General features: G+C 62.3%; 424 protein-coding genes, 2 tRNA genes, 1 other RNA gene and 4 pseudogenes (2 of these 431 running past the window's edge). 222 read left to right on the top strand and 209 right to left on the bottom strand.

Annotated elements, in window-relative coordinates; all coding sequences use genetic code 11:
- Nucleotides 1-385, bottom strand: partial view of an aminopeptidase gene (locus tag ACZ9GA_RS28805; RefSeq protein WP_457358966.1) — the 5' portion only. It extends 698 nt beyond the left edge of the window; only the first 385 of its 1,083 coding nucleotides appear in the window; the start codon lies at nt 383-385; the stop codon falls past the left edge of the window.
- A gap of 59 nt (nt 386-444) precedes the next feature.
- Between ACZ9GA_RS28805 and ACZ9GA_RS28800 the strand changes: the two genes are divergently transcribed.
- Nucleotides 445-858, top strand: a complete 414-nt coding sequence (locus ACZ9GA_RS28800; protein ID WP_457358968.1) for a PA0061/PA0062 family lipoprotein — start codon at nt 445-447, stop codon at nt 856-858.
- A gap of 50 nt (nt 859-908) precedes the next feature.
- Complete coding sequence (locus ACZ9GA_RS28795; protein WP_457358970.1) at nt 909-1,322, top strand: PA0061/PA0062 family lipoprotein; 414 nt, start codon at nt 909-911, stop codon at nt 1,320-1,322.
- Here the strand turns inward: ACZ9GA_RS28795 and ACZ9GA_RS28790 are convergent.
- Nucleotides 1,319-1,555 carry a DUF1161 domain-containing protein gene (locus ACZ9GA_RS28790; RefSeq protein ID WP_457358971.1) on the bottom strand — a complete coding sequence of 79 codons (237 nt, stop codon included), beginning with the start codon at nt 1,553-1,555 and terminating at the stop codon, nt 1,319-1,321. The genes ACZ9GA_RS28795 and ACZ9GA_RS28790 overlap by 4 nt on opposite strands.
- Nucleotides 1,556-1,659: 104 nt before the next feature.
- Nucleotides 1,660-2,088, bottom strand: a complete 429-nt coding sequence (locus ACZ9GA_RS28785) for an OsmC family protein (RefSeq protein WP_027980977.1) — start codon at nt 2,086-2,088, stop codon at nt 1,660-1,662.
- A 184-nt stretch (nt 2,089-2,272) separates the two neighbouring features.
- Between ACZ9GA_RS28785 and ACZ9GA_RS28780 the strand changes: the two genes are divergently transcribed.
- Nucleotides 2,273-3,274, top strand: coding sequence for an LLM class flavin-dependent oxidoreductase (locus ACZ9GA_RS28780; protein ID WP_457358973.1), 1,002 nt, complete (start codon nt 2,273-2,275; stop codon nt 3,272-3,274).
- Nucleotides 3,275-3,378: 104 nt separating this feature from the next.
- Here the strand turns inward: ACZ9GA_RS28780 and ACZ9GA_RS28775 are convergent, their stop codons facing one another.
- Nucleotides 3,379-3,594, bottom strand: a complete 216-nt coding sequence (locus ACZ9GA_RS28775) for a DUF1161 domain-containing protein (RefSeq protein WP_457358975.1) — start codon at nt 3,592-3,594, stop codon at nt 3,379-3,381.
- A 122-nt stretch (nt 3,595-3,716) separates the two neighbouring features.
- Entirely contained in the window at nt 3,717-3,932 is a 216-nt protein-coding gene (locus ACZ9GA_RS28770; protein ID WP_457358977.1) for a dodecin, read from the bottom strand.
- A gap of 150 nt (nt 3,933-4,082) precedes the next feature.
- Between ACZ9GA_RS28770 and ACZ9GA_RS28765 the strand changes: the two genes are divergently transcribed.
- Nucleotides 4,083-4,406, top strand: coding sequence for an ElaB/YgaM/YqjD family protein (locus ACZ9GA_RS28765; RefSeq protein WP_027980973.1), 324 nt, complete (start codon nt 4,083-4,085; stop codon nt 4,404-4,406).
- Here ACZ9GA_RS28765 and ACZ9GA_RS28760 read toward each other — a convergent pair.
- Nucleotides 4,403-5,299, bottom strand: a complete 897-nt coding sequence (locus ACZ9GA_RS28760; protein WP_457358979.1) for a LysR family transcriptional regulator — start codon at nt 5,297-5,299, stop codon at nt 4,403-4,405. The two genes, ACZ9GA_RS28765 and ACZ9GA_RS28760, sit on opposite strands and share 4 nt — an antisense overlap.
- A gap of 113 nt (nt 5,300-5,412) precedes the next feature.
- Here ACZ9GA_RS28760 and trpB point away from each other — a divergent pair, with 113 nt between their 5' ends.
- The 4 genes from trpB (at nt 5,413) to ACZ9GA_RS28740 (ending at nt 8,510) form a co-directional block, all read left to right on the top strand.
- Nucleotides 5,413-6,636, top strand: a complete 1,224-nt coding sequence (gene trpB, locus ACZ9GA_RS28755) for a tryptophan synthase subunit beta (RefSeq protein ID WP_455920942.1) — start codon at nt 5,413-5,415, stop codon at nt 6,634-6,636.
- Entirely contained in the window at nt 6,633-7,445 is an 813-nt protein-coding gene (trpA, locus tag ACZ9GA_RS28750) for a tryptophan synthase subunit alpha (RefSeq protein ID WP_457358981.1), read from the top strand. Before trpB ends, trpA begins: the two co-directional genes overlap by 4 nt.
- Nucleotides 7,446-7,570: 125 nt before the next feature.
- The gene (locus ACZ9GA_RS28745) at nt 7,571-8,014 is read left to right on the top strand and encodes an anti-virulence regulator CigR family protein (RefSeq protein WP_457358983.1); all 444 of its coding nucleotides are present in this window, start codon (nt 7,571-7,573) and stop codon (nt 8,012-8,014) included.
- Nucleotides 8,015-8,048: 34 nt separating this feature from the next.
- A complete protein-coding gene (locus ACZ9GA_RS28740) occupies nt 8,049-8,510 on the top strand; it encodes an anti-virulence regulator CigR family protein (protein ID WP_457358984.1) in 462 nt (153 codons plus the stop codon).
- A gap of 107 nt (nt 8,511-8,617) precedes the next feature.
- On the opposite strand, the gene ACZ9GA_RS28735 is transcribed toward ACZ9GA_RS28740, so the two are convergent.
- Complete coding sequence (locus tag ACZ9GA_RS28735; RefSeq protein WP_457358986.1) at nt 8,618-8,950, bottom strand: DOPA 4,5-dioxygenase family protein; 333 nt, start codon at nt 8,948-8,950, stop codon at nt 8,618-8,620.
- Nucleotides 8,951-8,980: 30 nt separating this feature from the next.
- Nucleotides 8,981-9,898 carry a choline sulfate utilization transcriptional regulator gene (locus ACZ9GA_RS28730; RefSeq protein ID WP_457358988.1) on the bottom strand — a complete coding sequence of 306 codons (918 nt, stop codon included), beginning with the start codon at nt 9,896-9,898 and terminating at the stop codon, nt 8,981-8,983.
- A gap of 115 nt (nt 9,899-10,013) precedes the next feature.
- Between ACZ9GA_RS28730 and betC the strand changes: the two genes are divergently transcribed.
- The 3 genes from betC to ACZ9GA_RS28715 all read left to right on the top strand — a co-directional run bounded on the left by betC (nt 10,014) and on the right by ACZ9GA_RS28715 (nt 14,162).
- On the top strand, nt 10,014-11,534 hold the full coding sequence (gene betC / locus ACZ9GA_RS28725; RefSeq protein WP_457358989.1) for a choline-sulfatase: 1,521 nt from the start codon (nt 10,014-10,016) through the stop codon (nt 11,532-11,534).
- 18 nt (nt 11,535-11,552) lie between these two features.
- Nucleotides 11,553-12,473 (top strand): choline ABC transporter substrate-binding protein, encoded by a 921-nt coding sequence (locus ACZ9GA_RS28720; protein ID WP_457358991.1) that lies wholly within the window; start codon nt 11,553-11,555, stop codon nt 12,471-12,473.
- A 120-nt stretch (nt 12,474-12,593) separates the two neighbouring features.
- On the top strand, nt 12,594-14,162 hold the full coding sequence (locus ACZ9GA_RS28715) for a SulP family inorganic anion transporter (protein ID WP_457358993.1): 1,569 nt from the start codon (nt 12,594-12,596) through the stop codon (nt 14,160-14,162).
- On the opposite strand, the gene aroE is transcribed toward ACZ9GA_RS28715, so the two are convergent.
- Both aroE and hemF read right to left on the bottom strand, forming a co-directional pair.
- Nucleotides 14,159-14,983 (bottom strand): shikimate dehydrogenase, encoded by an 825-nt coding sequence (aroE, locus tag ACZ9GA_RS28710; protein ID WP_457358995.1) that lies wholly within the window; start codon nt 14,981-14,983, stop codon nt 14,159-14,161. The two genes, ACZ9GA_RS28715 and aroE, sit on opposite strands and share 4 nt — an antisense overlap.
- A gap of 53 nt (nt 14,984-15,036) precedes the next feature.
- On the bottom strand, nt 15,037-15,951 hold the full coding sequence (gene hemF, locus ACZ9GA_RS28705; protein WP_455920932.1) for an oxygen-dependent coproporphyrinogen oxidase: 915 nt from the start codon (nt 15,949-15,951) through the stop codon (nt 15,037-15,039).
- A 166-nt stretch (nt 15,952-16,117) separates the two neighbouring features.
- Here hemF and ACZ9GA_RS28700 point away from each other — a divergent pair, with 166 nt between their 5' ends.
- On the top strand, nt 16,118-17,092 hold the full coding sequence (locus ACZ9GA_RS28700; protein ID WP_457358997.1) for an NADPH:quinone reductase: 975 nt from the start codon (nt 16,118-16,120) through the stop codon (nt 17,090-17,092).
- 110 nt (nt 17,093-17,202) lie between these two features.
- On the opposite strand, the gene tsaC is transcribed toward ACZ9GA_RS28700, so the two are convergent.
- The 3 genes from tsaC to ACZ9GA_RS28685 all read right to left on the bottom strand — a co-directional run bounded on the left by tsaC (nt 17,203) and on the right by ACZ9GA_RS28685 (nt 20,004).
- Nucleotides 17,203-17,757 (bottom strand): L-threonylcarbamoyladenylate synthase type 1 TsaC, encoded by a 555-nt coding sequence (gene tsaC / locus ACZ9GA_RS28695; protein ID WP_027980959.1) that lies wholly within the window; start codon nt 17,755-17,757, stop codon nt 17,203-17,205.
- Nucleotides 17,758-17,793: 36 nt separating this feature from the next.
- A complete protein-coding gene (gene dprA / locus ACZ9GA_RS28690; protein WP_457358999.1) occupies nt 17,794-18,888 on the bottom strand; it encodes a DNA-processing protein DprA in 1,095 nt (364 codons plus the stop codon).
- A gap of 90 nt (nt 18,889-18,978) precedes the next feature.
- Nucleotides 18,979-20,004, bottom strand: a complete 1,026-nt coding sequence (locus tag ACZ9GA_RS28685) for a LysM peptidoglycan-binding domain-containing protein (RefSeq protein ID WP_457359001.1) — start codon at nt 20,002-20,004, stop codon at nt 18,979-18,981.
- A 146-nt stretch (nt 20,005-20,150) separates the two neighbouring features.
- On the opposite strand from ACZ9GA_RS28685, the gene def reads away from it, so the two are divergent.
- Genes def through ACZ9GA_RS28660 form a run of 5 tightly spaced genes read left to right on the top strand, consistent with a single transcriptional unit; the run spans nt 20,151 to nt 24,677 of the window.
- On the top strand, nt 20,151-20,657 hold the full coding sequence (def, locus tag ACZ9GA_RS28680) for a peptide deformylase (RefSeq protein WP_457359003.1): 507 nt from the start codon (nt 20,151-20,153) through the stop codon (nt 20,655-20,657).
- A 58-nt stretch (nt 20,658-20,715) separates the two neighbouring features.
- Nucleotides 20,716-21,654, top strand: a complete 939-nt coding sequence (gene fmt / locus ACZ9GA_RS28675) for a methionyl-tRNA formyltransferase (RefSeq protein ID WP_457359004.1) — start codon at nt 20,716-20,718, stop codon at nt 21,652-21,654.
- Nucleotides 21,651-22,964 carry a 16S rRNA (cytosine(967)-C(5))-methyltransferase RsmB gene (rsmB, locus tag ACZ9GA_RS28670; RefSeq protein ID WP_457359006.1) on the top strand — a complete coding sequence of 438 codons (1,314 nt, stop codon included), beginning with the start codon at nt 21,651-21,653 and terminating at the stop codon, nt 22,962-22,964. Before fmt ends, rsmB begins: the two co-directional genes overlap by 4 nt.
- A 12-nt stretch (nt 22,965-22,976) precedes the next feature.
- Nucleotides 22,977-24,350 carry a Trk system potassium transporter TrkA gene (gene trkA / locus ACZ9GA_RS28665; RefSeq protein WP_457359008.1) on the top strand — a complete coding sequence of 458 codons (1,374 nt, stop codon included), beginning with the start codon at nt 22,977-22,979 and terminating at the stop codon, nt 24,348-24,350.
- A 33-nt stretch (nt 24,351-24,383) separates the two neighbouring features.
- Nucleotides 24,384-24,677, top strand: coding sequence for a tetratricopeptide repeat protein (locus tag ACZ9GA_RS28660; RefSeq protein ID WP_476227688.1), 294 nt, complete (start codon nt 24,384-24,386; stop codon nt 24,675-24,677).
- 206 nt (nt 24,678-24,883) lie between these two features.
- On the opposite strand, the gene ACZ9GA_RS28655 is transcribed toward ACZ9GA_RS28660, so the two are convergent.
- Both ACZ9GA_RS28655 and ACZ9GA_RS28650 read right to left on the bottom strand, forming a co-directional pair.
- The gene (locus tag ACZ9GA_RS28655; RefSeq protein ID WP_457359012.1) at nt 24,884-25,771 is read right to left on the bottom strand and encodes a lysophospholipid acyltransferase; all 888 of its coding nucleotides are present in this window, start codon (nt 25,769-25,771) and stop codon (nt 24,884-24,886) included.
- Nucleotides 25,772-25,809: 38 nt separating this feature from the next.
- The gene (locus tag ACZ9GA_RS28650; protein ID WP_455920925.1) at nt 25,810-26,361 is read right to left on the bottom strand and encodes a DNA-3-methyladenine glycosylase I; all 552 of its coding nucleotides are present in this window, start codon (nt 26,359-26,361) and stop codon (nt 25,810-25,812) included.
- Nucleotides 26,362-26,443: 82 nt separating this feature from the next.
- Here ACZ9GA_RS28650 and glyQ point away from each other — a divergent pair, with 82 nt between their 5' ends.
- The 4 genes from glyQ (at nt 26,444) to ACZ9GA_RS28630 (ending at nt 30,862) form a co-directional block, all read left to right on the top strand.
- Nucleotides 26,444-27,391: a glycine--tRNA ligase subunit alpha gene (gene glyQ, locus ACZ9GA_RS28645; RefSeq protein ID WP_455920924.1), complete on the top strand. Its 948-nt coding sequence runs from the start codon at nt 26,444-26,446 to the stop codon at nt 27,389-27,391.
- Nucleotides 27,388-29,442: a glycine--tRNA ligase subunit beta gene (glyS, locus tag ACZ9GA_RS28640; RefSeq protein ID WP_457359014.1), complete on the top strand. Its 2,055-nt coding sequence runs from the start codon at nt 27,388-27,390 to the stop codon at nt 29,440-29,442. Before glyQ ends, glyS begins: the two co-directional genes overlap by 4 nt.
- 3 nt (nt 29,443-29,445) lie before the next feature.
- Entirely contained in the window at nt 29,446-29,979 is a 534-nt protein-coding gene (gene gmhB, locus ACZ9GA_RS28635) for a D-glycero-beta-D-manno-heptose 1,7-bisphosphate 7-phosphatase (RefSeq protein ID WP_027980947.1), read from the top strand.
- A 109-nt stretch (nt 29,980-30,088) separates the two neighbouring features.
- A complete protein-coding gene (locus tag ACZ9GA_RS28630) occupies nt 30,089-30,862 on the top strand; it encodes a lysophospholipid acyltransferase family protein (protein ID WP_457359016.1) in 774 nt (257 codons plus the stop codon).
- A gap of 270 nt (nt 30,863-31,132) precedes the next feature.
- Here the strand turns inward: ACZ9GA_RS28630 and ACZ9GA_RS28625 are convergent, their stop codons facing one another.
- Both ACZ9GA_RS28625 and ACZ9GA_RS28620 read right to left on the bottom strand, forming a co-directional pair.
- Entirely contained in the window at nt 31,133-32,755 is a 1,623-nt protein-coding gene (locus ACZ9GA_RS28625; RefSeq protein ID WP_457359018.1) for an MFS transporter, read from the bottom strand.
- Nucleotides 32,756-32,850: 95 nt separating this feature from the next.
- The gene (locus ACZ9GA_RS28620; RefSeq protein ID WP_457359020.1) at nt 32,851-34,500 is read right to left on the bottom strand and encodes a GMC family oxidoreductase; all 1,650 of its coding nucleotides are present in this window, start codon (nt 34,498-34,500) and stop codon (nt 32,851-32,853) included.
- Nucleotides 34,501-34,613: 113 nt separating this feature from the next.
- On the opposite strand from ACZ9GA_RS28620, the gene ACZ9GA_RS28615 reads away from it, so the two are divergent.
- Nucleotides 34,614-35,504, top strand: a complete 891-nt coding sequence (locus tag ACZ9GA_RS28615) for a LysR family transcriptional regulator (protein WP_457359022.1) — start codon at nt 34,614-34,616, stop codon at nt 35,502-35,504.
- Between the two features lie 3 nt (nt 35,505-35,507).
- Here ACZ9GA_RS28615 and ACZ9GA_RS28610 read toward each other — a convergent pair whose 3' ends face one another.
- Nucleotides 35,508-36,107, bottom strand: a complete 600-nt coding sequence (locus tag ACZ9GA_RS28610; RefSeq protein WP_457359023.1) for a LysE family translocator — start codon at nt 36,105-36,107, stop codon at nt 35,508-35,510.
- Nucleotides 36,108-36,150: 43 nt separating this feature from the next.
- Nucleotides 36,151-36,486, bottom strand: coding sequence for a hypothetical protein (locus tag ACZ9GA_RS28605; RefSeq protein WP_457359025.1), 336 nt, complete (start codon nt 36,484-36,486; stop codon nt 36,151-36,153).
- Nucleotides 36,487-36,628: 142 nt separating this feature from the next.
- On the opposite strand from ACZ9GA_RS28605, the gene ACZ9GA_RS28600 reads away from it, so the two are divergent.
- On the top strand, nt 36,629-37,549 hold the full coding sequence (locus tag ACZ9GA_RS28600; RefSeq protein ID WP_457359027.1) for a LysR substrate-binding domain-containing protein: 921 nt from the start codon (nt 36,629-36,631) through the stop codon (nt 37,547-37,549).
- 508 nt (nt 37,550-38,057) lie between these two features.
- On the opposite strand, the gene gyrB is transcribed toward ACZ9GA_RS28600, so the two are convergent.
- Genes gyrB through dnaA form a run of 4 tightly spaced genes read right to left on the bottom strand, consistent with a single transcriptional unit; the run spans nt 38,058 to nt 44,260 of the window.
- Nucleotides 38,058-40,475: a DNA topoisomerase (ATP-hydrolyzing) subunit B gene (gene gyrB, locus ACZ9GA_RS28595; protein WP_457359029.1), complete on the bottom strand. Its 2,418-nt coding sequence runs from the start codon at nt 40,473-40,475 to the stop codon at nt 38,058-38,060.
- A gap of 4 nt (nt 40,476-40,479) precedes the next feature.
- Nucleotides 40,480-41,583, bottom strand: a complete 1,104-nt coding sequence (recF, locus tag ACZ9GA_RS28590; RefSeq protein WP_457359031.1) for a DNA replication/repair protein RecF — start codon at nt 41,581-41,583, stop codon at nt 40,480-40,482.
- A 19-nt stretch (nt 41,584-41,602) separates the two neighbouring features.
- A complete protein-coding gene (gene dnaN / locus ACZ9GA_RS28585; RefSeq protein ID WP_027980937.1) occupies nt 41,603-42,706 on the bottom strand; it encodes a DNA polymerase III subunit beta in 1,104 nt (367 codons plus the stop codon).
- 39 nt (nt 42,707-42,745) lie between these two features.
- Entirely contained in the window at nt 42,746-44,260 is a 1,515-nt protein-coding gene (dnaA, locus tag ACZ9GA_RS28580; RefSeq protein WP_457359033.1) for a chromosomal replication initiator protein DnaA, read from the bottom strand.
- A 563-nt stretch (nt 44,261-44,823) separates the two neighbouring features.
- On the opposite strand from dnaA, the gene rpmH reads away from it, so the two are divergent.
- The 5 genes from rpmH to mnmE all read left to right on the top strand — a co-directional run bounded on the left by rpmH (nt 44,824) and on the right by mnmE (nt 48,751).
- Nucleotides 44,824-44,958, top strand: coding sequence for a 50S ribosomal protein L34 (gene rpmH / locus ACZ9GA_RS28575; RefSeq protein WP_003213577.1), 135 nt, complete (start codon nt 44,824-44,826; stop codon nt 44,956-44,958).
- Between the two features lie 16 nt (nt 44,959-44,974).
- Nucleotides 44,975-45,373: a ribonuclease P protein component gene (gene rnpA, locus ACZ9GA_RS28570; protein WP_457363629.1), complete on the top strand. Its 399-nt coding sequence runs from the start codon at nt 44,975-44,977 to the stop codon at nt 45,371-45,373.
- Nucleotides 45,366-45,611 carry a membrane protein insertion efficiency factor YidD gene (yidD, locus tag ACZ9GA_RS28565; protein ID WP_416421657.1) on the top strand — a complete coding sequence of 82 codons (246 nt, stop codon included), beginning with the start codon at nt 45,366-45,368 and terminating at the stop codon, nt 45,609-45,611. Before rnpA ends, yidD begins: the two co-directional genes overlap by 8 nt.
- A gap of 2 nt (nt 45,612-45,613) precedes the next feature.
- The gene (yidC, locus tag ACZ9GA_RS28560; RefSeq protein ID WP_457359035.1) at nt 45,614-47,299 is read left to right on the top strand and encodes a membrane protein insertase YidC; all 1,686 of its coding nucleotides are present in this window, start codon (nt 45,614-45,616) and stop codon (nt 47,297-47,299) included.
- Nucleotides 47,300-47,380: 81 nt separating this feature from the next.
- A complete protein-coding gene (gene mnmE / locus ACZ9GA_RS28555; RefSeq protein ID WP_457359037.1) occupies nt 47,381-48,751 on the top strand; it encodes a tRNA uridine-5-carboxymethylaminomethyl(34) synthesis GTPase MnmE in 1,371 nt (456 codons plus the stop codon).
- Between the two features lie 3 nt (nt 48,752-48,754).
- Here mnmE and ACZ9GA_RS28550 read toward each other — a convergent pair whose 3' ends face one another.
- The gene (locus ACZ9GA_RS28550) at nt 48,755-50,215 is read right to left on the bottom strand and encodes a sensor histidine kinase (RefSeq protein ID WP_457359039.1); all 1,461 of its coding nucleotides are present in this window, start codon (nt 50,213-50,215) and stop codon (nt 48,755-48,757) included.
- The gene (locus ACZ9GA_RS28545) at nt 50,212-50,940 is read right to left on the bottom strand and encodes a response regulator transcription factor (RefSeq protein ID WP_457359041.1); all 729 of its coding nucleotides are present in this window, start codon (nt 50,938-50,940) and stop codon (nt 50,212-50,214) included. The genes ACZ9GA_RS28550 and ACZ9GA_RS28545 overlap by 4 nt, the downstream gene beginning before the upstream one ends.
- A 143-nt stretch (nt 50,941-51,083) precedes the next feature.
- Between ACZ9GA_RS28545 and ACZ9GA_RS28540 the strand changes: the two genes are divergently transcribed.
- The 23 genes from ACZ9GA_RS28540 (at nt 51,084) to cfaB (ending at nt 72,283) form a co-directional block, all read left to right on the top strand.
- Nucleotides 51,084-51,707: a cytochrome b/b6 domain-containing protein gene (locus tag ACZ9GA_RS28540; RefSeq protein ID WP_457359043.1), complete on the top strand. Its 624-nt coding sequence runs from the start codon at nt 51,084-51,086 to the stop codon at nt 51,705-51,707.
- Entirely contained in the window at nt 51,704-52,489 is a 786-nt protein-coding gene (locus ACZ9GA_RS28535; protein WP_457359045.1) for a molybdopterin-dependent oxidoreductase, read from the top strand. The genes ACZ9GA_RS28540 and ACZ9GA_RS28535 overlap by 4 nt, the downstream gene beginning before the upstream one ends.
- A gap of 61 nt (nt 52,490-52,550) precedes the next feature.
- Entirely contained in the window at nt 52,551-52,811 is a 261-nt protein-coding gene (locus tag ACZ9GA_RS28530) for a pentapeptide MXKDX repeat protein (RefSeq protein WP_457359047.1), read from the top strand.
- Nucleotides 52,812-52,872: 61 nt separating this feature from the next.
- Nucleotides 52,873-53,553: a peptide-methionine (S)-S-oxide reductase MsrA gene (gene msrA, locus ACZ9GA_RS28525; RefSeq protein WP_457359049.1), complete on the top strand. Its 681-nt coding sequence runs from the start codon at nt 52,873-52,875 to the stop codon at nt 53,551-53,553.
- Nucleotides 53,554-54,097: 544 nt separating this feature from the next.
- The gene (gene mnmG, locus ACZ9GA_RS28520) at nt 54,098-55,990 is read left to right on the top strand and encodes a tRNA uridine-5-carboxymethylaminomethyl(34) synthesis enzyme MnmG (protein ID WP_457359051.1); all 1,893 of its coding nucleotides are present in this window, start codon (nt 54,098-54,100) and stop codon (nt 55,988-55,990) included.
- A 5-nt stretch (nt 55,991-55,995) separates the two neighbouring features.
- Nucleotides 55,996-56,634 carry a 16S rRNA (guanine(527)-N(7))-methyltransferase RsmG gene (rsmG, locus tag ACZ9GA_RS28515; protein WP_476227310.1) on the top strand — a complete coding sequence of 213 codons (639 nt, stop codon included), beginning with the start codon at nt 55,996-55,998 and terminating at the stop codon, nt 56,632-56,634.
- A gap of 18 nt (nt 56,635-56,652) precedes the next feature.
- Entirely contained in the window at nt 56,653-57,441 is a 789-nt protein-coding gene (locus tag ACZ9GA_RS28510; RefSeq protein WP_027980925.1) for a ParA family protein, read from the top strand.
- A 9-nt stretch (nt 57,442-57,450) separates the two neighbouring features.
- On the top strand, nt 57,451-58,323 hold the full coding sequence (locus ACZ9GA_RS28505; protein ID WP_027980924.1) for a ParB/RepB/Spo0J family partition protein: 873 nt from the start codon (nt 57,451-57,453) through the stop codon (nt 58,321-58,323).
- Between the two features lie 147 nt (nt 58,324-58,470).
- Nucleotides 58,471-58,878: a F0F1 ATP synthase subunit I gene (locus tag ACZ9GA_RS28500; RefSeq protein ID WP_027980923.1), complete on the top strand. Its 408-nt coding sequence runs from the start codon at nt 58,471-58,473 to the stop codon at nt 58,876-58,878.
- A 16-nt stretch (nt 58,879-58,894) separates the two neighbouring features.
- Entirely contained in the window at nt 58,895-59,764 is an 870-nt protein-coding gene (atpB, locus tag ACZ9GA_RS28495; RefSeq protein WP_008367084.1) for a F0F1 ATP synthase subunit A, read from the top strand.
- A gap of 146 nt (nt 59,765-59,910) precedes the next feature.
- Nucleotides 59,911-60,168, top strand: a complete 258-nt coding sequence (gene atpE / locus ACZ9GA_RS28490; RefSeq protein ID WP_002555987.1) for a F0F1 ATP synthase subunit C — start codon at nt 59,911-59,913, stop codon at nt 60,166-60,168.
- A 57-nt stretch (nt 60,169-60,225) separates the two neighbouring features.
- A complete protein-coding gene (locus ACZ9GA_RS28485) occupies nt 60,226-60,696 on the top strand; it encodes a F0F1 ATP synthase subunit B (RefSeq protein WP_027980920.1) in 471 nt (156 codons plus the stop codon).
- Between the two features lie 12 nt (nt 60,697-60,708).
- Nucleotides 60,709-61,245 (top strand): F0F1 ATP synthase subunit delta, encoded by a 537-nt coding sequence (locus ACZ9GA_RS28480; protein ID WP_027980919.1) that lies wholly within the window; start codon nt 60,709-60,711, stop codon nt 61,243-61,245.
- Between the two features lie 21 nt (nt 61,246-61,266).
- Nucleotides 61,267-62,811 (top strand): F0F1 ATP synthase subunit alpha, encoded by a 1,545-nt coding sequence (gene atpA, locus ACZ9GA_RS28475; protein WP_455920899.1) that lies wholly within the window; start codon nt 61,267-61,269, stop codon nt 62,809-62,811.
- Between the two features lie 50 nt (nt 62,812-62,861).
- Entirely contained in the window at nt 62,862-63,722 is an 861-nt protein-coding gene (atpG, locus tag ACZ9GA_RS28470) for a F0F1 ATP synthase subunit gamma (protein ID WP_027980917.1), read from the top strand.
- Nucleotides 63,723-63,749: 27 nt separating this feature from the next.
- A complete protein-coding gene (gene atpD / locus ACZ9GA_RS28465) occupies nt 63,750-65,126 on the top strand; it encodes a F0F1 ATP synthase subunit beta (protein WP_027980916.1) in 1,377 nt (458 codons plus the stop codon).
- A gap of 44 nt (nt 65,127-65,170) precedes the next feature.
- On the top strand, nt 65,171-65,596 hold the full coding sequence (locus ACZ9GA_RS28460; RefSeq protein WP_027980915.1) for a F0F1 ATP synthase subunit epsilon: 426 nt from the start codon (nt 65,171-65,173) through the stop codon (nt 65,594-65,596).
- 112 nt (nt 65,597-65,708) lie between these two features.
- Nucleotides 65,709-67,076: a bifunctional UDP-N-acetylglucosamine diphosphorylase/glucosamine-1-phosphate N-acetyltransferase GlmU gene (gene glmU, locus ACZ9GA_RS28455; protein ID WP_457359056.1), complete on the top strand. Its 1,368-nt coding sequence runs from the start codon at nt 65,709-65,711 to the stop codon at nt 67,074-67,076.
- A 239-nt stretch (nt 67,077-67,315) separates the two neighbouring features.
- The gene (locus ACZ9GA_RS28450; protein WP_457359058.1) at nt 67,316-68,083 is read left to right on the top strand and encodes a DeoR/GlpR family DNA-binding transcription regulator; all 768 of its coding nucleotides are present in this window, start codon (nt 67,316-67,318) and stop codon (nt 68,081-68,083) included.
- Nucleotides 68,084-68,094: 11 nt separating this feature from the next.
- Nucleotides 68,095-69,930: a glutamine--fructose-6-phosphate transaminase (isomerizing) gene (gene glmS, locus ACZ9GA_RS28445; protein ID WP_457359060.1), complete on the top strand. Its 1,836-nt coding sequence runs from the start codon at nt 68,095-68,097 to the stop codon at nt 69,928-69,930.
- Nucleotides 69,931-70,134: 204 nt separating this feature from the next.
- Nucleotides 70,135-70,386 carry a type II toxin-antitoxin system Phd/YefM family antitoxin gene (locus ACZ9GA_RS28440; protein WP_457359061.1) on the top strand — a complete coding sequence of 84 codons (252 nt, stop codon included), beginning with the start codon at nt 70,135-70,137 and terminating at the stop codon, nt 70,384-70,386.
- Between the two features lie 13 nt (nt 70,387-70,399).
- Nucleotides 70,400-70,765 (top strand): type II toxin-antitoxin system RelE/ParE family toxin, encoded by a 366-nt coding sequence (locus tag ACZ9GA_RS28435; RefSeq protein WP_457359063.1) that lies wholly within the window; start codon nt 70,400-70,402, stop codon nt 70,763-70,765.
- A gap of 333 nt (nt 70,766-71,098) precedes the next feature.
- Complete coding sequence (gene cfaB, locus ACZ9GA_RS28430; protein ID WP_457359065.1) at nt 71,099-72,283, top strand: C17 cyclopropane fatty acid synthase CfaB; 1,185 nt, start codon at nt 71,099-71,101, stop codon at nt 72,281-72,283.
- Nucleotides 72,284-72,302: 19 nt separating this feature from the next.
- Here the strand turns inward: cfaB and cls are convergent, their stop codons facing one another.
- Nucleotides 72,303-73,742, bottom strand: a complete 1,440-nt coding sequence (cls, locus tag ACZ9GA_RS28425) for a cardiolipin synthase (protein ID WP_457359067.1) — start codon at nt 73,740-73,742, stop codon at nt 72,303-72,305.
- A 149-nt stretch (nt 73,743-73,891) separates the two neighbouring features.
- Here cls and ACZ9GA_RS28420 point away from each other — a divergent pair, with 149 nt between their 5' ends.
- The 3 genes from ACZ9GA_RS28420 (at nt 73,892) to zigA (ending at nt 77,265) form a co-directional block, all read left to right on the top strand.
- The gene (locus tag ACZ9GA_RS28420; protein WP_457359069.1) at nt 73,892-74,419 is read left to right on the top strand and encodes a DUF3617 domain-containing protein; all 528 of its coding nucleotides are present in this window, start codon (nt 73,892-73,894) and stop codon (nt 74,417-74,419) included.
- 296 nt (nt 74,420-74,715) lie between these two features.
- The gene (locus tag ACZ9GA_RS28415; RefSeq protein ID WP_457359071.1) at nt 74,716-75,957 is read left to right on the top strand and encodes an N-acetylmuramoyl-L-alanine amidase; all 1,242 of its coding nucleotides are present in this window, start codon (nt 74,716-74,718) and stop codon (nt 75,955-75,957) included.
- A 102-nt stretch (nt 75,958-76,059) separates the two neighbouring features.
- Nucleotides 76,060-77,265 carry a zinc metallochaperone GTPase ZigA gene (gene zigA / locus ACZ9GA_RS28410; RefSeq protein ID WP_457359072.1) on the top strand — a complete coding sequence of 402 codons (1,206 nt, stop codon included), beginning with the start codon at nt 76,060-76,062 and terminating at the stop codon, nt 77,263-77,265.
- On the opposite strand, the gene ACZ9GA_RS28405 is transcribed toward zigA, so the two are convergent.
- Nucleotides 77,266-77,625 carry an NADH:ubiquinone oxidoreductase gene (locus ACZ9GA_RS28405; protein ID WP_457359074.1) on the bottom strand — a complete coding sequence of 120 codons (360 nt, stop codon included), beginning with the start codon at nt 77,623-77,625 and terminating at the stop codon, nt 77,266-77,268.
- Between the two features lie 27 nt (nt 77,626-77,652).
- On the opposite strand from ACZ9GA_RS28405, the gene ACZ9GA_RS28400 reads away from it, so the two are divergent.
- Nucleotides 77,653-78,609 carry a CobW family GTP-binding protein gene (locus tag ACZ9GA_RS28400; RefSeq protein ID WP_457359076.1) on the top strand — a complete coding sequence of 319 codons (957 nt, stop codon included), beginning with the start codon at nt 77,653-77,655 and terminating at the stop codon, nt 78,607-78,609.
- A gap of 47 nt (nt 78,610-78,656) precedes the next feature.
- Here the strand turns inward: ACZ9GA_RS28400 and ACZ9GA_RS28395 are convergent, their stop codons facing one another.
- Nucleotides 78,657-79,046: a DUF3301 domain-containing protein gene (locus tag ACZ9GA_RS28395; protein WP_457359078.1), complete on the bottom strand. Its 390-nt coding sequence runs from the start codon at nt 79,044-79,046 to the stop codon at nt 78,657-78,659.
- 116 nt (nt 79,047-79,162) lie between these two features.
- Here ACZ9GA_RS28395 and pdxY point away from each other — a divergent pair, with 116 nt between their 5' ends.
- Nucleotides 79,163-80,035, top strand: coding sequence for a pyridoxal kinase PdxY (gene pdxY, locus ACZ9GA_RS28390; RefSeq protein ID WP_457359080.1), 873 nt, complete (start codon nt 79,163-79,165; stop codon nt 80,033-80,035).
- A gap of 100 nt (nt 80,036-80,135) precedes the next feature.
- Here pdxY and ACZ9GA_RS28385 read toward each other — a convergent pair whose 3' ends face one another.
- Nucleotides 80,136-80,621 (bottom strand): acyl-CoA thioesterase, encoded by a 486-nt coding sequence (locus tag ACZ9GA_RS28385; protein WP_027980892.1) that lies wholly within the window; start codon nt 80,619-80,621, stop codon nt 80,136-80,138.
- 226 nt (nt 80,622-80,847) lie between these two features.
- On the opposite strand from ACZ9GA_RS28385, the gene ACZ9GA_RS28380 reads away from it, so the two are divergent.
- The gene (locus ACZ9GA_RS28380) at nt 80,848-82,605 is read left to right on the top strand and encodes a cation:proton antiporter (RefSeq protein WP_457359082.1); all 1,758 of its coding nucleotides are present in this window, start codon (nt 80,848-80,850) and stop codon (nt 82,603-82,605) included.
- Between the two features lie 132 nt (nt 82,606-82,737).
- Here ACZ9GA_RS28380 and ACZ9GA_RS28375 read toward each other — a convergent pair whose 3' ends face one another.
- The 3 genes from ACZ9GA_RS28375 to uvrD all read right to left on the bottom strand — a co-directional run bounded on the left by ACZ9GA_RS28375 (nt 82,738) and on the right by uvrD (nt 86,507).
- The gene (locus tag ACZ9GA_RS28375; RefSeq protein WP_457359084.1) at nt 82,738-83,145 is read right to left on the bottom strand and encodes an SMI1/KNR4 family protein; all 408 of its coding nucleotides are present in this window, start codon (nt 83,143-83,145) and stop codon (nt 82,738-82,740) included.
- A 120-nt stretch (nt 83,146-83,265) separates the two neighbouring features.
- Nucleotides 83,266-84,114 (bottom strand): Tim44 domain-containing protein, encoded by an 849-nt coding sequence (locus tag ACZ9GA_RS28370; RefSeq protein WP_457359086.1) that lies wholly within the window; start codon nt 84,112-84,114, stop codon nt 83,266-83,268.
- 209 nt (nt 84,115-84,323) lie between these two features.
- Nucleotides 84,324-86,507, bottom strand: coding sequence for a DNA helicase II (uvrD, locus tag ACZ9GA_RS28365; RefSeq protein WP_457359087.1), 2,184 nt, complete (start codon nt 86,505-86,507; stop codon nt 84,324-84,326).
- 162 nt (nt 86,508-86,669) lie between these two features.
- Here uvrD and ACZ9GA_RS28360 point away from each other — a divergent pair, with 162 nt between their 5' ends.
- From ACZ9GA_RS28360 to ACZ9GA_RS28350, 3 genes are all read left to right on the top strand, one after another.
- Nucleotides 86,670-89,567 (top strand): putative bifunctional diguanylate cyclase/phosphodiesterase, encoded by a 2,898-nt coding sequence (locus ACZ9GA_RS28360; RefSeq protein ID WP_457359089.1) that lies wholly within the window; start codon nt 86,670-86,672, stop codon nt 89,565-89,567.
- An 88-nt stretch (nt 89,568-89,655) separates the two neighbouring features.
- On the top strand, nt 89,656-90,522 hold the full coding sequence (gene hexR, locus ACZ9GA_RS28355) for a transcriptional regulator HexR (RefSeq protein ID WP_008366995.1): 867 nt from the start codon (nt 89,656-89,658) through the stop codon (nt 90,520-90,522).
- A 203-nt stretch (nt 90,523-90,725) separates the two neighbouring features.
- A complete protein-coding gene (locus ACZ9GA_RS28350) occupies nt 90,726-90,944 on the top strand; it encodes a PA3496 family putative envelope integrity protein (protein ID WP_457359091.1) in 219 nt (72 codons plus the stop codon).
- Here ACZ9GA_RS28350 and ACZ9GA_RS28345 read toward each other — a convergent pair.
- Complete coding sequence (locus ACZ9GA_RS28345) at nt 90,886-91,848, bottom strand: LysR family transcriptional regulator (protein ID WP_027980886.1); 963 nt, start codon at nt 91,846-91,848, stop codon at nt 90,886-90,888. The genes ACZ9GA_RS28350 and ACZ9GA_RS28345 overlap by 59 nt on opposite strands.
- A 185-nt stretch (nt 91,849-92,033) precedes the next feature.
- Between ACZ9GA_RS28345 and ACZ9GA_RS28340 the strand changes: the two genes are divergently transcribed.
- Complete coding sequence (locus ACZ9GA_RS28340; protein WP_457359093.1) at nt 92,034-93,449, top strand: acetyl-CoA carboxylase biotin carboxylase subunit; 1,416 nt, start codon at nt 92,034-92,036, stop codon at nt 93,447-93,449.
- Between the two features lie 10 nt (nt 93,450-93,459).
- Nucleotides 93,460-95,268 (top strand): sodium-extruding oxaloacetate decarboxylase subunit alpha, encoded by a 1,809-nt coding sequence (gene oadA / locus ACZ9GA_RS28335; RefSeq protein WP_457359094.1) that lies wholly within the window; start codon nt 93,460-93,462, stop codon nt 95,266-95,268.
- Between the two features lie 454 nt (nt 95,269-95,722).
- Here the strand turns inward: oadA and ACZ9GA_RS28330 are convergent, their stop codons facing one another.
- The 3 genes from ACZ9GA_RS28330 to ACZ9GA_RS28320 all read right to left on the bottom strand — a co-directional run bounded on the left by ACZ9GA_RS28330 (nt 95,723) and on the right by ACZ9GA_RS28320 (nt 98,060).
- The gene (locus tag ACZ9GA_RS28330) at nt 95,723-96,301 is read right to left on the bottom strand and encodes a hypothetical protein (protein ID WP_457359096.1); all 579 of its coding nucleotides are present in this window, start codon (nt 96,299-96,301) and stop codon (nt 95,723-95,725) included.
- Between the two features lie 107 nt (nt 96,302-96,408).
- Complete coding sequence (locus ACZ9GA_RS28325; RefSeq protein WP_457359098.1) at nt 96,409-97,242, bottom strand: amino acid ABC transporter permease; 834 nt, start codon at nt 97,240-97,242, stop codon at nt 96,409-96,411.
- Complete coding sequence (locus ACZ9GA_RS28320; protein WP_027980881.1) at nt 97,239-98,060, bottom strand: ABC transporter substrate-binding protein; 822 nt, start codon at nt 98,058-98,060, stop codon at nt 97,239-97,241. The genes ACZ9GA_RS28325 and ACZ9GA_RS28320 overlap by 4 nt, the downstream gene beginning before the upstream one ends.
- A 108-nt stretch (nt 98,061-98,168) precedes the next feature.
- Between ACZ9GA_RS28320 and ACZ9GA_RS28315 the strand changes: the two genes are divergently transcribed.
- Nucleotides 98,169-99,065, top strand: a complete 897-nt coding sequence (locus tag ACZ9GA_RS28315; protein ID WP_457359099.1) for a homocysteine S-methyltransferase family protein — start codon at nt 98,169-98,171, stop codon at nt 99,063-99,065.
- Here ACZ9GA_RS28315 and ACZ9GA_RS28310 read toward each other — a convergent pair.
- Genes ACZ9GA_RS28310 through ACZ9GA_RS28300 form a run of 3 tightly spaced genes read right to left on the bottom strand, consistent with a single transcriptional unit; the run spans nt 99,062 to nt 100,822 of the window.
- The gene (locus ACZ9GA_RS28310) at nt 99,062-99,730 is read right to left on the bottom strand and encodes a GNAT family N-acetyltransferase (RefSeq protein ID WP_457359101.1); all 669 of its coding nucleotides are present in this window, start codon (nt 99,728-99,730) and stop codon (nt 99,062-99,064) included. The two genes, ACZ9GA_RS28315 and ACZ9GA_RS28310, sit on opposite strands and share 4 nt — an antisense overlap.
- A gap of 9 nt (nt 99,731-99,739) precedes the next feature.
- Nucleotides 99,740-100,186, bottom strand: coding sequence for a GNAT family N-acetyltransferase (locus ACZ9GA_RS28305; protein WP_457359103.1), 447 nt, complete (start codon nt 100,184-100,186; stop codon nt 99,740-99,742).
- A 9-nt stretch (nt 100,187-100,195) separates the two neighbouring features.
- Entirely contained in the window at nt 100,196-100,822 is a 627-nt protein-coding gene (locus tag ACZ9GA_RS28300; protein ID WP_457359105.1) for an FMN-binding negative transcriptional regulator, read from the bottom strand.
- 92 nt (nt 100,823-100,914) lie between these two features.
- Here ACZ9GA_RS28300 and pdxR point away from each other — a divergent pair, with 92 nt between their 5' ends.
- On the top strand, nt 100,915-102,459 hold the full coding sequence (gene pdxR / locus ACZ9GA_RS28295) for a MocR-like pyridoxine biosynthesis transcription factor PdxR (protein ID WP_457363630.1): 1,545 nt from the start codon (nt 100,915-100,917) through the stop codon (nt 102,457-102,459).
- Between the two features lie 26 nt (nt 102,460-102,485).
- Nucleotides 102,486-103,034, top strand: a complete 549-nt coding sequence (locus tag ACZ9GA_RS28290) for a hypothetical protein (protein ID WP_457359107.1) — start codon at nt 102,486-102,488, stop codon at nt 103,032-103,034.
- A gap of 192 nt (nt 103,035-103,226) precedes the next feature.
- On the opposite strand, the gene ACZ9GA_RS28285 is transcribed toward ACZ9GA_RS28290, so the two are convergent.
- The 6 genes from ACZ9GA_RS28285 to ACZ9GA_RS28260 form a co-directional block, all read right to left on the bottom strand.
- Nucleotides 103,227-104,318 (bottom strand): polyamine ABC transporter substrate-binding protein, encoded by a 1,092-nt coding sequence (locus ACZ9GA_RS28285; RefSeq protein ID WP_457359108.1) that lies wholly within the window; start codon nt 104,316-104,318, stop codon nt 103,227-103,229.
- Nucleotides 104,311-105,360, bottom strand: a complete 1,050-nt coding sequence (locus ACZ9GA_RS28280; RefSeq protein WP_457359109.1) for a histone deacetylase family protein — start codon at nt 105,358-105,360, stop codon at nt 104,311-104,313. Before ACZ9GA_RS28280 ends, ACZ9GA_RS28285 begins: the two co-directional genes overlap by 8 nt.
- Nucleotides 105,361-105,504: 144 nt before the next feature.
- Nucleotides 105,505-106,497, bottom strand: a complete 993-nt coding sequence (locus ACZ9GA_RS28275; protein WP_457359111.1) for an AraC family transcriptional regulator — start codon at nt 106,495-106,497, stop codon at nt 105,505-105,507.
- A 48-nt stretch (nt 106,498-106,545) separates the two neighbouring features.
- Nucleotides 106,546-107,550: an asparaginase gene (locus tag ACZ9GA_RS28270; protein WP_457359113.1), complete on the bottom strand. Its 1,005-nt coding sequence runs from the start codon at nt 107,548-107,550 to the stop codon at nt 106,546-106,548.
- A complete protein-coding gene (locus ACZ9GA_RS28265; RefSeq protein WP_457359115.1) occupies nt 107,547-108,302 on the bottom strand; it encodes an aspartate/glutamate racemase family protein in 756 nt (251 codons plus the stop codon). The genes ACZ9GA_RS28270 and ACZ9GA_RS28265 overlap by 4 nt, the downstream gene beginning before the upstream one ends.
- The gene (locus ACZ9GA_RS28260) at nt 108,303-109,745 is read right to left on the bottom strand and encodes an alanine/glycine:cation symporter family protein (RefSeq protein ID WP_457359116.1); all 1,443 of its coding nucleotides are present in this window, start codon (nt 109,743-109,745) and stop codon (nt 108,303-108,305) included. It lies immediately after the preceding gene.
- 187 nt (nt 109,746-109,932) lie between these two features.
- Between ACZ9GA_RS28260 and ACZ9GA_RS28255 the strand changes: the two genes are divergently transcribed.
- Nucleotides 109,933-110,745 carry a helix-turn-helix domain-containing protein gene (locus ACZ9GA_RS28255; RefSeq protein WP_457359118.1) on the top strand — a complete coding sequence of 271 codons (813 nt, stop codon included), beginning with the start codon at nt 109,933-109,935 and terminating at the stop codon, nt 110,743-110,745.
- Nucleotides 110,746-110,993: 248 nt separating this feature from the next.
- Here ACZ9GA_RS28255 and ACZ9GA_RS28250 read toward each other — a convergent pair whose 3' ends face one another.
- From ACZ9GA_RS28250 to ACZ9GA_RS28160, 19 genes and pseudogenes are all read right to left on the bottom strand, one after another.
- Complete coding sequence (locus tag ACZ9GA_RS28250) at nt 110,994-112,223, bottom strand: hypothetical protein (protein WP_457359119.1); 1,230 nt, start codon at nt 112,221-112,223, stop codon at nt 110,994-110,996.
- A 451-nt stretch (nt 112,224-112,674) separates the two neighbouring features.
- Nucleotides 112,675-113,634 (bottom strand): PDR/VanB family oxidoreductase, encoded by a 960-nt coding sequence (locus ACZ9GA_RS28245; RefSeq protein ID WP_457359121.1) that lies wholly within the window; start codon nt 113,632-113,634, stop codon nt 112,675-112,677.
- Nucleotides 113,635-113,637: 3 nt separating this feature from the next.
- Nucleotides 113,638-114,075, bottom strand: a complete 438-nt coding sequence (locus ACZ9GA_RS28240) for a RidA family protein (protein ID WP_457359123.1) — start codon at nt 114,073-114,075, stop codon at nt 113,638-113,640.
- Nucleotides 114,072-115,106 (bottom strand): Rieske 2Fe-2S domain-containing protein, encoded by a 1,035-nt coding sequence (locus tag ACZ9GA_RS28235; RefSeq protein WP_027980865.1) that lies wholly within the window; start codon nt 115,104-115,106, stop codon nt 114,072-114,074. The genes ACZ9GA_RS28240 and ACZ9GA_RS28235 overlap by 4 nt, the downstream gene beginning before the upstream one ends.
- A 20-nt stretch (nt 115,107-115,126) precedes the next feature.
- Nucleotides 115,127-115,354 (bottom strand): recombinase-like helix-turn-helix domain-containing protein, encoded by a 228-nt coding sequence (locus tag ACZ9GA_RS28230; protein WP_457359125.1) that lies wholly within the window; start codon nt 115,352-115,354, stop codon nt 115,127-115,129.
- Between the two features lies 1 nt (nt 115,355).
- Entirely contained in the window at nt 115,356-115,673 is a 318-nt protein-coding gene (locus tag ACZ9GA_RS28225; RefSeq protein ID WP_457359127.1) for a hypothetical protein, read from the bottom strand.
- Nucleotides 115,670-116,647: a VOC family protein gene (locus ACZ9GA_RS28220; protein ID WP_457359128.1), complete on the bottom strand. Its 978-nt coding sequence runs from the start codon at nt 116,645-116,647 to the stop codon at nt 115,670-115,672. Before ACZ9GA_RS28220 ends, ACZ9GA_RS28225 begins: the two co-directional genes overlap by 4 nt.
- 11 nt (nt 116,648-116,658) lie before the next feature.
- Nucleotides 116,659-118,140: an aldehyde dehydrogenase gene (locus ACZ9GA_RS28215; RefSeq protein ID WP_457359129.1), complete on the bottom strand. Its 1,482-nt coding sequence runs from the start codon at nt 118,138-118,140 to the stop codon at nt 116,659-116,661.
- A 9-nt stretch (nt 118,141-118,149) separates the two neighbouring features.
- Nucleotides 118,150-118,953: an aspartate dehydrogenase gene (locus tag ACZ9GA_RS28210; protein WP_457359131.1), complete on the bottom strand. Its 804-nt coding sequence runs from the start codon at nt 118,951-118,953 to the stop codon at nt 118,150-118,152.
- 10 nt (nt 118,954-118,963) lie between these two features.
- The gene (locus tag ACZ9GA_RS28205; protein WP_457359132.1) at nt 118,964-120,646 is read right to left on the bottom strand and encodes a thiamine pyrophosphate-binding protein; all 1,683 of its coding nucleotides are present in this window, start codon (nt 120,644-120,646) and stop codon (nt 118,964-118,966) included.
- On the bottom strand, nt 120,639-121,436 hold the full coding sequence (locus ACZ9GA_RS28200; RefSeq protein ID WP_457359133.1) for an SDR family oxidoreductase: 798 nt from the start codon (nt 121,434-121,436) through the stop codon (nt 120,639-120,641). The genes ACZ9GA_RS28205 and ACZ9GA_RS28200 overlap by 8 nt, the downstream gene beginning before the upstream one ends.
- A 1-nt stretch (nt 121,437) precedes the next feature.
- The gene (locus tag ACZ9GA_RS28195; protein WP_455920853.1) at nt 121,438-122,262 is read right to left on the bottom strand and encodes an IclR family transcriptional regulator; all 825 of its coding nucleotides are present in this window, start codon (nt 122,260-122,262) and stop codon (nt 121,438-121,440) included.
- Nucleotides 122,259-123,134 carry an alpha/beta fold hydrolase gene (locus tag ACZ9GA_RS28190; protein WP_457359135.1) on the bottom strand — a complete coding sequence of 292 codons (876 nt, stop codon included), beginning with the start codon at nt 123,132-123,134 and terminating at the stop codon, nt 122,259-122,261. The genes ACZ9GA_RS28195 and ACZ9GA_RS28190 overlap by 4 nt, the downstream gene beginning before the upstream one ends.
- Nucleotides 123,135-123,138: 4 nt before the next feature.
- Nucleotides 123,139-123,678, bottom strand: a complete 540-nt coding sequence (locus tag ACZ9GA_RS28185) for a cupin domain-containing protein (protein WP_457359137.1) — start codon at nt 123,676-123,678, stop codon at nt 123,139-123,141.
- 13 nt (nt 123,679-123,691) lie between these two features.
- On the bottom strand, nt 123,692-124,456 hold the full coding sequence (locus ACZ9GA_RS28180; protein WP_457363631.1) for an SDR family oxidoreductase: 765 nt from the start codon (nt 124,454-124,456) through the stop codon (nt 123,692-123,694).
- Nucleotides 124,456-125,232: an ABC transporter permease gene (locus ACZ9GA_RS28175; protein ID WP_457359139.1), complete on the bottom strand. Its 777-nt coding sequence runs from the start codon at nt 125,230-125,232 to the stop codon at nt 124,456-124,458. The genes ACZ9GA_RS28180 and ACZ9GA_RS28175 overlap by 1 nt, the downstream gene beginning before the upstream one ends.
- A 28-nt stretch (nt 125,233-125,260) precedes the next feature.
- Nucleotides 125,261-126,329 (bottom strand): annotated as a pseudogene (locus ACZ9GA_RS28170) (ABC transporter substrate-binding protein).
- A 38-nt stretch (nt 126,330-126,367) separates the two neighbouring features.
- A complete protein-coding gene (locus tag ACZ9GA_RS28165) occupies nt 126,368-127,204 on the bottom strand; it encodes an ABC transporter ATP-binding protein (RefSeq protein ID WP_457363632.1) in 837 nt (278 codons plus the stop codon).
- Nucleotides 127,205-128,038: 834 nt separating this feature from the next.
- Complete coding sequence (locus ACZ9GA_RS28160) at nt 128,039-129,463, bottom strand: aspartate ammonia-lyase (protein ID WP_457359142.1); 1,425 nt, start codon at nt 129,461-129,463, stop codon at nt 128,039-128,041.
- A 168-nt stretch (nt 129,464-129,631) separates the two neighbouring features.
- Between ACZ9GA_RS28160 and ACZ9GA_RS28155 the strand changes: the two genes are divergently transcribed.
- The 7 genes from ACZ9GA_RS28155 to ACZ9GA_RS28125 all read left to right on the top strand — a co-directional run bounded on the left by ACZ9GA_RS28155 (nt 129,632) and on the right by ACZ9GA_RS28125 (nt 134,263).
- Nucleotides 129,632-130,546 carry a LysR substrate-binding domain-containing protein gene (locus ACZ9GA_RS28155; protein WP_455920847.1) on the top strand — a complete coding sequence of 305 codons (915 nt, stop codon included), beginning with the start codon at nt 129,632-129,634 and terminating at the stop codon, nt 130,544-130,546.
- Nucleotides 130,547-130,719: 173 nt separating this feature from the next.
- Nucleotides 130,720-131,145 carry a hypothetical protein gene (locus ACZ9GA_RS28150; protein ID WP_027980848.1) on the top strand — a complete coding sequence of 142 codons (426 nt, stop codon included), beginning with the start codon at nt 130,720-130,722 and terminating at the stop codon, nt 131,143-131,145.
- Nucleotides 131,142-131,312 carry a hypothetical protein gene (locus ACZ9GA_RS28145; protein ID WP_457359145.1) on the top strand — a complete coding sequence of 57 codons (171 nt, stop codon included), beginning with the start codon at nt 131,142-131,144 and terminating at the stop codon, nt 131,310-131,312. Before ACZ9GA_RS28150 ends, ACZ9GA_RS28145 begins: the two co-directional genes overlap by 4 nt.
- Before the next feature lie 411 nt (nt 131,313-131,723).
- Nucleotides 131,724-132,215: a 5-(carboxyamino)imidazole ribonucleotide mutase gene (purE, locus tag ACZ9GA_RS28140; protein WP_027980847.1), complete on the top strand. Its 492-nt coding sequence runs from the start codon at nt 131,724-131,726 to the stop codon at nt 132,213-132,215.
- A gap of 9 nt (nt 132,216-132,224) precedes the next feature.
- Nucleotides 132,225-133,307, top strand: coding sequence for a 5-(carboxyamino)imidazole ribonucleotide synthase (locus ACZ9GA_RS28135; protein WP_457359147.1), 1,083 nt, complete (start codon nt 132,225-132,227; stop codon nt 133,305-133,307).
- A 91-nt stretch (nt 133,308-133,398) separates the two neighbouring features.
- Entirely contained in the window at nt 133,399-133,647 is a 249-nt protein-coding gene (locus tag ACZ9GA_RS28130) for a GlsB/YeaQ/YmgE family stress response membrane protein (protein ID WP_457363633.1), read from the top strand.
- Nucleotides 133,648-133,723: 76 nt separating this feature from the next.
- Entirely contained in the window at nt 133,724-134,263 is a 540-nt protein-coding gene (locus tag ACZ9GA_RS28125) for a DUF3299 domain-containing protein (RefSeq protein WP_455920843.1), read from the top strand.
- A 122-nt stretch (nt 134,264-134,385) separates the two neighbouring features.
- Here the strand turns inward: ACZ9GA_RS28125 and ACZ9GA_RS28120 are convergent, their stop codons facing one another.
- Complete coding sequence (locus tag ACZ9GA_RS28120; protein ID WP_457359149.1) at nt 134,386-135,285, bottom strand: D-hexose-6-phosphate mutarotase; 900 nt, start codon at nt 135,283-135,285, stop codon at nt 134,386-134,388.
- 68 nt (nt 135,286-135,353) lie between these two features.
- Nucleotides 135,354-135,755, bottom strand: a complete 402-nt coding sequence (locus tag ACZ9GA_RS28115; protein WP_027980842.1) for an acyl-CoA thioesterase — start codon at nt 135,753-135,755, stop codon at nt 135,354-135,356.
- A gap of 365 nt (nt 135,756-136,120) precedes the next feature.
- On the opposite strand from ACZ9GA_RS28115, the gene ACZ9GA_RS28110 reads away from it, so the two are divergent.
- From ACZ9GA_RS28110 to ACZ9GA_RS28070, 9 genes and pseudogenes are all read left to right on the top strand, one after another.
- Nucleotides 136,121-137,410, top strand: coding sequence for an MFS transporter (locus ACZ9GA_RS28110; RefSeq protein ID WP_457359151.1), 1,290 nt, complete (start codon nt 136,121-136,123; stop codon nt 137,408-137,410).
- A 103-nt stretch (nt 137,411-137,513) separates the two neighbouring features.
- A complete protein-coding gene (locus tag ACZ9GA_RS28105; protein ID WP_457359153.1) occupies nt 137,514-138,083 on the top strand; it encodes a hypothetical protein in 570 nt (189 codons plus the stop codon).
- Between the two features lie 396 nt (nt 138,084-138,479).
- Nucleotides 138,480-139,466 carry a phosphate ABC transporter substrate-binding protein PstS gene (locus tag ACZ9GA_RS28100; RefSeq protein WP_457359155.1) on the top strand — a complete coding sequence of 329 codons (987 nt, stop codon included), beginning with the start codon at nt 138,480-138,482 and terminating at the stop codon, nt 139,464-139,466.
- 139 nt (nt 139,467-139,605) lie between these two features.
- Nucleotides 139,606-141,891: an ABC transporter permease subunit gene (locus tag ACZ9GA_RS28095; protein ID WP_457359157.1), complete on the top strand. Its 2,286-nt coding sequence runs from the start codon at nt 139,606-139,608 to the stop codon at nt 141,889-141,891.
- Between the two features lie 16 nt (nt 141,892-141,907).
- A pseudogene (pstA, locus tag ACZ9GA_RS28090) lies at nt 141,908-143,579 on the top strand (phosphate ABC transporter permease PstA).
- A gap of 83 nt (nt 143,580-143,662) precedes the next feature.
- Nucleotides 143,663-144,499: a phosphate ABC transporter ATP-binding protein PstB gene (pstB, locus tag ACZ9GA_RS28085; RefSeq protein WP_457359159.1), complete on the top strand. Its 837-nt coding sequence runs from the start codon at nt 143,663-143,665 to the stop codon at nt 144,497-144,499.
- A gap of 123 nt (nt 144,500-144,622) precedes the next feature.
- Nucleotides 144,623-145,381: a phosphate signaling complex protein PhoU gene (phoU, locus tag ACZ9GA_RS28080; protein WP_457359161.1), complete on the top strand. Its 759-nt coding sequence runs from the start codon at nt 144,623-144,625 to the stop codon at nt 145,379-145,381.
- Nucleotides 145,382-145,543: 162 nt separating this feature from the next.
- Nucleotides 145,544-146,443, top strand: a complete 900-nt coding sequence (locus ACZ9GA_RS28075) for a response regulator (RefSeq protein ID WP_457359163.1) — start codon at nt 145,544-145,546, stop codon at nt 146,441-146,443.
- A gap of 191 nt (nt 146,444-146,634) precedes the next feature.
- Complete coding sequence (locus ACZ9GA_RS28070; protein WP_457359165.1) at nt 146,635-147,531, top strand: peptidoglycan DD-metalloendopeptidase family protein; 897 nt, start codon at nt 146,635-146,637, stop codon at nt 147,529-147,531.
- A gap of 90 nt (nt 147,532-147,621) precedes the next feature.
- On the opposite strand, the gene ACZ9GA_RS28065 is transcribed toward ACZ9GA_RS28070, so the two are convergent.
- The 3 genes from ACZ9GA_RS28065 to phoB form a co-directional block, all read right to left on the bottom strand.
- Nucleotides 147,622-148,962, bottom strand: a complete 1,341-nt coding sequence (locus tag ACZ9GA_RS28065; protein WP_457359167.1) for a hemolysin family protein — start codon at nt 148,960-148,962, stop codon at nt 147,622-147,624.
- Nucleotides 148,963-149,060: 98 nt separating this feature from the next.
- Nucleotides 149,061-150,347, bottom strand: coding sequence for a phosphate regulon sensor histidine kinase PhoR (phoR, locus tag ACZ9GA_RS28060; protein WP_457359169.1), 1,287 nt, complete (start codon nt 150,345-150,347; stop codon nt 149,061-149,063).
- Nucleotides 150,348-150,425: 78 nt separating this feature from the next.
- A complete protein-coding gene (gene phoB, locus ACZ9GA_RS28055; protein ID WP_008366891.1) occupies nt 150,426-151,115 on the bottom strand; it encodes a phosphate regulon transcriptional regulator PhoB in 690 nt (229 codons plus the stop codon).
- Between the two features lie 148 nt (nt 151,116-151,263).
- On the opposite strand from phoB, the gene ACZ9GA_RS28050 reads away from it, so the two are divergent.
- Nucleotides 151,264-151,656 carry a COG4315 family predicted lipoprotein gene (locus ACZ9GA_RS28050; RefSeq protein WP_457359171.1) on the top strand — a complete coding sequence of 131 codons (393 nt, stop codon included), beginning with the start codon at nt 151,264-151,266 and terminating at the stop codon, nt 151,654-151,656.
- 126 nt (nt 151,657-151,782) lie between these two features.
- On the opposite strand, the gene ubiA is transcribed toward ACZ9GA_RS28050, so the two are convergent.
- Together ubiA and ACZ9GA_RS28040 are read right to left on the bottom strand one after the other, a co-directional pair.
- Complete coding sequence (ubiA, locus tag ACZ9GA_RS28045) at nt 151,783-152,673, bottom strand: 4-hydroxybenzoate octaprenyltransferase (RefSeq protein WP_457359173.1); 891 nt, start codon at nt 152,671-152,673, stop codon at nt 151,783-151,785.
- Nucleotides 152,673-153,230, bottom strand: a complete 558-nt coding sequence (locus ACZ9GA_RS28040) for a chorismate--pyruvate lyase family protein (RefSeq protein WP_457359174.1) — start codon at nt 153,228-153,230, stop codon at nt 152,673-152,675. Before ACZ9GA_RS28040 ends, ubiA begins: the two co-directional genes overlap by 1 nt.
- Before the next feature lie 159 nt (nt 153,231-153,389).
- Between ACZ9GA_RS28040 and ACZ9GA_RS28035 the strand changes: the two genes are divergently transcribed.
- The 3 genes from ACZ9GA_RS28035 (at nt 153,390) to ACZ9GA_RS28025 (ending at nt 155,201) form a co-directional block, all read left to right on the top strand.
- On the top strand, nt 153,390-153,557 hold the full coding sequence (locus ACZ9GA_RS28035) for a rubredoxin (RefSeq protein WP_027980829.1): 168 nt from the start codon (nt 153,390-153,392) through the stop codon (nt 153,555-153,557).
- 31 nt (nt 153,558-153,588) lie between these two features.
- Complete coding sequence (locus ACZ9GA_RS28030) at nt 153,589-154,737, top strand: NAD(P)/FAD-dependent oxidoreductase (RefSeq protein ID WP_457359176.1); 1,149 nt, start codon at nt 153,589-153,591, stop codon at nt 154,735-154,737.
- Nucleotides 154,738-154,925: 188 nt separating this feature from the next.
- Nucleotides 154,926-155,201: an HU family DNA-binding protein gene (locus ACZ9GA_RS28025; RefSeq protein ID WP_008366879.1), complete on the top strand. Its 276-nt coding sequence runs from the start codon at nt 154,926-154,928 to the stop codon at nt 155,199-155,201.
- Nucleotides 155,202-155,369: 168 nt separating this feature from the next.
- On the opposite strand, the gene ACZ9GA_RS28020 is transcribed toward ACZ9GA_RS28025, so the two are convergent.
- Nucleotides 155,370-155,708 (bottom strand): tryptophan synthase subunit beta, encoded by a 339-nt coding sequence (locus ACZ9GA_RS28020; protein WP_457359178.1) that lies wholly within the window; start codon nt 155,706-155,708, stop codon nt 155,370-155,372.
- A 444-nt stretch (nt 155,709-156,152) separates the two neighbouring features.
- On the opposite strand from ACZ9GA_RS28020, the gene ACZ9GA_RS28015 reads away from it, so the two are divergent.
- The 16 genes from ACZ9GA_RS28015 to ACZ9GA_RS27940 all read left to right on the top strand — a co-directional run bounded on the left by ACZ9GA_RS28015 (nt 156,153) and on the right by ACZ9GA_RS27940 (nt 178,108).
- Complete coding sequence (locus ACZ9GA_RS28015; RefSeq protein WP_457359180.1) at nt 156,153-157,694, top strand: BcsE family c-di-GMP-binding protein; 1,542 nt, start codon at nt 156,153-156,155, stop codon at nt 157,692-157,694.
- Entirely contained in the window at nt 157,691-157,882 is a 192-nt protein-coding gene (gene bcsF / locus ACZ9GA_RS28010) for a cellulose biosynthesis protein BcsF (RefSeq protein WP_457359181.1), read from the top strand. The genes ACZ9GA_RS28015 and bcsF overlap by 4 nt, the downstream gene beginning before the upstream one ends.
- The gene (gene bcsG / locus ACZ9GA_RS28005; RefSeq protein ID WP_051373756.1) at nt 157,869-159,497 is read left to right on the top strand and encodes a cellulose biosynthesis protein BcsG; all 1,629 of its coding nucleotides are present in this window, start codon (nt 157,869-157,871) and stop codon (nt 159,495-159,497) included. Before bcsF ends, bcsG begins: the two co-directional genes overlap by 14 nt.
- Nucleotides 159,467-159,709, top strand: coding sequence for a cellulose biosynthesis protein BcsR (gene bcsR / locus ACZ9GA_RS28000; RefSeq protein WP_457359183.1), 243 nt, complete (start codon nt 159,467-159,469; stop codon nt 159,707-159,709). The genes bcsG and bcsR overlap by 31 nt, the downstream gene beginning before the upstream one ends.
- The gene (bcsQ, locus tag ACZ9GA_RS27995; RefSeq protein WP_457359185.1) at nt 159,706-160,428 is read left to right on the top strand and encodes a cellulose biosynthesis protein BcsQ; all 723 of its coding nucleotides are present in this window, start codon (nt 159,706-159,708) and stop codon (nt 160,426-160,428) included. The genes bcsR and bcsQ overlap by 4 nt, the downstream gene beginning before the upstream one ends.
- Nucleotides 160,425-163,019 (top strand): UDP-forming cellulose synthase catalytic subunit, encoded by a 2,595-nt coding sequence (bcsA, locus tag ACZ9GA_RS27990; protein WP_457359187.1) that lies wholly within the window; start codon nt 160,425-160,427, stop codon nt 163,017-163,019. The genes bcsQ and bcsA overlap by 4 nt, the downstream gene beginning before the upstream one ends.
- Nucleotides 163,016-165,310 carry a cellulose biosynthesis cyclic di-GMP-binding regulatory protein BcsB gene (gene bcsB, locus ACZ9GA_RS27985; RefSeq protein WP_457359188.1) on the top strand — a complete coding sequence of 765 codons (2,295 nt, stop codon included), beginning with the start codon at nt 163,016-163,018 and terminating at the stop codon, nt 165,308-165,310. The genes bcsA and bcsB overlap by 4 nt, the downstream gene beginning before the upstream one ends.
- A gap of 4 nt (nt 165,311-165,314) precedes the next feature.
- On the top strand, nt 165,315-166,430 hold the full coding sequence (gene bcsZ, locus ACZ9GA_RS27980) for a cellulose synthase complex periplasmic endoglucanase BcsZ (RefSeq protein ID WP_457359190.1): 1,116 nt from the start codon (nt 165,315-165,317) through the stop codon (nt 166,428-166,430).
- Entirely contained in the window at nt 166,418-169,891 is a 3,474-nt protein-coding gene (gene bcsC / locus ACZ9GA_RS27975; protein ID WP_457359192.1) for a cellulose synthase complex outer membrane protein BcsC, read from the top strand. The genes bcsZ and bcsC overlap by 13 nt, the downstream gene beginning before the upstream one ends.
- Before the next feature lie 128 nt (nt 169,892-170,019).
- Nucleotides 170,020-171,033, top strand: a complete 1,014-nt coding sequence (gene iolG / locus ACZ9GA_RS27970; protein WP_457359194.1) for a bifunctional inositol 2-dehydrogenase/D-chiro-inositol 1-dehydrogenase — start codon at nt 170,020-170,022, stop codon at nt 171,031-171,033.
- Between the two features lie 1,362 nt (nt 171,034-172,395).
- Nucleotides 172,396-172,848, top strand: coding sequence for a MarR family winged helix-turn-helix transcriptional regulator (locus ACZ9GA_RS27965; protein WP_457359196.1), 453 nt, complete (start codon nt 172,396-172,398; stop codon nt 172,846-172,848).
- Nucleotides 172,845-174,932: an FUSC family protein gene (locus tag ACZ9GA_RS27960; protein WP_457359198.1), complete on the top strand. Its 2,088-nt coding sequence runs from the start codon at nt 172,845-172,847 to the stop codon at nt 174,930-174,932. Before ACZ9GA_RS27965 ends, ACZ9GA_RS27960 begins: the two co-directional genes overlap by 4 nt.
- Nucleotides 174,929-175,138, top strand: coding sequence for a DUF1656 domain-containing protein (locus ACZ9GA_RS27955; RefSeq protein WP_027980814.1), 210 nt, complete (start codon nt 174,929-174,931; stop codon nt 175,136-175,138). The genes ACZ9GA_RS27960 and ACZ9GA_RS27955 overlap by 4 nt, the downstream gene beginning before the upstream one ends.
- A complete protein-coding gene (locus ACZ9GA_RS27950; protein ID WP_457359200.1) occupies nt 175,135-176,028 on the top strand; it encodes an efflux RND transporter periplasmic adaptor subunit in 894 nt (297 codons plus the stop codon). The genes ACZ9GA_RS27955 and ACZ9GA_RS27950 overlap by 4 nt, the downstream gene beginning before the upstream one ends.
- Nucleotides 176,025-177,452 (top strand): efflux transporter outer membrane subunit, encoded by a 1,428-nt coding sequence (locus tag ACZ9GA_RS27945; protein WP_457359201.1) that lies wholly within the window; start codon nt 176,025-176,027, stop codon nt 177,450-177,452. Before ACZ9GA_RS27950 ends, ACZ9GA_RS27945 begins: the two co-directional genes overlap by 4 nt.
- A 200-nt stretch (nt 177,453-177,652) precedes the next feature.
- Nucleotides 177,653-178,108 carry an REP-associated tyrosine transposase gene (locus ACZ9GA_RS27940; RefSeq protein WP_457359203.1) on the top strand — a complete coding sequence of 152 codons (456 nt, stop codon included), beginning with the start codon at nt 177,653-177,655 and terminating at the stop codon, nt 178,106-178,108.
- A gap of 119 nt (nt 178,109-178,227) precedes the next feature.
- Here ACZ9GA_RS27940 and ACZ9GA_RS27935 read toward each other — a convergent pair whose 3' ends face one another.
- Together ACZ9GA_RS27935 and ACZ9GA_RS27930 are read right to left on the bottom strand one after the other, a co-directional pair.
- Entirely contained in the window at nt 178,228-178,986 is a 759-nt protein-coding gene (locus tag ACZ9GA_RS27935) for a slipin family protein (RefSeq protein WP_457359205.1), read from the bottom strand.
- A gap of 3 nt (nt 178,987-178,989) precedes the next feature.
- Entirely contained in the window at nt 178,990-179,475 is a 486-nt protein-coding gene (locus ACZ9GA_RS27930) for an NfeD family protein (RefSeq protein ID WP_457359207.1), read from the bottom strand.
- Between the two features lie 80 nt (nt 179,476-179,555).
- Here ACZ9GA_RS27930 and ACZ9GA_RS27925 point away from each other — a divergent pair, with 80 nt between their 5' ends.
- Nucleotides 179,556-179,795: a DUF2789 domain-containing protein gene (locus tag ACZ9GA_RS27925; protein ID WP_457359209.1), complete on the top strand. Its 240-nt coding sequence runs from the start codon at nt 179,556-179,558 to the stop codon at nt 179,793-179,795.
- Between the two features lie 174 nt (nt 179,796-179,969).
- Nucleotides 179,970-180,608, top strand: a complete 639-nt coding sequence (locus tag ACZ9GA_RS27920) for a hypothetical protein (RefSeq protein WP_027980808.1) — start codon at nt 179,970-179,972, stop codon at nt 180,606-180,608.
- Between the two features lie 99 nt (nt 180,609-180,707).
- Here ACZ9GA_RS27920 and ACZ9GA_RS27915 read toward each other — a convergent pair whose 3' ends face one another.
- The 9 genes from ACZ9GA_RS27915 to ACZ9GA_RS27875 form a co-directional block, all read right to left on the bottom strand.
- Nucleotides 180,708-183,164, bottom strand: a complete 2,457-nt coding sequence (locus tag ACZ9GA_RS27915) for a TonB-dependent siderophore receptor (protein WP_457359211.1) — start codon at nt 183,162-183,164, stop codon at nt 180,708-180,710.
- A gap of 198 nt (nt 183,165-183,362) precedes the next feature.
- Nucleotides 183,363-184,325 (bottom strand): FecR domain-containing protein, encoded by a 963-nt coding sequence (locus ACZ9GA_RS27910; RefSeq protein WP_457359213.1) that lies wholly within the window; start codon nt 184,323-184,325, stop codon nt 183,363-183,365.
- The gene (locus tag ACZ9GA_RS27905) at nt 184,315-184,815 is read right to left on the bottom strand and encodes a sigma-70 family RNA polymerase sigma factor (protein ID WP_457359214.1); all 501 of its coding nucleotides are present in this window, start codon (nt 184,813-184,815) and stop codon (nt 184,315-184,317) included. Before ACZ9GA_RS27905 ends, ACZ9GA_RS27910 begins: the two co-directional genes overlap by 11 nt.
- Before the next feature lie 186 nt (nt 184,816-185,001).
- Nucleotides 185,002-185,469: an SRPBCC family protein gene (locus ACZ9GA_RS27900; protein WP_457359216.1), complete on the bottom strand. Its 468-nt coding sequence runs from the start codon at nt 185,467-185,469 to the stop codon at nt 185,002-185,004.
- 26 nt (nt 185,470-185,495) lie between these two features.
- On the bottom strand, nt 185,496-188,891 hold the full coding sequence (locus ACZ9GA_RS27895; protein WP_457359217.1) for a non-ribosomal peptide synthetase: 3,396 nt from the start codon (nt 188,889-188,891) through the stop codon (nt 185,496-185,498).
- A gap of 15 nt (nt 188,892-188,906) precedes the next feature.
- Entirely contained in the window at nt 188,907-189,836 is a 930-nt protein-coding gene (locus ACZ9GA_RS27890; RefSeq protein ID WP_457359219.1) for a diiron oxygenase, read from the bottom strand.
- Nucleotides 189,833-190,606, bottom strand: coding sequence for a DUF3050 domain-containing protein (locus ACZ9GA_RS27885; protein WP_457359220.1), 774 nt, complete (start codon nt 190,604-190,606; stop codon nt 189,833-189,835). Before ACZ9GA_RS27885 ends, ACZ9GA_RS27890 begins: the two co-directional genes overlap by 4 nt.
- A 534-nt stretch (nt 190,607-191,140) precedes the next feature.
- Complete coding sequence (locus ACZ9GA_RS27880) at nt 191,141-191,896, bottom strand: thioesterase II family protein (RefSeq protein ID WP_457359222.1); 756 nt, start codon at nt 191,894-191,896, stop codon at nt 191,141-191,143.
- A gap of 66 nt (nt 191,897-191,962) precedes the next feature.
- On the bottom strand, nt 191,963-192,652 hold the full coding sequence (locus ACZ9GA_RS27875) for a GntR family transcriptional regulator (RefSeq protein ID WP_457359224.1): 690 nt from the start codon (nt 192,650-192,652) through the stop codon (nt 191,963-191,965).
- Nucleotides 192,653-192,978: 326 nt separating this feature from the next.
- On the opposite strand from ACZ9GA_RS27875, the gene ACZ9GA_RS27870 reads away from it, so the two are divergent.
- Complete coding sequence (locus ACZ9GA_RS27870) at nt 192,979-193,350, top strand: helicase (RefSeq protein WP_455920801.1); 372 nt, start codon at nt 192,979-192,981, stop codon at nt 193,348-193,350.
- A 112-nt stretch (nt 193,351-193,462) separates the two neighbouring features.
- On the opposite strand, the gene ACZ9GA_RS27865 is transcribed toward ACZ9GA_RS27870, so the two are convergent.
- From ACZ9GA_RS27865 to exbB, 6 genes are all read right to left on the bottom strand, one after another.
- Nucleotides 193,463-194,863 (bottom strand): aminoacyl-tRNA deacylase and HDOD domain-containing protein, encoded by a 1,401-nt coding sequence (locus ACZ9GA_RS27865; RefSeq protein WP_457359226.1) that lies wholly within the window; start codon nt 194,861-194,863, stop codon nt 193,463-193,465.
- Nucleotides 194,864-195,051: 188 nt separating this feature from the next.
- Nucleotides 195,052-197,127 carry an ATP-dependent DNA helicase RecG gene (recG, locus tag ACZ9GA_RS27860; RefSeq protein ID WP_457359228.1) on the bottom strand — a complete coding sequence of 692 codons (2,076 nt, stop codon included), beginning with the start codon at nt 197,125-197,127 and terminating at the stop codon, nt 195,052-195,054.
- Nucleotides 197,124-198,056, bottom strand: coding sequence for a hydrogen peroxide-inducible genes activator (locus ACZ9GA_RS27855; protein WP_027980795.1), 933 nt, complete (start codon nt 198,054-198,056; stop codon nt 197,124-197,126). Before ACZ9GA_RS27855 ends, recG begins: the two co-directional genes overlap by 4 nt.
- A 93-nt stretch (nt 198,057-198,149) precedes the next feature.
- Nucleotides 198,150-198,893, bottom strand: a complete 744-nt coding sequence (locus tag ACZ9GA_RS27850) for an energy transducer TonB (RefSeq protein ID WP_457359230.1) — start codon at nt 198,891-198,893, stop codon at nt 198,150-198,152.
- On the bottom strand, nt 198,890-199,315 hold the full coding sequence (exbD, locus tag ACZ9GA_RS27845) for a TonB system transport protein ExbD (RefSeq protein WP_027980793.1): 426 nt from the start codon (nt 199,313-199,315) through the stop codon (nt 198,890-198,892). Before exbD ends, ACZ9GA_RS27850 begins: the two co-directional genes overlap by 4 nt.
- Nucleotides 199,316-199,318: 3 nt before the next feature.
- Nucleotides 199,319-200,287 carry a tonB-system energizer ExbB gene (gene exbB, locus ACZ9GA_RS27840; RefSeq protein WP_457359231.1) on the bottom strand — a complete coding sequence of 323 codons (969 nt, stop codon included), beginning with the start codon at nt 200,285-200,287 and terminating at the stop codon, nt 199,319-199,321.
- 188 nt (nt 200,288-200,475) lie between these two features.
- Here exbB and ACZ9GA_RS27835 point away from each other — a divergent pair, with 188 nt between their 5' ends.
- A complete protein-coding gene (locus ACZ9GA_RS27835; protein ID WP_457359233.1) occupies nt 200,476-201,330 on the top strand; it encodes an NAD-dependent epimerase/dehydratase family protein in 855 nt (284 codons plus the stop codon).
- A 148-nt stretch (nt 201,331-201,478) separates the two neighbouring features.
- On the opposite strand, the gene ACZ9GA_RS27830 is transcribed toward ACZ9GA_RS27835, so the two are convergent.
- From ACZ9GA_RS27830 to ACZ9GA_RS27805, 6 genes are all read right to left on the bottom strand, one after another.
- Nucleotides 201,479-202,216 (bottom strand): hypothetical protein, encoded by a 738-nt coding sequence (locus ACZ9GA_RS27830; RefSeq protein WP_457359235.1) that lies wholly within the window; start codon nt 202,214-202,216, stop codon nt 201,479-201,481.
- A 60-nt stretch (nt 202,217-202,276) separates the two neighbouring features.
- Nucleotides 202,277-202,657: a RidA family protein gene (locus tag ACZ9GA_RS27825; protein WP_008366837.1), complete on the bottom strand. Its 381-nt coding sequence runs from the start codon at nt 202,655-202,657 to the stop codon at nt 202,277-202,279.
- 30 nt (nt 202,658-202,687) lie between these two features.
- Nucleotides 202,688-204,796 carry a bifunctional GTP diphosphokinase/guanosine-3',5'-bis pyrophosphate 3'-pyrophosphohydrolase gene (spoT, locus tag ACZ9GA_RS27820; RefSeq protein WP_457359237.1) on the bottom strand — a complete coding sequence of 703 codons (2,109 nt, stop codon included), beginning with the start codon at nt 204,794-204,796 and terminating at the stop codon, nt 202,688-202,690.
- A 57-nt stretch (nt 204,797-204,853) separates the two neighbouring features.
- Nucleotides 204,854-205,117 (bottom strand): DNA-directed RNA polymerase subunit omega, encoded by a 264-nt coding sequence (gene rpoZ, locus ACZ9GA_RS27815; protein WP_003177259.1) that lies wholly within the window; start codon nt 205,115-205,117, stop codon nt 204,854-204,856.
- 165 nt (nt 205,118-205,282) lie between these two features.
- Entirely contained in the window at nt 205,283-205,903 is a 621-nt protein-coding gene (gene gmk, locus ACZ9GA_RS27810) for a guanylate kinase (RefSeq protein ID WP_457359239.1), read from the bottom strand.
- Between the two features lie 12 nt (nt 205,904-205,915).
- Nucleotides 205,916-206,779 (bottom strand): YicC/YloC family endoribonuclease, encoded by an 864-nt coding sequence (locus tag ACZ9GA_RS27805; protein ID WP_457359241.1) that lies wholly within the window; start codon nt 206,777-206,779, stop codon nt 205,916-205,918.
- A 225-nt stretch (nt 206,780-207,004) separates the two neighbouring features.
- Here ACZ9GA_RS27805 and rph point away from each other — a divergent pair, with 225 nt between their 5' ends.
- On the top strand, nt 207,005-207,727 hold the full coding sequence (rph, locus tag ACZ9GA_RS27800) for a ribonuclease PH (RefSeq protein WP_457359243.1): 723 nt from the start codon (nt 207,005-207,007) through the stop codon (nt 207,725-207,727).
- A 153-nt stretch (nt 207,728-207,880) separates the two neighbouring features.
- Here rph and ACZ9GA_RS27795 read toward each other — a convergent pair whose 3' ends face one another.
- On the bottom strand, nt 207,881-208,660 hold the full coding sequence (locus tag ACZ9GA_RS27795; RefSeq protein ID WP_008366828.1) for an exodeoxyribonuclease III: 780 nt from the start codon (nt 208,658-208,660) through the stop codon (nt 207,881-207,883).
- Nucleotides 208,661-208,740: 80 nt separating this feature from the next.
- On the opposite strand from ACZ9GA_RS27795, the gene pyrE reads away from it, so the two are divergent.
- Both pyrE and ACZ9GA_RS27785 read left to right on the top strand, forming a co-directional pair.
- On the top strand, nt 208,741-209,382 hold the full coding sequence (gene pyrE / locus ACZ9GA_RS27790) for an orotate phosphoribosyltransferase (RefSeq protein ID WP_457359245.1): 642 nt from the start codon (nt 208,741-208,743) through the stop codon (nt 209,380-209,382).
- A gap of 13 nt (nt 209,383-209,395) precedes the next feature.
- Nucleotides 209,396-209,989 (top strand): DUF4124 domain-containing protein, encoded by a 594-nt coding sequence (locus ACZ9GA_RS27785; RefSeq protein WP_457363634.1) that lies wholly within the window; start codon nt 209,396-209,398, stop codon nt 209,987-209,989.
- 113 nt (nt 209,990-210,102) lie between these two features.
- On the opposite strand, the gene argB is transcribed toward ACZ9GA_RS27785, so the two are convergent.
- The 4 genes from argB to coaBC form a co-directional block, all read right to left on the bottom strand.
- Nucleotides 210,103-211,008: an acetylglutamate kinase gene (gene argB / locus ACZ9GA_RS27780; protein ID WP_027980783.1), complete on the bottom strand. Its 906-nt coding sequence runs from the start codon at nt 211,006-211,008 to the stop codon at nt 210,103-210,105.
- Between the two features lie 21 nt (nt 211,009-211,029).
- Nucleotides 211,030-212,427, bottom strand: coding sequence for a phosphomannomutase/phosphoglucomutase (gene algC, locus ACZ9GA_RS27775; protein WP_457363635.1), 1,398 nt, complete (start codon nt 212,425-212,427; stop codon nt 211,030-211,032).
- Between the two features lie 1,202 nt (nt 212,428-213,629).
- Nucleotides 213,630-214,085, bottom strand: coding sequence for a dUTP diphosphatase (dut, locus tag ACZ9GA_RS27770; RefSeq protein WP_027980781.1), 456 nt, complete (start codon nt 214,083-214,085; stop codon nt 213,630-213,632).
- Between the two features lie 2 nt (nt 214,086-214,087).
- Nucleotides 214,088-215,296, bottom strand: coding sequence for a bifunctional phosphopantothenoylcysteine decarboxylase/phosphopantothenate--cysteine ligase CoaBC (gene coaBC, locus ACZ9GA_RS27765; RefSeq protein ID WP_027980780.1), 1,209 nt, complete (start codon nt 215,294-215,296; stop codon nt 214,088-214,090).
- Nucleotides 215,297-215,428: 132 nt separating this feature from the next.
- Here coaBC and radC point away from each other — a divergent pair, with 132 nt between their 5' ends.
- Complete coding sequence (gene radC / locus ACZ9GA_RS27760; protein ID WP_457359248.1) at nt 215,429-216,103, top strand: RadC family protein; 675 nt, start codon at nt 215,429-215,431, stop codon at nt 216,101-216,103.
- A gap of 136 nt (nt 216,104-216,239) precedes the next feature.
- On the opposite strand, the gene ACZ9GA_RS27755 is transcribed toward radC, so the two are convergent.
- The 4 genes from ACZ9GA_RS27755 to ACZ9GA_RS27740 all read right to left on the bottom strand — a co-directional run bounded on the left by ACZ9GA_RS27755 (nt 216,240) and on the right by ACZ9GA_RS27740 (nt 220,762).
- Nucleotides 216,240-216,530 (bottom strand): type II toxin-antitoxin system RelE/ParE family toxin, encoded by a 291-nt coding sequence (locus ACZ9GA_RS27755; RefSeq protein ID WP_457359250.1) that lies wholly within the window; start codon nt 216,528-216,530, stop codon nt 216,240-216,242.
- Nucleotides 216,499-216,756 (bottom strand): CopG family ribbon-helix-helix protein, encoded by a 258-nt coding sequence (locus ACZ9GA_RS27750; RefSeq protein WP_457359252.1) that lies wholly within the window; start codon nt 216,754-216,756, stop codon nt 216,499-216,501. Before ACZ9GA_RS27750 ends, ACZ9GA_RS27755 begins: the two co-directional genes overlap by 32 nt.
- 101 nt (nt 216,757-216,857) lie before the next feature.
- Nucleotides 216,858-219,008 carry a methyl-accepting chemotaxis protein gene (locus ACZ9GA_RS27745; RefSeq protein WP_457359254.1) on the bottom strand — a complete coding sequence of 717 codons (2,151 nt, stop codon included), beginning with the start codon at nt 219,006-219,008 and terminating at the stop codon, nt 216,858-216,860.
- A gap of 164 nt (nt 219,009-219,172) precedes the next feature.
- Nucleotides 219,173-220,762: an ABC transporter substrate-binding protein gene (locus ACZ9GA_RS27740; protein WP_457359256.1), complete on the bottom strand. Its 1,590-nt coding sequence runs from the start codon at nt 220,760-220,762 to the stop codon at nt 219,173-219,175.
- 373 nt (nt 220,763-221,135) lie between these two features.
- Here ACZ9GA_RS27740 and rpmB point away from each other — a divergent pair, with 373 nt between their 5' ends.
- Nucleotides 221,136-221,372, top strand: a complete 237-nt coding sequence (rpmB, locus tag ACZ9GA_RS27735) for a 50S ribosomal protein L28 (protein WP_008366806.1) — start codon at nt 221,136-221,138, stop codon at nt 221,370-221,372.
- A gap of 12 nt (nt 221,373-221,384) precedes the next feature.
- The gene (gene rpmG, locus ACZ9GA_RS27730; RefSeq protein ID WP_016772554.1) at nt 221,385-221,540 is read left to right on the top strand and encodes a 50S ribosomal protein L33; all 156 of its coding nucleotides are present in this window, start codon (nt 221,385-221,387) and stop codon (nt 221,538-221,540) included.
- 262 nt (nt 221,541-221,802) lie between these two features.
- On the opposite strand, the gene ACZ9GA_RS27725 is transcribed toward rpmG, so the two are convergent.
- A complete protein-coding gene (locus ACZ9GA_RS27725; protein ID WP_457359258.1) occupies nt 221,803-222,165 on the bottom strand; it encodes a cupin domain-containing protein in 363 nt (120 codons plus the stop codon).
- Between the two features lie 199 nt (nt 222,166-222,364).
- On the opposite strand from ACZ9GA_RS27725, the gene ACZ9GA_RS27720 reads away from it, so the two are divergent.
- Complete coding sequence (locus ACZ9GA_RS27720; protein ID WP_457359260.1) at nt 222,365-223,858, top strand: aldehyde dehydrogenase; 1,494 nt, start codon at nt 222,365-222,367, stop codon at nt 223,856-223,858.
- 178 nt (nt 223,859-224,036) lie between these two features.
- Nucleotides 224,037-225,173 carry an MFS transporter gene (locus ACZ9GA_RS27715; protein ID WP_457359261.1) on the top strand — a complete coding sequence of 379 codons (1,137 nt, stop codon included), beginning with the start codon at nt 224,037-224,039 and terminating at the stop codon, nt 225,171-225,173.
- 112 nt (nt 225,174-225,285) lie between these two features.
- On the opposite strand, the gene ACZ9GA_RS27710 is transcribed toward ACZ9GA_RS27715, so the two are convergent.
- Together ACZ9GA_RS27710 and ACZ9GA_RS27705 are read right to left on the bottom strand one after the other, a co-directional pair.
- Nucleotides 225,286-226,806 carry a phospholipase D family protein gene (locus ACZ9GA_RS27710; RefSeq protein ID WP_457363636.1) on the bottom strand — a complete coding sequence of 507 codons (1,521 nt, stop codon included), beginning with the start codon at nt 226,804-226,806 and terminating at the stop codon, nt 225,286-225,288.
- Between the two features lie 88 nt (nt 226,807-226,894).
- Nucleotides 226,895-228,328: an aminotransferase-like domain-containing protein gene (locus ACZ9GA_RS27705; RefSeq protein ID WP_457359263.1), complete on the bottom strand. Its 1,434-nt coding sequence runs from the start codon at nt 228,326-228,328 to the stop codon at nt 226,895-226,897.
- A gap of 170 nt (nt 228,329-228,498) precedes the next feature.
- On the opposite strand from ACZ9GA_RS27705, the gene ACZ9GA_RS27700 reads away from it, so the two are divergent.
- Both ACZ9GA_RS27700 and ACZ9GA_RS27695 read left to right on the top strand, forming a co-directional pair.
- Nucleotides 228,499-228,735 (top strand): DUF1127 domain-containing protein, encoded by a 237-nt coding sequence (locus ACZ9GA_RS27700; protein WP_457359265.1) that lies wholly within the window; start codon nt 228,499-228,501, stop codon nt 228,733-228,735.
- Nucleotides 228,736-228,808: 73 nt separating this feature from the next.
- Entirely contained in the window at nt 228,809-229,162 is a 354-nt protein-coding gene (locus tag ACZ9GA_RS27695; RefSeq protein ID WP_457359267.1) for a YkgJ family cysteine cluster protein, read from the top strand.
- 107 nt (nt 229,163-229,269) lie between these two features.
- On the opposite strand, the gene dadR is transcribed toward ACZ9GA_RS27695, so the two are convergent.
- The gene (gene dadR, locus ACZ9GA_RS27690) at nt 229,270-229,758 is read right to left on the bottom strand and encodes a transcriptional regulator DadR (protein WP_027980766.1); all 489 of its coding nucleotides are present in this window, start codon (nt 229,756-229,758) and stop codon (nt 229,270-229,272) included.
- A gap of 155 nt (nt 229,759-229,913) precedes the next feature.
- Between dadR and dadA the strand changes: the two genes are divergently transcribed.
- The 5 genes from dadA to ACZ9GA_RS27665 all read left to right on the top strand — a co-directional run bounded on the left by dadA (nt 229,914) and on the right by ACZ9GA_RS27665 (nt 233,978).
- Entirely contained in the window at nt 229,914-231,215 is a 1,302-nt protein-coding gene (gene dadA, locus ACZ9GA_RS27685) for a D-amino acid dehydrogenase (RefSeq protein ID WP_457359269.1), read from the top strand.
- Nucleotides 231,187-231,540: a RidA family protein gene (locus ACZ9GA_RS27680; RefSeq protein ID WP_027980764.1), complete on the top strand. Its 354-nt coding sequence runs from the start codon at nt 231,187-231,189 to the stop codon at nt 231,538-231,540. Before dadA ends, ACZ9GA_RS27680 begins: the two co-directional genes overlap by 29 nt.
- 78 nt (nt 231,541-231,618) lie before the next feature.
- Nucleotides 231,619-232,695: an alanine racemase gene (alr, locus tag ACZ9GA_RS27675; protein ID WP_476227257.1), complete on the top strand. Its 1,077-nt coding sequence runs from the start codon at nt 231,619-231,621 to the stop codon at nt 232,693-232,695.
- 137 nt (nt 232,696-232,832) lie between these two features.
- Nucleotides 232,833-233,381 (top strand): cupin domain-containing protein, encoded by a 549-nt coding sequence (locus tag ACZ9GA_RS27670; RefSeq protein ID WP_027980762.1) that lies wholly within the window; start codon nt 232,833-232,835, stop codon nt 233,379-233,381.
- A gap of 192 nt (nt 233,382-233,573) precedes the next feature.
- On the top strand, nt 233,574-233,978 hold the full coding sequence (locus ACZ9GA_RS27665; RefSeq protein WP_457363637.1) for a c-type cytochrome: 405 nt from the start codon (nt 233,574-233,576) through the stop codon (nt 233,976-233,978).
- A 141-nt stretch (nt 233,979-234,119) separates the two neighbouring features.
- Here the strand turns inward: ACZ9GA_RS27665 and ACZ9GA_RS27660 are convergent, their stop codons facing one another.
- Complete coding sequence (locus ACZ9GA_RS27660) at nt 234,120-234,434, bottom strand: hypothetical protein (protein ID WP_457359271.1); 315 nt, start codon at nt 234,432-234,434, stop codon at nt 234,120-234,122.
- Between the two features lie 108 nt (nt 234,435-234,542).
- Here ACZ9GA_RS27660 and ACZ9GA_RS27655 point away from each other — a divergent pair, with 108 nt between their 5' ends.
- Entirely contained in the window at nt 234,543-236,489 is a 1,947-nt protein-coding gene (locus ACZ9GA_RS27655; RefSeq protein WP_457359273.1) for an acetyl-CoA hydrolase/transferase C-terminal domain-containing protein, read from the top strand.
- Between the two features lie 107 nt (nt 236,490-236,596).
- Here ACZ9GA_RS27655 and ACZ9GA_RS27650 read toward each other — a convergent pair whose 3' ends face one another.
- Both ACZ9GA_RS27650 and rep read right to left on the bottom strand, forming a co-directional pair.
- Nucleotides 236,597-237,169: a xanthine phosphoribosyltransferase gene (locus ACZ9GA_RS27650; protein WP_027980759.1), complete on the bottom strand. Its 573-nt coding sequence runs from the start codon at nt 237,167-237,169 to the stop codon at nt 236,597-236,599.
- A 55-nt stretch (nt 237,170-237,224) separates the two neighbouring features.
- Nucleotides 237,225-239,234, bottom strand: coding sequence for a DNA helicase Rep (gene rep / locus ACZ9GA_RS27645; protein WP_457359275.1), 2,010 nt, complete (start codon nt 239,232-239,234; stop codon nt 237,225-237,227).
- A 262-nt stretch (nt 239,235-239,496) separates the two neighbouring features.
- Between rep and ACZ9GA_RS27640 the strand changes: the two genes are divergently transcribed.
- Nucleotides 239,497-241,161 (top strand): putative bifunctional diguanylate cyclase/phosphodiesterase, encoded by a 1,665-nt coding sequence (locus tag ACZ9GA_RS27640; RefSeq protein WP_457359277.1) that lies wholly within the window; start codon nt 239,497-239,499, stop codon nt 241,159-241,161.
- Here the strand turns inward: ACZ9GA_RS27640 and ACZ9GA_RS27635 are convergent.
- Complete coding sequence (locus ACZ9GA_RS27635) at nt 241,085-242,521, bottom strand: NorM family multidrug efflux MATE transporter (RefSeq protein WP_457359279.1); 1,437 nt, start codon at nt 242,519-242,521, stop codon at nt 241,085-241,087. The two genes, ACZ9GA_RS27640 and ACZ9GA_RS27635, sit on opposite strands and share 77 nt — an antisense overlap.
- A gap of 154 nt (nt 242,522-242,675) precedes the next feature.
- Here ACZ9GA_RS27635 and ACZ9GA_RS27630 point away from each other — a divergent pair, with 154 nt between their 5' ends.
- Both ACZ9GA_RS27630 and ACZ9GA_RS27625 read left to right on the top strand, forming a co-directional pair.
- Nucleotides 242,676-243,614, top strand: coding sequence for a LysR substrate-binding domain-containing protein (locus tag ACZ9GA_RS27630; RefSeq protein ID WP_457359280.1), 939 nt, complete (start codon nt 242,676-242,678; stop codon nt 243,612-243,614).
- A 175-nt stretch (nt 243,615-243,789) separates the two neighbouring features.
- A complete protein-coding gene (locus ACZ9GA_RS27625) occupies nt 243,790-245,775 on the top strand; it encodes a methyl-accepting chemotaxis protein (protein ID WP_457359282.1) in 1,986 nt (661 codons plus the stop codon).
- A gap of 3 nt (nt 245,776-245,778) precedes the next feature.
- Here the strand turns inward: ACZ9GA_RS27625 and hglS are convergent, their stop codons facing one another.
- Both hglS and gcvA read right to left on the bottom strand, forming a co-directional pair.
- Nucleotides 245,779-247,170 carry a 2-oxoadipate dioxygenase/decarboxylase HglS gene (gene hglS / locus ACZ9GA_RS27620; protein WP_457359283.1) on the bottom strand — a complete coding sequence of 464 codons (1,392 nt, stop codon included), beginning with the start codon at nt 247,168-247,170 and terminating at the stop codon, nt 245,779-245,781.
- Between the two features lie 212 nt (nt 247,171-247,382).
- Nucleotides 247,383-248,270 (bottom strand): transcriptional regulator GcvA, encoded by an 888-nt coding sequence (gcvA, locus tag ACZ9GA_RS27615; protein WP_457359285.1) that lies wholly within the window; start codon nt 248,268-248,270, stop codon nt 247,383-247,385.
- Between the two features lie 143 nt (nt 248,271-248,413).
- Here gcvA and amaB point away from each other — a divergent pair, with 143 nt between their 5' ends.
- Complete coding sequence (gene amaB / locus ACZ9GA_RS27610) at nt 248,414-249,904, top strand: L-piperidine-6-carboxylate dehydrogenase (protein WP_457359287.1); 1,491 nt, start codon at nt 248,414-248,416, stop codon at nt 249,902-249,904.
- Nucleotides 249,905-249,986: 82 nt separating this feature from the next.
- Nucleotides 249,987-251,273 carry an L-pipecolate oxidase gene (gene amaA, locus ACZ9GA_RS27605; RefSeq protein ID WP_457359289.1) on the top strand — a complete coding sequence of 429 codons (1,287 nt, stop codon included), beginning with the start codon at nt 249,987-249,989 and terminating at the stop codon, nt 251,271-251,273.
- A 132-nt stretch (nt 251,274-251,405) separates the two neighbouring features.
- On the opposite strand, the gene ACZ9GA_RS27600 is transcribed toward amaA, so the two are convergent.
- From ACZ9GA_RS27600 to ACZ9GA_RS27565, 8 genes and pseudogenes are all read right to left on the bottom strand, one after another.
- Nucleotides 251,406-252,842, bottom strand: coding sequence for a mechanosensitive ion channel family protein (locus ACZ9GA_RS27600; protein WP_457359290.1), 1,437 nt, complete (start codon nt 252,840-252,842; stop codon nt 251,406-251,408).
- 94 nt (nt 252,843-252,936) lie between these two features.
- Nucleotides 252,937-254,427: a YifB family Mg chelatase-like AAA ATPase gene (locus tag ACZ9GA_RS27595; RefSeq protein ID WP_457359292.1), complete on the bottom strand. Its 1,491-nt coding sequence runs from the start codon at nt 254,425-254,427 to the stop codon at nt 252,937-252,939.
- A 588-nt stretch (nt 254,428-255,015) separates the two neighbouring features.
- Entirely contained in the window at nt 255,016-255,582 is a 567-nt protein-coding gene (locus tag ACZ9GA_RS27590; protein ID WP_457359294.1) for a hypothetical protein, read from the bottom strand.
- Between the two features lie 354 nt (nt 255,583-255,936).
- A pseudogene (locus ACZ9GA_RS27585) lies at nt 255,937-256,779 on the bottom strand (magnesium chelatase domain-containing protein); the annotation flags it as partial.
- 165 nt (nt 256,780-256,944) lie between these two features.
- The gene (locus tag ACZ9GA_RS27580) at nt 256,945-257,499 is read right to left on the bottom strand and encodes a BRO-N domain-containing protein (RefSeq protein WP_476227248.1); all 555 of its coding nucleotides are present in this window, start codon (nt 257,497-257,499) and stop codon (nt 256,945-256,947) included.
- A gap of 226 nt (nt 257,500-257,725) precedes the next feature.
- On the bottom strand, nt 257,726-258,049 hold the full coding sequence (locus tag ACZ9GA_RS27575; protein WP_457359298.1) for a helix-turn-helix domain-containing protein: 324 nt from the start codon (nt 258,047-258,049) through the stop codon (nt 257,726-257,728).
- Between the two features lie 63 nt (nt 258,050-258,112).
- Entirely contained in the window at nt 258,113-259,024 is a 912-nt protein-coding gene (locus ACZ9GA_RS27570) for a LysR family transcriptional regulator (protein ID WP_027980747.1), read from the bottom strand.
- Between the two features lie 180 nt (nt 259,025-259,204).
- Nucleotides 259,205-259,465: an accessory factor UbiK family protein gene (locus ACZ9GA_RS27565; protein WP_457359300.1), complete on the bottom strand. Its 261-nt coding sequence runs from the start codon at nt 259,463-259,465 to the stop codon at nt 259,205-259,207.
- Between the two features lie 412 nt (nt 259,466-259,877).
- Between ACZ9GA_RS27565 and glnK the strand changes: the two genes are divergently transcribed.
- From glnK to sutA, 4 genes are all read left to right on the top strand, one after another.
- Nucleotides 259,878-260,216, top strand: a complete 339-nt coding sequence (gene glnK / locus ACZ9GA_RS27560; RefSeq protein ID WP_002555808.1) for a P-II family nitrogen regulator — start codon at nt 259,878-259,880, stop codon at nt 260,214-260,216.
- 36 nt (nt 260,217-260,252) lie between these two features.
- Nucleotides 260,253-261,599: an ammonium transporter gene (locus ACZ9GA_RS27555; RefSeq protein ID WP_457359302.1), complete on the top strand. Its 1,347-nt coding sequence runs from the start codon at nt 260,253-260,255 to the stop codon at nt 261,597-261,599.
- A gap of 203 nt (nt 261,600-261,802) precedes the next feature.
- Nucleotides 261,803-262,228: a secondary thiamine-phosphate synthase enzyme YjbQ gene (locus ACZ9GA_RS27550; protein ID WP_027980744.1), complete on the top strand. Its 426-nt coding sequence runs from the start codon at nt 261,803-261,805 to the stop codon at nt 262,226-262,228.
- 101 nt (nt 262,229-262,329) lie between these two features.
- Nucleotides 262,330-262,653 (top strand): transcriptional regulator SutA, encoded by a 324-nt coding sequence (gene sutA / locus ACZ9GA_RS27545; protein ID WP_457359304.1) that lies wholly within the window; start codon nt 262,330-262,332, stop codon nt 262,651-262,653.
- A gap of 150 nt (nt 262,654-262,803) precedes the next feature.
- Here sutA and ACZ9GA_RS27540 read toward each other — a convergent pair whose 3' ends face one another.
- From ACZ9GA_RS27540 to lptM, 6 genes are read right to left on the bottom strand one after another with little or no spacing between them, the layout of a single operon-like run.
- Entirely contained in the window at nt 262,804-263,499 is a 696-nt protein-coding gene (locus tag ACZ9GA_RS27540) for an HAD family hydrolase (protein WP_457359306.1), read from the bottom strand.
- Nucleotides 263,496-264,395, bottom strand: coding sequence for a tyrosine recombinase XerC (xerC, locus tag ACZ9GA_RS27535; protein WP_457359308.1), 900 nt, complete (start codon nt 264,393-264,395; stop codon nt 263,496-263,498). Before xerC ends, ACZ9GA_RS27540 begins: the two co-directional genes overlap by 4 nt.
- Before the next feature lie 2 nt (nt 264,396-264,397).
- Nucleotides 264,398-265,135: a DUF484 family protein gene (locus ACZ9GA_RS27530; protein ID WP_457359310.1), complete on the bottom strand. Its 738-nt coding sequence runs from the start codon at nt 265,133-265,135 to the stop codon at nt 264,398-264,400.
- A 13-nt stretch (nt 265,136-265,148) separates the two neighbouring features.
- Nucleotides 265,149-265,979, bottom strand: coding sequence for a diaminopimelate epimerase (gene dapF / locus ACZ9GA_RS27525; RefSeq protein ID WP_027980739.1), 831 nt, complete (start codon nt 265,977-265,979; stop codon nt 265,149-265,151).
- 4 nt (nt 265,980-265,983) lie between these two features.
- Nucleotides 265,984-267,231 (bottom strand): diaminopimelate decarboxylase, encoded by a 1,248-nt coding sequence (gene lysA, locus ACZ9GA_RS27520; protein ID WP_457359312.1) that lies wholly within the window; start codon nt 267,229-267,231, stop codon nt 265,984-265,986.
- 9 nt (nt 267,232-267,240) lie between these two features.
- Nucleotides 267,241-267,393, bottom strand: coding sequence for an LPS translocon maturation chaperone LptM (gene lptM, locus ACZ9GA_RS27515; RefSeq protein WP_038337014.1), 153 nt, complete (start codon nt 267,391-267,393; stop codon nt 267,241-267,243).
- Between the two features lie 283 nt (nt 267,394-267,676).
- On the opposite strand from lptM, the gene cyaY reads away from it, so the two are divergent.
- Both cyaY and ACZ9GA_RS27505 read left to right on the top strand, forming a co-directional pair.
- Nucleotides 267,677-268,003, top strand: a complete 327-nt coding sequence (gene cyaY / locus ACZ9GA_RS27510) for an iron donor protein CyaY (protein ID WP_027980737.1) — start codon at nt 267,677-267,679, stop codon at nt 268,001-268,003.
- Between the two features lie 2 nt (nt 268,004-268,005).
- Nucleotides 268,006-268,227, top strand: coding sequence for a DUF1289 domain-containing protein (locus ACZ9GA_RS27505; RefSeq protein ID WP_027980736.1), 222 nt, complete (start codon nt 268,006-268,008; stop codon nt 268,225-268,227).
- Between the two features lies 1 nt (nt 268,228).
- Here ACZ9GA_RS27505 and ACZ9GA_RS27500 read toward each other — a convergent pair whose 3' ends face one another.
- The 3 genes from ACZ9GA_RS27500 to ACZ9GA_RS27490 form a co-directional block, all read right to left on the bottom strand.
- A complete protein-coding gene (locus ACZ9GA_RS27500) occupies nt 268,229-271,075 on the bottom strand; it encodes a class I adenylate cyclase (RefSeq protein WP_457359315.1) in 2,847 nt (948 codons plus the stop codon).
- Between the two features lie 982 nt (nt 271,076-272,057).
- Nucleotides 272,058-272,303, bottom strand: a complete 246-nt coding sequence (locus ACZ9GA_RS27495; protein WP_457359316.1) for a TIGR02647 family protein — start codon at nt 272,301-272,303, stop codon at nt 272,058-272,060.
- 128 nt (nt 272,304-272,431) lie between these two features.
- A complete protein-coding gene (locus ACZ9GA_RS27490) occupies nt 272,432-272,728 on the bottom strand; it encodes a hypothetical protein (RefSeq protein ID WP_457359317.1) in 297 nt (98 codons plus the stop codon).
- Between the two features lie 146 nt (nt 272,729-272,874).
- Between ACZ9GA_RS27490 and ACZ9GA_RS27485 the strand changes: the two genes are divergently transcribed.
- Complete coding sequence (locus ACZ9GA_RS27485; protein ID WP_457359319.1) at nt 272,875-273,531, top strand: glutathione S-transferase family protein; 657 nt, start codon at nt 272,875-272,877, stop codon at nt 273,529-273,531.
- A 96-nt stretch (nt 273,532-273,627) separates the two neighbouring features.
- On the opposite strand, the gene argH is transcribed toward ACZ9GA_RS27485, so the two are convergent.
- Complete coding sequence (gene argH, locus ACZ9GA_RS27480) at nt 273,628-275,022, bottom strand: argininosuccinate lyase (RefSeq protein WP_457359320.1); 1,395 nt, start codon at nt 275,020-275,022, stop codon at nt 273,628-273,630.
- Nucleotides 275,023-275,117: 95 nt separating this feature from the next.
- Here argH and ACZ9GA_RS27475 point away from each other — a divergent pair, with 95 nt between their 5' ends.
- The 8 genes from ACZ9GA_RS27475 (at nt 275,118) to ACZ9GA_RS27440 (ending at nt 282,540) form a co-directional block, all read left to right on the top strand.
- On the top strand, nt 275,118-276,215 hold the full coding sequence (locus ACZ9GA_RS27475; protein ID WP_457359322.1) for a sensor histidine kinase: 1,098 nt from the start codon (nt 275,118-275,120) through the stop codon (nt 276,213-276,215).
- Nucleotides 276,212-276,958, top strand: coding sequence for a LytR/AlgR family response regulator transcription factor (locus ACZ9GA_RS27470; RefSeq protein WP_457359323.1), 747 nt, complete (start codon nt 276,212-276,214; stop codon nt 276,956-276,958). Before ACZ9GA_RS27475 ends, ACZ9GA_RS27470 begins: the two co-directional genes overlap by 4 nt.
- 90 nt (nt 276,959-277,048) lie before the next feature.
- Entirely contained in the window at nt 277,049-277,990 is a 942-nt protein-coding gene (gene hemC, locus ACZ9GA_RS27465; protein WP_457359324.1) for a hydroxymethylbilane synthase, read from the top strand.
- On the top strand, nt 277,987-278,751 hold the full coding sequence (locus tag ACZ9GA_RS27460; RefSeq protein ID WP_457359326.1) for a uroporphyrinogen-III synthase: 765 nt from the start codon (nt 277,987-277,989) through the stop codon (nt 278,749-278,751). The genes hemC and ACZ9GA_RS27460 overlap by 4 nt, the downstream gene beginning before the upstream one ends.
- Nucleotides 278,752-278,777: 26 nt before the next feature.
- Nucleotides 278,778-279,902: a uroporphyrinogen-III C-methyltransferase gene (locus ACZ9GA_RS27455; protein ID WP_457359328.1), complete on the top strand. Its 1,125-nt coding sequence runs from the start codon at nt 278,778-278,780 to the stop codon at nt 279,900-279,902.
- Nucleotides 279,899-281,137: a heme biosynthesis HemY N-terminal domain-containing protein gene (locus ACZ9GA_RS27450; RefSeq protein WP_457359329.1), complete on the top strand. Its 1,239-nt coding sequence runs from the start codon at nt 279,899-279,901 to the stop codon at nt 281,135-281,137. Before ACZ9GA_RS27455 ends, ACZ9GA_RS27450 begins: the two co-directional genes overlap by 4 nt.
- 184 nt (nt 281,138-281,321) lie before the next feature.
- Nucleotides 281,322-281,837 carry a disulfide bond formation protein B gene (locus ACZ9GA_RS27445; protein WP_457359331.1) on the top strand — a complete coding sequence of 172 codons (516 nt, stop codon included), beginning with the start codon at nt 281,322-281,324 and terminating at the stop codon, nt 281,835-281,837.
- A 229-nt stretch (nt 281,838-282,066) separates the two neighbouring features.
- Nucleotides 282,067-282,540 carry an Rsd/AlgQ family anti-sigma factor gene (locus ACZ9GA_RS27440; protein ID WP_027980724.1) on the top strand — a complete coding sequence of 158 codons (474 nt, stop codon included), beginning with the start codon at nt 282,067-282,069 and terminating at the stop codon, nt 282,538-282,540.
- Between the two features lie 16 nt (nt 282,541-282,556).
- On the opposite strand, the gene ACZ9GA_RS27435 is transcribed toward ACZ9GA_RS27440, so the two are convergent.
- Complete coding sequence (locus ACZ9GA_RS27435) at nt 282,557-283,222, bottom strand: FKBP-type peptidyl-prolyl cis-trans isomerase (RefSeq protein WP_457359333.1); 666 nt, start codon at nt 283,220-283,222, stop codon at nt 282,557-282,559.
- A gap of 239 nt (nt 283,223-283,461) precedes the next feature.
- Here ACZ9GA_RS27435 and ACZ9GA_RS27430 point away from each other — a divergent pair, with 239 nt between their 5' ends.
- The gene (locus ACZ9GA_RS27430; protein WP_457359334.1) at nt 283,462-284,442 is read left to right on the top strand and encodes an AlgP family protein; all 981 of its coding nucleotides are present in this window, start codon (nt 283,462-283,464) and stop codon (nt 284,440-284,442) included.
- Here the strand turns inward: ACZ9GA_RS27430 and ACZ9GA_RS27425 are convergent.
- Nucleotides 284,439-284,906 carry a TIGR02444 family protein gene (locus tag ACZ9GA_RS27425; RefSeq protein WP_457359336.1) on the bottom strand — a complete coding sequence of 156 codons (468 nt, stop codon included), beginning with the start codon at nt 284,904-284,906 and terminating at the stop codon, nt 284,439-284,441. The genes ACZ9GA_RS27430 and ACZ9GA_RS27425 overlap by 4 nt on opposite strands.
- Before the next feature lie 50 nt (nt 284,907-284,956).
- Here ACZ9GA_RS27425 and abc-f point away from each other — a divergent pair, with 50 nt between their 5' ends.
- Together abc-f and ACZ9GA_RS27415 are read left to right on the top strand one after the other, a co-directional pair.
- Complete coding sequence (gene abc-f, locus ACZ9GA_RS27420) at nt 284,957-286,867, top strand: ribosomal protection-like ABC-F family protein (RefSeq protein WP_457359338.1); 1,911 nt, start codon at nt 284,957-284,959, stop codon at nt 286,865-286,867.
- A gap of 175 nt (nt 286,868-287,042) precedes the next feature.
- Nucleotides 287,043-287,675 carry a LysE family transporter gene (locus tag ACZ9GA_RS27415; protein WP_457359339.1) on the top strand — a complete coding sequence of 211 codons (633 nt, stop codon included), beginning with the start codon at nt 287,043-287,045 and terminating at the stop codon, nt 287,673-287,675.
- 143 nt (nt 287,676-287,818) lie between these two features.
- Here the strand turns inward: ACZ9GA_RS27415 and ACZ9GA_RS27410 are convergent, their stop codons facing one another.
- Together ACZ9GA_RS27410 and ACZ9GA_RS27405 are read right to left on the bottom strand one after the other, a co-directional pair.
- Nucleotides 287,819-288,349, bottom strand: a complete 531-nt coding sequence (locus ACZ9GA_RS27410; protein WP_457359341.1) for a DUF5384 family protein — start codon at nt 288,347-288,349, stop codon at nt 287,819-287,821.
- A gap of 8 nt (nt 288,350-288,357) precedes the next feature.
- The gene (locus tag ACZ9GA_RS27405) at nt 288,358-288,864 is read right to left on the bottom strand and encodes a hypothetical protein (RefSeq protein WP_457359343.1); all 507 of its coding nucleotides are present in this window, start codon (nt 288,862-288,864) and stop codon (nt 288,358-288,360) included.
- Between the two features lie 240 nt (nt 288,865-289,104).
- Here ACZ9GA_RS27405 and ACZ9GA_RS27400 point away from each other — a divergent pair, with 240 nt between their 5' ends.
- Nucleotides 289,105-289,557, top strand: coding sequence for a YaiI/YqxD family protein (locus ACZ9GA_RS27400; protein ID WP_457359345.1), 453 nt, complete (start codon nt 289,105-289,107; stop codon nt 289,555-289,557).
- A gap of 122 nt (nt 289,558-289,679) precedes the next feature.
- Here ACZ9GA_RS27400 and ACZ9GA_RS27395 read toward each other — a convergent pair whose 3' ends face one another.
- The 4 genes from ACZ9GA_RS27395 to ACZ9GA_RS27380 all read right to left on the bottom strand — a co-directional run bounded on the left by ACZ9GA_RS27395 (nt 289,680) and on the right by ACZ9GA_RS27380 (nt 292,248).
- Nucleotides 289,680-290,177, bottom strand: a complete 498-nt coding sequence (locus ACZ9GA_RS27395; protein ID WP_457359347.1) for a DUF5384 family protein — start codon at nt 290,175-290,177, stop codon at nt 289,680-289,682.
- Complete coding sequence (locus ACZ9GA_RS27390; RefSeq protein WP_457359349.1) at nt 290,177-290,683, bottom strand: hypothetical protein; 507 nt, start codon at nt 290,681-290,683, stop codon at nt 290,177-290,179. Before ACZ9GA_RS27390 ends, ACZ9GA_RS27395 begins: the two co-directional genes overlap by 1 nt.
- Nucleotides 290,684-290,921: 238 nt before the next feature.
- Entirely contained in the window at nt 290,922-291,578 is a 657-nt protein-coding gene (gene elbB, locus ACZ9GA_RS27385) for an isoprenoid biosynthesis glyoxalase ElbB (RefSeq protein ID WP_457359351.1), read from the bottom strand.
- Nucleotides 291,579-291,660: 82 nt separating this feature from the next.
- Complete coding sequence (locus ACZ9GA_RS27380; RefSeq protein ID WP_457359353.1) at nt 291,661-292,248, bottom strand: DedA family protein; 588 nt, start codon at nt 292,246-292,248, stop codon at nt 291,661-291,663.
- A gap of 394 nt (nt 292,249-292,642) precedes the next feature.
- Here ACZ9GA_RS27380 and ppk1 point away from each other — a divergent pair, with 394 nt between their 5' ends.
- A complete protein-coding gene (gene ppk1 / locus ACZ9GA_RS27375) occupies nt 292,643-294,868 on the top strand; it encodes a polyphosphate kinase 1 (RefSeq protein ID WP_457359355.1) in 2,226 nt (741 codons plus the stop codon).
- Here the strand turns inward: ppk1 and ppx are convergent.
- The 5 genes from ppx to ACZ9GA_RS27350 all read right to left on the bottom strand — a co-directional run bounded on the left by ppx (nt 294,855) and on the right by ACZ9GA_RS27350 (nt 299,336).
- Nucleotides 294,855-296,357, bottom strand: coding sequence for an exopolyphosphatase (gene ppx, locus ACZ9GA_RS27370; RefSeq protein WP_457359357.1), 1,503 nt, complete (start codon nt 296,355-296,357; stop codon nt 294,855-294,857). The genes ppk1 and ppx overlap by 14 nt on opposite strands.
- A gap of 153 nt (nt 296,358-296,510) precedes the next feature.
- Nucleotides 296,511-297,236 carry an amino acid ABC transporter ATP-binding protein gene (locus tag ACZ9GA_RS27365; protein ID WP_457359359.1) on the bottom strand — a complete coding sequence of 242 codons (726 nt, stop codon included), beginning with the start codon at nt 297,234-297,236 and terminating at the stop codon, nt 296,511-296,513.
- Nucleotides 297,223-297,873: an amino acid ABC transporter permease gene (locus ACZ9GA_RS27360; protein ID WP_457363638.1), complete on the bottom strand. Its 651-nt coding sequence runs from the start codon at nt 297,871-297,873 to the stop codon at nt 297,223-297,225. The genes ACZ9GA_RS27365 and ACZ9GA_RS27360 overlap by 14 nt, the downstream gene beginning before the upstream one ends.
- Nucleotides 297,870-298,535, bottom strand: coding sequence for an amino acid ABC transporter permease (locus ACZ9GA_RS27355; protein WP_457359360.1), 666 nt, complete (start codon nt 298,533-298,535; stop codon nt 297,870-297,872). Before ACZ9GA_RS27355 ends, ACZ9GA_RS27360 begins: the two co-directional genes overlap by 4 nt.
- A gap of 15 nt (nt 298,536-298,550) precedes the next feature.
- The gene (locus ACZ9GA_RS27350; RefSeq protein WP_457359362.1) at nt 298,551-299,336 is read right to left on the bottom strand and encodes a transporter substrate-binding domain-containing protein; all 786 of its coding nucleotides are present in this window, start codon (nt 299,334-299,336) and stop codon (nt 298,551-298,553) included.
- A 298-nt stretch (nt 299,337-299,634) separates the two neighbouring features.
- Here ACZ9GA_RS27350 and ACZ9GA_RS27345 point away from each other — a divergent pair, with 298 nt between their 5' ends.
- The 7 genes from ACZ9GA_RS27345 to ACZ9GA_RS27315 all read left to right on the top strand — a co-directional run bounded on the left by ACZ9GA_RS27345 (nt 299,635) and on the right by ACZ9GA_RS27315 (nt 307,965).
- Entirely contained in the window at nt 299,635-300,333 is a 699-nt protein-coding gene (locus ACZ9GA_RS27345) for a FadR/GntR family transcriptional regulator (protein WP_457359364.1), read from the top strand.
- A gap of 120 nt (nt 300,334-300,453) precedes the next feature.
- Nucleotides 300,454-300,783, top strand: coding sequence for a thioredoxin TrxA (trxA, locus tag ACZ9GA_RS27340; RefSeq protein ID WP_027979977.1), 330 nt, complete (start codon nt 300,454-300,456; stop codon nt 300,781-300,783).
- A 247-nt stretch (nt 300,784-301,030) separates the two neighbouring features.
- Nucleotides 301,031-302,290, top strand: coding sequence for a transcription termination factor Rho (rho, locus tag ACZ9GA_RS27335; protein WP_027979976.1), 1,260 nt, complete (start codon nt 301,031-301,033; stop codon nt 302,288-302,290).
- A gap of 216 nt (nt 302,291-302,506) precedes the next feature.
- Nucleotides 302,507-304,507, top strand: a complete 2,001-nt coding sequence (locus ACZ9GA_RS27330) for an acyltransferase family protein (RefSeq protein WP_457359366.1) — start codon at nt 302,507-302,509, stop codon at nt 304,505-304,507.
- A 69-nt stretch (nt 304,508-304,576) separates the two neighbouring features.
- Nucleotides 304,577-306,043, top strand: a complete 1,467-nt coding sequence (gene ubiD / locus ACZ9GA_RS27325) for a 4-hydroxy-3-polyprenylbenzoate decarboxylase (RefSeq protein WP_027979974.1) — start codon at nt 304,577-304,579, stop codon at nt 306,041-306,043.
- A complete protein-coding gene (locus ACZ9GA_RS27320; RefSeq protein WP_457359367.1) occupies nt 306,043-307,011 on the top strand; it encodes a CDP-6-deoxy-delta-3,4-glucoseen reductase in 969 nt (322 codons plus the stop codon). The genes ubiD and ACZ9GA_RS27320 overlap by 1 nt, the downstream gene beginning before the upstream one ends.
- Nucleotides 307,012-307,317: 306 nt before the next feature.
- A complete protein-coding gene (locus ACZ9GA_RS27315) occupies nt 307,318-307,965 on the top strand; it encodes a gamma-glutamylcyclotransferase (RefSeq protein WP_457359369.1) in 648 nt (215 codons plus the stop codon).
- Here ACZ9GA_RS27315 and ACZ9GA_RS27310 read toward each other — a convergent pair.
- Together ACZ9GA_RS27310 and ACZ9GA_RS27305 are read right to left on the bottom strand one after the other, a co-directional pair.
- Nucleotides 307,962-309,128: a hypothetical protein gene (locus ACZ9GA_RS27310; protein WP_457359370.1), complete on the bottom strand. Its 1,167-nt coding sequence runs from the start codon at nt 309,126-309,128 to the stop codon at nt 307,962-307,964. The two genes, ACZ9GA_RS27315 and ACZ9GA_RS27310, sit on opposite strands and share 4 nt — an antisense overlap.
- A 91-nt stretch (nt 309,129-309,219) precedes the next feature.
- The gene (locus tag ACZ9GA_RS27305) at nt 309,220-310,197 is read right to left on the bottom strand and encodes an NADPH:quinone oxidoreductase family protein (protein WP_457359372.1); all 978 of its coding nucleotides are present in this window, start codon (nt 310,195-310,197) and stop codon (nt 309,220-309,222) included.
- A gap of 149 nt (nt 310,198-310,346) precedes the next feature.
- On the opposite strand from ACZ9GA_RS27305, the gene ACZ9GA_RS27300 reads away from it, so the two are divergent.
- On the top strand, nt 310,347-310,760 hold the full coding sequence (locus ACZ9GA_RS27300) for a flagellar basal body-associated protein FliL (protein ID WP_457359374.1): 414 nt from the start codon (nt 310,347-310,349) through the stop codon (nt 310,758-310,760).
- Nucleotides 310,761-310,763: 3 nt separating this feature from the next.
- Here the strand turns inward: ACZ9GA_RS27300 and ACZ9GA_RS27295 are convergent, their stop codons facing one another.
- Nucleotides 310,764-311,213: an EVE domain-containing protein gene (locus ACZ9GA_RS27295; RefSeq protein WP_457359375.1), complete on the bottom strand. Its 450-nt coding sequence runs from the start codon at nt 311,211-311,213 to the stop codon at nt 310,764-310,766.
- Between the two features lie 196 nt (nt 311,214-311,409).
- On the opposite strand from ACZ9GA_RS27295, the gene ACZ9GA_RS27290 reads away from it, so the two are divergent.
- Nucleotides 311,410-311,550: a hypothetical protein gene (locus tag ACZ9GA_RS27290; RefSeq protein WP_457359377.1), complete on the top strand. Its 141-nt coding sequence runs from the start codon at nt 311,410-311,412 to the stop codon at nt 311,548-311,550.
- Between the two features lie 175 nt (nt 311,551-311,725).
- On the opposite strand, the gene ACZ9GA_RS27285 is transcribed toward ACZ9GA_RS27290, so the two are convergent.
- The 4 genes from ACZ9GA_RS27285 to ACZ9GA_RS27270 all read right to left on the bottom strand — a co-directional run bounded on the left by ACZ9GA_RS27285 (nt 311,726) and on the right by ACZ9GA_RS27270 (nt 313,150).
- Nucleotides 311,726-312,328, bottom strand: a complete 603-nt coding sequence (locus tag ACZ9GA_RS27285; protein ID WP_457359379.1) for a 5-formyltetrahydrofolate cyclo-ligase — start codon at nt 312,326-312,328, stop codon at nt 311,726-311,728.
- 88 nt (nt 312,329-312,416) lie between these two features.
- Nucleotides 312,417-312,595: non-coding RNA, 6S RNA (gene ssrS / locus ACZ9GA_RS27280), on the bottom strand.
- Between the two features lie 31 nt (nt 312,596-312,626).
- Nucleotides 312,627-312,944 carry a cell division protein ZapA gene (locus tag ACZ9GA_RS27275; RefSeq protein ID WP_027979965.1) on the bottom strand — a complete coding sequence of 106 codons (318 nt, stop codon included), beginning with the start codon at nt 312,942-312,944 and terminating at the stop codon, nt 312,627-312,629.
- Nucleotides 312,941-313,150: a TIGR02449 family protein gene (locus ACZ9GA_RS27270; RefSeq protein WP_081719218.1), complete on the bottom strand. Its 210-nt coding sequence runs from the start codon at nt 313,148-313,150 to the stop codon at nt 312,941-312,943. The genes ACZ9GA_RS27275 and ACZ9GA_RS27270 overlap by 4 nt, the downstream gene beginning before the upstream one ends.
- A gap of 143 nt (nt 313,151-313,293) precedes the next feature.
- Here ACZ9GA_RS27270 and ACZ9GA_RS27265 point away from each other — a divergent pair, with 143 nt between their 5' ends.
- The 9 genes from ACZ9GA_RS27265 to gcvP all read left to right on the top strand — a co-directional run bounded on the left by ACZ9GA_RS27265 (nt 313,294) and on the right by gcvP (nt 325,116).
- The gene (locus ACZ9GA_RS27265; protein ID WP_457359381.1) at nt 313,294-313,845 is read left to right on the top strand and encodes a YecA/YgfB family protein; all 552 of its coding nucleotides are present in this window, start codon (nt 313,294-313,296) and stop codon (nt 313,843-313,845) included.
- 19 nt (nt 313,846-313,864) lie between these two features.
- On the top strand, nt 313,865-315,205 hold the full coding sequence (gene pepP / locus ACZ9GA_RS27260; RefSeq protein ID WP_457359382.1) for a Xaa-Pro aminopeptidase: 1,341 nt from the start codon (nt 313,865-313,867) through the stop codon (nt 315,203-315,205).
- Nucleotides 315,202-316,395: a 2-octaprenyl-6-methoxyphenyl hydroxylase gene (gene ubiH, locus ACZ9GA_RS27255; RefSeq protein WP_457359384.1), complete on the top strand. Its 1,194-nt coding sequence runs from the start codon at nt 315,202-315,204 to the stop codon at nt 316,393-316,395. The genes pepP and ubiH overlap by 4 nt, the downstream gene beginning before the upstream one ends.
- A gap of 58 nt (nt 316,396-316,453) precedes the next feature.
- Complete coding sequence (locus tag ACZ9GA_RS27250; RefSeq protein WP_457363639.1) at nt 316,454-317,674, top strand: 2-octaprenyl-3-methyl-6-methoxy-1,4-benzoquinol hydroxylase; 1,221 nt, start codon at nt 316,454-316,456, stop codon at nt 317,672-317,674.
- A 202-nt stretch (nt 317,675-317,876) separates the two neighbouring features.
- Nucleotides 317,877-318,878 carry an extracellular solute-binding protein gene (locus tag ACZ9GA_RS27245; protein WP_457359386.1) on the top strand — a complete coding sequence of 334 codons (1,002 nt, stop codon included), beginning with the start codon at nt 317,877-317,879 and terminating at the stop codon, nt 318,876-318,878.
- Nucleotides 318,879-318,886: 8 nt separating this feature from the next.
- Nucleotides 318,887-320,485 (top strand): ABC transporter permease, encoded by a 1,599-nt coding sequence (locus tag ACZ9GA_RS27240; RefSeq protein WP_457359387.1) that lies wholly within the window; start codon nt 318,887-318,889, stop codon nt 320,483-320,485.
- Nucleotides 320,486-320,656: 171 nt separating this feature from the next.
- The gene (gcvT, locus tag ACZ9GA_RS27235) at nt 320,657-321,739 is read left to right on the top strand and encodes a glycine cleavage system aminomethyltransferase GcvT (RefSeq protein WP_457359389.1); all 1,083 of its coding nucleotides are present in this window, start codon (nt 320,657-320,659) and stop codon (nt 321,737-321,739) included.
- A 45-nt stretch (nt 321,740-321,784) separates the two neighbouring features.
- The gene (gene gcvH, locus ACZ9GA_RS27230) at nt 321,785-322,168 is read left to right on the top strand and encodes a glycine cleavage system protein GcvH (protein ID WP_457359391.1); all 384 of its coding nucleotides are present in this window, start codon (nt 321,785-321,787) and stop codon (nt 322,166-322,168) included.
- Between the two features lie 71 nt (nt 322,169-322,239).
- Nucleotides 322,240-325,116 (top strand): aminomethyl-transferring glycine dehydrogenase, encoded by a 2,877-nt coding sequence (gene gcvP, locus ACZ9GA_RS27225; RefSeq protein ID WP_457359393.1) that lies wholly within the window; start codon nt 322,240-322,242, stop codon nt 325,114-325,116.
- Nucleotides 325,117-325,245: 129 nt separating this feature from the next.
- Here the strand turns inward: gcvP and ACZ9GA_RS27220 are convergent, their stop codons facing one another.
- From ACZ9GA_RS27220 to ACZ9GA_RS27210, 3 genes are all read right to left on the bottom strand, one after another.
- Nucleotides 325,246-325,569, bottom strand: coding sequence for a DUF2388 domain-containing protein (locus tag ACZ9GA_RS27220; RefSeq protein ID WP_027979954.1), 324 nt, complete (start codon nt 325,567-325,569; stop codon nt 325,246-325,248).
- A 75-nt stretch (nt 325,570-325,644) separates the two neighbouring features.
- Complete coding sequence (gene tfpB, locus ACZ9GA_RS27215; protein WP_457359395.1) at nt 325,645-327,426, bottom strand: type IV pilus assembly ATPase TfpB; 1,782 nt, start codon at nt 327,424-327,426, stop codon at nt 325,645-325,647.
- A 127-nt stretch (nt 327,427-327,553) separates the two neighbouring features.
- A complete protein-coding gene (locus ACZ9GA_RS27210; RefSeq protein ID WP_457359396.1) occupies nt 327,554-327,865 on the bottom strand; it encodes a hypothetical protein in 312 nt (103 codons plus the stop codon).
- Between the two features lie 126 nt (nt 327,866-327,991).
- Here ACZ9GA_RS27210 and ACZ9GA_RS27205 point away from each other — a divergent pair, with 126 nt between their 5' ends.
- Entirely contained in the window at nt 327,992-328,462 is a 471-nt protein-coding gene (locus ACZ9GA_RS27205) for an Lrp/AsnC family transcriptional regulator (protein WP_457359398.1), read from the top strand.
- A 101-nt stretch (nt 328,463-328,563) separates the two neighbouring features.
- Here the strand turns inward: ACZ9GA_RS27205 and ACZ9GA_RS27200 are convergent, their stop codons facing one another.
- Nucleotides 328,564-329,931: a CYTH domain-containing protein gene (locus ACZ9GA_RS27200; protein ID WP_457359399.1), complete on the bottom strand. Its 1,368-nt coding sequence runs from the start codon at nt 329,929-329,931 to the stop codon at nt 328,564-328,566.
- A gap of 138 nt (nt 329,932-330,069) precedes the next feature.
- Between ACZ9GA_RS27200 and argE the strand changes: the two genes are divergently transcribed.
- Both argE and argA read left to right on the top strand, forming a co-directional pair.
- Nucleotides 330,070-331,218 (top strand): acetylornithine deacetylase, encoded by a 1,149-nt coding sequence (gene argE, locus ACZ9GA_RS27195; RefSeq protein ID WP_457359401.1) that lies wholly within the window; start codon nt 330,070-330,072, stop codon nt 331,216-331,218.
- A gap of 129 nt (nt 331,219-331,347) precedes the next feature.
- Nucleotides 331,348-332,649, top strand: a complete 1,302-nt coding sequence (gene argA / locus ACZ9GA_RS27190) for an amino-acid N-acetyltransferase (protein WP_457359403.1) — start codon at nt 331,348-331,350, stop codon at nt 332,647-332,649.
- A 96-nt stretch (nt 332,650-332,745) separates the two neighbouring features.
- Here argA and gshA read toward each other — a convergent pair whose 3' ends face one another.
- The 3 genes from gshA to ACZ9GA_RS27175 form a co-directional block, all read right to left on the bottom strand.
- Nucleotides 332,746-334,329 (bottom strand): glutamate--cysteine ligase, encoded by a 1,584-nt coding sequence (gene gshA, locus ACZ9GA_RS27185; protein WP_457359405.1) that lies wholly within the window; start codon nt 334,327-334,329, stop codon nt 332,746-332,748.
- A 199-nt stretch (nt 334,330-334,528) separates the two neighbouring features.
- On the bottom strand, nt 334,529-334,912 hold the full coding sequence (locus ACZ9GA_RS27180) for a PaaI family thioesterase (protein ID WP_457359406.1): 384 nt from the start codon (nt 334,910-334,912) through the stop codon (nt 334,529-334,531).
- Nucleotides 334,912-337,233 carry a Tex family protein gene (locus ACZ9GA_RS27175; RefSeq protein ID WP_457359408.1) on the bottom strand — a complete coding sequence of 774 codons (2,322 nt, stop codon included), beginning with the start codon at nt 337,231-337,233 and terminating at the stop codon, nt 334,912-334,914. Before ACZ9GA_RS27175 ends, ACZ9GA_RS27180 begins: the two co-directional genes overlap by 1 nt.
- Before the next feature lie 240 nt (nt 337,234-337,473).
- Between ACZ9GA_RS27175 and ompR the strand changes: the two genes are divergently transcribed.
- Nucleotides 337,474-338,205: an osmolarity response regulator transcription factor OmpR gene (ompR, locus tag ACZ9GA_RS27170; RefSeq protein WP_027979944.1), complete on the top strand. Its 732-nt coding sequence runs from the start codon at nt 337,474-337,476 to the stop codon at nt 338,203-338,205.
- A 108-nt stretch (nt 338,206-338,313) separates the two neighbouring features.
- Nucleotides 338,314-339,627 (top strand): ATP-binding protein, encoded by a 1,314-nt coding sequence (locus ACZ9GA_RS27165; RefSeq protein WP_027979943.1) that lies wholly within the window; start codon nt 338,314-338,316, stop codon nt 339,625-339,627.
- Nucleotides 339,628-341,076: 1,449 nt separating this feature from the next.
- Here ACZ9GA_RS27165 and rimK read toward each other — a convergent pair.
- The gene (gene rimK / locus ACZ9GA_RS27160; RefSeq protein WP_008372889.1) at nt 341,077-341,982 is read right to left on the bottom strand and encodes a 30S ribosomal protein S6--L-glutamate ligase; all 906 of its coding nucleotides are present in this window, start codon (nt 341,980-341,982) and stop codon (nt 341,077-341,079) included.
- A complete protein-coding gene (rimB, locus tag ACZ9GA_RS27155; protein WP_457359411.1) occupies nt 341,979-342,461 on the bottom strand; it encodes a retropepsin-like aspartic endopeptidase RimB in 483 nt (160 codons plus the stop codon). The genes rimK and rimB overlap by 4 nt, the downstream gene beginning before the upstream one ends.
- A gap of 271 nt (nt 342,462-342,732) precedes the next feature.
- Here rimB and ACZ9GA_RS27150 point away from each other — a divergent pair, with 271 nt between their 5' ends.
- Nucleotides 342,733-343,131: an RNA-binding S4 domain-containing protein gene (locus tag ACZ9GA_RS27150; protein WP_457359414.1), complete on the top strand. Its 399-nt coding sequence runs from the start codon at nt 342,733-342,735 to the stop codon at nt 343,129-343,131.
- On the opposite strand, the gene ACZ9GA_RS27145 is transcribed toward ACZ9GA_RS27150, so the two are convergent.
- Nucleotides 343,128-343,925: a phosphatase PAP2 family protein gene (locus ACZ9GA_RS27145; protein WP_457359416.1), complete on the bottom strand. Its 798-nt coding sequence runs from the start codon at nt 343,923-343,925 to the stop codon at nt 343,128-343,130. The two genes, ACZ9GA_RS27150 and ACZ9GA_RS27145, sit on opposite strands and share 4 nt — an antisense overlap.
- Nucleotides 343,926-344,035: 110 nt before the next feature.
- On the opposite strand from ACZ9GA_RS27145, the gene hslO reads away from it, so the two are divergent.
- From hslO to ACZ9GA_RS27125, 4 genes are all read left to right on the top strand, one after another.
- A complete protein-coding gene (hslO, locus tag ACZ9GA_RS27140; protein WP_457359418.1) occupies nt 344,036-344,938 on the top strand; it encodes an Hsp33 family molecular chaperone HslO in 903 nt (300 codons plus the stop codon).
- Between the two features lie 179 nt (nt 344,939-345,117).
- Nucleotides 345,118-346,662: a phosphoenolpyruvate carboxykinase gene (locus ACZ9GA_RS27135; RefSeq protein WP_457359420.1), complete on the top strand. Its 1,545-nt coding sequence runs from the start codon at nt 345,118-345,120 to the stop codon at nt 346,660-346,662.
- Between the two features lie 267 nt (nt 346,663-346,929).
- Entirely contained in the window at nt 346,930-348,165 is a 1,236-nt protein-coding gene (locus ACZ9GA_RS27130) for a 3-hydroxyacyl-CoA dehydrogenase (RefSeq protein WP_476227208.1), read from the top strand.
- A complete protein-coding gene (locus ACZ9GA_RS27125; RefSeq protein WP_455923021.1) occupies nt 348,162-348,593 on the top strand; it encodes an acyl-CoA thioesterase in 432 nt (143 codons plus the stop codon). Before ACZ9GA_RS27130 ends, ACZ9GA_RS27125 begins: the two co-directional genes overlap by 4 nt.
- A 123-nt stretch (nt 348,594-348,716) precedes the next feature.
- Here ACZ9GA_RS27125 and ACZ9GA_RS27120 read toward each other — a convergent pair whose 3' ends face one another.
- The 3 genes from ACZ9GA_RS27120 to yrfG all read right to left on the bottom strand — a co-directional run bounded on the left by ACZ9GA_RS27120 (nt 348,717) and on the right by yrfG (nt 351,052).
- Complete coding sequence (locus ACZ9GA_RS27120) at nt 348,717-349,184, bottom strand: glycine zipper domain-containing protein (protein WP_457359422.1); 468 nt, start codon at nt 349,182-349,184, stop codon at nt 348,717-348,719.
- A gap of 230 nt (nt 349,185-349,414) precedes the next feature.
- A complete protein-coding gene (gene fdhD / locus ACZ9GA_RS27115) occupies nt 349,415-350,206 on the bottom strand; it encodes a formate dehydrogenase accessory sulfurtransferase FdhD (protein WP_457359424.1) in 792 nt (263 codons plus the stop codon).
- 183 nt (nt 350,207-350,389) lie between these two features.
- The gene (gene yrfG, locus ACZ9GA_RS27110; RefSeq protein ID WP_457359426.1) at nt 350,390-351,052 is read right to left on the bottom strand and encodes a GMP/IMP nucleotidase; all 663 of its coding nucleotides are present in this window, start codon (nt 351,050-351,052) and stop codon (nt 350,390-350,392) included.
- Between the two features lie 91 nt (nt 351,053-351,143).
- Between yrfG and nudE the strand changes: the two genes are divergently transcribed.
- Both nudE and cysQ read left to right on the top strand, forming a co-directional pair.
- The gene (gene nudE / locus ACZ9GA_RS27105) at nt 351,144-351,710 is read left to right on the top strand and encodes an ADP compounds hydrolase NudE (protein WP_457359428.1); all 567 of its coding nucleotides are present in this window, start codon (nt 351,144-351,146) and stop codon (nt 351,708-351,710) included.
- On the top strand, nt 351,707-352,534 hold the full coding sequence (gene cysQ, locus ACZ9GA_RS27100; RefSeq protein WP_457359429.1) for a 3'(2'),5'-bisphosphate nucleotidase CysQ: 828 nt from the start codon (nt 351,707-351,709) through the stop codon (nt 352,532-352,534). Before nudE ends, cysQ begins: the two co-directional genes overlap by 4 nt.
- 288 nt (nt 352,535-352,822) lie before the next feature.
- Here the strand turns inward: cysQ and ACZ9GA_RS27095 are convergent, their stop codons facing one another.
- The 7 genes from ACZ9GA_RS27095 to rfbB are packed head-to-tail and all read right to left on the bottom strand — an operon-like array spanning nt 352,823 to nt 359,896.
- The gene (locus tag ACZ9GA_RS27095; RefSeq protein WP_457359431.1) at nt 352,823-353,278 is read right to left on the bottom strand and encodes a YiiD C-terminal domain-containing protein; all 456 of its coding nucleotides are present in this window, start codon (nt 353,276-353,278) and stop codon (nt 352,823-352,825) included.
- Nucleotides 353,279-353,288: 10 nt separating this feature from the next.
- Nucleotides 353,289-354,677 (bottom strand): sigma-54-dependent transcriptional regulator, encoded by a 1,389-nt coding sequence (locus tag ACZ9GA_RS27090; protein ID WP_457359433.1) that lies wholly within the window; start codon nt 354,675-354,677, stop codon nt 353,289-353,291.
- Nucleotides 354,674-356,482, bottom strand: a complete 1,809-nt coding sequence (locus ACZ9GA_RS27085) for a sensor histidine kinase (RefSeq protein WP_457359434.1) — start codon at nt 356,480-356,482, stop codon at nt 354,674-354,676. Before ACZ9GA_RS27085 ends, ACZ9GA_RS27090 begins: the two co-directional genes overlap by 4 nt.
- Nucleotides 356,483-356,524: 42 nt before the next feature.
- Nucleotides 356,525-357,400, bottom strand: coding sequence for a dTDP-4-dehydrorhamnose reductase (gene rfbD / locus ACZ9GA_RS27080; protein ID WP_457359436.1), 876 nt, complete (start codon nt 357,398-357,400; stop codon nt 356,525-356,527).
- Complete coding sequence (gene rfbC, locus ACZ9GA_RS27075; RefSeq protein WP_457359438.1) at nt 357,397-357,945, bottom strand: dTDP-4-dehydrorhamnose 3,5-epimerase; 549 nt, start codon at nt 357,943-357,945, stop codon at nt 357,397-357,399. Before rfbC ends, rfbD begins: the two co-directional genes overlap by 4 nt.
- On the bottom strand, nt 357,942-358,817 hold the full coding sequence (rfbA, locus tag ACZ9GA_RS27070; protein ID WP_457359440.1) for a glucose-1-phosphate thymidylyltransferase RfbA: 876 nt from the start codon (nt 358,815-358,817) through the stop codon (nt 357,942-357,944). The genes rfbC and rfbA overlap by 4 nt, the downstream gene beginning before the upstream one ends.
- Entirely contained in the window at nt 358,814-359,896 is a 1,083-nt protein-coding gene (gene rfbB / locus ACZ9GA_RS27065; protein ID WP_457359442.1) for a dTDP-glucose 4,6-dehydratase, read from the bottom strand. Before rfbB ends, rfbA begins: the two co-directional genes overlap by 4 nt.
- A 192-nt stretch (nt 359,897-360,088) precedes the next feature.
- Between rfbB and ACZ9GA_RS27060 the strand changes: the two genes are divergently transcribed.
- From ACZ9GA_RS27060 to ACZ9GA_RS27040, 5 genes are all read left to right on the top strand, one after another.
- Nucleotides 360,089-362,986, top strand: coding sequence for an aminotransferase (locus ACZ9GA_RS27060; protein ID WP_457359444.1), 2,898 nt, complete (start codon nt 360,089-360,091; stop codon nt 362,984-362,986).
- 339 nt (nt 362,987-363,325) lie between these two features.
- A complete protein-coding gene (aguA, locus tag ACZ9GA_RS27055; RefSeq protein ID WP_457359446.1) occupies nt 363,326-364,432 on the top strand; it encodes an agmatine deiminase in 1,107 nt (368 codons plus the stop codon).
- Between the two features lie 184 nt (nt 364,433-364,616).
- Nucleotides 364,617-364,817, top strand: coding sequence for a hypothetical protein (locus tag ACZ9GA_RS27050; RefSeq protein ID WP_457363640.1), 201 nt, complete (start codon nt 364,617-364,619; stop codon nt 364,815-364,817).
- 265 nt (nt 364,818-365,082) lie between these two features.
- A complete protein-coding gene (locus ACZ9GA_RS27045; RefSeq protein ID WP_457359447.1) occupies nt 365,083-366,372 on the top strand; it encodes an OprD family porin in 1,290 nt (429 codons plus the stop codon).
- A 103-nt stretch (nt 366,373-366,475) separates the two neighbouring features.
- The gene (locus ACZ9GA_RS27040; protein WP_457359449.1) at nt 366,476-367,051 is read left to right on the top strand and encodes a hypothetical protein; all 576 of its coding nucleotides are present in this window, start codon (nt 366,476-366,478) and stop codon (nt 367,049-367,051) included.
- Between the two features lie 123 nt (nt 367,052-367,174).
- On the opposite strand, the gene ACZ9GA_RS27035 is transcribed toward ACZ9GA_RS27040, so the two are convergent.
- Entirely contained in the window at nt 367,175-367,621 is a 447-nt protein-coding gene (locus ACZ9GA_RS27035) for a DUF3828 domain-containing protein (RefSeq protein WP_457359451.1), read from the bottom strand.
- An 80-nt stretch (nt 367,622-367,701) separates the two neighbouring features.
- On the bottom strand, nt 367,702-368,121 hold the full coding sequence (locus ACZ9GA_RS27030) for a PH domain-containing protein (protein WP_457359453.1): 420 nt from the start codon (nt 368,119-368,121) through the stop codon (nt 367,702-367,704).
- 191 nt (nt 368,122-368,312) lie between these two features.
- On the opposite strand from ACZ9GA_RS27030, the gene ACZ9GA_RS27025 reads away from it, so the two are divergent.
- The gene (locus tag ACZ9GA_RS27025; RefSeq protein WP_457359455.1) at nt 368,313-368,789 is read left to right on the top strand and encodes a DUF488 domain-containing protein; all 477 of its coding nucleotides are present in this window, start codon (nt 368,313-368,315) and stop codon (nt 368,787-368,789) included.
- Here ACZ9GA_RS27025 and ACZ9GA_RS27020 read toward each other — a convergent pair.
- Nucleotides 368,746-369,567 carry a hypothetical protein gene (locus ACZ9GA_RS27020; RefSeq protein ID WP_457359457.1) on the bottom strand — a complete coding sequence of 274 codons (822 nt, stop codon included), beginning with the start codon at nt 369,565-369,567 and terminating at the stop codon, nt 368,746-368,748. The two genes, ACZ9GA_RS27025 and ACZ9GA_RS27020, sit on opposite strands and share 44 nt — an antisense overlap.
- A gap of 253 nt (nt 369,568-369,820) precedes the next feature.
- On the opposite strand from ACZ9GA_RS27020, the gene ACZ9GA_RS27015 reads away from it, so the two are divergent.
- On the top strand, nt 369,821-371,065 hold the full coding sequence (locus ACZ9GA_RS27015; protein ID WP_457359458.1) for a sensor domain-containing diguanylate cyclase: 1,245 nt from the start codon (nt 369,821-369,823) through the stop codon (nt 371,063-371,065).
- Nucleotides 371,066-371,137: 72 nt separating this feature from the next.
- On the opposite strand, the gene ACZ9GA_RS27010 is transcribed toward ACZ9GA_RS27015, so the two are convergent.
- The 3 genes from ACZ9GA_RS27010 to ACZ9GA_RS27000 are packed head-to-tail and all read right to left on the bottom strand — an operon-like array spanning nt 371,138 to nt 374,432.
- The gene (locus ACZ9GA_RS27010; RefSeq protein ID WP_457359460.1) at nt 371,138-372,727 is read right to left on the bottom strand and encodes a M48 family metallopeptidase; all 1,590 of its coding nucleotides are present in this window, start codon (nt 372,725-372,727) and stop codon (nt 371,138-371,140) included.
- The gene (locus ACZ9GA_RS27005; protein ID WP_457359462.1) at nt 372,727-373,077 is read right to left on the bottom strand and encodes a hypothetical protein; all 351 of its coding nucleotides are present in this window, start codon (nt 373,075-373,077) and stop codon (nt 372,727-372,729) included. The genes ACZ9GA_RS27010 and ACZ9GA_RS27005 overlap by 1 nt, the downstream gene beginning before the upstream one ends.
- Nucleotides 373,074-374,432 (bottom strand): CHASE2 domain-containing protein, encoded by a 1,359-nt coding sequence (locus tag ACZ9GA_RS27000; RefSeq protein ID WP_457359463.1) that lies wholly within the window; start codon nt 374,430-374,432, stop codon nt 373,074-373,076. Before ACZ9GA_RS27000 ends, ACZ9GA_RS27005 begins: the two co-directional genes overlap by 4 nt.
- Nucleotides 374,433-374,688: 256 nt before the next feature.
- Here ACZ9GA_RS27000 and ACZ9GA_RS26995 point away from each other — a divergent pair, with 256 nt between their 5' ends.
- Together ACZ9GA_RS26995 and ACZ9GA_RS26990 are read left to right on the top strand one after the other, a co-directional pair.
- The gene (locus tag ACZ9GA_RS26995; RefSeq protein ID WP_457359465.1) at nt 374,689-375,267 is read left to right on the top strand and encodes a hypothetical protein; all 579 of its coding nucleotides are present in this window, start codon (nt 374,689-374,691) and stop codon (nt 375,265-375,267) included.
- Nucleotides 375,264-375,659 carry a hypothetical protein gene (locus ACZ9GA_RS26990; protein ID WP_457359467.1) on the top strand — a complete coding sequence of 132 codons (396 nt, stop codon included), beginning with the start codon at nt 375,264-375,266 and terminating at the stop codon, nt 375,657-375,659. Before ACZ9GA_RS26995 ends, ACZ9GA_RS26990 begins: the two co-directional genes overlap by 4 nt.
- 284 nt (nt 375,660-375,943) lie before the next feature.
- Here ACZ9GA_RS26990 and ACZ9GA_RS26985 read toward each other — a convergent pair whose 3' ends face one another.
- Complete coding sequence (locus tag ACZ9GA_RS26985) at nt 375,944-376,255, bottom strand: hypothetical protein (protein WP_457359469.1); 312 nt, start codon at nt 376,253-376,255, stop codon at nt 375,944-375,946.
- 202 nt (nt 376,256-376,457) lie between these two features.
- Between ACZ9GA_RS26985 and ACZ9GA_RS26980 the strand changes: the two genes are divergently transcribed.
- The 7 genes from ACZ9GA_RS26980 to ACZ9GA_RS26950 all read left to right on the top strand — a co-directional run bounded on the left by ACZ9GA_RS26980 (nt 376,458) and on the right by ACZ9GA_RS26950 (nt 380,608).
- Nucleotides 376,458-376,814: a type II toxin-antitoxin system HigB family toxin gene (locus tag ACZ9GA_RS26980; RefSeq protein ID WP_457359471.1), complete on the top strand. Its 357-nt coding sequence runs from the start codon at nt 376,458-376,460 to the stop codon at nt 376,812-376,814.
- Nucleotides 376,815-376,861: 47 nt separating this feature from the next.
- The gene (locus ACZ9GA_RS26975; RefSeq protein WP_457359472.1) at nt 376,862-377,335 is read left to right on the top strand and encodes a helix-turn-helix domain-containing protein; all 474 of its coding nucleotides are present in this window, start codon (nt 376,862-376,864) and stop codon (nt 377,333-377,335) included.
- Between the two features lie 139 nt (nt 377,336-377,474).
- Nucleotides 377,475-377,714 (top strand): type II toxin-antitoxin system RelB/DinJ family antitoxin, encoded by a 240-nt coding sequence (locus ACZ9GA_RS26970; protein ID WP_457359474.1) that lies wholly within the window; start codon nt 377,475-377,477, stop codon nt 377,712-377,714.
- Between the two features lie 310 nt (nt 377,715-378,024).
- Nucleotides 378,025-378,546 carry an ATP-binding protein gene (locus ACZ9GA_RS26965; protein WP_457359476.1) on the top strand — a complete coding sequence of 174 codons (522 nt, stop codon included), beginning with the start codon at nt 378,025-378,027 and terminating at the stop codon, nt 378,544-378,546.
- 6 nt (nt 378,547-378,552) lie between these two features.
- Nucleotides 378,553-379,620, top strand: coding sequence for an N-acetyltransferase (locus ACZ9GA_RS26960; RefSeq protein WP_457359478.1), 1,068 nt, complete (start codon nt 378,553-378,555; stop codon nt 379,618-379,620).
- Complete coding sequence (locus tag ACZ9GA_RS26955) at nt 379,598-380,005, top strand: ASCH domain-containing protein (RefSeq protein ID WP_457359480.1); 408 nt, start codon at nt 379,598-379,600, stop codon at nt 380,003-380,005. The genes ACZ9GA_RS26960 and ACZ9GA_RS26955 overlap by 23 nt, the downstream gene beginning before the upstream one ends.
- Nucleotides 380,006-380,047: 42 nt before the next feature.
- The gene (locus tag ACZ9GA_RS26950) at nt 380,048-380,608 is read left to right on the top strand and encodes a GNAT family N-acetyltransferase (protein ID WP_457359482.1); all 561 of its coding nucleotides are present in this window, start codon (nt 380,048-380,050) and stop codon (nt 380,606-380,608) included.
- A gap of 12 nt (nt 380,609-380,620) precedes the next feature.
- Here the strand turns inward: ACZ9GA_RS26950 and ACZ9GA_RS26945 are convergent, their stop codons facing one another.
- From ACZ9GA_RS26945 to ACZ9GA_RS26905, 9 genes are all read right to left on the bottom strand, one after another.
- On the bottom strand, nt 380,621-381,952 hold the full coding sequence (locus ACZ9GA_RS26945; protein WP_457359484.1) for a hypothetical protein: 1,332 nt from the start codon (nt 381,950-381,952) through the stop codon (nt 380,621-380,623).
- A 501-nt stretch (nt 381,953-382,453) separates the two neighbouring features.
- Nucleotides 382,454-383,431 carry an integrase domain-containing protein gene (locus ACZ9GA_RS26940; RefSeq protein ID WP_457359486.1) on the bottom strand — a complete coding sequence of 326 codons (978 nt, stop codon included), beginning with the start codon at nt 383,429-383,431 and terminating at the stop codon, nt 382,454-382,456.
- Nucleotides 383,432-384,362: 931 nt separating this feature from the next.
- Nucleotides 384,363-385,682 carry a tyrosine-type recombinase/integrase gene (locus tag ACZ9GA_RS26935; protein ID WP_457359487.1) on the bottom strand — a complete coding sequence of 440 codons (1,320 nt, stop codon included), beginning with the start codon at nt 385,680-385,682 and terminating at the stop codon, nt 384,363-384,365.
- 163 nt (nt 385,683-385,845) lie between these two features.
- Nucleotides 385,846-385,921 (bottom strand) — tRNA-Thr (locus tag ACZ9GA_RS26930).
- Nucleotides 385,922-386,208: 287 nt separating this feature from the next.
- Nucleotides 386,209-387,423, bottom strand: a complete 1,215-nt coding sequence (locus ACZ9GA_RS26925; RefSeq protein WP_457359489.1) for a methyltransferase — start codon at nt 387,421-387,423, stop codon at nt 386,209-386,211.
- A 153-nt stretch (nt 387,424-387,576) separates the two neighbouring features.
- Nucleotides 387,577-388,266, bottom strand: coding sequence for an ABC transporter permease (locus ACZ9GA_RS26920; protein WP_457359491.1), 690 nt, complete (start codon nt 388,264-388,266; stop codon nt 387,577-387,579).
- A complete protein-coding gene (locus ACZ9GA_RS26915; RefSeq protein ID WP_027979902.1) occupies nt 388,263-388,958 on the bottom strand; it encodes an ABC transporter permease in 696 nt (231 codons plus the stop codon). Before ACZ9GA_RS26915 ends, ACZ9GA_RS26920 begins: the two co-directional genes overlap by 4 nt.
- 58 nt (nt 388,959-389,016) lie before the next feature.
- Entirely contained in the window at nt 389,017-389,763 is a 747-nt protein-coding gene (locus ACZ9GA_RS26910; RefSeq protein WP_457359493.1) for an ABC transporter substrate-binding protein, read from the bottom strand.
- A 13-nt stretch (nt 389,764-389,776) separates the two neighbouring features.
- On the bottom strand, nt 389,777-390,550 hold the full coding sequence (locus ACZ9GA_RS26905; RefSeq protein WP_027979900.1) for an ABC transporter ATP-binding protein: 774 nt from the start codon (nt 390,548-390,550) through the stop codon (nt 389,777-389,779).
- 595 nt (nt 390,551-391,145) lie between these two features.
- Between ACZ9GA_RS26905 and gabP the strand changes: the two genes are divergently transcribed.
- The gene (gene gabP / locus ACZ9GA_RS26900) at nt 391,146-392,540 is read left to right on the top strand and encodes a GABA permease (RefSeq protein ID WP_457359495.1); all 1,395 of its coding nucleotides are present in this window, start codon (nt 391,146-391,148) and stop codon (nt 392,538-392,540) included.
- Nucleotides 392,541-392,761: 221 nt separating this feature from the next.
- Complete coding sequence (locus ACZ9GA_RS26895) at nt 392,762-393,235, top strand: WbuC family cupin fold metalloprotein (RefSeq protein WP_457359497.1); 474 nt, start codon at nt 392,762-392,764, stop codon at nt 393,233-393,235.
- A 137-nt stretch (nt 393,236-393,372) separates the two neighbouring features.
- Here the strand turns inward: ACZ9GA_RS26895 and ACZ9GA_RS26890 are convergent, their stop codons facing one another.
- The 6 genes from ACZ9GA_RS26890 to ACZ9GA_RS26865 form a co-directional block, all read right to left on the bottom strand.
- Nucleotides 393,373-393,801 carry a hypothetical protein gene (locus ACZ9GA_RS26890; protein WP_455923077.1) on the bottom strand — a complete coding sequence of 143 codons (429 nt, stop codon included), beginning with the start codon at nt 393,799-393,801 and terminating at the stop codon, nt 393,373-393,375.
- A 69-nt stretch (nt 393,802-393,870) separates the two neighbouring features.
- Nucleotides 393,871-394,692 carry an acyltransferase gene (locus tag ACZ9GA_RS26885; protein ID WP_457359499.1) on the bottom strand — a complete coding sequence of 274 codons (822 nt, stop codon included), beginning with the start codon at nt 394,690-394,692 and terminating at the stop codon, nt 393,871-393,873.
- A 204-nt stretch (nt 394,693-394,896) separates the two neighbouring features.
- Nucleotides 394,897-394,972: transfer RNA gene (locus ACZ9GA_RS26880), tRNA-Phe, on the bottom strand.
- 91 nt (nt 394,973-395,063) lie between these two features.
- Entirely contained in the window at nt 395,064-395,336 is a 273-nt protein-coding gene (locus tag ACZ9GA_RS26875) for an oxidative damage protection protein (protein ID WP_008367870.1), read from the bottom strand.
- Nucleotides 395,333-396,400, bottom strand: coding sequence for an A/G-specific adenine glycosylase (mutY, locus tag ACZ9GA_RS26870; protein ID WP_457359501.1), 1,068 nt, complete (start codon nt 396,398-396,400; stop codon nt 395,333-395,335). Before mutY ends, ACZ9GA_RS26875 begins: the two co-directional genes overlap by 4 nt.
- Entirely contained in the window at nt 396,397-398,631 is a 2,235-nt protein-coding gene (locus ACZ9GA_RS26865) for an AsmA family protein (protein ID WP_457359503.1), read from the bottom strand. The genes mutY and ACZ9GA_RS26865 overlap by 4 nt, the downstream gene beginning before the upstream one ends.
- 447 nt (nt 398,632-399,078) lie before the next feature.
- Between ACZ9GA_RS26865 and ACZ9GA_RS26860 the strand changes: the two genes are divergently transcribed.
- The 7 genes from ACZ9GA_RS26860 to ACZ9GA_RS26830 all read left to right on the top strand — a co-directional run bounded on the left by ACZ9GA_RS26860 (nt 399,079) and on the right by ACZ9GA_RS26830 (nt 404,934).
- The gene (locus tag ACZ9GA_RS26860) at nt 399,079-400,743 is read left to right on the top strand and encodes an OFA family MFS transporter (RefSeq protein ID WP_457359505.1); all 1,665 of its coding nucleotides are present in this window, start codon (nt 399,079-399,081) and stop codon (nt 400,741-400,743) included.
- 213 nt (nt 400,744-400,956) lie between these two features.
- Nucleotides 400,957-401,550 carry an imidazoleglycerol-phosphate dehydratase HisB gene (hisB, locus tag ACZ9GA_RS26855; RefSeq protein ID WP_008367877.1) on the top strand — a complete coding sequence of 198 codons (594 nt, stop codon included), beginning with the start codon at nt 400,957-400,959 and terminating at the stop codon, nt 401,548-401,550.
- Complete coding sequence (gene hisH / locus ACZ9GA_RS26850; protein WP_457359507.1) at nt 401,550-402,188, top strand: imidazole glycerol phosphate synthase subunit HisH; 639 nt, start codon at nt 401,550-401,552, stop codon at nt 402,186-402,188. The genes hisB and hisH overlap by 1 nt, the downstream gene beginning before the upstream one ends.
- Nucleotides 402,188-402,442 carry a DUF2164 domain-containing protein gene (locus ACZ9GA_RS26845; protein WP_457359509.1) on the top strand — a complete coding sequence of 85 codons (255 nt, stop codon included), beginning with the start codon at nt 402,188-402,190 and terminating at the stop codon, nt 402,440-402,442. The genes hisH and ACZ9GA_RS26845 overlap by 1 nt, the downstream gene beginning before the upstream one ends.
- Nucleotides 402,443-402,482: 40 nt before the next feature.
- Nucleotides 402,483-403,220, top strand: a complete 738-nt coding sequence (hisA, locus tag ACZ9GA_RS26840; RefSeq protein ID WP_457359511.1) for a 1-(5-phosphoribosyl)-5-[(5-phosphoribosylamino)methylideneamino]imidazole-4-carboxamide isomerase — start codon at nt 402,483-402,485, stop codon at nt 403,218-403,220.
- A gap of 10 nt (nt 403,221-403,230) precedes the next feature.
- A complete protein-coding gene (gene hisF / locus ACZ9GA_RS26835) occupies nt 403,231-404,001 on the top strand; it encodes an imidazole glycerol phosphate synthase subunit HisF (RefSeq protein ID WP_416421987.1) in 771 nt (256 codons plus the stop codon).
- Between the two features lie 177 nt (nt 404,002-404,178).
- A complete protein-coding gene (locus ACZ9GA_RS26830; RefSeq protein ID WP_457359513.1) occupies nt 404,179-404,934 on the top strand; it encodes a substrate-binding periplasmic protein in 756 nt (251 codons plus the stop codon).
- A gap of 63 nt (nt 404,935-404,997) precedes the next feature.
- Here the strand turns inward: ACZ9GA_RS26830 and ACZ9GA_RS26825 are convergent, their stop codons facing one another.
- The 4 genes from ACZ9GA_RS26825 to gpmI form a co-directional block, all read right to left on the bottom strand.
- Entirely contained in the window at nt 404,998-405,852 is an 855-nt protein-coding gene (locus tag ACZ9GA_RS26825) for a divergent polysaccharide deacetylase family protein (protein WP_457363641.1), read from the bottom strand.
- Nucleotides 405,852-407,207 carry a S41 family peptidase gene (locus ACZ9GA_RS26820; RefSeq protein ID WP_457359515.1) on the bottom strand — a complete coding sequence of 452 codons (1,356 nt, stop codon included), beginning with the start codon at nt 407,205-407,207 and terminating at the stop codon, nt 405,852-405,854. Before ACZ9GA_RS26820 ends, ACZ9GA_RS26825 begins: the two co-directional genes overlap by 1 nt.
- Before the next feature lie 95 nt (nt 407,208-407,302).
- A complete protein-coding gene (locus ACZ9GA_RS26815) occupies nt 407,303-408,583 on the bottom strand; it encodes a murein hydrolase activator EnvC family protein (RefSeq protein WP_457359517.1) in 1,281 nt (426 codons plus the stop codon).
- 139 nt (nt 408,584-408,722) lie between these two features.
- Nucleotides 408,723-410,258, bottom strand: coding sequence for a 2,3-bisphosphoglycerate-independent phosphoglycerate mutase (gpmI, locus tag ACZ9GA_RS26810; RefSeq protein WP_457359519.1), 1,536 nt, complete (start codon nt 410,256-410,258; stop codon nt 408,723-408,725).
- Between the two features lie 211 nt (nt 410,259-410,469).
- On the opposite strand from gpmI, the gene ACZ9GA_RS26805 reads away from it, so the two are divergent.
- The 3 genes from ACZ9GA_RS26805 to secB are packed head-to-tail and all read left to right on the top strand — an operon-like array spanning nt 410,470 to nt 411,675.
- Nucleotides 410,470-410,883 (top strand): rhodanese-like domain-containing protein, encoded by a 414-nt coding sequence (locus tag ACZ9GA_RS26805; RefSeq protein WP_457359521.1) that lies wholly within the window; start codon nt 410,470-410,472, stop codon nt 410,881-410,883.
- Between the two features lies 1 nt (nt 410,884).
- Entirely contained in the window at nt 410,885-411,139 is a 255-nt protein-coding gene (gene grxC, locus ACZ9GA_RS26800) for a glutaredoxin 3 (protein ID WP_457359523.1), read from the top strand.
- Between the two features lie 41 nt (nt 411,140-411,180).
- Nucleotides 411,181-411,675: a protein-export chaperone SecB gene (gene secB / locus ACZ9GA_RS26795; RefSeq protein WP_027979882.1), complete on the top strand. Its 495-nt coding sequence runs from the start codon at nt 411,181-411,183 to the stop codon at nt 411,673-411,675.
- Nucleotides 411,676-411,838: 163 nt separating this feature from the next.
- Here the strand turns inward: secB and trmL are convergent, their stop codons facing one another.
- Nucleotides 411,839-412,294, bottom strand: a complete 456-nt coding sequence (gene trmL, locus ACZ9GA_RS26790; protein ID WP_457359525.1) for a tRNA (uridine(34)/cytosine(34)/5-carboxymethylaminomethyluridine(34)-2'-O)-methyltransferase TrmL — start codon at nt 412,292-412,294, stop codon at nt 411,839-411,841.
- On the opposite strand from trmL, the gene ACZ9GA_RS26785 reads away from it, so the two are divergent.
- A complete protein-coding gene (locus ACZ9GA_RS26785) occupies nt 412,293-412,733 on the top strand; it encodes a hypothetical protein (protein ID WP_457359527.1) in 441 nt (146 codons plus the stop codon). The genes trmL and ACZ9GA_RS26785 overlap by 2 nt on opposite strands.
- A gap of 606 nt (nt 412,734-413,339) precedes the next feature.
- Nucleotides 413,340-414,398, top strand: a complete 1,059-nt coding sequence (locus tag ACZ9GA_RS26780) for an IS110 family RNA-guided transposase (RefSeq protein ID WP_457363642.1) — start codon at nt 413,340-413,342, stop codon at nt 414,396-414,398.
- 399 nt (nt 414,399-414,797) lie between these two features.
- Here ACZ9GA_RS26780 and ntrC read toward each other — a convergent pair whose 3' ends face one another.
- From ntrC to glnA, 6 genes are all read right to left on the bottom strand, one after another.
- On the bottom strand, nt 414,798-416,234 hold the full coding sequence (gene ntrC, locus ACZ9GA_RS26775; RefSeq protein ID WP_027979879.1) for a nitrogen regulation protein NR(I): 1,437 nt from the start codon (nt 416,232-416,234) through the stop codon (nt 414,798-414,800).
- Nucleotides 416,231-417,316: a nitrogen regulation protein NR(II) gene (glnL, locus tag ACZ9GA_RS26770; RefSeq protein ID WP_008367902.1), complete on the bottom strand. Its 1,086-nt coding sequence runs from the start codon at nt 417,314-417,316 to the stop codon at nt 416,231-416,233. Before glnL ends, ntrC begins: the two co-directional genes overlap by 4 nt.
- A 273-nt stretch (nt 417,317-417,589) precedes the next feature.
- Nucleotides 417,590-418,189: a DUF4124 domain-containing protein gene (locus ACZ9GA_RS26765; protein ID WP_457359529.1), complete on the bottom strand. Its 600-nt coding sequence runs from the start codon at nt 418,187-418,189 to the stop codon at nt 417,590-417,592.
- A complete protein-coding gene (locus ACZ9GA_RS26760; protein WP_457359531.1) occupies nt 418,186-418,719 on the bottom strand; it encodes a DUF4124 domain-containing protein in 534 nt (177 codons plus the stop codon). The genes ACZ9GA_RS26765 and ACZ9GA_RS26760 overlap by 4 nt, the downstream gene beginning before the upstream one ends.
- Before the next feature lie 198 nt (nt 418,720-418,917).
- Nucleotides 418,918-419,463, bottom strand: a complete 546-nt coding sequence (locus ACZ9GA_RS26755; RefSeq protein ID WP_457359533.1) for a chorismate mutase — start codon at nt 419,461-419,463, stop codon at nt 418,918-418,920.
- 561 nt (nt 419,464-420,024) lie between these two features.
- The gene (gene glnA / locus ACZ9GA_RS26750) at nt 420,025-421,431 is read right to left on the bottom strand and encodes a glutamate--ammonia ligase (protein ID WP_455924935.1); all 1,407 of its coding nucleotides are present in this window, start codon (nt 421,429-421,431) and stop codon (nt 420,025-420,027) included.
- A 331-nt stretch (nt 421,432-421,762) separates the two neighbouring features.
- Between glnA and thiI the strand changes: the two genes are divergently transcribed.
- Together thiI and typA are read left to right on the top strand one after the other, a co-directional pair.
- The gene (gene thiI, locus ACZ9GA_RS26745; protein WP_457359535.1) at nt 421,763-423,217 is read left to right on the top strand and encodes a tRNA uracil 4-sulfurtransferase ThiI; all 1,455 of its coding nucleotides are present in this window, start codon (nt 421,763-421,765) and stop codon (nt 423,215-423,217) included.
- 139 nt (nt 423,218-423,356) lie between these two features.
- Nucleotides 423,357-425,177, top strand: a complete 1,821-nt coding sequence (typA, locus tag ACZ9GA_RS26740) for a translational GTPase TypA (RefSeq protein WP_455924937.1) — start codon at nt 423,357-423,359, stop codon at nt 425,175-425,177.
- Between the two features lie 187 nt (nt 425,178-425,364).
- On the opposite strand, the gene ACZ9GA_RS26735 is transcribed toward typA, so the two are convergent.
- The gene (locus tag ACZ9GA_RS26735) at nt 425,365-425,808 is read right to left on the bottom strand and encodes a YkgJ family cysteine cluster protein (RefSeq protein WP_081719215.1); all 444 of its coding nucleotides are present in this window, start codon (nt 425,806-425,808) and stop codon (nt 425,365-425,367) included.
- Nucleotides 425,809-425,972: 164 nt separating this feature from the next.
- Between ACZ9GA_RS26735 and ACZ9GA_RS26730 the strand changes: the two genes are divergently transcribed.
- The 4 genes from ACZ9GA_RS26730 to ACZ9GA_RS26715 all read left to right on the top strand — a co-directional run bounded on the left by ACZ9GA_RS26730 (nt 425,973) and on the right by ACZ9GA_RS26715 (nt 433,948).
- Nucleotides 425,973-428,423 carry a glycogen/starch/alpha-glucan phosphorylase gene (locus tag ACZ9GA_RS26730; protein ID WP_457359536.1) on the top strand — a complete coding sequence of 817 codons (2,451 nt, stop codon included), beginning with the start codon at nt 425,973-425,975 and terminating at the stop codon, nt 428,421-428,423.
- A gap of 278 nt (nt 428,424-428,701) precedes the next feature.
- Nucleotides 428,702-431,395, top strand: a complete 2,694-nt coding sequence (locus ACZ9GA_RS26725; protein WP_457359537.1) for a DUF2339 domain-containing protein — start codon at nt 428,702-428,704, stop codon at nt 431,393-431,395.
- A gap of 10 nt (nt 431,396-431,405) precedes the next feature.
- The gene (locus ACZ9GA_RS26720) at nt 431,406-432,764 is read left to right on the top strand and encodes a DUF3999 domain-containing protein (RefSeq protein WP_457359539.1); all 1,359 of its coding nucleotides are present in this window, start codon (nt 431,406-431,408) and stop codon (nt 432,762-432,764) included.
- 173 nt (nt 432,765-432,937) lie between these two features.
- A complete protein-coding gene (locus ACZ9GA_RS26715; RefSeq protein ID WP_457359540.1) occupies nt 432,938-433,948 on the top strand; it encodes a class 1 fructose-bisphosphatase in 1,011 nt (336 codons plus the stop codon).
- Between the two features lie 136 nt (nt 433,949-434,084).
- Here the strand turns inward: ACZ9GA_RS26715 and ACZ9GA_RS26710 are convergent, their stop codons facing one another.
- Both ACZ9GA_RS26710 and ACZ9GA_RS26705 read right to left on the bottom strand, forming a co-directional pair.
- Nucleotides 434,085-434,849 carry a methyl-accepting chemotaxis protein gene (locus tag ACZ9GA_RS26710; RefSeq protein ID WP_457363643.1) on the bottom strand — a complete coding sequence of 255 codons (765 nt, stop codon included), beginning with the start codon at nt 434,847-434,849 and terminating at the stop codon, nt 434,085-434,087.
- 90 nt (nt 434,850-434,939) lie between these two features.
- Nucleotides 434,940-435,899: pseudogene (locus tag ACZ9GA_RS26705) on the bottom strand (HAMP domain-containing protein); the annotation flags it as partial.
- Nucleotides 435,900-436,220: 321 nt separating this feature from the next.
- Here ACZ9GA_RS26705 and bamE point away from each other — a divergent pair.
- Nucleotides 436,221-436,475 (top strand): outer membrane protein assembly factor BamE domain-containing protein, encoded by a 255-nt coding sequence (gene bamE, locus ACZ9GA_RS26700; RefSeq protein ID WP_457359541.1) that lies wholly within the window; start codon nt 436,221-436,223, stop codon nt 436,473-436,475.
- Entirely contained in the window at nt 436,472-437,050 is a 579-nt protein-coding gene (locus ACZ9GA_RS26695; protein ID WP_457359543.1) for a lipocalin family protein, read from the top strand. The genes bamE and ACZ9GA_RS26695 overlap by 4 nt, the downstream gene beginning before the upstream one ends.
- 102 nt (nt 437,051-437,152) lie before the next feature.
- On the opposite strand, the gene ACZ9GA_RS26690 is transcribed toward ACZ9GA_RS26695, so the two are convergent.
- A complete protein-coding gene (locus ACZ9GA_RS26690) occupies nt 437,153-438,517 on the bottom strand; it encodes a formimidoylglutamate deiminase (protein ID WP_457359545.1) in 1,365 nt (454 codons plus the stop codon).
- A gap of 155 nt (nt 438,518-438,672) precedes the next feature.
- Between ACZ9GA_RS26690 and hutC the strand changes: the two genes are divergently transcribed.
- The 7 genes from hutC to ACZ9GA_RS26655 all read left to right on the top strand — a co-directional run.
- Nucleotides 438,673-439,383 (top strand): histidine utilization repressor, encoded by a 711-nt coding sequence (gene hutC, locus ACZ9GA_RS26685; protein WP_457363644.1) that lies wholly within the window; start codon nt 438,673-438,675, stop codon nt 439,381-439,383.
- Nucleotides 439,380-439,946, top strand: a complete 567-nt coding sequence (locus tag ACZ9GA_RS26680; protein WP_457359547.1) for a HutD/Ves family protein — start codon at nt 439,380-439,382, stop codon at nt 439,944-439,946. The genes hutC and ACZ9GA_RS26680 overlap by 4 nt, the downstream gene beginning before the upstream one ends.
- A gap of 376 nt (nt 439,947-440,322) precedes the next feature.
- Nucleotides 440,323-442,002 (top strand): urocanate hydratase, encoded by a 1,680-nt coding sequence (gene hutU / locus ACZ9GA_RS26675; RefSeq protein ID WP_457359549.1) that lies wholly within the window; start codon nt 440,323-440,325, stop codon nt 442,000-442,002.
- A 287-nt stretch (nt 442,003-442,289) separates the two neighbouring features.
- A complete protein-coding gene (locus ACZ9GA_RS26670; protein ID WP_457359551.1) occupies nt 442,290-443,147 on the top strand; it encodes a transporter substrate-binding domain-containing protein in 858 nt (285 codons plus the stop codon).
- Between the two features lie 64 nt (nt 443,148-443,211).
- Entirely contained in the window at nt 443,212-443,934 is a 723-nt protein-coding gene (locus ACZ9GA_RS26665; protein ID WP_027979859.1) for an ABC transporter permease, read from the top strand.
- A gap of 13 nt (nt 443,935-443,947) precedes the next feature.
- On the top strand, nt 443,948-444,685 hold the full coding sequence (locus tag ACZ9GA_RS26660; RefSeq protein WP_457359553.1) for an ABC transporter permease: 738 nt from the start codon (nt 443,948-443,950) through the stop codon (nt 444,683-444,685).
- A 17-nt stretch (nt 444,686-444,702) separates the two neighbouring features.
- A protein-coding gene (locus ACZ9GA_RS26655; RefSeq protein ID WP_027979857.1) for an ABC transporter ATP-binding protein crosses the window boundary here: on the top strand, nt 444,703-445,310 show its 5' portion. Its footprint extends 184 nt past the window's final position; 608 of the gene's 792 nt are visible here — the first part of the coding sequence; the start codon lies at nt 444,703-444,705; its stop codon lies beyond the right edge, outside the window.

The raw sequence follows: 445,310 nt of genomic DNA, 5'->3' as shown, positions 1-445,310 counted from the left end.
ACCCGGCGATCGGGAAACAGTGGGTTTGCGGATCAAGGGAGAACTCCCGGGTAGCGAACACATTCCACACCACCGATTTGCGCTGCACATCAGCGTATAGCCGGTAGCTACGGTTATCCGGCAGATGCAGATGGCTGCTTGCAAAGTCCCGCGCCGCTTGGGAGTGGCGCAGTTGCGCGCGCAGTTTGGCGTCCCTGGACGGGTCGGCAATCACCTGACTGACTGGCTCCCGGGCCCGTAATAGTTGCACTTGGCCACCCAGCAGCTGACCGTAATAGGTCGTACAACCGTTCAGCAGCAAAACGGTGAGCAGGGGAACCAAGCGCCAGATTTTGCGGTCGAGTGCCCCAGGGTCTGAACGCCTTGGAAAAATAAGATCGATCATCTGTCGCGTGAATCCTTCAGTGGGACGATGCGGCCATCATTGCCATCGGGAGTGTTGCCATGCGTGCCTTTTTCCTTGTCTGCGGTCTTGCGACCGTGGCCGGCTGTTCCACCTTGCCCAACCCCGACCCGCACCAGGCCTGGGTTGACCTGAAGGCCGGCTCCGACAATTCGCTGAAGGCGGTAAAGGTCGACAACCATGACTGGACCGACCCACGTTACTTCGAAGTGCAGCCAGGCGCTCATGAATTGTGGGTAACATTTCAATTCCCCGTGGCGCCCACCAACATCGGCCCCGTGGCGCAGCCGCTGTGGCGTGATTGCAAGATGAAGCTCAGCTTCAAGGATTTCAACGCCGGCCAGCGCTACCAGTTGGAAGCCGGCAGCCTGGGTTTCCAGCCGTGGGCCAAGCTGTATGACGGGCAGCGTTACGTGGTCGGCAAGGCGCAACCGGCTGGCTGCCAAGCTACGTAAGCGGCATAACGGGGGTATGCTGGAGCTCTGTCCCCACATTGGAGCCCATCATGCGCCGCGCCCTTGCTGTAGCAGTACTCGCCACCCTGGCCGGTTGCAGCATCACACCATTGCCGCCGGTCAATCCCCAGCAGGCCTGGGTCGACATGACCATGCTGGGCGGCAAGGTAATCATGGCCGAGCGCCTGGACGGCGTGCGCCTCAACGATGGCCGTTACTTCCAGGTAACCCCCGGCAGCCACGAGCTGATGGTGCGCTACGACTTCGAGATCTACGCGGGCGGGTTGATGATGATGGAGCCCGACGAACGCACCTGCTACATCAACGTGCGCTATGACGGCTTTCAGGCGGGCCAACGCTATCTGCTCGAAGCCCGCACGCTGGGCTTGAACCCCAGCGTACGGCTGTATGACTCGAGCAAAAAAGTGGTGGCCGAAGACAGGGCGGTCAACTGCCTGTTCTAGCGGTCGTTCTTTTGGTAGATGATTTTCTTGGTGCCGCCTTCGCATGAACCCACGACCATATTCTTGTCGTGAACTTCTTCATTGCTGACGATTTCGAGGGTGTAGGAAGTGACGCCCTGGGCCTGGATCTTGGCTTCGATCTCGGCCTTGAGTTCTTCACAGGGCTTGGTGGCTGCCAGAGCGCTGGTGGCCGCAGCACAGCAGGCGAGGGTCAATATCAGTCGCTTGATCATGATGGCATCCCTGAATGGCTGTAGGCGCCGGGCTTGACCGCAATAGCGACCAAGGTCGGCTCCTACAGTGGACCACAAAGGCCATCATCTGTTCCGGTGCTGCCTCAGCTGACCAGCGTGGCGTCCAGGCTGATCTTCGCGCCCTTGAGCACTTTGGACACCGGGCAGCCTTCCTTGGCCTTGTTGGCCAGTTCCAGGAACTGTTCCTGGGTGGCACCTGGCACCTTGGCCTTCAGGATCAGGTGCACGGCGGTGATCTCGAACCCTTCACCTACCTTGTCCAGAGTGACCTCGGCAATGGTGTCGATACGGTCGGCCGTCAGGTTGGCGCCGCCCAGGATCATCGACAGGGCCATCGAGAAACAACCCGCATGAGCCGCACCAATCAGCTCTTCCGGGTTGGTCCCAGGCTGGCCTTCGAACCGGGTGTTGAAGCCGTAGGGGTTGCTTTTCAGCGCGCCGCTTTCAGTGGAAATCTGGCCTTTACCGTCCTTCAGGCCGCCTTGCCAAACCGCCGATGCTGTTTTTTTCATGATTGCTCCTCGGGTTGCACGCAAAGGTTCGCGCGGGTACTGAGTTTAGGAGGCTGGCGATGCAGGCAAGTTCAGATCGATTGACAAACACGCATTGAAGTTTCTCAATATGCCCATACTGTTGGGTAAAGGGCAGGGTGGACAGCGCGCACCAGCCTCCCGTTTACGACTGAGGACCTGCCCCATGAAACGACTCGCCGATATCAAGATTTCCGCCCTGGACCTGGTGCCCGTGCGCGCCGACAAGGGCCCTGCGCACTCGCTGCGCAACTCGCTGGACCTGGCGCAGCACCTGGAAAAATTCGGCTACCACCGCTTCTGGGTGGCCGAACACCACAACATGGACGGCATCGCCAGCTCGGCCACCGCCGTACTGCTGGGCTATCTGGCTGGCGGTACCTCCACCATCCGCGTTGGCAGCGGCGGGGTGATGCTGCCCAACCATGCGCCGCTGGTGATTGCCGAACAGTTCGGCACCCTGGAAAGCCTGTACCCGGGCCGTATCGACCTGGGCCTGGGCCGAGCGCCGGGCTCCGACCAGATGACCGCCCGCGCCCTGCGCCGCGAGCGCTCGGGCAGCGCCGACGATTTCCCCGATGACGTGCGCGAACTGATGAGCTACCTGGGCCCACGCACGCCTGATCAAAAAGTGATCGCCGTGCCCGGCACCGGCACCCAGGTGCCGATCTGGCTGCTGGGCTCCAGCCTGTTCAGCGCGCAGTTGGCTGGCATGTACGGTTTGCCGTACGCCTTCGCCTCACATTTCGCACCGCGCTACATGCACGAAGCCATTCGCGTGTACCGCAACCACTTCAAACCGTCGGACGTGCTGGACAAGCCGTACGTGATGCTGGGCGTGCCGCTGGTGGCGGCCGACACTGACGAGCAGGCCGACTACCTGGCCACCTCGGTGTACCAGCGCATCCTCAACCTGATGCGTGGCCAGAGCCTGGTGCAGCAACCGCCGGTGAAGAGTATGGAAGGGCGCTGGTTGCCCCACGAGAAAGCCGCAGTAAGCGACTTCCTGGGCCTGGCCATGATCGGCAGCCCGCAGAAGATTCGCGCCAAGCTGGATGTGTTGCTGGAGCAGACTCAGGCAGACGAATTGATCTTCACCTGCGACCTGTATGAACACGCCGACCGGCTGCATTCCTACGAACTGCTGGCGCAGCTCGCCAAGGGCTGAAAACAGCCTGTAGCCGCTGCCGCCAGGCTGGGCTGGCCCTATACCTCACTGAAGATTCCCAGTGAACAACAGGGCCAGCGCAGCCTGGCGGCAGCGGCTACAGGTTATTTCTTGTACACAATTTCCTTGTGGCCGGCTTCGCAGGTGCCTACCACCTTGCCGCCGGTGCCCTTGTCGGCAATTTCCAGCGTGTAATGGGTCACGCCTTTCGCATCGAGTTTTGCGGCGATTTCCGATTTCAGTTCTTCGCACGGCTTGCCTGCCGCCAGTGCCGAACCCGCCATGCATAACAACCCTGCTGCCAACAAAATCTTCTTCATCGGTCACATTCCCTGGTCAGAACAAAGCAAAAAAGCGCCCGGTAGCGTTACCGGTTGCCCCCCAGCAATGTTTGTAGCGGAATACCGGCCTTTCGGCCAGTAGGACGCGTCCGGAAATGCTGTCAGCTATTTTCTATGCGGAAGCCCACCTTCAGGGTCACCTGAAAGTGCGCCGCCTTGTTGTTCTCGATATGCCCACGGGTTTCCAGCACCTCGAACCACTCCAGGTGCTTGATGGTCTTGCCGGCCTCGGCCAGGGCGTTGTTGACGGCCTCTTCGATGCTGTTGGCCGAAGAACCAACCAGTTCGATCAGCTTGTAGGTGCGATGGTCAGACATGGTGAATCTCCTTTCGATAGTGGTCTTGAGCGTAGGTGGCCTTTTAGCTCTGTGCCGAATCGGGGCGCAAAAGTTCAGATGCACTGCACTTTCCTGAAGCAGTGCAGTCGGAAACTTACACACGCAACTCACCACGCAGGAGAGACACCTATGGCTACTTCACTTCGCAAAGCTTCGTTGCAAAGCATGGAAGCGGAAATCGAAAGTCTGCTCAAATCGCTGGAGAGCTTGAAGGACGATGCGTCCGACGAGTCGCGCAAAACCCTGAAAAGCCTGCGCGCCAACGCCGAAAATGCACTGAAACACTCGCGTCATCTGCTCAGTGACGTGTATGAAGACGTGAAGGTGAAAACCCGCGAAACCGGCGTGGCCACCCGCGACTACGCGCAGGAACACCCCTGGACCACCGCAGGCGTCGCCATTGGCGCTTTGGGCCTGCTGGCCGGCTACCTGCTGGTCAAACGCGGCAACTAATCCGTCTGGCGCGCCAGCTCCGCCGTGAGCCATTGCGCCAGTTGCCGGGCGCGTCCATCGTCGGCGCGCCGGGGCACCCACAGCGCCAGGCGCGCCGAGGTTTCGCTGAAACCCCACGGCGCTGCCAGTCGCCCCGCCCGCAGGTCGTCGATGACCAGTGGTTCCGGGGCGATGGCCACCCCCAGGCCGGCCACCGCCGCCTCCAGCAGATAATACAAATGCTCGAACCCCTGGCCGTTGCGCAACTGGCCGGGCGCCATGCCGTGGCTGTGTGCCCAGTTGGGCCAGGCCTGCGGGCGCGAGGTGGTGTGCAGCAGTGGCTCGCCCGCAAGGGCGTGGGCCGGGGCGGTTGCCAGTTTTCCAAAGCCTGTGAATCGCGGGCTCAGGACCGGGCCGATGCGCTCCACGGCTAATTCATAGACTTTCATGTCAGCAGGCCATGGCGGCTCGGCAAACACCAACCAGGCATCCAGGCCGGGACGGCGCGGGTCAAGGTCACCCTCGGCGGCCGACAGGTGCAAACGCAGGTCAGGCAAATCCGCATTGAGCTTGCCCAGCCGTGGAATGAACCAGCGCGCCAGCAGGCTGCCGGAGCAGCCCAGCACGAAGGGCGCATCGCTGGCACCCTGGCTGATCTCGGCGCAAGCCGTGCGCAGGCGCTCGAAGGCATCGCCGCTGGCATCGCGCAGGCGCTGTCCCGCATCTGTGAGTTTCAGGCCCCGGCCTTCCTTGACGAACAGGCTCACCCCCAAGTGCTCTTCCAGCACCTTCAGCTGCCGGCTGATGGCGCCGTGGGTCACGTGCAGCTGTTCGGCAGCGCGGCTTACGCTGTTCAGCCGGGCGGTGGCTTCGAACGCACGCAAGGCGTTCAGGGGGGGCAGGTCGCGGCTCATGGTATCTGTGAGTTTTCCTGACAGGTTGCAGCAATCTTATCGGTTTTATTCAAGGCGTGCCGTGGTTACAGTAGATTCATAGCTGACCTATTCATTTTCACCTGGAGCGACCCATGACCCAGACTACCCTGCGCACCGGCCCCGATGACAACGGCCTGTTTGGCGCCTTCGGCGGCCGCTACGTGGCTGAAACCCTGATGCCGTTGGTGCTCGACCTGGCCCGCGAATACGAAGCCGCCAAGGCCGACCCCGAATTCCTCGAACAGCTGGCCTATTTCCAGCGCGACTACATCGGCCGCCCGAACCCGCTGTACTTCGCCGAGCGCCTGACCGAACACTGCGGCGGCGCCAAGATCTACTTCAAGCGCGAAGAGCTGAACCACACCGGCGCGCACAAAGTGAACAACTGCATTGGCCAAGTGTTGCTGGCCAAGCGCATGGGCAAAAAACGCCTGATCGCCGAAACCGGCGCCGGCATGCACGGCGTGGCCACCGCCACCGTGGCTGCGCGCTTCGGCCTGCCTTGCGTGATCTACATGGGCGCTACCGACATCGAGCGCCAGCAGGCCAACGTGTTCCGCATGCGCCTGCTGGGTGCCGAGATCGTGCCAGTCACCGCCGGCACCGGCACCTTGAAAGACGCCATGAACGAAGCGCTGCGCGACTGGGTGACCAACGTCGATGACACCTTCTACCTGATCGGCACCGTGGCCGGCCCACACCCGTACCCGGCCATGGTCCGCGACTTCCAGTCGATCATCGGCAAGGAAACCCGCGAGCAACTGCACGCCAAGGAAGGGCGCCTGCCCGACAGCCTGGTGGCCTGCGTGGGCGGTGGCTCCAACGCCATGGGCCTGTTCCACCCCTTCCTGGACGACGCCAGCGTCGAGATCATCGGCGTTGAAGCCGGCGGCCACGGCGTGGACACCGACAAGCACGCGGCCAGCCTGAACGGCGGCGTACCGGGCGTGCTGCACGGCAACCGCACCTACCTGCTGCAGGACGGCGACGGCCAGATCACCGACGCCCACTCGATTTCCGCCGGCCTGGACTACCCAGGTATCGGCCCGGAACACGCCTGGTTGCACGAGATCAAGCGCGTGAACTACGTCAGCATCACCGACGAAGAAGCCCTGGCCGCGTTCCACACCACCTGCCGCCTGGAAGGCATCATCCCGGCCCTGGAGACCGCCCACGCCTTGGCTGAAGCCATCAAGCGCGCGCCAACCCTGCCCAAGGATCACCTGATGGTCGTCTGCCTGTCCGGCCGTGGCGACAAAGACATGCAAACCGTGATGAGCCATATGGCCGCCGCCGAGCAGGAGAAACTGGCATGAGCCGTCTAGAACAACGTTTCGCCGACCTGAAAGCCGAAGGCCGCGCCGCCCTGGTCACCTTCGTGACCGCAGGCGACCCTGGCTACGACGCCTCCCTGGCCATCCTCAAGGGCCTGCCCGCCGCTGGCGCCGACGTGATCGAGCTGGGCATGCCCTTCACCGATCCAATGGCGGACGGCGTTGCCATCCAGCTGGCTACCCTGCGTGCCCTGGACGCCGGCCAGACGCTGGCCAAAACCTTGAAGATGGTGCGCGAGTTCCGCGTCGACAACACCACCACGCCGATCGTGCTGATGGGTTACTACAACCCGATCCATCGCTTTGGCGTGGAAGCCTTCGTGGCCGAGGCCAAGCAAGCCGGTGTCGATGGCCTGATCATCGTCGACCTGCCGCCCGAGCATGACGCCGAACTGGCCACCCCGGCCCAGGCCGCCGGCATCGACTTCATCCGCCTGACCACGCCCACCACCGACGATGCGCGTTTGCCGCGCGTACTGGAGCGCAGCTCCGGCTTCGTCTACTACGTGTCGGTGGCCGGCGTGACCGGTGCCGGTTCCGCCACCACTGAAGCCGTCAGCAGCGCCATCGAGCGCCTGCGCCGCCACACCAGCCTGCCGATCAGCGTCGGTTTCGGCATCCGCACCCCCGAGCAGGCAGCGGCCATCGCCCGTCTGGCCGACGGCGTGGTGGTGGGATCGGCACTGGTGGACAAGATCGCCAATGCGCCGTCTGAAGACCAGGCCGTGGGCGATGTGCTGGAACTGTGCTCGGCCTTGGCCCAGGGCGTACGTAAGGCGCGGGTCAGCTGAAGGTAAATGTTTTGTTACAAAGGAATTAGTTGCTGATATTTCTGACTAATTTCACAGACCAGAGGGAACCTGATCGATAAGATCCGGTTCCCTTTTTTGTTGTTTGAGCAGTGAGGATTCGCTCGATGAAACTCTCCAAGCCACTGATTGCCAGCCTCGGCCTTGCACTCGTCGGCCTGACTGGCATGGCCCATGCCGATCAATGGGGCCCTGGCGGCCCTGGTGGCCCGGATGGTCATTACGATCACCGTGATGACCACCGCGATCATCGTGACGACCGTCGCTTCGACCACGGCGGCCCACCGCCGCGCGACTTTGGCCCGATTCGCCAGCACGCCTTCGACCATCGCGGTTACTTCGGCCGTGCCGAGCGCCTGCCGCCAGGCGTGTTCGTGGTCCAGGGCCGCCCGCTGGCACCTGGCTACGGCCGCCCGCTGGGCCCGCGTGAGCTGGAGCAACTGCCTTACTACCCAGGCTACCAGTGGATCGCCTATGGCCCGGATATCGTGCTGATCCAGGACGGTACCGGTGTGGTTTACCAAGTGCTGCAAGGCGTGTTGGCTTATTGATTTCCCTTTTGACACACCACCGCGAGGAACGCGTATGAAACTGCCAAAAACTGTAATCGCAGGCCTGGGCGTGCTGCTGGTTGGCGTCACCCCATTGCTGCAAGCGGCCCCAGGCCCGGATGATCAGCGCCAGGGCGGTGATCAGCACCAACAACAGCAACAGCAAGGCGGTCAGCGCGGCAACGAGCATGGCGCGCCGCAGCAACAGCAGCACGCTGGCGGTGGCAACCGTCCGCCACAGGACTTTGGCCCTGTGCGCCAGACCATCCAGCAGCACCGCGACACCTTCGGCCGCGGCAGCCCGCTGCCACCGAACGTGCACGTGGTCAAAGGCCGCCCACTGCCCCACGGCTACGGCAAGCGCCTGGACAGCCGCGCGCTGTCGCAGCTGCCACGCTACCCTGGCTACGAATGGCGCCGCCTGGGCTCTGACGTAGTGCTGATCTCGGTCGGTACCGGCGTGGTGTACGAGATTCTCGATGGTGTGTTGAACTGATAACGCCGCAACACCGTAGCCGCTGCCGCCAGGCTGCGCTGGCCCTGTGCCTCACTGGAGATTTCCAGTGTAATCACGGGCCAACGCAGCCTGCGGCAGCGGCTACATCACCCGCCGAACACCGATAGCTTCAAAGGCCGCACCGCCCCCATCCAGATCGCATGATCACGGTGGTCCGCCAACTCATCCCCACTCAACGGGTGCAAGAACACCACCAACCCGTTGCGGTTCATCGCCAGCCACGGCAATACCTGCACCACGGCCTGCGACTCAAACGCCAACTGGCAACTCCACTCGGGATGCGGCCCCACCAGCTTTTCATGCACCCGCCCCATGACCACGGGCAACTGCCGTGCGGCTTCCTCGCAGAGTGCCCGCGCCTGGTCGACGGTTGAGGCGTCGAAGTAGATGTGGGCGTGGTAGCCCTGGATTGCTTGCACAGTCGTTCTCCGCGTGTGGATAACTGAAGATTACCAGCTCCCACCCTGAGCTTGCTCAGCCATCAACCACTCCACAAACCGCCCAATCATCTCCCCCCGCCGCTTACGCTGCGGCACCACCACGTAATACCCCAACGCCGAACTGGCAGCCTCGGCGATCGGCCGGCACAGCAACCCCTGCTCGATCAACGCATCCACCAGGTGCCGCCAACCAATAGCCACGCCTTGGCCGGCAATGGCGGCCTGGATCAGCAGGGTGTAGTTATCGAACCGCAGTTGCCCCGGTGCTGGCGCGCTGGGGATATGCAGTTGGCGAAACAGGCCGGCCCAGTTGAACCAGTGGCTGGTGCTTTCCCCACGCAGGTGCAGCAAAGGGAGGTCCAGCAATGCCTGGGGCGACAAGGGTAGGGCGCGGCCTTCCAGCAGACGCGGGCTGCACACGGGGAAGACTTCCTCGGCAAACAGCCAGTGGCTGTCCCCCTGCTTGAAACGACCATCGCCAAACAGCACGGCCACATCGATATCGGCGCGCAGCATGGCGTGGCTGCGTTCGCTGGTCACCAGGCTCACATCCACGTGCGGGTGGGCCTGGTGGAAGCGGTGCAGGCGCGGCATCAGCCAGTACGCGGCGAAGGCGAAGTCGGTGGCCACCTGCAGCACTTCGTGTTGTGGTTGGGTGGTGATGGCGGCCAGGCCCTGGGCGATGGCGTCGAAGCCCGACTGCACGGCCTCGAACAGGGTGCGGCCGGCGTCGGTCAGTTCGATGCCGCGGTAGATGCGGTCGAACAGGCGCGTGGCCAGTTGGTCTTCCAGGCGCTTGATCTGCTGGCTGACGGCGGGCTGGGTGGTGCCCAGTTCGGCGGCGGCCACGGTGAAGCTGCGATGACGGGCCGCGCATTCGAAGGCGCGCAGCAGGTCCAGGGACAGGTCGGCGAGGCTATCAAACATTAGCTGTGCTTATCCTAGGCATTGCCCGGCATGGGCTTTACCTCATTTCAGCGCGATCGCATTCTGGTTGGCGAGCACTTTCGCATAATTCAACACTATGGAATGCCGCCAACCCATGAAGCGCAAGAACATCCTCTTCATCATGGCCGATCAGATGGCCGCGCCGCTGTTGCCTTTCTATGCCGCGAATTCGCCGATCAAACTGCCCCACCTGAGCCGCCTGGCGGAAACCGGCGTGGTGTTCGACGCCGCGTATTGCAACAGCCCGCTGTGCGCCCCTTCGCGGTTTACCCTGGTCAGCGGCCAGTTGCCCAGCAAGATCGGCGCCTATGACAACGCCGCCGACTTCCCCGCCGACGTACCCACTTATGCCCATTACCTGCGCCGCCTGGGCTACCGCACGGCGCTGTCGGGCAAGATGCATTTCTGCGGCCCGGACCAGTTGCACGGCTATGAAGAGCGCCTGACCAGTGACATTTACCCGGCCGACTATGGCTGGGCGGTGAACTGGGACGAGCCGGACGTGCGCCCCAGCTGGTATCACAACATGTCCTCGGTGTTGCAGGCCGGGCCGTGCGTGCGTACCAACCAGCTGGATTTCGATGAAGAGGTGGTGTTCAAGGCACAGCAGTATCTGTACGACCATGTGCGCGAAAGCGGCGAGCAGCCGTTCTGCCTGACCGTGTCCATGACCCACCCGCATGACCCGTACACGATCCCCAAGCGTTTCTGGGACCTGTACCGCGACGAAGACATCCCGCTGCCAGCCAATGTGCCGGGCCAGCACGAACTGGACCCGCACTCCCAGCGCCTGCTCAAGGTTTACGACCTGTGGGACAAGCCGCTGCCTGTGGACAAGATTCGCGATGCCCGCCGCGCCTACTTCGGCGCGTGCAGCTACATCGACAGCAATGTCGGCAAGCTGCTGGAAACCCTGGCCGACACGGGCCTGGCCGAGGACACCATCATCGTCTTCTCCGGCGACCACGGCGACATGCTGGGCGAGCGGGGGCTCTGGTACAAGATGCATTGGTTCGAGATGTCGGCGCGGGTGCCGCTGCTGGTGTGCGCACCGGGCCAGTTCCAGGCCGGGCGAGTGAGCGCGGCGGTATCGACGGCCGACTTGCTGCCTACGCTGGTGGAAATGGCCGGCGGTACTGTCGATCCACTGTTGCCGCTGGATGGCCGCTCGTTGCTGAGTCACCTGCAAGGGCAGGGCGGCCATGACGAGGTGTTCGGCGAGTACATGGCCGAAGGCACCGTCGGCCCGCTGATGATGATTCGTCGCGGCGATTTCAAATTTATCTACAGCGAGGACGACCCTTGCCTACTCTACGACGTACGCCGCGACCCGCAGGAACGTGAGGACTTGAGCCAGTCACCTGAACACCAGGCACTGTTCACCGCACTGCTGGCCGAGGCGCGGGCCAAGTGGGACGTGCCGGCGATACGCCAACAGGTGCTCGCCAGCCAGCGTCGCCGCCGCCTGGTGGCCCAGGCCCTGAGCCTGGGCAAGCTGAAGAGCTGGGACCACCAGCCGCTGGTGGACGCCAGTCAGCAATACATGCGCAACCACATCGACCTGGACGATCTGGAGCGCAAGGCCCGTTATCCGCAACCCTGCCAAGACCAATAACGTTCGAGGGGAAGTCCGATGAAGTTATCCACACAGGTCGTATTCGCGCTGCTGACGGTGACCAGCCTGCACGCGCTGGCCGACGAGCAAAGCTGCAGCACGGTGAAGATGGCTGACCCGGGCTGGAGCGACATTGCTTCCACCAATGCCATCACCGGGCTGCTGCTCGATGGGCTGGGCTACAAGGCCAAGGTCGATACCCTGGCCGTGCCGATCACCTACGGCGGCCTGAAGGACGGCAAGGTGGATGTCTTTCTCGGCAATTGGATGCCGGCGCAACAGGGCTTCTACGACAAGTTCGTGGCCACGGGCGACGTCACCCAGTACAGCAAGAACCTGGAAGGCACCGAGTTCACGCTGGCGGTGCCGGACTATGTGTGGGACGCCGGTGTGCACAGCTTTGCCGACCTGAACAAACATGCCGAGCAGTTTGGCGGCAAGATCTACGGCATTGGCTCGGGGGCGCCGGCCAACCTGTCGATTCAGGAGATCATCAAGAAAAACGAGTTCGACCTGGGCAAGTGGAAGCTGGTGGAGTCCAGCGAGCAGGCGATGCTCTCGGAAGTGCGTCGGGCTGTGGATAAGAAGCGCTTCGTGGTGTTCCTGGGTTGGACGCCACACCCGATGAACGTCGAGATCAAGATGCACTACCTCACCGGCGGCGAGGCCTATTTCGGCAGCAGCGGCAGCGTCTACACCCTGACCCGCAAGGGTTATGCACAGGCCTGCCCGAATGTGGCGAAGCTGCTGGGCAACCTGAGCTTTACCCTGGACATGGAGAACAGCATCATGGCCGACGTGGTGAAGACCAAGGCCAGTTACCCCGATGCTGCCAGGAAGTGGATCAAGGCCAATCCTGCCGTGTTGGATAAGTGGCTGGAGGGGGTGAAGACTGTGGATGGCCAGGATTCCCTGCCTGCCGTAAAAGCCAAACTGTAACTCTGTAGCCGCTGCCGAAGGCTGCGCTGGCCCTCAACCCCACTGAAAATCTCCAGTGTACTGAAGGGCCAGCGCTGCCTGCGGCAGCGGCTACAGGTTTGATGTGAACATGAGGACCCCATGCGCGGTACCCGACTGCAAAAACTGCTGCCCTTCCTCACCTGGCTGCCACGCCAGACCCGCGCCAGCGTGGGGCGCGATGTGGTGGTGGGCCTCAGCGGCGCGATCCTGGCCTTGCCGCAATCCATCGCCTACGCGCTGATCGCCGGCCTGCCGCCCGAGTACGGCTTGTACGCCGCCATCATCCCCGTATTGATCGCCTGCCTGTGGGGCTCCTCCTGGCACCTGATCTGTGGCCCCACGGCGGCCATTTCCATCGTGCTGTACGCCAGCGTCAGCCCGCTGGCCGTGCCCGCCAGCAGCGACTACGTGACCCTGATCCTGTTGCTGACCTTCCTGGCCGGCATCTTCCAGTGGCTGCTGGGCATGCTGCGCTTCGGCGCGCTGGTGAACTTCGTCTCCCATTCGGTGGTGCTGGGCTTCACCCTGGGCGCCGCCATTGTCATCGCCATCGGCCAGCTGCCGAGCCTGATGGGCATTCAACTGAGCAGCCAGGCCACCGCCTTGGCCAGCCTGACCAATCTGGTCCAGCATATTGCGGAGCTGGACCGGTCGTCATTGCTGCTGGGCCTGTTCACCCTGGTGCTGGGCGTGCTGCTCAAGGCGCTGGTGCCGCGTTGGCCGACGTTGCTGATTGCACTGGTCAGCGGCAGCCTGCTGGCCGCGTTGTGGCCATCGATGTTCGGCCATGTGCAGCGAGTCAGCGCGTTCGTGGGGCAGTTGCCACCGTTTAGCCCGTTGCCTACCGACCCTGCGCTGGTGCTGAGACTGCTGCCCAGCGCGGTGGCGGTGGGGATGCTGGGGTTGGTGACCAGCCTGTCGATTGCCCGCTCGATCTCTGCACGTTCGCAACAGTTGCTCGATGCTAACCAGGAAGTCCGCGCTCAGGGGCTGTCCAATATCGTCGGCGCATTCTTTTCCGGCTCGCTGTCGGCGGGCTCTTTCACCCGCTCGGGCCTGAGCTACGACGCAGGCGCCTGTTCGCCGCTGGCCGGGATGTTTTCGGCGATGTGGGTGGCGCTGTTCGCCGTGACCGGAGCACATCTGATCGCCCAGATCCCGATCCCGGCCATGGCCGGCAGCATCCTGCTGATCAGCTGGGGCTTGATCGACCATCGTGGCATTCGGGCGTTGTTCCGGGTCAGCCGCCCGGAGTTCGTGGTGATGACCCTGACCTGCCTGGCCACCTTGCTGCTGGAGTTGCAGACGGCGATCTATGCCGGGGTGCTGGCTTCGCTGTTCTTCTACCTCAAGCGCACTTCGCAGCCACGGGTGCAGCAATGGCGCGATGGCGATGAGGAAGTGCTGCGGGTAGGCGGTTCGATCTTCTTCGGCGCCAGCCATTACCTGCAGGTGCGGCTGCAACGCGCCCAGGGCCAGCACGTAGTGATCGACGCCCAGCAGATCAACTTCATCGATTATTCAGGGGTGGAGATGCTGCATCAGGAAGCGCGCCGCCTGCGCGCCCAGGACCGCAGCCTGACCCTGCGCCACGCACGGGCGCAGGTGGTGGAGGAGTTGCACAAGCTGGAAGGGGCAGCGCACTGCCCGATCCGCTTCGAGCCTTAACCGGCAGCCATTTCCTGGCGCAGGGTGGCCATGACGGCCTTGGAGTCCGGCGTCACGCCGCGCCAGTAGGTGAACGCCTCGGCAGCTTGTTCCACCAGCATGCCAAAGCCGTCCAGCGCCTGGGCGGCGCCATGTTCGGCGGCCCAGCGGCAGAACGGCGTGGGCTCCTTGCCGTACATCATGTCGTAGCACACGGTGACGCCCGGCTGGATCAGGCTGCTGCTGATCGGCGGCAGGTCGCCGGCCAGGCTGGCCGAGGTGGCGTTGATGATGATATCCACAGGCTCTTCCAGCCAGTCGAAACCGCTGGCGGCCACCGGGCCCAGGCCGGCGAAAATCTGCGCCAGCAGTTCAGCCTTGTCGACGGTGCGGTTGGCGATGACCAGCGACACCGGCTTCTGCTCCAGCAGCGATTCCACCACGCCACGCACGGCGCCACCGGCACCCAGCAGCAAGATGCGCTTGCCCGCCAGGCTGACACCGGCGTTGTTGATCAGGTCGCGCACCAGGCCCACGCCGTCGGTGTTGTCACCGCGCAGGGTGCCGTCGGGCAGACGGGTCAGCATGTTCACCGCGCCAGCACGCTCGGCGCGTGGGGTCAGCACGCTGCACAGGCGGAAGGCGTCTTCCTTGAAGGGCAACGTCACGTTGGCGCCCAGGCCGTCCTGGAAGAACTCGCGCGCGTTGCCGGCGAAGTCGTCCAGCGGCGCCAGGCGCGCGCCGTATTCCATGGTCTGGCCAGTCTGCTCGGCAAACAGGCGGTGGATGGCAGGCGACTTGCTGTGGCCAATCGGGTTACCGAAGACGACGTAGCGATCCATTCAGGCGGTTCCTAATCAAGGGCAGGCAATAAAAGGGTTATCCACAGCGGCCATCAGGCCTGGCCAAGCCAGTCGCGGTCGGTCAGGTAGTACTCGGTCAGCAGCGCTTCTTCGCTGCCCGGTACGGCCTTCCAGTCATAGCCCCAGCGCACCTGGGGTGGCAGCGACATGAGGATCGACTCGGTACGCCCGCCTGACTGCAGGCCGAACAGGGTGCCACGGTCGTACACCAGGTTGAACTCCACGTAGCGGCCACGGCGGAATTCCTGGAATTCGCGCTGTTGCGGGGTGTAGGCCGCAGCCTTGCGACGCTGGACGATGGGCAGGTAGGCCTCGATGAAAGCATCGCCAATGGCGCGCATGAAGGCGAAGCTGGTGTCGAAGTCCCACTCGTTCAGGTCGTCGAAGAACAGGCCGCCCACGCCGCGTGGTTCGTTGCGGTGCTTGATGTGGAAGTAGCGGTCGCACCAGGCCTTGTAGCGCGGGTACACATCCTCGCCAAACGGCGCGCAGGCGCGCTCGGCCACGCGGTGCCAGTGGATGCAGTCGTCTTCATTGCCGTAGTAGGGGGTCAGGTCGAAGCCGCCGCCGAACCACCACACCGGCTCCTCGCCTTCTTTCTCGGCGATGAAGAAGCGCACGTTGGCGTGGGAGGTCGGTACGTGGGGGTTGTGCGGGTGGATCACCAGCGACACGCCCAGGGCTTCGAAGCCACGGCCGGCCAGTTCCGGACGATGGGCGCTGGCCGACGGCGGCAGGCCGCTGCCGAAGACGTGGGAGAAGTTGACCCCGCCTTTTTCGATCACCGCGCCGTTTTCGATCACTCGGGTACGGCCGCCGCCACCGGCTGCGCGGGTCCAGGCGTCCTCGACGAAGCGGGCGCCGCCGTCTTCGGTTTCAAGGGCGTGGCAAATCCGCTCTTGCAGGTCGAGCAGGTAGGCTTTTACGGCTTCGGTGCGGGTAGTCATGGCATCACCTTGTAACGGGCAAAGGCCGGGCAGCGCTGGGGATTACCGCCGCCCGAGAGCAAATTCGGCGCGTAGCATAGCACCGGTGGCCCGCTTTGAGCGGTTGACGGCGCGCAGACAAAAGCGTCCGATAGGGGCTTTCCCTGCCCGGTTAAGGAGATTGCAGATGGCCAAACGTATCCAGTTCAGCGCTAACGGTGGTCCGGAAGTCCTCGAGTTCGTCGATTTCCAGCCGGCCGAGCCAGGCCCACAGGAAGTGCGGGTGCGCAACAAGGCCATCGGCCTGAACTACATCGACACCTATTACCGCAGCGGCCTGTACCCGGTGCCATCGTTGCCGTCGGGGCAGGGCACCGAAGGTGCAGGCGTGGTGGAGGCGATAGGCAGCGAAGTAACCTCGGTCAAGGTCGGCGATCGCGTGGCCTACGCCGGTGGCCCGCTGGGCGCCTACAGCGAAGTGCACACCCTGCCGGCTGCGGTGCTGGTGAAGCTGCCCGACGCCATCAGCTTCGAGCAGGCCGCCGCCGTGATGCTCAAGGGCCTGACCGTGCAGTACCTGTTCCGCCAGACCTACGAGCTCAAGCGGGACGAAACCATCCTGTTCCACGCGGCCGCGGGCGGCGTGGGCTCCCTGGCGTGCCAGTGGGCAAAAGCGATTGGCGCCAAGCTGATCGGCACTGTCAGCTCGCCTGAGAAGGCAGCGCGGGCCAAGGAGCTGGGCGCGTGGGAAACCATCGACTACAGCCATGAGGACGTGACCAAGCGCGTGCTGGAACTGACCGACGGCAAAAAATGCCAAGTGGTGTATGACGGCGTGGGCAAGGACACCTGGGAAACGTCGCTGGACTGCGTGGAGCCGCGGGGGCTGGTGGTCAGCTTCGGCAATGCGTCCGGTGCGGTCAGCGGTGTGAACCTGGGCATCCTGGCGTCGAAGGGTTCGCTGTATGTGACCCGTCCGACTTTGGCTACCTATGCCACGGCGGGCACCTTGCAGGCCATGGCTGACGAGCTGTTCGGCATGATCACCAGCGGCAAGCTGCACGTGGAGATCAGCCAGCGTTACCCGCTGGCCGAGGCAGCCAAGGCGCAGACCGAGCTGTCGGCACGCCGTACCATGGGCTCGACGATTCTGCTGCCATAAAACCGTAGCCGCTGCCGCCAGGCTGCGCTGGCCCCGTGCCTCACTGAAAATCTTCAGGATTCACACCGGCCAGCGCAGCCTTCGGCAGCGGCTACACGGTGCAAACGTCTCTACGGGCGGATGACTTCGCCGGTGACCAGATCACGAATCACGCTGGGGCTCTTGCGCCCACCCAGGGCGCCGGTCAGCACCACATCCACTTCACCCCGGAAATACTGCTCGATGCGCAGGCGCGTCATGGCCGGCGGGCGGCCCGCTGGGTTGGCGGAGGTGGACACGATCGGCCCCACCAGCGAGCACAGCTCACGCACCAGCGGATGATCGCTGACACGTATCGCCACACTGTTGTGCTTGCCGGTAATCCACTCGGGCAGCAACCCCTGGTGCGGCACCAGCCACGTGTTGGGGCCTGGCCAGGTGCTGGCCATGCGGTCGATCCAGGCCTCGGGGAAGTCCTCGAACAGGAAATCGAACTGACGGATGTTGTCAGCCACCAGGATCAGGCCCTTTTCCACAGGCCGCGCCTTGATCGCCAACAACCGGTACACCGCCTCCTCGTCCCAAGGGTTGCACCCCAGGCCCCAAACCGCTTCGGTTGGATAGGCAATCACCGCGCCTGCCTTCACATCACGCGCGGCTTGTTGCACACGCCAACTGCTCACCATCATTGCTACTCCGCTTGAATGCTTTGAGCAGTGTACTTAGCTAATCCGCGCAAACCAACGCCCGGCCTCGTTGACCACGCGCCCTTCAAGCTCCAGCTCGGTCAGGGCTTGCAACACCTTGGGCAACGGCCAGGCACTGGAGCGCACCAAGGCCTCGCTGCTTTGCGGCGCGGCATGCAGCAGCGCCAGCAACGGGTGGTCCGGCTCGGGACAGGTCGCCGCTACCCGTTGCCAGCCCCGCAAGGGTTCCAGGATGTGCTCCACGGTCTCCACCAACTGCGCCCCGTCACGAATCAACTGGTGACAACCTTTGGCCCCGGGGTGATGAATGGAGCCCGGAATGGCATACACCTCGCGGCCCTGCTCGTTGGCCAGGCGGGCAGTGATCAGCGAACCGCTGGCCAGGCTGGCCTCCACCACCAGCACGCCCAGGGACAGGCCGCTGATGATACGGTTGCGCCGCGGGAAGTTGGCCGCCACTGGCCCGGCGTCCAGCGGAAACTCGGAAACCACCGCGCTGCCCGACGCCGCCATCTGCGCCGCGAGGGCCCTGTGCCGCTGTGGATAAAGTTTTTGGATGCCCGTGCCGAGCACCCCGATTGTCTGCCCGCCGACGTCCAGGGCGGCCTGGTGAGCGGCGCCATCGACACCCGCTGCCAGGCCGCTGGTGATGACAAAACCGGCCTTGGCCAGGCTGCGGGAAAACGCAGCGGCAGTGTCCAGCCCCGGGCGTGAAGCCCGGCGGCTGCCAACGATCGCCAGCTGCGGTTTCTCCAGAATGGCAGGGTCGCCAGCGACAAACAGCAGGGGTGGGGCGGCGCTGGTTTCGGCCAGCAGGGCGGGGTAGCCAGGGTCGTCCCACATCAGCAAATGCTGGCCCGGATGCTCTAGCCAGGCCATCGCAGCCCGTGCGCCGGCCTTGATGTCGGCACTGTCGCGGGCCTCGCAGGCTACCGCAGAAAGATTAAGTTTGCGCCACACCGACAACGGCCCGCGCAAGGCCTCGGCGGCCGTGCCGAAGGTCTCGAGCAGTTGATGGAAGCGCTTGGGGCCGGTATCGGGCAGACGATGAAGGCGCAGGCGCGCCTCCAGTTCGTCGACGGGAAGTGAAGCGTTGGCAAAGAGTGGCATCTGATCATCCTTGATTCAGGCCCCTGTGCAGCGGCAGGTAAAAGCTGTGGATAACTCTGTTGGTAACTGTTTAACAACTTTCCCGGATGGTCAGGGATTTTTCACCTTGTCCATCACTGCCAGGGAGCGATTGGCGTTGAGCACTAAACCATAGCTGAGCTTTTGATAAGTGCGGAACACCATCAACAGGCCGGCCCGTTCGTCGGGTATTTTCACCTGCTCACCAGTCACCCGGTCACGCACCGTCTCACCGGTCTTGTAGATCGCCAACACGTTGCCTTCCTGCAAACCATCGCGGCTGCCACGGTCCAGGGTAACTACGTCGTACTTGCCGATTTGTGTAACACCCCGTGGCACATCCAGGATGGTGCCGCTGATGGCACGGCTGGGCGCGCTGGGCAGGAATGTGGAGTTCACCGGCCGCTCTTCGCTGACGAACAGGCGATCGCCCAGGCGCACTTCCTCGCTGGAACGCTGCAGGTTCAGGGTGGCGATATCGCCTTCGGTGGCCACGATTTCGCCGCCGCCCATGTTGTCGGCGTTCACCCCCAGTTGCTCGTGGGTGACAGGGTCGGTGTAGACCTTGCCCTGACGGAAGATGCCGTACGAGGCGTGGGACGGATCGAAGGTGCCACGGGCGTAGATGCGGTCGCCCATGCCGCTGACCACGCGCTCACCCTGGCCTGCAACAATGTACGGCGCCTGCTGGAAGGCTTCGGTGCTGTCCAGGATACGGTTGCTGAGCAGGAAAGCGTTGATCGACTGCAGTGGAATGCTGGGGATGGCGTCGGCCACCGGCGTGCTACGCACATGGGGTGACAGCTTGATAGTGCCGCGTGAACCGCCACGCTCCAGCATCAGTTGCGGCTGGCCGTTGACGTAGCTGAGCACCAGCGAGTCGCCCGGGTAGATCAGATCAGGGTTGGCGATTTGCGGGTTGGCGTGCCAAATCTGTGGCCACTGCCAGGGTTCACGCAAAAATTTGCCGGAAATGTCCCAAAGTGTGTCGCCCTGAACCACAGTGTAGCGCTGTGGATAACCGTCCTTGAGCTGCACATCGGCGTTGGCCAGGCCGGCGCACGCCATGAGCAGCAGGGCGAGTAGTGATTTCCTCATGCCGTGAATCCCTTTATTATGTACGTTCACGTGAAACGCAGCCGTTTACGGCCCTTCTCCCTGGGAGAACGTTTGACAGGCAGACCGCCCCCAACCTTGCGCGGCTGCTACCTTTGACTTTACCTCACAGTGCAGCAATTACGCATATGGCTATTTTAAACATCCTCGAATTTCCAGACTCGCGTCTGCGCACCATCGCCAAGCCTGTGGCCGTGGTGGACGACGAAGTTCGCCAGTTGGTCGATGACATGTTTGAAACCATGTACGAAGCGCCTGGCATCGGCCTGGCCGCTACCCAGGTCAACGTGCACAAGCGCGTGGTGGTGATGGACCTGAGTGAAGATCGTAGCGCGCCCATGGTGTTCATCAACCCAGAGTTCGAGTCGCTGACCGAAGAGATGGGCCAATACCAGGAAGGCTGCCTGTCGGTACCCGGCTTCTACGAGAACGTCGACCGCCCGCAGCGCGTCAAGATCAAGGCCCTGGACCGTGATGGCAAGGCCTATGAGCTGATCGCCGAAGGCCTGCTGGCCGTGTGCATCCAGCACGAATGCGACCACCTCAACGGCAAGCTCTTCGTTGATTACCTGTCTACGCTCAAGCGTGACCGCATCAAGAAGAAGCTGGAAAAAGCCCACCGCCAGCAAGCTTGATCCCTCACATTCCAAAGGCTTGCCACGGCAAGCCTTTTTCTTTTCCAGCGAGTAATCCATGAGCATGCGCATCGTCTTCGCGGGCACGCCCGAATTTGCCGCCGAACACCTCAAGGCCCTGCTGGCCAGCCCGTATGAAGTGGTCGCCGTGTACACCCAGCCGGATCGTCCTGCCGGGCGTGGCCAGAAACTGATGCCCAGCCCGGTCAAGCAACTGGCCCTGGAACACAACATCCCGGTGCTGCAACCGCCGACCCTGCGCAACGAAGAGGCCCAGGCTGAACTGGCCGCGCTCAAGCCCGACCTGATGGTGGTAGTTGCCTACGGCCTGATCCTGCCGCAGGTGGTGCTGGATATCCCGCGCCTGGGCTGCATCAACAGCCACGCCTCGCTGCTGCCACGCTGGCGCGGTGCCGCGCCGATCCAGCGCGCCGTGCAGGCGGGCGATGCCGAAAGCGGCGTGACCGTGATGCGCATGGAAGCGGGCCTGGACACCGGGCCGATGCTGCTCAAGGTCAGCACCGCGATCACTGCCCAGGACACGGGCGGCAGCCTGCACGACCGCCTGGCGCAGATGGGCCCGCCGGCCGTGATCGAAGCCATCGGCGGCCTGGCCGCAGGTACCCTGGCTGGCGAAGTGCAAAACGACGAACTGGCCACCTACGCCCACAAACTCAACAAGGACGAGGCACGCATTGACTGGAGCCAGCCGGCCGAGGTGCTGGAGCGCCTGGTACGCGCCTTCTTCCCATGGCCGATCTGCCACAGCACGCTCAATGGCGAAGCCGTGAAGGTGCTGGCCGCCACCACCTGCGAAGGGCAGGGCGCGCCGGGCACCATCCTGGGCGCCAGCAAGGACGGCCTGGTGGTGGCCTGCGGCGAGCAGGCGCTGTGCCTGACCCGCCTGCAGTTCCCGGGCGGCAAGCCGCTGAACTTCAGTGACCTGTTCAACAGCCGCCGCGAGAAATTCGCCGTCCGCGCGGTGCTGGGCCAATGAACCCGCGTCTCGCCGCCGCCCGCGCCCTGGCCGCCGTACTCAGCGGCAAGGCCTCGCTGAACAGCTCGCTGCCCCTGCAACTGGACAAGGTCGAGGCCCGCGACCGCGGCTTCACCCAAGACCTGGCCTTCGGCACCGCCCGCTGGCAGCCGCGCCTGTCGGCCCTGGCCGAAAAGCTGCTGCAAAAGCCTTTCAAAGCCGCCGATGCTGACGTCGAGGCGCTGATGCTGGTCGGCCTCTACCAGCTGTTCTACACCCGCGTGCCGGCCCACGCCGCCATCGGTGAAACCGTGGGCTGCGCCGACAAGCTCAAGAAGCCCTGGGCCAAGGCGCTGCTCAACGCCGTGCTGCGCCGTGCCCAGCGTGAAGGCAACGACCTGCTGGCCGAGATGGAGCGCGACCCGGTGGTACGCACCGCCCACCCGCGCTGGCTGCAGAAGTCGCTGAAAGCTTTCTGGCCGCAGCAGTGGGAAGCCATCTGCGCCGCCAACAACGCTCACCCGCCGATGATTCTGCGGGTCAATCGTCGCCACAACAGCCGCGATGCCTACCTGGACCTGCTCAAGCAGGCCGAGGTGAACGCCAGCGCTTGCCAGTACAGCCGTGACGGCATCGTCCTGGAACAAGCCTGCGACGTGCGTGATCTACCCGGCTTCGGCGACGGCTGGATCAGCGTGCAGGATGAGGCCGCGCAATTGGCCGCCGACCTGCTGGACCTGGCCCCCGGCCAGCGCGTGCTGGACGCCTGCTGCGCCCCCGGCGGCAAGACCTGCCACCTGCTGGAAGCCGAACCTGCGCTCAAAGGCGTGGTAGCCATCGACCTGGAAGCCAAGCGCCTGGTGCGCGTGCGCGAGAATCTCGACCGCCTCAAGCTCGATGCCCAGCTGATTGCCTGCGACGCCCGGGAAACCGGCCAGTGGTGGGACGGCCAGACCTTTAACCGCATCCTGCTGGACGCGCCGTGCTCGGCCACCGGCGTTATCCGCCGCCACCCGGACATCAAGCTGACCCGTCAGCCTGACGACATCCAGGCCCTGGCCACGCTGCAAGGCGAACTGCTGGACGCCCTGTGGCCCACACTGGAAGTAGGCGGCGTGCTGCTGTACGCCACCTGCTCGACGCTGCCCACCGAGAACACCGAAGTGATCGAAGCCTTCCTGGCCCGCACCCCCGGCGCTCGCGAACTGGACCTGGCCACCGCCGCCGGCATCAAGCAGCCCCACGGTCGCCAGTTGCTGGCGCAGGAAGGCGGCCACGATGGCTTCTACTATGCCAAGCTGATCAAGATCGCGGCGCATCGCCCGAGCTGACGGGAGTAACGGATGAAGATCATCATCCTGGGTGCCGGCCAAGTCGGCGGCACCCTGGCCGAGCACCTGGCCGGCGAGGCCAATGACATCACCGTGGTGGACACCGACGGCGACCGCCTGCGCAGCCTGGGCGACCGCCTGGACATCCGCACCGTGCAGGGCCACGCCTCGTTCCCCACGGTGTTGCTAAAAGCCGGCGCCGAAGACGCCGACATGCTGGTGGCGGTGACCAACAGCGACGAAACCAACATGATCGCCTGCCAGGTGGCGCACACGCTGTACCACACGCCCACCAAGATCGCCCGGGTGCGGGCGGCGGCCTACCTGACCCGCGACACCCTGTTCGACAACGACGCCATCCCGGTGGACGTGCTGATCAGCCCTGAACAGCTGGTGACCCACTACATCAAGCGCCTGATCGAAATCCCCGGCGCGCTGCAGGTGATAGACTTCGCCGGTGGCAAAGCGCAGCTGATCGCCGTCAAAGCCTTCTACGGCGGCCCTTTGGTGGGCCAGCAACTGCGTCAGATCCGCGAACACATGCCCAACGTCGAAACCCGGGTGGCGGCGATCTTCCGTCGCGACCGGGCGATATTGCCGCGTGGCGACACGGTGGTTGAGGCCGATGACGAGGTGTTCTTCATCGCCGCCCGCGAGGACATTCGTGCGGTGATGGGAGAGTTGCGTGGCGTGGACGAGAGCAACAAGCGCGTGGTGATCGCCGGCGGCGGGCAGATCGGCGAGCGTCTGGCCGAGGCCATCGAAAGCCGCTACCAGGTGAAGATCATCGAGATGAGCCCGGCGCGCTGCCGGCACCTGTCCGACACGCTCAATAGCACGGTCATCCTGCAAGGCAGCGCCTCGGACCGCGACCTGATGGTGGAAGAGAACATCGCCCAGGCCGATATCTTCCTGGCCCTGACCAACGACGACGAGGCCAACATCATGTCGTCGCTGCTGGCCAAGCGCCTGGGTGCGCGCAAGGTGATGACCATCATCAACAACCCCGCCTACGTGGACCTGGTGCAGGGCGGCGAGATCGATATCGCCATCAGCCCGCAGCTGGCCACCATCGGCACCCTGCTGGCCCACGTGCGCCGCGGCGACATTGTCAGCGTGCACTCGCTGCGCCGTGGCGCGGCCGAGGCCATCGAGGCGGTGGCCCATGGTGATGCGAAATCCAGCAAGGTGGTGGGCCGCGCCATCGAGAACATCGCCTTGCCGTCCGGCACCACCATCGGCGCCATCATCCGTGACGAAGAAGTGATCATTGCCCGCGGCACCACGGTGATCGAGGCGGGCGACCATGTGATCCTGTTCGTTGTGGATAAAAAGTACATTCGTGACGTGGAGAAGCTGTTCCACGTTGGGTTGAGTTTCTTCTAAAAGGATTACCGCGTGCTCGAATCACTGGAGAAGATGCTGGCCAAGGGTGTGGATAACGCACTGCTGCGCTTTGGGCTGGGCAAGGGTTACCTGGACCTGGGCGAGCCTGCCAAGGCGGCGCAGCACCTGGCCCGTTGCGTGGAACAGGACCCCAAGTATTCGGCGGCGTGGAAGCTGTTGGGCAAGGCGTTGCAGGGGCAGGGTGATGCGGCGGGTGCCAGGGCGGCGTGGCAGCAGGGGATCACTGCCGCGCAGGCCCATGGTGACAAACAGGCCGAGAAGGAAATGAGCGTGTTCCTGAAAAAGCTGGATCGCACCGCGCCTTAACCGACACAACGCGGCGCCTGTGACGCGGCCTGGCGGCCGCTGCTACAAGGTCAGCCGCACCGCCGTCCTGTAGCAGCAACTGTCTATGTGGGAGCGGGTTCTACCCGCGAAAAGCACACCGCGGCGTATCAGGAAGTCCGCGTGCCCTTCTTCGCGGGTAGAACCCGCTCCCACAGGAGTGGTGTAGCAAGCTGCCGAAGGCGGCGTCAGTACCAGCGCGTCTCGCCGGCAGGGCGCTTCTTGAAGCGCTTCATGCTCCACATGTACTGGCTTGGGTAAGCCCGCACATACTTGGCAATCACTTCACTCATCGCCGCCACCGAGGTCTCGGTGTCGGTGCTGTACATCGCCTCGGGCGCCGCTTCCAGGATCACCTTGAAGCCCGAACCATCCGGCAGCCGCAAGGCATGCAGGAACACGCCCACCGCCTTGCCACCCGCCAGCATGTTGGGCACAAACTTGCTGGTCAGCGCCTGCGTCCCCAGGAACGGCACGAACACGCCCGCCGATTCCGCCGGCTCCGGGTCGGCCGGGATGCCCACCTGGCCGCCCTTGCGCACTTCCTTGATGACGCTGAGGATGCCTTCCTTGGTGGACGCCGCCACGCGGTTGCCCAGTTGCACGCGCTGTTTCTGCAATAATTCATCCACCGCCTTGAGCTTGGGCGGGCGATAGAAAATGATCGGTTTGCACTGCATGCAATAGAAGTGGTTCAGCACTTCCCAGTTGCCCAGGTGGCTGGTGATGCCGACCACGCCCTTGCCCGAAGCCAGCGCCTGCTCCAGCACTTCCAGCCCCTGCACTTCGCGCACCAGCTTCAGCGACTTCTCGGCCGGCCAGATCCAGGCGCAGGCGCTCTCGGTCAGGCTCTTGCCAATGTCCATCATGCTCTGGCCCACCAGGCGCTCGCGCGCGGCAGCATCGAGTTCGGGGAAACACTTGGCCAGGTTGATGCGCACAATTTCCCGCGACCGGTTCGGCAGCTTCCAGGTCAGCCAGCCAATGGCCGAACCCACGGCCTCGACGGCGCGCCAGGGCAGCATGGCAAACAATTTCAGGGCCCCGACCATCAGGGCACCTTTGAACTTATCCACAGACCACTCCTTTCTTCAGCAAGGCGCCATTGTAACCGTCAGTGGCACAAAGCGGCGTAGCGATCACAATCCTGGGTGTGGTCCATCACCATGCCCGACGCCTGCATGAAGGCGTAGCAGATGGTCGGCCCCACAAAGGTGAAGCCGGCTTTCTTCAACGCCTTGCTCATGGCTTCGGCTTCCGGGGTCTGCGTGGGGATGTGGCTGCGGTCGGGGAAATGGTTGATGCGCGGCTTGCCGCCGACGAATGACCACAGCAGCGCCACCGGATCGTCAAGTTTCAACCAGGCCTGGGCGTTCTGCCGCGCCGCCTTGATCTTCAGGCGATTGCGAATGATGCCGGGGTCGAGCATGCGCTCTTCCACCTCGGCGTCGGTCATGCGCGCCAGCCGCTGCGGGTCAAAGCCGAACATCACCTTGCGGTAGTGCTCGCGCTTTTTCAGCACGGTGATCCACGACAGGCCAGCCTGGCAGCCTTCCAGCAGCAGCAATTCAAACAGACGACCGGGGTCACGCAGCTCAACCCCCCATTCTTCGTCATGATAAGCCTGGTAGATCGGCTCATCCGAGCACCAAAAGCAGCGTGGCATAAGGCTCCATGGGTAGAGGTGAGGGCGAATCGGGGTATACTCCCGCTCTTTATATTCGCAGCCCTAGAAACAGGTGAATTTCGTGAGCCAGCCTACGCCAGCCGTGCGTACCTTCCAAGACTTGATCCTCGCGCTCCAGCAATACTGGGCCGAGCAAGGTTGTGTGGTGCTTCAGCCCTACGATATGGAAGTAGGCGCCGGTACTTTTCATACCGCCACGTTCCTGCGCGCCGTAGGCCCGGAAAACTGGAACGCCGCCTATGTGCAGCCAAGCCGCCGTCCGGGTGACGGCCGTTATGGCGAGAACCCCAACCGCCTGCAGCACTACTACCAGTTCCAGGTGGTCCTCAAGCCAAACCCGGAGAACTTCCAGGAGCTGTACCTGGGCTCGCTGAAGCACATCGGCCTGGACCCGCTGGTCCACGATATCCGCTTCGTCGAAGACAACTGGGAATCGCCGACCCTGGGCGCCTGGGGCCTGGGCTGGGAAATCTGGCTCAACGGCATGGAAGTCACTCAGTTCACCTACTTCCAGCAGGTAGGCGGCATCGAGTGCTACCCGGTGACCGGCGAAATCACCTACGGCCTGGAGCGCCTGGCCATGTACCTGCAGGGCGTGGACTCGGTCTACGACCTGGTATGGACTGACGGCCCGTTCGGCAAGGTGACCTACGGCGACGTGTTCCACCAGAACGAGGTGGAGCAGTCCACCTACAACTTCGAACACGCCAACGTCGACAAGCTGTTCGAACTGTTCGACTTCTACGAAAGCGAAGCCAACCGCCTGATCGAGCTGGAGCTGCCGCTGCCGACCTACGAAATGGTCCTGAAAGCGTCGCACACCTTCAACCTGCTCGATGCCCGTCGCGCGATCTCGGTCACCGCCCGCCAGCAGTACATCCTGCGCGTGCGCACCCTGGCCCGCGCCGTGGCGCAAAGCTACCTGCAAGCCCGCGCCAAGCTGGGCTTCCCCATGGCGTCCCCTGATCTGCGTGATGAAGTGTTGGCTAAGCTGGAGGCTGCACAATGAGTGCTCAAGATTTCCTGGTTGAACTGGGCACCGAAGAGCTGCCACCCAAGGCCCTGAACACCCTGGGTGACGCCTTCCTGAGCGGCATCGAAAAAGGCCTGCAGGCTGCCGGCCTGAACTTCACCGCCAAGAAGGTGTACGCCGCGCCGCGTCGCCTGGCCGTGCTGATCAGCGGCCTGGACACCCAGCAGCCTGATCGCAGCATCAACCTCGACGGCCCGCCACGTCAGGCCGCCTTTGACGCTGAAGGCAACCCGACCCAAGCGGCCCTGGGCTTCGCCAAGAAGTGCGGCGTCGACCTGGCCGAAATCGACCAGAGCGGCCCCAAGCTGCGTTTCAGCCAGCGCATCGTCGGCAAGCCGACCGCCTCGCTGCTGCCGACCATCGTCGAAGATTCGCTCAACGACCTGCCGATCCCCAAGCGCATGCGCTGGGGTGCCCGCAAGGTCGAGTTCGTGCGTCCGACCCAATGGCTGGTGATGCTGCTGGGTGACCAAGTGGTGGATTGCACCATCCTGGCCCAGAAAGCCGGTCGCGAGTCCCGTGGCCACCGCTTCCACCACCCGGAAAATGTACGCATCAGCGCCCCGGCCAACTACGCCGAAGACCTGCGCAAGGCCTACGTGCTGGCTGACGCCGCCGAGCGTCGCGACATCATCAGCAAGCGCACTGCCGAGCTGGCCATGCAGCAGGAAGGCACCGCCATCGTGCCACCGGCCCTGCTGGACGAAGTAACCGCCCTGGTCGAATGGCCAGTGCCGCTGGTGTGCTCGTTCGAAGAGCGTTTCCTGGAAGTGCCTCAGGAAGCCCTGATCACCACCATGCAGGACAACCAGAAGTACTTCTGCCTGCTCGACGTGGACGGCAAGCTGCTGCCGCGCTTCATCACCGTGGCCAACGTGGAAAGCAAGGACCCTAGCCAGATCGTGCTGGGCAACGAGAAAGTCGTGCGCCCACGCCTGACCGACGCCGAGTTCTTCTTCAAGCAGGACAAGAAGCAGCCGCTGGAAAGCTTCAACGAACGCCTCAAGAACGTGGTGTTCCAGGCCCAGCTGGGCAGCGTCTACGACAAGGCCGTGCGCGTTTCCAAGCTCGCCGCCTTCATCGCCCCGCTGATCGGCGGCGACGCCCAGCGCGCTGCCCGTGCCGGCCTGCTGTCCAAGTGCGACCTGGCCACCGAGATGGTCGGCGAGTTCCCCGAGATGCAAGGTGTAGCCGGTTACTACTACGCCCTGAACGACGGTGAGCCGGACGACGTTGCCCTGGCCCTGAACGAGCAGTACATGCCGCGTGGCGCTGGCGCAGACCTTCCAAGCACCCTGACCGGTGCCGCCGTGGCCATCGCCGACAAGCTGGACACCCTGGTGGGCATCTTCGGCATCGGCATGCTGCCTACCGGCAGCAAAGACCCGTACGCCCTGCGCCGTGCCGCCCTGGGCGTGCTGCGTATCCTGATCGAGAAGCAGCTGGACCTGGACCTGGAAAAGGCCGTGGCCTTCGCCGTGTCCGCGTTCGGTGCCAACGTCAAGGCCGCTGGCCTGGCTGGCCAGGTGCTGGAATTTGTCTTTGACCGCCTGCGTGCGCGTTACGAAGACGAAGGCACCGACGTCGCTACTTACCTGTCGGTACGCGCCCTGAACCCGACTTCGGCACTGGACTTCGACCAGCGCGTGCAGGCCGTTCAGGCCTTCCGCAAGCTGCCGGAAGCTGCTGCCCTGGCCGCGGTGAACAAGCGCGTGTCCAACCTGCTGAGCAAGGCTGAAGGCTCCATCGCCGCCACCGTTGAGCCCAAGTACTTCGACAACGCCAACGAGTTCTCGCTGTACTCGGCCATCCAGCAGGCCGACCAGGCCGTGCAACCGATGGCAGCTGCCCGTCAGTACAACGAAGCACTCACCCGCCTGGCCGCCCTGCGCGAGCCGGTGGATGCGTTCTTCGAAGCCGTGATGGTCAACGCCGAAGACGCCAAGGTACGCGCCAACCGCTACGCCCTGCTGTCGCGTCTGCGTGGGCTGTTCCTGGGCGTTGCCGACATTTCGCTGCTGGGGTAAGCCTTGAAGCTGGTGATACTGGACCGCGACGGGGTCATCAATGAAGACTCCGACGCCTACATCAAGTCGGTAGAGGAATGGATTCCGATCCCCGGGTCCATCGACGCCATTGCACAGTTGAGCAAGGCCGGCTGGACGGTTGCCGTGGCAACCAACCAGTCGGGCATTGCTCGCGGTTACTACGACCTGGCCACCCTGGACGCCATGCACGCGCGCTTGCGCCTGCTGGTGGCCGAGCAGGGTGGCGAAGTCGGGTTGATCGTCTATTGTCCCCATGGCCCCGACGAGGGCTGCGATTGCCGCAAACCTCGCCCGGGCATGCTCAAGACCATCGCCGCCCATTACCAGGCCGACCTGGCCGGGTTGTGGTTCGTGGGTGATAGTAAGGGTGACCTGGAAGCTGCGCTGGCCGTCGACTCTCAACCTGTTCTGGTGAAAACCGGGAAAGGCTGCAAGACCCTGGACAAGGGCTTGCCGGAGGGGACGCTGATTTTCGATGATCTGGCTGCTGTAGCCAGAGCACTTATCCACACCTAGGGCGTCGTTGAATCCCTGATCATTACCGTGCCGCACTGCGGCCGGTGGTGTCGGCGGTTCGCAGGCGCACTTTTAACAGGCGGGTTCGCCCGCAACGGTACAAGCCGCTATGTCGACACTGCAGGCGATCAGAATTTTCGTCTTCTACTTGCTGCTGGGCACCAGCTCGCTGCTGTGGTGCACCCTGAGCTTCTTTATTGCTCCCTTTCTTTCGTTTCCGGCCCGTTATCGTTTCATCAACGTGTACTGGTGCCGCTGCGCATTGTTCCTGACCCGGACCATCCTCAACATCCACGTCAAGGTGACGGGTGCCGAGCATGTGCCCGAGCGGCGCTGCGTAATCGTTTCCAACCACCAGAGCACCTGGGAAACGTTTTTCCTTTCCGCTTATTTCCAGCCCTTGAGCCAGGTGCTCAAGCGCGAACTGTTGTACGTGCCGTTCTTCGGCTGGGCCATGGCCATGCTGCGGCCTATCGCCATTGACCGTGACAACCCCAAGGCAGCCCTGAAAGTAGTGGCCGCCAAGGGCGACGAACTGCTCAAGGACAATGTCTGGGTGCTGATTTTCCCTGAGGGCACCCGCGTGCCGTTCGGCAAGATCGGCAAGTTCTCGCGCAGCGGCTCGGCCCTGGCGGTAAACGCCGAGCTGCCGGTGCTGCCGATTGCCCACAACGCCGGCAAGTACTGGCCCAAGGAAGGCTGGGGCAAGCGCGCCGGCACCATCGAGGTAGTGATTGGCGCGCCGATGTACGCCAACGGCACCGGCCCACGTGCCATTGCCGAGCTCAATGACCGGGTAGCTGCCTGGAACGAGCAAACCCAGCGCGCCTTGGGTTCGCTGCCGGAAAACCCCGAGGTGGTGGACACTCCGGCTGTCGGCTGATCTGTGGATAACTTGTGTACAGTATTTGGATCATTTCCAAAAAACGTTCGTAAGTTGTTAATTTTAAACCTTATTTCAGCACGCGATGGCGCAATGCAAAACGTGCATAAGTTTTTCGAAGCATAAAAAAACCGGCCTTGATTGCCGGTTTTTTTATGCCTGTGAATCCCCTGTAGCCGCTGCCGCCAGGCTGCGCTGGCCCTCAAGTACGCTCCAGATCTTCAGCGTAAGTCGGGGCCAGCGCAGCCTGGCGGCAGCGGCTACAGGGCTTCAGACTTTATCCAGATCGACCCCGCGGGTTTCCTTGAGGCAGAACAGCCCCACCACCAGGCTCACGCCCGTCACCAGCACCGGGTACCACAGGCCATAGAAGATATCCCCGGTGTACACCACCAGCGCAAACGACACCGTGGGCAGGAAGCCGCCGAACCAGCCATTGCCAATGTGATACGGCAGCGACAGCGAGGTGTAGCGGATACGCGTGGGGAACAGTTCCACCATCACCGCCGCCAGCGGCCCATAAGTCATGGTGGCAATCAGGATCATGGCAACAATCAACAGCACCACCATCGGCTGGTTCACCAGGCTGGGGTCAGCCTTGGCCGGGTAACCCGCCGCCGTCACTGCTGCGCGCATGGCGGCTTCGTCGTAGCCATCAATGCGCTTGTCACCGATGGTCACCACCACCGGGTTGGCCGCATCCGCCGGCGCCGAGGAGTAGGGCAGGCCCTGCTTGACCAGGAACGTCTTGACCTTGTCGCACGGGCTGTCGAAACGCGCCTTGCCCACCGGGTCGAACTGGAAGGTGCAGCCGGACGGGTCAGCCATTACCGTGATCGGTGCCTGGCGGCTGGCCTGGTCGATTTGCGGGTTGGCATAGTGGCTCAGGGCCTTGAACAGCGGGAAGTACAGCAGGGTGGCCAGCAGCAGCCCGGTCATCAGGATAGGCTTGCGGCCAATGCGGTCCGACAGCCAGCCGCAGATGACGAAGAACGGCGCACCAATGATCACGCTGATGATCAGCAGGCTGTTGGCCTGGGTGGGGTCCATCTTCAGCATCTGGGTCATGAAGAACAACACGTAGAACTGCGCGCAGTAGAAGGTCACCGCTTGGCCGGCGTTGATGCTGAACAGCGCGATCAGCACGATCTTGAGGTTCTGCCAGGAGCCGAACGACTCCTTGATCGGCGACTTGCTGGTCTTGCCTTCGGCCTTCATGCGGGTGAAGGTCGGCGACTCATGCAGGCTCATGCGAATCCAGGTGGATACGCCCAGCAGGATGATCGACAGCAGGAAGGGCAGGCGCCAGCCCCAGGTCTCGAACGCATCACCTGTGAGGTAGCGGCACGCCAGCACCACCAGCAAGGACAACAGCAGCCCGAGCGTGGCAGTGGATTGAATCCAGCCCGTATGCAACCCGCGCTTGCCGGCTGGGGCGTGCTCGGCCACATAGGTCGCTGCGCCGCCATACTCACCGCCCAGCGCCAGCCCCTGCAGCATGCGCAGGCATACCAGGATGATGGGCGCGGCGATGCCGATGCTGCTATAGGTGGGCAACAGCCCCACGGCGAAAGTCGACACACCCATCAGCACAATGGTCATCAGGAAGGTGTACTTGCGGCCGATCATGTCCCCCAGCCGGCCAAACACTAGGGCGCCGAAAGGGCGTACCAGGAAGCCGGCGGCAAACGCCATCAGGGCAAAAATGAACGCCGTGGTCTCGTTCACTCCGGCAAAGAACTGCTTACTGATCACCGCCGCCAGGGCGCCATACAGAAAAAAGTCGTACCACTCGAATACGGTTCCGAGCGATGAAGCGAAGATGATTTTCTTGTCTTCCCGCGCTGCGCTGGGCGCCAGCGCAGCGCCCTGATCCTGTATGTAATCCGCCATGTCGTTGTCCTTTCAGCCCTTGGGGCACAGTGATTATTGTTGTTGTCCACTGCCGATGGCCGCCGACTGCTGCGGCCATCGCCTTTCCCGACCAGTCAGAAAACCGGTTGGGCGTATTGCCGTGAGGTGCCCTCCACGCGTGGGGTAGCTTGCAGAATCATCTGTGCTGCCTTTTCGGCAATCATCAGGGTAGGTGTGCAGGTGTTGCCCGAGACAATGTCCGGCATGATCGAGGCATCCACTACCCGCAGGCCGTCGATGCCGTGTACACGCAAGGTGGCGTCGACCACGTCCTGCGGCCCATTGCCCATGCGGCACGTGCCCACGGGATGAAATATAGTCGTCCCTATCGCGCTTGCTGCTTCGTGTAGCTGGGCTTCGGTCTCCATCGCCGCGCCTGGCAGGTATTCAGACGGTTTGAAGATGCGCAGGGCAGGGGCGTCGACGATGCGCCGGGTGAGGCGAATGGCCTGGGCGGCAACGCGCAGGTCCTCCGGGTCGCTGAGGTAGTTGGGGTCGATAATCGGCGCGTCATCGGGATTGGCCGAGCGGATATCCACACGCCCGCGGCTTTTGGGGCGCAAGTTGCACACAGAGGCGGTGAACGCCGGGAAAGCGTGCAAGGGCTCGCCGAAGCGGTCCAGGGACAAAGGCTGCACGTGGTATTCGAGGTTGGCGCTGGGCTGCTCTGGGTCTGACTTGATGAAGGCACCCAACTGGCTGGGCGCCATGGCCAGCGGGCCGCTGCGGTCGTACAGGTAGCGCAGGCCCATGCCCAGCTTGCCCCACAGGCTGTTCGCCACCTGGTTGAGGGTGCGGGTGTTGTTGACCTTGTAGATAAGCCGCAGCTGCAAGTGATCCTGCAGGTTGCCGCCCACACCGGGCAGTTCGTGCTTCACGGTTATCCCCAGGCGTTCGAGCAAGGGGCGGGGGCCGATACCGGAACGTTGCAGGATGCCAGGCGAGCCGATCGCGCCAGCGCTGAGCAGAATCTCGCGACGGGCTGTGTATAACTGCACCTGGCCCTCGCAGCGTGCATTGATGGTGGTTGCACGGCCGTTATCCACAGTCAGCTTATCGACCTGCACGCCGGTCAGGATCGTCAGGTTGGGGCGCTTGAGGACGGGGCGCAGAAATGCCTTGGCCGAATTCCAACGGATGCCGGCACGCTGGTTGACCTGAAAATATCCACAGCCCTGGTTATCCCCGGTGTTGAAGTCGTCCACGCTTTCCACACCGCATTGCGCGGCGGCGCTGCGGAAGGCATCGAGGATGGGCCAGCGGTAGCGCTGCAGTTCCACCCGCCACTCACCTTTTCCGCCGTGGGCAAGGGAGTCTCCGCCATGGTGGTTTTCACTCTGGCGAAACAGCGGCAGCACATCCTTCCAGCCCCAGCCGGCATTGCCTTGCGCAGCCCAGCCGTCGTAATCGGCCGCCTGGCCACGCATATAGATCATGCCATTGATGGAGGAGCAGCCACCCAGCACCTTGCCCCGTGGATAACTCAAGGCGCGGCCCTTCAGCCCGGGCTGCGCCTCGGTCTTGAAGCACCAATCGGTGCGCGGGTTACCAATGCAGAACAGGTAGCCAACGGGGATGTGAATCCAGGGGTAATTGTCTTGCCCGCCCGCTTCCAGCAGCAGGACCGAGACCGTTGGGTCGGCAGAAAGACGATTGGCCAGCAGGCAACCTGCTGGGCCGGCACCGACGATGACGTAGTCATAGGTGCTGGTGGCTGATGGCATGGGGATCCTCGCGCCTGTTTTTATTGTTGTCTTCCCTCATGGTATTGATTAGCTTCGAGATGAAAACACGCGTTTTCACCCACCCGCTGTGCGTTTTTGAACAAGGACCGACCATGTTCGACTGGAACGACCTGCGCTTTTTCCTCGAACTGCACCGCAGCGGCCGGCTGCTGACGGCCGCCAAACGCCTCAACACCACCCACAGCACCGTCGCCCGGCACATCGAATCCATCGAGCACAGCCTGGGCAATGCGCTGTTCGTGCAGCACGCTCAGGGCTACGAACTGACACCTGCCGGCCAGGCGCTGCTCAAGCACGCCGAAGCCATGGAGAACGTCGCGCTGCTGGCCCAGGAAGAGATGACCCAGCCAATGATGCCTCTTGGCAAGATCCGCCTGGGCGTGACCGAGGGCATCGGCATCATGTTCCTGACGCCACGGCTGGGCGGCCTGTTCGAGCGCTACCCCGGGCTGGAAGTGGAACTGGTGGCAGTGCCGCGCTTCGTCAGCATCCTCAACCGCGAGGCGGAGATCAGCATCCACCTGGACCGGCCTGCGGCCGACCTGTTGATAACTCGCAAACTCACCGACTATCGCCTGGCCCTGTACGCCAGCCCCGCTTACCTCACGCGCGCGCCTGCACTGAACAGCCGGGAAGACCTGGCGGCCCATGACTGGATCGGCTATGTGGATGATTTGCTGTTCAGCCAGGAATTGCTATTTCTCAACAGCTTCTGCCGCGCCCCCAACGTGGTATTCCGCAGCACCAGCGTGATCGCCCAGCAACAGGCGGCGAGGGCGGGGCTGGGTATCGCGGTGTTGCCCATGTACATGGCGGCCGATGATCCGCAGTTGGTGCGGGTGGTCCCCGGGGAAACCATCCAGCGCAGCTACTGGATGAGTACCCGGCGCGAGCTGCACAAGTCTGTGCGGCTGAGGGTGGTGTGGGACTACCTGTTGCAGGTGTGCGCGGCCGAGCAAGATCAACTGCTCGACCACGCCTGAACCTTATTGGAATACGCGGTAGACGCCCAGCGAGAACGACAGTAGCCCCAGCCCCAGCAAAACGATACCCGGCGCGCAGTCAAGCAGGCGACGCAGGCGGCGGTAGCGGTCCAGACGGCGGGACAGCAGGCTGTAAGCGATCAGGATCGAGATATCGATAGCCGCCCAGATCAGGATCAGCGCCGCTGCCTGCACCGTGAACGGCTCGGTGGGCGAGATGAACCCCGGCAGGAAGGCTAGGAAGAATAGGATGTCCTTGGGGTTTGATAATCCGACACCCATGGTTTTCCAAAAGCCATAGCCGTTGCCGCCGGTTTGCAGCGATTTGCCGGTGCTCTCGTTTAAGCCACTGCGGCCCAACCAGGCGAGGTAGCAACCACCCAGAATCTGGCCCCAGTTGAGCACAGAGGCGTTCAGATGGGCCGTTGTGTCGATCGCAATCAATGCGCACACCAGCAGGATTTGCGCAGATACCACCCCACCCGCAATGACTCTGCCCGGCCAGCCACGCCGGGCATCCGCGATGACCATCGCCACGATAGGGCCAGGTGACGCGATCAAAAACAGAACCGCTGTAGCGAAGGACAGGTATCTAGCGCTCATGATCATCCGTGATGTTGTTTAGTTGTTGATGTGGAGAGGAGCGTCATGACTGACGCCATGGCTTCTGTGAACGCATTGCTTTTGCCATCCGATAAACCTTGTCCCGCCCCTTATGCCGAGTCCATCTCAGATTTTCCACCAATAACCTTTCATCAGCATTGAGCCGTAGATACCCCGGCTTATCACCATAATGGGCATCCCCAACTTGGCCCCCTACGTCCGGGATTAAGACATCTTGTAACTGGCGTAGCAGAAAAGCCTGAAGCGCAGGGTTGATGAATTCCTCTGGGGGCTGCGAGCCGCCTAGGTTTTCGAGCAGCGCGATAATGGATTTGACCTGCATGGTGGCAGAAGGGGAAAGTCTCGGTTCTATATGCATAGTTCTGCTTCCTTATGGACGGAGGTTCCGGCTGCTGCTCCAACCGTTGGAAGGCCATGAGTATTGGCCTCCACCCAAGATTTGAAAAACGGATAAAGTGCAGGGGTTGCATGAGTAGGAATCATGGTTAAGGACAGCGGTAATGACCTCACGGCTTCCCCCCTTGTATGCCTTGCGAGCATTTGAAGTCGCAGCACGCTATGGATCATTCACCGTAGCCGCACACACACTGTGCATAACCCAAAGCGCTGTCAGCCGGCACGTTAAAAGCCTGGAGGACCACTTAGGCTGCGCGCTGTTTGAGCGCAAAGGACCAAAGCTTTCTTTGACAGATACCGGTCGCCGATTGGCGCAGGAACTGGAGGTCAGCTTCACTGCCATCGAGTCTGCTTGCGCAACTGCGCGCCGCCCCCGAGGGACATTGCGAATAAAGACGCCTCCGACCATTACCATGCGGTGGCTGATGAGGGTGCTCGAAACATTTCAGGCTACCAGTGGTGCTGACCGAGTTCAGTTGACCAGCGCCTGGATGGACGTAGACACTGTGGACTTCCGCAACGAGCCCTTCGACTGCGCCGTCCTGTTGAGCAATGGCGACTTCCCTAAGGACTGGAGTTTCATCAAGTTGTTTGATGAATGGCTGGTGCCCGTGTGTGCGCCTTCGGTTCAGGGCAAGAAGCCGTGGAGCATCGAGCATCTTGCCATGGCCGAACTGATCCATCCCTCACGCGACTGCCGCGACTGGCGCCGGTGGCTGGAGCGGCAAGGGGAGGGCGATGCGGTGGACTGGAACGAAGGCAAGCGCTTCGACACCCTGGAGCTGGGCATGACTGCGGCGGCTGGAGGGCATGGGGTTTCCATCGGCGACCTGGCCTTGGTCGGGCCGCAACTCAAAGATGGCTCTCTGGTGCTACCGATCCGCACGGCGGTCAAGACGGGCGACAGTTATTACCTGATCTGGTCGCAACGTAACCCGGAGCATTACCTCCTGGATGGAGTGCGGGATTTCCTGCTGAAGAATGTGCCGGTGATGGATACCCGGAATATCCAGATGCTGGAGTGACCGTAGCCGCTGCCGCAGGCTGCGCTGGCCCTCTCATTCGCTAGAGATCTCCAGGGTACATCAGGGCCAGCGCAGCCTGCGGCAGCGGCTACACCTCAGGCCGACTTCGAGACTAAGGTCGATTTTTCTTCTCAGTGGCCTGCAACTGCTTGATGCTGCTGCCGGGCGTCGGCAGGTCCTCCGGCATGGTCCCCCTAGTTCCAACGCGATAACTTGATATCGCGAACCTCACGCTGCGCCCCCGACCCGATAGAGACCAATACGAGGATGTCCTCGAAATGGTCTTCAACATCTTGACCGCTGTTGCTGCAAGCATCGCTCGAACGACTGATGTTGATCCTTCATGCGCCTGATCCTCAGTGAGCTGATGGACTCCAGTGAGCGCTATCGCTCTGGTAGAAGATACCGATTCTAAAATAAAAAACCCCGGCGCCAGGGCCGGGGTTTCTGTCATTGAGCGATTATGGGATCGCCCATTTGTGACATTTGATGTGCCTTCGATCCTGTATCAGAAATCCAGGTTCGACACCGCCAACGCGTTGTTCTCAATGAACTCACGACGCGGCTCTACAGCATCACCCATCAGGGTGTTGAAGATCTGGTCAGCAGCGATCGCGTCTTCAATGGTGACTTTCAGCATGCGGCGCACTGTCGGGTCCATGGTGGTTTCCCACAGCTGGTCCGGGTTCATCTCACCCAACCCTTTGTAGCGCTGGATGGTGTGGCGCTTGGTGCTTTCGGTCATCAGCCACTCGAGCGCTTCCTTGAACTCGACCACTGGCTTCTTGCGTTCGCCACGTTGTACGTACGCGCCGTCGTCCAGCAAGGTCGCCAATTGCGCGCCCAGTGCGGTGACGGTGCGGTAGTCGTTGCTGCCGAAGAAGTCGCGGTTGAAGGTGATGTAGCTGGCCAGACCGTGCGAGGTGATCTCCACTTCCGGCAGCCACACATTACGCTCGCGGTCTTCACGCAGGCTGGCCTTGTAGACCAGGCCCGACTTCTCGCTGGTGCGCAGACGCGCGTCGAACTTGGCCAGCCAGGCTTGCATGCCAGCGTGGTCCGACAGGTCGTCCAGCGACACCGCCGGCAGGTACACGAAGTGCTCGGTGAGCTCTTGCGGGTACAGGCGCGACAGACGCTTGAGGGTCTTCATCACCATGCGGAAATCGTTGACCAGACGCTCCAGCGCCTCGCCCGAAATGCCCGGTGCCGAGTCGTTCAGGTGCAGGCTGGCGTCTTCCAGGGCCGACTGGGTCATGTATTCTTCCATGGCCTCGTCGTCCTTGATGTACTGCTCCTGCTTGCCCTTCTTCACTTTGTACAGCGGCGGCTGGGCGATGTAGATGTAGCCGCGCTCGATCAGCTCAGGTAACTGACGGAAGAAGAACGTCAACAGCAGCGTACGGATGTGCGAACCGTCGACGTCAGCATCGGTCATGATGATGATGTTGTGATAACGCAGCTTGTCGATGTTGTACTCTTCGCGACCGATACCGCAGCCCAGTGCAGTGATCAGCGTGCCCACTTCCTGGGACGAGATCATCTTGTCGAAACGAGCTTTCTCGACGTTGAGGATCTTGCCCTTCAGCGGCAGGATCGCCTGGGTGCGACGGTTGCGCCCTTGCTTGGCCGAGCCACCTGCGGAGTCACCCTCCACCAGGTACAGTTCGGAAAGGGCAGGGTCCTTCTCCTGGCAGTCCGCCAATTTGCCTGGCAGGCCGGCGATGTCCAGCGCACCTTTGCGGCGGGTCATCTCACGGGCCTTGCGCGCTGCTTCACGGGCACGGGCAGCGTCGATCATCTTGCCGACCACGGCCTTGGCTTCGTTCGGGTTTTCCAGCAGGAAGTCGGAGAAGTACTTGCCCATCTCCTGCTCGACCGCGGTTTTCACTTCGGACGAAACCAGCTTGTCCTTGGTCTGCGAGCTGAACTTTGGATCAGGCACCTTCACCGAGATGATCGCGGTCAAACCTTCACGGGCGTCGTCGCCGGTGGTGGCTACCTTGTTCTTCTTGGCCAGGCCTTCCTGTTCGATGTAGTTGTTCAGGTTACGCGTCAGCGCCGAACGGAAGCCCACCAGGTGGGTACCGCCGTCACGCTGGGGAATGTTGTTGGTGAAGCACAACAGGTTCTCGTTGAAGCTGTCGTTCCACTGCAGGGCGATTTCCACGCCCACACCGTCATCACGCTGCACATTGAAGTGGAACACTTCGTTGACTGGCGTCTTGTTGGTGTTCAGGTATTCAACGAACGCCCGCAGACCGCCTTCGTATTTGAAGGTCTCGTCTTTGCCCGAACGCTCATCCTTCAGGTAGATGCCTACGCCGGAGTTCAGGAACGACAGTTCGCGAATTCGCTTGGCCAGGATGTCCCAGCTGAAGTGGATGTTCTTGAAGGTTTCAGCTGAAGGCTTGAAGTGGATCTGGGTACCCGTGGTTTCGCTGTCGCCAACGATTTTCATCGGTGCCTGTGGAACACCGTGCACGTAGGTCTGTTCCCAGATTTTGCCGCTACGGCGAACGGTCAGCACCAGGGTCTCGGACAGGGCGTTAACCACGGAAACACCTACACCGTGCAGACCGCCAGAAACCTTGTACGAGTTATCGTCGAACTTACCGCCGGCGTGCAGCACGGTCATGATGACCTCGGCTGCCGAAACGCCTTCTTCTTTGTGCACATCAACCGGAATTCCGCGACCGTTGTCGCGGACGGTGATGGATTCGTCAGGATGGATAATGACGGTGATGTCGTCGCAGTGGCCGGCCAAGGCTTCGTCGATCGAGTTGTCGACGACCTCGAACACCATGTGGTGCAGACCGCTACCATCATCGGTGTCGCCAATGTACATACCGGGACGTTTGCGTACGGCATCCAGCCCTTTCAGCACTTTAATGCTGGAGGAATCGTACGTTTGATTTTCGCTCATGCCTTCACTCCCGATGGTCGTGGGTCTGGGTGATACGGCCCTGTTCCACGTGGAACAAAGCGACTGGCGTTTCCGTCTGCCAGCCTTCCCTCAATAATTCGTGGTCTACACAGGTGATGAACACCTGGCAGCGTAATTCTTCTAGCAAGCGGCAAAGTGCGCGGCGGTGTTGCTCGTCGAGTTCTGACGGCAAGTCGTCCACAAGATAAATACATTGACCGCGTCGTGCCTGGCTGACCAGGTGCCCCTGGGCAATACGCAAGGCACACACCACCAGCTTTTGCTGGCCACGGGAAAGGATATCCGCAGCGTTGTGGGCACCCAATCGCAACCGCAGGTCAGCGCGTTGCGGTCCAGCCTGGGTATGGCCCATCTGCTGGTCACGTAGCAGGGAAGCGCTGAGCACCTCGGAGAGGTCCCGCTCCTTGTCCCAACCGCGATAGTAACTGAGGGTCAAACCTTCCAGCTCGACGAGCTCACTGAGGGTCTGCTCAAACACCGGCTTCAACGCCTTGATATAGGCCCGACGGTACTCATCAATTTCAGCACTGGCCAGGCATAACTCCCGGTCCCATGCAGCTTGCGAAGCAGCGTCAAGTGTACCACGCCGAAGCCACGAGTTTCGCTGCTTCAAGGCCTTCTGCAGGCGCTGCCAGGTGGCCATGAAGCGCGGTTCCACGTGGAACACACCCCAATCAAGAAACTGCCGGCGGATTTTCGGAGCCCCTTCCAGCAGGCGAAAACTGTCCGGGTTGATCAGCTGCAGTGGCAGAATTTCTGCCAGTTGCGCTGCGCTGCGGGCATTCTGCCCGTCGATCCGGATGGTGAAATCACCTTGCCGCTCCCGCGACACACCCAGCGCGGCATGGCCGCCTTCGTTCAATTCGACCTGGCCGAACACCGTGCAAGCACCTTGCTCGTACTGGATGACCGGCAACAGGCGAGTGCTGCGGAACGAACGCGCCAGCCCCAACAGGTGGATAGCTTCCAGCACGCTGGTCTTTCCACTGCCATTGGTTCCGTACAGGATGTTGATGCGGGGGGAGGGGGAGAAGGTCACCGGGTGCAGGTTACGCACCGCGGTGACAGAGACACGACTGAGGGACATCTAGAGTCTGCTGGGCAAGTTACAGGCGCATCGGCATAACGACATAGGCGGAATCGTCGTTATCGGATTCTTGCACCAGGGCGCTGCTGTTGGAGTCAGACAGAATCAGGCGAACCTGTTCAGTGGTCATCACACCCAGTACGTCCAGCAGGTAGCTGACGTTGAAGCCGATTTCCAGCGAACCACCGTTGTAGTCCACGCCCACTTCTTCTTCCGCTTCTTCCTGCTCAGGGTTGTTGGCCTGAATCTTCAATTGGCCAGCGGCCAGTTGCAGACGGATACCGCGATACTTTTCGTTGGACAGGATCGCGGTGCGGCTGAACGCTTCACGCAGTGCCTGGCGGTCACCCAGTACCAGCTTGTCGCCACCTTTGGGCAGCACGCGCTCGTAGTCGGGGAACTTGCCGTCGACCAGCTTGGAGGTGAAGGTGAACTCGCCGGTGGTAGCACGGATGTGGTGCTGGCCCAGGACGATGCTCACGGTGCCATCCGGTTCGGTCAGCAAGCGCGCCAGCTCCAGGATACCTTTACGCGGCACGATCACCTGATGACGACCGTCATGGGTGATGTCGGCTTTCATCGAGCACATGGCCAGACGGTGACCGTCGGTAGCCACGGCGCGCATCAGGCCGTTGGACACTTCCAGCAGCATGCCGTTGAGGTAGTAACGCACGTCCTGCTGGGCCATGGCGAAGCTGGTGCGCTCGATCAGACGGCGCAGGCGGCTTTGCTCAAGGCTGCACGTCAGCGAACCCGGGCCTTCTTCAACGGTCGGGAAGTCGTTGGCTGGCAGGGTCGACAGCGTGAAACGGCTGCGACCGGCCTTGACCACCAGCTTCTGCTCATCGACCTTGATGTCGATGAGCGCGTCGTTTGGCAGGCTTTTGCAGATATCCATCAGCTTGCGCGCAGGCACGGTGATTTCGCCCTGCTCGGCAGGCTCTTCAAGTTGCACGCGACCGACCAGCTCGACCTCAAGGTCGGTACCGGTCAGCGACAGTTGCTGGCCTTCGACAACCAGCAGCACGTTGGACAATACCGGCAAGGTCTGGCGGCGCTCGACGACGCCCGCGACCAGTTGCAGGGGTTTCAACAGGGCTTCGCGTTGAATGGTGAAATGCATGGTCTAGTCCCTTGCCTTAATAAGCTGCGCTGACGTTCATCAAGTAGTCAGCGTCCGCAGCAGGTTCTTGTAGTCCTCGCGGATATCCGCGTCGGATTCCTTGAGTTCGTTGATCTTGCGGCAAGCGTGCAGCACCGTGGTGTGGTCGCGGCCGCCGAACACATCGCCGATTTCCGGCAGGCTGTGGTTGGTCAGTTCCTTGGACAAGGCCATGGCCACCTGACGTGGGCGGGCCACCGAACGCGAGCGGCGCTTGGACAGCAGATCGGAAATCTTGATCTTGTAGTACTCGGCCACCGTACGCTGGATGTTATCCACACTGACCAGTTTATCCTGCAGCGCCAGCAAGTCCTTGAGCGATTCGCGAATCAGCTCGATGGTGATGTCACGCCCCATGAAGTGCGAGTGGGCGATGACACGCTTGAGCGCACCTTCCAGCTCACGCACGTTGGAACGGATGCGCTGGGCGATGAAGAACGCCGCGTCATGCGGCAGCTCTACCTTCGCCTGGTCTGCCTTCTTCATCAGAATGGCGACGCGGGTTTCCAGTTCCGGCGGCTCGACGGCTACGGTCAAGCCCCAGCCAAAGCGCGACTTGAGACGTTCTTCCAGGCCTTCGATTTCCTTCGGGTAACGGTCGCTGGTGAGGATCACCTGCTGGCCGCCTTCGAGCAGGGCGTTGAAGGTATGGAAGAACTCTTCCTGGGAACGCTCCTTGCGGGCGAAAAACTGAATGTCATCGATGAGCAACGCATCCACCGAACGGTAGAAGCGCTTGAACTCGTTGATCGCGTTCAGCTGCAAAGCCTTGACCATGTCGGCGACGAAACGCTCGGAGTGCAGGTACACAACCTTGGCATTGGGGTTCTTCTTGAGCAGGTGGTTACCCACAGCGTGCATCAAGTGAGTCTTACCCAGGCCAACGCCACCATAAAGGAAGAGTGGGTTGTAGCCATGCTTGGGGTTGTCGGCCACCTGCCAGGCCGCCGCGCGGGCGAGCTGGTTGGATTTACCTTCGACGAAGTTTTCGAAGGTGAACGTCCGGTTCAGGTAGCTGGTGTGCTTGAGCGCACCTTCGACCTGCACATTGCGTTGTTCGGTGCGCGCCGGCGCCTGCTGGGAGGCAGCACCTGCCATGGAGTCGAAGCTGTCACGCGAAGGTTCTTCGCTGGCCTCGACCACGGCGGAGGTAGCTGCAACGGGTTCAGGTGCAGGAGCAGCCACAGGTGTCGGCTGCTGCTGGGCGGCTTGGGACGCGGCAACGGCGGCCGCCAGTGGCGCATTGGGTGCGGCACGTGGCGCCGAGCTGCGACGGCTACCTATTAATAAGGAAAGAGCAGGCGCGATTCCGCTGCCGTGCTCGGCCAACAGTTCAAGCAGGCGACCCAGGTACTTTTCATTGACCCAGTCCAGCACAAAGCGATTGGGCGCATACACACGCAACTCGTCGCCTTCGGCTTCGACCTGTAGCGGACGGATCCAGGTGTTGAATTGCTGGGCAGGCAGTTCATCGCGCAGAAGCTCCACGCACTGCTGCCAAAGTTCCACTGACACGGATATCCCCTGAGTTGAAAGCCGGAGAGGCAAAAAACGATCCCCATTGTACCGATGCCGAGCACACTTATCCACATGCAGGGGTGTGCAGATAAAGGCGAATCAGCACCTTACGTAGAAAAAAATACCTGAGGGGTCTGTGAATAAACTCTGTGGATAACCGCCATTGAGCACTCTGCACAACTGGGGGTCGAAATCTGTGCATAACTGCCCTGTGCATAAGTAGCCATTTCATGCACAGCTTTTCCGAGGGCTTGGCACAGCCGCAGCACCGTTTCTCGACAGGGTTACCGATCGCTGTACATCACGTAAACAAAGGGCTGCAAGTGGTTATCCACAGAAGGGTGCCTGCCTAAGATCTATAAGTTCTACAGAAAAGCTTTAAATAAGGTCCTTCTCTATTTCTATATTTTCCGCAGGTTTGTCCGGTCAGACCAACGGTCATGCCCATGCAAAGGAAAAGCTGGTTGGAAATTGACCTGAGGGCTTGCTTTCACTAGAATCGCCGGTCTCTTAAAACGGGGACCATTCCGGCCCGTTGTGGACGAACCAGGTAACACGCCATGAAACGTACTTTCCAACCCAGCACCATCAAACGCGCCCGCACCCACGGCTTCCGTGCTCGCATGGCCACCAAAAACGGCCGTGCCGTTCTGTCGCGTCGCCGTGCCAAAGGCCGTGCGCGCCTGGCAGTTTGATCACTCGGCACTGGGGGTGAGTCAGGACTACAGTCGGGAAAAGCGTCTTCTGACAGCCCGACACTTCAAAGCGGTCTTTGACTCCCCAACCGGCAAGGTTCCAGGGAAAAACCTGCTGCTCCTTGCGCGCGAAAACGAGCTGGATCACCCTCGTCTGGGGTTAGTGATCGGCAAAAAGAGCGTCAAGCTCTCCGTTCAGCGCAACCGACTCAAACGCTTGATGCGTGACTCGTTCCGTCTGCACCAGGACATCCTGGTTGGCTGGGACATTGTCATCGTCGCGCGTAAAGGTTTGGGTGACGTAGAAAACCCGGAACTGCATCAGCATTTTGGCAAGCTCTGGAAACGACTCGCTCGTAGTCGGCCTCCAGTGGAAAAGACCGAATCTGAAGGGGTAGACAGTCAAAATGCGTAAACTGGCCATCGTTCCGATCCAGTTTTACCGCTATGCCATCAGCCCCCTGATGGGCAATCACTGTCGTTTTTACCCCAGTTGTTCCTGCTACGCGCTGGAAGCCATCGAAATCCATGGCCTTCTACGCGGCAGCTGGCTGACCCTCCGTCGTCTGGGTCGCTGCCATCCCTGGCACGCCGGTGGTCTTGACCCGGTTCCGCCAGCCCCATCTCCCCGTAATTCTTCGATAGCCGAGTAATCATGGATATTAAACGCACGATCCTGATCGCCGCACTGGCAGTCGTGTCCTACTCCATGGTCCTGCAATGGAACAAGGACTATGGCCAGGCTGCCTTGCCGACTCAGAATGTTGCTACCAACACTGGCGCATCGGATTTGCCCGAAGCCCCGCTGGGTAACAATGCTCAAGCGAGTGCCGACGTACCCAGCGCACCTTCTGCCAACGCTCCTGCGCCAACCCTGGCCCCGGATGCCGGCAGCAAGAACCTGATTCGAATCAAGACCGATGTTCTGGATCTGGCTATCGATCCAAATGGGGGCGACGTCGCCCAGTTGACTCTGCCGGAATACCCGCGCCGCCAGGATCGTCCTGACGTGCCATTCCAGCTGTTCGACAACGGCGGCGAGCGCACTTACCTGGCACAAAGTGGCCTGGTAGGCACCGACGGCCCGGACTCGCGTTCCACCGGTCGCCCGCTGTACAGCTCGGAACAGAAGAGCTACCAGCTGGCCGACGGTCAGAACCAACTGGTCGTTGACCTGAAGTTTTCGTCCAATGGCGTCAACTACATCAAGCGTTTCAGCCTCGACCGTGGCGAATATGACGTCAAGGTCAGCTACCTGATCGACAACCAGGGCACCACGCCTTGGTCGGGCAACCTGTTCGCGCAATTGAAGCGTGACAACAGCTCCGATCCTTCGTCCAGCACCGCCACCGGTACCGCCACTTACCTGGGCGCCGCCCTGGGTACGCCGGCCGAGCCCTACAAAAAGATATCGATGAAAGATATCGACAAGGGCAACCTGAAAGAAACCGTTCAGGGTGGTTGGGTAGCCTGGCTGCAGCACTACTTCGTCACGGCGTGGATTCCGAACCATTCGGACAACAACGCCATGTCGACCCGCAAGGACAGTGCCGGCAACTACATCATCGGCTTCACTGGCCCAACCCTGACCGCCGCACCTGGCGCCAAGGTTGAAACCAGCGCCGTGCTGTACGCAGGTCCAAAAGTTCAGGACAAGCTCAAAGAGCTGGCCCCGGGCCTGGAACTGACCGTCGACTACGGCATTCTGTGGTTCATCGCCCAGCCGATCTTCTGGCTGCTGAAACATATCCACATGCTGCTGGGCAACTGGGGCTTCTCGATCATCGTGCTGACCCTGATGATCAAGCTGCTGTTCTTCCCGCTGTCGGCTGCCAGCTACCGTTCGATGGCGCGCATGCGTGCCGTTGCTCCGCGCCTGGCCCAGCTGAAGGAACAGTTCGGCGATGATCGTCAGAAACTGTCGCAAGCGATGATGGAGCTGTACAAGAAAGAGAAGATCAACCCGCTGGGTGGCTGTCTGCCGATTGTCGTGCAGATGCCGGTCTTCCTGTCGCTGTACTGGGTACTGCTGGAAAGCGTCGAGATGCGTCAGGCACCTTGGCTGCTGTGGATCACCGACCTGTCGATCAAGGACCCGTTCTTCATCCTGCCGATCATCATGGGTGCCACCATGTTCATCCAGCAGCGTCTGAACCCGACGCCGCCGGATCCGATGCAGGCCAAGGTGATGAAGCTGATGCCGATCGTGTTCACCTTCTTCTTCCTGTGGTTCCCAGCAGGTCTGGTGATGTACTGGGTGACCAACAACACCCTGTCGATCCTGCAACAGTGGTACATCACTCGTGGTATCGAGGCGAAAAGCAAGAAAGCTGCCGCCTGAACAGGTTGATCATCTAACCTGTGGATAAACGCCCCATTCGTGGGGCGTTTTGCTATCTGTCGATTTATTGAGGCCCGCATCATGAACAGTCCCCGTGAAACCATTGCCGCCATTGCCACCGCCCAGGGCCGCGGCGGGGTGGGTATCGTGCGTATTTCCGGGCCATTGGCCGGGGCCGCCGCGCAAGCCATTGCCGGGCGCCAGCTGACCCCGCGCCACGCCCACTACGGGCCGATGCGCACGGCCGACGGCGATGTGATCGACGAGGGCCTGGCCCTGTATTTCCCGGGGCCCAACTCGTTCACCGGGGAAGATGTGCTGGAACTGCAGGGTCACGGTGGCCCAGTGGTGCTGGACATGCTGCTGCAGCGTTGCCTGGAGTTGGGTTGCCGCCTGGCACGGCCGGGTGAGTTCAGCGAGCGGGCGTTTCTCAACGACAAGCTTGACCTGGCTCAGGCCGAGGCGATCGCCGACCTGATCGAGGCCAGCTCCGCACAGGCGGCACGCAATGCCGTGCGCTCGCTGCAGGGTGCTTTTTCCCGTCGTGTGGATAACCTCACGGAGAAATTGATCGCCCTGCGCATCTATGTGGAGGCGGCCATCGACTTTCCCGAGGAAGAAATCGACTTCCTCGCCGATGGCCATGTGCTGAGCATGCTCGACGACGTGCGGGAAAACTTGTCCACAGTCATGCGCGAAGCCGGCCAGGGCGCCTTGCTGCGCGACGGCATGACCGTGGTTATCGCCGGCCGGCCGAACGCCGGCAAGTCCAGCCTGCTCAACCTGCTGGCGGGCCGCGAGGCCGCGATTGTCACCGACATCGCCGGCACCACGCGGGATATCCTGCGCGAACATATCCACATCGATGGCATGCCGCTGCACGTGGTGGACACTGCGGGCCTGCGCGACACTGACGACCAGGTGGAAAAGATTGGTGTGGAGCGGGCGCTGAAGGCCATCGGCGAGGCCGATCGGGTGCTGCTGGTGGTCGATGCGTCGGCACCGGAAGCCAATGATCCCTTCGCTCTGTGGCCGGAATTCCTCGAAGCACGCCCGGAGATGGCCAAGGTCACGCTGATTCGCAACAAGGCTGACCTTACCGGCGAGCCTGTGGATATGATCACCAGCGCCGATGGCCACGTGACCATCAGCCTCAGCGCCAAGGATGAAGGGCAGGGCCTGGACCTGCTGCGCGAGCACTTGAAGGCCTGCATGGGTTATGAACAGACCGCCGAAAGCAGCTTCAGCGCCCGCCGCCGCCACCTGGATGCCCTGCGCCATGCCAGCCAGGCGCTGGAACATGGCCGCGAGCAGCTGACCCTGGCCGGCGCCGGCGAACTGCTGGCCGAAGACCTGCGGCAAGCCCAGCACTCCCTGGGGGAAATCACCGGTGCATTCAGCTCCGATGATTTGCTGGGCCGGATCTTCTCGAGTTTTTGTATCGGGAAATGACCGTCAGGCCGCTGTGGATAAACTGAATCGCAGCACCGTACCGGTGGGTTGGCCTTGGGCAATGTGGATATCACTGCCATGCAGCTGCAACATGCGCTGCACGATGATCAGGCCCAACCCGCCACTCTCCGGCGATGCTCGGCGCAAGGCCGAGGCACGGGTGAACAAGCCGGCATGCAATTCCGGCGCTATGCCCTTGCCCGTGTCGATCACGGCTACCTGAACATTCCCCTCCACTGGCTCCAGGCGCACGATGATCCGGGTGCCGGGCGGGTTGTGGCGGATGGCGTTATCCAGCAGGTTGGTCAACACCCGTTCGATCATGCCCAGGTCAGCGTTCACGCTAGGCACCGCCTGGGGCATGTTCACCTCCAGCTGTTGTTGGCGGGCTTCTGCGGCCAATTCAAACTTCTGCAACACATCCTGCACCAGATCGGGCAGGGCGAAGGTTTCTGCCTGTGGATGAACCAGGCCCGACTCCAGCCGCGCCAGCTCGAACAGCTCCTGCGCCAGCCGGCCCACCTTGCGGCTCTGCCCCAGCGCCACATCCAGATAGTGGCGGCGTTCCTCGGCGCTCAGGCTCTCGTCTTTGATACGCAATGTTTCCAGATAGCCGTGCAGGGAGGTCAAGGGGGTGCGCAGGTCATGGGAAATGTTGGCCACCAAGTCGCGGCGCTGCTGGTCCTGGCGGGTCAGCTCCTGCCATTGTTCGGCGATGCGCTGGCCCATTTGTGAGAATGCCGCGCTCAGTACGCCGATTTCATCGCCTTTATCCACAGGCTGCAGAGGCAAAGCGGCCGCTTTATGGCCATTGGCGTCGAACTCGCGCACTTTTTGCGTCAGTGCTTTTAGCGGGCGGGTGATCAAACGGAAGGCGATCAAGCCCATGATCAGGCTCAAAACAACCATGAAGCACATTATCCACAGGGCGACCCGCAGGGTTGAGTCACGGGACAACGCCGCTGACAGCTGATCATGCGCTTCGCCCTGCAACACCACGTAGACATAGCCGCCGTCACGGCCGCCCACTTGAACCGGCGCGGCGCTGAATACTTTATCCACATCCAGGTTGCGCGGGTCTTGCCCCAATACAGGCAGCGGGGCGCCGCCCAAAAACTTATGCACAGGGCGTAAATCCACCGCCTGGCGCTTGAGATTGTTGTCGGGGGCACCGTTGCCGACGATCCTGCCGTCCCTGGAGAGCAAGTACAGCTCTACCGAGGGGTTGACCGCCATCAGCTTGTCGAACAGGTCGTGCACGGCTTCCGGGCGCCAGCCGCTGGCATCCATCAGTTGCGCGGTGCCGGCGATATGCGCCGCCAAGCCGCTGGACAGGCGCTGCACCACCTCTTGCTCATGACGGGTGCTGGCGCTGATCTGCAGCCACATGGCCACGCCGCTGCAGGCCAGCAGCAGGGCGGCGAATACCAACGATAGGCGCTGGCCCAGGGACAGGAATTTCAAGAGGCAGTCTCCGCGCTCACCGGGGTGGCGGCGAACTTGTAACCACGGCCCCACACCGTGAGGATGCGCCGCGGTGCGGCGGGGTCTTCCTCGATCTTGGTGCGCAGGCGATTGATGTGGGTGTTGACGGTGTGTTCATACCCATCATGTTGATAACCCCACACCTCGTTGAGCAGGTCCATGCGCGAAAACACCTGGTCGGGGTGGCGAGCAAAGAAGTACAGCAGGTCGAATTCGCGCGGCGTCAGCCCCAGCGCCTTGCCATCCAGGCTGGACTCCCTGGCTACGGGGTCTATCGCCAACCCATGAGTTATCAACAGGCCGGATTCCAGGCGGGCATTGCGCGCCATGGCGTCGGTACGTCGTAGCAGGGCCCGTACCCGCGCCACCAGTTCCAACATGGAGAACGGCTTGGCCAGATAGTCATCGGCGCCCAGTTCCAGGCCCAGGATGCGGTGCATCTCGCTGGAGCGTGCGCTGGTGATGATGATGGGCGTATAGCGAGCCATGGCACGGGCGCGCTTGCAGATCTCCAGGCCATCGATGCCGGGCAGCATCAGGTCCAGCACCAGCGCGTCCCACTGGCCTTCCTCGAGCATGCGCACGCCCAGGTTGCCGTCGTCGGCGTGTTCTACCACGTACCCCTCATCGCGCAGATGCAGGCGCAGCAAATCGGCGATGTGTGCGTCGTCTTCGACGATCAGTACGCGTTTAGGCCTTTCCATGCAGTTATCCCCAGGCAGCTGATAGCTCATTGTGGCGAAAAATTGGCCAGGGAGTTATCACATTTAATTTAACTCTGTGTGAGGACTTGGCGACCAGGCGGCCCGAACAATGGGCCCAACAACGCTGATACCCGGAGCCTGCAATGGCCAGCACAGCAACCCTTGAGAAGACCGCCAGCCACCCTGGCTGGCTGCGCCTGACCCATTGGCTCAACGCCGTGGCGGTGCTGATCATGGTGACCAGCGGATGGCGCATCTTCAACGCATCCCCGCTGTTCGGCTTCAGTTTCCCCTCGCAATTGACCTTGGGTGGCTGGCTGGGTGGCGCCCTTCAGTGGCATTTCGCGGGTATGTGGCTGCTGTTCGTGAACGGTGTGCTGTACCTGATGCTCAACATCGCCACTGGCCGGTTATTCACACGCTTCTTCCCGCTGTCGCCGCGCGGGGTGCTGCAGGATTTATCCACAGCGCTGCGCGGCAAGCTCGCCCATGACGACCTCAGCCACTACAACCAGGTGCAGCGGCTGGCGTATCTGTTCGCCATTGTGGATATCGCCCTGTTGATAATTTCTGGCCTGGTGCTGTGGAAGTCCGTTCAGTTCGGCCTGCTGCGCGAATTGCTGGGTGGTTACGAAACCGCGCGCCGCGTGCATTTCTTTGCCATGGCGCTGTTGGTGGGCTTTGTAGCGGTGCATCTGGTGATGGTCGCACTGGTGCCGCGCACGCTGCGGCTGATGATTACCGGCAAAGGGGGCAAGTCGTCATGATTGTGGATAAATCGCCTATCAGCAGTGATGCCAATGAGATCATCACTGAAAGCCGACGCCTGCTGGCGCCGCGCATCCACGACACCACGCGCCGAAACTTCCTGCTCAAGGGTTTGACCCTTGGGGGCATCTCCATGCTCAGCGGGTGCAGCTTGAGTGACAGCCAAAGCGTTGAAACCGCGCTGGCGAGCATCTCCCGTTTCAATGACCGGGTTCAGGGCTGGCTGTTCGACCCCAAGGCGCTGGCGCCGGTGTACAACGAGGCCATGATCACACGGCCGTTCCCGTTCAATGCTTTCTACGGGGAGGACGATGCGCCCAGCGTCGAAGCCGCCACCTATCGCCTGGAGATCAGTGGCCTGGTGGCCGACAAGCGCAGCTGGCGCCTGGAAGAGCTGCGCGCCATGGCGCAGACCGATCAGATCACCCGGCACATCTGTGTTGAAGGCTGGAGTGCCATCGGCCGCTGGGGTGGGGTGCGTTTCAGCGATTTCCTGCAGCGCATCGGCGCTGATACCAGCGCCCGCTTCGTGGGCTTCAAATGCGCCGATGACTATTACACCAGCATCGACATGGCCACCGCCCTGCATCCCCAGACCCTGCTGGCGCTGACCTATGACGGCCAGACCCTCCCACGCCAGTACGGCTTCCCGATGAAGCTGCGCATGCCTATCAAGCTTGGCTACAAGAACCCCAAGCATATCCAGGCCATTTACATCACCAACACCTACCCCGGTGGGTATTGGGAGGACCAGGGCTACAACTGGTTCGGCGGTAGCTGAAAACCTTATCCACAGCGCCGCCTGCGCGGTGCTTTTATCCCACGATCCAAGGAGCACTACCATGAAAAAACTATCCACAGTCGTATTGTCGATGTGCCTGGCCCTTGGCACGGCTGGCGCCTATGCAGCCGACACCACGAGCAGCGGCTCGATGAGTAACGACAGCATGTCCAACGGCTCCATGTCCAAGGACATGATGAAGAAAGACACCACCACGAAGAAAGACGCCATGACCAAGGACAGCATGAAAAAGGATGCGATGAAGAAAGACAGCATGTCCAAGGACGGGATGAGCAAGGATTCAATGAGCAAGGATCAGTGATCTGAAGGGGCGCCAGCAGGTTATCCACATGCCTGCGGGTGCCCCGCCTTTGGAGGCTGTAATGAAAGCGATTTTCCGCAGTGTGCTGGCCGCCGCCATCTTGTCCACAGCCGCTTGTGCCCAGGCAGCTGAGAATGCGGTTGTGATTGACCCACCCAAGCTCGACGAGAGCAGTAAAACTATCCACAGCGAGACAGCCGTGTTCGCCGGTGGCTGCTTCTGGGGCGTGCAGGGCGTGTTCGAGCATGTGAAGGGGGTTACCCAGGCGGTGTCCGGCTATGCCGGTGGCTTGGCACGTACGGCGCACTACGAGGAGGTAGGCTCGGGTGACACGGGGCATGCTGAATCGGTGCAGGTGACGTACGACCCTACGCAAATCAGCTACGGACAGTTGCTGCAGATCTACTTCTCGGTTGCCCATGACCCGACCGAGCTGAACCGCCAGGGCCCTGACAGCGGTACCCAATACCGCTCTACCGTCTTTGTGGCCAATACCGAGCAGCGTGAAGTGGCGCAGGCGTATATCGCCCAGCTGAATGATTCCCACGTGTTTACCAAGCCGCTGGCCACCACTGTGGAAAACCTCAACGGCTTCTTTCCTGCCGAGGCTTATCACCAGGACTACCTGGTACAGAACCCCCATAGCCTCTACATCATGATCAACGATCAACCCAAGATCGCCAACCTGGCGAAGCTGTTCGCCAAGCGTTATCGCGAAGACCCCGTACTGGTCAGCAATTGACCTGGTCGACCTGTAGCAGCTGCCGAAGGCTGCGTCTGGGAGCACGCGGTATTCCTGATTAACCACTGCGCCTGTGACGCGGCCTAACGGCCGCTGCTACGGGTGTTCTCGTGACTGAAAACTTTTCAACAACCCCAAAATAAGCCCTGTGGAAAACCCTGCCTCAGCTCTGGTGATAAGCATGCCTCAAAGCTGGAGATAAATCCGCCTGTGGGTAACTGGCACTTTCATCCACAGGTTTAAACCGCTTATCCAAGGGGCTCCTGTGCACATGACCACAGGGTTCAACTTCTCTGTACAGTACGTAGATAAAGGCCTGTAGAACGTTATCCACAGAAAGGTGGCTGCATAGAAATAAACATAAAAACAAAGCTTTAATAAATTTCTCTCTCTATTTTTATTTCTGCGCCGTGGTTCAAACCGAGCACAGCCATTCATCCACAGCTGGTTAAATTTTGTGCAAAAGGTTCCTATAGAGGGGGGTAAGTCCCTATACTGGTGAGCTATCCCAATTACCCATCAATGAACAGGCACGAGGTGCGTGGTGGATTTCCCTTCCCGTTTTGAAGTGATCGTCATCGGCGGCGGCCATGCCGGAACCGAGGCTGCGCTTGCGTCAGCACGCATGGGCGCAAAAACCCTGCTGTTGACACATAACGTGGAAACCCTCGGGCAGATGAGCTGCAACCCTGCGATCGGTGGCATCGGTAAAAGCCATTTGGTCAAAGAGATCGATGCGCTCGGCGGCGCCATGGCGCTGGCCACCGATAAAGGTGGTATCCAGTTCCGCGTGTTGAACAACCGCAAGGGCCCGGCCGTGCGTGCCACCCGGGCACAGGCCGACCGCATCCTGTACAAGGCTGCCGTACGCGAAATTCTCGAGAACCAGCCCAACCTGTGGATATTCCAGCAGTCGTGCGATGACCTGATCGTCGAGCAGGACCAGGTACGCGGCGTGGTCACTCAGATGGGTCTGCGTTTCTTCGCCGACTCCGTGGTGTTGACCGCCGGGACCTTCCTGGCCGGACTTATCCACATTGGTCTGGAAAATTACTCCGGCGGCCGGGCAGGGGATCCACCCTCCACGGCGCTGGCACGCCGACTGCGTGAGTTCCCGCTGCGCGTGGGCCGTCTAAAGACCGGTACGCCGCCGCGTATTGATGGCCGCTCGGTGGATTTCTCGGTGATGACCGAGCAACCGGGTGACACGCCAATCCCGGTGATGTCGTTCATGGGCTCCAAGGAGCTGCACCCACGTCAGGTCAGCTGCTGGATTACCCACACCAACGCGCGCACCCACGAAATCATCGCTGCCAACCTTGATCGCTCGCCCATGTACTCGGGTGTCATCGAAGGTGTTGGCCCGCGTTACTGCCCGTCGATCGAAGACAAGATCCATCGCTTTGCCGACAAGGAAAGCCATCAGGTGTTCATCGAGCCGGAAGGCCTGACCACCCATGAGCTGTACCCGAACGGCATTTCGACTTCGCTGCCCTTCGATGTGCAATTGCAGATCGTGCGTTCGATCCGCGGCATGGAAAACGCCCACATCGTTCGCCCTGGCTACGCCATCGAGTACGACTACTTCGACCCTCGCGACCTGAAGTACAGCCTGGAGACCAAGGTCATCGCCGGCCTGTTCTTCGCTGGCCAGATCAACGGCACCACCGGCTACGAAGAAGCCGGTGCGCAAGGTTTGCTGGCCGGTACCAACGCGGCATTGCGTGCACAGGGCCGTGATGCCTGGTGCCCGCGTCGCGACGAGGCGTACATCGGCGTGCTGGTTGACGACCTGATTACCCTGGGGACCCAGGAGCCGTACCGCATGTTTACCTCGCGCGCCGAATACCGGCTGATCCTGCGCGAAGACAACGCCGACCTGCGCCTGACCGAGAAAGGTCGCGAGCTGGGTCTGGTCGATGACGCCCGCTGGGCGGCCTTCTGCGCCAAGCGCGAAGCCATCGAGCTGGAAGAACAACGCCTGAAAAGCACCTGGGTGCGCCCGGGCACCGAGCGTGGCGATGCCATTGCCGAGAAATTCGGCACCCCGCTGGGCCACGAATACAACCTGATGAGCCTGCTGACCCGTCCGGAAATCGACTACAACGGCTTGATCGAGGTCACCGGCGAAGGCGCCGTGGACCCAACCGTCGCCGAGCAGGTCGAGATCAAGGCCAAGTACGCCGGCTACATCGACCGTCAACAAGACGAGATCGCCCGTCTGCGCGCCAGCGAAAACACCAAGCTGCCTGTGGATATCGACTACGCTGCGATTTCCGGCCTGTCGAAGGAAATCCAGGGCAAGCTGGGGATAACTCGCCCCGAAACCCTGGGCCAGGCCTCGCGTATCCCGGGCGTGACCCCGGCAGCGATTTCGCTGTTGATGATTCATTTGAAAAAACGCGGCGCAGGCCGTGAGTTGGAGCAAAGCGCTTGAGTTCTATGGTTACCCCCCAACACTCGCAGGAACTGGCCCAAGGGGCCCGGGAGCTGGGCGTCGAACTGAGCCAGGCCCAGCATGATCAACTGCTGGCCTACCTGGCCCTGTTGATAAAGTGGAACAAGGCCTACAACCTGACTGCCGTGCGTGACCCCGACGAAATGGTCTCGCGCCACCTGCTCGACAGCCTCAGCGTGATCGCGCACATCGGTGAAGGCGAGCGCTGGCTGGACGTGGGTAGCGGCGGCGGCATGCCGGGTATTCCGTTGGCTATCCTGTTTCCGGGCAAGCAGATCACCTGCCTGGACAGCAACGGCAAGAAGACGCGTTTCATCACCCAGGTCAAACTGGAGCTGAAACTGGACAACCTGCACGTTATCCACAGCCGGGTCGAGGCGTTTCAACCAGCACTGCCGTTCAACGGGATCATCTCCCGTGCGTTCAGCAGCCTGGAGGACTTCAGCAACTGGACACGGCACCTGGGTGACACGAATACACGCTGGTTGGCAATGAAAGGGCTGCATCCTGCCGATGAGCTGGTAGCATTGCCGGCAGATTTTCACCTCGAAAGCGCACAGGCCTTGACCGTACCGGGTTGCCAAGGCCAACGTCATCTGCTGATACTGCGCCGCACGGCATGATTGGGAACACACGCAAGAATGGCTAAGGTATTCGCGATAGCGAACCAGAAAGGTGGTGTGGGCAAGACCACCACCTGCATTAACCTCGCAGCATCGCTGGTCGCGACCAAGCGCCGCGTGCTGCTGATCGACCTCGATCCACAGGGCAACGCCACCATGGGTAGCGGTGTGGACAAGCACGGCCTGGAAAACTCGGTCTATGACCTGTTGATCGGCGAGTGCGATCTGAACCAGGCCATGCACTTCTCCGAGCACGGCGGCTACCAGCTGTTGCCGGCCAACCGTGACCTGACGGCGGCCGAAGTGGTGCTGCTGGAAATGCAGATGAAGGAAGCTCGTCTGCGCACGGCCCTGGCGCCGATCCGCGAAAGCTACGATTACATTCTGATCGACTGCCCGCCGTCGCTGTCGATGCTGACCCTCAACGCCCTGGTGGCGTCCGATGGGGTGATCATCCCCATGCAGTGCGAGTACTTCGCCCTGGAAGGTCTGAGCGACCTTGTGGATAACATCAAGCGCATTGCCGAGCTGCTGAACCCGGAACTGAAGATCGAAGGCCTGCTGCGGACCATGTATGACCCGCGCCTGAGCCTGATCAACGATGTATCCGCGCAGCTCAAGGAACACTTTGGCGACCAGCTGTACGACACCGTGATCCCGCGCAACATCCGCCTGGCCGAGGCCCCAAGCTTCGGCATGCCGGCGCTTGCTTACGACAAGAACTCGCGTGGCGCCCTGGCCTACCTGGCCCTGGCGGGCGAGATGGTTCGTCGCCAGCGCCGCAACACTCGCGCTGAAAAAGCTTAAGGAATCCACATGGCCGTGAAGAAACGAGGTCTCGGACGTGGACTGGATGCCCTGCTCAGCGGGCCTACCGTCAGCGCGCTGGAAGAACAGGCCGTACAGGCCGACCAGCGAGAATTGCAGCACCTGCCCCTGGACGTGATCCAGCGCGGCAAATACCAGCCCCGTCGGGACATGGACCCGCAGGCGCTGGAAGAACTCGCCCACTCGATCAAGAGCCAGGGCGTGATGCAGCCGATCGTGGTGCGTCCGATCGGCAACAACCGCTTCGAGATCATCGCCGGTGAACGCCGCTGGCGTGCCAGCCAGCAGGCCGGCATGGACACCATCCCGGCCATGGTCCGCGATGTGCCCGACGAAGCCGCCATCGCCATGGCGCTGATCGAGAACATCCAGCGCGAAGACCTGAACCCGGTCGAGGAAGCCATTGCGCTTCAGCGCCTGCAGCAGGAATTCCAGCTGACCCAGCAACAGGTCGCCGATGCAGTGGGCAAGTCGCGGGTGTCCGTGGCCAACCTGCTGCGCCTGATCTCGCTGCCGGAAGTGATCAAGACCATGCTGTCCCACGGCGACCTGGAGATGGGCCACGCCCGCGCTCTGCTCGGTCTGCCGGACGAACAACAGGTTGAAGGGGCGCGACATGTTGTCGCACGTGGTCTGACCGTGCGCCAAACCGAAGCACTGGTCCGCCAGTGGCTCAGCGGCAAGCCTGAGCCGGTGGAACAGAGCAAGCCTGATCCGGACATTACCCGTCTGGAGCAGCGCCTGGCAGAGCGTCTGGGCTCTGATGTGCAGATCCGTCACGGGCAGAAGGGCAAGGGTCAGTTGGTGATCCGCTACAACTCCCTGGATGAGCTCCAAGGTGTGCTCGCTCACATTCGCTGAAACAATCCTTCTGTAGCGCGCAGTCGGAAATCACTACCTGACAGTTGAATAGGGGCTGAACCGCCCCTATACTCTGCGCGCATTTTGTCGGCACAAATTATGCCAAGTCATTGATTTTGGCGAGCCGACTCACGAGGAGCAATTGTGATGGAAACCCGCACGCCAAACCGCCTGCCCTTCCATCGCTTGGCGGTATTTCCGGTATTGCTGGCTCAATGTGTCGTGTTTCTGTTGGCAGCCTTGGCGTTGTGGCAGTGGCGCGGGGCAGTCACTGGATATTCAGGCCTCCTTGGAGGGCTGATTGCCTGGTTGCCGAATTTGTACTTTGCTCACAAGGCTTTCCGGTTTACCGGAGCCCGAGCCGCGCAAGCCATCGTCCGGTCGTTCTACGCTGGCGAGGCAGGCAAATTGATTCTGACGGCAGTGCTGTTCGCGCTGACGTTCGCAGGTGTGAAACCATTGGCGCCGTTGGCAGTATTCGGTGTCTTCGTGCTGACTCAGCTGGTCAGCTGGTTCGCACCCCTGTTGATGAAAACAAGACTTTCGAGACCTTAGGGCGTTTGAGGCAACCATGGCAGCAGAAACCGCTTCGGGCTATATCCAGCACCACTTGCAGAACTTGACCTTCGGTCAACTACCAGATGGCGGCTGGGGCTTTGCCCACTCCGCAGCACAAGCCAAGGAAATGGGCTTTTGGGCTTTCCACGTCGATACCCTCGGCTGGTCGGTAGCCCTGGGCCTGATTTTCGTCCTGATTTTCCGCATGGCGGCTAAAAAGGCGACTTCCGGCCAACCTGGCGCCCTGCAGAACTTCGTCGAAGTGCTGGTAGAGTTCGTCGACGGCAGCGTCAAGGACAGCTTCCACGGCCGTAGCGCCGTGATCGCTCCCCTGGCACTGACCATCTTCGCCTGGGTGTTCCTGATGAACGCCATCGACCTGATCCCGGTCGACTGGATTCCTCATCTGGCCGCCGCCATCACTGGCGATCACGAGATTCCGTTCCGTGCAGTGTCCACCACTGACCCGAACGCTACCCTGGGCATGGCGCTGTCGGTGTTCGCACTGATCATCTTCTACAGCATCAAGATCAAGGGTATCGGCGGCTTCCTGGGTGAACTGACCCTGCACCCGTTCAGCAGCAAGAACATGCTGGTTCAGATCATTCTGATCCCGGTCAACTTCCTGCTTGAATTCGTGACCCTGATCGCCAAGCCAATCTCTCTGGCGCTGCGACTGTTCGGCAACATGTACGCCGGTGAACTGGTGTTCATCCTGATCGCCGTGATGTTCGGCAGCGGTCTGCTGTGGCTGAGCGGTCTGGGCGTTGTACTGCAGTGGGCGTGGGCTGTGTTCCACATCCTGATCATCACCCTGCAGGCCTTTATCTTCATGATGCTGACCATCGTCTACCTGTCGATGGCGCACGAAGAGAACCATTAAGACCCGCCTGGCGTGTCTGATGACCCTTCCACCCCGGTGGGAGGGTGCCCTTGGGGGGAGTCTGCCGGGGCTGCTGCAAAAACGATTTGTTTTACCGCTTTAATCTAAAAAACCTAACCAATACGACGTAAAAGTCGGGAGGAAAGATGGAAACTGTAGTTGGTCTAACCGCTATCGCTGTTGCTCTGCTGATCGGCCTGGGCGCACTGGGTACTGCTATCGGCTTCGGCCTGCTGGGCGGCAAATTCCTGGAAGGCGCTGCTCGCCAGCCAGAAATGGTTCCAATGCTGCAAGTTAAAATGTTCATCGTCGCCGGCCTGCTCGACGCCGTGACCATGATCGGTGTTGGTATCGCTCTGTTCTTCACCTTCGCAAACCCCTTCGTTGGTCAACTCGCTGGCTAATCTCTCGAATTTTCGAGTTGATTGGTGTGTTGGACAAAGAACGAGCGAGGTGTTGGCGTGAACATTAATGCAACCCTGATTGGCCAGTCCGTTGCGTTCTTCATCTTTGTGCTGTTCTGCATGAAGTTCGTGTGGCCTCCGGTCATCGCGGCTTTGCACGAACGTCAGAAGAAGATCGCGGATGGACTGGACGCTGCGCAACGAGCAGCTCGCGACCTGGAGTTGGCCCAAGATAAAGCGGGTCAGCAACTGCGTGATGCTAAAGCTCAAGCAGCCGAAATCATTGAGCAAGCCAAGAAACGCGGTGCTCAGATCGTCGACGAGGCCCGTGAACAGGCCCGTGTCGAAGCTGACCGTGTGAAGGCTCAGGCTCAGGCCGAGATCGAACAGGAACTGAACGGTGTCAAAGACGCGCTGCGTGCCCAAGTGGGTGCTCTGGCCGTAGGCGGTGCCGAGAAGATCCTGGGCGCCACAATCGATCAAAACGCGCACGCGGAGCTGGTTAACAAACTGGCTGCAGAAATCTAAGCGAGGGCGATCATGGCAGAACTGACCACGTTGGCCCGACCTTACGCTAAGGCAGCCTTCGAGCATGCCCAGGCCCACCAGCAACTGGCCAATTGGTCAGCCATGCTCGGCCTGGCTGCTGCAGTGTCGGAAGACGACACCATGCAGCGCCTGCTCAAGGCCCCGCGACTGACGAGCGCACAAAAGGCCGCCACTTTTATTGAAGTGTGCGGTGAAAAGTTTGATACCCAGGCACAGAATTTCATTCATGTTGTCGCGGAAAACGAGCGCCTCCTGCTGTTGCCGGAGATCGCCGCTCAGTTCGACCTGTACAAGGCCGAGCTCGAGAAATCCGTAGACGTGGAAGTAACCAGTGCCTTTGCATTGAACGACGAACAGCAAGACAAACTCGCCAAGGTTCTCAGTGCACGGCTTGGCCGCGAAGTGCGACTGCACACCGCGCAAGATGCCTCCCTGATCGGGGGCGTCGTCATTCGCGCTGGTGACCTGGTAATCGATGGTTCAGTGCGTGGCAAACTCGCGCAGCTGGCCGAAGCATTGAAATCTTGAGTTTGAAGGGGCAGCAGAGCAATGCAGCAACTCAATCCTTCCGAAATAAGTGAAATTATCAAGGGCCGCATCGACAAGCTCGATGTGACCTCCCAAGCCCGTAACGAAGGCACTGTCGTCAGCGTATCTGACGGCATCGTGCGGATTCACGGTCTGGCCGACGTAATGTACGGCGAGATGATCGAGTTTCCGGGCGGCGTCTTCGGCATGGCACTCAACCTGGAGCAGGACTCCGTAGGCGCCGTTATTCTCGGTTCCTACCAGTCCCTGGCCGAAGGCATGAGCGCCAAGTGCACTGGCCGCGTCCTGCAGGTTCCGGTTGGTAAGGAACTGCTGGGTCGCGTCGTCGACGCACTGGGTAACCCTGTTGACGGTAAAGGTCCTCTGGGCCACACCGAAACTGACGCTGTCGAGAAAGTCGCACCAGGCGTGATCTGGCGTAAATCGGTAGACCAGCCTGTACAGACTGGCTACAAGTCGGTTGACGCCATGATCCCTGTCGGCCGTGGCCAGCGTGAGCTGATCATCGGTGACCGCCAGATCGGCAAGACCGCCATGGCGATCGACGCGATCATCAACCAGAAAAACAGCGGCATCTTCTGCGTGTACGTGGCAATCGGTCAGAAACAATCGACCATCGCCAACATCGTACGCAAGCTGGAAGAAAACGGCGCAATGGCTAACACCATCGTCGTAGCCGCCAGTGCTTCCGAATCGGCTGCCCTGCAATACCTGGCTCCGTACTCCGGCTGCACCATGGGTGAATTCTTCCGCGACCGCGGTGAAGACGCGCTGATCGTTTATGACGATCTGTCCAAGCAAGCAGTGGCTTACCGCCAGATTTCCCTGCTGCTGCGCCGTCCACCAGGCCGTGAAGCCTACCCAGGTGACGTGTTCTATCTCCACTCCCGTCTGCTGGAGCGTGCATCGCGCGTTTCCGAAGAGTACGTTGAGAAGTTCACCAACGGTGCAGTGACTGGCAAGACCGGTTCCCTGACCGCACTGCCGATCATCGAAACCCAGGCTGGCGACGTTTCCGCGTTCGTTCCGACCAACGTGATTTCCATCACCGACGGTCAGATCTTCCTGGAATCGGCCATGTTCAACTCGGGCATCCGCCCTGCAGTGAACGCCGGTGTTTCGGTATCGCGTGTGGGCGGTGCCGCTCAGACCAAGATCATCAAGAAGCTGTCCGGTGGCATCCGTACCGCTCTGGCTCAGTACCGTGAACTGGCGGCATTCGCCCAGTTCGCTTCTGACCTGGACGAAGCCACCCGCAAGCAACTGGAGCACGGTCAGCGCGTTACCGAGCTGATGAAGCAGAAGCAATACGCTCCTATGTCCATCGCGGACATGGCGCTGTCGCTGTACGCCGCTGAGCGTGGTTTCCTGACTGACGTCGAAATCGCCAAGATCGGTAGCTTCGAGCAGGCCCTGATTGCTTACTTCAACCGCGATCACGCCGATTTGATGGCGAAGATCAACGTGAAGGGTGACTTCAATGACGAAATCGACGCTGGCATCAAAGCCGGTATCGAGAAGTTCAAGGCCACCCAAACCTGGTAAGCCGCAGCGGGAGCCGCGAGGCTCCCGCTTGCTAACCTGATAGGTGTTACATGGCAGGCGCAAAAGAGATTCGCAGTAAGATTGCGAGCATCAAAAGCACGCAAAAAATTACCAGCGCCATGGAAAAAGTGGCGGTCAGCAAAATGCGCAAGGCTCAAATGCGCATGGCAGCCAGCCGTCCTTATGCGGAGCATATCCGCCAGGTGATTGGGCATCTGGCCAACGCCAACCCGGAATACCGCCACCCGTTCATGATCGATCGCGAAGTAAAGCGCGTCGGTTATGTCGTTGTGAGCAGTGACCGTGGTCTGTGCGGCGGCTTGAATACCAACCTGTTCAAGGCCTTGGTCAAGGACATGGCGGCTAACCGCGAGCGCAACGTCGAAATCGACCTGTGCGTGGTTGGCAGCAAGGGTGCGGCGTTCTTCCGCAGCTTCGGCGGCAACGTCGTTGCAGCGATCAGCCACCTGGGCGAAGAGCCATCGATCAATGATCTGATCGGCAGCGTCAAGGTGATGCTGGATGCCTACCTGGATGGCCGTATCGATCGCCTGTCCGTGGTGTCCAACAAGTTCGTCAATACCATGACGCAAAAGCCAACGGTCGAGCAGTTGATTCCGTTGGTCGCAACCCCGGATCAAGAGCTCAAGCACCACTGGGACTACCTCTACGAACCCGACGCCAAAGAGCTGCTGGACGGCTTGATGGTTCGCTACGTGGAGTCGCAGGTCTACCAGGCGGTGGTTGAGAACAACGCGGCTGAACAAGCTGCGCGGATGATCGCGATGAAAAACGCCACCGACAACGCCGGCGACCTGATCAGCGAATTGCAGCTGGTCTACAACAAGGCGCGTCAGGCTGCGATCACCCAAGAGATCTCGGAAATCGTCGGCGGCGCTGCCGCGGTTTAACGGTTCAAATATTCAGAGGATCCTGCTATGAGTAGCGGACGTATCGTTCAAATCATCGGCGCCGTCATCGACGTGGAATTCCCACGTGACAGCGTACCGAGCATCTACAGCGCGCTGAATGTTCAAGGCGCGCCTACCACTCTGGAAGTTCAGCAGCAGCTGGGCGACGGCGTGGTTCGTACCATCGCAATGGGTTCCACCGAAGGCCTGAAACGTGGCCTGGACGTGGTTGACACCAAGGCGCCTATCTCGGTACCAGTCGGTAAAGCGACCCTGGGCCGTATCATGGACGTTCTGGGCAACCCAATCGACGAAGCCGGTCCTATCGGTGAAGAAGAGCGTCGTGGTATCCACCAGCCAGCTCCTTCGTTCGCCGAGCAAGCTGGCGGCAACGATCTGCTGGAAACCGGCATCAAGGTTATCGACTTGGTTTGCCCGTTCGCCAAAGGCGGTAAAGTTGGTCTGTTCGGTGGTGCCGGTGTAGGCAAAACCGTAAACATGATGGAACTGATCCGTAACATCGCGATGGAACACAGCGGTTACTCCGTGTTCGCCGGTGTGGGTGAGCGTACTCGTGAAGGTAACGACTTCTATCACGAGATGAAGGACTCCAACGTTCTGGACAAGGTAGCCCTGGTCTACGGTCAAATGAACGAGCCGCCAGGCAACCGTCTGCGCGTTGCGCTGACCGGCCTGACCATGGCCGAGAAGTTCCGTGACGAAGGTAACGACGTTCTGCTGTTCGTCGACAACATCTACCGTTACACCCTGGCCGGTACCGAAGTTTCGGCACTGCTGGGTCGTATGCCATCGGCCGTAGGTTACCAGCCGACCCTGGCTGAAGAGATGGGCACTCTGCAAGAGCGCATCACTTCGACCAAGTCCGGTTCGATCACCTCGGTACAAGCCGTATACGTACCTGCGGACGACCTGACTGACCCGTCGCCAGCCACCACGTTCGCCCACTTGGACGCCACCGTCGTACTGTCCCGTGACATCGCTTCCCTGGGTATCTACCCAGCGGTCGATCCACTGGACTCGACTTCGCGCCAGCTGGACCCACTGGTCATTGGCCAGGAACACTACGACACCGCTCGTGGCGTTCAGTACGTGCTGCAGCGTTACAAAGAGCTGAAAGACATCATCGCGATCCTGGGTATGGACGAGCTGTCGGAATCCGACAAGCAACTCGTTACCCGCGCTCGTAAGATTCAGCGCTTCCTGTCGCAGCCGTTCTTCGTGGCTGAAGTCTTCACCGGTGCCTCGGGTAAATACGTTTCCCTGAAAGACACCATTGCTGGCTTCAAAGGCATCCTCAACGGTGACTACGACCACCTGCCAGAACAAGCGTTCTACATGGTCGGCGGCATCGAAGAAGCGATCGAGAAAGCCAAGAAACTGTAATCCCGGCGCCCGGCAACGGGCGCTAATCAGGTTGAGGCAAGCAGATGGCTATGACAGTCCATTGCGATATCGTCAGCGCGGAAGGGGAAATCTTCTCCGGTCTGGTCGAGATGGTGATTGCACACGGTGAACTGGGTGACCTGGGCGTAACCCTGGGCCACGCACCGTTGCTCACCAATCTGAAGCCAGGTCCGATCCGCTTGATCAAGCAGGGTGGGGAAGAGGAGGTGTATTACATCTCCGGTGGTTTCCTCGAGGTTCAGCCGAACATGGTGAAGGTCCTGGCCGACACCGTGCAACGTGCTGCCGACCTGGACGAAGCCTCCGCTCAGGAAGCCGTCAAGGCTGCTGAGAAGGCCCTGAACGAGCAAGGCGCGGACTTCGACTACGGCGCTGCTGCCGCACGTCTGGCCGAGGCCGCAGCTCAGCTGCGCACCGTTCAGCAGATTCGCAAGAAGTTCGGCAAGTAAGCCGTAACCTCTGTGCGATTGAGTAAAAGGGTAGCCTCGGCTACCCTTTTTCTTTTTGTGCTTTTTATCTTCTGGTCGCATTCGCCGACCAGCCCGGATTGGTAGCCACTCAATGTCTCTCGATATCGTCATTCTTGCCGCTGGCCAAGGCACCCGCATGCGCTCGGCCATCCCCAAGGTGCTGCACCCGGTCGCGGGCAATTCCATGCTCGGCCATGTTATCCACAGCGCCCGGCAACTATCGCCCCAAGGCATCCACGTGGTCATCGGCCACGGCGCGGAGCTGGTGCGCGAACGCCTGGCCGCCGCGGACCTGAATTTTGTACTGCAGGACAAGCAACTGGGCACCGGCCATGCCGTGGCCCAGGCCGTGCCTGCACTGACAGCCGACACCGTGCTGATCCTGTACGGTGACGTGCCGCTGATTGAAGTGGAAACACTGCAGCGCCTGCTGGCCCTGGTCACGCCGGATCAACTCGGCCTGTTGACGGTAAACCTGGCCGACCCGACCGGCTACGGCCGTATCGTGCGTGACGCAGCGGGGCAGGTCAGCGCCATCGTCGAACATAAAGACGCCAGCGACGCCCAGCGCGCCATCAAGGAAGGCAACACCGGCATCCTCGCGGTGCCCGGCAAGCGCCTGGCCGAGTGGCTGGGCCGCCTGTCCAACAACAACGCCCAGGGCGAGTACTATCTCACCGACGTAATTGCCATGGCCGTCGGCGACGGCCTGGTGGTGGCCACCGAGCAACCCCATGACGCCATGGAAGTGCAGGGCGCCAACGACCGCCGCCAGCTGTCCGAGCTGGAGCGTCACTACCAGCTGCGCGAAGGCCGCCGCCTGATGGCCCAGGGCGTGACCCTGCGCGACCCGGCCCGCTTCGACGTGCGTGGCGAAGTCACCGTCGGCCGGGATGTGCTGATCGACGTCAACGTCATCCTTGAGGGCAAGGTAGTGATCGAGGACGACGTGGTGATCGGCCCCAACTGCTATATCAAGGACAGCACCCTGCGCAAAGGTGCCATCCTCAAGGCCAACACCCACCTCGATGGTGCGGTGATGGGTGAGGGCAGCGACGCCGGCCCGTTCGCGCGCCTGCGCCCGGGCACCGTGATGGACGCTCGCGCCCATGTGGGTAACTTTGTGGAGCTGAAAAATACCCACATGCACGAAGGCGCCAAGGCCGGCCACCTGACCTACCTGGGCGACGCCGACATCGGGGCGCGTACCAACATTGGTGCCGGCACCATCACCTGCAACTATGACGGCGCCAACAAGTGGCGCACGGTGATGGGTGAGGATGTGTTCATCGGTTCCAATAACTCGTTGGTCGCGCCTGTGGATATCCAGGCAGGTGCCACGACTGCCGCAGGTTCCACCATCACTCAGGAAGTACCCGCAGGCCAACTGGCCGTAGGTCGCGCCCGCCAACGCAACATCGACGGCTGGAAGCGCCCCGAAAAAATCAAGAAGCCCTGAGTTATCCACACCCACGCCGCACCTCGTAGCCGCTGCCGCCAGGCTGCGCTGGCCCCCCTCCGCACTGAAAATCTCCAGTGAGGCCCAGGGCCAGCGCAGCCTTGCGGCAGCGGCTACGTGTTTGTGGATAACTTGATGAAACCACCTGCCGTCACCTGAACCACAGTTCACTTGACGAAAACCCGCCGATAGGTTTTGATTGCTTCCGTTATCTTTCGAATCGAAACTTAAAAGCCGCCATGTCGAAACGCAACACGCCCCAGCGCCGTCACAACATTCTTGCCCTGCTCACTGAACAGGGCGAGGTGAGCGTCGACGCGCTGGCACGTCGCTTCGAAACTTCCGAAGTCACCATTCGTAAGGATCTGGCTGCCCTGGAGAGCAACGGGTTGCTGTTGCGTCGCTACGGCGGTGCGATCCCGGTGCCTCAGGAGCTGATCGCCGAGCAGGCGCAAAATGTTTCTATCCACAAGCAGGCCATTGCCCGTGCTGCTGTGGACAAGATCCGCGAGCACGCCCGCATCATCATCGACAGCGGCAGCACCACTGCCGCCATGATCCCGGAACTCGGCCATCAGCCTGGCCTGGTGGTCATGACCAACTCGTTGCACGTGGCCAACGCCCTCAGCGAATTGGAACATGAGCCGGTGCTGTTGATGACCGGTGGCACCTGGGACCCACATTCCGAATCCTTCCAAGGCCAGGTCGCCGAGCAGGTACTGCGCTCCTACGACTTCGACCAACTGTTCATTGGCGCCGATGGCATCGACCTGACGCGTGGCACCACCACCTTCAATGAACTGCTCGGCCTGAGCCGGGTAATGGCCGAGGTCGCCCGCGAAGTGATCGTGATGGTCGAATCCGACAAGGTCGGTCGCAAAATCCCCAACCTGGAACTGCCCTGGAGCAGTGTCCACACCCTTATTACCGATGATCGCCTGTCTCAAGAGGCACGCGACCAGATTCAGGCCCGCGGTATCAACCTCATCTGCGCCGCCGCAAGCTAGGAGAACAACCCATGTGTGGAATCGTTGGCGCCATCGCCGAGCGTAATATCACCGCTATCCTGCTCGAAGGCCTGAAGCGCCTTGAGTACCGTGGCTACGACAGTGCCGGCGTGGCGCTGTACACCAACACCGGTTCGCTGCAGCGCCGCCGTCGCGTGGGCAAGGTCAGCGAGCTGGAAGCAGCCCTGGCCGCCGACCCGCTGGCCGGCCAGTTGGGCATCGCCCACACCCGTTGGGCCACCCACGGCGCGCCGACCGAGCCTAACGCGCACCCGCATTTCTCGTCCGAAGACGTGGCAGTGGTGCACAACGGCATCATCGAAAACCACGAAGTGCTGCGCAATCGCCTGAAGGGCCTGGGCTACGCCTTCACCTCCGACACCGACACCGAAGTCATCGCTCACTTGCTGCACCACACCCTCAAGACCGTCCCGGACCTGACTGACGCCCTCAAAGCCACCGTCAAGGAACTGCATGGTGCCTACGGCCTGGCCGCGATCAGCCTCAAGCAGCCTGACCGCCTGGTAGCCGCCCGCAGCGGTAGCCCGCTGGTGATCGGCCTGGGCCTGGGCGAAAACTTCCTGGCGTCCGACCAGCTGGCCCTGCGCCAGGTGACCGACCGCTTCATGTACCTGGAAGAGGGCGACATCGCCGAGATCACGCGCGAGACCGTGCGCATCTGGGACAACGCCGGCCAGTTGGTACAGCGTGAAACCGTGCAATACCACGAAGGCGCCGAAGCCGCTGACAAGGGCGAATTCCGTCACTTCATGCTCAAGGAAATCCACGAGCAGCCAAAAGTGGTGCAGCGCACCCTGGAAGGCCGTCTGGGTCAGGAGCAGGTACTGGTGCAGGCCTTCGGCCCACAGGCCGCCGAACTGTTCGCCAAAGTGCGTAACGTACAGATCGTCGCCTGTGGTACCAGCTACCACGCCGGCATGGTCGCCCGTTACTGGCTCGAAGGCCTGGCCGGCATCCCTTGCCAGGTAGAAGTGGCCAGCGAATTCCGCTACCGCCGCGTGGTGGTACAGCCGGACACCCTGTTCGTCTCGATCTCCCAGTCGGGCGAAACCGCCGACACCCTGGCCGCCCTGCGCAACGCCAAGGAACTGGGTTTCCTCGGCAGCCTGGCGATCTGCAACGTAGGCATCAGCTCTTTGGTACGTGAGTCGGATCTGACCCTGCTGACCCAGGCCGGCCCGGAAATCGGCGTGGCCTCGACCAAGGCCTTCACCACCCAGCTGGTTGGCCTGATGCTGCTGACCCTGTCCCTGGGCCAAGTGCGTGGCACTCTGGAAGCCGGCGTCGAAGCTGAACTGGTCGAAGAACTGCGCCGCCTGCCAACCCGCCTGGGCGAAGCCCTGGCGATGGATGGCACCGTGGAAAAGGTCGCTCAACTGTTCGCCGAGAAGCACCACACCCTGTTCCTGGGCCGTGGCGCGCAATTCCCGGTAGCGATGGAAGGGGCCTTGAAGCTCAAGGAAATCTCTTACATCCACGCCGAAGCCTACCCAGCCGGTGAGCTCAAGCACGGCCCGCTGGCGCTGGTGGACAAGGACATGCCGATCGTCACCGTGGCGCCGAACAACGAACTGCTGGAAAAGCTGAAATCCAACCTGCAGGAGGTGCGTGCCCGGGGTGGTGAGCTGATCGTGTTTGCGGACGCGCAGGCGGAGTTCCGGGATGGGCCGGGGACGCATGTGATTGCCATGCCGCACATCGTTGATGCGCTGGCGCCGATCTTGTACACCATTCCGTTGCAGTTGCTTTCGTATTACGTGGCGGTGCTGAAGGGGACTGATGTGGATCAGCCGCGGAATTTGGCGAAGTCGGTGACTGTGGAGTAACGGCTGGACTGCTGCAAAACCGAGCCCTTGATTGAAAAATCAGGGGCTTTTTTGTTGACGTAACAAATTAACTATGGTCCTTATATTGACATGGTCTAAAAAAAGACTATAATAGGTCCAGTCAGCCAAGCTGATGATTTTTATTGAACGTCCCATGAAGGGACACAGGGGCTCAATAGCCCCCTTTCAGGAGAGGTTCGCCTCATGAGAGTTGAAACGATTAGCTATTTAAAGAAGCACGCTGCAGACCTGAATCTGGATGGGCCGATGGTCGTCACTCAGAACGGAAAGCCTGCCTATGTAATCGAGACTTACGAAGAGCGTGAGCGTCGAGAACAGGCAATCGCTTTGGTGAAGCTGCTCGCCCTGGGATCGCGCGAGATTCGCGAAGGCAAGAGTTGCTCCGTTGACGAACTGAAAACCCGTCTGGCCAGGAGATTTAACCAACATGAATAACTGAGGAGACACTATGTCCAACACTGCACCCCGTTACACCGTAATCCTGGCCAACTCGGCCGAAGAAAGTATTGCTGATCAGATCGAATACTTGGCCGGTACCCTGCATCATTCCATCGACTCCGCCTACAGCGCAGTCCTTGCGGTTGTAGACAAGGTGCATGCAAATCTGGCGTTTTTTCCCGCCGCCGCCCCCGTCTCCCCTGAAGCCAGTGAAATTGGCGTAACGCACTATCGGCGACTCCTGATCGATGGCTTTCGCATCTTTTACGAGATTGACGAGCAACTCGCCCAGGTTCATGTTCTGTTGATGCTCAAATGCAAGCAGGACGTGAAAGACGCACTTATCCGTTACTGCCTTATCAGACCGGATAATTGATTCAGGGATTCGCGTGGCAGCCATCGTTTGTCGATGGCTGCGCTGTCCATCGATAGCACGTTTTCGTATCCATACCTCGGACCCTTTTGGCGAAGCCCAACGGTTCACCCGTTGAGAACGGTCATGCCCGCAATTCGCCGTTAAAGACCGTTGCGAAAGGTGGGTCACCTCGACTTTGCGCTGGCTAAAAGGTGCGCTTCGAAACAATGTGTAACGGAAGAAAACCCACAAAAATCCGCACCATGGTCTAAGACGATAGTCGCGGCTCCCCTTGCAGTGCCAAATTCTGGACTACCCTGAATCTCAGAGAAGCCTGACTTAGGGGGGTTAAACATGCTCGCGCAATTGCCACCGGCCTTACAGAAACTTCAGCTACCGCTACGCCTGAGACTCTGGGATGGTCATGAGTTCAACCTGGGCCCCGAGCCCAGTGTCACGATCGTGGTGAAGGATCCACAGCTGGTGACGCAGTTCACTCACCCTACGCTGGATCTGCTGGGCACCGCCTTCGTCGAAGGCAAGCTGGAGATGGAAGGTTCGATCGGTGAGGTGATTCGAGTATGTGACGAGCTGAGCCAGGCGTTGCTCGATGACGATGAAAGCGACCAGCCTATCCGCACGGTCCATGACAAGGACACTGACGCGGCGGCCATTTCTTACCACTACGATCTGTCCAATGAGTTCTACCAGCTGTGGCTGGACAAGGACATGGCCTATTCCTGTGCGTATTTCCAGACCGGCACCGAGACGCTGGAGCAAGCCCAGCATGCCAAGTTCGAGCATCTGTGCCGCAAGCTGCGCTTGAAGGCCGGTGACTATCTGCTCGACGTGGGCTGTGGCTGGGGCGGGTTGGCGCGCTATGCGGCGCGCGAGTACGGCGCCAGGGTGTTCGGTATCACCCTGAGCAAGGAGCAACTCAAGCTGGCGCGCAAACGGGTGAAAGCCGAAGGCCTCGATCACCTGGTTGAATTGCAGCTGCTGGACTATCGCGACCTGCCTCAGGACGGCCGCTTCGACAAGGTGGTCAGCGTGGGCATGTTCGAACACGTCGGCCACGCCAACTTGCAGGTGTACTGCGAGCGCCTGTTCGGCGCCGTACGCGAAGGCGGTTTGGTGATGAACCATGGGATTACCGCCAAGCATACTGACGGCCGTCCTGTGGGACGCGGGGCAGGGGACTTTATCGAGCGGTATGTTTTCCCACACGGTGAGCTGCCGCACATGGCGATGATGTCTGCGCGTATCAGTGAGGCGGGCTTCGAAGTGGTGGATGTGGAAAGCCTGCGGCTGCATTACGCCAAGACTCTGGATCACTGGAGCAAGCGTCTGGAGGGCAAGCTTGAGAAAGCTGCTGCCATGGTGCCGGAACAGGCCCTGCGCATTTGGCGGTTGTACCTGGCGGGCTGTTCCTATGCGTTCGCACACGGCTGGATCAACATCCACCAGATCCTCGCCGTCAAAGCTTACTCCGACGGTACCCACGGCCTGCCCTGGACGCGTGAGGATTTGTACCGCTAAGCGGCGTAGCGATGCGCATCTACAGGATGGGTGAAATCAGCCTGGCGATGCGCATGCCCAACTTCTGCAGCTGGTGCGTGTGTCGGCTGTCTTCCACGGTAATTTCCCGGGATAGCGCAAAGTCGGCCTCAAGCATGTCCTGCACTTGGCCGGCGAATACGCTGTCGACTGTCAGCAGCATGATTTCGAAGTTGAGCCGGAACGAGCGGTTGTCCATGTTGGCGCTGCCGATGGCGCTGATTTCGTTGTCCACCAGCACCACCTTCTGATGCAAAAAGCCCGGACCGTAACGGAACATCCTCACGCCGGCGCGCACCGCTTCAAAAGCAAACAGGCTTGAGGCGGCGTAGACCACTTTGTGATCCGGGCGCGATGGCAACAGGATACGCACGTCCACCCCTCGCAGTACCGCCAGGCGCAACGCAGCGAACACGGCTTCGTCAGGGATGTAATAGGGCGTGGTTATCCACACCCGCTCGGTGGCCGCATGAATGGCCTCGACGAAAAACAGCGAGCAGGTTTCCTGTGGGTCGGCCGGGCCGCTGGCCAATACCTGACACAGCACGCCATCTTCCTCATAGGCATCCGGCAGTATCAGCGGCGGCAATTTACGTGAGGCCCAGAACCAGTCCTCGGCAAACGACTCCTGCAGGCAGGCCACGACAGGCCCGCCGACGCGGACGTGAGTATCGCGCCACGGGGAAAGCTTCGGGTTGCCGCCCAGGTATTCGTCGCCGACGTTATGCCCGCCGACAAACCCGACGAGGCCGTCGACCACGACGATTTTGCGGTGGTTGCGAAAGTTGACCTGAAAGCGATTGAGCCAGCCGCTGCGGGTGGCGAAAGCGCGTATCTTCACGCCGCCCTGGCGCAGCACTTCACCGTATTGGTGGGGCAGGGCGTGGCTGCCGACGCTGTCGTAGAGCACATAGATGTTCACGCCCTCGGCTGCTTTCTCCAGCAGCAGGCTTTGCAGCTCTTTGCCGATCTGGTCGTCATGGATGATGAAGAACTGCACCAGGACCACCTCGCGTGCTCCCCGAATGGCGGCGAAGATGGCCTCGAAAGTTGCCTTGCCATCGACCAGCAAGCTGACCTGATTGTTGGCCAGGCAGGGCATGCGTCCCAGCTTGGGCATGGCCCGCAGTGAAGCGTAAGAGCTGGAGTTGCGCGCGGTGAGAGCTTCTTCCACCCAAGGGCGCCAATCCAGCTCGGCAATTGCCTTGTGCATTTCGCGGTTGGCCTGACGGCGGGCTTCGATGTACGCATCGAAGGTACTGCGACCAAACACCAGGTAGGGGATCAAGGTAAGGTAGGGCACGAATACCAATGACAGTGCCCAGGCAATCGAGCCTTGTGCGGTGCGCACGGTAAACACCGCATGGATGGCTGCGATGACACCCAGCAGGTGAATCAATCCAAACAGGTAGCCAAAAAACCAGGGGCTGTGATAATCCATGCGCAGCGTTGCTCCCGAATGCGTAGTGTCTAACAGACCACGTTGGCAGCGGGTTGTCTCGAAATAATTCAGCATGCAACGCAATCGGCTATTTGGCATCCAAGTAACATCATCCAGCCAAGACTGGACCACCACCCCAGGAGTTATCCATGAAGATTCGTTTGCCGGCTGTGGCTTTGGCCCTGTGTCTGTCGGCGCCCCTCGTGCAGGCGCAGATGCTCCAACCGGGTTTGTGGGAATTGACCACCAGCAACATGCAGGTCGATGGCAATGCCTTGCCTGACCTGAATGTGATGTTGGGGCAGATGCAGATGCTGGCGCCCGAACAGAAGGCGATGGTCGAGCAAGCGATGGCCAAACAGGGGATCAGCGTAGGTGGCAAGGGCATCCGCAGCTGCCTGACCCAGGCCCAGGTGCAGTCCGATGACATCCCTTTGCAGGATCCTCAATCGGGCTGCAAACAGCAGATCACTGCGCGCCACGGCAACGTATGGGACTTCCGCTTCAACTGCCCCAAGGCGCAGGGCACTGGGCAGGCGACCTTCCTTAGCCAGCGTGAATTCCTGACCAAGGTCAGCGGTACCTTCAATGCTACCGGCACCCAGCAGAAGGGCAGCATGGAAACCCGCGCGGTGTGGCTAGGCAACGACTGCGGCACCGTGCGCCCCCGTCCGTAACCCGGAATCTGTAGCCGCTGCCGCCAGGCTGCGCTGGCTCTATGCCTCGCTGGAGATCTGCCGTGTATAGAAGGGCCAGCGCAGCCTGGCGGCAGCGGCTACAGGGAATACGGCGGGGTTCCACGTGGAACACTCAGATGTAGAAAATTTCATAATCCGGACCGCACGCCCGGTTTAGAGTCGCCACCATGCGGACTCTCTGCCTGTGCTATTTCATCTTGGGCGATTTTCCGCATGTTATATTATAACGATGCGAAAACTGTAACCTCCTTTGATGAAGCCTCGCCGGACCCGCCATGCATAGACGCCAACTGCTCACCTTCATCCTGGCCAGCACGACGCTGGCATTGCCACTGGGCGCCTCGGCGGCGCTGGTGCGCGACGCGCGATTGTGGCGCAGCAGCGACAAGCTGCGAGTGGTGTTTGACCTGAGCGGCCCGGTGCAATTCAAGACCTTCACGTTGCAGGCGCCCGATCGCCTGATCGTCGACGTGGCTGGCGCGCAACTGAGTGGCGACCTCTCCCATTTGAATCTTGCAGGCACCAGCGTGCGGGCCATTCGCTCCGGCCCGTTCGGCCATGGTGATACCCGTATCGTCTTCGACCTCAAGGCGCCGATGCAGGCCTCCGCATTCTTGCTCGGCCCTCAGTCGGGGCAGGGCCATCGCTTGGTGCTGGACCTGATGCAGCCTGGCGTTGCTGCCGCTGCGCCCGCGGTGGCAGCGCGCGCGCCCGAGCCGGTGGAGCAGGAAGCCGAAAAGCCGGTCGCCGCCAGCAACTTTCACCCCAAGCGTGACATCGTGGTGGTGGTCGACCCGGGTCATGGTGGCAAAGACCCCGGCGCCATCGGCGGTAAGGGCGAGCGCGAGAAGGACGTGGTGTTGTCCATCGCACAACTGCTTGCCCGCCGCTTGAAACGCGAAAAAGGCTACACCGTGCACCTGGTGCGCAACGACGACTTCTATGTACCCCTGCGCAAGCGCGTCGACTTTGCCCGCCAGCGCAATGCCGACATGTTCATCTCTGTACACGCCGACGCAGCGCCACGCCTGACAGCTTCGGGTGCCTCGGTTTTTGCCCTGTCGGAAAACGGCGCTACTTCGGCCACTGCGCGGATGATGGCCGACCGTGAAAACGGTGCCGACCTGATTGGCGCCGCCAGCCTGCTCAACCTCAAGGACAAGGACCCGATGCTGGCCAACGTGATCATCGACATGTCGATGAACGCCACCATCGCCTCCAGCCTGGAGTTGGGGCACACGGTGCTGGGCAGCCTCGCCGACATCACCACGCTGCACCAGAAGCGCGTGGAGCAGGCCGGCTTTGCCGTGCTCAAATCGCCTGATGTGCCGTCGATCCTGGTGGAGACCGGCTTCATCTCCAATGCCAGCGATGCACAGCGCCTGGTGACCGCACGTCATCAACAGGCCGTGGCCGATCGCTTGTTTGCGGGTATCAATACCTACTTTGAAAAACACCCGCCCAGCGGGTCGTTCGTGGCTTGGGCGCAAGAGCAAAAGGCGCAGCAAACCGCCTGAGAGGACAATCGGTATTGGCTATCCTGTAATGTAATAATATAACATTGCAGGATAGCCTGGCAGTTCATTCCAAAAGACCAGGCGTCCATGAGGAACCGAACCATGCCCCATCGTCTTCCCGTCACCGTGCTGTCCGGCTTTCTGGGCGCCGGCAAGAGCACCCTGCTGAACCACGTGCTGCGCAACCGCGACAACCTGCGCGTGGCCGTGATCGTCAACGACATGAGCGAGATCAACATCGACGGTACCGAGGTGCAGCGCGATGTCAGCCTCAACCGCGCCGAAGAAAAACTGGTGGAGATGAGCAACGGCTGCATCTGCTGCACCCTGCGCGAGGACCTGCTGGAGGAAGTGGCGAAGTTGGCCGATGAAGGCCGTTTCGATTACTTGCTGATCGAGTCGACCGGCATCTCCGAGCCGCTGCCCGTGGCCGAGACCTTCACCTTCCGTGACGAGCAAGGTCGCAGCCTGGCCGATCTGGCGCGGCTGGACACCATGGTGACGGTGGTGGATGGCGTTAATTTCCTGCGTGATTACGAGGCAGCCGAAAGCCTGGCCAGCCGAGGGGAGACCCTGGGCGAGGACGACGAGCGCGCTATCACCGACTTGCTGATCGAGCAGGTGGAATTCGCCGACGTGATCTTGATCAGCAAGATTGACCTGATCAGCGCCAGCGATCGCGAAGAACTTATCCACATCCTCAAGCGTTTGAATTCCCAGGCGCAGGTACTGCCGATGGTGATGGGGCAAGTACCACTAGGCCGTATCCTGGACACCGGCCTGTTCGACTTCGAACGTGCGGCGCAGGCGCCTGGCTGGCTGAAGGAGTTGCGTGGCGAACACGTACCCGAAAGCGAAGAGTACGGCATCACTTCAGGTGCTTACCGGGCGCGCCGACCCTTTCATCCACAGCGCTTTTACGATTGGATTAACAGCCCGTGGGAAAACGGCAAGTTGCTGCGCTCCAAAGGCTTCTTCTGGCTGGCGAGCAAGCCGCAGGAGGCGGGCAGTTGGTCTCAGGCGGGCGGTTTGATGCGGCACGGTTTCGCTGGCCGCTGGTGGCGTTTTGTACCCAAGGCGCACTGGCCTCAGGACGCCGAAAGCACTGCATCGATCCTGGCGCACTGGCAGCCTGACAGCGGTGATTGCCGTCAGGAGCTGGTGTTCATCGGCCAGGGCGTGGATTTCCAGCGCCTGAATGCAGAACTGGATGAGTGCCTGCTGACCGAAGCGGAAATGGCCATGGGCAGCGAAGCCTGGACCGCGTTGCCAGACCCGTTCGGCCCCTGGCATGAAGATGCGGCCTGATCAGGGCTTGAGCCAGGTGCCCAGGCTTTTCTGCTCGCAAAACGGCTCGAGGTAAGCCGCATCGGTGGCCACGCCGTAATAGTGGATATCCTGCCGATAGGGCATATTGTCCACATGGGCGTTGCTGCACACGCCAAACGCCCCCGCCGGGCACTGGTCGACGAACTGCACGTCGACCTTCTGCCCCGGCAGGTTGGGCTCACAAAAACCGTCGTGGAACATCTTTTCGGGGATGTTGCGATTCTGCTGACAGACTTTCACGTCCAGCCGCTCGGCGTGGCTGTGGACAACACAGGCCTGGGCCCATACCTGGGTGCTGGCCAGAGTCAGTACCAGTACCAGCGCACCACGAAAACCCATCCACTACCTCCATTCAAGAAACCACTGATGCTTGAAAATATACCCACTCACGTCATCGCCGGGCCCCTGGGGGCTGGCAAGACCAGCCTGATCCGCCAATTGATGGCGCAGCGGCCCGCGAATGAACGCTGGGCAGTGCTGATCAACGAGTTTGGCCAGATCGGGCTGGATGCCGCGTTGTTGAGCACTGGCGATGATGGTATCGCACTGGGCGAGGTGGCGGGGGGCTGCCTGTGTTGCGTCAATGGCGCGCCGTTCCAGGTGGGGTTGGGGCGATTGCTGCGCAAAGCCAGGCCTGATCGGTTGTTTATCGAGCCATCGGGGTTGGGACACCCGTCGCAATTGCTGGCGCAATTGCGCGAGGCACCGTGGCGCGGGGTGCTGGCGGTGCAGCCGGCGATCATGGTGCTGGATGGTCCGGCACTGGCCTGTGGACAACTTTTGCCGGAGCCTCAGCGGCAAGCGCTGTCGAATATGGGATTGCTGGTTGTGAATAAGTCTGCTGGATTGACTGTGGAAAACAGGCTGTTGATAACTTCTCAACTGCCTGATATTGATACATTTTTTACAAACGACGGGTTTTTGGATTTTTCCGATTTGGTACAGATGGACCTAGGGCCAGTTTTTGAGGCTGTGGATAAAATACCGGACTCTGCCGCTGAGCCGTTTCCGCTGTGGATAGATCCGTTTCACCCAATACGGGCTGTGCATAACCAGGCGGATGGCTGGAGCGTCGGTTGGCGCTGGCATCCAGAGCGAATATTCGACCTGGAAAAGTTGCATGACTTTTTATCCACAGTGCGCTGGAGACGAGCCAAGGGAGTTATCCACTCTGTGGATAAATGGGTGTCGATTAACGCTGTGGATAACGTTATACAGGGGTGGCAGGCCAGTGAATGGCGGCGCGATTCTCGGTTGGAACTGATTTTTGCCGAGGCGCAGGATGAGGTGGCGTTGGATAACTTGTTACGCGGGTGCCTGTGATGGCCAGCGCAGCCTGCGGCAGCGGCTACGCAGGCTGTAGCGTTTGATCAGGGGCGCCAGCGCTTGTGTTCCTGACGCCACTGGTCCATTTCGATGACCTCGGCGGTGGGGTGGGTCTTGATCTCGAACGGGTAGGGCGCCAGCTCGATCTGCACCGCGTGGCCGCCGAATTGAGTGATGGTGCCCGGGTGGCGCTGCTCGCCGGTCACGGTGAATTCAAAGTTATACACACGGGCAAAGCGGCGGCGGCCATTGGCGTCGCGCACGAAGGCGAAGCGCTTGAAGGCGACGTTTTCGTCCAGCAGTTCCAGGTCCAGCTTGGCGCAATGCTGCTTGACCCGCTCCAGCGCCCGCTCGCGCAGGCCATGGTTATGCCACAGCCAGGCAGCACCCGCGCCCAGCACCATCAGCACAAACAGATTTCCGAGGGTTAACATCGAGGAATGCTCCAACTAATTGTGCCCAGCTTAACTGCGACTTCGGTCTGTCGTACAGACGCCATTTGGCGCCATACTGCGCCCTCGAAAATCAGTTACCGCTGCGGGATATTTGCATGAAACGTACTCCACACCTGCTTGCCATTCAGTCGCATGTGGTCTTTGGCCATGCCGGCAACGGCGCCGCCGTGTTTCCCATGCAACGAATGGGGGTCAATGTGTGGCCGCTGAACACCGTGCAGTTCTCCAACCACACTCAGTATGGTCAGTGGGCGGGAGAAGTGTTGGCGCCGGCGCAAATTCCCGCGCTGGTGGAAGGGATTGCGACGATTGGCGAGTTGGGCAACTGCGATGCAGTGCTCAGCGGTTACCTGGGCAGCGCTGCCCAAGGTCGCGCCATCCTGGAAGTGGTGCGCAAGGTCAAGGCCACCAACCCCCACGCGCTATACCTGTGCGACCCGGTGATGGGCCACCCCGAGAAGGGCTGCAGCGTGCCATCCGAGGTCAGCGACTTCCTGCTGAGCGAAGCCGTGAGCGCCGCCGACCTGGTGTGCCCGAATCAGTTGGAGCTCAACACCTTCTGCGGTCGCCCGGCGCAGTCGCTGGAAGATTGCGTGGCCATGGCGCGTATGTTGCTGGCGCGTGGCCCCAAGGCCGTGTTGGTCAAGCATTTGGCTTATCCCGGCAAGGGCGCTGAAGACTTCGAGATGTTGCTGGTCAACGCTGAGGGCAGCTGGCATTTGCGCAGGCCTCTACTGGCTTTCGCGCGCCAGCCGGTGGGCGTGGGTGATCTGACCTCGGGGCTGTTCCTGGCCCGTCTGTTGTTGGGCGACAGCCAGGTGGCGGCGTTCGAATTCGCGGCCGCGGCGGTGCATGAAGTGCTGCTGGAAACCCAGGCCTGCACCAGCTACGAACTTGAGCTGGTGCGTGCGCAGGATCGCATTGTGCATCCGCGTGTGCGCTTTGAGGCGCAGCGCCTCACGGCATGACCCCGTAGCCGCTGCCGCCAGGCTGCGCTCGCCCTCACATACACCCGAACATTCAGGGTTGGAATCAGGGCCAGCGCAGCCTGGCGTCAGCGGCTACAAGTCAAAGACCGTCGTCTTTTATTTCCTGGTAGCGCTTCTCCAGTTCCTGGCGGATCTGGCGGCGCTGCTGCGCCTGCACGAAGCGGCGTTTCTCTTCGCTGGTCTCGGGCTCCAGGCGCGGCACCTGGGCCGGCTTGCGCTGGTCGTCCACGGCCACCATGGTGAAGAAGCAGCTATTGGTGTGGCGTACCGAGCGCTCACGGATGTTTTCCGTGACCACCTTGATACCGACCTCCATCGAGGTGTTGCCGGTGTAGTTCACCGACGCCAGGAAGGTCACCAGTTCACCGACGTGAATCGGCTCGCGGAAGATCACCTGATCCACCGACAGGGTTACCACGTAGCGGCCGGCATAACGGCTGGCGCAGGCGTAGGCCACTTCGTCGAGGTACTTGAGCAAGGTGCCGCCGTGCACATTGCCAGAAAAGTTGGCCATGTCCGGGGTCATCAGAACAGTCATCGACAACTGGGCGTTTCCGGGTTCCATAGTGCGCTCACGGTAATGTTGCTGTAGTTAAGGGGCGACGCCTATCTTGGCGCTTGCCCACATGGACAAATCCCATCCTTTCGGGACGTCGACCATTGGCCTGACGTCACAGCCGGGGCGCCGAGCGCCAACGGATCTGTTTCCACTTGTTGCATCGGCATTTCCGCAAGTTTCACGGTGTTAACCTCAGATTTGAGATGTTACACCGTGAACAGGAGCCGCACCCATGCATGCCATCAGTTTCATCCAGGACCTGGCCGTGATCATGCTGATAGCCGGGGTGGTCACGGTGATTTTCCATCGCCTGCGCCAGCCCGTGGTGCTGGGCTACATCGTCGCCGGCTTCGTGATCGGCCCGCACACCCCGCCCTTTGGCCTTATCCATGATGAAGACACCATCAAGACGCTCGCCGAGCTTGGGGTGATTTTCCTGATGTTCTGCCTGGGGCTGGAGTTCAGCCTGCGCAAGCTGTTCCGGGTAGGCGCCACGGCCTTTATCGCGGCCTTCCTGGAAATCGTGCTGATGATCTGGATCGGTTACGAGATCGGCCGTTGGTTTGGCTGGGGCACCATGGACTCGCTGTTCCTGGGCGCGATTCTGGCTATCTCTTCCACCACTATCATCGTCAAGGCGCTCAACGACCTGAAGATGAAGAACCAGCGCTTCGCCCAACTGATCTTCGGGGTGCTGATCGTCGAGGACATACTGGGCATCGGCATCATTGCCTTGCTGTCCGGCATTGCCGTCAGCGGCTCGGTGAGCTCCGGCGAAGTGTTTTCCACCGTGGGCAAGCTGTCGCTGTTCATGATCGTCGCCCTGGTAGTCGGGATTCTGCTGGTGCCGCGGCTGCTGGCCTATGTGGCGCGGTTTGAAAGCAACGAGATGCTGTTGGTGACTGTGCTGGGGCTGTGTTTCGGGTTCTGCCTGCTGGTGGTCAAGCTTGAATACAGCATGGTGCTGGGGGCGTTCCTGATCGGTGCGATCATGGCCGAGTCCCGTCAGTTGCTGAAGATCGAGCGCCTGATTGAGCCGATCCGCGACATGTTCAGCGCCATTTTCTTCGTGGCCATCGGCTTGATGATCGACCCGGCCATTCTGGTCGAGTACGCCTGGCCTATCGCTGTGATTACCGTCGCCGTGGTGCTGGGCAAGATGGTTTCCTGCGGCCTTGGGGCATTTATCGCCGGTAATGATGGGCGTACGTCGCTGCGGGTAGGGATGGGCTTGTCGCAGATTGGTGAGTTCTCTTTCATCATCGCCTCGCTGGGCATGACCTTGCAGGTGACCAGCGACTTTCTGTACCCGGTGGCGGTGGCGGTATCGGTGCTGACGACCTTGTCCACGCCTTATCTCATCCGGGCCGCTGACCCGCTTGCCGGCAAACTCGCAGGCTGGGTGCCCGTGCGGGTGGCGCGGGTGTTCGGGCTATATGGCGAATGGTTGCGCAGTATTCAGCCCCAAGGCCAGGGGGCGTTGCTGGCGAGCATGATCCGGCGGATTCTGCTGCAGGTCGGTGTGAACCTGGCGCTGGTGATGGGGATATTCTTCAGCGCCGCCTATTTCGCCGACCCTATCGCCGCTTATCTCGCCCATTGGGTCGAGGAGGCGCGCTGGCACAACGCGTTAATCTGGGGGGCATCGCTGTTGCTGTCGCTGGCGTTCCTGATTGCCGCGTATCGCAAGCTCAAGGCGCTGTCGATGTTGCTGGCGGAAATGGGTGTGAAACCCGAGATGGCAGGGCGGCATACCGAGCGGGTGCGGCGCGTGGTGGCCGAGGTCATCCCGCTGGTGTCGCTGCTGGTGATTTTCCTGCTGCTGGCGGCACTGTCGGCCAGCATTCTGCCGACCAGCGAATTGCTGGTGGTGGTAGGGCTGGTGGCGGCTGCGGTTGCAGCGGTGTTGTGGCGCTGGTTTATCCGCGTGCACACGCGCATGCAGGTAGCGCTGTTGGAAACCCTTGGCAACAACGCGGAGCCTCACTGACCTGTAGCTGCTGCGGCAGGCTGAGGCTACAGGACGGCGTCGTTTGCATCGCGACCAAGGTCGGCTCCTACGCCGTACGTGGTAGGAGCCGACCTTGGTCGCGATGCAGGCGACGCCGTTACGCGGTTGGAATCAGCTTTCCAGCCAGACGTCGCGCGCCCAGTGCCATACCGATTCCCAGCTTTCCTCGGTGACCAGCTCTTCTTCGCCGGACCACAGCACCACGGTGCCGTCTTCTTCGACGCAGTAGAAGTCTTCACCGTCCTGGCAGATCGGAATCAAGTCACGGGGCACGCCCGAGTCCCAGGCATTGGCCGCCACTTCCGGCAGGTAGGTATGCGACTGCGGATCGGTAGCGGTGACGGGCTCGAGGCTGCCGTACACAACGTCGCTGACCGTCAGCAGGAATTCCTTGAAGACGAACGGGATATTGATGAACAGTTGTTCTTCGATCTCGACCAGTTGGTCCTCATCGGGCAACTCGAGTGGAACGGGGACCGGTTCATTGGCTTCCCGGAGTTGTTCGATCACTTCTTCCACGGCATGTTTCCTCTCAACGAATTGCGCGGTGCGGTTTATACATTAGCTGGATATTTCCGCAATGTTAAAAATGAAAAAACCCCGGCATGAGCCGGGGTCTTGTGAAGCGGCGCCGCTGGATCAGCCGTTCTGGCGGATACCGGCAATCAGCCAAGGCTGGTTGTCGCCCTGCGGACGTTCCATGTTCCAGCTTTCGCTGAACACTTCGCCCTGGTCAAAACGCGAGGTCTTGGAGACGCCGCTGAAGGTCAGGGTGGCGATGGTCTTGTCGGCGCGATCGTCGACGCCATCCAGTTGCACATTCAGGTTGTCGATGTAGGTGGACTGGAAGTTGTCGCCCAGGCTGGCGCGTTCCTGACGCAGGAACTGCAGCATTTGCGGGGTCACGAACTCGGCGATCTTGTCCATCTCGTTGGCGTCCCAGTGTTGCTGGATCGCTTCGAAGTGGCTGCGGGCAGCGTTCAGGAAGTTCTGTTCGTTGAACCAGGCCGGTGCATTGATGACCGGGCGCGCAGGCTGGCCACCGCCGCTGCCGAAGATCGGCTGTGCAGGTTGCTCGAAGGCCTCACGCTGGAACGGCGCGCCGGCGGGAGCCAGTTGCTCCTGCTGCTTGCGCCGACGGGCGGCGATGAAGCGGAAGATCACGAAGGCGATGACCGCCATGATCAGGATGTCGAAGAACTGCATGCCCTGGAAACCACCGCCCATGAACATGGAAGCCAGCAGGCCGCCTGCGGCGATGCCGGCCAGTGGGCCGAGCCATTTCGAAGCGCCACCGGCCGCACGGGCAGGGGCTGCGGCTGCAGCAGCGCCCGCGCCAGCTCCGGCAGAAGACGGTGCCATCTGTTGGGTCTGGTGGGTGGGCGCAGCGCCCATGCTCTTGCCGCCACCGAAACGCTTGGCGTGAGCGTCGATACTCATCGTCAGGCCGATGCACAGCGCCAGGGCGATGCTGAGAAAACGTTGCATATGGGGAGTCCCGTGTGTGGATTGCACTGAAGCCATGTTGCACAGAAGGGCAGGCCATGGCCAGTGACATAGTGTTTCGAGCTTTTACAGGGGGAAACAATCACGCGTGATACGTAGCCGCTGCCGCGAGGCTGCGCGGGCCTTCCCATGCTCTGGAGATCTCCAGCGAGGCAGGGGGCCAGCGCAGCCTGGCGGCAGCGGCTACAGGATCAGAGAGCTTCGAGCTTGGCGTAGCCCATCATCAGCCACTTGCTGCCTTCGCTGAAGTTGACCTGCACCCGCGCCTGGGCGCCAGAGCCTTCGAAGTTGAGGATCACGCCTTCGCCAAACACTGCGTGCTGCACGCGCTGGCCCAGGCTGAACTCGGTCTGCGGGATGTTGGCACCGCCGAACAGGCTGCTGGAGTTCTGTTTCTGGCCCGAGCCGAACGGCCGGCTGACGCTGTTGGAAAGGCGCACTTCCTGCACCAGACCCGCCGGAATCTCGCGTACGAAACGCGAGACCTTGTTGTAGGTCTCGCTGCCATACAGCCGCCGGGTTTCGGCGTAGGTCATCACCAACTGTTCCATGGCACGGGTGATGCCCACGTAGGCCAGGCGCCGCTCTTCTTCAAGGCGGCCGGGCTCTTCCAGGCTCATCTTGTGCGGGAACAGGCCTTCTTCCATGCCCACCAGGAACACGTGGGGGAATTCCAGGCCCTTGGCACTGTGCAGGGTCATCAGCTGGATGCTGTCTTCGTGCTCGTCGGCCTGGGTGTCGCCAGCTTCGAGCGAAGCATGGCCCAGGAAGGCGGCCAGCGGCGTCAGGTCTTCGTCTTCCTCGGTGGTTTCGAAGTTGCGCGCCGCGCTCACCAGTTCTTCAAGGTTTTCTACCCGTGCCTGGCCCTTTTCACCTTTTTCTTCCTGGTGATAAGTGATCAGCCCGGACTGCTCGATGACGGTCTGGGTCATCAGATGCAACGGCATCTCCATGACCTTGGCTGCCAGGTTCTCGATCAGCTCCATGAACGCGCCCAGGGCATTGCCGGCACGGCCGGTCAGGCCCTTGTTGGCCACCAGCTGGCGCATGGATTCCCACATGGAAATCTCGGAGTGGCGGGCGTGGTCGCGGATGGCTTCGACGGTCTTCTCGCCGATGCCGCGCGGTGGCACGTTGATAATGCGTTCCAGCGCCGAGTCGTTGCCACGGCCTTCCAGCACGCGCAGGTAGGCCATGGCGTTCTTGATTTCGGCCCGCTCGAAGAAGCGCTGGCCGCCGTAGATGCGATACGGGATACGCTCGCGCAGCAGGGCTTCCTCCAGCACCCGCGACTGGGCGTTGGAGCGGTACAGAATGGCGATATCGCTGCGCGACATGCCTTTCTTGATGGCCGCCTCGATGGTTTCCACCACGTAGCGCGCTTCATCATGTTCGTTGAACGCGGCGTACAGGCTCAACGGCTCGCCGTCGCCGCCGTCGGTCCACAGCTCCTTGCCCAGACGGCCGGTGTTGTTGGCGATCAGGGCGTTGGCGGCTTTCAGGATGCCCGCAGTGGAGCGGTAGTTCTGCTCCAGGCGGATGGTTTCCACATCCGGGAAGTCGGCGGAGTACTGGTGGATGTTCTCGATTTTCGCGCCACGCCAGCCGTAGATCGACTGGTCGTCGTCGCCTACCACCATCAGGCTGTCGCCACCCTGTGCCAGCAGACGCAACCAGGCGTACTGCACGGCGTTGGTGTCCTGGAACTCGTCCACCAGCAGGTGGCGGAAGCGGCGCTGGTAGTGCTCCAGCAGGCCTTTGTTGTCACGCCACAGGTCCAGGGCGCGCAACAGCAATTCGGAAAAGTCGATCACGCCGGCACGGGCGCAGGCCGCCTCGTAGGCTTCGTAGATGGACTTCATGGTGCCCAGGAACATGTCGCCGCTGGCCTGGATATGTTGCGGGCGCAGGCCCTCATCCTTCTGGCCGTTGATGAACCACTGCGCCTGGCGAGCAGGCCAGCGCTGTTCGTCCAGGCCCAGTTCGCGGATCACCCGTTTGACCAGACGCTGCTGGTCATCGCTGTCCAGGATCTGGAAGTTCTGGTTCAGGTTCGCTTCCTGCCAATGGGCCCGCAGCAGGCGGTGCGCCAGGCCGTGGAAGGTGCCCACCCACATGCCGGCCGGGTTGATACCCATCAGCTGCTCGATACGCTGGCGCATCTCGGCAGCGGCCTTGTTGGTGAACGTCACCGACAGGATCGAGTGGGGGGAGGCCTGTTCGACCTGGATCAACCAGGCGATACGGTGCACCAGCACTCGGGTTTTACCGGAGCCAGCACCGGCCAGGACCAACTGACGGCCAACAGGGGCCGCTACGGCCTGCCGTTGGGCATCGTTGAGGGAATTCAGCAGAAGGGAGAGGTCATCGCGCATCCCGCCATTTTAGGGTGCTGGACAAGATTGGAGCAAACCCGGCGTGCGAGCGGTCGATAAAATACCGCCGACGATCCGTGTGCGGCAGGGCTTTGGCACGGCGCAGCGCTTGTGTATGCTCCGTGCACGACAAGGCTCAGCACACCAATAAGAATACTGCCTATGACACTTGCTACAGGTCCTGCTTCCACGGAGGGGCAACGGGATATTCGCCGCAAATACGCCGCCCAGTTGGCGGTAGAGCGCACGCGCCTGCTGTATCAGGGCTCCCTGCTGCCTACGTTGCTGATGCTGCTCAACGGGCTGTTCTGTGCATGGCTGCTGTGGGAGCCGCAGCATTACCTGCTGGTGAGCATCTGGCTGGTGTGGCTGACCGCGCTGGTAGCCATGCGCGTGATCCAGGTTGCCGCCTTTGATTCAGCCATTCCCGACCGTCAGGCCAATCCCAATTGGTTGCGCATGTTTCTGTTCGGCTCGGCCATCAGCGGCCTGACGCTGGCGGGCGCGGCCATCCTGCTGGTGCCGACTGACAGCTTCGTCCAACAGGCCTGGGTGTTTGGCCTGCTTGGCGCAGCCACGCTGTCAGCCAGTGTTGCCTACGCCGTCAGCCTGCCGGCCTTCCTGAGTTTCGCCTTGCCGTGCCTGCTACCGCCCATCGGTTTTCTGTTCATGATCGGCACCGGTGCCCAGCATGGCTGGGGCTGGCTGGGCCTGATCCTGCTGGGGGCGTTGTCGGTAGTGGCCTGGCAGGTCAATCGCCTGATCGAGCGTGGCCTGCTGCGCCGGTTCCAGAACCAGGAGTTGATCGAAAACCTGCAACAGGCCCACGTCGGCAGCGCCCGCCTCAATCAGGAACTGGCCCGCGAAGTGGAGCAGCGTCGCCGCGTCGAAGGAGAGTTGCGTGAAGCTCAGGCTGGCCTGGAAGACCGTGTGGCCCAGCGCAGTCATGAACTGGACCTGGCCAACCAGGCCCTGAGCAAGAGCGAGGCGCGCCTGGCCCTGGCGCTGGAAGCCAGTGAGTTGGGGCTGTGGGACTGGGACCTGCAGTCCGACGAAGTGCACCACACCCACGTCAAACAGCTATTCGGCCTGGACCCTGAATACGTCACGGCCATGCTGCGCCACCTCAAGCCACGCCTGCACCCCGAGGATGTGCCACACCTCAAGCGTGCCTTGGTCGAGCACATGAAGGGCCGCACCGAGGATTACCGCATCGAGTACCGCGTGCGCCACAGCGATGGTCGCTGGCGCTGGATCGAAGACCGTGGCCGCGCCGTCGAGCGGGCTGATGGCGGCAAGGTGCTGCGCATGCTAGGCACCCGCCGCGATATCAGCATCAGCAAGGCCCATGAAGACCAGCAGCGCCTGTCGGCGATGGTTTTCGAGGCGGCCAGCGAAGGCATCATCATTCTCGACAGCGATTGGCAGGTGCTGTCGATCAACGAGGCCTTCATCAAGGTCACCGGTTACTCGCGCGAGGAAGTGCTGGGCCGCAATGTGGTGGAGCTGCCATGCAGCCGCGACGCCCGCAGGCACCATCGCCAGATCGATGAGGCCCTTCACTTGTCGGGGCAATGGCAAGGCGAGCTGGTTGAGGCGCGCAAAAGCGGCGAACTTTATCCACAGTGGTTGCAGTTGAGCGTTGTGCGCGATCATCGGGGAAACATCAGCCACATCATCGCATTCTGCGCCGATCTGTCTTCCCGTCGCGAATCGGAAGAGCGGATGCGCTTCCTCACCCATTACGACGAGCTGACCGGCTTGGCCAACCGCGCCCTGTTCCGCGAGCGCTTGCAGGAAGCCAACCAGCGTGTCCGCCAGGGCGGCCGCAGCCTGGCGTTGCTGCACATCAACCTCGATCGGTTCAAGCTGCTCAACGAAACCATGGGCCATGAAAGTGCCGACCAGTTGCTCAAGCAAATGGCCCGTCGCATCACTAACGCTTTGCCCGAGGCGGACACCATTGCGCGGTTGTCGGGCGATGAGTTCGCCGTGCTGTTCGACGCCTACGCCAACCTGTCCAGCCTGGCGCGGGTCACCAGCCGGCTATTGGCCAAACTGCGCTTGCCGCAGATGATCGAGAACCAGGAACTGGTGGTCAGCGCCTCCGTCGGTATCAGCCTGCTGCCCGACAATGCCCGGGATGTATCGGCGCTGGTGGGGCAGGCGATCATGGCCATGCAGCACGCCAAGCATCTGGGCGGCAACAATTTTCAGTTTTATACCGAGAGCCTGCAGGCCAGCACCCTGGAGCGTCTGCAACTTGAGCAGCAATTGCGCAAAGCCATCGACGAAAACCAGCTGGAAGTCTTCTACCAACCCAAGCTGTGCCTGGCCAGTGGCCGTTTGAACGGTGCCGAAGCGCTGGTGCGCTGGCGCCACCCGACCATGGGCATGGTGCCGCCGGGCGAGTTCATCGGCCTGGCTGAAGAAACCGGCCTGATCGGCCCAATCGGTGAGTGGGTGCTGCGCCAGGCGTGCTGGCAGGCGTGCGAATGGCAGCGCCAGGGGCTGGCGCCGATTCGCATGTCGGTGAACTTGTCAGTGCATCAGTTGCGGCAGGGCAAGTTGGTCAGCCTGGTGCGCCAGGTGCTCGACGATACCGGGCTGGCGCCGCACTACCTGGAGCTTGAGCTCACCGAAAGCCAGTTGCTGGACAGCGTGGAGCACATCATCGCCACCTTCCATCAGTTGCAGGCGCTGGGGATAAAACTTGCCATCGACGACTTCGGAACCGGCTACTCTTCCCTGAGCTACCTCAAGCGCTTCCCGGTGGATTACGTGAAGATCGACCAGGCTTTCATTCGCGGCCTGGAGGAAGGTAGTGAAGATGCGGCCATCACCCGCGCCATCATCGCCATGGCTCACAGCCTGCAATTGAAAGTGGTGGCCGAAGGTGTTGAAACGCACGCGCAGCTTTCGTTTTTGAACGCGCATGGATGTGACGAAATTCAGGGTTACCTGATCAGCAAACCGGTGGAAGCCCAGGCTTTTGGCGGGTTGCTGGCGGAAGACCGTGATTACCGTCCTCAGCACGAACAGGTTCATTCGCGAACTTGACCATCGTTTAGCTGGGCGTGTCGCAGGTCATGTAGTATAACTACAAGAAAGCTACATCGGTCTTATGATCCTGAACGAGTCCTGCCCATTGAACCTGTTGCAACACATCGCCCAGTCTCGCCACCTGTTACGCAAGTCGGAGCTCAAGGTCGCCGACCACGTGCTGCTCGACCCTGCGGCCGTGATGCACAGCTCCATGGCGGACCTGGCGCACAACGTTGGCATCAGCGAACCGACCATCGTGCGTTTTTGCCGGGCGATTGGTTGTTCCGGCTTCCAGGACCTCAAGCTCAAGCTGGCCCAGAGCCTGGCGGCAGGCGCCAGTTTCGGGCAGTTCGCCATCCACGAAGATGATTCGGTGGCGGACTACAGCCTGAAAATCTTCGATACCACCCTGCACACCCTGATGGAAGTGCGTGAGCATCTCGATGCCCAGGCCTTGCAGCGTGCCGTGACCGCCATGGCTCAGGCGCAGCGGGTGGAGTTTTATGGTTTCGGCGCTTCCGGTGCCGTGGCGGCTGATGCCCAGCACAAGTTTTTCCGCCTGTTGCTGACGGCCGCCGCGTACTCCGACCCGCATATGCAGGCGATGTCGGCCGTGACCCTTAAGCCGGGTGATGTGGCCATCTGCATCTCGCAGTCCGGGCGTTCCAAAGACTTGCTGATCACTGCCAACCTGGTACGCGAGAGCGGTGCCACATTGATTACGCTGTGCCCAAGCCAGACGCCGTTGGCGGAGTTATCCACAGTCAATCTGGCGATCGATGTGCACGAAGACACCGAGATCTACACGCCGCTGACCTCGCGCATTGCCCATCTGGTGGTGATCGACGTGCTGGCCATGGGCGTTGCCATGGCGCGTGGCCCTAGCCTGGTGAATCACCTCAAGAGCGTGAAGCGCAGCTTGCGCAGCCTGCGGTTGTCACCCAAGTCGGTCAAAGCGCTCGACGATTGATACCGCACGCCCCCTGTAGCCGCTGCCGCCAGGCTGCGCTGGCCCGTATTGCCGCTTCAAATCTGCAGCGCACTCAGGGGCCAGCGCAGCCTTCGGCAGCGGCTACAGGGATCAGGTTTCATTGAACAGTCATTTCCCCGCCAGCAAATCGTAACCGCCAAAGCCCAGTCTGAAGTCCCCGCACTCGAACTGGGAGAGACGCAATGGCTCGTTACTTCGATGGCTCGCAGGACCAAGGCACCAACAAAACCAAGCGCCAGCAGGAAGACCAGCGCCGCATGGAATTCCGCCGCGCAATCGAAAGCTACTCCGAGCAGCGCCGCCTGCTGCAGGAAATCGCTGACTTCCCCGATCTTGATTCCATCAATTACTGGCAGGCAACGTCGGCAAACGTCCAGAAAAACGTTCAGCCAGGGCGGTGATCTGCGCCCGTTCCATGCGGATGAACGCCTGAAAGGCCAGCGCCACCGGCGATAGCCGTTTGGCCTTGGCCTGCACGATGCACCAACTGCGATAAAGCGGCAGTTCTTCGACCGGTAGTTCTTTGAGCACCCCCGTGGCCAACTCCATGTTCAATGCATGGCGGGTCAACAGGGCCAGGCCAAGCCCGGCGATGACGCTTTCGCGCTGTGCATCGGCATTGGCCACCTCGATGGTCTGCGTGAAGTGCACGCGTTTTTCCTTGAAGTACTCCTCGCAAGCCTTGCGCGTGCCCGAACCCTGTTCGCGCATCAGCAGTGTGTGTGGCTCCAGGTCCTGCAGGCGCAGGCGTTCCAGCTTGCACAGCGGATGATCCGGCGGCGCCACGGCGACGATCGGGTTGTTGAGGAACGGCATGAACTCCAACCCCATGTCCTGGGGCACCATCGACATGATGATCAGATCGTCGCGGTTATCCGACAGGCGACGGATGGCCTGTGCGCGATTGCACACCGTCAGGCTAAGGTTTACCTCGGGGTGCTGGCGCTTGAAGGCGGCGAACAGGTGCGGCACGAAGTATTTGGCGCTCGATTCCACCGCCAGCTTGAGCTGGCCTTGCAGCGAGCCCTGCATGTCCGAAAGCTGCATGTCGAAGCTTTCCAGCCGCCCGAAGATGTCCCGGCTGGCCCGTTGCAGCGCTTCGGCGGCCTCGGTGAGATAGAGTTTTTTGCCTACATATTCGAACAGTGGCTGGCCAACCAGCTCTTCCAGCTGCCGAATCTGCAGGCTGACAGCGGGTTGGGTCAGCGACATTTCCTCTGCAGCGCGGCTGTAAGAGCGCAGATCGCAGACTTCGTTGAAAATCTGCAGTTGTCGTAATGTCATACGCATCAATGACTTACGCATGATGTAGTCCTCGTTGCCGCGCCAGGGTCGCCTGACTATAAGGCTTCCTTTATGGCTGACCTAACAAATATTGATTTTTGTTAATTGTTGCACGGCGCTACTGTGAAGGTGCGACTGGCCGAGCGGGCCGGGTCATGCGCCGACTGGTTTTGCCGGTCGACAGTCAACGGTCGAGGAACATCCAAGTGATAAAAAAGATCCTGATCGCCAACCGTGGTGAAATCGCCGTACGAATCGTGCGTGCCTGCGCCGAAATGGGCATTCGCTCCGTCGCGATCTATTCCGACGCCGATCGGCATGCCTTGCACGTGAAGCGTGCCGACGAGGCCCACAGCATTGGCGCCGAACCGCTGGCCGGGTATTTGAACCCGCGCAAGCTGGTAAACCTGGCCGTGGAAACCGGCTGTGATGCCCTGCATCCTGGTTATGGCTTCCTGTCGGAAAACCCCGAGCTGGCTGACATCTGCGCCGAACGCGGGATCAAATTCATCGGGCCTTCGGCTGAAGTCATCCGCCGCATGGGTGATAAGACCGAAGCGCGCCGCAGCATGATCAAGGCCGGCGTGCCGGTTACCCCCGGTACCGAAGGCAACGTTGCCGACATCGAAGAAGCCCTGGCTGAAGGTGACCGCATTGGTTACCCGGTGATGCTCAAGGCCACCTCCGGTGGTGGCGGCCGCGGTATCCGCCGCTGCAATAGCCGTGAAGAGCTTGAGCAGAATTTCCCGCGGGTGATCTCCGAAGCCACCAAGGCTTTCGGCTCGGCTGAAGTGTTCCTGGAAAAATGCATCGTCAATCCCAAGCACATCGAAGCGCAGATCCTGGGTGACAGCTTCGGCAACGTGGTGCACCTGTTCGAGCGCGATTGTTCGATCCAGCGCCGCAACCAGAAGCTCATCGAGATCGCCCCCAGCCCGCAACTGACGCCTGAGCAGCGCGCCTACATCGGCGACCTGGCCGTGCGCGCCGCCAAGGCCGTGGGCTATGAGAATGCCGGCACCGTGGAGTTCCTGCTCGCCGAGGGCGAGGTGTACTTCATGGAAATGAACACTCGGGTGCAGGTGGAACACACCATCACCGAGGAAATCACCGGTATCGACATCGTGCGCGAACAAATTCGCGTGGCCTCGGGCCTGCCGCTGTCGGTGAAACAGGAAGACATTCATCACCGTGGTTTCGCGTTGCAGTTCCGCATCAACGCCGAAGACCCGAAGAACAACTTTTTGCCCAGCTTCGGCAAGATCACCCGCTACTACGCCCCCGGCGGCCCCGGCGTGCGCACCGATACGGCGATCTACACCGGCTACACCATCCCGCCGTTCTACGACTCCATGTGCCTGAAGCTGGTGGTGTGGGCGTTGACCTGGGAAGAAGCCATGGACCGCGGCCTGCGGGCCCTGGACGACATGCGCGTGCAGGGGGTGAAGACCACCGCCGCGTACTACCAGGAAATCCTTCGCAACCCCGAATTTCGCAGTGGCCAGTTCAATACCAGCTTCGTGGAAGCCCACCCTGAACTGACCAACTACTCGATCAAGCGCAAACCCGAAGAGCTGGCCCTGGCCATCGCCGCCGCCATCGCCGCCCACGCAGGCCTGTGAGGAACCCATAATGTCCAAGAAAATCTTCGTTACCGACACAATCCTGCGCGACGCCCACCAGTCCCTGCTGGCCACCCGCATGCGCACCGAAGACATGCTGCCTATCTGCGACAAGCTCGACAAGGTCGGCTACTGGTCGCTGGAAGTGTGGGGCGGCGCCACCTTCGACGCCTGCGTGCGGTTCCTCAAGGAAGACCCGTGGGAGCGCCTGCGCAAACTGCGCGCCGCCTTGCCCAACACTCGCCTGCAGATGCTGTTGCGCGGCCAGAACCTGCTGGGCTATCGCCACTACAGCGATGACGTGGTGCGTGCCTTCGTCGCCAAGGCGGCGGTGAACGGCATCGATGTGTTCCGTATCTTCGACGCCATGAACGATGTGCGTAACCTGCGCGTGGCCATCGAGGCCGTGAAGGCCGCCGGCAAGCACGCCCAGGGCACCATCGCCTACACCACCAGCCCGGTGCACACCATCGACGCTTTCGTGGCCCAGGCCAAGAAGATGGAAGCCATGGGTTGCGACTCGGTGGCGATCAAGGACATGGCCGGCCTGCTGACTCCTTACGCCGCTGGCGAGCTGGTGCGTGCGCTGAAAGCCGAGCAGTCGTTGCCGGTATTCATCCACTCTCACGACACCGCCGGCCTGGCTGCCATGTGCCAGCTGAAGGCTGTGGAAAACGGCGCCGATCATATCGACACCGCCATCTCCAGCTTCGCCTGGGGCACCAGCCACCCGGGCACCGAGTCCATGGTTGCGGCGCTCAAGGGCAGCGAATTCGACACCGGCCTGAGCCTGGAGCTGTTGCAGGAAATCGGCCTGTACTTCTACGCCGTGCGTAAGAAATATCACCAGTTCGAAAGCGAATTCACCTCGGTCGATACCCGCGTGCAGGTCAACCAGGTACCGGGCGGGATGATTTCCAACCTGGCCAACCAGCTCAAGGAGCAGGGCGCCCTCAATCGCATGAACGAAGTGCTGGCCGAGATCCCGCGGGTTCGTGAAGACCTGGGCTTCCCGCCGCTGGTAACCCCGACTTCGCAGATTGTCGGCACCCAGGCGTTCTTCAACGTGCTGGCCGGCGAGCGCTACAAAACCATCACCAATGAGGTGAAGTTGTACCTGCAGGGCGGCTACGGCCAGGCCCCCGGCCAGGTAAACGAGAAGCTGCGTCGTCAGGCCATCGGCAGCGAAGAAGTGATCGACGTCCGTCCGGCCGACCTGCTCAAACCGGAGATGGTGCGTCTGCGTGGCGAGATTGGCACCTTGGCTACCTCCGAAGAGGACGTACTGACCTACGCCATGTTCCCGGACATTGGTCGCAAGTTCCTCGAAGAACGCGCGGCCGGCACGCTGACCCCCGAAGTGCTTCTGCCAATCCCCGAGCCTGGCAAGGCGCCATCGGCGGGCGGTGAAGGGGTGCCGACCGAGTTCGTCATCGACGTGCACGGCGAAACCTACCGCGTCGACATCACCGGTGTGGGCGTCAAGGCTGAAGGCAAACGCCACTTCTACCTGTCCATCGACGGCATGCCGGAAGAAGTAGTGTTCGAACCGCTCAACGAATTTGTTGGCAGCGGCATCGGCAAGCGCAAGCAGGCCAGCGAGCCGGGCCATGTCAGCACCACCATGCCGGGCAACATCGTCGATGTGCTGGTGAAGGAGGGCGATGTGGTCAAGGCTGGCCAAGCGCTGCTGATCACCGAGGCGATGAAGATGGAAACCGAAGTACAGGCGCCGATTGCCGGCAAGATCACCGCCATTCACATCGCCAAGGGCGACCGGGTGAACCCGGGCGAGATCCTGATCGAAATCGTCGCCTGATCAACGTTTAACCTCTGGGGGGCTTCGGCCCCCCTTTTTTTTCATCCCCCCACCCCTGTAGCCGCTGCCGCAGGCTGCGCTGGCCCTGTTCCCCACCGCAGCTCTCCAGCGCACACAAATGCCAGCGCAGCCTGGCGGCAGCGGCTACGCGTACATCTGTAGCCGCTGCCGCAGGCTGCGCTGGCCCTGTTCCCCACGGCAGATATCCAGCGCACACAAAGCCCAGCGCAGCCTGCCGGCAGCGGCTACGCGTGCATCTTTAGCCGCTGCCGCAGGCTGCGCTGGCCCTGTTCCCCACGGCAGATATCCAGCGCACACAAAGCCCAGCGCAGCCTGCCGGCAGCGGCTACGCGTACATCTGTAGCCGCTGCCGCAGGCTGCGCTGGCCCTGTTCCTCACCGCAGATATCCAGCGCACACAAAGTCCAGCGCAGCCTGGCGGCAGCGGCTACGGATCATTTCTTGAAGGGGAGGTGCGCCAGCAATTGTTGCTGGATTTCCTTGCAGGAAACCCGCGATGTACCGACCTTGAACATGCCTTCCTCTTGCAGGTAGCTGAACTTCACAAAGAGGTTATTGCCCTGCTGTTTTTCCTTGGGGCTGGCTTTCATCAGCTTGGCCATGAACAGCGCGATCTGTTCCGCCTGGCTGGCTTCACGCACCGCGTTGCCCCAGACGCCTATCGCAAAGTCCGCCAAGCCTTTGGCCACCGCATTCAGCGGGAATACCCCCTCAAAGCGATCCTTGGGCACGTACAGCGACACGCCCATGTAGAGGGTTTGCAGGCTTTTGATATCGCTGACAATGCTGCGGCTGCTCGAGCGCTCCAGCAATTCCGCGATTTGCAACGCGGTACCGACGATGGCGAGCGGTTTCACGCCAGCCCCGGTTTCGGAGAAAAGGTACTGATTCTTGCTGTCCGGCACCGCCTTGTGCATTTCGCCGCGGTCCAGAATGATGCTGTGGTATTTGTTAACGTGCAGTTGCGGGGCAGGGACTCGCCACCATTCGGCAGCTTCAACGTAGTTGCTCATGATTTTTCCTCTTTCAGTGGTCAGGGCGTACTGAGTACGCCGCTAACACTGGCCTGAAAGTGGACCGCTAAAAATTCGGTAAATGTTCCGCCAAGGGAGCCATCACCTCAGCGGCGTTCACGGTAGGCCTTGCCGTAATAGGCTTCCAGCCGCGCCTGCACCAACTCCATGCCGATCGACATGACCCAATACAGAATCGCCGCCGTCGTCAGCATTTCGATGTAGCGGTAACTGGACCGCCCATACGATTGCGCCAGGAACATCACCTCCCACACCCCCATCACCGAAATCAGCGACGAGTCCTTGAGCATCGAGATGAACTGGTTGGTGGTGGGTGGGATGATGGTTCGCATCGCCTGGGGCAGGGTGACTCGCCAGAAGATTTGCGCCGGGCGCAGCCCCAATGCCAGGGCAGCTTCACGCTGGCCGGCGGCAACGCCGATGATGCCGGCGCGGAATATCTCGCTCAGGTAGGCGCCGTAGTTCAGCGACAGGGCGATGATGCCCGCGCTGATCGCCCCAGGCACGATGCCCAGTTGCGGCAGGCCCAGGTAAATCAGCAGGATCTGGATCAGCAAAGGTGTGCCGCGGAAAAACGAGGCATAGAAGCTGGCGACGCCAAAGGCCACCGCGCTATTGGACAGCCGCGCCAACGCCGTGGCGAAGCCCAGCAGTACCGAGACCACGATCGAACACAGACACAGGAACAGCGTCAGGGCCGCGCCTTGCAGGAAGCCATTGGGCGCCAGGTGCCAGCCCACCAGGTTTGGCAGTTTGTCGAGAATGATCGACAGTTTCAGGTCAAAACTGAGGAAAAACGCCGCGAACAGGGCGAACATCGCCGCCCAGGTCAGGTACAGCCGGGTACGGAACGTGAACACCCGCTGCAGCAGGCTTTCGCGGACCTGCTGGGGCAGGCGTGGGGGCTCGAAGGAAGTCATTTACTGATGTCGGCGCCGATCCATTTCTGCGAAAGCTTGCTCAGCGTGCCGTCCTGCTTGAGCTGGGCGAACACCTCGCGCACCTTGGCGTCCCACTGCGGGTCGCCTTTCTCGATGGCTACCGAGTTGGGCTCTTCATACAGCGGCGCGCCGGCCAGTTTGAAGCGTTTGTCCTGGTTCAAACGTGGCTGCGCAGTCACCAGGTTGGTGAGGATCGCGTCCAGACGTTTGCCAGCGCCCAGGCCCAGGTCCTGGAAGGCCACGTTGTCGGTGTCGTACGGGGCAATTTCGACGTTGTCGAATGGATACACCAGCGGCTTGTCCTCGGCGCCTTCAATCACCAGGTTTTTGTTCAGGTAGCTTTCGTAGCTGGAAGCGCTGGTAAGGCCGACTTTCTTGCCGGACAAATCCTTGGCCGAATGAATGCGGTCATCGTTGGCGTTGACCACGATCACGGCGGGCGAGGCGTAGTACTCCACCGGGAAGTCGAATACTTCGGCGCGGGCCTTGCTCGGGGTCATCGAGCAGATGCAGATGTCATAGCGCCCGCTCCAGTGGCCGGCGGCGATCACGTCCCAGGACGGGGTCTCCAGGCGCAGGGTCACGCCCAGCTTGGCGGCAACGGCCTTGGCCACGTCCACATCGAAGCCATCCAGCTGGTTCTGTTCGTTGAGGAACGAGAACGGTGGATAACTTTCCATCAGCACGCCCACCAGTTCCTTGTGGTCCTGCACGCGTTGCAGCGTGGCGCCGGCCAGGGCTTGGGTAGAGGCGGCCAGGGTGATCAGGCCGATGCCTAGCAGAGCGCGTAGATTCACAGGGTTCCCCAAAAAAACGGTTGTAAGTTAATTGAATGGCCGTATTAAATAGTTATAAGTAACTCGCTCATAGTGAGTTTTTTTCATATCGATATAAGCGGATGGCATATGACCAAAGCGGCAGTGGTAATTCTCGATGGCGGCATGGGCCGTGAGTTGCAGCGCCGTGGCGCCCCGTTCAGGCAGCCCGAGTGGTCTGCGCTGGCGTTAGGGGAAGCGCCGGACGCGGTTCGCGATGTCCACGCCGCTTATATCGATAGTGGTTCGCAGGTAATCACCAGCAACAGCTACGCGGTGGTGCCGTTCCATATTGGCGAGGAACGCTTTGCCCGCGAAGGTGAGGCGCTGGCCAGCGTGGCTGGGCGTCTGGCCCGGGAAGCAGCGGATGCGGCGTCGGGCAAGGCGCGGGTGGCGGGTTCGTTGCCGCCGCTGTTTGGCTCATATCGCCCGGATCTGTTCCAGCCGCAACGCGTGGAAGAATTGCTGCAGCCGCTGGTGCGCGGGCTGGCACCCCATGTGGACCTGTGGCTGGCCGAGACCCAAAGCTGCATCGCCGAGGCACGGGCCATTCGCGCCGGCCTGCCGGCAGACGGCAAGCCGTTCTGGCTGTCGTTCACGCTCAAGGATGAGGACACCGATGAGGTGCCACGCCTGCGCTCCGGCGAGCCCGTGGCCGATGCGGCCAAAGCCGCAGCCGAGCTGGGCGTGCAAGTGCTGTTGTTCAACTGCAGCCAGCCCGAAGTGATTGGCGCGGCCATCGATGCGGCCCGTGACACCTTCGCCGCCCTGGGCGCCGAGGTTGCTATCGGCGCCTACGCCAACGCCTTCCCGCCGCAACCCAAGGACGCCAAGGCCAACGATGGCCTGGACGAGCTGCGCGAAGACCTCGACCCGCCAGGCTACCTGCAGTGGGCCGCCGACTGGCGCGCTCGGGGCGCCACCCACATCGGCGGTTGCTGCGGTATCGGCCCGGAACACATCGCCGTGCTGGCCGCCGGGCTTTAACCGGCGCGCAGCTGGCTCAGGCTCTTGAGCTGACCGTCCGGGCCCTGGTTGGCATCCGCCAGCCAGGCCTCGAACGCGGCGTGCACGGCCGGCCATTGGCCGTCAGTGATCGAGTACCAGGCCGTGTCGCGGTTCTGGCCTTTGACGATCATGTGCTGCCAGAACACCCCTTCAAAGGTAAAGCCCAGCCGTTCGGCTGCTTGCTTGGAGCGCGCGTTGGCGTTGTTGCACTTCCACTCCAGGCGGCGATTGCCCAGTGCGAAAGCCAGCTTCGCCAGCAGGTACACCGCCTCGGTGCTTTTAGGCGTGCGCTGCATCGGCGCGCCGAAGGCCACATGGCCGATCTCGATACGGCCATGTTCAGGCACGATCGACATCAGGCTGAGAATGCCCTCGGCCTTGCCACTGGCCAGGTCGATCACTGTGTAGAACAGCGGGTCGGTGCTGGCGGCCTGGCCCTTGAGCCAGGCATCGAACAGGCCGCGCTCGGTGAACGGGCCGTATGGCAGATAATCCCACAGCTTCGGATCGGGCCCCTGCAGCGCTGCCCACAGGTCATCGCCGTGATGGCCGACATCCAGTCTCTCCAGGCGGATAAAGCGGCCTTGCAAGGTTGAGCCGCTGGGTTCAACAGCGGGTTGCCAGTCGGTGACGGGGTTGGACATGATCAATTCCTACACAGCTTTGCGAAATTGGATGAAGCCAGGGCGTTCGGCCACGCGCTCGTACAACTGGATGGCCGTGGCGTTGGTTTCGTGGGTCAGCCAGTGCACCTTCACGCAGCCATTGGCCGCAGCGGTGGCGTACACGTGTTCGATCAGCTTGCGGCCTACGCTCAGCCCTCGTGCTTCTTCAGCGACGAAAAGGTCCTGCAGGTAGCAGGAATTTTCGATGGACCAGTTCGAACGATGGTAGATGAAGTTGACCATGCCGATGGCGCGGCCGTCCTGCCAGGCCAGTGCGGCATTGGTCGGTTCGGCTACATCAAGCATGCGCTGCCAGGTGACATCGCTGACCGCCTGGGCCAATTCGGTGTTGTAGAAGCGCAGGTAGGCCTGCCATAGGGGCAGCCAGTGGGCGTGGTCGGCGGCGCTGACCGGGCGGATTTCAACGGATGACATGCAGACTCCTCAAGGCGTCATGAGCTGGGCAACGGCGTTGTCCAGGGGATCGGTGCTGGCCGCCAGGCCCTGTTGCACGCCGGCGATGTCGGCGGCGCTGCGGTTCTGGCTGAGCTTGCGCTTGCCTTCCAGGCGGGCAATCGGCAACTCGAAGCCGACGATGGCCTTCAGCATGCTTTGCAGGTAATCGGCTGGCGCGTCATCCACCGCCCAGGGTTTGGGCTGGCTGGCTTCGTGACGATCGGTGAGCTGACTGACCAGTGTGCGTAGGCGCTCGGGCTCGCTGAATACCTCGGCGGTGCCGTAAGCGTGCACGGCGAGGAAATTCCAGGTAGGTACCGCTTTACCGTGCTCAGCTTTGCTGGGGTAGAAGTTGGGGCTGACGTAGGCGTCGGCGCCGCTGAAGATCACCATTGCCTCGCTGCCGTTTTCCAAGTCGCGCCATTGCGGGTTGGCCCGGGCCAGGTGGCCGCGCAGGGTGCCGAACTCGCCTGCGCGGTGGTCCAGCAACAGCGGCACGTGGCTGGCCAACAGGCCGTTCTCGCCGTGGGTCACGACAATGGCCAGGCGGCTTTCCTCCATCTGCTGCTGCAGGCGCTGGATGTCCTGGTCGTGGAAAGCGGCGGGTAGGTACATGTCTCGATATTCCTCGGTGGATGTGGCTATCCTAGGCAGTGGATTGGACCTTTGTAAGATCCATTTACTGTCGTTTTCATAGGGCCATTGTCGTGACGATCACCTCCCCCGCGTTGCAATTCGACCCTGCCGGTATCCAGCTGGACGCTACTCGTGGGCTCAGCCGTGGTTTGTATCAGGCCCTGCGCCAACGGGTGCTTGATGGGCGCCTGGCCAGCGGCACACGGATGCCCGCCAGCCGTGATCTTGCCGGGGCGCTGGGGGTGTCGCGCAACACCGTCGTTCGCGCTTACGACCAGTTGTACGCCGAGGGCTTCCTGCAGGGGAGGGCGGGCGATGGTACTTATGTGGCAGTGCTTGAGGCGCCTGCGAAAAAACTATCCACAAAACTGTCCACAGGGTTATCCCTGGGTTTTTCCACAGGTTTATCCACAAAATCGGCTGAAAATACTGGGTTTTCGTCCAGTAAACTTATCCACAGCGAAGCGTTCAAGTTGCTCGACGAGCACCATATTTCGCCCGTGCGCAGCGGCCCGCCAAGGGCATTTCGGGTGGGTGTTCCAGCCTTCGACCTGTTCCCGTTCGCCACGTGGGCCAAGCTTTCCGCGGCTTTCTGGCGTGGACCGGACCCGGCGTTGCTCGGTTATGGCGACCCTGCGGGTGACCCTGGCTTGCGTGCGCTGATCGCAGCTTATTTGCGCAGTTCGCGTGGACTCAACTGCACCGCTGAGCAAATTCTGATCACCACCGGTGCACAGGAGGCAATTGGGCTTTGTGCACAGTTGCTGGTGGACGCCGGAGACACGGTCGCTGTGGAAAATCCTGGCTACCGGGCGGCAGGGCATGCGTTCGCCAATGCTGGCGCCGTGCTCAAGGGCGTGCCGGTGGATGGCGAAGGCTTGGTATGCGCCGCGCTTGAGCAAATCCAGGGTTGCCGCATGGTTTATGTCACGCCGGCGCACCAGTACCCCACTGGCGTCACCCTGAGCCTGGCGCGTCGCCTGGCACTGCTGGAGTGGGCCGAGCGCAACCAGGGCTGGATCATCGAAGACGACTACGACGGCGAGTACCGCTACAGCGGCGCACCGCTGGCGCCGTTGGCCGCGCTGGATCGCAGTGGGCGGGTGTTGTACGTGGGTACCTTTGGCAAGGTGGCATTTCCGGCGCTGCGGCTGGGCTATCTGGTCGTGCCGCCTGCCTTGGCTGAAGCGTTCTCGCGCAAGCGCGCGGTAGCCATGCGCCATTCGGAGATTGGCACCCAGCGAGTAATGGCGCGATTCATTGCCAATGGGCATTTTCAGCGGCACATACGGCGCATGCGCAGGGCAGCGTTGGCACGACGGGATGCGTTGTTGCAGCACTGGCCTGTGGATATCTCTGGGGTGGGCGCGTTGCCCACGGTTTCCGCGGGATTGCACTTGACGATCCCGGTGGAAAGCTTGGCGCGGGAGCAGGAACTGGTGATGAAGGCCGAGGAGGCGGGCGTGGAGTTAAATGCGCTGAGTCATTACTGGCTGAGCGATTCCGAGGTGCCTGTGGATAACCGTGCGGGGTTGGTGCTGGGGTTTGCGGCGGTGGATGAAGGCTCTACGATAAACGCGCTAAGGGTGCTGCGCAGGGCCTGGAGCAGCACATGACATAAAGGCTGTTTAAGGATAAGAGCTTGAAAATAGACGAAGTTACGGCATGGAAGCCCTTCATCACGTCTTTTGGCGAAGTGATGGACCTGTCGTTCCTCGATGCCCACCAAGCGTTTTATCGGCACGAAAAAGCGGACAAGCCTCCCATAACGTACGAATTCTGGGTGACCTATTCTTTCCATTGTTTTGCGAAAGATTACAGCGCTTTGACTCAGGACCAGCGTCAGCAGTTGATGTACCACGGCCCGAGAGAATCTCGGCCGTTTTGCCACGTTCGGTATGGACTTGCTAAATCATATCTTCGGCTAATCATTGGCAATTTAGGTTCCCCTGAAGCGCTCGTTCGCCACGCCGGCTGGGAAAGCTATGCCACGGCCAAAATTATCGACAGTTCAGGTATTGAGCTGTGGTACATGGTGCCATTCAAGGTGTTCAGGGAGCGTAAAAAATTCCGCATACACGTCACGAGTGCATATCCCGTCGCAGAAAAGCCGGGTGGTGACAAGGTTGGGTTTTTTACGATCGCACATAACTTGAAAGCAGGGAAAGCACTGCCCAAGCCACGTAAATAGATACGAATGACAAAAATAACAAAGCCCGCTTGAGCGGGCTTCGCCAGAATTGCTTCTGGTGTTCAGATCGCGTTTACCGGGCTTGGCCTGACCATTGCTGGTAGCGGGATGTCTGGTAGAACCAGTCTGCTGCATCCATTGGCCCAGTATAAAGCCACGGTCATGCCTGTCAATTGGCAGGTCGAATCAGGTTCACGTACCGGATTTTATCTTGGTCCAGGCACGTGTGCGCGCACGCTCTGCGTCGTGGGCCAACGGCCGCAAGGTGTAGAGCTTGGCCATCATCTCATCCGTCGGGTACAGGTTCGGATTGGTCCGGATCGCCTCCGACACCTTCTCGGTCGCATCCTTGTTGGGGTTCGGGTAGCCGACAAAATCACTGATCGGCGCGATCACCTGCGGTTGCAGCAGGTAGTTGATGAACTTGTGCGCATCCTCGGTATTGGCCGCGCCCTTGGGGATGGCCAGCATGTCGAACCAGATTGGCGCGCCTTCCTTGGGCAGGCGCATGTCCACCACTACGCCGTTCTTGGCGTCGCGGGCGCGGTTGGCGGCCTGGGAGAAGCTGCCCGAGTAACCCACGGCCACGCAGATGTCGCCGTTGGCGATGTCGGCCATGTACTTGGAGGAGTGGAAGTAGGTGATGTAGGGGCGGATCTTCATCATCAGGTCTTCGGCTTTCTTGTAGTCAGCCGGCTTGCTGGAGTTGGGGTCCAGCCCCAGGTGCTGCAGCGCCAGCGGCAGGATCTCCGAGGGTGAGTCGAGCATCGCCACGCCGCATTGCTTGAGCTTCTTGATGTTGTCTTCGTTGAAGATCAGGTCCCAGCTGTCCACCGGTGCGTTGTCGCCCAGCACCTGCTTGACCTTGGCCGGGTTGAAACCGATCAGGATGGTGCCGTACATGTAGGGCACGGCGAATTTGTTACCTGGATCGTTCTGCTCCAACAGCTTCATCAGCTTGGGGTCGAGGTGGTTGAAGTTGCTCAGCTGGCTGCGGTCCAGCGGCTGGAATACGCCCGCCTCGATCTGTTTGGCCAGGAACACGTTGGACGGCACCACCACGTCGTAGCCGGAGTTGCCGGTCAACAGTTTGGCTTCCAGCGCCTCGTTGGTGTCGAAGATGTCGTACACCAGTTTGACGTTGTCCTGTTTCTGGAAGTCCACCAGGGTTTGCGGGGTGATGTAGTCGAACCAGTTGTACACCTTCAGGGTACGTGGCTCGTCGGCATGGGCCGCGCCGCAGGCGAGGGCCAACGCACACAGCGCTTGCTTGAACTTATGCATGGGCGCCTTCCTTCAGTGCCGCTTCAAACCCTTCCAGCACGTTCACGGCGTTGATGCCGATCTCTTCCACGGCGTAGCCGCCTTCCATCACAAACAGCGTCGGCTTGCCCAGTGCGGCGATGCGCTTGCCCATGTTCAGGTAGTCGGGGCTGTCGAGCTTGAACTGCGAAATCGGGTCGTTCTTAAAGGTGTCCACGCCCAGCGACACGACGATCACGTCCGGTGCGTAGTCGTCGATGCGCTGGCATGACGCGTCCAGCGCCGCGCCCCACACATCCCAGGCGCTGCCTTCGGGCAGCGGATAGTTGACGTTGTAGCCTTCGCCAGCGCCTTCACCCACTTCGTCGGCATAGCCGAGGAAGAACGGGAATTCGAATTCCGGGTGGCCGTGGATCGAGGCGAAGAACACATCGCTGCGCTCGTAGAAAATCGCCTGGGTGCCGTTGCCGTGGTGGTAGTCGACGTCGAGGATGGCCACGCGCTTGTGGCCCTGATCGAGGAAAGCCTGGGCAGCGATGGCGGCGTTGTTCAGGTAGCAGTAGCCGCCCATCACGTCGCTGGCAGCGTGGTGCCCCGGTGGACGGCACAGGGCGAAGGCGCTGTAGGCGCCGGCCTGCATCGCGGCCTGGGCCGTCAGGGCCACTTGCGCGGCGCTGTAGGCGGCCTGCCAGGTGCCGGCGGTGATGGGCGCGCCACCGTCGAAGGAGTAGTAGCCCAGCTCGCCCAGCAGGGTGGTGGGCTTGATGGCGCGCAGGGTACGGGCCGGCCAGGTGAACGGCATGATGTCGTCCTCGCGGCCCGTCGCGATCCAGCGCTGCCAGGCACCCTGGAAGAAGTCCAGGTAGCCCTTGTCGTGAATGCGCTCGATCGGCGCGCGGCCAAAATCCCGGGGTGCCTGGACCGGTCCCAGCTCACGGTCCTTGACCCGCTGCAGCACATGGTCGGCGCGCGAGGGCATTTCGAAGCAGGGCATCAGTTGCCCGTCGATCAGCTCGCAGCGGCCGTGGTGCAGGTGGTGGTCATCCGAATAAATCGTAAGCATTTTCTTATTCTCCGGTGGCTGAATCAGGCCTCCATTCTTGATGGGCCAACGGTGAATCGGGAACGGCGGGAGTGGCCAAAAGGGGATCGATATGGCCAAAACCATTGACCGGATTTCGCCCCCGTTTAAAGCGCAGTGCACCAATCAGGCGCGGAAATGGCTCGGCGCCACGCCGCTCCAGCGCACGAAGGCATGGCGGAAGCTGGCGGTTTCACTGAAGCCCAGGGTTTCGGCAATGCGGTAAATGGGGATTTGCTTGTCGGCCAGCATCAGCTTGGCGCGCTCGAAGCGCAGTTGGTCGAGCAGGTCCTGGTAACTGCTGCCCACTTCACTCAGGTGGCGGCGCAGCGTCCTTGCCGAGCAATTCATCTGCCGTGCCAGCCCCTCCAATCCCGGGGCATCGGCCAATTGTGCTTCCAGCAGCTGACGAATGCGCCCCAGCCACGCCTGGCGTCCGGTGAATTCCTGATTCTGCAGGCGACAGCGCTCTGCCATGGCCCGGTGAGTGACTGGGTCGGCGAGGGGTAACGGCTGGTCCATCCAGGCTTTGTCGAAGGCGAAGGCATGGTCGCTGGCGTCGAAGTGCAACGGGCAGTTGAAGGTTTGGGCGTAACCGTCGCGGTAGCTCGGTGCGCCATGGGCAAAGCGCGCGCCCAGCAAGGGCAGGGCATGCCCCAACAGGTCGTCGCAGATGACCTTCAACGAGGTCATGCACAGCTCGGCGTTGAAAACCGCCAGGGTCGGGCTGTCGGTGTAATGGCTGGCGCTGAACCAGATGCGCTCGCCATCGTCTTTCAGCTGCAGGTGGAAAAGTGTTCCCAGCAGTGCCGGATAGTGCAACGCCAGGCGTAGGGCGTCACCGAAAGTGGCACTGGACAGCAGCGCATAGCCCAGCATGCCGTAGGCCGAAACGTGCATGCGCCGGCCCAGCTCCAGGCCGATTTCCTGGCGCAGGGCCACGGCGTTGGCACACACCTGCATCTCCTGGCTGGTGGTGATGCGCGGGTCGGGGCGGGTAAGGTCTGCGGGGCTGATACCGCTGCCGGCGAGCAAGGCTTCGCTGGTCAAACCTTCGGACTTGAAGGTGTTGAGCACCAGCGACACGGCGTTCAGGGTAGTGAGATGGGAGTGCAGCATGCTCGATATCCGACAGGGGCCTGGCGGATATCGAGCAAGGAGCGTGCCTTAGGCGAGTTCACCGCACAGGTCGAGCTCCACCAGGCGGCGGATCTCGGCCACCGGCAAGCCCGCGCCCAGCAGCGCATGCAGCTTGCCGAACGCCGCTTCGCGGGTCATGCCGCCACCGGCCAGCACGCCGGCGGTGCGCAGGCCGCTGCCGGCCTCGTAGACGTCGAACTCCACGCCGCCCTCATGGCATTGGGTCACAGCGACGATCACCACGCCATGGGCCTGTGCGGCCTTCAGTGCGGCCAGGAAGCCTTCGTTATCGCACGGGCCGGTGCCGCTGCCGTAGCATTCCAGCACCACGGCTTGCACGCCGCTGGCCACTACCGCGTTCAAAGGCTCGGCGCCGAAGCCGGGGAACAGCGGCAATACGGCGACCTTGGCCAAGGATTTGGGCTGGTTATAGCCCAACGCAGCCGGCACTTGCTCGGCACGGGCCACGCCACCGCGGCGCTTGAGTGCGGCGAACGGGTTGCGGCCGAAGCTGCGGATTTTCGCGCAGCGGGTCGGTGCCAGCAGCTCGCCATGGAAATACAGCTGCACTCCGGCCGACAGGCCTTGGCCCAGTGCCAGCAGGGCGCCGTTGATGTTTTCCCAGGCGTCGCTGTCCGGCACGCCGGCCGGCAGCATGGAGCCGGTGAACACCACCGGTGCCGGCAGGCCCAGCAGCTGGAAGCTCATGGCCGCCGCGCTGTAGGCCAGGGTGTCGGTGCCGTGCAGCACCAGCACCGCGTCGCAACCGTCCACTTCCACGGCCTGTACCACGGCTTCGCGCAGGCGCTGCCAGTAGTCCGGGGTCATGTTGGCGCTGTCGATCAGCGGCAGCAGTTCACGGAAGCGCCAGGCCGGGATGGCCAGGTCGGGGTGGCCGGCCAGTTGCTCGCGCAGGCGCTGTTCGAAGCCGGAGGCTGGCGCCAGGCCGTTGGCCGTGGCTTGCATGCCGATGGTGCCGCCGGTGTAGAGCACCATGACTTGGCGGGCGGGTGCTGCATGGGGCGAATTCATTGCCCGGTCTCCTCACGAATTAGGCCGGTATGGTCGAGCAGGGCTTCGACCACCAGTTGGGTGACATCGACCAGTTGCTTGTCGGTGTCGATGTCGGCAATCAAGGGTAGTTCGGTGCAGGCCAGCAGCACGGTGTCGGATTCGATGCCGTTCAGCAGCTCGACGAAGCGTGGCCGCAGCGAGGGGTGTTTGGGCCCCAACGCCTTGATGTCGTAGATCAGCTGATGCAAAGCCTGGGCCTGCACCGGCTCGAACTCCACGTGCTGGCGCAGCGACTGGTAGGGCGACCATTCGCCCAGTTCGGCCACTGGCCGCGCGCCCAGCAGGCACACGCGCTGTTGGCCGTTACGGCGCAGGAAGGCTTCCAGCACGTCGCAGAACGACACGAACACACTGCTCAGGTTGAGCGCGCGGATGCGATCGGCAAACAGGTTCAAGGTGTTGCAGGCGATGGTGAAGGCCGCGACCTTGCCGTCCAGGGCGAGTACGTCCTGGCGCAGTGCGTTCCACACTTGTTGTTCGGTTTTTTGCAGTTCCATCGACAACCCAAGTTCAGGGTCGGAGATGATCGACAGCGCAGGGGCGTCGAGGTCGCCGCGAAACGCCTGGCCCAGGCGACGGCGGTTTTCGTCCAGCAGCTTGGCCCACATGTCCATACCGGCTTCTGGCCCCGAGCCGGTGATGATTCCCAGCCTGGGCCGGGCGACGTAATCGCCCGGGGCCAGGTGGGTGGGCAGAAATGCCCCGGCCATTTAGCGTTGTGCCTGGGCCAGGTTTGCTGCTTTTTCGGTTTCAACCGAAGGGGTCACGGCAGGCCACGACTTGGCGTCGATGTCCAGGTCCGGGAACTTGCTGGCGTCGAATACCGGGGTCTTGATGCCGGCCTTGCGCTGGGCGTCGTAGTCGGCCAGCAGGCGCAGGCCGATGTTGAACAGCATGGCCAGGGCGATCAGGTTGACGAAGGCCAGCATGGTCATGGTGATGTCGGCGAAGGCGAACACGGTGCTCAGGTCTTCGACCGCGCCCCATACGATCAGCGCCAGTACCAGTGCGCGGTAGCCGATCAGCGCCTTGCGGTTTTCACCGACCAGGAAGCGCAGGCTGTTTTCGCCCAGGTAGTAGTTGTAGAGGATCGAGGTAAATACGAACAGTGCCAGGGCAACGCTGATGAACATGCGGCCCCAGTCGCCTACCACGGCGGCCAGCGAGTTCTGGGTCAGGGCGATGCCGTCACCTTCGAAGCCCGGGGTGTAGAAGCCCGACAGCAGGATCAGCAGGGCGGTGCAGGTGCAGATCACGAAGGTGTCCAGGAACACGCTGAACGCCTGAACCACGCCTTGCGCAACCGGGTGCTCGACCTGTGCCACGGCGGCCACGTTCGGGGCGCTGCCCAGACCGGCTTCGTTGGCGAACACGCCGCGTTTCACACCCATGACAATCGCGCTGCCAACCAGGCCGCCGAACGCCTGATCAAGCCCGAAGGCGCTCTTGACGATGGTTTCCAGCATGGCTGGCACGTGTTCGAACTGCAGGCCGATCACGTACAGGGTCACGCCGATGTACACCAGGGTCTTGACCGGTACCAGCAGGTCCGCCACCTTGGCGATACGTTTGATGCCGCCCACGAACACCAGGCCCAGCAGCACGGCCAGGGCGATGCCGGTCTTGTGCACGTCCAGACCGAAAGCGTTGTTCAGCGAGTGGGTCACGGCGTGCGATTGCAGGCCGTTGAAGGCGAAGCCGAAGGTCACCAGCAGCAGGACGGCCATCAGCATGCCGATCTTGCGCTTGCCCAGGCCGTGCTGGATGTAATACGAAGGGCCGCCGCGGAACTGACCCTCGGAGTCACAGCGCTTGTACAGCTGGCCCAGGGTACATTCGAAGAAGCTGCTGGACATCCCCACCAGCGCGGTTACCCACATCCAGAACACGGCGCCCGGGCCACCCAGGGTCACGGCGATACCGACACCTGCGATGTTGCCCGCACCCACACGGCCAGCCAGGCTGAGCATCAGGGCCTGGAACGAACTCAACTGGTCGGAGCTGCTCTTCAGGCTGTCACGGAACACCGCGAACATGTGGAAGAAGTGTCGAAGCTGGACGAAACGCGAGCGGATCGTGAAATAGCTGCCGAGGCCGACAATAAGCACGATCAGTACTTTGCCCGAGAGGAAGTCGTTGATGACTTCAAGCATGGAGTAATCCTCGCTGTTTTTTTTTTGATGGCGAATTTGACCGGGGTTGAGGCAACACGCCGCACCCCGTTCTCAGGGCGCAAATGGTTGGCGATTGACCCGTGCGGAGCAATTTCGCGGGTTGATGGAAAATGATGCTACTTGATGCTACCTTCGCGCTCCTTGGCGCCATATCGACGAGCTGCACATGCGTGAATACCTCCCGGCCAACCTTCAGCTGCTGTGTCGGCACTATCCGTCCATTGCCGAGGTATGCCGACGGCTGGATATCAACCGTGCGCAGTTCAACAAATACCTCAATGGCCAAAGCCTGCCGACGCCTTACAACCTGAAGCGCATCTGCGACTTTTTCGGGGTCGAGGAATACGAAATCGGCCTGCCGGCCGAGCAGTTCACCCGGCTGATCGGCGTACGTCACCGCCATGCCGTGGAACCCTTGCAAGCAAGCGGGCCACAGCGTGCCCTGGAGCATCTGCGTCAGCGTTCTTCGCCCGATCTGGCCGCCCACGTGGGGTACTACTACGAGTACTACCACTCGATGTCGGTTCCGGGACACATCCTGTGTTCGCTGGTGCACCTGCACGAAGAGGGCGGGCACTATACCTATGAGCGCAGCGAACGTCTGCAAACGCCCGGCATCAAGGGTGAAGAATATGAGCGCTACCGCTACCTGGGGGTGGCCTATAGCCTGCAAAACCGGTTGTTTTTCGTGGATTACGAATCGCTGACTTCAAATGAAATCTGCCAGACGGTGCTTATCCCCAGCTACAAGGCGCGCATCAAGCGGCTCAATGGCCTGAAGATCGGCGTTTCTTCCGCCGACCACCGCGCGCCTGCGTGCACGCGGGTGGTGTGGGAGTTTCTGGGCAAGGACGTGAACCGGGTGGACGCCTATCGGCGGGTGCGGCTGTATCGTCCTGAAGATCCCGAGATCGATGCCGACCTGCGTGAGCGGTTGGCGCAGACGCAGGTGGTGGATGGGTTGTTCCAGATCGGGTAAGCGACCTGACGGCCGCCGGGATAAAACAGCATTCGCCGCCCTCTGTAGCAGCGACTGTCTTGAAACCGCATTGCCTGCATCGCGACTAAAGTCGGCTCCTACGCCAACCGGTGTAGGAGCCGGCCTTGGCCGCGATGCAGACGACGCCGTCCCGTAGCAGCTGCCGGAGGCTGCGTCACAGGCGGCGCGGTGTGTCAGTAAGTGCGCGGCGTCCGTGACGCGACCTGACGGCCGCTGCTACAGGTTGATCAGAAGTAGTAACCAATGTTTACGTTGGTGCGGTAGTACCACTGGTTGCTCCCGCTCGACGAGGTGCTGGTCCACCCCGTGCCATTCTCCGCGCCGCCAAAGGGGTTGGCGTTTTTTGCCCAGGTGAAGTCCACCCACGCCATGATCGGCATGGCGATGAACTGCGCGCCTACGGTGAACATCTGCGAGTCGTCCCAGCCGCTCTTGTCTTTCATCATGCGGCTGTAGTCGTTGTACAGCTTGATCTTCTTCAGTTGCCCCAGGCTGGGCGTGTATATGTCGTAGCCGACGTTGAGCGAGGCGAGGGTGGCCTTGGCGGCGATCAGGTAGGCCGGGGTCAGGCCGTTGCCGCCCATCAGCACCGAGTCGTTGCTTACGCCAGTGGGGTTTTTGGGGTCGTATTCGTAGCGGATGCCTTGGCCGGTGACGGTCCAGGGGCCCTTGTTGAAGATGGCGTGCACGCCGCCGGCCCAGTAGCTGCCGTTGTCGTCGGTGGTGGCGTTGTACAGCTGCGAAGCGGCCAGCGAGGCGCCGATCTCGGTGCTCCAGTCGCTGCCGCGGAAGGTGCGCGCCACCCGGGCGTTGACCTGGTTGCGCTTCTCGTTGTCCTGGCGTGACTGGGTGATGGCCACGGCGTTGTCATTGAGGTCCGAATAACGGCCAATTTCCGGAGAATAGCGGATATCGGACGGCAACATGCGCGGGAAGTAGCCCAGTTGCAGGTCCCAATCCCTGTCCTTGTAGCTGTACTTCAGGCCCGTGCCGGCGCTGACGCCGTACCCCATGAAGAAGGGGATGTGGTAGCTCCAGCCGAACTGTGGATAAGGTTCAAGGCCGAAGGGTTTGAACGGTGCACCTACCTGCAGGTTCGAGGCGCTGGTTAAGCGGTAGCCCACGAATCCGTGATCCACGGAGTGCTTGCCGTCATCCTGGAACCAGTAGCCCACGTCGCCATAGGCCTGTTTATAAGTGGCCTTGACGTCCAGGCGGAAGGTGTCGAACAGGAAGCGGCCATTGTTCTCGGTGGTTTGCCAATGTTCGTCGCGGTAGTTAGTGCGCAGTGCACCCCCAATATCCAGGCTGCTATCACCATCATCGCTGCGCCATGAAATATGCGGGAACGGCTTTTTCACGTCACTGGGTACATCGGGCGCTGCCGGGCCGGGTTCGGCGGCCATCACGGTAATGCTGGTGAAGATCAAACCCAGGCCAATCACGGACTTTTTCATGTATATCCCCAACCCTGCGAAGTTGTACGGTTTGCCGTTTGATCGGCAACACTCTGCCGTCGCTCGAATAGCGAGCGGTGGTGTTGCATCGTTAACTGTGGGGTTCAGTGTTTTAAGGGTGGATCATTGTATTATGTGTGAACCCATATTGGATTTAGCAGGAACTATGCCATTGTCCGACAATCGCCAATACTTAAATAAATGCTATTGCTTTCAATGATTTATATATAAAACGAGGGTGTTCGTGCCGCCCCTGAAACAGGCTGCAGATTGGGTAACAATCGCGTGCTTCTTTAGTGCACGCGCTCATCAAGATGGCGCATGTAGCCGCTGCCGCAGGCTGCGCTGGCCCTGCACCACACCGCAGATCTTCAGGGTTCATGGGGGCCAGCGCAGCCTGGCGGCAGCGGCGACAGTGTAAAAAGCCGGCGCTGGGGCCGGCTTTGGTGAGTTATAGATCAAGCACCAACCTTCGACTCTTGCAACCGGATACGCACACCATCATTGATTTATTGGCCGCGCGTTCCGACTTGGTCAATACACCGTCTCGGTGATCGACATCACCTTCAATTACTTTGGTTTCACAAGAGCCACAAACACCCTCACGGCAGCTGTACTCGATATCGCAACCGGCTTCCAGCAATACATCGAGCAAGTTCAAACCTGGCTCAACTTTCAGTGTTTTACCCGACTTGCCAAGTTCAACGCTGTAGCTGCTTTGCGCTTCATCACTGGGCGGCAATTCGGCGGCGGCGAAACGTTCAATATGGGCATGTGGATAACCCAGGCTTTCGCAGGTGCTCTCGAACGCATCGAGCATGGGTGTCGGCCCGCAGCAATAGAAGTGGGTGTCCACGGGCTGCCCCGCCAAATATTGCGCAAGGTCCGGCGGCACGCCTTTCTCGTCGTTGAAGTGGTAGACCACCTTGGCATCCAGGCCGACCAACTCTTCGATCAGTGCCGCTTCCCGGCGCGAGCGCGCGCAGTAGATCAGCTGCGCGGATTTACCCAAGGCCAGAAGTTGGCGAAACATGCAGTAGATCGGCGTGATGCCGATACCGCCCGCCACCAGCACGCTGTGGCGTGCATTGGCATCCAGGGCGAAGTTGTTGCGCGGCTGGGAAATCTTCAACTGCATGCCGACGCGCAATTGCGCATGCACGTATTCCGAACCACCGCGGCTTTTACGGTCGCGCAGGATGCCAACCACGTAGCGGCCCTGTTCGCTGGGCGAATTGAGCAGGGAATAGCTGCGCACCAAGCCGTTGGGCAGGTGCAGATCAATGTGCGAACCGGCATCGAAAGGCGCGAAAACCGTGTCGCCCCATGGGCGCAGTTCCACGCTGATGATGCCTTCGGCTTCGTAGCGCAGGGTGTGCACCAGCGCGGTGATGGTATTGGAATTGGACATGCTTCAGCTCTCCTGCGCGGTGCGTAGGTCAACATCGAGCCGGGCGCCGGCCTCGATTTCCACCACCAGTTCGGGGAACACCAGGGCGCTCGTCTCGATCAGGGTGGAGGTAGGAAAATGGGCAAAGCCGTGGAAGAAATCCCGACGTGCGCGGCCGACTTCATCCTTGTCGGCAATGGCGGTGACGTACACCGTCAGCCGGTAAATGTTGCCGATGTGGCCGCCGGCGGCCTCCACCAGTGCCAGCACCTTGTTCAGCACCAGCAGGGTCTGGGCGTAGGCACCCAGTGGTTCGCCGGCCTGGGCCGCAGTGCGGGTGGCGGGATGCCCGGTCATGCCGGACATCACCACCTCGTTGCCGATCAGCAAGGCATTAGACCAACTGGCTGTGGCCAGTTCGGTTAAGTTCGACGCCTGGATACGCTGAACGGCGACGTTCATGGCAGTTGCTTCGCTTCAATCAGTTCGAGCTGGGCCTTGGCCTGGCTCTTCAGGTAACGGCGCAGGCGCACCACGCCCAAGTCGTGCTGGTAGAGGTTTTCACGCTGGTTGGCGTCCGGCTCCATGAACTCCAGCAACACGCGGTCCTGTTCCAGCACCGCCCAGTGGCGGGCTTCCAGGCGGTTCTTGTAGAGGAAGCGCCAGGTGTCGCGCTGCCAGCCGGTCAGCGGGCGGGCGCGCCAGTGGAACACGGCGGCCAGCGAACGGCTGCTGGGGGTGTAGCTGCCAATGATGGTGAAGTTGCCGCCCGGGCCGCCGGTTTTCGGGTAAGGGATTTCCAGGCGCAGCCAGTGGCAGCCGTTATCCAGGAACTCGGTCCAGTCGAAGTTGACGCCGCGCTGGCCTTCCTTCTCGAAGAAAAAGCCTTGGTCAGTGTCGCGGGTGACGAATTTGGCGGTGGCTTCGCCTTCGCTCATGGAGTGGGACATCTTGTGCAGGTAGGTGCCGTGCATCGGGTCCATGACGTTGTCGAGCACGTAGCGGTAGTCGCCTTTCCACTCGGTGTAGCACAGGAAACTGCTCCACTCGGGCGAGGTCAGTTGCTCGGGCAGCACCAGTTCGGGCGGGGTGTCCAGGTGCGGGTCAGTGGCGTTGAACAAAAAGATCGCGCCAGCGGCCTCGCGGGTGTGGAACATGCGGGTAGGGCGGGCGCCTTCCAGTTTGCAGCCGGGGCTGCCGGGCACCTTGGTGACGGTGCCGTCGCAGCGCACTTCCACGCCGTGGTATGGGCACTGCAGGCGGTCACCCAGCACGGGGCCTTGGGACAGCGGCGCGCCGCGGTGCGGGCAGTGGTCTTCCAGGGCGTGGACGGTGCCGTCGTTATCGCGCCACAGGGCAATCTTGTAGCCCATGCGCCGTACCGACAGCGGCTTTTCGCCCAGCAGTTCGGAAGGCAATACGGGGAACCACAGGTCTTTCAGGCCGTTGGCCAGCAGGTTCTCAACAGGGTCAGCGGTCACGTGCATATTCATGTTCTTCTACCTCGGGCGTCTTACGCGCCCAGCCGGGCCATCAGGGTCTTGTACGCATCTTCGGTCCACTCGCCGGTGGTCAGCGGGCAGGGCGGGCCGGCGTGGTTCAAGTGCGCCAGCAGCGCGGGCAGGTCGGCGATGCCGCTGCCGTAGGCGCGTTCGATGGAGTCGCCCAGCAGGTCTTCGAACTGGGTGTTGGGGCGTTTGCGCGCCTGATGGGGCTGCACGTAGGGTTCGCTGTTGCTCATGTCATTGGCCTCCGTTGCGCACCCGTTCGCGGATCATTTCGCGCACGGGTACAAAGTCATAAGTGGCATAGCATTCGGTGCGGAACACGCCCCAGGCGGCGCGCTCCAGCTCGACGTTGACCTTGCCCAGCAGGCTGGGCGGCAGGCGCAGGGTGACGATCTGGCCCAGGCCCATGGCCACGGTCCAGCTCACCACCTCGACGCCTTCGGGCGGGAAGCTTTCCCACCAGTCCATCTTTTTCATGTGCCCCTGGATGTCTTCCAGGTTCTTGGATTGATCGTGCTTGAGCAGCACGGTCAGCAGCAGGCTCTCGCTCATCGCTGGCCGCCTTCCTTGGGCTTGTCGGTGAGGAACTTGCCTTGCGGCGCCTCCACGTGTTGCTGGCGACGGGTGTTGCCGTCGATGCCGCCGGCAATCGCCCATTCGGCGAACACGGTAGGGCCCGGCTCGAATTCGCGTGGCTCCCATTCGCTGGTCAGCTGGTCCTCGTCGGCGTAGTACTCGATCAGCGCCCCGGCGGGGTTTTTGAAGTACCAGAAGAACGCCGACGACACCGGGTGGCGGCCCGGTCCGATCTCGGTGGCCCAGCCGCTGCGCGAGATGTGCATGCCGCCGCCGAACACTTCATGCACGTCGCGCACGGTGAAGGCCACGTGGTTCAAGCCGGCACGCGGGGCGGGCAGTTGCAGCATGAACAGGTCGTGGTGGCCGCCTTCTTCAGCAGTGCGCAGGAAGGCGCCGCGGTTGGGGTAGCGGTCCGAGGCCTGGAAGCCGAAGCGTTCGTGGTAGAAGGCTTCGCAGGCGTTGACGTCGGTGACGAAGAACACCACATGGCCGACTTCGATCGGCGTGGCGCGCTCGTAGATCGGTGCCGGTTTGTTGATACGGCCCTTGGTTTGCCAGGTGTTGTGGCCGCTGCACTCGATCTCCAGCTCGCGCTTGCGCGTGACCTGCAGGCGAATCGCCAGGCCGTTGGGGTCGGTGCAGCCGATGCGGCCGTTGCCTTCGACGAAGCCCGGGTCATTGGCGATGCGCTCGCTGTACAGGGCCAGGTCGGCTTCGTTCTCCACGCCCCACACCACTTCGCGCACGGTCGAACCGGCTTCGATGGCGGGCGGCAGGCCGGGTTTGTCGATGGCAGCCAGCACCACACGGCAGCCGTTGAGGGTTTCGAAGATCACCTCGTCGGCCTGCTCGCTGACCTGGGTCAGGCCCCAGTCGCTGAAGAAACGCGCGCAGGTGGCCAGGTCCTCGACGCCGTAGGTGACTTCATCAATACCTAAAACGCTCATCACGCTACCTCTCAGTGGCCGTTGGCCCAGGCCAAGGGTTGTTCGTTCATGCCCCAGTAGAGGCTCTTCTGTTCCATGTACTGCAGGATGCCCAGGCGGCCTTTTTCGCGGCCCAGGCCGCTGTCGCGCCAGCCGCCGAACGGGGTGGAAATGGAGAATTGCTTGTAGGTGTTGATCCACACCGTGCCCGCCTGGATCTTGCGGCCCAGTGCCCAGGCGCGCTTGTAGTCGCGGGTCCAGATGCCGGCCGCCAGGGCGTACAGGCTGTCATTGGCCTGCTCGATCAGTTCGGCTTCGTCGTCGAACGGCATGGCCACCAGTACCGGGCCGAAGATTTCTTCCTGGCAGGTCTGTTGGCTGTTGGTCAGGCCTTCGAGGATGGTCGGCGGGAAGAAATAGCCGTTGTCGTAGATGCCGCCGGTTGGGCGCTGACCGCCCAGGCGCAGGGTGCCGCCCTCGGCCAGGCCCAGGGCCACGTAACGTTCTACGGATTCGCGGTGGCTGGCGCTTATCAGCGGGCCCATCTGCGTCATCTCGTCGGCGGGGTCGCCCAGGCGCAGTTTTGCCGCGCCGGCCACCAGGCGTTCCATGAACGGCTCGTACAGCGAGCGCGCCACAAACAGTCGCGAGCCCGCGATGCAGGCTTCGCCCGACGAGCTGAAAATGCCGTACAGCACGCCGGCCACAGCGTGGTCCAGATCGGCATCATCCAGCACGATGGTCGGCGACTTGCCGCCCAGTTCCAGCGACACCGGCATCATTTTGTCGGCGGCGATGTGAGCAATGTGCTTGCCGGTTTTGGTGCCGCCGGTGAACGACACACGCTTGATCAGCGGGTGCTGGGTGAGGGCGTCACCCAGCAGCGAACCCTTGCCAGGCAGCACGCTGACCAGTCCTTTGGGCAGGCCGGCGTCTTCGCAGATTTGCGCCAGTTGCAGGGCCAGCAGCGGGGTGATCTCCGCTGGCTTGATCACCACCGCGTTGCCAGCAGCCAAGGCGGGTGCGACTTTCTGCGCTTCGCTGGCAATGGGCGAGTTCCACGGCGTGATGGCGGCCACTACGCCCATGGGTTCGTAGACGCTCATGGTCACGAAGTCGCCGCGCGATGGGGTGATGGTTTCTTCCAGAGTTTCGCAGGCTGCGGCGAAGAACTGAAAGGTGCCGGCGGCGCTGGCCACCAGGGCGCGGGTTTCGCCGATGGGTTTGCCGTTGTCCTGGCGTTGCAGCTGGGCCAGTTCTTCGCTGCGCTCGCGGATCAGCGCGGCAATGCGAAACAGCACGCTGGCACGCTCGTGGGGTTTGCGCTGGGCCCAGCCGCTGTGCAGGAATGCCTGGTGGGCGCCAAGCACGGCGTCTTCAACATCTTCCAGGCTGGCAGCGTTGAGCCAGGCCACCAGCTCGCCCGTGGCGGGGTAGCGAGTGGCGTAGCGTTCGCCACGGCCCAGGCGCCACTGGCCGGCGATGCAGATGGGTAAGGTCTGTTCCAAGGTCATGTTCATCCCCTAGATGGAAATCGCGTGGGCGTGGTTGCCGAGGGCGCGGACCACGCTGTACACGGTGAGTGCCGAGGTCTTCGGGTTGGCCTGCAGCGGCTTGCCGCGCAGACTCAGTTCGAAACCGCCGAAGGCGCCGCGGGCTTCGAACTGGTGCACGTTCTCGTCGCTGTGCGGATCGGCGATCAGCGTCACGTGGGTGCGGTCCAGGCCGATGCCGGCCAGCGACAAAGTGGCGGCGACGTTGGCGTTCTTCGGATAAAGCTGCGCGGCCTCGCGGGCGCTGCCCTGGAAGATCACCGTGGCTTCGGTGATGGCGTCCAGGTCGCAGGCCAATTCACCTGGCGTGTTCTTCCAGGCGCGCGCCGGTTTGCGGCCGATGTAGTTCACGGCGTCCAGGCCACCCACCTTGGCGGCGGACAACGCGTCGATGCCACCGATGGCGCCGGGCAGCAGTTCGATGCGCGTCTGCCCGCGTTCGGCGGCTGCCTCCAGGCGTTCCACCAGGCCTACCTCCGACAGGGCGCCGACGGAGACGATCAGGCAGGCGATGCCACGCTCCAGGGCCGGCAGCACGTGTTCTTCAATGGCGCGGTGGCCGGCGCACTCCACCAGCAGATCCGGACGGGCATCGGCGGGCAGGGCGGTCAGCACTTGAGGCGGGTTGCTGAAACTGGCCAGGCGCTGACGCACCAGGTCTTCGGAACCGGCCGAGGCGATGACGTGGTCAACGCGCAGGGTAGGGTCCTTCTCCAGCAGTTCCAGCACACCGACGCCAATGGCGCCGCAGCCGATCATGGTGATATGCAGCATGGCGCGGTCCTCAGGCAGTGGCCTTCTGAGCCTTGGTTTCGCTGTTGGGTGGGCCGGCGAACTGGGTGGCGAAACCACCGACGGCGAGCATGTCCACCTCCAGCAGGAACGGGCCGGGCTCGGCCAGCGCGCCCTCGATCACGCCACCGAAGTTGTTCAGGTCGCTGACCAGCGCGTGGCGCAGGCCCATGGATTCGGCCAGTTGCGAGTAGTCCGGGGTGTGCAGTTCCACGTAGGCGTGGCGGGCGCCGTAGATGGCATCCTGAATGTTGCGAATTACCCCGTAGCGCTGGTCGTTCATCAGCAGGATGACCACGTTGGCTTTCTCCTGAACCAGGGTCGCCATCTCACCCAGGTTAAGGATGAAACCACCGTCGCCAGCCAGGGCGAACACTTTGCGCTCCGGCGCGGTTTCGGCAGCGGCAACGGCAGCGCCAATACCCATGGCCAGCGCCTGGCCGATACCGCCGCCCAAGGCGTGAACACCTGCACGAGGATGGAACAGGTTGATCAGGCGGTTGCCCCAGATGCTGTTGGACAGGGTTACGTCGCGGACCCAGGAGAAGTTGCGGCCAGTGACGGCTTGCAGCTGTTCCACCAAGGCGGTGTACGGGCCCAGATCGGTATTCAACTGGGTGCGAGACTTGGCGCGCACCGCAGATAGTTCCACGTGGAACATTGGGTCTATATTCAGCCGACCCTCCAGTCGGTCCGCCAAACCGTCCAGCGCCAAGGCAGTATCCCCGCACACAAACTGATCGCTGCTGTAGCTGCGGCCTTCGATGGCCGGGTTGGCGTCGATGCGCAGGGTGGTTTGCGGCAGCTTCAGCGCATACTTGAAGGTCTCGTTGGAGCGCAGGCGCGAACCGGCTACCAGCAGCACGTCGCACGACTGCATGAACTGTTCCACGGCGCGGTTCTGCGAGAAGGCGCCCAGGCAGCGTTCATTGTCTTCATTGACCACGCCGCGACCTTGGGTGGAGGTGATAACCCCGACGCCCATGTCCAGCAGACGCTTCACTTGTTTGCCTGCATGACGCGCGCCGCCACCCAGCCACAGCATCGGGCGCTTGGCGCCGGCCATGCGTTCGGCCAATGCGTCCAACGCTTCGGGTGCAGGGACTGCCACCGGGATCGGCAGCGGGGCCAGATCGGTCGGCATGGTGATGAAGGTCGACTGGATGTCGATCGGAATCTCGACACTGACCGGGCCAGTCGGCGCGGTGAGGGCGGTCTGCACGGCCAGCTTCATGGTGCTGAGCGCGGTCTCGACACTGCGCACGCGGAAGGCGGCTTTCGACACGGCCTTGAGCATGGTCAGTTGATCACGTGCCTCGTGGATGTAGGCGAATTCCTGATCCAGGTACTGGGTTTCGATCTGCCCCGTGATGTGCAGCAGCGGCGTGCCGGCGGTCTGTGCTTCCACCATCGCGCCCGCAGCATTACCCGCCGCGGTACCGGTGGAGGTCAGGCACACACCCAGTCCACCCGTGGTGCGGGCATAGGCGTCGGCCATGTTGGTGGCGCCGGCTTCGCCGCGGGCCATGACAAAGCGGATGTTGCCGCGCACGGCAAAGGCATCGAGGATCGGCATGTTGTGGATCGAGATCACCCCGAACGCGGCCTTTACGTCGCACTGTTCGAGGAACGCGGTGATGGCGGCACCTACGGTGACTTGGTTGTCGTTACGCATGGCGGGACAGGCCTCCGGAAACGTCGATATGGCTGCCTGTGGTGTAAGCCGACAGGGGCGAAGCCAGGAACAGGATGGCGCTGGCTGCCTCTACGGGCAGGCCCAGGCGACCCAGGGGAATGTGTTTGCGTTGCGCCAGTTGCGCGGTCCATTGCGACCAGTCGAGGTGGCGTTCTTCGCGAGCTTCGAAGCGGCGGCGCCACTGGCCCGATTCCACCAGACCGATGAGGATGCCGTTGACGCGGATGTCTTTTTCGGCGAACTCGGTGGCCATGGAACGCACCAGGTTTTTCAGCCCGGCGCGGGCGGCAGAGGTGGCGACCATGTGCGGTTCGGGCTGGCTGGCCAGCAGCGAATTCACGCAGACGATGGACGCACCCTGGCGGCTTTCAAGCTGGGGCATGAAGGCGCGCACCGGGTTGATCACTGAGAAAAACTTCAGGTTCAGCTCTTCGGTCCAGGCGGCGTCGGTGGTGTCGGCGAAGGTCGATACGCGGCCTTGGCCGGCGTTGTTGATCAGCATCTGTGACGGGCCGAATGCCGCTTGGCTGGCGGCAGCGAACGCTTGAACGCTGGCGGCATCGAGCACATCGCACACTTGGGCGAGCAACCGGGCTTGCGGAAAGCGCGCCCGCAAGTCGGCTTCGGCGCTGCGCAGGCGGTCTTCGTTGCGGCCGCAGAAGGCGACCTTGGCGCCGGCTTCCAGCAGCAGCTCGACACAGGCCAATCCGATGCCCGAGGAGCCACCGGTGACAATCGCGGTGCAGTCCTGAATCTGATAAAGGCTCATCTCAATCCCTCATCAGCGCAGTGACGCGGCTGCCGTGGCCGGGGGTGTAGTTGAGCAGGCGCGACAGTTCGTCAGCGTTGCGCCGCACTTGGGCCAGGGTTTCCTCGAAATTGACGTGGCCGATCTGCGTGGTGGGAATGGTCACGCCTAAGGCGGCGACCACGCGGCCGCTGTGGTCGCGTACCGGTGCGGCCACGGTGGATATGGCCGACTCGAAAAAGCCTTCGCCGCTGACGTAGCCGCGTTGACGGTCGGCCTGTACCAGGTCGAACAGTTCCAGTACGGTCTTGGGCGTGCACAGCGAATGCTGTTCCAGGTGTTCCTCGGGATACAGTTCGCGCAGCTCAGTCAGCGACAGGTCTTCCAGCAGGATGCGGCCCAGCACCGTGGCGTGGGCGGGCAGGCGGGTGCCGACATTGACCGCGCTGGAGAACACCGACGGCGGCGAGACCTTGGCCACGTAGACGATGGAGCGGCCATCGCGCACCACCAGGTTGCTTGGGTAGTTGAGCTTGTCGCACAGGCGCGCCAACAGCGGCTGGCCCAATTCGGTCAGCTCCAGCGACGCCAGGTATTCGAAGCCCAGGCGCAGCACCGACATGCCCAGGCGGTATTCGTTGCCGCTGCGGGTGACGAAGCCCATGGTTTCCAGGGTGGTCAGCAGGCGGAAAATAGTGGAGCGGGGCAGTTCAAGGCGGCGCGCCAGTTCCGGCGCGGTGAGCGTGCGGTTTTGCCGGCTGAATTCGCACAGCAGCAACAGGCCGCGCTCCAGGCCCGGGACGATGTATTTGTCCTGCGCATCTTTGGTCAGATCAGAGTCATTCATTGAGCACTACCTGTCAGGGATTCCTTGAGGGCGAAGGCCAGGCGGCCCGCTACCACGGAGGGTTGTTCGATGGGGCTGGCGTGGCCGGCGTCGGCGATCAGGTTGAAGCTGGCGCCCAGGGCCTTGGCCAGGGTCAGGCAGCCTTCGGGGGCCGTGATGGCGTCGGCTTCGCCGCAGTGCACTTCGCAGGGCACCGGCAGCGGGGCGTGGCGCAGCAGGTCATCGCCGCACAGCAGCTCGATGGCCTGGCGATAACCGTGTTGATTCAGGCGTGACATGTTCCAGCGCACCCAGGCAAGTGCCTTGGCGGTGGGGCGTGGCGAGAGCATGGCGCTGCTGCGTTGGGCAGCCATTTGCGCGATGCCCAGGGTTTCCAGGGTGCTGATGCGTTTGCTGCGAATCTGCTGGCGCTGGATGTCGCGGGCAGGGTCGCCATAGCCGCGCGCCGGGCTGAGCAACACCAGGCGGCTGACGCGCTGCGGGTGCAGGCGGGCAAACGCAGCGGCCGTGATGGCCCCCAGCGAATGACCCACCAGTACGCAGCGTTCGATGTTCAATGCATCCAGGGTGTGCAGCAGGCGGTCGGCGTAGTCTTCGGCGCGCGGCGCAGTTGGCGCCAGCGGCGTGGAGTCGCCATAGCCGGGGGCGTCCCAGGCAATCACCCGGGCGCCCTGGCCCAGTTGCAGCGCCACTTCCAGCCAGGAGCCAGCGCCCGAACCGATGCCGTGCAACAGCACCACGGCCGGGCCGCTGCCGGTGTCGCGCACGGCTTGTTGGCCGCCGGGCACGTTCAGCAGTCGCTGGGGGAAACGGCTGGCCAGCAGGCCTTGCAGTTCAGCGCTGGGGTCGAGGTTTTCAGTGGCGTGCAACATGGCTTCAACCGCGCTTGATCGAGGCCAGAGGGTGCTCTGGCGGATAGGTCGGGGTAACCGGCTTCTTGGCGCCGAGCATCACGCACATCAGCGCGTCTTCATCGCCGATGTTGATCTCTTCGCGGTACACGCCTGGCGGCACCGAGATCACGTCGCGGTCGGTGAGGATGGTTTCGTAGCGCTCGCCGTCCTTCTCGATCACCACCTTGAGCTTGCCGCGCAGCACGAAGAACACTTCTTCGACGTCGGTGTGCAGGTGCGACGGGCCTTCGTGGCCGGCCGGGATCACCATGGTGGAGAAGGTGAAGTTCTCCGACGGGATGGTGTTCATGTCGGTGGACACGCCGGTGCCGCCGGTGCCGATGTAGCGCATTTGCGCGCGGCGGTATTTGGGGTCGTAGTCGGCCTGGAACTTCAGCGCGTTCCAGTCGTACTTGCGCGTCTCATAACGGGCGATGCGGGTTTGCATCCAGGCTTCCAGGCTGGAGCCCTCAGGGCGTTCCCAGCTTTTCGGGGCTTGTTGTTGTGCGGATAGATCAGTCACGGCTGTCTCCTTCTCAGGGCATGACAAACCCGCCGTTGACCGGCAGGGTTTGTCCAGTAATGAAGCGGGCAAGATCGGAAAGGGCGAAGATCACCGCGCCACTGACGTCCTCGGGCAGTTGCGCGCGCTGGAGGGCGCGCTGCTCGGTGTACAGGCGGTGGCGTGCTTCGGGCACATAAGCGGTGGCTTCCACCAGCACCAGACCGGGGGCGATGGCGTTGACGGTGATGTTGTCCTTGCCCAGTTCGCGGGCCAGGCTGCGGGTCATGGCGATCACCGCGCCCTTGCTGGCCACGTAGGCCAGCAGGTTGGTGGCGCCCCACAGCGGGGTGTCGGAGGCCAGGTTGATGACCGCGCCGGTGCCGCTCTGGCGCAGGGCCGGCAGGCAGGCCTTGGTCATCAGCCAGGTGCCGCGCACGTTGACCTTCATCACCGTGTCCCAGGTGTCGATGTCCAGCTCTTCGCAGGTCTTGCCGCCGGAGTTGGTCACCGAGGCGTTGTTGACCAGGCCGTCGAGGCCGCCCAGGTGTTGCGTGGCGGCGGCGACGCAAGCGTCGATGGAGGCTGGGTTGGCCAGATCCACGGTCAGGCCGGTGACATCCAGGTCCATGGCTAACAAGTCAGCGGCGGCTTGTTGCACGCGGTCGGCAAGAATGTCGGCAATCACCACGCGGGCACCGGCCCGGGCGATGGATTCAGCGAAGGCAAACCCCAGGCCGCGGGCGCCACCGGTGACCAGCACGCGGCGGCCTTCGAGCAGTCGAATGGCAGGCTTCATCATTGGGTACTCAGCATGGCTTTGGGCAGGTAATGCAGCACGCGCTTCTCGGCCCACACCACGGCGCCGTAGGCCAGCACGCCGATCAGGGTCAGCATGACGATGGCGACGAACACGCCACTGGTGTTGCCCTGGCCTTCGGCGTCCACCAACAGGAAGCCCAGGCCCTGGTTGCCGCCGACCAGCTCACCGACGGTGACGCCGATCACCGCCAGGGTGGAGGCAATGCGCAGGCCGGAGAACAGCGCGGCCATGGCCGAGGGGAACTCCACCAGGCGGAAGATCTGCCAGCGGCTGGCGTTCATGGTGCGCACCAGGTTGATCATGTCCGGGTCCACGGTGCGGATCGCCGACAGCACGTTGATCATCACCGGGAAGAATACGATCAGGATGGCGATCAATATCTTGGGGTAGATGGTGTAGCCCAGCCACATCACGAACAGCGGCGCGAACGCCACTTTCGGGGCAATCTGCAGGGCCAGGATGTACGGCGACAGCATGGCTTCGGCGGCAGGCGACAGGCCCAGCGACACGCCGATCATCACGCCCAGCAGGGCGCCCAGGCCGAAGCCGACGATGATTTCAAAGGCGGTGATCAGGGTGTGTTTCATCAGGCCGCTGGTGCCCCACATGGACACGGTTTCCTGGGCCACGCGGCTCAGCTTGGGCATCACGAATTCGGGCATGCCCAACAGGCCAGGGCCGAATTGCCAGGCCAGCAGGAACAGAATCAGCAACCCGGCGCTGCCGAGCATGGAGGGGTTCAGACTTCTCATCGGTGATTACCTGTGTGTGTCCCGCGGCTTACTGGGCGGCCGTCGTGGTGTCGATGAACTGGTTGGTGTAGAGGTCTTCCAGCTTGGGCTCCTTGGCGACGATGCCTTCGCTGACGTAGAACTGGCGGACCTTGTCCAGGCGCGCCGGGTCGATCTGGCCCAGCACGGTCTGGCGCGCGTAGACGTGGCCTGTTGGGCATGCCCGAATTCGTGATGCCAAGCTGAGCCGCGTGGCCCAGGAAACCGTGTCCATGTGGGGCACCAGCGCTGTCGACGTAGAGCTTGAACACGCGCTCAAGCTCGGCTTCCTTGCCGGCGTAGGCAGGCACCGCCTTGGCGAAGGTGACGGCGGCGGCGTGCGGGTCCTGGATGATGTCGCGCATACCTTGCAGGGTGGCCTGCACCACGCCGCGGACTACCTCGGGGTGGTTCTTGATGGCGTCATCGGAGGCCAGGATGGCTTGGGCCATGCTCTCGAATACCTGGTCCTGGGGGATCAATTTCACGTTGAGCCCGGCGTCCTGGGCATCCACTACCCAGTCCGGCACGCCGGCCATGGCTTCGGCTTTCTTCGCCGAGAACAGCTGCCACACACCGGCGGGGCCGGCGGCCTGCACGTTGACGTCGTCCTTGCCCAGCCCGGCTTTGCGCAGCGAGGCCAGCAGGGCGTAGTAGGTGGTGTCCGAGTAGGACATCACGGTCAGGGTCTTGCCCTTCAGGTCCTGGATGGAATTGATGTGGGCGTCGGCGTTGGTGGCAATCATGGTCACGCCGCCTGCGCCCAGCACGGCCACGGCCCGTACGGGAATGCCGTTGGCGCGCACCACGATCGGCGTGTCACCGATGGCGCCGCCGACCATGGCGTTGCCTGCGCCGATCTGCTTGGCCACGTCGACACCGCCCTTGGCGGCGATGAACTCGACGTTCAAATCCTTGCTGCTGTAGTAGCCCTTTTCCTTGGCGATCACCCAGGGTGCGAACGCGGGCGAATTCGGTGGGGCCGGCAGCAGGTAAGTGACGTCGGTCTGCGCCTGGGCCAGCGCCGCAAGGCCCAGGCCTGCGGCGAGGATCGTGGTGTTGAACAGGGACTTGAACATGCGTGCTCCAGAATCGGTTGATGGCCGTGAGGCGTTGATCAATGCAGTTCGGTGTCTTCGCCGACTTTCAGCAGCTCCATCAGGCGCCCGGCCAGCGGGCCGATTTCCGGCAGCTTGCGGCGCTCCAGCGGGTTCTCGCGGAAGGGCAGGTCGACGACGATTTCCTCGACGATGGTGCCGGGGCGGGCGCTCATCACCAGCAAGCGGTCAGACATGGCGATGGCTTCCACCAGGTCGTGGGTGATGAACAGCGCGGTTTTCTTTTCCTGATAGAGCATCTGCGCCAGGTCCTGCTGCAGGATCATCTTGGTCTGGGCATCGAGGGCCGAGAACGGCTCATCGAGGAACAGCACCTGCGGGTCGATGGCCAGGGTGCGGGCCAGCGCGGCGCGCTGGCGCATGCCGCCCGACAGCTGGAAGGGGTAGTGGTCGGCAAAACCTTGCAGGTGGCAGCGGTTGAGCAGATCTTCGGCGATGACTTTGCGCTGCTCCTTGGCCATGCCCTGGATCTCCAGGCCCAGCTCCACGTTGCGGCGGATACTGCGCCACGGCATCAGCAAGTCCTTCTGCAGCATGAACGCCACCCTGCGCACCGGCCCGGTCACTGCCTCGCCGCCCACGAAGACTTCGCCTTCGCTGGGGCGGTACAGGCCCGAACCCATGTTGAGGATGGTGCTTTTGCCGCAGCCGGACGGGCCGATGATGGACACCACCTCGCCACGGCGGATCTTGAAGTTGACGTTACGGATGGCGAACGGCGCTTCAGACTTCCCCTTGGCCGGGAAGCACTTGCCGACCTGGCGGAACTCGATCTCGGTCGGCTCCAGGTCTTCCTTGGGCGCGGGTTGATTCCATTGCGGGGCGATTGCGTACATCTCTTTCACAGCCATTGGGGAAGCTCTCTGGTCTGTTTTATAGGTGATACGACGTTTAGTGCATGAACAATGCCAGTTGCCCGCGGTTTTTGATTAGTTAGAAAATCCGTTAAATATTAATTAGTTAGATTATGTTGGCTAAAAGTTGCGCGTTTTACAGGTGAAACAAGGTTTCTTATGTGGCACGGATATGCACACTCATTGAGCGCACTTTGTGTAACTGCGAGAAAAGAGTGCTTTTTGAAGTAACGCTGGGGGAGGGGGTGGCAGATTGTTTGAGGGGTGAAGCGGCTTCCACTACTGTCTTGAGCGGCCCAACAAGGCTGACGACGCCGATCCCACAGGCCATGGCACGTTGCAACAAATGTAGGAGCCGGGCTTGCCCGCGATGCGCCGCGCGGGCGGCGCTCGATCTCAAGACCGCCCTAAAATCATCGACATCCGCCTCTGAGGCCCACCGCAGGCCCGTAGCCGCCGCCAGGCTGCGCTGGTCCTGTGCCTCGCTGGGGATCTCCAGTGGCCATAAGGGCCAGCGCAGCCTTCGGCAGCGGCTACAGGGCTTGTCTTGATGTATGTGGCGTTCTTGAGATCGAGCGCCGCCCGCGCGGCGCTTCCCCGCCTCACGCGCAAGCCCGGTCCCACATTTTGTTGCAACGTGCCATGGCCTGATGGATCGGCATTGCCCGCTTTGTGGGTTCGACATCGAGGCGGTGTCGCGGCATTTTCGCTCAGGCAAAAAAAAGGGCCCGCGGGTTTAAGCCCGGGGCCCTCAAAAGGTGAGAGGTGTCTAGTCCCTCGACCTGGTGAGCGGTGTAGCTGGCGTGGTGCCGAAGGTCAGGCCTTCAGGGGCACCAGGCGTGGAGCAATCATGTTTTCTGGGCGCAGGATGTCTTCCAGGCTGGCTTCGTCGAGCAGCCCTTCCTCACGCACCAGCTCCAGTACGCCACGGCCCGTTTCCAGGGCAACGCGGGCGATACGGGTGGCGTTCTCGTAGCCGATGTACGGGTTCAGTGCGGTAACCAGACCGATCGAGTGTTCGACCAGTTCGCGGCAGCGCTGTTCGTTGGCGGTGATGCCGACGATGCAGTGCTCGCGCAGCATATCCATGGCGCGCTGCAGCAGGCGGATCGAGTCGAAGATCTTGTAGGCGATCAGCGGTTCCATCACGTTCAATTGCAGCTGGCCGCCTTCGGCCGCGATGGTCAGCGCCAGGTCGTTGCCCATGATCTCGAAGGCACACATGTTCACGGCCTCCGGGATTACCGGGTTGACCTTGCCTGGCATGATCGAGCTGCCTGGCTGGCGGGCCGGCAGGTTGATCTCGTTGATGCCGGTGCGCGGGCCGCTGGACAGCAGGCGCAGGTCGTTGCAGATCTTCGACAGCTTGACCGCGGTACGCTTGAGCATGCCGGAGAACAGCACGAAGGCGCCCATGTCGGAGGTGGCTTCGATCAGGTCGGCGGCTGGTACCAGCGGCTGGCCGCTGATGGTGGCCAGGCGCGACACGGCCAGGGCCTGGTAGCGCGGGTCGGCGTTGATGCCGGTGCCGATGGCGGTACCGCCCAGGTTGACTTCGGTCAGCAGCTCCGGCGCCAGGCTGCGCAGACGGTTGAGGTCTTCGGTCAGCGTGGTGGCGAAGGCGCGGAATTCCTGGCCCAGGGTCATCGGTACCGCGTCCTGCAGCTGGGTGCGGCCCATCTTCAGTACGTGGGCGAACTCCTGGCCCTTGGCCGAGAACGCTTGAATCAGGCTGTCCAGGCTGGCCAACAGGGCGTCGTGGCCCAACAGCAGACCCAGGCGGATCGCGGTGGGGTAGGCGTCGTTGGTCGACTGCGCCATGTTCACGTCGTTGTTGGGGTGCAGGTATTTGTACTCGCCCTTGCTGTGCCCCATGGCCTCCAGCGCGATGTTGGCGATGACTTCGTTGGCATTCATGTTGGTTGAAGTGCCAGCGCCGCCTTGAATCATGTCCACCACGAACTGCTCGTGGAAGTCACCGCGGATCAGGCGAGCACAGGCTTCGCTGATGGCGGCGTGCTTGGCATCGCTGAGGTGGCCCAGCTCGCGGTTGGCGTCGGCTGCGGCCTGTTTGACCATGGCCAGGCCCACGACCAGCTTGGGGTAGTGCGAGATCGGGACGCCGGAGAGACGGAAGTTGGTTACCGCCCGCAGGGTCTGGATGCCGTAATACGCTTCAGCGGGGACTTCGAGAACGCCAAGCAGGTCTTTTTCGATGCGCGGTGATGCAGCGGAGGACATGATAGAGATAATCTCAATGTGGACCCGGCATGTGCCGGAACGCTGCCAATGCTAGGCTTGTGGCCAATCGTCGGCCAATGCTGTTAGACACTGCCCTATGCATAAACGGCATAATAGGTCGTGTGACGCATCAGTCTTCGAAAACGTATGGCGCCCGGGAGGTCGCGGATGAATCTTGAGAGTAAATGGCTGGAGGATTTCAGCGCCCTGGCCGCCACCCGCAGCTTTTCCCAGGCCGCCGAGCGCCGATTTGTCACCCAGCCCGCGTTCAGCCGCAGGATCCGCAGCCTGGAGGCCGCCCTGGGCCTGCAGCTGGTGAACCGTTCGCGCACGCCCATCGAGCTGACGGCGGCGGGGCAGTTGTTCCTGGTGACGGCGAGAACCGTGGTGGAACAGTTGGGCGAAGTGTTGCGTCATTTGCATCACTTGGAAGGTGGGCAGGGCGAAGTCATGCAAGTGGCGGCAGCGCACTCGCTGGCGCTGGGCTTCTTCCCGCACTGGATCGCGCAGCTGCGAAATGAAGGTTTGAACATCGCCACCCGGCTGGTCGCCACCAACGTCGGCGACGCGGTGCATGCGCTGCGTGAAGGTGGCTGCGACCTGATGCTGGCCTTCTATGACCCGGATGCTGCGTTGCAGATGGACGCCGAAATCTTCCCGTCGCTGCACCTGGGCCATACCGAGATGATCCCGGTGTGCGCGGTGGGGCCCGATGGCAAGCCGCTGTATGACCTTGAGCACGACATCAGCTTTCCTTTATTGGGCTATAGCACCGGGGCCTTTCTGGGCCGGTCGGTGAACCTGCTGCTGCGCCAGCGTAACCTGCGCTACACCACGGTGTATGAAACGGCCATGGCTGACAGCCTGAAAAGCATGGCGCTGGAAGGCCTGGGCATCGCCTGGGTGCCGCACCTGAGCGCCAAGGCCGAGCTCAAGCGCGGCGAGTTGGTAGTATGCGGCGGCCCGCAGTGGCATGTGCCGCTGGAGATTCGCCTGTATAGATGTGCGCTGGTGCGCAAGGCCAACGTGCGCCTGTTGTGGCGCAAGCTGGAAGGCGGTGCGGCGGGCACCCCAGCCCTGTAGCCGCTGCCGCAGGCTGCGCGGGCCCCTGAGTACACTTGGGATACTCAGTGGGGATGAGGGCCAGCGCAGCCTGCGGCAGCGGCTACAGGGGTGGTTGAGGTTTGAACTTCAGTTCTTTAGGCTGGCGCGTCAAATGGATTGCCTGCACCAGACAGGCTTTAAAGGATGAATGAATGCCCAGCTTTTATGATTATTTCAAAGAGAATATGGAAGGCTTGGGGCTGCCAGCTCCCGAGTCGCTATTCGGTAATGTAACGACGGCAGTGGCTACCGCGACGACCCTGCTTACCCAGATTGATAAGTTCGGCAAGACGGTCACCGTTGGGGAGTTGATAACAGCAGGAACCCGGCTGGAAAAGCTTGCGGTGATCGGCGCCTGCTCAGCGGCCTTTTACGTAGGTGCAGTCATTGGCAGTATCGCCGTGGCGACTGGCCGTAGCCTTTCGGGAGGCCTGTCACTTGCCGACGTATTGGCATCGGCCCGAGACAATAACCTGCAGCGCGGCTGGTTGACTGCCAGCTTGGCCAAACATCCAGGCATCTACCAGCCTCAAGTGCAGGGCAGGCGCCATTACCTCTACGCCAAGGGGTTTGTATGAAGGATTCCTTGCTACTGTTGATCACCGCCCTGGCCGTAGCGCTCGTGGCGTGGGCGTTCTGGCATTTCTCAGGCGTCGATGGCTTCGCAATCCTGAACCTCCTTGCGTTGCTGCTATTGGCAGCAGATAACCTGAGACTGCGCCGCCAGCTCAAGCGCAACGCCTGAACGTAAACCACGTTGTCTGCATCGCGACTAAAGTTGGCTCCTACGCCGTGCTTGGTAGGAGCCGGCCTTGGCCGCGATGCACGCGACGCCATCGCCAGTGTAAACACCTTCCCGTAGCCGCTGCCGCCAGGCTGCGCTGGCCCGCGAGTACACTTGAGAGCTCCAGTGTGGATAGGGGCCAGCGCAGCCTGACGGCAGCGGCTACCGTTGTCGGGCGTTGACTTGAAAGTCAGTAAAACCGCTGTTTTCAGCGCTGATAGAAGGTCTATTTATCCACGTTCTTTGCGGTATACTGCGCGGCCTTCGGTCGGTTTTACCGGCCATAATTCGTATAACAAGCCACGCCGGGTTTCCTGCGTGGCTTGTTGTTTTTTGACGCGCCTGCGGGCGCCCAAGAGAAGAGGCTCGACGATGAGTGCACTGGTTGGCGTGATCATGGGCTCCAAGTCCGATTGGTCCACCCTTAGCCACACCGCCGATATGCTGGACAAGCTCGGTATTCCGTACGAAGTCACCGTGGTTTCGGCCCACCGTACGCCCGACCTGCTGTTCCAGTATGCCGAGGAAGCGGAAAGCCGCGGAATCGAAGTGATCATCGCCGGTGCCGGTGGCGCTGCCCACCTGCCAGGCATGTGCGCGGCCAAGACCCACCTGCCAGTGCTGGGCGTGCCGGTGCAGTCCTCCATGCTCTCGGGCGTCGACTCGCTGCTGTCGATCGTGCAGATGCCGGCCGGTGTGCCGGTTGCCACCCTCGCCATCGGCAAGGCTGGCGCGATCAACGCAGCGCTGCTGTCGGCCAGCATCCTGGGCGCCAAGCACCCGCAATTCCACGCCGTGCTCAAGCAATTCCGCACTGAACAGACAGACAGCGTGCTGGAAAATCCAGACCCGCGTCAGGCCTGAGGCTCTTTCATGAAGATCGGTGTTATCGGTGGCGGCCAGCTGGGCCGCATGTTGGCCCTGGCGGGTACCCCGCTGGGTATGAACTTCGCATTCCTGGACCCGGCGCCAGACGCCTGTGCCGCGCCCCTGGGCGAGCACCTGCGCGCTGACTACGGCGACCAGGACCACCTGCGCCAACTGGCCGACGAAGTCGACCTGGTGACTTTCGAATTCGAAAGCGTCCCGGCCGAAACCGTGGCCTTCCTGTCGCAGTTCGTGCCGGTGTACCCGAGCGCCAATGCCCTGCGCATCGCTCGCGACCGCTGGTTCGAGAAAAGCATGTTCAAGGACCTGGGCGTGCCTACCCCCACGTTCGCCGACATCCAGTCGCAAGCCGACCTGGACGCGGCCGTGGCCAGCATCGGCCTGCCGGCCGTGCTGAAAACCCGCACCCTGGGTTACGACGGCAAGGGTCAGAAAGTACTGCGCAGCCAGGCTGACGTGGAAGGTACCTTCGCCGAGCTGGGCAGCGTTCCGTGCCTGCTGGAAGGCTTTGTGCCGTTCACCGGCGAAGTGTCGCTGATTGCCGTGCGCGCCCGCGACGGCGAAACGCGTTTCTATCCGCTGGTGCACAACACCCACGACAGCGGCATCCTGCGCCTGTCCGTGGCCAGCACCGATCACCCGCTGCAGGCCTTGGCCGAAGACTACGCGGGCCGTGTGCTCAAGCACCTGGATTACGTGGGCGTGCTGGCGTTCGAATTCTTTGAAGTCGACGGTGGCCTGAAGGCTAACGAAATTGCCCCGCGCGTACACAACTCCGGGCACTGGACCATCGAAGGCGCCGAGTGCAGCCAGTTCGAAAACCACCTGCGCGCCGTGGCCGGCCTGCCGCTGGGCTCGACCGCCAAGGTCGGCGAAAGCGCCATGCTCAACTTCATCGGCGAAGTACCGCCGGTGGACAAGGTCATCGCCATTGACGACTGCCACCTGCACCACTACGGCAAGGCGTTCAAGGTTGGCCGCAAGGTGGGCCACGCTACCCTGCGCAGCGCCGACATGGCTACCCTGCAGCAGCAGATCAAGGCTGTGGAAGCTCTGATCGGCGCCTGACAAGGGAACCTCCTCTGCAGTGAGCCCTCTGATTGCAGGAAGCCAAAGCGCAACTAGGCTTTGGCTAATGCAGTCAATCAGAGGGTTTAACATGGGCATTATCGGCACCATCTTCATCGGCCTGATCGTTGGCTTGCTGGCGCGTTTTCTCAAGCCCGGCGACGACAGCATGGGCTGGATCATGACAATCCTGCTGGGTATCGGCGGTTCGCTGGCCGCGACCTATGGCGGTCAGGCGCTGGGCATTTACCAGGCGGGCCAGGGCGCCGGTTTCCTCGGCGCGCTGATCGGCGCGATCATCCTGCTGGTGCTGTACGGCATGATCAAAAAAAACGACTGACATTCGCCCAATGGCCCTCTCTGCTGGCGCGCAGAGAGGGCTAGAATGCCCGACTCATTTTGTGTCGAGGCCCTTCATGCGCCGTATTCTTCTTGCCACCTTATTCGTCTGCAGCGGCCTTGTTCACGCCGCCGAAAAACTTCCGGAAACCGACTGGCTTTCGCTGATGCCCAAGTCGGATCAGAAGGCCCTGGAAGCCATGCCGGAAATTACCCACAACACCCCTGAGGGCGACGGCAACTTCACCCACAAGGGCGGCCTGAAGCAAAGCAAGGGGCTGCCGGCGGTGATGTATTCCACCAAGACCGTGGCTGAGATGGATGGCAAGAACATCCGTATCGGCGGTTATCCGGTGCCTCTCGAGACGGACGCCAAGGGCCGCGCCACGTCGTTCTTCCTGGTGCCGTACCCGGGCGCCTGCATCCACGTGCCGCCACCGCCGCCCAACCAGATGATCCTGATCCGCTACCCCAAGGGCTTGAAACTGGATGACATCTACACGCCGCTGTGGGCGATCGGGACGTTGAAGGTTGAGAAGGTCAGCAATGACATGGCCGATGCGGCGTATGCGATGGATGCGTCGAAGGTGCGGGTGGTGGTGGAGGCGGACCTCTAACCCACATCACGTCGAACCCGTAGCCGCTGCCGCCAGGCTGCGCTGGCCCTCGAGTACACTGGAAATCTCCAGCGAGGTTGAGGGACAGCGCAGCCTGGCGGCAGCGGCTACAGGCGGGGGGGTTACAGCGCTTCGCTGACCAGGGTGAAGCCCAGCGTATGCTCGGCGCCTGGCAGCAACACCACCACATCATCCATCACGTTGGCCGTCTCGATGCACAGCATGCGCTGCCAGCCATCGTCGGCCATGTCGCTGAGCTGCGCGGCGCGGTCGATCCACGGGTTCCAGATAACGGCTGCATTGGAGCCGCTGCTGGTGATGCGCACGCGACGCTTCCACGCCGGGTCAACGATGGTCAGTTGCGACGGCACCTGCTGATAGATACGGTCAGTCTCGCCCGCGAAACGCAGCTCATTGGCCTGTTCGCGCACCTGCCAGTCTTCCAGAGTCTCGATGTACTTGAGGTTGGCCACGCCTTCCACGTGTACATCGCGCACGTCACTGACGGCGAAGTAGCTGTGCAGCGCCTGGCTGATGGTGATCGGCTCGTCGCCCAGGTTGCTGGTGGTGAGGCTCACGCCCAAGTGGTCGCCCAGCACGATGCTCAACTTCAACGACGCCTTGTGCGGCCAGCCCGGCAATTTGCCTTCGGCCTCGGGCAGGGTGAAGTCGATGCGCAGGTTGTCATCGGTGGCGCTGTCGATGCCATGCAGCTGCCAGTCCATGGCCCGGACCAAACCGTGCGCGGGTGCAGAGTCGGCCTTGTACATGGCCTGCACCGATTGCGGGTTGCGCGCGTAGTTGCCGAACCACGGCCAGCACACCGGCACGCCTGTGCGCACGGGGGTGCCATGCTTGAACACCGCCTGGTCGTTGAGCCAGATCAGCGGCTGTTCACCGTCGCGTTGATAGCTGAGGATCTGCGCGCCCTGTTGGGCAACCAGCAGTTCGGCACCGCTGTGGCTGATGCGCCAGCAGTTCAGTTCATCCAGTTTGACTGACTCGACCTGGGGGGTAGACATGCGCAGTTCTCGCTTCCTATCAATAGATATGCAGTTGACCCCGAAACGGCCGTCAAGTTTGCCGATGCTCAGCGCCGCGGCGGCACCGAACGGGTGCGGCCGCTGCCATCGATGGCCACGAACACGAACACCGCTTCGGTTACTTTGCGCCATTCGCTGGACAGAGGATCGTCGCTCCACACTTCGACCATCATCTGGATCGAGCTGCGGCCGATTTCCAGGGTCTGGGTATAAAAAGACAATTGTGCGCCCACTGCAACGGGTACCAGAAATGCCATGCGGTCGATGGCGACGGTAGCCACGCGGCCGCCGGCCACTTTGCTGGCCATGGCGGTACCCGCCAGGTCCATCTGGGACACCAGCCAGCCGCCGAAGATATCGCCGAAGCCGTTGGTCTCGCGCGGTAGCGCGGTTATCTGCAAGGCGAGATCGCCTTGTGGAATAGGATCTTCTTGTTCGAGTTCAATCATGCTCGGGGTGCCTCTGACCCAAAACTCTCAATTGCGCTGGCGTTATACGATGCGCCCCTTGATAAAGCGATTCAGCCTAATACTACGCTGCTTTCGCCAAGGGAGGCGCTATTAGGGTAACTCTGCGAAATCGGCTAACGCATATAGCGACGTTTTCGCACAAACACCCCGTATACAAACAGAAAATTCCTACAGACGCGCAGTATATAGAGCGATATCTGTAGCGACGACCGTCCTGGCGCATTTATCGGCTGGAAATCACTAAACATGTGCTTTTTCCAGCAATTTGCTATCGTGCCCCACCTGCCAAGCCGCAAGCAGCCCTGGTGAGGGTTGCCGTAACGCCTATAAGAGAAGCCCCAATCATGACCTCCGTGCCCTCCAGTCACGCGCAACCGGCGCGTCCCCTGACCCGCAACGACTACAAGACTTTGTCGCTTTCCGCCCTGGGCGGTGCGCTGGAGTTCTACGATTTCATTATTTTCGTGTTCTTTGCCACCGTGGTCGGCAAATTGTTTTTCCCCGCCGACATGCCCGAGTGGCTACGCCTAATGCAGACCTTCGGCATCTTTGCCGCCGGCTACCTGGCCCGCCCCCTTGGCGGCATCGTCATGGCGCACTTCGGCGACCTGCTGGGCCGCAAGAAGATGTTCACCTTGAGCATCTTCATGATGGCCGTGCCGACGCTGATCATGGGCCTGCTGCCGACTTACGCGCAGATCGGCCTGTGGGCGCCGATCCTGCTGCTGTTGATGCGGGTGATCCAGGGCGCTGCCATCGGCGGTGAAGTGCCAGGCGCCTGGGTATTCGTGTCCGAGCACGTGCCGGCGCGCTACGTAGGCTATGCCTGCGGCACGCTGACGTCGGGTTTGACGGCGGGCATCCTGCTCGGTTCCCTGGTGGCGACGCTGATCAACAGCCTGTACAGCGCCACCGAGGTATCGGACTACGCATGGCGCATCCCATTCTTGCTGGGTGGCGTGTTCGGCCTGATGTCGGTGTACCTGCGCCGCTGGTTGCACGAGACCCCTGTGTTCGCGGAACTGCAACAGCGCAAGGCGCTGGCCGATGAGGTCCCGTTGCGTGCCGTGCTGCGCGACCACCGTGGCGCCATCGCCGTATCGATGCTGCTGACCTGGTTGCTGTCGGCCGGCATCGTGGTGGTGATCCTGATGACCCCGACCGTGCTACAGACTGTTTATGGCTTCTCGCCGTCCGTGGCCCTGCAGGCCAACAGCCTGGCCATCGTGTTCCTGAGCATCGGTTGCGTGTGCGCCGGCGCCCTGGCAGACCGCCTGGGTGCGGGCCGTGTGTTCGTGGGTGGCAGCCTGGCGCTGCTGGTCAGCTCGTGGGTGTTCTACCACAGCCTGCATGCGCACCCGGACTGGTTGTTCCCGCTGTACGCGCTGACCGGCCTGTTCGTCGGTACCATCGGCGCGGTGCCGTACGTGATGGTCAAGGCATTCCCGGCGGTGGTGCGTTTCACCGGCCTGTCGTTTTCCTACAACCTGGCGTACGCCATCTTCGGTGGCCTGACGCCGATGATCGTGACCTTGCTGCTGAAATCGGACCCGATGGGGCCTGCTTATTATGTTGCAGGGATTTGCATGATTGGTTTGGCGGTGGGCTTGTACCTGCTGGCCAAAAAGCGCTGAACCCCCGCTGCGCGGGCGTTTCGCCCGCGCATCAACACTTCGCTGCCGTCTGACTTAGACGGCGCAGCGTCGGTCCACCATGCAGGAAACGTCCCCGAAAAGCATGGCAAAATCCTCGGCTGAAAAAGCCGGAGCAAATGGATTGCCACCCAAGCCTCATACCCCAACGCTTTCGCCTCGATATGCCACCCATCTGCATCAGGATGATTTTATCGCCCATCCTCAGACAGGCCGGCAAAGCTATGGGTTGATACCTGAGATGAAAAACCGGGGGATAGCTCTACCGTCAGGTGAGATCCATTTGCGTGCAGGTCGGCACATCGGACCAAACAAAGGCTATGGCGTAAACCATATCTGGAAGGAGCATGCCCATGAGCTGCCCAAGTGGGGCTGCAAGCTGATAGATGGAGTGGCGGAGTATGTAGCTTCAGTCATTGTGCACAAGGCGCCGATCTACTGCGAGTTTCACCAGACCAGAAAAGGGTATCGGGTAACGGTGTTACGCAGTGCCAAGGGCTATGTCATCCTTGAGCCAATTCAGCTGGACGACGAAGCGCTTCAATTCTATTCGGTAGTGACTGCTTATCGGATGCAGCGCCGTGGTCATGGGACTCTAGTAGGGAACGTAATCGGCGTGAGCTCGCCGGATCCCAAAAGCAAAAAAGACGCGTGAGCGTCTTTTCAAGAAGGTGGGAGGGCTTGTAGTCGCAGCGCTTCACTTAGCTAATCATGATGAATCCATCACGATTGGGTCGCGAGCTAACCGTTGAAGCTTGGTTACCGCTACTCAGGGTGGTGCGCCCTGCGATCCGCACTGTCGGTCAATAGCCACCGTGACACCGAACAGCAATGCTCTTATCGAGCCCTCAACAACCATTTTCGAGCAATGGAGACAGGGTGTCAACGACGTGACATCTAAGGTAATGCGATTGGCCGGGGTTGCTTTTGGATGGAAACATCCCGTAATGGCCATTCATCCGCCTGTCATAATCCATACATAGAATGTTCACATGGGCCGCCAATACTTCGCCCAACCCCATTCGAACCACCTATTCCCAGGACTCACCCCATGACAATCAAGCGTTTGATGGCCGCGATCAGCTTCGTCGCCGCGGGTGTCGTCACCGTCCAGGCCTCTGCCGCCGTGGACCCTGCGATTCCGGCCTACGTGAAGACCACCGGCGTGTCGGGCAACCTGTCCAGCGTTGGCTCCGACACCCTGGCCAACCTCATGACCCTGTGGGCCGAGGCGTATAAAAAGGAATACCCGAACGTCAACATCCAGATCCAGGCCGCCGGTTCCTCCACCGCGCCGCCAGCGTTGACCGAGGGCACTGCCAACTTCGGCCCCATGAGCCGCCGCATGAAGGACGTGGAGCTGCAGGCTTTCGAGCAGAAGCACGGCTACAAGCCCACGGCTATCCCGGTGGCAGTGGATGCTCTGGCGGTGTTCGTGCACAAGGACAACCCTATCGAGCACCTGACCATGGAGCAGGTGGACGCGATTTTCTCGGCCAACCGCCTGTGCGGCGCCAAGGCCGAGGTCAAGACCTGGGGCGACCTGGGCGTGACGGGCGACCTGGCCAACAAGCCGGTGCAGCTGTTCGGCCGCAACTCGGTGTCGGGCACTTATGGCTATTTCAAGGAAGAGGCGCTGTGCAAGGGTGACTTCAAGCCCAACGTCAACGAGCAGCCAGGTTCGGCGTCGGTGGTGCAGTCCATCAGCAGCTCGCTCAACGGCGTGGGCTATTCGGGCATCGGCTACAAGACCGCCAGCGTGAAGACCGTGGCCTTGGCCAAGAAGGGCACCACCAACTTCGTCGAAGACACCGAGGAAAATGCCCTGAACGGCAAATACCCGCTGTCGCGCTTCCTGTTCCTGTACGTCAACAAGGCGCCGAACAAGCCGCTGGCGCCGATGGAAGCCGAATTCGTGAAGTTGGTGCTGTCACAATCCGGTCAGCAGATCGTGGTAAAAGATGGTTACATCCCGCTCCCGGCCAAAGTCGCCGCCAAAGCGCTGGCAGATTTGGGGCTGAGTGAAGGCTCAAAGTAAGTAGAATGGCTGGCGAGGCCGGAATAGAGGCCTCGCTTAACGATTCACCTGGTGTGCTGCCCAGCTTGGCTGGGCGGCAGACCTTGCTGCGTCAGTCTGCTGTCATGTTTCTGTCATACGAGGCCGCTAGGGTGTGCGCATGAATGATCTGGCCAACTCTGCAACGACACCGCCCAAGCCCCCGGCGCGCATTGATTTCAATACTCCGGAGCTGGTGCGCAAGCGCAAATGGCGCGCGCTGAACGACCACCTGACGCGGTGGTACGTGCTGGTGGGCGGCTTGGCCGTGCTCGCTGCCATCACCCTGATCTTCTTCTATCTTGCCTACGTGGTGCTGCCCCTGTTCCAGGGCGCCGAGCTGGAAACCAGGCCGGCGCTGACCCCCGCCTGGGAACAGGATGGCGGCAAGCCGCTGATGCTTACCCTTGAAGAGCAGAACCGCGTTGGCATGCGGGTTTCCGACCTTGGCCAGGTGCTGTTCTTCAGCACCAAGGACGGCGCCGAGGTGAAGCGCGTGAACCTGCCGTTGCCTGCGGGCGTGAGTGTGGCGTCCATCGGTGAGGACCAGCCGGGCAGCCCGCTGGTGATCCTGGGTCTGTCCAACGGGCAGGCGATGATCTTCCGCCACACCTACAAGGTCACCTATCCCGAGGGTGAGAAGACCATCACCCCCAACGTCGAATTCCCTTACGGGCAGGCGCCGCTGACCCTGGATGACCAGGGCAGGGCGCTGGAGCACGTCAACCTGAGCGCCACCGATACCGCCCTGGTCGTGGCCGGCTCCACCGGTCCGCAATTGCATGTGATTTCCCTGACCAAAGAGGAAAACATGCTGACCGGCGAGAGTGAGACCACCCAGGCCACCATCGAACTCCCGCAGATGACCGAGCAGGTCAAGGCCATCTTCGTCGACCCGCGTCAGCAGTGGCTGTACGTGATCAATGGCCGCGCCCAGGCCGACGTCTTCAACCTGCGCGACAAGAGCCTCAACGGTCGCTACAAGCTGCTTGAGGACGCCAACGCCGAAGTCACCGCCAGCACCCAATTGGTTGGCGGCGTTTCGCTGATCATCGGTACCTCCAAAGGTGGCCTGGCCCAGTGGTTCATGGCCCGTGATGTCGACGGCGATCCACGCCTGACGCACATCCGTGACTTCCAGATGGGCAGCACGCCCATTGTCGATATCACCGCCGAGCAGCGCCGCAAGGGCTTTATCGCCGTCAACGCGGCAGGACAGCTGGGCGTGTTCCACAGCACCGCGCACCGTACCTTGCTGATTGAACAAGTGGCCCAGGGCCCCGGCATCGTGGCGCTGTCGCCCCGTGCCAACCGCATCCTGGTGGAAGAGGGCGGCCGGCTGCTGAAACTGGTACTGGTCAACCCGCACCCCGAGGTGTCGTGGAGCGCGCTGTGGGACAAGGTCTGGTATGAAAACTACGACGAACCCAAATACGTCTGGCAGTCCACGGCCGCCACCTCCGACTTCGAGCCCAAGCTGAGCCTGGCGCCGCTGACCTTCGGCACCCTGAAGGCGGCGTTCTACGCCATGTTCCTGGCTGCGCCGCTGGCCGTTGCTGCAGCCATCTACACCGCCTATTTCATGGCCCCGCGCTTGCGCCGCAAGGTCAAACCGGTGATCGAGCTGATGGAGGCCATGCCCACGGTGATCCTCGGCTTCCTTGCCGGCCTGTTCCTGGCGCCGTACCTGGAAGGCCATCTGCCGGGCATCTTCAGCCTGTTGCTGCTGACGCCGCTGGGTATCCTGCTGGCTGGCTTCGGCTGGAGCCGGCTGCCAGAAAGCATTCGCCTGCGGGTGCCGGACGGCTGGGAAAGCGCCATTCTGGTGCCGGTGATCCTGCTGGTGGCCTGGTTCTCGCTGTTCATGAGCCCGCACCTGGAAAATTGGTTCTTCGACGGCGACATGCGCCTGTGGATCAACAACGACCTGAAAATCACCTATGACCAGCGCAACGCCCTGGTGGTGGGCCTGGCGATGGGCTTCGCGGTTATCCCCAACATCTATTCGATTGCCGAGGACGCCGTGTTCAGCGTGCCGCGCAGCCTGACCCTGGGCTCGCTGGCGCTGGGCGCCACGCCTTGGCAGACGCTGACCCGCGTGGTGCTGCTGACCGCAAGCCCGGGGATTTTCTCGGCGCTGATGATCGGCATGGGCCGCGCCGTGGGCGAAACCATGATCGTGCTGATGGCCACTGGTAACACACCGGTGATGGACATGAACCTGTTCGAGGGGATGCGCACCCTGGCCGCCAACGTGGCGGTGGAAATGCCCGAGTCGGAAGTGGGCGGCAGCCACTATCGCGTGCTGTTCCTGGCCGCGCTGGTGCTGCTGCTGTTCACCTTCGTGATGAATACCCTGGCCGAACTGATCCGCCAGCGTCTTCGCAAAAAATACTCGTCGCTTTGACAGAAGGTAGCGATCGGTGAAAAACGATTCCCTCAAAGGCTGGTTCAACAGCGGTTCGCCCGGCGTATGGCTGAGCGGCGGCGCGGTGTCCATCGCCGTGATCATGACCGTGGGCCTGCTGGCGCTGCTGGCCGTACGGGGCCTGGGCCACTTCTGGCCGGCCAACCTGGTGCACGCCACCTACGAAGTACCCGGCCAGCCGGCCAAGGTGCTGATTGGCGAAGTGGTACAGAAAGAAGAAGTGCCGCGTGCCCAACTGGCCGGCGCCGGGCTGCCGGTACCGGCGCAAGGCCCCGAATTCATGACCCGCGAGCTGATCAAGGTCGGCAACCGTGACATTGGCGGCATGGACTTTGTATGGGTGGTCGGCGACTGGCTGCGCGAGCAGAGCAAGCCCCTGGAGCTGGTGACCATCGAGCGCCGCGAATGGGGCAACTTCTACGGCTACCTGGTCAACATCAAGGAAAACGGCCAGGTGGTGGCCGAAGGCGATGCAGTGTTCGACCAGCTGTACCCGCGCATTGACCGCGTCAAGGACCTGGACCGCCAGCTCAAGCGCCTGGAAAAAGGCGAAATCGGCTCGATCAACGCCCAGCTCGAACGCATCCGCCTGCACAGCCGCAAGCTGGAGCTGGAGCACCGCCTGGACGCCACGGCCCAGGCCGACATGGACGCCGAGCGCGCCGCGCTCAAAGGCCAATACCTGGACATCGAATCGCGCCTTGGCGACCTGCACCAGGCCATTAACCGCGACAGCCTGACCGTGCGCGACATCAACGGCAAGGTCATGGAAATCAGCATGGGCAAGGTGCTGCACGCCTACCAGCCCAACGCCATGGGCCTATTCAAGAAGCTGGGCTTCTACTTCGGCAAGGTCGGCGAGTTCCTCAGCCAGGACCCCCCGTGAAGCCAACACCGAGGGCGGCGTGTTCCCGGCCATCTTCGGCACCGTGATGATGACCCTGATCATGGCCATGATCGTCACCCCGTTCGGCGTGCTGGCGGCGGTGTACCTGCGCGAGTACGCCCGCCAAGGGCCCATGACCCGGCTGATCCGCATCGCCGTGAACAACCTGGCCGGCGTGCCGGCGATTGTCTATGGCGTGTTCGGCCTGGGCTTCTTCGTATACGTGCTGGGTGGCTCGCTGGACCGCCTGTTCTTCCCCGAGGCCTTGCCGGCGCCGACCTTCGGCACCCCGGGCCTGCTGTGGGCATCGCTGACCCTGGCGCTGCTGGCGGTGCCGGTGGTGATCGTGGCCACCGAGGAAGGCCTGGCGCGCATCCCGTTGAGCCTGCGCGAGGGCTCGCTGGCCTTGGGCGCGACCAAGGCCGAGACCCTGTGGAAAATCGTTCTGCCCATGGCCAGCCCGGCCATGATGACCGGCATGATCCTGGCCGTGGCCCGCGCCGCCGGCGAGGTGGCCCCGCTGATGCTGGTGGGTGTGGTGAAGATGGCACCGTCGTTGCCGGTGGACGGCAACTACCCGTACCTGCACCTGGACCAGAAGATCATGCACCTGGGCTTCCATATTTATGACGTGGGCTTCCAGAGCCCCAACGTCGAGGCCGCGCGCCCGCTGGTGTATGCCACGGCGTTGCTGCTGGTGATGGTGATTGCCGCGCTGAACCTGTCGGCCGTCGCCCTTCGTAACCACTTGCGCGAGAAGTACAAGGCCCTGGACAACTGATCGTCCGCTTGTCACTCGCCCGCCGCCCCCTCATCGCGAGGCGGGCGGCTCAACCAACGCACTGAATGCGTAGGGAGCCACCCATGCAGCAAGATCCCAACAAGCCCGGCGGTGTCAGCCTCTCGGCCATCGGCCGCAAGCGCCAGGGCCTGAGCATGGCCAACGAAACGCTGGCCATTCAGGTGCCCGGCCTGAACCTGTACTACGGCGCCAAACAGGCACTGTTCGACGTGGCGCTGGATATCCCCAAGCAGCGCGTCACCGCCTTCATCGGCCCGTCGGGTTGCGGCAAGTCGACCCTGCTGCGCACCTTCAACCGCATGAACGACCTGGTGGACGGCTGCCGCGTGGAAGGCGAGATCAACCTCGACGGCCACAACATCTACCGCAAGGGCGAGGACGTGGCCGAGCTGCGCCGCCGCGTTGGCATGGTGTTCCAGAAGCCCAACCCGTTCCCCAAGACCATCTACGAGAACGTGGTGTACGGCCTGCGCATCCAGGGCATCAACAAAAAGCGCGTGCTGGACGAGGCCGTGGAATGGGCGCTGAAGGCGTCCGCCTTGTGGGATGAGGTCAAGGACCGCCTGCACGAGTCGGCGCTGGGCCTGTCCGGCGGTCAGCAACAGCGCCTGGTGATTGCCCGCACCATTGCCGTGGAGCCGCAGGTGTTGCTGCTCGATGAGCCATGTTCGGCGCTCGATCCGATTTCCACGCTGAAAGTTGAAGAACTGATCTACGAACTGAAATCCAAATACACCATTGTGATCGTGACCCACAACATGCAGCAGGCGGCCCGGGTGTCCGATTACACGGCGTTCATGTACATGGGCAAGCTGGTGGAGTTCGGGGATACGGATACCCTGTTCACCAACCCTGCGAAACGGCAGACCGAGGATTACATTACCGGTCGCTATGGCTAGAGGTAGCTGCGGCTTGCGGCCCCACGCTGCAAGCAGATGCGGTACTGCGTTTGTGTTCTGGATCACCACTTAACCACTTGTAGATTGCAGCTTTAAGTCTCAAAGCTGTCGCGGAGCGACCCGATGATTGATAAAGATAGCCTTACGCACCACATCTCCCAGCAGTTCAATGCCGAACTGGAGGAAGTCCGCAGCCACCTGCTGGCCATGGGCGGCCTGGTGGAGAAGCAGGTCAACGACGCAGTCATCGCGCTGATCGAGGCCGACTCGGGCCTGGCCCAGCAAGTACGCGACGTTGACGAGCAGATCAACCAGATGGAGCGCAACATCGACGAGGAATGCGTGCGCATCCTCGCCCGTCGCCAGCCGGCCGCTTCCGACCTGCGCCTGATCATCAGCATCTCCAAGTCGGTGATCGACCTGGAGCGCATCGGCGACGAATCCACCAAGATCGCCCGCCGCGCCATCCAGTTGTGCGAAGAAGGCCAGTCGCCGCTTGGCTATGAGGAAGTGCGCCACATCGGCGACCAGGTGCGCCGCATGGTGCGTGACGCGCTGGACGCCTTCGCCCGCTTCGACGCCAACCTGGCGCTGGCGGTGGCCCAGTATGACAAGACCATCGACCGTGAATACAAGACCGCCCTGCGCGCGCTGGTCACCTACATGATGGAAGACCCGCGCTCTATCTCCCAGGTGCTGAACGTGATCTGGGCCCTGCGTTCGCTGGAGCGCATCGGCGATCACGCGCGCAACATCTCGGAACTGGTGATTTACCTGGTGGGTGGTAAGGACGTCCGTCACCTGGGCATGGCGCACATGCGTGAAGCAGTGCAGGGTCGTCGCGATACGGCTAATGTTCCGGGCGTTTCGGACGATAAGTAAGACTGCCCGACTACAAATGCCTGGCCTGGTGCCAGGCATTTTTGTTTACGGTGCGTGAAAAGAAAGGCACCCCGTGAACGAAGAGTCCCGGCGTGACTAATAAGTTTTGGCAAATGGCCATCAGTCAGCGCTATGCTTGCCGGGTAATCTTAGGAGTGGTCAATGAGTAAGGTCAGTGTGCTGGTTGTGGATGACGCGCCGTTCATTCGCGACCTGGTGAAGAAGTGTCTGCGCAACGCGTTCCCCGGGGTGACCACGGAAGACGCGGTGAACGGCCGCAAAGCCCAGGCGCTGTTGATGAAGGACAGCTTCGACCTGGTGCTGTGCGATTGGGAAATGCCTGAAATGTCCGGCCTGGAGCTGCTGACCTGGTGCCGCGAGCAGGAAAATCTCAAGGCGATGCCGTTCATCATGGTGACCAGCCGTGGCGACAAGGAAAACGTGGTGCAGGCCATTCAGGCCGGCGTTTCCGACTTCATCGGCAAGCCGTTCACCAATGAGCAGTTGCTGACCAAGGTGAAGAAGGCGCTGGCCAAGATCGGCAAGCTCGATACCTTGATGGCCTCGCCAAGCCGCGCCAGTTCGGCCTTCGCCAATGATTCGCTCAGTGCCTTGACCGGTGGCAAGGCCGACGTGGTCAGCCCTGCCGCAGCGCCGGCGGCCCGCGGTGGCCTGCTCAATAACGCCCCCCGACCAGCGGCCACGCCAGCGGCTGCGCCAACGGGCAGCCGTGGCCAGGGCCAGCTGCGCCTGTCCAGCGGCAACCAGCAGTGCATCATCAGGGGCCTGAGCCTCAAGGAAGCGCAATTGGTAGTGCGCCGCGGGGAAGTGTTGCCTCAGGTGCTGGAAAACGCCGTGCTGGACCTTGAGCAAGGCGACAACGCCGAAGTGGCGCGGCTCAATGGCTACCTGCACGCCATCGCGGCTCACGAGCCCAAGCCGGACAGCGACTGGCTGCAACTGACGTTCCGTTTCGTCGACCAGGATGCGCAGAAACTGGACTACCTCTCGCGCCTGATCGCCCGCGGCACCGCGCAGAAGCACTTCGTACCCGGCGCCTGATAGCGGATATCTGTAGCCGCTGCCGCCAGGCTGCGCTGGCCCGCATGCCAGCCGGGATTTCCCGGGTGCATGCAAACGCCAGCGCAGCCTGCGGCAGCGGCTACGCTGTCACATCCCGTTTATCTGTTTGGCGAACGGGGGCCTCAGAGCTGCTAATCTTTGCTCCAGGCCCATTATTCCAGATTGCCATCATGCAGCTACGCTCCCTCCTTTTCTGCGTCCTGGCCATCGTCTGCGGCCAGGCTGGCGCTACCACCATCTACAAATACACCGACGCCTATGGCGTGACTTCCTACACCGACCGGCCCACCCGAGGCGCCAAGGTGCTGGTATTTGCCGACCGCATGAACGAACGGTTGGACCAGCAGGTGCACTTGAACGTCGGTAAACAGCCTGGCGTAACCACTTTTTCCGCGCGCAATGACCTGTACGCCCCGGTTGAGGTAGAGCTGCGCCTGAACAACCTGGGTAACGTGCGGCCGGGTACGCCGTCGGTGGTGCGCAAAGTGTTGCCGGCGCGCTCCACACTCGTTCTGGCTACCCTGGTGGCGCAAAAGCCTGGGCAGCCGCTGAGGTTCTCGCAAAAATTCCGTTATTCGCTGGGTAACCCGTCAATGGTCGCCCAAGGCTATCAATACCCGTTGCCATGGGTAGGTGGGCCCTTTCGGTTGACCCAGGGCCCCAACGGCACCTTCAGCCATTTTGGCCCCAGAAGCCGCTGGGCCATGGATATCGCCATGCCGGTGGGGACGCAGATCATCGCCGCGCGGGGCGGCACCGTGGTGAAGGTGGAGAACAGTCAGGGCAGTGGTGGCGCCAACCCTTCGGGCAACTTTGTGCGGATCCTGCACGATGACGGCACGATGGGGGTTTATCTGCACTTGATGCAAGGTTCGGTGAGTGTGCGCGAGGGGCAGTACGTGGCAGTGGGCACGCCGCTGGCGCGCTCCGGCAATACCGGCAACAGCACCGGCCCGCACCTGCATTTCGTGGTGCAGCGCAACGTGGGGCTGGGGCTTGAATCGATTCCCTTCCAGTTCAATCAACCGGTGGGCAGCTTGCCCAACTTTGCGTTGGGCAATAAATGATGTGTCGTCTGCATCGCGGCCAAGGCCGGCTCCTACCACGGACGGCGTAGGAGCCGGCCTTGGCCGCGATGACGTCGGTGGGGGCGATGGTTATTCCAGGCGAAGCACCTTGGCCAGGATGATCTTCGGGCCTTTCATCTTCTTGATGATGATGCGCAAGCCTTCCACTTCCAGCACTTCTTCCTCTTCCGGCACGCGCTTGAGCGTCTCGTACACCAGGCCAGCCAGGGTCTCGGCGTCGATGTGGTCCAGGTCCACGCTCAGCAGGCGCTCCACCTTGAACAGCGGCGTGTCGCCTCGCACCAGCAGCTTGCCCGGCTGGTAGGCCAGGATGCCGCGCTCGGCCTTGCGGTGTTCGTCCTGAATGTCGCCCACCAGCACTTCCAGCACGTCTTCCATGGTCAGGTAGCCGATGACCTTGCCGTCGGCTTCTTCCACCAGCACAAAGTGCGCGCCACCCTTGCGGAACTGCTCCAGCAACTGCGACAGCGGCATGTGCCGGGACACGCGCTCCAGCGGGCGGGTCAGCTCGGCCAGGTTGAACGACGCGGGGATGTGCTCAAGGTCCGCCAGTTCCAGCAGCAGGTCCTTGATGTGCAACAGGCCCACGAATTCGTTGCGCTTGGCGTCGTACACCGGGTAGCGGCTGAACTTGTGCCGGCGGAACATCGCCAGGATCTCTTTGAGCGGCGCGTTGAAGTCCAGGCTGACCATGTCCTCGCGGGAGTTGGCCCAGTCCACCACTTCCAGCTCGCCCATTTCCACGGCCGACGCCAGTACGCGCATGCCCTGGTCGCTAGGGTCCTGGCCACGGCTGGAGTGCAGGATCAGCTTCAGCTCCTCGCGGCTGTAATGGTGCTCGTGGTGCGGGCCAGGCTCGCCCTGGCCGGCGATGCGCAGGATGGCGTTGGCGCTGGCGTTGAGCAGGTAGATGGCCGGGTACATGGCCCAGTAGAACAGGTACAGCGGCACCGCCGTCCACATCGACAGCAGCTCGGGCTTGCGGATGGCCCAGGACTTGGGCGCCAGCTCGCCGACCACGATGTGCAGGTAGGAAATGACGAAGAAGGCGCTGAAGAACGAGACGCCCTTGGCCACTTCCGGCGATTGCACGCCCACGGCTTCCAGCAATGGCTCCAGCAGGTGCGCGAACGCCGGTTCACCCACCCAGCCCAGGCCCAGGGAGGCCAGGGTGATACCCAGCTGGCAGGCAGACAGGTAGGCGTCGAGCTGGCTGTGCACGGTGCGCAGGATTTGCCCGCGCCAGCCGTTTTTCTCGGCGATGGCCTCAACGCGCGTGGAGCGCAGTTTGACCATGGCGAACTCGGCGGCTACGAAAAAGCCGTTGAGCAGCACCAGCAGGATAGCGAAGAGAATCATGCCGAAATCGGCGAAGAGTGAAGCGAGGGTCAAGCCAGGGGAAGGGTCCATGATGGAGGTTTACGGGTTCCGTCTTTAGAAATGGGGGGAAAACGGTGCCTGAAATGCAGGCACAAGACCATCAATGTAGCGGCTGAGCGGGCGCTTGCCTAGAGCACTTTTTGCCCGGCGGCCTGCACCACCAACTGCTGGGGGGCGAAAATGCAGGTGAAAGTGCTGCCCTGGCCGGGTGTGCTGCTGATCTCCAGATGCCCGCGGTGGCGCAATAGCACGTGCTTGACGATGGCCAGGCCCAGGCCGGTGCCGCCCGTCGCCGAGGCCCGGCTGGAATCCACGCGGTAGAAGCGTTCGGTCAGGCGCGGCAGGTGCTTGGCGTCGATGCCGATGCCCGAGTCCTGCACGCTCATGAAGCCCATTTTGCCGTCGCCCCACCAGCGAATATGGATATTGCCCTCGGCCGGGGTGTATTTCACTGCGTTGAAGATCAGGTTGGAAAAGGCGCTGCGCAGCTCCGATTCGCTGCCCTTGAGACGGATGCTGTCGTCGGCCTCCAGGGTGATGCGCTGGTTGCGTTGGCCGGACAGGGCCTGGGCGTCACTCTTGATCGACTGCAGCAGCGCGTAGACGGCCACCGGCTGGGTGTCGGAGGGGTAGTCGGTGGCTTCCAGCTTGGCCAGCAACAGCAGGTCGTTGAGCAGGGTCTGCATGCGCCCGCCCTGTTGTTGCATCTGTTGAAGGGCGCGGGTCCAGCGCGGGTTGACCTGCTCGACGTTGTCCAGCAGCGTCTCCAGGTAGCCGCTGATCACCGTCAGCGGGGTGCGCAGCTCGTGGGAGACGTTGGCGATGAAGTCTTTGCGCATCTGTTCCAGCTGGTGGATGCGGGTCACGTCGCGCACCAGCATCAGGTGCTCGTTGTTGCCGTAGCGGGTGATCAGCATCTGCACGCGCATGCGGTCATTGGCGGGTGAGGGGATTTCCAGCGGCTCGGCGTAGTTTTCAGCCTCGAAGTATTCCTTGAAGCGCGGGTGGCGCACCAGGTTGGTGACTGGCTGGCCGCTGTCCTGGGGCGTCTTGAGGCCCAGCAGGGTCTCGGCAGCGCGGTTCCACCATTCCAGGTTGCCGTCGCTGTCGAGCATGATCACCGCGTCACGCAGGGCCGCCGTGGACTCCTGCACCCGGTCGATCACCGCTTGCAGGCGCCCCCGCACGCGCTGGTCGCGGCGTTGCAGGTGGTAGATGCTGTCGAATACATCGCCCCACAGGCCGGTGCCATCGGGCGGTGCTTCGTCGGGTTGGTGCTTGTTGAGCCAATGATGCAGGCGCAGCAGTTGCTTGAGCGTCCAGGCCAGGTACAGACCCAGGCCAACGGCCAGACACCAGCCGTAGTAGCCACTGATCAGCCCGGCCAGCAGGCAAAGCGTGATCAATATCAGCATGTGCCTGATCAGGATGCTGTGCCAGTTCTGGTTCAATTAACGTCGCGTCCTTTCGAGTAATTGCCGGGCGAGGGGGCTTCAGCTCTTGGTGGAAAAGCGGTAGCCGGTGCCGCGCACGGTTTGTACCAGATTCTCGTAGGCGATGCCGAGGGCCTTGCGCAGGCGGCGGATATGCACATCGACGGTACGCTCCTCGACATAGACGTTGCCGCCCCACACCTGGTCCAGCAACTGGCCGCGGGTGTAGGCGCGCTCCTGGTGGGTCATGAAGAACTGCAGCAGCCGGTATTCGGTAGGGCCCATTTCCGCCGGGCGGCCATCAATGGTTACGCGGTGGCTGATGGGGTCCAGCAGCAGGCCGCCGACTTCGATCGGGGCCTCGCCGTCGCTGGGGCCGGCGCGGCGCAGTACGGCTTTGAGGCGCGCTACCAGTTCGCGAGGCGAGAAGGGCTTGGTGATGTAATCGTCGGCGCCCACTTCAAGGCCCTGTATCTTGTTGTCTTCCTCACCCTTGGCGGTGAGCATGATGATCGGGATGTCGCCGGTCAGCTCGTCGCGCTTCAGGCGCCGCGCCAGTTCGATACCCGAGGTGCCGGGCAGCATCCAGTCGAGCAGGATCAGGTCAGGTTTGCGGTCGACGATGATGGCATGGGCTTGCTGGGAGTTTTCTGCTTCGAGGCAGTCATAGCCAGCCATTTCCAATGCGACGGCGATCATTTCGCGAATGGGCGCTTCGTCGTCAACGATCAGAATGTTCCTGCCAACCATGCTCAAACCTCTTTTCATTGAAGTGTCTTGGGGCGCATTAGATAACGGAATTATTGCAGTCGTGTGACAGGTTGCCGCTAGCCTACCAAGTTCCGGGGCCTGGGCTAAGCTGAAATTCCGTTACCACGAATAACAAGAGGTAAATCCAATGACACGACATACGCTGAACTGGATGGCCTTGGTGGGTGCCTTCGCACTCGCGGCGCCCATGCTGTCCCAGGCGGCTGAACCTGCCATGGCCAAGGACGGCATGATGGTGGATCACCACGGCATGACCCTGTACACCTATGACAAGGATGCCGACGGTAAATCCAACTGCAATGACAAGTGCGCCGAGAACTGGCCACCGCTGATGGCTGCAAGTGGCGCCAAGGACGACGGTGACTGGACCGTGGTCAAGCGTGATGACGGCAAGATGCAATGGGCGTTCGGCGGCAAGCCGCTGTACACCTTCAAGATGGACAAGAAGGCCGGTGACAAGATGGGTGACGGCAAGATGGACGTATGGCACGTAGTGCCCGCTGACGCTGACGCTGATTGATAGCGCGTACCCGCCACCTGCGATCAGTGGGAGCGGGCTCTGCCCGCGAAAAGAACACCGCGGTGGGCCAGACGCCCTGCGGTGCCATTTTCGCGGGCAGAGCCCGCTCCCACAATAATTGAGTCTTTACCGCAGGGCGTAATCGGCGACGATGCCGACAAAAATCGCCAAGCCCGCCCAGTGGTTGTGCAAAAACGCCTTGAAGCACTTCATGCGTTCGCGATCACGGGTGCTGTGCCATTGCCACGCAAAGCACGCCGCCGCCCCCAGCAACCCTAGGTGGAACCACCCCCCCAGCTTGAACTGCACGCCCGCCAACAGCAGGCACACCAGCGCCAACCCCTGCAAAATCACGATGATCAGGCGGTCAGCATCGCCAAACAGGATGGCCGTGGACTTCACGCCTATGCGCAGGTCATCGTCACGGTCCGTCATGGCGTAGTAGGTGTCATAGGCCACCGTCCACAGCAGGTTGGCGATGTACAACAGCCAGGCCGCCATCGGCAGGTGCCCGGTCTCGGCGGTGAAGGCCATGGGCATGCCCCAGGAAAACGCGGCGCCCAGCACCACCTGGGGGTAATAGGTGTAGCGCTTCATGAACGGGTAGGTGGCCGCCAGCAGCAAGCCGCCGAACGACAGGCCGATGGTGGTGGCGTTGGTGCACAGCACCAACGCGAAGCTGGCCGCGATCAGCACGGCGAAGAACACCAGTGCCTCGCGCGAACTGATGCGGCCGCTGACCAGCGGGCGTTGCTCGGTGCGCTTCACGTGGCCATCCACCTTGCGGTCGGCAAAATCGTTGATCACGCAGCCGGCACCGCGCATCAGCACCACGCCCAGTACGAAGATCAGCACATTGGCCAGCGAAGGCTTGCCTTCACCCGCCACCCACAGCGCCCACAGCGTCGGCCACAGCAGCAGGTAGATGCCGATGGGCTTGTCCATGCGCGTCAGCTGGACAAAGTCCCAGGCGCGCGGATGCAAACGGTTGAGGGATTTGAGCAGGCGTTGGTACATCAAGGATTCTCCGCATCCAATTGAGCGACCGGCCACAGGCTCGGCAGGAACACTTCGGCCACCAGCACGCGCAAACCCCCACGGTCAAAGCGCGAGCGGCGGCCCCACAGGCCGTCGCACGCCTGATCGGCCGGCAGCCAGGCGGCCGGGTAGCGGCACACCTCGATGGGCTGGCGTGCGAAGGCCGGGGTGGTGAACAGCAGCTCGCCCAGTGAGCGCGTGCCCAAGGCCTCCAGCGCCAGGCCATCGGTCTCCAGCGCCTGGCGCCCGGCCACGCTGCGGGCGAATACCCACGGCGTGCCGTGGCCGCGCAGGTACACCTCGCGCACCCAGCCGGTGCTGCCATCGGCCAGGCCCAGGGCCTGGCATTCATCGGCGCGCAATACCTGCCATTGCTCGTGCAAGGGGGTGACGCTGAAGTGGTCGTGGGACAGGCGGGTCAGGCGGCGGGTCAGCGAGCCCTGGTCGAACAACCAGTCGCAGGTGAGGGCAGTGGCATCGGCTGGCGCCTGCGCCAACCAGGCGGGCGCGGTGTCGCAAGGCAAGGGATGTGTCACGGTAAGCAGCTGTCTGCAAGCAAGTGAGCCGCCGAGCTTAGCATGCATTGGCGCTTGCATCTGTGCACAACCACCAGTACAAAACCCGCTGAGCAGGTCGGCAGCGCAGCAACCATCGACCGACCGTGCCTATGGCCTGAGCATCGAGGAAATCGTTACATGAAAAAGTGGCAGTGCGTGGTTTGCGGTCTTATCTACAACGAGGCCGACGGCTGGCCGGACGATGACATCGCCCCCGGTACCCGCTGGGAAGACGTACCCGAAGACTGGCTGTGCCCGGACTGCGGCGTAGGAAAAATGGATTTCGAGATGATCGAAATCGCCTGATCGACTCTTCAAATAACAAGGAAGCAGACAAATGACAGCACCTGTGGTGATCGTAGGCACTGGCCTGGCCGGCTATAACCTGGCGCGGGAGTTTCGCAAGCTGGACGGCGAAACGCCGTTGTTGTTGATCACCGCAGATGACGGTCGTTCGTACTCCAAGCCCATGCTGTCCACCGGCTTTGGCAAGAACAAGGACGCCGATGGCCTGAGCATGGCCGAACCGGGTGCCATGGCCGACCAGCTCAAGGCCGAGATCCGCACGCACACGCGGGTGACCGGTATTGATCCCGGCCACAACCAGCTGTGGATCGGCGAGGAAGCGGTGCCCTATCGCGACCTGATCCTGGCCTGGGGCGCGCAGACGGTGACCGTGCCGGTGCAAGGGGATGCGGGCGATGCCGTGTTTCCCATCAATGACCTGGAAGATTACGCACGTTTCCGTGCCGCCGCCCAAGGCAAGAAACGCGTATTGCTGCTGGGTGCTGGCCTGATCGGCTGCGAATTCGCCAATGACCTGATCCAGGGCGGCTATGAAGTTGAACTGGTGGCGCCGTGCGAGCAGGTGATGCCGACGCTGTTGCACCCGGCCGCCGCGGCCGCCGTGCAGGCGGGGCTGGAAGGCCTGGGCGCGCGGTTCCATCTGGGCCCGGTGCTCAACCGTCTGCAGCGCGTGGCGGCGGGCCTGGAGGCACATCTGTCCGACGGCACGGTGCTGGCCTGCGACCTTGTGGTGTCGGCCATCGGCTTGCGCCCGCGGGTGGACTTGGCTGCGGCTGCTGGCCTGCTGATCAACCGCGGCGTGGTAGTGGACCGCCAGCTCAAGACCTCGCACGCCAATATCTATGCCCTGGGCGACTGCGCCGAGGTGGACGGCCTCAACCTGCTGTACGTGATGCCGCTGATGAGCTGCGCGCGCGCCTTGGCCCAGACCCTGGCCGGCAACCCGACGCAGGTCAGTTACGGGCCTATGCCCATCACTGTCAAAACCCCGGTTTGCCCCTTGGTGGTGTCGCCGGTGCCACGCGGCCTGGAAGGGCAGTGGCAGGTCGAAGGGCAGGGGGCTGACGTCAAGGCCGTATGCCGTGATTCAGCCGGGAATGTGCTGGGTTATGCCCTGACAGGCGCGGCGGTGAGCGAAAAACTGGCGCTCAACAAGCTGCTGCCGGCATTGCTGGCGTAAATAACCGTCTTTCTGTCGGAATAACCCGATTTTTGGCCTTGGAAACGGGGGGTGGAGACTGGCGCAGCCTGTTGCGGCGTGCCATTCTCACTCGGTCTGCCGCAGCGTAGAGCCTGCGGCGCCTTAGGCGCTGTTTTGGATGAACAGCACGGGCATAACAACAAAAAATCCGTCAAAGGGGCTTCACTATGCGCAAACCAGAACTTGCCGCCGCTATTGCTGAAAAAGCTGACCTGACCAAAGAACAGGCCAACCGCGTACTTAATGCGGTCCTGGAAGAAATCACCAATGCCCTGCACAAGAAAGACAGCGTCACCCTGGTGGGTTTCGGCACTTTCCTGCAGCGCCATCGTGGTGCCCGCACTGGCAAAAACCCGCAGACCGGTGAGCCGGTGAAAATCAAGGCCAGCAACACCGTGGCGTTCAAGCCGGGCAAATTTCTGAAAGACAGCGTCAATCCATAAGCGTTAGCGCGAAAAAAAGGGCCCTGCGGGGCCCTTTTTCATTTCCGAGATGTGTTCATTTATCCTGTAGCCGCTGCCGAAGGCTGCGCTGGCCTCTCATTACACGGCACATGTTCAGCGGGGCGAAGGGCCAGCGCAGCCTGTCGGCGGCGGCTACAGGTCTGTGTGTCAAATCAGGTTGTTGTCACGATCATCCAGCAAGTTGTCCAACCCGCCCAACTGCTCGCGCGCTTCATCACGCTGCTTGAGCTTGGCCAACGCCGCCGCCGGCAGGTCGGTGATGCGGATCACGCCGGTGCTGGTCAGCACCTGAATCAAGTCATCCAGCACGCGGATCATGTCCAGGTCGCTCTGACGCAACTGGTGCAGACGCCCCTCGATGGTGCTGCGCGCATACCAGGCCTTGATCTCCGGGTGGTCGGGTGCCAGAGCCTCATCGGCTTCGGGGTAAGAGGAGTCTTCCACGCGAATCAGCTGACCATGTGTATTTCGCTGCACGTAATACATGAGGCCTCCTTGCAATAACGGTGACATTTAAGAAAGCAGCATAGGCGAGTTAGAGAGAAGCTGATTGCGAATATCAGGCCAACAACTGCATTTGTATCTTTGGCGATAACCATTCATGAATTAATCGCGGCGAGGTCTAACTATTCATTGACACCTCTCGCGCTATCAGAATAATGGCGCCCTGTTTGCCGAGGAAAAGAGGAGTCCGGCAAGCACTGAAGGGCGCGGGTTAAACAAGCTGCCTTTCTTTCCGGCATTGACCTGCCCCCCGCCCCGAGCATTCGGGGATTTCGGCACCGCAGTGCTCTTACCTGTTCTTCCATTTGCCCTGAAGCCCCCCGCCGTTACTGCGGGCGAACGCTGATATGGGTGGAAAAACGACACCCTCTCGACACGCTCCCGGGTTTTTCCGAGTGCGTGGTTTGTGTTCCCGGGGGGATTGCGTTGAACCGACTTACTTTGGCGATTGGTCAGCTTCGTGACGAGCAGATGGTGTTGCGTCAAGGCGGCCTTTATTGGATAGCCGCCGACCAGGCCGCCGATGCTGCCGTGCTGGCTGGCCAGTGCCTGGCCGCCATGCCGGAGCAGGCTCGCGCAAACCTGCTGTGCTGCGGTCACGACAGCCGCGCGCTGGCCGACACGCTGGCCGCCGATGCCGGCCCGGGCGAACTGGGCCTGTTCGACATTTCCCAGGCCGACATCGGCCTGACCCTCAAAGCCCTGATCAGCGAGCTGAACCGCAGCGTCAAGGCCGACGGTAGCGTCATCGTACTGATGCTGCCCATCAGCGCCTGGGAAAGCGAGGCCGCCCCCGGTCTGCGTCACTGGTGCGAGAGCGTCGGGCAATGGCTGGCGCAGCGGCAATCGACCCTGCTGGTGATCAGCCACGGCCAGTCCCCGGCGCTGCACGATCGCCTGCTGCGTCTGAACGAAACCCTGTCGGGCCTGGCCCAGCTGTACCGTCGCGACGGCGGCACCCGCTACCAATTGCACTACTGGCACAGCGAGCTGGGCGTGTGCAGCGGCCAGGAATTCGAAGTGGAGGAGGGCGAGCATGGTTTCGCCCTGACGGCCAGCGAGCAGGCCGGGCCGCAGTTGACCCATACCGACGACCAGCGCATTTACCTCACCCAGCGTTCGGTGCTGGAGGGCTCGCCTGCACTGTCGGACCAATGGCGTCTGTTCGAAGAGCGTGACGACCTGCTGTTGCAGGCCCGCCAGGCCCGCGCCGCCAGTGTGATCGTGGCCATCGACAGCAACCAGCAAGTGGAAGGCCTGGCGCGCCAGCTGTACGCGCTGCGAGAGCGCTGCGGCAGCAGCCTGAAAATCATCGTGCGGGAAATCGAACCCTGCCTGCGCTACCGCGACGAACGCCTGCTGGTGTCCTGTGGCGCCAACATCACCGTGCCCTACGGCACCACCCTGGCGTACTTCTTCAGCATCATCGACAGCGTGCAGGGCCAGACCTGGCGCCACAGCCGCAAGACCGATTTCCAGTCGCTGTTCGAGCGCCTGCGGCCGCCGGCCGAGCGCGGCCTGATGATGCCTGCCGAATTCCTGACCACCGTTACCCGTATTTACGGCGGCGCTTCGGGTGAAATCAGCCATCAGCTATTGAAGCTGCGTCCCCGTGGCGACATCGGCATCGAACAGTACCTCAACCAGATCAGCCTGCGCCGCTTCGGCGACCTGGCGTGCGTGGTGGAAGGGCATTTCTACCTGTTCCTGTTCGCCTGCCGCGCCGACGGCCTGGAGCCGGCGCTGGGCAATATCTGCCGGCTGTCGTGGCGTGACCTGTTCAGCGATTTCAAGATTCTGCCCGGGGTGGACGCCTTGCCCCGCGACACTTTCATGAACGCCGCCGAACTGCCGCCCAGCTTCCACCTGGCCGAGGAACGCGTGGCCGGCAGCTCAGCCGAAGCCGCCGACCACGGCGCCTACGCACCCAAGCGCGTCACGTTGACCATCGCCGAGACCTGCCCATGAGTTATTCCGACCTGCTGCAGGTGATCGGCCTGACCAGCCTGCTGACCCTGGCCGTGATCGTCACCCTGATGCGCTTCGGCCGTCATGTGCGGGCGACGGTCCAGGCCCTGTTGCCCCCGCGTTACCTGAAACCCCGTGGTGTGCGCCGCCGCGCGCCCGTGAAGAGCGAGCCTCATGAGCCAGTTTGAAGTCATCACCCCGCCGCGCGTGCGCGCTGCCTGGCCAGGGCTGGGCCTGTGGAACCTGTATTTCATCCTCAAGTTCGCCCTGGTGTGGACCGGTTACCTGAATTTCCAGGTGCTGCCCAACGTGGTCTTTGCTGCTGCCTTGTTGCTGCCGTTGCCGCACAAATACCTGCGCGTGCTGCGCACCGTGATCGCGATCCCGGTGGGCGTGGCGCTGTTGTACCAGGACACCTGGCTGCCGCCGTTCAGCCGCCTGCTGGACCAGCCCGACGTGCTGAATTTTACCGGCGCCTACCTGCTGGAATTGGTAGGTCGCTTCATTGACTGGAACCTGTGCGCGGTACTGGGGATTCTGATCGTGGTGTACGCATTCGTGCGCCACTGGCTGCGCCTGACCACTGTCAGCGTGCTGGGCCTGGCCTGGCTGGCCAGCGCCAGCGTGCTGGCCATGCACCCCAGCGCGGCCCCCGTGGCGGCCGTTTCGGCCAATGGCGTGGCGGCAGCGCCGGCCGGCGACCCGGACAACGCCACCCTGGAAGCCTACCTGCAGAAGTTCTACGCCACCGAAGCCACACGCCAAGTGGAGTTCAAGCCTTCGACCTCGGCCGCGCAGCCGTTCGACCTGCTGCTGATCAACATCTGCTCCATGGCCTGGGACGACCTGGACGCCGTGGGCCTGCGCGACAACGCACTGTTCCAGCAAATGGACGTGGTGTTCGACAACTTCAACTCGGCCACCAGCTACAGCGGCCCGGCGGCTATCCGCCTGCTGCGCGCCAGTTGCGGTCAGACCCCGCACAGCAAGCTCTACGGCACCGCGCCCGAGCAGTGCATGTTGATGGACGACCTGAAAAAGCTCGGCTTCGGCGACGAAGTGATGCTCAACCACACCGGCCAGTTCGAAGGCTTCCTCGACGAAGTGCGCGCCCAGGGCGCCTTGCCGCCGCCGGCCATCAGCACCAGCAACCTGCCGCGGGCACTGGTGGGCTTTGACGGCTCGCCCATCCTGCGCGACGGCCAGGTGCTGTCCAGTTGGTGGAAGCACCGCATGGACGAGAAGGGCGACCGCGTGGCGCTGTTCTACAACACCACCACCCTGCATGACGGCAACCGCGCGTTGACCGCTGATGGCGGTACCAAGAGCGCCGACTACAAGCCGCGTGCCCAGGGCCTGATCGACGATCTGACCGGCTTCATCAAGCAGTTGCAGGACAGCGGCCGCCGCGTGGTGGTGGTGATCGTGCCCGAGCACGGCGCCGCCCTGCACGGCGACCGCATGCAGATATCCGGCATGCGCGAGATCCCCAGCCCCTCGATCACTCACGTCCCCGTGGGCATCAAGCTGGTGAACATGGGCAGCAACCCGGGCACCGAGCCGCTGCACGTCACCGCGCCCAGCAGCTTCCTGGCGCTGTCGGAAATCATCAGCCGCCTGTACACCGCCCAACCCCAGGGCGCGGGCATGGCCCCCGACTGGCAGACCCTGCTCACCGACCTGCCGCAAACCGCAGCCGTCTCGGAAAACGCCGGCACCGTGGTCGTCGACTACGCCGGCAAACCTTATGTGCGTATCAAGGAGAAAGGCCAATGGCTCCCGTATCCACAGCGCTTCAAGTAAAGGGCAAGGTACAGTCGCGGGCCGATCGCGCCGACGACATCGCCCGCCTGAAGCAAGAGCTTGAACTGCCTGAGTTGGACTACGTGGACATCTCCGCGCAGCTGGAACTGCAGAAGGCGCTGCACCGCTGGCCGTTGCTGGCGGAAATGGAGCGCCTGCAACCCAAGGTGCTGCCGCCGGCCCGCAAATCCGAGCTGGAGATGCTGTCGTGACAGCCCTGAGCCTGCGCGGCCTGCGCGGTGGCACGGGGACCACGTCGCTGCTGGCTGCCACTGGCCATGCCTTGCACAGCCTGGGCGAGCGCGTGCTGCTGGTGGACATGTGCCCCGAAAACCTGCTGCGCCTGCATTTCAACGTCGGTGCCAACGAGCGCGCCGGTTGGGCGCGGGCCATGGTCGATGGCCAGCCATGGCAGGACCAGGCCTGGGAAGTGCAGCCCGGGCTTAGCCTGCTGCCCTATGGCCGCCTGAAGTACGCCGAGCAGGATCAGGTGGAACAGCGCCTGCGCAATGAACCCGAACTGTGGCGCCGCCGCCAGGCCAGCCTGGCGGCGCAGTTCGACTGGATTCTGTTCGATGTACCGCTGCGCCTGCCGGGCCACGCCCGCGTCGGCCCGTGCGCCCTGCGTCTGCAAGTGATCGAGGCCGATGCTGCCTGCCACGTATTGCTGCAACAGCAGGAAGCCCATGAAGAACACCTGCTGATCAATCGCTACGACGCCGGCAGCCAGTTGCAGCGCGACCTTTTGCTGATCTGGCGCAAGCAGTACGGCGAGCGCTTGCTGCCGCTGAACATCCACCTGGACGAAGCCGTGCGCGAGGCCCTGGCCTTCAAGAAGCCGGTTGGCGCCTACGCCCATGCCAGCCTGGCGGCCCAGGACATCCTCAGCCTGACCACCTGGTGCCTGACCCGGCGTCGGGAGGCGGCATGATCGCCCGCATCTTCCCCTACACGCGGCTGCGCCAGCGCTACGACTGCGCGCCGCCAGTGGCCCTGCTGCTGTCGACGCTGTGCGTTGTGGCCTGGGCGTGCCTGCGCCTGGAGGCGTCGCATTGGCGCAACCTGCTCGACCAGCGCCACCGCTGGTACCCGCAGGTGGCCGGCCGGGCGCCACGCCTGGGCGACCCTTTGCGCTACCTGGTGCAAAGCCTGTGGCTGCTGCTGGTCAAGCCAGCGCGCCCGCGCGCCCGCACCCTGACCACCCCGCGCTGGATCAAGGCCGTGGGCAACCTGTACCTGCGCCTGTGGTCACGGGTTGGCGGGGCGCTGGAGGAGCTGCCGCAACGCGCCGAAAACAGCGAACAGATCCGCCAGAGCACACGCTGGTGGAAAGGCCTGGGCCGCCGTCGGCAGCGTATCGTCAACCTGGCCGTGGGCACCGCAGCGCTGCTGCTGACCCTGTTGTGCATCACCGAACCCTTCAGCTACGCCGCGCAGTCGGTCTTCGTCCTGCTGCTGTGGGCGTCCGCCATGCTGGTGCGCAAGGTGCCGGGGCGTTTCCCCACCCTGCTGATGGTGGTGCTGTCGGTGATCGTCTCCTGCCGCTATCTGTGGTGGCGCTACACCGCCACGCTCAACTGGAACCAGCCGCTGGACCTGGCGTGCGGCACCATCCTGCTGGTGGCCGAAACCTATTCCTGGCTGGTGTTGATCCTGGGCTATATCCAGACCTGCTGGCCGCTGAACCGCAAGCCCAAGCCGCTGCCGCGCGACATCAGCCTGTGGCCCAGCGTCGACCTGCTGATCCCCACCTACAACGAAGACCTGTCCATTGTGCGTAGCACCGTCTACGCCGCCATGGGCCTGGACTGGCCGGCGGACAAGCTCAACATCTACATCCTCGACGACGGCAAGCGCGAGAGCTTCCGCCAGTTTGCCGCCGAAGCCGGCGTGGGCTACATCGCCCGTACCGACAACCGCCACGCCAAGGCCGGTAACCTCAACCACGCGCTGAAGTTGATCAGCGGCGAGCTGATCGCCATCTTCGACTGCGACCACGTGCCGGTGCGCTCCTTCCTGCAACTGACCACGGGCGGCTTCCTCAGCGACCCGAAACTGGCGCTGGTGCAGACCCCGCACCACTTCCTGTCGCCGGACCCGTTCGAACGCAACCTCAACGTGTTCCGCCAGCGCCCCAACGAGGGCGAGCTGTTTTACGGCCTGGTGCAGGACGGCAACGACATGTGGAACGCGGCGTTCTTCTGCGGCTCGTGCGCGGTGTTGCGGCGCACGGCCATCGAGGCCATCGGCGGCTTCGCCGTGGAGACCGTCACCGAAGACGCCCACACCGCACTGCGCCTGCATCGCCAGGGCTGGAATTCGGCCTACATCAAGATCCCACAGGCAGCGGGCCTGGCCACCGAGAGCCTGTCCGCGCACATCGGCCAGCGCATCCGCTGGGCACGCGGCATGGCGCAGATCTTCCGTACCGACAACCCGCTGTTGGGCCGCGGCCTGAGCTTCTTCCAGCGGGTGTGCTACGCCAACGCCATGATCCACTTCCTGGCCGGCGTGCCGCGCCTGGTGTTCCTCACCGCGCCGCTGGCCTTCCTGCTGCTGCACGCCTACATCATCTACGCCCCGGCGGCGATGATCCTGCTGTACGTGATGCCGCACATGATCCATGCCAGCCTGACCAACTCGCGCATGCAGGGCGAATACCGCCACACGTTCTGGGGCGAGGTGTACGAGACCGTGCTGGCCTGGTACATCGCGCGGCCCACTACCGTGGCGCTGTTCAACCCCAAGAAAGGCAAGTTCAACGTGACCGCCAAGGGCGGGCTGATGGAGGACAACCAGTTCGACTGGAAGATCGCCCAGCCGTACCTGCTGCTGGCGCTGCTCAACGTCGCCGGCCTGGGGTTTGCCGTGTGGCGCCTGCGCTACGGGCCCGAAACCGAGATATTCACGGTGCTGGTGAGCAGCCTGTGGGTGATCTACAACATGCTGATCGTGGGCGCGGCCGTGGCCGTGGCCGCCGAAGTGCGCCAGGTGCGCCAGACCCACCGCGTGCAGGTCAAGCTGCCTGCCGCCGTGCGCCTGGAAGACGGCCATTGCTACCCCGGCATGCTGGTGGACTATTCCGACGGCGGTGCCGGCATCGAGCTGGATACGCCGGTGTCGTTGCCCATCGGCGGGCGCATTTCGCTGCTGCTGCAACGCGGCGACCGCGAGTTCCTGTTCCACGGCCACGTGGGCCGCAGCCACCAGAACCTGATCGGCATCCGTCTGCACGGCCTCACCGGCCAGCAGAAGATCGACTTTGTGCAATGCACCTTCGCCCGCGCCGATGCCTGGCTGGGCTGGGGCGAGAACTTCACCCCGGATCGTCCGCTGCAAAGCTTCATGGACATCCTCAAGCTGGGCGCCGTGGGCTATTACCGCCTGTACGAATACCTGCCCAACTGGGTGCGGCGCATCGCCGGCCCACCCCTGCACCTGTTGCGCTGGCTGGCCAGCTTCCTGCCGCGCCGCCCCGCAGCCACCCCCATTTCCACCTCTCTACCAGTGAGCGCACCATGAGCCGCGTCTTCAGCAAATCCCTCGTTGCCAGCCTGGCGCTCCTGGCCATCGGTTGTTCCCAGGCGGCCGCCAGCCTCGATGCAGGGGCAACCGCGCCTGCCGTGGCAGCAGCCAACAACGTGCCCACCTGGAGCAGCGCCAACACCTTCGTGCAACTGGGGCGGCCGGCCGACACGCTGTTGCTGGGCATCCACACCAGCGACCAGGTTGAATTCAGCCTGCGCCGCGACCGCATCGCCAGCGACGCCAAACTGCAACTGCAGTACACCCCGTCGCCCTCGCTGCTGCCACAGGTCTCGCACCTGCGCATCTACCTCAACGACGTGCTGATGAGCGTGGTGCCGATCGAGAAGGACCAGCTGGGCAAGCGCGTCACCCAGAGCGTGGCCCTGGACCCGCACCTGATCGCCGACTACAACCGTGTGCGCATGGAGTTTGTCGGGCACTACGCCGACGTCTGCGAAGACCCCGCCAACAGCGCGCTGTGGCTGAGCCTGGGGCGTGACAGCCAGATCCAGTTGCAGGAACAGGCGCTAACCCTGAAGAACGACTTGGCATATTTCCCTATGCCGTTCTTCGACACCCGCGGCCAGGACAAACCCTCGATCGACCTGGTGTTGGCCAACGCGCCGACCCTGGGCGAGCAACGTGCCGCCGGTATCCTCGCTTCGTACTTCGGCAGCAAGTCCGCATGGCGCGGTGCGCGTTTCCCGGTGCAGTTCGACCAGCTGCCGGCCATCGACCCGCAGCATCGTGCGCGCCCGGTGATTGTCTTTGCGACCAACGAGCACCGCCCGGCGTTGCTGGCCGACAAGCAGAAATTCCCCGACGTCGACGCCCCCGTGGTGCAAATGATCGACAACCCCCAGGACCCGTACAGCAAGGTGCTGCTGGTGCTGGGCCGCAACGACGACGACCTGGCCGTGGCCGCCCGCGCCCTGGCCACCGGCGGCGACTTGCTGCGCGGCTCGCGCGTGACCATCGACAAGGTTCAGCAGATCAAGCCGCGCGTGCCCTATGACGCGCCCAACTGGATGCGCACCGACGGCCCCGTGCGTTTCGCCGAGCTGATCAAATACCCCGAGCAGCTGCAAGCCAACGGTCTGCTGCCGCGCTCCATCACCCTGGACGTGAACCTGCCGCCGGACCTGTTCGTGTGGCGCAACCAGGGTATCCCGCTGCAAACCAAGTTCCGCTACACGCCGCCGGCCGACAACGACGCGTCGAGCCTGACCATCAGCCTCAACAACCAGTTCATCACCAGCCTGCCGCTGCGCAGCAAGAGCACCAGCCAGCTGGAACAGATGCGCCTGGCGGTGATGGCCGATGAGTCGGCCAACCTCACTGACAAGCTGCTGGTACCGGCGCTGAAGATCGGCGACCGCAATACCCTGCGCTTTGACTTCAACTTCGCTTCCACCTACGGCAGCGCCCAGCGTGATCATTGCCAGACCACGCTGCCGGTGAACAACCAGGCGGTGATCGACGAAGAGTCGATCCTGGACATGTCCGGCTACTACCACTACATCGCCATGCCCGACCTGCGTGCCTTCTCCCGTGGCGGCTTCCCGTTCACGCGCATGGCCGACCTGTCGCAAACCCTGGTGATGGTGCCGTCGCACAGCACCCCGGTACAGCTGAGCACCCTGTTTGAAGCCATCGCCGGCATCTCCGCGCGCTCGGGCCTGCCGGCCTACGGCCTGCGCCTGTCCGATGACTGGAACGATGCCAAGGCCGATAACGACCTGCTGGTGTTCGGCGGCCTGTCGGCCACTGTGGGCAACGGCGATGATGCCAACCTGGTGCTGTCCAAGACCCGCGACGCACTGCTGACCCCAGGTAATCAGGATGGCGGTAAATCGGTGCGCGCCGGCCACTTCGACAGCACCCACGAGCAAGGCGCCACCCGTGTGGAAGTCAGCGCTCAGGCGCCGATCGCGGCCATCGTCGGCATGCAGTCGCCTTTCCACGAACAGCGCAGCATCGTTGCCTTGCTGGCCAGCGATGACGCTGATTACCAGCTGCTGCGCGACACCCTGGCCGACAGCGGCAAGATGGAGTCGGTAGCCGGTTCCGTGGCGTTGATCCGTAGCAGCGGTGTAAGCAGCAGCTTCGTTGGCCAGCCGTACTTTGTCGGTCACCTGCCGTGGTGGCTGCTGTTGTGGTACCAGCTGTCCGAGCACCCGATCCTGCTGGCCGGCATCGCCACCCTCAGCGTGCTGCTGACTGCCTTCCTGCTGTGGCGTGGCCTGCGCTGGATGGCGCGTCGTCGCCTGGCGGGCCAGGAGTAAGCCGATGAAAGCCTTCGCCGCCCTGGCGCTGGCCGGGATCGTTGCAGCACCCGGTCTGGCCAATGCCGGGGCGTGCGCATGGCCGGCCTGGGAGCAGTATCGCCAGGCCATGCTCAGCCCGGACGGGCGGGTGATCGACCACTCCAGCGAGCAGTCGGTGACCACCTCGGAAGGGCAGAGCTACGGGCTGTTCTTCGCCCTGCTGGGCAACGACCCGGCAAGCTTCGCCAAGGTGTTGCACTGGACCCAGGACAACCTGGCGGGCGGCGATCTCAATCGTCAGCTGCCGGCCTGGCAGTGGGGCAGGGACAAGGACGGCCATTGGCAGGTGCTCGATAGCAACAATGCTTCCGACGCCGACCTGTGGATCGCCTACAGCCTGCTGGAGGCCGGGCGCCTCTGGCATCGCCCGGATTACCAGACCCTGGGGCGCAATATGCTCTGGCGCACGGCCGCGCAAAGCCTGCGCAAGCTGCCGGGCCTGGGCCTGATGCTGCTGCCGGGTGACGTGGGTTTCGACAGCCCCAACGCCTGGCGCCTGAATGCCAGCTACCTGCCGCCGCAATTGCTGGCGCGCTTCGCCAGTGAGGCACCGATCTGGGCCGAGCTGGCGCGCAACAGCCAACGCCTGTTGCTGGAAGGCTCGCCCAAGGGCCTGGTGCCCGACTGGCAGCGGTGGCAACAGGGGCAGGGCTGGGCCGTCGACAGCCAGAAAGGCAGCGTGGGCAGCTACGACGCCATTCGCGTGTACCTGTGGGCCGGCATGCTGGCCAAGGATGCGCCCGGTCGCGCCGACTTGCTCGCGCACCTGCAACCGATGGTTCGGCTGACTGCCGAGCACGGTTTTGTGCCAGAAAAAATCGACAGCGCCTCCGGCGCTGACAGCGGCACTGGCCCGGTGGGCTTCAGTGCCGCACTGCTGCCACTGCTGGCCGCGAGCCCCGACAGCGCGGCTGCCCTGGCTACCCAGCGGCAACGCCTCAAGCAGCAACCGCCGCTGGCGGACGCTTACTACAACCAGTCGCTGGCCCTGTTTGGCCAAGGCTGGGACCAACAACGCTATCGCTTCGACAAAGACGGACACCTCGTGCCGAACTGGACTGCCGCATGCAAAAATTGACGGGTTTGGGCCTGCTGCTCAGCAGTGTCTACGGGGTCGCCCTGGCCCAACCGCTGAGCCCGCCCGACCAGCAGCAGTGGCTGCTTGCGCAGATCCGCATCGGCGAGGCGCTGTACCGTGAAGACCTGGTGCACGATTCGCTGGCGCGCCTGGAGCTGATCGCCCCGGACAACCCCCAGGTCAAAGTCATCGAGGTGCGCCAGGCGCTGCTGAACAAGGACCAGGCCGGTGCCGAGCGTCTGGTGGCGCAACTGCGCCAGCAAATCCCAGGCACCGCCGGGCTGCGCCAGGCCGAAAACCTGTTGAAGCTGCAAAGCCGCGATGGCCAGCAGGCCTTGCAGCAGGCCCGACTGCTGGCCACCGCCGGCCGTTCCGAAGATGCAGTCCAGGCGTACCAGCAGCTGTTCGGCGAAGACATGCCGGACTTCGCCACGAATCTTGAATACCTGACGGTGCGCAGCGGTATCAAAACCCAGCGCCCTCAGGTGATCGACCAACTGCGCGCCCTGGATCAGCAGTACCCTGGTAACGCTGGCTTGCGCCAAACCCTGGTAGGCCTGCTGTTTGCCGAACAGCGTGATGCCGAAGCCCTGGCGGTGCTGCATCAACTGGCGGGCGACCCGACGGCCGCCGCCAACGCTGCCGAGCGTGAATACAACTACCTGCTCAAGCAGCCGGTGGGTGCGGAGACCGTGCAGGCCTGGCAGACCTTCCTCAAGACGTACCCGGACACCACCTTGCGGGCCGATGCCAGCAAACAGCTTCAAGGTCAGCAGCAGTTGCTGGCGGACCCGGCCTGGCAGGCCGGGGTCAAGGGCAAGGCACTGCTGGACAGCGGCGACAACGTCGGCGCCGAAGCGCAACTGCGCCGGGCGCTCAAGCGCTACCCCCAGGATTCGAGCCTGCTGGGCTCGCTGGGCATCGCGCTGATGCGCCAGAGCAAGCACGAGGATGCCTACAACAGCTTCGTCAAAGCCTCGGCCATCGAGCAGGACACCTACTGGATGGCCAAGTGGCAGGACCTCAAGGACGCCAACCACCAGTGGATGCTGTTGCAGAAGGGTGATCTGGCCCTGGACCGCAAGGACTACCCGGCGGCCAAGCGCCTCTACCAGCAAGCCCGCGTGGCACAGCCCAAGGATGCCGCGCCGCTGATTGGCCTGTCGTACGTGGCCCGTGGCGAGTCTGAAGACATTACCGCCGAAGCGCTGCTGATGCAGGCGCGCAAGCTGGACCCGAAAAATGCCAGCGTGGTGCGCGGCCTGGTACGCCTGTACGAATCGCAGTCGGCGGAAAAAGCCGTGCAGTACCTCGACAGCCTGACGCCGGCCGAACAGCAGGAATTCCAGGGCGTGCGCACCAGCCTGGCGCTGGACCACCTCAATGCCCAGGCCGACGACGCCACGCGCCGCAGCGACTGGGCGCAGGTGGCGCAAATCCTTGGGCAGGCCCGCGTGCTGGACCCGGACAACCCGTGGCTGGTTTACCGGCTGGCCAATGCCCAGCGCCAACTGGGCCGCACCGCTGATGCCGATAACAGCTTCAGCCTGCTGTTGCAGCGCCAGGGCCAGAACCCGGAGGCGCGCTATGCCCACGGCCTGTTCCTGGCCGATGCCGATCGTGACGGCGATGCCATGGGCAGCCTGCAACAAATCCCGCGTGGCGCCTGGAGCGCCAACATGAACGAACTGTGGGCGCGTTTGCAGCGCCGCCAGTTGCTGGCCAAGGCCGAAGCCCTGCGTGCCGCCGGGCATGAGAGCCAGGCCGAAGCGCTGCTGCTGCAAGCCCCCACCACGGACGATTACCTGACCCTGGCCGACTGGGCGCAGCAGCGCAAAGACCTGGCCCAGGCTGAAAGCCGCTATCGCAAAGTGCTGGCCAGCGAGCCGACGAACGCTGACGCGCAGCTTGGCCTGGCCGAGGTGCAGATCGCCCAAGGGCAGCCGGGCGCGGCGAAAGCCGGTCTGGCCAAGGTCGTGCCGCCAGTGCCGCTGGACGTCTCGTTTCAGCGTCGTCTGGCCAACGCCTGGGCGGCGGTGGGCGACAAGGCCCGCGCCAACCAGATGTTCGCCGACCTGCTCAAGAACAAGCCTGCAGACCCGCTGGCCTATCGGGATGCCGCGCGCCTGCTGGCCCGCGAAGAGCCGCAGCGTGCCCTGGACTATTACGCCCAGAGCATGGGCGCAGCCAACATGATCACGTCATCGCAGGCAGCGCCACGTGACAACGTCGCCATGACCCAGGCCAGCCGCGCCCGTGACAGTGACGACTGGCTGCAGCGCAGCATCCGCAGTGACGTGGATGGGCTGTACCAGAAGCAGAACACCACGGTGAACCTGTACCACGACTTCGCCTGGCGCACCGACAACAGCGCTTCGGGCGTGTCCGACCTGACCACCCAGACCACCATCCTGCGCGTCGACACGCCGTTGGCCCAAGGCCAGGCATTTGTGCAGGCCGAAGATGTGCAACTGGACGTCAGCAGCTTCGCCAGCACCGACCAGTTCGGTTTGTGCGCAGTGGTGCAAGGCGGTTGCGCCAAAGGTGCGCAAAGCGTCAACGGCACCATGCTGGGCATGGGCTGGCATGACGACACCTGGGCCTTCGACCTGGGGCACACGCCGCAGGAATTCACCGTGTCCAACTGGGTGGGCGGGGTGACCTACAGCGGCGACTGGGACAGCATCGGCTACCGCCTGACAGCCTCGCGCCGGCCGGTCAGCAACTCGCTGGTGTCCTACGCGGGGGCCGTGGACCCGGTGACCGGCACCAAGTTTGGCGGCGTCACCGCCAACGGTTTCACCCTGGGCCTGAGCCACGACGAAGGCGGCAAGGACGGCGTGTGGGCCAGCCTGAGCAGCCATTGGCTGGTGGGGCAGAACGTGGAAAACAACCAGCGCCGCAGCGCCATGGGCGGTTACTACTACCGCCTGGTGGAGCGCGCCGACGAGCGTGTGCGCACCGGCCTGACGCTGATGTACATGGGCTACGACAAGGACCTGAGCGAGTCGACACTGGGGCAGGGCGGGTATTACAGCCCGCAGCAGTATTACTCGGTCAGCGTGCCGGTGAACTTCGCCTGGCGTGACGCCAACTGGTCGGCCTTCCTGGAAAGCTCGGTGGGCTGGTCGTTCGCCAAGATCGACAGCAGCGACCTGTACCCCAAGGCCAGCACGGCCAGCGATCTTGAGAGCCTGCTGGGCACGGGCCAGACGCTGGTCACCGACCCGACTCTGACCAAGAGCGGCAGCAGCAGTAATGGCGTCAACTTCCGCGTGCAGGGCCTGCTGGAGCGGCGTCTATCGGACAATCTGGTGTTGGGCACGGGCATCACCTGGCAGCACAGCGAAGGCTATGCGCCCAGCCGCGCCATGCTGTACCTGCGCTATACCTTCGATCCATGGCAGGGCAGCTTGCCGTTGCCTGTGGAGCCGGTCTCACCTTACGCGGACATGCGCTGAATAAAACAAAAATTCCAAACAATTATTTTATAGAAAAATAATTGATTTGCCTGAAGAGTCGTTCTAGCCTGAGATCAACTGCGCGCACGCGCGGATCAACGGCCCACAACAACAAATCAGGAGCCAACATGACCTTGAATATCGGTGTCATCGGGACCGGCGCAATCGGCCGGGACCACATCCGTCGCCTCAGCTTTGCCTTGGCGGGGGCGCGGGTGGTGGCGGTCAACGACATCAACGCCGACCAGGCGCGCACCGTGGTGAGCGACCTGGGCATCGAGGCGGAGGTGTACGCCAGTGGTCAGGATTTGATCAATGCCGCCAACGTCCAGGCTGTGCTGGTTACATCCTGGGGCCCCAGCCATGAAGAATTTGTGCTGGCCGCCATTGCAGCGGGCAAGCCGGTATTCTGCGAGAAGCCGCTGGCCGTCACCGCCGAGGGCTGCCGCAAAATCGTCGAGGCCGAAATGGCCTTCGGCAAGCGCCTGGTGCAAGTGGGCTTCATGCGCCCGTTCGACCAGGGCTACCGCGCGCTCAAAGAGGTGATCGACAGCGGCACCATCGGCGAACCACTGATGCTGCACTGCGCCCACCGCAACCCCGAAGTGCCGACGGCCTACGGCACCAGCATGGCCATCACCGATACCTTGATCCATGAACTCGACGTGCTGCGCTGGCTGATCGACGACGACTACGTTTCAGCCCAGGTAGTGTTCCCGCGCAGCACCCGCCATACCCATTCGGCCCTGCGCGACCCGCAGATCGTGCTGCTGGAAACCGCCAAGGGCGTGCGCATCGATGTGGAAGTGTTCGTGAACTGCAAATACGGCTACGACATTCAGTGCGAGGTCGTGGGCGAGCAGGGCATCGCGCGCCTGCCGGAGCCTACCAGCGTGCAACTGCGCAGCGAGGCGAAGCTGTCCACCGGCATCCTGATGGACTGGAAAGACCGCTTCATCGACGCCTATGACGTGGAACTGCAGGCGTTCATCAAGGGGGTCACCAGCGGCCAGCTCACCGGCCCCTCTGCCTGGAACGGCTACGCTGCCGCGGTGGCGGCCGATGCCTGCAACCTGGCGCAGACCAGCGGCAAGATCGAACCCATCACCCTGCCGTCGCGGCCGGCGTTTTACGCCAGCTGATCCCAACCCGTAGCCGCTGCCGCGAGGCTGCGCTGGCCCTTTGCCTTACTGCAGATCTCGAGCGCACCCACCGGCCAGCGCAGCCTTCGGCAGCGGCTACACCGCCCGTAGCCGCTGCCGCCAGGCTGCGCTGGGCCTGTGCCCCGCTGGAGATTTCGGGTGTACACCCCGGCCAGCGCAGCCTTCGGCAGCGGCTACACCGCCCGTAGCCGCTGCCGCCAGGCTGCGCTGGACCTGTGCCTCACTGGAGATTTCGAGCGCACACCCCGGCCAGCGCAGCCTTCGGCAGCGGATACACCGCCCGTAGCCGCTGCCGCCAGGCTGCGCTGGGCCTGTGCCTCACTGCAGATTTTGAGCGTACACGCCGGCCAGCGCAGCCTTCGGCAGCGGCTACAGCGCCCGTAGCCGCTACCGCCAGGCTGCGCTGGGCCTGTGCCTCACTGCAGATTTTGAGCGTACACGCCGGCCAGCGCAGCCTTCGGCAGCGGCGACAGCGCCCGTAGCCGCTGCCGCCAGGCTGCGCTGGGCCTGTGCCCCGCTGGAGATTTCGAGCGCACACCCCGGCCAGCGCAGCCTTCGGCAGCGGCTACACCGCCCGTAGCCGCTGCCGCCAGGCTGCGCTGGGCCTGTGCTCCGCTGGAGATTTCGAGCGCACACCCCGGCCAGTGCAGCCTTCGGCAGCGGCTACATCGCCCGTAGCCGCTGCCGCCAGGCTGCGCTGGGCCTGTGCCTCACTGGAGATTTCGAGCGCACACCCCGGCCAGCGCAGCCTTCGGCAGCGGCTACACCACCCGTAGCCGCTGCCGCCAGGCTGCGCTGGGCCTGTGCCCCGCTGGAGATTTCGGGTGTACACCCCGGCCAGCGCAGCCTTCGGCAGCGGCTACACCACCCGTAGCCGCTGCCGCCAGGCTGCGCTGGGCCTGTGCCCCACTGGAGATTTCGGGTGTACACCCCGGCCAGCGCAGCCTTCGGCAGCGGCTACACCGCCCGTAGCCGCTGCCGCCAGGCTGCGCTGGGCCTGTGCCTCACTGGAGATTTCGAGCGCACACCCCGGCCAGCGCAGCCTTCGGCAGCGGCGACAGCGCCCGTAGCCGCTGCCGCCAGGCTGCGCTGGTCCTGTGCCCCGCTGGAGATTTCGGGTGTACACGCCGGCCAGCGCAGCCTTCGGCAGCGGCTACGGATTTTTCCGGGGCTCGCAAGGCTTTTCGCCGCACATCCCTGCACCGTTGCGTCTATAACAAAAGGGCTGCCAGCCATTCGCGATACTTTGCGAAATGTCTCGCCGCCACTATTGACGGCGAGTAATCCCTTGTCCGAATATAGATAGTTAGCAAACTATGAATATCGGTGCGTTCCTGTCCAATGAATCTCGACAAGCTCCACCTTAGCATCAGCACCGGCATGGTGACCGCTGCCCGTCACTGGCGGCGCATTTGCCAGACCACCTTGGCCAACTACGGCATTTCCGAAGCCTGCGCGGTGCCGCTGTTGATCATCGTGCGCCTGGGCGATGGCGTGCGGCAGGTGGCGGTGGCCCATGCCGCAGGGCTTGAGAGCCCATCGCTGGTGCGCCTGCTGGACCAGCTATGCGCATCGGGTTTCGTGGTGCGCACCGAAGACCCCACCGACCGGCGCGCCAAGGCCCTGAGCCTGACGCCCACCGGCCGCGAGCTGGCCGAGGCCATCGAAGGTGAACTGGTGCGCCTGCGCCGCGACGTGCTGCAGGACATCGCCCCAGCTGACCTTGAAGCCGCCCTGCGCGTGGTGCGGGCGTTCGAGGAGGCAGGGCAGGGCACGGCGGTGCCATCGCCTTGAAAGCCTTCTTCAGTGATGTCCCGCCGCTGCGCGACTGGTTCTACGGTGTGCGTACCTTCATCGCCTCGATGGTGGCCCTGTACGTCGCCATGAAGCTGGAAATGCCTCGACCTTATTGGGCCATGGCTACCGTCTACATCGTGTCCAGCCCCTTCGTCGGCCCTACCACTTCCAAGGCGCTGTACCGTGGCATTGGTACCTTCGTGGGCGCGGCGGCGGCCGTGCTGTTCGTGCCCATGTTCGTGCAGACGCCGTTTTTGCTGGCGCTGATCGTCGCGGCCTGGACCGGTACGCTGCTGTTCCTGTCACTGCACCTGCGCACCGCCAACAGCTACGCCTTGATGCTGGCCGGCTACACCATGCCGCTGATCGCCCTGCCGGTGGTGGACAACCCCACGCTGGTGTTCGACATCGCCTCGGCGCGCTTCCAGGAAATCTGCCTGGGCCTGATCAGCGCCGCGGTCATTGGCTCGATATTCTGGCCACGGCGCCTGGCCCCGGTGCTGGGCGACGCCACGCGCAAGTGGTTCGGCGAGGCCACCACCTACAGCGACCGCTTCCTGTCGCGTGAAATCACCGCCACCGAAGTAGGCACGTTGCGTGCGTCGATGGTCGCCACCTTCAACTCCCTGGAGTTGATGATCGGTCAGATCCCCCACGAAGGCGCGCTGCCGCAGACCGTGCGCAACATCAAGGAACTGCGCGGGCGCATGATCCACCTGCTGCCCACCATCGACGCGCTGGACGATGCGCTGATCGCCGTGGAGCGCCGCACCGAGCTGATTGCCCTGCTGGCGCCGATACTCGAAGACGTACGCCAGTGGCTCAAGGAAACCGCCGAGAACGCCTCGCCGGCCCTGTGGACCCAATTGCATGCGCGCCTCGACGACCTGCAACCCGCGCCCGAAGCCCTGGACGATCGGCGCAACCTGCTGCTGTCCAACGCCCTGTATCGTTTGGGCGAATGGGTGGACCTGTGGCAAGACATGCGCAGCCTGCAGGCCGCCATCGAAACCGAAGACCAGTCGCAATGGCGCGCCGTGTACCGCCATTGGCGCCTGGGCCGGCTGTCGCCGTTCTTCGACCGCGGCATGATGATGTACTCGGCTTTCACCACCATCATGGCCATCGTCGTGGCCTCGATGATCTGGATCTTCACCGGCTGGGCCGATGGCGGTGGCGGGGTGATCCTGGCCGCGGTGGCGTGCAGCTTCTTCGCCGCCATGGACGACCCGGCGCCGCAGATCTATCGGTTCTTCTTCTGGACCCTGATCGCGGTGGTGATGTCCAGCCTCTACCTGTTCCTGATCCTGCCCAACCTGCATGACTTCCCGATGCTGGCGCTGGCCTTCGCGGTGCCGTTCATCACGGCCGCGACCCTGACCCTGCAACCGCGGTTCAACCTGGGCATGATGCTGACGCTGGTCAACGGCGCCACCTTCATCAGCCTGGACACGGCCTACGATGCCAACTTCCTGTCCTTCCTGAACTCCAACATCGCAGGCCCGGCGGGTTTGTTGTTTGCCTTCCTGTGGACCCTGATGGTGCGGCCGTTCGGCACCGAGCTGGCGGCCAAGCGCATGACCCGCTTCAGTTGGCGCGACATTGTCAGCCTCAGCGAAAAGGCCACCCTGGCCGAGCACCGCGCCATGGGCGTGCAAATGCTCGACCGGTTGATGCAGCACCTGCCGCGCCTGGCCCAGACCGGCCAGGACACAGGTGCTGCGCTGCGCGACCTGCGCGTGGCGCTGAACATGCTTGACCTGCTGGCCTACATGCCGCGAATCCCCGTGGGGCCGCGGGCCCAGGTGCGTCAGGTGGTGGATGAGGTAGGCGGCTACTTCCGCGCCTGCCTGAAAGCCCGCGAACGCCTGCCGGCGCCCATGGCTATCCTCATGACCATGGACCGGGCACGGCGGGCGTTGAGCCAGCAAAACGTCGGTGAAGAAGCCGAAGCGCGACTGCAGATGCTGCACTCGCTCAGCGGCCTGCGCCTGGCGCTGTTGCCGGGTGTGGAAGTGGTGATCGAGCCGAGCGCTGCCCCAGAGCCGCCGACTCAAGGCCTGGATGGAGCCCCGTTATGATCGGTGAAATTGATGTAAGCGGGATCTTCCTGCCCACGCTGCTGGTGATGATGGCCATCACCTATGTGCTGTTTCTGCTGGTGCATGGCGTGCTCAATCGCCTGCACTTTTACCGCCTGGTCTGGCACCGGGCCTTGTTCAACGTTGGTCTGTACGCGCTGATGCTAGGCGCGGTGGACGCACTCTGCCGAAACCTGATGACATGAAAAAACCTTTGTTGACCTTTGGCCGCATCATCCTGACCTTGCTGGTAGTGGCATTGGCCACCGTCGTGGTCTATCGCATGGTGATGTACTACATGTTCGCCCCCTGGACCCGCGACGGCCACATCCGCGCCGACGTAATCCAGATTTCGCCCGACGTGTCCGGGCTGATCCAGGACGTGGCGGTGCGCGACAACGAAGTGGTCAAGCGTGGCCAGGTGCTGTTCACCATCGACCAGGATCGTTTTAGCCTGGCCCTGCGCCAGGCCAAGGCGGCGCTGGCCGATCGCCAGGAAACCATGGCTCAGGCCCAGCGCGAAGCCAAGCGTAACAAGGGCCTGGGCAACCTGGTGGCCAAGGAGCAACTGGAAGAAAGCGACTCCAAGCTGGCCCGCGCCCAGGCTGGCCTGGCCGAAGCCCAGGTGGCCGTGGACACCGCCCAACTGAACCTGGACCGCTCGGTGATCAAGAGCCCGGTGGACGGCTACCTCAACGACCGCGCGCCGCGTGCCCACGAATTCGTCGCCGCCGGCCGTCCGGTGCTGTCGGTGGTCGACAGCACCTCGTTCCACGTCGATGGCTATTTCGAAGAAACCAAGCTGCCGCTGATCAACGTCGGGCAGAAAGTCGATATCCGCGTGATGGGCGACAACGCCCGCCTCACCGGCCATGTTCAAAGCATCGTCGCCGGCATTGAAGACCGTGACCGCAGCAGCGGCTCCAACCTGCTGCCCAACATCAACCCGGCGTTCAGCTGGGTGCGCCTGGCGCAGCGCATTCCGGTGCGCATTGCCTTCGACGACGTGCCCGAGCACTTCCGCATGATTGCTGGCCGTACCGCCACCGTTTCGATCATCGACGACGCCGGCCAGTCCGCGGAGGGCAGCCGATGAACCACTGCGTGCGTCTTTCGGCGGTGGCCCTGGGGCTGCTGCTGTCGGCTTGCCAGATGGTGGGGCCGGATTACCATCGGCCCAAGGAAGGCGCGATCAACCGTCCCGACCTGCAAGGCAGCCTGGCCACCGGTGACAGCAACGTAGTGTCGGCGCCGGTGCCGGGGGATTGGTGGAAGCTATATAACGACCCGCGTCTGGATCAGTTGGTGAACCAGGCGCTGGTGTCCAGCACTGACCTGCGCATTGCCGCGGCCAACCTCAACCGTGCCCGCGTGCAGATCGAGGAAGCGCAACACGCCGGTGGCTTCACCACCACTGCCGAGGCGGGCGCGCAGCGCTTGCAGGAGTCTGCCGAGTCTTACCTGCAGGGCGTGAAAATCCCGGTGGCCAACGTTGGCACCCTGGCGCTGAGCACCTCCTATCAGTTCGATCTGTGGGGTACGTTGGAACGTGGTGTGGAGGCCTCGCAGGCCAACGCCGACGCGGCCCAGGCCGCGGCTGACACCGCGCGCATCACCCTGGTGGCCGAGGTGGTGCGTTCCTATACGCAAATCTGCGCAGCCAACGAAGAGCGCCACATTGCCCAGAAGTCTCTGGACCTGCAGATGCAGGGCGTGAAACTGACCCAGCGCCTGCGTGATGCCGGCCGTGGCGACGAAACCCAGGTGACGCGCACCCAGACCCAATTCCGCTCGTTGCGTGCCGACCTGCCTAAATTCGAGGCCCAGCGTCAGGCCGGGCTATACATGCTGGGCATGCTGCTGGCTAAACCGGTGGACCAACTCCCCGCCGGCACCGCCGACTGCGCCGAACTGCCGAAAATCGCCCAAGTGATGCCGGTCGGTGATGGTGCTGCGCTGCTCAAGCGCCGCCCCGACGTGCGTCAGGCGGAACGCAAACTGGCCGCTGCCACCGCCGAGATCGGCGTCGCCACCGGCCAGCTGTACCCCAACATCAGCTTTGGGGCTACCGTGGGCTCGGTAGGTTTCCTGAAGGACTTGGGCGAAGACACCGCCAACCGCTGGGGCTTCGGCCCGCTGATCACCTGGACCATCCCGGGCAACCAGGCGCGGGCGCGTGTGCGTGAGGCCGAGGTATCCACCCAGGCTGCACTGGCGCATTTCGATGGCGTGGTACTCAACGCCGTACGTGAAGCGCAGACCGGCCTGGCCCAGTACACCGCCGTGCTGGAGCGCCGCGACGCCCTGGCCGAAGCCGAGGAATCGGCCCGCCAGGCGGCTGACCAGACCCATCGCTTCTACATGGCCGGTCGTGAGTCGTTCCTGGCCGACCTGCAGGCCACCAAGACCTACACCGACGTGACTGCGCAGCTGTCGGCGGCCAATACCCAGGTGGCGATGCAGCAGATCAATGTGTTTCTGGCGTTGGGGGGTGGTTGGGAGACTTCCTCCAAACCTTAGGTGCTCAGGGGGCTACTGGCCTCATCGCGAGCAAGCTTTGCTCCCACAGTGTTGACCACGCTTGAGTCGTACGCCTGTGGGAGCAAAGCTTGCTCGCGAGAGGCCAGTAGCCCTTACCGAAACATCCAGCTTCAATCCCAATCCCCCAGGGTGAAGGCCTTCCAGTATGTTCATTGCCTTCTGACCTTGGAGGCAATGGAATGCACACTCCTCAGTCCCATCGCTTGAGAACAGGCCGCTACGCAGAGCAGGGCCGTATCTATCTCATTACCCTTGTCGTCGAAAACCGACAGCCCTTGTTCGCTGATTGGATTACTGGCCGTCCCATCATCCAGGCCCTGAAAGCCGCGCACACTGAAGGTGAGGTCGACTCGTTAAGTTGGGTTCTGATGCCTGACCACCTCCACTGGCTGTTCGAACTCAAGACCGAGACGTTGGGGCGAGTCGTCTGTCGGATGAAATCTCGATCAACCGTGGTGTTCAATCGGCACCAGGGGCGGCATGGCCACTTATGGCAGGCTGGCTTTCATGATCGTGCATTGCGCCGGGAGGAGGATTTGAAGGCCGTTGCGCGGTATATCGTGGCCAATCCATTGAGGGCGGGGTTGGCCGAGAATATTGGTGACTACTCTCTCTGGGATGCTGCATGGATATGAGTGAAGCTACTGGCCTCATCGCGAGCAAGCTTTGCTCCCACAGGTGTACACCTCAGGTGCGGTTTACATTGTGGGAGCAAAGCTTGCTCGCGATGAGGCCAGTCAGTTTTCCACAACCATCAAGCCTTGCCGGAGAGGTCGGCCATGCCCTTGAGCAGCTCGATCGGCAGCGGGAAGACGATGGTCGAGGTCTTGTCGCCCGCGATCGAGCTCAGGGTCTGCATGTAGCGCAGCTGCATGGCGCCCGGCTGGCGGCCGAGCATTTCGGCGGCTTGGGCCAGTTTCTCCGAGGCCTGCAGTTCGCCTTCGGCGTGGATCACCTTGGCGCGGCGTTCGCGTTCGGCTTCGGCCTGCTTGGCGATGGCGCGCACCATGGATTCGTTGAGGTCGACGTGCTTGATCTCGACGTTGGCCACCTTGATGCCCCATGCGTCGGTCTGTGCATCGAGCACTTGCTGGATATCCATGTTCAGCCGCTCGCGTTCGGCCAGCAGTTCGTCCAGTTCATGTTTACCGAGCACGGCGCGCAAGGTGGTCTGCGCCAGTTGGCTGGTGGCCATCAGGAAGTCTTCGACCTGGATGATGGCTTTCTGCGGGTCCAGCACGCGGAAGTACAGCACGGCGTTGACCTTCACCGACACGTTGTCACGGGTGATGACGTCCTGGGGCGGCACGTCGAGCACCACGGTGCGCAGGTCCACGCGCACCATTTGTTGCACCACCGGGATCAGGATGATCAGGCCGGGGCCCTTGACCTGCCAGAAGCGGCCCAACTGGAAGACCACGCCGCGCTCGTATTCACGCAAGATGCGGAAGGTGGACAGTGCCAGCAGCAACAGCACCACCAGCGCGGCGGCATAGCCGATTTCGATGAACATGGCTCACGCTCCAGCAGGCGGTTTCGCCGCGGCCACTTCCAGCTGCACGCCGCGGCGGGCCAGCACTTTGACCTGCTCGCCCTGTTGCAGTGGCGCGTCGCAGCGAATCTGCCACTGTTCCCCGTGAAGCTGCACCCAGCCGGCGCAGGCGTTGTCCGATTGCAGGGCGGACACTTCGGTCACTTTGCCTACCAGTTCACTGTCGCCGCCCACCGGCCGGCGGCGTGCCGCGCTGATCGCCATGGCCAGTACCGTGATCACCAGCACCACCGCAACAACGGCCATGGCCAGTATCAACGCGCCTGAAACGGCGATGTTCGGCCCCTGGGCATCCACCAGCACCACCACGCCCAGCAACAGCACCACCAGGCCACCCACGCCCAGCACGCCGAAGGTCGGCAACAGTGCCTCGATGGCCAGCATCACCAGGCCGAACAGGATCAACCCCATGGCCGCCTGGTTGACGGTCAGCACGATTACAGCGCCCACTTGTACCTCCGGGGTTGCCCCTCGACGTCAGCGTCAAAATTACCTTTAATAAGAGCTTAGTTGACCGCGAGGGTAGCCACATGGAATCGCCCACCCATAGCCTGCCGGCCTTGTTCGACCAGTTGGGCCTGGCGTCCTCACCGGTAGAAATCGAACGCTTCGTCACCAGCCATTCGCCCCTCAAGCCAGGCCTGAAATTGCACGAGGCATTCTTCTGGACCCCCGCCCAGGCGGCGTTCCTGCGCGATGAGATTCTCGAGGATGCCGACTGGGCCGAGGTCATCGACCAGCTCAACGAGCTGCTGCACAAAGTGCGCTGACCCTGCCGCTTATCCGCTAGCGCCGAGCTTTTGACTTTTGCTGGCAGCAATTGCCATAGCGTGTCCTATGCTCTGATTTATCGGGTTCCTGTGGTCTGTTCATGACCGCGCGGCGGTACTCACGCGGATTCTTTCAGTCATCACTGGCCCCGGGTCAATGGGATGATAATAACTATGAAAGATTCCTATGCTCCAGGCTTCTGGTGCGCCACCACGGCGCTCGGATTGATTACTGCCACTTACTTCTACGGGGTCATCGAGGCCCATCAAATCGAGCAGGCTCTGGTTTTCTTCAATAGTGCGCTGGGGTTGATCGGCGTGCTGGCGATGGCGGTGCTGGCCTGGTCGGCCCACGAAAACGCTTTGCTGAAAAAACGACGGCAAACCCAAGGCCACACGCTGGTACGCATCTGGGACACCAAGGTTGCCCTGCGCAAGGTCGAAACCGTGTTCGACCGTTATTTCTGGGGCAGCTACTGGCAACCCGGGCGCACCTTCCAGGAGGTGATGGGTGATCTGGCGGGCACGCCACTGGAGAAATCCCTGGAGGCGTTGAAGCGCGAATGCCAGGGGCTGGACGACGAAATTCACAGCAGCGAGTGGCATTGGCTGGACGATGCCCGTGAGTTATCCACCGTCGCCACGGCGCTGGCGCGCCAACGCTACCTGCTGGATTTCTGCGACCCGCGCGCCAGTATCAAGGGCGGTGCGGTGATCGACAGGGAGATGGAGGTGCTGGTGTACACCTGGTCGACGCGCTTGCGGGCGTTCGATCACCAGTTGGATGCGCTGGAGACCGAGTACACCGTGTAGCCGCTGCCGCCAGGCTGCGCTTGCCCTGTGCCTCGCTGGAGATTTGCAGCGTGCATGAGGGCCAGCGCAGCCTGCGGCAGCGGCTACAGGATTACCGCGTCAGAACTTGTAGCTCAGGGTAGCCGCCACGTTGCGCTCCTCGCCCACGTAGCAGAAGTTCAGGCTGGCGCAGGTGGCCACGTATTTCTCGTTGGTCAGGTTGTTGGCATTCACGCGCAGGTCCAGCCCCTTGAGGCCGATCTTGCCCAGGTCGTAGCCCACCGACGCGTCATACAGGGTGTAGGCCGGCACTTTGGTGGTGTTCTCGGCGTCCGCCCAGCTGTAGCCCACATACCGCACGCCCGCGCCCACGCGCAGGCCATCCAGCACGCTGCTGTCGAATTTATAGTCAGCCCACAGCGAGGCCATCTGCCGTGGCGCCTGGGTGGGTGAGTTGCCCTTGTTCTCGATCACGTTGTCGGCAGTGCTCAGGGTGCTGATCATCGACTTGCTGTATTTCAGGTCGGTGAAGGTATAGCTGCCCAGCAGTTTCAGGTTGTCGGTCAACTGCATGTGGGCTTCCAGCTCCAGGCCCTGGGAGCGCACGGCACCGATGGCGCGGTAGAAATTTTCCTGCGGCAGCTTGGTGGCCAGGTTCTCCTGATCGATGCGGAACACCGACGCTGTGTAGAGGTTCTCCGAGCCGGGCGGCTGGTACTTCAGGCCGGCTTCCCATTGGGTGCCGTCGGTGGGCGGCAGCGGGTTGCCGGCAGCGTCGGAGTAGGAGTTGGGGTTGAACGACTCCGAATAGCTGATGTACGGCGCGATGCCGTTGTCGAACAAGTACAGCACCCCGGCGCGGGTGGTGAGCTTGCTGCGTTGGTCGCTGATGACCGTGCCTTCCGGCCGGCCGGTCTCGGCGATGCGGTTCTCATCCGAGGTCTTCACCCAGTCCTGGCGCACGCCCAGGGAGATGCGCCACTTGTCCAGCTCGATCAGGTCTTGCAGGTACACACCGGTCTGCTGCAGGCGGCGCAGGTAGCTGGTGGGGCTGTAGTAACTGATGGCGGAATTGCCGTACACCGGGTTGAAGGCGTTGATGGACGCCAGCGAGCCGCTGGTCCAGTCCACCACGGTCTTGCGGCGCTGGTAGTCCACACCCAGCAGGGTGGTGTGCTTGGCGGCGCCGGTGAAGTAGTCCGCCTGCAGCATGTTGTCGATGATGAACGAGTGCAGTTTTTCGCTGGCGCCTGAGTAGTAGCGGTTCAGCTCGTTGCTGCTGGGCGAGACCCAGCCATAGGCATAGACCTGGTCCAGATCGACCTTGGAATCCAGGTAGCGGAAATTCTGCCGCGCGGTGAATACGTCGTTGAAGCGATGCTCGAACTGGTAGCCGAACGACTGCTGGTCGCGGCTGTAGTGGTCTATGCCTGGCTCGCCTTCGAAGAAGTGCTCGGAGATGCGCTGACCGTTGTGCTGGCTCAGCAGGCCATCGGCGGGCAGGCCGCCGTGGTAGCCGCCCTCAGGGTCATGCTGGAGGTAGGCTTGCAGGGTCAGCGAGGTATCTTCGTCGAAGTCGATGCTCAGGGTGGGCGCGATGGCGTAGCGCTTTTCCTCGTTGTGATCAAACTGGGTGTCGGCCTGGTGGGTAAGGCCGGTCACCCGGTAGGCAATATGCTTTTCGTCATCCAGCGGGCCGCTGAAGTCGAAGCCCACGCCATGCTGGCCCTGGGTGCCGACGGTGGCCTGAATCTCGTGGTAGTCCTCGTACAGCGGCTTCTTGGTGGTCAGCGCCACCAGGCCGCCTGGCGAACTGCGGCCGTAAAGCACCGATGAAGGGCCTTTGAGGATGTCCACCCGCTCGAGGAAATACGGGTCGATCTGCATGGTGCTGTAGGTGCCGCTGTCGCCCATGGACTTCAGGCCGTCGATGTAGATGTTGTCGACCGAGCCGTCGTTGAAGCCGCGCATGGCGACGTAGTCATAGCGGTGGGTGGCGCCATAGGGGTTGGTCAGCACACCGGGGGTGTAGCGCATGGTCTGGGCGACGGTTTGCGCGCCCTGGTCGTCCATTTGCTGGCGGGTGACCACCGAGACGCTTTGCGAGGTTTCCAGCAGGGCGGTGCTGGTTTTGGTGGCGATCTGGCTGTGGGTGGCGTTGTAGCCGTCGGTGCTGCCCAGTGCGTTGCCCAGGGTGAAACCGCGGATGTCGGTGGACGGCAGGGTCATGGCCTGGTCCTGGGCAGCCTGCAGGATGAAGCTGCTGCCGTCGGCGCTGCTGGCTTGCAGGCCGCTGCCGGTCAGCAGGGTGTGCAGGCCCTGTTCCACGCTGTAGCTGCCCTGCAGCCCGGCGCTTTGCTTGCCCTGGGTTTGATCCGGGGTGCTGGCAAGCGTGATGCCGGCCTGGCGGGCGAACTGGTTCAGGGCGTCGCCCAATGGGCCTGCTGGGATGTTGAAGGTGCGGCTGGCGGCCTGGGTGGCGACAGGTTGCGCGGCGTGCGCAGCGAAGGGCAGGGCGGCCAGGGCGATGGCGGTGGACAGCAGTGTGGCGCGCAGGTCAGGGGTTTTGCCGGTCATGGTGCAGTTCCAAAGGGGCATGAACAGGTTGATTACTGTCCAAGCCGGGTGGCGCGACAAAACCCGCCAAAAAAAATCCAAAAGCCTCCACAACCTCAACCCGTAGCCGCTGCCGCCAGGCTGCGCTGGCCCTCAAGTACACCCGAAAATTCAGGGTTGGAATGCGGGACAGCGCAGCCTGGCGGCAGCGGCTACAGGTCAGGCGCTTTCCAGGCGCACCCAGTAGCGCGTGCGGGTACGCAGTTGCACGGGCAGGGTCTGGGGCAGCAGGGCCAGCAGCTTGTCTGTGTCGTCCAGGCGGAATACGCCGGACAGGCGAAGGTCAGCAATCTCGGCCGCGCACCCCAGGTAGCCATGGCGGTATCGGCCCACTTCTTCGAGGAAGGCTTGCAGGCGCATGTCGCGGGTCACGATCAGGCCTTCGGCCCAGGCGCCCATGTCCATGTCGGCGGCGGTCAGCAACCGTGGGCCGGCTGGGTCGATCTGCCAGCTCTGGCCGGCGTGGGCCCACACCAGTGTGCTGCCCTGACCGGGGTACATGGCTACCTTGCCGGTGGCAACGGTCAGGCGCGTGCAGTTGTCCTGCTGGCGCACCATGAATCGACCTTCGGCCGCCTCGAACAGCGCATCGCGGTTGCTGACCCTGAACGGCCGCGGATCGGGCTGGCAGGTCAGCATGATCTCGCCGTGCTTGAGACTTACCAGACGCTGCTTGCCGCTGAAGCTGATGTCGGCAGCACTGCGGGTGTTGAGTTGCATCCGCGAGCCGTCGGGCAGGGTGTAGCTGCGCCGCTCGCCGACGCCGGTGGCGTAGTCCGACGACCATTGCTGCCACTGGTCCAGGTTACGCCCCAGCCAGGCGGCGCTGCCCATGGCTGTGGCCACGCCCAACAGCTTCAGCGCCTGGCGGCGACCCAGGCGCTGCGCACCGGCTTCCAGGGCCTGGCCTGCGCCCGGCACGGCGCGGTAGCTGCTGGCTATTTCCTGGTTCATGGCCTGGATGCGCTGCCACGCCAATTCGTGGCGCTGGTCTGCGGCGCGCCAGTCCGCGAACTGGCGCTGCACGCGGGCATCGGGGCCGGCGTTACCCATGCGCAGCATCCAGGTGATGGCCTGGCGCACCATGCGCGGGTCGGGGGCGGCGTTGGGGTCAGTATTCATAGCGCAGCAGGTAGCAGTGGTAGAGCGCGTCGGCCACGTAGCGCTCTACCGAGCGCAGGGAAATACCCATGTGTGTGGCGATGTCCTTGTGCGCCATGCCTTCGCATTGCGACAGCAGGAAGGCCGTGCGCACCTTGGGTTTCAGGCCGTCGAGCAGGCGGGCGATGCTTTCCAGTAGCTCCAGCAGCAGGGCGCGCTCCTCCAGGCTGGGTACCTGGTCGGCGGGCAGGTGGGCAATGGTTTCCAGGTAGGCGCGGTGCAGGTCCTCGCGGCGCCAGTGATCAATCACCAAGCCCCGCGCGATGGTGCGGAGGAAGGCCCGTGGGGCGCTCAGTTCCAGGAGTTCAGTGCGTTGCAGCAGGCGCAGGAAGGTGTCTTGGGCAAGGTCTGCTGCATCGGCCGCATTGCCGAGGCGGCTGCGCAGCCAAGCGTTGAGCCAACCGTGATGATGGCTGTAGAGCGAGTGCACGGCATATTCTTGGGAGGACATAGAGACGCGCTGCGCAAAACTGCATGAATGATAATTAGTCTTATTTTCATGAAGCCATTCGCATTTTGCAACATTTGGCGTGCGCTGGGGATTTCTTGGGGGATGGGAGGGCCAGCGCAGCCTTGCGGCAGCGGCTACGGGTGTGTAGCCGCTGCCGTCAGGCTGCGCCGGCCCTGGATGTCGCCATCAGCCGAACAGATTGCGTACGTTATTCATGGCGCCATCGGCGAACTCCTGCAAAAACGCCTGGAAACCGGGCAGGGCTTCGGCGCCGCCTTCCCACGGTTCGCCCTGGATGGTCCACACCGCCTGCGCGCCCTGCTCGGTCTTGTGCACTTGCATCGACGCCCACAGGTTGCCGATGTTCAGGGTGGTGTAGATCAGGCTCCAGGTCATGCAGCGCTGCTGGTCGTCGTGGCTGTTGAGCTGCTCGATGACGATGTTCTCGCCGTCCTTGAAGAACTTCTTGCGCACCGAACGCACGCCAGTGCCGGTCATTTCGATGCGTTCCAGCGCCGGGATGAAGTGGTGAAAACCAGCGAAATCGCCGACCACTTTCCAGACTTTGTCGGCATCGGCATTGATATCCACGCTGGCGATCACGGTGCAGCCCTGCGGGTTGCGGATCAGGGTATCGGGAGTCAGTGCATTCATGGTGTTGCTCCTCGGTGTGGGGTGGTTCAGATGAACTGGATTTCCTTCAGGTACGCACAGCCCTTGCGCAGCAGCGCCGGGGTTTTACTGGGGTAGCACTCGCCCATGCGCTGCACGCCGCTGCGGGCATTGCCGTGGTCGATGCGCGAGATATCGCCGATGTCTTCTTCGAAACCATCCAGGTAAAAACCCAGCACGCCAAACAGCGCGTTGTCGCTGCCCACGTGGCCCAGTTGCTGTTGCCACTGGGCGACGCTGACCAGCTCGAACTCACGCCCGGCCTCGCGGAAGGCCGCCACGTAGCTGGCCCAGCTCAGCGGTTCGGGGTTGTGCAGGTTGAACACCGCCTGGCGGGGCTGATAGCGGGTGCAATGGAAGGCCAGGAAGCGGGCCAGGAAGTCCACCGGCATCAGATCGAAGTTCAGGCTCAGGGCGGGCACCTGGCCCAGTTGCAGCGAGCCCTTGAGCATCAGCATCAGGCGGTTCTTGTGCGGCTGGCACACACCGGTGCGGCTGTTGAACGTGATGTTGCCGGGGCGGTAGAGGTTGGCCCACACGCCCTGTTCGCGCGCCCGTTGCAGGATGCGCTCGGCTACCCATTTGGAAAGGTTGTAGCCGTTGCGGATGTAGATCGGCGGCGTGTCGGCTGGCGGCTCCTCCAGCACGTTGCCGTTGGCGTCGATCACACTGGATGCCGACAAGGTCGACACGAAATTGAAGATTTTCTTGCTGCGCCCCTCGCACAGGCGCAGGCAATGGAACACCGGTTCGACGTTGCTGGCCGCCAGCGCCTCGTAGTCGAGCACGTGGTTGACCAGGGCGGCGTTGTGGATCAGGGCGCCGTAGTGCTGGTCGATGTGGGCGTACACCTCGTCACTCAGGCCCAACTGCGGCTGGGTGATGTCGGCGGCATGGACGTGCACACGGCTGAGGTCCAGGTGCTCCAGACGGTTCTCCACCAGCGCCTGCCGGAAACGTTCGCTGGCGCTGAGCCCGGGTTGCTCGCGCACCAGGCAGGCCACCTCGCTGGCGCCCCAGGCCAGCAGGGCCTCGACAATGTGCACGCCGAGGAAACTGTTGGCGCCGGTGACCACCACTTTGTTCACATCGCCCAGGCGATCGATGGGCAGCGCCATCAGCTCCAGGTCGCGGAAGGCATCGCTCAGGGCCTGGGGGCTGACCTGTCGAACCTGATCCTCGACGCCACTGACCAGTTCGGCCAGGCGCTGAAGGGTAGGCTGCTCGATGAAGCGATTGATGGAAATGCCGGTGCCGAAGCGCTCGCGGATCTGCAGCAGCATTTGCGACAGCAGGATCGAATGGCCGCCCAGGTTGAAGAAACTGTCCTGAGTGCAGATGTCGTCCGCAGGCAGCTCCAGCAGCTCGCTCCACAACGTCAGCAGCTTGGCCTCGCCGGGATTGGCCGGCGCGTGCCGAACGCGTGCCGCGCTGGCGGCCTGCGGAATGGCCAGCAGGGCGCGGCGGTCGACCTTGCCGTTGGCGGTGGCCGGCAACACGGCCAGTTCGGTGTAATGCAGCGGGCGCATGTAGTCGGCCAGGTGGGCCTGGGCGTGTTCCCTGAGCCTGGCCAATGCCTGATCATCGCCTTGGCGCGGCTGGGCCACGAAGGCCAGCAAGCGTCGTTGAGCATCGACCGCCACGGCCACCTGGGCGAACTGGCCGCTGGCGCGCAGGCAATGTTCGATGTCCTCGGGCTCCACCCGGAAACCGCGTATTTTCACCTGGTTGTCGCGGCGGCCGCACAGGGTGATGCCTTCGCTGCCCCATTGGCCGATATCACCAGTGCGGTAGGCGGCTAGCGGCTGGCCGCCCGGCAGTTTGAGGGTGACGAAGCGTTCGGCGCTCAAGGCCGCGTTGTTCAGGTACCCCAGGCCCACGCCTGCGCCAGTGATGTACAGCTCGCCAGGCGTCGCGTCGGCCACCGGGTGGCCCTCGTCATCCAGGATCAGCACCTGCGCGTTGGCGATCGGCCGGCCTAACTGGCGAGGGTTGTCCCCGGCCAGCATGAGCCGGGTGGTGGCCAGCACCGTGGCTTCGGTAGGGCCGTAGATGTTGTGCAGCTGGCAGCGGTGGGCGAACGCCTCCAACACCGCCGGTTCGCAGACATCGCCGCCGGTAATCAGGTGCTGCAAGGTCATGGGCTGGTCGCTGGGCAGAATGCTCAGCAGTGCCGGCGGCAGGAAGGCATGGCTTACTTCCTGGGCGTTGATCAGCTCCAGCAGCTGGCTGGGGTCGCGGCGCTGGTCCGGGGTCGGCACCACCAGCGTTGCGCCGGCGATGAAGGTGGGCAGGATGTCCAGCAGCGAGGCGTCAAAGCCGATGGTGGAGAACTGCAGCACGCGGCTGCAAGGCTGCAGGTCGACATGCTGGCGGTACCAGGCCTGGAAATGGTTGAGGTTGGCGTGGCTGAGCAGTACGCCTTTGGGCTGCCCGGTGGTGCCGGAGGTGTAGATGGCGACGGCGGGGGCGTGGCAGTCGGCGAGCGGTTCAAACATCGAGGCGCGACTGGCCGGCGGCAGATTGTCGAGGCACAGCAGGCCTGGGTATTCGAAGGGGGCTGTGCCGCTGTAAAGCAGCACGCTGGCCTGGGCATTTTCGACGATGGCTTGCAGGCGTGAGGCGGGATGCCCGGGGTCCATCGGCAGGTAGACCGCGCCGCTGCCCAGTACTGCCAGCAAGGCTGCATACAGGTCGGCCGATTTCTCCAGGCATACCCCGATGACCTGGGGTTGGCCGGGCTTCAGGTGGGGTTGCAATGCGCTGCGGATGGCCAGCACCCGCTCGTGCAGCTCGCCATAAGTCAGGCTGCCTTCGGCCCATTGCAGGGCAGGGCGGTGGGCGTTGTGCAGCAGGCTGGCTTGCAGTTGCTGCAGCAGCGGTGGTTGCGCCGATGGCAGCAGGTGGGGTTGCAAGGTCTGGTTCAGGTGATGCCAGTAAGCCAGTGAATCCAGCGCGTGCAAGCCCTGCTGGCCTGCCAGTGCCGACGCATCGCAAGGCGGACGCTGGGCAAAATGCTGGAGGTCGCGGGAAAAACGGGTGATCTCCAGCGTCATGCGCTCAATCAGGTCCTGCACCAGTTGCGCGCGCATCGCCTCGCCATTGCCGTTGTCAGGCGATGGCGCTGCCTGGCAGATGATCAGCCGCTGTGCCTGCGCGCTGCCTGCCCAGCACTGCCATTGCACGGCAGGCAGCTGATTGTCGACCGGGGCAATGCTTACGCGCAGCCCCAAGTGCACGCAGCGGCTGCCGACAGCTGGCAGCGCTGGCTGGCTGCCATCCTCAATCAACAGCTCGGCCGGGCCCCCGCCATTGCCGACCTGGTGCCCGTGTTCGCGTAACGCATCGCACAGCCCGCGCAGCGCCGGGCTGGAACCACACACGATGATCTGCAGACGTCTCATGGTCGTTTCCTCGGGTCAGGGCAGGTAGGCCGCCAGGGCATCGCGCACGCAGGGGCTGTCGAGCATCGAACTGCCTTTGAAAAAGCGCAGGATGTTGCCCAGCAGCGGATGCTGGCGGTTGATCGGGAACGCCAGCCCTTGGGCTTCCTCGCGCAGGGCCTGGCGCACGCCAGGGTCGGGGTGCAGGTGTTCGATCAGCGCCAAGTCGAAGGCTTTCTGGATGTCATTGGTCAGGTAGCGTTCGATGAAGGTGGGCAGCATCTGCGCCAGGCTGGCCTGGTCGGCCGCAGGGGCGGCCTGCCAGTAAATGCGCACCAGGCGCTGCCAGAACGTGGCGTGACGACCTTCGTCCTGCAGGTGGTCGGCCATCAGGCCCTTGACCGACTCTTTCACCGTGGCGTCGCGGGCGAACGCCGCCACATCGTTGGTCAGGGTGTTCTCGGCGATCGCCACGCAGATCAGCTCGGCCGCCTGGCGCAATGCCTCAGGCACCTGCGCCAGCGCCGCCGGGATGGCCCGGCTGAGCTCGATTTCGCTGGGCAGGGCCACCGGTGTGATGCCGGTCAGCTCGATGGTCTGCTGCATGAAGTCCATCGCCACCAGTGCGTGGTAGTCCTCGTCCACCACCACCGTCATGGCGTCGTAGCGACAGGCAAACGGGAAGTCGTGGGCGAAGCGTCCGCGGGCAATGGCGCTGGCGGTGTGGTTGACAATTTCGGTCTCGAAAATCACCACGTCGTGGATGAATTTGTACAGGCTCTGCACCAGCGCGAAGTCCCGTTGCTGAGGGCATTCGCGCAAAAAGGTTGCGCTGAGCACCAGCGGTTGGCGGCTGAGGGGGTAGATCAGCCGCTGGTCGTCCTCCACCCGCCGCCGCGGGCGGGTGCGGATGGTGGCGCGGTCCTCCCAGGCGTCGGCGAACGAGCAGTAGTCGGCGGCGTTCATGCGCCCACCTCGGTGCCTGCCAGCATGCTGACGCGCAGGCGGTCCCACAGCGCCATGCGGCTGTCGATGGCAGCCAGGGCGGCCTCGTGCACTTCGTGCAGGCGCTGCGGGTCATCGCCCACCATGCGGTCTAGCAGCGCCTGGGCGGCGGGGCCGTGATCGTCGGCATCAACTTCGATATGCCGTTGCAGGTAGTAGAACAGCGTGGGCGCCTGGCGCTCGGTGATGCCCCAGTCGTCCAGGATGCGCTGGAACATCTGCGGGATCACACTTTCGCGGCCATGCAGGAATGCGGCGGCTACCGCATGGGCCGGTGCATGCAGCGCGGTGTCCAGGGTGTTGCAGACGAAGTCGATGGCGGCCGGGTCGGCGTTGACGCTGTGCAGGGCGGTTACGTAGTTGACGCCTTCAGCTTGAAGCCCGACGAAATGCTCGATGGGGCCGGTGTCGGCACCGATCTCGCGCATGGCGTCCAGGTACAGCTCGAAATGGCTGTAGTGGCCTTGATGCAGGTGCTGATCGGTCTCCTCGCCCAGCACGATTTCGTTGATCAACCTGGCCGATTTGGCGTCACGGGGCGGCAGCCAGGGCAGGCTCACGCAGGTCAGCTCACGCTGCAGGCGTTTGGTCAGCGACATGAAATCCCATACCGCGAATACATGGGTTTCCATGAACCGCTGCAGTATTGGCAGCGAATTGATTTCGCCGAAGATCGGATGGGCACCCAGTTCGTTCTTTTTCTGTTCAAGCAAAACGTTGTTAATAGTCATGTCGTTTTCCTAATGTATTGAACAAGCTGTCAACGGAGAAAGAGTGGTTTGCCGCTGTCGTAGTTATTGGTCGTGAATAACTCCTTTGTTTAGGTGAAGGGGTGTAAATTAATATTCGGGCCAGGTTTTCTGCGTCGACGGTGCCGCTGTCGACATGCTGAAAGTTAGACCATGAATTTTAGTTTGTTCAAATAAATTCGTTAAAAAACAGATAGTTACGTTTTTGATGAAAACAAGAGTCCGCTAAAACAAGCTCGACATGTTTTAGAAGTGCAAGTGCTCCCCTTTCGACGTTTAACGGTCAAAATAATAAAAACGGGTGAATGCATCACCCGAAGCACTGCAAAGGGCTGGGTGTTACTGATTCAAATATTTGAGGGCGTGAGGCCCTGTAAGAGATGCTCCTGCATGGGTGACGGTCGGCGGCCCATTGTGATGCCGGGCCATTCATGGGCTCGGTACATGCAAGAGTGTGCGCTAAATGGTCAGTTTGCCATCAGCGGGTGGTTTCGGAGAGTAAGGAAAGGGGGGGAGTCAGGCGCTGAGCAAGCCCAGGTGGGTATTGAAAATGTGCAACAGGCGTTGACGCTGGCTGTGTACGAAGAAATGGTCACCGTGCAGTTCGATCAACTCGAACTCACGCTGGGTGAACTGGCCCCATCGCAGCATGTCGGCCAGTGGATCCAATGGGTCGTCACTTCCGTACAACGCGGTCAATGGCACATCCAGCGAATGCCCGGTGGTATCAGACCAGGACTCGGCCAGGGTGAGGTCGCAGCGCAGCATGGGTTCCACAGACAGGGTGAAGTGCAGGTCGGCGCATTGCTCTGCGGTAACGGCATTGAGGGCCTGCAGCGCTTCGAACAGGGCTGGCCGTGGCAGTTGATGCAGCAGGGGCGGGCGGGGGCGCGAGTCCGGGCTGCGGCAGCCGGCGACGAACAGGCGGTGAGTCTGACCTGGGAAGGCGCGGGTGGCGCGCTTGGCTATTTCGTAGGCGATGCTGCCGCCAAGGCAATGGCCGAACAGGGCATGGGGGGCGGCAAGCAGGGGCTTGAGCTGCGCGAAGGTTTGCTCCAGCAGCGTGGGCCAATCGTCGAGTGCGGCTTCTTCTGTGCGTGAGCCATGCCCGGGCAGGCACACCGACACCAATTCAATGTGGTCATCCAGGTCGTCGGCCCACGCCAGGGGCATCGCCGGGTCTGCACCGGCACAGGAAAAGCAGATCAGGCGCATCAGCGCCGGCTGCCCGGAATTCTTCACCATCAACCACGGGTTGTCTTGAGCGTGCACAGCCTTCCCTCTGCCCGGTTGGGCTGGCAAGTGGCAACGCGCCGCCTCCCTGGGCGCGCCCCCGGTTCATTCAGTTTCGCGTGTGTCCAGGTAGTGCTGGATGGTATTGGCAGCGTTGTTGAGATGACGTTCCAGTGTCCTCACCGCGCGCTCGACGTCACCGTCCTGCGCGGCGTCGACCAGTTCGATGTGGTCGTCCTGTTTGGGTTTGCCCAGCCCCATTGACGACAGATGGAAGCGCAGGAAGCGCTCTTCTTCGTTGAGCTCGTGCTCAATCAGGCGCAATAGCTTGCGATTGCTGGTGCCAGCGTAGAGGGACAGGTGGAAAAGACGGTTCAGTCGGCCCAGTTCGCTGAGATTGGTCTCGGTATCGAGTTGGTCGATGTAGTGTCGCGCCTCGGCGACGTGCTCAGGCGTCAGGTTGGGGATGGACTGGCGCAGCGCCTCGCTCTCCAGCAACAGCCTGAGCTTGTAGGTGTCCACGGCGTCTTCGCCGATCAGCGGTGCAACCACGGCGCCCTTGTGCATTACAACCCTGAGCAGTGACTGTGCCTCCAGCTGGCGCAGGGCCTCGCGCACAGGCATGCGGCTGACGCCAAACAGCGTGGCCAATTCCTGTTGCCGTAATGCCATGCCCTCGGGGAGTCGGCCGTCCAGGATGGCGCTGCGCAGTTTTTCTTCGATGACAGAGCGTGCAAGATGGGCTGGAACCTGCTCGCTCACCAGAATAGAGCTCAACGACTTTTTGGCTGTCACGATCGGTGCACCTGATCAGATGTAACAAAATATGTGTGGGATCCAACTGAAGCTAGTGGCCCCTGGCTCGGCTGTCAAACGGATGGCGTGCCTGTTTTTTTGTACGGTCTGATTCGTTCAGAGGTGGCACGTCCTTTTCCGTTCAAGACTTAATCGTGACCCAGTTCAGGCCACAATGGAAGGTGGCAACGCGGCGTAGATTGTTGCCTGCTGAAACAAAGCGATAAATCGCCGATCAAGCGTCTAAAAGCGAAATATAGAAGGGAAAATCATTAAAGTGGCGGTACACTGCGCTGACCGTCACTCATCACTTTCGAGGCGTGTACATGAAGTTTCGCTTTCTGCTTTGGGCCATGGGCTTTCTGATGGCCAGGGCCAGCCGTAATAATCCGGCATTCAGCCAGCAACTCAAGGACCGCGACCTGGTGTTCCAGCTGCAAACGCTGGATGGCAAGGTAGCGCGGCATTTCATCGTCAAGGACATGCGCGTGACCAGCAAGGGCGGCAAAGTGGCTGACCCTGCGTTTGCCATCGCCTTCAAGGACGCCGCCTACGGGTATGAGACGCTGCAGGCGCGCAACAAGCAGTTGGCGTTCATGCAGGGGATTCAGGACAAGGCGATCCAGATCAAGGGCAATCCGGCGCTGGTGATCTGGTTCCAGGGCGTGATGAAGTACCTCAAGCCCAAGAAGAAGTAGGCATAAGCCCAAGCGTAAGCAGTTGATCGCGTCGCCTGCATCGCGGCCAAGGCCGGCTCCTACCCCGGATGGCGTAGGAGCCGACTTTAGTCGCGATGCAGGCGACGCGGTTTCAGTGCTGGGTAAACTGCGACGCCAGTTCGCGCAGCAGCACTTCGGCGTCCAGCACTTTGCTGACCACGTCCTCGGCCTTGTCGCGGGTCAGGCCCAGGCGCTCCAGCAATTCATCCGGAATGCCTTCGTCGGCGCCCGAGCCGATGCCGCGGCTGCGCAGCAGGCGCACGGCCAGGCACACCAGGTTCGGATACTGGGCGTAGTCGCCGTCGTAGCTTGGGTCGTGCTGGAAGCGCAGTGCCGTGGCCAGCTCTTCGGGCATGTCCCAGAAACGCATCAGCCAGGCGCCGATCTGCTCGCGGGTGATGCCCAGCAAGTGCTGTTCCACGTAGCTGTGGCACAGGTGCGGGTTGACCTCCAGGTGACGGCAGATCAGCGAGAAGTGCGGCGGGAAAACGTGTGCCAACAGCAGATAGCCGAAGTTGTGCAGCAGGCCCGCCAAGTACGTCAGGCCGGTCTCGGGGCGCTGGGCGCGCGGGATGGCGCGGGTCAGGCCTTCGATTACCGCAGCGGTGTAGATCGACTGCTGCCAGTAGGGCGTGGCGTGCTGCGGCTGGTCCTTGGGCAGGCTCAGGGTTTTGCCCAATGCCAGGCCCAGGGCCAGGTTGATCACCAGGTCGAAGCCCAGCACGCGCACGATGGCATCTTCCACCGAGCGAATCTTGCCTGGCGAGGCGTAGTAGGGCGATGCCGCCCAGCTCACCACTTGCGCGGCCAAGGCGGGGTCGGTTTCAACCACGCCGGTGATGTCATCGATGGTGGCGTTGGGGTCTACCCGCAGCTTGATGATCTTTTGCGCAGTTTCCGCCAGCGGCGGGATCTCGATGGTGGCTTCCAGGCGCTGCTGGATGCGCCGCGCGGTGAACACCTGCACGGCCTGGGTGATTTCCTGGCGGTCATCATCGGGGCGGTCGAGGTTGGGGCGGATGCTGGTCAGCGGCTCGCCGAAATTGCCGGCGCTGGCCTTGCTGAGCATCTTGCGGAAGTCGTCGCGGGTGATTTCCAGCAGCAGGCCAGGCTGACCTGAGTGGATCAGCAGGTCGCTTGGGTTGAGCAGCTGTTCCTCATACAGGCACGGTGAGCTGGTCAGCGTCGGCAGGCCTGGCAGTTGCGCCAGTTCGTGCTTGCCGAGCATTTTCTCCATGCGGTCGAGCGGCACGGCAGTCAGCTTGCGGCCGGTCAACTCGGCAAGGCGGTTGAGGTCCAGCAGATGGTTCTGAGGGAACAGCACCATGAGCGCGCCGACGGCATCGTTGAGCAGCACAGCCTGAACCTTGCGTGCAGGGTCCAGCGCGGGATGGTCCAACACCTCTCGGTAGCTGATACCCAGCTTGCCCAGCATCAATTGAATGACAGACGGGGTTTGCGGGGTTGCGGTGTCCAGGGCAACTTCAGTCATGGTCTGTATCCATATTCTTACTTTGGCGACAGTATACCCACCTTGTGGGTGCTGCTGGATCCATCGTGCCAAGTCTTTTTGATGTTTGTAGGCGCTGCCGCGAGGCTGCGATGGCCCATCCATGCGCCCGAAAGGTGTCGGGGAGGGGGACCGGCCAGCCCAGGCTGGCGGTCGCGTCTACGTTAGGGTCAAACCTGCCCGTATTGCTGGCCATGACGCAGCCAGCGGTCAAGCAAGGGGTCGACGTGCGCGGGCCATTGCGACAGCAAGGACTGCGCCGCATCCCGCACTGCAGGCAGCAGGTCGGCATCACGCATCAGGTCCGCTACCTTGAACTGTAGCAAACCGGTCTGGCGTGTACCCAGCATCTCGCCGGGGCCGCGCAGCTGCAGGTCTTTTTCGGCGATGACAAAGCCGTCGTTGGTTTCACGCATGATACCCAGGCGTTCGCGGCCGATCTGCGACAGCGGCGGGTGATACAGCAGCACGCAGTGGCTGATCGCGCTGCCACGCCCCACGCGACCGCGCAGTTGGTGCAGCTGCGCCAGGCCCAGGCGTTCCGGGTTCTCGATGATCATCAGGCTGGAGTTGGGCACGTCGACGCCCACCTCGATCACCGTAGTGGCGACCAGCAGTTGCAACTCACCGGCCTTGAATAGCGCCATGATCTCGGCTTTCTCCGCAGGCTTCATGCGCCCGTGGATCAGGCCCACGTGCAGCTCGCCCAGGGCGCTGGTCAGTTCCTCGAAGGTGGTTTCGGCAGCCTGGCAGGTCAGTTCCTCGGATTCCTCGATCAGCGTGCACACCCAATAGGCCTGGCGGCCTTCGGCGCAGGCGGCGCGCACGCGCTCGATCACCTCGATGCGCCGGCTGTCGGCCACCAGCACGGTATTGACCGGCGTGCGGCCGGGCGGTAGCTCGTCGAGCACCGAGGTGTCCAGGTCGGCATAGGCGCTCATGGCCAGGGTACGGGGGATTGGCGTGGCGGTCATGATCAGCTGGTGCGGGCACATGCGGCCGCCCACGCCTTTCTGGCGCAGCGCCAGGCGCTGCTGTACACCGAAGCGGTGCTGTTCGTCGATGATCACCAGGGCCAGCTTGGCGAACTTCACTTCGTCCTGGAACAGCGCATGGGTGCCGACCACCATGGGCGCGCCGCCGGCGATCTGCTCCAGGGCACTGGCGCGTGCCTTACCCTTGAGCTTGCCGGCCAGCCAGGCGACTTCAATGCCCAGCGGCTCGAGCCAGCGCTTGAAGGTGATGAAATGCTGCTCGGCGAGAATCTCGGTGGGCGCCATCAGCGCCACCTGGTAACCCGCCTCCAGCGCTTGCAGCGCCGCCATCGCGGCCACCACCGTCTTGCCGGCGCCGACGTCGCCTTGTACCAGGCGCAGCATGGGTTCGCGCTGGCTGAGGTCGTAGGCGATTTCCTTGCCCACGCGCTGCTGGGCGCCCGTGGGCGCGAAACCCAGGTTGGCCAGGTATTGGGCCGGCAGACGCTTGGCCTTGGGCAGCGCCGGGGCACGCAAGGCGCGCAGGCTGTCACGCAGGCGTGCCTGGGACAGCTGGTGCGTCAGCAGCTCTTCGAAGGCCAGGCGGTGCTGGGCCCAGTGGTGCCCCACGGCCAGTTCTTCCAGGTCGGCGTCGGGCGGTGGATTGTGCAGGTAGCGGATGGCCTGGTCCAGCGGCGCCAATTGGTGCTCGCTGGCCAGTTCCGCGGGCAGCCAGTCGGGCAGGCTGCGCGGGCCCAGCATGGACAGGGCCTGTTGCGACAGTTGGCGCAGGCGGGCCTGGGTCAGCCCCTCGGTGGTGGGGTAGATGGGCGTCAGGGTCTGCTCCACCGGCACCGGTTCATCGCCAGTCAGGGCGCGGTATTCAGGGTGGTAGATTTCCAGGCCCGAGGCACCGGGGCGCGCTTCGCCATAGCAGCGCAGGTGCGTGCCGCGCTTGAGCGCTTCTTTCTGGGCGTTGCTGAAATGGTAGAAGCGCAGGCTCAGCGAGCCGGTGCCGTCACCCAGGCGCACCAGCAGGCTGCGGCGCTTGCCCATGGCCACGTCGGCACCGCTGACCACGCCTTCGATCACGGCGTCCTGGCCTGGGCGCAGGGCGCCGATCGGTACAACGCGGGTGCGGTCCTGATAGCGCAGGGGCAGGTGGAACAGCACGTCCTGCAGGTTTTCCAGCCCTACTTTGGTCAGCTTCTCGGCCATGGCCTCGCCGATGCCCTTAAGGGCCGTGACCGATACCTTGGACAGCTCGGTCATGTCGCAACTTTACTCAACGGGGTCGGCTTGGCCACGGAGCACAGGCGGATGGAGTCGGCGAGGATCTCGATGGCCTTGGGCCGCGGGAAGCTGGCGCGCCAGGCGATGGCCACGGTGCGGAACGGCGACGGCGGGGTCAGCGGGCGAACATCGATCACGCCTGGGGCGTAATGATGGCTGTGCACGGCGGACAGCGGCAGTATCGACACACCCAGGCCCGAGGCCACCATGTGGCGGATGGTTTCCAGCGAGCTGGATTCCACGGTGGTGTGCTTGGCGCCTTCGGTGCCCTTGACCAGCGTGGGGCAGGCTTCCAGTACCTGATCGCGGAAGCAGTGGCCTTCGCCCAGCAACAGCAGGCTCTTGTCGTTGAGCAGGCCCGAATCGATGGTCTCCTTCTGGGTCCAGGGGTGGCCGGCCGGCATCAACACATAGAAGGGTTCGTCATACAGCGGCAGCGTCAGCACATCGGCTTCGTTGAACGGCAGGGCGATGATCACCGCGTCCAGTTCGCCATTGCGCAGCTTGTCGCGCAGGATGTGGGTGAAGTTCTCTTCGATGTACAACGGCATCTGCGGGGCAACCCGGTGCAGTTGCGGAATCAGGTGCGGGAACAGGTAGGGGCCGACGGTATAGATGGCACCGACCTTCAGGGGCGCGGTCAGCTGGTTCTTGCCGGCCTGGGCCAGCTCGCGAATGCCTTGGGCCTGTTCAAGCACCTTCTGGGCCTGGGCAACGATGCCTTCACCCACGGGGGTCAGGCGCACGGCGCTCTTGCTGCGCTCGAAAATAAGCACACCCAGTTCATCTTCGAGTTTCTTCACCCCCACCGACAAGGTCGGCTGGCTGACATGGCAACGCTCGGCGGCGTGGCCAAAGTGCTGCTCCTGGGCAAGGGTGACGATGTAGCGCAATTCTGTGAGAGTCATAACGTGCGTCCATGAAGTTGCGAGCCCAGCATAGCGGCTGCAATCGATAGACGCACGTTATCAAGGTTGCATCTGTATGTCAGAAACAGATATTCATCTTTTGTCCAACGAGTAGACGAAAGGTGCAACCACTTCCAGGCTGCCATTGTTCAGCAGCTCCTTGGGCGGCGGCGGCAACGGCTGGGCACGACGGATCATGTCCAGGGTCGCACGGTCCAGCGCCGCGCTGCCCGAACCACCGGCCAGCTCGTACGACAGCACCTTGCCCTCGGCGTCCACCACGAAGCGCAGGCGGTTGATGCCCTGCAGGCCGCGACGCCGTGCGTCTTCGGGGTACTTCTTGAACTTGGCCAGGTGACGCAATAGGTCGCCCTGCCAGTTGGGCAGTGCATTGCTGTTGGACGGCATCTGCGGCTGGGCCACTGGCGCCTTGGGCGCGGAGTCCTTGGCGGGGGCGGTGTCTACAACCTTTTCCGACGGCGGCTCTTCCTTGGGCGGTTCAGGCTTCTTCTCAGGCTTGGGCGGCTGTGGCTTGGGCTTGGGTTTGGGCTTTTCCTGCTTGGGGATGGCAATCGTCGGCTTGGGCGCCTCGGCCAGCTTGGGCAGTGGCAGCTCCTCGACCGGGGTTGGCGGCGTCGGCGGGGTGATGACCTTCGGCGGTGGCGGCGGCGCTACCTCGGGTACCGGCGCCATTTCCACCATCATTGCCATGGGCGGCATTTCCGGTGGTGGCGCGGCATGCCAGTTGAGCGCCAGGGCGATGGCCAGGGCGTGAACCCCGAGCACCACCGCAAGGCTACCGCCGTAACGCGTCAGCTTTTGGCGCGGCGTGATCATTTCTTCCCTACCGTCTCTAGGCCTACCAGGCCGACTTTCAGGTATCCAGCGCCACGCAGGGCGTTCATCACGTCCATCAGGTCGCCGTAATCGACGCTCTTGTCAGCCTGGAAGAAGATCGTGGTGTCCTTCTTGCCCTTGGTCTTGGCATCGAGCACCTGCCCCAGCTGGGCGCGGTCGACCTTGTCATCGCCCAGGTACAGGCTTTGGTCGGCCTTGACGCTGAGGAACAGCGGCTTTTCCGGCCTGGGGGCCGGCTTGGCCGTGGACGCGGGCAGGTCGACCTTGATGTCCACGGTGGCCAGGGGCGCTGCGACCATGAAGATGATCAGCAGCACCAGCATCACGTCGATGAAGGGCGTGACGTTGATTTCGTGGTTCTCGGCGAGGTCGTCGCCACCTTCGTTGAGGTGCAGACCCATGGATTAACCCACCTTCACCATTTGTGGCGAAGCGGTGCGCTCGCCTGGCTGGTGGTCCAGGTCACGGCTGACCAGCAGCAGTACCTGGGCGGAAGCATCGGAAACCTGAGCCTTGTAGCCGGCGATGGAGCGGGCGAAGACGTTGTAGATGACCACGGCCGGGATCGCGGCTACCAGGCCCAGGGCGGTGGCCAGCAGGGCTTCGGCGATGCCGGGGGCAACCACGGCCAGGTTGGTGGTCTGGGTTTTGGCGATGCCGATGAAGCTGTTCATGATGCCCCATACAGTACCGAACAGGCCGACGAACGGCGCGGTGGAACCGATGGTAGCCAGCACGCCGGTGCCGTTGCTCATGTTGCGGCCGCAGGCAGCTACAAGGCGCTCCAGGCGGAAGCTGACGCGTTCCTTGATGCCTTCTTTCTCGCGAGCGTTGGTCGACAGGTGCATTTCTTCGAGTGCGTCATGCACCAGCAGGTGGGCCAGGGTGCCTTCCTTGCTCGCCGATTCGCTGGCGGCTTTCAGGGTGGTGGCTTTCTTCAGCTGGGCAATCTCGCTGCGCAGGCGGCGCTTGGCGCCCAGCAGTTCGAAACCTTTGGCGATCCAGATAGTCCAGGTGATGATGGAGGCGATGGCTAGGCCGATCATGACGATTTTCACGATGATGTCGGCGTTCTGGAACATGCCCCATGGCGACAGGTCGTGGCCAAGGGCGAAGCCGGTTTCCACTACGGGCTCGGCGCTGGCGTCGTCAGCAGCCTGGGCGTCAGCGGCGGCAGCTGGCAATGCGGTATGGTCGGCAACCGGCGCGGTGGGCGCGGCAGCGGTGGCAGCAGCGGGTGCAGCCTGGTGTGCGGCGTTGGCGGCTTCGTCTGCGAAGGCTGTCGGGGTCAGTGCCAGGCCGATGACCAGGGCGGCAATACCGCGCCATGGGCGTGTACGGGATGGCGAAGCGCTAGGGCAGTGTTGAGTCATGCTGGCCGGACCTAAGAGGGAAATGAGTGAATGTCCTTCCAGGCCTCGAGAGCGGGCCGAGAACAAAATGGGCAGTGATTATTGCAAGTAATTCTTGTTAACAAAAGCGATACGCGTGTTTTTTTGCTGCTTTTTGTCGCTAAAGTAGTATCTAGACCGTGGTGTTGAGCGGACTCAGGAGCAGAAAAATGGCTGTGCCAAGCGTTTTGATCATCGGATGCGGTGACGTCGGCGGCCGTCTGGCCCGGCAGCTGCTCGCATTTGGCTGGCAGGTATTTGGCATGCGCCGACAGGTGTCAGCGTTGCCGGATGGGGTGGTGCCGGTCGCCGGCGATCTGGGGCTGGACCGGTGCCCGCTGGACTGGCCCCAGGGGCACATCAATTATGTGGTGTATTGCGTGGCGGCCAGCCAGCACGACGAGGCCGGCTACCAGGCTGCCTATGTCGATGGGCTAAAGCGGGTGGTGGGTTGGCTCGGTTATCACCGACAGATGCCTCAACGTCTGGTGTTTGTCTCCAGCAGTAGCGTGTACGCGCAATCGGCGGGGGAGTGGATCGACGAGTTTTCGGCCACCGAGCCGGTCGGTTATTCCGGTCGCCTGATGCTTGAAGCTGAAGACGTCGCCCGGGCCAGCGGCTGGCCCGCCACGGTGGTGCGCTTGACGGGCATCTATGGGCCGGGCCGTCAGCGTTTGCTGGAGCAGGTGCGGCAGGGCTACCGGGTGGCGCATGAGCCTGCCCTGTACGGCAATCGCATCCACAGCGATGACGCGGCCGGGTTGTTGGCGTTTCTGTTGCGCAGTGATGCCGAAGGCAAGCCGGTAGCCAGCTGTTACCTGGGCGTGGATGACAAGCCGGCACCGCTGGCCGATGTGGTGGAATGGTTGCGTGTGCGGCTGGGGGTGACGGGGTGGGCCGAGGAGTCCACGGTGCGTCGCAATGGCAACAAGCGTTGCAGCAATGCGCAGGCGCGGGCGTTGGGGTGGGTGCCGCAGTACCCCAGTTACAGAGAAGGCTACGAAGCCATCCTGAGTGGCGAATAACGCCATTCACCGCCTACACCTTCTGTAGCAGCGGCCGCCAGGCCGCGTCACGGGCGCCGCGTAGGGCCAGGCATGGCGCGGGGCCCCTGACGCAGCCTTCGGCAGCTGCTACAGGGGGAGTTGCGATGTATGATTTCGTGAGGTCAGGTCACTGCTTTTTCAGCAGCCAGCGGCGGGCGCCTTGGGTGAAGCTGGGCATTTCGTCGGCCTGGGCCTGGTTGACCACGTCGAAGATTTCCAGCTGCTTGCCGTCGCGCTTGAAGATGTACGGCGCGCCGTGCTTGTTCAGCTCGATCCACATGCTGTCCGCGTCGCCGGTCATGGTGGCGCAGTCGCCGGCCAGGCACAGGGCGTAGCGGTCGGCGTCAGGCAGGCCGGCCAGTTGGCCGTTGGCCAGGAAGTGCACGGCGCCACCTTGGCCCGGGCCTTCGACGATAGTCCAGTCGCCGCCCAGATAGGCAGCGTACAAGGCCTGCTCGAAACTGCTGCCCAGCGGTGCACCCGGCTCTACGCTGGTCTTGGGTTTGACGAATACCTGCTTGGGACCGGCCTGGCTGGCGGTCAGAATCAGTTCATCATCATCGGCTGTCATTTGCTGGTGCAGGTTGCCGGGGAAATCAGCGGCCCACTTGCCCTTGCCCAGCGGCTGCAGGTTGCCCTGCACGCGCTCGAAGCCATTGCTGAAGCTGGTCTGGCCAGCCTTGGTGTTGAGCTGCCATTCCAGTACCGGGCCGCTGGCGCTCAGGGCGTCACGCAGGCCTTGGCCCTTGGCGGCGGTATCGATGGCTTTCTGGTTGATCCAGACCCCGCTGGGGTCGACATTGCTGTGACTGGCGCAGCCGCTCAGCAGCGCGGCCAGCAACGGCAGGACAAGCGCGTGGCGCATGTAGGGAAATCCTTCCGGGGAGGGGGATGGCGAAGCGCGTGGCGCTTCGCCGTACTCGGCTTACTCGACGACCAGAATGGCGTCCATTTCAACCTGGGCACCGCGTGGCAGTGCGGCCACGCCGATGGCGGCGCGGGCTGGGTAAGGCTGTTCGAAGTAACGGCCCATCACTTCGTTGACCTTGGCGAAGTGGCTCAGGTCAGTCAGAAAGATGTTCAGTTTGACGATGTCCTTGAACGAGCCGCCAGCCGCTTCGGCCACGGCCTTCAGGTTTTCGAAGACCTGTACGGTCTGGGCTTCGAAACCTTCCACCAGTTCCATGGTTTTCGGGTCCAGCGGGATCTGCCCGGACATGTAGACGGTGTTGCCCGCCTTGATGGCCTGGGAGTAGGTGCCGATGGCGGCCGGGGCCTTGTCGCTGGTGATAACGGTCTTGGTCATTGATGACTCCTTGGCAGGGGGAAGGCCGCGTTACGCACGCATCCGTGTTATGCGGATGACGCCGGTCAGCGCCCGCAGTTTCTTGATCACGCGAGCCAGGTGCACGCGGTCGTGCACGCTGACGACCAACTGGACCACGCTGATGCGGCCATCGCGCTCATCCATGCTGATCTTCTCGATATTGCCATCGGCAGCGTTGACGCTGCTGGCCAGCAGGGCGATCAGGCCGCGCTGGTGCTCGAGCTCCACGCGCAGCTCGACATTGAATTCGCCGGTGACGTCCTTGGCCCAGGAAAGCTGGATGCATTTTTCCGGGTTGTGGCGGATTTCACTGATGTTGCGGCAGTTTTCCAGGTGCACGACCATGCCCTTGCCCGCCGACAGGTGGCCGACGATGGGGTCGCCCGGGATCGGCGTGCAGCACTTGGCGTAGCTGAGCACCAGGCCCTCGGTGCCGCGGATGGCCAGCGGGCCTTCGGGGCTGGGCAGTTGCTCGCCTTCGGTGGCCAGCAGGCGGCGCGCCACCACGTAGGCCATGCGGTTGCCCAGGCCGATGTCTTCGAGCAGGTCTTCGATCTGCTCCAGGCGGTACTCGGCCAGCATGGCGTGCACGCGCTCGGCCGGAATGCTCTCCAGCGCGCTGTCGAAGCCGTTGAGTACCTTGTTCAGCAGGCGTTCGCCCAGGCTGATGGACTCGGAGCGCCGCTGCAGCTTGAGGGCGTGACGAATGTGCGTGCGCGCCTTGCCGGTGACCACGAAATTGAGCCAGGCCGGGTTCGGTCGCGCGCCGGGAGCACTGACGATTTCCACCGTGGAGCCGCTTTGCAGCGGCTCGGACAGTGGCGCCAGGCGGCGGTTGATGCGGCAGGCAATGCAGCTGTTGCCCACGTCGGTGTGCACCGCATAGGCGAAGTCGACTGCCGTGGAGCCTTTGGGCAGCTCCATGATGCGACCCTTGGGCGTGAACACGTAGACCTCGTCCGGGAACAGGTCGATCTTCACGCTCTCGATGAATTCCAGGGAGTTGCCGGCACGTTGCTGCATTTCCAGCACGCCCTTGACCCACTGACGGGCGCGGGCATGGGTGCCCTTGGGCTGCTCGTCGTCGCTGGACTTGTACAGCCAGTGCGCGGCGATGCCGTTGTTGGCCATCTCTTCCATCTCGCGGGTGCGAATCTGGATTTCGATGGGCACGCCATGCATGCCGAACAGGGTGGTGTGCAGCGACTGGTAGCCGTTGGCCTTGGGGATCGCGATGTAATCCTTGAAGCGCCCAGGCAGCGGTTTGTACAAATTATGCACAGCGCCGAGCACGCGGTAGCAGGTGTCGACTTTGTCCACCACGATGCGGAAGGCGTACACGTCCATGATTTCGTTGAAGGCGCGACGCTTGCCGCGCATCTTCTTGTAGATGCCATAGATATGCTTCTGGCGGCCGCTGACATCGCCCTCGATACCGTCCACGGCCAGGCAATGGCTCAGGGACTGCTCGATCTTCTGGACGATTTCCTTGCGGTTGCCGCGGGCGCGCTTCACGGCCTGGTAGATGCGTGCCGAGCGCATCGGGTACATGGCCTTGAAACCCAGGTCCTCGAATTCCACGCGCACGTTGTGCATGCCCAGGCGGTTGGCGATGGGGGCGTAGATTTCCAGGGTTTCCTTGGCGATGCGCCGGCGTTTTTCACCGGACAGCACTTCCAGGGTGCGCATGTTGTGCAGGCGGTCGGCGAGCTTGACCAGGATCACGCGAATATCGCGGGCCATGGCCATGGCCATTTTCTGGAAGTTCTCGGCCTGGGCTTCGGCCTTGGTCTCGAAGTTCATCTGGGTCAGCTTGCTGACCCCATCCACCAGTTCGGCCACGGTCTCGCCAAACTGCGAGCTGAGGGCTTCCTTGGCGATGCCGGTGTCTTCGATCACGTCATGCAGCATGGCCGCCATCAGGCTCTGATGGTCCATGTGCATGTCGGCAAGAATATTGGCCACTGCCAGCGGGTGCGTGACGTATGGCTCGCCGCTGCGGCGGCGTTGGCCGTCGTGGGCTTGTTCTGCGTAGAAATACGCCCGGCGGACCAGGTTGACCTGGTCGGCGCCGAGGTAGGCCGACAAGCGATCGGCGAGGGCGTCTATGCTCGGCATGATGACTCCTGCCGAAGGCTGTAAACGCGCGCCGTACTACGTCGACCGGGCATAGGCTTAGACGGCCTCGTTGGACTCGTCCTCGAACGCTGCGAACAGCGGTTCGTCTTCGACGATTTCAGCGTTGGCGATGAACTCGTAGCTCATCAGGCCTTCGGCGATTTCGCGCAGGGCCACAACGGTAGGCTTGTCGTTTTCCCACTGGACCAGGGGCTCTTTGCCGCCGGTGGCCAGTTGACGGGCACGCTTGGTAGAGAGCATGACCAGCTCAAAGCGGTTTTCCACGTGTTCTAGGCAGTCTTCAACGGTTACGCGGGCCATGGTCTTCCTCGTAGCAAATGCAATATGCGCGCAGCCCGGATGGGCGAGCGGACTCGATAGTTTAAAAAATCACCAGCCTTAAGGGAAGCGCTGATTTCCAAACAGCCTGTCCAGCCGCTGCGCAGACACCTCAACGGTACCCTATCGCAGCGCGGAAAGCTTCATTTAAGCCAGTAATTGGCCCAATAGTTCGCTGTAACGACCCTGTTGCGACGCTTTGAGCAAGGTGTTGGCGCGGAAAATGGCCTTCAGGTCATCCAGTGCGGTGGCGAAGTCGTCGTTGATCACCAGGTAATCGTATTCGTCGAAGTGGCTCATCTCGCTGACTGCCTCGCGCATGCGCCCATCGATGATTTCGTCGCTGTCCTGGCCACGGTTGGTCAGGCGCTGGCGCAGGGCCTGCTGGGTAGGCGGCAGGATGAAGATGGAGCGTGCAGCCGGCATCAGCTTGCGTACTTGCTGGGCGCCTTGCCAGTCGATCTCCAGGATCAGGTCGTGGCCTTCGTCCAGGGTCTGCTGCAGCGCGCTGCGAGAGGTGCCGTAGCAATTGCCGAACACTTCGGCCTGCTCCAGAAAATCACCGTGCTCGATCATGCGGTGGAACTCGGCGCGATCGACGAAGTGGTAGTTCACGCCGTTCTCTTCACCCGGGCGCATGGCGCGGGTGGTGTGTGATACCGAGAGGCGGATGCTTGGCTGAGCGTCGATCAATGCCTTGACCAGGCTGGTCTTGCCCGCGCCAGACGGAGCGGAAACGATATAAAGGGTGCCGGTGCTGTGGTTCATTCTGCGGTTGCCTTACTCAATATTCTGCACTTGTTCGCGCATCTGCTCGATCAACACTTTCAGGTTGACCGCAGCCTGGGTGCTACGCGGGTCGAAGGCCTTGGAGCCCAGTGTGTTCGCTTCGCGGTTGAGTTCCTGCATCAGGAAATCAAGACGTCGGCCAGCCGCGCCGCCGGTTTTCAAAACGCGCCGTACTTCGGTGACATGGGTGGTGAGGCGGTCCAGCTCCTCGGCCACGTCGCTTTTCTGCGCCAGCAACACCATTTCCTGTTCCAGGCGCTGCGGGTCCAGCTCGGCCTGCATGTCGCTGAAGCGGTCGAGGATCTTCTGGCGCTGCACGGCCAGCATGTGCGGCACCTGGCTGCGCAAGGTCTTGACCTCGTCGGCCATGGCGTCGAGGCGATCGTTGATCAGCTTGGCCAGTTCCGCGCCTTCACGATCGCGGCCGGCCTTGAGTTCCTTGAGCGCATCATTGAACAGGGCAATGGCTTCCTGATTCAGTGCCTGCGGGTCGGCGGCGTCGGCCACCAGCACGCCGGGCCAGCCCAGCACTTCCAGCGGGTTGAGCGCGGCGGGCTGCTTGATCAGGCTGGCCACGGTCTCGGCGGCGGCAACCAGTTGGGCGGCGCGTTCGCGGTCTACCTGCAACGGTTTGCCGCTGCTGACTTCACAGAAGCGCAGGGTACATTCCACCTTGCCGCGCGACAGGCCTTGGCGAAGGGCTTCGCGCACGGCGATTTCCAGATCGCGGAAGGCTTCGGGCAGGCGCAGGTGCGGTTCCAGGTAGCGGTGGTTGACCGACCGCAGTTCCCAGCTGAGAGTCCCTTGGGTGCCCGCCCTTTCGACGCGGGCGAAGGCGGTCATGCTGTGCACCATGGGGAGTACCTCGCAGAAGGGGAGTGAAAGCCGGATGGCTGCAAAGGCGCAGGATTGTAGCGCACCGGTGGGCTGGCGCCCAAACCATTGCTGTTACAGCATGTCGACCGTCTGGCTGAAAAATGTATCCCCTGGGGCCCCACAGCTGAAACTCTAGTCGGGCATTAAATGACCACAGGTCTTATAATGCTCGGCAGTTTTCGTTCCTCAGTACAGGTATCCCAGATGAAACGTCCAAGTGGTCGCGCTGCCGATCAGCTCCGCTCGATCCGCATCACCCGCAACTACACCAAGCACGCCGAAGGGTCTGTACTGGTCGAGTTCGGTGACACCAAGGTTATCTGCACGGTCAGCGTCGAGAATGGCGTGCCGCGCTTCCTGAAGGGTCAGGGCCAGGGCTGGCTGACTGCCGAATACGGCATGCTGCCGCGCGCCACCGGCGAGCGTAACCAGCGTGAAGCCAGCAAGGGCAAGCAGGGCGGTCGTACCCTGGAAATCCAGCGTCTGATCGGCCGCTCGCTGCGCGCTGCCCTGGACATGTCCAAGCTGGGCGATGTGACCCTGTACGTCGACTGCGACGTGATCCAGGCTGACGGCGGTACTCGTACCGCTTCCATCACCGGCGCCATGGTGGCCCTGGTCGACGCGCTGAAAGTGATCAAGAAGCGTGGCGGCCTGAAAGGCGGCGACCCGCTCAAGCACATGATCTCCGCCGTGTCGGTGGGCATGTACCAGGGCGAGCCGGTGCTGGACCTGGACTACCTGGAAGACTCGGCTGCCGAGACCGACCTGAACGTGGTGATGACCAGCGCTGGCGGTTTCATCGAAGTGCAGGGCACCGCCGAAGGCGCCCCGTTCCAGCCAGAAGAGCTGAACGCCATGCTGGCGTTGGCGCAGAAAGGCATGGTTGAGCTGTTCGAACTGCAGAAAGCGGCCTTGGCTGACTGATGCCTCTGCCTCTGTGGGAGCGGGTTCTACCCGCGAAAAGCACACCGCGGTCCGTCAGGCATTACGCGGTGTGGTTTTCGCGGGTAGAACCCGCTCCCACAGGGCATACAAAAAAGCCGACCCCATGGGTCGGCTTTTTTGCGCCTCGACCTTTTAGATGGTCAAGGTCCAGTCATAGTCCACGATGAACGGGGCATGCTGGGAGAAGCGTGGCTGGCGCGGCAGGCGTGCGCTGCGCACGAAGCGCCGCAGGCCCGGGGTCAGCAGCTGATAGTCGAACCGCCAGCCCAGGTTGAGCATCTCGGCCTGTTCGTTATCCGGCCACCAGCTGTACTGGTCGCCTTCGCGGCTGACTTCGCGCAGGGCATCGACATAGCCCATGTTGCCGACAATCTCGTCCATCCAGGCGCGTTCCGGCGCCAGGAAGCCGGGGGATTGCTGGCTGTCGCGCCAGTTCTTGATATCCAGCTTCTGCTGCGCCACATACAGCGAGCCGCAGTAAATGTATTCGCGGCGCTTGCGACGCTGCTTGTCCAGATACTTGCCGAAGTCGTCCATCAACTTGAACTTCTGGTTCAAGTCTTCATCGCCATTCTGGCCCGAAGGCAGCAGCAAAGTGGCGATGCTCAATTTGTCGAAGTCTGCTTGCAGGTAGCGCCCGTAGCGGTCGGCTGTCTCGAAGCCGAGGCCGCTGATTACCGCCTTGGGTTGCAACCGCGAGTAAAGTGCCACGCCACCTTGGGTGGGTACTTCGGCATCGCAGGCATAAAGGAAGTAGCCATCCAGTTGGAAGGCTGGATCGTCCAGTTCAAAGGCGGAGGCACGAGTATCCTGCAGGCAGATGACGTCGGCATTCTGTGCCTGCAGCCAACTGAGCAAACCACGCTCGACTGCGGCATGAATACCATTAACGTTCACACTGATGATCCGCATAAATGGCCCCAAAAATCTCGTGCGTGTATGATACCCGAGCTCAACTCAATTAGCTAAAGCCGTGGTATTCGGGACTTTTTATGCACGCCTATCAACGCGACTTCATTCGTTTTGCCATCGATCGCGGGGTACTGCGTTTCGGTGAGTTCACCCTGAAATCCGGGCGCACCAGTCCTTATTTCTTCAATGCCGGCCTGTTCAACACCGGCACGGCCCTGGCCCAGCTGGGTAAATACTACGCCGCAGCCGTGGTTGAGAGCGGCATCGCTTTCGACGTGCTGTTTGGCCCAGCCTACAAGGGTATCCCGCTGGCAGCCGCCACCGCGGTGCAACTGGCCGAGCACCACAACATCGATATCCCATGGTGCTTCAACCGCAAGGAAGCCAAGGATCACGGCGAAGGTGGCAGCCTGGTTGGTTCGCCGCTGGAAGGCGATATCCTGATCATCGATGACGTGATCACCGCCGGCACCGCCATCCGTGAAGTGATGCAGATCATCACTGCCCAGAAGGCCAAGGCTGCCGGGGTATTGATCGCCCTGAACCGTCAGGAGCGTGGCAACGGCGAGCTGTCGGCCATCCAGGAAGTGGAACGTGACTTCGGTATCCCGGTGGTCAGCATCGTTTCCCTGGACCAGGTACTGGAGTTCCTGGCCGATGACGCCGAGCTCAAGCAGCACCTGCCGGCCGTTCAGGCTTACCGCGCCCAGTACGGTATCTGACTGCGTGACCCTGGTGCGCCGGTGGCTCGCGCCAGGCCTGTTGGCGGCCCTGGCATGCGCGTCGGTGCAGGCTGCAGACGGGCCGCCCATCGTGTTCTATCGCTATGTCGATAGCCATGGGGTGACGGTTCTCGACCGTCAGGGCGTGCCGCCCGAGTACGTGGCCAAGGGTTACGAAGTGCTCAATGCCCAGGGACGAGTGGTGCAAACTGTGCCTCCCGCGCCCACTGCCGATGAGATTCGCCAGCAGCAAGCCGCCAGCGCGCAGGCGGCGGCTGACAGCGAACTGCTGCATCAATACCCCAGCCTGGAAGAACTCGATCGTGCCCGCACCCGCCGCCTGGCGGACGTGGACGGCATGATGGCGCTTGCCCGCGGCAACCTGCAAACATTGCAGGGCCAGCATGACAGCGTGCAGGCGCAGGCGGCGGAGCTTGAGCGTAATGGTCATCCGGTGCCGCAGGAATTGCTGGATCAGCTCAAGGGCATCCAGGGGCAGCGGGCGGACGTGAATGCGCGGATCGTCAACTACCAGGCCATTCGGCAGCAGGTGGATCAGCAATTTGCCCGGGACCGGGCGCGGTTGGCGAAGCTGCTCGAGAATTGAGCGACACCTTGTAGCCGCTGCCGCCAGGCTGCGCTTGCCCTTATGTACGCTGGAAATCTCCAGTGGTAAACAGGGCCAGCGCAGCCTGGCGGCAGCGGCTGCAAGGCGTAGTATCAGTGACGCTTGCGGTTGCTGATCATGGTGCCCATGCCGATGTCGGTGAAGATCTCCAACAGGGTGGCATTTGGCACGCGGCCGTCGATGATGTGCGAGCTGGTCACGCCGCCTTGCACCGCTTCCAGCGCACAGCGAATCTTGGGCAGCATGCCGCCGTAGATGGTGCCGTCGGCGATCAGGGCGTTGACCTGCTCGGTGTTCAGGCCGGTCAACACGTTGCCCTGCTTGTCCATCAGGCCGGCGATGTTGGTCAGCAGCATCAGTTTCTCGGCCTTCAGGGCCTCGGCAACCTTGCCCGCCACCAGGTCGGCATTGATGTTGTACGACTCACCGTCCGGGCCCACGCCGATTGGCGCGATCACGGGGATGAAGTCGCCTTTCACCAGCATGTTCAGCAGGTCGGTGTTGACCCCGACCACTTCGCCCACGTGACCGATATCGATGATTTCGGGCGTGGTCATTTCCGGCGTCTGGCGGGTGACCTGCAGTTTTTTCGCGCGGATCAGCTCCGCGTCCTTGCCGGTCAGGCCGATGGCGCTGCCGCCATGGCGGTTGATCAGGTTGACGATGTCCTTGTTAACCTGGCCGCCGAGGACCATTTCCACCACGTCCATGGTCTGCGCGTCAGTGACGCGCATGCCATCGATGAACTCGCTCTTGATCGACAGGCGATTGAGCAGGTCGCCGATTTGCGGGCCACCGCCGTGCACGACCACCGGGTTGATGCCCACCGCCTTCATCAGCACGATGTCACGGGCAAAGCCGGTCTTGAGCTCTTCGCTCTCCATGGCGTTGCCGCCGTACTTGATCACCAGCGTCTTGCCGACAAAGCGGCGGATGTAGGGCAGCGCTTCGGACAATACCTTGGCGACGTTGGTGGCGGCATCACGTTCGAGGGTCATGCAGGGCTCCAGTGGAACAAATCAGAACGGTAGTTGGAGATCAGGGGCGATTTTTTTCAGCTCTGCGCGGAAAACGTTCTGGATGCGTTCGAGTTCGGCCTGGTCGTCGGCCTCGAAACGCAGCACCAGCACGGGCGTTGTATTGGAGGCGCGTACCAGCCCCCAGCCCTTGGGATAGTCCACCCGCACACCGTCGATGGTGGTCAGGTTGGCTTCGCCCCATTGTGCGTCGCGTTGCAGAGCATCAATGATGCTGAATTTACCCTCGTCGGTCACATGTATATTGATTTCGGGGGTAGAAATATCGTTCGGGAAGGCGGCGAACAGGTCTTCGGCGCTGTCTTTCTCCTGGCTGAGGATCTCCAGCAGGCGCGCAGCGCTGTAAATGCCGTCGTCAAAGCCGAACCAGCGCTCCTTGAAGAAGATGTGCCCGCTCATTTCGCCTGCCAGCAGTGCGCCGCTCAGTTTCATCTTTTTCTTGATCAGCGAGTGACCGGTTTTCCACATGACCGGGCGGCCACCGTAGCCGGTGATCAGCGGGGTCAGGCGACGGGTGCATTTGACGTCGAAGATGATGTCGGCGCCAGGGTTGCGCGACACCACGTCCTTGGCAAACAGCATCAGCAGGCGGTCGGGGAACACCACGCTGCCGGTGTTGGTGACCACGCCCACGCGGTCGCCATCGCCGTCGAAGGCCAGGCCCAGGTCGGCGCCGGTTTCCTTGACCTTGGCGATCAGGTCTTCCAGGTTTTCAAGCTTGCCCGGGTCCGGGTGGTGGTTGGGGAAGTTGCCATCCACGTCGCAGAACAGCGGGATCACTTCACAGCCCAAGGCTTCGATCAACTGCGGGGCGATGACGCCGGCAGCGCCGTTGCCGCAGTCCACGACCACTTTCAGCTTCTTGGCCAGGACGATGTCGTCCTTGATCTGCTTGAAGTAGCGATCCAGGATCTCGACTTTCTCGATGGTGCCCTTGCCGCTGGCCAGGTCGTTGGTCTTGAGACGGTCGTGCAGGGCCTGGATTTGCTCGTTGGCCAGGGTGTCGCCGGCGATGACAATCTTGAAACCGTTGTAGTCGCGCGGGTTATGGCTGCCGGTCAGCATGACCCCGGACTTGCCCGCCAGCACGTTGGCTGCGTAGTACAGCGCGGGGGTAGGCACCAGGCCTACATCGCTGACATGGCAGCCGGTGTCGGCGATGCCCTGGATGAGTTGCTGCACCAGCACCGGGCCGGACAGGCGGCCGTCACGGCCTACCGAAACGTTGGGTTCGCCCTGGGCGAGGCTTTGCGAGCCAATGGCACGGCCAATCCAGTAGGCGGTTTCGGCTGTCAAGGTGTCACCGAAAACCCCACGGATGTCGTAGGCACGGAAAATACTATCGGGAAACTGAGGTGCGACGTGCGCTTGGCTGTTCATAGCGTTGAGTTGCTCCATTCTCAGGGGGTCCTGATCGTCGTCGGGGGCAGCGATATCAAGTATTGCCGGGTTGTCCTTCAACGATCCTTTCGGGCCGAAGGCTGCTTTGTCCAGCAGGTCCACTGTCCATGCTTTACTGCTGGCATTGCCCTGCGGTGTGTCATGGCGGTTGCCCTGCAACGACAGCCTGGCAAGGCTTGCGGCCACGATGTTGAGCTCTGGCAGGCTCAAACTGAAGGCTTTGACGGCTTTTCCGCCCGAGAGTTCTTGGATCAGCTGGGTCAATTGTCGGGCATCGCCGGCTACCTGGGTTCGCAGGCGACGTGCCAGCATGGACAGCGACAGCCAGGCCGTGCCGATCGCGACCAGCAGCGCGAGGGCCCAGAACACCATGCTGCGCCACTGCACGGGGGATTTGAACATGGGGCCGGGGGTGAACGTCAGGGTCCAGCTGTCGATGTCAACGGGGTAGCGCTCGTCCAGCGCAGATGCGCCGCCCTTGAACAGAGTCTGCGTCGGCCCCTGATTGAAGCGCTGTTCCAGCAACACTTCCCCGAAGCCTTCCGGCAGGCTGCCGAACTCGGCGGTCAGCGTGCCCAGGTCGAAGCTCAGCAGCAGCGTGCCCAGCACCGTGGCGCCCGTGGCGTCGTAGACAGGCGCCAGGCTGTAGACCAGCCAGCGCTCGCCGACCTTCTGTGCCTGCAACGCCGGGCGCTTGCCCGACTCCACCTGGCGGATCAGGTCCAGAGTGACGAAGTTGATCGGCGACGGGCGATTACTGTCCAGTGCAGCCTGGCCTTTGCCTGCAGCGTAGGCGTCGACCAGGCCGGGCAGGTAGCTCAACGAAGGCAGCAGGGCGCTTGGGGTGTGCGTGGCCTGAATCACTTCGGGTTGATGCGCGGCGCCGTCGGTCTCGGCCACTACCACGGCGATGTGCTTTTGCAGCACCACCGCCTGGCTGGCGCCCGCCATGCGGGCCATCGAGCGGAATACCGTGTCAGGCGACGGGCTGGGCAGCCCGAAGCCCACCAGCACGGTTGCCACGGCCAGCCCCATCACAGCCACCCACAGGGCGTTGCGGACGTGTGGCGCACTTGTATCAGTAGCGCCGACCTGGCCGCTTGCTGTGAAATCGTTCACCGCGCATCTCCCTTTGACCGTCGGCTGTCTGAGCCGCGCCTCCAGCTGTCAGGCAAGCGTAGTCAATTGCTGCCCGAATGGCCGAATCCACCAGCACCGCGCTGGGTTTCGTCGAATGTATCGACCAATTCGAAGTGCGCTTGAACCACCGGCACCAGAACCAGCTGCGCGATGCGCTCGCCAACGGTGATGGTGAAAGCAGTCTGGCCACGGTTCCAGCACGACACCATCAGTTCGCCCTGGTAGTCAGAGTCGATCAGGCCTACCAGGTTGCCCAGCACGATGCCGTGTTTGTGGCCCAGGCCCGAGCGCGGCAGGATCATCGCCGCCAGGCCCGGGTCGCCGATGTAGATCGACAGGCCGGTGGGGATAAGCAGTGTCTGGCCGGGCTCAAGGACGGTGTCTTCCTTGAGCAGGGCGCGCAGGTCCAGGCCGGCGGAGCCAGGGGTGGCGTACTGGGGCAGCGGGAATTCGTTGCCGATGCGTGGGTCGAGAATCTTGGCTTGCAAAGCGTGCATGGTTAAACCTGGTCTAGCCGTTGGGCGATAAAGGAAACGATCTGGCGGGCAATCTTGCCCTTGCTGGTCTGGGTGAACACCGTGGTGTTGAGCCCGCGGTCAATCAGGCTGACCGCATTTTCCTCGCTGTTGAAGCCGATGCTGGGGTTGGCCACGTCATTGGCGACAATCAGGTCGAGGTTCTTGTCTTTCAATTTGCGTGCCGCGTAATCGAGCAGGTGCTCGGTTTCGGCGGCGAAGCCGACGCTGAAAGGGCGGTCGGGACGCGTGGCAATAGTGGCCAGGATGTCCGGGTTACGCACCATTTGCAGGAGAAGGCCGTCGCCATTTGTAGGGTCTTTCTTCAATTTTTGTGCGGCGACGACCTCGGGGCGATAGTCCGCCACGGCGGCCGAGGCGATGAACACATCGCACGGGATCGCCGCCTCGCAGGCCGCCAGCATGTCGCGGGCACTGACCACGTCGATGCGGCTGACGCGATCGGGCGTGGGCAGGTGCACCGGGCCGCTGATCAGGGTCACGCGGGCGCCGGCTTCCACCGCGGCTTCGGCCAAGGCAAAGCCCATTTTGCCGGAGCTGTGGTTGGTGATGTAGCGCACCGGGTCGATGTTTTCCTGGGTGGGGCCGGCCGTAATCACGACGTGCTTGCCGGTCAGCGCCAGGTGCTGGAAGCAGTCGGCAGCGCACTGGGCAAGCTCGGTGGCTTCCAGCATGCGGCCCAGGCCGATGTCGCCACAGGCCTGGCTGCCGGCGGCGGGGCCGAACACCTTCATCTCGCGGCTCTGCAGCAATTGCAGGTTGGCCTGGGTGGCCGGGTCGCGCCACATGGCCTGGTTCATGGCCGGGGCCAGCGCCACGGTGGCGTCGGTGGCCAGCACCAGGGTGGTCAGCAGGTCATTGGCCAGGCCCTGGGCCAGGCGTGCGATCAGGTCGGCGGTAGCCGGCGCGATCAGCACCAGATCGGCCCACTTGGCCAGCTCGATATGCCCCATGGCCGCTTCGGCGGCAGGGTCCAGCAAGTCCAGGTGCACGGGGTGGCCGGACAACGCCTGCATGGTCAGCGGGGTGATGAACTCGGCGCCGCCGCGGGTCATGACCACGCGCACCTCGGCGCCCTGGTCCAGAAGCCTGCGAACCAGCTCGGCGCTCTTGTAGGCGGCAATGCCGCCGCCTACGCCCAGAACGATGCGTTTTCGATACAGCCGCTGCATAGGCCTGCCTTCAGATCCAGTGATGACGCTCGGTGATGGCACCTCCCCGGGCCGGATCACCGTGCAAAAAAGATGGGCTAAGATAGCACAGCGCCAAGCAGGGAGCAGCGCGCGTACTGGCAAGGAGACGCCATGAGTATTCGAGATTGGCCTGCGGCTGAGCGCCCGCGGGAAAAGTTGTTGAAACAGGGGGCGGCCGCGCTTTCGGACGCCGAATTGCTGGCCATATTCCTGCGTACCGGGGTGGCGGGCAAAAGCGCCGTCGACCTGGCGCGTACCTTGCTCGAAGGCTTCGGCAGCCTGCGAGCGTTACTGGAGGCCGACCAGGCGGCATTTAGCGCCAAGCCAGGCCTTGGGCCCGCCAAGTTTGCCCAGTTGCAGGCAGTGCTGGAGATGTCGCGTCGGCACTTGGCCGAGCGGCTGACACGCGATTCAGCCCTGGAGAGTCCCCGCGCAGTGCGCGACTACCTCAAGGCCATGCTGCGGCACGAGCCCCACGAGGTGTTCGGCTGTCTTTACCTGGATACCAAGCATCGGGTGCTGGCATTCGAAGTGCTGTTTCGCGGCTCTATCGACGGGGCAGCGGTGTATCCCCGGCAGGTGGTGAAGCGGGCCTTGGCCCATAACGCGGCGGCGCTGATTCTGTGCCACAACCATCCTTCGGGTAACCCCGAGCCCAGCCATGCGGACCGGGTGCTGACACAGCGGCTCAAGGAGGCGTTGGCGTTGGTGGAGGTGCGGGTGCTGGACCACTTCATCATTGGCGAGGGGGAGCCGTTGTCGATGGTGGAGTATGGGTGGCTCTGATCCAGACCGTAATGCTGCGGCGCCTGCATCGCGGCCAAGGCCGGCTCCTACGCCGAACACGGTAGGAGCCGGCCGTGGCCGCGATGGGCACTAGGTTATGTAGCCGCTGCCGCAGGCTGCGGCTACGCGCCAGTGGTTACCAGTCTTCTGGGCGTTCTGCGTGCTGATGCAGGATTCGGTAGACCAGTAGAGCAGTCCCCTTAACCGTGTAAACCGCGCGGTAAGGATATTTCGAGAAGATCAGTTCCCTGCAATCGGGGATGTCTGAAGCCCTGCCAAGCTGGGGGAATGCTTCGAGCGTGGCAAGGGCCTCGAGGACGCTGAAAGCGATACCTTCGGCTCGTTCGTTGCCAATCAAGCGGGCGTAGTGTTCGAAGATGCCTTCAAGGTCACTTTCAGCTTTGCTGGTCAATGCGATTTTTGGCACGCGCTTCCCACTTAGCCTTCACGGCATCCAGGTCGGTAAGGTTGCCTGCTTCCGCGTCTGCGATACCCTCGGCTACGGCACGGAAATGCCACGATTCTGCTTCCACGTAGCGAGCCAAGGCGCGTTTAAGGTGGTATTGACGGTCGCGATCAGTTGCCGCAGCCAGCTGGTCGAGCTGGTCGATCAGGTCTGACTCCACGCGGAAGGACAGGACAGGTGAGGCCATGGTAGCACTCCAGAAATGACGCGTATACGTTGTCTACAGTCGACGACGGTAGAGCTAGGTGCTACCAATGTCAACGTTTTGCCGAATATTTCAGCCGAGCGTCAGGCGGCCCCCGCCGTCACCTCAAACTGCCCCACCAACTGCTGCAACTTGCTCGCATTGTGCTTCACCCGCTCGGCACTGTGCTGCAGCACCACCACCGTCTGGCGCATGTCGCCACTGGCCTGGTCGACCTGCTTGATGGTTTGCCCGCAATCCAGGCTCTTCTCGTTGAGCTGCTGGATGATGCCGAACAGGTTCTCCACGGCCTCATGCAAGTGCACGTTCTCAGAGGAGGCGCTTTCGGCCAGGCGCAGGCTTTCGTCGACGTTCTGCACGCCGCCTTCCATAAAGGCCACGGCGTTGCGGGTCTCGGTTTGCAGGCCTTCGACCATGCTGCGGATTTGCCCGGCGGCCTGGGCGGTGCGGCTGGCCAGGGTGCGGACTTCGTCGGCCACCACGGCGAAGCCGCGGCCGTTTTCGCCGGCGCGGGCGGCTTCGATGGCGGCGTTCAGGGCCAGCAGGTTGGTCTGGTTGGTAATGTCGGTGATCAGGCCTGTAAAGGTGCCGATCTCGTTCATGCGTTTGTCCAGTTCCTGCACGCTAGCGGCGGAACGCTGCACCACGTCGCGGATCGACTGGGTGCCGGCTTGTACAGAGGCGAATTGCTCCTGGGCGCGCAGAACCACCTCGTCCATGGCGCGCTTCATCTGTTCGGCGGTCAGCGAGGCTTGCTGGATCTCGCCCAGCTGGCCTTCGACGATGATCATCATGCGGTGGATGGCCTGGGCCACGTCATTGGAGGTCTGGCCGGCCATGCGGCTTTTGCCCAGCATCATCTCGTTGGTCTGGCCCACGGAATGGGAGGCGGCGATCACCTGGCCCACCACGGCGTCCAGGTTGTCGATGAAGCTGTTGATCCAGCGGCCCATGTCGCCAGTCTCGTCGTTGGCCAACTGGCTGGTGTCCAGGCGCTGGCGCAGGTTGCCTTCGCCCTCGGCAATGGTGCGGATCACGTCGGTCATGGCTTCCAGGCGTGCGGCCAGGCGTCTGGGGCCGATGGCGCTGAACAGCCAGGCGGCCAGCAGGATGCTGCCTGCCTGGATCAGATCGATGAAGGTTTGGTCCAGGCCGCTGTAGTGCTGCACGCCGAAGTTGCAGGCAAACAGGCCCGCCATGGTTGCCAGGTAGGGCTTCATCAGGCCGTGGGTCAGCGAACGGCGGCGGTACACCTCTTCCAAGTCGGCTTCGCACATCATGCCCCAGCGGTCTGGCGAGCCGGGCAATTGGAAGGTCACGCCTTTGCCTACCACGGGGATGTGGCGGTAGTCGGAGTAGCCGGGGTAGGTGACGAACAGGTTGCTACCGGTGCGCATGGTTTCGCGGATGCCGGGGTGCAGTTGGCCGGTGGCCGGGTCGGTGAAGCGCAGTTCGAGCTCGGTGTGGCGCTGGATGCGCACAGTGCCGAAGGCGGTGTTCACGCCGCTTTTCAGGTTGTCGCCGCCGGTGAAGGTGTCGTCCTCGAAGCGTGAGCGCGACAGGGCCGTGCCAGGCGCCACGGAGGGGTCGAACTGGGAGCGCACCATGAACAGGTAGTTATCGCCCGATTCGGGGAAGATGTGCCCGGCTTCGCGCTGGATCAGGTCGCCCAGCACGTCGTTGGGCACGCGGCCACACAGGCAGCCCAGGACTTTGCCGTCATGCTTGAGCGGCTGATAGAACATCAGCGTGACCTGGTCATGGAAGCGCGAGGTCGACGGGCCGATCTGCACGGTCAGGGGATCGACATAGGGGCCGTGGAGAAACGGTGCCTTCAGACCTTCCTTGAGCGCCGCAGGGTTGACCGCACGATTTCCCGTGTGGCCGGTGAAGGTGCTGGCCTGCAGCGCGCCATCAACGCCAATCACGAACAGCTCCGAGAAGGACGGTGCCTGGCGCAGCTTTTCGCTCAGCAAGGTGGCGTCGAGGCCGCCCGATTCGCGAGCCAGCAGCGCGGCCAGTTCGCCCAGGTGCTGCCATTGCTCCTGCGCCCAGTGCTGCAGCAGCTTCACGCGGGTGTCGGCGATGGCTTCGAAGGTTTTTTCCAGGGTGGGGCCGGCAGCCTTGTTCCAGTGGCAGGCCCAGCGCATGGCCAGTTTGCCGGTCTTGCCGAACCAGGGGAGCCAGCGGCGCTCGGCGGAAGAGAGCTGCATCGAATCACTGCGCAGGGACATGGCCATTCCTTACAACTACTACTTAGGTGGCTAAGTAGTAGCAATATGCCTGCCATGTCGTTTTCCGGCCAATCGACGGCGTTTGCAGAATATCAGCGGTTTTGTTTTGCCCCTGAAACGTGCAGGGCCGCATTGCGGCCCTGGTTTGGTGCGCCAGGTCCGTCTTATGGACCGACAGTGACCTTGGCGAAGTCCTGACGGCCGAACGGGCTGACCTCGTAGCCTTTGACGTCCTTGCGCGCCAGCACGGCAGCGGTCGGATGCGCCAACGGCACCCACAGTGCCTGCTCCTGAATTTGCTGTTGTGCCTGCAGGTACAGGCGGCTGCGAACGCCCTGGTCGCCGGTGGTCTTGCCGGCGGTAATCAGCTTGTCCAGTGCCGGGTCGCAGTAGCGGGCGAAGTTGGTGCCTGACTGCACGGCCGCGCAGGAAAACTGCGGGGTCAGGAAGTTGTCCGGGTCACCGTTGTCGCCGGCCCAGCCCATGAACAGCAGGTCGTGCTCGCCAGCCTTGGCGCGGCGGATCAGCTCGCCCCACTCGATCACACGGATATCGGCCTTGATGCCAACCTTGCCCAGGTCTGCCTGCAGCATTTGCGCGCCCAGGCTGGGGTTGGGGTTGAGCAGGCTGCCCGATGGTCGCGTCCAGATGGTGGTGCTGAAGCCATCCTTCAGGCCGGCCTTGGCCAGCAGGTCGCGGGCCTTGGCGGGGTCATAGGCGTAGCCGGGCAAGTCCTTGGCGTAGCTCCAGGAGTTGGGCGGGTAGGGGCCCTTGGCGGCCACGGCGGAGTCTTCGAACACGGCCTTGAGGTAGTTGGCCTTGTCGAAGGCCAGGTTGATGGCTTGGCGCACCTGCGGCTTGTCCAGCGGTGGGTGCTGGCTGTTGATGGCCACGAAGGCGGTCATGAACGCCGGGGTCTTGATCACCTGCAAGGCGCTGTCGCTGCTGGCTGCGCTGATGTCCAGCGGCTTGGGCGACAGGGTGATCTGGCACTCGTTGCGCTTGAGTTTCTGCAGGCGCACGGTGGGGTCGCCGGTGATGGCGAAAATCAGCGGGTCAACCGACGGCTTGCCACGGAAGTAATTGGGGTTGGCGCGGTAGCGCACCACGGCATCCTTCTGGAAGCGGCCAAAGATAAACGGGCCGGTGCCGATGGGCTGGCTGTTGAATTTGTCCTGGGCATTGGCGCGCAGCAACTGGTCGGCGTACTCGGAGGAGTAGATCGAGGCGAAGCCCATGGTCAGCGTGGCCAGGAAGGTCGAATCCGGATGGTTCAAGGTGAAGCGCACGGTCAGCGGGTCCACCGCGTCGACTTTCTTGATCAGGTCAGGCAACTGCATCGACTGGGCGTGCGGGAAGCCGCTCTGGGCGATCTTGTGCCAGGGGTTGCCGTCATCGAGCATGCGCTGAAAGCTGAACACCACGTCTTCGGCGCTGAGGTCGCGGGTGGGGGTGAAATACTCGGTCTTGTGGAATTTGACGCCGGGGTGCAGCTTGAACTCGTAGGTCAGGCCGTCGGTGGACAGGGTCCAGCTGTCGGCCAGGCTCGGCACGACCTTGCCCTGGGCGGTATCGTAGTCCACCAGGCGGTTCATCAGCACGTCGGCCGAGGCGTTGGTGGTGGTCAGCGAGTTGTACTGCACCACGTCGAAACCTTCGGGGCTGGCTTCGGTGCACACGGTCAGCGGTGCGGCATAGGCCAGCAACGGGCTGAAAAGGGGAGCGAGCAGCAGCGGCAAAGTCGCTAGGCGCATGGTGATTTCCTTGGCTGATTGATGGCCCATCTGCCAGTGCAGTCTGGAGAAAGTTCCTACCCTAGAGATCTCTGACGCCGTTGACCATCCAAATTTTCATCGGCGGCGCGACGAGCGGTTGACCGCCAACGCGCCCTGTAACGGCGGCCTTTGCGCTCTGCGGCGGCCCTGGATGGAAAATTGAAAGTGCGGTCAGAGTTGTTGCACGCAGGTCTTTCTGGTATAAAGCAGCGCTCTTTTCTAGGGGCCCAGAACCTTCGCCTGCGTGCGGAGCTGGTAAGACCCCTGAAGAAACGCGGCGCCTGGCGCCAAGACTGAGAGATAAGCGGCCAACCCATGCCGGGTTGGGCATGTGGTTTTAGAGGGCTGAGGCATGTCGAGAGTATGTCAAGTTACCGGTAAGGGTCCGGTGACTGGGAATAACATTTCCCACGCAAACAACAAAACCCGTCGTCGTTTCCTGCCGAACCTGCAGCATCACCGCTTCTGGGTCGAGTCCGAGAAGCGTTTCGTGCGTCTGCGCGTATCCGCCAAAGGCATGCGTATCATCGACAAGCGTGGCATTGATGTCGTGCTGGCCGAAATCCGCGCTGCTGGCGCCAAGGTCTAAGGGAGCTAAATCATGCGTGAATTGATTCGTTTGATTTCGAGTGCCGGTACTGGTCATTTCTACACTACCGACAAGAACAAGCGTACTACCCCGGACAAAATCGAGATCAAGAAATATGATCCGGTTGTTCGCAAGCACGTGATGTACAAAGAAGGCAAAATCAAGTAATTGATTTTCGCCCGAAAAAAAAGGCCCGCATCTTACGATGCGGGCCTTTTTTTTGGGGTTTGGATTTGCGGTGTCTGGTTCCCGGGCAGAGCCCGGTCCTACACCGTTCGGGCCATGCGCGTCAGTGATGCAAAGCGGTCCGCCTTTGGCGGCACAGCAGGACAATCGGTAGAGCCACCAGTGGCTGATCGCTTTGCCTCTCTGACACCACTGCCGCGAACGGTGTAGGACCGGGCTCTGCCCGGGAACCAGACGCCGCAAATCAAACCTTCTGTTCAAACATCACATAGATCTTGCGGCACGCTTCCAGCACCTCCCAGGTACCGCGAAACCCTGCCGGGATAACAAAACGGTCCCCAGCGCGCAAGGTCTTGGCATTGCCATCCAGATCACGCAATACCGACACGCCCTGCACGATCTCGCAGTACTCATGCTCGGTATAGTTGACGGTCCACTGGCCTACCTGGCCTTCCCACACACCCGCGCCAAACTGCTCACAAGGGCTTGAATAGTGGTGGTGAACCTTTTGCTCGGGGTCGCCCTTGAGAATTTTTTCCGCGGCGGGACGGTAGTGGTCGGCCGGCGTGGTGGCCAGTGCAAAATCGACGATGCTTTCGATGCTCATGGGCGAATCCTCCTCGGTTGTCCAATAAAACAAACATGACACGGCTTTTTATGGTTTGTTGTCAAATATATTGAAAATCTGGGCCCGACTGGTTTAGGGTGGCGGATGCCGTGAGTCGTTTTTTTGACCCGGCCCTATTCGGATGCGTGCGCGATTATCCTGCGCGTGCGCTGCAAATCAATAAGAGGAGGGGATACGTATGACCACTTTGACTCGTGCGGACTGGGAACAACGTGCCCGGGATTTGAAGATTGAAGGCCGTGCATTCATCAACGGTGAATACACTGCTGCCGCTTCCGGCGCCACGTTCGAGTGCCTGAGCCCGGTCGACGGTCGCCTCCTGGCGCAGGTTGCCAGCTGTGACCTGGCTGACGCCCAGCGCGCCGTGGAAAACGCGCGCAGCACCTTCAACAGCGGCGTGTGGTCGCGCCTGGCCCCGGCCAAGCGCAAGTCCACCATGATCCGCTTTGCCGGCCTGCTCAAGCAGAATGCGCAGGAACTGGCGCTGCTGGAAACCCTGGACATGGGCAAGCCGATCAGCGACTCGCTGAGCATCGACGTGGCTGGCGCTGCCAACGCCCTGTCGTGGAGCGGCGAGGCCATCGACAAGATCTACGACGAAGTCGCGGCCACTCCGCATGACCAACTGGGCCTGGTAACCCGCGAGCCAGTGGGCGTGGTAGCCGCCATCGTGCCGTGGAACTTCCCGTTGATGATGGCCTGCTGGAAACTGGGCCCGGCGCTGTCCACCGGTAACTCGGTGATCCTCAAGCCGTCGGAAAAATCGCCACTGACCGCCATCCGCATCGCCGAACTGGCGATCGAAGCCGGTATTCCGAAAGGCGTGTTCAACGTACTGCCTGGCTACGGCCACACCGTGGGCAAGGCCCTGGCCCTGCACATGGACGTGGACACCCTGGTGTTCACCGGTTCGACCAAGATCGCCAAGCAACTGATGATCTACGCCGGTGAGTCGAACATGAAGCGCGTGTGGCTGGAAGCCGGCGGCAAAAGCCCGAACATCGTGTTCGCCGATGCCCCGGACCTGAAAGCTGCTGCTGAATCGGCTGCCAGCGCCATCGCCTTCAACCAGGGCGAAGTGTGCACCGCCGGCTCGCGCCTGCTGGTTGAGCGTTCCATCAAGGACCAGTTCCTGCCGATGGTGCTTGAAGCACTGAAAGCCTGGAAGCCGGGCAACCCGCTGGACCCGGCAACCACCGTGGGCGCCCTGGTGGACACCCAGCAGATGAACACCGTGCTGTCCTACATCGAAGCGGGCCACACTGACGGCGCCAAGCTGCTGGTGGGCGGCAAGCGCATCCTGGAAGAAACCGGCGGCACTTACGTTGAGCCGACCATTTTCGACGGCGTGAACAACGCCATGCGCATTGCCCAGGAAGAGATCTTCGGGCCAGTGCTGTCGGTGATTGCCTTCGACACCGTCGAAGAAGCCATCAACATCGCCAACGACACCCCGTACGGCCTGGCCGCTGCGGTATGGACCTCGGACATCTCCAAAGGCCACCTGACCGCCAAGGCACTGCGTGCCGGTAGCGTGTGGGTGAACCAGTACGACGGTGGTGACATGACCGCTCCGTTCGGTGGCTTCAAGCAGTCGGGTAACGGCCGCGACAAGTCGCTGCACGCGTTCGACAAGTACACCGAACTGAAGGCGACCTGGATCAAGCTGTAAAAGCCCTGTAGCCGCTGCCGCCAGGCTGCGCTGGCCCGAGTGAACCCTGGAGATCCCCAGTGGGTTGCACGGCCAGCGCAGCCTTCGGCAGCGGCTACTTGATCCTCGACACAGCCGGGCCTTCCCCAGGGAAGTCCCGGCTGTGTCGTCTTGGCAGTTATCCACAGGAGCGTGGGAGATGCGTTGGGGTACCTATTTCGCCGTGCTGAGCGCCGTGTTGAGCGTAGGCCTGGCGTTGGGCGTGAGCATGCCGTTGGTGTCGCTGCGGCTCGAGGGGTGGGGCTACGGCAGCTTTGCCATCGGCGTGATGGCTGCGATGCCGGCGATTGGCGTATTGGCCGGAGCGGGCCTGGCCAGCCGCCTGGCGGCGCGCTTCGGCACGCCGGGTTTGATGCGTCTGTGCCTGTGGGGCGGTGCGCTGTCCCTTGGTCTGCTGGCGCTGTTGCCCAGCTACGTAGTGTGGCTGGCGCTGCGACTGGTGATCGGCATGGTGCTGACCATCGTATTCATCCTGGGCGAAAGCTGGATCAATCAGATTGTCGTGGAGCAGTGGCGCGGCCGCCTGGTGGCGCTGTATGGCAGCAGCTATGCGCTGAGCCAGCTGTGTGGGCCGCTGTTGCTCGGCGTGCTGGGCACTGAACAGGATTACGGTTTCTGGGTGGGCGTGGGCCTGCTGGTGGTGTCGCCCTTGCTGCTGTTGGGTCGCAGCGGCGCGCCCAGTGCCGAGGCGTGCGGGGTCACCTTGCGCGACTTGGCGGGGTTCTGCCAGCGGCTGCCGGTGATTGCCTGGGCGATCTCGTTGTTCGCTGCCTTTGAGGCCATGATCCTGACGTTGTTGCCGGTGTACTGCCTGCAGCAGGGCTTCACTGCGCAGGTTGCCTTGTTCATGGTCAGCACCGTGGTGGTGGGCGATGCGGTGTTGCAATTGCCTATTGGCGCACTGGCTGACCGCATGTCGCGGCGCACGCTGTTTTTTGGCTGCGCGCTGGCGTTGATGCTGTCGAGCCTGGCCATTCCGCTGCTGATCGAGACCGTGGCCATCTGGCCGCTGTGGGTGATTTTCGGTGCCAGTGCCGGGGGCTTGTTTACCCTGTCCCTGGTGTTGATCGGTGAACGCTATCGGGATGATGCGCTGGTGCGTGCCAACGCGCATGTGGCGCAGCTGTGGGGCATCGGCTGCCTGATCGGCCCGCTGCTGGCCGGGGCGGGTAGCCAGTGGGTGAGTGGGCATGCGTTGCCGTTGCTGATGGCGGCGGGGGCGTTCGGGTTGGTGCTGCTGGCGCGCAAGCCCCATGCGCTGGAGCTGCCTGCCTGAAGATGCCCGAATCCCGTAGCCGCTGCCGCAGGCTGCGCTGGCCCTAAGCCTCGCTGGAGATGTCCAGTGCGCTCAGGGGCCAGCGCAGCCTGGCGGCAGCGGCTACAGGGCGTCAGAGCATCTTCTCCAGGCCGATGGCCTTGCTCATCCACGCGTTGAACCTGCGCCACAAATCCCCTGGCTCGGTGGTCAGGGTATGCAGGTGGTGATTGTCCTCGGTCACCCACACCACCTTGCCGTCCTGCAGCACCGCCTGGTAGCTGAGCGCCGGTGACATGCCCTGCAACGCCAACTCACGGGTGCGTTCAGCCAGCTCAGGGCTGTTCACCAATACGCCCACTTCGGTGTTCCACAGCACCGAGCGGGCATCGAAATTGAACGAGCCGATGAACACCCGCTGACGGTCGAAGATCATCGCCTTGCTGTGCAGGCTGGAATCCGAGCTGCCTTGAAAACCCAGCAACTTGCGCTTGGGCAGCTCGCCCGGTTGCCGGCGCAGTTCGTACAGCTTCACGCCGTGCTCCAGCAAGGCCTTGCGATAGGGCGCATAGCCGCCGTGCACGGCTGGTACGTCGGTGGCTTCCAGCGAGTTGGTCAACAGCCGCACCGACACGCCGGCGTCAGCGCGCCCGGTCAGGTACAGCAGGCCCGGTTCCCGCGGTACGAAGTAGGCGGAAATCAGCATCAACTCCTGATGCACATCAGCCAACTGCGGTGCCAATTGTGTGGTCAGCAGCAAATGCGGGTCGGGTTCGTCGCGCGCCAGCACCTTGCTGGGGGCGTCCCACAGCACCTGGCTGTCCGCCCAGATCAGCTCGTTGCGCCAGGTCGCCATTTGCGGTGCGAGGCGGTAGGACATCAGCCGCTGATACAGGGCAGGGCGGTGCTCGCGGGCATCGGCCAGCCAATCCTCCAGGCGGGCGCGGGTCTTGACCAGGTCCTTGGCCGAGGGCTGGAAATACAGGAACTCACCGATCGGCCGGCTCAGGGCGCTGTTCCAGTACTGATCAAAGCTATGCCCCAGATTCACGGCGGCAGGCCCGACGCTGAGCAGGTCGATGTCAGTGAAATTGAGGTTGGGTTCGGCGTCGAAATACTCGTCCCCCAGATTGCGCCCGCCGACGATGGCCATGCTGTTGTCGGCGATCCACAGCTTGTTGTGCATGCGCCGATGCTGGCGCGACAGGTTGAACAGCCGGCCCATGGCCCGCGTGACACCCGTTTCGCGGCCCAGGTGCAGCGGGTTGAACAGGCGGATCTGAATGTTGGGGTGCTCGGCCAGGGTGGCGATGATGTCGTCCAGGCCGTCGCTGGTGGTGTCGTCCAGCAGGATGCGGATGCGCACGCCGCGGTCGGCTGCCTTGAGCAGCTCGTGCACCAGGGCGCGGGTGCTGAGGCCGTCGTGGACGATGTAGTACTGCAGGTCCAGGCTCTTCTGCGCGTTGCGGATCAGTTCGGCACGCGCACGAAAAGCTTCAGGGCCGTTGGGCAACAGGCGAAAGCCCGACTGCCCGCCGTGGTCGGCTACCTGGGCCTGTACCGAGCGGCCGAACGCCGACTGGTCGGTGGCCAGCGCCTGGCTGGGTTCTCGGTGGCTGACGCCGGTGGCGCAACCGGCCAGCAGGGTGAGCATCAGCAGTGGCAACAGCCAGTGGTTTCGCAACTCGGGGATCCTTCAAGGCAGAGCAGGCGTGGCTATGACTCCGGCATGCGGGTAAAAGTCATTCAGTCTCGTCATCCATTTCTGCAATCAAGCGCTTGGCCGTTTCCCCGACCTTGCGTACCGCAGCTTCGATCTCGACGGTGGCGCGCGCGGCGAAATTCATCCGCAGGCAGTTCCGGTATTTACCCGAGGCAGAAAAGATACTGCCCACGGCGATCTGCACATCTTGTTCCAGTAAAGCTCGGTTCAGGCGCAGCGTATCGAAACTTTCCGGCAACTCCACCCATAGCATGAAGCCCCCCTGGGGGCGGCTGGCGCGGGTGCCTTCGGGGAAGTAGCGGCTGACCCAGTCGATCATCAGGTCGCGCGAGCGCTGGTACTGGCTGCGCATGCGCCGCAGGTGCGGCTCGTAATGGCCTTCCTTGATGAAATCGGCGATGGCCAGTTGTGGCTGCGTGGCGGTGCAGCCGGTGCTGATGTACTTCATGTGCAGCACCCGTTCCAGGTAGCGCCCGGGCGCTACCCAGCCGATGCGCAGGCCGGGGGCCAGGGACTTGGAAAACGAGCTGCACAGCAGCACCCGGCCGTCCTCGTCGAACGATTTGATGGTGCGCGGGCGCGGGTAGGTGTAGGCCAGGTCCCCGTATACATCATCTTCGATGATCGCCACGTCGTAGCGCTGGGCCAGGGTCAGCAGGGCGCGTTTGCGCGCTTCGGGCATCACGTAGCCCAGCGGGTTGTTGCAGTTGGGGGTCAGCTGGATGATCTTGATCGGCCACTGCTCCAACGCCAGCTCCAGGGCTTCCAGGCTGATGCCGGTGATGGGGTCGGTGGGGATTTCCAGCGCCTTCATGCCCAGGCCCTTGAGCGTCTGCATGGCGCCGAAGAAGCTGGGCGAGTCGACGGCAACGATGTCACCGGGCTCGCAGACCGCGCGGATGCTGGCCGACAGCGCTTCGTGGCAGCCGGTGGTGATCACCAGGTCGCTGGCCTGCAATTGGCAGCCGGAGTCGACCAGCAGGCGTGCTACCTGTTCGCGCAGGGCTTCGGAGCCGTAGACGGTGTCGTAGTACAGGCCGGGCAGGTCCGAGCGCCGCGCCAGTTGCGCCAGGCTGCGCAGCAGCGGCTTGAGCGTCGGGCTGCTGACGTCGGGCATGCCGCGGCCCAACTGCACGATGTCTTTGCGCGGGGCCGTGCGTACCAGTTCCACCACCTGGTCCCATTGGGAAATTTCCACTGGGCGTTGGGCTGGGCGGCCTACGGCAGGCAGCGCTGGCAACTGGCGTGCGCTGGACACGAAGTAGCCGGACTTGGGCCGTGGCGCGGCCAGGCCATTGTCTTCCAGCACCCGGTAGGCCTGCTGCACGGTGCTCAGGCTCACGCCATGCTCGGCGCTGAGGGCGCGCACGGACGGCAGGCGGTCGCCGGGGCGGTAGAAACCCTGCTCGATGCGCGCGCCCAGCAGTTCGGCGAGGTTCACATACAGGGTCATGGCGTACTCCAGGTGCAGTATGGGGACCATACAGATAGCGAAAAAATACGCCATTCAGACGAGGTTTCGCTAGATCTGTATGGAAAATATAGCTGATTTTTGAATCTGTAATGAAATCTGTATCGGGCGGATCATGACCCCGTGCCCAACCACCACCGAGGATCACGGTCATGAACGGCTTTAGCGATGTGCGTCTGCTGCTGCGTAGCCAGGAACTCCAGGCATTGGATGCCGAGGGACGGCGAGTACGTTCGGCCCCCAACGGCCTGGGTTTCTGGGGCCTGATGTGGCACCGCCTGACCACGCGCAAGGCCTTGCTGGAACTGGACGCGGATCAGTTGCGCGACATCGGCCTGAGCGCCCATGAGGCGCGGGAGGAGGGTATCAAGCCGTTCTGGCGGCAGTGAAGGACCGGCGGGGGTATCGGTCGGCGGGGGCGGGCAGGCAAAATGTCGGCTCGCGTCGACAGGTACCGTCCCAATGAGCTGCAACCGCCACAAGATCCTTTTCCTGCGTGAGCAGATCCCATCGTTCGAGTGTGTACCGGGTTGCCACGATTGCTGCGGGCCGGTGACCACCTCATCCGAAGAGATGGCCCGCCTGCCGCGCAAGACGGCGGCCGAGCAGGAAGCGGCGCTGGCGGAACTGAACTGTGTGCACCTGGGGCCCAATGGCTGCACGGTGTATGACGAGCGGCCGCTGATTTGCCGGTTGTTCGGCACCACCGAGCGGTTGCCGTGCCCGAATGGGGCGCGGCCGGTGGAGTTGATTCATCCGTTGGCCGAGAAGGCGGTGCATACCTTCATTGCCAGTACTCGGCAGGTGTTGGTCTGATCGTCTGTAGCCGCTGCCGCCAGGCTGCGCTCGCCCTAAGCCCCACTAGAGATAATCGGTGAAAGTAAGGGCCAGCGCAGCCTGGCGGCAGCGGCTACAGGTCAGCTTCAATCCGGGATCGGCAGGCTTAAGCTCTCCTTCACCTCTTCCATCACGATATAGCTCTTGGACTCGCGCACATGCGGCAGCTTGAGCAGGATATCGCCCAGCAGCTTGCGGTACGACGCCATCTCGGAAATCCGCGCTTTCACCAGGTAGTCGAAGTCCCCCGACACCAAATGGCATTCCAGCACATGCGGCAGCTTTAGCACTGCGCGGCGGAACTCTTCGAAGGTATCGCCCGACTTGTAGTCCAGGCTGATCTCCACGAACACCAGCAGGCTGCCCTTCAGGTGCTGCGGGTTGAGCCGGGCGTTGTAGCCCATGATGATCCCTTCGCGCTCCAGGCGGCGCACCCGCTCCGTACAGGGGGTGGTCGACAGGCCGACTTTTTCGCCCAGCTCAGTGAAGGAAATACGCCCGTCGGCCTGCAGGATCCGCAGGATATTGCGGTCGATCTTGTCGAGCTCGCGTTTGCTCTGATGCTGGGTGCGCATAGGCGATGCCCCTCCGTAAAAGGCGTTTTTGCCGAGAATTCTCGCCAATAATAGGGCTTTATATAGTGAATAGCACTGGCTGATGTTTTTTAAACTGCGCGCATCTTCGCAATAAACAACAAATGTCAGCGGTTATCCGCGTTGAGGGATTGAGCATGCGAGTTCTGGTACTGGGTAGCGGCGTGATAGGTACTGCCAGTGCCTATTATCTGGCGCGGCAGGGCTTTGAAGTGACGGTCGTGGACCGCCAGAACGCCGTGGCCATGGAAACCAGCTTCGCCAACGCCGGCCAGGTCTCGCCTGGCTACGCCTCACCGTGGGCCGCCCCGGGTGTGCCGCTCAAGGCCATCAAGTGGCTGCTCGAACGCCACGCCCCGCTGGCCATCAAGGCCACCGCTGACATCGACCAATACCTGTGGATGGCGCAGATGCTGCGCAACTGCACCGCCAGCCGCTATGCCGTGAACAAGGAACGCATGGTGCGCCTGTCCGAGTACAGCCGCGATTGCCTGGACGAACTGCGCGCCGAAACCGGCATCGCCTACGAAGGCCGCACCCTGGGCACCACCCAGCTGTTCCGCACCCAGGCTCAGTTGGACAACGCCGCCAAGGATATCGCTGTGCTGGAGCAATCGGGCGTGCCTTACGAGCTGCTCGACCGCGCCGGCATCGCCCGCGTCGAACCGGCCCTGGCCAACGTCACCGGCATTCTGGCCGGTGCCCTGCGCCTGCCCAACGATCAGACCGGCGACTGCCAGATGTTCACCACCAAGCTGGCGCAGATGGCCGTGGACCTGGGCGTGGAGTTCCGCTTCGGGCAGAACATCGAGCGCCTGGACTTCGCTGGCGACCGCGTCAACGGCGTGGTCATCGACGGCAAGCTGGAAACCGCCGACCGCTACGTGCTGGCGCTGGGCAGCTATTCGCCGCAACTGCTCAAGCCGCTGGGCATCAAGGCCCCGGTTTATCCGCTCAAGGGCTATTCGCTGACCGTGCCCATCACCAACCCGGCCATGGCACCGACCTCGACCATCCTCGACGAGAGCTTCAAGGTCGCCATTACCCGTTTCGACAACCGCATCCGCGTGGGTGGCATGGCCGAAATCGCCGGTTTTGACCTGTCGCTGAACCCGCGTCGACGTGAAACGCTGGAGATGATCGTCAACGATCTTTATCCTCAGGGCGGTGATCTGAGCCAGGCGAGTTTCTGGACCGGCCTGCGCCCCACCACCCCCGATGGCACGCCCATCGTCGGTGCCACGCCGTTGCGCAATCTGTTCCTCAATACTGGCCACGGCACGTTGGGCTGGACCATGGCCTGCGGGTCGGGTCGCTTCCTTGCCGACGTGATGGCGCGCAAGAAGCCGCAGATCAGCGCCGAAGGCCTCGATATTTCCCGTTATGGCAAACACCAGGAGACTGCAAAACATGTCAATCCAGCGCCAGCTCACCAATGAGCGCATGAGTCAGGTCGTTACCCACAATGGCACGGTCTACCTGGCCGGTCAGGTGGGCGACGACCTGAACGCGGGGATTGAGCAGCAGACTCGCGAAGTACTGGGCAATATCGAGCGCCTGCTCGACCTGGCCGGTACCGACAAGACGCGTTTGCTCTCGGTGACCATTTACCTGAAGGACATCGACGCGCACTTCGAAGGCATGAACAGCGTGTGGGACAAGTGGCTGCCCAAAGGCGTGGCCCCGGCCCGCGCCACGGTCGAAGCCAAGCTGTGCGAACCAGAGATCCTGGTGGAGCTGTCCGTCGTCGCTGCCTTGCCTTAACCCTTACGCTCGCCCGGCACTGCCAAGGCCTTGCCGGGTTTTTTACGCCCCCAGTCTGCCCAGAAGAAGACAGCCGTCATGCGTCCTGCCCGTGCTTTGATCGACCTCGATGCCCTGCGTCACAACTACCGTCTGGCCCGCGAACTCGCCAATGGGGCCAAGGCCCTGGCCGTGATCAAGGCCGATGCCTACGGCCATGGCGCCGTGCGCTGCGCCCAGGCGCTGGAAGCCGAGGCCGACGGCTTTGCCGTGGCCTGCATCGAGGAAGCGCTGGAATTGCGCGCCGGTGGCATCAAGGCGCCGGTGCTGCTGCTGGAAGGCATCTTCGAGGCCGATGAGCTGCAGCTAGTGGTGGAGCACAACTTCTGGTGCGTGGTGCATTCGCTGTGGCAGCTGGAAGCCATCGAGCAGGCGCAGCTGGCCAAGCCCATCGTGGTGTGGCTCAAGCTGGACTCGGGCATGCACCGTGTCGGCCTGCACCCCAAGGATTACGCCGGCGCCTACCAGCGCCTGCTGGCCAGTGGCAAGGTCGCCAAGATCGTGCTGATGAGCCACTTCGCCCGTGCCGACGAGCTGGATTGCCCGGCCAGCGGCGACCAGGTCGCGGTGTTCGAGGCGGCGCGCCAGGGCTTGGCTGCCGAAACCAGCCTGCGCAACTCGCCTGCTTTGCTGGGCCTGCCACAAGTGCCCGGCGACTGGGTGCGCCCAGGCATCATGCTGTACGGCGCCACGCCTTTTGAACAGCCGCAGGCCGAGGCTGCGCGCCTGTTGCCGGTGATGACCCTGCAATCCAAGGTCATCTGCGTGCGCGAACTGGCGGCCGGCGAGCCGGTGGGTTACGGGGCCAAGTTCATCACCGACAAGCCCATGCGCATCGGTGTGGTCGCGATGGGCTACGCCGATGGCTATCCGCGTCACGCCGGTACCGATACGCCAGTGCTGGTCGCGGGCAAACGTAGCCGTATCCTGGGCCGGGTGTCCATGGACATGCTCTGTATTGACCTGACCGACGTGCCCGAGGCCGACTTGGGCAGCACCGTGGAACTGTGGGGCAAGAACATCCTGGCCAGTGAAGTGGCGGCCTGCGCCGACACCATTCCTTATCAGATTTTCTGCAACCTGCGCCGGGTGCCACTGGTCTATTCCCAGGGCTGACAGCCCGCAGCGCAGGGCCGCAAGTCGCCGGGGCGTAGGCCGGCAGGGGTAGAAGTGTTGTAAATACTGAACGCTGTTGCCATGATAACGTTCATAAAAACACCCCTGACCGTGAATACCCCCTGGAGGCTCCCGCATTGGACGTCGGTGAACGACTGCAAGCCATTCGCAAACTCAAAGGTCTGTCCCAGCGTGAACTCGCCAAGCGTGCGGGCGTCACCAACAGCACCATTTCGATGATCGAGAAGAACAGCGTCAGCCCCTCGATCAGCTCCCTGCGCAAAGTGCTGGGGGGCATTCCCATGTCCATGGTCGAATTCTTCTCCGAAGAGCTGCAGCCTGAAAACCCCACCCAGATCGTCTACAAGGCCAACGAGCTGATCGACATCTCCGACGGCGCCGTGACCATGAAGCTGGTGGGCAAGGCGCATCCGAGCCGCGCCATCGCCTTCCTCAACGAGATCTACCCGCCGGGCGCCGACACCGGCGAAGAAATGCTCACCCACGAAGGCGAGGAGACCGGCATCCTGCTGGAAGGCAAGCTGGAGCTGGTGGTAGGGGCGGAAACCTTCATCCTTGAAGCGGGCGACAGCTACTACTTCGAAAGCACCAAGCCGCATCGCTTCCGCAACCCGTACGACGAGCCTGCCCGCCTGATCAGCGCCGCCACGCCGGCGAATTTCTGACTGCCGATACAGCGCTACACTCATTCATCAGGGTGCCGTGATGTGCAAGCATCGCGGCAATACCCCCTAGAATAATAAGGTTGTTCAGGGGCGACAGGCTTTGTCGTTATACTGAACGTTGCCTGCGAAACCGTGGCCGCAGGCGCGATTAGCCACCATGAGGGTGTAGGCGTGAACGCTAAAATCAATAAGATGCTGGCCGCACCAGCAACCGTACTGGCCCTGTGGGCCCTGACTGCCCAGGCGACCATCACCGACGACATTGCCAAGCGCCTGGAGCCTGTGGGCCAGGTGTGCGTGCAGGGCAAGGAATGCCCCGGCATGGAAGTGACCGCCGTGGCCGCCGGCGGCGCCGCCAAATCCCCCGATGACGTCATCGCCAAACACTGCAACGCCTGCCACGGCACCGGCCTGCTGGGCTCGCCGAAAATCGGCGACGCCGCCGACTGGGGCAAGCGTGCCAAAGAGCAGGGCGGCGTCGACGGCCTGCTGGCCAAGGCCATCACCGGCATCAACGCCATGCCGCCCAAGGGCACCTGCTCCGACTGCAGCGACGACGAGCTCAAGGGCGCCATCAAGAAAATGTCCGGGCTGTAACCGCAGCCACGTAGCCGCTGCCGCCAGGCTGCGCTGGCCCCATGCCTCGCTGAAGATCTTCAGCGCACGCACAGGCCAGCGCAGCCTTCGGCAGCGGCTACAGCAGTGCGGCAGTGGCTTTTGTGGGGCGGGGCCATCTTGCTACGGGGCCTTTGCAGTGGCGAGCACCTGAAACACCTCGCTACCCAACTCAAACTGCTGACCTGGATATGCCGCCAACATGGCGACCACCGGCGGGGCACTGGCTTGCGACTTTTCTGCACTGAACAGCACGCCGGTCAATGCCCCGTGTTCGCAAGCGACTACGATAGGAGAACCAGTGGCCAGCCAGCGCTCGATGACGCCCAGGCTCCAGTCGCCATACAGCGCGCCGCCGTGCGCCGCGGTGTTGGGCTGTAGCAGGGCAGCAATGCCTGCAGCGTCTGCGGCGCTGGCGAGTCGAATACCGATGGTCATGGTCCGGATCCTCGGGAAAGGAAGCCAGTATCGATCGGTTGCCATTTCCATGGATTGATTTTGTGTAACAAGCGGTCAAAGCCCCATTGAGCGCAAGCGGAGGTGCCGATGACGCAAGTCTGTTCAATCGATCGTGCCGTGGACGAGGTGCTGGCAAGGCTGCCCGCGCATATCCACATGGGCCTGCCGCTGGGGCTGGGCAAGCCCAATCGGTTCGTCAACGCGCTGTATGCGCGCATCCGCCAGTTGCCGGAGCGGCGGCTGACCATCTACACCGCTCTGACCCTGGGCCGGCCGAAGCTGGGCGACGGCCTGCAGAAGCGCTTTCTGGAGCCCTTCGTAGAGCGCGTGTATGGCGACTACCCCGAGCTGGACTTCCTTGCCGACCTGCACGCCGACAGCCTGCCCGCCAACATCCGCGTCGAGCAGTTTTTCATGCAGCCGGGCAACCTGCTGCACAGCCAGGTTGCCCAGCAGTCCTACGTCAGCAGCAACTACAGCCACGCCGCCCGTGATATCAACGCTCAAGGCCTGAACCTGATCGCGCAGTTGGTGGCTCAGGACCCGTACCAGCCCGCCAAACTCAGCCTTAGCTGCAACCCGGACATCACCCTGGACCTGCTGCCCATGATCGCCAAGCGTCGCGAGGCCGGCGAGACCATTCTGATGCTGGGCCAGGTGCATGCCGAACTGCCGTTCATGGCCGGCGATGCCGAGGTGGAGCGTGACCTGTTCGACCTGATGATCGACGAGGCCGACACCACCACGCTGTTTTCCACACCGAACATGCCCGTGGGGCTACAGGACCATTTCATTGGCCTGCATGCCAGCGCCCTGGTGCGCGACGGCGGTACCCTGCAGATCGGCATCGGTTCGATGGGCGATGCGCTGACGGCCGCGTTGCTGGCGCGCCAGGCCGATAACGTCGGTTACCGCGCGCTGCTGGACGATATCGACCTGGCCCCCTGGCAGAGCCTGATCGAGCGTGAAGGTGGCATGGGGCCTTTTGCCGAAGGCCTGTACGGCTGCAGCGAAATGTTTGTCAACGGCCTGCTGGTGTTGGCGGACGCGGGCATTGTGCGGCGCAAGGTGTACGCCGATGTGGCGACCCAGGCGCTGGCCAACAATGGCAGCCTGGACGGCAGCGAGCGCAATGGCGTCAGTGTCCACGGCGGCTTTTTCCTCGGCCCGCGCAGCTTCTACCAGCGCCTGCGCGAGCTGCCTCGTGAAACCCTTGATGGTTTCAACATGACGGCCATCAGTTACATCAACGAGCTGTATGGCCAGGAAGCCCTCAAGCGTCTGCAACGGCGCGATGCACGTTTTATCAACACCACGTTCACGGTGACGCTGCTGGGGGCAGCAGTCTCGGACCAATTGGAAGATGGCCGGGTGCTCAGCGGGGTTGGCGGCCAGTACAACTTCGTGGTGCAGGGTCATGCGCTGCACGATGCCCGCTCGATCCTGGTACTGCGCAGCTGGCGCGAGGCGGGTGGCGAGGTCAGTTCCAACATCCTGTGGGAATACGGCCACTGCACCATCCCCCGGCATTTGCGCGATATCGTCGTGACTGAATACGGCATTGCCGATCTGCGCGGCCGCACTGATGCCCAGGTGATCGAAGCCATGCTGACCATCACCGATTCACGCTTTCAGACGTCGCTGATCGAACAGGCGCAGATTGCCGGCAAGCTGCCCAAGGATTTCCGCCTGCATCCGCGCTTTACCGACAACACGCCCGAGCGTTTGCAGGCGCTGGCGGACAGGCACGCGAAGCTGTTCCCCGAGTATCCGTTGGGGTGTGATTTTACGGTGGAGGAAAGGGATCTGTTGCGGGCGCTCAACTGGCTCAAGAGCAAGTTCAAGCTCACCGAGCTGCTGGACCTGGGCAAAGCAGCGCTGGATGCTCCGCCGGCGTCGGCATTCCCGGTGCATTTGCTGCGTATGCAATTGGCGCAGCCGGAGGGCTTGCGCGAGGACCTGTTGCAGCGCTTGCTGCTGGCGGGGTTGCAGGCCACGGCGCAGCCGGAGCCGCTCAGCTACCTGCGCGGCTAGCCAGTCTGTAGCCGCTGGCGACAGGCTGCGCTGGCCCCCGAGTTCGCTGGATATCTCCAGTACGGCTCAGGGCCAGCGCAGCCTGCGGCAGCGGCTACAGGTCAGGGTTACTCGATGAAGGTAACCACACCATCGGTCAACGACTTGACCCGCGCCAGCGACTCAACGTGGTAACCCTGCGCATCCAGTTCGGCACGGCCGCCCTGGAACGACTTCTCGATGACGATGCCCAGGCCGGCAACGCTGGCGCCCGCCTGCTTGATGATCGAGATCAGCGCCTGGGACGCTTTGCCGTTGGCCAGGAAGTCGTCGATCACCAGCACGCGGTCGCTGCTGTTGAGGTGGCGTGGCGAGATGGCCACGGTGCTCTCGGTCTGCTTGGTGAACGAGTAGACGGTGGCCGACAACAGGTTCTCGGTCAGGGTCAGCGACTGGTGCTTGCGGGCGAAAATCACCGGCACGCCCAGTTTCAGGCCGGTCATCACCGCCGGGGCAATGCCCGAGGCTTCGATGGTGACGATCTTGGTCACGCCGGAATCAGCGAACAGGCGGGCGAATTCGTCGCCGATCTGCTGCATCAGGACCGGGTCGATCTGGTGGTTCAGGAAGGCGTCAACCTTCAGTACCTGATCGGAAAGCACGATGCCTTCTTCGCGAATCTTCTTGTGCAGTGCTTCCACGGCAGTTCCTCAATATACGTATTGGCCCCGGCTACGGGGCCGAGGCGATGTTTAATTAGCGTTTGAGCATGGCGCGAATATCGGCCAATGCACTGTTGCCTCTTACGGCTTTGACTTCCGTGGGGGTGTCATCATTGCCTTCCCAGGCGAGATCGTCCGGCGGCAGCTCATCGAGAAAGCGGCTGGGCGCGCAATCGATGATTTCGCCGTACTGCTTGCGCTTGGCCGCGAAGGTGAACGCCAGGGTCTGGCGGGCGCGGGTAATGCCCACGTAGGCCAGGCGGCGTTCTTCCTCGATGGTGTCGGCCTCGATACTGGAGCGGTGCGGAAGGATTTCCTCCTCCATGCCCATGATGAACACGTAGGGGAATTCCAGGCCTTTGGATGCGTGCAGGGTCATCATCTGCACACCTTCGGCACCGTCTTCCTCTTCCTGCTGACGTTCAAGCATATCGCGAAGCACCAGTTTACCGATGGCTTCCTCGATGGTCATGCCGCCATCTTCGTCTTTTTCCAGGGTGTTCTTCAGGGCCTCCACCAAAAACCACACGTTGCTCATGCGGTAATCGGCGGCCTTGTCGCTGGAACTGTTGGTGCGAATCCAGGTTTCGTAGTCGATGTCCATGATCATGCCGCGCAGCGCGGCAATCGGGTCTTCGCCGGCGCACTGCTCGCGTACCTTGTCCATGTAGCGCTTGAAGCGCGACAGGCGGTCGGTGAAGCGTGCGTCCAGGTGCTCGGTCAGGCCCAGCTCATCGGTGGCCTGGTACATGGAAATCTTGCGCTCGGTGGCATAGTTGCCCAGCTTCTCCAGGGTGGTGGAGCCGATCTCCCGGCGTGGCACGTTAATCACGCGCAAGAAGGCGTTGTCGTCGTCCGGGTTCACGATCAGGCGGAAGTAGGCCATCAGGTCCTTCACTTCCTGGCGCCCGAAGAAGCTGTTGCCGCCGCTGAGGCGGTACGGCACCTGGTGGTGCTGCAGCTTGAGCTCGATCAGCTTGGCCTGGTAGTTGCCGCGGTACAGGATGGCGAAGTCACTGTACGGACGGTCGGTGCGCAGGTGCAGGGTGAGGATTTCCATGGCCACGCGCTCGGCCTCGGCGTCCTCGTTCTTGCAGCGCAGCACGCGGATTTCGTCGCCGTGGCCCATTTCACTCCACAGCTGTTTCTCGAAAGCGTGCGGGTTATTGGAAATCAGCACGTTGGCGCAACGCAGGATGCGGCTGGTGGAGCGGTAGTTCTGCTCCAGCATCACCACTTTCAAGGACGGGTAGTCATCCTTGAGCAGCATCAGGTTTTCCGGCCGCGCGCCGCGCCAGGCGTAGATCGACTGGTCGTCGTCGCCTACCACGGTGAACTGGCAGCGGGTGCCGATCAGCAGCTTCACCAGCAGGTATTGGCTGGCGTTGGTGTCCTGGTATTCGTCCACCAGCAGATAGCGCACGCGGTTCTGCCATTTTTCCAGGATGTCGGCGTGTTCCTGGAACAGCTTCACCGGCAGCAGGATCAGGTCGTCGAAGTCCACTGCGTTGAACGCCTTGAGCGTACGCTGGTAGTGGGTGTAGACGATGGCGGCGGTCTGCTCCTTGGGGTTGCGGGCGTTTTCCAGGGCCTCGGGCGGCAGGATCAGGTCGTTCTTCCAGGCGCCGATCATGTTCTTGATCTCGTCGACGCCGTCTTCGCCCGAATATTCCTTTTGCATGATGTCGGTCATCAATGCCTTGACGTCCGTTTCGTCAAAGATCGAGAAACCAGGCTTGTAACCCAGGCGCGCATGCTCCTTGCGGATAATGTTCAAGCCCAGGTTGTGGAAGGTCGACACCGTCAGGCCGCGGCCTTCGCCACCACGCAGCAGGGTGCCCACGCGCTCTTTCATCTCGCGCGCGGCCTTGTTGGTAAAGGTCATGGCGACGATGTACTGGGCGCGGATACCGCAGTTCTGCACCAGGTGGGCGATTTTGCGGGTGATCACGCTGGTTTTGCCGGAACCGGCACCGGCGAGCACCAAAAGAGGGCCGCCGACGTAGTTCACGGCTTCTTGCTGCCGGGGGTTGAGTCGGGACATGGGGAAAAGGGTCGCTTGCGAAAATGGCCGGGCATTTTAACAGGGTCGAGGGATAATGCCGCGACCATCCGACACTGTGACGCATCCCTCTATCTAAATTTGCCGGTTTTGTTACTTTGCCGCAGGATACGTAACAATTTTACCGCAGATAGTCGAAAATAGCGGTTGTCGATGGCCTTTCATGCCATGCCGAGCGTCGTCAGTCCGTCGACGCTGATCCTGTCCAGCCGTTGTTGCCTGTGGATTTTCCCGAGGAGCTCGCTTGTCTACGCCTGTCGAACCCGTGCGCCTGCTGCTTCTGGCCCAAGACCCTGCTTGGGCTGCGTCGCTGCGCGAGTGCCTGGCGCCTTTGGGCGCGGCCGCAGTGCTGGTGGTGGCGCAATCGTTCGAGGCCGTGAGCGAGCTGTTCCTGGGTGACCGAACCGCCGTGGTGCTGGCCACCCCGCCCTTGCAGCCCGCGCCGGGCCGTTGCAGCCTGCCGGTGGTGCTGTTGCTGGACCAGGAACCTGAACAGCCACCCATGGGCGCCAGCGATTGGTTGGTGAAGGACACCTTGGGCGTGGATGCCTTGCGGCGTTGCCTGCGCCATGTGCGCGAGCGCGGCGTGCTGGAAAACACCCTGCAACGCCTGGCCGAGCAGGACCCGCTGACCGGTATCGCCAACCGCCAGGGCTTCCAGACCCTGCTCAATGCCCGGCTGGCCGAATTCGAAGGCCGTGGCCTGGCGCTGGGCCACCTGGACCTGGACAACTTCCGCCACGCCAACGATGCGCTCGGCCACCAGGCGGGCGACCGCCTGATTCTGCAGGTCGTGGCGCGTCTGCGCAGCCAGTTGGAAGCCGGCGACCAGTTGGCGCGCCTTGGCAGCGATGAATTCGCCCTGCTGATCGACACCCGGCGTGACGCCGAACGTGCCGAGCGCTTGGCTGAAAACATCGTCGAGGCCCTGGCCGAACCCTATTGGGTCGACGGCGAGAGCCTGTTGATCGGCTGCAGCCTGGGCATCGCCCATTCTCGCGCCCAGGCCGGGGCCGACCCGCTGATGTGGCACGCGCACATCGCCATGCAGCAGGCCAAGAGCACCCAGGGCTGCACCTTCCATATCTTCAACGAACGCATCAATCGCAACGCCCGCAGCCTGGCCGACCTGGAAAGCGAGCTGCGCCGCGCCCTGCGCCGTGACGAACTGGAGCTGCACTACCAGCCGCGCATGGACCTGCAAAGCGGCAATATCGTCGGCCTGGAGGCGCTGGTGCGCTGGCGTCACGCCGAGCGCGGGCTGTTGCCGCCCAGTGAGTTCGTGCCCCTGGCCGAGCAGAGCGGCCTGATCGTGCCGCTGGGCTACTGGGTGATCTCCCGCGCCCTGCGCGACATGCAGGCGCTGCGCGAAAGCGGGCTGCCCGAGCTGCACATGGCGGTGAACCTTTCGTTCCGGCAGTTTCAGGACAGCCAGTTGCTGGCAACCCTGGGGCGTCTGATCAACGAGCGGGACATTGACGCGCGTTGGCTGGAATTCGAGCTGACGGAAACCGCCGTGATGCGCCGCAACGACCTGGTCAAACAGACCATGGACGCCCTGGGGCGCCTGGGCGTGCGTTTCTCGCTGGATGACTTCGGCACCGGCTTCTCATCGTTCGTGCACCTCAACAGCCTGCCGATTGCCTTGCTCAAAGTGGACAAGAGCTTTGTCGGCGGCATGGAACGCCGCGAGGAGAACCGCAAGCTGGTGCACGCCATGATCAATCTGGCGCACAACCTCAACCTGGAAGTGGTGGCCGAGGGGGTCGAGACCCCCGAGCAACTGGGCCTGCTGCGCAGCTTCGGCTGCGATCAGGTGCAGGGCTACCTGATCAGCAAGCCTTTGCCGCTTCCCGAGTTGCAGGAATACCTGATGTTCGGTCTGTCGCAGCGGGCGACTCAGGGCTGAGTGCGGCGGCAGCCCTAAGCCGCCGTACGCGCCAGTCGAACGCCACGGTCAGGCTGATGGCTGCACACGCAAGGCCCAGCGCCAAGCCCCACCACACACCCTGCGGCCCCCAGCCCAGCGGGAACGCCAGCACCCAGGCCGCCGGCGCACCGATCAGCCAATAGCAGCCCAGCCCCACCAGGAAGGTGGTCTTGGCATCCTTGAGCCCGCGAATGGCGCCCATGGCGATAGTCTGCACGCCATCGAACAGCTCGAACCAGGCAGCAACCGTGAGCAGCGTCACGGCCAGCTGGATGACCCCGGTAAAGCCCGGGTTGTTGCGGTCCAGGAACAGCTCCACCAGTGGCTGCGGCGCCAGCCAGAACAGCAGCGCGAAGCCCAGCATCGCCACCGCGCCAAAACAGATGCCCACGCGCCCGGCCCGGCGTACCGCCTTGAGGTCGCCCGCACCGTAGTGCTTGCCCACGCGCATGGTCACCGCATAGGAAAGCCCCGCCGGCACCATGAACGCCACCGACACAATCTGCAGAGCGATCTGGTGCGCAGCCAGTTGCGTGCTGCCCATGGTGCCCATGCACAGCGCGGCGAAGGCGAACAGGCCAACTTCCACCGAATAGGTGCCGCCAATGGGCAGGCCCAGCCGCCACAGCTCGCGCAGCGCCGGCATCCACGGGCGGGCCAGCCCCTGGCGCAGCGGGTACGCCAGGTAGGCCTGGTTGAAGCGGATGTACAGCGCCAGCGCCACCGCCATGCCCGTGGCGACGATGGCCGTGACCAGGCCGATGCCGGTCAGGCCCAACTTGGGCAGGCCGAACATGCCTTCGATCAGGGCGTAGTTGAGGGCGAAGTTGGCCACCGTCGCAACGATGCTGATCATCATCACCGGCCCGGCCTTGCCCAGCGCACTGGTGAAACCGCGCAACGCCATGAAGCTCAGGTAGCCGGGCAGGGCGAAGGGCAGCAGGGTCAGGAACTGGCGGGCGCCCTCGACGTTCTCGGCGGTCTGGCCAAGCATCAGCAGCACTGGCCCCAGGTTCCACAACACCAGGCCGGCCACCAGCGCCATGCCCCAGGCCAGCCACAGGCCTGCCTGGGTCAGGCGGGTAACACCCAGGGTGTCGCCCGCGCCTTGGCGAATCGAGGCCAACGTACCGACAGCCGCGATCACGCCGATGCAGAAAATCGACACGAAGGTGTAGCTGGCTGCACCCAGCCCGCCACCGGCCAAGGCCTGCGGGCTGATGCGGGCCATCATCAGGGTGTCGGTCAGCACCATCAGCATGTGCGCCAGCTGCGAGGCAATCAGCGGGCCTGCCAGGCGGAGCAGGGCACCGAGTTCAAGACGGATGGCGGAGGGCATGGGCAGGCTCATGTTCAAAAGGCGGCAGGAAAGCGATGATTCTGTGCCCTTGCCGGCAACTGCACAAAAGGATAAAAACGATGTCTCGCATGAGTTTTAATCATGCAGCCGGAATTCCGCTCTGGCACTGACCTCTTGTGTAGGAATTATCCACATGTCCCGTCGTCTGCCGCCTCTGTACGCCCTGCGAGCCTTTGAAGCGGCGGCACGCCACAGTTCATTCACCCGCGCAGCGGATGAGTTATCGATTACCCAGAGCGCGGTCAGCCGGCACATTCGTACGCTGGAAGATCATTTCGGCTGCCGGCTGTTCCAGCGCAACGGCCGCAACCTGCAGCTCAGCGAATCGGCGCGCCTGCTGCTGCCCGGTGTGCGCGAAGGTTTCACCGCGCTGGAGCGCGCCTGCGCCACCCTGCACAGCGAGGACGACGTGCTGCGCATGAAGGCACCTTCCACGCTGACCATGCGCTGGCTGCTGGCGCGGCTCAGCCGCTTCCGTCATGTGCAGGCCGGCAACGAGGTGCAGCTGACCAGCGCCTGGATGGAAGTAGACCACGTGGACTTCAACCACGAGCCCTTCGACTGTGCCGTGCTGCTGAGCGACGGCAGCTTCCCGCCGGACTGGGAAGCGACCCTGCTGTTTCCCGAATTGCTGATTCCGGTGGGTTCGCCCGCGCTGATCAGTGACGAGCCCTGGACCGTGCAACAACTGGCCGGCGTCGAGCTGTTGCATCCCACACCGGACCGCCGCGATTGGCGCGACTGGCTGGCGCGCATGGGCTTGAGCGAGCAGATCTCGCTCAAGGGCGGCCAGGCCTTCGACACCCTGGAACTGGGCATGATTGCCGCGGCGCGGGGTTACGGCGTGGCCATTGGCGACCTGCTGATGGTGGCGGAAGATGTTGCGCAGGGGCGCTTGAGCCTGCCTTGGCCCACGGCCGTGGCCAGCGGCCTGAATTACTACCTGGTATGGCCCAGAACGCGCCCGGGCGGCGAGCGTCTCAAACGCTTGAGTGAATTCCTCCAGGCCGAAGTGCAGGCCATGGAGCTCCCGGTCGTCGAAATTCTGGGTTTGGTGGCGAAAAGTAATTAAAATGCCATCAGTTTAACGTTTGCGGCAAAACCTTCCCCAGCACTCAAGTATTGGCTTTCGCAGCCGAATCTACAGGTGCAGGACCTCGTTCAGAAAGGTCCGTTGAATTCGAATCGAACATCATGCCGCCTGGCCCCGACCTTGTTTCGGGTGTGCCCTGCGGTCAGGAGCCATCATGTCTCAACCCCGTGCCCGAATTGCTTCGCAACTCGGTATTGCCCTTGCGGCCATTCTCGCTGTCGTCATTACTGGCAGCACTGTCTTTGCCTTGCGCTCGCTCGACAGCGCCAACCTCACCACGCGCCAGCAACACTTGGCCAGTGAGGCTCGCCTGCTGGCCGACCAGCTGAGCACCTTCCACGGCACCTTGCGCGACAGCACCCAGCGCCTGAGCGGGCTGTTCGAGAAGCGCTTCAGCAGCGGCCTGACCCTGGACAGCAGCGCGCCCGTCACTGTGGCTGGCGTGCCTACCCCGGCCTTGCTGCTCAACGGCAAGCCGCTGAACAACGACTTCCGTGAAGTGGACGACTTCCGCCAGATGACCGCAGGCGTTGCTACGGTCTTCGTGCGCAAGGGCGACGACTTCGTGCGCATCAGCACCTCGCTGACCAAGCAGGACGGCAGCCGCGCCATCGGCACGTTGCTCGATCACCAGCATCCGGCCTATTCGCGCCTGTTGGCCGGGCAGAACTACGTAGGCAGGGCGGTACTGTTTGATCGCTCCTACATGACCCAGTACACCCCGGTCAGCGACCGCAATGGCCAAGTCATTGCCGTGCTGTTCGTGGGCTTCGACTACACCGACGCGCAGAACGCCCAATTCGACAACCTGCGCCGCTTCCGCATCGGCCAGACCGGCTCGCTGGCGCTGCTGGACGAGAATCACAAGTGGCTGGTGGCCCCGGCGGGTGTGAAAAACCTGGACCAGGCCACGAGCATTCTCGACACCTTCATCAAGCACCCCGGCCACGGCGATTTCTGGAACGACACCAACGAAGCGTTCTACACCGTTGCCGTGCCGTTCGGTGATGGTCCGTGGAGCGTGCTGGCAACCATGCCCAAGGCCGAGATCCGTGCCGTGACCTGGAGCGTGGGTATCCGCCTGGCCATCGGCAGCCTGCTGGCGATGCTGCTGGCGGTAGGTGTGTCCATGTGGCTGCTGCGCAGCAAGCTCAAGCCCCTGGGCGACCTGGTTCGCCAGGCCGAGGCCTTGGGCGCGGGTGATCTGGACGCCCGCCTGAACGTATTCAGCAACGACGAAATTGGCCAACTGGCGCGCAGCTTCAACCACATGGGCGAAGCGCTGGCGACCATGGTTACCCATATCCGCAATGCCGCCCACGAAGTCAGCGGCCGCGCCCAGGCGCTGTCGGGCATGTCCACTGGTGCCTACGAGGGTATGGAGCAGCAGTCTGGCGAAATCACCAGCATGGCTGGCGCTGTCGAAGAGTTCAGCGCCACTTCGCTGAACATCGCCGACAATATGGGCAGCACCCAGCGCATGGCCGAGGAGAACGCCGAACAGACGCGCATCGGTCGCAGCTCCATGGAAGAAGCCTCTTCGTCGCTGCAGCAGATCTCGGGCGCGCTGAACAGCACGGCGACGGTCATCAACACCCTGGGCCAGCGTTCGCAGGAAATCGGCGGCATTGTCGGCGTGATCACCTCGATCGCCGACCAGACCAATTTGCTGGCACTGAACGCGGCAATTGAAGCTGCCCGTGCCGGCGAGCAGGGCCGCGGCTTCGCCGTGGTAGCCGACGAAGTGCGCAGCCTGGCCTCGCGTACCCGCCAGGCCACCGATGAAATCTCGGCGATGATCGGCAGCATCCAGCATGAAACCGGCAACGCCATCAGCACCATGGAACAAGGCAAGGAGCTGATGGAAGAAGGCCTGTCGCGCAATGCCAAGGTGGCCGCGGCACTGTCGCAGATCGACGAGCAAAGCCGTTCGGCTGGCCAGCAGTTCTCGGCCATCACCACTGCCACTCAGGAGCAGAGCAGCACCGCCACGCTGCTGAGCAGCAACCTGCAAAGCATCGCGCTGGCCAACAGCGAGCAGCGCGAAGTGGTCTCCAACCTGGCCATTACAGCCCGCGAGCTGGAAACCCTGGCCGCTGACCTGCGCCAGGAAGTGAACCGCTTCCGCGTCGGCCGCTAAGGCTTACGCCAGCACTGGCAGCCCCAGGCGGGCTGCGCAGTCGCTGAGCGAGCGTTGCTGACTGTCGGCGTAAAGCGCCAGTTCATCCAGCACGCTACGGCCCAGGGCACGATGGAACGCGTCCTGGGTCGAGCCGCCGGCGTAGTGGCTCTGGGCGTCATCGCCCAGGTTGGACTGGAAGATCCCCGCCGCGCTTACCGGCAGGAAATCCTCGTACACCAACGGTTCGAAATGCACGTGCCCGGCGTCGATCAGGCCTTGCAGGCTGGTCGGTCGATCGGATTGATCGCGTGCGGCCAGGCCTTTCTCAGTGGCGAAGTAGCGGAAGTAGGCAAGCGCCTGCTGACGCATCTGCCCCAGATCATCCGGAAACTCGGCAAAGTGATCGCCCAGCTGGCGCATGTACTCGGCCGCGTTGCTTTCGCTGGGGAACCCCGCCAGCGCATCCCGTGACGTATTCAACAGACGGTCGTACAAGGCGCGGCCCTTGGGCGTCAGCGCGGCGCCGCGCTGTTCGATCTCGCCGAAGCGCGCGGTGTGGCTGCCGTGCCCGGCCTGTTGGTCGGTGAAGGCGACCTGTTCCTGCAAGGCCTTGAAGCTGGTCTGGCGCAGCAGGATCGGGTGCTTGCGCGTGGGCGGGCCTTCGATCACGGCCTTGGGGGTGATGCCCTTGCCGGGCATGGCGGCCTGCACAGCGTCGATGTCCAGGGTGCGCGGGGTCAGGTGGTTGATGTGCGGGCCCTTGAACGCCACCACGTCGGCGATCAGCCGGTGCTGGTCGTGCAGTTGTTTGTATTGCTCGCTGCTGACCGTGGCGTCGCGGTGCCAGCGGAAGGTTTCCAGGGCCTGGGTGACGAAGTCCTGGGCATCCGCTTCGCTCAGGCCGCCCTCGCGTTCATGGCGCTCGATCAGTTGCAGGGCGCGGGCTGTAAAGATCTGCCGTTGCGCCAGCAGTGTTTCGGCCAGTTCGCGCAATGGTACGTTGTCGATCAGCTCCAGGCGCAGTAACGAGGTGAACACCCGGAACGGGCTGGTTTGCAGCGACTGTTCGTGCACGGCGCGGAACGCGGTGGAGTGCACCGGCACGCCGGCCGGCGTCAGGTCGTAATAGCCCACCGGCTCCATGCCCATCACCGCGAACAGACGGGCGATGGTGGCCAGTTCCGCGGCGGTGCCGACGCGGATCGCACCGTGGCGCTCCATGTCCAGGCGCTGGATTTCGCCGGTCCATTGCAGGGCGCGGGCGATACCCGGTTGCTGCTCCATGACGGACTGGTTGACCTCGCCGACCAGCTCCAGCAGCGCCCCGTAGAGGGGGACCTCCTGCTTGTACATGTCGGACATGGCCCGCGAGAAGCGGGCGCGGATCTCGTCGGGGCTGACGAAGCTGGGCATGGCGAAACTCCGAGTGGATGAGCTGAGCCTATGAAAGCGGGGAATGACATGGGGCCGCAAGCGAAAAAAAGTGGGTGTGTCATTCCAAAAACTATCGCCATAGCCACGGTAGCCGCTGCCGAAGGCTGCGCTGGCCCTTAGCCCCACTCCAGATATCCAGTGCACGCCAGGGCCAGCGCAGCCTGGCGGCAGCGGCTACAGAGATTCGCGGGTTAAGCCAACTGCTCAGCCACCCAATCCACCAACGCCCGTACCTTCGGCACTTCCGCCGAATGCTCCTGGTACGCCAGGAAATACGCGCCGTTACTGCGCATCGCATGCTGCCAAGGGACTACCAGCTTGCCCTCGGCCAGGTCGCGAGCCACCAGGTAGCGCGGCACCAACGCCACCCCGCAACCCGACAGCGCCGCGCTGATGCACATGTAGAACGTGTCGAAGCGCGGCCCGTGGTAGCTGTTGGCGGTGTGCAGGCCTTGTTCCAGGAACCACTCGTGCCAGGTCTCGGGCCGCGAGGTACTTTGCAGCAGTACCTGCTGCGACAGCTCTTCGGCGCTGTTCAATACCTGCCCCCCCAGCAGTTCCGGCGCGCACACGGGCACCACTTCTTCAGTAAACAGCTCCACGCAGGTCGCACCCGGCCAGGTGCCCTGGCCGAAGAAAAACACCACGTCAGCCTTGGCCTGCAGCAGGTTGAAGGGTTCCAGCTCGTTGCGGATGTCCAGGTGGATATTGGGATGGCGCTTGCCGAAACCCTTCAGGTGCGGGATCAGCCAGCCCACGCCGAAGCTCGGTTGGGTGGCCACGGTCAGCACTTCGGTTTCCTGCCCGTAGGAAAGGATGTAGCGGCTGGACATGTCCACCTGCACCAGGATCTTGTTCACCTCGGTCAGGTACAGGCTGCCGGCTGGGGTCAGTTGCAGGCGGCGGCGGATACGCAGGAACAGGTGGTGGCGCAGCATCTCTTCCAATTGCGCCACCTGCTTGCTGACGGCGCTCTGGGTCAGGTGCAATTCCTCGGCGGCGCGAGTAAAACTCAAGTGCCGGGCAGCGGCTTCGAAGCATTGCAGGGCGGCCATCGAAGGCACCAGGCGTTTGGACATGTCGGTCTCGGGCGGCAAAGTGTGGACATCATTCTGTGGAGGAATGATGTGCTGAATAAAGGTCGTTTGTTGCGCATGACTATTCGGATTAATACTGATCCCATCGCTTGATTTCAACTACTCATCGCATGCAGGAGAAGAAAATGGTTGATGGACTGCTTCAAAGCCTCGGTGTCGCCACCAGCGCCCATACCCACGGCAACCATCCCGTTCACACCCCCATCGATGGCAGCCAGATCGCCTCGGTCACCCTGGAAAGCAAGGCTCAGGTGCTGGGCCGCATCGACGTCGCGCACAAGGCTTTCCTGGCCTGGCGCGATGTGCCAGCGCCCCGTCGCGGTGAGTTGGTGCGCCTGTTCGGCGAAGTGCTGCGTCAGCACAAGGCCCAGCTGGGCGAGCTGGTGTCCATCGAAGCCGGCAAGATCACCCAGGAAGGCCTGGGCGAAGTGCAGGAAATGATCGACATCTGCGACTTCGCCGTCGGCCTGTCGCGCCAGCTGTACGGCCTGACCATCGCCTCCGAGCGCCCGGGCCACCACATGCGTGAAACCTGGCAGCCGCTGGGCGTGGTCGGCGTGATCAGCGCCTTCAACTTCCCGGTGGCGGTGTGGGCCTGGAACACCGCGCTGGCGCTGGTATGCGGTGATTCGGTGGTATGGAAACCTTCGGAAAAGACCCCGCTGACCGCGCTCGCTTGCCAGGCGCTGTTCGAAAAAGCCCTCAAGCAGTTCGGCCAGGCGCCGGAAGGCCTGTGCCAACTAGTGGTTGGCGACCGTGACGCCGGTGAAGCGCTGGTCGATGACCCGCGCGTTGCCCTGGTCAGCGCCACCGGCAGCACCCGCATGGGCCGCGAAGTAGGCCCGCGCGTGGCGGCTCGCTTCGGTCGTACCATTCTGGAACTGGGCGGCAACAACGCGATGATTCTGGCGCCTAGCGCCGACCTGGACCTGGCCGTGCGCGGCATCCTGTTCTCGGCCGTCGGCACCGCCGGCCAGCGTTGCACCACCCTGCGTCGAGTGATCGTGCATTCCTCGATCAAGGACGAGGTGGTAGCCCGCGTCAAGGCAGCCTACGGCAAGGTGCGCATCGGCGACCCGCGCAAGGACAACCTGGTCGGCCCACTGATCGACAAGGCTTCCTTCGATGCCATGCAAGGTGCCCTGGCCAAGGCCCGCGATGAAGGCGGCCAAGTGTTTGGCGGCGAACGCCAACTGGCGGATCAATACCCCAACGCTTACTACGTCAGCCCGGCGATTGCCGAGATGCCTGCGCAGAGCGAGGTGGTGCGCCACGAGACCTTCGCGCCGATCCTGTACGTGCTGGCCTATGATGATTTCGAAGAAGCGCTGCGCCTGAACAACGAAGTACCGCAAGGCCTGTCGTCCTGCATCTTCACCACCGACCTGCGTGAAGCCGAGCGCTTCCAGAGTGCGTCGGGCAGTGACTGCGGCATTGCCAACGTCAACATCGGTACCAGCGGTGCGGAGATCGGTGGCGCGTTTGGTGGCGAGAAGGAAACCGGCGGTGGTCGTGAGTCAGGTTCCGATGCCTGGAAAGCCTACATGCGTCGCCAGACCAATACCGTGAACTACTCGCGCGAGCTGCCGCTGGCCCAGGGCATCGTCTTCGACTAATCACTGACTTCACATCAACGCCTCACCCCCACAGGGGGGGAGGGGGCTTGGCTTTCCCCTTTGATTTGACCGGGTTCGCGTCATGACTCAATTGCGTCAGGAATGTCTTTGGGAACACCTCACACCTTCACATGACGCCGCTGGCGCCTTGGCCCATGCGGTCAAGGCCGATGTGTGCGTGATCGGCGGCGGCATCACCGGGCTCAGCGCCGCCATTGCCTTGCTGGAGAAAGGCCAGCGCGTGGTGCTGCTCGAAGCTCATCAGGTGGGTCACGGCGGTTCGGGGCGCAACGTGGGGCTGGTCAACGCCGGCACCTGGATACGCCCCGACGATGTTGAAAACACCCTGGGCCGCGAGCAGGGCAGCCGCCTGAATAAACTGCTGGGCGAAGCACCGGCCGCGGTGTTCGCCACCATCGAACGTCTGGGCATCGACTGCCAGGCGCGCAACACCGGCACCCTGCACATGGCCCACAACGCCACGGGCGTGGCCGACCTGGAAAGCCGACACGAACAATGGCGCCGCCGCGGTGCCGATGTGGAATTGCTGACCGGCGCGCGCTGCGAGGAGTATTGCGGCACTACGAAAATCGCCGCCGCGCTGCTGGACCGTCGCGCCGGTACCATCAACCCCATGGCCTACACCCAAGGGCTGGCTGCTGCGGTGAAGCGCCTGGGCGGCGAGTTGTATGAGCATTCCCCGGTCGAGCAGTTGCAGCGTCAGGGCGACGGCTGGCTGGTCAAGACTGCCAAGGGTGAAGTCAGCGCCGCCAAGGTGGTGATTTCCACCGGCGCCTATACCGAAGGCGACTGGACCGACCTCAAGCGTCGTTACTTCCGTGGCTATTACTACCAGGTCGCTTCCAAGCCCCTGACCGGCGCCGCTGCTGACGCGGTATTGCCCCACGGCCAGGGCTCGTGGGACACCCGCACGGTGCTCAGCAGTATCCGCCGTGACGCCGCTGGCCGCCTGTTGCTAGGCAGCATGGGGCGGGTGGACAACAAGCCTGCCTGGTTTGTGCGGCGCTGGGCCGACCGCATCCAGGGCCATTACTTCCCGGCGCTGGGCAAGGTCGAGTGGGAAATGCATTGGACCGGCATCATCGACTTCACGCCGGACCACCTGATGCGGCTGTTCGAACCGGCGCCAGGGGTGGTGTCGGTGACGGGGTACAACGGGCGGGGCAATACCACGGGCACGGTGGTGGGCAAGGCGTTGGCGGATTACTTGCTCAGTGACGACCCGGCGGGATTGCCGCTGCCGTTTTCGCTGGACAAGCCGGTGAGCCGGCCAGAGCTGCGCACGGGTCTATACGAGACAGGCTTCTCCCTATACCACGCCGGCCAATGCCTGCGGGTAGTCCTGTAACCCACCGCCCCTGTAGCCGCTGCCGTCAGGCTGCGCTGGCCCTTGACCACGCTGAAGATCTCCAGTGTATAAAAGGGCCAGCGCAGCCTGGCGGCAGCGGCTACAGATATTGCGATCGCTGGGAAATGGGTGTCAGCGTTCCTTGATGTGCAGCCAGTTGAGGAAACCGCCTTTGCGGATTTCCGCGGGCTTCTGCAGCAGCAACGACTGGCTCTTGCGCTGTCGATAATGCTGCAGCTTGGTAAACGCCGCGCGCACTTCGCTGCGCTCGTTCATGCAGGCTTTGAGCTCCTGCTTGTCGATGCGATACAGCATGCAGGTGGTCAGCGAGCGGAACTCGGCCAGCGAAACACCTTCGGACACCAGGTTGTCCTCACCCAGTATTTCCCCCGGCCCCATGCGGCCTGCCTCGATCATGCGGTCGCCATCCTTGATACTGGCCGACACCACGCCAGTGCCGATTACCAGCAAATCATCCGACGACGCGCCGTACGCCAGAATCAACTGATCTTCCGGGTATTCCACCGAACGCATGCGCTCGGCCAGGTGGTCCTTGTCGTCGCTGCTCAGCGAGCGGAACACCCGCACATCTTCCAGCAAGCTGCGCTGGCGCGACCAAGGCCGCTCCACCGTATCGGCGGCCCAGCTAACGCCCGAAGCCTGCAAATGCCGGTGAGCCAGGTCGAACATCAGATTTTGCGCCTCGGTTTTCTGGTCCATGGAAGGAATGAACCCGCTCGCTTCGTACTCCATGTACTCAAGGCTCGACGCCTTCACCGCCGCTTTTGGCTTGGGCGAAATCAATAGCGCGGTAGTGCCTTGCAGGGCCTTGTCCAGCGCGTCCAGCACCTTGCGCGGACGCACCTGCGACGGCACGCAGATGCGAATCGACACGCCATGCATGTTGCTGGGGCGGCTGAAGTTGAGCACCTTGACCTTGGCCGCCACCGAGTTGGGAATCACCGCCATGGCGCCGTTGCTGGTCATCAGGTGCGTGGCGCGCCAATCAATGTCCACCACTTTGCCTTCGGTGCCGTCGATGGAGATCCAGTCATCCACCTGGTACGGCTTGGTTGTGTTGAGCACGATGCCGGAGAACACGTCGCTCAGGGTGCTCTGCAACGCCAGGCCGACGATGATCGCCATGGCCCCCGAGGTGGCCAGCAACCCTTTCACGGGTAGCTGCATCACATAAGCGGCAGCCGCGACGATGGCGATCAAAAAGATCACGGCACCCATCACATCCTGCAACAGCCGACCCGTATGACCATTGCGCTGGAACAGCACGGCGCCCAGCACCACCGTCAGCACGCGCGCAGCGAACAGCCACCAGACGATCTCCAGCAACGTGGCGACCATGTTCAAGGTGGCGTCGTCGGGCCAGGGCGCCGGCGTCAGCGGACTCATGCCGGTGGAGTTGAGCACCCAGCTGAACAGCACGAACGCCGTGACCCGGGTGGCCAGGCGCGCGATGCGATGCTTTTGCGGTATCGAGTGCCAGACCGCAAGGTCGAGCAACAGCAGCACGCTGCCGATGGCCAGCGGATGGTTGGTGATCAGTGAGAACATGGCGGCCCCAGGGCGATTCGGCTGTTCTAGTGTGTTCGAGTATCCGCCATGCCGCCACTGCGGATCTTGAATGAATGAGCTTCGCCAGGCATCACTAATTATTGGGCCGATACTGCAACGCCTCCGCCACATGCCCCCGGCCAATCTGCTCCACCTCTTCCAGGTCTGCCAGCGTGCGTGCCACCTTCAACAAACGATGCGCTGCGCGCAGCGACAGTGTCAGCCGTTCACACGCGGTTTCCAGCCAATGCTCATCCTCTGTGGATAACTTGCAGTGAGCCTTGAGCCCCGGTAGATCGAGAAAGGCATTGGCACAGCCCTGGCGCTTGAGCTGGCGATCGCGGGCTTTCGCTACCAGAGCCGCGGCATGCGCCGTGTCGTCGCCAGGCTGCGGCACGGGGTTGAGGGCGGTGGTCTCACGAGCCACGGTGAGGTGCAGGTCGATGCGGTCCAGCAACGGGCCAGATAGCTTGTTGCGGTACCGGGCGATCTGATCGGTGCTGCAACTGCAACGGCTGCTGGGGTCGCCGAGATATCCACAGGGGCACGGGTTCATGGCTGCCACCAGCTGGAAGCGGGCCGGGAAGCGGATCTTGTCACGGGCCCGGGCAATGACGATTTCGCCGGATTCCAGAGGTTCGCGCAGCACCTCCAGCACTTTGCGGTCGAATTCGGGCAGTTCATCGAGGAACAGTACCCCGTGGTGCGCCAGGGTTATCTCGCCGGGTTGCGGGCGGCTGCCTCCACCTACCAGCGCGGCGCCTGAAGCCGAGTGATGAGGGTGGCGAAAGGGCCGCTGCGGCCAGTGCTTCAACGGCGCGAGGCTGGCTACCGACTGAATGGCCGCCACCTCCAATGCTTCACGCTCATCCAAAGGCGGCAACAGGCCGGGCAGGCGGCTGGCGAGCAGTGTCTTGCCGGTGCCCGGCGGGCCGCTGAAAAGCAGGTTGTGCGCCCCAGCCGCAGCCACCAGCAAGGCACGCTTGGCTGCCAGCTGGCCCTGCACTTCGCTGAGGTCGGGGTAGGGTCGGTCCAGCAGGATCAGGCCGTTGGAGCTGAACGGGCTGATGCGTTGCTGGTCGTTGAAATGACACACCAACTCCAACAGGCTGCTGGCGGCGATGACCACAAGCCCCGAGGCCAGGCTTGCCTCTTCGGCATTCTCGCAAGGCACCACCAACGCACGGCCCGCTTCGCGTGCTGCCAACGCGGCAGGCAACACGCCCTGCACCGGCCGTATCGCGCCCGACAACGCCAGCTCGCCCAGGCACTCCACATCACGCAGCGCCGCACTGGGAAACACACCGCTGGCGGCGAGTATGCCCAAGGCTATGGCCAGGTCGTAGCGCCCACCGTCCTTGGGCAGGTCCGCCGGGGCCAGGTTCTGGGTGATGCGCCGGGCGGGGAAGTTGAGGTTTGAATTGACGATGGCGCTGCGTACCCGGTCCTTGCTTTCCTTCACCGAGGCTTCCGGCAGGCCTACCAGGGTTAACGAAGGCAGGCCGTTGGCCAAGTGGGTTTCCACCGTGACGGCCGGCGCGCCGACACCGACCTGGGCGCGGCTGTGGACGATGGCTAGGGACATGGTTGCTCCGTGCGTTGAAGGGGGCCGCTTCCTGCGGTGTTTGAAGGGTAGTGGGTGGGGGTGGGAATGCCATGGGGATATTGCGGCAGGGTGTTGCTGGGCGAGGCAGGCTGATGTCCGACCCCGTGCTTGCCTTCGGGGTCGGGTGGGACTGATAGCAGCTTATCTGCGTAGAAAATCCACTGTTCGACTGTATAGCGCGGTAATGGGCTGTGCATGATCCGATTAGCCAAAGTCTCACCGAGATTCGATGGCGTTAGTCAGTCAGATGCACCCTGACCTCATCCAATACGTCCATCGGCTTGACCTTGTAACGCAAGGTGCGGCCTCCACGCCAGCGGATATCCTCAGTCGCATTAATTTCGAAAAAATTGCATTTATTTCGGAAACCGACAACTGGCATTGATGCTGTGATCGTCCTAGATCAACTTGTGGATTAGGACGGTGTGTTCGCCGTGCGCTTACGCCGTTGTTACGTAAGGGGTCGGTGAACACACCTTTCGTGCCCTGTCGATAAGGACGATTGTGTCCGCGTGTTTTTAAGCGGGCGCAATTGCCCTTAATGTCAGGATCGCCATGCACTGGACGTTACATCTGCAACGAAAACACCTGGAAGTGCGTATAGGTGTTCAAGTACACATGCATGATCTGGCTGGCCACTTCGGCGCTTAGATCATCTTCCACATCGAAGCTGCCGCTGTTGGCATCAAAATAAAGTCCCTCTTGACTGTTGTACGCGACCACATGCCCGCGGTTTCCGATGGCTGTTGGATCCATCAACCAAATAATATTGTTCTCGAACGGCGCTAGGTTTTGCGCGGCGTAAAGATTGCCAAATGTCATGGTGTTTGCCGCCACGGGAACGACCTGAATGATTGAGGGGTACAGCCCCTGGGCAATGTCAATCATGTGGGGCAAACCAATTGCCCCTCCGGACAACCAATTGCCTGCCTCTTGAAGCACGTTCAGTTGATGAGTGTTGCCTGGGCTGTAGGTAGCCATCGCGTTGACCGGGGTCGCAACTGATTGGAACATCACATCTTCACAGTCATTGGCTAGCCAATGGATCGAGAGAGAGAAGCACACGCCCATATTGTTGGGCGCTGGAAGTCCGCCAATGAACAGTCCTTGGTTACATGCGCTGATCAGATTCATATGTAATGTGCCTCCTGCACTCTACATGTGGCCTGGTTAACAGGGTGCGTGCAGGCCGCCTGACAGACCAGTTTAGCGGCGGTTACGGCAATTGCCACAGCGCTCCGGAATCATTGCTCTCAACTATTCCTGCTCTGCCACCGACTTCGGCGTACGCCCGTGATACGGCTCGAACGCCTAGGCGAGTGGTTTCATCGCCACGCCGCATTTTTACCGTTGCTACAAGCATGAATTCGGACGACATCCGCGAGCTGAACGTGGTACTGCGTTCTCGGTGTAAACCAGTGGGCCTTGGTCAAGTTGAGGGATTACTCAGTCGCATTTATTTCGATAAATTCGCATCTATTTCGAAAACCTACAGCCTCCGCCCACCATCGCCGCCCCGGAAGCCGAGTGATGAGGGTGGCGAAAGGGGCGCTGCGGCCAGTGCTTTAACGGCGAAAGGCTGGCCACCGACTGTATGGCCGCCACCTCCAGCGCTTCCCGCTCATCCAGGGGCGGCAACAGGCCGGGCAGGCGGCTGGCGAGCAGCGTCTTGCCGGTGTCAGGTGGGCCGCTGAACAACAAGTTGTGCGCACCGGCCGCAGCCACGCGCTTGGCTGCCGGCTGGCCCTGCACTTCGCTGAGGTCGGGGTAGGGCCGGTCCAGCAGGATCAGGCCGTTGGAACTGAACGGGCTGATGCGTTGCTGCTCGTTGAAGTGGCACACCAACTCCAACAGGCTGCTGGCGGCGATTACCACCAGCCCCGAGGCCAGGCTCGCCTCCTCGGCATTCTCGCAAGGCACCACCAGCGCACGTCCCGCTTCGCGTGCGGCCAACGCGGCAGGCAACACGCCCTGCACCGGCCGTATCGCCCCCGACAACGCCAGCTCGCCCAGGCACTCCACATCACGCAGCGCCGCGCTGGGAAACACACCGCTGGCGGCGAGTATGCCCAAGGCTATGGCCAGGTCGTAGCGCCCACCGTCCTTGGGCAGGTCCGCCGGGGCCAGGTTCTGGGTGATACGCCAGGCGGGGAAATTGAGGTTTGAATTGACGATGGCGCTGCGTACCCGGTCCTTGCTTTCCTTCACCGAGGCTTCCGGTAGGCCTACCAGCGTGAGCGAAGGCAGGCCGTTGGCCAAGTGGGTTTCCACCGTGACGGCCGGCGCGCCGACACCGACCTGGGCGCGGCTGTGGGCGATGGCTAGGGACATGGTTGCTCCGTGCGTTAAAGGGGGCGCGCGCTTCCCTGCGGTGTTTGAGGGTAGTGGGTGGGGCTGGGAATGCCATGGGGATATTGCGGCAGGGTGTTGCTGGGCAAGGCAGGCTGATGTCCGACCCCGTGCTTGCCTTCGGGGTCGGGTGGGACGGATAGCAGCTTATCTGCGTAGAAAATCTACTGTTCGTCTCAGTAATGACGGGCGCTGAGCGTGATTTCTGAGCACCCCGGTTGGCAGCATGACCGGCATATCCTTCAATCTGATCCAGCATTCCCCACGCCAGTTGAGCATCGAGATCGACATCTGTGGCCAGTCGAGCATGTACAGGTTCGGGCGGTTGGAATCTAACGGTTCAAACATTGCGTGAAGAGCCGGGATTACATCATGCGTTACCCAGCGCCTCAGGCTGCGATTCTCCACAGCGTAGTGGTAGACAAGCAGGGCGTAGACCCCGGATTCACTTAATACCAAAACATCCCAGGTCGTGCCTTCGCAGGTGATTTTGGTCGTTTGGTATTGGTCGTCATCAAGTTTTTGGAGGCGACGTTCATCGATGTGCTGACCGATCAGGCGGCCTATGTCGCGGGCATAAAACCAAGGTTCTGCGTTGATTAGCAGGGCGCGGAGTTTTAGCCCGTGCCTGGTAAATGGAACAGCTTGAAATCCTGAATGAGGCATGGCGAGGCCTTTGTCGAGCTTTGGATACCCCAGCATTTCTGTGGGGACGCGCCTTTTGCTGGCTGGATCGCCAAATCCAGTGCCGAAAATCAGCAGAGCCGAAAGGTATGCGTATGAAAGCGTCTGCGCAAGGCTACATAGAAAAATCAGAAATTTCCGTCATGCCCTGCGTCGGCAGGCTGTAGGGCGCTTCATCATCTATGCGGCTAGGTCGTTTCGGTCAATGCTGCTCCGAGGTGGTCAAAGGCAGGCACTCAGGCCTTCAAAACTCGCCACTCTTAGGCTTAATCAACCGCACTCGTTTCGGCAGGGTCGGGTTATGCGCAATAAACTGCGAGCGGGACTCAATTTCCGCCAGGTCCTGAAAAACCTCCTGCACCAGCCCGAGCTGCCAGACCACCAACATGAAAGAACGCAGTTCCACTACTGGTTCCCCCGCCTCTATCTTCCGCAGCGTTTGCTCTGAGACCGATAGGGCTTTAGCCAAGTCTTTCTGACGCTGGCGGGATTGCAGGCGCCTGCTTTTAATGAGAAGCCCGATTTTTCGTAGGGTTTCACAACATTCAATTGGGAAAAATGAATTCATAAGCCGCTTTTTGTGGTGGTTTATGGAGCATAAGCCGCGTCTTGATGACGTTTATCCAGCTACTTACCGCGGCAAATCACTCATAAACGCCTCCAACCGCGCCCGCAACCACCGCTCCCCCGGATCCGTATCCATCACGCTCAACCACACCATCGACAAATCCAGCGTCGGCGTATCAAACGGCAACGGCTCGGTATACAGATTCCCGTACCCCACCATCGCATTCGCCGCATAGTCCGGCGCACCCGCCAGCAAATCGGTACCGGCCAGCAAGGCGGGCAGGGCGCTGTATTGGGGAACCGAGAGCACCACATGGCGCTTGCGGCCGATTTCTTCCAGCCACTCATCCACCACGCCGCTGGTGTTGGCCATGTGCGACACCAGTACGTGCGGCCGTTCGCAGTATTCGTCCAGGGTCAGGGGGCGGTCGGATTTGTCGGCGCGCAGGATGCGCGGTTGGATGCGGCGCAGCAGTTTGCGTTTGGCGTTGGCTGGCAGGCCGCGGGTCTGGCTGATGCCCACGGTGATTTCGCCGGAGGCAAGCAGGTCGGGGACGCGCCAATAGTCGACGTGCTGGACGACGAAGACCACCTTGGGCGCTTCCTGGCGCAAGGCGCGCAGCAAGGGTGGCAGCAGGCCGAACTCGACGTCGTCGGACAGGCCGATGCGGAAGGTGGAGGTGCTGACGGCAGGGTCGAAGTCGTGGCTCAGGCTGATGGCGATGGACAGCGCATCGAGCGCGGGGGAGAGGTGGCGGGCCAGTTCTTCGGCGCGGGCGGTGGGTTCCATGCGGTGGCCGACGCGCACGAACAGCGGGTCGTTGAACATGCTGCGCAGGCGGTTGAGCGCCGAGCTGATGGTGGGCTGGCCAAGGAATAGCTTTTCTGCGACGCGGGTGACGTTGCGCTCCAGCATCAAGGTTTCGAACACCACCATCAGGTTGATGTCGGCCTTGCGCAATTCATTGCGGTTCATTGGCGCCTGTCCCCAGTCCATTCGCGTGATGGCTGGAGTGTAGAGGCGCCAGTCCGCAACGCGCAACGTGCAGGCACCTGTAGCCGCTGCCGCCAGGCTGCGCTGGCCTGTGTGAACTCGGGAGATTTCCAGCGAGGCATAGGGCCAGCGCAGCCTGCGGCAGCGGCTACGTGATTCAGGTTATTCGGTGGGGGGCGTCAGGCGCGCTTCGAGCTCGGCCATCTTGGCTTCCAGCGCTTCCAGGCGCGCACGGGTGCGGGCCAGCACGACCATCTGGCTGTCGAATTCGTCGCGGCTGACCAGGTCCAGTTTGCTGAAGCCGCTTTGCAGCAGCACCTTGAACTGGCTTTCCAGCTCGGCGCGCGGCTGGCTGGTGTCGCTGCTGAACAGGCGCGAGGCGTGGTCGCCTAGGGCGTCGAGGAAGGCTTTGGGCGCAAGCATGGTGAAATTCCTGAATCTGATGGCCTGGAGTGTAACACGCAGCCGTCTATAGTCAGTGGCAGGGCGGGCGCACGGTTTTTGCGCATTGCCCTGATTCATCGCGCACCAGGATGGAGCGCAACCGTTGATCAGGTAGGGGCACGGGGCAGGCAGTGGCGGTAAAAAGGCCGAATTTGTTGAGTTGCGCGGACATGGCAAGCTTTCTGCTTAGACACAATTGACCCATGCACTGATGCAGTCGATGTGACGAATGCAGTGCGCAGGCGGAGCGGGGAGAGTTTCGTCAGGAGCGGTTCTGGTGGTCGGTCAGGGGATGCAGGATCGACGACGCGTTACAAAGCCAGACACTGCGCTTAGACTTGAGCTGGGTTTGTTTTCCTGGGGCAAGTCCACTAATTCGGGAGAGAGTTTCATGAAGCTAGTCACTGCCATCATCAAGCCGTTCAAACTGGACGATGTACGCGAGTCGTTGTCCGAAATCGGCGTGCAGGGCATTACCGTAACCGAGGTGAAAGGCTTCGGGCGTCAGAAGGGTCACACCGAGCTGTATCGCGGCGCGGAATACGTGGTCGACTTCCTGCCCAAGGTGAAGATCGACGTCGCCATCGACGACAAGGATCTTGACCGTGTGATCGAGGCGATCACCAAGGCCGCCAACACCGGCAAGATCGGTGACGGCAAGATTTTCGTGGTCAATCTGGAACAGGCGATTCGCATCCGTACCGGCGAAACCGACACCGACGCGATCTAAGCCGCCCCAAACCCCAAAGCCCCAGGAGATAACAACATGACTCTGCGTCGTTTCGCAGGGCTAGGAGCCCTTTTGTCCCTCGTTTTGCCAACGCTTGCGATGGCAGCCGACGAGGTGGCAGCCCCCGCCGCCCCCGTACTCAACTCCGGTGACACTGCCTGGATGCTGACGTCCACCGCCCTGGTGCTGTTCATGACCATCCCGGGCCTGGCCTTGTTCTACGGCGGCATGGTCCGCTCCAAGAACATCCTGTCGGTAATGATGCAGTGCTTCGCCATCACGGGTCTGATCAGCATTCTGTGGACCATCTACGGCTATAGCCTGGCGTTCGATACCACCGGTATGGAAGCAGGCGTGGTCAACTACAACTCCTTCGTCGGCGGCATGGCCAAGGCCTTCCTGGCGGGCATCACCCCAGCCAGCATCACTGGCCCTGCGGCGCTGATCCCTGAAGCCGTGTTCGTCACCTTCCAGATGACCTTCGCCATCATCACCCCGGCGCTGATCGTGGGTGCCTTCGCCGAGCGTATGAAGTTCTCGGCCATGCTGGTGTTCATGGGCATCTGGTTCACCCTGGTGTACGCACCGATTGCGCACATGGTCTGGTCTGGCCCGGGTTCGCTGCTGGGTGACTGGGGCGTGCTGGACTTCGCCGGTGGCACCGTGGTGCACATCAACGCCGGTATCGCCGGTCTGGTAGCGTGCCTGGTACTGGGCAAGCGCAAAGGCTTCCCGACCACCCCGATGGCCCCGCACAACCTGGGCTACACCCTGATGGGCGCCGCCATGCTGTGGGTAGGCTGGTTCGGCTTCAACGCCGGTTCCGCCGCAGCTGCCAACGGCACCGCCGGCATGGCCATGCTGGTGACCCAGATCGCTACCGCTGCTGCCGCACTGGGCTGGATGTTCGCCGAGTGGGTCACCCACGGCAAACCTAGCGCACTGGGCATTGCTTCGGGCGTGGTTGCCGGCCTGGTAGCCATTACCCCGGCTGCTGGTACTGTCGGCCCGATGGGCTCGCTGGTCATCGGCCTGGCCGCTGGCGTGGTGTGCTTCTTCTGCGCCACTACCCTGAAACGCAAACTGGGCTACGACGACTCCCTGGACGCCTTCGGCGTGCACGGTATCGGCGGTATCCTGGGCGCGATCCTCACGGGTGTGTTCGCAGCCCCATCGCTGGGCGGCTTCGGCACCGTGACCGACATCGCCGCACAAGTGTGGATTCAGTGCAAAGGCGTAGGCTTCACCATCATCTACACCGCGGTGGTGACCTTCGTCATCCTCAAGGTGCTGGACCTGGTCATGGGCCTGCGCGTCAACGACGAAGAAGAGTCGGTTGGCCTGGACCTGGCACAACACAACGAGCGCGGCTACAACCTGTAATCGCCCCCGTTAAAAAAATGCCCGGCTCGCCGGGCATTTTTTCGCCTGTGATTTGTCATTTGCTTCAAGCGCAAACGGTTTCTTCGGACGAACTTCAGGCATCCCCGGTGCATGGGCGTTTGGCTTACAAGCAATGATGAATTTAGCCCCTTTGCTTTTTCCCAGAGCGCGCTAGAATGCGCCCCGAACGTGTGGAGAATGGTATGTGGCAGCAACGGTTGATCACCTTGAAGCCAAGGCCTCGCGGCTTTCATCTGGTGACGGATGAATTGCTGGTCGACTGGCCCGAGTTGCGTGCATGCCGAATCGGCCTGCTGCACCTGATGCTGCAACACACGTCGGCGTCGTTGACCATCAACGAAAACGCCGACCCGGCGGTACGTCGTGACTTCGAGCGTTTCTTCAACCGCCTGGTGCCGCAGGGTGACAGCGGTTTTGAACACAACGACGAGGGCGCTGATGACCTGCCGGCGCACTTCAAGGCCAGTTTGCTAGGCTGTCAGTTGACGTTGCCGGTACGGGACGGACGGCTGGCGCTGGGTACCTGGCAAGGCGTGTATTTGGGTGAGCACCGTGATCACGGCGGGGCTCGCAGGGTCGTCGCCACTTTACAGGGCGAGGCCAAATGAACGTCGGCAAACCGACGGTTATGAATTTTTACTGGCAGCCATCGACAGACGGTCAGGCTGCGCTATAAATAATCTGCTTTTCGCAAGTCATGAGGTAGAACATGAGCGACGATGATCTGGAAAACGACGAACTCGAAGTAGGTGACGAGGACGATACCGAGGAAGGCCTGGAAGCGGCGGCGGAAGACGTTGCTGACGACAGTGGCGACGACGCCCCTGCGCCCACGGCCAAAGGCAAGTCCAAGGCTGCTGTGTCGGTTGACGAGCTGCCTAGCATTGAAGCCAAGAACAAGGAGCGTGATGCCCTTGCCCGTGCGATGGAAGAGTTCCTGGCACGTGGTGGCAAGGTGCAGGAAGTCGAGGCCAATGTGGTCGCCGACCCGCCCAAGAAGCCGGACAACAAATATGGCAGCCGCCCTATCTGAGTCCCTGCTTCCCTGAAAAAGCCCGCCGTCGCTGCGGGCTTTTTCATGTCTGTTTCTAGCCGCTGCCGCCAGGCTGCGCTGGCCCTTCCATACGCTGGAGATGTTCAGTGTGGTTGAGGGCCAGCGCAGCCTGCGGCAGCGGCTACGGGCTTACCAGCCTGCCAGCACCTGAGGGATTTCCAGCAGACTGCGCACCTCGGCATCCGGCTTGTGATCGGCCTCCCACACCTTGCCCTGCGGGTTGTACCAGATCGCCCTGAACCCGGCCTGCTGCGCGCCAAAGATGTCATCGCCAGGATGATCCCCCACATGCACCGCAGCACCGGCAGCCACGCCACCAGCGCGTTTCAGCGCCTCGACGAAGGGCGCCGGGTCCGGCTTGCCGATGCCCAGGTCTTCGGCGCATAGCGCGAAGGCGAAGTGGTCGGCCAGGCCTAGGCGGCGCACGTCGGCGTTGCCGTTGGTGACCACGCCCAGGGTGTAGCGCTGGCCCAGTTGTTCGAGCGCCGGCTGCACCTCCGGGAAGATTTCGATCTGGTGGCGGGCGTGCAGAAATACTTCGAAACTCTTTTCTGCCAGTGAGTCTGCCTCGGCATCACCGTAGCCAGCGTCCAACAAGGCGTGCTGCAACACCAGGCGGCGCAATGCGCTGATGCGGTGCTTGAGATCCGGCTGTGCCTCCACCAGGCGTTTGCGAATGGCGAACAAGTGCTCGACTTCCACTGCGCCCAATTTTGGTGCGTGTTGGGCCAGCCAATCGCGCAGCACCGCTTCGGCGCTGACGATCACCGGCGCGGTGTCCCACAGGGTGTCGTCGAGGTCGAAGGTAATCAGCTCGATGCTCATGTATCACTGTCCTTGCTGCGTTTGGCCCGGGGGTGGGCGCTGTCGTAGACCGTGGCCAGGTGCTGGAAGTCCAGGTGGGTGTAGATCTGCGTAGTGGCGATGTCGGCGTGGCCGAGCATCTCCTGCACCGCGCGCAGGTCCTGGGAGGACTCCAGCAAGTGGCTGGCGAAAGAGTGCCGCAGCATGTGCGGGTGAAGGTTCTGACCCAGCTCGCGCTCGCCAGCGGCCTTGACCCGCAGCTGGATAGCCCGGGGGCCCAGGCGACCGCCTTGCTGGCTGACGAATACGGCATCGTCGGCCGGATTGCTCAGGGCGCGCAGCGGTAGCCATTGCTGCAAGGCTTCGCGCGCCTTGCGGCCCACTGGCAGTACGCGGGTCTTGCTGCCCTTGCCGTGCACTTGCACCAGGCCGTCGGCCAGGTCCAGTTGTTCCAGGTTCAGGCTGGTCAGCTCCGACAGGCGCAGGCCGGAAGAGTAGAACAGCTCCAGCATGGCCTGGTCGCGGTGGGCGAGAAAGTCGTCCTCCACCGCGCCTTCCAGCAGTTGCAGGGTGCGGTCGGTGTCCAGGGTGCGCGGCAGGCGGCGCTCGCCCTTGGGCGGCGACAGGCCGTTGGCCGGGTCGTGGTTGCAGATGCCTTCGCGGTTCAGGTAGCGGTACAGGCCGCGCACCGCCGACAACAGCCGCGCCAGGCTGCGTGAGGACTGGCCCTGCTGGTGCTGGCGCGCCACCAGGCGGCGCAGTTGCTGGATATCCAGGGCACTCCAGCCGGCCAGCTGTTCCTTCTCGCAGAACGCCACCACCTTGTCCAGGTCGCGGCGGTAGGCCAGCAGGGTGTGGTCGGACACTTGTCGCTCACTGCGCAGGTGCGCGCAGTAGGCGTCCAGGTGCGCTTGCATGGTCAGCGTACCGAGCGCAGGCTGCTGGTGAAGCGCGGCAGGGTGCGGCCCAGGACTTCGGCGATGTAGCTCAGGAACAGTGTGCCCACCGAGCTCTTGTAATGCTGCGGGTCGCGGCTGCCGATGGCCAGCACGCCGTGCAGGCCCTGGTGAGTGAGGGCCACCACGGCGGTGGAACCCACTTGCTTGCGCTGCTCTTCGCCAAACAGGAACTCCAGCTCATGCTCACGCAGGCTGCCGCTGACGGTCTTGCCGCCGGTCAGCAGCGCGCCGATGGCCTGGTGCGCCTCGCTGCTGCTGACCCAGCGACCCACCGGGGTGGCAATGTCGCTGAACAGGATCAGGCTGACGAAGGGCACCTGAAATTCCTGGCGCAGGCTGTCCTCGACAGCAATGACCACCTCTTCCAGGCTGCCGGCGTCGAGAATGTCGAGAATCAATCGGCGGGTTTTTTCGAACAGCCGATCGTTGTCGCGGGCCACGTCCATCAGTTGCGACAGACGATGGCGCATCTCGATGTTGCGCTCGCGCAGCACCTTCATCTGCCGCTCCACCAGCGACACGGTATCGCCGCGCTGGTGGGGCAGGCGCAGGCTGATCAGCAGCTCTTCGTGCTCGACGAAAAACTCCGGGTTGGCGCGCAGGAACGCCGCAACCGCTTCGGCCCCAAGGGCCGGCGCCGTGCTGTCCTCAACGGTATCAAGGGGCTGTGGGGCAGGTGCCTGGGGCTTGTCGGTCATGGTCGTTGCTCGCTCATAGACGCACTTGGCCTTCGTAAACCCGCACGGCCGGGCCGGTCATCAGCACGGGCTGGCCAGGGCCGCCCCATTCGATGGACAGGCGCCCGCCGGGCAGGTCGATCAACAACGGTGAATCCATCCAGCCCTGGCTGATGGCGGCCACCGCTGCGGCGCAGGCGCCGGTACCGCAGGCCTGGGTTTCCCCGGCGCCGCGTTCCCAGACGCGCAGTTGCGCGCGCTGACGGTCGACCACGTGCAGGAAGCCGACGTTGACCCGCGCCGGGAAGCGCGGGTGATGTTCGATTTTCGGACCCAGCTGGTGGACTGGCGCCGAGTTGATGTCATCCACCTTCAGCACCGCATGGGGGTTGCCCATGGAGACGGCCGCCAGGTTCACCACCTGGCCGTCGACGTCGACGTCGTAGTTCTTCGCCTGGGCATCGGCCACAAACGGGATATCGGCCGGCACCAGGCGCGGTGGCCCCATGTCGACGCTGATCTGGCCATCGTTGCGGATATCCAGTTCGATGATGCCGCTTTTGGTCTCGACGCGGATGCGCTTCTTGGCGGTCAGGCGCTTGTCCAGCACGAAGCGGGCGAAGCAGCGCGCACCGTTGCCGCATTGCTCCACTTCCGAGCCATCGGAGTTGAAGATGCGGTAGCGGAAGTCCACGTCGGGGTTGCTCGGCGCTTCGACCAGCAGCAACTGATCGAAACCGACGCCCGTGTGGCGGTCGCCCCACTGTTTGGCATGTTTGGGCAGGATATGCGCGTGCTGGCTGACCAGGTCCAGGACCATGAAGTCGTTGCCCAGCCCATGCATTTTGGTAAAGCGCAGCAGCATGGGTTTACTCCGGCAACAGGCTTTCGCCCGCGAACAGTTCAGCAACCGTTTCACGGCGGCGCACTTCAAACGCCTGGTCACCATCGACCAGCACTTCAGCGGCACGGCCGCGGGTGTTGTAATTCGAGCTCATGACGAAACCATACGCCCCGGCCGAGCGCACGGCCAGCAGGTCACCTTCTTCAAGGGCCAGCTGGCGCGCCTTGGCCAGGAAGTCGCCGGTCTCGCAGATCGGCCCGACGATGTCGTAGCTGCGGCCTTGGCCTTCGCGCGGCCGCACGGCGCTGACGTCCATCCAGGCCTGGTACAGGGCCGGGCGGATCAGGTCGTTCATGGCGGCGTCGACGATGGCGAAGTCCTTGTGATCGGTGTGCTTGAGGTACTCGACCCGGGTCAGCAGCACGCCGGCATTGGCGACGATGTAGCGGCCCGGCTCGAACACCAGCGCCAGGTCGCGGCCTTCCAGGCGCTCGCGCACGGCCTTGATGTAATCACCGGCCAACGGCGGTTGCTCGTCCTGATAGCGCACGCCCAGGCCACCGCCCAGGTCCAGGTGCTGCAGGAAGATGCCGCAGTCGCTCAGGCGATCGACCAGGCCCAGCAGGCGGTCGAGTGCGTCGAGGAACGGTTCCAGGCTGGTCAGTTGCGAGCCGATGTGGCAATCGACACCGATCACTTCCAGGTTGGGCAGTTGGGCGGCGCGGATGTACACGTCTTCGGCGGCGACGATGTCGATGCCGAACTTGTTCTCGGCCAGGCCCGTGGAAATGTACGGGTGGGTGCCGGCGTCGACGTCCGGGTTGACGCGCAGCGACACCGGGGCGCGCACACCCATCTCGGCGGCCACGGCCTGCAGGCGCTCCAGCTCATCGGCGGATTCGACGTTGAAGCAGTGCACACCCACTTCCAGGGCGCGACGCATGTCTTCGCGGGTCTTGCCGACACCGGAAAACACCACGCGGTCGGCACGGCCGCCAGCGGCCAGGACGCGTTCCAGCTCGCCACCGGAGACGATGTCGAAACCGGCGCCCAGGCGCGCCAGCAGGTTCAGCACGCCCAGGTTGGAGTTGGCTTTCACCGCAAAGCACACCAGGTGCGACATGCCGTCGAGGGCGTCGGCATAAGCCCGGTATTGCTGTTCGATGTGCGCGCGGGAATAGACGTAGGTCGGCGTGCCGAAACGCTCGGCAATGGAAGCCAACGACACGCCTTCCGCGAACAGCTCACCGTCGCGGTAGTTGAAAGCGTCCATGGTCTTCCCTTACATCATGTGCTTGTGCGATTTCGACGAGCCGTCCTGTTGCACGGTGGATTTTTCGCCGTCTGGCAGGTAGAGCGGGCCTTTCTGGCCGCAGGCGGAAACGAGGCAGGCCACCGCGACGAGCGCAGCAAGGGCGGAAATCAGGCGCTTCATGGCGAAATCCTTTGTAAAAGCGTTAATTGCGCCCGAGTATACCGGCCACCCGGCGGCTTGCCTATTGATGCCCGGTCGCCGCCGCCGCGCGGCCCTGTAGCCGCTGCCGCCAGGCTGCGCCGGCCCTGCGCTTCGCTGGAGATATTGCAGATTCACACCGGCCAGCGCAGCCTGGCGGCAGCGGCTACAGCGGTAGTTGGTCGTAATAACTTTGCAATCGGCGCGCGCTGCTCGTATCTTCCCGCGCTTGCAGTGTGAGTAGACACTTATCGAGGTTCCCGCAATGAGTTTGACCGAAGCGCGCTTTCACGACCTGGTCGATGCCACCCAGCAGGCATTGGAAGAACTGTTCGAAGACCACGCCGATGACGTGGAAATCTCGTCCGGCCTGATGACCATCAAGTTCGACAACGGCAGCCAGCTGATCATCAGCCGCCAGGAGCCCCTGCGCCAACTGTGGCTGGCGGCCCGTTCGGGCGGCTACCACTTCGACTACGACGAAGAGTCGGGCAAGTGGGTATGCGAAAAGTCCGAAGAGCTGCTGGGCGAGATCCTCGCTACCGCCACCTGGGCACAGGCCGGCGTGAAGCTGGACTTCGAAGAGATCTGAGTGTGACCACCCAAGCCCCGGCGGCGCGCCCGCCCAAGCCCCTGTACAGCAACGTCAGCACGGCGGTGCCTTCGCCGTGCATCAGCCTGTGTCGGCTGGATGAGCAGAAAGTGTGCAAGGGCTGCTTCCGCCACGTGGAAGACATCCGCGAATGGCGCTCGGCCGATGACGAGCGCCGTCGACAGATCAACCTCGAAGCTGCCGCGCGCCGCGCGGTGCTCTAGCCTACATCTGGCTCAGGGCGTTGTTCAGCGACCGTTCCAGGTCCGCCTTGTAGCGCAGGTACAGATGGGTAGCGCCGGGCACATCACCGAGCAGGCCGGACAGGTCCAGGTCGGTGATGTAACAGCGATACGCCGTGCCCTGCACCCGTTGCTGCAGAATCTGCCGAGCCACCACCGCGAACAATTGGCCGCCGTGCTCAACCTCGGAAAACTCCCGCTGATTGCAATACAGGGTCACATGAGACTGCCCGGGCAACGAGTGCTCGACAATCGCCTGTACCTCGAAGAAGCGCTGGTCGGCCGCCGTCGGCGGGCCCGGTCTTGGCTCCACGCTGCGGGCGCGGCCGGGGCCGGTCGGCAGTAGTTGGTAGTACAGCACTTCGCTCGCCTGGCCCTGCATCTTGTTGTCGATGGGCAGCAAGGCATTGCGCCGGTAGACAACGGCTTCCAGGAACCGCTGCAACGGCGTCAGCAGGCTGGCCTCGTCATGGAAGGGCAGACGCTGATGCCACAGGGCGTTGAGCTCGTCGAGCACATAGACGTCCGCCCAGTTGTCCTGAAGCCGGTAGAACAGCTGAATGCAATCCGGTTGCCCGTGGGGCAGCACCAGGCTTAGATCGTGGTCGGCCAGGGCCTGGCCATCCAGATGCAGCGGGCTGTAGCTGGACAGGTCCTCACCCAGGTATTGCACCAGTCCGGCCACGGTGGGCAATGCCACATGACGGACCTTGCCCGGCACCAGTTCGAGCACGTGGTACTGCTTCTGGATCTGAATCAGGTAGCGATAATTCAGCTTGCTGACCAGCAATTGCTGGGCGGCGGCCAGCAGGCTTTCCACACGTTGGGCGATGGCCTGCGCACGGTTGTGGCAGAAGCAGCGCACCCGAACCCTCGGCGGTGTGCCGGCCGGCAGGCCGTTGAGGTAGTCGCGCACGCAGTCCAGCAGGGCGGTGGGGCCGTCGAAGCGGTTCACCGACACTTCATGCCAGCTGTTCAACGTGACCTGGTCCAGGGTCAGCACCAGGTTTTCCCGCACCCCGGCGTAACTTAGCGAGTCGGTGCGCTCGGTGGTCATCAGGATGTTCAGGTCGCGGTGATGCTTGAGCGGATCAACCCCCACGTTCACCAGGAACAGGATTTCCACCGGCACGCTGGGGCGCAGCAGTTGTTCATCGGCGACGCTGGGCAGGGGCAGGGGGATGCTCTGCTGCAGGCTGGCAATCAGGTTGAACAGCTCGAATTCCGTCAGGTCGCTTTCGCCCGGGTGCAGGGCCAGGCGCGTGCTGCTGTCGATCACGCCGTTGCGATGGCACCAGGCAAGCATGGCCAGCAAGTCACGGCTGCGCTTGAAAGGGGCGAAATGCTCCCACTCGTAGGCGCCCAGGTTGCCGTTGTACAGCCCCCACAGGGTCTGCCCAGGCTCCTTGCGGTTGGGCGATTGCACCAGCGTGAGCGTGTCTTCGGCCAGGTCCGGGGCGATGCCCGGGTTGACGAACTCGATCTTGCCGGCCTTGCGCTCGAAGGCTGCATACAGCCTGCGGCCGAGGATGCTCAGGTCGCGCTTGTTGATCAGGTTCACTGCCTGCTGGGCGCGGGCGAACTGGGTGAGGAAGCGGTAGCTGTAGTTGAGCTCGCTGACCAGGGCGCGGCGTTCGCTGGTCACCTGGCGCACCTTCCATTGGCTGCGGCTGTCCAGTAATGCCAGTTGGCGGCGGTCCCAGTTCCATTCCCTGGCCAGGCGTTCCATCACCAGCCTTTGCCAACTGGCGGGGCGGTTGCGGGCGCTGCTGCTGAGTTTCTTGTTGACCTTCAAGTACAGGGCACGGCGTATCAGCTCCAGGCGGTCGACGTCGCCACGGGCCAGCAGGTATTCCTCGATGCGTCGGTACACCACCATGTAGGGGTCCAGCTCGTCGAGGTCCACCTGGTTGGCGAACACGGCCTGCTTGAAGCGCAGGCTCAGGCATTGCACATGGGGGTGTTCGCTGGCGTAGACCTCGGTCAGCAGCAGTTTGAGCACGGACTTGTAGGGTGAGTCGATGCCCTTGAACAGCTGCCACAGCCCGGCGCCGATGTATTCCCCGGCGGGAATATGGGCCAGGTTGCCCAGGTCCAGCACATCGTCGGCGCGGATAAAGCGCTTGCCCAGCAGGGTTTCGGTGTACTGCGCGTACTGCGCTTCCTCGTAGACCGGCACCAGCCACCACAGCGGCGTGCGCCCGGCCAGCCAGATCGCGGTGCGGTAGAACTCGTCCAGCAGCAGGTAGTGCTGGCTGGTACCGCAGTCTTCGGAGCTGAGTTCGGAGTCGCGCTCGCCGCGTACGAAACGGGGCGGGTCAATCAGGAAAAAGTGCGCTTCGGCGCCCTGGGTTGCGGCCCAGGCTTCCAGTAGCTGGCATTTCTTGCGCAGCTCGGCGACCTCATCGGCACCCAGGTTCGTGTCGTGGCACACCCAGAAGTCCATGTCGCTCTGTTCGGCTTGGGCCAGGGTGCCCAGGCTGCCCATCAGGAACAGGCCGTGCAGCGGGCGCGGTGGGTTGCCGAGCCGGGCCTTGTAGGAGAACGAGCGGGTCAGGCGCTGGGCTTCGGCCAGTACCTCGGCGTCGGGCTCATAGTTGCTCATGCCAGCTGGGGTGTTGCCGGATACGTAGCCGGGCAGCAGGGGGTGGTTGACGTGGAAGAACAGCGGCAACAGTGTCAGCACCTGTTGCTGGCGGTTCGACAGGCCCTGCATGGCGCGATTGAGGCGGCCTTGGTTGAGGGTCAAAAATCGCGCGCGCAGGGTCGAGAGGACCTTGCGGTCGATTCCCTCGTCCAGATCGGGGCGAATTTCTTGGTTGCGCGGCATCTGAGGCTCGAATCGACGGCTGGGCGGCGTTACAGGGGTAAGCGGAAGACCCGCCTTCAGCTTGTTATCGGCGGGCTTGAGAGGAGTTTGAGTGTTGAGGGGGGAAATAAATCGAATTTTCTTCCAGCCAGTGACGCCGACGCCGACGCGCTTTTGCTTTTGCTTCCGTGAGGCCTTTGATCTTGATTGTATGCCCCGTTAGAGCCCAGGGCCGACCGGAGACGTCGATCAAGCGGCCTTCAGCGTAGCTGAAGGAGACGGAACCGGAGGCGCTTCTATTCCGGGCCGTCGTCCGCTTGAACGACGTCGGAGGGAGGGGACCCGGAGCGAAGCGTAGGGACCGGGCTCGGGGCAAGCCTTTTTTGGTTATTTTTTGGCTGGGCCGGCACACCGGGCGTTTGTCAAAAAGTGACCCGCCGTAAGGGCGGAAAGGTGATTCAGCATCACCCTAGATAATGGATATGCTTACCGTCCTCGAAGCGCGCTTTTTCGTTCGGGGGGCATATCCATTGCTACGGGTGCGACCACCGACCGTTTCGCCCTTACGGCGAGTCACTTTTTGGCAGTCGCCCCAAAAAGTAACCAAAAAGGGCTCGCCCCGAGCCTGGGCCCTACGCTGCGCTCCGGGTCCCCTCCCTACGGCGTCGATCAAGCGGACGACGGCCCGGAATAGAAGCGTCTCCGGTTCCGTCTTCTTCGGCTACGCCGAAGACCGCTTGATCGACGCCTCCGGTCGGCCCTTGGCTCTAACGGGGCCGAAGATCAAGATCAAGATCAAAAGCCAAAACCAAAGCCAAAGCCAAAGCCAAAGCCAAAGCCAAAGCCAAAGCCAAAGCAACAGCAACAGCAACAGCAACAGCAAAGCCAAAGCCAGGTCGAAGACACTGCTCAATTAACGTTGCTTACAGGACGAATAGCGTCAGCGCATGGCTGAAATGACAAGCCGGTGCCATGTCCGGCACCGGCTAGAAAACGCAGCGTTTCAAGCCGCTTCAGCAATCCGCAGCACCGTCAGCAACGCCTGCGCATGCTGCGCAGCCTGCAGCCCGCCACTGGTCAGGTAACCGCCATCCACCTGAGTGATCAGCTCCTTGTCGTATAGCCGTTTGGCTGCCGCAATCGCCTGAGGCGTAGCGGTATGGTGAACTTTGAGACCTTCCTGCGTGTTTTCCAGATTGAACAGCGCGAGTATTTCCAGTTCGGCGACCAGCTCAGGGGTATACGACATAGGTACTCCGGACTTTTCTAGGAATTAGACGACCGCCGCGTGGGGGCAGGCCGTGGCGGCCCCGTTTTGCTTGCAGGGCAGCGGGGCAATTCCAGTGTAGTAAGCCCGTGGCGACTTTGCCGGGAAAGTCAGTCCTCTTCAGGCTTGGCCTCAGGCGGCAGCTCGGGCAGGGCGCGCAAGGCTTTTTCGTACCATTCGGTGTCGAACGCGCGGTCTTCTTCCAGGATCTTGTCGATTTCGACGGCCAGTACATGGGCCATCATTTCCAGGATATCGTCGCGCTCGTAGCCGACCAGCGTCAGCTTGTTGAACGTGGCCTTGGCCGCAGGCGGGTTGTCGCTTTCGATCTGGTTTTCGATGGCCTGGATCAGGGTGTCTTCGGCGAACTGTTCGTCTTCGTCGTCGCGTTGGGTAACGTCGTTCATTGCAGGATTCCTCACGGTAGGCCGACAGTTTAACGATATTGGGGCGCGTTGCACCCAGGACGCTTGTTGAAATAAACGCTGGCCCCTGGCCTGACGGTAGCTGTTTAGCGTAGTGGGCTGACTTTTGGGCCATGGAGGGCCACGCAATGCTCAAGCTGTACGGGTTTGCTTCAAGCAACTATTTCAACATGGTGCAGTTCGCCCTGCTGGAGAAGGAAATCGCCTTTCAGGAAGTGCTGCTGCACGGCTGTCAGAGCCCTGAGGTCATGGCGGTCAGTCGTCGCGGGAAGATTCCGGTGCTGGGTACGCCGGAAGGGTACATGAGCGAAACGGACGTGATCCTCGGCTACCTGGAGGACCTGTACCCGCAAAATAGCCTGCTGCCTCGCCAGCCATTCGACAAGGCACGTGTGAAGACACTGGCCAAGGAGATCGAGCTTTATATCGAGCTGCCTGCGCGGGTTTGCTACCCAGAGGTGTTTTTTGGCGGACGGGCTACGCCACCGGCTTTGAAGGAGAAAGCCAGGCGCGACCTGGTAAAGGGATTTGCGGCATTGGCTCAAGGCGCATCGTTTACGCCCTACGTCGCCGGTGCCGAACTCAGTGTTGCGGATATCTACTTCCTGTACAGCGTGGACCTGGCCAGGGAGGTGGGGCTGAAGCTGTTCGATGTCGATTTTCTGGAGGGTTTGCCTGGTGCACAGGCATTGCTGGCGCTGTTGGCGCTCAACCCCAATGTGGCCACCATTGCCCGGCAAAGGGCCGATGACAGCCCGCGATTCCTGGCGCAGCTAAACCCGTAGCCGCTGCCGCAGGCTGCGCTGGCCCCCGATGACACTGAAGATTTCCAGTGACAATACGGGCCAGCGCAGCCTGGCGGCAGCGGCTACAGGTGCGTATCAGCGCTGGGCGAGCAGCGACTGGCCGCGGATGACGGCGGCGCGGACCTGGGCGGGGGCGGTGCCGCCGATGTGGTCACGGGCGTTGACCGAGCCTTCCAGGGTCAGCACTTCGAACACATCCTGGTCGATCTGGTCGCTGAAGCGGCGCAGTTCTTCCAGGCTCATCTCGGCCAGGTCCTTGCCGCTGTCCACGCCGTATTTCACGGCGTGGCCGACGATCTCGTGGCAGTCGCGGAACGGCAGGCCGCGGCGTACCAGGTAGTCCGCCAGGTCGGTGGCGGTGGAGAAACCGCGCAGGGCCGCTTCGCGCATGATGGCGTGCTTGGGCTTGATGGCCGGGATCATGTCGGCGAAGGCGCGCAGCGAATCGCGCAGGGTGTCAGCGGCGTCGAACAGCGGTTCCTTGTCTTCCTGGTTGTCCTTGTTGTAGGCCAGGGGCTGGCCTTTCATCAGGGTCAGCAGGCCCATCAGGGCGCCGAACACGCGGCCGCTCTTGCCGCGTACCAGTTCTGGCACGTCGGGGTTTTTCTTTTGCGGCATGATCGAGCTGCCGGTGCAGAAGCGGTCGGGCAGGTCGATGAACTGGAACTGGGCGCTGGTCCACAGCACCAGCTCTTCGGAGAAGCGCGACAGGTGCATCATGGCGATGCTGGCGGCGGCGCAGAATTCGATGGCGAAGTCACGGTCCGACACGCCGTCCAGCGAGTTGCCGCCCACGGCTTCAAAGCCCAGCAGCTGGCAGGTCAGCTCGCGGTCGATCGGGTAAGTGGTGCCGGCCAGTGCGGCGCTGCCCAGGGGCATGCGGTTGGCGCGCTTGCGGCAGTCCACCAGGCGCTCGTAGTCGCGGCTGAGCATTTCGAACCAGGCCAGCAGGTGGTGGCCGAAGGTCACGGGCTGTGCGGTCTGCAGGTGGGTGAAGCCCGGCATGATGGTTTCGGCTTCGCGCTCGGCCTGCTCCAGCAGGCCTTTCTGCAGGCGGGTGATTTCGCCCAGGATCAGGTCGATCTCGTCGCGCAGCCACAGGCGGATGTCGGTAGCCACCTGGTCGTTGCGGCTACGGCCGGTGTGCAGCTTCTTGCCGGTGATGCCGATGCGATCGGTCAGGCGCGCTTCGATGTTCATGTGGACGTCTTCAAGGTCCACGCGCCACTCGAAGGTGCCGGCCTCGATCTCGCCCTGGATGGTTTTCAGGCCATCGACGATGGTGTCACGCTCGGTGTCGTTCAGTACGCCAACCTTGGCCAACATGGTCGCGTGGGCGATCGAGCCCATGATGTCGTGACGGTAGAGGCGCTGGTCGAAGTTGACGGATGCGGTGAAGCGGGCGACAAAGGCGTCGACGGGCTCACTGAAGCGGCCGCCCCAGGACTGGTTGGTCTTGTCAGTACTCATGAATTCGCTCGTTGAAGGCGTGAACGGGAAATTGCCTGCAATAATAACAGGGGTTCAATCCCGCCGGGGATCGAACGCCCAGTGGAATACGCATAATGCCCACAGATGGACGCAATGCCGCACGCCCGGGGCGTGCGCAACAGGAGTTTTTCCTGCCGGTGCTGTGCGAAGCCCAGGCTTTGCTGGTGTTGGTGATGCTGGCCGAGCTGCTGGTGATGGTGCTGGTGCTGGCCGAACCCATGGGGCCGGCCTTCGATTGGTCGCGGCTGGCGCTGACCTCGCTGTTCGTGCAGTGGATCGTGCTGCTGTCCGCCGCCTTGCTGTGCGGCTTGCGCCCCTGGCTGGCGCGCTTGCACACAGGGGTGGCTGGCGGGCTGTGCTGCGCGATGGTGGTGGGCCTAACGTTGCTTGCCACCGGCCTGACCGAATATTTCCATCTGGTGGACCGCCCCTCCACACCTTCGGATTTTTCCTTCCTTGAATTCACCCGTTACCTGCGGCACGGGCTGATCGCGCTGATCATGTCGGCGCTGCTGCTGCGCTATTTTTACCTGCGCAACCAGTGGCGAATCCAGCAACAGGCCGAACTGCAGGCACGCCTGGAAGCCCTGCAGGCACGGATCAAACCGCATTTTCTGTTCAATACGCTCAACAGCATTGCCAGCCTGGTGGCCGTGGATGCCGTGCGCGCCGAGCAGGCGGTGCTGGACCTGTCCGACCTGTTTCGGGCCAGCCTGGGCAAGGTCGGCACCCTGGTCACCTGGAAGGAAGAACTGGCCCTGTCGAAACGATATTTGCGGATTGAGCAATATCGTCTTGGCGAGCGTCTACAGTTGGACTGGAGGATCGACACAATTCCCGATGACTTGCCGATCCCGCAGCTAACCTTACAACCGTTGTTGGAGAACGCCCTGGTCCATGGAGTGGCCCCTCGAATCGAAGGAGGTGTGATCCGGGTGGAAGCCGACTATAAAGGGGGAGAGTTCATATTGTGTGTAAGCAATCCCTACGACGAGGTCGCCCAGCGCAAGGTATCGGGCGGTACTCATCAGGCCTTGTCGAATATTGGTGCTCGACTTGCGGCACTTTTTGGCCCGCGCGCGAGTCTGAGCGTGGATCGCCGTGACGGTCGTCACTTCACCTGTCTACGCTATCCTTGTGCGAGACTCACGCAGGAATCCAGTGCAATATGAATGTCCTGATCGTTGATGACGAACCCCTAGCCCGCGAGCGCTTGAGCCGATTGGTCAGCGATCTCGAGGGATACAATGTGCTTGAGCCCAGCGCCACCAATGGCGAAGAGGCCCTGGCCCTTATCGACAGCCTGAAGCCGGACGTGGTGCTGCTCGACATCCGCATGCCCGGCCTGGATGGCCTGCAGGTTGCCGCCAAACTGTGCGAGCGCGAAGCGCCGCCGGCGGTGGTGTTTTGCACCGCCCATGACGAGTTCGCGCTGGAAGCATTCCAGACCAGCGCGATGGGCTATCTGGTCAAACCAGTGCGGCCCGAGCTGTTGCTTGAAGCGCTGAGAAAGGCCGAGCGCCCCAACCGTGCGCAACTGGCTGCGCTGACCCGCCCCGCCGCCGAAAGCGGCAGTGGCCCGCGCACCCATATCAGTGCCCGTACGCGCAAGGGCATCGAGCTGATCCCGCTTGCCCAGGTCATCTATTTCATCGCCGACCACAAGTACGTGACCCTGCGCCATGAAGGCGGCGAGGTGCTGCTCGACGAGCCCCTAAAGGCGCTGGAAGACGAGTTCGGTGACCGCTTCGTGCGTATCCACCGCAACGCGCTGGTGGCCCGCGACCGCATTGAGAGGCTGCAACGTACGCCGCTGGGGCATTTCCAGTTGTTCCTCAAGGGGCTCAATGGTGATGCGCTGATTGTCAGCCGCCGGCATGTGGCGGGCGTGCGCAAAATGATGCAACAGTTGTAGCGCGGACGGGGCGGCACAGGCCGCTCCCGCCGCCATGCTGTGCCTGCGATGCTGGTATGATCGGCCCATCTACCCAGCACGGATTGATTCATGCCTATTCGCGAGATCCGCATCGCCACCCGTAAAAGCGCCCTGGCCCTGTGGCAGGCCGACTACGTCAAGGCCCGCCTGGAACAGGCGCACCCCGGCCTGATGGTTACCCTGGTGCCGATGGTCAGCCGCGGCGACAAGCTGCTCGACTCGCCCCTGTCGAAAATCGGCGGCAAGGGCCTGTTCGTCAAGGAGTTGGAAAACGCCCTGCTCGACAACGAAGCCGACATCGCCGTGCACTCCATGAAAGACGTGCCCATGGACTTCCCCGAAGGCCTGGGCCTGTTCTGCATCTGCGAGCGCGAAGACCCGCGCGACGCCTTCGTTTCCAACACCTTCAAAAGCCTTGAAGCCTTGCCTGCCGGCAGCATCGTCGGCACCTCCAGCCTGCGTCGCCAGACCCAGTTGCTGGCGCGTCGGCCCGACCTGCAGATACGCTTCCTGCGTGGCAACGTCAACACGCGCCTGGCCAAGCTGGATGCTGGCGAATACGACGCCATCATCCTTGCAGCCGCTGGCCTGATTCGCCTGGGCTTCGAAGACCGCATCACCGACAGCATCAGCATCGAAGACAGCCTGCCGGCCGGTGGCCAGGGTGCCGTGGGCATCGAGTGCCGCAGCGCCGATGCCGAGATTCACCAATTGCTGGCGCCACTGCATCACCATGACACCGCCGTGCGCGTGACGGCCGAGCGTGCCTTGAACAAACACCTCAATGGCGGTTGCCAGGTGCCCATTGCCTGCTACGCGGTGCTGGAAGGCGAGCAGGTATGGTTGCGTGGTTTGGTGGGTGAACCGGATGGCGGTCGCCTGCTCAGCGCCCAGGCGCGTGCCCCGCAAGCCGAGGCTGAACGCCTGGGTGTCGAGGTGGCCGAAGCGCTGCTGCGCCAGGGCGCCGACCAGATTCTCACGGCGGTCTACGGCGAGGAAGGCCATCCGTGACGGGCTGGCGCCTGCTGTTGACCCGGCCGGCGGAGGAATCCGCCGCAGTGGCCCAGGAGTTGGCTGCCGCCGGTGTCTACAGTGCCAGCCTGCCGTTGCTGACTATCGAACCGCTTCCCGTGACACCGGCCATGGTCGAACAGGTGCTGAACCTGGCGCATTATGGCGCGGTGATCGTGGTCAGCAAGCCTGCGGCGCGCCTTGGCCTGGACCTGATCGATCAGTACTGGCCGCAAATGCCGATCCAGAGCTGGTTCAGCGTGGGTGCCGCTACCGCGGCCATTCTTGAAGATTATGGCCTGCGTGTGCACGTGCCGCCCCAGGGCGATGACAGTGAAGCGCTACTGGCCTTGCCGGCGTTGGCCGAGGCCCTGGCGCAACCCTATCCCAAGGTATTGATCCTGCGCGGGGAGGGCGGTCGAGAGCTGTTGGCCGAGCACTTGCGCGAGCAGGGTGCTACTGTCGATTATCTGCAACTCTATCGCCGCTGCCTGCCCGATTACCCCGCACAGGCGCTGTACCAGCGGGTAACAGCGGAACGCCTGAACGCGCTGGTGGTCAGCAGTGGGCAGGGTTTCGAGCATTTGCAGCAATTGGCCGGTGAACACTGGCCGCAATTGGCCGGGTTGCCGCTGTTCGTGCCCAGCCCGCGAGTCGCCGCCCAGGCCCAGGCCGCCGGCGCTCGCCATGTCGTGGATTGTCGTGGTGCCAGCACCGCGGCCTTGTTGGCGGCCCTGCGTGAACACCGCCTACCCGGGTGAAATCGCCCAATGCAAAGGATGGATACGTGAGCGAAACAGTCTTGCCCCAAGATGATCTGCAGTCGACGCCCGAGGCGGCGGTCGCCCCTGTGGTGAAAAAGTCCGGTCGCGGTGCGGCCGGTATCGCGGTCGTGGCATTGCTGCTGGGCGCCGCAGGTGTCGCCGCTGGCGGCTGGAGTGTCTGGCAGTTGCGTCAGTTGCAGGCGGGGCATCAGGCCCAGTCCGGCCAATTGCAGGCGCTCGACAGCCAGGCCCAGGCCTTGAGCCAGGGGGAGCAGGCGCTCACCGCACGCCTGGGGCAGCTGCCCAGTGCCAATGAGCTGGAAGACCGCCGCCGCCTGGTGGCGCAATTGCAGGGTGATCAGCAGCGCTTGAGCCAGCGTCTGGAAAGTGTGCTGGGTGCCAGCCGCAAGGATTGGCGCCTGGCCGAGGCCGAGCACTTGCTGCGGCTGGCCAGCCTGCGTCTGTCGGCGTTGCAGGATATCGTCAGCGCCAAGGCGCTGGTGCAGGGTGCCGACGAGATTCTGCGCGAGCAGGATGACCCTTCGGCGTTCGCCGCCCGCGAGCAGATCGCCAAGTCCATGGCCTCGCTCAACAGCGTGCAGCAGCCGGACCGCACCGGCCTGTTCCTGCAACTGGGCGCCCTGCGTGATCAGACCGTGGGGCTGTCGGCACTGGCGCCGGAGTTCCAGGCCCAGGGTGATGCACAGCGTGCGCGCTTGAGCAGCGACGATAACCGCTGGGAGCGCTGGTGGGCGAAGATTTCCAGCTACTTCCGCGTCGATTTCCGCCCGGATGAAAACATCCGGCCGTTGCTGGCAGGCCAGAGTCTGAATCAGGTTCGCCTGGCACTGAGCCTGGCGCTGGAGCAGGCGCAATGGGCTGCCCTCAACGGCGAGCCGAAGGTCTACGGCCAGGCGTTGGATGAGGCGCGCAGCATCCTGCTGGCCAGCTTCAACCAGGACAATACCGAAAGCCGCAGCATGCTGGCGCGTATCGACGAGCTGAAAACCCAGCCGGTGTCGGTGCTGACGCCCGATCTGAACGCCAGCCTCGAGGCCGTACAGAACTACCTCGAGCATCGGCACATGCCCGCCGAGGCGCTGATGAGCCAGCCGGGCGCCCAGGTGCAACCGGAGGCGCGCCCATGAAGCGCCTCTATGTCATCGTTTTCGTGGCCATTGCCGCTGCCGTCGGGCTGGGGCTGGGCATCGCCAAACACCCTGGCTACGTGCTGATCGACTACCCCCATGTGTTCCGCTACGAGTCGGGGCTGTGGTCGACCCTGGCCGCGCTGGTGGCACTGGTGGTGTTGGCATTCGTGCTGTGGGTGGTGCTGAGCCTGGTGCTGGTCTCGGCCGGGGTGGTCAACCCCTGGTCGGGGCGCAACCGGCACCGCCGTGTGCAGGTGGCTGTCGAGCAGGGCCAACTGGACCTGGCCGAGGGCCGCTGGGCGGCTGCCCAGCGCAATCTGCACCGGGCGGCGGAAGGTGAACGCCAGCCATTGCTCTACTACCTGGGTGCGGCGCGCGCGGCCAACGAACTGGGCCGCCACGAAGACAGTGACAGCCTGCTGGAGCGAGCGCTGGAGCGTCAGCCCCAAGCCGAGCTGGCGGTGGCATTGACCCACGCCCAATTGCAGATTGATCGCGGTGACGTGGAGGGTGCACGCACCACGCTTGAAACCATGCGCGAGCGTCATCCTGGCAATGTCCAGGTGCTGCGTCAGTTGCAGCGCCTGCACCAGCAGCGTGGCGACTGGACAGCGGTCATCCATTTGCTGCCGGAACTGCGCAAGAGCAAGGCCGTCACCGCGGCCGAGCTGACCGACCTGGAGCATCGCGCCTGGGGCCAGAACCTGACGCTGGTGTCCTCGCGCGAGGAGGGCGAGGCTGCCTTGCACGCCCTCAAACGGGCGTGGGAGCAATTGAGTGCAGGTCAGCGCCAGGAGCCTGCGCTGGTGCTGGCCTACGCCGAGCAGCTGCGCCAGCTGGGCGCCCAGGCCGATGCCGAAGGCGTATTGCGTGGTGCGTTGAAACGCGACTACGACACTCACCTGGCGCGCCTTTATGGCCTGGTGGTGGGCAGCGACCCTGCCAAACAGTTGCAGACAGCCGAGGGCTGGCTCAAGCAGCACGCTGATGATTCCAGCCTGCTGCTGACTCTGGGCCGCCTCAGCCTGCAGAACAGCCTGTGGGGCAAGGCCCGGGACTACCTGGAAAACAGCCTGCGCCTGCAGCGCAACCCTGAAGCCTGCGCGGAGCTTGCCCGTCTGCTGGCCCGCCTGGGCGAAACCGACCGCAGCAATCAGCTGTTCCAGGAGGGCCTCGGGCTGCTGGATGAGCGTCTGCTGGCATTGCCATTACCGGAGTCATCCCGGGCCTGACGGCAGCTCTGGCTGCCGTGCTTACAAGCCTCAGGGCTTGTTCGTACGGCTGCCGCTCCACCTTCCTTCAAGGTTGGTCGGAATTTCCCTACAAGGTTACGGAAATGTCTGTCTAGCAGCGCCTTGAAAGGATTCATGGCTTTCCTCTAACGTAGTTTCCATCTGTCACGTTACTGGATTTGTCATGGTGCAGGCTCGTTCGCGCTCCTTGTTCTTGCTGGGTTTTCTGGTGTCCGTGGGCACGCTTTGCGCCGCCTATTATCTGGAATGGCAGGTCGGGCTCAAGCCTTGCTCGCTGTGCCTGGTGCAGCGGTTTTTCATCGCCGTGTTCGGGCTGTCCTGCCTGACGGCATTGGTTCACAGGCCGTCGCGCTGGGGGCAGCGTGGCTACCTGCTGCTCAATACGTTGATGCTCGCCGGTGCCGCAGCGGCCGCGCTGCGGCAGCTGTGGCTGCAGGCCAATGGCGAGCAGCCCAAGGTGGCCTGCCAGCCGGGGCTTGAGTACCTGCTGACCACCTTACCGTTTCCCGAAGCCGTCAAGACCCTGCTGCTGGGCACGCCGGAGTGTGCCCGCGTCAACTGGACGTTGCTGGACATGAGTGTCCCTGAGTGGAGCCTGCTGGCCCTCACCTGCCTGCTGGTATTAACCCTGACAGGGTGGCTGCAGGCCCTGCTGCCGCAGCATCCTGGCACTGCCTAGCTCGATTCGACGCCCAGTTTTCGGGGGCGGAAAGGCCGTGAGCGTATTAAACACTTGTATGAACTTTATCGCAGGGGCACCTTGAAGCTGTCAGCGCACGGGCATAATCTCCCTGCACGCACCATAGAAAAACAGGCTGCTTGATTGCTGCTTTTTTCCGAACGGTCCCGTTCCCGCGATGTCTTGGAATGGGTCGATAGCGGCATGACCCAAAAGGGAAGAAAAGACCATGTTGGAAAGTTGTCAGAATGCTCAGGAACGCTGGGGTGGGGTGCACAAGCTGATTGACCGCTGGCTGCAGGAGCGGCAAAAGCTGGTGGAAGCCTTTGATGTGCTTGGCGAGACGCCGGAGGCGCTGGCTGGCAACCGCAAGAAGCTCAAGGAGTTCTGTGGTGTGCTGGTCGATTACGTGTCGGCGGGGCACTTCGAGATCTACGAGCAATTGATCGCGGAAGCCAAGGCTTTCGACGATGAGCGTGGCCTGGAGCTGGCCGATACGATTTTCCCTCGCATCGAAGCTATTACCCAGTTCGCCCTGGACTTCAATGACCATTGCGACAAAGGCGACTGCTCCTGCGCGCAGACGCTGACCGGCAAGCTCAAGGAGCTGGGCAGCCGCCTGCATGAGCGCTTTGAGCTCGAAGACTGCCTGATCGAAGTGCTGCACAACGCGCACAAGGAAGAAGCGGCCGTTCAGGCCTGAGGCTGGTGCGCCTCTGTCAGGCGCCCACATCAAGCAAGCTGATTTCGAACACCAAGGGCGTATAGGGTGGTATCAGGTCACCCGCGCCGTCCGCGCCATACGCCTGGTCGGACGGAATCACCAGTCGCCATTTCGCGCCCTTGGGCATCTGCTGCAAGGCGATGCGCCATCCACTGATCACGCTGTCCAGCCTGAACCATTGCGGCTGCTGGTTCTGGTCGAATACCGTGCCATCCGGCAACATCCCCACGTAGGTTACCTGCACCCGGCCATCGGCCGTGGGGTGCGGGCCATCGCCAGCCGCAAGCTCGCTCATCAGGATGCCGTTGCCCAGCTCATGGGTGCCGGCCTTGGTGCGTTCGCCGGCCATGAAGCGTGTTTCGGCTGTCAGGGCTTTCTCGATATTGGACGGGGCGGGCTGGGCATCGGCCTGCGCGTCATGCTCACGCAGAATCTGCTCAATGCGCTCCGGGGGCAGCGCCAGCGGCTTGTTTTCGTACGACTGCTGCAGGCCTTGCACCAGGGCCTGAATATCGATGCCGGGTGCTTCCTCACGCAGCCGCTCGCCCAGGCTGGCACCCAGGCTGTAACCCAGGTCATGAGGGCTCGCTGGCGCTGCGCTGTCGGCGGCATGGGCCAACGGCAGCAATAACCACAACGGCAATATCAGGTAACGCGACATGGAGAATAACCCTGTTCGAATGCGGATGATTATGCCAGCCTCGCAAGTTGCCCGGCCAAGAGATTTCAGGCCGATGACAGCAGACTTTGCGACAACTTCTACACTTGTCTCGAAGTGCCCTTAAAAACAACTTTGCCCAGGCATGCAACGCGGCGCATTCAGTACTGTCAACAATGTCTAGCGGTGACACTTGCACAGGTCTAGTATGAGCCGCAATCACGTCAGCCAGGAGGTAACCCATGTCGGCTAACAAGAAGCCAGTCAATACCCCGTTGCATTTGCTCCAACAGCTTTCGAGCAGCCTGCTCGAGCATTTGGAAAGCGCCTGTTCCCAGGCTCTGGCTGATGCCGAGAAACTGCTTGCCAAGTTGGAAAAACAGCGCGGCAAGGCTCAGGAAAAACTGCATAAATCCCGTACCAAACTTCAGGTAGCTGCCACTGCCGGCAAAGCCAAGGCCCAGGCCAAGGCAAAAGCTGCCGGCGCTGAATTGGAAGAACTGCTGGACGCCTTGAAAGATCGTCAGGCCGAAACACGTAATTACATTGTTCAACTCAAGCGCGACGCCCAGGAAAGTTTGAAGTTGGCCCAGGGCGTAGGCCGTGTGCATGAAGCGGCTGGCAAAGCGCTGACTACGCGCGCCGCCAAGCCTGCCAGCGCACCCGCCGCTGCCAAGAAAGCACCGGCCCGCGCCGCTGCCAAACCGGCGACAAGCACCAAGGCGCCTGCCAGCAAACCCGCAGCCGCCAAAGCTGCTGCTGCCAAGCCTGCGGCTCGTACTTCTGCCGCGAAACCTGCTGCGAAACCTGCGGCCAAGGCTGCAGCAAAACCGGCTGCGAAGCCTGCGGCCAAACCTGCTGCCGCCAAGGCGCCTGCCAGTGCCGCCACCAAGCCAGTAGCGACCAAGGCCGCTGCCAAGCCTGCCGCCAAACCTGCGGCCAAAACCGCAGCTGCCAAGCCAGCCGCCGCCAAGCCTGCAGCCAAGCCAGCTGCTGCGAAACCAGCCGCCAAGCCAGCTGCTGCCAAGCCTGCGGCCGCCAAACCGGCAGCGAAGCCAGCCACCAAGGCCGCGCCGCGTGCAGCAGCCAAAAGGCCTGCCGCCCCCGCGGCCAAGCCTGCCGCTACCCCCGCTGCCACCAAACCGGCGCCAACGCCAGCCGCCGCCGCTCCCGCGCCATCGAGCCCGGCGAACAGCAGCGCGCCAGCCCCAAGCGCTTCTTAACCGGCAGCACTCGCGGCGTGCAGCCTTTGCAGCGCGCCGCGTTGTTTTTCCCGGGCAACGGGCGGCGCGACGCCGTCCAGCCAGGCCGCCAGGTCGTCCGCGCCCTCTGCTTGCCAGTCCTGGGCCATTAGCTCGATGCGCTCCAGCAATTGCCGCTCTGCCTCCAATTCCAACGCCTTTACCTGATCACGCAGCGCTTCCAGCTCCGGGTCGCGGGTAGCCGCCTCGCGCCAGCTCTGGCGCAAGTGGCGCAGGGGCCGGATCACTTCGTCATGCCAGGGCTCGCCCATGTCCCGCAGGCGTGCCAGGCGGTCACCATTGCACGCAATGCCCAACTGCCCCAGCCACGCGGCGCCCAGCAGCAGGCACACGTTGGCGCCTTCGGCCTGTAAATCAAGGCAGGCTTGCTCAATGCCAAGGCGAGTGTAAAGATCCAGGGAAAAGCTCCACAGGTCAGAGTGCATAGTCCTTCTCGCGCCAGTTGTCGCCGAAGCTGGTAGACTCCGCCGCCATTATGATTCGACTTCAAAACCTTACTTTACAGCGTGGCCCGCAGCGTCTGCTAGAAGACGCCGAGCTGACCCTGCACGCCGGTCAGAAAGCCGGCCTGATCGGTGCCAACGGCGCCGGCAAATCCACCCTGTTCGCCTTGCTGCGCGGCGAGCTTGTGCCCGACTCCGGCGACTGCCAGTTGCCGGCTGATTGGCGTATAGCTCACATGCGTCAGGAAGTCGATACACTCGAGAGAATAGCCGTAGACTACGTTCTCGACGGGGATTTACGTTTGCGTGAGGTCCAGCAGCAGTTGGCCGCTGCCGAGGCCGCCCACGACGGCGCCGCCCAGGCACGCCTGCATGCCGAGCTGGACAGTGCCGACGGCTACACGGCCGATGCACGGGCGCGCAAGCTGCTGGCCGGGCTGGGGTTTACCAACGACCAGATGGATCGTGAGGTCGGCAGCTTCTCCGGTGGCTGGCGGATGCGCCTGAACCTGGCGCAGGCGCTGATGTGTCCGTCCGACCTGCTGCTGCTCGACGAACCGACCAACCACTTGGACCTGGACGCCATCCTGTGGCTGGAAGAGTGGCTCAAGAGCTACCCCGGCACCCTGATGCTGATTTCCCACGACCGAGACTTCCTCGACGCGGTGGTGGACCATGTGGCCCATGTCGAGCAGTGCAAGCTGACGCTTTACCGTGGCGGCTACACCGCCTTCGAGCGCGCCCGCGCCGAACGCCTGGCCCAGCAGCAGCAAGCCTACGAGAAGCAACAGGCCCAGCGCGCGCACATGGAAAAGTACATCGCCCGCTTCAAGGCCCAGGCCACCAAGGCCCGTCAGGCCCAGAGCCGGATCAAGGCGCTGGAGCGGATGGAGGAATTGTCCGCTGCCCACGTCGATTCGCCGTTCGACTTCGTCTTCCGCGAATCGCAGAAAATCTCCAGCCCGCTGCTGGACCTGTCCGAGGGCCGCCTTGGCTACGGCGACAAGGTCATCCTGGAGAAGGTCAAGCTGCAACTGACCCCGGGCGCGCGCATCGGCCTGCTGGGCCCCAACGGTGCGGGCAAGTCGACCCTGATCAAGAACCTGGCCGGCGAGCTGTCGCCCATCGGCGGGCGCCTGGTGCGCGGTGAGAACCTCACCGTGGGCTACTTCGCCCAGCATCAGCTGGACTCCCTGGACAGCAAGGCCAGCCCGTTGCTGCACTTGCAGCGCCTGGCCCCGACCGAGCGCGAACAGACCCTGCGTGACTTCCTCGGTGGTTTCGACTTCCGTGGCGCGCGCATCGACGAGCCGGTGCTGAACTTCTCCGGCGGCGAAAAGGCCCGTCTGGCCCTGGCGTTGATCGCCTGGGAGCGGCCCAACCTGCTGCTGCTCGACGAACCCACCAACCACCTGGACCTGGAAATGCGCCTGGCGCTGACCATGGCCCTGCAGGAATTCAGTGGCGCGGTACTGGTGGTCTCCCACGACCGTCACCTGCTCAAGAGCACCACCGATGACTTCCTGCTGGTGGCGGATGGCAAGGTCGAGGCCTTTGATGGCGACCTGGACGACTACACCCGCTGGCTGGCCGATTACCGCCTGCGCAACGCGCCGGTCAGCAACGCCCCGGCCAACCCCGACAAGACCGACAAGAAGGCCCAGCGCCAGGCCGCGGCCGCGCTGCGCCAGCAGTTGGCCCCGCACAAGCGCGAGGCTGACAAGCTGGAAGCCGAGTTGGGCAAGGTCCATGAGCAGTTGGCCAAGGTCGAGGCGGCATTGGGTGACAGCGGGATCTACGAAGCCGGCCGCAAGGACGAGCTGCGTGATCAGTTGGCCCAGCAGGCCAAGCTGAAAGTGCGTGAAGCCGAGCTGGAAGAAGCCTGGATGATAGCGCTCGAAACCCTGGAAACCATGCAGGCCGAGCTCGAAGCGCTGTCCTGATGCATGTAGCCGCTGCCGCCAGGCTGCGCTGGCCCTTGAGTACACTGGACATCTCCAGCGAACTTCAGGGCCAGCGCAGCCTGCGGCAGCGGCTACAACCCGCAAAATTCCCATAGCCATTTCCCTCGGCAAGCAGTAGGTTTACCGATCTACCGATTTTGTTACGAGGTGCGTCATGGCGCTGCAAACCTGGCTGGCATTCTTTGCCGCCTGCTGGATCATCAGTCTTTCCCCTGGCGCTGGCGCGATTGCGTCCATGTCCTGCGGCCTGCAGTACGGTTTCGTGCGCGGCTACTGGAACGCCCTGGGCCTGCAACTGGGCCTGATCCTGCAGATCGCCGTCATCGCCGCCGGCCTGGGTGCTGTCCTGGCAGCCTCGGCCACCGCTTTCACGCTGATCAAGTGGTTCGGCGTGTTCTACCTCGTGTACCTGGCCATCAAGCAATGGCGCGCGCTGCCCATGGACATGTCCGCCGACTCGGCCGTTCGCCCCATCGGCAAGCCCATGAGCCTGGTATTTCGTGGCTTCCTGGTCAACGTCAGCAACCCCAAGGCGCTGGTGTTCATGCTGGCGGTGCTGCCGCAGTTCATTGATCCGCACCAGCCGCTTGTGCTGCAGTACGTCACCATTGCCGCCACCATGATCACTGTCGATCTGCTGGTGATGGCGGGTTACACCGGTTTGGCGTCCAAGGTATTGCGCCTGCTGCGCACGCCTCGCCAGCAGCAGCGGGTGAATCGCACCTTTGCCGGGCTGTTCATTGCCGCGGCGACTCTGCTGGCCACCCTGCGCCGCGCGCCAGTGTAATGCTCACCGACCGTGGCGCCCGGATCGCGGCCAAGGCCGGCTCCTACCAGACCGTGTAGGAGCCGGCCTTGGCCGCGATAGCCGCGACGCGTATTGCAGGCACAAAAAAGCCCACCGAAGTGGGCTTTTGCGTTTCTGGCGTATCAGTTACCGAACCATTTGCTGGAGCGGTTGACGTCGGCCTTGCCGGTGTCTTCCAGCAACGCCTTGGTGCCGGAGCTGACATTGCGCGTGGCGTCCGCCTTGGACTGCACCACGTCGGTCTGGGCAGCGCTGCTGCGCAGGTCGGCGTCGATGTAGTCGTTGGCGCGATCGGCCTTGGCTTTCATCGCTTGCAGCTTGAGCTTGCGCTCTTCGATGTCCAGGGCGCGGTCTTCATCTTCCTGTTGTTCGGCACGAGTGCGCAGGCGAGTGTTTTCCTGGGCGACGGCCTTGCGTTCAGTCGCAGCCTGCTCGGCAGCGCGAGCCTGGGCAGCGGCGCGGGCGCGGCGGTTGGCGTCTTCACGCGCCTGGGCCTTGGCCTGCTGATCTTCCCACTGGCGCTGGTAGGCAGCCTGCTGGGCTGCTTCCACCTGCTGTTGCTGTACTTCGATCTGGCGGAGCTGGTCGAATTGCCCGGCATCAGCCTGGGCCGCCAGCAGCGACAGGGTCAAGGCAATGAGTGTGCGATTCATGATCGGTTTCAGCCTTTGACGGGTTCTGGGCAGGTGGCGTTAGGCTGGATGCGAGTCTCGTTGTTGAGCATCATCACCATCAGCGAAACGCTGCCCGGCGTGAATTGGCAAGGTTTGCCAACCTGGGCCGAGGTGTAGATCTTGCCGTCTTCGGAGTAACCCAGCAGCACGCCTGGCACCAGGCTGGTTTCGTTGACCATGGAGCCGGCCAGGGCACCGGCTGCGCCGCCGCCCACTGCGCCGATCAAGGCGGTATCGCCGTTATGCTTGGCACCCAGGGCGCCGCCGCCGACGGCACCCAGCAAGCCGCCCACAACTTGAGCCGCCTGACGGTTGGAGGCGTTGCTGACTTTGATCTTGGTAGGGGAAACGGTCAGGATCTGAACAGTCTTGGCAGGCTGTTTGGTGTTGACCTGGCTGGCGTCGAACACGTCTGCCTGGTAGTCCTCGCCAGTGGCTTGGCAGCCGGCGAGTACGGCGGCCAGAGAGAGAACAGCCACGGTTTGCTTGAACATGAACATTACTTCCTTGCATTCATAAAGGGGTGAAACGGCTTCCCTGCGCCCATCGGTATTGCCACGCAACGAAATCGCTTTTGTATCTGAAAAACGAAATGTCAATTTGCTATCAATAAAAGTGTAACTAAAACAGACTAGTTAGTGAACTATTTAATGGTTCGGCGGTCTTCGGTGCGCATGCGATTGCCGTGGTCGGTGTCGTACAATGGCGGCCGTTTTCCCTGCTGTGAGTCAACCATGCGTGTATGGATCGATGCCGACGCCTGCCCCAAGGCGGCCAAGGACCAAGTCATCAAATTCGCGCTCAAGCGCCAATTTGACGTGCTGATGGTGGCGGGCGTGCCGCTGATCAAGCCGGCCTTCACTTGCGTGAAGCTGGTGGTGGTGCCTGCCGGGCCTGATGCGGCCGATGATTACCTGGTAGAGCACGCTGTGCCTGGTGAGCTGGTGATTTGCAGCGATGTGCCGCTGGCCGATCGGCTGGTGAAGAAAGGCGTCGCCTGCCTGGACCCGCGTGGCAAGGAGTTCGACGAGAAGAATATGGGCGAACGCCTGGCGGTGCGAAACCTGTTTACCGACCTGCGCGAGCAAGGGCAGGTCGGCGGTGGCCAGGCGGGTTACGGCGACAAGGACAAGCAGGCTTTTGCCAATAGCCTGGACCGTATCCTGACGCGTTTGGCGCGGGGTTGATCTGTGAATGTGCGGCGTGCTCGGGGGCCAGCGCAGCCTGCGGCAGCGGCTACAGGCAGCAACACTGCGTATGCCTGTAGCCGCTGCCGCCAGGCTGCGCTGGCCGTGTAGCTCACCTCACATCAATTGCCGAACAGCTTCTTCGAGCGATTGACCTCCGCTTTCCCGGCATCCTCCAGCAGGGTCTTGGTACCCGAACTCAGATTGCGCATGGCATCGGCCTGGGACTGCACCACATCGGTCTGGGCCGCCTTGCCGCGCAACTCGGCATCGACGTATTCATTGGCCCGATCGGCCTTGGCTTTCATGGTTTGCAGCCGCAGCTTGCGCTCTTCGATATCCAGCGCGTGTTCCTCGTCCTGATGCTGCTCTGTGCGCGCACGCTGGCGTGCCTGTTCCCGCGCAAGCACTTTGCGCTTGGCCGCCGCCTGCTCGGCTGCGCGGGCCTGGCTAGCACGCCGGGCGCGTTGCTCGGCTTCTTCACGGGCCGTCGCCTTGGCCTGCTCGGCGGCTTGTACCTGTTGCTGCTGGACTTCGATCTGGTGCAGCTGGTCGAACGGGCCGGCCTGCGCTTCGGCCGCCAGGGCAGCAAGGGCTGCCACAATGATAAGGCGTGCCATCAGCCTTTTACCTCAGGTGGGCAAGTGGCATTGGGCTGGATACGCGTCTCGTTGTTGAGCATCGTCACCATCAACGACACTTCACCGGTGGTGAATTGGCAGGGGCGACCGACCTGGGCCGACGTGTAAATCCTGCCGTCCTCCGAATAACCCAGCAGCACGCCGGGAACCAGGCTGGTGTCGTTGACCATCGAGCCTGCCAAGGCACCGGCCGCTCCGCCGCCCAGGCCACCCACAAGCGCCGTGTCACGGTTCTTGGTGGAACCAAGCATGGCCCCGCCGGCGGCGCCCAGCAGGCCACCCACCACAGTGGCGGCCTTGCGGTTGGCTTCGTTGGTCACCTTGATGCGGGTAGGGGTGACGGTGATGATTTTCACCGTCCTGGCCGCTTGTTGCTGGTTGACCTGGCTGGCGTCGAAAACGTCGGCCTGGTATTGCTCGCCCGGGGCCTGGCAGCCGGTGAGCAGGGCGGCGAGCGAAAGCGCGGCCACAGTGTGTTTGAACATTGGTTGAACCCTTGGAGTAATGAACGAGCGGCACGTGAAGGCCTGCTCAGAAACAGAACGCCAAGTTTAAAGAGGGCTCTCAGGGGGCATCAGTGCCCGATTTCCCAAGTGATAGTGGGAAATATCCGAAACTGTTGATTCGACACCTGCATCGCGGCCAAGGCCGGCTGCTACCACGGACGGCGTAGGAGCCGACCTTGGTCGCGATGCAGACGACGCGGTTTCAAGGCAGTCGCAGCTACAGGGTCAATTCCAGCACCCGGTCCACCAGCTTGTTGATGCCTTCGGCCGCCTCGCCAATCGACTGGGCGCTCATGTACGCCGGCGTGCTCACCAGCTTGCGCGCCGTGTCTTCGACAATCTCGCTGACCGCGCACGGCTCATGGGTACCGCCCATCTTGTCGATGGCCTTGGCGGTGTCCTCGTCGGTGCCGATGGTGCAGGTCACGCCTGGGCCGTAGATCTTGGCGGCCAGGGCAGGGGAGATGCAGATCAGCCCCACCGGCTTGCCGGCCTCGGCGAAGGCTTCGGCCAATTCCAGCAACTGCGCGTTCACGGTGCAACCGGCGCCCTGGGTGGCAAAATTGGAAAGGTTCTTCGCAGCGCCGAAGCCGCCTGGCACGATCAGCGCGTCGAATTGCTCTGCATCGGCCTGGGCCAGGTCTTTGACTTCGCCACGGGCAATGCGCGCCGACTCGACCAGCACGTTGCGGGTCTCGGGCATTTCTTCGCCGGTGAGGTGGTTGATGACGTGCATCTGTTCAATGTTCGGGGCGAAGCATTGAACCTGGGCGCCGCGCTGATTGAGGCGCAGCAGGGTGATCACGCTTTCGTGGATTTCGGCGCCGTCATAAACACCGCAGCCGGAAAGGATTACCGCAACTTTCTTGGTCATGCTTGCTTCTCCCAACGCTGTCCCTGTATCTCTGAGCTTATCAGTACATGGAACACAGGGGCGACGTTGGGTTCAGCGCAGCTTACTCGGCCTGCTGGTCGGCAGCCGTCTTGCGCGCTACTCGCGCGGCCTTGATGCGCCGGCGCAGCCACAGCAGGCCACCCAGCAGCAACAGGCCACCCAGTACCCACAGCTCGTATTTCTTGATGTTGCCCAGCATGCCTTCCAGGATGGCCCCGAAGTGATAGGCGGCCAGCGCCAGCACCGTGGCCCATACGGCGGCGCCGATGCCATTGAGCAACAGGTAACGACGCGGCGGGTAGCCGGACAGGCCGATGGCCACCGGCATCACGGTGCGCAGGCCGTAGACGAAGCGGAAGCTCAGCACCCAGATGTCCGGGTGCTTGCGGATGTGCTCCAGCGCGCGGTCGCCCATGAGCTGCCAGCGCGGCTTGCGTGCCAGCAACTTGCGCCCATGCTTGCGCCCCAGGAAGTACCAGAGCTGGTCACCGGCGTAGCTGCCGAAGAAGGCCACCACGACGACCAGGTTGATATCCATGTATCCGCGGAACGCAAGAAACCCGGCCAGGACCAGAATCGTCTCGCCTTCGAAAAACGTACCTAGAAACAGGGCCAGATAGCCGAAATCCTGCAGAAATTGTTGGAGCATTGTCTGGATGCTGGCGAAATGAACGCGCAGCCTAACCCGTCGCGGCCATTCGTGAAAGTGTCGAAATGTGTCTCGACGTGAACAGCGTGCAGAATGACAATGGGCAACGCTGTCTGTAAGGGCTTGACGCAAGATTGTCATGCAAACGTCATAATGCCCGCTTATAACTGTCGCGCCGGCCCGCACGCGTGGGCCCAGGAGTTTGCCGTGAGCCGTGCCCGCGCCCTGCGCCTGCCCTCCAGCCACCGTCAGTGTGATGAGTTGGCGTCCCGCCTCGTCAGTGCATGTACAGTCACTGTCGACGATATGATCGTGCCAACCACCGCCTCACCTGATTCGCAAACCGTGCCGCTCAACTGAATGAGAGGGCAATTGAGCCCTTCAGGATCGCTAGATGAATAACGAAGCACTTCAAGAGACTGCCGTGAAAGAAGCACAGCCAGTGCTTGAGCAGATCATCGAAACGCCACCGGCGATGGAGCCGATCGAAGAGCCCGTTGCCGAAACCACCCCGGCCACCGCGCCCCTGCCCGCTGCGGTGCCTGGGCTGGATGACAGTAGCCTGTACATCCATCGCGAGCTGTCCCAGTTGCAGTTCAACATCCGCGTGCTGGAACAGGCTCTGGATGAGTCCTACCCGCTGCTGGAACGCCTGAAGTTTCTGCTGATCTTCTCCAGCAACCTGGACGAGTTCTTCGAGATCCGCGTGGCGGGCCTGAAGAAGCAGATCACCTTTGCCCGTGAACAGGCCGGTGCCGACGGCCTGCAGCCGCACCAGGCGCTGGCGCGCATCAGCGAACTGGTACACGGCCATGTAGACCGCCAGTACGCGATCCTCAACGATATCCTGCTGCCGGAGCTGGAAAAGCACCAAGTGCGCTTTATCCGCCGTCGCAACTGGACCACCAAGCTCAAGACCTGGGTGCGCCGCTATTTCCGTGACGAAATCGCGCCGATCATCACCCCCATCGGCCTGGACCCGACCCACCCGTTCCCGTTGCTGGTGAACAAGAGTCTGAACTTCATCGTCGAGCTGGAAGGTATCGATGCCTTCGGTCGCGATTCGGGCCTGGCGATCATTCCGGCGCCACGCTTGCTGCCGCGGGTCATCCGCGTGCCGGAGGAAGTGTCTGGCACTGGCGACAACTTCGTGTTCCTGTCGTCGATGATTCACGCCCACGCCGATGACCTGTTCCAGGGCATGAAGGTGAAGGGCTGCTATCAGTTCCGCCTGACCCGTAACGCCGACCTTGCGGTAGACACCGAGGACGTCGAAGACCTGGCCCGCGCCCTGCGCGGCGAGCTGTTCTCGCGTCGCTACGGCGATGCCGTGCGCCTGGAAGTGGCCGATACCTGCCCTAAACACCTGTCCGACTACCTGCTCAAGCAGTTCAGCCTGGCGGAATCGGAGCTGTACCAGGTCAATGGGCCGGTCAACCTGACGCGCCTGTTCAGCATCACCGGCCTGGACAGTCATCCGGAGCTGCAATACAAGCCGTTCACCCCGGCCATCCCCAAGCTGCTGCAGAACAGCGAGAACATCTTCAGCGTGATCAGCAAGCAGGACATCCTGCTGTTGCACCCGTTCGAGTCGTTCACGCCGGTGGTCGACCTGCTGCGCCAGGCCGCCAAGGACCCGCACGTGCTTGCCGTGCGCCAGACCCTGTACCGCAGCGGCGCCAACTCGGAAATCGTCGATGCGCTGGTGGATGCCGCGCGTAACGGCAAGGAAGTGACCGCGGTCATCGAACTGCGCGCCCGTTTCGACGAAGAGTCCAACCTGCAGATGGCCAGCCGCCTGCAAGCTGCCGGCGCCGTGGTGATCTACGGCGTGGTGGGCTTCAAGACCCACGCCAAGATGATGCTGATCCTGCGCCGTGAAGCCGGCGAGATCGTGCGCTACGCCCACCTGGGTACCGGTAACTACCACGCCGGCAACGCGCGCCTGTACACCGACTACAGCCTGCTGACCTCCGATGACGCCTTGTGCGAAGACGTGGGCAAGCTGTTCAGCCAGCTGATCGGCATGGGCAAGACCCTGCGCATGAAGAAGCTGCTGCACGCGCCGTTCACGCTGAAGAAGGGCATGCTCGACATGATTGCCCGCGAGACCCAGTTCGCCCTGGAAGGCAAGCCGGCGCACATCATCGCCAAGTTCAACTCGCTGACCGATCCGAAGATCATCCGCGCGCTGTACAAGGCCAGCCAGTCGGGCGTGCGTATCGACCTGGTGGTGCGCGGCATGTGCTGCCTGCGACCGGGCATTGCCGGGGTGTCGCATAACATCCAGGTGCGCTCGATCATCGGCCGCTTCCTGGAGCACACGCGGGTGTTCTACTTCAGCAATGGTGGCGAGGAGCAGATGTTCCTGTCCAGCGCCGACTGGATGGAGCGCAACCTGGACAAGCGTGTCGAGACTTGCTTCCCGGTAGAGGGCAAGAAGCTGATCCTGCGGGTGAAGAAGGAGCTGGAAAGCTACCTGACCGACAACACCCACTCGTGGATCCTGCAGCCGGACGGCCGCTACGTGCGTAGCTCGCCAACCGGCAACCAGAACCCGCGCAGCGCCCAGGACACGCTGCTGGAGCGCCTGAGCATCCCGATCCTTACCGTACGGTAAGCACCACCGCGACCCGGGTCAGCCACTCCGCTTCCAGCGCGAAGTCGGCCTGGGTCAGTTGGTTCTCTTCCAGCCAGCCAGCCGGGAATTCCACTTCCAGGCTGTCCTGGCCTGCGTACAGCTTCACGGCCGGCATTTCCTGGGTACCACGGATGTGGTGGAACAGGATGGCGAAGCGCAGCAGTACGCACAGGCGGATCAGCTTGACGCCTTCGTCGCCGAACTCGGCGAACTTGTCCCGCGGGATGTTGCGGCGGTGGCCACGCACCAGCAGGGCCAGCATTTGCTGGTCTTCGCGGGAGAAGCCGGCCAGGTCGGAATGCTCGATCAGGTAGGCGCCGTGCTTGTGGTAGTGGTAGTGGGCGATGTCCAGGCCCACTTCATGCACCTTGGCGGCCCAGCTCAGCAGTTCGCGCCACACCCCATCGTTCAGATCCCAGTCGTCGGCCACCTGGTCGAAGGCGTGCAGTGCCTTGCGCTCCACGCGGGCAGCCTGGTCCAGGTCCACGTGGTAGCGCTCCATCAGCGAGCTGAGGGTGCGCTCGCGCACGTCTTCGTGGTGGTGGCGGCCCAGCAGGTCGTACAGCACGCCTTCGCGCAGGGCGCCATCGCAGTGGTCCATGCGCTGCAGTTCGAGGGCGTCGAAAATCGCTTCCAGAATCGCCAGGCCCGCGGGGAAGATCGAGCGGCGGTCAGGCTTGATGCCGTCGAAGTCGATCTTGTCGACCTCGCCCAGTTTGAACAGTTTGCGCTTGAGCCAGGCCAGGCCTTCGGCGTTGACCTCGCCGGTGCCATGGCCGCCGGCCTTCAGGGCCAGGCCGATGGCGCGGATGGTGCCCGAGGAGCCGATGGCCTCGTCCCAGGTCAGGCGGTGCAGGGCATTCTCGATGCTCATGATTTCCAGGCGCGCGGCGGTGTAGGCCTGGGCGTAGCGCGCCGGGGTGATCTTGCCGTCCTTGAAGTAGCGCTGGGTGAAGCTGACGCAGCCCATCTGCAGGCTCTCGCGCAGCAGCGGCTCGAAACGCTGGCCAATGATGAACTCGGTGCTGCCGCCGCCGATGTCGGCCACCAGGCGCTTGCCGGGGGTGTCGGCCAGGGTGTGGGACACGCCCAGGTAAATGAGACGGGCTTCTTCACGGCCGGAGATGACTTCCACCGGGTGGCCGAGGATTTCCTCGGCGCGGCGGATGAACTCGCCACGGTTGCGCGCTTCGCGCAGGGCGTTGGTGCCGACGATCCGCACGGCGCCCAGGGGCAGGCCGTTGATCAGTTGCGAAAAACGCTTCAGGCAGTCGAGGCCGCGCTGCATGGACTCTTCGTCCAGGTTGCGCTGCTCGTCGATACCGGCGGCCAGCTGAACCTTCTCCCCCAGGCGCTCGAGAATGCGGATTTCATTATGGTGGGCTTTGGCCACTACCATGTGAAAGCTGTTCGAGCCCAGATCGATGGCGGCGATCAGGGAAAGGTTGGGGGCGGTGGCTTGCGGCATGGTCTGAGAATCCCGGTCGATAACCCTGCCATCGTGCCACGAACCAGCGGTGCCGCCAACGCGTTTGGATTTGTGTTGCCTGCTTCCCGAGCTTCGCCCGGTCCCACAGGGGTGCACCGACTCCTGTGGGACCGGGCGAAGCTCGGGAACGGCTCACTGCATACCAATGAAATTCGCCAACTCCGGCGTCTGTGGCTCGGCAAACAGCTGCTTGGGGTGCCCCACTTCATGCACCTTGCCCTGGTGCATGAACACCAATTTATCCCCCACCTCGCGGGCGAAGCGCATTTCGTGGGTCACCATGATCAGCGTCATGCCGTCCTGAGCCAGCTGGCGCACCACGCTGAGCACTTCATTCACCAGCTCCGGGTCCAGCGCCGAGGTGATCTCGTCGCACAGCAGCACCTTGGGCGACATGGCCAGGGCGCGGGCAATGGCCACGCGTTGTTGCTGGCCGCCGGACAAGCGGTCGGGGTAGGCGTCGAACTTGTCGCCCAGGCCCACGCGCTCCAGCATCTGCCGGGCCAGGGTGGCCGCCTTGGCCTTGGCTACTTTTTGCACAACCTGCGGCGCCAGCATCACGTTCTCGCCCACGGTCAGGTGCGGGAACAGGTTGAACTGCTGGAACACCATGCCCACCTTCTGGCGCAGGCTGCGCAAGTCGGCGCGGGCGGCGTCCAGGTATTCGCCGTCCACTTCGATGACGCCGTCGTTGATCGATTCCAGGCCATTGAGGGTGCGCAGCAGGGTGCTTTTGCCCGAACCGCTGCGGCCGATGATGGCCACTACCTGACCTTCGTCCACCGTCAGGTCGATGCCCTTGAGTACGTGGTGCTCACCGTAATATTTGTGCAGGGCGGAAATTCTAAGCAGAGGCATGCAGTCTCCTTTCCAGGTAGCGGGCGCTGAGCGACAGCGGGTAGCACAGGATGAAGTAGCCCAGGGCCACCAGGCCGTAGACAGTGAAGGGTTCGAAGGTGGCATTGGCGAGCATGCCGCCGGTCTTGGTCAGTTCGGTAAAGCCGATGATCGAGGTCACGGCGGTGCCCTTGACCACCTGCACCGAGAAACCCACGGTGGGCGCTACGGCGATGCGCAGGGCCTGGGGCAGGATCACGTGGCGCAGTTGCTCGTAGGGCGTCATGGCCAGGCTGGCCGAGGCTTCCCATTGGCCATTGCCGATGGATTCGACGCAGCCGCGCCAGATTTCGGCCAGGTAGGCGCTGGTGAATAGCGTCAGGGCCAAGGCAGCGGCAACCCAGGGTGAAATGTCGATACCCAGCAGCGCCACGCCGAAAAACACCAGGAACAGTTGCATCAGCAGCGGCGTGCCCTGGAACAGTTCTATATAGCCGCGGGCGATGCCGCGCGGCAGCCCCTTGTCGCTGATGCGCATGGTCATCACCAGCAGGCCAATCACGCCGCCGCCGATAAAGGCCACCAGGCTAAGGGCCAGGGTCCACTGCAGGCCCAGCAGCAGGTTGCGCAGGATGTCCCAGAACGTGAAGTCCATCAGCGGCTCCTTGCCAGGTAGCGACGGCCCAGCCAGTTGAGCAGGGCACGGATCAGCACGGCCATGGCCAGATAGATGAGGGTGGTGAGCACGTAGGTTTCAAAGGCGCGGAAATTGCGCGATTGAATGAAGTTGGCGTAGAAACTCAGCTCCTGGGTGGCGATTTGCGAGCACACCGCCGAGCCCAGCATGACGATGATGATCTGGCTGCTCAGCGCCGGCCAGACCTTGCCCAGCGCAGGCACCAGCACCACGTGGCGGAAGGCCTCGGCGCGGCTCATGGCCAACGCTGCCGCGGCCTCCAGTTGCCCGCGCGGGATGGCCTGGATTCCGGCACGGATGATCTCCGTGCTGTAGGCGCCCAGGTTGACCACCATGGCCAGCACGGCGGCCTGCCACTCACTGATCTGCACGCCCAGGGACGGCAGCCCGAAGAAGATAAAGAACAGTTGCACCAGGAACGGCGTGTTGCGGATCAGTTCGACATACACGCCGAATATCCCCGCGAACGGGCGGATCTTCCAGGCGCGCACCACGCCACCGACCACCCCCAGGCTGACACCCAGCAGGGCGCCGATGGCAGTCAGCTCCAGGGTGAACAGCGCGCCCTTGAGCAGCAGGTCGGCGTTGGCGATGACCGGGCTGAAATCGAAGTGGTAGGCCATATCAGGTCGCGTGCCTCAAAGATCGGCGGGCAGCGGCTGTTTCAGCCAGGTCTGCGAGTTCTTTTCCAGGCTGCCGTCCTGCTTGGCCGTGGCGATGATCTCGTTGACCTTGGCCAGCAACTGCGGCTCGCTTTTGTTCAGGCCCACGTACACCGGCGAGTCCTTGAGTTTTACCTTCAGCGCTGGAATGCGCTTGGGGTTGCGCTCGCTGATGGCGACCATTACCACGTTGCCGCTGGCGATCAGGTCGACCTGGCCGGCCAGGTAGGCGGCGATGGTGGAGTTGTTGTCCTCGAAGCGCTTGATGGTCACGCCTTCGGGCGCCACCTTGGTCAGCTCGATGTCTTCGATGGCGCCACGGGTGACGCTGATGGTTTTGCCCTTGAGGTCGTCCAGGGTGGCGACGGGCGCGTCAGGTGGGCCGAACACGGCGAGATAGAAGGGTGCGTAGGCGCTGGAGAAATCGATGACCTTCTCGCGGTCCGGGTTCTTGCCCAGGCTGGAGATCACCAGGTCGACCTTGCCGGTGGTCAGGTAGGGGATGCGGTTGGTGCTGTTGACCGGGGTCAGTTCCAGCTTGACCTTGAGGCGGTCGGCGATCAGCTGCGCGGTATCGATGTCCAGGCCGCGGGGCTTCATGTCCGGGCCGATCGAGCCGAAGGGCGGGAAGTCCTGGGGCACGGCGACTTTCAGGGTGCCGCGCTGGACCACATCCTCCAGGCCGTCGGCGTGGGCGGGGGCCTGGCAAAGCATCAGGCTGGCGAACAGAGCGGTGAGCAGGGCGGTACTGCGCTGGATCATGGCACGGTCTCCGAAAGTGAGTGGCAAACCGCAGTGCACAGCCCATGCCAGTTCCCTGTAGCCGCTGCCGCCAGGCTGCGCTGGCCTGGGTGAACGCTGGAAATCATCAGCGGGGCACAGGGCCAGCGCAGCCTGGCGGCAACGGCTACGGGTGTTGAACGAGGTCATACTGGTCTGAACAGTTGCACCGGTTTCGGGCAATGAATACGGGGCTTGCACGTTATCGGGCGTGATTTGCCAGCCCGTGGAAATGGCGTTACAAGGTCATTTTCCAGCGGCCCGAATACCTGTGACGATGATGAATTCAATGAATCGAGCGGTACCTGACGTGGCCATCCAGGGCATCCGTCAGATGATCAGCCGAGACGGTTACGAGGCCGGCGCCGCGCTGCCTTCACAGCGTGATCTGGCCGAGCAACTGGGGGTCAGCCGCGCTTCGCTGCGCGAGGCCTTGTCGACTCTCAGCGCCCTGGGGGTGGTCAGTATTCAGCCAGGCAAGGGCGTGTTCGTGCAGGCACCCAGCGCTGCACCGTCGTCGAGCGGGGGCCTGGTCTGGCCTTTCGCTGCACAGGCGGCACCCGAAGACATCTTCCAGTTGCGCTATGCCCTGGAAAGCTTCGCCGCAGGCCTTGCCGCGGTGCGGTTGACGGCCGAGGAACTGGACGGCCTGCAGGACAACGTCGAGGCCATGCGCGCCGAACTGCGGGCCGAGGATTTCGAAGCGGCGGCACGCCTGGACTTCGATTTCCACCGCCGTATCCTGGTGGCCAGCGGCAATCAGGCCATGGCCGGCATCCTGGTGGCCAGCGCCGATATCTTCCTGGAAAGCCAGAAGTTGCCGTTTATCCGCAGCGAGCGCGCCATGGAAACCTGGCAGGAGCACCGCAAGATCCTTCGCGCCCTGGCGCGTCACGCCGCGGCGCCGGCCTCCAAGGCCATGCAGGAGCACATCCGCGCCGCCGCCTTGCGCACGGGGATTGCGTTCGTGGCACCGTAAACGCCTGATTGGTCAAATCTTGAACAGTCATAGCGAGACTCAATCATCAGTGGCTTCCTGTAAAAGGCCTGTGCCGTTATGATGGGCAACGTTTTTTTACATCCGACTGCGGAGCCCCTTATGAGCAGCGACAAAATCGTTCACGTCACTGATGCAACCTTTGAGGAGCAAGTACTCAAGGCCAAGGGCCCTGTCCTCGTTGACTACTGGGCTGAGTGGTGCGGCCCATGCAAGATGATCGCCCCTGTTCTGGACGAGATCGCCGGTACCTACGAAGGTAAAGTGACCATCGCCAAGCTGAACATCGACGACAACCAGGAAACCCCTGCCAAGCACGGCGTGCGCGGTATTCCTACGCTGATGCTGTTCAAGGACGGTGAAGTGGCAGCGACCAAGGTCGGCGCCCTGTCCAAGTCGCAATTGGCCGCTTTCCTGGATGCCAGCCTGTAATAAGGCCGAAATATCCAGTGGTAATAGCCCCGCACCTTGCGGGGCTTTTTCTTGGGCGAACGACTAGACGCCCGGAAATTCAGGTGTTACATTCGGCCTCGCACTAGTATCTCTAGTGCCCCCTGCAAGCCGTCGCCGACGCACTCCTACTCGAATTAGTACGCGATCCTGTCGCCTTCTCTGCGGCGCGGCCTCATTAAGCCCAAAGCTTAATTTCTCCCTCCATACATGATTACGTCATTCCCTTATGAACCTGACTGAACTCAAGCAAAAGCCGATTACCGATCTGCTCGAAATGGCCGAACAGATGGGCATAGAAAATATGGCCCGTTCGCGCAAGCAGGATGTGATTTTCTCCCTGTTGAAGAAACATGCCAAAAGCGGCGAGGAAATCTCCGGTGATGGCGTGCTGGAGATTCTCCAGGACGGCTTCGGCTTCCTGCGTTCGGCTGACGCTTCGTACCTCGCGGGCCCGGATGACATTTATGTCTCCCCAAGCCAGATCCGTCGCTTCAACCTGCGCACCGGCGACACCATCGTCGGCAAAATCCGCCCTCCAAAGGAAGGCGAGCGTTATTTCGCCCTGCTCAAAGTTGACACCATCAACTTCGACCGCCCGGAAAACGCCAAGAACAAGATTCTGTTCGAAAACCTGACGCCGCTGTTCCCGACCGTGCGCATGAAGATGGAAGCCGGCAACGGTTCCACCGAAGACTTGACCGGTCGTGTCATCGACCTGTGCGCCCCGATCGGCAAGGGCCAGCGTGGCCTGATCGTTGCTCCGCCGAAAGCGGGCAAGACCATCATGCTGCAGAACATTGCCTCGAACATCACGCGTAACAACCCTGAAGTTCACCTGATCGTGCTGCTGATCGATGAACGTCCGGAAGAAGTGACCGAAATGCAGCGCACCGTGCGCGGCGAAGTGGTTGCCTCCACCTTCGACGAACCGCCAACCCGCCACGTGCAGGTTGCCGAGATGGTGATCGAGAAGGCCAAGCGCCTGGTCGAGCACAAGAAGGACGTGGTCATCCTGCTGGACTCCATCACCCGTCTGGCGCGCGCCTACAACACCGTGATCCCGAGCTCCGGCAAGGTACTGACCGGTGGTGTCGACGCCCACGCCCTGGAGAAGCCAAAGCGTTTCTTCGGTGCTGCGCGTAACATCGAGGAAGGCGGTTCGCTGACCATCATCGCCACCGCGCTGGTTGAAACCGGCTCGAAGATGGATGAAGTGATCTACGAAGAGTTCAAGGGTACCGGCAACATGGAACTGCCCCTGGACCGCAAGATCGCCGAGAAGCGCGTCTTCCCGGCCATCAACATCAACCGTTCGGGTACCCGTCGCGAAGAGCTGCTGACCGCCGACGACGAGCTGCAGCGCATGTGGATTCTGCGCAAGCTGCTGCACCCGATGGACGAAGTAGCCGCCATTGAGTTCCTGGTCGACAAGCTGAAGCAGACCAAGACCAACGACGAGTTCTTCCTGTCGATGAAACGCAAGTAACGAGCCTTCCGGCCCGTTCAAAAAAGGCGCCCCCTGGGGCGCCTTTTTTTATGCGCGCCTTTTCGTACACCGTAGCCACTGCCGCCAGGCTACGGGTTGCCTGGATTTATTGTTGTTTTCGGAACTGTTACAAAGATCGTGTTTCTATTACCTTGGTCATGGCCCTGAGGGCCGGACTTCGTATCGCTGTTTCAATAATAAAAGCAAAGGATTGTCATGGTCGGACTCGGTTACCGTCGAGACATAGACGGGCTACGTGCGCTGGCCGTCAGTATGGTCGTGCTGTTTCATTACGGCATTCCCGGGTTCACTGGCGGCTTCGTCGGCGTCGATGTCTTCTTCATCATATCGGGGTATCTGATTACCTCGATCATCTGGCGCCAGCGTGAAGCGGGCCAGTTCAGTTTCATCGATTTCTGGACCCGCAGGGCCCGGCGAATCCTGCCGGCCTTGTTTACAGTAATGGCTTGTTGCCTGGCGCTTGGCTGGTGGTTACTGACCCCGGATGAGTACGTCCAACTGGGCCGATCGGTGCTCTACCAGGCGATGTTCGCTTCCAATATCCTTTTTCGTAGCCAGGACGGTTATTTCGAGACCGCCTCGGACCTCAAGCCGTTGCTTCACACCTGGTCGCTATCGGTCGAGGAGCAGTTCTATATTGTCTTCCCGTTATTGTTGGGGCTGCTGATCCGCTTCTCACGGCATTGGCGATGGTGGCTGCTGGCATTGGCGTTGTTGTCGCTGGCGTTGAGCATCAGGGCAGTTGATCGCCATCCCGCAGCGGCGTTCTTCCTATTGCACATGCGCGCCTGGGAGCTGCTTGCCGGCGGCTTGCTGGCAGTGCTGCCGACAGGCAGGCGAGTGATGGCGAACTGGATATGTCAGGCCGCCAGCCTCGTCGGGCTGGCAATGCTGGCGCTGGCGACCTTCACTTATGATCAGTCCACGGCTTTTCCAGGGCTGGCGGCCCTGCTGCCTGTGCTGGGCACCCTCGCGATCATCTGGGCTAGCGGGCAACAGCCCACATGGGTGGGACGGCTGCTGGGCAGTAAGGTGCTGGTGGGCATTGGCCTGATTTCCTACTCCTGGTATTTGTGGCACTGGCCCGTTCACGTCTTCGCCCGGTATGCGGCCGTGGATGGGCTGACCGGGGGGCAGGTTTTCGTGCTGTTGGTGCTCAGTCTGTTGCTGGCGTATGTTTCGTGGCGCTGGGTAGAACAACCATTTCGCCGCATGGGCTCAGGGCAGGCGCCTCGCAAGGTGCTGGCCTGTGCGCTTGGTGCGTTGCTGATGCTGGGCTTTGTCGGCAAGGGCCTGGTGGTCTTCGATGGGGTGCCGACGCGCTTGTCTGATCAGGCGTTGCGTTACGCCGACGCCGCGCACTGGAATGACGGCCAGATGCAGTGCATGTCCGACAAGAAGACCGCCCGGCCAATGTGCACCTTTGGCCCACCGACAGCCAATACCCCGTCGATTCTGGTTTGGGGCGACAGCCACGCCGCCGGCCTTGAGCCTGCGTTGCGCATGGCCGCCCGAGCCCATGGCCAGGCGGCTTCACTGGCCTCACGCTCGGGTTGCATCCCGGTCCCCGCACTGGAAGCCCAATCTGCCTGCCGACATTTCAACGAGCGCACACTTGAGCATGCCAGCGCGAAGGAGGTGACCGATGTTGTGATCGCGGCCCGCTGGAGCCTTTATCTGTATGGTGATGAGCGCGGGGACGACACCCAGGTGATCAGGGCGCCCGGTAGCCGGGCAGTTGACAGTGTCTACGCCGAGAAGCAGTTGCAAAGCCATTTGCAGGCTTTGGTCACACGGTTGCGGGCAGGGGGTCGTCGTGTATGGCTGGTCAAGGAGGCCCCATTGCAAAAGCATCGGGTGCCTCATCAACTGAGCCGGCTCGCGATGCTAGGGCGCGCGGCTGATGGTCAGGGGCGGCCGCTGGCAGACCATCTGGCTCGACAGGCGTTCATTGACCGCCTTTTCAGGCAGATGGCCGAGGCTGATCCCCAAGTGAAAGTCATCGATCCGACGCCGGCCCTGTGCGCCGAAGGCGGGATTTGTCGCATGGAAGCGGGCGGCGAATCGTTGTACATGGATGACAACCATTACAGCGATGGCTCCGGTGCGATACTGCAACCGGTGCTGGCGCCGCTGTTCGAGCAGGGCGCGCTGAGCGCCGGAGCGCAGAGAATTGGCGCTTATTCCTCGCAATGACGGCGCCAAGGCTGCCAGCCAGCTCGGGAGCAGGTACGATGTACGCCTATTTTACGAGTGGCATGGTCGATGAAATTCAAGGATCTTCGGGATTTCGTGCAGCAGCTTGAGCAGCGCGGAGAGTTGAAACGCATTCAAGTGCCGATTTCTCCGGTGCTGGAAATGACGGAAGTGTGTGATCGCACACTGCGCAACAAAGGCCCGGCGCTGCTGTTCGAGAAACCCACCGGTTACGACATCCCTGTGCTGGGCAACCTGTTCGGCACCCCGGGCCGCGTGGCCCTGGGCATGGGCGCCGAAGACGTCAGCGAGCTGCGCGAAATCGGCAAGCTGCTGGCCTTCCTCAAGGAACCGGAGCCGCCCAAGGGGCTGAAAGACGCCTGGTCGAAGCTGCCGATCTTCAAGAAGATCATCGCCATGGCCCCCAAGGTGGTCAAGGACGCGGCGTGCCAGGAAGTGGTCATCGAGGGCGATGACGTCGACCTGGGCATGCTGCCGGTGCAGACCTGCTGGCCGGGCGACGTCGCGCCGCTGATCACCTGGGGCCTGACCGTCACCCGCGGGCCGAACAAGGACCGCCAGAACCTGGGTATCTATCGCCAGCAGGTGATTGGCCGCAACAAGGTCATCATGCGCTGGTTGAGCCATCGTGGCGGCGCGCTGGATTATCGCGAATGGTGCGACAAGCACCCCGGTCAGCCCTTCCCTGTGTCCGTGGCGCTGGGCGCAGACCCTGCGACCATTCTGGGCGCGGTCACGCCGGTGCCCGACAGCCTGTCGGAGTACGCCTTTGCTGGCCTGCTGCGCGACAACCGCACCGAGCTGGTGAAGTGTCGCGGCAATGACCTGCAGGTTCCGGCCAGCGCCGAGATCGTGCTGGAAGGGGTGATTCATCCCGGCGAAATGGCCGATGAAGGCCCGTACGGTGACCATACCGGTTACTACAACGAGGTCGACAGCTTCCCGGTGTTCACCGTGGAGCGTATCACCCATCGCATCAAGCCGATCTACCACAGCACCTACACCGGCCGTCCGCCGGATGAACCGGCGATTCTGGGCGTGGCCCTGAACGAAGTGTTCGTGCCGATCCTGCAGAAGCAGTTCCCGGAAATCACCGACTTCTACCTGCCGCCCGAGGGTTGCTCGTACCGCATGGCGGTGGTGACCATGAAGAAGCAGTACCCAGGCCATGCCAAGCGCGTGATGCTGGGTGTGTGGTCGTTTTTGCGCCAGTTCATGTACACCAAGTTTGTTATCGTCACCGACGACGACATCAACGCACGCGACTGGAACGACGTGATCTGGGCCATTACCACGCGCATGGACCCCAAGCGCGATACGGTGATGATCGATAACACGCCGATCGATTACCTGGACTTCGCGTCGCCGGTGTCCGGCCTGGGCTCGAAAATGGGCCTGGATGCCACGCACAAGTGGCCGGGCGAAACCACCCGTGAGTGGGGGCGTGTAATCGTCAAGGACGATGCCGTTACCCGTCGCATCGATGAACTGTGGAACCAGCTGGGAATAGATTGATGCGCGTAACCTTGCAGCCATCGGGCGCGGTGCTGGACACCCGCCCTGGGGAACGGATTCTGGAAGCCGCCCAGCGATTGGGTCATGAGTGCCCGCAAAGCTGTCGCAATGGCAATTGCCATGTGTGTTCGGCGTTGCTGGTCGAAGGCCGGGTGCTTCAGGATGGCGTAGAGCGTGACCACGGTGAAATCTACACCTGCATCGCCGAGCCACTGGAGGACTGCATTGTGCTGTGGGACGGCGTGCTGGCGCTGGGCGAACTGCCCGTGCGCCGCTTCGCGTGCCAGTTGAGCGAATGCACCCCGGTGGGTGGCGACGTCTGGCGCGTACGCCTGCGTGCGCCGGCCGGCAAGCCGCCGCGCTACCACGCCGGGCAATACCTGATGATCGAGCGCGAGAACGGCGAGAAGTCGGCGTTTTCCCTGGCGTCTGCGCCCCACAGCGGCCGTGATCTGGAGATGCACGTGCTGGTCCGCGAGGCCAGTGCGCAAAACCTGATCGAGCAGTTGCAACGCAACGGCATGGCGCGTGTGGAGTTGCCGTTTGGCGATACTCACCTGGCCGAACTGCCGGACGGCCCGCTTGTGCTGATCGCCGCTGGTACCGGTATGGCGCAAATGCACAGCCTGATCGAGCATTGCCGCGCCCAGGGCTTCAGGCACCCTGTGCACTTGTACTGGGGCGTGCGCAGGCCTGAGGACTTCTATCAGGTGGAACACTGGGAGCAGTGGAAGTCGTTACCCAATCTGTTCCTGCACCAGGTGGTCAGCGATCTGTGCGGCTGGGAAGGGCGTTGCGGCATGCTGCATGAAGCGGTCTGCGAGGACATTGCCGACCTGAATGGGGTGAGCGTCTACGCCAGCGGTTCGCCGGCGATGATCTACGCCACGCTGGACGCCCTGGTGGCGGCTGGCATGGACGCGCACCAGATGCGTGCGGATGTATTTGCCTACGCGCCGCGCCCTTAAAACCCCGGATAGGAAGTTTCTGGATATGAAACTTCCTAATATCTTGTGGGAAACTTCCGCAGGCTCGGAAGTGCACTATCCTCAACTCATGGATCAGGGGTAATTTTGTCGTCGGCGCCACATGTGTGCGCTGTTGGCGAGAATGGTCCATATCGGTGCTTTATAACCAACACAAATCCGGTTGCTTATAAGGCTTCGCAACAGCTTGTTTTTCTGAGGTTATCTGCCGTACGGTAACAGCGGGGCTGAAGCAATCGGTTACAGTGGATTGGCCATGTCGATTCACGGGGATATCAGGCGACGACTATGTCGGCTATCGAAACTGCGCACTTCAATGCGATTTATCCACCATCGCTCGACCTGGGGCCGCAACTGACCCACGAGCAATTGGTGCACTCACTCCACACTACCATGGCGCGCCATAAAGGCGGGCCGGTCTGGCTGTTTGCCTACGGCTCGCTGATCTGGCGCCCCGAATGCAGCGCCGTGGAGCGCCGACGCGCGCGGGTGCATGGCTATCATCGTGGCCTGTACCTGTGGTCCCACGAACATCGCGGCACGCCCGAGCGCCCCGGCCTGGTGTTTGGCCTGGACCGGGGCGGTTCGTGCAGCGGCTTTGCCTATCGCCTGCCGCAGGACCAGCTGGAGGACTCGCTGCTGGCCCTGTGGCAGCGGGAGATGCCGTACCCCTCATACCGACCGCATTGGTTGAACTGCCGTCTTGACGACGGCACCAAGGTGCAGGCGTTGGGGTTCGTGCTGGAGCGCCATCTGCCCAGTTACGCCGGCAACCTGCCCGACAACCTGCTCAGCCATATCCTGAAAAGCGCCAGCGGCCGGTTCGGCAGTACGCTGGATTACGTGCAGCAGACCATCAGCGCCTTGCGCAGCCACGAAATGCCGGACCGCAACCTGGAAGCGCGGATAAAACGCTGCCATTCGCGCGAGGCCTAGCCGCCTGTGGCCGGCGCCATCAGCTCCCGGTACATGCCTTGTACGGGCGCAACCGGTGCCGACAGCCCCACTGCCGGGTTGAACGGCTTGCCCGCCAGTGAAGAGAAAGCCGCCCAGTTGCTGCCATGGCTGACCGCGCGTTCGTTGTTCTGCGATTCGGTGACGGGGATGCCGCCGGGCACGTTGATATAGGAATATTTGCGCATGTTGGCGTAGATATCGTCGCTCTTCTGCATGGCCTCGTGCGCACGCTTGATCGCGCCGGCGTCCAGCCCCAGCTGTTTGCCCAGCTTTGCCCCCCAGCGTTGCAGGCAGGTTTCGGCCAGATGCCGCACAATCAGGCCGGGTTCAGGGACCATCTTCGGGCCGCTGTCACCATTGATCGAGGCATTGCCGACCAGCGTGGCGTGCCGCCCCGGCAGCGGGTAGATGCCGATTCGGGTCTGCGGGGCGGTTTTGGGGATTACGCTGGCAAACCCTTTGCTGCGTTCATCCCGGGCGTAGAAACCCACGTACTCCCTGACGTTGGCCCCCAACTGCACGCGCTCGGGCTGGAAATTGAATGGGCCGGGCACCGGGTCGACGGCGAAAATATTCACCGGGATATGCTTGAGCGCGGGGTCGTTGAGCATGGCATTGGCCAGCATGTGACAGCTGATGCCGCCGCGGCTCCAGCCCACCAGGTTGACCTGGGTGGGGATCTTGCCGCCCACCCGGAACTGGTTGACGATCTGCTGTTGCAACTGCTGCGGGGTGACCTTGCTGTCGCCATAGTCGTACACCCGTGCCCAGAACCTGCCTTTGACGGTGACGTCCCTGATCGGGATGCCGGCCGCCTTCAGCGCCTGGTAGCGCGCCTCGGTCAGCTTCTCGCGCTGCCATTCGAACTGGCCCTTGATCATGTTCAGGGCATGGCGCACGTTGGTTTCCCAGCCCTTGCCAAATGCCGTGCCTGCATAGGGGTGGTCGTGGGATTCCACGGTGAGTGTATCGGCCTGCAGGTTACCGCTGCCGGGGCCATCGACGATGATCCAGTGGGCAAACTCCCTGTCCTGCGTGTTGGCGGCGAGGGTGGCGATCAGCTCGCCATTCCAGTAGTTCTGATGGTTGTTGTCGAATTGGGTGGCACTGGTACCGCAGAAGTAAACGGTGAATACGCTCATGTTCAGTCCTTGTACAACGGCGTTGAGAGGGGGGCCAGTTCAACGCCGTTTGTGCAAGGAGGTAATGCTGAAGGTTTTCCTATTGGGGAATTCAGCGCACCGCTATCACCAGTTTGCCCACCGCCTGGCGCTGCGCCAGGGCATCGATGGCGGTGCCGGCCTGGGCCAGTGGATAGGTCTGCGACACCAGTGGCTTGAGCTTGCCTTCGGCGAACCACTGGAACAGTGTCTGGAAGTTGGCGGCATTGTCCTGCGGCTGGCGCTGGGCAAAGGAGCCCCAGAACACACCCACCACGGCTGCGCCCTTGAGCAGTGCAAGGTTGACGGGTAGCTCGGGGATGCGCCCACTGGCGAAACCCACCACCAGCAGCCGACCGTTCCAGGCAATGCCACGCACGGCCTGGTCAAACAGGTCGCCGCCCACCGGGTCGTAGATTACGTCCACGCCATTGCCGCCGGTAAGGCGCTTGATCTCGTCCTTGAGGCTGGTTTCGCTGTAATTGATCAGCTCGTCGGCCCCGGCCGCCTTGGCCACGGCCAGTTTATCGGCGGTACTGGCGGCGGCGATGACGCGTGCGCCCATGGCCTTGCCGATTTCCACCGCCGCCAGGCCCACTCCGCCCGAAGCGCCCAGTACCAGCAGGGTTTCGCCCGGCTGCAGGTTGGCCCGCTGCTTGAGGGCATGCATGGACGTGCCGTAGGTCATGCTGAAAGCGGCGGCGGTACTGTAGTCCATGCCGTCGGGAATGGGTATCACGTTGTAGCCGGGCACGGCGATTTCCTCGGCGAAACTGCCCCAGCCGGTCAGGCCCATCACCCGGTCGCCCACCTTCAGGTGGGTGATGTTCTCGCCTACGGCACTCACCACGCCGGCCGCCTCGCCACCGGGCGAGAACGGGAAGGGCGGCTTGAACTGGTATTTGCCCTCGATGATCAGCGTATCGGGGAAGTTGACCCCGGCGGCATGCACTTGCAGCAGTACTTCGTTCTTCTTGATCGCGGGGCTGGCGACCTCTTCCAGTACCAGTGTTTCGGCGGGGCCGAAGGCTTTGCACAGCACAGCTTTCATCGGGCTATTCCTTTGCAGGTTGTGGCCGATAAGTGTAGGTGTGAGGGTTGTGCGGTCAACGAGCATGCCCCCAGCTGATAGCCGGGCATAAGCGCCGGCGCGTGGGTTAATCTTGATATGCTTGCGCCAACAGAATGAGGAGCAAATTTGTGAAAGCGTGGATCGTGATGGCGTTGGCCCTGAGCCTGCCCGTGTCGGCAGTCATGGCTGAAGAAGGCAAGGAAGAGGGCGGCCCGCCAAAAGTCAGCTACATCACCCTGAGCCCGCCCTTCGTGGGCAACTATGCCCTGGACGGCAGCCCGCGCCTGCATGTGTACAAGGCCGATGTGGCGCTGCGCGTGACCGGTCCCGAGGCGGAAGCCGCGGTCAAGCACCAGGACCCGCTGATTCGCAACCAACTGGTCGCGCTGTTCTCGCAGCAGACCGTGGACTCGCTGAGCAACGTCGAGTCCAAGGAAAAGCTGCGTCAGGAAGCGTTGAAACAGGTCCAGGAAGTGATGACCAACGAAGAAGGCAAGCCGATGGTCGAGGACCTGCTGTTCAACAACCTGATCGTTCAGTAAGGCTTAGCGCAGTGCCAGCACCGCCGCCCATTGTTCGGCGGTGACCGGCATTACCGACAGCCGACTGCCTTTCTGTACCAGAGGCAGCTCGGACAGTGCCGCCTGTTGCTTGAGATAACCAAGGCTCAGCACTTTGGTGAAGGTCTCGACGTGGGCCACGTCCACGGCGCTCCAGGGATTCTTGTCGGCATTGGCCTTGGCGTCGTGATACACGCTGGCCGGGTCCAGCGCCGTGGGGTCGTCGTAGGCGGCCGCGCTGATGCGCGCGATGCCGGCGATGCCCGGCTCCGGGCAACTGGAGTGGTAGAAGAAAAACTCGTCGCCCACCGCCATGGCACGCAGGAAGTTGCGTGCCTGGTAGTTGCGCACGCCATCCCAACGGGCTTCGCCCAGCTTGGCCAGGCCCTTGATGGAGAGCTCGTCCGGCTCGGATTTCATCAGCCAATAGGCCATGTGTGGTGCTCCAGATTTGTAACCGAATTTGCCATTATGGCGTTTTCGAGACAACCCGACGGTCGGTTGACGCCAGCGTTTGCGTGTCGCGTCATGTTGCCGCAGAATGCGCGCATTTTACGCTTCACCTAATCACCGGGCCATCTTCAAACCATAGCGCCCGACTTCATCACGACTTGCCTGAGGGGGGCAACTGATGCGCCGCAAACCGGATTTGCTTTGGATTTTGGTCATTTTGTTTGGCTTGGGGGTTGTGACCACGGGTTACGCGCAGACGTTGTGGGACCGCAAGGCCAACGCGCCGGTTGAAGTGACTGCTCCCGCCCAGTACCGCTGAATTGCGGTAAAAAAAGGCCCGTCGGCATGCCGACGGGCCTTTTTTGTGCCTGGAAATCACTGACTCTGGGTTCTACGGAACCCGTAGCAGCGGCCGCCAGGTCGCGTCACAGGCGCCGCGTGCTGGCTGACTCACCGCGCCGCCTGCGACGCAGCCTGCGGCAGCTGCTACAGGGTTACGCCAGGTACCAGCGTTTATCCGACACGGTGCCCTGCAACGGCACATCCCAGCTGGCCTGGGCCAGGCGCTCCACCTTCTGGCACTCATGCGCCAACCCCAGCAACACCGGCTTCTGCCACGCGCCCCGACGGCTGCGGTACGCCAGGCTGCGGTCGTAGAAGCCGCCGCCCATGCCCAGGCGCCCACCCACCTCGTCGAAACCCACCAGCGGCATCAGGATCAGGTCCAGTGCCCAGATCACCCGCTGGCGTGCCGGGTTGATGTGCGGCTCGGGAATGCGGAAACGGTTGCGACGATATGCCTCACCCGCGCGCACCTGCTGGAACACCATTTTGGTCCGCGGCCAGGCGCTGAGCACCGGCAAATAGGTTTTTTTGCCGCGGCGCTGGGCTTCGGCCAGCAGCAGGCGCGGGTCGATTTCGCTGTCGTTGGGCAGGTACAGGGCCACGTGACGGGCACGGCGAAACAAGGGGTGCTGGGCCAGTTGGCGGTACAGCCCGCGGGCGGCTTCACGTTGTTGCGCAGGGGTCAGTGCCCGTCGGGCATCGCGCAGCAGGCGGCGCAATTGAGGGCGTGAAAGCGGTGCCGATTCGGTCATGGCGAAGGCCATCCTGAAGCGCCCGGGCCGCGCAGGGCGGCGGGGCGGATGCCCATGCCGGCGAGGCCAGGCAGGGGCAGATAAAGCGAGACTCCCCGACGAACCGCTGTCGGTGTAGCCCTTGAACCCGAAAGTTCAAGGTGGAGATTGCAGGAGGCGTTAAGGCTTTCCGTCAAGCGGACATGCGCACCGGCCTCAGCGTGCAACCCCCGTGGTTGTGCGTATCGGCTCAGGGACATGACCGACTGGCAAGCACTCCAGGGAGCGGCGCAAGTATACCCGAAACAATCTGAATGTTTCAGCCCCGGGTTTCATCCTGATCAGTGGCAAGCACCAAATCGACACGCTCGAGCAGGTCGCGAACCTGCTCGCGGGTGGAGCCACTGGCGGTCAGTTCGGGGGTCTCCTGCTTGTGCAGCAGGTCATGGGTAATGTTCAGCGCAGCCATCACGGCGATGCGGTCGGCGCCGATCACTTTGCCGCTGCTGCGGATCTCGCGCATCTTGCCATCCAGGTAGCGCGCGGCGCTCACCAGGTTGCTGCGCTCCTCGGGGGGGCAAATGATCGAATACTCTTTATCGAGGATCTGCACAGTGACGCTATTGCTTGAACTCATGAGTCTTGCTCCAGGGCCTTGAGGCGCGAAATCATCGACTCGACCTTGTGCCGGGCGATTTCGTTTTTTTCTATGAGGTGTGCGCGCTCCTCGCGCCAGGACTTTTCCTGCGCTAATAGGAGTCCGTTTTGTCGTTTTAGTTGCTCGACTCGGTCGATCAGTTGTTCGAGTCGGCCCATCAGCGCTTGCAGGTCGTTCTGTTCCATGGGGTCCCGTTCGCTACGATCGTGGAGTGGCGCAAGGCCTTGCGTGTTAACGAGTTGGCCGCGTCGATGGTCTTGGCGCGCCTGCCGGTGCTAGGATACAAGGTCTTCATTCTAGTCATTGCGCCGCCTGGCGCCTAGTTGCCATGTCTATTCAGAAATCCCCGTATCAAGGCTTTGCCGACCTGCTCAATGCTGGCGGTCACCCCGTATCCCCTGCCGAGCTGCATGGCCTGTTGCTGGGCCGCAGCTGTGCCGGCGCCGACTTCGACGCCGACGGCTGGCTGGCCGACGCCGCGCTGTCGCTGGACACCGAACCTGCGGACAACGTGCGCAACGCGCTGGTTGGCCTGCAGCAGATGGTGCAGGGCGAACTCACCGGCGAGGACGTGACCATCGTCATCCTGCTGCCGAGCGACGACACCTCGCTGACCGAACGTGCCACGGCCCTGGGCCAATGGTGCCAAGGCTTCCTGACCGGTTTCGGCCTGCACTCGGGTGGCAAGACCCTGAGCCAGGAAGCCCAGGAAATCCTCCAGGACATGGACGCCATCTCCCAGGTGCAGGAAGCGCTGGAAGAGTCCGAAGACGCCGAAAGCGACTACATGGAAGTGATGGAATACCTGCGTGTTGCGCCGATGCTGCTGTTCACCGAGTGCGCCAAGCCGGTTGCGGCTGCCAAGCCTTCCCTGCACTGATGCGAAAAAGGGCCTGCCTGTGCCAGTAATTCATATCCCGAAGTCGGAATACGCTCGTCGACGCAAGGCTCTGATGGCACAGATGGAGCCCAACAGCATCGCGATCCTGCCGGCCGCTGCAGTGGCCATCCGCAACCGCGATGTGGAGCATGTGTACCGCCAGGACAGCGACTTCCAGTACCTGAGCGGCTTCCCCGAGCCCGAGGCGGTGATCGCCTTGATCCCTGGCCGCGAGCACGGGGAATACGTGCTGTTCTGCCGCGAACGCAATCCCGAGCGCGAGCTGTGGGACGGCCTGCGCGCCGGGCAGGAAGGCGCCATTCGCGAATATGGCGCCGATGATGCGTTCCCCATCACCGATATCGACGACATCCTGCCCGGCCTGATCGAAGGCCGCGACCGGGTGTACACAGCTATGGGCAGCAACACCGAGTTCGACCGGCACCTGATGGAGTGGATCAACGTGATCCGTTCCAAGGCCGATCTGGGCTCGCAGCCGCCCGAGGAATTCGTGGCGCTGGACCATCTGCTGCACGACATGCGCCTGTACAAATCGGCCAACGAGGTGAAAGTGATGCGCCATGCCGCGCAGATCTCCGCCCGTGCCCATGTGCGCGCCATGCAGGCCTGCCGCGCGGGGCTGCACGAGTACAGCCTGGAAGCCGAGCTGGATTATGAATTCCGCAAGGGCGGCGCGAAGATGCCGGCCTACGGCTCCATCGTCGCCGCCGGGCGCAACAGCTGCATCCTCCACTATCAAGAGAATGACGCGCTGCTCAAGGACGGCGACCTGGTGCTGATCGACGCCGGTTGCGAGATCGACTGCTATGCCAGCGACATCACCCGTACCTTCCCGGTCAGTGGCAAGTTTTCGCCCGAGCAAAAGGCTATCTACGAGCTGGTGCTCAAGAGCCAGGAAGCGGCGTTTGCCGCCATCGGCCCCAACCGTCACTGGAACGAAGCCCACGAGGCCACCGTGCGCGTCATCACCGAAGGCCTGGCGGAGCTGGGCCTGCTGCAGGGTGACGTACGCGAACTGATCGTCAGCGAAGCTTACCGCGCCTTCTACATGCACCGTGCCGGCCACTGGCTGGGACTGGACGTGCACGATGTCGGCGATTACCGCGTGGGCGGCGAGTGGCGGGTGCTGGAGCCGGGCATGACCCTGACGGTCGAGCCGGGCATCTACATCAGCCCCGATAACCAGAAAGTCGCCAAGAAGTGGCGCGGCATTGGCGTGCGCATCGAGGACGATGTGGTGGTGACCCGCAGCGGTTGCGACATCCTTACCCGCGACGTGCCGAAAACCGTTGCCGAAATCGAAGCCCTGATGGCTCAAGCACGTACCGAGGCCGCATGAATCGCGTAAATCTGGCAATCATCGGCGGCGGCCTGGTCGGCGCCAGCCTGGCCCTGGCCCTGCAGGCCGGCGCCAAGGCGCGGGGCTGGAAGATCACCCTGATCGAACCCTTCGCCCCGGGCGATACCTATCAGCCCAGCTACGACGCGCGCTCCTCGGCGCTGTCGTTCGGCACCCGGCAGATCTACGAGCGCCTGGGGCTGTGGCAGCTTATCCATCGCCGCGCCCAACCGATCAAGCAGATCCATGTCTCCGACCGTGGCCGTTTTGGTGTCACCCGTCTGACGGCGCTGGAAGAAGGCGTGCCGGCGCTGGGCTACGTGGTGGAAAACGCCTGGCTGGGCCAATGCCTGTGGCAGGCGCTGGACCCCGAGGTGGTGAGCTGGCGGGTACCTGCCGAAGTCACCCGCATGCAGGTGTTGGAAGAAGGCTATCGCCTGACGCTGAACGACGACACCAGTCTGGATTGCGACCTGGCGGTGCTGGCCGATGGCGGGCGTTCCGGCCTGCGCGAGCAACTGGGTATCGGCGTGCGTCAGCGGCCTTACGACCAGAGCGCGCTGATCGCCAACATCAGCCCCAGCCAGCCCCACGAAGGCCTGGCCTTTGAACGCTTCACCGACGACGGCCCCATGGCTTTGCTGCCGCTGCCGGACAACCGCTGCGCCCTGGTGTGGACCCGTCAGGGCATGGACGCCAAGCGCTTGGCCGAGATCGACGAGCGTGCCTTCCTGCGCGAGCTGCAAGGCGTGTTCGGCTACCGCCTGGGCACCTTGCAGCAGGTCGGCGCGCGGCACCTGTACCCGCTGACGCTGGTCGAGGCCGAGGAGCAGATACGCTCCAACCTGGTGGTGCTGGGCAACGCTGCCCACGCGCTGCACCCGATTGCCGGGCAGGGTTTCAACCTGTCCCTGCGCGATGTGCAGTCGCTGGCCGACGCGTTACTGGCCAGCCAGGCGCCGCTGGGCGACTTCGCTACCTTGCAGCGTTACCGCGAGCGGCAGCGCGTGGATCAGGACCTGACGGTCGGCTTTTCCGACAAGGTCACGCGCCTGTTCGGCTCGTCCCAACCGCTGGTGGCTGCCGGTCGCAACCTGGGCCTGCTGGGCCTGGACCTGCTGCCCCCGGCCAAGCGCTGGTTCGCTCGCCAGGCCATGGGCCTGGGCACCCGCGCCGATATGCAGGGTTGAACATGACCCTGTCGGTTTACCTCCCTATCACCCCCGTGGAACAGGCTTGAGCATGGAAATGCGTGCAGATCTGGTAGTAGTCGGCGCCGGCATGGTGGGCAGTGCCCTGGCCCTGGCGTTGCAGAACAGCGGCCTGGAAATCCTGGTGGTCGACGGCAGCCCGTTGAGCGTCAAGGCGTTTGATGCGCAGGCACCCTTCGAACCGCGTGTCAGCGCCCTGTCGGCAGCCAGCCAGCGCATCCTCGAGCGCCTGGGCGCCTGGGAGGGCATTGCCCGCCGTCGTGCCAGCCCCTATGGCGAGATGAGCGTCTGGGATGGCAGTGGCACCGGCCACATCCACTTCAGCGCGGCCAGCGTGCACGCCGAAGTGCTGGGCCATATCGTTGAGAACCGCGTGGTGCAGGACGCGTTGCTGGAGCAGCTGCACGACAGCGACACCGGCCTGCTGGCCAACGCGCGCCTGGAGCAACTGCGCCGCTCCGGCGATGACTGGCTGCTGACCCTGGCCGACGGCCGTACGGTGCGCACGCCGCTGGTGGTGGCCGCCGACGGCGCGCATTCCGCCGTACGCCGCCTGGCCGGGTGTGAAACCCGCGAGTGGGATTACCTGCACCACGCCATCGTCACCAGCGTGCGCTGCGCCCAGCCGCACCAGCGCACCGCCTGGCAGCGCTTTACCGATGACGGTCCGCTGGCATTTCTGCCGCTGGACCATGCTGATCAGCAGCACTGGTGCTCGATCGTCTGGTCCACCACGCCGACGGAAGCCGAACACCTGATGGCGCTGGACGACCAGGCCTTCTGCGCCCAATTGGAGCGTGCCTTCGAAGGCCGTCTGGGCACCGTCGAGCATGCCGACAAGCGCCTGTGCGTGCCGCTGCGCCAGCGCCACGCCAAACGCTACGTGGCCGAAGGCCTGGTACTGATCGGCGACGCCGCGCACACCATCCACCCGCTGGCCGGGCAGGGCGTGAACCTGGGCTTCCTTGACGCCGCCGTGCTGGCTGAAGAACTGCTGCACGCCCACGGCCGCGGCGAGCGCTTGGCCGATGTGCGCGTGCTCAGCCGCTACGAGCGCCGTCGCATGCCCCATAACCTGGCACTGATGGCGGCCATGGAAGGCTTCGAGCGCTTGTTCCAGGCCGACCCGCTGCCGTTGCGGTGGTTGCGCAACAGCGGCTTGAAGTGGGTAGAGCAGATGCCCGAAGCCAAGGCCATGTTCGTGCGCCAGGCCCTGGGCTTGAGCGGCGACCTGCCGGAGCTTGCTCGCCCACTGTAGCCGCTGCCGCCAGGCCGCGCTGGCCCTTCCATTCGCTATAGATATGCAGTGTAAACGAGGGCCAGCGCAGCCTTCGGCAGCGGCTACAGGGTTATCGAAACTTCTGGGAAACATCTGGTAACTGCTTACTTTCGAGTTCGATTGAGATGGCAAAAGTGATTCTCTACCATTCGCTGCTCAATCGACTTCGAGAGTATTTCCCATGCTGGCGACCAAGCGTGTCCTGACTGCACTGGCCCTGACCTTGTTCGCCCATGAAGCCCGCGCCGCCGACGAGGTGGTGGTGTATTCCTCGCGCATCGACGAGTTGATCAAACCGGTATTCGACGCCTACACCGCGAAAACCGGCGTGCCGATCAAGTTCATCACCGACAAGGAAGCGCCGCTGATGCAGCGCATCAAGGCCGAAGGTGAACACGCCACCGCCGACCTGCTGCTGACCGTGGACGCCGGCAACCTGTGGCAAGCCGAGCAGATGGGCATCCTGCAGCCCATCCAGTCCAGCGTCATCGAAGCCAACATCCCACCGCAGTACCGCGCCGCCAGCCAGGACTGGACCGGCCTGAGCCTGCGGGCGCGTACCATCGCCTATGCAAGCGACCGGGTGAAGCCGCAGGAGCTGTCCACCTACGAGGCCCTGGCTGATTCGCAATGGGAAGGGCGCCTGTGCCTGCGCACGGCCAAAAAAGTCTACAACCAGTCGCTGACCGCCACGCTGATCGAAACCCATGGTGCGCCGCAGACCGAGACCATTCTCAAGGGCTGGGTCAACAACCTGTCCACCGACGTGTTCTCCGACGACATTGCCGTGCTGCAGGCCATCAAGGCCGGCCAGTGCGACGTGGGCATCGTCAACACCTACTACTACGGCCGCCTGCACCGTCAGGACCCGCAACTGCCGATCAAGCTGTTCTGGCCCAACCAGGGCGACCGTGGCGTGCACGTGAACCTGTCGGGCATCGGCCTGACCCGCCACGCACCGCATCCCAAGGCCGCCAAGGCACTGGTGGAGTGGATGACCGGCCCGGAGGCGCAGAAGATCTTCGCCGACACCAACCAGGAATTCCCCGCCAACCCCCATGTGCAGCCTTCCGCCGAAGTGGCCAGCTGGGGCAGCTTCAAGGCCGACACCCTGCCGGTTGAAGTGGCCGGCAAGCGTCAGGCCGAGGCCATCCGCCTGATGGACCGTGCCGGCTGGAATTGACACAGCCCATGCACCAGCGCCGCTGGTACCTGCCGGTCTACGCCATGGCGGCGCTGGTGTTGTTGCCACTCAGCGTGTTGCTGCTGTCGTGGCAGAGCATCGACGCATCGATCTGGGAGCACTTGTGGGCCACCCAGTTGCCACGGCTCCTGGGCAATACCCTGACCTTGCTGCTGGGCGTCGGCGTTGGCGTGACCCTGCTGGGCGTGAGCCTGGCGTGGCTGACCAGCCTGTGCCAGTTCCCGGGGCGGCGCTGGCTGGACTGGGCACTGATGCTGCCCTTCGCCATTCCCGCTTACGTGCTGGCGTTCGTTTTCGTCGGCCTGCTGGATTTCGCCGGCCCCGTGCAGACGCTGCTGCGCGAATGGTTTGGCAGCGGTTTGCGCCTGCCACGTGTGCGTTCCACCGGCGGCGTGATTATCGTCCTGGTGCTGGTGTTCTACCCCTATGTCTACCTGCTGGCGCGTACTGCGTTCCTGGCCCAGGGGCGCGGCCTGATGGAGGCGGCGCGGGTGCTGGGGCAGACGCCCTGGCAGGCTTTCTGGCGGATTGCCTTGCCCATGGCGCGGCCGGCCATTGGCGCGGGCATCGCCCTGGCGATGATGGAAACCCTGGCCGACTTTGGCGCCGTGGCTGTGTTCAATTTCGACACCTTCACCACGGCCATCTACAAGACCTGGTACGGCTTCTTCAGCCTGTCCAGCGCAGCGCAACTGGCCAGCCTGCTGCTGATCGCCGTGGTGCTGGTACTGTATGGCGAGCGGCGCATGCGTGGTGCGGTCCATGCTGGCAGCGAACGGGTGCGTGGGCAGATGCTGTATCGCTTGCACGGCTGGCGGGCGGCCGCCGCCACCACGTGGTGTGGCCTGGTGTTCACCTGTGCGTTCGTGGTGCCGGTGCTGCAACTGATTGTGTGGTGCTGGCAGCGCGGTCGCTTCGATCTGGATGAGCGTTATGGGGGGCTGATCCTGCACACCCTGTACCTGGGCGGCCTGGCCTCACTGGTGACCGTGACGCTGGCGCTGCTGCTGGCGTTCGCCCGGCGTCTGGTGCCCACGCGCGGCATCGGTGTGGGCGTGGGGCTCGCAAATCTGGGCTACGCCTTGCCGGGTTCGGTGCTGGCGGTGTCGATCATGCTGGCCTTCAGTTACCTGGACAAGGCGCTGGTCATCCCCGTGGCAGGCCGACCGCTGCTGCTGGGCAGCCTGACTGCGCTGTTGCTGGCCTACCTGGTGCGTTTCATGGCGGTGGCCTACGGCCCGCTGGAAAGCAGCCTGGCCAAGATCCGCCCGTCGTTGCCCGAGGCGTCACGCAGCCTAGGCGTTGGCGGTGCGCGCCTGTTTGGCCGGGTCTACCTGCCGTTGCTGCTGCCCGGTGCCCTGAGCGCGGCGCTGCTGGTGTTCGTCGACGTGCTGAAGGAAATGCCCGCTACGCTGTTGATGCGCCCCTTCGGCTGGGACACGCTGGCGGTGCGTATCTTCGAAATGACCAGTGAAGGGGAGTGGGCCCGGGCCTCGCTGCCGGCATTGACGTTGGTGCTGGTGGGATTGCTGCCGGTTATCGGCCTGATTCGACGTTCGGCACGACGGATCGGTCAAACCTCATGACGCCTGTGCCCAAAGGTGTCAGGGCCGCGCCTTGCGGCTACAATGCGCGGCATTCTGCGCGGCCGGTCATTGTGAACTGGTTTTATAGGCACCCCGCAAAGCCCTGTTCCAGAGCCCTGCGGGTGATTTGCCCAGTATTCGCGCTTTCGCCAATCCCGGAAGGAGAAACCCATGGGACAGCGTACGCCTCTCTATGACCTGCACTTGGCCCTAGGCGCCAAAATGGTCGATTTTGGCGGTTGGGACATGCCCCTGCATTATGGATCGCAGGTTGAGGAGCACCACCAGGTGCGTCGCGACTGCGGCGTGTTCGATGTATCGCACATGACAGTGATCGACATCGCCGGGCCGCACGCCCGGTCGTTCCTCCAGCGCCTGCTGGCCAACGATGTCGAGCGCCTGCAAGCCACCGGTTCGGCGCTGTACAGTGCCATGCTCGACGAGCGCGGCGGCATCGTCGACGACATGATTGTGTACCTGGTTCAGGACGGTTACCGGCTGGTGGTCAATGCGGCCACCCGCCAGCAGGACCTGGCCTGGATCGAGCGCATCGGCGCCGATTTCGATGTGCAGATCAGCGAGCGCCCCGAACTGGCCATGCTCGCCATTCAGGGCCCCGAGGCGCGGCATAAGGTCGCGCAATTGGTCAGCCAGGCCCGCGCCAATCTGATCAGCCAGCTCAAACCTTTCCAGGGCCTGACCGACGGTGACTGGTTCATCGCCCGCACCGGCTATACCGGTGAAGACGGTCTGGAAATCGTCTTGCCGGCCGATCAGGCGCCCGCTTTTTTCAACGATCTGGTCGGGGCCGGCATCTCGCCAATCGGCCTGGGGGCCCGGGATACGCTGCGTCTGGAGGCGGGCATGAACCTCTACGGGCAGGATATCGACCAGGCGCATTCGCCGCTGACCTCGAACATGGCCTGGAGCATTGCCTGGGAACCCACCGCCCGTGAGTTCATCGGCCGCGCCGCCCTGGAAGCCGAATGCGAACAGGGCGTTGGCGAAAAATTGGTCGGCCTGGTACTGGAGGAGCGCGGTGTATTGCGGGCCCACCAGGTAGTTCGTATCGCAGAAATTGGCGAAGGGGAGATCACCAGTGGTAGTTTCTCACCTACGTTGAGCAAATCGATCGCCCTGGCGCGGGTGCCGATGGCCACCGCCGACCGTGCCGAGGTTGAAATCCGCGGCAAGTGGTACCCGGTACGGGTGGTGCGCCCCACGTTCGTGCGCCATGGTAAAACCCTGATCTGAACATTTTGCGGGCCTGCCGCTGACCCTGTCGAGGACAAGAAAATCATGAGCAATATCCCAGCTGACCTGCGTTTTGCCGAGAGCCACGAGTGGGCCCGTCTGGAAGCCGATGGCACCGTGACCGTGGGCATTTCCGACCACGCCCAGGAAGCCCTGGGTGACGTGGTGTTCGTCGAGCTGACCGAAGTGGGCAAAGTGTACGCCGCAGGCGAGGCCGCCGGTGTGGTTGAGTCGGTGAAGGCTGCTTCGGACATCTACTCGCCGGTGTCGGGCGAAGTGATCGCTATAAACGAAGAGCTGGCCGACAGCCCTGAACAGCTGAACGAGGAGCCTTACAGCGCCTGGATCTTCAAGCTCAAGCCAAGCGACACGGCTGAACTGGACAAACTGCTGGACGCTGCCGGTTACAAAGCCGCCATCGGCGAATAACTTCCGACGCAGGCGGCAATCTCTTTCTAGACTGAACGTGGCCACGTTCAGTCCAGAAAGAGAGCACCGCCATGTCCCGCCTGCCACCCCTGAGCGAACTGCAAGACCCGGACGCCTTCGCCAGGCGCCACCTGGGTCCCGATGCCGCCGAACAGCGTGCCATGCTCGATGCCCTGGGCCTTGCCAGCCGTGTCGAACTGATCGAACAGACCGTCCCCCCCAGCATCCGTTTCAACCGCCCGCTGGACCTGCCCACCGCCCTGGATGAAACCGCCGCCCTGGCCAGACTGCGCGGCTACGCCGAACAGAACCAGGTGTGGACCAGCCTGATCGGCATGGGCTACCACGGCACCCTGACCCCCGGCGTGATCCTGCGCAACGTGCTGGAAAATCCCGGCTGGTACACCGCCTACACCCCTTATCAGCCCGAGATAGCCCAAGGCCGTCTGGAAGCGCTGCTCAATTTCCAGCAGATGGTCATCGACCTCACGGGCCTGGAGCTGGCCAACGCCTCGCTGCTGGACGAAGCCACGGCTGCCGCCGAGGCCATGGCGCTGGCGCGACGGGTGAGCAAATCGAAAAGCCCGCGTTTTTTCATCGACAGCCAGTGCCACCCGCAGACCTTGTCCGTGGTGCAGACCCGCGCCGAAGGTTTCGGCATTGAGCTAATCATCGACACGGTGGATAGCCTGGCCAGCCACGACGTGTTCGGCGCGGTACTGCAGTACCCCGACACCCATGGCGAGGTGCGCGACCTGCGCCCTGTGATCGAACAGTTGCATGCCCGCCAGGCCATCGCTTGTGTGGGCGCCGACCTGTTGAGCCTGCTGGTGCTGACACCGCCTGGCGAACTGGGGGCCGACGTGGTGTTCGGCTCCACCCAGCGCTTCGGCGTGCCCATGGGCTATGGCGGCCCCCACGCGGCCTTTTTTGCCAGCCGCGAGGATTACAAGCGGGCCATTCCCGGCCGTATCATCGGCGTGTCCAAGGATGCGCGGGGCAATGTCGCCCTGCGCATGGCCCTGCAAACCCGCGAGCAGCATATCCGCCGCGAGAAGGCCAACTCCAACATCTGCACCGCCCAGGTGCTGCTGGCCAATATCGCCGCGTTCTATGCCGTCTACCATGGCCCAATCGGGCTGCAGCGCATTGCCCAGCGCGTACATCGCCTGACGCAGATTTTGGCCGCAGGGCTTGAGCGCAAAGGCATCAAGCGCCTCAACCAGCATTTCTTCGACACCCTGACGCTGGAGGTGGGCGGCGCCCAGACAGCGGTCATCGAGAGCGCCCAGGCCGTGCACGTGAACCTGCGCATTCTGGGGCGCGGCCGCGTGGGTCTGAGCCTGGACGAAACCTGCGATGCCGCCACCGTGGGGTTGCTGTGGGACATTCTGCTGGGTGCCGATCACGGCCTGGACGTGGGCACCCTGGATGCCGAAGCCCTGCCGTCCGCTATCCCGCCTGGGCTTGAACGCACATCGACCTACCTGACCCACCCCGTATTCAACCAGCACCACAGCGAAACCGAGATGCTGCGTTACCTCAAGCAGTTGGAGAACAAGGACCTGGCGCTTAATCAGTCGATGATCCCGCTGGGCTCCTGCACCATGAAGCTCAACGCGACCAGCGAGATGATCCCCATCACCTGGCCCGGCTTTGCCAATCTGCACCCGTTTGCGCCCACGGAGCAGGCGCGTGGGTACAAGGCGATGATCGACGAGCTTGAGCAATGGCTGTGCGCGATCACCGGCTTCGATGCCATCTGCATGCAGCCCAACTCCGGCGCCCAGGGCGAGTACGCCGGGCTGCTGGCGATCCGCAAATACCATGAGAGCCGCCAACAGGGGCAACGCAACATCTGCCTGATTCCCGCCTCGGCCCATGGCACCAATCCCGCGTCCGCGCAGATGGCCAGCATGCAGGTGGTGATCGTCGAATGCGACGAGGCCGGCAATGTCGACCTAGAAGATCTCAAGGCCAAGACCCGGGCGGCGGGGGACAAGTTGTCATGCCTGATGGCCACCTACCCATCCACCCACGGCGTGTACGAAGAGGGCATTGTCGAGATCTGCGAAGTGGTGCACCAGCACGGTGGGCAGGTGTACATGGATGGCGCCAACCTCAATGCCCAGGTAGGGCTGGCGCGGCCGGCCGACATTGGCGCCGACGTGTCGCACATGAACCTGCACAAGACGTTCTGCATCCCCCATGGCGGCGGTGGGCCAGGCATGGGCCCGATCGGCGTGCGGGCGCACCTGGCGCCCTTCGTCGCCAACCACCCGGTGGTGTCCATCGACGGGCCGCTGCCCAACAATGGCGCTGTCAGTGCCGCGCCGTGGGGCAGCGCCAGCATCCTGCCGATCAGCTGGATGTACATCGCGATGATGGGGCCGCAATTGGTGGATGCCACTGAGGTGGCGATTTTGTCGGCCAACTACCTGGCGCAGCAGCTGGGCGGGGCGTTTCCTGTGCTTTACAGCGGGCGCAACGGCCGCGTGGCCCATGAGTGCATTCTGGACTTACGGCCTCTGAAGGCGCAGACCGGCATCAGCGAGGAGGATGTGGCCAAGCGGTTGATGGACTTTGGCTTCCATGCGCCGACCATGTCATTCCCGGTGCCTGGCACGTTGATGATCGAGCCTACCGAGAGTGAGTCCAAGGCGGAGCTGGACCGTTTTGTCGAGGCCATGCTGAGCATTCGCGCCGAGATTGCCAGGGTGGCGAGTGGTGAATGGCCTGGGGAAGACAACCCGCTCAAACGCGCACCCCACACCTTGGCGGATGTCACGGGTACCTGGGAAAGGCCGTATACGATTGCCCAGGCAGTGACCCCCAGCAGCCACACGCGGGCGCATAAATACTGGCCAGCGGTGAACCGGGTCGACAATGTGTATGGGGATAGAAACCTGTATTGCGCCTGCGTGCCGGTGGACGACTACCGCAGCTGATGTAGCCGCAACTATCTTGAAACCGCGTCGTTTGCATCGCGACTAAAGTCGGCTCCTACGCGGTTCGGGGTAGGAGCCGGCCTTGGCCGCGATGCAGACGACGCCGTCTTGTAGCAAGCTGCCGCGGTTTTACTCGGCTGCCACGGGCTCGGAGCCCTTGATCAGAATGGCGTTGGCCAACTCCATGTCAGAGGCCTTCAGGCCCGGGTTGTCCGTGCGCACTTGCTGCATGGCCGCTTCCAGGTACGGCCCCTTGATGCTGCCGTTACTGGCCACATAGCTGCCGGCGTCATCCTGGGCGGCGACAATCAGCTTGTGGTGACGGAACGTCAGGTAGGTCGACGCGGTGGTGGCACCGGAGGACAGTACGTCTCTCAGGAAACCATCGGCCATGGCCGAGCCAACTGGTACCGAGAGCAGGGCAAGCGTTACTACGGCAGTTTTAAGACGCATGATGGGTGACTCCGACAGGGTTATCTCGGTATTTTGATGCTGACCTGGTGAGCTTGGTTCCCGAAAGCCCAAACACTATTTCAAATCGTTTCTCGGGGTGACCCGCAGCACCTCCTCCAGGGTGGTCTGGCCGGCGGCGATTTTCTGCGCGCCGGACAGACGCAGGCTCCGCATACCCTCCATCACGGCCCGGCGCTTGAGCGACATCAGGTCGGTCTCCGCCTGGATATGCGCTTTTACCGTGTCCGTCATCTGCATGATTTCGTACACCCCGGCCCGCCCGCGAAAGCCCGTGTCACGGCACTCCGTGCAGCCGATGGCCTGGTGCGCCTGGCTGGGGAGGGGCGCCTGCCAGGGGCGTGTCAGCGCCTGCCAGTCGTCTTCGGCCAGCTGCTGAGGGGCCTTGCAATGGGGGCACAGGGTGCGCACCAATCGTTGGGCCATGACGCCAATCAGCGTCGCCTTGATCAGGTAATGCGGCACCCCCAACTCCAGCAGGCGGCTGATGGCGCTGGGGGCGTCGTTGGTGTGCAAAGTCGACAGCACCAGGTGGCCGGTCAGCGCGGCCTGGATGGCCATCTCGGCGGTCTCCAGGTCGCGTATCTCGCCGATCATGATGATGTCCGGGTCCTGCCGCATCAGCGCGCGCACGCCGCTGGCAAACGTCAGGTCGATATTGTGCTGCACCTGCATCTGGTTGAACGCAGGCTCCACCATCTCGATGGGGTCTTCGATGGTGCACAGGTTCACTTGCGGCGTGGCCAGGCGCTTGAGCGTGGTGTACAGCGTGGTGGTCTTGCCCGAGCCGGTGGGGCCGGTGACCAGGATGATGCCGTTGGGCTGGCTGATCATGTCTTCCCAGCGGCGCAGGTCGTCGGCGCCGAAGCCCAGGTCCTGGAAGTCCTTGAGCAGCACCTGGGGGTCGAAGATGCGCATCACCATCTTCTCGCCAAAGGCCGTGGGCAGGGTGGACAGGCGCAACTCCACCTCGCCGCCCTGCGGGGTCTTGGTCTTGACGCGCCCGTCCTGGGGTTTGCGCTTTTCAGCCACGTTCATGCGCCCCAGGCTCTTCAGGCGGCTGACAATGGCCATCACCACCTGCGGGGGGAACTGGTAGACATTGTGCAGAATGCCGTCGATGCGAAAGCGCACGGTGCCTTGTTCGCGGCGTGGTTCGATGTGGATATCGCTGGCGCGCTGCTGGAAGGCGTATTGGAACAGCCAGTCGACGATGTTGACGATGTGGGCATCGTCCGCGTCCGGCTCTTGATCGCTGGCGCCGAGATTGAGCAATTGCTCGAAATTGCCCGAGTTGCCGCTGCGCGGATCACCGTTGTTGGCACCGCTGACCGACCGCGCCAGCCGATAAAACTCCACGGTGAAGCGCTGGATTTCCGCCGGGTTGGCCACCACGCGCTTGATCGGGCGCTTGAGCACGTGGGTCAGGTCTGCTTCCCAGCCGCTGACAAAAGGCTGGGCGCTGGCTACCGTCACGGCGCCGCGCGAGGCGGCCACGGCGATGATCTTGTGGCGCTGGGCAAAGCCGTAGGACATCAGTGGCGTCAGCGCCGCCACGTCGATTTTCAGCGGGTCGATGCGCAAGTATGGTTGCCCGGCCTGCTGGGCAAGCCATAGGGTCAGTTGTTCCAGGTCCAGGTACTTGCCTGGGCGGCTTTGGTCCTCGAGTTGCTGGCCGGCGATGAATTCCAATGGGTGCAACTGGCAGTTCCGCAGGCCACGCCGGGCGGCCAATGCGTGTTCGGCGCCGTCCTGGCTGAGAAAACCCTGGTCCACCAGGTCGCGCAACAGCTCATTCAAATCCAGCCAGCGGTCCTCGGTAACGGTGACGACGGACATGCGGGCTCCTTGACTCGGTTCTACGATACCCAGGCTTGTTGGGGTGCCTGAGTGAAAAGGTAGACCGGGGAATCCCGTTGAGGTTGCCGCAGGCGGCGGGAAAAAGTTTCAAGGCCTTGCGAAGGGCTCAGCCAGCGGCCGCCAGCCCCTCGTCGTTCGCGGCCTGCAGGTCCACGCTCAGCACGCAGATCAGGTTGAGCATTTTGTGACCAATCACTTCAGCGCGGTGCCAGCTCAGGCCGTCCACCGTCAGGTCCACGTGCAACAGGTCATCTTCGCGCACCACGTTTAGCGACAGCGGCGTCAGGTATTGCATGGCCAACAGGTTCAGCACCCGGCACAGGCTGTCGGGCTCGGCTTCGGCGACCAGGCGGTAACGCACCAGGGTGGTGGGCTGGCGGCCGTTCCAGTGGTCGCTGCGGGTTTCGTGAAGGGACATGGCTGGGCTCCGGAAACGATTGGCACAGCTTTGCATGGACAGCCCGGTATTTCTTGTCTCAAATAAGTGAGATCGGTGTTCCTGTGAATTATATGATTCGCCTAACTGCGCTTATTGGGATTAATTATGCAAAGCGAACTGGATCAGTATGATCGACGCATTCTGGCCTTGCTGCAGGAGGACGCCTCGCTACCCAGCGCGCAGATCGCCGAGCAGGTGGGGCTGTCGCAGTCGCCGTGCTGGCGGCGCATTCAGCGGCTCAAGGAGGAGGGGGTGATTCGCGGGCAGGTGACGCTGCTAGATCGCAAAAAGATCGGGCTGAACACGCAGATATTCGCCGAGGTGAAGCTCAATGCCCATGGGCGCTCCAATTTCACCGAATTTACCGACGCGATTCGTGGCTTTCCGGAGGTGTTGGAGTGTTATGTGTTGATGGGGTCGGTGGATTTTCTGCTGCGTATCGTTACGCCGGACATTGAAGCGTACGAGCGGTTTTTCTTCGAGAAGCTGTCGCTGGTGCCGGGGATTCAGGAGGTGAACTCGACGGTGGCGCTGTCGGAAATCAAGTCCACCACCAGCTTGCCGGTGCTGCGCTGACTGTAGCCGCTGCCGCCAGGCTGCGCTGGCCTGTGTGAACCCTGAAAACTTTCAGCGAGGCACAGGGCAAGCGCAGCCTGTCGGCAGCGGCTACAGGGGTATTACTTGCGCAGAATCTGCTTCCAGGCACGGCTCTGCATCACCGTCAGCGCCTGGTGCACGCGTGCTTCCAGCACTTCGTCGCTGATGTCGGTATCCGCCAGCTCGTGCAGCTTGTTCAGCTCACCGTACAGGCGATCCATTTCCGGCAGATCAAGCACGTTGCGGGCATGGTGCAGCCAGGCCTGGATGCGCTCGATGCGTGGCAGCTGCTCGGCCAGGTCTTCGGGCTGCTGCTGGTAGCGGCCCAGTTGCAGGGCGGCGGCTTCTTCGCCCAGGAAGTGGCCCAACCAGTTGGCCAGTTGCGCGGCGCCCTGGCGGTTGCCACGGTTGTTGCGCTCAACGGTCCAGGCGCGGTCCATCAGCCAGCGAGAAGTGTTCAGCGAGAACAGGCCCCAGCGCACGTCCAGCAGCTCTTCGGCGAACTGCTCGGGCGCCGCCTGGCGCACGTCTTCATCTTCCTGACCGGCCTGCACCAGCGGGCGCCAGTCTTCCAGCAGGGCATCCAGGCTGATACGCAGCTCGTGGGTGGTGCTGCGCGGGGCGGCCTGGCCCAGGCTGCCGGCCAGGGCGCGCAGTTCGATCAACTGAGCCAGCCAGTCTTGCAGCAGGCGCCAGTGACCGTTGAACCGGTATTGCTCGGCCAGCCGCTGGCTGCTGCCCAGCAGGTGCCAGGCCAGGGCGTTGAAGGTGTCGTCCAGCGGCATTTCCGCGGTGAGTTCCGGCGCTGGCAGGCTCAGGGCGTAGCTGCCCGGCTCGGCCAGGCGATAACCACGCTCGGCCTTGCTGATGTCACACGGCATCAGCGGCAGCTTGATGGCCAGTTCCGCAGCCAGTTCCAGCAGCGCGGCAGGCTCGCCTTCGCGCAGTTCCAGTTCCAGCTCGCAGATGTCTTCGGACTGCTTGCCGACGATCACTTTGCCCAGGTCCAGGGCGGCTTCAATCACGACCTTGGCCTTGCCACGGCCCCAGGCGATTTCGGCGCGCTCGCGGACGAAGTCGGTGGTGAACACCGGCTTGATGGTTTTCTTGTCCAGCTCGGCCAGTTCTTCAGGCCAGCATTCGCCGTCCAGCTTCTTCAAGTCCAGCTTGGCCTTGGTCAGGTCCCAGTTGTACTCGTTGCGCTCGGACAGACCGGCGACGCTCTGGCCACGGGTCTTGAGGGTCTGGATGACCTCGTCGCCGTCCTTGCGCAGGCGCAGGGCGACCTTGGCAGCGGCCAGCTCGCCGGTCGGGGTGTCGAAATACTGATTGAACAGCTCACGGCGTTCCCAGCCACTTTTGTTGCGTTTTTTCAGCAACGGGTGTTCGCGCAGCTCAGCCAGGGTTTCGGGGCTGACGCGCAGTTTGATTTCGGTTTCTTTTTGCATGGCGGGAGAATCCAGGCGCTGTTCTGATAGGAGCGCAGATGACTGCTAAGGCCGTGCAGTGTACAGGACTCGCATCCCCACGGTTTATTCTCAGTGCTCAATGGCTCTATGATGGGGTTCGCACCCTGGAGAATGCCCATGCCGCTGCCCACGTTCAAAGAGCAATTCGCCGCCCTGATCGCGGCGCCGTCGGTGAGCTGCACCCAGGCCAGCCTGGACCAGTCGAACCAGCCGGTGATCGACCTGTTGGCCAGCTGGCTGGGGGATCTGGGTTTCAAGTGCGACATCCACGAAGTGTCGCCCGGCAAGTTCAACCTGCTGGCCAGCCGTGGCACCGGCCCTGGCGGCCTGGTGCTGTCGGGCCACAGCGACACCGTGCCCTACGACGAAAAGCTCTGGCAGACCGACCCGCTCAAGCTCACCGAGGTGGACGGGCGCTGGGTAGGCTTGGGCAGTTGCGACATGAAGGGCTTCTTCGCCCTGATCATCGAAGCCGTGCTGCCGCTGCTGCAGCACGACTTCAAGCAGCCGCTGTTGATTCTCGCCACCTGTGACGAAGAAAGCTCCATGGCCGGCGCCAAGGCCCTGGCCGCCGCCGGTTGGCCCCTGGGCCGTGCTGCGGTGATCGGCGAGCCGACCGGGCTCAAGCCGATCCGCCTGCACAAAGGCGTGATGATGGAGCGCATCGACATTCTGGGACGCAGCGGCCATTCCTCCGACCCAAGCCTGGGCCACAGCGCCATGGAAGCCATGCACGGCGCCATCAGCGAGTTGATGGGCCTGCGCAAGCAGTGGCAGGTGGAATACAACAACCCGCAGTTCAGCGTGCCGCAACCCACCCTCAACTTCGGCTGCATCCACGGCGGCGACAACCCCAACCGTATCTGCGGCCAGTGTTCGCTGGAATTCGACCTGCGGCCGCTGCCGGGCATGGACCCCAAGGTGCTGCGCGACGCCATTCGCCGCAAGCTTGCACCGCTGGCCGAGCTGCACCAGGTCAAAATCGACTACGCGCCGTTGTTCAGCGAAGTGCCGCCCTTCGAGCAGGCCGCCGACTGCGAACTGGTGCAGGTGGCCGAACGCCTGACCGGCCATCGGGCGGAAGCGGTGGCATTCGGCACCGAAGCGCCTTATCTTCAGCGCCTGGGCTGCGAGACCCTGATTCTGGGCCCCGGCGACATTGCCTGCGCGCACCAGCCGGGAGAATTCCTGGAAATGTCACGTCTTGAGCCCACAGTGCGTCTATTACGTCAGTTGATCGAACATTATTGCCTGCAACCTGCCTAAACCGCTGCGTTGCCCATTCGTATTGAAGAGAGGAGAGCCCGCGTGTCGCCAAGCCTGTTACGACGATAACCAGCAGCCAGCTGTGAGTTCCCACGTTGCTCGTCCACTTATCCACAGGCTTTTGAAGTTATGCCCGAATACGTCAATTGGCTCCGTCACGCCTCTCCCTACATCAACGCCCACCGCGACTGCACCTTCGTGGTCATGCTGCCCGGCGATGGCATTGAAAACCCCAACTTCGGCAACATCGTCCACGACCTGGTGCTGCTGCACAGCATGGGCGTGCGTCTGGTGCTGGTCTACGGCTCGCGTCCGCAGATCGAAAGCCGCCTGGCCGCCCGCGGTCTGACTCCGCATTACCATCGCGGCCTGCGCATCACCGATGCCGCCACCCTGGAATGCGTGGTCGACGCCGTTGGCGCCCTGCGTATCGCCATCGAAGCACGCCTGTCCATGGACATGGCCTCCTCGCCGATGCAGGGCGCGCGTTTGCGCGTAGCCGGCGGCAACCTGGTCACCGGCCGCCCGATCGGCGTGGTCGAAGGCATTGATTACCACCACACCGGCGAAGTGCGCCGCGTCGACCGCAAGGGCATCAACCGCCTGCTGGACGAGCGCTCCATCGTGCTGCTGCCGCCGCTGGGCTACTCGCCCACGGGCGAGGTGTTCAACATCGCCTGCGAAGACGTGGCCATGCGCGCTGCCATCGACCTGGGCGCCGACAAGCTGCTGCTGTTCGGCGCTGATCGCGGCCTGATTGACGCCAACGGCAAGCTGGTGCGCGAACTGCGTCCACAGCAGGTGCCCGCGCACCTGGAACGGCTGGGCATGGAAAACTACCAGGCCGAATTGCTGGATGCCGCTGCCCAGGCGTGCAAAGGCGGCGTGGGCCGTGCGCATATCGTCAGCTATGCCGAAAACGGCGCGCTGCTGACCGAGCTGTTCACCCGCGACGGTGGCGGCACCCTGGTGGCCCAGGAGCAATTCGAACAGGTGCGTGAAGCGGCCATTGAAGACGTCGGCGGCTTGCTGGACCTGATCAGCCCGCTGGAAGAGCAGGGCATTCTGGTGCGTCGTTCCCGCGAGGTGCTGGAGCGCGAGATCGAGCAGTTCAGCGTGGTGGAGCGCGAGGGCATGATCATCGCCTGCGCGGCGCTGTACCCGATTGCCGACTCCGAGACGGGCGAACTGGCGTGCCTGGCGGTGAACCCTGAGTACCGTCATGGCGGGCGTGGGGATGAATTGCTGGAGCGCATCGAAGTGCGTGCGCGGGAGATGGGCTTGAAGACGTTGTTCGTGCTGACGACGCGTACCGCCCACTGGTTCCGCGAGCGTGGTTTCGAGCCTAGCGGCGTGGAGCGCCTGCCAGCGGCGCGGGCTTCGCTGTACAACTACCAGCGCAACTCGAAAATCTTCGAAAAAGCACTTTAAGGCCATATCCGCGTTACGGCCATCGCGGCCAAGGCCGGCTCCTACCACGATCAGCGTAGGAGCCGGCCTTGGCCGCGATGGGCGCGACGCGTGATATCAGTTACTGATCGCCAGGATACTGGCCTGGTACGAGCCAACGAAGGTATCGAAATCCCCCACCTCGGTCTGCTCCAGCTCCGCCTGGTCGGCAATCGACTTGCGCGCCATCTCTTCGAATTTCGCCTGTTCCTCGACGCTCAACGCCTGGTTGCGGAAATACTCCGCATGGGCCTGGCTTTGACGCAACGAGAACTGCGCGAAGCTTTCCTTGTGCTCAGCCATGCTCGCCAGCACCTGCGCCGACGGCGTCAGTGACGGGTCGCTGACCTTCGCCCGCTGGGCCGCCAGGGCCTTGGCGTGCTCGTCGCCGCCGTGGCTGCGGTCCAGCAGTTCGGCCAGGGGCGCGATCTGGTCCAGCAGTTCGCCGGCCCACTGCTTGAGCTCCACCGGCTGGCCGTTGCGCTGCAGTTGCAGGCCCGGCTTGCGGCCTTCCTTGACCACGCTGAGGAAGTTGTTGGTGGCGCCGCCGCACTCGATGTTTTCCAGCAACGGGCTTTCCTGCAGGGCGCAGAACAGCAGGAACGCGTCCAGGAAACGCGCCTCCGTCAGGTCGACGCCGGTCGGCAGGAACGGGTTGATGTCCAGGCAGCGCACTTCCACGTACTGCACGCCGCGCGCCATCAGCGCCTGAATCGGCCGTTCGCCGGTGTAGGTCACGCGCTTGGGGCGGATGTTGGAGTAGTACTCGTTTTCGATCTGCAGGATGTTGGTGTTCAGCTGCACCCACTCGCCATCCTTGTGGGTGCCGATTTCCACGTACGGCGCGTACGGCGTGGCCACGGCCTTGCGCAGGCTGTCGGTGTAGCTGGGCAGGTCGTTGTAGCACGGCGTCAGGCCGGCCTGGGCGTTGCTCTGGTAACCCAGGTCGCTCATGCGCAGGCTGGTGGCGTACGGCAGGTACAGGGTGTCGGCGTCCAGCTGTTCCAGCTGATGGCCGCGACCGCGCAGGAAGCCGGCGTCCAGGGCCGGGGACGCACCGAACAGGTACATCAGCAGCCAGCTGTAACGACGGAAGTTGCGGATCAGGGCGATGTAGGCCGAGGACTGGTAGTCGCGGTCGCTCTGCACGGCGCCTTCGGCTTCGCGCAGCAGCGGCCACAGCTGCTCGGGCAGCGAGAAATTGTAGTGAATGCCGGCGATGCACTGCATGGTGCGGCCGTAGCGCAGGGCCAGGCCCTGGCGGTACACGTACTTGAGCTGACCGATGTTGGAGGTGCCGTAGTAGGCGATCGGAATGTCTTCCTCGGCCGGCAACGGGCAGGGCATCGACGGGCTCCAGAGGAACTCGTTGCCCAGCTTGGAATAGGCGAAGCGATGGATCTTGTCCAGGCTTTGCAGGGTCTGCGCCGGATCGGCCAGGGCTGGGGTGATGAACTCCAGCAGCGATTCGGAGTAGTCCGTGGTGATCTGTTCGTGAGTCAGCGCGGCGCCCAGCGCTTCAGGGTGCGGCGTCTGTGCCAGGCGGCCTTGGGCAGTGACGCGCAGGCATTCGCGCTCGATGCCATGCAGGCAATGCTCGAGCAGGGTCAGGTTGGCAGCCTCGCCCAAAAGGCGCAGGCGGCGGTTGAGAATGTCGCTCAAGTTGGATTCCTTCACGCGTCAGTCGCCCCAATATGGGGGTAGAGTTGACGGTCTACAAGGGTGACGAAAGGAACCGGCGTTGTCGCCTGGTACTGTTATTGGTGTCAGATTTTTCGCCTGACGTTCCATTTGCTTCCAGGTGGTCGATTCCGGCACCGCATACGCAGTGCCGAAATTAACCCAGAACCGATACAAACCGCTAGAGAACCACGAAGGTCCCTTGCGCTTTAGCCATCAGTTTGTCGCCCTGAAGCACTTCGGCGTCGACAACCAGCGTGCGCTTGCCGCCGTGCACGATGGTGGCTACGCACACCACCTCGCCCTGGGCCACGGGGCGCATGTAGTTGATCTTGCATTCCAGGGTTACGCTTTGCTGATCGAAGCCGTGCTGGCTGGAGCAGGCCAGGCCCATGGTGATATCCACCAGGCTGAACAAGGCCCCACCATGCATCACCTGGCCGCGGTTGCGCAGGTGCGGCTCCAGGGCCAGGGCCACCTCGGCCTTGCCTTTCTCAAGGCTCAGCAGGCGGCAGCCCAGCATCTGGCTGAAGGCGCTGTGCACCAGCGCTTCAGGGATTTGCATCAGCGTTTCTTCAACTGCTTGGCGTTGGCGAACAGCGAGGCCATGGCGTTGTTCACCGGCGCTGCGGCGGGCTCCTTCTGGCGTGCCGGGGCGCCTTGCTGGCGGGGTGCCGAGCCTGGGCGGCTGCCACGTGCGCCGTCTACTTTCTCGCCCGGGGTGTCGCTCATGCGCATCGACAGGCCTACGCGTTTGCGCGGGATGTCGACTTCCATGACCTTGACCTTGACCACGTCGCCGGCCTTCACCGCTTCACGCGGGTCCTTGATGAACTTCTCGGACAGCGCCGAGATGTGCACCAGGCCGTCCTGGTGTACGCCGATGTCGACGAAGGCACCGAAGTTGGTCACGTTGGTGACCACGCCTTCGAGGATCATGCCGGGTTCCAGATCCTTCAGGTCCTCGACGCCGTCCTGGAAGGCGGCGGTCTTGAACTCGGGGCGCGGGTCGCGGCCTGGCTTGTCCAGTTCCTGCAGGATGTCGGTGACGGTCGGCAGGCCGAAGGTCTCGTCGGTGTATTTTTTCGGGTCCAGGCGCTTGAGGAAGGCGCTGTCGCCGATCAGCGAGCGGATGTCGCGGTCGGTTTCAGCGGCGATGCGCTTGACCAGCGGGTAGGCTTCCGGGTGCACCGCAGAGGCGTCCAGCGGGTTATCGCCGTTCATCACGCGCAGGAAGCCTGCGGCCTGTTCGAAGGTTTTCTCGCCCAGACGGGGGACTTTTTTCAGCGCGGCGCGGGTCTTGAACGCGCCGTGCTCGTCACGGTGGGCAACGATGTTCTGCGCCAGGGTGCTGTTGAGGCCCGAGATGCGTGCCAGCAGTGCCACGGAGGCGGTGTTGACGTCCACGCCCACGGCGTTCACGCAGTCCTCGACCACGGCGTCCAGACCGCGCGCCAGCTTGAGCTGCGATACGTCATGCTGGTACTGGCCGACACCGATGGATTTGGGGTCGATTTTCACCAGCTCGGCCAGCGGGTCCTGCAGGCGACGGGCGATGGACACGGCGCCACGGATGGACACGTCCAGGTCCGGGAATTCCTTGGCCGCCAGTTCCGAAGCCGAGTACACCGAAGCGCCGGCCTCGGAGACCATGACCTTGGTCATTTTCAGGCCTGGGTATTTTTTGATCAAGTCGGCGGCCAGCTTGTCGGTTTCGCGGCTGGCGGTGCCGTTGCCGATGGCAATCAAGTCAACCGAGTGCTTGGCGCACAGGGCGGCCAGCACGGCGATGGTCTGGTCCCACTTGTTGTGCGGCACGTGCGGGTAGACGGTGGCGGTGTCCAGCACCTTGCCGGTGGCGTCGACCACGGCCACCTTGCAGCCGGTGCGCAGGCCCGGGTCCAGGCCCAGGGTGGCACGCGGGCCGGCCGGGGCGGCCAGCAGCAGGTCATGCAGGTTGTGGGCAAAAACGTTGATGGCCTCGGTCTCGGCGCCGTCGCGCAGCTCGCCGAACAGGTCGGTTTCCAGGTGGGTGTACAGCTTGACCTTCCAGGTCCAGCGCACCACTTCGCCCAGCCACTTGTCGGCAGGGCGGTTCTGGTTTTTCAGGTCGAAATGCTCGCCGATCATCATTTCGCACGGGTGCAGGGTGCCCGGTGCCTCTTCGCCCACCTTCAGGGTGGAGCTGAGAATGCCTTCGTTGCGGCCGCGGAAAATGGCCAGGGCGCGGTGCGACGGCATGCTCTTGAGCGGTTCGTCGTGTTCGAAGTAGTCGCGGAACTTGGCGCCTTCTTCTTCCTTGCCGGCGACCACGCGGGCGGTGATGGTGGCTTCCTGCTTGAGGAAGTTGCGCAGCTTGTCCAGCAGCTTGGCGTCTTCTGCAAAGCGCTCCATCAGGATGTACTTGGCGCCTTCCAGGGCGGCCTTGGTATCGGCCACGCCTTTGTCGGCGCTGACGAAGCGGGCCGCTTCGGCCTCGGGGTTCAGCATCGGGTCGCCCACCAGGCCGTCGGCCAGCTCGCCCAGGCCGGCTTCCAGGGCGATCTGGCCCTTGGTGCGGCGCTTCTGCTTATACGGCAGGTAAAGGTCTTCGAGGCGGGTCTTGGTGTCGGCCAGATTGATGTCGCGGGCCAGTTCAGGGGTCAGCTTGCCTTGTTCCTCGATGCTGGCCAGGATGCTGGCGCGGCGGTCATCGAGTTCGCGCAGGTAGCGCAGGCGCTCTTCCAGGTTACGCAGTTGGGTGTCATCCAGGCTGCCGGTCACTTCCTTTCGGTAGCGGGCGATAAAAGGCACCGTGGAGCCTTCGTCCAGAAGGGCCACGGCCGCTTCGACCTGTTGCGGGCGGACGCCGAGTTCTGCGGCGATGCGGCTGTTGATGCTGTCCATGAAACCACCTGACCAATTGTAAATGCAGAGCCGCCGGCCGGGGCTGGCGATCACGACTGCCGGGCGCGCCCGACGTAAAAGGGGCGCATTATAACCAGCGATTCAGGCTTGGGGGATGCTGGCAAAGTCACCCGTCGGCGCGTCTGCCATGGCAAGCCAGGTAAAATCTGCTAACAATGCACACAGCACACTGATTCGGTAGCTGCGCCATAATGCGCGCCGAGATCAAAGGAGTAAGCCATGAGCAGTACTGCACAAGCACCAAAGATTCTGATTGTCGATGACGATCAGGTCATCCGTGACCGGCTGGTGCGCTTCCTCACCGAAAACACCGACTTCAATGTCCGGGCCGTGGGTGACACCAAGGAAATGGACCGGTTGCTGGCGCGCGAAACCTACAACCTGATCGTCATGGACCTGATGTTGCCGGGCGAAGACGGCCTTACCGCCGCCGCACGCCTGCGTCGCGAGCGCGCCAACCCCGTGCCGGTGATCATGCTCACCGCCAAGGGCGACGACCAGGACCGTATCGCCGGCCTGGCCCATTGCGATGACTACCTGGGCAAGCCGTTCAACCCGCGCGAGCTGGTGGCACGTATCAAGGCCGTACTGTTCCGCCGCGTGGCCCCGGTACCGGGCGCGCCGGCCAGCGAGGACGAAGTGGTTACATTCGGCGACTATTCGCTGTCGCTGGCCACCCGCGAACTCAAGCGTGGCGACCAGGTGAACATGCTCACCACCGGCGAATTCGCCGTGCTCAAGGCACTGGTGATGCACGCCCGCGAGCCGTTGACCCGTGACAAATTGATGAACCTGGCCCGTGGCCGTGAGTGGGATGCGCTGGAGCGGTCCATCGATGTGCAGATTTCCCGTCTGCGTCGTATGATCGAGCCCGACCCGTCCAAACCGCGCTATATCCAGACTGTCTGGGGCGTTGGCTACGTGTTCGTGCCGGACGGCAACAGCAAGTGACGGGGCATTTGTAGGAGCGAGCAGTCCCGGCTTCATCGGCCAGGACGGCTCGTTATCCGCAATCAGTGCGAGCTGTGCTCGCTCCTGCAAAGTTTATGGCTGCTGTGTATGAAGACCCCCGTTTGGTTCCCCCAGAGTTTCTTTGCCCGCACCTTGTGGCTGGTGCTCATTGTCGTACTGTTTTCCAAGGCGCTGACCCTCGTTTATCTGTTGATGAACGAGGATGTGCTGGTCGATCGTCAGTACAGTCACGGCGTGGCCCTGACCCTGCGCGCTTACTGGGCGGCTGACGAAGATGATCGCGAGCGCATCGCCGACGCTGCCGGTTTGATCCGCGTGGTGGGTGGCGGCGTGCCGGAAGGTGAGCAGCACTGGCCCTACAGCGAAATCTACCAACGGCAGATGCAGGCCGAGCTGGGTGCCGACACCGAAGTGCGCCTGCGCGTGCATGCGCCACCAGCGCTGTGGGTACGCGCGCCAAGCCTGGGCGCCGGCTGGCTGAAAGTGCCGCTGTACCCGCACCCGCTGCGCGGGCAGAAAATCTGGAGCGTGCTGGGCTGGTTCCTGGCCATCGGGCTGCTGTCCACGGCGTCGGCGTGGATTTTCGTGCGCCAGCTCAGCCAGCCGCTCAAGCGCCTGGTGTTCGCCGCGCGCCAGCTGGGGCAGGGGCGCAGCGTGCGCTTGCCGATCAGCGACACGCCCAGCGAGATGACCGAGGTGTATCGCGCCTTCAACCAGATGGCCGAGGACGTGGAACAGGCGGGCCGTGAGCGCGAGCTGATGTTGGCGGGGGTGTCCCATGACCTGCGCACGCCGTTGACGCGCTTGCGCCTGTCCACCGAGTTCATGGACCCGTCCAGCGACCTGGCGGCGGACATGCAGCGTGACATCGAAGACATGGACGCTATCCTCGACCAGTTCCTGGCCTTCATCCGTGATGGTCGCGATGAAGCGATCGAGGATGTCGACCTGGAGCATCTGGTGCAGGAAACCGTGGCGCCGTTCAACCAGCCTCACGAGCGTGTGCGGTTGTGTCTGGAGCCCATTCCACCGTTCCCGTTGCGCAGGGTATCGATGAAGCGGCTGCTGACCAATTTGATCGGCAACGCCTTGCATCATGCCGGTGACGGGGTGGAAGTGGCGGCTTACGTGTCCGGTGACAACAGCGCGCCTTACGTGGTGCTCAGTGTGCTGGACCGTGGCGCCGGTATCCCCGAAGACGAGCTGGCGAGTATTTTCGACCCGTTCATCCGCGGCGATCGTGCCCGCAGCGGCAAGGGCACCGGGCTGGGGCTGGCCATCGTAAAGCGCATTGCCGCCATGCACGGCGGCAACGTCGAGCTGCGCAACCGCTCCGGCGGCGGCCTGGAAGCCCGAGTACGCCTGCCGTTGGGCCTGATGCTGCCCCGCGACGCGGTGTAGCCCCCCCCCTCTAGCAGTAACTGTCTTGAAACCGCGTCGTCTGCATCGCGACCAAGGTCGGCTCCTACGCCGTACGTGGTAGGAGCCGGCCTTGGCCGCGATGCAGACGACGCCGTCCGTAGCTGCCGAAGGCTGCATCTTGCGTAGGCAGTGCATCAAGTGAACCGCCGCGCCTGCAACGCCGCCTGGCGGCCGCTGCTACAGAGGTCGGCGCAAACCTTGTAGCCGCTGCCGTCAGGCTGCGCTGGCCGGTGTGAACGCTGAAAATCTCCAGTGCCGCTCAGGGCCAGCGCAGCCTGGCGGCAGCGGCTACGTAAATTTGTAGCGGCTGCCGAAGGCTGCGTATGGCGTACACGGTGCATCAGGTTAACCGCCGCGCCTGCAACGCGGCGTGGCGGCCGCTGCTACAGAGGTCGGCGCAAACCTTGTAGCCGCTGCCGCCAGGCTGCGCTGGCCGGTGTGAACGCTGAAAATCTCCAGTGCTGCTCAGGGCCAGCGCAGCCTGGCGGCAGCGGCTACGTAAATCTGTAGCCAGTGCCGAAGGCTGCGTCTGGCGTACGCGGTGCATCAGGTGAACCGCAGCGCCTGCGACGCGGCCTGGCGGCCGCTGCTACAGAGGTCGGCGCAAACCTTGTAGCCGCTGCCGTCAGGCTGCGCTGGCCGGTGTGAACGCTGAAAATCTCCAGTGCCGCTCAGGGCCAGCGCAGCCTGGCGGCAGCGGCTACGCAAATCTGTAGCCGGTGGCGAGGGCTGCGTCTGGCGTACGCGGTGGATCAGGTGAACCGCAGCGCCTGCGACGCGGCCTGGCGGCCGCTGCTACAGAGGTCGGCGCAAACCTTGTAGCCGCTGCCGTCAGGCTGCGCTGGCCGGTGTGAACGCTGAAAATCTCCAGTGCTGCTCAGGGCCAGCGCAGCCTGGCGGCAGCGGCTACGTAAATCTGTACCTGCCGGAAGCTGCGTATGGCGTATGCGGTGCATCAGGTTAACCGCAGCGCCTGCGACGCGGCCTGGCGGCCGCTGCTACAGAGGTCGGCGCAAACCTTGTAGCCGCTGCCGTCAGGCTGCGCTGGCCGGTGTGAACGCTGAAAATCTCCAGTGCCGCTCAGGGCCAGCGCAGCCTGGCGGCAGCGGCTACGTAAATTTGTAGCGGCTGCCGAAGGCTGCGTCTGGCGTACGCGGTGCATCAAGTGAACCGCCGCGCCTGCAACGCGGCCTGGCGGCCGCTGCTACAGAGGTCGGCGCAAACCTTGTAGCCGCTGCCGCCAGGCTGCGCTGGCCGGTGTGAACGCTGAAAATCTTCAGTGCTGCTCAGGGCCAGCGCAGCCTGGCGGCAGCGGCTACGTAAATTTGTAGCGGCTGCCGAAGGCTGCGTATGGCGTACGTGGTGCATCAGGTGAACCGCAGCGCCTGTAACGCGGTCTGGCGGCCGCTGCTACAGGGTGGGGGACGGTCAGCCCTTGCCTTTGGTGCGCGTCAGGTTCGGCCCGCCGTTTTTCTCCAGGTGTTCGATGATCATCCCGGCCACATCCTTGCCGGTGGTCACCTCGATACCTTCCAGACCCGGCGAGGAGTTCACCTCCATCACCAGCGGCCCATGGTTGGAGCGCAGGATATCCACACCGGCCACGCTCAAGCCCATCACCTTGGCAGCGCGGATGGCGGTCATGCGCTCCTCGGGCGTGATCTTGATCAGGCTGGCGCTGCCGCCACGGTGCAGGTTGGAGCGGAATTCACCAGGCTTGGCCTGGCGCTTCATGGAGGCGATCACCTTGTCGCCCACCACGAAGCAACGGATGTCGGCGCCGCCGGCTTCCTTTATGTATTCCTGCACCATGATGTTCTGCTTCAGGCCCATGAAGGCCTCGATCACCGATTCGGCGGCCTTGGTGGTCTCGCACAGCACCACGCCGATGCCCTGGGTGCCTTCCAGCACCTTGATCACCAGCGGGGCGCCGTTGACCATCTGGATCAGGTCGGGAATGTCGTCCGGGGAGTGGGCAAAACCGGTCACCGGCAGGCCGATGCCCCGGCGCGACAGCAATTGCAACGAGCGCAGCTTGTCTCGCGAGCGGGCAATGGCTACCGATTCGTTGAGCGGGAACACGCCCATCATCTCGAACTGGCGCAACACCGCGCAGCCGTAGAACGTCACCGAAGCACCAATGCGCGGGATCACTGCATCGAAGCCTTCCAGCGGTTTGCCGCGGTAGTGGATCTGCGGCTTGTGGCTGGCGATGTTCATGTAGGCGCGCAAGGTATCGATCACTACCATTTCATGCCCGCGGGCGACCCCGGCTTCAACCAGGCGGCGGGTGGAATACAGACGCGGGTTCCGCGACAGCACAGCGATCTTCATGCAACACCTGTGGAAGAGGTAGTAGAGGCCGGAAACACCGGCTTGTCTTGAACGTAAGTAACGCCTGGATTGACCACCAATTGGCCATGAACCAGGGCTTTGGAGCCCAGCAGCAGGCGATAGCGCATCGCCTTGCGGCAGGCCAGGGTAAATTCGACCTGCCAGATCCGGTCACCCAGCGCCAAGGTGGTGCGGATGACGTAACGGGTCTGGGCGTGGCCGTTGGAGCTCTTGATGGTTTTCATTGCCACCATGGGCGCTTCGCAGCGTCGATGTCGCAATTGCACCACCGTGCCCAGGTGCGCGTTGAAGCGCACCCACTGCTCGCCATCACGCTCGAACGGTTCTATTTCCGTGGCGTGCAGGCTGGAGGTGCTGGCGCCGGTATCGATCTTGGCGCGCAGGCCGGCGACTCCCAGGTCGGGGAGCGCCACCCACTCGCGCAGGCCGATAACGGTCAAATGATCAAATGTTTTCAATAGGGCAACCGAGGGTGTAAAGGTTTTCTGATCGCAGCATAGCCGCCGTAAAGCGGCTGCGAAACGACCCATCTCGCAAAGCGCGGTATTCACGCAGAAACCGTTGCAAATGGCGATAGATATCGACTGGCAAGCTGAATATTTCGTTCATCTGAAAGGGCCTGCTGACTGTCCTGGTCACCGACGGGCACTGTAAGCCTTTAGCGTCTGACCTTGCATCCGACAGGCACGGTAGTACAGTTCCATTAAATTCCTGAGTCGAGGGTTTGTTGTGGCACAAAAACAGGAAGAGGACGACAAGGTTCGTCTGGACAAATGGTTATGGGCGGCGCGCTTCTACAAAACCCGTGCGTTGGCCAAGGCGGCGATAGAAAGCGGCAAGGTGCATTGCCGTGGCGAGCGCTGCAAGCCGGGCAAGGAGCCCAGGGTAGGCGATGAATTTCAACTGAGGACCGGCTTCGACGAACGCACCGTGGTGGTCAAGGCGCTGTCGCTGGTACGCCGGGGTGCGCCAGAAGCGCAGCTATTATATGAAGAGACGCCACAAAGTGTGGCCAAGCGCGAAGAGGCTGCGCAATTGCGCAAGGCCGGCTCGCTGGGCGTGACCACCGATGGGCGGCCGACCAAGAAACAGCGCCGGCAGCTCCATCAGTTTCACAGCGAGTCTTAAGCGCTGACCACGCTCAGGCACTTGAACAGCGGCAGGCGCTGCAGCACGCGGAACAGCGGTTGCGTCACACGCAGCAGCCAGCCCGAGATGCTGGCGGCATACGGCGTGTAGTAGCCCCAGCCCAGTGCCATCAGTGCCATGGACACGCCGCCGATGTAGTCATCCTGGCCCCAGTGGGCGCCAGCGACCAGGCGCGGCATTGAAAACAGCAGCACCAGGCCCCAAATCACCAGGTACTGGCCAAATCGACGGGCAAAAATGCTCATGAACATGCCCCAGATCAGCAGCACCGAGGCGTGGTCGCCTGGGAAGCTCTGGTTCGAACCGTCCTTGAGCTCAAGGTGCGAATCGATGTGCGGGTACAGGTCGCTCAGGCGGATGGCGTCGCTGAGCACCAGCGACGGGCTGTGATGCTGCCAGCCCATGGCGTCGCACACCTTGTCGAACAGGGCGCGGATGATCAGCAGCAGTACCAGCATCGACACAAAGGCAAAGGTGGCGCGGCGGGTATGGATGGCTTCGATCACCCAATTGCCGCGAATCAGCAGCGACAGCAGGATCAGCCCGACAATGATGTCGAACGGCCGCATGCTGGCCACGGCCCAGATCGAGCGCCACACCACGTGGTCGGCCAAGGGCTGATTGAGCAGATGGAACAGCCATTCGTCGAAAGATGTGAAAAGCGCATGGCCGGTCGGCAGCAACCACAGCCCGATCAGCCCGAAGGCGATTAGATTACAAAGCAGTAGGCCTCGTACGTTCCACCTGGCTTGGAACAGTGCGGGTTTGTTCATAAGATACCTCTAAGTCAGACAGAGCGAGCCGCCTCAGGCTGGTGCTCTAAAACGGGCTTTTATAGGCCCTTGTAAACATCTTGTCACTATTATCAGATACCCAGACCTCTATGCACGACACACCGGACACCGATTTCACCCAACGTTTCATCTTCGACGAATCCGACATTCGTGGCGAGATGGTTTCCCTGGAGCGCAGCTACGCCGAAGTGCTGGCCAAGCACCCGTACCCGGAGCCGGTTGCCCAACTGCTGGGTGAGTTCATGGCCGCCGCCGCGCTGCTGGTCGGCACCCTGAAGTTCGATGGCCTGCTGATTCTGCAAGCGCGCTCCGACGGCCCGGTGCCGCTGCTGATGATCGAGTGCTCCAGTGATCGCGACATCCGCGGCCTGGCACGTTACGAAGCTGACGCAATCAACCCGGGCGCCACTCTGGCCGACCTGATGCCCAACGGTGTGCTGGCCATGACCGTAGACCCTACCAAGGGTCAGCGCTACCAGGGCATCGTCGAATTGGACGGCGCCGACCTGTCGGAGTGCTTCACCAACTACTTCAAGGTTTCCGAGCAACTGGGCACGCGCTTCTGGCTGAACGCCAACGGCAGCCGCGCCCGCGGCATGCTGTTGCAGCAATTGCCCGCCGACAAGCTCAAGGACGCCGAAGAGCGCGAAGCCAGCTGGCAGGACGCGGCCGTGCTGGCCGGCACCCTGACCGCCGAGGAGCTGCTGGGCCTGGACAACGAGACCATCCTGCACCGCCTGTACCACGACCAGGCCGTGCGCCTGTTCGACGTGCAACCGCTGCGCTTCCATTGCAGCTGCTCGCGCGAGCGTTCGGCCCGCGCGCTGGTCAGCCTGGGTGAGGCCGATGCACAGGAACTGGTGATTGAACGCGGTGGCCAGATCGAGATCGACTGCCAGTTCTGCAGCCAGCGCTATCTCTTTGATAGCACTGAAGTTGCTCAGCTTTTCGCCGGCGGCGGCATCGACGAACCGTCAGATACCCGTCACTGAAACGTTTAAGTAGTGCGCGTTCGCGCAAGTGCCGCCGGGTTATCGCCGTTTCGACGGGAGGCCTCTACTATTTCCAGGCGTTTCTGGCATAATCCGGCCCACTTTTTGAGCTGTAGTAGTTTTTTTGTCTCTACTACAAAACGTTTGGAGTACTCGGCCCTGGGCCGACGGGGAACCTCATGACGCAAGCTAATAACACCGTGTACACCGATCTGAGCATCGATGAACTGGTACAAGAAGCCCTGAATCGCGGTGAAGGCGAGCTTGCCGATACTGGCGCGCTGGTAGTGAAGACTGGTCACCGTACCGGTCGTTCGCCAGTTGACCGTTTCATCGTTGAAGAATCCTCCACCCAGGACGCCATTGCCTGGGGCCCGATCAACCGCAAGTTCCCGGCCGACAAGTTCGACGCCCTGTGGGACCGCGTTGCCGCCTACCTGGGCGAGCGCGAGCGGTTTGTCTCCCACGTTCACGTAGGCTCTGACGAAGCGCACTACCTGGCCGTCAAGATGACCACCGAGACTGCCTGGCACAATCTGTTCGGCCGTTGCCTGTTCATCAACCCGGAAATCTACAACCCGGGCGCCAAGCAGGAATGGCAGGTCATGAACGCCCCTTGGTTCGTGTGCGAACCTGAGCGTGACGGCACCAACTCCGACGGCACCGTGATCATCAACTTCGCGGCCAAGAAAGTCCTGATCGCCGGCATGCGTTACGCCGGTGAAATGAAGAAAGCCATGTTCTCGGTGCAGAACTTCCTGCTGCCGGCTGCCGACGTACTGCCAATGCACTGCGCGGCAAACATGGGCGAAGACGGCGACGTCACCCTGTTCTTCGGCTTGTCGGGCACCGGCAAGACCACCCTGTCGGCTGACGAAAGCCGCTACCTGATCGGCGACGACGAGCACGGTTGGGGCGAAGGCGTTGTCTTCAACATCGAAGGCGGCTGCTACGCCAAGTGCATCGACCTGTCCGAGAAGAACGAGCCGGTCATCTGGAAAGCCATCCAGCATGGTGCCGTACTGGAGAACGTGGTCCTGGACCCGGTCACCAAGAAAGCCGACTACGCCGATGACAGCCTGACCCAGAACAGCCGCGCCGCCTACCCGCGCGAGCTGATCGAAAAACGCGCACCGAAAAACCTCGGTGGCGAGCCAAACGCCGTTATCTTCCTGACCTGCGACCTGACCGGCGTGCTGCCGCCAGTGTCCATCCTCAGCGAAGAGCAGGCTGCCTACCACTTCCTGTCGGGCTACACCGCGCTGGTCGGTTCGACCGAAATGGGTTCGGGCGCCGGCATCAAGTCGACCTTCTCCACCTGCTTCGGCGCGCCGTTCTTCCCGCGTCCGGCTGGCGAATACGCAGAGCTGCTGATCAAGCGCATCCGCGGCTTCAACTCCAAGGTCTACCTGGTCAACACTGGCTGGACCGGTGGTGGCTACGGTGTTGGCAAGCGCTTCAACATCCCGACCACCCGTGGCGTGATCGCGGCCATCCAGAGCGGCGCTCTGATCGGCACCGAGACCGAGCACCTGGACACCATCAACCTGGACGTGCCGAAGGCCGTACCGGGCGTTGATACCGTCCTGCTGAACCCACGCAACACCTGGGCTGACCAGGCTGCCTACGACGAAGCAGCCAAAGGCCTGGCCAAGCTGTTCATCGAGAACTTCAAGAAGTTCGAAGTCAGCGACGCCATCCGCACTGCCGGTCCACAGCTGTAATAGCTGCCACGACCTGAAAAACCGCCCCCGGGCGGTTTTTTTATGCCCGCCACAAACCCGTAGCCGCTGCCGCCAGGCTGCGCTGGCCCTGTGTCTCGATGGAGATTTTCAGGGCTCATGCGGGCCAGCGCAGCCTGGCGGCAGCGGCTACAGGGCAGTTTGCATTCACGCACTGAATAAGCCGCATCACCCGAATAAAGTTCAAAACCGGCCCGTGCTGTTCTATGGTTTGGGGATTGCCCAGCTACCTTCATCAGAGGATCTGCCATGAGCCAAACCAGCTACGACATCCAACGCGCCGCCGTCATTGGCGCCGGCACCATGGGGCGGGGCATCGTGATGTGCCTCGCCGCAGCCGGCATCCAGGTCAAATGGATGGACAGCAACCCGCAGATGCTCAACCAGGCGCTGGAGATAGTCGGGCACACATGGGCGCGCAATGTCGAACAGGGCCGTATTGATGACGCCGAAGCGGCGCGGCGCCTGGCGCGCATTGCCAAGGTGGCCGATTACCCGGCCATTTTTGATGTGGACCTGGTAATCGAGGCGGTCTACGAAAACCTCGAGCTCAAGCAGCAGATATTCCGCGACCTGGACCGCGTGCTCAAACCGGGTGCGATCCTGGCCAGCAACACCTCGGCGCTGGACATCGATGCCATCGCATCAGTTACCAGCCGCCCCGAGCAGGTGCTGGGCCTGCACTTCTTCAGCCCTGCCCACATCATGAAGCTGCTGGAGGTAGTGCGCGGCGCCAAGACATCGCCTGAGGTGCTGCAAGCCAGCCTGGTGCTGGGCGAGCGCATGGGCAAGGTCAGCGTAGTGTCGGGCAACTGCCACGGTTTCATCGGCAACCGCATGCTGCACCCCTATGCCAAGGAGGCGCGGATGATGCTGCTGGAAGGCTCGCTGCCCTTCGAGGTGGATTCGGCGCTGCAAGGCTTCGGCTTTGCCATGGGACCGTTCCGCATGTACGACGTGGTCGGCATCGACCTGGAGTGGCGTGCCCGCCAGCTGTCGGGGCAAGGCATGCGTGAGCCGGAAGTGCAGGTGGACAACCGCCTGTGTGAAATGGGCCGCTTTGGCCAGAAAAGCGGCGACGGCTACTACCACTACGAACAGGACAGCCGTCAGGCCGAGCACGACGATGAGGTCGACGCCCTGGTGATCGGCGTCAGCCATGGCATGGGCTACGACCGCCGCGCCATCGGTGCCGAGGAAATCGTCGACCGCTGCGTGCTGGCGCTGGTCAACGAGGGCGCGAAAATCCTTCAGGAAGGCATCGCCCAGTCGGCCCACGACATCGACCTGGTGTACCTCAACGGCTACGGCTTCCCCCAGCAAGGCGGCGGCCCCATGGCCTGGGCCGACAAGCAGGGCCTGGCCGAGATCGAGCGTCGTCTGCTGGAATTCAAAGGCCGCTTCGGCGAGCATTGGCAGCCGGCTGAGCTGATCAGCCGCCTTGCCCGCGAGGGCGGTACGTTTGCACAGGTGACCCACGGATGAATGAAGCAATGCCCCAGCGCGAAGACTACCGGCACTTCCAGCCGATCATCACGCGCTGGCACGACAACGATGTGTATGGCCATGTGAACAACGTGACCTACTACAGCTTCTTCGACACGGCGGTGAATACCTACCTGATCGAGCAGGGCGGGTTGGATATTCACGATGGCGGGGTAGTGGGCTTCGTGGTCAGTTCGTCCTGCGACTATTTCGCTTCCATTGCCTTCCCCGATCGCATCGAAATTGGATTGCGGGTGGGCAAGCTGGGCAACAGTTCAGTGCAGTACGAGTTGGCGGTGTTCAAGGCGGGGGAGGCGGATGCCTGTGCGGCGGGGCGCTTCGTGCATGTGTTCGTGGATCGCGAGAGCAATCAGCCGGTGACCATTCCGCCAGCCCTGCGTGACGCCCTGCAGCGCCTGACGCCATAATCTGTAGCCGCTGCCGCCAGGCTGCGCTGGCCCGTATTCCACCCCGGAATTTTCGGGTGTACTGGAGGGCCAGCGCAGCCTGGCGGCAGCGGCTACGGTTGACGTGGCGTTGAGCCGCGGATATTAGCGATGACGCCAGTGGCGACGGTCGTGGTGATCCCAGCGACGGTCATGGCCGCGGTAGTGGCGGCGGTCGTCGTAGCCGCGGCCACGGCTGTGGGCCTCGCGGTCGCTTTCCTTGCCCATGTAGTTACCCAGCGCGCCACCGGCGCCGCCGCCTGCGGCCGCGCCGATCAGGCCGCCGGTGCTGCCGCCTACGCTGCGGCCCAGCACGTTGCCGCCTGCAGCGCCCAGGCCACCACCGATGGCGGCTTCGCCACGGCTGTGCTTGTTGGCACCCACGGCCGCGCCACCGGCGCCACCCAGGCCTGCGCCAATCGCTGCACCGGTGCTACCGCCCAGTTGCTGGCCGACGGCTGCGCCCAGAACCCCACCCAATGCGCCACCGATACCTGCTTCTGCGGTGCCGCCGGCGGAGGCGAAGCCGCTGACCAGGCTCAGGGACAACAAGAGAATCGAGGTGTACTTCATAGACTAAGTCTCAGTGGGATGACGGCGCGATCCTGAGGCTCTGTAAGGAAGCTGACAACATGAAACCGACGAATAGCACGACTTGTACACAATTTTATAAGTTGTTGTTTTCAGGATGAAACTTTAGGAGGTTTGGTGTGTCAGATGTACTTCGGGAAGGCCATTTCAGCGGTGAAATGGCCTTTTTTTATTGGCTTTGGATACATGAAGAAGCTGAAGCCGCAACGGTCTCACGCCTTGGATTGGCTGTATACCCTGGGCCCGCTTTTTTGTGGAAGGTGAATCAGATTCAAGTTGTGCCGGCGAGCCCATTGTACCGCCAGCCCGGTAGGCGATGACAAGCTGACCAGCGTCTGGATGCCGGCCCGCAGCACCTTCTGGATCAATTCCAGGCTGCAACGGCTGGTTACCACCGCCAGCCCGCCCGTGGTGGAGATATCCTGACGGATCAGCGCCCCGATCAGCTTGTCCAGCGCGTTGTGGCGACCAATGTCCTCGCGCCCCATCAGCAACTCGCCCTGATGGTTCATGAACAGCGCGGCATGCACCGCGCCACAGTGTTGGCCCAATGGCTGGAATTCGCTGATGCGCTGGCGCAGGCCTTCCAGCCAGTGCGCAGGCGGCAGCGGTGCGCCTGCCAGCACGTTCAGTTCGGGCAGCGCCTGTTCCACTGCCTCCACGCCGCATAGCCCGCAGCCGCTGGTACCCGCCAGTTGCCGCCGCTGGTCCTTGAGGTTCCAGAATGCACGGCTGGAGATTTCCACCTCGGCCTGCTGCGCCGAACCGCAGCCGCTGAGCTTCATGTCATAGATATCGTCCGCCGAGGCGACGATGCCGCTGCCGATGCTGAAACCGACGATGAAGTCTTCCAGGTCGGTAGGGCTGACCAGCATCACTGCCTGGCTGATGCCGTTATAGGCGATGGCCAGCGCTACCTCTTCGGCCAGCGCTGTGCTGCCCTGCTCGTCCTGGGCGAGCAGGGTGTAGCTGTAGGTCTGGCTGGCAGGCTGCAGGGTGTCCATGGAAAAGGTACCGCTCTGATAGATGATGAAAGCCTAGGCTTGTGGCCAATCGACGTCTAATCGCTAATGCCAATACATCGATAGACGCAGTCGATGTGGGAGCGGGTTCTACCCGCGAAGAGCGCGCCTGGGCGTGTCTGGTACTGCGCGGTGCTCTTTTCGCGGGTAGAACCCGCTCCCACGTTATAGGTCGTTGATCAGCTCGCGGTAGTCGTCCACGGCGTTGAATTCCTCGGTGTCCTTGTGGCCCTTGCTGCTATCCGGCTCGCGCACGGCCAACAGGTGCGCCACGCCGAACGTGCGAGCACTGCGCAAAATCGGCAAGGTGTCATCGATGAACAGGCTGCGCGCCGGATCGAAGTCGATGTCGGCCTGCAAGGCGCTCCAGAAGTTCTGGCTCTCTTTGGGAAAGCCGTAGTCGTGCGAGCTGATCAAACGCTCGAAGTAGGGCGCCAGGGCCACGCGCTCAAGCTTTACCGACAGCGAATCCCGGTGGGCGTTGGTGATCAGGATCACCCGTTTGCCGGCCTTGCGAACCGCCGCCAGGAAGGTATCGGCATGGGGGCGCAGGGCAATCAGGTGCGCCGTTTCCAGCTTCAATTCACGTACCGGCAGGCGCAACTCGTTGCTCCAGAAATCCAGGCAATACCAATTCAGCGTACCGGCGTTTTTCTCGAACAGCGGGCGCATTTCCAGTTCGGCCATGGCGCGGCTGATGCCATGGGTTTCGGCGTAACGCTGGGGCAGATGTTCCAGCCAGAAGTGGTTGTCGTAATGCAGGTCCAGCAAGGTGCCGTCCATGTCCAGAAGGACGGTGTCGATATCGCGCCAGGTTATGGGGTGCATACGAAAGATTCTCAGGCAGTGAATGGACAAGAATGGCATCTGCCACGCCAAGCCACGGTATAGTAACCCGTTCACGCCAAGGAGCTGCCCCATGCGCCAGAAACCCACCGTCCTCGCCCGCGAGATCGTCGCCAGTAGCCGTCTGTTCCGGGTTGAAGAGGTGCAGTTGCGTTTCTCCAATGGTGTGGAGCGCACCTACGAACGCCTGGTGGGGCGCGGCAATGGCTACGGCGCGGTGATGATCGTGGCCATGGTCGACGCCGAGCACGCGGTGCTGGTGGAAGAATACTGCGGGGGTACCGATGCCTATGAGCTGTCGCTGCCCAAGGGGCTGATCGAGCCCGGCGAAGATGTGCTGGCTGCCGCCGACCGCGAACTGAAGGAAGAGGCCGGCTTTGGCGCACGCCAGCTGGAGCACCTGACCGAACTGTCGCTGTCGCCTGGCTACATGAGCCAGAAAATCCAGGTGGTGCTGGCCACCGAGCTCTACGAAGAGCGCCTGGAGGGCGATGAGCCTGAACCCATGCGTGTGGACCGCGTCAACCTGCGCGAGCTGGCCACCCTGGCCACCCACCCGCAATTTTCCGAGGGCAGGGCGCTGGCCGCCCTGTACCTGGCCCGTGACCTGCTGATCCAACGTGGAGCCTTTAGCGTATGACTTCGTCCCACCCATTGTTGCCGGGCGTTATCGAACTGGCCCACGCGGCTGGCGAAGCTATCCTGCCGTTCTGGCGTGCTGGCGTGGAAGTGAACTCCAAGGCCGATGACTCGCCTGTGACCGCTGCCGACCTGGCGGCGCACCATGTGATCGTCGATGGGCTGACGGCCCTGGACCCTTCGATCCCGATCCTGTCGGAAGAAGACTGCGGTATCTCCCTGGCCGAGCGGCAGGGCTGGAGTCGCTGGTGGTTGGTGGACCCGTTGGACGGAACCAAGGAATTCATCGCGGGCAGTGAAGAGTTCACCGTCAACATCGCCTTGATCGAGCAGGGCCGCGTGGTGTTTGGCGTGGTGTCCATGCCCACCAATGGCCGTTGCTACTTCGGTGGTGCTGGCCTGGGCGCCTGGCGTGCGGACGCCGGTGAGGCGCCGCAGCCGATCGCGGTGCGTACTGCGCCGCCGGCTGGCGAGGCGTTTACCGTGGTGGCCAGCCGTCGTCACTCAAGCCCTGAGCAGGAGCGCTTGCTGAGTGGGCTGGCGGCGAGCCTGGGCGAACTGGCGTTGGCCAATGTTGGTAGCTCGTTGAAGTTTTGCTTGCTGGCTGAAGGGGCTGCTGACTGCTATCCGCGTCTGGCGCCGACTTCGCAGTGGGACACGGCAGCGGCCCAAGGCGTGCTGGAAGGTGCGGGCGGCGAAGTGCTGGATGTGGAAGGGCAGGCGTTCACTTACCCGGCGCGGGAGTCGCTGCTCAATACCTTCTTTTTGGCCTTGCCGGCCAAGGCGGCGTGGCGCGAGACGTTGCTGCGGTTGGCGCGTATCTGACGGCGGTGACGCAAACCCTGTAGCAGCAACTGTCTTCATGTGGGAGCGGGCTCTGCCCGCGAAGAGGACGCCGTGGTGGTTCAGATACTTCGCGGTGTTCTTTTCGCGGGTAGAACCCGCTCCCACAGGTGTGGGGTCTCCTACACTGTCCGTGGTAGGAGCCGGCCTTGGCCGATGCCGCCGTTCTGTAGCTGCCGAAGGCGGCGTCAGATACGCCTCAATGTGTCAGGAAGACCGCAGTGCCCATGACGCGGCCTGTCGGCCGCTGCTACAGGGACCGTTCGGCTTTCAGCGATGCAGCACGTATTGCCCGCTGAACCGTACCGCCGCATCACTGCTGTCTTGATTGAATACACACGTCTGCAACGTCAACCGCCCCCGCCCATACCGCGTCCACGACGCCAGAAACCGCTTCCAGGCCTTGTCATCCGGCGCCTCGCACACCGCCACTGCATCACCCGTCACGGGTAGCGGATAGCTGATCTGCCCTTCCTGAATCACGATATGCCCATCCTCGATGCCTTCCTCGCGCAGGCGCAGGTGCAGCCAGCCCCAGCCCGCCAACACCGCGCCGCAGTAAAGGCTGCCGCCGAACATGGTGCTCTTGTGATTGACGTTGGCGGCCAGTGGCAGATGCAGGTGCAGGGTTGCGTCCTGCCAGCTGATCACCTCCAGGCCCATGTCGCGGGTCAAGGGGATGTCGCTGTGCAGGATGGCGGCAAGGTCCACGCAGTCTTGGTTCATGGAAGAGTCCTCACGTGTCATGGTCCTCGCCTGCGGCGAAGTTCAGGCCGTGCTTGCGCAGTTTGTCGTGCAGGGTCTTGCGCGCAATACCCAGTGCCTCGGCCAGGCTGCGCAGGGAGCCATGGGGCCTGGCCATTTCCGCGGCGATCAGCGCCCGCTCGAAATTCTCGACCTGTTCGCTGAGGTTGCCAGCCATGGGTGCAGGTTGCGCACCGGGGGCTGCCGGCTGGCTGTTGTCCAATTCCAGGTCCAGCCCCAGGGCGAATCGCTCCGCCGCGTTTTGCAGTTCGCGCACGTTGCCCGGCCAGGTATGGCGCAGCAGCAACGCGCGCTCGCCGGGCATCAACTGGTTGGCCAGCAAACCATGGCGTTCGCTGGCGGCGCTGGCGTAGTGCTCGAACAGAATCAGGGCGTCTTCGCCGCGCTCGCGCAAGGGCGGGATGCGCAGCGAGGCCACGTTGAGGCGGTAGTAAAGGTCGGCGCGGAAGCGGCCCTGGTCAGCGGCCTGGCGCAGATCCTCTTTGGTCGCCGCAATGATGCGGATATCCAGCGGGATCAGCTGGTTGCCCCCCAGCCGCTCCACCACGCGCTCCTGCAGCAGGCGCAGAAGCTTGACCTGCACATCCAGGCTCATGCTCTCGATTTCATCGAGGAACAGCGTACCGCCATTGGCGAACTCGAACTTGCCGATGCGGCGCTTCTGCGCGCCGGTGAAGGCGCCCGGCTCGTGGCCGAACAGTTCGCTTTCCACCACCGACTCGGCCAGGGCGCCGGCGTTGATGGCCACGAACGGCCCGTTACGGCGGCTGGACAGGTCGTGCAGGGCGCGGGCCACCACTTCCTTGCCTGCACCGGTTTCACCCAGGATCAGCACATCGGCCTTGGTTGCCGCCAAAGCACCAATTTGCTCGCGCAGGCGTGCCATGGACGGCGACTGCCCCACCAGTCGGGCACTCAGCTCATGGCGATCACTGAGGGCCAGGCGCAGGCTGCGGTTGTCCAGCACCAGGCGGCGCAGGGCCAGGGCGCGGCGCACGCTGTCCAGCAGGGCGTCGCTGGCGAAGGGTTTTTCCAGGAAGTCGTAAGCGCCGGCGCGCATGGCCTGCACCGCCAGCGGTACGTCGCCGTGGCCGGTGATCAGCAACACCGGCAGCTCGGCATCCTGGGCGTGCAACTGCTGCAGCAGCTCAAGGCCGTCGATGCCGGGCATGCGGATATCGCTGACGATCACGCCAGGCCAGTCGCGCTCGATCAGCGCGGCCACGCCATTGGCGTCACCCAGGGGCAAAACCTTCAGGCCAGCCAGGTCCAGGGTCTGGCTCAGGGCCTGGCGCAGGTGAGGATCGTCATCGATCAGCACTACCTGGATCTGGCTGTCGATGGCGGAGGCCGTGGTCATGCGGAAGGATCCTCTGGCGGTTGGAGATTGACGCCCGGTGGCGCGCTGCGCAGGCGCAGGGTCAGCAGTGCGCCGCCCTGCGGGTGGTTGGCCAGCAGCAGCTCGCCGCCCAAGGCACGCATCAGCGTATCGCAGATGGCCAGCCCCAGGCCAAGGCCCTGGGTGCGGGTCTTGGTGGTGAAGAACGGCTCGCGGGCGCGGGTCATGGATTCACGGGTGAAACCGGGGCCGTTGTCGCGAATCAGCAGGTCCACGCCTTCGGCGGTCTGCTCGGCGCTTATCCACAGGCAGCGCGGAGTGGCTTTTTCCGTCAGAGCGTCGAGGGCGTTGGCCAGCAGGTTGCTCAGCACCTGGCGCAGGCGGGTTTCGCCTGCCTGTACCCACAGTGGGGCATCCGGGAGGTCGCGGAACAGCTCCACCGCCATGGCCCGTCTGCGTTTGGCCAGCAACGCCAGGGCGTCATCCAGGGCGGGTTGCAGTGCCACGCTTTCCAAGGCGTGACGGTCGCGGCGGGCGAAGGCGCGCAGGTGGGCGATGATCGAGGCCATGCGCCCGGTCAGTTCGCCGATCAGTTTCAAGTTGCCGCGGGCGTCTTCGGTGCGCTGGTGGTCCAGCAGTACCTCGGCGTTTTCGGCATAGCTGCGGATGGCGGCCAGGGGCTGGTTGAGTTCGTGGCTGATACTGGCCGACATGGTGCCCAGCACCGACAACTTGCCGGCCTGCACCACTTCATCCTGCACGCGCACCAGCTCCTGCTGCGCCTGTTCGCGTTCCAGTACTTCTTGCTTGAGGCGGCTGTTCAGCGACTCCAGATCGCTGGTGCGCTCACTGACGCGTACCTCAAGTTCACGCCGGGCCTTGGCTTCGAAAGCAATGCGGTCCAGGTAGTTGCGTCGCCGCTGCATCATCAGGCCCAGCAACAGCATCAGCACCAGCAGGGCGGCGCCGCCAATGGCCAGGACGGTGCGCACCGGGCGGTCGATGAGCGCGCGCGGGGCAAGGATGCTGGCGTTCCAGCCGGTCTCGGCGATGGGATGGGTTTGCATGATCCAGGCTTTCTCATCCAGGTTCAGCGGCTGTGGCGCCTGGGTGGGGTAGGGCTGGATGGAGGCGATGGACTGATGTTCTGCGTCCGTCAGCGGCCGGGTGGCACGGAAGCGCCATTCGGGTTGGGACGTGAGGATGACTACGCCATGCTGGTCGGTGAGCAGCAGTTGCTCGGGGGTTTTGCCCCACAGGGTTTCGGTGTGGTCCAAGTCCACCTTGACCACCAGCGCACCCACCACCTTGTCGCCCTCATGCACGGCGGCCGCGAAGAAATAGCCGCGCTTGCCGGACGTGGTGCCCATGCCGAAGAAGCGTCCCACACGCCCGGCGATGGCGTCGCTGTAATAGGGGCGGAAAGCGAAATTACGCCCGACAAAGCTGTCTTTCTTCTGCCAGTTGGACGCGGCCAGGGTGTTGCCGTCCGGGTCCAGCAGGTACATCACCTCGGCGCCGGTCTGCTCGCTGATGTCCTTGAGCAGACGGTTGGCGTGCTCCACCACGCGTGTGTCGGCGGGCGCCGCCAAGGTCGCGCGCAGGGCGGGCAAGTCACCCAGGATCTGCGGCAGGGTTTCATAGCGGTGCAGGGTGCCCAGCAGGTTGGCCACGTACAGGTCGAGGGTCTGGCGGTTCTGGCTCACCAGTTCGCTGCGATAGTAGCGCTCGGCAAGGTGCTGCAGCGGCCACAGCAGTGGCGCCAGGCACAGGGCCAGCAAGGCGAGGCTACGCCAGCGGGGGCGGCGGGGGAGCGTAGGTGTCATGTCGAAAGCAAATGCGCCGGAGGATGTCCGGCGCATTATGCGTCATGCCAGGGGTGCCAGGCACTCGATCAGCGCTTCGCGCCAATGCGGCAGGTGCACGTTCCACTGTTGTTCCAGGCGGCTGCAGTCCAGTCGCGAGTTCAGCGGGCGCACTGCCGGGGTCGGGTAGGCGCTGGACGGGATCGGCTCCAGGGTGGCGCAGGGTTTGTCCTGGGCCAGCAGGTGCTTGCCGATTTCCTGGGCAAAGCCGAACCACGAGGTTTCGCCCTTGGCGGTCAGGTGGTAAGTACCCCACGGGCCAGCGTTGCCGGCCAGCCAGTGCTCGATCATTGCCTGGGTGGTGCCGGCGATGGTGCCGGCCCAGGTGGGTGCGCCGATCTGGTCGGCCACCACGCGCAGTTCCGGCTTTTCCTGCAGCAGGCGCTGCATGGTCAGCAGGAAGTTGCGCCCGTGCAGCGAATACACCCAGCTGGTACGCAGGATCAGGTGTTTGCCGCCTGCGATCCGTATGGCTTTCTCGCCTTCCAGCTTGCTGCGCCCATATACGCCAAGCGGGTTGGTTTCGTCGTCCTCGGTGTAGGCCCCATCCTTGCGACCGTCGAAGACATAGTCGGTGGAGTAGTGGATGAACGGGATATCCAACGCCGCTGCCTCCTGGGCAAAGATGCCAGGGGCGGTGGCGTTGATGGCGAAGGCCAGATCCTCTTCCGTTTCCGCCTGGTCCACCGCCGTGTGTGCGGCGGCGTTGATGATCAGGGTAGGGCGCAGGCTGCGCACCACCTCGCGGATGCTTTCGGGCTGCGACAGGTCCAGCTTGTCGCGGCCCAGCACGTGCAACTCGCCAAGGTGCCCCAGGCGCTGCTGGAGTTCGCGGGACACCTGGCCGAACTGGCCACTGATGAGGATCTTTTGGGTCATGGGAACAGGTCTGCCTCTTGCAGGGATTTGCCTTGCTGGTCCTTGGCCGACAACTGGGGAATGATCCCGCCCAGCTCCCAGTCGATGTTCAGGGTCTCGTCGTCCCAGCGGATGCAGCGTTCGGCTGAGGGGGTGTAGTAGTCCGTGGTCTTGTACAGGAACTCAGCATAGTCGCTGAGCACCACAAAACCATGGGCAAAGCCCTTGGGCACCCACAATTGGCGATTGTTCTGCGCGCTCAGGCGCACGCCTACCCACTGGCCGAAGGTTGGCGAGCTGCGACGGATGTCCACGGCCATGTCCAGCACTTCGCCGGCGGTGACGCGCACCAGCTTGCCCTGGGCGTTTTCGATCTGGTAATGCAGGCCGCGCAACACGCCCTTCTGCGAGCGGGAGTGGTTGTCCTGGACAAAGGTATCGGTGATACCCGTGGCCTGCTCCAGGGCCTTGGCGTTGAAGCTTTCGTAGAAAAAGCCGCGTTCGTCACCAAATACCCGGGGCTCGATAATCAGAACCTCGGGTATTTCGCAGGCGATCACATTCATCGAGATTCCCCTGCAATGCTGTACAGATATTGGCCGTAGCCGGTCTTGCCGAAGTATTTGGCGCGCACCAGCAGTTGCTCGCGGTCGATCCAGCCATTCTGGTAGGCGATCTCTTCCAGGCAGGCCACTTTCAGCCCCTGGCGGTGCTCGATGGTCTGCACGTACTGCGACGCTTCGATCAGGCTGTCGTGGGTACCGGTGTCAAGCCAGGCGAAGCCGCGGCCGAAACGCTCCACACGCAGGTCGCCGCGCTCCAGGTAGGCGTTGTTGACGTCGGTGATCTCCAGTTCGCCGCGCGGCGATGGTTTCACGTTCTTGGCGATCTGCACCACGTCGTTGTCGTAGAAGTACAGGCCGGTCACGGCATAGCTGGACTTGGGCTGCGCCGGCTTTTCCTCGATGGACAGCGCTTTGCCGTTCTCGTCGAAGTCGATCACGCCGAAGCGCTCCGGGTCTTTTACCCAGTAGCCGAACACCGTGGCACCCTGGGGCTGGCCGGCGGCGCGCTTGAGCTGTTCGCCGAAGTGCTGGCCGTGGAAGATGTTGTCGCCCAGGATCAGGCACACCGGGTCGTTGCCGATGAACTCCTCGCCAATCAGGAACGCCTGCGCCAGGCCGTCCGGTGACGGCTGCTCGGCATAACTGATGCTAACGCCGAACTGGCTGCCATCGCCCAGCAACTGCCGGTATTGCGGCAAGTCGGTAGGGGTGGAAATCAGCAGGATCTCGCGAATGCCGGCCAGCATCAGTACCGAGATCGGGTAGTAGATCATCGGCTTGTCGTAGATGGGCAGCAGTTGCTTGGAAACACCCAGGGTAATGGGGTGCAGACGTGTGCCGGAGCCCCCGGCCAGTACGATACCTTTGCTCATGCGATCAGATCCTTTGGGTCGGTGGAGCCAAGGCGTTCGCCCTGATAACTGCCGTCTTGAACGCGACGGCACCATTCCTGGTTGTCCAGGTACCACTGTACGGTCTTGCGCAGGCCACTGTGGAAGGTTTCATCGGGCACCCAGCCCAGCTCGCGCTCGATTTTGCTGGCGTCGATGGCGTAGCGCAGGTCGTGGCCCGGGCGGTCCTTGACGAAGGTGATCAGCTCGGCGTACTGGCTGATGCCGGCCGGGTGCTGGGGGGCGAGTTCATCCAGCAGGGCGCAGATGCTGCGCACCACGTCGATGTTCTGTTGCTCGTTGTGGCCGCCAATGTTGTAGGTTTCGCCGACCTTGCCTTCGGTCACCACCTTGAACAGGGCGCGGGCGTGGTCTTCGACGAACAGCCAGTCACGCACCTGCTTGCCATCGCCGTACACCGGCAGCGGCTTGCCCTTGAGCGCGTTGAGGATGACCAGCGGGATGAGCTTTTCCGGGAAGTGGAACGGCCCGTAGTTGTTGGAGCAGTTGGTGATCAGTACCGGTAGCCCGTAGGTACGCTGCCAGGCGCGGACCAAGTGGTCGGACGCTGCCTTGCTGGCCGAGTAGGGCGAGCTGGGCGCGTACGGGGTGGTTTCGGTGAACAGGTCGTCGACGCCGTGCAGGTCGCCGTACACCTCGTCGGTGGAAATATGGTGGAAGCGGAAGGCTTCTTTCTCGCCGGCTGGCAGCTTGGACCAGTAGGCACGGGTGGCCTCCAGCAGGCTGTAGGTACCGACGATGTTGGTCTGGATGAAGTCCGACGGCCCGTCGATGGAACGGTCGACGTGGGATTCGGCCGCCAGGTGCATGATGGCATGGGGCTCGAAGCGCGCCAGCACGGCACCGACCGTGGCCTGGTCGACGATGTCGGCCTGGACGAATTCGTACCGGCTATTGCTGGCAATGCTGGTCAGCGACTCCAGGTTGCCGGCGTACGTCAGCTTGTCGAGGTTGAGCACTTCGTGCTCGGTGTTTTCAATCAGGTGCCGCACGAGTGCCGAGCCGATGAAACCAGCACCTCCGGTGATCAGGATTCGCATGGGGATTTGCCTTCTTCCATAACTGACATTGAGCGGTTGCAGCATAGCTTGTGGGCAGGGATTTCCCTGTGCAAGCGTGATTCATCGACAATTTGTCGCAACGGGCAATCAAACGGCAAATTTTTCAACGCACTTGCGAAACCGCAGGCGCAATGGCGATATAGCGGCTTAAAACTACAAGAGGTCGCCCCAATGTCGCTTGCCACGTTGATCCACCGGTCCAGCCAGCCCAGCCCTGTTGTCAGCGTCGAACAGGCGCAGGCACTGCTGCGTGCGCACTATGGCCTGCACGGTGCATTGACGCCATTAGGCAGCCAGCAAGACCTTAACTTCCTCGTCGATACCGATGATGGACGTTTCGTACTGAAAATCTGTCACGGTGATTACGCAACGCTTGAATTGCAGGCCCAGCACGCCGCCTTGGCGCACCTGGCGTCCAGGGGCGTGCCGGTGCCGGGGGTGCGGCAGGCGGTCGATGGGCGCGATTTGCTGAGCGTTGAAGTCGACGAGCGGTCGCTGCAGATCCGCGTACTGGAGTATATCCACGGCCAGCCATTGACCCGTCTGCCGTACTTCGGTGCCCGCTTGTGCGAGCAAATGGGGCAGTTGTGCGCCCAGGTCGACCAGGCGCTGGCCGATTTCGACCACCCGGGGCTGTCCCGCACGCTGCAATGGGACCCTCGCCACGCCCAGGCCCTGATTGCCGAACTGCTGCCGGTGCTGGCCGACCCCGAGCGTCGCGCCCAAGTGGCCGAGGCCGCGGCACAGGCCGAGCAACGGCTGCTGGCGGTGCAGCACGAGTTGCCCAGCCAGCCCATCCACCTGGATATCACCGATGACAACAGCGTGTGGCATCGCGATGCGGCTCGGCACTGGCAGTTGAGTGGGTTGATTGATTTCGGTGACCTGATCCGTACCTGGCGGGTAGCGGACCTGAGCGTTACCTGCTCTGCCCTGTTGCACCATGCCGAAGGCGACCCGTTCGCTATCCTGCCGGCGATCCGCGCCTATAACGCCGCCAACCCCCTTACCCGCGCCGAATGGCTGGCCCTGTGGCCGATGATGGTAGCCCGGGCCGCCGTGGTGGTGCTCAGCAGCGAGCGGCAATCGAGCGTGGAGCCTGGCAACCGCTATGTGGCCGATAACCTGGCCCACGAATGGGAAATTTTCGATGTGGCCACCTCCGTGCCTTTCGATCTGATGGAGGCGGCCATTCTGCAGGCGACTGGTCACTGCCTGCCCGTGCTGGATTTGAGCGGTTGCGCGCCGCTACTGCCCGATGTGGATGCGGCAGCGTTTGTGCCCGTTGATCTGGGGGTGCTGGGCGAGGATTTCAGCGATGGCAACTGGCAACAGCCGGGAATTGATGAGCAATTGTTGAAGCGTTATCCACAGGCCGGCTCGCTGCATGGGCAATATCGCCTGTCGCGCACCCGTATCGACAGTGCCGGGGAGCCGCACACCTGCGCCTTGCACGTGGAGCTGAATGTGCCGGATGGCAGCGCCGTGCAGGCGCCGTTCCCCGGCATGCTGCGTCGTGCCGCAGATGCGGGGTTGTGGCTGGTGGGCGAGGGCGTCAGCCTGCATCTGTGGGGCGTGGACAGCGACCTGGACGATGGCGCGCAACTGGCCAGCGGCCAGTCACTGGGGCGCAGTAGCGGCATGTTGCTGGTGCAACTGTGCCGCGCCGAGGAAATCAGCCCACCCTTGTTCGCCCAGCCCTCGCGGGCGCAGGCCTGGCTGGCGTTGTGCCCGTCGCCGGCGCCTGTGCTGGGCTGGAACTGTGATGCACCGCCGATCGCCGATGCCCAGGCGCTGCTGGCGCGACGTGATGCCAGCTTCGCCCGCTCGCAAAAACATTATTACCAGGCACCGCCACAAATTGAGCGGGGCTGGCGCAACCACCTGATCGACATGCACGGGCGGTCCTACCTGGACATGCTCAACAACGTCGCAGTGCTGGGCCACGGCCACCCGCGTATGGCGGCGGTGGCCGCGCGCCAATGGTCGCTGCTCAATACCAACTCGCGCTTCCACTACGCCGCCATCGCCGAATTTTCCGAGCGCCTGCTGGCGCTGGCACCCGAAGGGTTTGATCGGGTGTTTCTGGTCAACAGCGGCACCGAGGCCAACGATTTGGCCATCCGCCTGGCCTGGGCGGCCAGTGGTGGCCGCGACATGCTCAGCGTGCTGGAGGCCTACCATGGCTGGTCGGTGGCCACCGACGCCATCTCCACTTCGATCGCCGACAACCCCCAGGCCTTGAGCACCCGGCCGGACTGGGTACACCCGGTGACAGCCCCCAATACCTACCGCGGCGCCTTCCGTGGCGCCGACAGCGCCGCCGGCTATGTGCAGAACGTCGACCAGACCCTGGCCCGCCTGGCCGCGCAGGGCCGGCAAGTGGCCGGTTTTATCTGCGAACCGGTGTATGGCAACGCCGGCGGTATCGCCCTGCCAGACGGTTACCTGCGTGAGGTTTACGCCAAGGTCCGCGCCCAGGGCGGCGTGTGCATCGCCGATGAAGTGCAGGTGGGCTACGGCCGCCTGGGCGAGCACTTCTGGGGCTTCGAGCAGCAGGGCGTGGTGCCCGACATCATTACCATGGCCAAGGGCATGGGCAACGGCCACCCGCTGGGCGCGGTCATCACCCGCCGGGAAATCGCCGAGGCGCTGGAGGCCGAAGGCTATTTTTTCTCATCGGCCGGCGGCAGCCCGGTCAGCTGTCAGATCGGCATGGCGGTGCTGGATGTAATGGGCGAGGAAGGGCTGTGGGAAAACGCCCGCGTAGTAGGCGGCCATTTCAAGGCGCGGCTGGAAGCCTTGATCGATCGACACCCGCTGGTGGGGGCGGTGCATGGATCCGGTTTCTACCTGGGTGTGGAGCTGGTGCGTAACCGCGAAACCCTGGAGCCGGCCACCGAGGAAACCACCTACCTGTGCGATCGCCTGCGTGAACTGGGTATTTTCATGCAGCCCACGGGGGATTATCTGAACATCCTCAAGATCAAGCCGCCGATGGTGACGACCCGTGAGAGCGTGGATTTCTTCGTCGATTGCGTGGATAAGGTGCTCTCTGAAATCGATTAATATCTGCATGCCATTTCGCATCCCCTGTAGCAGCGGCCGCCAGGCCGCGTCACAGACACCGCATATTTTCAGATGCATTAGCGGTGTTAAGGACGCAGCCTTCGGCAGCTGCTACGAGAAGGTGTCGCCTGCATCGCGGCCAAGGCCGGCTCCTACCACGGACGGCGTAGGAGCCGACCTTGGTCGCGATACAGGCGACGCCATTTCACGACGGTTGCTGGGTATTAGGAAGCGGCTTTAAATCCAGATAAATATCGGCTATAACTGTTTGGTGTGTGCCGTCCTAACCTGTATCGTGCACCTACCACTCTCGATGCCTCCCAGGAGTCCAGACCCGCCATGACCACTTTCACCAGCACCCCACGCGCCGACGGCTTCCACATGCCTGCCGAATGGGCCCCGCAAACCCAGGTTTGGATGGTGTGGCCCGAGCGCCCGGACAACTGGCGCCTGGGCGGCAAGCCTGTGCAGGCGGCCCACGTGGCGCTGGCCAAGGCCATCGCGCGTTTCGAACCGGTCACCGTGGCCGTTTCGGCCGGCCAGTACGATAACGCCCGTGCCCGTCTGGACGTGCCGAACATCCGCGTAGTGGAAATCAGCAACGACGACGCCTGGGTGCGCGACACCGGCCCGACCTTCGTTATCAACGACCAGGGCGAAGTGCGCGGCGTGGACTGGGGCTTCAACGCCTGGGGCGGCTTCGATGGCGGCCTGTACGCGCCATGGAACCGTGACGAGCAACTGGCCAGCAAAGTGCTGGAAATCGAGCGCAGCGGCCGCTACCACACAGAAGGTTTTGTGCTGGAAGGCGGCTCGATCCACGTCGACGGCGAAGGCACCCTGGTGACCACCGAGGAATGCCTGCTCAACCGCAACCGCAACCCGCACCTGAACCGCGAGCAGATTGAAGCCGTACTGCGCGATCACCTGGCCGTGGACACCATCGTCTGGCTGCCCGACGGCCTGTACAACGATGAAACCGACGGCCACGTCGACAACTTCTGCTGTTACGTGCGCCCGGGCGAAGTGTTACTGGCCTGGACCGATGATTCCAATGACCCCAACTACGCGCGCTGCCGCGCAGCGATGAGCGTGCTGGAGAACACCAAGGACGCCAAAGGCCGCACCTTTGTGGTGCACAAAATGCCGATCCCCGGCCCTTTGTATGCAACTGAAGAAGAATGCGACGGCGTCGATCCGGTAGCCGGCAGCCAGGAACGCAACCCTTCGGTGCGCCTGGCGGCGTCCTACGTCAACTTCCTGATCGTCAACGGCGGCATCATCGCGCCAAGCTTCGACGACCCGAAAGATGCCGAGGCCAAGGTGATTTTGCAGCGCATCTTCCCCGATCATGAAGTGATCATGATTCCGGGCCGTGAACTGCTGCTGGGTGGCGGCAACATCCATTGCCTGACTCAACAGCAACCTGCACCGTTTAAAGCCTGATCGAAGAGTCAAATGAAGAACCTGTCAGGTGGCAGGTTTCTTGTATCCGTCCGGATATATTGAAGCGCCGTGGCATAGCTTTTGTATCGTTTTCATCGGCTTAAATGACAGCACGTATCAATCGTTCTGTCACAAAGCGTGGGTAAGTTTGCCGCTCACGGATCCGGGGAAAACAGGTGTCGATATGAACGCAATCAGTGAGCCGGCTTCGCACCCATCGCCCATCACTGCAGATTCGTTGCAGCGAGTGGCGCAATGGTTGAAATGCAACGGTGGCATCAAGCTGCAAAAACAAGATCCGCTGCAGGCACTCAGTGATCGCTACCCCGCCGGCCTGCTCAGCCAGGCCGAGCTGGAAGCACTACTGGGCTCCTTCCACCATTAGCAGTAACAGTCGTCACGACGACGAAACATCTCAGAGGCATGGAGCCTCTCCCTCCTTGCTGCGACATTTGGTTATACCCTCCAAACTCCTGGTAAATTGACACTCTGGCTGGGCCCCCGCTAGGATTCCGCCCAACGCCTGTGGCTATCCGCCACCTGTCCAGTATTCGATGAGGCCCGCGTTGCATTCGTGCACGCGGGCCTCTGCATTTTGCGTCGGGGAAACGTACTGGGCGGGCGTCTTAACCAGCAATAAGGAAAACAAGATGTTGAACACACGTATCGGTCTGATCGCCCTTGGCCTGATGAGCGCCACCCAGGCCATGGCCAGCGATCAAGACGATGCCAAAGGCTTTGTCGAAGACAGCCACCTGTCGGTGCTGGCGCGCAACGCCTACATCAATCGTGATTACAAGAACGGCAAGGACGACAAGTCCGAGTGGGGCCAGGCCTTCATCGGCAAATTCACCTCCGGCTTCACCCAAGGCACCGTGGGCGTGGGCGTTGACGCCTTCGGCCTGTACGCCAAGAACCTGGAACAATCCGACAGCCGCAGCGGCGCTGGCGGTATCGACTTCTTCCGTCAAGGCAGCGACGGCTCGCCGGCCAGCGACCTGGCCCGTGCCGGTGCTGCGGTCAAGTTCCGCATCTCCAACACCGTGATCAAGTACGGTGACCAGATGCCGGCCCTGCCGGTGCTGAATACCGATGACAGCCGTCTGCTGCCGGAAAGCTTCACCGGTACCCTGATCACTTCCAAAGAGATCAAGGGCCTGGAACTGAACGTTGGTCACTTCACCGAAGAAGCGCAGAAAAGCGCCGAAGGTCGTGACAGTGGCGAGCTGAAAAGCCTGAACGTATACGGCGGCAGCTACGCCTTCAACGACAACTTCAAGGCGTCGCTGTACGGCACTACCATCGAAAACGTCGGCAAGAAGCAGTACCTGGGCGCAACCTACGTATTGCCAATCCAGAAAGACCAATCGCTGACTTTCGACTTCAACGGTTACAAGACCGAACTGGACAGCAAGTGGGCTGACGACAACGGCACTGGCCGTGACAACACCATCTGGAGCCTGTCGGCCACCTACGCCCTGGGCGCGCACTCGTTCATGGTCGCGCACCAGCGCAGCACCGGCAGCACCGGCTACAACTACGGCGGCTACCAGCGTGGCGGCGCCGTGGGCGACGGTGGTACCTCGATCTACCTGACCAACTCCTACTGGTCGGACTTCAACGGTGAAGACGAGCGCTCCTGGCAGTTGGCCTACGGTCTGGACTTCGGTGCCTACGGCATCCCGGGCCTGACCTACAAGTTTGCCTACGTGCGCGGCGACAACATCACCGCAGGCGACGCCACCGGCGGCACCGAGCGTGAAATCTTCAACCAGCTGCAATACGTGGTTCAGCAAGGCCCGGTCAAAGACCTGACCGTGCGTGTACGTAGCTCGATCCTGCGCGTTTCCGACAATGTCGGTTCCGCCAACCCGACGCCGTACAACTTCAGCGGTAACGAGCTGCGCGTATTCGTCGACTACCCGATCAACATTTTCTGATCGAACTGACGCCTCGCGCATCACCAGCAAGCCCCGCCTAGCGCGGGGCTTGTTGCATCTGCGCTACTATCCACGACTTCTTTCCTACAGGACGTATCCCGTTATGCCGCGACTGAACCGCTACGCCTGGACCCTGGCCGCTGCCATGTCGCTGGCTTGCGCGTTGCCTGCCAGCGCCGAGCAAGTGCTGGCGCTGAGTACCGCCCAGCAGCAGATGGTGGATGGCATGATCAAACTCGATGGCCACGCCGAATACCAGAACGTCCCGTTCGGCTTTGGCGTAGTGCCTGGGGTGGCCAACGCCTACCAGGGCAATGGCACCGACGACGGCGTGCTTATCCCGCTGGGCGGCGACCGCGAGATCACCGTCAACGCCGGCTACGACGCCGCGATGCTGGGCAGCACCAAGTCGGTAATGGACAGTGAATTGTCGGAAGTGGAGCCGGGCGGGGTGCAGCGTCAGCCTGTGGTGCTGGACTCCCAGCCGGCTGAACAGGCGCAGTGGACTGACGGCGAATTTGTGCGGCGGGTGATCGTCGAATACCGCAGCACGGGGCCTGACGATGGCATCAACTACACCTTGCGCCTGCGTACCGATGCCGAGCATCAGCAGGCCGATGGCGAGGCGTTCGACGCCGTGGTGAAATCGTTCAAGCATCATCAGATTGAGAGTGACTGACCCCGGCGGGTAGCCGCAACGGTCTTGAAACCGCGTCGCCTGCATCGCGGCCAAGGCCGGCTCCTACGCGGTCCGTGGTAGGAGCCGGCCTTGGCCGCGATGCAGGCGACGCGATCGAAAGGGTTACTGTTCGGTAGGCACCAACTCCACACCCACAATCTTCCACCCATCCTTATCCTTGCCCAGGCTCACATTCAGCACCTGGCTGTTGTCCTGGGTCGTCCCCAACACAACATTCTCCTTCGCCGTCGTACCCTTGCTGGCCGTCTCGGTCACCTGGATATGGGTCAGCCAGGTATCGTCATAATCCTGCGACTTGATGAAGTAGTCCTCATCCAGCCCGTCCTCGCTCTTGGCCTGCTTGTCGATCGACTTGATCAGGCTGTCCGCCACGAACTGCTGCATCTGCTGCGGGTTGTCATTGAGCGGCACCTTGTCATCGCTCAGGCGCTTCAAATACCAGGCATAAAAACTCTGGGTGGTTTGCTGGGCGGACGCCGACGCATCAGCCATGGCGATGGAAAAATGAAAACCGGCCAGTACACACAACAGCGAAAGCAGACGCTTCATAATCAGTTACCCAACAGATTGAACAACATGGCGCATAGTACAGAGACCATGCAGCGCAGGGCCAGTTGCAAGGCGCTGGTTCAACGCACCGGGTTACTCACACCCTCGATCTGCCGCTTCACCTGCAACGGATCATCGATCCCCTTCAACACCAGATCACTGATCCCCCGCCCGGTAATCCGCACCGTGCCAAACCCCAGCAACCGCCCCATCACACTCTGATCCAGATCCACCGTCTCGATCGACGACAGCTTCATCTCGTCCGTGGTACGGCTGATGATCCCGCGCTTGTGGATAACTCGCTTGTTGGTCACCCCGTTCTCCTGGCAGCGCAGGCTCAGCCACTTGTAAATGGCCACGGGGGAGAGGATGCCCACCGTCAGCACCGCCAACAGAATCCAGAACCACACATTCACCCAGCTCAGCCAATGCAGCTTGAACACGGCCTCGATCTGCTCGCCGGCTGACAGAGAACTTTCGATATAGGATTTGCTTGCCACGGGGTATTCCTTTGCGGTTGATGGGCAGGACTTTAGCACTGTCAGGGCCCACAGAGGCCAGCCCACGCCCTCGCAAAACGGGGTTACATGACCGAGGGCGCCATACATCGTTACGCGGCAGGCCGACCAAGCGCGGGTGGTATAGTCTCGCGAATTTTTACGACTGAGCGCATGGATGCCAGGGGGAATTAATGGCTTTATTTACTGCGGGCTACGAAGGTCTGAGCATCGACGCCTTCATCGAACGCCTTAAATCTGCGGGCGTCGATAAAGTATTGGACGTTCGCGAATATCCGCTCTCCAGAAAACCCGGGTTTTCGAAGAAGTCCTTCGCCGAACGCCTGGCGGGCGCGGGCATCGGATATGAGCACATTGCCGGGCTGGGATGCCCGAAGCCTGTACGCAATCAATACAAGATCGATCGTGACTGGGGTCGCTACGTCTCAGGTTTTCGCGCCTATATCCAGGCCCAGCCTGGGCATGTGCGGGAAGTCATTGACCAGGCTGGCCGCCAGAACGTATGCATGGTCTGCTTCGAGGCAGATTACCGATTTTGTCACCGCAGCCTCATTGCCGAGGCTGCGGCAGACATGGTTCCGTCCATGGAAGCAGTCCATCTCCCGTTCAGAACAGAGACTGCTGGCGATCTATTTCAGGATGTCGCCTAGGCGGATAGATCAGGCTGACTATCAGCCATTGATCCGGAAACCGATGAACAGTGCCCATCAGCAGCATCAGGTCATTCTGAGGAAGCTGGCGTTCAATTTTGTCCCTGAATGCTTCCTCCCAGGCCGATGCACCGTGACTACGCTTCACGTTGCGGTACAGCGCGCCTGCCTCCCAATCCACGATCTTGTGTTTGTGTTGAGTAGTGACGCCTTCTGACTCGCACTCATAGTGGTAGTAGAAGTCGAAGGGCACCTTTTCCAGCCGTTTGAAGATCGGTCGTTCGTTATCAAACAGACTGGCCTGGCGTTGGAGCCGTTCCAGGATATCGATTTCCTCCGGTGTCCAAGCGTCACTTTTTGCGCTCCTCACCTCCAGGCCCGTCACGCAGGAGGGCTTAAGGAGGCCCAGCGATAGCCCGGTTTTCAAGCGCTGGGCGTCGAGCTCATGAAAACTGGCGAAGATCGGCAGCTTCTCCAGCCATTGACGGCGGCCGCACCATTGCCGGGAGGTAGGCACGATTTCCTGAGTCGTGATCGTATCAACGTAGATTTTGTGGCTTTCGGGGCGATGATCTACCGGGCTCTTCTCAATCAACGCTTCTATCCACTGCCATTTGGCGAATTGCTGGTCTTGCTGGACCATTCGGAACGGCACCGGAAAAAGGCGAATCAACGCTCCATTTTCATCCATCCCCGCCACACATGAAGTCTCTGCGTATTTGGTGCTGGGGGACGGGTAGGTTTTGCACAGTACAAGGATGCGTGTTTTCCGTTTCATTGAATCTTGTCCATGGTGAGCCCTTACCCGAGCCCAGGGGGGCAAGCGAGTGGACGCAGTGTAAAAATGCCAAAAACAACAAAGCCGACTTTCGCCGGCTAGTTTTTGATCAGAGTTGAAGGCTGCAATGGTCTGGCCGAGTCCAAGCGTGGTCAAATTTCCAATGGTTTCGGTTTATGTCTCTGGCACACACCCCGTCGGACAGACGGTTACCCCCTCATAACCTGTGCGATGATGGCCCCAGGCCTTATTCATGGTGACAAGCGTGGACGCCGACGCCGAGCAGCCCCCCAAGCCAGACGTACTAACGGACGAACGCTTCCATGGACTGACGCGCCTAGCGCAACGCCACTTCGGCGTCACCTGCGCGATATTGATGCAGCACCACAACGGCCAGCCCAGCCTGCGCGCCAGCAGCGGCACCCCACCGCCAGCCCACCCGGAAGGCCCGCGATGCCACGCCCCCATCACCACTGAAGACGGCCAGCCCCTGGGCGAATTCATCCTGCTGGGCCGCAACCAACTGCACCCTGGCGAACAGCAACTGCTCGAAGACCTGGTACACCTGGCCGCCGCCGCGCTACAGGCCGAACAGCGCGAAACCGCCCTCAAACACGAACTCCACGCCCTGCGCGAAAGCCAGGACCGCCTGGCCCTGGCCATCGACAACAGCGGCACCGGCGTGTGGGACCGCGACGTACTGCACAACCAGATCCACTACTCCCCCGGCTGGAAAGCCCTGCTGGGCTACGAACCCCACGAACTCACCCCCAACCTCAGCGACAGCTACAACCGCGTCCACCCCGACGACCTGCCGTTTGTGCAAGCCACCATCCAGGCCCACTTCCAGCAACGCACCAGCGCCTACGAAGTGGAACACCGCATCCGCTGCAAGGACGGCACCTACAAATGGATCAACAGCCGCGGCAAAGTCGTGGCCCGCGACGCTGACGGCAACCCCCTGCGCATGATCGGCACCACCACCGACATCACCGAACGCAAACGCCTGGAAGCCGACCTGCAAGTGCACGCCAGCATCGACTTCCTCACCCAACTGCCCAACCGTCGGCACTTCATGCAGCAGCTGGTGGGCCAGCAGCACAACGCCTGCGTACTGATGCTCGACCTTGACCACTTCAAACACATCAACGACCGCTGGGGGCATGCCACTGGCGACCTGGCGCTGAAGCACTTCGCCAACATCCTCAGCGGGCAACTGCGCAAAACCGATGTGGCCGGGCGGATTGGCGGCGAGGAATTTGCTGTGTTGCTGCGCGAAACCCATAGCCGGGATGCGTGTGTGTTTGCGGTGCGGTTGCAGGAGAGGCTGGCGGTTACGCCGTTGATGCATGGGGGGCAGGTGATTGGGTTGACCGTCAGTATTGGCGTCAGTGATTTGCGCGAGGGGGATGAGGGGGCTGAGGCGGCCATGGGGCGTAGCGATCGGGCGCTTTATCGGGCCAAGGCCAGTGGGCGCAATCGCGTGGTGGCCGAGTAAGCCTTCCAGGCTGCAAGACTGGGCCAGGATGCAGGGTCCCGGCCCAGTCTTCGTATCGCCCGCGTGGAGTTATCAGGCCTTTGCAGGCGCCAGCTTTTTGCAGGTTTGCCTGCGCGCAGGGTACTGCTCGCACTGCTTCAACAAACTCTCCACCTGCCCGGTGTCCTTCAACTGCAAGTTAGCCTGCAGCTTCTGTGCAATGAACAGCTCCTGTGAACCCAGCGTGCGCTCCCCCTTGTCGATCGTGGCCAGCGCAGCGGCCGGGTCACGTTGCGCCAGGTGGTAGGTGATCATGTAGTCGTACATCTCGGGGCTTGCCAGTGACCAATCCTTGATCGCCTGCAGGTCTTTCATGGCTTCCTGCTTGCGCCCCTGTGCCAGGTGCAACGTGAACGATGCTTTGCGGATGCCGGGCTGGTCGCGCACCGCAGAGGCCAGCGCCTTGGCATTGGCGGCCTCGGCGGCGCGCATGTCGTTCTTGGCCAGGTCGACAATCACCGAGTTGGCATCCCGGTAAGCCTGCATGGCAGACGCTACCGGCGCGGCATCGCGCACTTTCGGCCAACTGCGCTTGTCGACGTGCGCGCGGCGCTGCTGGGGGTATTCGCGTTGCAGGTATTTGCGCAGCTCTTCATCGCGAGACAGCGGCGACATATGCGCGCGCTGCAGGTAATTGGTCGCTGTCTTGATGCCGTTGTTGAGGCCGCCATTGATCAGTACGTTGAGTTCCTGGCTAAAGCGGTTCACGTTCAACGCTTGCAGCGACTCTTTCATGGCATCCTTGCGCTCGTCCAGGAAGCTGCTGAGCAACGGTGCCTGTTTACCCTGATAGTCGTTCAGCCGCTCCAGGGAATAGTTGGCCCCGCGCGGCGCGTAGCCTGCGCGAATCATCAGGTCGGTACCCAACAGGTCGGCCTGGTCCTCCTGCGTGCGCCCCCAGGCCGTGCTCCAGACGTTTTCCGAGAAGCTGTTGATCAGCGCGGTATAGATCATCGTCTTGCCGACGGTATTCTGAGTGCGCAGCGGGTTCTTGCTGACAAACTTCATCTGGCCGGTGCTGCGATCCACGCCCGTGTCGGCAACCACGCTGCCAAGCAGGATCGAAGTGGCCAGGCCCACCATCATGTCCTGTTGCTGCTTGAAGGCAGCCTCCCGATCATGATGGTGCAGCAGCACATGGCTGATTTCGTGGCCCAGCATCGCCGCTATCTCGTCCTCGCTTTCAACGTTTTCGAGCATCCCCAGCGGAACGAACACATTGGCGTAGGCATCAGCTGAGGGGCCAAACGTGTTGCTGTCGACAATGCGCACCTGCAGGGGTGGCGCCTCGCCCGGCCAGCCCTTCACCAGCTTATCAACGATGCCCTGCAGGTAGGTTTGCAGCCTGGGAATATCCACCACGTTACTTTCGCGAATATCGTCGGCCGGTATGCTGCGTCCGTCATAGCTAAGACGTACCGTGCTGACCCGCTGGGGGTCGAGTTTGTAGAACGGGTGCACCTCGTCGGTCTCGATGTAGCGCTGCTGCAACCGCGACTGGGTGGAGGGGCCAACCAGATTCATCACCGCGTCCGGAGCACCTTTGATCGTGCCGCAGCCGTTAAGCGCAGTGAAGGCCGCCAGCCCTGCCGCTACACGAATACTGATGGGCTGCGCGCGCATCACTCGCAACCGCCATAACCCAGGCTGGAGCTGTTCTCGCGCTGCTTGCCAGTAGGTATTTCCTTGCAACCCAGTTTCACTACTTTGGTGGGCTTCATGCGCAGGTCCTCGGTATCCAGCCACACCTGCTTGCCGGCCACCTCCACTTGTACCAGGTCCAAGGCATCGTTGTATTGCAACACCGGCAAGGACCCTTTGGGCGCATCTTTGCGGGCGAGCTCCCCAATCTGTTGACCCTTGGCATCAAGGATGGCCACGGGATCGGCCAGGAAGCCTTCCACAACCTGCGTGGCGGCGACGGCTTGGCTGGACAGCAGGGCGGCGAAAATAAGTGCGGAGGTCTTGTTCATCCTTGATTACCTTGAGGCTGACGAGGAACGGAGGGTTTGGAAAAGTACTGATCGAATTTTTCGCTGAACAACGCGAGCGACAAGGTCGCGATCCCCAGCACGTTGGCGGGGGTGATGTGCAGCCAATACAGCGCCAGGGTGATCCCCATCAGCAGCGCCATGAACCCAAACCAGGTGGCCCAGGGGGAGCGCGTAGCGATCGGGCCTTGCAGGCTTGCTGAATCCTTCCCTGATGTGATTTTTTTCAGGGCTGCGATCAGCACCAGCAATGCCAGCTCAAGGGCATCAACCCAACTCACTTCAAAGCCGTCGAGCGAAATCGAAGCAGGATCGTGGTCGTAGTCCATGCCTCTGTTGATCAAGTTATCCAGCGCCATCGCGTGCAGGTATACGCCGGGTATCTGCCCATGCACGGGGGAATTCACCACATCATTGACCGAGGTAATGTCCGCACCCACCAGCACCAACCGGCCGTGCAGCAGCGAGCGGATTACTTCACGATCTTCCGGGCTGCTGGCTTCAAGGTCACTGGCATTAAGCGTCAGCGTGGGCGCACAACGGCCTCGGTCAGCGCCTTTTTGCTTCGAGGTTATGCCCGCCAGTATCTCGTGCAGCGCTTCACCCAACGGCACTGAAGGTTTCGTACAGTTGTTCACATGCGCAATCTTGCGCTGGTTCTCCGGCGGATGACTGCCCCACTGCACCGCGATAGTGGGTGCATCCGTGGCGGCAGTCGCATCCTTGGGTAGCTCGGCACAGTCGTAGGCTTTGCAGTACTCCCGGTACAACGCCAGTGCCGGCGTTTCCATCGGGCCAATATCCGTGGCTTGCGCCAACGGGTACTGGCCGTTCAGCCCGCCCCAACTCACCAGCGCAGGCTTGGTGACCGTCGTCACCACCCCTTGTGCATTCGCGCCTTCGACAGACCCGGCTTTGAGCCCGGTATTGGCCAGGTACAACGGGATGCCTTGGTGCTGATACCGATCAAACACGTTTGCCAGTAACTGACTGCTGGGTGCCTGTTCATTGGTGGAGTGGTCATGGCTGTACAGCAAATCGACGAAAACCGCCCGTGGCTTGTAGGCCAGCAGCCGTTTGAACAACTTGCTCTGTTCGTCATAAGGCAACGGCCAATACGTGTCATGGCTGTTCACGTAGGCGTCGTCGATGATCACCACCGCAATTTTCTGTTGGCCCTGAGTGGGGTACAGGTGCGAGAAAACCCGATTCAGCCATTTGCCAGAAACAGCGTCACTCGACGAGGTAATGCCGAAGGGGTCCAGAAGGGTCAACAGTCCGATCACCAGGCCTAAAACGCATTGGCGGAAGGTAAAAAAATGAAGGCAGGCCGGCATCCATGGCTCTAGGTGTTTTTGAATGAGGGGGCTTTTTAAAGGAGAGGGCGGAGTGATGTCAAGATAGTGGCGCCAATAGGCGTTTTTCCGGCTGTGGATAACTTACGCGAGAAATATCCTCATCTCCCCGCACCACCAGCCCTTCAGATTCCTACGCACTTTGGGAAATTTCCTACAGATCTCCCGTCCTCCGCCGTCGACCATGCGCACAAAGCGAACGCCTTCGTTTGCCCATGGATCATGCGGAGAACCAACAATGGACATTCAATTCAGCCTCACCCTGGATACCCAGGAAGTCGCCGAGATCGCCCAGATCATCGGCTGTCCCCTGGCGCAGGTACCCACCGCCCTGGCCGGCTACGGCAAATCCGCCTTGCAGGAATACCTGGCCATGATGCGCGGCCAGAAAGCCCTCAAGCGCGGCACCGACATACACGAATACCGCCTGTTCCTGTTGGTGGAAAACGTCTTCGCCGGCCACATCCCGGATGAACAGACCATCAGCAAAATCTTCCAGACCACCGCCACCGAAAGCCGCGGCCTGCTGCGCTCCATCATCTCCAAATACCAATACCTGCTACGCGATGCCATCGACCAAACCCTGAAACTGGTACTGGAAGGCGCCACCGCCGAAAGCGCCAACGGCCCCTACCTGGTGACCATGAACAGCGTCAACGTCATCGAGGAACTGAACAAAAAACTCGCCTCCATCGACGGCACCCTGGCCTCCATCAGCAAAAAGCGCGGCAGCGTGTCCACTTACGAAATCACCAAATCATCCTACGAACAGCTATGCACCGTCCTCGCCGCCACCCCAGCGGTGTACGTGCCATGAGCGACGCCCTCTCGGCGGCCAGCCTGCTGATGGCCGTGGTCGCCATTCTCTATGGCGCCTGGTACCAGGAGATCAACCAGGCCACCGCCCTGACCGTGCCCACCCACGACCGGCACAAGCCACTGGGCGTGGTGGAGGCAGCGCTTTTCGCGCGGTGCCTGCCGTTGGCGGGCATGGCGGTGATGGTGGTGTTGGTGTTCTTGCCGATGCTGGTGGAGATCGTCTGGCATGCGCTTGGGGTGGCTCGGGCGCGGGGGCTGGGTGGGTATGTTTTGTATGACTCGGTGCGGATGGCGTTCTGTTTGGTTGTGGTGGTGGGGGCGGGGATTGCTGGACATCTGTGTCGGATGACGTGGGTTTTGGTGAGGCTTCGGGGGCGGTTGAAGGGGTGATTTTGGAGGGTTCGGGATCTCGCTTTTTTGGCTGGATTTTTGGGTTTATCCACAGGGCCGAAAACCCCCATTTCGGCCCTGTAGGAGCCGACCTTGGTCGCGATAAGGGCGCCGCTAACTGGCGTAAAAACTATCAACATCAATGAGTTATGCACGTGGATAAGTTGTTTTACAGTCCAGTTTTACTGGCTGTTACGCTGTGCATAAAAATATCCACATTCGACATTCGCAGGTTTTCCACAGGTGGGCAGAGCGCTACAAAACACTTGCCCGCCCGAAAATTTTTAGCTCAAAACACGAGAAAGCTCGCCTGTGGATAACTCAAATCGATCGCGAATTGGCTCAAGCAGGCATCTGACTTTTTCAGCATCGACCTTCTCCGTATGGGCTGCGTCCAGAAGCTGGAGCACTAGCGCTAGCGCACCGTTCAGATCGTGGAGTTGGCGTATGGCTGGATCAGTGAAGCTTAGCTGGGAGGTCAGTACGTCCAGGTCGGACACTAGCTGTTCGGCTTCTGGCTCGGGGATGGTGTCGGGGATCTGGAGCAGGTGGCTTAGGGTGTGGTTGAGGGATGCTACGCGAGCTTGGATGGACATTGAGGAGGGCTCCTTGCGGTGTGATTGTCGGAGCGAGTCTAGGGCGTGTCGGGGATTGATTTACTAAGATGTACTTAGGTGCAGCGCCAATGGGCCAAGGTCACCTAGGCTTGAGATTATCGCGGTTACAGATATCTGTTTGACAGATATCTGAATCCGCGATAATTTGCCTGTTATGTAGGGACGCCAAAGACCAAGAATTATGCGAGTGATAGCGAAACCGACGGTTGCCCGAGCTGTGGAGGAGCACAGTCAATGGAAAGCCGCATTGAGTCTGTGGCTCACCACCTTCGACAGGCCCACCCTGCGCTTTGAGTCTTTTGAACAGCTACGAAAGGTCTGGGCTGCCGCTTCTGGATGGAACGTCGATCGAGTCCCCCACTCCAAGCTGAGGCATGCCAGCCTAAAAGGGCCTCTTGATATATATGTGTTTGATATCAAGAAAAATGAGTGCCGGATTATTTCGTGGATTAACACGCGTAATGGCACAATTTATATCAAAGACATTCTTTCACATGCCGCGTACGATAAATGGTGCAAAAGTGATGTCAAGTCGTAGGTCAAAGTGGCCTGCCTTTTATGTATGATGCAATTATAGGTGATGAAATGAAGCGTGATAAAGTCGAAGCCACTGGACTGGATTCCTTCATAGCCAATATTTCACCCATGCTGGATGGTCTGAATGATCAGATAGCTACAATGTCCCAGTTGTTATCTGCATGTCACGATCCAATTGAAAGTGATGACGACTTGAAGGGGCGGATGGCGCTGATTGATGAACTCTACTCTCATGCAGATAGTGAGGCCCACGCAGCGGCGCGCTTTGCGGAGCTGGTTGCTGATCGTGTATATGAGTATGAGACTGCTACTGTGTTGATTCCTTATGCCTCTCAGTCGGAAGCACTCGCTTTTCTGATCTCGGATAGGGGGATCAAGCAGAAGGATTTATCTGATGTTGCAACTCAAAGCGCAGTTTCCGAGATTTTGAACAATAAAAGAAAAATGACGGTTGCTCAGATAAAGGGATTTTCGGAATTTTTTAAGGTTCCGGTTGAGTTTTTTATGCATGGGGTGGTTTGAGTTCGGTCGGTCGGGAATTGGGTAGGTGGTACCGATCAGTGGAGGCAGTTTTGTGTAAAAACAACCTTTAGCAGGCTTGCCCAAACGTGGCTTCCACCTCTTTGAAACGATAATCGTCATTACAACGAGATCCATGCCCGTGGCATCTATCAATATCCGGATCGACGACGACCTGAAAGCGCGTGCTTACTGCGAGCTGGAAAAACTGGGCGTCACCCCTTCTGAGCGGGTGCGCCAAGTCTTGCAGTACGTAGCAGAGCGTGGCGAGCTACCGTTCAAGCCAGTCCTGGTGACCGAGGACGATGAGCCTTTGGTCGCGACCGTGCGCGAGCGGCTGGCTAACCCCCAGCGGATCAAGGTTTCGTTAAATAGCCTATAGCCCCGAGTTCGATGCGCGTGCAGTAAAGGAGTGGCAAAAATTGAGCAAGGCACTAAAACGCTATGGCGGCACCAGGAGTCAAAAAATAATGTAAGTGTTTGATTTTTTTATATTAATTTATCTAGCTTTCGCTGGCGTACCCCTAAGACTATCCTTTTGCTTTTTTTCGGGCTGACGCCCGTCTTTAAAAAAGAGTGGCAGAGCGCCTCGTGCGGAGGCTGATGTATTGAGCCTGCCTGGACATAATGATGGCGAATTAGTACTGTTAGCTTATGTAGCTTAGGACGGCAATTCTTCAGGGGGGAACGAATTGGTTATTTTTGTTGGTGGGATTCATGGAGTGGGCAAAACCACGTTTTGCCAACAGCTTGCCACTCAAGTCGCGATGAAACATCGGACAGTAAGCGATATAATAAAAGAAGAGTTGGTTACACACGAACTTGATAGTACTAAAAGAGCCGGTGATATAGATAGCAATCAACGTGCATTGATTAGCTGGCTTAATAAAAACAAAGGGAGTGATCGATTAATATTCGATGGTCATTTTACTTTGCTGAATAAGGATCACGGTATTTATAGGGTCGAATTTGACGTTTTCGAGAAAATAAGGCCTCGCGGGTTGATTTGTCTCGAGGCTCCTACTGATTTGATTCAGGCTCGCCTGGAGCAAAGAGACGGCCAGATTTGGTCGACTGAATTAATCCAAAATATGGCAGATGCTGAACGAGTCTGGGCTGAAACTGTAGGGAAGAACCTTGATATACCTATCTGCGTTCTCTCCAGCTTTGATGTGTTGTCAGCTAAGCGCTTTGTAAATGAACTTATGGAATAGTTTAGAATGGCAAGCAGTACTTTCAACAGTCTAAAATATGATGTTTTTTCTAGCGCCGAGTTGAGTGAGGAGTTTTTTGACTCGTTAAAAAATGATTATGCCGGCTTTCCTGGGTGGTACGCGAAAAAAATCGCGGCAGGGGATAAAGCGTACACATTTAGAGGGTCTAAGCGGCGCCTGGATGGATTTCTTTATTTAAAGAGCGAAGACGAATCTGAGGGAATTGAGCCTGCTTTACCCGCAGGAAAGCGGTTAAAGATAGGCACGTTGAAAATTAATGCGCATGGCACTAGGCTTGGTGAGCGATTTATAAAGAAAATTTTTGATCATGCCATCAGTGAAAAAGTTGAATTTATCTATGTAACTGTTTTTCCAAAGCATCAGTCACTGATTGAATTACTCTTACGCTATGGTTTTGAGCTTCACGGCTTTAAAGATTCGGTCGATGGTCGTGAAGAGGTATTTGTTAAAAAATTGACTCCGTTGGTTGGCGATCCGGTCAAGGATTTTCCAAAGGTTGAGCTAAAAGACAAAAGATATTTCTTGCTCGCGATATATCCAGAGTATCATTCTTCGTTTCTGCCGGAATCAATACTAAAGAATGAAAGTCATGATATCTTGGAAGACGTTTCTCATACAAACAGTATTCATAAAACATATATATCCGGCATTGCTCGTGCTAAACAGATGCGTCCGGGCGATGTTATAGTTATCTACCGCACTACAGACCGGCCAGGACAAGCAAGGTTTCGGTCAGTGGCTTCTTCAATTGTAGTTGTGGAAGAGGTTCGCCAAATTAAAACATTCAACACTGAAAGTGAGTTTGTAAAATATACAAAGCCCTATAGTGTTTTTACCAAGGAAGAACTCAAAGAGTATTTTACTAATAGAAAGAAATACTATATAATAAAATTTACCTACAATGCAGCGCTCACGACGCGTATCATTAGAGGTAGACTCATCGATGAATGTGGTATTAGCGCACCTCGATGGGATTTAATCGGTCTAACAGAAGACCAAGTTCGGTGGATTGCAGATTTCGGGGGCGTTAATGAAGGTCTTATTGTCGATTAAGCCCGAGTATGCATCTAAAATTCTCAGCGGTGAGAAACGCTTTGAATTTAGGAAGGTCGGCTTTTCCAATCCGGCTGTTCACACAGTTGTTATTTATGCCACTAAACCAGTTGGCAAAATTGTTGGTGAGTTCGAAGTTACTAATATTTATCAGGATTCTCCTAGTAAAATTTGGGAACAGACCAAAGCATTTGCTGGGATCAATAAAAAATTTTTCGACTCTTATTATGAGGGGCGGACCAAAGCTGTCGCTATCGCGGTCGGGCGGGTTGTAGCTTACGATATACCTTTTGACTTAAAAGAATTAGACGGGCCCAAAAGTCCGCCTCAGTCATTTTGTTATATTGGATCGCCTGACCGTCAAGTATCGTTAGAATTGTCATGAGCGTTATGGTTTGTAGAAAAACCTCTACCGAATGGTGGCGAAATGATTGAATCGTTAGAGTTTCCGCGCTTAATAGATCGTGAGTATCTAAACTCAAACTCGGATGCAATCATTACGCTGTTGCCAAAGGTTTTTCAGCACCTATCAGAGCTATCTGGGTATTATCCAGCTTTTGATGAGTGGCTCAGTAAAAAAGTTTTCCCGGGATTGATCACCGGTGAGCGAAGCATTATTTTGGAATATCGCCGTCATGATTTGTCGGGTTTGGCAATTGTTAAGAATGATGGGGTTGAGCAGAAGCTATGCTGCTTAAGAGTCTTGCCCCCTTATCAGGGAACAGGTGTCGGCTTAAAACTTTTTGAGCGTTCGTTCGATGTTCTGAATAACGAGTCCCCGTTATTGTCTATTGCGGAAGAGCAATTAGCAGTGTTTCGGAAACTTTTTAATTACTATGGCTTTGAAATTGCTAAGATCTATCCTGATTATTACAGGCCCTGCAAGGCAGAGCTTAGCTTTAACGGGTTGATTGAACAGAGTTCGACTCTATTGCAAGATAACCTAATTCAAAATCAGCCGAATAGTCTTAAAGTTGCTGTTCGCTAGCGTTTTTTAAGACTATGAGCGCTTTTTCCTGCCAAATAAGTTTCGAGCTTTCCTAGTCAGCAGTTTCCATAGTGGCTCCGCAACCATCAAAGCTACGCCCGCAGATGTTAAGACGAGTATTTTGAGCGCGGGATCTCTGCAGGTGGCCGTCGAGTAGCCAATCACACAGGTTGGGATTACCTCCCAAACACCGTTACCTGTAGCCCCGAAGATAATACCCAGTAGTATAAATCGAATTATCAGGCCGATGCCGGACTTGGTTTTAGAGAAGCGGCCTAGGACAATTAAGTCTTTAACGCCATTTTCATTGCTTGCAGTCCATTGATGCCCTAAGTAGTTGCTGACGCTATTTTCTTCGGAGATTCTTTCTCTGTGGTCTAGTCTTATATATTCATTCCATACATCTTCATCCATTAAGGATCTGTAGCCCATATAAGTTTTTCCTTGGGATGAGCAGTCCTCGCTTCGGTCAGTTGTTAAGAAACAGTGTATTCTTTCGAATTGAGGAAACTCTACGGTTTCGCTACCACTTAAAAGTTCCTCGGGTACGCCACGGCGAACATTAATTCGAAAGTCAATAATTCTTGTTACAGTTCTTGAACTTATAATTGTTCGGTCTTTCTGTTCAAACGTACTGGTGTACATTTTTTCGGGCACGTTGCGAATTCTAAATCTAACGTATGCAGAAATTCTTTTATCTTTACTGAGTGTCTCGGGGTGTGGGCGCGGGATCTCCACCATTAAGCGGGTTGAAGTAGCTCCGTTGCTTAGGTGCACATACTCAATCTTAAAAAGTTCAGAGTTTAATCTAAGCAAAGAAAACGGTTTTTCATCTTTTCCATCCTTGCGAAAACTTATATTTGCAAAGTTGCCCTCGGCAAAGCCATCGTAGTGAACTACTTCATTAAATATTGCTGCGACGCTTTTTTCGCCATTCAATTTTGCGCCCAGATCACTAAGATCTCTTTTGTTGACTTCCCAAGGCAGGTCAACTTGCACAAAGCCTGTATGGTCGCGGCTTGATATCATTACACCGATATCCATGAAAGGGCTGCTTGTGTTATCCCCTATTTCCCAAATGTTTATATGTAATTCATCTTTTCGTTTCTTTTCGTTTAGCGGCCTGTCTTGGGGTGTTTGATCTTTCTCTAATGCCTCTGCGCACTTTGCACAAACTTTTGGGGAGTCTGTTTCCCCCGCGTTCAGTTCCTTGTCAGAATCTTCTTTTTTAGGTTCGCGAGATGCCTCGGCCTCGGGGAGTACCTTGTCCACCGAATGATATTGACAAATCCCTTGCTGAGGGGGACGGTATCGTACGATTATTCCCGAAAATGGTGGTCGCATAGCGCGCTCCTTACCCAAGTGCATCAGCATTTTGGGGCGGGATTTGACGTATGTCAATCGGCTATCATTTGTTTCTTCTCTGGCAGGGGGGCTTATGCGCGAAAAGCTTAATTTAGCTTTTTAAGAGATTTTTGCGGCTCTATTTATGCTAGATCAAGTAGCAAAAATAAAATTCTCTCTCTTTTTTGTTCGGCTAAGTATGTTTATGGTTTTATTAATTTTTAATTATTTTTTTGGTCGTAAGTTGGTTTTTTCCAAGTCGGGATTTTATTAGCTTAACAGTCAAATAGTAATAGTAGCGGGTTGGTTCTGAACAGCCTTCTAAGTGTTTTGTGAGAAACCAGCGTAAGTGTTTATCCTTCCAGCGCCATGGATTTTCAAGCCTCCAGCGACAGGCTATAGTCGACTGTATAACCTTAGCTTGGCGTATGTGACGTTCGCGTGTGGCATGTGCTCCAGTCAGCACCCCAGCCAAGAAGATCTCCATATCGAATGGTTTATTCATACCCAACCACCGATGTACGCCGATACCACGTCGATTCGACCATGTCCCAGCTCATAGCTGATTTGTAAGCGTGCCTCTCGATCAAGGCGTGGATCGAGGCGCCTGCACCTGCCACCGTTGATGGGTGCTAGGTGATGGGTGATCTGCTCATAGCGTTCGCACGCATAGGCCGCGCGCAGTTCATGGAAGCCTTTGAGGTTGTGCGTATGGAGAATATCTCGGGCGGGCCGGACGATCTCCCGTTGGAAATCGAGGTAGCTCTCGTTCGGTACCAGTAGGTTGCGGCTACCGTCGGGTGAGATCTGTTCGGCGTAACTGAGTGCTTCGCGAATATGGTCATCCACCGTGATCCAACGAGGCGCGGTTGCGCCGCCGCGGCCACCTTTGGTGCCGTCCTGGATGTTGATCTTATCGTAGTGTTCGGCTTCATACTTGAGTCGCGATAGGTCGGCCAGAATCGCTTCGCGCAGGCGCATGCCAGTGGCGCGTGCCAGTTGTGCGATGGCGGCAGCACGCGGATGCTCTTCGCGGAGCGCTTCGACGATGCGCATCACGTATTCGTGATCTTGGCCCTGAGGATTTGTCGTGCGCACAGTGGTGCGCTGCGCTCCCAAAGCATTGCTCGGACTTGGCAATTTCACATACTGATCACCGCGAAGCGCTGCCATGGTCCTGTTAACGCTGGACAGGCGGTTTTGAGCGGTGCTGACGGCGAGATCACCGCGCTTAACTATGTCGCGCAGATACGCCGCGTAGTCGGCCAATACCTTTCGATCAATCTGCCGCGCATCATTGATACCTGGCCCTTGTTCGGAGCGGCACCACTTCACGAATGCCTGCCATCGATCACAGTGTGCTTTGACCGTTCCGTAGTGGCCACCGCCAAACATGTCTTTCAGCGCCTGCGGTCCTGCGTAGCTCAATTGCCTGCCGTAGCCGAAATTGCGGCCATTGCGTATGCCCACCAATGCCATGTCGAATCACCTCATCGTTCGCTCTCCGATCCTCGCCCCACGTCATCCCGCCAAGAATGTTGAGTGTTATCAGGGATCAAGGCCCCTGCGACCTGTGGGGAATGTCCTCTTCGCGGGACTGGCGGCTCCTTACGTCCGGGAGCAAGGGCATCTCATGATCTGGCCTCCTGAACACCGTTACCGGTGGGCGGGTGGAGGCTGCATTGGCTGACGAGACCAATGCCGCGAGATCCTGAGCCATGTGCAAGCAGCAATGCGATGACCGGGGCATACCTGACTGTCAGTCAGGTGCAGTCCATTCCTTAGTCTGCGGCACCATCATCTACATCGCTGTTGCTGGTGACATCGGCGTTTGTCACGCCGATTGTCGCGAGGGGAATTGCCGCAAAGCCATGTGCGATCAGGGCTGCAGCAGTTCTAGAAGTGCCCGTCTCTTTCCAGAAGAAAGAGACGGGCACAGGTTGGCGCAATAGCCGGCCAAGCGGATAGGTTGCTGCAGGGCAGCGAGGTACGGTCTGTCTGGCGCACGAGGGCCATATGTGTCAGAGCATCCATCACATGGGTAGTGACCGGGCGAGCTGCCGGATGCGAATCGCCATTGGGGAGAACCACCGCGGGAGCGGCGTGACCTTTAAGGTTCGGGTCACCTGGGGTGCTGTCATCGACAGCGCTTGCAACTCCCGGTCTACGCCTGTGGACAATATTCGTCAAGCAAAGCGATTTCAGGGATTTAGCGCCTGTGGATAAAACTATCCCCCGGTGGACATCTGTGGTTTTCAACAAACGTATGCTGTGCCAGCAGTTTTTTTTCTTAGGTATGGTCCTTTCAAACGGGGCGGCTTTGCAGCCCCGTTTGAAAGGACCCGCGCGGAGGAGCTTCATGCGGTGCTGTGGGTAACTTCACAGCGAGTTGAGGTGGTGGTGCGGCGGGTTACTCGGTCCTCTTGGCACTGCGCAGGCGCGTGACGTTCTCGCCCGTCTGCTTGGCAAACTTATGCGGCGTTACATGGTCCTCGCGGTTCGCCTCTAGAAACCGGCTCCACCAGGTCATGATCATCCGGCGCTCTTCGAGGAACTCGGCCTTGTGGGTATAAGCGGCCCGCACGTTGTTGCGTTCCTTGTGGCTCATCTGCCGCTCGATAGCCGTCTCCGACCACAGCCCGGACTCGACCAGCGCACTGCACGCCATGGCTCGGAACCCGTGGCCGCAGATATCCACCTTGGTGTCGTAGCCCATCGTCCTGAGCGCGGCATTCACCGTGTTCTCGGACATCGGTTTCCACGGCTTGGCATCGCCAGCAAACACCAGTTCGAACTTGCCGGTGATCGCGTGGATCTGCTCAAGCAAGGCCACTGCCTGCGGCGATAAGGGTACAACGTGGATGTCACCGGCCATCTTCGTGCCCCTTGTGGAAAAGGGCACGCCGTCCAGCGCCGGGCGGGTGTCGGGGATCTCCCAGATTCCGCGCTTGAGGTCGAACTCGTTCCAGCGGGCGAAGCGCAGTTCGCTGGAGCGTACGAATACATGCAAGGACAGCATCACCGTGAGGCGCGTGAGCGGGCGACCTCTGTAGTCCTCAATGCACGCCAGTAGCTCTGGCAGCCGCGATAAGGGTAGTGCGGGTCGGTGAGTCACCCGTGGTGTCTTGATCGAGCCATCGAGGTCGTGAGCCGGGTTCGCCGTGATCAGTCGCAGCCGTTTGGCTTCACGCATGATGCTTTGCAGGTAGTTCTTGATCCTGAGCGCAACGTCGATGGTGCCGCGCTTCGTCACGGCTTCCAGTGGTTGCATGAGGTCGTGGGTGTCCAACTCAACAATTGCTCTGGCACCTAGCAAAGGGAATACGTGAGTTCTCAATCGGCTGAGCACTGTCTTGGCGTGGCCGGGCGCCCACTTGGGCACCATGCTGGCGTGCCAGTCGAGCGCAACGCTTTCGAAGGTGCGGCCGTTGATCACGGCTTGGGTCTTGGTTTGCTGCTTGTACTGGATGGGGTCTATGCCGTTGGCGAGCTGCTGCTTGATCTCGAAGCGCTTGCGGCGTGCGTCGCCCAGCCCGACCACCGGGTAGCTGCCGAGGGCGGTCAGGCCTTCGCGGCCATCGGGTTTCACGTACCTGAGCCGCCAGCCTTTGCGGCCGTTGGGTTGCACAAGGAGGTAGAGACCGTCGCCGTCGAATAGCTTGTACTCGCGCTCTCTGGGCTTTGCCGTGCGACAGGTGGTGTCTGTAAGCGGGGCAGTGGTGCGGGCCATAAGGGTAGTCTCCGATATCGAAACGGACCTCTATCCTTAAAACTACCCTTATTAGCACTGGCTACCCTCGGAATCCGACGGAACGCCAAAACGAAAAAACCCGCCAGAAGGCGGGTTTTTCAAGGGTTCCAGAGATTTTGAAAGCCTTCTCTGGAACCTCAAATGGTGCCGGCACCAGGAATCGAACCCGGGACCTACTGATTACAAGTCAGTTGCTCTACCATCTGAGCTATACCGGCATGTGAGGGCGCTGATTATAGCGACTCATCGCCCCGAGTAAACCCCCAATTTGCACTATTTTATTACCAGCGCCGCCCACCCCCAAAAACGCTTATGCACAATATCCCGGTGAACAGACCAAAGGCCGCCCCCCGCGGCGACGATTTTGCAGCGTTTGCGCAAATGGCTGTTTTTGCAGCCAAATAAATGATGAACAAAAAATGACCAAGCCTTATTAGCGCATGGATCCAGCGATTTTCTTAGCTTGCTGGCAATACTACCCACAGAGTTATCCACAGGTTGTGTTCTAGTTTTGAAACGCTTTTGGGCGTTCTGCCAGCACCATGAGGTTGCGAGGGGTGAGGGCGGTTGTGCAGAAAAGTCCCAGTCGTACCTGGTAGCCGTTTTCCTGCAGATAAAGTGCGCGGTCCAGTACCAGCCAGAGCTCCAGAGGGCGGCGGAACAGGTTGCGAACCAGTTCCAGGTTGCGGACGTGCGCCAGGCGCTGCCAGCCAGCGGCTTCGGCAGCGGACCAATCGGTCGCGCTAGCTAGTTCCAAGCCTTTTAAAGCCGCCAGATCAGTGCAGTACTCGGCAAAGGTTTTCCCCAACCAAGCGGCAGGCAACGAAGGTGTGGGCAAATATTCATCCACACCCCGCGCCGACCGTTGCAGCAGATCAAACCCCAACCGCCACGCCATCGACTGATCCCGCTGCCGTCGCACCCGCGCACCGGCAGTAACTGTCTCGCTCAACGGCAGTCCCAGATCGTCCCGGCTCAGGCGCAAAAAAGAAGCCGCAGCGGCCCGTGACAGCGGCTGGTACTGCGTGCTCTGGGTGCGGTTGTAGCAGCAAGGTGCGATGGCCAGTTGTGAGCTGGCCAGAAGCACAGAGCGCTTCAGCAATTGCACGTGCAGATCCCCGCAGGCATGCAGCGCGACAGCAGCTTTATCCACAGGCAAGCAGCAGTCGCTGGCCATCACGTCTTGCAGGCGGTGTTCGGCGTTCAGGCCGTGGTGCTGGCTCAAGGTGTGGCCGGCTTCTACCAGGGCGGGGTCGTACTCGTAGCAGGTCAATTGCTGCCCAGGTTGCAACAGGCGGCGGCCGAGGTGGCCCTTGCCTGCGCACCAGTCCAGCCAGCCGGTGACGGGGTGCTGGAAGGTAAGGGCATCGGCGAAGGCTTCGATCTGCTGCCATTTGCGCCCGGGCACGTCGACGTTGAGGCGTGGGTGGCAGGGTTGCAGGGCGCCTTTGGATAACGGGGGTACTTCGCTGAGTGCCATAGCCTGGGCGGCCAGCGCAGGGTAGGGCGCCGGGGCGGTCAGCAGTTCGGGGTGGTTGTGTTCGGCTTCGGCCTGGTCGAGGGTGCGGGTGCGTAGCCAGGTGGCCAGGTCGGGGTAGGCGGTTTCCCACGGCAGGGTGAGGTGGGTGAAGGGTTTGGGGCGCCAGAGGGGCTGGTGGGCCAGCAGGAAGGCGTCCAGGGCTTGGAAGCGGGCCAGGAGGGTTTCGGGGGCTAGGCTCATGGACAGTTCCGGGTGGGGATGTTCGGTGAGGCTTGGGGCCAGCGCAGCCTGCGGCAGCGGCTACGGGTTGTGGTGGTGTCGGCTGGCCTCATCGCGGCCAAGGCCGGCTCCTACCCCGAATCTGTGTAGGAGCCGACTTTACGCGGTGCTGCGTCAGCGGCCTTGGCAGGCGTCTACCCGCAACCAGCGCTCCAGCACCTTGAAGCCTTGCACCAACACGAACGAGATCAGTAGGTACAGTACGCCGGCCGCGAAGAAGATTTCCACCGGCAGGTAGGTGCGCGCGATGATGGTCCGCGCCATGCCGGTCAGGTCCAGCAGGGTGACGGTGCTGGCCAGGGCGCTGGCCTTGAGCATCAGGATCACTTCGTTGCTGTAGGCCGGCAGGCCGATGCGTACGGCCCGCGGCAGGATGATGTACAGCAGGGCTTTGCTGCGCGACATGCCCAGGGCGCGCGCTGCTTCGATTTCGCCCTTGGGGATGGCCTGGATGGCGCCCCGCAGGATTTCGGCGATGTAGGCGGCGGTGTGCAGGGTCATGGTGGCGGCGGCGCACCAGAAGGGGTCGCGCAGGTAGGGCCACAGGAAGCTGTGGCGCACGGCGTCGAATTGGGCGGCGCCGTAGTACACCAGGAACAGTTGCACCAGCAGCGGGGTGCCGCGGAAGAAGAAGATGTAGCCGTAGGGCACTGCGCTGACGTACCACTTGCGCGAGCTGCGGGCGATGCCCAGCGGCACGGCCAGGATCAGGCCGGCGAGCACGGCGATGGCCACCAGCTCCAGGGTCACGGTGGCGCCCTGGGTGAGCTTGGGCAGCCACTTGATGATTACTTCCCAGTTCATTGCGCGGCCCTCGTGAAGCCGCGTGCGGCGTACTTTTCCATGTAATGCATGCCGATCATGGCCAGTACCGTGAGGCTCAGGTACATGACGGCGGCCACCATGTAGAAGTTGAAGGCCAGCTTGGTGTCGGTGACGGCGTTTTGCGCGTTGCGCATGATTTCTTCAAGGCCGATGACGGAGACCAGGGCGGTGTCTTTCATCAGGATCATGAACAGGTTGCCCAGGCCCGGCAGGGCGATGCGCCACATCTGCGGCAGGATCAGCCGGGTGAAGATGCGCACCTTGGACAGGCCCAGGGCCTGGCCGGCTTCGCGGTGGCCTTTGGGGATGGCCAGGATCGCGCCGCGGAAGACTTCCGTGGCGTACGAGCCAAAGCACAGGCCCAGGGCGATGACGCCGGCGGCGAAGGGGCTCAGGGTGAGGTCGGGCATGCCGAACCAGGACCCCAGCGCGGCCATCATGTTGACGGTGCCGAAGTACAGCAGCAGTACCCACAGCAGCTCGGGCACGCCGCGCACGATGGTGGAATAGGTGCCGCCCAGCGCTTGCAGCGCCTTGTACGGCGAGGTCTTGGCCAATGCGCCGAGCAGGCCCAGGACCAGGCCCAGGCACAGGGCCGACAGCGCGAGTTTGACAGTCATCAGCGCGCCAGCCGCCAGGGCCGGGCCGAATCCGTGGAGATCAATGTTCATGGGCAGGCTTTATTGAGGACCAGCCGCCGCGCACGGGGCGCGGCGGCAGTCGGGCAGGTCATTCGATGCTGAACGGGAAGTACTTGTCGTTGATCTTCTTGTAGGTGCCGTCGGCCTTGATTTCTTTCAGGGCGGCGTTCAGCTTCTCGCGCAGGGCGTCGCCCTTGCGCACGGCGATGCCGATCTTGTCGCTTTGCTCAACCGGCTCGCCTTTGAACTCGTAGTCTTTGCCGGCTGCCGATTTCAGCCACTCGTAGTTGGCGTACTTGTCGGCCAGGATGCCGTCCAGACGGCCCGAGGTCAGGTCCAGGTAGGCGTTTTCCTGGGTGTCGTACAGTTTGACCTGCACGTCCGGCATGTTGTCTTCCAGCCAGGTGCCCGACAGGGTGGAGCGCTGGGTGCCGATGATCTTGTCTTTCAGCGCGTCCTTGTCCACTTTGAAGTCGACGTTCTTGGCGGCGATGAACTGCAGTTTGTTGGTGTAGTACGGGTCGGTGAAGTCGACGGCCTGCTTGCGTTCGTCGGTGATGGACATGGACGAGATCAGGAAATCGAATTTCTTGGCGTTCAGGGCCGGGATGATGCCGTCCCAGTCGGAGGTGACGATTTCACACTCCACTTTCATCTTGGCGCACAGGGCCTTGCCCACGTCAGCGTCGAAGCCTACGACGTTGCCGCTGGCGTCTTTGCTGTTGAACGGAGGGTAGGCGGCTTCGATGCCCATCTTCAGCCCGTCCGCCATCACGGTGGCGCTCATCGCCAGGCTGGCGGCAGCGGCCAGGATCAGTTTTTTGTAAGTCTGCATGCGTGATGCTCCGTTAACGGTTGCTGGACATGAATTGTTTGCAGCGTGCCGACACTGGGTTGTCGAATACTTGATCAGGTGTGCCTTGTTCTTCCACCAGGCCCTGGTGCAGGAACACCACTTCGCTGGACACCTGACGCGCAAAGCCCATCTCGTGGGTCACCAGCAGCATGGTACGGCCTTCTTCGGCCAGGTTGCGGATAACTGTCAGCACTTCCTGGACCATTTCCGGATCGAGGGCCGAGGTGGGCTCGTCGAACAGGATCACTTTAGGCTGCATGGCCAACGTACGCGCGATGGCCGCGCGCTGCTGCTGCCCGCCGGACAGCTGATTGGGGTACACGTGGCGCTTGTCGGCGATGCCGACCTTGGCCAGCAGGGCTTCGGCCACTTCGATGGCTTCGGCCTTGCTTTGGCCCAGTACGCGGCGCGGTGCCTCGATGATGTTGTCGAGCACGGTCATGTGCGGCCAGAGGTTGAAGTTCTGGAACACGAAGCCGATTTCGCTGCGCATGCGGTTGATCTGGCGGTTGTCGGCAGCCACCAGTTCGCCATTGCGGGCGGCCTTGAGCTTGAGCTCTTCGCCGGCCACGAAAATCTGCCCCTGGTGCGGGTTTTCCAGCAGGTTGGTGCAGCGCAGCAGGGTCGACTTGCCCGAGCCGGACGAACCCAGGATCGAGATCACGGCGCCTTCCTGGGCGCTCAGCGAAACGCCCTTGAGCACCTCAAGCTGTCCGTAACGTTTGTGCAGGTTGCGGATTTCCAGCGCGGGCGTGGCCTGGGCCATGTGCGGTCCTCATCTATACGGTTGCGTTCCCGCCCAAAAGCGGTGCGCCAAACTAGCATGGCGCCGCCGATATGGCAGTGGGCACGGGCGAGGGGTGTCGCATGGCTGTAGCGGCGTGTCGCCGGCCAGGCAGTGCGGGGCCCCGCGCGCAAGCGGGTGCGCGTGAAAAAAGGCGCGATGGTGCCAGTTTTGGCCGCCAATGGAAAGTAACCATTCATTAAACCGACCGGTGTGCACAGTGCCCAGTGGCGTCCGTTGGTTGCACGTTTTTGTCGCTAAAAGCCGTGCCAGGTTGCACCTTTGGTTGCACTTAATTTGTGCATAGGTGTTACCGAAGTCAGTTTTTGGTGCGACATTTCGTCCTGTTATTGTGTAGGCCGGTAACCCTTGGTTACAGGTGTACGGAAATGTCATTTTGATCAAGGGCTTGACCAATAAGGCTCAAAAGGCCGTCCTAGCGCTTTGGCATCAATCGTGAAAGGTTTTGGCGCAATATTTGCGTAAAAAATCCTCAACGGCATGTTGCATTCCCACAACACGGGTAGGTGTAACGCCAATTGCTGGACCGAACGCTATTCTTTGCATAGGTAGTTTTATGAGCAATAAGCACAACCACAACGACCTCGGGTCGGGGCTCAAACAGCGTCACGTGACCATGCTGTCCATCGCCGGTGTAATCGGCGCCGGCTTGTTCGTGGGTTCCGGCCATGCGATCGCCGAGGCCGGCCCTGCCGTGCTGCTGGCCTACGCCGCTGCCGGTACGCTGGTGGTCCTGGTGATGCGCATGCTGGCCGAAATGGCCATTGCGCAGCCCGACACTGGCTCGTTCTCTACTTACGCTGACCGTGCCATCGGCCACTGGGCCGGCTTCACCATCGGCTGGCTGTACTGGTGGTTCTGGGTACTGGTGATCCCGCTGGAGGCCAACGCCGCCGCCGGCATCCTGCATGCCTGGTTCCCGGACATCGCCGTATGGGCGTTTACCCTGGTGATCACGCTGATCCTGACCGGCACCAACCTGCTCAACGTGAAGAACTACGGTGAATTCGAGTTCTGGTTCGCGCTGATCAAGGTGATCGCCATCATCGGCTTCATCGTGTTGGGCGCTGCGGCCGTGTTCGGTTTCGTGCCGGGCAGCCAGGTCAGCGGTGTCAGCCACATCGTCGACACCGTGGGCTTCATGCCTAACGGCCTGGGCGCCGTGGTTGCAGCCATGCTGACCACCATGTTCTCGTTCATGGGTACCGAGATCGTCACCATCGCCGCTGCCGAATCGAAAGATCCGGGCAAGCAGATCACCAAGGCCACCAACTCGGTGATCTGGCGGATCTTCCTGTTCTACCTCGTGTCGATCTTCCTGGTCGTGGCCCTGGTGCCATGGAACAACCCGGCGCTGCCGGCCATTGGTTCGTACCAGACCGTGCTGAACCTGATTGGCGTGCCTAATGCCAAGATGATCGTTGACGTGGTGGTACTGGTTGCCGTGACCAGCTGCCTGAACTCGGCGCTGTACACCTCTTCGCGCATGCTCTACTCGCTGAGCAAGCGTGGCGACGCGCCGAAGATGGCCCAGCGCACCAGCAAAGGCGGCACGCCGTACTGGGCTGTGCTGCTGTCCACCGCTGCTGCCTTCCTGGCCGTGTTCGCCAACTACGTAGCCCCGGCTGAAGTGTTCGACTTCCTGCTGGCCAGCTCCGGCGCCATTGCCCTGTTGGTTTACCTGGTGATCGCCGTTTCGCAACTGCGCATGCGCAAGCAGCGTGAGCAGAAGGGCGAGAAGATCGAGTTCAAGATGTGGGCGTTCCCGGTGCTGACCTGGGTGGTGATCGCGTTCATCATCGGCGTGCTGACCGTGATGGCGATTCGTGTTGACCACCGTGTGGAGATCATCGCGACCGGTCTGCTGACCATCGCCGTGGTTGCCGCTGGTTTGCTGGTTGATCGTCGTCGCAAGGCGCTGCCGCAAGGCCAGGCTGCCTACGGCAAGTGATCGGCTAACACCTGTAGCCGCTGCCGCCAGGCTGCGCTGGCCCTCTGCCTCGCTGGAGATCTCCAGTACTGCTGCGGGCCAGCGCAGCCTTCGGCAGCGGCTACAGGGGTAGAAGAGCCGCTGTCAGCGATGACAGCGGCTTTTTTGTGGTCGGCGTTCAGGAGAATTTCACTAACCCTTGGGCATACTGCGGTTTTCCTATTCGAACCGTGCCCAGCCCCATGAAGCAGATCACCACCACGCTCCTCGACGACCTGACCGCCCGCGCCCAGCAGTCCCCACGCCTGCGCGCCCACCACAACCTGCACCCTGAGCTGTCCGACCCCACCCAGCGCCTGGCCGTGGCCATGGAGCCGGGCACCTACGTGCGTGCCCACCGCCACCCGCACACGTTCGAAATGCTCCACGCGCTGCGTGGGCGCTTTGTGGTGCTGCATTTCAATGACGCTGGCGAGGTGATTGATCGCGTGGTGCTGGGCGATGAGGTGAAGATGGTCGAAACCCCGGCCGGTGTGTGGCACGCGGTGCTGTCGCTGGAGGAGGGGGCGGTGATCTTTGAGGTGAAGGATGGCGTATATACGCCGATTCCGGAGGAGGATTACATGGAGTGGACGGTTGCCGAGGGGGAGCAGGGGATGGAGGCGATTATTGCCTGGTATGCCGTGGCGCAGGTGGGTGACCGCTTCCCTGGCTGAACCAAATATTTTGGGGGAGGCTGATGGCCTCTCGCGAGCAAGCTTTGCTCCCACAGGCTAAACGCTGAAATTGTGTTCACACTGTGGGAGCAACCGGGGTCGCGTTCGACCTTGCTCGCGATGCAGGCGACGCGGTATCAGGCCGCCTGCGGCTGGACCTGCAGCTTGCCGTCCACATCCTTCACCAACCCGCTGGCCAGGAACAGCGGCACCAGCCGCTTGTGCAACTGCGGCTCGACAAAGCCCTTGATCGCATCCATGTCCAAAATCGCGCCGTTACCCAGCTCGGTCTTGGTGTACGACAGCCAGGCCTTCTTCAGCACCAGCAGTACATCGCTACCCGCCGTCAGCGCATAGCGACGGTTAACCACTTGGCCTTGCAGGTCGAAGGTGTGCTGGAACTCGTAGCCGCTTTCATCGCCGCCGCTGGTCACGCACCGCACGCAGGTGCACTTGCCGTCGCCGAAGGCGGCGCGCAGGTAGCTGTTGAATTCGGTGACGGGCTTGAGCGACAGGCGCTTGTCCACCTCAAACAGGTCTCCGGTCATTTTTTCCTGGGTGCTCATGGTTGGTTCCTCGTGGATCGTTCACAGCGGTGCACGATACCAGTCGAGGCCGCCGCGCGCTTTCAAACATTAGTGCAGCAGGGTGAACAGGCCCTTGCCGCCCACCTTGTAATTGAGGTCGTGAGGCCTCTCGCCCATGGGTTTGGCGCCGGTGCCGCCGACTATCTTGTAGGGCGCGATATTTTTCGCCACCAGGGTATTGGCAGTCACCACGGCGCCGCGGCCGATGCGCACGCCATGGCCGACGATGGCCCGCGAGGCGATCCAGGCGTAGTCGTCGATGTAGATGGGCCCCGACACCGACCAGAACTCGCGCGCGGTCAGGTCGTGGGTGCCGGCGATGATCAGTACGTGGGAGGCGATGGCCACGTGGTCACCGATGATCAGCCCGGCACGGGCGTCGATCTGGCAGTGCCAGGCGATGACGCTGTCGTTGCCGATGACCAAGTTGTTGACGCCCAGCACCTCGGTGGTGCGCCAGATGCTCGAACCCTTGCCGATCTTCGCGCCGCCCAGGCGCAGCCACGCCACGCGCACGTTGTGGCTGGGGATCTTGTTGATAACGATGTTGTAGACCTGCTCCCAGGCGCGCAACCAGCGATCCTTGAGGGTGGCCCAGTTCTTCCCGTAGCGCGGCACCAGCGGGGCAGGGATGTCCTTGCGCAGGCGCTGGAACAGGCGCCGGGCCAGTGGGTCCTGGATGCTGGGTTCAATGTCGATGGAATTGATGAAGTAGCGGGCCTGCTCGCCTTCGCCCTCGGCGAACAGCACATTGTTGCTCACGCCCCAGCCATAGGCTGCGCTCAAGTGCTCGTGGCTTACGCCCAGCTCGCTGGCCAGGCCTGACAGGCGCTCGGGCAGGTCGGTGGAATGGAATACGCGATGCTTCATGCTAGGTATCCTTGGGTGTCGACCGCTATTTTGTTGGGGGGGGAGCGCAGGCGTGACGACAGGTTGGCCGCGTGGCACAAACTGTAGCTACTGGCAGATTGAGATTGCAAGTGAGGGGAGGGCTAAATCGCAGGCAACAAAAAACCCGCACTGGGCGGGTTTTTTGTGGGCTTCAGATGGTGTAGCACCATCTAAAACGAAATATGGTGCCCAGAGACGGAATCGAACCGCCGACACGGGGATTTTCAATCCCCTGCTCTACCGACTGAGCTATCTGGGCAACGGGGCGCATTAAAAGGCTTTTTCGACCTTGCGTCAAGCACGATCGCAAAAAATTTTTAATTAATTCCTCCGCTTACGCTTTCCGACCGTTATTCGCTTGGCGGCACGTAGCCTTCAGCCTGGGCGTAATCTTCGCCGCTGAAGAACTTGTCCATTTCGCCCTGCAGGTATTTGCGGTCTTCGGCGTTCATCATGTTCAGGCGCTTTTCGTTGATCAGCAGCGTCTGGTGCTTCTGCCAATCGGCCCAGGCCTTCTGGGACACGTGTTCGAAGATGTCCTGGCCCTTGGCGCCCGGGTACGGAGGGCGCTCCAGGCCAGGCAGTTCTTCTTTGTACTTGCGGCACATTACGGTGCGGGTCATGACAACTCTCCTGCATTCAAGGCATCGGCCGCGCGTTTGAGCAGCTTTTTCACCGGGGCGGCAAGGCCCAGGCGCGGCGGGGTGGCGAGGTTATACCAGAGCCAGTCGGCCTCGGCCACGTGATGCGCCGACTCCTGTACCGGCACCAGCCAGGGCGCGATGGCCAGCTGGAAGTGGCTGAATGTGTGGGTTAGCGGCTCCAGGGCACGCGGTGCGTCCATGGCCAGGGCGTGCTGGGCGGTGAGGTGCTCGATGTCTTCGTAGTTTTCGAGCTCCGGCAGGCTCCACAGCCCACCCCATAAACCGCTGGACGGGCGACGGTAAAGCAGAATGGCGCCGTCGCGGTTCATCAGCAGCGGCATCAAAGTGTGCTTGAGTGGCACGGCCTTTTTCGGCTTGGGCACCGGGTAGCGGATTTCCAGGCCCAGCATGTGCGCCTGGCAGCCCTTTTCCAGCGGGCACAGCAGGCAGCTGGGCTTGGTGCGGGTGCACAGCGTGGCGCCCAGGTCCATCATCGCCTGGGTGTAGTTGTTCACCCGTGTGTGCGGGGTGTACAGCTCGGCGTTGGCCCACAGCTGCTTGGCCACCTTGGGCTCTCCTGGGTAGCCCTCTTGCGCGGTGTAGCGGGCCAGCACGCGCTTGACGTTGCCGTCCAGGATCGGTGCGCGCAGGCCCATGCTGATGCTGGCGATGGCGCCGGCGGTAGACAGGCCGATGCCCGGCAGTTCGGTCAGTTTCTCGACGTCACGGGGGAACTCGCCGCCGTACTGCTGCACGACGATTTTCGCGGTTTTCTGCAGGTTGCGGGCGCGGGTGTAGTAACCCAGCCCGGTCCACAGGTGCAGCACTTCGTCTTCCGGCGCCTCGGCCAGGGCTTCAACCGTTGGCAGCGAGGCCATGAAGCGGTCGAAGTAGTTGAGCACGGTGCTGACCTGGGTTTGCTGCAACATGATCTCCGACACCCACACCCGGTAAGGGCTGATGCCCTGTTGCCAAGGCAGGTCGTGACGGCCGTTGCGGTCGAACCATTCCAGTACTGCGGTGGAAAATTGCTCTGGGTTCATCGTTTGAACAGACCTTTCAGCGTGTTTTTCAGCTCGGGGCTGACCTTGTCGCCGAATTTTTCTTCCAGTTTTTCGGTGATCCTGTCGCCGGCTACCTTGGCAGCTACCTTGCCCATGCCGTCGCGGTCGATACGGCAGGCCTTGGCCCCCAGTTCGATCGGGCCGCGGCAGCGCAGTGGCCATTCAATACCGGCGAAACGTTCGTTGACCTGGCAGGCCGGGTCGGGCATGTCGCTTTTGTCGCCTTCGATCACCACGCCCACGCGGTAGTCCATGCCCAGCACGCGCAGGTCGATGTCGCCGTTGCCGTTCACGCTCAGGCCGGGGATGCGCACCTTCAGGTCCTGGTTGCTGGCTACGCCGTTGCGTACCACCAGGCTGCCCTTGAGCTCCTGGAAGGGCGTGTCCTTGCCGCGTGGCTCGCCCGTCAGCGACTTGCGGTTGATGGTGGCGATGCCTTGGCACAGCTGCTGTTCCACGTTGGCATTGACCAGCACGCCGTCGTTGAGCACGAAGTTGGCCGTGCCGTTCAGGCTGCCGATCAGCGCGCTCTGGCTGTTGCCGGTGCCGGTCAGGTTGCTGTTGAGGGTCATCAGGCCACGAATAGGCGCGGCGCCGTTGTTGCGGCCCTTGATGAAGTGTTCCACCGGCACTTTGTTGAGCTGGGTCTGCAAGGCTATCAGCGGCTTGTCGGGGCGCACGTCGAGGGTGCCCTTGCTGCTGAAGGTGCCGTCGTACAGGCCGCCGGACAGGTTCTCCAGGGTGATCAGGCCATCCTGGCCCTGGGCCTTGAGGCTGGCGTTGTCGATGGGCCACTGGTTCAGGGTCAGCTGGCCGAACGACAGGTCGGCGTGCAGGTCGAGTTTGCGCAGGCGCTCCACCGGCAGCAGGGTGTCGGTGCTCCAGGCGCCCTGGGTGGGGGCGCTGGGCAGCGGGGTGTCGCCGCTGCCGCCGATGGCGGTGGCTTCGGTGGTCTTCACCTCGGCGTCACGGGCCGCGCCAGCGCTGGAGGCTTCGGCGCTCTTGGCTTTCATGTAGCGGTCGGCGTCGAATTTGTCGGCCTTGAGTTGCACGTCCAGCGCCTGTTTGGCGAAGTCGGTCACTGCCAGGCTGCCGACGAAGCTGCTGCCATCCAGTTTCACCGCCAGGCTGTTGAGGGCCAGGCTGTTGGCCGTGCCGTCCAGGCGCGCGACCATTTCGAACTGACGCAGGCTGTCATCGGCCATGGCCGGCAGCGGCTGGTTGAGGCCGTCCATGAAGGCGCGCAGGTCCATCTGGGCGATGGAAATGCCGCCGGTCAGCTTGGGTTCGGTTTTCAGGTCGCGGGCGTTCAGCTCGCCCAGGGCGCGCAACTGGTTGAAGGACAGCTTCAGATTGCTCCAGTCGGCGACGTTGGCGGCCAGGTCGACACTGATGTTGCCCTGGGCCGAATAAGTCACGGTCTTGCCTTGCAGCGGGTCGCCGCTGGCTTCGCCCATCAGCTTCATGTCGCTGAGCTGGAAGCGCTTGAGGGCGCGCTCCATGCGCAGGTCGCCATTGAGCTCGGTGCGCGCGCGCAGGTTGGGCAGGTTGGTGCCCAGGAAGGCGGTCAGCTTGACCGGAATGTCGATGCCGTCGTGCACGGGGCCGGTGCTCAGCTGGATGCTCTCGGCGGTCAGCTCGCGGCCGGTCTTGGCGTCGCTAAATTGCACGCGGGCGTTGTTCACGGTCAGGCTGTCGATGTCCAGTTTCACCGGGCGATCGGCCTTGTCCGGCGCGCTTGGGGCCGCAGGGGCTGCGACGGCGACGTTGGGGTCTACCACCTCGCCCGGCGCCGGCGCCTTGGGCAGCGGCTTGCCGATGTCTTCCCAGTTGCCGTGGCCGCGTTCGTCGCGGGTCAGGGTCAGGTTCAGGCCTTCAACGCGCACGTCGCTCATCTGCACTTCACGGCGCAGCAGCGGCAGCACGCGCACCGACAGGCCCAGCATCTGCAGGTCGGCGAACGGGGTCTTGGGGTTCTGCAAGGTCGCGATGCTGGCGTCGTGCAGTTCCAGGCCCAGCCACGGGAACAGGCTCCAGCCGATGTCGCCGTTCAGGGTCAGCTCGACGTGGCCCTTGTCGCGGGCCAGCTTGCGAATCTCGTCTTTGTAGTCGTTGGGATCGAAGAAGTGGGTCACGGCGAAACCGAGAGCCACAATGATCAGCAACAGCCCGAGAACACACAGCCCCAGGATTTTGCCGAACGCTTTCATGGGCGAGTCCTTGTAGTGTTGGATTCAAATTCAGCCCGCGAGTATAGCGCCATGGGCCTGGTGGCAGGCCACCATGGGTGCGATTACCTGCAGCGGTTGCTGCCTTGTGGGAGCGGGTTCTACCCGCGAAGCAGGCGCCGCGATCTGCCTCTAATACCGCAGCGCCTGCTTCGCGGGCAGAGCCCACTCCCACAAACATCCCTGGGGCGGTGTTTCGGCCTCGTTGTTTCGTGATGTTTCCACAAAAAGTCAGCGAAAGAAGATGGCTAATCGCCTCTAGTGTAACGATCGGGTGATAATCTTGGTCGCCTCGATGAACCGATAGGCGGCATCAATCTAGCGAAAATCAGGGTTGTGCCGATAAAACGATCGAAGGCCTGCGTGCTTCAAGGTCGTGAGCCACCATCCGGGCGCATCGAGCTAAAAATCCAAGGGGGAATTATAAAAATGAGCAGCACTATCACATCCGGAGGGATCGCGGGCGAACGCCCGGGCTTCTTCTCCAAGGAGCGCATCATCGCGCGGCCAGGCTTCAACCGCTGGCTGGTACCACCGGCCGCGCTGGCCATTCACCTGTGCATCGGCATGGCGTACGGCTTCTCGGTGTTCTGGCTGCCGCTGTCCAAGGCCATCGGCATCACGTCGGCGGTCGCCTGCCCGGCCGACATGAGCTTTCTGACCCAGGTGTTCTCGTCCACCTGTGACTGGCCGATCTCCATGCTCGGCTGGATCTACACCCTGTTCTTCATCTTCCTGGGCTGCTCGGCGGCCATCTGGGGTGGCTGGCTGGAACACGCCGGGCCACGCAAGGCCGGTACTGTGTCGGCCCTGTGCTGGTGCGGCGGCCTGCTGATTTCGGCGCTGGGCGTGTACACCCATCAGATCGCGCTGATGTGGCTGGGTTCGGGCGTGATTGGCGGTATTGGTCTGGGCCTGGGCTATATCTCGCCGGTGTCGACCCTGATCAAGTGGTTCCCGGACAAGCGCGGCATGGCCACTGGCATGGCGATCATGGGCTTCGGCGGCGGTGCCATGGTCGGTGCACCCCTGGCGGCGGCTTTGATGAGCCACTTCGCTACCCCGGACAGCGTCGGCGTATGGCAAAGCTTCGTGGCCATGGCGGTGATCTACTTCGTGTTCATGATCGGCGGCGCCCTGTCGTACCGCGTGCCGCCTACCGGCTGGAAGCCTGAGGGCTGGACCGCGCCGGTGAAAAAGGCCAGCAACGCGATGATCACCCACCGTCACGTGCACGTCAGCGTGGCCTGGAAAACCCCGCAGTTCGCGCTGGTCTGGCTGGTGCTGTGCCTGAACGTTTCGGCCGGTATCGGCATCCTGGGCATGGCTTCGCCGCTGCTGCAGGAAGTGTTCGGCGGCAAGCTGCTGGGCCTGGACCTGAAGTTCAGCGAGCTCAGTGCTGCGCAATTGGCCCAGATTGGCGCCATTGCCGCCGGTTTCACCGGTTTGCTCAGCCTGTTCAACATTGGTGGCCGTTTCTTCTGGGCCTCGTGCTCGGACTTCATTGGCCGCAAGAACACCTATTTCGTGTTCTTTGCCCTGGGCATGGTGCTGTACGCGCTGGTGCCTAACCTGGGCCACTTGGGCAACATTGCCCTGTTCGTGGCGGCGTTCTGTGTGGTGCTGTCGATGTACGGCGGTGGTTTCGCCACGGTACCGGCCTACCTGGCCGACCTGTTCGGCACGCAGATGGTGGGCGCCATTCACGGTCGCCTGTTGACCGCCTGGGCCGCTGCCGGCGTGCTGGGTCCGGTGCTGGTCAACTACCTGCGCGAGTATCAGCTGAGCATTGGCGTGGAACGCGCTGCCGCCTACGACATCACCTTGTACATCCTCGCCGGCCTGCTGGTGCTGGGTTTCCTGTGCAATGCATTGGTGCGTCCGGTGGCCGACAAGCATTTCATGACTGAAGAGCAGCTGGCTGCCGAACAGGCGCTGGGCCATGACAAGGGCGCCGACAGCAACACCGTGCTGGAATGGAAAGCGGCGCCGGGCAGCAAGCCGCTGGCCGTGCTGGCCTGGCTGGTGGTGGGCATTCCGCTGGCATGGGGCGTGATCGTCACCCTGCAGAAAACCGCCGTACTGTTCCACTGACGGCAACCCTGTAATCTTTGGCTATGTGGGAGCGGGCTCTGCCCGCGAAGAGGGCGCTGCGGTCTCTCAGGGGCTCCGCAGTGTGGCCTTCGCGGGCAGAGCCCGCTCCCACAACGGCCATGTAAGCCCTTATGTCAGCCTTTTGTTTCTGTTTGGCGCCCGCACGGCCTATAATGTCTGCCTTTTTCGCCCAATGATTTTGCGGAGCTGGTGATGGCCGAACGTAAGGCGTCCGTCGAGCGCAACACTCTGGAAACCCAGATCAAAGCCTCGATCAACCTGGATGGCACCGGAAAGGCCCGATTCGATATCGGGGTACCTTTTCTTGAACACATGCTCGATCAGATCGCCCGTCACGGGCTGATCGACCTGGACATCGAGTGCAAGGGCGACCTGCATATCGACGACCACCATACCGTCGAGGACGTGGGTATCACCCTGGGCCAGGCGTTCAACCAGGCCATCGGCGACAAAAAAGGCATCTTCCGCTACGGCCACGCCTACGTGCCGTTGGACGAAGCGCTGTCGCGCGTGGTCATCGACTTCTCCGGCCGCCCAGGCCTGCAGATGCACGTGCCCTACACCCGCGCCAGCGTCGGCGGCTTCGACGTTGACCTGTTCCAGGAATTCTTCCAGGGCTTCGTCAACCACGCCAACGTCACCCTGCACATCGACAATCTGCGTGGGCACAACACCCACCACCAGATCGAGACCGTGTTCAAGGCGTTCGGCCGCGCACTGCGCATGGCCATCACCCTGGATGAGCGCATGGCCGGGCAAATGCCTTCCACCAAAGGTTGCCTGTAATGCAGACGGTAGCGGTTATCGACTATGGCATGGGCAACCTGCACTCGGTGGCCAAGGCCCTGGAGCACGTAGGTGCCGGCAAGGTCATGATCACCAGCGACGCTGCGGTGATCCGCGAGGCCGACCGCGTGGTGTTCCCCGGTGTTGGCGCGATTCGCGACTGCATGGCCGAGATCAAGCGCCTGGGCTTCGACGCCCTGGTGCGTGAAGTCAGCGTAGACCGTCCGTTCCTGGGCATCTGCGTGGGCATGCAGGCCCTGCTGGACCACAGCGAAGAGAACGAGGGCGTCGACTGCATCGGCCTGTTCCCCGGCAACGTGAAGTTCTTCGGCAAGGATTTGCATGAAGACGGCGCGCACCTGAAGGTGCCGCACATGGGCTGGAACGAAGTGAGCCAGTCGGTGGACCACCCGCTGTGGCACAACATTCCGGACATGGCGCGTTTCTACTTCGTGCACAGCTACTACATCGCCGCCGCCAAGGCTGGCCAGGTAGTGGGCCGCGGCCATTACGGCGTCGATTTCGCCGCCGCGCTGGCTGAAGGTTCGCGCTTTGCCGTGCAGTTCCACCCGGAGAAGAGCCATACCCATGGCCTGCAGCTGCTGCAGAACTTCGCCGCCTGGGACGGCCGCTGGTAATGAGCAAGAAGAAACCGCCGATCCTCACGCTCACCCCCGAGCAGGAAGACCAAGCCACGACCAAGATCAAACGGTTCATGGAGGACCGTTTCGAGCTGGATCTGGGCTCGTTCGAGGCGGCGGAGATTCTTGAGCTGTTTACCCGTGAAATTGCTCCGCACTATTACAACAGGGCGATTTTCGATGTTCAGGCGCACCTCAAGGAGCGTTTCGAGAGCATTGAAAGCGACCTGTGGGCGCTCGAGAAAAACTGATCTCGGGCATCGCTGAAAAATCGAATTGAAGGTTTGCCAGATGCTGATTATCCCCGCTATCGATCTCAAAGACGGTGCCTGCGTACGTCTGCGCCAGGGCCGCATGGAAGATTCCACAGTGTTCTCCGATGACCCGGTGAGCATGGCTGCCAAGTGGGTGGAGGGCGGCTGCCGCCGTCTGCATCTGGTCGACCTGAACGGCGCTTTCGAAGGCCAGCCGGTCAACGGCGAAGTGGTGACTGCCATCGCCAAGCGCTACCCCAACCTGCCGATCCAGATCGGCGGCGGCATCCGCTCGCTGGAAACCATCGAGCACTACGTCAAGGCTGGCGTCAGCTACGTGATCATCGGCACCAAGGCAGTAAAAGAGCCCGAGTTCGTGGCCGAGGCCTGCAAGGCCTTCCCGGGCAAGGTCATCGTCGGCCTGGACGCCAAGGATGGTTTCGTCGCCACCGACGGCTGGGCTGAAGTCAGCACCGTGCAGGTCATCGACCTGGCCAAGCGCTTCGAAGCCGACGGCGTCAGCGCCATCGTCTACACCGACATCGCCAAAGACGGCATGATGCAGGGCTGCAACGTGCCGTTCACCGCCGCACTGGCTGCCGCCACCAGGATCCCGGTCATCGCCTCCGGCGGTATCCACAACCTGGGCGACATCAAGGCCCTGATGGATGCCAAGGCCCCTGGCATCATCGGCGCCATCACTGGCCGTGCTATCTACGAAGGCACCCTGGACGTCGCCGAAGCTCAGGCTTTCTGCGATTCCTACAAAGGCTGAGGACTGACCCATGGCGCTGGCCAAACGCATCATCCCTTGCCTGGACGTGGACAATGGCCGCGTAGTGAAGGGCGTGAAGTTCGAGAACATCCGCGACGCCGGTGACCCGGTGGAAATCGCCCGTCGCTACGACGAGCAGGGCGCGGACGAAATCACCTTCCTGGACATCACTGCCAGCGTCGACGGCCGTGATACCACCCTGCACACCGTGGAACGCATGGCCAGCCAGGTGTTCATCCCGCTGACCGTGGGCGGTGGCGTGCGTACCGTGCAAGATATCCGCAACCTGCTCAACGCCGGTGCCGACAAGGTGTCGATCAACACCGCCGCGGTGTTCAACCCCGAGTTCGTCGGCGAGGCCGCGCAGCACTTCGGCTCGCAGTGCATCGTGGTGGCCATCGACGCCAAGAAAGTCTCCGGCCCGGGCGAAACCCCGCGCTGGGAGATCTTCACCCACGGCGGCCGCAAGCCTACGGGCCTGGACGCGGTGGAGTGGGCGATGAAGATGGAAGGCCTGGGTGCCGGTGAGATCCTGCTGACCAGCATGGACCAGGACGGCATGAAGAACGGCTTCGACCTGGGCGTCACCCGCGCCATCAGCGACGCGCTGGGCATCCCGGTGATCGCCTCGGGCGGCGTCGGCAACCTGCAGCACCTGGCTGACGGCGTACTGGAAGGCCACGCCAGCGCGGTGCTGGCTGCCAGCATCTTCCACTTCGGCGAATACACTGTGCCGGAAGCGAAAGCCTTCATGGCCAAGCAAGGCATCGTCGTGCGCTGACCCACCTCCATCCGTAGCCGCTGCCGAAGGCTGCGCTGGCCCTTGTCCACGCAGGAGGTCTCCAGCGTACTTGGGGGCCAGCGCAGCCTGGCGGCAGCGGCTACGGGATGGGATTGTGGATAATGGCAAACTGCCTTAGTGTTTCACTCGACAGCCATGGAATTAGGGCCGACTCCGATGAAGCGTGTTGCATTCGCCTGTCTGACCAGTATTTGCCTGTCGTTTGCCCTGGGCGCCCGTGCCGAGGTGCCAGCCGACTACTCCATGGTGTTGCTGACCGAAAATTTCCCGCCTTACAACATGGCCGCCAACGGCAAGAATTTCGCCCGCGAAGAAAACATCCAGGGCATTGCCGCCGACGTGGTGCGCGAGATGTACAAGCGCGCCGGCATTCATTACAGCATGACCCTGCGCTTCCCCTGGGACCGCATCTACAAGCTGGCCATGCTCAATTCCGGTTACGGTGTGTTCGTGACGGCCCGTCTGCCCGAGCGCGAACAGGCGTTCAAATGGGTTGGCCCCATTGGCCCGGATGACTGGATTCTGCTGGCGCGTGCCGACAGCAAGCTCAAGCTGGACAACCTGGCCCAGGCCCGGCGTCTGAAGATTGGTGCGTACAAGGGCGACGCCATCGCCGAGACCCTGACCCGCGAAGGCATGCACCCGGTGATCGCCCTGCGGGACCAGGACAATGCGCAGAAGCTGCGCGATGGCGAGATCGACGTGTGGGCCACCGGGGATCCAGCCGGCCGCTATCTGGCGCGGCAGGAAGGCGTGAATGGGTTGAAGACGGTGTTGCGCTTCAACAGCGCGCAGCTTTACCTGGCGTTGAACAAGGACACGCCGGATGAGGTGGTGCAGCGGTTGCAGCACGCCCTGGAGCAGATCCGCAGCGAAGGCATCGTCGACGACATCATGGCCCGTTATCTCTGAGACTTCTCACCCTCCCTTGTGGGACCGGGCGAAGCTCGGGAAAGGCGCGACGCGGTGTCCCAGTTACTCCGCGGTGTTCTTTTCCCGAGCTTCGCCCGGTCCCACAGGTGTAGCGGGTGCAGCAGGGACTGGTACAGGCTTGTAAGTGCCATCCTTCCCATGCGCCGGCATCGCCCGGTTTGCCCGCTGGGCAATCATCTGCCGCACCGGTATCCAGTCGATGCCCTGGCCTTTCAGGTTCGGCAGCTCACGCTCCAGCACATCCAGCGTGACCGGATAGGGATGACCAATCACCACCACCGAGCCAAACTTTTGCGCGTGGGCAATGGCCGTATGCAGCTGCTTGGCAATCGCCTCGGGCGTGCGTACATCGTCCAGGAACACGTCGCGCGACACATGCGCCAGGCCAATCGCCTGGGCCTTGGCTGCCGCCACGGTGGCCGCGCTGGTGCGGCTGTCGACGAAGAACAGGTTACGTTGCTGCAATTCACCCATCAGCATCGCCATGGCCTCGGGTTGCGAGGTCATTTTGCTGCCTTCGTGGTTGTTCATGCCCGCCGCGTACGGCACGGCCTTGAGCGCCGCCTGCAGGCGGTTGCGCAACTCGTCCATGGACAGGTCGGGGTGCCAGGCGAACGGGCCGGTGGCGGGGTCCATGGGCATGTGCACGATCACCGTTTTGCGAGCCTTGTGCGCTTCGCGGGCGAAGTCGGCAGCGTGCGGGGTGTCGGGCATCACGGCCAGGGTAACCGGGCCGGGCAGGGCCAGGGCGCGACGGTCCCGGGGCAGGTTCTGCCCCAGGTCGTCGATGATCAGCGTGAAGTAGGCCTTGCGTGGCTTGGCGTCGCCGCTGTCCGGCGCGGCGTGGGCCAGGCCGGACAGGCAGCACAGCAGAAGCAGTACCGCGCGAACGGAAATCACTTGTTGCGGGTCACGCTCAGCCCCTTGAGCAGCGACAACGCCTGGCTCAACTGGAAGTCGCCATCCTGTGGGCGTGCCTTGGCCTTGCCGATCGGGCTCTGGCTGGACGACGGACGATCCTTGCCGCCGTTGCCGTTGCCCAGGTGGCCCTGCAGGTCGGCTTCCTTGAAGTTCTCGTTGTCAGGCTGGTCGTTGGTCAGCTTGCCCTGACGCACCTCCACGTCCGGGACAATGCCCTGGGCCTGGATGGAGCGGCCGTTAGGCGTGTAGTACAGCGCCGTGGTGATCTTCAGCGCGCGGTCGTTGTTGAGCGGCAGCACGGTCTGCACCGAGCCCTTGCCGAAGCTGTCGGTGCCCATCAGCACGCCACGCTTGTGGTCCTGCAGGGCGCCGGCAACGATTTCCGAAGCCGAGGCGCTGCCGCCGTTGATCAGCACCACCAGTGGCACGGCTTCGCTTTCGTCGTGGCCGGTGGCCGAGAAGCGCAGTTCGGAGTTGGCGATGCGGCCCTTGGTGTACACGATCAGGCCGCTGGTGATGAAGTGGTCCACCACCTCTACCGCCGCCTGCAGCACGCCGCCGGGGTTGTTGCGCAGGTCCAGCACCAGGCCGTCGAGCTTCTTGCCGTTGTCCTTGCGCAGCTTGGCCAGGGCCTTGGAGACTTCCTCGCCGGTCTTGACCTGGAATTGGGTGATGCGGATGTAGCCGTAGCCATTTTCCAGCATCTGCGCCTTCACGCTCTTGACCTGGATGATCGCGCGCGCCAGGGTCACGTCAAACGGGTTGCCGCCGTTGCGCACCAGGGTCAGGGTGATCTTCTCGCCGATCTTGCCGCGCATCTTGTCCACGGCTTCGGTCATGCTCTGGCCGCGGGTAGGCTGGCCGTTGATCTTGACGATCAGGTCGCCCGCCTCGATGCCGGCCTTGGTGGCCGGGGTGTCGTCGATGGGCGAGACCACCTTGATGAAGCCGTCCTCGGCGCCCACTTCGATGCCCAGGCCGCCGAATTCGCCGCTGGTGCTTTCCTGCAGCTCCTGGAAGTCTTCCGGGCCCAGGTAGGCGGAGTGCGGGTCAAGGTTGCTGAGCATGCCCTTGATGGCGTTTTCCAGCAGGGTCTTGTCGTCCACCGGCTCCACGTAGGCGGCCTTGATGCGGTCCATTACCTCGGCGAAGGTGCGCAGCTCGTCCAGCGGCAGCGGCGCCTTGGCCGGGTCGGTGGCGGCCGCTGCAGGCGCGGCGGCGGTCGTGGTGGTGGCGGCCAGGCGCGCAGGCTCGGCAGCACGGGCGAGCGGGGCGCCGATCACCACGGCGATCGTCAGGGCCAGCGAGGTAAGGCGGGGCAAGTGCAGCATGACGAACGAACTCCTGATTCTGGTTTTGCGCCTTTCGGGGCATCGGCGCGCCGTCATTCACGACGGCCATAACGCCCTAAATGTGGGTGCCGGCTTCAGCCGCGGCACCATTGCGAAGGATCGCTGGGGCGACCTTGCTGGCGAACGGCAAAATACAATGCCGACGTGTCCTGCCCACCACTGTTGCCTACCGTCGAGATAGCCTCGCCGGCTTTCACTACATCACCGGCGCCCTTGAGCAGGCTCTGGTTATGCCCGTACAACGTCAGGTAACCGTCCCCATGGTCGAGAATGACCAGAAGTCCGGCACCGCGCAACCAATCGGCGAACACCACGCGCCCGCCATGCACGGCATGCACCTGTGTACCTGCCGGTGCACTGATCATGACACCATCCCACTTGGTTCGCGCGTCGTCGCCGCGAGTTTCACCAAAGCGTGCCAACAATCGACCATCGACAGGCCATGGAAGTTTGCCGCGGCCTGCTGCAAATGCACCGCCAAAGTTGGCGCCGCCACTGGAGACTAGTGCACCAGGCGTGGCTTTGGGGCGTTTTGGCGCATCGTCGGCCTTGGCCTGAGCGTTTTCACGCTGGCGCTGCTTCTCGGCTTCCTGGGCGGCCAGCAAGGCTTTCTGGCGGGCTTCCTCGGCTTCTCGAGCCTGGCGGGCCAGGGTTTCCTCGATGGTCTTCAGCACTTTGGCCAGGTCTTCCTGGTCCTGCTGGCGGGCGCTGAGCTTCTGGTCCTGCGCCTTGTAGCTGTCGTTGAGCTTGGCAAGGGCGGCCTGGCGGTCCTTGCGCACCTTGTCCAAGTCCTGGCGCTGGCTGTCCAGGCTGGCCTGCTGGGCAAGCAACTGCTCCTGCTGGCCGGCGATGTCTTGCTCGACATTGGCCAGCTGGCGCAGGGTTTCATTGAACTGCTTGAGCTGCGCCATGCGCGCGTTGCTCATGTAGTCGTAATAAGTCAGGGTCCGGGCGAATTTCTCCGGATTCTGCTGGTTGAGCAACAGCTTGAGGTACTCCTGACGGCCGCCCTGGTAGGCGGCGCGGGCCTGGATGGCGATCAGGCGTTGTTGTTCAGTTTTGCTTTGCTGGAGTTGATCTTTTTGCTGGGCGAGGCGATCCAGCTCGCCTTGGGTCTTTTTTAGTTCGGTTTGCAGGGCCTCCACCTGCTTCTCCAGCTTGCCCATTTGGGTTTCAGTTCCGCGCAGGTCTTTCTGCACGCCGTTCTTTTGTTCCTGCACCTGGCTGAGTTGTTTCTTCAGCTCGGCGATGTCCTGCTTGGTGGCATCCAACTGCTGTTGGGTTTGCTCACGGTCGTCGGCATAGGCCGTACTCAGCAGGCCGGTAAGGGCTAGGGCTATCAGTGCACGAAGCATGGGGGTTGGCGGTACCAGTGTGGAGACGGGCCTAGTATGCCCGCCGCGAGCTGCAAAAAAAACGCCCGTGCGGCAACTGCCGGACGTTTCATCCAGTGCGGGGGGCAGGGCGCTGGTACCTGGCCCCCACGCAGTGAGCTTAGCCGTCGATCAGGATCGAGTGGCCAGTCATTTCTTCAGGCTTGGCCATGTCCATCAGGTACAGCATGGTCGGTGCCACGTCGGCCAGCACGCCGCCTTCACGGACCTTGACCTTGCGCTTGCCCACGTAGATGAACGGCACCGGCTCGGTGGTGTGCGCGGTGTGCGCCTGGCCGGTGGCGGCGTCTTCCATCTGCTCGCAGTTGCCGTGGTCGGCGGTGATCAGTGCTTCGCCGCCCACCTTTTCCAGGGCGTCGACGATACGGCCCACGCAGGTGTCCAGGCATTCAACCGCCTTGACCGCCGCTTCCATCACGCCGCTGTGGCCCACCATGTCGCCGTTGGCGTAGTTGACCACGATCACGTCGAAGCGCTGGTTTTCGATGGCGTCGACGATCTTGTCGGTCACCAGCGGCGCGTTCATTTCCGGCTGCAGGTCGTAGGTGGCGACTTTCGGCGACGGGATCAGGATGCGTTCCTCACCCTTGAACGGCTCTTCACGGCCACCGGAGAAGAAGAACGTCACGTGGGCGTACTTCTCGGTCTCCGCGATGCGCAGCTGGGTCTTGCCGTTGTCGGCCAGGTACTCGCCCAGCACGTTGTGCAGGCTGCCGGCGGCGAAGGCGGCCGGGGCCGGAATTTTTGCCGAGTACTGGGTCAGGCCCACGAAACCGGCCAGCTTGGGCTGGCGCTTGCGCGCGAAGTCGGCGAAGTTGTCTTCGACGAACACGCGGGTCAGCTCGCGGGCGCGGTCGGCGCGGAAGTTCATGAACACCACGGCGTCGCCATCTTCCACCTGCACCTTGTCGCCGATGCTGGTGGCCTTGACGAATTCGTCGCTCTCGCCGCGCTCGTAGGCGGCGTTCAGGCCTTCCACGGCGCTGGCGGCGGTGTATTCGCTGGTGCCGTCGACAATCAGCTCGTAGGCCGCGGTTACGCGGTCCCAGCGGTTGTCACGGTCCATGGCGAAGTAGCGGCCGATGATGCTGGCGGTGCGGCCCTTGCCCAGGCGGGCGAAGGTCTGGTCCAACAGCTCCAGCGGGGCTTCGGCGCTTTTGGGCGGCGTGTCGCGGCCGTCCAGGAAGGCGTGCAGGTAGATCTTGTCGGCGCCACGCTTGGCGGCCAGCTCGGCCATGGCCACGATGTGGTCCTGGTGGCTGTGCACGCCGCCATCGGACAGCAGGCCGAGGATGTGCACGGCCTTGCCGGCGTTGACCGCTTTATCCACGGCGGCGCAGATGGTGGGGTTCTCGAAGAACTCGCCATCGCGGATGGCCTTGGTCACGCGGGTGAAGTCCTGATACACCACGCGGCCGGCGCCCAGGTTCATGTGGCCGACCTCGGAGTTGCCCATCTGACCGTCGGGCAGCCCCACGTCCATGCCCGAGCCCGAGATCAGGCCATTGGGCACGGTCTTGGTCAGGCGGTCCAGCACAGGCTTGTTCGCCGAATAGACAGCGTTGTATTCATGGCTTTCGCTGTGACCGAAACCATCCAGGATGATCAGGACCAAAGGTTTAGGCGTGGTTGTCATAGATCCACTCGCGGCTATGTCAGATGGAAAAGGAGGAGCGTATTTTAGGGCATAGATGCCGACGCTTGCGAATAACCTTCATCAATCGCATCAATCAAGCACAGACAAGGCAAGCGGGGGGCCGGTTCCGTGAAGGTTGCGCCCGGCGGGCTTTGGTCCACTTTGGCTGCTGTGTATACTGGCCGACATTTTAACGCCCTGGAATCTGCTGATGGTCGATCACCTGCTCCAATTCGCCACAAATCACTATCTGCTCGTCGGCGCTTTCGCCATTCTGCTGATCATGCTGCTTGCGCTGGAAGCGAGCCGTGGCGGCAAAAGCCTGAGCCCACGTGAGCTGACCGCACTGGTCAACGCCGAGCAGGGCGTGGTCATCGACATCCGCGCCAAGAAAGACTACGCCACCGGCCACATCGTCGGCGCGCTGAACATCCCTCAGGACAAGCTGGCCTCGCGCATGGCCGAGCTTGAGAAGCACAAGGGCAAGACCCTGATCATCGTCGACAGCATCGGCCAGCACGCCGGTACCACGGCTCGCGACCTGCTGAAGGCCGGCTACACCGCGGCAAAACTGTCAGGTGGTGTTTCCAGCTGGCGCGCTGACAATCTTCCACTGGTAAAGTGAAATGACCCACGTCGTCGTCTACTCCAGCGATTGGTGCCCCTACTGCATGCGGGCCAAGGCCCTGCTCGAAAGCAAGGGCGTGGCCTTCGAAGAAATCCGCGTCGACGGCCAGCCGCAAGTGCGCGCCGCCATGGCTCAGAAGGCCGGTCGCACCTCGGTACCGCAGATCTGGATTGGTGAGCAGCACGTAGGCGGCTGTGACGATCTGTATGCCCTGGAGCGCGCCGGCAAGCTCGACGCGCTGCTCAAGGCCTGAATTCAAACCACGTTACGACCTTAATGTAAGAAGGATCTGCGATGACTGATCAACCGAACAACGGCGCGGCAAACGAAGAAGCCAACGCCCCGCAATTCTCCCTGCAGCGCATCTACGTGCGTGACCTGTCGTTCGAAGCGCCGAAAAGCCCGGCCATCTTCCGTCAGCAGTGGGAGCCTAGCGTTGCCCTGGACCTGAACACTCGCCAGAAAGCGCTGGAAGAAGGTTTCCACGAGGTTGTGCTGACCCTGTCGGTCACCGTCAAGAACGGCGAAGAAGTAGCCTTCATCGCTGAAGTGCAGCAGGCCGGTATCTTCCTGATCAAGAACCTGGACGACGCTTCCCTGAGCCACACCCTGGGTGCCTTCTGCCCGAACATCCTGTTCCCGTACGCTCGCGAAACCCTGGACAGCCTGGTTGTGCGCGGTTCGTTCCCTGCGCTGATGCTGGCCCCGGTGAATTTCGACGCCCTGTACGCGCAAGAGCTGCAACGCATGCAGGAAGCCGGCGAAGCGCCGAAGCCTTCGCTGCAGTAAGGCTTGCCGCAACGCAAAAAGCGCCCTTCGGGGCGCTTTTTTGTGGAACCTGACATCTTCTGATTTTGTGGGAGCGGGCTCTGCCCGCGAACAGGGCGCTGCGTTTTAACTGACTGTGCGCGTTGTGCCCTTCGCGGGCAGAGCCCGCTCCCACGAAGAATGATCAGGCGAAGCCCAGCTGGCGCCATGCCTCGTACACCGCGATAGCCACGGTGTTCGACAGGTTCAGGCTGCGGCAACCTTCACGCATCGGCAAGCGCAGGCGCTGGTCGCTGCCCAGCGGGTCCAGCACCTCGGGCGGCAGCCCGCGGCTTTCCGGGCCGAACAGGAAGGCGTCGCCATCGGCGAAGCTGACCTCGTGGAACGGCTTGGAGCCCTTGGTGGTGAAGGCGAACAGCCGCGGGTTGCCCAGGCTCTCCAGGCAGCTGGCAAGGTCGGCGTGGCGCTGGAGCGTGGCGTACTCGTGGTAGTCCAGGCCAGCGCGGCGCAGCCGCTTGTCATCAAGCTCGAAGCCGATCGGTTCGATCAGGTGCAAGTGGCAGCCGGCGTTGGCGCATAGCCGTATAATGTTGCCTGTATTGGGCGGTATCTCTGGTTGAAAAAGGATGACGTGAAACATGCACGGCTCCGAACTGAAAGACGGGCAGCATTCTACCCCTGAACCGGACCCGCGTCCGAGCCTGTTCCCGCGGGTGATGTTCTCGCTGGCGATTATCGGCTTGATGGTAGGCCTGATGATCGGCAAGCTCACCAACCCCGAGGTGCTGGAGCTGGTGAAAATCGAGGAACAGCCCGCAGCCTTGGTGCTGTGGTTCACCGGCGAGCCCAAGGTGGAGTCCACCACGGTGGACGGTGCCCTGGTGGTGCAGTTCCAGGCGCACGGCCTGACCCGCAATGGTCAGATAGATATCGACGGCAAGAAGGCCAACTGGCGCACGCAGCCGGGTCAGGATGGGTTGTTGTTGAACGTGGTCGCGGCGCGCCCCTTGCAGGGTGACATCAGCGGTACGAAAGAAGATGGGCGCTGGAGGCTGAAGCTCAGCCTCCGGGAGGAATAAAAGAGGGAATCCCCGGCCTGCCTGTACCAAGGTCCCCAAAAGCGGCGGGGTGGCGCAGCACTCGTGGAGTGCTTCGCGCCCCGTTGTAAAGAAGGGGAATCCCCGGCCTGCCTGTACCAAGGTCCCCAAAACGGGTGTGGACCGCAACCCTCGTCGAGTGCTGCGCGTCCCGGTGTAAAGAAGGGTTCCCCGGCCTGCCTGTACCAAGGACCCCAAAACTGGGCGTGTGTTTCTGTTCCTGCACTTACTACATTGCAGAGCGCGTGCCAGCTTTTGAAAAAATGCGCTCAGGGTGTTGCGGATTTGTGATGGAAAGGCTGCAGGCCTTGAAATACGTGGGTTTGCCGATGAGTGGCGATTTTTCGTAGCGCAAGTGGCATGCCATTTTGGCGGGATCCAAGGGCAAAAACGCCTTGTGGCGGTGCACAAAAAACAGCCAGTGCACAAATACAGCGAATTTTCTGCAGACCCCGAATTCGTAATTGGATGGACTCGCCCAAGCCGAGGCGTCAATGCGCCACGGTGGCAGTCTAAACAGCCAACGACAGCGAGGGCGAGTCCATGAAAAAGCATACTTCGATTGATCAATCCTTGTCTTCCGCCAATTTGTCGGCTTGCACGACCGTGGCAGTCGACCTAGCCAAACATGTCTTTCAGGTTGCCGGAGAGGATGCCCTCGGCCACGTGCACTATGAGCAACGCCTCAAGTCGCGCGAAGCGTTCTACGAATTCCTTCAACAACTGGCACCCCACGTCATAGTCTTGATGGAGACGGGGCCAGGTGCGCAAGCCTGGGCGCGTCAGCTGCAGGAACAGGGCGTCGAGGCTCGGATTTTGCCGGCCAAGCTGGTGACAGCACACCGCACAGGACCTAAAAACGATCGTAACGATGCGTTGGCGATTTTGCGGGCCGGTCGTGATGAGAAAATCTGCGCAGTACCGATCAAGAGCGTTGCGGCGCTTGCCATGCAGGCATTGCATCGTGCCCGCCAGGGCTATGTGCGCCGCCGCACCGCATTGAGTAATCAGATGCGCGGCCTGCTGCTTGAGCACGGCGTGGTCCTGGCTCAAGGTGATATCGCCATCAGCCAGAGAATTCCACGAGTATTGGAGGATGCCACTCAACCAGTGCCAGCCATGTTGCGCGAGTTGATCGATGAACTGCTGGCGGAATGGCGCTTTTTGGGCGAGCGCATTGCGGTGTTGACGGGCCGTCTGGAAGCAGCGGCAAATGCCGACAGCACGGCCAAGCGGCTGATGAGCGTGCGCGGTATCGGTCCGGTGACCGCCACGGCGTTGGTAGCCAAGGAAACCCAGCCCGAACGGTTCCCCAATGCACGCAAGTTCGCGGCCTACTTTGGCCTGGTTCCCGACCAACACAGCAGCGGGAATAAAGTTCGCCTGGGCGGTATGAGCAAGCGAGGCGATTCATATCTGCGCAGCCTGATGATCCAGGGCGCACACGCGGTGCTGCAACAACTGCGATCCGATTCGGAGCAACCCGACGACCGCCGATTACTGCGCTGGATGAGCCGCCTGGGCCGCAAACAGGCTGCGGTCCGGCTGGCCAATCGCAACCTGCGTATCGTCTGGAGGCTTCTACAGAATGACCAGACTTATCGTCGACAGCATGGCAGCGGCCAGCCAGCGATGATGAGCCACTGATCCACCGAGTTCTGCCACCGAGGTAACTACTGTCCAACCCTGTGCTGAAAAACATTGACCCCAGATAGGATCGGCGTGGATTGATGCCTAAGCGGCTAGCGGCCTTCGAGGCCTGACTGTAATCGGCATACCACGAGCTCTTCCAATGTCGGCCAGAGGCCCAAAGCGGCTTCCTTGAATAGGCCTAATACATAGATGCAACGGGCGGCAGTTTTTCAAAAGCGGGTAGACAGGAGGGGCGAGTCCATACATAGCCGCTGCCGCCAGGCTGCGCTGGCCGGTGTGAACCCTGAAAATCTCCAGCGGGGCTCAGGGCCAGCGCAGCCTGGCGGCAGCGGCTACACGGCATAAAAAAACCCGCCAGGGTCGCTGGCGAGTTTTTGGGTACGGTAGGGCGAATCAGGCGTCATCGCCCTCGTCGTCATCCCCACCATCCACCTTCATGCCCAGCTCCTTGATCTTGCGCGTCAAGGTGTTGCGGCCCCAGCCCAGCAGTACGGCGGCGTCGCGACGGCGGCCGGCGGTGTGCTTCAGGGCGGTCTCGATCATGATGCGTTCGAAGCTCGGCACGGCGCTGTCCAGCAGGCTGGACTGGCCGCGTGCCAACGCCTGGTCGGCCCACTGGCGCAGGGCCTGCTCCCAGTTGGTCACCGGGGCTGCATCCTGCGGCAGGCTGAGCAGCTCTGGCGGCAGGTCGCCGATGTGCACTTCGCGGCCCGAGGCCATCACCGTGATCCAGCGGCAGGTGTTCTCCAGCTGGCGCACGTTGCCGGGCCACGGCAGGTTCTTCAGGTATTCCTCGGTCTCCGACTTCAGCAGCTTGGGCTCGACGGCCAGCTCCTGGGCGGCGCGGCTGAGGAAGTGCTTGGCCAGGGTCGGGATGTCTTCGCGACGGTCCGACAGGCGCGGAATGTGGATGCGGATCACGTTCAGGCGGTGGAACAAGTCTTCACGGAACTTGCCGGCGTGCACCAGGGTTTCCAGGTTTTGGTGGGTGGCGGCGATGATGCGCACATCCACTTTGACCGGGGTATGGCCGCCCACGCGGTAGAACTCGCCGTCGGCCAGCACGCGCAACAGGCGGGTCTGGGTGTCGGCCGGCATGTCGCCGATCTCGTCGAGGAACAGCGTGCCGCCGTCGGCCTGTTCGAAGCGTCCGCGACGCAGATTGGCCGCGCCGGTGAAGGCGCCTTTCTCGTGGCCGAACAGCTCGGACTCCATCAGGTCCTTGGGAATGGCCGCCATGTTCAACGCGATGAACGGCGATGCTGCCCGCGGGCTGTGGCGGTGCAGGGCGTGGGCCACCAGCTCTTTCCCGGTACCCGACTCGCCGTTGATCAGCACGGTGATGTTGGAGTGGCTCAGGCGGCCGATGGCGCGAAACACTTCCTGCATCGCCGGCGCTTCGCCGATGATTTCCGGGGTGCGGGTGAGGGTAGGCACCTCGGTCAGGCCTTGCTGTTCCTGGGCGTGCTGGTTGGCGCGTTTGACCAGGGCCACGGCCTCGTCCACGTCGAACGGCTTGGGCAGGTACTCGAAGGCACCGCCCTGGTACGACGCCACGGCGCTGTCCAGGTCCGAGTGGGCGGTCATGATGATCACCGGCAGGCGCGGGTGCGACTCGCGGATGCGGGCCAGCAGGTCCAGGCCACTGGCGCCGGGCATGCGGATGTCGGAGATGATCACGTCAGGCTGCTGGCGAGCCAGGCGGCTCATGACGCCGTCGGCACTGTCGAAGCTTTGGGTGGTCATGCCTTCCTGTTGCAAGGCTTTTTCCAGCACCCAACGGATGGAACGGTCGTCATCGACGATCCAGACAGTTTCACTACGACTCATGACGAAGCGGCTCCTTGTTCCAGCGGCAGGAAGATCGAGAAAGTGGTGTGGCCGGGGTGGCTTTCACACTCGATCAGCCCTTGGTGCTGGCTGATGATGTTCTGGGTAATGGCAAGGCCTAGGCCTGTACCGTCCGGACGCCCGCTGACCATCGGGTAGAAGATGGTTTCCTGGAGTTCGGCCGGGATACCGGGTCCGTTATCGGTGATTTCTATCTTGGTCACCAGCCGGTGGCGGGTGTGGCCAATGGTGAACTGGCGCATGGTGCGCGTGCGCAGGCTGATGCGCCCCAGGCGCAGCTCGTTCTGGCCGCTGATGGCCTGCATGGCGTTGCGCACGATATTGAGCACGGCCTGGATCATCTGTTCACGGTCGATCAACACGTCCGGGATGCTGGGGTCGTAATCGCGCACCAGGGTGATGCCGCCCTGACTCTCGGCTTCCACCAGGCTCGATACGCGCTCCAGCACTTCGTGCACATTGGTCATGGCCAGCGACGGCAGCTTGTTGGAGCCCAGCATGCGGTCTACCAGGTTGCGCAGGCGGTCGGCCTCTTCAATGATGACGTTGGTGTAGTCCTTCAGGCTTTCCTCGGGCAGTTCCCGGGCCAGCAACTGTGCGGCGCCACGGATGCCGCCCAGCGGGTTCTTGATCTCGTGGGCCAGGCCGCGCACCAGCATCTTGGTGGTTTCCTGCTTGGACAGCTGCGCTTCTTCCTTGGTGATGCGCAGCAGACGGTCGCGCGGGTGTACTTCAAGCAACAGCAGCGTGTGGCCATTGTTGAGGATGGGCGTTACCGCGTAGTCGACGGTCAGCGTCTGGCCGGTCAGCGCGGTCAGCATGGCTTCGCGCTTGGTGAACGGATGGGCCTGCTCCACGGCCTGGCGCAGCGAGTTGAGCGCCTCGGCCGACTCGGTGAACAGCTCGCTGATGAACTGGCCATGGCTGCGCTGGCCGCTGATGGCCAACAGCATTTCGGCCGCCGGGTTCATGTACTCCAGGCGCAGTTCGGCGTTGAGCAGAATCGTGGCGGTGGTCAGGTTGTCCAGTAGCAGTCGGTGCAGTGCATCACTGATGGTCATGAGCTGTGGTTGACCTCTTTTGGCCCATCGCCGCTGGACGGCGGTCCGAAGCGGCGCGGGCTGGTAATCCGCTGATACAACTAAAATGCAAGAACCAAACCAAGGCTCCGAAAAGAAGCGTGGCCAGCGGAAAATAGCGCTTTCACTGCCCATTTAGTGACGCGCCAAGCCCTGTCTCGTTCAGGTTTGACCCAAAATGGGATGTTAGTGTGCCATCTTCCAGTAAAGGCGCACCGTTATAGGGCAAGCGCTTCCAATATAGCGGGCCGGGCTTTACTCGTCGTCCTCTGGCTTGTCGGCCAGGGGGCATTCGGGGCGCACGCCATAGTCGGCGGTGACGCAGGGGTTGTTGCGGCGCTTCTGGATCAGCGAGATGCGCAGCATGTGAAACGGCTGGGCGGGCGTGCGCTCGATGACGGTTTCCTCGTTGTCGATGATTTCTGCCGCCAATTGGTGCGTGCCGCGGTCGATGTTCTTCAGCTGGAACACCGGGCTGACGGCGGGGCCGGCCACCACGTTGCCGTCCACCAGCACGCGGTAGCCATGGTTGGGCATCAGTGGCGGGTCGCTGGTGATGGTGACGATCATGTTGCCGGAGGCATCGTTGATGGAAGCGTCCGGGTCGGGGATCAGGATGCGCAGCATCTCGTAATGCTCGATGGGCTGCTTTTTGGCGCGTTTGCGCGCGGCCGAAGGTGGCGGCACCGGGGTGGCGCTGATGGCGTTGCTGGGGTGCACCTGGATGCGGGTGGCGTTGGCGTGAGGCTTGTCGGTGTACACGCGGTTGCCCTGGGCGTCGACGTAGGTATACACCTCGGCCAGGGCGGTGCTGCTCACCGCCAGCAGCAACAGGGCTGACAACAGGCGACTCATGGGCGTTTTCCGGCGGGGGGCAGATGGAAGCGTTGCAGGGTGAAGGTCACCGTCGGGCTCTGCTGCACTACTTTGTCGTTGTAGAGCACTTGCACGGCCAGGCTATGGTCGCCGCGGTCAAGGTTGACCACCTGCAGGCGCGGCACGTTGCTGGGTTGGCCATAGGGCTGGTCGTCCAGCAACAGGCGCAGGCGGTGTTCCATGCGCAGGCGTGGGTCGATCAGCACGCCGACGGTGAAGGTGCCGTTGTTGGCGCGCAGGGCTTCCTCGTTGGGAATGTCGGTCAGTTGCAGGGTTTTGTAGGCCTGCACGTTGTCACGGTCGCGGTCGCGCGGGGCGGGCACCATGGGGGCAATCGGGGTCTGGGGTTGCACGCTGTTGAGCGGTGGCAGCTCCAGTGTCTGCGCCTTGGTGCCCTCGGGAGGCTGGTTGGAGTAGGCGGTGTTGCCTTCGGCATCGGTGTATTTGTAGATCTGTGCACCGGCAGGCAGGGCAATCAGCATCAGCAAATAGATAAGGCATGAACGCATGAAGGCATCCTGTCGGCTCATGGAAGAGGTGGGCCTTTTAGCCCAAGTGCCAGCATAGAACAGAATGGCCGACGGATGGTTTCGGGTTTGTACCAGGGGGTTCGGCGTTGTCCGCTTCCCGAGCTTCGCCCGGTCCCACAGGTGCCGGTGCAACTCAGCCTGTGGGACCGGGCGAAGCTCGGGAAGGGCGCGACACGATCAGGAAGGCGTAGCGCACAACTCGCCAGTGGCGCGGATCAGCGCGCTGCGCTGCAGGGCGTCAGCCTTGCGCGCTTCGATGGCCCCCGCGACCCAGCGCGGGCACTGCGGGTCGTTGCGCGAGGGCGCGAACGCCGCCAGGCGCTCCAGCAACTGCTTCTGCAGTACATCCAGTTGCGGACGAATCTCCTTGCCCAGGTCTACCCGCGGGGTATCCGGGGCCTTGCCCTGCTGGTTCCACTGCGACAGCAGCCCGTACTGCACCAGCTTGTTGGCTTCGATCTGGGCCGCAAAGAACTGCTCGGCCAAGGCGCCATCCAGTTTGTAGTCGACGGCCAGCTTCCCGGCGCCGGCAATCACGTCGCGCTCACGCGGGGTGTCCAGCACGGGCTTGTGATTGTCCCACTTGGTGAGGGCTACCTTGGGGGCGATCTCCAGGCGTTGCTGCACGCTGTCCAGCAGTGGCGCCAGGGTGGCGGGCGCGGCGGCGAAGGCCGGTTGGGCGAGGGCGGTTAGCAGCAGGGTGGCGATCAATGGGTGTTTCATGGGGGGCTTTCCTTATTTTTGGGGGCATAAATAGACCTGAAGCCAGGCAAACCAGGCTGGCAACGCCGAACCACCAGGCCATGGCTCGTTGCAACAAATGTAGGAGCTGCCGTGAGGCGGCGATGCGCCGCGCGGGCGGCGCTCGATCTCAAGAGCGCCAGAAAAACCAAGGCATGCACCTCCAACAAACACCACCGACCCTGTAGCCGCTGCCGCCAGGCTGCGCTGGCCCGTGTGAACGCTGGAGATCTACAGTGAGGCGTAGGGCCAGCGCAGCCTTTCGGCAGCGGCTACAGGATTGCGTCGTGGCCACCAGGTGCTAGCCGATGATGTTATAGCGCCCTTTAGATCGAGCGCCGCCCGCGCGGCGCTTCCCGGGCAGAGCCCGGTCCCACATTTGTTGCACCGTACCATGGCCTGATCCATCGAGTTGCCAGCCCTGTGTGTAGGGCTCTAGATTTTCATGATGCAGATGCGCATTTCTGGAAATCCAGCCCCATAAAAAAAGCCTCCCGAAGGAGGCCTTTTTCAAATCACGCGGCTTGCGCCAGCGTCACGGGATTAGCAGCTGTAGTACAGCTCGTATTCCAGTGGGTGTACGAAGGTACGAACCTTGATTTCTTCTTCGCTTTTCAGGGCGATGTAAGCGTCGATGAAGTCGTCGCTGAAAACGCCGCCTTTGGTCAGGAACGCACGACCTTTGTCCAGCTCTTCCAGGGCTTCTTTCAGGCTGCCGCAAACTTGTGGGATCTCTTTCGCCTCTTCAGGCGGCAGGTCGTACAGGTTTTTGTCAGCTGCATCGCCAGGGTGGATCTTGTTCTGGATACCGTCCAGGCCGGCCATCAGCAGAGCTGCGAAGGCCAGGTATGGGTTGGCAGCCGGATCCGGGAAGCGTGCTTCGATACGACGGCCACGTGGGCTGTTGACGTAAGGAATACGGATCGAAGCCGAACGGTTGCGGGCCGAGTAGGCCAGCATTACTGGAGCTTCGAAGCCTGGAACCAGACGCTTGTACGAGTTGGTAGCCGGGTTGGTGAAGCCGTTCAGGGCCTTACCGTGCTTGATGATACCGCCGATGAAGTACAGGGCGGTGTCGGACAGGCCGGCATAGCCTTCGCCAGCGAAGGTGTTCTTGCCATCTTTGGCGATGGACATGTGTACGTGCATACCCGAGCCGTTGTCGCCATACAGAGGCTTAGGCATGAAGGTAGCGGTGCGACCGTAAGCGTCGGCAACGTTGTGCACAACGTACTTCAGGGTCTGAACTTCGTCAGCTTTCTTCACCAGGGTGTTGAACTTGACGCCGATTTCGTTCTGGCCGGCAGTTGCCACTTCGTGGTGGTGAACTTCGACGACCTGGCCCATCTCTTCCAGTGCGTTGCACATGGCGGTACGGATTTCGTGGTCGTGGTCGAACGGAGGTACTGGGAAGTAGCCGCCTTTGACGCCTGGACGGTGGCCCTTGTTGCCGCCTTCCACGTCCTGGTCGGACATCCACGAACCTTGTTCGGAGTAGATCTTGAACATGGAGCCGGAGATGTCGGACTTGAACTTCACTTCGTCGAAGATGAAGAATTCTGGCTCTGGGCCAGCGAAGACGGTGTCACCGATACCGGTGGTCTTCAGGTATTCTTCAGCGCGGTGAGCGATGGCACGTGGGTCGCGATCGTAACCTTGCATGGTCGAAGGTTCGATGATGTCGCAGACCAGGATCAGGGTCGGCTCTTCGGTGAACGGGTCCAGGACGGCAGTTTCGTCGTCCGGCAGCAGGATCATGTCGGAAGCTTCGATGCCTTTCCAACCAGCGATGGAGGAACCGTCGAACATCTTGCCGACTTCGAAGAAGTCGTCTTCCAGCGCGTCACGGGCTGGCATGGTGACGTGGTGCTGGGTGCCCTTGGTGTCCGTGAAGCGCAGATCAATCCACTTGACGTCATGATCTTTGATGAGTTGAACCGACTTCGACATGTTGTCCTCCGGGGTGAATAAGGGCTGGTAGTGGTGAGCCCTGTAATTTGGGTGATGCCGGGCGCGAATAGTCCGCCAAGGCAACCTGCCTCACAAGGGAGCAATTTGCATGCCAGTGCCCCGAGATGGGTTTTTCGCCCCAAACCCAAGCATTCCGGCGTTTTTTTAGCCAAATGCGCCGTTTTGGCGCACTGATTTGATGCGCTAGCAATCCGCGGCGAACCAAAACAGTGCACTGAAAACCTTCTGTACGATAACTGGTTAAAAGCTGAGCAATTTCCGCTATAATCCTGCCCCCCTTTTTCGGCTGGCACCTCGCGCGCTGTTTTTCATGAAACTAATCGTAAAAGTCTTCCCAGAAATCACCATCAAGAGCCGGCCCGTTCGCAAGAACTTCATTCGCCAGCTCGCCAAGAACATCCGCGTCGTGCTCCGTGAACTGGACCCGAAGCTGGTGGTGGATGGCGTGTGGGACAACCTCACGGTTGTCACCCGTATTGAAGATCCGAAAATTCAGCGCGAGATGATCGAGCGTCTGAGCTGCGTGCCGGGCATCACCCACTTCCTGCAAGTGGATGAATACGCCCTGGGCGACATGGACGACCTGGTTGCCCAGTGCAAGCAGCACTTCGGCCACCTGCTGCCAGGCAAGATGTTCGCCGTGCGCTGCAAGCGCGCCGGCAAGCACACCTTCAGCTCCATGGACGTCGACCGCTACGTTGGCAGCCAACTGCGTCAGCAGTGTGGCGCCGCGGGCATCGAGCTCAAGACCCCGGACGTGGAAGTGCGCCTGGAGATCCGCGACAAGCGCGTCTTCATTATCCACAGCCAGCACCAGGGCATCGGCGGCTACCCGCTGGGCTCGCTGGAGCAGACCCTGGTATTGATGTCCGGTGGCTTCGACTCCACCGTGGCCGCCTACCAGATGATGCGCCGCGGCCTGATGACCCACTTCTGCTTCTTCAACCTGGGCGGCCGTGCCCACGAGCTGGGCGTGATGGAAGTCGCGCACTTCCTGTGGAAGAAATACGGCAGTTCCCAGCGCGTGCTGTTTATCAGCATCCCGTTCGAGGAAGTGGTGGGCGAGCTGCTGGGCAAGGTCGACAACAGCCACATGGGCGTGATTCTCAAGCGCATGATGCTGCGCGCCGCCAGCCGCATGGCCGATCGTCTGCAAATTGATGCCCTGGTAACCGGTGAAGCCATCTCGCAAGTGTCGAGCCAGACGCTTCCGAACCTGTCGGTGATCAGTGCGGCAACCGACAAGCTGTTGCTGCGTCCATTGCTTGCCAGCCATAAGCAGGACATCATTGACCAGGCGAACGAAATCGGCACCGCCGACTTCGCCAAGCACATGCCTGAATATTGCGGGGTGATTTCGGTCAACCCCACCACCAAGGCCAAGCCCCACCGCGTTGCCTATGAAGAACAGCAGTTCGACATGGCCGTGCTGGAGCGGGCCCTGGAACGCGCCAAGCTCGTCTCCATCGACAATGTGATCGATGAATTGGGCCAGGACATCGAGATCGAGGAAGTCAGCCAGGCGTTGGCCGGGCAGGTGATCGTCGATATCCGTCATCCGGATGCCCAGGAAGACGAGCCCCTTGAACTCGAAGGCATCGAGGTCAAGGCAATGCCGTTCTATGCACTGAACAGCCGTTTCAAGGAACTGGACCCCACCCGTCAGTACCTGCTGTATTGCGACAAAGGCGTGATGAGTCGCCTGCATGCCCACCATTTGCTCAGTGAGGGACATGCCAATGTGCGCGTTTATCGACCGAGCTAAGCGCCCGGGGCTGTTTGCCTGTGGCCTGCGTCACCGGCCCCCCGACGCCACCGTAAAGCTGTAACGGCTTTGCGGGACTCTAAGTCAAATCGCTGTCACAACCTGTCAGCACACCGAATCCTCTGATCGAGATACACAAGTGATCGAAAATCTACGTAACATCGCCATCATCGCTCACGTTGACCATGGTAAAACCACCCTGGTAGACAAACTGCTGCGTCAATCCGGCACCCTGGAGCGCAACGAGCTCAACGACGAGCGCGTGATGGACTCCAACGACCAGGAGAAAGAGCGCGGTATTACCATTCTGGCGAAAAACACCGCCATCAACTGGAATGGCTACCACATCAACATCGTCGACACCCCCGGCCACGCCGACTTCGGCGGTGAAGTAGAGCGCGTGATGTCGATGGTTGACTCCGTTCTGCTGCTGGTTGACGCTCAAGACGGCCCTATGCCGCAAACTCGCTTCGTGACCAAAAAGGCTTTCGAAGCCGGTCTGAAGCCGATCGTCGTGATCAACAAGGTTGACCGTCCGGGCGCGCGTCCTGATTGGGTTCTGGACCAGATCTTCGATCTGTTCGACAACCTGGGTGCCACCGACGAACAGCTGGACTTCAAAGTCGTCTACGCCTCGGCCATCAACGGCATCGCCGGCCTGGACCACGCCGACATGGCTGAAGACATGACCCCGCTGTACCAAGCGGTTGTCGATCACGTTCCGGCTCCTGCCGTTGACCGTGATGGCGCGTTCCAGATGCAAATCTCGGCACTGGACTACAACAGCTTCCTGGGCGTTATCGGTGTTGGCCGTATCGCTCGCGGTCGCGTCAAGCCTAACACTCCAGTGGTAGCGATCAGCGCCGACGGCAAGCGCCGCAACGGCCGTATCCTGAAGCTGATGGGTCACCACGGTCTGCACCGCATCGACGTTGAAGAAGCAGCTGCCGGCGACATCGTCTGCATCAGCGGCTTCGAAGAGCTGTTCATCTCCGACACCCTGTGCGACCCACTGACCGTCGAAGCCATGAAGCCGCTGACCGTCGACGAGCCAACCGTTTCCATGACCTTCCAGGTAAACGACTCGCCATTCTGCGGTAAAGAAGGCAAGTTCGTGACCTCGCGTAACATCAAGGACCGTCTGGACAAAGAGCTGCTGTACAACGTTGCACTGCGCGTTGAAGAAGGCGACTCGGCTGACAAGTTCAAGGTTTCGGGCCGTGGTGAGCTGCACCTGTCGGTACTGATCGAAACCATGCGTCGCGAAGGCTTCGAGCTGGCCCTGGGCCGTCCTGAAGTGATCATTCGTGAAGTCGACGGCGTCAAGCAAGAGCCGTTCGAAAACGTGACCATCGACATCCCTGAAGATTCGCAGGGCAAGGTCATGGAAGAGATGGGCCTGCGTAAAGGCGACCTGACCAACATGGTGCCGGATGGCAAAGGCCGTGTTCGTCTGGAATACAACATCCCTGCTCGCGGTCTGATCGGTTTCCGTAACCAGTTCCTGACCCTGACCAACGGTGCTGGCATCCTGACCTCGATCTTCGACCGTTACGACACCGTCAAGTCGGGCCACATGTCGGGCCGTCAGAACGGCGTTCTGGTTTCGGTTGAAACCGGCAAGGCACTGACCTACTCGCTGGAAACCCTGCAGGCTCGTGGCAAGCTGTTCGTAGAACACGGCCAGGAGATCTACAACGGTCAAATCGTCGGCCAGAACAGCCGCGACAACGACCTGGGCGTCAACCCTACCAAGGGCAAGAAGCTCGACAACATGCGTGCTTCGGGTAAAGACGAAACCATCGCCCTGGTTCCACCTGTTCGCTTCACCCTGGAACAGGCTCTGGAATACATCCAGGAAGACGAGCTGTGCGAAGTTACTCCTAAGTCCATCCGTCTTCGCAAGAAGATCCTGGACGAAAGCGAGCGTACCCGCGCTGCCAAGAAAGCCAAGGCGTAATCTAGCCTTCGCTGAATGAAAAACGCCCCCGGTCGAAAGGCCGGGGGCGTTTTTTTATGCCTGGGTTTTTCGTCTGCACCCTTTGGGCTGATGCTACTGGCCTCTCGCGAGCAAGCTTTGCTCCCACAGCGTACACCTCAGGTTCGGTTCACACTGTGGGAGCAAAGCTTGCTCGCGATGAGGCCCGTCAGAACGTCGCAGCTTTTGGTTTGTAAGCGCAGTAGCCAGGACGCGGCCCAACCCGCGGGTGATTGCGGCAAGTATCCGGACGCTTGTCATAGATGGTGCACATGCGGCTCTTGCGATCCAGGTACAGGCAATCGTTGTTGCTCATGCGTTGCAGGGTGAATATCCCCGACTTCTGATTGAAGCGCTCGACGATGCCGTCCTTCTGCAGGCGCTTGGCAATGTTCTTCGGCGGGTCGCCCAGCTCGAATTCGTCCACCACGCCGATGCGCACCAGATCCTTGATCTTCACCTCGACGGGCAGGGTGCAGCAGCTCGAAATGCAGGCGCCGCACATGGGCTGGGTGAATTTCTGCCAGGTTTCGAGGCGGTCGATTTCGGCAGCGGCAATCAGGGTGGTTTTCATCAGGTTCGGGTTTTTCGGGGTAATCGGGCGCGCGATCATACCGGGACTGGTGAAATTGTGAACAACCATTTGCCGGTTAGGCCTTCAGGTGTTTCGTGGTTATTACAGAAAAGCACGAACCCGGCCTTTCACCTTGTGTCGAACCGTCTAGGCTCAGACAACCCACTGCTTAAAATTCGTCAATTTCCCAGAGGACGCATTCAATGTCTCAGGAACCGCTTGCCCGTGACGCCGAGGTGGCTGAATTCCGCGCCGCTGTACTCGCCAAACTCACCTATGCGGTTGGTAAAGACCCTGATCATGCCTTTGATCACGACTGGTTCGAGGCCATCGCCCTGGCCGCCCGCGACCACATGGTCGAGCACTGGATGGACCACACCCGGCAGATTTACCGCAAGGCGCAGAAACGGGTGTACTACCTCTCCCTGGAATTTCTGATCGGCAGGCTGCTGTACGACAGCCTGAGCAACCTGGGGTTGCTGGACATCGCCAAGGAGGCGTTGACCGACCTGGGTGTGGACCTGGAGCGCATCCGTCTGCTGGAACCGGACGCGGCGCTGGGTAACGGCGGCCTGGGCCGCTTGGCAGCGTGCTTCATGGAAAGCATGTCGACCCTGGGCGTGGCCGCCCACGGCTACGGCATCCGTTACGAACACGGGCTGTTCCGTCAGGCCATCGTCGATGGCTGGCAGCAGGAGCAGACCGAGAACTGGCTGGACTTCGGCAACCCCTGGGAATTCGAGCGCCCCGAGGTGATCTACCCGATCAGCTTCGGCGGCCATGTGGAAACCGTGCAGGACGCCGGTGGCCAGCAGAAGCAGGTGTGGTGGCCGGCCGAAACGGTGCGGGCGGTGGCTTACGACACCCCCGTGGTGGGCTGGCGCGGCTCTAGCGTCAACACGTTGCGGCTGTGGCGTGCGCGGGCATTGGAAGAGCTGCACCTGGAGCGCTTCAACGCCGGTGACCACCTGGGCGCCGTGGCCGAAGTGGCCCGCGCCGAAAGCATCTCGCGGGTCCTGTACCCGGCCGATAGCACCGAGGCCGGTCAGGAACTGCGCCTGCGCCAGGAATACTTCTTCGTCTCGGCCTCGCTGCAGGACCTGCTGCGCCGCCACCAGAACATCCACCCGTCGCTGCTGAACCTGGCCGAAGGCGCCGCCATCCAGCTCAATGACACCCACCCCTCCATCGCAGTCGCCGAACTGATGCGCCTGTTGGTCGACACCCACGGCATCGCCTGGGACACCGCCTGGAACATCACCGTCAACACCCTGGCCTACACCAACCACACCCTGCTGCCCGAGGCACTGGAAACCTGGCCGGTGGGCCTGATGGAACGCATGCTGCCGCGGCACATGCAGATCATCTACCTGATCAACGCCTACCACATCGATTCGCTGCGGGCCAAAGGCATCCACGACTTCGACGTGCTGCGCGCGGTGTCGCTGATCGAGGAAGACAACGGCCGCCGCGTGCGTATGGGCAATCTGGCGTTCCTGGGTTCGCACAGCGTCAATGGCGTGTCGGCGCTGCACACCAAGCTGATGCGCAGCACCGTGTTCTCCGAGATGCACAAACTGTATCCCGACCGCATCAACAACAAAACCAACGGCATCACCTTCCGCCGCTGGCTGTTCCAGTCCAATGGCGCGCTGACCTCCATGCTGGTGGACGCCCTGGGCGAGGACGTACTCGACCATCCCGAGCAACGGCTGATCGATCTGGAGCCGTTTGCCGACAAGTCGGATTTCCGCAAGGGCTTCGCCGCCCAGCGCCTGGCCAGCAAGAAGGCCCTGGCACGGATCATCCAGGATCGCCTGGGTATCGCGGTCAACCCCGAAGCGATGTTCGACGTGCAGGTCAAACGTATCCACGAATACAAGCGCCAGTTGCTCAACCTGCTGCACACGGTGGCGCTGTACCAGGCCATCCGCGCCGAGCCGAGCACCAACTGGGTGCCACGGGTGAAGATCTTCGCCGGCAAGGCGGCCGCCAGTTATCACCAGGCCAAACTGATCATCAAACTGGCCAACGACATCGCTCGCACGGTCAACAACGACCCCACGGTGCGTGGCCTGTTGAAAGTGGTGTTCCTGCCCAACTACAACGTCAGCCTGGCGGAAAGCATTATCCCGGCGGCGGATTTGTCCGAGCAGATCTCCACTGCCGGTTACGAAGCTTCGGGCACCAGTAACATGAAGTTTGGCCTCAACGGCGCTTTGACCATCGGCACCATGGACGGCGCCAACGTGGAAATGGCCGAGCTGATCGGCACCGAGCACATGTTCATCTTCGGCCTGACGGCGCAGCAGGTGGAAGCGCGCAAGAAAGCCGGCGAGTTCAGTGCCAGTGGCGAGATTGCCGCCTCCCATCGCCTCAACGATGTGTTGCAGGCGATTCGTGGCGGGGTGTTCTCACCGGACGACTCGACCCGCTACGCCGGTTTGATCGACGGCCTGATTGCCTACGACCGCTTCCTGGTGTGCGCTGACTTCGATGCCTACTGGGACGCGCAGAAGCGCGTGGAAGACCTGTGGCACGACCCGGCGCGCTGGTGGCACTCGGCGGTGCTCAACACCGCGCGTACCGGCTGGTTCTCGTCCGACCGCACCATCCGCGAATACGCCGAGCAGATCTGGAACGCCCTGGAGTAACCTGATTCATTTGCTGAAAGCAGCCATGCCATGTGGGAGTGGGTGCCCGTGGGAGCGGACACTTGTGGGAGTGGGCTCTGCCCACGAAAAGAACACCGCGGTGCTCCAGTAAATCCGCGGTGTTCTTTTCGCGGGCAGAGCCCGCTCCCACAACAGCCCTTGATGAATTGCCCTTTATGGCATGTTCTGCTTGTCGGGATATCCGTCAGCAAATACTGGCCCAATCGATATACTGTCGCCCTGCCATGGACTTGTGACACCGGTTAGGGAAATCGATCATGCAATGGGTATTGCTGTTGCTGGGCCTCGCGCTGGGCGCTGTGTTCGATGAATCCATCGACGGCGCGCTCATTGGCGGGCTATTGGGGTTGGCCCTGGGCCAAGCTTTTCGCCTGGGCGCGCTGACACGGCGCAGCAATGAACAAGGCCAGGCACTGGCTGCCATTCAAGCGCGGCTGCAAGCGCTGGAGGGCGGGGCGCCTGTTGCCGTACCGCAACCTGCGCCTGAACCGGTAGAGCTGGAATGGGAGCTGCCCACCCCGGCCCCTGCGCCCGAACCGGGGGACGCCTGGACCACCCCACCTTCACGTCCCACCGAACCCGATATCTTCAGCAAGGCCTTCGACGCCGCACGCGGCTGGCTGCTGGGTGGCAACACCGTGCTGCGCGTCGGCCTGGTGCTGCTGTTCCTGGGCCTGGCCTTCCTGCTGCGCTACGCCACCGAAGGCGTCGTGGTGCCCATCGAAGTGCGCTATGCCGGGGTGGCTGCCAGCGCCGTGGCGCTGCTGGGCCTGGGCTGGTGGCTGCGCCTCAAGCGGCGCGGCTACGGCCTGTTGCTGCAAGGCGCAGGCGTGGCGGTGCTGTACCTGACCATCTTCGCGGCCATGCGCCTGAACGCGCTGATCGACCCGGGCCCGGCCATGGGCCTGCTGGTGGCGGTCACGGTGTTCTCGGCGGTGCTGGCAGTGCTGCAGGACACCTTGGGGTTGGCCTGCGCGGCGGCCCTGGGCGGCTTTGCCGCGCCGATTCTGGCGTCGACGGGGGCGGGCAGCCATGTAGCGCTGTTCAGCTATTTCGCCCTGCTCAATGCCGGCATACTGGCCATTGCCTGGTTCAAGGCCTGGCGCCTGCTGAACCTGATCGGTTTCGTCGGCACTTTCGGTATCGGCTTCGCCTGGGGTGCGCGTAGCTACACCCCGGAGCTGTTCTGGAGCACTGCGCCGTTCCTGTGGCTGTTTTTCGCCATGTACCTGGCCATCGGCCTGCTGTTCGCCCGCCGCACTTTGCTGGACAGCCCCGAGCCACCTGCCGATGCCGACCGGGCCACGCTGGTGCGCTGGGCGGCGCGGCAGGGTGACTACGTGCACGGCACCATTCTGTTCGGCCCGCCGCTGGTGGGCTTCGGCCTGCAATGGGCGCTGATCCGCCATTTGGAGTTTGGCGCCGCGTTCAGTGCGTTGGGGCTGGGCGCGATTTATATGGCGCTGGCCTGGCTGCTGGCGCGCCGCGCGCCGCAGCGGGCGACGCTGCTGACCGAGACCTGCCTGGCACTGGCGGTAATCTTCACCAGCCTGGCGATACCGCTGGGGCTGGATGCCCGCTGGACCAGCAGTGCCTGGGCCATTGAAGGTGCGGGGCTGTATTGGCTTGGCCTGCGCCAACAGCGCCGACTGGCGCGCTGGTTTGCCCTGCTGTTGCAGGCAGGCGCGGCAGGCTTCTGCCTGTTTGGCTGGAGCCTGTCGCCGTACAGCCTGCTCAGTGATGACTTCGCCTTCAGCGCCCTGTTGCTGGCAGTGGCCGGGCTGGTCTGTGCCTGGCGCCAACACGTGGAGCGGCCCGCCACGGTGCTGGGCACCGCCTTGCTGGTCTGGGGCGCTCTGTGGTGGCTGCTGGCGTGTATCAGCGGTGTCCCGCGCCTTGTGCATTGGCCATTGGACACCACCGCCGTGCTGATCGCCTTCACCCTCAGCGCCGCGCTGGCGGCCTGGCAGGCACCGCGCCTGCGGTGGTCGGGGCTGGCCCATGTGGCCTTGCTGCTGGTGCCATTGGCGTGGTTGCTGTTGCCCCTGGGCTGGCGGCTCGGCTTCAACGTGGCCAGCCGTCTGGGCTGGCTGGCCTGGCCGCTGGTGTTCGTGGTGCATTTCTGGTCGCTGCGCCGCCTGCCGCAATGGCTGGAGCAGCGGGTGCAGACGGTCAGCCACGTGCTGGGCGCCTGGTTGCTGATCGTGCTGCTGTCGATGGAGCTCAGCTACGGCCTAGAACAATTGTCCGGTTACTACAACGCCTGGCGCTGGCTGGGCTGGGCGGTCTTCCCGGCGCTGTTTTTGCTGCTGGCCGCCAGCGAACGCCCCTGGCCACTGGGCAGTTATCCACAAGCGTACCGCTGGTGGGCCGCCTGGCCGCTGGCCTGGGTGATGCTGGCGTGGTTCTGGCTGGCCAACTTTTTCAGCGATGGCTCGGCCCAGCCGCTGCCTTATGTGCCGCTGATCAACCCGCTGGAGCTGGGCCTGCTGGTGGTACTGTATGCCCTGTTCATCTGGGCGCGCAGCTTCGACAGCCGCCTGCGCAGCCTGAAGATGCGCGGCCCGGTCACCTGGAAACTGGCGGCGTCGGGTTTTGCCGTGCTGACCGCCATGGTCATGCGCACTGCCCACCATTACGCTGGCTTGCCTTATGATCTGGATGCCTTGCTGGCATCGATGCTGGTGCAGGCCAGTCTGTCGATTGTCTGGACCCTGCTGGCGCTGGGCCTGATGATCGGCGGGCACCTGCGTGCACGGCGCCAGGTGTGGCTGGTAGGCGCGGGGCTGATCGCCGTGGTGGTGGCCAAGCTGTTTTTTGTCGAATTGAGCAATCACGGCGGTTTGGCGCGTATCGTCTCGTTCATTGGCGTGGGTGTGCTGTTGCTGGTGGTGGGCTATTTCGCCCCGCTGCCGCCACGGCGTGTAGCAGCGGCGGGGGCCGATTCCTGAGATGGGGCACATGATCAAAAGCTGGTGTGGAATGTTGGGCCTGTTTGCTGCGCTGTCGGCCATGGCCCAGGAGCAACCCGGCGATTTTGCCAATCAGGTGCCGTTGAGCATCAGCGGCCAGGGGCCCTGGTACCGCCTGGACCTGCCGCTGGCCCTGCAACTGGGCGCCCGTCAGGCCGATCTGAGTGACGTGCGGGTGTTCAACGCCGCCGGTGAGCCCCAGGCCTACGCCCTGGTGCACGAGCCGGTGCGGCATCTGCAAAGCGAGCATCAGGCCACGGTGAAGTGGTTCCCCCTGTACGACGATGCCGAGGATGCCCCGGCGACGCCCAGGGTGCGCATCCAGACCGGCCCCAACGGCAGCCTGATCGAGGTGCAGCCTGAAGAAGAACTGGAGGCCGGCGAAGAAGTGCTGCGCGGTTGGCTGCTGGACACCAGCGCCATCAAAGAGCCCCTGACCCAGTTGAGCCTGGACTGGAGCAGTGAGCGCGAAGGCTTCCAGCGTTTCAGCATCGAGGCCAGCGACGATTTGCAGCATTGGCGCCCGTGGGGCGAAGGGCAGGTGGCCCGCCTGTCGTTTGCCGATGAGCGCATCGAGCAGCACGAAGTCAGCCTGCCCGGCCAGCCGGCGCGTTACCTGCGCTTGCTGTGGCAGGTGCCGCAATCGGCGCCGGTGCTCAGCCAGGTACTGGTGCAAAGCAGCGCCAGCAGCCATGTGCCGCCGCCTCTGGTGTGGTCCGAGCCGATCAAGGGCAGTAGCCTGAAGGCCAACGAATACACCTGGACCCTGCCTGCTGCCTTGGCGGTGGAGCGCGTGCAGATTGGCCTGGACCAGCCCAACAGCCTGGCGCCCGTGGACCTGTTTGGCCGCTATGACCCCAATGGCAGCTGGGAGCCGCTGGAAAGCGGCCTGCTGTACCGCCTGACACAAAACGGCCAGGACGCGGTGCAGAGCGAGTTGCCCATGCGCGGCGAAACCCTGCGCCAGTTGAAGCTGCAGGTCGATGACCGCGGCGGCGGCCTGGGGGCCGAGGCACCGTTGCTGCGTGTGGCCGTGCGCCCGGTGCAACTGGTGTTCCTGGCGCGGGGCGCGGGACCGTACCGGCTGGCCATCGGCAATGCCAACGCCGTGGGTGCGCAACTGCCGCTGGCCACGCTGATCCCGGATGCCGACGAGCAGCGCCTGGCCGCGATCGGTGTCGCCGAGCTGGCCATTACCCCGGTGATCGTCAAGCCCGCGCCTACCGAAATGGCCGCTCCAGCCTCCAACTGGAAGCGCATCAGCCTGTGGACCGTGCTGATCATTGGCGTGCTGGCGCTGGCCGCCATGGCCTGGAGCCTGATCCGTACCAAGCCTGCCGGCCGTTAAGGCCATACACGCCACCTGCGGTCGTTTTCGGACTACGCTTGAGCGGATGGCGTGAACCTTTAACGTTACAGCCCTGTCTGAAGGGCTGGAACCGCGCCCCTATCGCTCGCTAGGTCGTCAATGAGCCTGTAAACTGCGCGGGTTTTTACCACCCCCATTCTCCGGAGCCGTCCATGTCCCGCGTTACCCTGAGTCGCTATTTGATCGAGCAGACCCGCAGCAACAAGACCCCTGCCGATCTGCGCTTCCTTATCGAGGTGGTGGCGCGCGCATGCAAAGAGATCAGCCACGCTGTGTCCAAAGGCGCCCTGGGCGGCGTGCTGGGCAGCATGGGCACCGAAAACGTGCAGGGCGAAGTGCAGAAGAAGCTGGACGTACTGTCCAACGACATCCTGCTTGAGTCCAACGAATGGGGCGGTCACCTGGCCGGCATGGCGTCCGAAGAAATGGACAATGCCTACCAGATCCCGGGCCAGTACCCCAAAGGCGCCTACCTGCTGGTATTCGACCCGCTGGACGGCTCGTCGAACATCGACGTCAACGTATCGGTCGGCACCATCTTTTCGGTACTGCGCTGCCCAACCGAGTACCTGACCCAGAACGACAGCCTCAACGAGCAGGCTTTCCTGCAGAAGGGTACTGAGCAGGTCGCCGCCGGCTACGCCATCTACGGCCCGCAGACCATGCTGATCCTGACCCTGGGCAACGGCGTCAAGGGCTTCACCCTGGACCGCGAGATGGGCAGCTTCGTGTTGACCCACGAAAACATCAGCATCCCGGAAACCACCGCCGAGTTCGCCATCAACATGTCCAACCAGCGCCACTGGGAAGCCCCGGTGAAGCGTTACGTCAGCGAGCTGACTGCTGGTGAAGAAGGCCCGTTGAAGAAGAACTACAACATGCGCTGGATCGCCTCCATGGTGGCCGACGTGCACCGCATCCTGACCCGTGGCGGCCTGTTCATGTACCCGCGCGATGATCGCGAGCCGGAGAAGCCAGGCAAACTGCGCCTGATGTACGAAGCCAACCCGATGTCGTTCCTGGTGGAACAGGCTGGTGGCGCTTCCACTGACGGTCACCAGCGCATCCTGGACATCCAGCCTGAAGGCCTGCACCAGCGCGTGGCGGTGTTCCTGGGTTCCAAGCAGGAAGTGGAGCGCGTGACTGCGTACCACAAGCAATAACCTGTAGCCGCTGCCGAAGGCTGCGCTGGCCCTGTGCCTCACTAAATATTTTCAGGGTTCACACCGGCCAGCGCAGCCTGGCGGCAGCGGCTACAAGTTTGATGCAAAAAAAGCCCCCATCACTGGGGGCTTTTTTTTAGATGCGGAAACTGCCCACCAAATGCTTCAACCGCGTCACCTGCTGCTCCAGATCACTGCACGCACGCAACGTCGACTGCAGGTTCTCCACCCCTTCCTGGTTCAGCGTGTTGATCTCGCTGATGTCCATGTTGATCGCCTCGACCACCGCCGTCTGTTCCTCGGTAGCCGTGGCCACCGACTGGTTCATGCCGTCGATCTCGCCGATGCGCTGGGTCACGCTGCCCAGGCGCTCGCCGGCCTGGTTGGCGATGCTTACGCTCTGCTCGCTCTGGTTCTGGCTTTCGGTCATGGTGCCCACCGCTTCGCGGGCACCTACCTGCAGTTCCTCGATGATCTTCTGCACTTGCTGCGCCGAGTCCTGGGTGCGGTGCGCCAGGTTGCGCACTTCATCTGCCACCACGGCAAAACCACGGCCAGCGTCACCGGCGCGGGCCGCCTCGATGGCGGCGTTGAGCGCCAGCAGGTTGGTTTGCTGGGAAATGCTGGTGATCACTTCCAGAATCTGGCCGATGTTCACCGTGTTGGCGTTCAGGGTCTCGATATTGCCGCACGAGTCGCTGATTTTCGCCGACAGCTGGCCCATCACCTGGATGGTCTTGTTCACCACCTGCTGGCCGTCTTCGGCCAGGCTGCGCGCGTCGCTGGAGTGCTGCGAGGCGAGGGCGGCGTTCTGGGCGATTTCCTGGGCGGCAGCGCCCAGCTCGTTGATGGCGGCGGCCACGCTGCTGGTGCGGTTGGCCTGCTGGTCAGAGTTGAGCATCGAGGCATTGGAGGCGCTGACCACCTGCAAGGCCACTTCGTTGACGCGGCCGGTGGCCGAGGACACTTCGCGGATCGACTCGTGAATGCGCTCCACAAAGCGGTTGAACGAGTTGCCCAAGGTGCCGAATTCGTCCTGGGCGTGAATGGTCAGGCGCTTGGTCAGGTCGCCTTCGCCTTCGGCGATGTCATGCATGGCGCGGCCCATCACGTGCAGCGGTTCCATCAGCACGCGAATCAGCAGGCCCAGCAGGGCGATGATGATCACCACCGAGATCACTGTGGCCACCAGCGCCGAGGTGCGGAACTGGCCCAGCATCGAGTAGGCCGCGTCCTTGTCCAGCACCAAGGCCACGTACCAGTCCGACGACGGCACGCCGTTGATGCGGGTGAAGGAAACGAACTGCTCCTTGCCGTTGAGCTCCACCTCTTTCATGCCTGGTGTTACCTGCGGCGCGCCCTGTGGATAAGCGTCGGCCAGGGTCTTGAGCACCAGCTTGGTGTCCGGGTGGATCAGGATCTTGCCGGCACCGGTGACGATGAACGCCTGGCCATGGCCGCCGAAGTTCAGCGAGTTGATGATGGCGCTGACGCTGGTCAGGTCGATGTCCGCGCCGGCCACGCCGATAAACTGGTTATCGTGGCGCACCGGGGTGGCGATGGTGATCACCAGCTTGCCCGACGAGGCGGCAATGTAGGGCTCGGTAACGATGGTCTGCTGGGCGGCATTGGCAGCCTTGAACCAGCCACGCTGGCGCGGATCGTAGTCAGGCGGGCGGTTGCCGGCCGGTACCGAGAACATCACGCCATTCTGGCCACCGAAGTAGGTCAGCTGGAAATTGCTCGAATACGCCGGCAGGCCCACGCTGCGCGCAAGGCTGGGGGCCGAGTCGCCATCCACCGCCACTTGCTGGCCCAGGGACTGCAGCAACTGGATGCGGCTTTCCAGCCACGTCTGGATGTTGCTGGTGGTCAGGGTGCCCAGCTGCTGCATCGACGCATCGGTGCTGTCGTGCAGGGTGGCCCGCTGGCGATAGTCGTTGAACAGCATGAAGCAGGCGAACGCCAGGGCGACGATGAGTGCTGCTGCGATCAGGATCTTGTGGCTGAATTTCAGGTTTTTTGTCATTGACGTGATCTGTACGCAAGGAGGGCTGATCAAACGGGGGTGGCAATCTGCCAGAAGCACGCAGATAGCGCTATCTGATGTCGGCACTTTTTTAAGGAAGATTAATGTACGGTTTGGTGAGTTGACCGACGGGCAGGCAGGGCTGGCATAAATGCCGCCGGGGGCCGGGAACCAGATGGCGGTTTTCTCTTCTAAGCTACAGCTGGCAGCCAAGCCGGCCTTACTGTCCAGGAGTGACCTTTCATGTCGTTGCGTTCCATTGCCCTGTTGTCGTTCTGCGTGCTGTTGGCCGCATGCAACAAGATCAACCAGGAAAACTATTCACAGATCAAAGCGGGCATGAGCAAACACGAGGTCGAGAAACTGCTGGGCAGCCCCACCGATTGTTCCGGTGCACTGGGCGTTTCCAGCTGCACCTGGGGTGACAAGAACAGCTTCATCAGCGTGCAGTACGCGGGTGAAAACGTAGTGATGTATTCAGGGCAGGGTCTGAAATGAGCCGTTTGAAGATGGTGGCCATGTTGCTCGGCGGGTTGGCCGCCGGGGCACTGCTGGCTGGCTGCGCCAACAAGGGCGACGATGGGTTTGCACCGCGCACCGTCGATCACGTGGACCTCAAGCGCTACCAGGGCACCTGGTACGAGCTGGCGCGGTTGCCGATGTTCTTCCAGCGCAACTGTGCCCAGTCCGAGGCCCACTACCGCCTCAAGCCTGATGGCAACATCGCCGTGCTCAACCGCTGCCGCACCGAAAAGGGCGAGTGGGAAGAAGCCACCGGCACCGCCTCGCCGCAGGTGCCGGGCAAAACCGACAAATTGTGGGTGGTGTTCGACAACTGGTTCTCGAAGATCCTGCCGGGCGTGGCCAAGGGCGATTACTGGGTCCTGTACGTAAGCGATGATTACAAGCAGGCGATCGTCGGCAACCCGGACCGCAAGTATCTGTGGCTGCTGTCGCGCACGCCGACTGTGCCAAAGGAAGTGCGCGAAGAGATGCTGGCCAAGGCGCAGCAGCAAGGGTATGACACCACCAAGCTGATCTGGCGCGCGAAGGATTCAGAGATCGGCAAGTAGCTCCCATGTAGCCGCTGGCGCCAGGCTGCGCTGGCCCTTTTATACACTGGATATTTTCAGTGGGGCACAGGGCCAGCGCAGCCTGGCGGCAGCGGCTACAGGTCAGTTGAGGAGTTCGCGCAGCACCTGGGTGAAGGCCGCGGCACTTTCGCCTTCCAGCGCATGCCGCCCCTCCCTCACCACCTGCTTGCCATTGACCCACACATCCCGCACCTGACGATCCCCACCGGCAAACAGCCAGCGGTTGAGAATGCCATCGCCGCTGGCAGTGGCCAGGTAAGGGTCACTGCCATCCAGCACCAGCCAGTCCGCCCGATTGCCCACGCGCAATTCACCAATGGCCTGCCCCAACGCCTGGGCCCCGCCTTGCAGGGCTGCGTCGTACAGGGTGCGGCCAACCATCGGCTGCTCGGCGCCATACAGCCGGTTACGCCGCTGGTCGCGCAGGCGCTGGCCATATTCCAGCCAGCGCAGCTCCTCCACCACGCTCAACGACACATGGCTGTCAGAACCGATGCCCATGCGCCCACCCTGGGCCAGGAAGTCCACGGCCGGGAAGATGCCATCACCCAGGTTGGCCTCGGTGGTCAGACACAAGCCGGCCACGGCGCGGCTGTGGGCCATGCGCCGCACTTCGTCGGCATCGGCATGGGTGGCGTGCACCAGGCACCAGCGTTGGTCCACATCGACGTTGTCGTAGAGCCATTGCAGCGGGCGTTTGCCGCTCCAGGCCAGGCAATCGTTGACCTCTTTCATCTGCTCGGCGATGTGGATGTGGATAGGGGCGGTTGGATCGCTGGCGGCCAGTACTTGGTTGATCTGCTCGGGCGTCACCGCGCGCAGGGAGTGGAAGCACAGGCCCAGGCGCTGGGCCGGTTGTTCGGCGAGGATCGGCGCCAATTGCTGCTGTAGGCTCAGATAGCCGTCGGTGCTGTTGATAAACCGACGCTGGCCGTCGTTGGGCGCCTGACCGCCAAAACCGGAATGGCTGTACAGCACTGGCAGCAGGGTTAGCCCCATGCCACTGGCTGCCGCCGCCTGGCTGATGCGCCGCGACAGTTCGGCCGGGTCGGCATAAGCCTTGCCTTGCTGATCGTGGTGTACGTAATGGAATTCGGCCACCGAGGTGTAGCCGGCCTTGAGCATCTCGATGTACAGCTGGCGGGCGATGACTTCCAGCTGTTCAGGGCTGATCTTGCCAACCAGGCGGTACATCAGGTCGCGCCAGGTCCAGAAGCTGTCGTTGGGGTTGCCGGCCACTTCCGCCAGGCCCGCCATGGCGCGCTGGAAGGCGTGAGAGTGCAGGTTGGGCATGCCCGGCAGCAGCGGGCCCTTCAGAGGGGTGGCGTTCTCGGCACTGGCGTTGGCCTGGAGCTGGGAGATAAGGCCGTCGGCGCCCACCTCGATACGTACATGTTCAGCCCATCCGGTTGGCAACAACGCGCGTTCGGCAAAGAAGGCGGACATCGACACTTACCTCATCAGGTTTATTTGTATATACATATACAGACGTTTGCCTGCTCGGTAAACTGCGGCAAGCTATCCATCTATCGTTTCGAATTGGCTTACCAGAAGGATTTCCCGTGTCGACTCCGCCCGCAGTTTCACCGCTGGTTGCCCAGATGGGCGAAAGTCCGGCACCGCTTTATGCCCGTGTCAAACAGATGATCGCCCTGCAGATCCAGAACGGCACCTGGCCGCCGCACCACCGCGTGCCGTCGGAAAGCGAGCTGGTCAGCCAGTTGGGTTTCAGCCGCATGACCATCAACCGCGCCCTGCGCGAGCTGACCGCCGAAGGCCTGCTGGTGCGCATGCAGGGCGTAGGCACCTTCGTTGCCGAACCCAAGAGCCAGTCGGCGCTGTTCGAAGTGCACAACATCGCTGACGAGATCGCCTCGCGCGGCCATCGTCATCGCTGCCAGGTGGTCATGCTGGCCGAGGAGGCCGCCGGTTCCGAGCGCGCCCTGGCGCTGGACATGCGCGAAGGGCAGAAGGTGTTCCACTCGCTGATCGTGCACTTCGAGAACGACATCGCCGTGCAGATCGAAGATCGCTACGTGAACGCCGTGGTGGCGCCGGACTACCTCAAACAGGACTTTACCCAGGAAACGCCCTACGCTTACCTGTCCAGGGTCGCACCGCTGACCGAGGGTGAGCATGTGGTGGAGGCCATCCTGGCCGATCCGTCGGAGTGCCAGCTGTTGCAGATCGAGCCGGGCGAGCCTTGCCTGCTGATCCGCCGCCGCACCTGGTCCGGCCGCACGCCGGTGACGGCCGCGCGCCTGATCCACCCCGGCTCCCGTCATCGCCTGGAAGGAAGGTTCAGCAAATGAACAGCATCAAGCACCTGCGCGCCTCGGGTTACCCGCGCATGCCGTGGAAGAACGGCGGCGGCAGCACCGAGGAAATCACCCGTGACGGTGGCGACAGCCTGGACAGCTTTGGCTGGCGCCTGTCGATTGCCGACATTGGCCAGTCGGGCGGGTTTTCCAGTTTTGCCGGGTATCAGCGCATCATTACCGTGTTGCAGGGGCCTGGCATGGTGTTGAGCGTCGACGGCACCGATAGCCGTGAACTGCAGCCATTCGATGCCTTTGCCTTCAAGGGTGACAGCACCACCGCCTGCACCCTGGTGGGTGGCGCCATTCGTGATTTCAACCTGATCTATTCGCCGGCGCGTTACCGTGCGCGGCTGCAATGGCTGGACACGCCGCAACGGCTGTTCAGTGCGGCGCAGACCGTGCTGGTATTCAGTGTGGTGGATGCGTTGACGGTGAAGGCGGATACGGCCGCGCAGATTCTGGGGCTTTACGACTGCCTGCAGATCGAGACCGATGGCCTGACCGAGCTGAACATTGATGGGCACTGCTGCCTGATCGAAATTTCCCCGATCTGACGCAGTACACCCTGTGGGACCGGGCGAAGCTCGGGAAGCATGCACCGCAGTTTAACTGTAGCTGCGCGGTGTGGCCTTCCCGAGCTTCGCCCGGTCCCACAGGGGTACAGCTGGGAATTTCTCGCGCACCAAAATGTTACTGATTGCCCCATGCCGGAGCAAAACGCCTTATCGGTAACGACCTAATCCCCCCTTTCCAAACCGATAAAAAAATTTTTTTCACCCCCTCGCAACCCGCCAGCCACCTGCTTTCCACCCTCCCAACACCCCTCAAAAAAATTACGCTCAAAAACTTGGCAACTCAATTGCATATGCTTGTACATACAAGTAAATACGTGCACGGATCAGTGCACTCACATGCTGAGGAGTCCCGTACGTGACTGACAATGCCCAAAACAAATTCCGCGATGTCGAAATCCGTGCCGCACGCGGTACCAAGCTGACCGCCAAAAGCTGGCTGACCGAAGCGCCTCTGCGCATGCTGATGAACAACCTCGACCCGCAAGTGGCGGAGAACCCCAAGGAATTGGTGGTATACGGCGGCATCGGCCGCGCGGCGCGCAACTGGGAGTGCTACGACAAGATCGTCGAGAGCCTGACCAACCTCGATGACGACGAAACTCTGCTGGTGCAGTCGGGCAAGCCGGTGGGCGTGTTCAAGACCCACAGCAATGCGCCGCGCGTGTTGATCGCCAACTCCAACCTGGTGCCGCACTGGGCCAACTGGGAACACTTCAACGAACTGGACGCCAAGGGCCTGGCCATGTACGGCCAGATGACCGCCGGCAGCTGGATCTACATCGGCAGCCAGGGCATCGTCCAGGGCACCTATGAAACCTTCGTCGAAGCCGGCCGCCAGCACTACAACGGCAGCCTGCAAGGCAAGTGGGTACTCACCGCAGGCCTGGGCGGCATGGGCGGCGCGCAGCCACTGGCCGCGACCCTGGCCGGCGCCAGCTCGCTGAACATCGAATGCCAGCAGAGCCGCATCGACTTCCGCCTGGCCAGCCGTTATGTCGACGAGCAGGCCACCGACCTGGACGACGCCCTGGCGCGTATCGCCAAGTACACCGCCGAAGGCAAGGCCATCTCCATCGCCCTGCTGGGCAACGCCGCCGAGATCCTGCCGGAACTGGTGAAGCGTGGCGTGCGCCCCGACATGGTCACCGACCAGACCAGCGCCCACGACCCGCTCAACGGCTACCTGCCCGCTGGCTGGACCTGGGAGCAGTACCGCGACCGCGCCCAGACCGAGCCGGCTGCCGTGGTGAAGGCCGCCAAGCAGTCCATGGCCGTGCACGTGCAAGCCATGCTCGACTTCCAGAAGCAGGGCGTGCCGACTTTCGACTACGGCAACAACATCCGCCAGATGGCCAAGGAAGAGGGCGTGGCCAACGCCTTTGATTTCCCCGGTTTCGTACCGGCTTACATCCGTCCGCTGTTCTGCCGCGGCATCGGCCCGTTCCGCTGGGCAGCGCTGTCGGGTGACGCCGAGGACATCTACAAGACCGACGCCAAGGTCAAGGAACTGATCCCGGACGACGCCCACCTGCACAACTGGCTGGACATGGCCCGCGAGCGCATCAGCTTCCAGGGCTTGCCGGCGCGTATCTGCTGGGTTGGCCTGGGCCAGCGCGCCAAGTTGGGCCTGGCGTTCAACGAAATGGTCCGTCGTGGTGAGCTGTCGGCGCCGGTGGTGATCGGCCGCGACCATCTGGACTCGGGTTCTGTGTCCAGCCCCAACCGTGAAACCGAAGCCATGCAGGACGGCAGCGACGCCGTGTCCGACTGGCCGCTGTTGAACGCCCTGTTGAACACCGCCAGCGGCGCCACCTGGGTCTCGCTGCACCACGGTGGTGGCGTGGGCATGGGCTTCAGCCAGCACTCGGGCATGGTCATCGTCTGCGACGGTACCGATGAAGCTGCCGAGCGTATCGCCCGCGTACTGCACAACGACCCGGCCACCGGCGTGATGCGCCATGCCGACGCCGGCTACCAGATTGCCATCGACTGCGCCAAGGAGCAGGGCCTGAACCTGCCGATGATCAAAGGCTGATCACCCATTACCTGTAGCCGCTGCCGCCAGACTGCGCTGGCCTGTGTGAACCCCGGAGATGTCCAGCGAGGCACAGGGCCAGCGCAGCCTTCGGCAGCGGCTACAGGGGTCGCCTGGCATGTAGCCGCTGCCGTCAGGCTGCGCTGGCCGGATTGCACACTGGAGGTCTCCAGCGGGCACAGGACGACAGAATTGGCTTCCAATTTGCTTGTATGTACAAGCATAGATAATTGCCTGGTGCGGGCGAGTAACACTTTCTCTCATTCAACGTTGCAGGAAGGTTAACGATGGCGCAGAAATTCAGTTTGTTGGGTTCATTGGCCCTCGGCGCAGTACTGCTGGTGGCCCTGCCGCTGGCGCAGGCCAAGGAATGGACCTCGGTCAACATCGCGACCGAAGGCTCCTACGAGCCCTGGAACGTGACCCTGCCTGGCGGCAAGATCAGCGGCTTCGAGCCCGAGCTGATGGACATCCTCTGCCAGCGCATGAAGCTTACGTGCAACATCTCGGTGCAGAACTGGGACGGCATGATCGCCAGCCTCAACGCCGGCAAATTCGATGTGCTGATGGACGCCGTGGTCATCACTGAAGACCGCAAAAAGGTCATGGCCTTCTCCATTCCCTACGCGCGCACCCCCGCCAGTTTCATCGCCCTGGACGCCAATGTGCTGCCAGGCAAGACCGGGCCGGCTAACGAGATCACCCTGGGCACCGACGAGAAGCAGATCGGCGACGCCATCGAAGGCCTGCGCAAGGCCCTCAAGGGCAAGACCATCGGCATCGCCTCGGGGACCATCTACACCGCGTTCATCGACGACCACTTCAAGGACGTCGCCACCATCCGCGAATACAACGCCTCGGCCGACACCATCCTCGACCTGCAGGCCGGCCGCATCGACGTGGCGTTCGATGACGTGACCTTCCTCGATTCGCTCAAGGCCAAGGACGGCAACAAGAACCTGGCCTACACCGGCCCGCAAATCGGCGGCCCTATCTGGGGCGACGGCGAAGGCCTGGGCTTTCGCCAGGCGGATGCCGATCTGAAAGCCAAGTTCGACGCCGCGCTGAAAGAAGCCCTGGCCGACGGCACGGTGAAAACGCTCAGCGAGAAGTGGTTCAAGCTCGACCTTACGCCCAAGTCGTAAGCGCTGCAGGGCCGGCGCCTGCGGGCGCCGGATGTTCAACGATTGAAGTGGTGGGAAAAACCTCATGAATCTCTTGCAGATGCTCAGCTTCGGTGACACCGGTTGGGGCATGGCGCTGCTCAAGGCAGCGGCCATGACCCTGCTGTTGACCCTGGCGGCGTTGCTGATCGGCGCCCTGGTGGGCAGCCTGGTGGCGGCGGCGAAACTCTCGCGCCAGCGCAGCGTGCGCTACCTGGGCGATGCCTACTCGATCCTGTTCAGAGGGATTCCTGAACTGCTGGTGATCTACCTGTTTTACTTCGGCGGCGCCAGCGTGGTGTCGGCCATCAATCATTGGTTCGGTGGCCAAGGCTACGTCGACGTGCCGCCGTTTCTGGTGGGCGCCATCGCCGTGGGCCTGATCTCCGCGTCCTACCAGGCCGAGGTGTACCGCGGTGCGTTCATCGCCGTGGCCAAGGGCGAGCTGGAAGCGGCGCTGGCCATCGGCATGACCCGCGGCATGCGCATCCGCCGCGTGCTGATCCCGCAAATCTGGCGCTACGCGCTGCCAGGCCTGGGCAACGTCTGGCAAATGAGCCTCAAGGACTCGGCGCTGATCTCGGTGATCGGCCTGGTCGAACTGATGCGCGCCAGCCAGGTGGCGGCCGGTTCCACCCGCCAGTACTTCACGTTCTACATCGTCGGCGGGGTGTGCTACCTGATCCTCACCGGCCTGTCCGGGCGCCTGTTCAACATTGCCGAAAACCGCGTGCAGCGCACCCAGCGCCGCAACCCGGCCCAGTCCTGAGAGGGTAATTGTGATGATCGACTTTGCCTTTCTCGCCGACACCATGCTCAAGCTGCTGGGCGCGCTGCCCACCACGCTGACGCTGTTTTTCTCGTCGCTGCTGCTGGGCCTGATCCTGTCGCTGGGCGTGGTGTCCATGCGCGTCAGCCGCTGGTGGTTCCTGAGCTACCCGGCGCGCTTCTACATCATGCTGTTCCGCGGCACGCCGCTGCTGATCCAGATGTTCCTGATTTACTACGGCCTGGGCCAGTTCCCGGCCATTCGCGACAGTTTCCTGTGGGTGGTGCTGAAGTCGCCCTACGGCTGCGCCGTGGTGTCGCTGGCCATGTGCACCGCCGGCTATACCGCCGAGATCATCCGTGGAGGCCTGCAAAGCGTGCCCCCTGGCCAGATCGAAGCCGGCCAGGCCGTGGGCATGAACCGCTGGACCCTGCTGTACCGGGTGATCGGCCCGGTCACCCTGCGCCAGGCGCTGCCGGCCTATTCCACCGAGGCCATCCTGCTGGTCAAGTCCACCGCCCTGGCCAGCCTGGTCACCGTGTGGGACGTGACCGGCGTGGCCCAGCAGATCATCCAGCGCACCTACCGCACCATGGAAGTGTTCATCTGCGCGGCGCTGATCTACCTGATCCTCAATTTCCTGGTGGTACGGGCCGTGGCCTGGATCGAGCATCGCCTGTCGCCGCACCTGCGCGAGCGGCCCCAGGGCCTGCCGGCGGCGCCTGCGCCTGAAGCCTCTACCCATTCCTGATTGCAGCGGAGCTTGTCATGAGTACTCAATTCCAGACCGCCCTGTCGGTCGCCAATATTCACAAGGCCTTCGGTGCAACCCAGGTGCTCAAGGGCATTTCGCTGGACGCACACAAGGGTGACGTGATCTCGATTCTGGGCGCGAGCGGCTCGGGCAAAAGTACCTTCCTGCGCTGCATCAACCTGCTGGAAACCCCGGACGAGGGCAGCATCGTGCTGGACGGCGAGGCCATCGAGATGAAGCGCCACCGCGACGGCCGCCTGCTGCCGGGCAACCGCCGCCAGGTGGAAGCCATGCGCAGCAAGCTGGGCATGGTGTTCCAGAGCTTTAACCTGTGGTCACACATGACCGTGCTGCAGAACGTCATCGAAGGCCCGATGCGCGTGCTCAAGCGCTCGCGCGCCGAATGCGTGGAAGAGGCCGAGCAACTGCTGCACAAGGTGGGCCTGTACGAGCGCCGCGATTACTACCCGGCGCACCTGTCCGGCGGCCAGCAGCAGCGCGTGGCCATCGCCCGCGCCCTGGCCATGAATCCCCAGGTGATGCTGTTCGACGAACCCACCTCGGCGCTCGACCCGGAGCTGGTGGGCGAGGTGCTGCGGGTGATGCGCTCGCTGGCTGAAGA

This window comes from Pseudomonas sp. TE3644 (assembly GCF_056278815.1).
Note: the sequence above shows the minus strand (reverse complement) of the source record. Positions and strands in the feature narration are given on the sequence as shown.

Excerpts from the sequence above, each read along its gene's own strand:
- mutY (WP_457359501.1), bottom strand. The coding sequence starts at position 396,400 with ATGAACCCAGAGCAATTTTCCACCGCAGTACTGGAATGGTTCGACCGC.
- mnmE (WP_457359037.1), top strand. The coding sequence starts at position 47,381 with ATGAACAGTCCCCGTGAAACCATTGCCGCCATTGCCACCGCCCAGGGC.
- pyrE (WP_457359245.1), top strand. The coding sequence starts at position 208,741 with ATGCACGCCTATCAACGCGACTTCATTCGTTTTGCCATCGATCGCGGG.
- ACZ9GA_RS27825 (WP_008366837.1), bottom strand. The coding sequence starts at position 202,657 with ATGACCAAGACCGTTATCACCAGCGACAAGGCCCCGGCCGCCATCGGC.
- ACZ9GA_RS26915 (WP_027979902.1), bottom strand. The coding sequence starts at position 388,958 with ATGAACATTGATCTCCACGGATTCGGCCCGGCCCTGGCGGCTGGCGCG.
- trmL (WP_457359525.1), bottom strand. The coding sequence starts at position 412,294 with ATGTTTCACGTCATCCTTTTTCAACCAGAGATACCGCCCAATACAGGC.
- ACZ9GA_RS27695 (WP_457359267.1), top strand. The coding sequence starts at position 228,809 with ATGAGCTGCAACCGCCACAAGATCCTTTTCCTGCGTGAGCAGATCCCA.
- ACZ9GA_RS28500 (WP_027980923.1), top strand. The coding sequence starts at position 58,471 with ATGGAAACCCGCACGCCAAACCGCCTGCCCTTCCATCGCTTGGCGGTA.
- ACZ9GA_RS26760 (WP_457359531.1), bottom strand. The coding sequence starts at position 418,719 with ATGCGTTCATGCCTTATCTATTTGCTGATGCTGATTGCCCTGCCTGCC.
- ACZ9GA_RS27475 (WP_457359322.1), top strand. The coding sequence starts at position 275,118 with ATGCCCACAGATGGACGCAATGCCGCACGCCCGGGGCGTGCGCAACAG.
- ACZ9GA_RS28360 (WP_457359089.1), top strand. The coding sequence starts at position 86,670 with ATGACACTTGCTACAGGTCCTGCTTCCACGGAGGGGCAACGGGATATT.
- ACZ9GA_RS27060 (WP_457359444.1), top strand. The coding sequence starts at position 360,089 with ATGTCGCTTGCCACGTTGATCCACCGGTCCAGCCAGCCCAGCCCTGTT.
- ACZ9GA_RS28630 (WP_457359016.1), top strand. The coding sequence starts at position 30,089 with ATGTCGACACTGCAGGCGATCAGAATTTTCGTCTTCTACTTGCTGCTG.
- ACZ9GA_RS28195 (WP_455920853.1), bottom strand. The coding sequence starts at position 122,262 with ATGAATGACTCTGATCTGACCAAAGATGCGCAGGACAAATACATCGTC.
- fmt (WP_457359004.1), top strand. The coding sequence starts at position 20,716 with ATGAGCATGCGCATCGTCTTCGCGGGCACGCCCGAATTTGCCGCCGAA.
- ACZ9GA_RS27320 (WP_457359367.1), top strand. The coding sequence starts at position 306,043 with ATGCGCGTAACCTTGCAGCCATCGGGCGCGGTGCTGGACACCCGCCCT.
- ACZ9GA_RS27365 (WP_457359359.1), bottom strand. The coding sequence starts at position 297,236 with ATGCCTCTGCTTAGAATTTCCGCCCTGCACAAATATTACGGTGAGCAC.
- argA (WP_457359403.1), top strand. The coding sequence starts at position 331,348 with ATGCCCGAATACGTCAATTGGCTCCGTCACGCCTCTCCCTACATCAAC.
- ACZ9GA_RS28020 (WP_457359178.1), bottom strand. The coding sequence starts at position 155,708 with ATGTATTACGTGCAGCGAAATACACATGGTCAGCTGATTCGCGTGGAA.
- ACZ9GA_RS28715 (WP_457358993.1), top strand. The coding sequence starts at position 12,594 with ATGCGCGGTACCCGACTGCAAAAACTGCTGCCCTTCCTCACCTGGCTG.
- gcvA (WP_457359285.1), bottom strand. The coding sequence starts at position 248,270 with ATGTCCAAACGCCTGGTGCCTTCGATGGCCGCCCTGCAATGCTTCGAA.
- ACZ9GA_RS27175 (WP_457359408.1), bottom strand. The coding sequence starts at position 337,233 with ATGGACAGCATCAACAGCCGCATCGCCGCAGAACTCGGCGTCCGCCCG.
- ACZ9GA_RS28250 (WP_457359119.1), bottom strand. The coding sequence starts at position 112,223 with ATGAAAAAGTCCGTGATTGGCCTGGGTTTGATCTTCACCAGCATTACC.
- ACZ9GA_RS28155 (WP_455920847.1), top strand. The coding sequence starts at position 129,632 with ATGAATCTTGAGAGTAAATGGCTGGAGGATTTCAGCGCCCTGGCCGCC.
- ACZ9GA_RS26670 (WP_457359551.1), top strand. The coding sequence starts at position 442,290 with ATGGCGCAGAAATTCAGTTTGTTGGGTTCATTGGCCCTCGGCGCAGTA.
- ACZ9GA_RS28235 (WP_027980865.1), bottom strand. The coding sequence starts at position 115,106 with ATGAATATGCACGTGACCGCTGACCCTGTTGAGAACCTGCTGGCCAAC.
- ACZ9GA_RS27380 (WP_457359353.1), bottom strand. The coding sequence starts at position 292,248 with ATGCTCCAACAATTTCTGCAGGATTTCGGCTATCTGGCCCTGTTTCTA.
- ACZ9GA_RS27720 (WP_457359260.1), top strand. The coding sequence starts at position 222,365 with ATGACCACTTTGACTCGTGCGGACTGGGAACAACGTGCCCGGGATTTG.
- ACZ9GA_RS27265 (WP_457359381.1), top strand. The coding sequence starts at position 313,294 with ATGTCTATTCAGAAATCCCCGTATCAAGGCTTTGCCGACCTGCTCAAT.
- ACZ9GA_RS28370 (WP_457359086.1), bottom strand. The coding sequence starts at position 84,114 with ATGCAACGTTTTCTCAGCATCGCCCTGGCGCTGTGCATCGGCCTGACG.
- ACZ9GA_RS27270 (WP_081719218.1), bottom strand. The coding sequence starts at position 313,150 with ATGGAACAGAACGACCTGCAAGCGCTGATGGGCCGACTCGAACAACTG.
- ACZ9GA_RS27205 (WP_457359398.1), top strand. The coding sequence starts at position 327,992 with ATGCAAAGCGAACTGGATCAGTATGATCGACGCATTCTGGCCTTGCTG.
- abc-f (WP_457359338.1), top strand. The coding sequence starts at position 284,957 with ATGATTCGACTTCAAAACCTTACTTTACAGCGTGGCCCGCAGCGTCTG.
- ACZ9GA_RS27925 (WP_457359209.1), top strand. The coding sequence starts at position 179,556 with ATGGAATCGCCCACCCATAGCCTGCCGGCCTTGTTCGACCAGTTGGGC.
- rfbC (WP_457359438.1), bottom strand. The coding sequence starts at position 357,945 with ATGAATGTGATCGCCTGCGAAATACCCGAGGTTCTGATTATCGAGCCC.
- ACZ9GA_RS28530 (WP_457359047.1), top strand. The coding sequence starts at position 52,551 with ATGAAAAAACTATCCACAGTCGTATTGTCGATGTGCCTGGCCCTTGGC.
- ACZ9GA_RS28740 (WP_457358984.1), top strand. The coding sequence starts at position 8,049 with ATGAAACTGCCAAAAACTGTAATCGCAGGCCTGGGCGTGCTGCTGGTT.
- tfpB (WP_457359395.1), bottom strand. The coding sequence starts at position 327,426 with ATGTCCGTCGTCACCGTTACCGAGGACCGCTGGCTGGATTTGAATGAG.
- ACZ9GA_RS27955 (WP_027980814.1), top strand. The coding sequence starts at position 174,929 with ATGATCGGTGAAATTGATGTAAGCGGGATCTTCCTGCCCACGCTGCTG.
- ACZ9GA_RS27135 (WP_457359420.1), top strand. The coding sequence starts at position 345,118 with ATGACGCAAGCTAATAACACCGTGTACACCGATCTGAGCATCGATGAA.
- trkA (WP_457359008.1), top strand. The coding sequence starts at position 22,977 with ATGAAGATCATCATCCTGGGTGCCGGCCAAGTCGGCGGCACCCTGGCC.
- ACZ9GA_RS28780 (WP_457358973.1), top strand. The coding sequence starts at position 2,273 with ATGAAACGACTCGCCGATATCAAGATTTCCGCCCTGGACCTGGTGCCC.
- argH (WP_457359320.1), bottom strand. The coding sequence starts at position 275,022 with ATGAGTACTGACAAGACCAACCAGTCCTGGGGCGGCCGCTTCAGTGAG.
- coaBC (WP_027980780.1), bottom strand. The coding sequence starts at position 215,296 with ATGCAGCGGCTGTATCGAAAACGCATCGTTCTGGGCGTAGGCGGCGGC.
- ACZ9GA_RS28270 (WP_457359113.1), bottom strand. The coding sequence starts at position 107,550 with ATGAATTCGCCCCATGCAGCACCCGCCCGCCAAGTCATGGTGCTCTAC.
- rpmG (WP_016772554.1), top strand. The coding sequence starts at position 221,385 with ATGCGTGAATTGATTCGTTTGATTTCGAGTGCCGGTACTGGTCATTTC.
- recG (WP_457359228.1), bottom strand. The coding sequence starts at position 197,127 with ATGACCGAGCTGTCCAAGGTATCGGTCACGGCCCTTAAGGGCATCGGC.
- atpG (WP_027980917.1), top strand. The coding sequence starts at position 62,862 with ATGGCAGGCGCAAAAGAGATTCGCAGTAAGATTGCGAGCATCAAAAGC.
- ACZ9GA_RS27550 (WP_027980744.1), top strand. The coding sequence starts at position 261,803 with ATGTGGCAGCAACGGTTGATCACCTTGAAGCCAAGGCCTCGCGGCTTT.
- ACZ9GA_RS28305 (WP_457359103.1), bottom strand. The coding sequence starts at position 100,186 with ATGTCATCCGTTGAAATCCGCCCGGTCAGCGCCGCCGACCACGCCCAC.
- elbB (WP_457359351.1), bottom strand. The coding sequence starts at position 291,578 with ATGACCAAGAAAGTTGCGGTAATCCTTTCCGGCTGCGGTGTTTATGAC.
- gcvH (WP_457359391.1), top strand. The coding sequence starts at position 321,785 with ATGAGCAATATCCCAGCTGACCTGCGTTTTGCCGAGAGCCACGAGTGG.
- ACZ9GA_RS27635 (WP_457359279.1), bottom strand. The coding sequence starts at position 242,521 with ATGCCCTCCGCCATCCGTCTTGAACTCGGTGCCCTGCTCCGCCTGGCA.
- ACZ9GA_RS27905 (WP_457359214.1), bottom strand. The coding sequence starts at position 184,815 with ATGTCCTCCCAAGAATATGCCGTGCACTCGCTCTACAGCCATCATCAC.
- lptM (WP_038337014.1), bottom strand. The coding sequence starts at position 267,393 with ATGAAGCGCCTGATTTCCGCCCTTGCTGCGCTCGTCGCGGTGGCCTGC.
- ACZ9GA_RS27305 (WP_457359372.1), bottom strand. The coding sequence starts at position 310,197 with ATGAAAGCTGTGCTGTGCAAAGCCTTCGGCCCCGCCGAAACACTGGTA.
- sutA (WP_457359304.1), top strand. The coding sequence starts at position 262,330 with ATGAGCGACGATGATCTGGAAAACGACGAACTCGAAGTAGGTGACGAG.
- ACZ9GA_RS28795 (WP_457358970.1), top strand. The coding sequence starts at position 909 with ATGCGCCGCGCCCTTGCTGTAGCAGTACTCGCCACCCTGGCCGGTTGC.
- ACZ9GA_RS27025 (WP_457359455.1), top strand. The coding sequence starts at position 368,313 with ATGGCTTTATTTACTGCGGGCTACGAAGGTCTGAGCATCGACGCCTTC.
- ACZ9GA_RS28095 (WP_457359157.1), top strand. The coding sequence starts at position 139,606 with ATGAATGATCTGGCCAACTCTGCAACGACACCGCCCAAGCCCCCGGCG.
- ACZ9GA_RS28660 (WP_476227688.1), top strand. The coding sequence starts at position 24,384 with ATGCTGGCCAAGGGTGTGGATAACGCACTGCTGCGCTTTGGGCTGGGC.
- ACZ9GA_RS28160 (WP_457359142.1), bottom strand. The coding sequence starts at position 129,463 with ATGTCCTCCGCTGCATCACCGCGCATCGAAAAAGACCTGCTTGGCGTT.
- dadA (WP_457359269.1), top strand. The coding sequence starts at position 229,914 with ATGCGAGTTCTGGTACTGGGTAGCGGCGTGATAGGTACTGCCAGTGCC.
- ubiA (WP_457359173.1), bottom strand. The coding sequence starts at position 152,673 with ATGTACCAACGCCTGCTCAAATCCCTCAACCGTTTGCATCCGCGCGCC.
- secB (WP_027979882.1), top strand. The coding sequence starts at position 411,181 with ATGACTGATCAACCGAACAACGGCGCGGCAAACGAAGAAGCCAACGCC.
- ACZ9GA_RS27865 (WP_457359226.1), bottom strand. The coding sequence starts at position 194,863 with ATGACTGAAGTTGCCCTGGACACCGCAACCCCGCAAACCCCGTCTGTC.
- ACZ9GA_RS27355 (WP_457359360.1), bottom strand. The coding sequence starts at position 298,535 with ATGGCCTACCACTTCGATTTCAGCCCGGTCATCGCCAACGCCGACCTG.
- ACZ9GA_RS27575 (WP_457359298.1), bottom strand. The coding sequence starts at position 258,049 with ATGAATTCATTTTTCCCAATTGAATGTTGTGAAACCCTACGAAAAATC.
- ACZ9GA_RS26985 (WP_457359469.1), bottom strand. The coding sequence starts at position 376,255 with ATGTCCATCCAAGCTCGCGTAGCATCCCTCAACCACACCCTAAGCCAC.
- ACZ9GA_RS28460 (WP_027980915.1), top strand. The coding sequence starts at position 65,171 with ATGGCTATGACAGTCCATTGCGATATCGTCAGCGCGGAAGGGGAAATC.
- ACZ9GA_RS28260 (WP_457359116.1), bottom strand. The coding sequence starts at position 109,745 with ATGCTTGAAGTCATCAACGACTTCCTCTCGGGCAAAGTACTGATCGTG.
- ompR (WP_027979944.1), top strand. The coding sequence starts at position 337,474 with ATGAGCAGTACTGCACAAGCACCAAAGATTCTGATTGTCGATGACGAT.
- cysQ (WP_457359429.1), top strand. The coding sequence starts at position 351,707 with ATGACTTCGTCCCACCCATTGTTGCCGGGCGTTATCGAACTGGCCCAC.
- ppx (WP_457359357.1), bottom strand. The coding sequence starts at position 296,357 with ATGCCGCAAGCCACCGCCCCCAACCTTTCCCTGATCGCCGCCATCGAT.
- ACZ9GA_RS27870 (WP_455920801.1), top strand. The coding sequence starts at position 192,979 with ATGAAGTTTCGCTTTCTGCTTTGGGCCATGGGCTTTCTGATGGCCAGG.
- ACZ9GA_RS27035 (WP_457359451.1), bottom strand. The coding sequence starts at position 367,621 with ATGAAGCGTCTGCTTTCGCTGTTGTGTGTACTGGCCGGTTTTCATTTT.
- ACZ9GA_RS27165 (WP_027979943.1), top strand. The coding sequence starts at position 338,314 with ATGAAGACCCCCGTTTGGTTCCCCCAGAGTTTCTTTGCCCGCACCTTG.
- ACZ9GA_RS27330 (WP_457359366.1), top strand. The coding sequence starts at position 302,507 with ATGGTCGGACTCGGTTACCGTCGAGACATAGACGGGCTACGTGCGCTG.
- glyS (WP_457359014.1), top strand. The coding sequence starts at position 27,388 with ATGAGTGCTCAAGATTTCCTGGTTGAACTGGGCACCGAAGAGCTGCCA.
- bcsR (WP_457359183.1), top strand. The coding sequence starts at position 159,467 with ATGGCTCCCGTATCCACAGCGCTTCAAGTAAAGGGCAAGGTACAGTCG.
- msrA (WP_457359049.1), top strand. The coding sequence starts at position 52,873 with ATGAAAGCGATTTTCCGCAGTGTGCTGGCCGCCGCCATCTTGTCCACA.
- ACZ9GA_RS28245 (WP_457359121.1), bottom strand. The coding sequence starts at position 113,634 with ATGTCCAATTCCAATACCATCACCGCGCTGGTGCACACCCTGCGCTAC.
- ACZ9GA_RS27940 (WP_457359203.1), top strand. The coding sequence starts at position 177,653 with ATGCACACTCCTCAGTCCCATCGCTTGAGAACAGGCCGCTACGCAGAG.
- rpmB (WP_008366806.1), top strand. The coding sequence starts at position 221,136 with ATGTCGAGAGTATGTCAAGTTACCGGTAAGGGTCCGGTGACTGGGAAT.
- ACZ9GA_RS27900 (WP_457359216.1), bottom strand. The coding sequence starts at position 185,469 with ATGAATGCACTGACTCCCGATACCCTGATCCGCAACCCGCAGGGCTGC.
- ACZ9GA_RS28685 (WP_457359001.1), bottom strand. The coding sequence starts at position 20,004 with ATGAGGAAATCACTACTCGCCCTGCTGCTCATGGCGTGCGCCGGCCTG.
- ACZ9GA_RS27010 (WP_457359460.1), bottom strand. The coding sequence starts at position 372,727 with ATGCGCGCGCAGCCCATCAGTATTCGTGTAGCGGCAGGGCTGGCGGCC.
- hisA (WP_457359511.1), top strand. The coding sequence starts at position 402,483 with ATGCTGATTATCCCCGCTATCGATCTCAAAGACGGTGCCTGCGTACGT.
- ACZ9GA_RS28510 (WP_027980925.1), top strand. The coding sequence starts at position 56,653 with ATGGCTAAGGTATTCGCGATAGCGAACCAGAAAGGTGGTGTGGGCAAG.
- ACZ9GA_RS27850 (WP_457359230.1), bottom strand. The coding sequence starts at position 198,893 with ATGATCACGCCGCGCCAAAAGCTGACGCGTTACGGCGGTAGCCTTGCG.
- ACZ9GA_RS27920 (WP_027980808.1), top strand. The coding sequence starts at position 179,970 with ATGAAAGATTCCTATGCTCCAGGCTTCTGGTGCGCCACCACGGCGCTC.
- ACZ9GA_RS26735 (WP_081719215.1), bottom strand. The coding sequence starts at position 425,808 with ATGATCGCGCGCCCGATTACCCCGAAAAACCCGAACCTGATGAAAACC.
- ACZ9GA_RS28285 (WP_457359108.1), bottom strand. The coding sequence starts at position 104,318 with ATGCATAAGTTCAAGCAAGCGCTGTGTGCGTTGGCCCTCGCCTGCGGC.
- ACZ9GA_RS26815 (WP_457359517.1), bottom strand. The coding sequence starts at position 408,583 with ATGCTTCGTGCACTGATAGCCCTAGCCCTTACCGGCCTGCTGAGTACG.
- ACZ9GA_RS28200 (WP_457359133.1), bottom strand. The coding sequence starts at position 121,436 with ATGAGCCTTTATCAGATTCAGGACTGCACCGCGATTGTCACCGGTGGC.
- ACZ9GA_RS26680 (WP_457359547.1), top strand. The coding sequence starts at position 439,380 with ATGAACAGCATCAAGCACCTGCGCGCCTCGGGTTACCCGCGCATGCCG.
- ACZ9GA_RS28215 (WP_457359129.1), bottom strand. The coding sequence starts at position 118,140 with ATGACCTTGGAACAGACCTTACCCATCTGCATCGCCGGCCAGTGGCGC.
- ACZ9GA_RS26875 (WP_008367870.1), bottom strand. The coding sequence starts at position 395,336 with ATGACCCGCACCGTAATGTGCCGCAAGTACAAAGAAGAACTGCCTGGC.
- ACZ9GA_RS27085 (WP_457359434.1), bottom strand. The coding sequence starts at position 356,482 with ATGACACCTACGCTCCCCCGCCGCCCCCGCTGGCGTAGCCTCGCCTTG.
- ACZ9GA_RS28540 (WP_457359043.1), top strand. The coding sequence starts at position 51,084 with ATGGCCAGCACAGCAACCCTTGAGAAGACCGCCAGCCACCCTGGCTGG.
- trpB (WP_455920942.1), top strand. The coding sequence starts at position 5,413 with ATGACCCAGACTACCCTGCGCACCGGCCCCGATGACAACGGCCTGTTT.
- ACZ9GA_RS27295 (WP_457359375.1), bottom strand. The coding sequence starts at position 311,213 with ATGGCCTATTGGCTGATGAAATCCGAGCCGGACGAGCTCTCCATCAAG.
- ACZ9GA_RS28600 (WP_457359027.1), top strand. The coding sequence starts at position 36,629 with ATGACCTCACGGCTTCCCCCCTTGTATGCCTTGCGAGCATTTGAAGTC.
- ACZ9GA_RS27570 (WP_027980747.1), bottom strand. The coding sequence starts at position 259,024 with ATGAACCGCAATGAATTGCGCAAGGCCGACATCAACCTGATGGTGGTG.
- rsmB (WP_457359006.1), top strand. The coding sequence starts at position 21,651 with ATGAACCCGCGTCTCGCCGCCGCCCGCGCCCTGGCCGCCGTACTCAGC.
- betC (WP_457358989.1), top strand. The coding sequence starts at position 10,014 with ATGAAGCGCAAGAACATCCTCTTCATCATGGCCGATCAGATGGCCGCG.
- ACZ9GA_RS28115 (WP_027980842.1), bottom strand. The coding sequence starts at position 135,755 with ATGATTGAACTCGAACAAGAAGATCCTATTCCACAAGGCGATCTCGCC.
- ACZ9GA_RS27200 (WP_457359399.1), bottom strand. The coding sequence starts at position 329,931 with ATGCAAAAAGAAACCGAAATCAAACTGCGCGTCAGCCCCGAAACCCTG.
- ACZ9GA_RS28105 (WP_457359153.1), top strand. The coding sequence starts at position 137,514 with ATGGCAAAATCCTCGGCTGAAAAAGCCGGAGCAAATGGATTGCCACCC.
- ACZ9GA_RS28400 (WP_457359076.1), top strand. The coding sequence starts at position 77,653 with ATGCTTGAAAATATACCCACTCACGTCATCGCCGGGCCCCTGGGGGCT.
- rep (WP_457359275.1), bottom strand. The coding sequence starts at position 239,234 with ATGTCCCGACTCAACCCCCGGCAGCAAGAAGCCGTGAACTACGTCGGC.
- fdhD (WP_457359424.1), bottom strand. The coding sequence starts at position 350,206 with ATGGACACCCTGCAGCCTGCCAGCCAGACCTACAGCTACACCCTGCTC.
- ACZ9GA_RS28720 (WP_457358991.1), top strand. The coding sequence starts at position 11,553 with ATGAAGTTATCCACACAGGTCGTATTCGCGCTGCTGACGGTGACCAGC.
- ACZ9GA_RS27015 (WP_457359458.1), top strand. The coding sequence starts at position 369,821 with ATGGTGACAAGCGTGGACGCCGACGCCGAGCAGCCCCCCAAGCCAGAC.
- ACZ9GA_RS28770 (WP_457358977.1), bottom strand. The coding sequence starts at position 3,932 with ATGTCTGACCATCGCACCTACAAGCTGATCGAACTGGTTGGTTCTTCG.
- ACZ9GA_RS27440 (WP_027980724.1), top strand. The coding sequence starts at position 282,067 with ATGTTGGAAAGTTGTCAGAATGCTCAGGAACGCTGGGGTGGGGTGCAC.
- ACZ9GA_RS27310 (WP_457359370.1), bottom strand. The coding sequence starts at position 309,128 with ATGAGCGTATTCACCGTTTACTTCTGCGGTACCAGTGCCACCCAATTC.
- nudE (WP_457359428.1), top strand. The coding sequence starts at position 351,144 with ATGCGCCAGAAACCCACCGTCCTCGCCCGCGAGATCGTCGCCAGTAGC.
- ACZ9GA_RS27120 (WP_457359422.1), bottom strand. The coding sequence starts at position 349,184 with ATGAAGTACACCTCGATTCTCTTGTTGTCCCTGAGCCTGGTCAGCGGC.
- ppk1 (WP_457359355.1), top strand. The coding sequence starts at position 292,643 with ATGAATAACGAAGCACTTCAAGAGACTGCCGTGAAAGAAGCACAGCCA.
- ACZ9GA_RS27595 (WP_457359292.1), bottom strand. The coding sequence starts at position 254,427 with ATGTCCCTAGCCATCGTCCACAGCCGCGCCCAGGTCGGTGTCGGCGCG.
- ACZ9GA_RS27795 (WP_008366828.1), bottom strand. The coding sequence starts at position 208,660 with ATGCGGATCATCAGTGTGAACGTTAATGGTATTCATGCCGCAGTCGAG.
- ACZ9GA_RS27540 (WP_457359306.1), bottom strand. The coding sequence starts at position 263,499 with ATGAGCATCGAGCTGATTACCTTCGACCTCGACGACACCCTGTGGGAC.
- ACZ9GA_RS27490 (WP_457359317.1), bottom strand. The coding sequence starts at position 272,728 with ATGAACGACGTTACCCAACGCGACGACGAAGACGAACAGTTCGCCGAA.
- argE (WP_457359401.1), top strand. The coding sequence starts at position 330,070 with ATGCCGCTGCCCACGTTCAAAGAGCAATTCGCCGCCCTGATCGCGGCG.
- ACZ9GA_RS26695 (WP_457359543.1), top strand. The coding sequence starts at position 436,472 with ATGAGCCGTTTGAAGATGGTGGCCATGTTGCTCGGCGGGTTGGCCGCC.
- cls (WP_457359067.1), bottom strand. The coding sequence starts at position 73,742 with ATGGATTATCACAGCCCCTGGTTTTTTGGCTACCTGTTTGGATTGATT.
- pstB (WP_457359159.1), top strand. The coding sequence starts at position 143,663 with ATGCAGCAAGATCCCAACAAGCCCGGCGGTGTCAGCCTCTCGGCCATC.
- ACZ9GA_RS28265 (WP_457359115.1), bottom strand. The coding sequence starts at position 108,302 with ATGGCCGGGGCATTTCTGCCCACCCACCTGGCCCCGGGCGATTACGTC.
- rimK (WP_008372889.1), bottom strand. The coding sequence starts at position 341,982 with ATGAAGATCGCTGTGCTGTCGCGGAACCCGCGTCTGTATTCCACCCGC.
- ACZ9GA_RS28210 (WP_457359131.1), bottom strand. The coding sequence starts at position 118,953 with ATGCTGCATATCACCATGATCGGCTGCGGCGCCATTGGCGTCGGTGTG.
- ACZ9GA_RS27405 (WP_457359343.1), bottom strand. The coding sequence starts at position 288,864 with ATGTTCAAGCAAACCGTGGCTGTTCTCTCTCTGGCCGCCGTACTCGCC.
- ACZ9GA_RS27745 (WP_457359254.1), bottom strand. The coding sequence starts at position 219,008 with ATGTCCCTGCGCAGTGATTCGATGCAGCTCTCTTCCGCCGAGCGCCGC.
- yrfG (WP_457359426.1), bottom strand. The coding sequence starts at position 351,052 with ATGCACCCCATAACCTGGCGCGATATCGACACCGTCCTTCTGGACATG.
- ACZ9GA_RS27495 (WP_457359316.1), bottom strand. The coding sequence starts at position 272,303 with ATGTCGTATACCCCTGAGCTGGTCGCCGAACTGGAAATACTCGCGCTG.
- ACZ9GA_RS28190 (WP_457359135.1), bottom strand. The coding sequence starts at position 123,134 with ATGTTGCACGCCACTGAAAACCTCGACCCCAGCGCTGAACTGCAAGGC.
- ACZ9GA_RS27315 (WP_457359369.1), top strand. The coding sequence starts at position 307,318 with ATGTCGGCTATCGAAACTGCGCACTTCAATGCGATTTATCCACCATCG.
- rfbB (WP_457359442.1), bottom strand. The coding sequence starts at position 359,896 with ATGCGAATCCTGATCACCGGAGGTGCTGGTTTCATCGGCTCGGCACTC.
- ACZ9GA_RS27250 (WP_457363639.1), top strand. The coding sequence starts at position 316,454 with ATGCGTGCAGATCTGGTAGTAGTCGGCGCCGGCATGGTGGGCAGTGCC.
- ACZ9GA_RS28225 (WP_457359127.1), bottom strand. The coding sequence starts at position 115,673 with ATGAGCGAGAGCCTGCTGCTGACCGTGCTGCTCAAGCACGATCAATCC.
- ACZ9GA_RS26885 (WP_457359499.1), bottom strand. The coding sequence starts at position 394,692 with ATGAAGCATCGCGTATTCCATTCCACCGACCTGCCCGAGCGCCTGTCA.
- glnA (WP_455924935.1), bottom strand. The coding sequence starts at position 421,431 with ATGTCGAAGTCGGTTCAACTCATCAAAGATCATGACGTCAAGTGGATT.
- ACZ9GA_RS28325 (WP_457359098.1), bottom strand. The coding sequence starts at position 97,242 with ATGACTTCCTTCGAGCCCCCACGCCTGCCCCAGCAGGTCCGCGAAAGC.
- ACZ9GA_RS28075 (WP_457359163.1), top strand. The coding sequence starts at position 145,544 with ATGAGTAAGGTCAGTGTGCTGGTTGTGGATGACGCGCCGTTCATTCGC.
- ACZ9GA_RS27750 (WP_457359252.1), bottom strand. The coding sequence starts at position 216,756 with ATGGCCTCACCTGTCCTGTCCTTCCGCGTGGAGTCAGACCTGATCGAC.
- ACZ9GA_RS28650 (WP_455920925.1), bottom strand. The coding sequence starts at position 26,361 with ATGCCACGCTGCTTTTGGTGCTCGGATGAGCCGATCTACCAGGCTTAT.
- ACZ9GA_RS27445 (WP_457359331.1), top strand. The coding sequence starts at position 281,322 with ATGGTGCAGGCTCGTTCGCGCTCCTTGTTCTTGCTGGGTTTTCTGGTG.
- ACZ9GA_RS28030 (WP_457359176.1), top strand. The coding sequence starts at position 153,589 with ATGACAGCACCTGTGGTGATCGTAGGCACTGGCCTGGCCGGCTATAAC.
- ACZ9GA_RS27050 (WP_457363640.1), top strand. The coding sequence starts at position 364,617 with ATGAACGCAATCAGTGAGCCGGCTTCGCACCCATCGCCCATCACTGCA.
- ACZ9GA_RS27000 (WP_457359463.1), bottom strand. The coding sequence starts at position 374,432 with ATGCCGGCCTGCCTTCATTTTTTTACCTTCCGCCAATGCGTTTTAGGC.
- gabP (WP_457359495.1), top strand. The coding sequence starts at position 391,146 with ATGAGCAATAAGCACAACCACAACGACCTCGGGTCGGGGCTCAAACAG.
- ACZ9GA_RS26905 (WP_027979900.1), bottom strand. The coding sequence starts at position 390,550 with ATGGCCCAGGCCACGCCCGCGCTGGAAATCCGCAACCTGCACAAACGT.
- ACZ9GA_RS27005 (WP_457359462.1), bottom strand. The coding sequence starts at position 373,077 with ATGAACAAGACCTCCGCACTTATTTTCGCCGCCCTGCTGTCCAGCCAA.
- ACZ9GA_RS26720 (WP_457359539.1), top strand. The coding sequence starts at position 431,406 with ATGATCAAAAGCTGGTGTGGAATGTTGGGCCTGTTTGCTGCGCTGTCG.
- ACZ9GA_RS27095 (WP_457359431.1), bottom strand. The coding sequence starts at position 353,278 with ATGAACCAAGACTGCGTGGACCTTGCCGCCATCCTGCACAGCGACATC.
- thiI (WP_457359535.1), top strand. The coding sequence starts at position 421,763 with ATGAAACTAATCGTAAAAGTCTTCCCAGAAATCACCATCAAGAGCCGG.
- ACZ9GA_RS27090 (WP_457359433.1), bottom strand. The coding sequence starts at position 354,677 with ATGACCACGGCCTCCGCCATCGACAGCCAGATCCAGGTAGTGCTGATC.
- ACZ9GA_RS27275 (WP_027979965.1), bottom strand. The coding sequence starts at position 312,944 with ATGAGTTCAAGCAATAGCGTCACTGTGCAGATCCTCGATAAAGAGTAT.
- amaA (WP_457359289.1), top strand. The coding sequence starts at position 249,987 with ATGACTCAATTGCGTCAGGAATGTCTTTGGGAACACCTCACACCTTCA.
- recF (WP_457359031.1), bottom strand. The coding sequence starts at position 41,583 with ATGTCCCTCAGTCGTGTCTCTGTCACCGCGGTGCGTAACCTGCACCCG.
- ntrC (WP_027979879.1), bottom strand. The coding sequence starts at position 416,234 with ATGAGTCGTAGTGAAACTGTCTGGATCGTCGATGACGACCGTTCCATC.
- ACZ9GA_RS28035 (WP_027980829.1), top strand. The coding sequence starts at position 153,390 with ATGAAAAAGTGGCAGTGCGTGGTTTGCGGTCTTATCTACAACGAGGCC.
- gmk (WP_457359239.1), bottom strand. The coding sequence starts at position 205,903 with ATGAACCACAGCACCGGCACCCTTTATATCGTTTCCGCTCCGTCTGGC.
- ACZ9GA_RS27395 (WP_457359347.1), bottom strand. The coding sequence starts at position 290,177 with ATGGCACGCCTTATCATTGTGGCAGCCCTTGCTGCCCTGGCGGCCGAA.
- ACZ9GA_RS26920 (WP_457359491.1), bottom strand. The coding sequence starts at position 388,266 with ATGAACTGGGAAGTAATCATCAAGTGGCTGCCCAAGCTCACCCAGGGC.
- ACZ9GA_RS27625 (WP_457359282.1), top strand. The coding sequence starts at position 243,790 with ATGTCTCAACCCCGTGCCCGAATTGCTTCGCAACTCGGTATTGCCCTT.
- ACZ9GA_RS27580 (WP_476227248.1), bottom strand. The coding sequence starts at position 257,499 with ATGCTGGGGTATCCAAAGCTCGACAAAGGCCTCGCCATGCCTCATTCA.
- bcsB (WP_457359188.1), top strand. The coding sequence starts at position 163,016 with ATGAGCCGCGTCTTCAGCAAATCCCTCGTTGCCAGCCTGGCGCTCCTG.
- ACZ9GA_RS28300 (WP_457359105.1), bottom strand. The coding sequence starts at position 100,822 with ATGTACCTACCCGCCGCTTTCCACGACCAGGACATCCAGCGCCTGCAG.
- ACZ9GA_RS28620 (WP_457359020.1), bottom strand. The coding sequence starts at position 34,500 with ATGCCATCAGCCACCAGCACCTATGACTACGTCATCGTCGGTGCCGGC.
- ACZ9GA_RS26995 (WP_457359465.1), top strand. The coding sequence starts at position 374,689 with ATGGACATTCAATTCAGCCTCACCCTGGATACCCAGGAAGTCGCCGAG.
- iolG (WP_457359194.1), top strand. The coding sequence starts at position 170,020 with ATGACCTTGAATATCGGTGTCATCGGGACCGGCGCAATCGGCCGGGAC.
- rfbA (WP_457359440.1), bottom strand. The coding sequence starts at position 358,817 with ATGAGCAAAGGTATCGTACTGGCCGGGGGCTCCGGCACACGTCTGCAC.
- ACZ9GA_RS28125 (WP_455920843.1), top strand. The coding sequence starts at position 133,724 with ATGCGCCGTATTCTTCTTGCCACCTTATTCGTCTGCAGCGGCCTTGTT.
- ACZ9GA_RS27565 (WP_457359300.1), bottom strand. The coding sequence starts at position 259,465 with ATGCTTGCGCCCAAAGCCTTCCTCGACGCCCTAGGCGACCACGCCTCG.
- ACZ9GA_RS28145 (WP_457359145.1), top strand. The coding sequence starts at position 131,142 with ATGAAGGATTCCTTGCTACTGTTGATCACCGCCCTGGCCGTAGCGCTC.
- ACZ9GA_RS28100 (WP_457359155.1), top strand. The coding sequence starts at position 138,480 with ATGACAATCAAGCGTTTGATGGCCGCGATCAGCTTCGTCGCCGCGGGT.
- ACZ9GA_RS28065 (WP_457359167.1), bottom strand. The coding sequence starts at position 148,962 with ATGGACCCTTCCCCTGGCTTGACCCTCGCTTCACTCTTCGCCGATTTC.
- ACZ9GA_RS27830 (WP_457359235.1), bottom strand. The coding sequence starts at position 202,216 with ATGCGCCACGCGCTTGTCCTGCCGTTGCTGGCCGCGCTGCTGAGCGGC.
- ACZ9GA_RS27245 (WP_457359386.1), top strand. The coding sequence starts at position 317,877 with ATGCTGGCGACCAAGCGTGTCCTGACTGCACTGGCCCTGACCTTGTTC.
- ACZ9GA_RS27700 (WP_457359265.1), top strand. The coding sequence starts at position 228,499 with ATGAACGGCTTTAGCGATGTGCGTCTGCTGCTGCGTAGCCAGGAACTC.
- ACZ9GA_RS28130 (WP_457363633.1), top strand. The coding sequence starts at position 133,399 with ATGGGCATTATCGGCACCATCTTCATCGGCCTGATCGTTGGCTTGCTG.
- ACZ9GA_RS28135 (WP_457359147.1), top strand. The coding sequence starts at position 132,225 with ATGAAGATCGGTGTTATCGGTGGCGGCCAGCTGGGCCGCATGTTGGCC.
- ACZ9GA_RS28385 (WP_027980892.1), bottom strand. The coding sequence starts at position 80,621 with ATGGAACCCGGAAACGCCCAGTTGTCGATGACTGTTCTGATGACCCCG.
- algC (WP_457363635.1), bottom strand. The coding sequence starts at position 212,427 with ATGAACAGCCAAGCGCACGTCGCACCTCAGTTTCCCGATAGTATTTTC.
- grxC (WP_457359523.1), top strand. The coding sequence starts at position 410,885 with ATGACCCACGTCGTCGTCTACTCCAGCGATTGGTGCCCCTACTGCATG.
- yidC (WP_457359035.1), top strand. The coding sequence starts at position 45,614 with ATGGATATTAAACGCACGATCCTGATCGCCGCACTGGCAGTCGTGTCC.
- ACZ9GA_RS27125 (WP_455923021.1), top strand. The coding sequence starts at position 348,162 with ATGAATGAAGCAATGCCCCAGCGCGAAGACTACCGGCACTTCCAGCCG.
- def (WP_457359003.1), top strand. The coding sequence starts at position 20,151 with ATGGCTATTTTAAACATCCTCGAATTTCCAGACTCGCGTCTGCGCACC.
- ACZ9GA_RS26765 (WP_457359529.1), bottom strand. The coding sequence starts at position 418,189 with ATGAGTCGCCTGTTGTCAGCCCTGTTGCTGCTGGCGGTGAGCAGCACC.
- ubiD (WP_027979974.1), top strand. The coding sequence starts at position 304,577 with ATGAAATTCAAGGATCTTCGGGATTTCGTGCAGCAGCTTGAGCAGCGC.
- ACZ9GA_RS26845 (WP_457359509.1), top strand. The coding sequence starts at position 402,188 with ATGAGCAAGAAGAAACCGCCGATCCTCACGCTCACCCCCGAGCAGGAA.
- bcsZ (WP_457359190.1), top strand. The coding sequence starts at position 165,315 with ATGAAAGCCTTCGCCGCCCTGGCGCTGGCCGGGATCGTTGCAGCACCC.
- ACZ9GA_RS28380 (WP_457359082.1), top strand. The coding sequence starts at position 80,848 with ATGCATGCCATCAGTTTCATCCAGGACCTGGCCGTGATCATGCTGATA.
- ACZ9GA_RS27885 (WP_457359220.1), bottom strand. The coding sequence starts at position 190,606 with ATGACTATTAACAACGTTTTGCTTGAACAGAAAAAGAACGAACTGGGT.
- ACZ9GA_RS27145 (WP_457359416.1), bottom strand. The coding sequence starts at position 343,925 with ATGAACAAACCCGCACTGTTCCAAGCCAGGTGGAACGTACGAGGCCTA.
- aguA (WP_457359446.1), top strand. The coding sequence starts at position 363,326 with ATGACCACTTTCACCAGCACCCCACGCGCCGACGGCTTCCACATGCCT.
- xerC (WP_457359308.1), bottom strand. The coding sequence starts at position 264,395 with ATGCAAGCGCACCTGGACGCCTACTGCGCGCACCTGCGCAGTGAGCGA.
- atpB (WP_008367084.1), top strand. The coding sequence starts at position 58,895 with ATGGCAGCAGAAACCGCTTCGGGCTATATCCAGCACCACTTGCAGAAC.
- ACZ9GA_RS27220 (WP_027979954.1), bottom strand. The coding sequence starts at position 325,569 with ATGCGTCTTAAAACTGCCGTAGTAACGCTTGCCCTGCTCTCGGTACCA.
- ACZ9GA_RS27915 (WP_457359211.1), bottom strand. The coding sequence starts at position 183,164 with ATGACCGGCAAAACCCCTGACCTGCGCGCCACACTGCTGTCCACCGCC.
- ACZ9GA_RS27590 (WP_457359294.1), bottom strand. The coding sequence starts at position 255,582 with ATGAATCTGATCAGCGCATGTAACCAAGGACTGTTCATTGGCGGACTT.
- ACZ9GA_RS26660 (WP_457359553.1), top strand. The coding sequence starts at position 443,948 with ATGATCGACTTTGCCTTTCTCGCCGACACCATGCTCAAGCTGCTGGGC.
- ubiH (WP_457359384.1), top strand. The coding sequence starts at position 315,202 with ATGAATCGCGTAAATCTGGCAATCATCGGCGGCGGCCTGGTCGGCGCC.
- ACZ9GA_RS28120 (WP_457359149.1), bottom strand. The coding sequence starts at position 135,285 with ATGTCTACCCCCCAGGTCGAGTCAGTCAAACTGGATGAACTGAACTGC.
- ACZ9GA_RS27285 (WP_457359379.1), bottom strand. The coding sequence starts at position 312,328 with ATGACCGAATCGGCACCGCTTTCACGCCCTCAATTGCGCCGCCTGCTG.
- phoR (WP_457359169.1), bottom strand. The coding sequence starts at position 150,347 with ATGCTGATATTGATCACGCTTTGCCTGCTGGCCGGGCTGATCAGTGGC.
- gcvP (WP_457359393.1), top strand. The coding sequence starts at position 322,240 with ATGTCCCGCCTGCCACCCCTGAGCGAACTGCAAGACCCGGACGCCTTC.
- ACZ9GA_RS28350 (WP_457359091.1), top strand. The coding sequence starts at position 90,726 with ATGGCTCGTTACTTCGATGGCTCGCAGGACCAAGGCACCAACAAAACC.
- ACZ9GA_RS27665 (WP_457363637.1), top strand. The coding sequence starts at position 233,574 with ATGCTGGCCGCACCAGCAACCGTACTGGCCCTGTGGGCCCTGACTGCC.
- ACZ9GA_RS27240 (WP_457359387.1), top strand. The coding sequence starts at position 318,887 with ATGCACCAGCGCCGCTGGTACCTGCCGGTCTACGCCATGGCGGCGCTG.
- ACZ9GA_RS28175 (WP_457359139.1), bottom strand. The coding sequence starts at position 125,232 with ATGAGAAGTCTGAACCCCTCCATGCTCGGCAGCGCCGGGTTGCTGATT.
- ACZ9GA_RS28610 (WP_457359023.1), bottom strand. The coding sequence starts at position 36,107 with ATGAGCGCTAGATACCTGTCCTTCGCTACAGCGGTTCTGTTTTTGATC.
- ACZ9GA_RS28730 (WP_457358988.1), bottom strand. The coding sequence starts at position 9,898 with ATGTTTGATAGCCTCGCCGACCTGTCCCTGGACCTGCTGCGCGCCTTC.
- ACZ9GA_RS27345 (WP_457359364.1), top strand. The coding sequence starts at position 299,635 with ATGAATTCAATGAATCGAGCGGTACCTGACGTGGCCATCCAGGGCATC.
- cfaB (WP_457359065.1), top strand. The coding sequence starts at position 71,099 with ATGCTCGCGCAATTGCCACCGGCCTTACAGAAACTTCAGCTACCGCTA.
- ACZ9GA_RS26830 (WP_457359513.1), top strand. The coding sequence starts at position 404,179 with ATGAAGCGTGTTGCATTCGCCTGTCTGACCAGTATTTGCCTGTCGTTT.
- ACZ9GA_RS28070 (WP_457359165.1), top strand. The coding sequence starts at position 146,635 with ATGCAGCTACGCTCCCTCCTTTTCTGCGTCCTGGCCATCGTCTGCGGC.
- ACZ9GA_RS27835 (WP_457359233.1), top strand. The coding sequence starts at position 200,476 with ATGGCTGTGCCAAGCGTTTTGATCATCGGATGCGGTGACGTCGGCGGC.
- ACZ9GA_RS27045 (WP_457359447.1), top strand. The coding sequence starts at position 365,083 with ATGTTGAACACACGTATCGGTCTGATCGCCCTTGGCCTGATGAGCGCC.
- ACZ9GA_RS27350 (WP_457359362.1), bottom strand. The coding sequence starts at position 299,336 with ATGATCCAGCGCAGTACCGCCCTGCTCACCGCTCTGTTCGCCAGCCTG.
- ACZ9GA_RS28205 (WP_457359132.1), bottom strand. The coding sequence starts at position 120,646 with ATGCGTAACGACAACCAAGTCACCGTAGGTGCCGCCATCACCGCGTTC.
- oadA (WP_457359094.1), top strand. The coding sequence starts at position 93,460 with ATGTCCAAGAAAATCTTCGTTACCGACACAATCCTGCGCGACGCCCAC.
- ACZ9GA_RS28345 (WP_027980886.1), bottom strand. The coding sequence starts at position 91,848 with ATGCGTAAGTCATTGATGCGTATGACATTACGACAACTGCAGATTTTC.
- ACZ9GA_RS28420 (WP_457359069.1), top strand. The coding sequence starts at position 73,892 with ATGAAGATTCGTTTGCCGGCTGTGGCTTTGGCCCTGTGTCTGTCGGCG.
- ACZ9GA_RS27530 (WP_457359310.1), bottom strand. The coding sequence starts at position 265,135 with ATGACCGACAAGCCCCAGGCACCTGCCCCACAGCCCCTTGATACCGTT.
- ACZ9GA_RS27555 (WP_457359302.1), top strand. The coding sequence starts at position 260,253 with ATGACTCTGCGTCGTTTCGCAGGGCTAGGAGCCCTTTTGTCCCTCGTT.
- trpA (WP_457358981.1), top strand. The coding sequence starts at position 6,633 with ATGAGCCGTCTAGAACAACGTTTCGCCGACCTGAAAGCCGAAGGCCGC.
- ACZ9GA_RS27935 (WP_457359205.1), bottom strand. The coding sequence starts at position 178,986 with ATGTTCATCGAAATCGGCTATGCCGCCGCGCTGGTGGTGCTGTTGCTG.
- ACZ9GA_RS28605 (WP_457359025.1), bottom strand. The coding sequence starts at position 36,486 with ATGCATATAGAACCGAGACTTTCCCCTTCTGCCACCATGCAGGTCAAA.
- ACZ9GA_RS27435 (WP_457359333.1), bottom strand. The coding sequence starts at position 283,222 with ATGTCGCGTTACCTGATATTGCCGTTGTGGTTATTGCTGCCGTTGGCC.
- ACZ9GA_RS27020 (WP_457359457.1), bottom strand. The coding sequence starts at position 369,567 with ATGAAACGGAAAACACGCATCCTTGTACTGTGCAAAACCTACCCGTCC.
- hutC (WP_457363644.1), top strand. The coding sequence starts at position 438,673 with ATGGGCGAAAGTCCGGCACCGCTTTATGCCCGTGTCAAACAGATGATC.
- rfbD (WP_457359436.1), bottom strand. The coding sequence starts at position 357,400 with ATGACCCAAAAGATCCTCATCAGTGGCCAGTTCGGCCAGGTGTCCCGC.
- ACZ9GA_RS26730 (WP_457359536.1), top strand. The coding sequence starts at position 425,973 with ATGTCTCAGGAACCGCTTGCCCGTGACGCCGAGGTGGCTGAATTCCGC.
- glmU (WP_457359056.1), top strand. The coding sequence starts at position 65,709 with ATGTCTCTCGATATCGTCATTCTTGCCGCTGGCCAAGGCACCCGCATG.
- ACZ9GA_RS27710 (WP_457363636.1), bottom strand. The coding sequence starts at position 226,806 with ATGCTCACCCTGCTGGCCGGTTGCGCCACCGGCGTCAGCCACCGAGAA.
- gyrB (WP_457359029.1), bottom strand. The coding sequence starts at position 40,475 with ATGAGCGAAAATCAAACGTACGATTCCTCCAGCATTAAAGTGCTGAAA.
- ACZ9GA_RS28165 (WP_457363632.1), bottom strand. The coding sequence starts at position 127,204 with ATGTACGCAATCGCCCCGCAATGGAATCAACCCGCGCCCAAGGAAGAC.
- ACZ9GA_RS28330 (WP_457359096.1), bottom strand. The coding sequence starts at position 96,301 with ATGAGCAACTACGTTGAAGCTGCCGAATGGTGGCGAGTCCCTGCCCCG.
- ACZ9GA_RS27855 (WP_027980795.1), bottom strand. The coding sequence starts at position 198,056 with ATGACTCTCACAGAATTGCGCTACATCGTCACCCTTGCCCAGGAGCAG.
- ACZ9GA_RS28220 (WP_457359128.1), bottom strand. The coding sequence starts at position 116,647 with ATGAGCGTTTTAGGTATTGATGAAGTCACCTACGGCGTCGAGGACCTG.
- ACZ9GA_RS26975 (WP_457359472.1), top strand. The coding sequence starts at position 376,862 with ATGAAGCGTGATAAAGTCGAAGCCACTGGACTGGATTCCTTCATAGCC.
- ACZ9GA_RS26935 (WP_457359487.1), bottom strand. The coding sequence starts at position 385,682 with ATGGCCCGCACCACTGCCCCGCTTACAGACACCACCTGTCGCACGGCA.
- ACZ9GA_RS26960 (WP_457359478.1), top strand. The coding sequence starts at position 378,553 with ATGGCAAGCAGTACTTTCAACAGTCTAAAATATGATGTTTTTTCTAGC.
- ACZ9GA_RS26890 (WP_455923077.1), bottom strand. The coding sequence starts at position 393,801 with ATGAGCACCCAGGAAAAAATGACCGGAGACCTGTTTGAGGTGGACAAG.
- atpA (WP_455920899.1), top strand. The coding sequence starts at position 61,267 with ATGCAGCAACTCAATCCTTCCGAAATAAGTGAAATTATCAAGGGCCGC.
- ACZ9GA_RS27910 (WP_457359213.1), bottom strand. The coding sequence starts at position 184,325 with ATGAATACTGACCCCAACGCCGCCCCCGACCCGCGCATGGTGCGCCAG.
- phoB (WP_008366891.1), bottom strand. The coding sequence starts at position 151,115 with ATGGTTGGCAGGAACATTCTGATCGTTGACGACGAAGCGCCCATTCGC.
- ACZ9GA_RS27180 (WP_457359406.1), bottom strand. The coding sequence starts at position 334,912 with ATGCAAATCCCTGAAGCGCTGGTGCACAGCGCCTTCAGCCAGATGCTG.
- ACZ9GA_RS28440 (WP_457359061.1), top strand. The coding sequence starts at position 70,135 with ATGAGAGTTGAAACGATTAGCTATTTAAAGAAGCACGCTGCAGACCTG.
- rph (WP_457359243.1), top strand. The coding sequence starts at position 207,005 with ATGAAACGTCCAAGTGGTCGCGCTGCCGATCAGCTCCGCTCGATCCGC.
- rpmH (WP_003213577.1), top strand. The coding sequence starts at position 44,824 with ATGAAACGTACTTTCCAACCCAGCACCATCAAACGCGCCCGCACCCAC.
- hglS (WP_457359283.1), bottom strand. The coding sequence starts at position 247,170 with ATGCCCAGCTTCGTCAGCCCCGACGAGATCCGCGCCCGCTTCTCGCGG.
- uvrD (WP_457359087.1), bottom strand. The coding sequence starts at position 86,507 with ATGCGCGATGACCTCTCCCTTCTGCTGAATTCCCTCAACGATGCCCAA.
- ACZ9GA_RS27680 (WP_027980764.1), top strand. The coding sequence starts at position 231,187 with ATGTCAATCCAGCGCCAGCTCACCAATGAGCGCATGAGTCAGGTCGTT.
- ACZ9GA_RS26805 (WP_457359521.1), top strand. The coding sequence starts at position 410,470 with ATGGTCGATCACCTGCTCCAATTCGCCACAAATCACTATCTGCTCGTC.
- phoU (WP_457359161.1), top strand. The coding sequence starts at position 144,623 with ATGATTGATAAAGATAGCCTTACGCACCACATCTCCCAGCAGTTCAAT.
- ACZ9GA_RS28050 (WP_457359171.1), top strand. The coding sequence starts at position 151,264 with ATGACACGACATACGCTGAACTGGATGGCCTTGGTGGGTGCCTTCGCA.
- dprA (WP_457358999.1), bottom strand. The coding sequence starts at position 18,888 with ATGCCACTCTTTGCCAACGCTTCACTTCCCGTCGACGAACTGGAGGCG.
- exbB (WP_457359231.1), bottom strand. The coding sequence starts at position 200,287 with ATGACTCAACACTGCCCTAGCGCTTCGCCATCCCGTACACGCCCATGG.
- ACZ9GA_RS28615 (WP_457359022.1), top strand. The coding sequence starts at position 34,614 with ATGTTCGACTGGAACGACCTGCGCTTTTTCCTCGAACTGCACCGCAGC.
- trxA (WP_027979977.1), top strand. The coding sequence starts at position 300,454 with ATGAGCAGCGACAAAATCGTTCACGTCACTGATGCAACCTTTGAGGAG.
- ACZ9GA_RS27655 (WP_457359273.1), top strand. The coding sequence starts at position 234,543 with ATGACGCAAGTCTGTTCAATCGATCGTGCCGTGGACGAGGTGCTGGCA.
- ACZ9GA_RS28315 (WP_457359099.1), top strand. The coding sequence starts at position 98,169 with ATGACCAAAGCGGCAGTGGTAATTCTCGATGGCGGCATGGGCCGTGAG.
- ACZ9GA_RS28505 (WP_027980924.1), top strand. The coding sequence starts at position 57,451 with ATGGCCGTGAAGAAACGAGGTCTCGGACGTGGACTGGATGCCCTGCTC.
- ACZ9GA_RS26715 (WP_457359540.1), top strand. The coding sequence starts at position 432,938 with ATGTCCCGCGTTACCCTGAGTCGCTATTTGATCGAGCAGACCCGCAGC.
- argB (WP_027980783.1), bottom strand. The coding sequence starts at position 211,008 with ATGACCCTCGAACGTGATGCCGCCACCAACGTCGCCAAGGTATTGTCC.
- atpE (WP_002555987.1), top strand. The coding sequence starts at position 59,911 with ATGGAAACTGTAGTTGGTCTAACCGCTATCGCTGTTGCTCTGCTGATC.
- ACZ9GA_RS27600 (WP_457359290.1), bottom strand. The coding sequence starts at position 252,842 with ATGTTCTCACTGATCACCAACCATCCGCTGGCCATCGGCAGCGTGCTG.
- ACZ9GA_RS27895 (WP_457359217.1), bottom strand. The coding sequence starts at position 188,891 with ATGAGACGTCTGCAGATCATCGTGTGTGGTTCCAGCCCGGCGCTGCGC.
- zigA (WP_457359072.1), top strand. The coding sequence starts at position 76,060 with ATGCCCCATCGTCTTCCCGTCACCGTGCTGTCCGGCTTTCTGGGCGCC.
- hisB (WP_008367877.1), top strand. The coding sequence starts at position 400,957 with ATGGCCGAACGTAAGGCGTCCGTCGAGCGCAACACTCTGGAAACCCAG.
- ACZ9GA_RS27040 (WP_457359449.1), top strand. The coding sequence starts at position 366,476 with ATGCCGCGACTGAACCGCTACGCCTGGACCCTGGCCGCTGCCATGTCG.
- ACZ9GA_RS26710 (WP_457363643.1), bottom strand. The coding sequence starts at position 434,849 with ATGCTCAACTCTGACCAGCAGGCCAACCGCACCAGCAGCGTGGCCGCC.
- rpoZ (WP_003177259.1), bottom strand. The coding sequence starts at position 205,117 with ATGGCCCGCGTAACCGTTGAAGACTGCCTAGAACACGTGGAAAACCGC.
- ACZ9GA_RS28785 (WP_027980977.1), bottom strand. The coding sequence starts at position 2,088 with ATGAAAAAAACAGCATCGGCGGTTTGGCAAGGCGGCCTGAAGGACGGT.
- bcsF (WP_457359181.1), top strand. The coding sequence starts at position 157,691 with ATGAGTTATTCCGACCTGCTGCAGGTGATCGGCCTGACCAGCCTGCTG.
- ACZ9GA_RS27425 (WP_457359336.1), bottom strand. The coding sequence starts at position 284,906 with ATGCACTCTGACCTGTGGAGCTTTTCCCTGGATCTTTACACTCGCCTT.
- ACZ9GA_RS26860 (WP_457359505.1), top strand. The coding sequence starts at position 399,079 with ATGAGCAGCACTATCACATCCGGAGGGATCGCGGGCGAACGCCCGGGC.
- ACZ9GA_RS28700 (WP_457358997.1), top strand. The coding sequence starts at position 16,118 with ATGGCCAAACGTATCCAGTTCAGCGCTAACGGTGGTCCGGAAGTCCTC.
- ACZ9GA_RS28110 (WP_457359151.1), top strand. The coding sequence starts at position 136,121 with ATGACCTCCGTGCCCTCCAGTCACGCGCAACCGGCGCGTCCCCTGACC.
- ACZ9GA_RS28405 (WP_457359074.1), bottom strand. The coding sequence starts at position 77,625 with ATGGGTTTTCGTGGTGCGCTGGTACTGGTACTGACTCTGGCCAGCACC.
- ACZ9GA_RS28625 (WP_457359018.1), bottom strand. The coding sequence starts at position 32,755 with ATGGCGGATTACATACAGGATCAGGGCGCTGCGCTGGCGCCCAGCGCA.
- bamE (WP_457359541.1), top strand. The coding sequence starts at position 436,221 with ATGTCGTTGCGTTCCATTGCCCTGTTGTCGTTCTGCGTGCTGTTGGCC.
- ACZ9GA_RS27890 (WP_457359219.1), bottom strand. The coding sequence starts at position 189,836 with ATGAACGCCGCCGACTACTGCTCGTTCGCCGACGCCTGGGAGGACCGC.
- ACZ9GA_RS27805 (WP_457359241.1), bottom strand. The coding sequence starts at position 206,779 with ATGGTGCACAGCATGACCGCCTTCGCCCGCGTCGAAAGGGCGGGCACC.
- ACZ9GA_RS27725 (WP_457359258.1), bottom strand. The coding sequence starts at position 222,165 with ATGAGCATCGAAAGCATCGTCGATTTTGCACTGGCCACCACGCCGGCC.
- ACZ9GA_RS27400 (WP_457359345.1), top strand. The coding sequence starts at position 289,105 with ATGCGTGTATGGATCGATGCCGACGCCTGCCCCAAGGCGGCCAAGGAC.
- ACZ9GA_RS27965 (WP_457359196.1), top strand. The coding sequence starts at position 172,396 with ATGAATCTCGACAAGCTCCACCTTAGCATCAGCACCGGCATGGTGACC.
- amaB (WP_457359287.1), top strand. The coding sequence starts at position 248,414 with ATGGTTGATGGACTGCTTCAAAGCCTCGGTGTCGCCACCAGCGCCCAT.
- bcsC (WP_457359192.1), top strand. The coding sequence starts at position 166,418 with ATGCAAAAATTGACGGGTTTGGGCCTGCTGCTCAGCAGTGTCTACGGG.
- ACZ9GA_RS27130 (WP_476227208.1), top strand. The coding sequence starts at position 346,930 with ATGAGCCAAACCAGCTACGACATCCAACGCGCCGCCGTCATTGGCGCC.
- ACZ9GA_RS28025 (WP_008366879.1), top strand. The coding sequence starts at position 154,926 with ATGCGCAAACCAGAACTTGCCGCCGCTATTGCTGAAAAAGCTGACCTG.
- ACZ9GA_RS27950 (WP_457359200.1), top strand. The coding sequence starts at position 175,135 with ATGAAAAAACCTTTGTTGACCTTTGGCCGCATCATCCTGACCTTGCTG.
- alr (WP_476227257.1), top strand. The coding sequence starts at position 231,619 with ATGCGTCCTGCCCGTGCTTTGATCGACCTCGATGCCCTGCGTCACAAC.
- ACZ9GA_RS26945 (WP_457359484.1), bottom strand. The coding sequence starts at position 381,952 with ATGCGACCACCATTTTCGGGAATAATCGTACGATACCGTCCCCCTCAG.
- aroE (WP_457358995.1), bottom strand. The coding sequence starts at position 14,983 with ATGGATCGCTACGTCGTCTTCGGTAACCCGATTGGCCACAGCAAGTCG.
- pdxY (WP_457359080.1), top strand. The coding sequence starts at position 79,163 with ATGAAACGTACTCCACACCTGCTTGCCATTCAGTCGCATGTGGTCTTT.
- ACZ9GA_RS26785 (WP_457359527.1), top strand. The coding sequence starts at position 412,293 with ATGCACGGCTCCGAACTGAAAGACGGGCAGCATTCTACCCCTGAACCG.
- ACZ9GA_RS26895 (WP_457359497.1), top strand. The coding sequence starts at position 392,762 with ATGAAGCAGATCACCACCACGCTCCTCGACGACCTGACCGCCCGCGCC.
- radC (WP_457359248.1), top strand. The coding sequence starts at position 215,429 with ATGAGTATTCGAGATTGGCCTGCGGCTGAGCGCCCGCGGGAAAAGTTG.
- gpmI (WP_457359519.1), bottom strand. The coding sequence starts at position 410,258 with ATGACAACCACGCCTAAACCTTTGGTCCTGATCATCCTGGATGGTTTC.
- ACZ9GA_RS28435 (WP_457359063.1), top strand. The coding sequence starts at position 70,400 with ATGTCCAACACTGCACCCCGTTACACCGTAATCCTGGCCAACTCGGCC.
- atpD (WP_027980916.1), top strand. The coding sequence starts at position 63,750 with ATGAGTAGCGGACGTATCGTTCAAATCATCGGCGCCGTCATCGACGTG.
- ACZ9GA_RS26990 (WP_457359467.1), top strand. The coding sequence starts at position 375,264 with ATGAGCGACGCCCTCTCGGCGGCCAGCCTGCTGATGGCCGTGGTCGCC.
- ACZ9GA_RS26940 (WP_457359486.1), bottom strand. The coding sequence starts at position 383,431 with ATGGCATTGGTGGGCATACGCAATGGCCGCAATTTCGGCTACGGCAGG.
- ACZ9GA_RS26910 (WP_457359493.1), bottom strand. The coding sequence starts at position 389,763 with ATGCAGACTTACAAAAAACTGATCCTGGCCGCTGCCGCCAGCCTGGCG.
- ACZ9GA_RS28275 (WP_457359111.1), bottom strand. The coding sequence starts at position 106,497 with ATGCTGCACTCCCATCTCACTACCCTGAACGCCGTGTCGCTGGTGCTC.
- ACZ9GA_RS26950 (WP_457359482.1), top strand. The coding sequence starts at position 380,048 with ATGATTGAATCGTTAGAGTTTCCGCGCTTAATAGATCGTGAGTATCTA.
- ACZ9GA_RS26865 (WP_457359503.1), bottom strand. The coding sequence starts at position 398,631 with ATGAAAGCGTTCGGCAAAATCCTGGGGCTGTGTGTTCTCGGGCTGTTG.
- hisF (WP_416421987.1), top strand. The coding sequence starts at position 403,231 with ATGGCGCTGGCCAAACGCATCATCCCTTGCCTGGACGTGGACAATGGC.
- ACZ9GA_RS27450 (WP_457359329.1), top strand. The coding sequence starts at position 279,899 with ATGAAGCGCCTCTATGTCATCGTTTTCGTGGCCATTGCCGCTGCCGTC.
- glnK (WP_002555808.1), top strand. The coding sequence starts at position 259,878 with ATGAAGCTAGTCACTGCCATCATCAAGCCGTTCAAACTGGACGATGTA.
- ACZ9GA_RS28450 (WP_457359058.1), top strand. The coding sequence starts at position 67,316 with ATGTCGAAACGCAACACGCCCCAGCGCCGTCACAACATTCTTGCCCTG.
- ACZ9GA_RS27705 (WP_457359263.1), bottom strand. The coding sequence starts at position 228,328 with ATGACCCTGTATGTGAACCTCGCCGAACTGCTGGGCGCGCGCATCGAG.
- glmS (WP_457359060.1), top strand. The coding sequence starts at position 68,095 with ATGTGTGGAATCGTTGGCGCCATCGCCGAGCGTAATATCACCGCTATC.
- ACZ9GA_RS28150 (WP_027980848.1), top strand. The coding sequence starts at position 130,720 with ATGCCCAGCTTTTATGATTATTTCAAAGAGAATATGGAAGGCTTGGGG.
- ACZ9GA_RS28800 (WP_457358968.1), top strand. The coding sequence starts at position 445 with ATGCGTGCCTTTTTCCTTGTCTGCGGTCTTGCGACCGTGGCCGGCTGT.
- rsmG (WP_476227310.1), top strand. The coding sequence starts at position 55,996 with ATGGTTACCCCCCAACACTCGCAGGAACTGGCCCAAGGGGCCCGGGAG.
- ACZ9GA_RS28395 (WP_457359078.1), bottom strand. The coding sequence starts at position 79,046 with ATGTTAACCCTCGGAAATCTGTTTGTGCTGATGGTGCTGGGCGCGGGT.
- dadR (WP_027980766.1), bottom strand. The coding sequence starts at position 229,758 with ATGCGCACCCAGCATCAGAGCAAACGCGAGCTCGACAAGATCGACCGC.
- ACZ9GA_RS28765 (WP_027980973.1), top strand. The coding sequence starts at position 4,083 with ATGGCTACTTCACTTCGCAAAGCTTCGTTGCAAAGCATGGAAGCGGAA.
- ACZ9GA_RS27210 (WP_457359396.1), bottom strand. The coding sequence starts at position 327,865 with ATGTCCCTTCACGAAACCCGCAGCGACCACTGGAACGGCCGCCAGCCC.
- bcsA (WP_457359187.1), top strand. The coding sequence starts at position 160,425 with ATGATCGCCCGCATCTTCCCCTACACGCGGCTGCGCCAGCGCTACGAC.
- exbD (WP_027980793.1), bottom strand. The coding sequence starts at position 199,315 with ATGGGTCTGCACCTCAACGAAGGTGGCGACGACCTCGCCGAGAACCAC.
- hemC (WP_457359324.1), top strand. The coding sequence starts at position 277,049 with ATGCCTATTCGCGAGATCCGCATCGCCACCCGTAAAAGCGCCCTGGCC.
- yidD (WP_416421657.1), top strand. The coding sequence starts at position 45,366 with ATGCGTAAACTGGCCATCGTTCCGATCCAGTTTTACCGCTATGCCATC.
- ACZ9GA_RS26725 (WP_457359537.1), top strand. The coding sequence starts at position 428,702 with ATGCAATGGGTATTGCTGTTGCTGGGCCTCGCGCTGGGCGCTGTGTTC.
- ACZ9GA_RS28240 (WP_457359123.1), bottom strand. The coding sequence starts at position 114,075 with ATGAACGTCGCCGTTCAGCGTATCCAGGCGTCGAACTTAACCGAACTG.
- ACZ9GA_RS27660 (WP_457359271.1), bottom strand. The coding sequence starts at position 234,434 with ATGACCATCGGTATTCGACTCGCCAGCGCCGCAGACGCTGCAGGCATT.
- ACZ9GA_RS26955 (WP_457359480.1), top strand. The coding sequence starts at position 379,598 with ATGAAGGTCTTATTGTCGATTAAGCCCGAGTATGCATCTAAAATTCTC.
- dut (WP_027980781.1), bottom strand. The coding sequence starts at position 214,085 with ATGCACGCTTTGCAAGCCAAGATTCTCGACCCACGCATCGGCAACGAA.
- ACZ9GA_RS27500 (WP_457359315.1), bottom strand. The coding sequence starts at position 271,075 with ATGCCGCGCAACCAAGAAATTCGCCCCGATCTGGACGAGGGAATCGAC.
- ACZ9GA_RS28745 (WP_457358983.1), top strand. The coding sequence starts at position 7,571 with ATGAAACTCTCCAAGCCACTGATTGCCAGCCTCGGCCTTGCACTCGTC.
- ACZ9GA_RS28760 (WP_457358979.1), bottom strand. The coding sequence starts at position 5,299 with ATGAGCCGCGACCTGCCCCCCCTGAACGCCTTGCGTGCGTTCGAAGCC.
- ACZ9GA_RS26755 (WP_457359533.1), bottom strand. The coding sequence starts at position 419,463 with ATGAAACACCCATTGATCGCCACCCTGCTGCTAACCGCCCTCGCCCAA.
- ACZ9GA_RS26820 (WP_457359515.1), bottom strand. The coding sequence starts at position 407,207 with ATGCTGCACTTGCCCCGCCTTACCTCGCTGGCCCTGACGATCGCCGTG.
- ACZ9GA_RS26980 (WP_457359471.1), top strand. The coding sequence starts at position 376,458 with ATGCGAGTGATAGCGAAACCGACGGTTGCCCGAGCTGTGGAGGAGCAC.
- ACZ9GA_RS28535 (WP_457359045.1), top strand. The coding sequence starts at position 51,704 with ATGATTGTGGATAAATCGCCTATCAGCAGTGATGCCAATGAGATCATC.
- ACZ9GA_RS28255 (WP_457359118.1), top strand. The coding sequence starts at position 109,933 with ATGCGTGAATACCTCCCGGCCAACCTTCAGCTGCTGTGTCGGCACTAT.
- hisH (WP_457359507.1), top strand. The coding sequence starts at position 401,550 with ATGCAGACGGTAGCGGTTATCGACTATGGCATGGGCAACCTGCACTCG.
- ACZ9GA_RS26665 (WP_027979859.1), top strand. The coding sequence starts at position 443,212 with ATGAATCTCTTGCAGATGCTCAGCTTCGGTGACACCGGTTGGGGCATG.
- ACZ9GA_RS27410 (WP_457359341.1), bottom strand. The coding sequence starts at position 288,349 with ATGAATCGCACACTCATTGCCTTGACCCTGTCGCTGCTGGCGGCCCAG.
- ACZ9GA_RS27630 (WP_457359280.1), top strand. The coding sequence starts at position 242,676 with ATGTCCCGTCGTCTGCCGCCTCTGTACGCCCTGCGAGCCTTTGAAGCG.
- ACZ9GA_RS28230 (WP_457359125.1), bottom strand. The coding sequence starts at position 115,354 with ATGAGCAACAGCGAACCCTACGTGCAGCCCCATCAGGCGCGCAAACGC.
- ACZ9GA_RS27945 (WP_457359201.1), top strand. The coding sequence starts at position 176,025 with ATGAACCACTGCGTGCGTCTTTCGGCGGTGGCCCTGGGGCTGCTGCTG.
- ACZ9GA_RS28790 (WP_457358971.1), bottom strand. The coding sequence starts at position 1,555 with ATGATCAAGCGACTGATATTGACCCTCGCCTGCTGTGCTGCGGCCACC.
- ACZ9GA_RS28415 (WP_457359071.1), top strand. The coding sequence starts at position 74,716 with ATGCATAGACGCCAACTGCTCACCTTCATCCTGGCCAGCACGACGCTG.
- hslO (WP_457359418.1), top strand. The coding sequence starts at position 344,036 with ATGCACGACACACCGGACACCGATTTCACCCAACGTTTCATCTTCGAC.
- gcvT (WP_457359389.1), top strand. The coding sequence starts at position 320,657 with ATGGGACAGCGTACGCCTCTCTATGACCTGCACTTGGCCCTAGGCGCC.
- ACZ9GA_RS27740 (WP_457359256.1), bottom strand. The coding sequence starts at position 220,762 with ATGCGCCTAGCGACTTTGCCGCTGCTGCTCGCTCCCCTTTTCAGCCCG.
- ACZ9GA_RS27390 (WP_457359349.1), bottom strand. The coding sequence starts at position 290,683 with ATGTTCAAACACACTGTGGCCGCGCTTTCGCTCGCCGCCCTGCTCACC.
- dapF (WP_027980739.1), bottom strand. The coding sequence starts at position 265,979 with ATGCTGCTGCGCTTTACCAAAATGCATGGGCTGGGCAACGACTTCATG.
- spoT (WP_457359237.1), bottom strand. The coding sequence starts at position 204,796 with ATGCCGAGCATAGACGCCCTCGCCGATCGCTTGTCGGCCTACCTCGGC.
- ACZ9GA_RS27470 (WP_457359323.1), top strand. The coding sequence starts at position 276,212 with ATGAATGTCCTGATCGTTGATGACGAACCCCTAGCCCGCGAGCGCTTG.
- ACZ9GA_RS27415 (WP_457359339.1), top strand. The coding sequence starts at position 287,043 with ATGGCGCTGCAAACCTGGCTGGCATTCTTTGCCGCCTGCTGGATCATC.
- ACZ9GA_RS28775 (WP_457358975.1), bottom strand. The coding sequence starts at position 3,594 with ATGAAGAAGATTTTGTTGGCAGCAGGGTTGTTATGCATGGCGGGTTCG.
- tsaC (WP_027980959.1), bottom strand. The coding sequence starts at position 17,757 with ATGGTGAGCAGTTGGCGTGTGCAACAAGCCGCGCGTGATGTGAAGGCA.
- cyaY (WP_027980737.1), top strand. The coding sequence starts at position 267,677 with ATGAGTTTGACCGAAGCGCGCTTTCACGACCTGGTCGATGCCACCCAG.
- hemF (WP_455920932.1), bottom strand. The coding sequence starts at position 15,951 with ATGACTACCCGCACCGAAGCCGTAAAAGCCTACCTGCTCGACCTGCAA.
- ACZ9GA_RS28480 (WP_027980919.1), top strand. The coding sequence starts at position 60,709 with ATGGCAGAACTGACCACGTTGGCCCGACCTTACGCTAAGGCAGCCTTC.
- ACZ9GA_RS27715 (WP_457359261.1), top strand. The coding sequence starts at position 224,037 with ATGCGTTGGGGTACCTATTTCGCCGTGCTGAGCGCCGTGTTGAGCGTA.
- bcsG (WP_051373756.1), top strand. The coding sequence starts at position 157,869 with ATGAGCCAGTTTGAAGTCATCACCCCGCCGCGCGTGCGCGCTGCCTGG.
- ACZ9GA_RS27430 (WP_457359334.1), top strand. The coding sequence starts at position 283,462 with ATGTCGGCTAACAAGAAGCCAGTCAATACCCCGTTGCATTTGCTCCAA.
- glnL (WP_008367902.1), bottom strand. The coding sequence starts at position 417,316 with ATGACCATCAGTGATGCACTGCACCGACTGCTACTGGACAACCTGACC.
- lysA (WP_457359312.1), bottom strand. The coding sequence starts at position 267,231 with ATGGACGCTTTCAACTACCGCGACGGTGAGCTGTTCGCGGAAGGCGTG.
- ACZ9GA_RS27290 (WP_457359377.1), top strand. The coding sequence starts at position 311,410 with ATGCGCCGCAAACCGGATTTGCTTTGGATTTTGGTCATTTTGTTTGGC.
- rho (WP_027979976.1), top strand. The coding sequence starts at position 301,031 with ATGAACCTGACTGAACTCAAGCAAAAGCCGATTACCGATCTGCTCGAA.
- ACZ9GA_RS27485 (WP_457359319.1), top strand. The coding sequence starts at position 272,875 with ATGCTCAAGCTGTACGGGTTTGCTTCAAGCAACTATTTCAACATGGTG.
- purE (WP_027980847.1), top strand. The coding sequence starts at position 131,724 with ATGAGTGCACTGGTTGGCGTGATCATGGGCTCCAAGTCCGATTGGTCC.
- ACZ9GA_RS28310 (WP_457359101.1), bottom strand. The coding sequence starts at position 99,730 with ATGTCCAACCCCGTCACCGACTGGCAACCCGCTGTTGAACCCAGCGGC.
- ACZ9GA_RS28280 (WP_457359109.1), bottom strand. The coding sequence starts at position 105,360 with ATGCTTACGATTTATTCGGATGACCACCACCTGCACCACGGCCGCTGC.
- ACZ9GA_RS26925 (WP_457359489.1), bottom strand. The coding sequence starts at position 387,423 with ATGAGCCTAGCCCCCGAAACCCTCCTGGCCCGCTTCCAAGCCCTGGAC.
- ACZ9GA_RS28180 (WP_457363631.1), bottom strand. The coding sequence starts at position 124,456 with ATGAAGCCTGCCATTCGACTGCTCGAAGGCCGCCGCGTGCTGGTCACC.
- ACZ9GA_RS28545 (WP_457359041.1), bottom strand. The coding sequence starts at position 50,940 with ATGGAAAGGCCTAAACGCGTACTGATCGTCGAAGACGACGCACACATC.
- ACZ9GA_RS26690 (WP_457359545.1), bottom strand. The coding sequence starts at position 438,517 with ATGTCCGCCTTCTTTGCCGAACGCGCGTTGTTGCCAACCGGATGGGCT.
- dnaN (WP_027980937.1), bottom strand. The coding sequence starts at position 42,706 with ATGCATTTCACCATTCAACGCGAAGCCCTGTTGAAACCCCTGCAACTG.